The sequence below is a fragment of the Nocardia sp. CA-290969 genome (assembly GCF_050936135.1).
In the GTDB taxonomy this organism is placed as follows: Bacteria; Actinomycetota; Actinomycetes; order Mycobacteriales; family Mycobacteriaceae; genus Nocardia.
Window position 1 is genome coordinate 109,593 of sequence record NZ_JBNJNJ010000001.1, and the last position, 461,373, is coordinate 570,965.

402 protein-coding genes, 3 tRNA genes, 1 other RNA gene and 3 pseudogenes (2 of these 409 running past the window's edge) are annotated in these 461,373 nt (G+C 68.3%); 209 read left to right on the forward strand and 200 right to left on the reverse strand.

All coding sequences use genetic code 11. The features are described from left to right. From ACQEVO_RS00645 to ACQEVO_RS00660, 4 genes are all read right to left on the reverse strand, one after another. Positions 1–529: the 5' portion of a methylated-DNA--[protein]-cysteine S-methyltransferase gene (locus ACQEVO_RS00645; protein ID WP_432907610.1), read on the reverse strand. The gene continues 11 nt to the left of window position 1, outside the view; the window shows 529 of its 540 coding nt (coding positions 1–529); it begins with the start codon at positions 527–529; the stop codon falls past the left edge of the window. After that, positions 529–2,163 carry an Ada metal-binding domain-containing protein gene (locus ACQEVO_RS00650; protein ID WP_432907612.1) on the reverse strand — a complete coding sequence of 545 codons (1,635 nt, stop codon included), beginning with the start codon at positions 2,161–2,163 and terminating at the stop codon, positions 529–531. Before ACQEVO_RS00650 ends, ACQEVO_RS00645 begins: the two co-directional genes overlap by 1 nt. Positions 2,164–2,288: 125 nt before the next feature. Continuing rightward, positions 2,289–2,552, reverse strand: a complete 264-nt coding sequence (locus ACQEVO_RS00655; RefSeq protein WP_432907615.1) for a YbdD/YjiX family protein — start codon at positions 2,550–2,552, stop codon at positions 2,289–2,291. Then, the gene (locus ACQEVO_RS00660; RefSeq protein ID WP_432922186.1) at positions 2,549–4,810 is read right to left on the reverse strand and encodes a carbon starvation CstA family protein; all 2,262 of its coding nucleotides are present in this window, start codon (positions 4,808–4,810) and stop codon (positions 2,549–2,551) included. Before ACQEVO_RS00660 ends, ACQEVO_RS00655 begins: the two co-directional genes overlap by 4 nt. Before the next feature lie 200 nt (positions 4,811–5,010). Between ACQEVO_RS00660 and ACQEVO_RS00665 the strand changes: the two genes are divergently transcribed. Continuing rightward, positions 5,011–5,532: a pyridoxamine 5'-phosphate oxidase family protein gene (locus ACQEVO_RS00665; RefSeq protein ID WP_432907617.1), complete on the forward strand. Its 522-nt coding sequence runs from the start codon at positions 5,011–5,013 to the stop codon at positions 5,530–5,532. Positions 5,533–5,586: 54 nt separating this feature from the next. Here the strand turns inward: ACQEVO_RS00665 and ACQEVO_RS00670 are convergent, their stop codons facing one another. The 6 genes from ACQEVO_RS00670 to ACQEVO_RS00695 form a co-directional block, all read right to left on the reverse strand. Then, a complete protein-coding gene (locus tag ACQEVO_RS00670; RefSeq protein WP_432907620.1) occupies positions 5,587–6,831 on the reverse strand; it encodes a hypothetical protein in 1,245 nt (414 codons plus the stop codon). Between the two features lie 116 nt (positions 6,832–6,947). Next, a complete protein-coding gene (locus tag ACQEVO_RS00675; protein ID WP_432922189.1) occupies positions 6,948–7,424 on the reverse strand; it encodes a hypothetical protein in 477 nt (158 codons plus the stop codon). Between the two features lie 29 nt (positions 7,425–7,453). Next, on the reverse strand, positions 7,454–8,542 hold the full coding sequence (locus tag ACQEVO_RS00680; protein WP_432907623.1) for a MerR family transcriptional regulator: 1,089 nt from the start codon (positions 8,540–8,542) through the stop codon (positions 7,454–7,456). A 55-nt stretch (positions 8,543–8,597) separates the two neighbouring features. Continuing rightward, complete coding sequence (locus ACQEVO_RS00685; protein WP_432907626.1) at positions 8,598–9,032, reverse strand: ester cyclase; 435 nt, start codon at positions 9,030–9,032, stop codon at positions 8,598–8,600. A 41-nt stretch (positions 9,033–9,073) separates the two neighbouring features. Continuing rightward, positions 9,074–9,502: a VOC family protein gene (locus tag ACQEVO_RS00690; protein WP_432907629.1), complete on the reverse strand. Its 429-nt coding sequence runs from the start codon at positions 9,500–9,502 to the stop codon at positions 9,074–9,076. A gap of 4 nt (positions 9,503–9,506) precedes the next feature. Further along, positions 9,507–10,349 (reverse strand): helix-turn-helix domain-containing protein, encoded by an 843-nt coding sequence (locus ACQEVO_RS00695; RefSeq protein WP_432907632.1) that lies wholly within the window; start codon positions 10,347–10,349, stop codon positions 9,507–9,509. A gap of 267 nt (positions 10,350–10,616) precedes the next feature. Here ACQEVO_RS00695 and ACQEVO_RS00700 point away from each other — a divergent pair, with 267 nt between their 5' ends. Both ACQEVO_RS00700 and ychF read left to right on the forward strand, forming a co-directional pair. Continuing rightward, entirely contained in the window at positions 10,617–11,375 is a 759-nt protein-coding gene (locus ACQEVO_RS00700; RefSeq protein ID WP_432907635.1) for an oxygenase MpaB family protein, read from the forward strand. Then, positions 11,372–12,451 carry a redox-regulated ATPase YchF gene (gene ychF, locus ACQEVO_RS00705; protein ID WP_432907638.1) on the forward strand — a complete coding sequence of 360 codons (1,080 nt, stop codon included), beginning with the start codon at positions 11,372–11,374 and terminating at the stop codon, positions 12,449–12,451. Before ACQEVO_RS00700 ends, ychF begins: the two co-directional genes overlap by 4 nt. 8 nt (positions 12,452–12,459) lie before the next feature. Here the strand turns inward: ychF and ACQEVO_RS00710 are convergent, their stop codons facing one another. Continuing rightward, positions 12,460–12,795 carry a carboxymuconolactone decarboxylase family protein gene (locus tag ACQEVO_RS00710; RefSeq protein WP_432907641.1) on the reverse strand — a complete coding sequence of 112 codons (336 nt, stop codon included), beginning with the start codon at positions 12,793–12,795 and terminating at the stop codon, positions 12,460–12,462. Positions 12,796–13,328: 533 nt separating this feature from the next. Between ACQEVO_RS00710 and ACQEVO_RS00715 the strand changes: the two genes are divergently transcribed. The 3 genes from ACQEVO_RS00715 to ACQEVO_RS00725 all read left to right on the forward strand — a co-directional run bounded on the left by ACQEVO_RS00715 (position 13,329) and on the right by ACQEVO_RS00725 (position 14,905). Then, positions 13,329–13,742, forward strand: a complete 414-nt coding sequence (locus ACQEVO_RS00715) for a hypothetical protein (protein ID WP_432907643.1) — start codon at positions 13,329–13,331, stop codon at positions 13,740–13,742. A gap of 210 nt (positions 13,743–13,952) precedes the next feature. Next, complete coding sequence (locus ACQEVO_RS00720) at positions 13,953–14,348, forward strand: VOC family protein (protein ID WP_432907646.1); 396 nt, start codon at positions 13,953–13,955, stop codon at positions 14,346–14,348. Positions 14,349–14,410: 62 nt separating this feature from the next. Next, complete coding sequence (locus ACQEVO_RS00725; protein WP_432907649.1) at positions 14,411–14,905, forward strand: HIT family protein; 495 nt, start codon at positions 14,411–14,413, stop codon at positions 14,903–14,905. A gap of 102 nt (positions 14,906–15,007) precedes the next feature. Here ACQEVO_RS00725 and ACQEVO_RS00730 read toward each other — a convergent pair whose 3' ends face one another. Beyond that, positions 15,008–15,325: a hypothetical protein gene (locus ACQEVO_RS00730; protein ID WP_432907651.1), complete on the reverse strand. Its 318-nt coding sequence runs from the start codon at positions 15,323–15,325 to the stop codon at positions 15,008–15,010. Positions 15,326–15,558: 233 nt separating this feature from the next. Next, a complete protein-coding gene (locus ACQEVO_RS00735) occupies positions 15,559–16,842 on the reverse strand; it encodes an MFS transporter (RefSeq protein ID WP_432907654.1) in 1,284 nt (427 codons plus the stop codon). 141 nt (positions 16,843–16,983) lie between these two features. Between ACQEVO_RS00735 and ACQEVO_RS00740 the strand changes: the two genes are divergently transcribed. The 3 genes from ACQEVO_RS00740 to ACQEVO_RS00750 all read left to right on the forward strand — a co-directional run bounded on the left by ACQEVO_RS00740 (position 16,984) and on the right by ACQEVO_RS00750 (position 19,500). Then, positions 16,984–17,463 (forward strand): MarR family winged helix-turn-helix transcriptional regulator, encoded by a 480-nt coding sequence (locus ACQEVO_RS00740; RefSeq protein WP_432907656.1) that lies wholly within the window; start codon positions 16,984–16,986, stop codon positions 17,461–17,463. 71 nt (positions 17,464–17,534) lie between these two features. Next, positions 17,535–18,974, forward strand: a complete 1,440-nt coding sequence (locus ACQEVO_RS00745) for a DHA2 family efflux MFS transporter permease subunit (protein ID WP_432907659.1) — start codon at positions 17,535–17,537, stop codon at positions 18,972–18,974. An 85-nt stretch (positions 18,975–19,059) separates the two neighbouring features. Further along, on the forward strand, positions 19,060–19,500 hold the full coding sequence (locus ACQEVO_RS00750) for a PPOX class F420-dependent oxidoreductase (RefSeq protein WP_432907661.1): 441 nt from the start codon (positions 19,060–19,062) through the stop codon (positions 19,498–19,500). 56 nt (positions 19,501–19,556) lie between these two features. On the opposite strand, the gene ACQEVO_RS00755 is transcribed toward ACQEVO_RS00750, so the two are convergent. Beyond that, entirely contained in the window at positions 19,557–20,042 is a 486-nt protein-coding gene (locus tag ACQEVO_RS00755) for a hypothetical protein (protein ID WP_432907663.1), read from the reverse strand. Between the two features lie 119 nt (positions 20,043–20,161). Further along, the gene (locus tag ACQEVO_RS00760; RefSeq protein ID WP_432907666.1) at positions 20,162–20,746 is read right to left on the reverse strand and encodes a TetR/AcrR family transcriptional regulator; all 585 of its coding nucleotides are present in this window, start codon (positions 20,744–20,746) and stop codon (positions 20,162–20,164) included. A 145-nt stretch (positions 20,747–20,891) separates the two neighbouring features. Here ACQEVO_RS00760 and ACQEVO_RS00765 point away from each other — a divergent pair, with 145 nt between their 5' ends. The 8 genes from ACQEVO_RS00765 to ACQEVO_RS00800 all read left to right on the forward strand — a co-directional run bounded on the left by ACQEVO_RS00765 (position 20,892) and on the right by ACQEVO_RS00800 (position 29,083). Next, positions 20,892–21,764 (forward strand): LLM class flavin-dependent oxidoreductase, encoded by an 873-nt coding sequence (locus ACQEVO_RS00765; RefSeq protein ID WP_432907668.1) that lies wholly within the window; start codon positions 20,892–20,894, stop codon positions 21,762–21,764. Positions 21,765–21,824: 60 nt separating this feature from the next. After that, a complete protein-coding gene (locus ACQEVO_RS00770; RefSeq protein ID WP_432907671.1) occupies positions 21,825–22,262 on the forward strand; it encodes a hypothetical protein in 438 nt (145 codons plus the stop codon). Positions 22,263–22,380: 118 nt separating this feature from the next. Then, the gene (locus ACQEVO_RS00775; RefSeq protein WP_432907674.1) at positions 22,381–23,187 is read left to right on the forward strand and encodes an NmrA family NAD(P)-binding protein; all 807 of its coding nucleotides are present in this window, start codon (positions 22,381–22,383) and stop codon (positions 23,185–23,187) included. A 238-nt stretch (positions 23,188–23,425) separates the two neighbouring features. Beyond that, a complete protein-coding gene (locus ACQEVO_RS00780) occupies positions 23,426–24,505 on the forward strand; it encodes a nitronate monooxygenase (RefSeq protein WP_432907677.1) in 1,080 nt (359 codons plus the stop codon). A gap of 103 nt (positions 24,506–24,608) precedes the next feature. Further along, entirely contained in the window at positions 24,609–25,109 is a 501-nt protein-coding gene (locus ACQEVO_RS00785; RefSeq protein ID WP_432907680.1) for a maleylpyruvate isomerase family mycothiol-dependent enzyme, read from the forward strand. A 147-nt stretch (positions 25,110–25,256) separates the two neighbouring features. Further along, positions 25,257–26,654 (forward strand): sigma 54-interacting transcriptional regulator, encoded by a 1,398-nt coding sequence (locus ACQEVO_RS00790; protein WP_432907682.1) that lies wholly within the window; start codon positions 25,257–25,259, stop codon positions 26,652–26,654. Between the two features lie 28 nt (positions 26,655–26,682). After that, positions 26,683–28,635, forward strand: coding sequence for a hypothetical protein (locus ACQEVO_RS00795; RefSeq protein ID WP_432907685.1), 1,953 nt, complete (start codon positions 26,683–26,685; stop codon positions 28,633–28,635). Positions 28,636–28,666: 31 nt separating this feature from the next. Beyond that, the gene (locus tag ACQEVO_RS00800; RefSeq protein WP_432922192.1) at positions 28,667–29,083 is read left to right on the forward strand and encodes a TIGR03668 family PPOX class F420-dependent oxidoreductase; all 417 of its coding nucleotides are present in this window, start codon (positions 28,667–28,669) and stop codon (positions 29,081–29,083) included. A 268-nt stretch (positions 29,084–29,351) separates the two neighbouring features. Here the strand turns inward: ACQEVO_RS00800 and ACQEVO_RS00805 are convergent, their stop codons facing one another. Then, positions 29,352–29,939: a TerD family protein gene (locus tag ACQEVO_RS00805; protein WP_432907688.1), complete on the reverse strand. Its 588-nt coding sequence runs from the start codon at positions 29,937–29,939 to the stop codon at positions 29,352–29,354. Between the two features lie 52 nt (positions 29,940–29,991). Beyond that, the gene (locus ACQEVO_RS00810) at positions 29,992–30,507 is read right to left on the reverse strand and encodes a MarR family winged helix-turn-helix transcriptional regulator (protein ID WP_432907691.1); all 516 of its coding nucleotides are present in this window, start codon (positions 30,505–30,507) and stop codon (positions 29,992–29,994) included. A gap of 73 nt (positions 30,508–30,580) precedes the next feature. Between ACQEVO_RS00810 and ACQEVO_RS00815 the strand changes: the two genes are divergently transcribed. From ACQEVO_RS00815 to ACQEVO_RS00830, 4 genes are all read left to right on the forward strand, one after another. Then, complete coding sequence (locus ACQEVO_RS00815; RefSeq protein ID WP_432907694.1) at positions 30,581–32,020, forward strand: MFS transporter; 1,440 nt, start codon at positions 30,581–30,583, stop codon at positions 32,018–32,020. A 101-nt stretch (positions 32,021–32,121) separates the two neighbouring features. Beyond that, positions 32,122–32,727 carry a CHAP domain-containing protein gene (locus tag ACQEVO_RS00820; RefSeq protein ID WP_432907696.1) on the forward strand — a complete coding sequence of 202 codons (606 nt, stop codon included), beginning with the start codon at positions 32,122–32,124 and terminating at the stop codon, positions 32,725–32,727. Positions 32,728–32,796: 69 nt separating this feature from the next. Further along, entirely contained in the window at positions 32,797–33,957 is a 1,161-nt protein-coding gene (locus ACQEVO_RS00825) for a hypothetical protein (RefSeq protein ID WP_432907699.1), read from the forward strand. Between the two features lie 411 nt (positions 33,958–34,368). Then, a complete protein-coding gene (locus ACQEVO_RS00830; protein WP_432907702.1) occupies positions 34,369–35,085 on the forward strand; it encodes a DUF1906 domain-containing protein in 717 nt (238 codons plus the stop codon). 56 nt (positions 35,086–35,141) lie between these two features. On the opposite strand, the gene ACQEVO_RS00835 is transcribed toward ACQEVO_RS00830, so the two are convergent. The 4 genes from ACQEVO_RS00835 to typA form a co-directional block, all read right to left on the reverse strand. Then, positions 35,142–35,588, reverse strand: a complete 447-nt coding sequence (locus ACQEVO_RS00835; protein WP_432907705.1) for a hypothetical protein — start codon at positions 35,586–35,588, stop codon at positions 35,142–35,144. A gap of 291 nt (positions 35,589–35,879) precedes the next feature. Then, complete coding sequence (gene mshB, locus ACQEVO_RS00840) at positions 35,880–36,800, reverse strand: N-acetyl-1-D-myo-inositol-2-amino-2-deoxy-alpha-D-glucopyranoside deacetylase (protein WP_432907707.1); 921 nt, start codon at positions 36,798–36,800, stop codon at positions 35,880–35,882. Next, on the reverse strand, positions 36,797–38,572 hold the full coding sequence (locus tag ACQEVO_RS00845; RefSeq protein WP_432922195.1) for an ABC transporter family substrate-binding protein: 1,776 nt from the start codon (positions 38,570–38,572) through the stop codon (positions 36,797–36,799). Before ACQEVO_RS00845 ends, mshB begins: the two co-directional genes overlap by 4 nt. Before the next feature lie 53 nt (positions 38,573–38,625). Further along, the gene (gene typA / locus ACQEVO_RS00850) at positions 38,626–40,524 is read right to left on the reverse strand and encodes a translational GTPase TypA (protein WP_432907710.1); all 1,899 of its coding nucleotides are present in this window, start codon (positions 40,522–40,524) and stop codon (positions 38,626–38,628) included. Positions 40,525–40,674: 150 nt separating this feature from the next. Between typA and ACQEVO_RS00855 the strand changes: the two genes are divergently transcribed. Both ACQEVO_RS00855 and ACQEVO_RS00860 read left to right on the forward strand, forming a co-directional pair. Then, entirely contained in the window at positions 40,675–40,851 is a 177-nt protein-coding gene (locus tag ACQEVO_RS00855) for a hypothetical protein (RefSeq protein ID WP_280400625.1), read from the forward strand. Between the two features lie 287 nt (positions 40,852–41,138). Next, positions 41,139–41,426 carry a 4a-hydroxytetrahydrobiopterin dehydratase gene (locus ACQEVO_RS00860; RefSeq protein WP_432907713.1) on the forward strand — a complete coding sequence of 96 codons (288 nt, stop codon included), beginning with the start codon at positions 41,139–41,141 and terminating at the stop codon, positions 41,424–41,426. Here ACQEVO_RS00860 and ACQEVO_RS00865 read toward each other — a convergent pair. Continuing rightward, entirely contained in the window at positions 41,374–42,636 is a 1,263-nt protein-coding gene (locus tag ACQEVO_RS00865) for a mannosyltransferase (RefSeq protein WP_432907715.1), read from the reverse strand. The two genes, ACQEVO_RS00860 and ACQEVO_RS00865, sit on opposite strands and share 53 nt — an antisense overlap. A 537-nt stretch (positions 42,637–43,173) precedes the next feature. Here ACQEVO_RS00865 and ACQEVO_RS00870 point away from each other — a divergent pair. Together ACQEVO_RS00870 and ACQEVO_RS00875 are read left to right on the forward strand one after the other, a co-directional pair. Beyond that, the gene (locus tag ACQEVO_RS00870) at positions 43,174–43,932 is read left to right on the forward strand and encodes an Rv1157c family protein (protein WP_432907717.1); all 759 of its coding nucleotides are present in this window, start codon (positions 43,174–43,176) and stop codon (positions 43,930–43,932) included. Positions 43,933–44,001: 69 nt separating this feature from the next. Further along, complete coding sequence (locus ACQEVO_RS00875) at positions 44,002–44,352, forward strand: hypothetical protein (RefSeq protein ID WP_432907720.1); 351 nt, start codon at positions 44,002–44,004, stop codon at positions 44,350–44,352. Positions 44,353–44,535: 183 nt separating this feature from the next. On the opposite strand, the gene ACQEVO_RS00880 is transcribed toward ACQEVO_RS00875, so the two are convergent. Together ACQEVO_RS00880 and ACQEVO_RS00885 are read right to left on the reverse strand one after the other, a co-directional pair. After that, complete coding sequence (locus ACQEVO_RS00880; RefSeq protein ID WP_432907722.1) at positions 44,536–46,221, reverse strand: PH domain-containing protein; 1,686 nt, start codon at positions 46,219–46,221, stop codon at positions 44,536–44,538. Further along, complete coding sequence (locus ACQEVO_RS00885; protein WP_432907725.1) at positions 46,218–46,730, reverse strand: PH domain-containing protein; 513 nt, start codon at positions 46,728–46,730, stop codon at positions 46,218–46,220. The genes ACQEVO_RS00880 and ACQEVO_RS00885 overlap by 4 nt, the downstream gene beginning before the upstream one ends. A 167-nt stretch (positions 46,731–46,897) precedes the next feature. Here ACQEVO_RS00885 and ACQEVO_RS00890 point away from each other — a divergent pair, with 167 nt between their 5' ends. The 5 genes from ACQEVO_RS00890 (at position 46,898) to ACQEVO_RS00910 (ending at position 53,924) form a co-directional block, all read left to right on the forward strand. Beyond that, positions 46,898–49,477: a bifunctional FO biosynthesis protein CofGH gene (locus ACQEVO_RS00890; RefSeq protein ID WP_432907727.1), complete on the forward strand. Its 2,580-nt coding sequence runs from the start codon at positions 46,898–46,900 to the stop codon at positions 49,475–49,477. Positions 49,478–49,647: 170 nt separating this feature from the next. Next, on the forward strand, positions 49,648–49,971 hold the full coding sequence (fdxA, locus tag ACQEVO_RS00895) for a ferredoxin (protein ID WP_058854051.1): 324 nt from the start codon (positions 49,648–49,650) through the stop codon (positions 49,969–49,971). Positions 49,972–49,983: 12 nt separating this feature from the next. Further along, the gene (gene dapC, locus ACQEVO_RS00900; protein WP_432907731.1) at positions 49,984–51,096 is read left to right on the forward strand and encodes a succinyldiaminopimelate transaminase; all 1,113 of its coding nucleotides are present in this window, start codon (positions 49,984–49,986) and stop codon (positions 51,094–51,096) included. A gap of 199 nt (positions 51,097–51,295) precedes the next feature. Beyond that, complete coding sequence (pruA, locus tag ACQEVO_RS00905) at positions 51,296–52,933, forward strand: L-glutamate gamma-semialdehyde dehydrogenase (RefSeq protein WP_432907734.1); 1,638 nt, start codon at positions 51,296–51,298, stop codon at positions 52,931–52,933. 40 nt (positions 52,934–52,973) lie between these two features. Further along, complete coding sequence (locus tag ACQEVO_RS00910; RefSeq protein WP_432907737.1) at positions 52,974–53,924, forward strand: proline dehydrogenase family protein; 951 nt, start codon at positions 52,974–52,976, stop codon at positions 53,922–53,924. A gap of 3 nt (positions 53,925–53,927) precedes the next feature. Here the strand turns inward: ACQEVO_RS00910 and ACQEVO_RS00915 are convergent, their stop codons facing one another. Further along, on the reverse strand, positions 53,928–54,794 hold the full coding sequence (locus ACQEVO_RS00915; RefSeq protein WP_432907739.1) for an oxygenase MpaB family protein: 867 nt from the start codon (positions 54,792–54,794) through the stop codon (positions 53,928–53,930). Positions 54,795–54,922: 128 nt separating this feature from the next. On the opposite strand from ACQEVO_RS00915, the gene ACQEVO_RS00920 reads away from it, so the two are divergent. Further along, positions 54,923–55,561, forward strand: a complete 639-nt coding sequence (locus tag ACQEVO_RS00920; RefSeq protein ID WP_432907741.1) for a TetR/AcrR family transcriptional regulator — start codon at positions 54,923–54,925, stop codon at positions 55,559–55,561. Between the two features lie 16 nt (positions 55,562–55,577). Here ACQEVO_RS00920 and ACQEVO_RS00925 read toward each other — a convergent pair whose 3' ends face one another. After that, positions 55,578–56,465 (reverse strand): oxygenase MpaB family protein, encoded by an 888-nt coding sequence (locus ACQEVO_RS00925; RefSeq protein WP_432907743.1) that lies wholly within the window; start codon positions 56,463–56,465, stop codon positions 55,578–55,580. A 310-nt stretch (positions 56,466–56,775) separates the two neighbouring features. Here ACQEVO_RS00925 and ACQEVO_RS00930 point away from each other — a divergent pair, with 310 nt between their 5' ends. Beyond that, positions 56,776–58,215 (forward strand): acyl-CoA synthetase, encoded by a 1,440-nt coding sequence (locus tag ACQEVO_RS00930; RefSeq protein ID WP_432907744.1) that lies wholly within the window; start codon positions 56,776–56,778, stop codon positions 58,213–58,215. A 523-nt stretch (positions 58,216–58,738) separates the two neighbouring features. Here the strand turns inward: ACQEVO_RS00930 and dapD are convergent. Beyond that, positions 58,739–59,686: a 2,3,4,5-tetrahydropyridine-2,6-dicarboxylate N-succinyltransferase gene (dapD, locus tag ACQEVO_RS00935; RefSeq protein WP_432907746.1), complete on the reverse strand. Its 948-nt coding sequence runs from the start codon at positions 59,684–59,686 to the stop codon at positions 58,739–58,741. Between the two features lie 61 nt (positions 59,687–59,747). Between dapD and dapE the strand changes: the two genes are divergently transcribed. The 4 genes from dapE (at position 59,748) to ACQEVO_RS00955 (ending at position 63,624) form a co-directional block, all read left to right on the forward strand. After that, positions 59,748–60,842 (forward strand): succinyl-diaminopimelate desuccinylase, encoded by a 1,095-nt coding sequence (gene dapE / locus ACQEVO_RS00940; RefSeq protein ID WP_432907748.1) that lies wholly within the window; start codon positions 59,748–59,750, stop codon positions 60,840–60,842. Continuing rightward, complete coding sequence (locus ACQEVO_RS00945) at positions 60,842–61,420, forward strand: TIGR00730 family Rossman fold protein (RefSeq protein WP_432907750.1); 579 nt, start codon at positions 60,842–60,844, stop codon at positions 61,418–61,420. Before dapE ends, ACQEVO_RS00945 begins: the two co-directional genes overlap by 1 nt. Before the next feature lie 387 nt (positions 61,421–61,807). Next, positions 61,808–62,689, forward strand: coding sequence for a dihydropteroate synthase (gene folP, locus ACQEVO_RS00950; protein WP_432907752.1), 882 nt, complete (start codon positions 61,808–61,810; stop codon positions 62,687–62,689). Continuing rightward, positions 62,686–63,624, forward strand: coding sequence for a glucosyl-3-phosphoglycerate synthase (locus ACQEVO_RS00955; protein ID WP_432907754.1), 939 nt, complete (start codon positions 62,686–62,688; stop codon positions 63,622–63,624). Before folP ends, ACQEVO_RS00955 begins: the two co-directional genes overlap by 4 nt. Positions 63,625–63,824: 200 nt before the next feature. Here the strand turns inward: ACQEVO_RS00955 and ACQEVO_RS00960 are convergent, their stop codons facing one another. The 6 genes from ACQEVO_RS00960 to sigE all read right to left on the reverse strand — a co-directional run bounded on the left by ACQEVO_RS00960 (position 63,825) and on the right by sigE (position 68,852). Then, a complete protein-coding gene (locus ACQEVO_RS00960; protein ID WP_432907755.1) occupies positions 63,825–64,562 on the reverse strand; it encodes a hypothetical protein in 738 nt (245 codons plus the stop codon). A 247-nt stretch (positions 64,563–64,809) separates the two neighbouring features. After that, positions 64,810–65,670: a hypothetical protein gene (locus ACQEVO_RS00965; protein WP_432907756.1), complete on the reverse strand. Its 861-nt coding sequence runs from the start codon at positions 65,668–65,670 to the stop codon at positions 64,810–64,812. A gap of 52 nt (positions 65,671–65,722) precedes the next feature. Then, positions 65,723–66,139, reverse strand: coding sequence for a Sec-independent protein translocase protein TatB (tatB, locus tag ACQEVO_RS00970; protein WP_432907759.1), 417 nt, complete (start codon positions 66,137–66,139; stop codon positions 65,723–65,725). A gap of 33 nt (positions 66,140–66,172) precedes the next feature. Then, a complete protein-coding gene (locus ACQEVO_RS00975) occupies positions 66,173–67,714 on the reverse strand; it encodes a trypsin-like peptidase domain-containing protein (RefSeq protein ID WP_432907762.1) in 1,542 nt (513 codons plus the stop codon). 10 nt (positions 67,715–67,724) lie between these two features. After that, positions 67,725–68,111 (reverse strand): zf-HC2 domain-containing protein, encoded by a 387-nt coding sequence (locus tag ACQEVO_RS00980; protein ID WP_432907765.1) that lies wholly within the window; start codon positions 68,109–68,111, stop codon positions 67,725–67,727. Between the two features lie 87 nt (positions 68,112–68,198). Beyond that, positions 68,199–68,852 (reverse strand): RNA polymerase sigma factor SigE, encoded by a 654-nt coding sequence (sigE, locus tag ACQEVO_RS00985; RefSeq protein WP_432907768.1) that lies wholly within the window; start codon positions 68,850–68,852, stop codon positions 68,199–68,201. Between the two features lie 524 nt (positions 68,853–69,376). Here sigE and ACQEVO_RS00990 point away from each other — a divergent pair. The 4 genes from ACQEVO_RS00990 to ACQEVO_RS01005 all read left to right on the forward strand — a co-directional run bounded on the left by ACQEVO_RS00990 (position 69,377) and on the right by ACQEVO_RS01005 (position 74,209). Continuing rightward, a complete protein-coding gene (locus ACQEVO_RS00990; RefSeq protein WP_432907770.1) occupies positions 69,377–70,009 on the forward strand; it encodes an O-methyltransferase in 633 nt (210 codons plus the stop codon). A 642-nt stretch (positions 70,010–70,651) separates the two neighbouring features. Continuing rightward, positions 70,652–71,365 carry a TetR family transcriptional regulator gene (locus ACQEVO_RS00995; protein WP_432907772.1) on the forward strand — a complete coding sequence of 238 codons (714 nt, stop codon included), beginning with the start codon at positions 70,652–70,654 and terminating at the stop codon, positions 71,363–71,365. A 271-nt stretch (positions 71,366–71,636) separates the two neighbouring features. After that, positions 71,637–72,557, forward strand: a complete 921-nt coding sequence (locus ACQEVO_RS01000; RefSeq protein WP_432907775.1) for an ABC transporter ATP-binding protein — start codon at positions 71,637–71,639, stop codon at positions 72,555–72,557. After that, positions 72,554–74,209 (forward strand): ABC transporter permease, encoded by a 1,656-nt coding sequence (locus ACQEVO_RS01005; RefSeq protein WP_432907778.1) that lies wholly within the window; start codon positions 72,554–72,556, stop codon positions 74,207–74,209. The genes ACQEVO_RS01000 and ACQEVO_RS01005 overlap by 4 nt, the downstream gene beginning before the upstream one ends. 298 nt (positions 74,210–74,507) lie before the next feature. On the opposite strand, the gene glgC is transcribed toward ACQEVO_RS01005, so the two are convergent. After that, positions 74,508–75,722 (reverse strand): glucose-1-phosphate adenylyltransferase, encoded by a 1,215-nt coding sequence (glgC, locus tag ACQEVO_RS01010; RefSeq protein WP_432907780.1) that lies wholly within the window; start codon positions 75,720–75,722, stop codon positions 74,508–74,510. Between the two features lie 185 nt (positions 75,723–75,907). Between glgC and glgA the strand changes: the two genes are divergently transcribed. After that, positions 75,908–77,065: a glycogen synthase gene (gene glgA, locus ACQEVO_RS01015; protein ID WP_432922197.1), complete on the forward strand. Its 1,158-nt coding sequence runs from the start codon at positions 75,908–75,910 to the stop codon at positions 77,063–77,065. A 65-nt stretch (positions 77,066–77,130) separates the two neighbouring features. Here the strand turns inward: glgA and ACQEVO_RS01020 are convergent, their stop codons facing one another. The 10 genes from ACQEVO_RS01020 to ACQEVO_RS01065 form a co-directional block, all read right to left on the reverse strand. Continuing rightward, a complete protein-coding gene (locus ACQEVO_RS01020; protein ID WP_432907782.1) occupies positions 77,131–77,538 on the reverse strand; it encodes a group I truncated hemoglobin in 408 nt (135 codons plus the stop codon). A 98-nt stretch (positions 77,539–77,636) separates the two neighbouring features. Continuing rightward, a complete protein-coding gene (locus ACQEVO_RS01025) occupies positions 77,637–78,536 on the reverse strand; it encodes a putative RNA methyltransferase (RefSeq protein WP_432907785.1) in 900 nt (299 codons plus the stop codon). After that, complete coding sequence (locus ACQEVO_RS01030; protein ID WP_011211259.1) at positions 78,523–78,690, reverse strand: DUF3117 domain-containing protein; 168 nt, start codon at positions 78,688–78,690, stop codon at positions 78,523–78,525. Before ACQEVO_RS01030 ends, ACQEVO_RS01025 begins: the two co-directional genes overlap by 14 nt. Before the next feature lie 158 nt (positions 78,691–78,848). Next, a complete protein-coding gene (locus tag ACQEVO_RS01035) occupies positions 78,849–79,421 on the reverse strand; it encodes a DNA-3-methyladenine glycosylase I (RefSeq protein WP_432907790.1) in 573 nt (190 codons plus the stop codon). Then, the gene (locus ACQEVO_RS01040; protein WP_432907793.1) at positions 79,418–79,738 is read right to left on the reverse strand and encodes a DivIVA domain-containing protein; all 321 of its coding nucleotides are present in this window, start codon (positions 79,736–79,738) and stop codon (positions 79,418–79,420) included. The genes ACQEVO_RS01035 and ACQEVO_RS01040 overlap by 4 nt, the downstream gene beginning before the upstream one ends. A 34-nt stretch (positions 79,739–79,772) precedes the next feature. Beyond that, on the reverse strand, positions 79,773–80,909 hold the full coding sequence (locus tag ACQEVO_RS01045; RefSeq protein WP_432907795.1) for an Mrp/NBP35 family ATP-binding protein: 1,137 nt from the start codon (positions 80,907–80,909) through the stop codon (positions 79,773–79,775). Positions 80,910–80,928: 19 nt separating this feature from the next. Continuing rightward, positions 80,929–81,783: a lytic transglycosylase domain-containing protein gene (locus ACQEVO_RS01050; protein ID WP_432922200.1), complete on the reverse strand. Its 855-nt coding sequence runs from the start codon at positions 81,781–81,783 to the stop codon at positions 80,929–80,931. Positions 81,784–82,181: 398 nt separating this feature from the next. After that, positions 82,182–83,537 carry a lytic transglycosylase domain-containing protein gene (locus ACQEVO_RS01055; RefSeq protein ID WP_432907798.1) on the reverse strand — a complete coding sequence of 452 codons (1,356 nt, stop codon included), beginning with the start codon at positions 83,535–83,537 and terminating at the stop codon, positions 82,182–82,184. A gap of 144 nt (positions 83,538–83,681) precedes the next feature. After that, on the reverse strand, positions 83,682–84,293 hold the full coding sequence (locus ACQEVO_RS01060; RefSeq protein WP_432907800.1) for a DUF1003 domain-containing protein: 612 nt from the start codon (positions 84,291–84,293) through the stop codon (positions 83,682–83,684). Further along, complete coding sequence (locus tag ACQEVO_RS01065; protein WP_432907803.1) at positions 84,290–85,570, reverse strand: magnesium transporter MgtE N-terminal domain-containing protein; 1,281 nt, start codon at positions 85,568–85,570, stop codon at positions 84,290–84,292. The genes ACQEVO_RS01060 and ACQEVO_RS01065 overlap by 4 nt, the downstream gene beginning before the upstream one ends. A 53-nt stretch (positions 85,571–85,623) precedes the next feature. Here ACQEVO_RS01065 and ACQEVO_RS01070 point away from each other — a divergent pair, with 53 nt between their 5' ends. Genes ACQEVO_RS01070 through ACQEVO_RS01080 form a run of 3 tightly spaced genes read left to right on the forward strand, consistent with a single transcriptional unit; the run spans position 85,624 to position 87,681 of the window. Beyond that, entirely contained in the window at positions 85,624–86,568 is a 945-nt protein-coding gene (locus tag ACQEVO_RS01070; protein ID WP_432907805.1) for an HpcH/HpaI aldolase/citrate lyase family protein, read from the forward strand. Between the two features lie 36 nt (positions 86,569–86,604). Further along, positions 86,605–87,096 (forward strand): general stress protein, encoded by a 492-nt coding sequence (locus tag ACQEVO_RS01075; protein ID WP_033243303.1) that lies wholly within the window; start codon positions 86,605–86,607, stop codon positions 87,094–87,096. 3 nt (positions 87,097–87,099) lie between these two features. After that, the gene (locus ACQEVO_RS01080; RefSeq protein WP_432907808.1) at positions 87,100–87,681 is read left to right on the forward strand and encodes a suppressor of fused domain protein; all 582 of its coding nucleotides are present in this window, start codon (positions 87,100–87,102) and stop codon (positions 87,679–87,681) included. Positions 87,682–87,846: 165 nt separating this feature from the next. Here ACQEVO_RS01080 and ACQEVO_RS01085 read toward each other — a convergent pair whose 3' ends face one another. Next, a complete protein-coding gene (locus ACQEVO_RS01085) occupies positions 87,847–88,920 on the reverse strand; it encodes a magnesium and cobalt transport protein CorA (protein ID WP_432907811.1) in 1,074 nt (357 codons plus the stop codon). Positions 88,921–88,982: 62 nt separating this feature from the next. Here ACQEVO_RS01085 and ACQEVO_RS01090 point away from each other — a divergent pair, with 62 nt between their 5' ends. The 5 genes from ACQEVO_RS01090 to ACQEVO_RS01110 all read left to right on the forward strand — a co-directional run bounded on the left by ACQEVO_RS01090 (position 88,983) and on the right by ACQEVO_RS01110 (position 94,750). After that, positions 88,983–89,837, forward strand: a complete 855-nt coding sequence (locus ACQEVO_RS01090; RefSeq protein ID WP_432907813.1) for a PHP domain-containing protein — start codon at positions 88,983–88,985, stop codon at positions 89,835–89,837. Then, positions 89,834–90,100, forward strand: coding sequence for a hypothetical protein (locus ACQEVO_RS01095; protein WP_432907816.1), 267 nt, complete (start codon positions 89,834–89,836; stop codon positions 90,098–90,100). Before ACQEVO_RS01090 ends, ACQEVO_RS01095 begins: the two co-directional genes overlap by 4 nt. Positions 90,101–90,631: 531 nt before the next feature. Beyond that, entirely contained in the window at positions 90,632–91,837 is a 1,206-nt protein-coding gene (locus ACQEVO_RS01100) for an NAD(P)-dependent malic enzyme (RefSeq protein ID WP_432922203.1), read from the forward strand. 346 nt (positions 91,838–92,183) lie between these two features. Then, positions 92,184–93,059, forward strand: coding sequence for a glycine betaine ABC transporter substrate-binding protein (locus ACQEVO_RS01105; protein ID WP_432907819.1), 876 nt, complete (start codon positions 92,184–92,186; stop codon positions 93,057–93,059). A gap of 212 nt (positions 93,060–93,271) precedes the next feature. Further along, positions 93,272–94,750, forward strand: a complete 1,479-nt coding sequence (locus ACQEVO_RS01110) for an MDR family MFS transporter (RefSeq protein WP_432907822.1) — start codon at positions 93,272–93,274, stop codon at positions 94,748–94,750. 686 nt (positions 94,751–95,436) lie between these two features. Here ACQEVO_RS01110 and ACQEVO_RS01115 read toward each other — a convergent pair. The 4 genes from ACQEVO_RS01115 to ACQEVO_RS01130 all read right to left on the reverse strand — a co-directional run bounded on the left by ACQEVO_RS01115 (position 95,437) and on the right by ACQEVO_RS01130 (position 100,671). Continuing rightward, complete coding sequence (locus ACQEVO_RS01115; protein ID WP_432922206.1) at positions 95,437–97,230, reverse strand: AMP-dependent synthetase/ligase; 1,794 nt, start codon at positions 97,228–97,230, stop codon at positions 95,437–95,439. A 125-nt stretch (positions 97,231–97,355) separates the two neighbouring features. After that, positions 97,356–98,279: an alpha/beta hydrolase gene (locus ACQEVO_RS01120; protein WP_432907825.1), complete on the reverse strand. Its 924-nt coding sequence runs from the start codon at positions 98,277–98,279 to the stop codon at positions 97,356–97,358. 17 nt (positions 98,280–98,296) lie between these two features. Then, on the reverse strand, positions 98,297–99,127 hold the full coding sequence (locus ACQEVO_RS01125) for an SDR family NAD(P)-dependent oxidoreductase (RefSeq protein ID WP_432907826.1): 831 nt from the start codon (positions 99,125–99,127) through the stop codon (positions 98,297–98,299). Beyond that, complete coding sequence (locus ACQEVO_RS01130) at positions 99,124–100,671, reverse strand: flavin-containing monooxygenase (RefSeq protein ID WP_432907828.1); 1,548 nt, start codon at positions 100,669–100,671, stop codon at positions 99,124–99,126. Before ACQEVO_RS01130 ends, ACQEVO_RS01125 begins: the two co-directional genes overlap by 4 nt. A gap of 68 nt (positions 100,672–100,739) precedes the next feature. Here ACQEVO_RS01130 and ACQEVO_RS01135 point away from each other — a divergent pair, with 68 nt between their 5' ends. Continuing rightward, positions 100,740–101,372 (forward strand): TetR/AcrR family transcriptional regulator, encoded by a 633-nt coding sequence (locus tag ACQEVO_RS01135; RefSeq protein ID WP_432907831.1) that lies wholly within the window; start codon positions 100,740–100,742, stop codon positions 101,370–101,372. 49 nt (positions 101,373–101,421) lie between these two features. On the opposite strand, the gene ACQEVO_RS01140 is transcribed toward ACQEVO_RS01135, so the two are convergent. From ACQEVO_RS01140 to ACQEVO_RS01170, 7 genes are all read right to left on the reverse strand, one after another. Continuing rightward, positions 101,422–103,134, reverse strand: a complete 1,713-nt coding sequence (locus tag ACQEVO_RS01140) for an ABC transporter ATP-binding protein (RefSeq protein WP_432907834.1) — start codon at positions 103,132–103,134, stop codon at positions 101,422–101,424. Further along, positions 103,131–104,921, reverse strand: coding sequence for an ABC transporter ATP-binding protein (locus tag ACQEVO_RS01145; RefSeq protein ID WP_432907837.1), 1,791 nt, complete (start codon positions 104,919–104,921; stop codon positions 103,131–103,133). Before ACQEVO_RS01145 ends, ACQEVO_RS01140 begins: the two co-directional genes overlap by 4 nt. Then, positions 104,918–105,985, reverse strand: a complete 1,068-nt coding sequence (locus tag ACQEVO_RS01150) for an alpha/beta hydrolase fold domain-containing protein (protein ID WP_432907839.1) — start codon at positions 105,983–105,985, stop codon at positions 104,918–104,920. The genes ACQEVO_RS01145 and ACQEVO_RS01150 overlap by 4 nt, the downstream gene beginning before the upstream one ends. Positions 105,986–106,516: 531 nt before the next feature. After that, on the reverse strand, positions 106,517–107,194 hold the full coding sequence (locus ACQEVO_RS01155; protein WP_432907842.1) for a response regulator transcription factor: 678 nt from the start codon (positions 107,192–107,194) through the stop codon (positions 106,517–106,519). Then, positions 107,191–108,381 carry a sensor histidine kinase gene (locus tag ACQEVO_RS01160; RefSeq protein WP_432907845.1) on the reverse strand — a complete coding sequence of 397 codons (1,191 nt, stop codon included), beginning with the start codon at positions 108,379–108,381 and terminating at the stop codon, positions 107,191–107,193. The genes ACQEVO_RS01155 and ACQEVO_RS01160 overlap by 4 nt, the downstream gene beginning before the upstream one ends. A 266-nt stretch (positions 108,382–108,647) precedes the next feature. After that, entirely contained in the window at positions 108,648–108,854 is a 207-nt protein-coding gene (locus tag ACQEVO_RS01165; RefSeq protein WP_432907847.1) for a DUF397 domain-containing protein, read from the reverse strand. 21 nt (positions 108,855–108,875) lie between these two features. Beyond that, a complete protein-coding gene (locus ACQEVO_RS01170) occupies positions 108,876–109,283 on the reverse strand; it encodes a helix-turn-helix domain-containing protein (RefSeq protein WP_432907850.1) in 408 nt (135 codons plus the stop codon). Positions 109,284–109,596: 313 nt separating this feature from the next. Here ACQEVO_RS01170 and ACQEVO_RS01175 point away from each other — a divergent pair, with 313 nt between their 5' ends. The 4 genes from ACQEVO_RS01175 (at position 109,597) to ACQEVO_RS01190 (ending at position 112,806) form a co-directional block, all read left to right on the forward strand. Then, the gene (locus tag ACQEVO_RS01175) at positions 109,597–110,442 is read left to right on the forward strand and encodes an alpha/beta fold hydrolase (protein ID WP_432907852.1); all 846 of its coding nucleotides are present in this window, start codon (positions 109,597–109,599) and stop codon (positions 110,440–110,442) included. A gap of 4 nt (positions 110,443–110,446) precedes the next feature. Beyond that, the gene (locus ACQEVO_RS01180) at positions 110,447–111,220 is read left to right on the forward strand and encodes a MerR family transcriptional regulator (protein WP_432907854.1); all 774 of its coding nucleotides are present in this window, start codon (positions 110,447–110,449) and stop codon (positions 111,218–111,220) included. A 222-nt stretch (positions 111,221–111,442) separates the two neighbouring features. Then, positions 111,443–112,090: an MspA family porin gene (locus ACQEVO_RS01185; protein WP_432907857.1), complete on the forward strand. Its 648-nt coding sequence runs from the start codon at positions 111,443–111,445 to the stop codon at positions 112,088–112,090. A gap of 8 nt (positions 112,091–112,098) precedes the next feature. Beyond that, a complete protein-coding gene (locus ACQEVO_RS01190) occupies positions 112,099–112,806 on the forward strand; it encodes an MspA family porin (protein WP_432907859.1) in 708 nt (235 codons plus the stop codon). A gap of 221 nt (positions 112,807–113,027) precedes the next feature. Here the strand turns inward: ACQEVO_RS01190 and ACQEVO_RS01195 are convergent, their stop codons facing one another. From ACQEVO_RS01195 to ACQEVO_RS01205, 3 genes are all read right to left on the reverse strand, one after another. Further along, positions 113,028–114,605: a hypothetical protein gene (locus ACQEVO_RS01195; RefSeq protein WP_432907861.1), complete on the reverse strand. Its 1,578-nt coding sequence runs from the start codon at positions 114,603–114,605 to the stop codon at positions 113,028–113,030. Positions 114,606–114,787: 182 nt separating this feature from the next. Next, positions 114,788–116,017 (reverse strand): PucR family transcriptional regulator, encoded by a 1,230-nt coding sequence (locus ACQEVO_RS01200; protein ID WP_432907864.1) that lies wholly within the window; start codon positions 116,015–116,017, stop codon positions 114,788–114,790. A gap of 258 nt (positions 116,018–116,275) precedes the next feature. Next, on the reverse strand, positions 116,276–116,905 hold the full coding sequence (locus ACQEVO_RS01205; RefSeq protein WP_432907867.1) for a TetR/AcrR family transcriptional regulator: 630 nt from the start codon (positions 116,903–116,905) through the stop codon (positions 116,276–116,278). A 126-nt stretch (positions 116,906–117,031) separates the two neighbouring features. Here ACQEVO_RS01205 and ACQEVO_RS01210 point away from each other — a divergent pair, with 126 nt between their 5' ends. Continuing rightward, positions 117,032–118,405, forward strand: coding sequence for an ABC1 kinase family protein (locus tag ACQEVO_RS01210; protein WP_432907869.1), 1,374 nt, complete (start codon positions 117,032–117,034; stop codon positions 118,403–118,405). A gap of 126 nt (positions 118,406–118,531) precedes the next feature. Here ACQEVO_RS01210 and ACQEVO_RS01215 read toward each other — a convergent pair whose 3' ends face one another. From ACQEVO_RS01215 to ACQEVO_RS01240, 6 genes are all read right to left on the reverse strand, one after another. Then, positions 118,532–122,272: a multifunctional oxoglutarate decarboxylase/oxoglutarate dehydrogenase thiamine pyrophosphate-binding subunit/dihydrolipoyllysine-residue succinyltransferase subunit gene (locus ACQEVO_RS01215; RefSeq protein WP_432922209.1), complete on the reverse strand. Its 3,741-nt coding sequence runs from the start codon at positions 122,270–122,272 to the stop codon at positions 118,532–118,534. Between the two features lie 191 nt (positions 122,273–122,463). Then, positions 122,464–126,132 carry an ABC transporter ATP-binding protein gene (locus tag ACQEVO_RS01220; RefSeq protein ID WP_432907872.1) on the reverse strand — a complete coding sequence of 1,223 codons (3,669 nt, stop codon included), beginning with the start codon at positions 126,130–126,132 and terminating at the stop codon, positions 122,464–122,466. A gap of 126 nt (positions 126,133–126,258) precedes the next feature. Continuing rightward, positions 126,259–127,041, reverse strand: coding sequence for an ABC transporter permease (locus tag ACQEVO_RS01225; RefSeq protein ID WP_432907874.1), 783 nt, complete (start codon positions 127,039–127,041; stop codon positions 126,259–126,261). Continuing rightward, positions 127,038–127,979, reverse strand: a complete 942-nt coding sequence (locus ACQEVO_RS01230) for an ATP-binding cassette domain-containing protein (RefSeq protein ID WP_432907877.1) — start codon at positions 127,977–127,979, stop codon at positions 127,038–127,040. Before ACQEVO_RS01230 ends, ACQEVO_RS01225 begins: the two co-directional genes overlap by 4 nt. Continuing rightward, positions 127,976–128,791: a hypothetical protein gene (locus ACQEVO_RS01235; RefSeq protein WP_432907879.1), complete on the reverse strand. Its 816-nt coding sequence runs from the start codon at positions 128,789–128,791 to the stop codon at positions 127,976–127,978. The genes ACQEVO_RS01230 and ACQEVO_RS01235 overlap by 4 nt, the downstream gene beginning before the upstream one ends. A gap of 622 nt (positions 128,792–129,413) precedes the next feature. Then, positions 129,414–130,433, reverse strand: a complete 1,020-nt coding sequence (locus ACQEVO_RS01240; RefSeq protein ID WP_432907882.1) for a glutathione S-transferase family protein — start codon at positions 130,431–130,433, stop codon at positions 129,414–129,416. Positions 130,434–130,472: 39 nt separating this feature from the next. Between ACQEVO_RS01240 and ACQEVO_RS01245 the strand changes: the two genes are divergently transcribed. Then, complete coding sequence (locus ACQEVO_RS01245; RefSeq protein ID WP_432907885.1) at positions 130,473–131,267, forward strand: enoyl-CoA hydratase/isomerase family protein; 795 nt, start codon at positions 130,473–130,475, stop codon at positions 131,265–131,267. Between the two features lie 129 nt (positions 131,268–131,396). Next, the gene (locus tag ACQEVO_RS01250; RefSeq protein ID WP_432907888.1) at positions 131,397–132,782 is read left to right on the forward strand and encodes a class I adenylate-forming enzyme family protein; all 1,386 of its coding nucleotides are present in this window, start codon (positions 131,397–131,399) and stop codon (positions 132,780–132,782) included. 82 nt (positions 132,783–132,864) lie between these two features. Here ACQEVO_RS01250 and ACQEVO_RS01255 read toward each other — a convergent pair whose 3' ends face one another. Further along, positions 132,865–133,623, reverse strand: a complete 759-nt coding sequence (locus ACQEVO_RS01255) for a tyrosine-protein phosphatase (RefSeq protein WP_432907891.1) — start codon at positions 133,621–133,623, stop codon at positions 132,865–132,867. A 364-nt stretch (positions 133,624–133,987) separates the two neighbouring features. Between ACQEVO_RS01255 and ACQEVO_RS01260 the strand changes: the two genes are divergently transcribed. Together ACQEVO_RS01260 and ACQEVO_RS01265 are read left to right on the forward strand one after the other, a co-directional pair. Continuing rightward, the gene (locus tag ACQEVO_RS01260) at positions 133,988–134,467 is read left to right on the forward strand and encodes a TetR family transcriptional regulator (protein WP_432907894.1); all 480 of its coding nucleotides are present in this window, start codon (positions 133,988–133,990) and stop codon (positions 134,465–134,467) included. Positions 134,468–134,507: 40 nt separating this feature from the next. Beyond that, positions 134,508–135,692, forward strand: coding sequence for an alanine racemase (locus tag ACQEVO_RS01265; RefSeq protein WP_432907897.1), 1,185 nt, complete (start codon positions 134,508–134,510; stop codon positions 135,690–135,692). A gap of 113 nt (positions 135,693–135,805) precedes the next feature. On the opposite strand, the gene ACQEVO_RS01270 is transcribed toward ACQEVO_RS01265, so the two are convergent. Next, on the reverse strand, positions 135,806–139,492 hold the full coding sequence (locus tag ACQEVO_RS01270) for an AAA domain-containing protein (RefSeq protein WP_432907899.1): 3,687 nt from the start codon (positions 139,490–139,492) through the stop codon (positions 135,806–135,808). Between the two features lie 102 nt (positions 139,493–139,594). After that, complete coding sequence (locus tag ACQEVO_RS01275; protein WP_432907901.1) at positions 139,595–141,394, reverse strand: DEAD/DEAH box helicase; 1,800 nt, start codon at positions 141,392–141,394, stop codon at positions 139,595–139,597. Between the two features lie 60 nt (positions 141,395–141,454). Between ACQEVO_RS01275 and ACQEVO_RS01280 the strand changes: the two genes are divergently transcribed. Both ACQEVO_RS01280 and ACQEVO_RS01285 read left to right on the forward strand, forming a co-directional pair. Further along, entirely contained in the window at positions 141,455–142,285 is an 831-nt protein-coding gene (locus ACQEVO_RS01280) for a carbon-nitrogen hydrolase family protein (RefSeq protein ID WP_432907904.1), read from the forward strand. Between the two features lie 428 nt (positions 142,286–142,713). Continuing rightward, positions 142,714–143,358: a phosphoribosyltransferase gene (locus ACQEVO_RS01285; RefSeq protein WP_432907907.1), complete on the forward strand. Its 645-nt coding sequence runs from the start codon at positions 142,714–142,716 to the stop codon at positions 143,356–143,358. 31 nt (positions 143,359–143,389) lie between these two features. Here the strand turns inward: ACQEVO_RS01285 and ACQEVO_RS01290 are convergent, their stop codons facing one another. Both ACQEVO_RS01290 and ACQEVO_RS01295 read right to left on the reverse strand, forming a co-directional pair. Next, positions 143,390–144,517: an acyl-CoA dehydrogenase family protein gene (locus tag ACQEVO_RS01290; RefSeq protein WP_432907909.1), complete on the reverse strand. Its 1,128-nt coding sequence runs from the start codon at positions 144,515–144,517 to the stop codon at positions 143,390–143,392. A 9-nt stretch (positions 144,518–144,526) separates the two neighbouring features. Then, a complete protein-coding gene (locus ACQEVO_RS01295) occupies positions 144,527–145,699 on the reverse strand; it encodes an acyl-CoA dehydrogenase family protein (protein ID WP_432907912.1) in 1,173 nt (390 codons plus the stop codon). Between the two features lie 230 nt (positions 145,700–145,929). Between ACQEVO_RS01295 and ACQEVO_RS01300 the strand changes: the two genes are divergently transcribed. From ACQEVO_RS01300 to ACQEVO_RS01320, 5 genes are all read left to right on the forward strand, one after another. Continuing rightward, entirely contained in the window at positions 145,930–146,688 is a 759-nt protein-coding gene (locus ACQEVO_RS01300) for a hypothetical protein (RefSeq protein ID WP_432907914.1), read from the forward strand. Positions 146,689–146,793: 105 nt separating this feature from the next. Then, the gene (locus ACQEVO_RS01305) at positions 146,794–147,501 is read left to right on the forward strand and encodes an alpha/beta hydrolase (protein ID WP_432907917.1); all 708 of its coding nucleotides are present in this window, start codon (positions 146,794–146,796) and stop codon (positions 147,499–147,501) included. 40 nt (positions 147,502–147,541) lie between these two features. Beyond that, positions 147,542–147,931, forward strand: a complete 390-nt coding sequence (locus ACQEVO_RS01310) for a hypothetical protein (protein WP_432922212.1) — start codon at positions 147,542–147,544, stop codon at positions 147,929–147,931. Next, a complete protein-coding gene (locus ACQEVO_RS01315; RefSeq protein ID WP_432907920.1) occupies positions 147,924–149,192 on the forward strand; it encodes a WXG100 family type VII secretion target in 1,269 nt (422 codons plus the stop codon). The genes ACQEVO_RS01310 and ACQEVO_RS01315 overlap by 8 nt, the downstream gene beginning before the upstream one ends. Further along, the gene (locus ACQEVO_RS01320) at positions 149,174–149,935 is read left to right on the forward strand and encodes an ESX secretion-associated protein EspG (RefSeq protein WP_432907922.1); all 762 of its coding nucleotides are present in this window, start codon (positions 149,174–149,176) and stop codon (positions 149,933–149,935) included. Before ACQEVO_RS01315 ends, ACQEVO_RS01320 begins: the two co-directional genes overlap by 19 nt. Before the next feature lie 38 nt (positions 149,936–149,973). On the opposite strand, the gene ACQEVO_RS01325 is transcribed toward ACQEVO_RS01320, so the two are convergent. After that, the gene (locus tag ACQEVO_RS01325; RefSeq protein ID WP_432907925.1) at positions 149,974–150,741 is read right to left on the reverse strand and encodes a hypothetical protein; all 768 of its coding nucleotides are present in this window, start codon (positions 150,739–150,741) and stop codon (positions 149,974–149,976) included. A 303-nt stretch (positions 150,742–151,044) separates the two neighbouring features. On the opposite strand from ACQEVO_RS01325, the gene ACQEVO_RS01330 reads away from it, so the two are divergent. From ACQEVO_RS01330 to ACQEVO_RS01340, 3 genes are all read left to right on the forward strand, one after another. Next, entirely contained in the window at positions 151,045–151,338 is a 294-nt protein-coding gene (locus tag ACQEVO_RS01330) for a hypothetical protein (protein WP_432907927.1), read from the forward strand. A gap of 628 nt (positions 151,339–151,966) precedes the next feature. Then, positions 151,967–153,052 carry an S-(hydroxymethyl)mycothiol dehydrogenase gene (locus ACQEVO_RS01335; RefSeq protein WP_432907929.1) on the forward strand — a complete coding sequence of 362 codons (1,086 nt, stop codon included), beginning with the start codon at positions 151,967–151,969 and terminating at the stop codon, positions 153,050–153,052. Continuing rightward, on the forward strand, positions 153,049–153,660 hold the full coding sequence (locus tag ACQEVO_RS01340; RefSeq protein WP_432907932.1) for an MBL fold metallo-hydrolase: 612 nt from the start codon (positions 153,049–153,051) through the stop codon (positions 153,658–153,660). The genes ACQEVO_RS01335 and ACQEVO_RS01340 overlap by 4 nt, the downstream gene beginning before the upstream one ends. Positions 153,661–153,913: 253 nt before the next feature. Here the strand turns inward: ACQEVO_RS01340 and ACQEVO_RS01345 are convergent, their stop codons facing one another. From ACQEVO_RS01345 to ACQEVO_RS01370, 6 genes and pseudogenes are all read right to left on the reverse strand, one after another. Continuing rightward, positions 153,914–154,387: a nitroreductase family deazaflavin-dependent oxidoreductase gene (locus tag ACQEVO_RS01345; protein WP_432907935.1), complete on the reverse strand. Its 474-nt coding sequence runs from the start codon at positions 154,385–154,387 to the stop codon at positions 153,914–153,916. 27 nt (positions 154,388–154,414) lie between these two features. Continuing rightward, entirely contained in the window at positions 154,415–154,993 is a 579-nt protein-coding gene (locus tag ACQEVO_RS01350; protein ID WP_432907938.1) for a TetR/AcrR family transcriptional regulator, read from the reverse strand. Positions 154,994–155,011: 18 nt separating this feature from the next. Beyond that, positions 155,012–156,478 (reverse strand): FAD-dependent oxidoreductase, encoded by a 1,467-nt coding sequence (locus ACQEVO_RS01355; protein ID WP_432907941.1) that lies wholly within the window; start codon positions 156,476–156,478, stop codon positions 155,012–155,014. 215 nt (positions 156,479–156,693) lie between these two features. Then, positions 156,694–157,557: pseudogene (locus ACQEVO_RS01360) on the reverse strand (NAD(P)-dependent oxidoreductase); the annotation flags it as partial. Further along, positions 157,557–158,306: an SDR family oxidoreductase gene (locus ACQEVO_RS01365; RefSeq protein ID WP_432907944.1), complete on the reverse strand. Its 750-nt coding sequence runs from the start codon at positions 158,304–158,306 to the stop codon at positions 157,557–157,559. The gene ACQEVO_RS01365 and the pseudogene ACQEVO_RS01360, both read right to left, overlap by 1 nt. Positions 158,307–158,372: 66 nt before the next feature. Continuing rightward, the gene (locus tag ACQEVO_RS01370) at positions 158,373–159,842 is read right to left on the reverse strand and encodes an aldehyde dehydrogenase (protein WP_432907946.1); all 1,470 of its coding nucleotides are present in this window, start codon (positions 159,840–159,842) and stop codon (positions 158,373–158,375) included. A gap of 311 nt (positions 159,843–160,153) precedes the next feature. Here ACQEVO_RS01370 and ACQEVO_RS01375 point away from each other — a divergent pair, with 311 nt between their 5' ends. From ACQEVO_RS01375 to ACQEVO_RS01395, 5 genes are all read left to right on the forward strand, one after another. Next, the gene (locus ACQEVO_RS01375) at positions 160,154–161,359 is read left to right on the forward strand and encodes a cytochrome P450 (protein WP_432907949.1); all 1,206 of its coding nucleotides are present in this window, start codon (positions 160,154–160,156) and stop codon (positions 161,357–161,359) included. Further along, on the forward strand, positions 161,359–162,159 hold the full coding sequence (locus ACQEVO_RS01380; RefSeq protein WP_432907952.1) for an SDR family oxidoreductase: 801 nt from the start codon (positions 161,359–161,361) through the stop codon (positions 162,157–162,159). Before ACQEVO_RS01375 ends, ACQEVO_RS01380 begins: the two co-directional genes overlap by 1 nt. Beyond that, on the forward strand, positions 162,159–163,382 hold the full coding sequence (locus tag ACQEVO_RS01385) for a cytochrome P450 (protein WP_432907954.1): 1,224 nt from the start codon (positions 162,159–162,161) through the stop codon (positions 163,380–163,382). The genes ACQEVO_RS01380 and ACQEVO_RS01385 overlap by 1 nt, the downstream gene beginning before the upstream one ends. Further along, positions 163,379–163,864, forward strand: a complete 486-nt coding sequence (locus ACQEVO_RS01390) for a glutathione peroxidase (protein ID WP_432907957.1) — start codon at positions 163,379–163,381, stop codon at positions 163,862–163,864. Before ACQEVO_RS01385 ends, ACQEVO_RS01390 begins: the two co-directional genes overlap by 4 nt. 311 nt (positions 163,865–164,175) lie before the next feature. Then, positions 164,176–165,300 carry an MCE family protein gene (locus ACQEVO_RS01395; RefSeq protein ID WP_432922215.1) on the forward strand — a complete coding sequence of 375 codons (1,125 nt, stop codon included), beginning with the start codon at positions 164,176–164,178 and terminating at the stop codon, positions 165,298–165,300. 816 nt (positions 165,301–166,116) lie between these two features. Here ACQEVO_RS01395 and ACQEVO_RS01400 read toward each other — a convergent pair. Together ACQEVO_RS01400 and ACQEVO_RS01405 are read right to left on the reverse strand one after the other, a co-directional pair. After that, complete coding sequence (locus tag ACQEVO_RS01400) at positions 166,117–167,052, reverse strand: TauD/TfdA dioxygenase family protein (RefSeq protein ID WP_432907959.1); 936 nt, start codon at positions 167,050–167,052, stop codon at positions 166,117–166,119. Positions 167,053–167,176: 124 nt separating this feature from the next. Next, the gene (locus ACQEVO_RS01405) at positions 167,177–167,947 is read right to left on the reverse strand and encodes a deoxyribonuclease IV (RefSeq protein ID WP_432907962.1); all 771 of its coding nucleotides are present in this window, start codon (positions 167,945–167,947) and stop codon (positions 167,177–167,179) included. Positions 167,948–168,057: 110 nt separating this feature from the next. On the opposite strand from ACQEVO_RS01405, the gene ACQEVO_RS01410 reads away from it, so the two are divergent. The 4 genes from ACQEVO_RS01410 (at position 168,058) to ACQEVO_RS01425 (ending at position 175,208) form a co-directional block, all read left to right on the forward strand. Next, positions 168,058–169,455, forward strand: coding sequence for a protein kinase domain-containing protein (locus tag ACQEVO_RS01410; RefSeq protein WP_432907964.1), 1,398 nt, complete (start codon positions 168,058–168,060; stop codon positions 169,453–169,455). A gap of 291 nt (positions 169,456–169,746) precedes the next feature. Next, positions 169,747–171,636, forward strand: coding sequence for a protein kinase domain-containing protein (locus ACQEVO_RS01415; protein ID WP_432907966.1), 1,890 nt, complete (start codon positions 169,747–169,749; stop codon positions 171,634–171,636). A gap of 163 nt (positions 171,637–171,799) precedes the next feature. After that, the gene (locus ACQEVO_RS01420; protein ID WP_432907968.1) at positions 171,800–172,570 is read left to right on the forward strand and encodes an ABC transporter ATP-binding protein; all 771 of its coding nucleotides are present in this window, start codon (positions 171,800–171,802) and stop codon (positions 172,568–172,570) included. Between the two features lie 124 nt (positions 172,571–172,694). Continuing rightward, positions 172,695–175,208 carry an ABC transporter permease gene (locus ACQEVO_RS01425; protein ID WP_432922218.1) on the forward strand — a complete coding sequence of 838 codons (2,514 nt, stop codon included), beginning with the start codon at positions 172,695–172,697 and terminating at the stop codon, positions 175,206–175,208. A 69-nt stretch (positions 175,209–175,277) separates the two neighbouring features. Here the strand turns inward: ACQEVO_RS01425 and ACQEVO_RS01430 are convergent, their stop codons facing one another. Genes ACQEVO_RS01430 through ACQEVO_RS01445 form a run of 4 tightly spaced genes read right to left on the reverse strand, consistent with a single transcriptional unit; the run spans position 175,278 to position 183,068 of the window. Further along, positions 175,278–176,450, reverse strand: coding sequence for a VWA domain-containing protein (locus ACQEVO_RS01430; protein ID WP_432907971.1), 1,173 nt, complete (start codon positions 176,448–176,450; stop codon positions 175,278–175,280). Then, complete coding sequence (locus ACQEVO_RS01435; protein ID WP_432922221.1) at positions 176,447–179,047, reverse strand: DUF5682 family protein; 2,601 nt, start codon at positions 179,045–179,047, stop codon at positions 176,447–176,449. Before ACQEVO_RS01435 ends, ACQEVO_RS01430 begins: the two co-directional genes overlap by 4 nt. 53 nt (positions 179,048–179,100) lie before the next feature. Beyond that, positions 179,101–180,207, reverse strand: a complete 1,107-nt coding sequence (locus ACQEVO_RS01440) for an ATP-binding protein (RefSeq protein WP_432907974.1) — start codon at positions 180,205–180,207, stop codon at positions 179,101–179,103. Further along, on the reverse strand, positions 180,204–183,068 hold the full coding sequence (locus ACQEVO_RS01445; protein WP_432907987.1) for an SWIM zinc finger family protein: 2,865 nt from the start codon (positions 183,066–183,068) through the stop codon (positions 180,204–180,206). Before ACQEVO_RS01445 ends, ACQEVO_RS01440 begins: the two co-directional genes overlap by 4 nt. Before the next feature lie 446 nt (positions 183,069–183,514). Here ACQEVO_RS01445 and ACQEVO_RS01450 point away from each other — a divergent pair, with 446 nt between their 5' ends. The 4 genes from ACQEVO_RS01450 to ACQEVO_RS01465 all read left to right on the forward strand — a co-directional run bounded on the left by ACQEVO_RS01450 (position 183,515) and on the right by ACQEVO_RS01465 (position 188,350). After that, positions 183,515–186,025: an AAA family ATPase gene (locus tag ACQEVO_RS01450; RefSeq protein ID WP_432907996.1), complete on the forward strand. Its 2,511-nt coding sequence runs from the start codon at positions 183,515–183,517 to the stop codon at positions 186,023–186,025. Positions 186,026–186,720: 695 nt separating this feature from the next. Beyond that, on the forward strand, positions 186,721–187,077 hold the full coding sequence (locus ACQEVO_RS01455) for a hypothetical protein (protein WP_432907998.1): 357 nt from the start codon (positions 186,721–186,723) through the stop codon (positions 187,075–187,077). Positions 187,078–187,534: 457 nt separating this feature from the next. Then, a complete protein-coding gene (locus tag ACQEVO_RS01460; RefSeq protein ID WP_432922224.1) occupies positions 187,535–187,930 on the forward strand; it encodes a YchJ family protein in 396 nt (131 codons plus the stop codon). 54 nt (positions 187,931–187,984) lie between these two features. Continuing rightward, positions 187,985–188,350: a SelT/SelW/SelH family protein gene (locus ACQEVO_RS01465; protein ID WP_432908001.1), complete on the forward strand. Its 366-nt coding sequence runs from the start codon at positions 187,985–187,987 to the stop codon at positions 188,348–188,350. 61 nt (positions 188,351–188,411) lie between these two features. Here the strand turns inward: ACQEVO_RS01465 and ACQEVO_RS01470 are convergent, their stop codons facing one another. Continuing rightward, the gene (locus ACQEVO_RS01470) at positions 188,412–188,636 is read right to left on the reverse strand and encodes an FmdB family zinc ribbon protein (protein ID WP_432908003.1); all 225 of its coding nucleotides are present in this window, start codon (positions 188,634–188,636) and stop codon (positions 188,412–188,414) included. A 118-nt stretch (positions 188,637–188,754) separates the two neighbouring features. On the opposite strand from ACQEVO_RS01470, the gene ACQEVO_RS01475 reads away from it, so the two are divergent. The 9 genes from ACQEVO_RS01475 to ACQEVO_RS01515 all read left to right on the forward strand — a co-directional run bounded on the left by ACQEVO_RS01475 (position 188,755) and on the right by ACQEVO_RS01515 (position 198,845). Beyond that, positions 188,755–190,323 carry a carboxylesterase/lipase family protein gene (locus tag ACQEVO_RS01475; RefSeq protein ID WP_432908006.1) on the forward strand — a complete coding sequence of 523 codons (1,569 nt, stop codon included), beginning with the start codon at positions 188,755–188,757 and terminating at the stop codon, positions 190,321–190,323. Positions 190,324–190,480: 157 nt separating this feature from the next. Beyond that, positions 190,481–191,761 carry a hypothetical protein gene (locus ACQEVO_RS01480; protein WP_432908009.1) on the forward strand — a complete coding sequence of 427 codons (1,281 nt, stop codon included), beginning with the start codon at positions 190,481–190,483 and terminating at the stop codon, positions 191,759–191,761. Positions 191,762–191,954: 193 nt separating this feature from the next. Further along, a complete protein-coding gene (locus ACQEVO_RS01485; RefSeq protein ID WP_432908012.1) occupies positions 191,955–192,713 on the forward strand; it encodes a hypothetical protein in 759 nt (252 codons plus the stop codon). A gap of 14 nt (positions 192,714–192,727) precedes the next feature. After that, positions 192,728–193,471, forward strand: a complete 744-nt coding sequence (locus tag ACQEVO_RS01490) for a hypothetical protein (protein WP_432908015.1) — start codon at positions 192,728–192,730, stop codon at positions 193,469–193,471. Positions 193,472–193,483: 12 nt separating this feature from the next. After that, positions 193,484–194,785, forward strand: a complete 1,302-nt coding sequence (locus ACQEVO_RS01495; protein ID WP_432908018.1) for a hypothetical protein — start codon at positions 193,484–193,486, stop codon at positions 194,783–194,785. A gap of 14 nt (positions 194,786–194,799) precedes the next feature. Continuing rightward, positions 194,800–196,440 carry a hypothetical protein gene (locus ACQEVO_RS01500; protein ID WP_432908021.1) on the forward strand — a complete coding sequence of 547 codons (1,641 nt, stop codon included), beginning with the start codon at positions 194,800–194,802 and terminating at the stop codon, positions 196,438–196,440. Beyond that, positions 196,437–197,486, forward strand: a complete 1,050-nt coding sequence (locus ACQEVO_RS01505) for an aminotransferase class I/II-fold pyridoxal phosphate-dependent enzyme (protein WP_432908024.1) — start codon at positions 196,437–196,439, stop codon at positions 197,484–197,486. The genes ACQEVO_RS01500 and ACQEVO_RS01505 overlap by 4 nt, the downstream gene beginning before the upstream one ends. After that, positions 197,483–198,226 (forward strand): amidohydrolase family protein, encoded by a 744-nt coding sequence (locus ACQEVO_RS01510; protein ID WP_432908027.1) that lies wholly within the window; start codon positions 197,483–197,485, stop codon positions 198,224–198,226. Before ACQEVO_RS01505 ends, ACQEVO_RS01510 begins: the two co-directional genes overlap by 4 nt. Before the next feature lie 10 nt (positions 198,227–198,236). After that, a complete protein-coding gene (locus tag ACQEVO_RS01515; protein WP_432908030.1) occupies positions 198,237–198,845 on the forward strand; it encodes a hypothetical protein in 609 nt (202 codons plus the stop codon). 10 nt (positions 198,846–198,855) lie between these two features. On the opposite strand, the gene ACQEVO_RS01520 is transcribed toward ACQEVO_RS01515, so the two are convergent. The 4 genes from ACQEVO_RS01520 to rfbD form a co-directional block, all read right to left on the reverse strand. Continuing rightward, a complete protein-coding gene (locus ACQEVO_RS01520; protein ID WP_432908033.1) occupies positions 198,856–200,184 on the reverse strand; it encodes a sigma-54-dependent transcriptional regulator in 1,329 nt (442 codons plus the stop codon). Between the two features lie 297 nt (positions 200,185–200,481). Beyond that, positions 200,482–201,561, reverse strand: coding sequence for a sugar phosphate nucleotidyltransferase (locus ACQEVO_RS01525; protein WP_432908036.1), 1,080 nt, complete (start codon positions 201,559–201,561; stop codon positions 200,482–200,484). Between the two features lie 64 nt (positions 201,562–201,625). Beyond that, the gene (locus ACQEVO_RS01530) at positions 201,626–202,537 is read right to left on the reverse strand and encodes a glycosyltransferase family 2 protein (protein WP_432908038.1); all 912 of its coding nucleotides are present in this window, start codon (positions 202,535–202,537) and stop codon (positions 201,626–201,628) included. Between the two features lie 11 nt (positions 202,538–202,548). Then, a complete protein-coding gene (rfbD, locus tag ACQEVO_RS01535) occupies positions 202,549–203,418 on the reverse strand; it encodes a dTDP-4-dehydrorhamnose reductase (protein ID WP_432908041.1) in 870 nt (289 codons plus the stop codon). Between the two features lie 150 nt (positions 203,419–203,568). On the opposite strand from rfbD, the gene ACQEVO_RS01540 reads away from it, so the two are divergent. The 4 genes from ACQEVO_RS01540 to ACQEVO_RS01555 all read left to right on the forward strand — a co-directional run bounded on the left by ACQEVO_RS01540 (position 203,569) and on the right by ACQEVO_RS01555 (position 208,781). After that, positions 203,569–205,035 carry an LCP family protein gene (locus ACQEVO_RS01540; protein WP_432908044.1) on the forward strand — a complete coding sequence of 489 codons (1,467 nt, stop codon included), beginning with the start codon at positions 203,569–203,571 and terminating at the stop codon, positions 205,033–205,035. A 31-nt stretch (positions 205,036–205,066) separates the two neighbouring features. Next, the gene (locus tag ACQEVO_RS01545; protein ID WP_432908047.1) at positions 205,067–205,786 is read left to right on the forward strand and encodes a TIGR03089 family protein; all 720 of its coding nucleotides are present in this window, start codon (positions 205,067–205,069) and stop codon (positions 205,784–205,786) included. Positions 205,787–205,899: 113 nt separating this feature from the next. Next, complete coding sequence (locus ACQEVO_RS01550; RefSeq protein WP_432908050.1) at positions 205,900–207,216, forward strand: cytochrome P450; 1,317 nt, start codon at positions 205,900–205,902, stop codon at positions 207,214–207,216. A gap of 74 nt (positions 207,217–207,290) precedes the next feature. Next, the gene (locus ACQEVO_RS01555; protein WP_432908052.1) at positions 207,291–208,781 is read left to right on the forward strand and encodes a phytoene desaturase family protein; all 1,491 of its coding nucleotides are present in this window, start codon (positions 207,291–207,293) and stop codon (positions 208,779–208,781) included. Here ACQEVO_RS01555 and ACQEVO_RS01560 read toward each other — a convergent pair. From ACQEVO_RS01560 to ACQEVO_RS01590, 7 genes are all read right to left on the reverse strand, one after another. Further along, positions 208,778–209,704: a cation diffusion facilitator family transporter gene (locus ACQEVO_RS01560; protein WP_432908055.1), complete on the reverse strand. Its 927-nt coding sequence runs from the start codon at positions 209,702–209,704 to the stop codon at positions 208,778–208,780. The genes ACQEVO_RS01555 and ACQEVO_RS01560 overlap by 4 nt on opposite strands. A gap of 425 nt (positions 209,705–210,129) precedes the next feature. After that, positions 210,130–211,341, reverse strand: a complete 1,212-nt coding sequence (gene manA, locus ACQEVO_RS01565) for a mannose-6-phosphate isomerase, class I (RefSeq protein WP_432908058.1) — start codon at positions 211,339–211,341, stop codon at positions 210,130–210,132. Further along, positions 211,341–212,540: a tobH protein gene (locus tag ACQEVO_RS01570; RefSeq protein ID WP_432908060.1), complete on the reverse strand. Its 1,200-nt coding sequence runs from the start codon at positions 212,538–212,540 to the stop codon at positions 211,341–211,343. The genes manA and ACQEVO_RS01570 overlap by 1 nt, the downstream gene beginning before the upstream one ends. 111 nt (positions 212,541–212,651) lie before the next feature. After that, entirely contained in the window at positions 212,652–214,028 is a 1,377-nt protein-coding gene (locus tag ACQEVO_RS01575) for a phosphomannomutase/phosphoglucomutase (protein WP_432908062.1), read from the reverse strand. Between the two features lie 189 nt (positions 214,029–214,217). Next, entirely contained in the window at positions 214,218–214,592 is a 375-nt protein-coding gene (locus tag ACQEVO_RS01580; RefSeq protein ID WP_432922227.1) for a DUF3499 domain-containing protein, read from the reverse strand. Positions 214,593–215,264: 672 nt separating this feature from the next. Next, positions 215,265–215,744, reverse strand: coding sequence for a metallopeptidase family protein (locus ACQEVO_RS01585; RefSeq protein ID WP_168433861.1), 480 nt, complete (start codon positions 215,742–215,744; stop codon positions 215,265–215,267). Positions 215,745–215,828: 84 nt separating this feature from the next. Continuing rightward, a complete protein-coding gene (locus ACQEVO_RS01590; protein ID WP_033243613.1) occupies positions 215,829–216,062 on the reverse strand; it encodes a WhiB family transcriptional regulator in 234 nt (77 codons plus the stop codon). A 533-nt stretch (positions 216,063–216,595) separates the two neighbouring features. Between ACQEVO_RS01590 and cofD the strand changes: the two genes are divergently transcribed. The 16 genes from cofD to hpf all read left to right on the forward strand — a co-directional run bounded on the left by cofD (position 216,596) and on the right by hpf (position 233,902). Beyond that, a complete protein-coding gene (cofD, locus tag ACQEVO_RS01595; protein ID WP_432922231.1) occupies positions 216,596–217,573 on the forward strand; it encodes a 2-phospho-L-lactate transferase in 978 nt (325 codons plus the stop codon). Continuing rightward, a complete protein-coding gene (locus ACQEVO_RS01600; protein ID WP_432908065.1) occupies positions 217,570–218,931 on the forward strand; it encodes a coenzyme F420-0:L-glutamate ligase in 1,362 nt (453 codons plus the stop codon). The genes cofD and ACQEVO_RS01600 overlap by 4 nt, the downstream gene beginning before the upstream one ends. Then, positions 218,928–219,446, forward strand: a complete 519-nt coding sequence (locus ACQEVO_RS01605; protein WP_432908068.1) for an NUDIX hydrolase — start codon at positions 218,928–218,930, stop codon at positions 219,444–219,446. Before ACQEVO_RS01600 ends, ACQEVO_RS01605 begins: the two co-directional genes overlap by 4 nt. Before the next feature lie 583 nt (positions 219,447–220,029). After that, positions 220,030–221,256 carry an alkane 1-monooxygenase gene (locus ACQEVO_RS01610; protein WP_432908070.1) on the forward strand — a complete coding sequence of 409 codons (1,227 nt, stop codon included), beginning with the start codon at positions 220,030–220,032 and terminating at the stop codon, positions 221,254–221,256. Positions 221,257–221,374: 118 nt separating this feature from the next. Continuing rightward, entirely contained in the window at positions 221,375–222,637 is a 1,263-nt protein-coding gene (locus ACQEVO_RS01615; protein ID WP_432908073.1) for an alkane 1-monooxygenase, read from the forward strand. A 97-nt stretch (positions 222,638–222,734) separates the two neighbouring features. Further along, complete coding sequence (locus ACQEVO_RS01620; RefSeq protein ID WP_432908075.1) at positions 222,735–222,908, forward strand: rubredoxin; 174 nt, start codon at positions 222,735–222,737, stop codon at positions 222,906–222,908. Positions 222,909–222,945: 37 nt separating this feature from the next. Further along, positions 222,946–223,128, forward strand: a complete 183-nt coding sequence (locus tag ACQEVO_RS01625) for a rubredoxin (protein ID WP_432908077.1) — start codon at positions 222,946–222,948, stop codon at positions 223,126–223,128. A gap of 41 nt (positions 223,129–223,169) precedes the next feature. Further along, positions 223,170–223,802, forward strand: a complete 633-nt coding sequence (locus ACQEVO_RS01630; RefSeq protein ID WP_432908079.1) for a TetR/AcrR family transcriptional regulator — start codon at positions 223,170–223,172, stop codon at positions 223,800–223,802. Between the two features lie 217 nt (positions 223,803–224,019). Beyond that, positions 224,020–225,186 carry an alkane 1-monooxygenase gene (locus tag ACQEVO_RS01635; RefSeq protein ID WP_432908082.1) on the forward strand — a complete coding sequence of 389 codons (1,167 nt, stop codon included), beginning with the start codon at positions 224,020–224,022 and terminating at the stop codon, positions 225,184–225,186. 201 nt (positions 225,187–225,387) lie between these two features. After that, complete coding sequence (ahcY, locus tag ACQEVO_RS01640) at positions 225,388–226,869, forward strand: adenosylhomocysteinase (protein ID WP_432908084.1); 1,482 nt, start codon at positions 225,388–225,390, stop codon at positions 226,867–226,869. Between the two features lie 78 nt (positions 226,870–226,947). Then, entirely contained in the window at positions 226,948–227,619 is a 672-nt protein-coding gene (locus tag ACQEVO_RS01645) for a dTMP kinase (protein ID WP_432908087.1), read from the forward strand. Positions 227,620–227,697: 78 nt separating this feature from the next. Then, positions 227,698–228,375: an MtrAB system response regulator MtrA gene (gene mtrA / locus ACQEVO_RS01650; protein WP_040837514.1), complete on the forward strand. Its 678-nt coding sequence runs from the start codon at positions 227,698–227,700 to the stop codon at positions 228,373–228,375. A gap of 111 nt (positions 228,376–228,486) precedes the next feature. Next, a complete protein-coding gene (gene mtrB / locus ACQEVO_RS01655; protein WP_432922234.1) occupies positions 228,487–230,424 on the forward strand; it encodes an MtrAB system histidine kinase MtrB in 1,938 nt (645 codons plus the stop codon). Continuing rightward, positions 230,421–232,235, forward strand: coding sequence for an MtrAB system accessory lipoprotein LpqB (gene lpqB / locus ACQEVO_RS01660; protein ID WP_432908090.1), 1,815 nt, complete (start codon positions 230,421–230,423; stop codon positions 232,233–232,235). The genes mtrB and lpqB overlap by 4 nt, the downstream gene beginning before the upstream one ends. Positions 232,236–232,363: 128 nt before the next feature. Further along, entirely contained in the window at positions 232,364–232,996 is a 633-nt protein-coding gene (locus ACQEVO_RS01665; RefSeq protein WP_432908092.1) for a ComF family protein, read from the forward strand. 189 nt (positions 232,997–233,185) lie between these two features. After that, positions 233,186–233,902, forward strand: coding sequence for a ribosome hibernation-promoting factor, HPF/YfiA family (hpf, locus tag ACQEVO_RS01670; RefSeq protein ID WP_432908095.1), 717 nt, complete (start codon positions 233,186–233,188; stop codon positions 233,900–233,902). 113 nt (positions 233,903–234,015) lie between these two features. On the opposite strand, the gene bluB is transcribed toward hpf, so the two are convergent. The 6 genes from bluB to ACQEVO_RS01700 form a co-directional block, all read right to left on the reverse strand. Continuing rightward, positions 234,016–234,645 (reverse strand): 5,6-dimethylbenzimidazole synthase, encoded by a 630-nt coding sequence (bluB, locus tag ACQEVO_RS01675; protein WP_432922237.1) that lies wholly within the window; start codon positions 234,643–234,645, stop codon positions 234,016–234,018. A 391-nt stretch (positions 234,646–235,036) separates the two neighbouring features. Then, the gene (locus ACQEVO_RS01680; protein WP_432908098.1) at positions 235,037–236,308 is read right to left on the reverse strand and encodes a fatty acid desaturase family protein; all 1,272 of its coding nucleotides are present in this window, start codon (positions 236,306–236,308) and stop codon (positions 235,037–235,039) included. 220 nt (positions 236,309–236,528) lie between these two features. Beyond that, a complete protein-coding gene (locus ACQEVO_RS01685) occupies positions 236,529–237,902 on the reverse strand; it encodes a fatty acid desaturase family protein (protein ID WP_432908100.1) in 1,374 nt (457 codons plus the stop codon). Positions 237,903–238,129: 227 nt separating this feature from the next. Beyond that, the gene (locus ACQEVO_RS01690; protein ID WP_432908103.1) at positions 238,130–239,263 is read right to left on the reverse strand and encodes a ferredoxin reductase; all 1,134 of its coding nucleotides are present in this window, start codon (positions 239,261–239,263) and stop codon (positions 238,130–238,132) included. A gap of 134 nt (positions 239,264–239,397) precedes the next feature. Next, positions 239,398–239,901, reverse strand: a complete 504-nt coding sequence (locus tag ACQEVO_RS01695) for a DUF6912 family protein (RefSeq protein WP_432922240.1) — start codon at positions 239,899–239,901, stop codon at positions 239,398–239,400. 10 nt (positions 239,902–239,911) lie between these two features. Beyond that, entirely contained in the window at positions 239,912–241,318 is a 1,407-nt protein-coding gene (locus ACQEVO_RS01700) for a WS/DGAT/MGAT family O-acyltransferase (RefSeq protein WP_432908106.1), read from the reverse strand. A gap of 297 nt (positions 241,319–241,615) precedes the next feature. Between ACQEVO_RS01700 and secA the strand changes: the two genes are divergently transcribed. Beyond that, positions 241,616–244,474 carry a preprotein translocase subunit SecA gene (secA, locus tag ACQEVO_RS01705; protein ID WP_432908108.1) on the forward strand — a complete coding sequence of 953 codons (2,859 nt, stop codon included), beginning with the start codon at positions 241,616–241,618 and terminating at the stop codon, positions 244,472–244,474. Between the two features lie 80 nt (positions 244,475–244,554). Here secA and ACQEVO_RS01710 read toward each other — a convergent pair whose 3' ends face one another. The 3 genes from ACQEVO_RS01710 to ACQEVO_RS01720 form a co-directional block, all read right to left on the reverse strand. Continuing rightward, complete coding sequence (locus tag ACQEVO_RS01710) at positions 244,555–244,953, reverse strand: DUF732 domain-containing protein (RefSeq protein ID WP_432908111.1); 399 nt, start codon at positions 244,951–244,953, stop codon at positions 244,555–244,557. A gap of 289 nt (positions 244,954–245,242) precedes the next feature. Then, entirely contained in the window at positions 245,243–246,040 is a 798-nt protein-coding gene (locus ACQEVO_RS01715; protein WP_432908114.1) for an ESX secretion-associated protein EspG, read from the reverse strand. Then, a complete protein-coding gene (locus ACQEVO_RS01720) occupies positions 246,037–248,607 on the reverse strand; it encodes a hypothetical protein (RefSeq protein ID WP_432908117.1) in 2,571 nt (856 codons plus the stop codon). Before ACQEVO_RS01720 ends, ACQEVO_RS01715 begins: the two co-directional genes overlap by 4 nt. A gap of 378 nt (positions 248,608–248,985) precedes the next feature. On the opposite strand from ACQEVO_RS01720, the gene ACQEVO_RS01725 reads away from it, so the two are divergent. From ACQEVO_RS01725 to ACQEVO_RS01740, 4 genes are read left to right on the forward strand one after another with little or no spacing between them, the layout of a single operon-like run. Then, positions 248,986–250,005 carry an ABC transporter substrate-binding protein gene (locus tag ACQEVO_RS01725; protein WP_432922243.1) on the forward strand — a complete coding sequence of 340 codons (1,020 nt, stop codon included), beginning with the start codon at positions 248,986–248,988 and terminating at the stop codon, positions 250,003–250,005. Further along, a complete protein-coding gene (locus ACQEVO_RS01730) occupies positions 250,002–250,832 on the forward strand; it encodes an ABC transporter ATP-binding protein (RefSeq protein WP_432908119.1) in 831 nt (276 codons plus the stop codon). Before ACQEVO_RS01725 ends, ACQEVO_RS01730 begins: the two co-directional genes overlap by 4 nt. Next, positions 250,825–251,706 (forward strand): ABC transporter permease, encoded by an 882-nt coding sequence (locus tag ACQEVO_RS01735; RefSeq protein ID WP_432908121.1) that lies wholly within the window; start codon positions 250,825–250,827, stop codon positions 251,704–251,706. Before ACQEVO_RS01730 ends, ACQEVO_RS01735 begins: the two co-directional genes overlap by 8 nt. Before the next feature lie 10 nt (positions 251,707–251,716). After that, positions 251,717–253,054, forward strand: a complete 1,338-nt coding sequence (locus ACQEVO_RS01740; RefSeq protein WP_432908124.1) for an LLM class flavin-dependent oxidoreductase — start codon at positions 251,717–251,719, stop codon at positions 253,052–253,054. A gap of 173 nt (positions 253,055–253,227) precedes the next feature. Here ACQEVO_RS01740 and ACQEVO_RS01745 read toward each other — a convergent pair whose 3' ends face one another. Further along, positions 253,228–253,584: a GntR family transcriptional regulator gene (locus ACQEVO_RS01745; RefSeq protein WP_432922246.1), complete on the reverse strand. Its 357-nt coding sequence runs from the start codon at positions 253,582–253,584 to the stop codon at positions 253,228–253,230. A gap of 2 nt (positions 253,585–253,586) precedes the next feature. Continuing rightward, on the reverse strand, positions 253,587–254,561 hold the full coding sequence (locus ACQEVO_RS01750) for a hypothetical protein (RefSeq protein ID WP_432908126.1): 975 nt from the start codon (positions 254,559–254,561) through the stop codon (positions 253,587–253,589). A gap of 98 nt (positions 254,562–254,659) precedes the next feature. On the opposite strand from ACQEVO_RS01750, the gene ACQEVO_RS01755 reads away from it, so the two are divergent. Then, positions 254,660–255,049: a TfoX/Sxy family protein gene (locus ACQEVO_RS01755; protein WP_432908127.1), complete on the forward strand. Its 390-nt coding sequence runs from the start codon at positions 254,660–254,662 to the stop codon at positions 255,047–255,049. Positions 255,050–255,085: 36 nt separating this feature from the next. Here the strand turns inward: ACQEVO_RS01755 and rsgA are convergent, their stop codons facing one another. The 3 genes from rsgA to ACQEVO_RS01770 form a co-directional block, all read right to left on the reverse strand. Next, positions 255,086–256,087, reverse strand: a complete 1,002-nt coding sequence (gene rsgA, locus ACQEVO_RS01760) for a ribosome small subunit-dependent GTPase A (RefSeq protein WP_432922249.1) — start codon at positions 256,085–256,087, stop codon at positions 255,086–255,088. Continuing rightward, positions 256,084–257,394 (reverse strand): 3-phosphoshikimate 1-carboxyvinyltransferase, encoded by a 1,311-nt coding sequence (aroA, locus tag ACQEVO_RS01765; protein WP_432922252.1) that lies wholly within the window; start codon positions 257,392–257,394, stop codon positions 256,084–256,086. The genes rsgA and aroA overlap by 4 nt, the downstream gene beginning before the upstream one ends. A 79-nt stretch (positions 257,395–257,473) precedes the next feature. Beyond that, positions 257,474–258,979, reverse strand: coding sequence for an aldehyde dehydrogenase family protein (locus tag ACQEVO_RS01770; RefSeq protein ID WP_432908130.1), 1,506 nt, complete (start codon positions 258,977–258,979; stop codon positions 257,474–257,476). A gap of 184 nt (positions 258,980–259,163) precedes the next feature. Between ACQEVO_RS01770 and ACQEVO_RS01775 the strand changes: the two genes are divergently transcribed. Then, entirely contained in the window at positions 259,164–260,024 is an 861-nt protein-coding gene (locus ACQEVO_RS01775) for an SOS response-associated peptidase (RefSeq protein ID WP_432908133.1), read from the forward strand. 44 nt (positions 260,025–260,068) lie between these two features. On the opposite strand, the gene ACQEVO_RS01780 is transcribed toward ACQEVO_RS01775, so the two are convergent. From ACQEVO_RS01780 to ACQEVO_RS01790, 3 genes are all read right to left on the reverse strand, one after another. Further along, a complete protein-coding gene (locus ACQEVO_RS01780) occupies positions 260,069–260,374 on the reverse strand; it encodes a hypothetical protein (RefSeq protein WP_432908136.1) in 306 nt (101 codons plus the stop codon). A gap of 125 nt (positions 260,375–260,499) precedes the next feature. Then, the gene (gene gntA / locus ACQEVO_RS01785; protein WP_432908137.1) at positions 260,500–261,192 is read right to left on the reverse strand and encodes a guanitoxin biosynthesis heme-dependent pre-guanitoxin N-hydroxylase GntA; all 693 of its coding nucleotides are present in this window, start codon (positions 261,190–261,192) and stop codon (positions 260,500–260,502) included. A gap of 391 nt (positions 261,193–261,583) precedes the next feature. Further along, entirely contained in the window at positions 261,584–262,075 is a 492-nt protein-coding gene (locus tag ACQEVO_RS01790; protein WP_432908140.1) for an aminoacyl-tRNA deacylase, read from the reverse strand. 335 nt (positions 262,076–262,410) lie between these two features. On the opposite strand from ACQEVO_RS01790, the gene ACQEVO_RS01795 reads away from it, so the two are divergent. Together ACQEVO_RS01795 and rsrA are read left to right on the forward strand one after the other, a co-directional pair. Continuing rightward, entirely contained in the window at positions 262,411–263,094 is a 684-nt protein-coding gene (locus ACQEVO_RS01795; protein ID WP_280397537.1) for a sigma-70 family RNA polymerase sigma factor, read from the forward strand. A 20-nt stretch (positions 263,095–263,114) separates the two neighbouring features. After that, the gene (gene rsrA, locus ACQEVO_RS01800; protein ID WP_432922255.1) at positions 263,115–263,381 is read left to right on the forward strand and encodes a mycothiol system anti-sigma-R factor; all 267 of its coding nucleotides are present in this window, start codon (positions 263,115–263,117) and stop codon (positions 263,379–263,381) included. Positions 263,382–263,511: 130 nt separating this feature from the next. On the opposite strand, the gene ACQEVO_RS01805 is transcribed toward rsrA, so the two are convergent. After that, positions 263,512–263,586: a 50S ribosomal protein bL37 gene (locus tag ACQEVO_RS01805; protein WP_022597109.1), complete on the reverse strand. Its 75-nt coding sequence runs from the start codon at positions 263,584–263,586 to the stop codon at positions 263,512–263,514. A gap of 147 nt (positions 263,587–263,733) precedes the next feature. On the opposite strand from ACQEVO_RS01805, the gene ACQEVO_RS01810 reads away from it, so the two are divergent. Both ACQEVO_RS01810 and ACQEVO_RS01815 read left to right on the forward strand, forming a co-directional pair. Then, positions 263,734–263,949 carry a biotin/lipoyl-binding carrier protein gene (locus tag ACQEVO_RS01810; protein ID WP_432908141.1) on the forward strand — a complete coding sequence of 72 codons (216 nt, stop codon included), beginning with the start codon at positions 263,734–263,736 and terminating at the stop codon, positions 263,947–263,949. A 374-nt stretch (positions 263,950–264,323) separates the two neighbouring features. Next, complete coding sequence (locus ACQEVO_RS01815; RefSeq protein ID WP_432908143.1) at positions 264,324–265,838, forward strand: sensor histidine kinase; 1,515 nt, start codon at positions 264,324–264,326, stop codon at positions 265,836–265,838. A 221-nt stretch (positions 265,839–266,059) separates the two neighbouring features. Here the strand turns inward: ACQEVO_RS01815 and ACQEVO_RS01820 are convergent, their stop codons facing one another. Beyond that, complete coding sequence (locus ACQEVO_RS01820; protein ID WP_033243220.1) at positions 266,060–266,314, reverse strand: WhiB family transcriptional regulator; 255 nt, start codon at positions 266,312–266,314, stop codon at positions 266,060–266,062. A 251-nt stretch (positions 266,315–266,565) separates the two neighbouring features. Continuing rightward, positions 266,566–267,513: a diacylglycerol/lipid kinase family protein gene (locus ACQEVO_RS01825; protein WP_432922258.1), complete on the reverse strand. Its 948-nt coding sequence runs from the start codon at positions 267,511–267,513 to the stop codon at positions 266,566–266,568. A gap of 766 nt (positions 267,514–268,279) precedes the next feature. On the opposite strand from ACQEVO_RS01825, the gene ACQEVO_RS01830 reads away from it, so the two are divergent. Continuing rightward, on the forward strand, positions 268,280–268,696 hold the full coding sequence (locus ACQEVO_RS01830; RefSeq protein WP_432908145.1) for a hypothetical protein: 417 nt from the start codon (positions 268,280–268,282) through the stop codon (positions 268,694–268,696). Positions 268,697–268,876: 180 nt separating this feature from the next. Here the strand turns inward: ACQEVO_RS01830 and ACQEVO_RS01835 are convergent, their stop codons facing one another. The 5 genes from ACQEVO_RS01835 to ACQEVO_RS01855 form a co-directional block, all read right to left on the reverse strand. Then, the gene (locus tag ACQEVO_RS01835; RefSeq protein ID WP_432922261.1) at positions 268,877–269,362 is read right to left on the reverse strand and encodes an N-acetyltransferase family protein; all 486 of its coding nucleotides are present in this window, start codon (positions 269,360–269,362) and stop codon (positions 268,877–268,879) included. 80 nt (positions 269,363–269,442) lie between these two features. Then, positions 269,443–270,042 carry an acid phosphatase gene (locus ACQEVO_RS01840; protein WP_432908147.1) on the reverse strand — a complete coding sequence of 200 codons (600 nt, stop codon included), beginning with the start codon at positions 270,040–270,042 and terminating at the stop codon, positions 269,443–269,445. A gap of 80 nt (positions 270,043–270,122) precedes the next feature. Beyond that, positions 270,123–270,629, reverse strand: a complete 507-nt coding sequence (locus ACQEVO_RS01845; RefSeq protein ID WP_432908150.1) for a nitroreductase/quinone reductase family protein — start codon at positions 270,627–270,629, stop codon at positions 270,123–270,125. Positions 270,630–270,666: 37 nt separating this feature from the next. After that, a complete protein-coding gene (locus tag ACQEVO_RS01850; protein ID WP_432908153.1) occupies positions 270,667–271,953 on the reverse strand; it encodes an Rv3212 family protein in 1,287 nt (428 codons plus the stop codon). A 131-nt stretch (positions 271,954–272,084) separates the two neighbouring features. Beyond that, complete coding sequence (locus ACQEVO_RS01855) at positions 272,085–274,013, reverse strand: DEAD/DEAH box helicase (RefSeq protein ID WP_432908156.1); 1,929 nt, start codon at positions 274,011–274,013, stop codon at positions 272,085–272,087. Positions 274,014–275,117: 1,104 nt separating this feature from the next. Here ACQEVO_RS01855 and ACQEVO_RS01860 point away from each other — a divergent pair. From ACQEVO_RS01860 to ACQEVO_RS01870, 3 genes are all read left to right on the forward strand, one after another. Continuing rightward, positions 275,118–276,185 (forward strand): alpha/beta fold hydrolase, encoded by a 1,068-nt coding sequence (locus ACQEVO_RS01860; RefSeq protein ID WP_432922264.1) that lies wholly within the window; start codon positions 275,118–275,120, stop codon positions 276,183–276,185. A gap of 41 nt (positions 276,186–276,226) precedes the next feature. Beyond that, the gene (locus ACQEVO_RS01865) at positions 276,227–276,931 is read left to right on the forward strand and encodes a ferritin-like fold-containing protein (RefSeq protein ID WP_432908159.1); all 705 of its coding nucleotides are present in this window, start codon (positions 276,227–276,229) and stop codon (positions 276,929–276,931) included. A gap of 192 nt (positions 276,932–277,123) precedes the next feature. Beyond that, positions 277,124–277,351, forward strand: a complete 228-nt coding sequence (locus ACQEVO_RS01870; protein WP_432908162.1) for a DUF3107 domain-containing protein — start codon at positions 277,124–277,126, stop codon at positions 277,349–277,351. A 51-nt stretch (positions 277,352–277,402) separates the two neighbouring features. Here ACQEVO_RS01870 and ACQEVO_RS01875 read toward each other — a convergent pair whose 3' ends face one another. After that, positions 277,403–278,059, reverse strand: coding sequence for a TetR/AcrR family transcriptional regulator (locus tag ACQEVO_RS01875; protein WP_432908165.1), 657 nt, complete (start codon positions 278,057–278,059; stop codon positions 277,403–277,405). Positions 278,060–278,287: 228 nt separating this feature from the next. Here ACQEVO_RS01875 and ACQEVO_RS01880 point away from each other — a divergent pair, with 228 nt between their 5' ends. From ACQEVO_RS01880 to ACQEVO_RS01890, 3 genes are all read left to right on the forward strand, one after another. Then, positions 278,288–279,352: a DUF3152 domain-containing protein gene (locus ACQEVO_RS01880; protein WP_432908168.1), complete on the forward strand. Its 1,065-nt coding sequence runs from the start codon at positions 278,288–278,290 to the stop codon at positions 279,350–279,352. 266 nt (positions 279,353–279,618) lie between these two features. Beyond that, positions 279,619–280,800 (forward strand): adenylyltransferase/sulfurtransferase MoeZ, encoded by a 1,182-nt coding sequence (gene moeZ, locus ACQEVO_RS01885; protein WP_432908171.1) that lies wholly within the window; start codon positions 279,619–279,621, stop codon positions 280,798–280,800. Between the two features lie 480 nt (positions 280,801–281,280). Continuing rightward, on the forward strand, positions 281,281–282,135 hold the full coding sequence (locus ACQEVO_RS01890) for a TIGR02569 family protein (protein ID WP_432908174.1): 855 nt from the start codon (positions 281,281–281,283) through the stop codon (positions 282,133–282,135). Positions 282,136–282,191: 56 nt separating this feature from the next. Here ACQEVO_RS01890 and ACQEVO_RS01895 read toward each other — a convergent pair whose 3' ends face one another. Continuing rightward, a complete protein-coding gene (locus ACQEVO_RS01895; RefSeq protein ID WP_432908176.1) occupies positions 282,192–283,682 on the reverse strand; it encodes an MFS transporter in 1,491 nt (496 codons plus the stop codon). A gap of 205 nt (positions 283,683–283,887) precedes the next feature. Beyond that, positions 283,888–284,556 carry a FadR/GntR family transcriptional regulator gene (locus ACQEVO_RS01900; protein ID WP_432908179.1) on the reverse strand — a complete coding sequence of 223 codons (669 nt, stop codon included), beginning with the start codon at positions 284,554–284,556 and terminating at the stop codon, positions 283,888–283,890. A gap of 65 nt (positions 284,557–284,621) precedes the next feature. On the opposite strand from ACQEVO_RS01900, the gene ACQEVO_RS01905 reads away from it, so the two are divergent. The 9 genes from ACQEVO_RS01905 to ACQEVO_RS01945 all read left to right on the forward strand — a co-directional run bounded on the left by ACQEVO_RS01905 (position 284,622) and on the right by ACQEVO_RS01945 (position 299,399). Beyond that, the gene (locus ACQEVO_RS01905) at positions 284,622–285,884 is read left to right on the forward strand and encodes an MFS transporter (protein ID WP_432908181.1); all 1,263 of its coding nucleotides are present in this window, start codon (positions 284,622–284,624) and stop codon (positions 285,882–285,884) included. Positions 285,885–286,197: 313 nt separating this feature from the next. Continuing rightward, positions 286,198–287,661: a nitrate/nitrite transporter gene (locus ACQEVO_RS01910; RefSeq protein WP_432922267.1), complete on the forward strand. Its 1,464-nt coding sequence runs from the start codon at positions 286,198–286,200 to the stop codon at positions 287,659–287,661. 25 nt (positions 287,662–287,686) lie between these two features. Further along, positions 287,687–290,215, forward strand: coding sequence for a nitrite reductase large subunit NirB (gene nirB, locus ACQEVO_RS01915; RefSeq protein ID WP_432908184.1), 2,529 nt, complete (start codon positions 287,687–287,689; stop codon positions 290,213–290,215). Positions 290,216–290,450: 235 nt separating this feature from the next. Further along, complete coding sequence (gene nirD / locus ACQEVO_RS01920) at positions 290,451–290,849, forward strand: nitrite reductase small subunit NirD (RefSeq protein ID WP_432908186.1); 399 nt, start codon at positions 290,451–290,453, stop codon at positions 290,847–290,849. Then, positions 290,846–292,063 carry a uroporphyrinogen-III synthase gene (locus ACQEVO_RS01925; RefSeq protein WP_432908189.1) on the forward strand — a complete coding sequence of 406 codons (1,218 nt, stop codon included), beginning with the start codon at positions 290,846–290,848 and terminating at the stop codon, positions 292,061–292,063. The genes nirD and ACQEVO_RS01925 overlap by 4 nt, the downstream gene beginning before the upstream one ends. Then, entirely contained in the window at positions 292,060–292,998 is a 939-nt protein-coding gene (locus ACQEVO_RS01930) for a sirohydrochlorin chelatase (protein WP_432908191.1), read from the forward strand. The genes ACQEVO_RS01925 and ACQEVO_RS01930 overlap by 4 nt, the downstream gene beginning before the upstream one ends. 433 nt (positions 292,999–293,431) lie before the next feature. Continuing rightward, on the forward strand, positions 293,432–297,601 hold the full coding sequence (locus tag ACQEVO_RS01935; protein ID WP_432908194.1) for an AMP-binding protein: 4,170 nt from the start codon (positions 293,432–293,434) through the stop codon (positions 297,599–297,601). Beyond that, the gene (locus ACQEVO_RS01940; protein ID WP_432908196.1) at positions 297,598–298,371 is read left to right on the forward strand and encodes a DUF6875 domain-containing protein; all 774 of its coding nucleotides are present in this window, start codon (positions 297,598–297,600) and stop codon (positions 298,369–298,371) included. The genes ACQEVO_RS01935 and ACQEVO_RS01940 overlap by 4 nt, the downstream gene beginning before the upstream one ends. A 41-nt stretch (positions 298,372–298,412) precedes the next feature. Continuing rightward, on the forward strand, positions 298,413–299,399 hold the full coding sequence (locus tag ACQEVO_RS01945; protein ID WP_432908199.1) for an alpha/beta hydrolase: 987 nt from the start codon (positions 298,413–298,415) through the stop codon (positions 299,397–299,399). A 9-nt stretch (positions 299,400–299,408) separates the two neighbouring features. Here ACQEVO_RS01945 and ACQEVO_RS01950 read toward each other — a convergent pair whose 3' ends face one another. After that, a complete protein-coding gene (locus tag ACQEVO_RS01950; protein ID WP_432908202.1) occupies positions 299,409–300,134 on the reverse strand; it encodes a hypothetical protein in 726 nt (241 codons plus the stop codon). Between the two features lie 440 nt (positions 300,135–300,574). On the opposite strand from ACQEVO_RS01950, the gene ACQEVO_RS01955 reads away from it, so the two are divergent. The 4 genes from ACQEVO_RS01955 (at position 300,575) to narI (ending at position 307,817) form a co-directional block, all read left to right on the forward strand. Next, positions 300,575–304,312 (forward strand): nitrate reductase subunit alpha, encoded by a 3,738-nt coding sequence (locus ACQEVO_RS01955; protein ID WP_432908204.1) that lies wholly within the window; start codon positions 300,575–300,577, stop codon positions 304,310–304,312. A 42-nt stretch (positions 304,313–304,354) separates the two neighbouring features. After that, the gene (gene narH / locus ACQEVO_RS01960; RefSeq protein WP_432908207.1) at positions 304,355–306,232 is read left to right on the forward strand and encodes a nitrate reductase subunit beta; all 1,878 of its coding nucleotides are present in this window, start codon (positions 304,355–304,357) and stop codon (positions 306,230–306,232) included. Between the two features lie 31 nt (positions 306,233–306,263). After that, entirely contained in the window at positions 306,264–306,944 is a 681-nt protein-coding gene (gene narJ, locus ACQEVO_RS01965) for a nitrate reductase molybdenum cofactor assembly chaperone (protein ID WP_432908210.1), read from the forward strand. 132 nt (positions 306,945–307,076) lie between these two features. Continuing rightward, positions 307,077–307,817: a respiratory nitrate reductase subunit gamma gene (narI, locus tag ACQEVO_RS01970; protein ID WP_432908213.1), complete on the forward strand. Its 741-nt coding sequence runs from the start codon at positions 307,077–307,079 to the stop codon at positions 307,815–307,817. Positions 307,818–307,857: 40 nt separating this feature from the next. Here the strand turns inward: narI and ACQEVO_RS01975 are convergent, their stop codons facing one another. From ACQEVO_RS01975 to ACQEVO_RS01990, 4 genes are all read right to left on the reverse strand, one after another. Next, positions 307,858–308,580, reverse strand: coding sequence for a MerR family transcriptional regulator (locus ACQEVO_RS01975; protein ID WP_432908216.1), 723 nt, complete (start codon positions 308,578–308,580; stop codon positions 307,858–307,860). Positions 308,581–308,812: 232 nt separating this feature from the next. Further along, a complete protein-coding gene (locus tag ACQEVO_RS01980; protein WP_432908219.1) occupies positions 308,813–310,972 on the reverse strand; it encodes an NTP transferase domain-containing protein in 2,160 nt (719 codons plus the stop codon). A gap of 50 nt (positions 310,973–311,022) precedes the next feature. Next, a complete protein-coding gene (locus ACQEVO_RS01985) occupies positions 311,023–311,319 on the reverse strand; it encodes an MGMT family protein (protein WP_432908222.1) in 297 nt (98 codons plus the stop codon). Positions 311,320–311,326: 7 nt separating this feature from the next. Continuing rightward, positions 311,327–312,103, reverse strand: a complete 777-nt coding sequence (locus tag ACQEVO_RS01990) for an alpha/beta fold hydrolase (RefSeq protein ID WP_432908225.1) — start codon at positions 312,101–312,103, stop codon at positions 311,327–311,329. Positions 312,104–312,199: 96 nt separating this feature from the next. Here ACQEVO_RS01990 and ACQEVO_RS01995 point away from each other — a divergent pair, with 96 nt between their 5' ends. Continuing rightward, a complete protein-coding gene (locus tag ACQEVO_RS01995) occupies positions 312,200–316,603 on the forward strand; it encodes a PD-(D/E)XK nuclease family protein (RefSeq protein ID WP_432922270.1) in 4,404 nt (1,467 codons plus the stop codon). Further along, positions 316,600–319,995, forward strand: coding sequence for a UvrD-helicase domain-containing protein (locus tag ACQEVO_RS02000; RefSeq protein ID WP_432908227.1), 3,396 nt, complete (start codon positions 316,600–316,602; stop codon positions 319,993–319,995). Before ACQEVO_RS01995 ends, ACQEVO_RS02000 begins: the two co-directional genes overlap by 4 nt. A 241-nt stretch (positions 319,996–320,236) precedes the next feature. Here the strand turns inward: ACQEVO_RS02000 and ACQEVO_RS02005 are convergent, their stop codons facing one another. Next, positions 320,237–320,650, reverse strand: a complete 414-nt coding sequence (locus tag ACQEVO_RS02005; RefSeq protein ID WP_432908229.1) for a DoxX family protein — start codon at positions 320,648–320,650, stop codon at positions 320,237–320,239. A gap of 449 nt (positions 320,651–321,099) precedes the next feature. On the opposite strand from ACQEVO_RS02005, the gene ACQEVO_RS02010 reads away from it, so the two are divergent. From ACQEVO_RS02010 to ACQEVO_RS02030, 5 genes are all read left to right on the forward strand, one after another. Next, entirely contained in the window at positions 321,100–322,167 is a 1,068-nt protein-coding gene (locus ACQEVO_RS02010) for a potassium channel family protein (RefSeq protein WP_432908232.1), read from the forward strand. A gap of 40 nt (positions 322,168–322,207) precedes the next feature. Further along, complete coding sequence (gene nudC / locus ACQEVO_RS02015) at positions 322,208–323,146, forward strand: NAD(+) diphosphatase (protein ID WP_432908234.1); 939 nt, start codon at positions 322,208–322,210, stop codon at positions 323,144–323,146. A 301-nt stretch (positions 323,147–323,447) separates the two neighbouring features. After that, complete coding sequence (locus ACQEVO_RS02020; protein ID WP_432908236.1) at positions 323,448–324,872, forward strand: zinc-dependent metalloprotease; 1,425 nt, start codon at positions 323,448–323,450, stop codon at positions 324,870–324,872. Between the two features lie 416 nt (positions 324,873–325,288). Next, on the forward strand, positions 325,289–326,152 hold the full coding sequence (locus ACQEVO_RS02025) for a TOMM precursor leader peptide-binding protein (RefSeq protein ID WP_432908239.1): 864 nt from the start codon (positions 325,289–325,291) through the stop codon (positions 326,150–326,152). An 83-nt stretch (positions 326,153–326,235) separates the two neighbouring features. Next, positions 326,236–327,579, forward strand: coding sequence for an ABC1 kinase family protein (locus tag ACQEVO_RS02030; RefSeq protein WP_432908241.1), 1,344 nt, complete (start codon positions 326,236–326,238; stop codon positions 327,577–327,579). 73 nt (positions 327,580–327,652) lie between these two features. Here ACQEVO_RS02030 and ACQEVO_RS02035 read toward each other — a convergent pair whose 3' ends face one another. Both ACQEVO_RS02035 and ACQEVO_RS02040 read right to left on the reverse strand, forming a co-directional pair. Next, positions 327,653–327,934, reverse strand: coding sequence for a WhiB family transcriptional regulator (locus tag ACQEVO_RS02035; RefSeq protein WP_432922273.1), 282 nt, complete (start codon positions 327,932–327,934; stop codon positions 327,653–327,655). A gap of 654 nt (positions 327,935–328,588) precedes the next feature. Then, positions 328,589–330,727: an ATP-dependent DNA helicase UvrD2 gene (locus ACQEVO_RS02040; protein WP_432908242.1), complete on the reverse strand. Its 2,139-nt coding sequence runs from the start codon at positions 330,725–330,727 to the stop codon at positions 328,589–328,591. Positions 330,728–330,861: 134 nt separating this feature from the next. On the opposite strand from ACQEVO_RS02040, the gene ACQEVO_RS02045 reads away from it, so the two are divergent. Then, positions 330,862–331,092: a mycoredoxin gene (locus ACQEVO_RS02045; protein ID WP_432922276.1), complete on the forward strand. Its 231-nt coding sequence runs from the start codon at positions 330,862–330,864 to the stop codon at positions 331,090–331,092. Between the two features lie 107 nt (positions 331,093–331,199). Continuing rightward, on the forward strand, positions 331,200–332,225 hold the full coding sequence (locus ACQEVO_RS02050; protein WP_432908245.1) for a YlbL family protein: 1,026 nt from the start codon (positions 331,200–331,202) through the stop codon (positions 332,223–332,225). Between the two features lie 55 nt (positions 332,226–332,280). Here ACQEVO_RS02050 and ACQEVO_RS02055 read toward each other — a convergent pair whose 3' ends face one another. After that, positions 332,281–332,874 (reverse strand): PPA1309 family protein, encoded by a 594-nt coding sequence (locus tag ACQEVO_RS02055; protein ID WP_432908248.1) that lies wholly within the window; start codon positions 332,872–332,874, stop codon positions 332,281–332,283. Positions 332,875–333,054: 180 nt separating this feature from the next. On the opposite strand from ACQEVO_RS02055, the gene ACQEVO_RS02060 reads away from it, so the two are divergent. Further along, on the forward strand, positions 333,055–336,057 hold the full coding sequence (locus ACQEVO_RS02060; RefSeq protein ID WP_432922279.1) for a UPF0182 family protein: 3,003 nt from the start codon (positions 333,055–333,057) through the stop codon (positions 336,055–336,057). Positions 336,058–336,179: 122 nt separating this feature from the next. Here the strand turns inward: ACQEVO_RS02060 and ACQEVO_RS02065 are convergent, their stop codons facing one another. Beyond that, a complete protein-coding gene (locus ACQEVO_RS02065) occupies positions 336,180–336,515 on the reverse strand; it encodes a transglycosylase family protein (protein WP_432908250.1) in 336 nt (111 codons plus the stop codon). A gap of 545 nt (positions 336,516–337,060) precedes the next feature. Here ACQEVO_RS02065 and ACQEVO_RS02070 point away from each other — a divergent pair. Together ACQEVO_RS02070 and ACQEVO_RS02075 are read left to right on the forward strand one after the other, a co-directional pair. Next, a tRNA-Met gene (locus tag ACQEVO_RS02070) sits at positions 337,061–337,134 on the forward strand. Between the two features lie 679 nt (positions 337,135–337,813). Further along, a complete protein-coding gene (locus ACQEVO_RS02075) occupies positions 337,814–338,242 on the forward strand; it encodes a nitroreductase/quinone reductase family protein (protein WP_432908253.1) in 429 nt (142 codons plus the stop codon). A gap of 44 nt (positions 338,243–338,286) precedes the next feature. On the opposite strand, the gene ACQEVO_RS02080 is transcribed toward ACQEVO_RS02075, so the two are convergent. Further along, a complete protein-coding gene (locus ACQEVO_RS02080) occupies positions 338,287–338,469 on the reverse strand; it encodes a hypothetical protein (protein ID WP_432908255.1) in 183 nt (60 codons plus the stop codon). A 535-nt stretch (positions 338,470–339,004) separates the two neighbouring features. Between ACQEVO_RS02080 and ACQEVO_RS02085 the strand changes: the two genes are divergently transcribed. Further along, positions 339,005–339,733 carry a TetR/AcrR family transcriptional regulator gene (locus tag ACQEVO_RS02085; protein WP_432908258.1) on the forward strand — a complete coding sequence of 243 codons (729 nt, stop codon included), beginning with the start codon at positions 339,005–339,007 and terminating at the stop codon, positions 339,731–339,733. A 45-nt stretch (positions 339,734–339,778) separates the two neighbouring features. Here ACQEVO_RS02085 and ACQEVO_RS02090 read toward each other — a convergent pair whose 3' ends face one another. After that, entirely contained in the window at positions 339,779–340,780 is a 1,002-nt protein-coding gene (locus ACQEVO_RS02090) for an AurF N-oxygenase family protein (protein WP_432908261.1), read from the reverse strand. 387 nt (positions 340,781–341,167) lie between these two features. After that, complete coding sequence (locus ACQEVO_RS02095; protein ID WP_432908263.1) at positions 341,168–342,010, reverse strand: nuclear transport factor 2 family protein; 843 nt, start codon at positions 342,008–342,010, stop codon at positions 341,168–341,170. 127 nt (positions 342,011–342,137) lie between these two features. Between ACQEVO_RS02095 and ACQEVO_RS02100 the strand changes: the two genes are divergently transcribed. Further along, positions 342,138–342,899, forward strand: a complete 762-nt coding sequence (locus tag ACQEVO_RS02100; protein ID WP_432908266.1) for a DUF6319 family protein — start codon at positions 342,138–342,140, stop codon at positions 342,897–342,899. Positions 342,900–342,992: 93 nt separating this feature from the next. On the opposite strand, the gene ACQEVO_RS02105 is transcribed toward ACQEVO_RS02100, so the two are convergent. Beyond that, positions 342,993–344,513, reverse strand: a complete 1,521-nt coding sequence (locus ACQEVO_RS02105) for a diguanylate cyclase domain-containing protein (RefSeq protein ID WP_432908269.1) — start codon at positions 344,511–344,513, stop codon at positions 342,993–342,995. Positions 344,514–344,810: 297 nt separating this feature from the next. Here ACQEVO_RS02105 and galK point away from each other — a divergent pair, with 297 nt between their 5' ends. Then, complete coding sequence (gene galK, locus ACQEVO_RS02110) at positions 344,811–345,950, forward strand: galactokinase (RefSeq protein ID WP_432908271.1); 1,140 nt, start codon at positions 344,811–344,813, stop codon at positions 345,948–345,950. Between the two features lie 55 nt (positions 345,951–346,005). Here galK and ACQEVO_RS02115 read toward each other — a convergent pair whose 3' ends face one another. From ACQEVO_RS02115 to ACQEVO_RS02175, 13 genes are all read right to left on the reverse strand, one after another. Next, a complete protein-coding gene (locus ACQEVO_RS02115; protein WP_432908274.1) occupies positions 346,006–347,454 on the reverse strand; it encodes a PepSY-associated TM helix domain-containing protein in 1,449 nt (482 codons plus the stop codon). Positions 347,455–347,607: 153 nt separating this feature from the next. Then, on the reverse strand, positions 347,608–348,171 hold the full coding sequence (locus ACQEVO_RS02120; RefSeq protein WP_432908276.1) for a hypothetical protein: 564 nt from the start codon (positions 348,169–348,171) through the stop codon (positions 347,608–347,610). Between the two features lie 36 nt (positions 348,172–348,207). Then, complete coding sequence (locus ACQEVO_RS02125) at positions 348,208–349,854, reverse strand: acyl-CoA synthetase (RefSeq protein WP_432908279.1); 1,647 nt, start codon at positions 349,852–349,854, stop codon at positions 348,208–348,210. Between the two features lie 173 nt (positions 349,855–350,027). Then, entirely contained in the window at positions 350,028–351,647 is a 1,620-nt protein-coding gene (locus ACQEVO_RS02130; RefSeq protein WP_432908282.1) for an acyl-CoA synthetase, read from the reverse strand. Between the two features lie 208 nt (positions 351,648–351,855). After that, positions 351,856–352,491 (reverse strand): hypothetical protein, encoded by a 636-nt coding sequence (locus ACQEVO_RS02135; protein ID WP_432908283.1) that lies wholly within the window; start codon positions 352,489–352,491, stop codon positions 351,856–351,858. A 295-nt stretch (positions 352,492–352,786) separates the two neighbouring features. Then, entirely contained in the window at positions 352,787–354,007 is a 1,221-nt protein-coding gene (locus ACQEVO_RS02140; RefSeq protein WP_432908286.1) for an acyl-CoA dehydrogenase family protein, read from the reverse strand. A gap of 155 nt (positions 354,008–354,162) precedes the next feature. After that, positions 354,163–355,572: an acyl-CoA dehydrogenase family protein gene (locus tag ACQEVO_RS02145; RefSeq protein WP_432908288.1), complete on the reverse strand. Its 1,410-nt coding sequence runs from the start codon at positions 355,570–355,572 to the stop codon at positions 354,163–354,165. Positions 355,573–355,806: 234 nt separating this feature from the next. Then, positions 355,807–356,721, reverse strand: a complete 915-nt coding sequence (ftsX, locus tag ACQEVO_RS02150; RefSeq protein ID WP_432908291.1) for a permease-like cell division protein FtsX — start codon at positions 356,719–356,721, stop codon at positions 355,807–355,809. Beyond that, complete coding sequence (gene ftsE / locus ACQEVO_RS02155) at positions 356,721–357,410, reverse strand: cell division ATP-binding protein FtsE (protein ID WP_280397745.1); 690 nt, start codon at positions 357,408–357,410, stop codon at positions 356,721–356,723. Before ftsE ends, ftsX begins: the two co-directional genes overlap by 1 nt. Positions 357,411–357,462: 52 nt before the next feature. Further along, complete coding sequence (locus ACQEVO_RS02160; protein WP_432908295.1) at positions 357,463–357,627, reverse strand: hypothetical protein; 165 nt, start codon at positions 357,625–357,627, stop codon at positions 357,463–357,465. Then, complete coding sequence (locus tag ACQEVO_RS02165; protein WP_432908297.1) at positions 357,614–358,489, reverse strand: mechanosensitive ion channel family protein; 876 nt, start codon at positions 358,487–358,489, stop codon at positions 357,614–357,616. The genes ACQEVO_RS02160 and ACQEVO_RS02165 overlap by 14 nt, the downstream gene beginning before the upstream one ends. Before the next feature lie 55 nt (positions 358,490–358,544). Then, positions 358,545–359,666 carry a peptide chain release factor 2 gene (gene prfB, locus ACQEVO_RS02170; RefSeq protein ID WP_432908299.1) on the reverse strand — a complete coding sequence of 374 codons (1,122 nt, stop codon included), beginning with the start codon at positions 359,664–359,666 and terminating at the stop codon, positions 358,545–358,547. 92 nt (positions 359,667–359,758) lie between these two features. Next, the gene (locus ACQEVO_RS02175) at positions 359,759–360,613 is read right to left on the reverse strand and encodes a helix-turn-helix domain-containing protein (protein ID WP_432908302.1); all 855 of its coding nucleotides are present in this window, start codon (positions 360,611–360,613) and stop codon (positions 359,759–359,761) included. A gap of 143 nt (positions 360,614–360,756) precedes the next feature. On the opposite strand from ACQEVO_RS02175, the gene ACQEVO_RS02180 reads away from it, so the two are divergent. Both ACQEVO_RS02180 and hisN read left to right on the forward strand, forming a co-directional pair. Then, positions 360,757–361,419, forward strand: coding sequence for an NADPH-dependent FMN reductase (locus ACQEVO_RS02180; RefSeq protein WP_432908305.1), 663 nt, complete (start codon positions 360,757–360,759; stop codon positions 361,417–361,419). Positions 361,420–361,587: 168 nt separating this feature from the next. Then, a complete protein-coding gene (gene hisN / locus ACQEVO_RS02185; protein ID WP_432908308.1) occupies positions 361,588–362,373 on the forward strand; it encodes a histidinol-phosphatase in 786 nt (261 codons plus the stop codon). 128 nt (positions 362,374–362,501) lie between these two features. Here the strand turns inward: hisN and ACQEVO_RS02190 are convergent, their stop codons facing one another. Continuing rightward, positions 362,502–363,047, reverse strand: coding sequence for a DinB family protein (locus ACQEVO_RS02190; RefSeq protein WP_432908311.1), 546 nt, complete (start codon positions 363,045–363,047; stop codon positions 362,502–362,504). A 123-nt stretch (positions 363,048–363,170) separates the two neighbouring features. Further along, a complete protein-coding gene (locus ACQEVO_RS02195; protein WP_432908313.1) occupies positions 363,171–364,139 on the reverse strand; it encodes an SMP-30/gluconolactonase/LRE family protein in 969 nt (322 codons plus the stop codon). A 159-nt stretch (positions 364,140–364,298) separates the two neighbouring features. On the opposite strand from ACQEVO_RS02195, the gene recQ reads away from it, so the two are divergent. From recQ to ACQEVO_RS02210, 3 genes are all read left to right on the forward strand, one after another. Beyond that, entirely contained in the window at positions 364,299–366,158 is a 1,860-nt protein-coding gene (gene recQ / locus ACQEVO_RS02200) for a DNA helicase RecQ (protein WP_432908315.1), read from the forward strand. 592 nt (positions 366,159–366,750) lie between these two features. Beyond that, entirely contained in the window at positions 366,751–367,254 is a 504-nt protein-coding gene (locus ACQEVO_RS02205) for a hypothetical protein (RefSeq protein WP_432908317.1), read from the forward strand. A 63-nt stretch (positions 367,255–367,317) separates the two neighbouring features. After that, positions 367,318–368,301 carry a helix-turn-helix transcriptional regulator gene (locus tag ACQEVO_RS02210; RefSeq protein ID WP_432908320.1) on the forward strand — a complete coding sequence of 328 codons (984 nt, stop codon included), beginning with the start codon at positions 367,318–367,320 and terminating at the stop codon, positions 368,299–368,301. A 55-nt stretch (positions 368,302–368,356) separates the two neighbouring features. On the opposite strand, the gene ACQEVO_RS02215 is transcribed toward ACQEVO_RS02210, so the two are convergent. The 9 genes and pseudogenes from ACQEVO_RS02215 to ACQEVO_RS02255 all read right to left on the reverse strand — a co-directional run bounded on the left by ACQEVO_RS02215 (position 368,357) and on the right by ACQEVO_RS02255 (position 374,257). Beyond that, complete coding sequence (locus ACQEVO_RS02215; protein ID WP_432908323.1) at positions 368,357–369,376, reverse strand: alpha/beta fold hydrolase; 1,020 nt, start codon at positions 369,374–369,376, stop codon at positions 368,357–368,359. A 38-nt stretch (positions 369,377–369,414) separates the two neighbouring features. Next, positions 369,415–370,416, reverse strand: coding sequence for a PDR/VanB family oxidoreductase (locus ACQEVO_RS02220; protein WP_432922282.1), 1,002 nt, complete (start codon positions 370,414–370,416; stop codon positions 369,415–369,417). An 80-nt stretch (positions 370,417–370,496) separates the two neighbouring features. Then, positions 370,497–371,399: a metal-dependent hydrolase gene (locus ACQEVO_RS02225; protein ID WP_432908325.1), complete on the reverse strand. Its 903-nt coding sequence runs from the start codon at positions 371,397–371,399 to the stop codon at positions 370,497–370,499. A gap of 178 nt (positions 371,400–371,577) precedes the next feature. Next, a pseudogene (locus tag ACQEVO_RS02230) lies at positions 371,578–372,212 on the reverse strand (DUF2461 domain-containing protein). Positions 372,213–372,262: 50 nt separating this feature from the next. Further along, positions 372,263–372,670 carry a hypothetical protein gene (locus ACQEVO_RS02235; protein ID WP_432908328.1) on the reverse strand — a complete coding sequence of 136 codons (408 nt, stop codon included), beginning with the start codon at positions 372,668–372,670 and terminating at the stop codon, positions 372,263–372,265. A 118-nt stretch (positions 372,671–372,788) separates the two neighbouring features. Further along, positions 372,789–373,157: a transfer-messenger RNA gene (gene ssrA / locus ACQEVO_RS02240) on the reverse strand. Positions 373,158–373,243: 86 nt separating this feature from the next. Further along, positions 373,244–373,717, reverse strand: coding sequence for an SsrA-binding protein SmpB (smpB, locus tag ACQEVO_RS02245; RefSeq protein ID WP_280399546.1), 474 nt, complete (start codon positions 373,715–373,717; stop codon positions 373,244–373,246). Between the two features lie 49 nt (positions 373,718–373,766). Beyond that, positions 373,767–374,003: a hypothetical protein gene (locus ACQEVO_RS02250; protein ID WP_432908331.1), complete on the reverse strand. Its 237-nt coding sequence runs from the start codon at positions 374,001–374,003 to the stop codon at positions 373,767–373,769. 56 nt (positions 374,004–374,059) lie between these two features. Then, positions 374,060–374,257 carry a hypothetical protein gene (locus ACQEVO_RS02255; protein ID WP_280399544.1) on the reverse strand — a complete coding sequence of 66 codons (198 nt, stop codon included), beginning with the start codon at positions 374,255–374,257 and terminating at the stop codon, positions 374,060–374,062. A 517-nt stretch (positions 374,258–374,774) separates the two neighbouring features. On the opposite strand from ACQEVO_RS02255, the gene ACQEVO_RS02260 reads away from it, so the two are divergent. Beyond that, entirely contained in the window at positions 374,775–375,518 is a 744-nt protein-coding gene (locus ACQEVO_RS02260) for an SIR2 family NAD-dependent protein deacylase (RefSeq protein ID WP_432908333.1), read from the forward strand. Positions 375,519–375,546: 28 nt separating this feature from the next. Here ACQEVO_RS02260 and ACQEVO_RS02265 read toward each other — a convergent pair whose 3' ends face one another. Together ACQEVO_RS02265 and ACQEVO_RS02270 are read right to left on the reverse strand one after the other, a co-directional pair. Continuing rightward, positions 375,547–376,860 (reverse strand): D-arabinono-1,4-lactone oxidase, encoded by a 1,314-nt coding sequence (locus ACQEVO_RS02265; RefSeq protein WP_432908336.1) that lies wholly within the window; start codon positions 376,858–376,860, stop codon positions 375,547–375,549. A 68-nt stretch (positions 376,861–376,928) separates the two neighbouring features. Next, entirely contained in the window at positions 376,929–377,612 is a 684-nt protein-coding gene (locus tag ACQEVO_RS02270) for a TetR/AcrR family transcriptional regulator (RefSeq protein WP_432908339.1), read from the reverse strand. 148 nt (positions 377,613–377,760) lie between these two features. Here ACQEVO_RS02270 and crcB point away from each other — a divergent pair, with 148 nt between their 5' ends. From crcB to ACQEVO_RS02320, 10 genes are all read left to right on the forward strand, one after another. Further along, complete coding sequence (crcB, locus tag ACQEVO_RS02275; protein WP_432908342.1) at positions 377,761–378,204, forward strand: fluoride efflux transporter CrcB; 444 nt, start codon at positions 377,761–377,763, stop codon at positions 378,202–378,204. A gap of 83 nt (positions 378,205–378,287) precedes the next feature. Then, positions 378,288–378,647, forward strand: a complete 360-nt coding sequence (locus tag ACQEVO_RS02280) for a fluoride efflux transporter FluC (protein WP_432908345.1) — start codon at positions 378,288–378,290, stop codon at positions 378,645–378,647. A 47-nt stretch (positions 378,648–378,694) separates the two neighbouring features. Further along, positions 378,695–380,332 (forward strand): phosphoglucomutase (alpha-D-glucose-1,6-bisphosphate-dependent), encoded by a 1,638-nt coding sequence (gene pgm, locus ACQEVO_RS02285; protein ID WP_432908348.1) that lies wholly within the window; start codon positions 378,695–378,697, stop codon positions 380,330–380,332. A gap of 400 nt (positions 380,333–380,732) precedes the next feature. Then, positions 380,733–382,082: an MFS transporter gene (locus ACQEVO_RS02290; RefSeq protein WP_432922285.1), complete on the forward strand. Its 1,350-nt coding sequence runs from the start codon at positions 380,733–380,735 to the stop codon at positions 382,080–382,082. 58 nt (positions 382,083–382,140) lie between these two features. Next, positions 382,141–382,875, forward strand: a complete 735-nt coding sequence (locus ACQEVO_RS02295) for a DsbA family protein (RefSeq protein ID WP_432908351.1) — start codon at positions 382,141–382,143, stop codon at positions 382,873–382,875. A 94-nt stretch (positions 382,876–382,969) separates the two neighbouring features. Continuing rightward, positions 382,970–383,042: transfer RNA gene (locus tag ACQEVO_RS02300), tRNA-Ala, on the forward strand. A 317-nt stretch (positions 383,043–383,359) separates the two neighbouring features. Next, the gene (locus tag ACQEVO_RS02305; protein ID WP_432908354.1) at positions 383,360–385,219 is read left to right on the forward strand and encodes a helix-turn-helix domain-containing protein; all 1,860 of its coding nucleotides are present in this window, start codon (positions 383,360–383,362) and stop codon (positions 385,217–385,219) included. Between the two features lie 143 nt (positions 385,220–385,362). Then, positions 385,363–386,325 (forward strand): MBL fold metallo-hydrolase, encoded by a 963-nt coding sequence (locus ACQEVO_RS02310; RefSeq protein WP_432908357.1) that lies wholly within the window; start codon positions 385,363–385,365, stop codon positions 386,323–386,325. Positions 386,326–386,363: 38 nt separating this feature from the next. Then, positions 386,364–387,701: an MFS transporter gene (locus ACQEVO_RS02315; protein ID WP_432908359.1), complete on the forward strand. Its 1,338-nt coding sequence runs from the start codon at positions 386,364–386,366 to the stop codon at positions 387,699–387,701. Positions 387,702–387,790: 89 nt separating this feature from the next. Next, positions 387,791–389,635: a CocE/NonD family hydrolase gene (locus tag ACQEVO_RS02320; protein ID WP_432908361.1), complete on the forward strand. Its 1,845-nt coding sequence runs from the start codon at positions 387,791–387,793 to the stop codon at positions 389,633–389,635. 186 nt (positions 389,636–389,821) lie between these two features. On the opposite strand, the gene ACQEVO_RS02325 is transcribed toward ACQEVO_RS02320, so the two are convergent. The 8 genes and pseudogenes from ACQEVO_RS02325 to ACQEVO_RS02360 all read right to left on the reverse strand — a co-directional run bounded on the left by ACQEVO_RS02325 (position 389,822) and on the right by ACQEVO_RS02360 (position 397,469). After that, positions 389,822–391,012 (reverse strand): MFS transporter, encoded by a 1,191-nt coding sequence (locus tag ACQEVO_RS02325; protein WP_432908363.1) that lies wholly within the window; start codon positions 391,010–391,012, stop codon positions 389,822–389,824. A gap of 46 nt (positions 391,013–391,058) precedes the next feature. Next, positions 391,059–391,291 (reverse strand): annotated as a pseudogene (locus ACQEVO_RS02330) (CoA-transferase); the annotation flags it as partial. Then, positions 391,288–392,472, reverse strand: a complete 1,185-nt coding sequence (fahA, locus tag ACQEVO_RS02335; protein ID WP_432908366.1) for a fumarylacetoacetase — start codon at positions 392,470–392,472, stop codon at positions 391,288–391,290. The pseudogene ACQEVO_RS02330 and the gene fahA, both read right to left, overlap by 4 nt. Beyond that, complete coding sequence (locus tag ACQEVO_RS02340; RefSeq protein WP_432908369.1) at positions 392,469–393,338, reverse strand: hypothetical protein; 870 nt, start codon at positions 393,336–393,338, stop codon at positions 392,469–392,471. Before ACQEVO_RS02340 ends, fahA begins: the two co-directional genes overlap by 4 nt. Beyond that, entirely contained in the window at positions 393,335–394,537 is a 1,203-nt protein-coding gene (locus ACQEVO_RS02345; protein ID WP_432908372.1) for a homogentisate 1,2-dioxygenase, read from the reverse strand. Before ACQEVO_RS02345 ends, ACQEVO_RS02340 begins: the two co-directional genes overlap by 4 nt. An 87-nt stretch (positions 394,538–394,624) precedes the next feature. Then, positions 394,625–395,176, reverse strand: coding sequence for a MarR family winged helix-turn-helix transcriptional regulator (locus ACQEVO_RS02350; RefSeq protein ID WP_432908375.1), 552 nt, complete (start codon positions 395,174–395,176; stop codon positions 394,625–394,627). Between the two features lie 171 nt (positions 395,177–395,347). Then, positions 395,348–396,601 carry a cytochrome P450 family protein gene (locus ACQEVO_RS02355; protein WP_432908378.1) on the reverse strand — a complete coding sequence of 418 codons (1,254 nt, stop codon included), beginning with the start codon at positions 396,599–396,601 and terminating at the stop codon, positions 395,348–395,350. 286 nt (positions 396,602–396,887) lie between these two features. Next, positions 396,888–397,469: a TetR/AcrR family transcriptional regulator gene (locus tag ACQEVO_RS02360; RefSeq protein WP_432908380.1), complete on the reverse strand. Its 582-nt coding sequence runs from the start codon at positions 397,467–397,469 to the stop codon at positions 396,888–396,890. A gap of 248 nt (positions 397,470–397,717) precedes the next feature. Here ACQEVO_RS02360 and ACQEVO_RS02365 point away from each other — a divergent pair, with 248 nt between their 5' ends. The 4 genes from ACQEVO_RS02365 to ACQEVO_RS02380 all read left to right on the forward strand — a co-directional run bounded on the left by ACQEVO_RS02365 (position 397,718) and on the right by ACQEVO_RS02380 (position 402,384). Continuing rightward, a complete protein-coding gene (locus ACQEVO_RS02365; RefSeq protein WP_432908382.1) occupies positions 397,718–399,037 on the forward strand; it encodes a family 1 glycosylhydrolase in 1,320 nt (439 codons plus the stop codon). A 240-nt stretch (positions 399,038–399,277) separates the two neighbouring features. Then, positions 399,278–400,756 carry a serine/threonine-protein kinase gene (locus tag ACQEVO_RS02370; RefSeq protein WP_432908385.1) on the forward strand — a complete coding sequence of 493 codons (1,479 nt, stop codon included), beginning with the start codon at positions 399,278–399,280 and terminating at the stop codon, positions 400,754–400,756. Beyond that, entirely contained in the window at positions 400,738–401,877 is a 1,140-nt protein-coding gene (locus tag ACQEVO_RS02375; RefSeq protein WP_432908387.1) for a BTAD domain-containing putative transcriptional regulator, read from the forward strand. Before ACQEVO_RS02370 ends, ACQEVO_RS02375 begins: the two co-directional genes overlap by 19 nt. A 114-nt stretch (positions 401,878–401,991) precedes the next feature. Next, positions 401,992–402,384, forward strand: a complete 393-nt coding sequence (locus tag ACQEVO_RS02380) for a peptidoglycan-binding domain-containing protein (RefSeq protein WP_432908390.1) — start codon at positions 401,992–401,994, stop codon at positions 402,382–402,384. Between the two features lie 128 nt (positions 402,385–402,512). On the opposite strand, the gene ACQEVO_RS02385 is transcribed toward ACQEVO_RS02380, so the two are convergent. Next, positions 402,513–404,630 carry a hypothetical protein gene (locus ACQEVO_RS02385; RefSeq protein WP_432908392.1) on the reverse strand — a complete coding sequence of 706 codons (2,118 nt, stop codon included), beginning with the start codon at positions 404,628–404,630 and terminating at the stop codon, positions 402,513–402,515. A 484-nt stretch (positions 404,631–405,114) separates the two neighbouring features. After that, positions 405,115–406,041: a helix-turn-helix transcriptional regulator gene (locus ACQEVO_RS02390; RefSeq protein WP_432908393.1), complete on the reverse strand. Its 927-nt coding sequence runs from the start codon at positions 406,039–406,041 to the stop codon at positions 405,115–405,117. Positions 406,042–406,196: 155 nt separating this feature from the next. Between ACQEVO_RS02390 and ACQEVO_RS02395 the strand changes: the two genes are divergently transcribed. From ACQEVO_RS02395 to ACQEVO_RS02405, 3 genes are all read left to right on the forward strand, one after another. Beyond that, the gene (locus tag ACQEVO_RS02395) at positions 406,197–406,910 is read left to right on the forward strand and encodes an SDR family oxidoreductase (RefSeq protein ID WP_432908395.1); all 714 of its coding nucleotides are present in this window, start codon (positions 406,197–406,199) and stop codon (positions 406,908–406,910) included. Between the two features lie 105 nt (positions 406,911–407,015). Further along, positions 407,016–407,669: an LppP/LprE family lipoprotein gene (locus ACQEVO_RS02400; protein WP_432908397.1), complete on the forward strand. Its 654-nt coding sequence runs from the start codon at positions 407,016–407,018 to the stop codon at positions 407,667–407,669. Positions 407,670–407,753: 84 nt separating this feature from the next. Then, the gene (locus ACQEVO_RS02405; protein WP_432908400.1) at positions 407,754–409,700 is read left to right on the forward strand and encodes an acyl-CoA dehydrogenase family protein; all 1,947 of its coding nucleotides are present in this window, start codon (positions 407,754–407,756) and stop codon (positions 409,698–409,700) included. A gap of 21 nt (positions 409,701–409,721) precedes the next feature. Here the strand turns inward: ACQEVO_RS02405 and ACQEVO_RS02410 are convergent, their stop codons facing one another. The 3 genes from ACQEVO_RS02410 to ACQEVO_RS02420 all read right to left on the reverse strand — a co-directional run bounded on the left by ACQEVO_RS02410 (position 409,722) and on the right by ACQEVO_RS02420 (position 413,408). Beyond that, positions 409,722–410,138 (reverse strand): type II toxin-antitoxin system VapC family toxin, encoded by a 417-nt coding sequence (locus ACQEVO_RS02410; protein WP_432908403.1) that lies wholly within the window; start codon positions 410,136–410,138, stop codon positions 409,722–409,724. Next, positions 410,138–410,386 carry a type II toxin-antitoxin system Phd/YefM family antitoxin gene (locus tag ACQEVO_RS02415; RefSeq protein WP_432908406.1) on the reverse strand — a complete coding sequence of 83 codons (249 nt, stop codon included), beginning with the start codon at positions 410,384–410,386 and terminating at the stop codon, positions 410,138–410,140. Before ACQEVO_RS02415 ends, ACQEVO_RS02410 begins: the two co-directional genes overlap by 1 nt. Before the next feature lie 121 nt (positions 410,387–410,507). Then, entirely contained in the window at positions 410,508–413,408 is a 2,901-nt protein-coding gene (locus ACQEVO_RS02420; protein WP_432908409.1) for a UPF0182 family protein, read from the reverse strand. A gap of 97 nt (positions 413,409–413,505) precedes the next feature. Between ACQEVO_RS02420 and ACQEVO_RS02425 the strand changes: the two genes are divergently transcribed. Then, positions 413,506–413,577 (forward strand) — tRNA-Leu (locus ACQEVO_RS02425). A 68-nt stretch (positions 413,578–413,645) separates the two neighbouring features. On the opposite strand, the gene ACQEVO_RS02430 is transcribed toward ACQEVO_RS02425, so the two are convergent. Then, complete coding sequence (locus tag ACQEVO_RS02430) at positions 413,646–414,086, reverse strand: DUF2267 domain-containing protein (RefSeq protein ID WP_432908412.1); 441 nt, start codon at positions 414,084–414,086, stop codon at positions 413,646–413,648. Positions 414,087–414,867: 781 nt separating this feature from the next. Here ACQEVO_RS02430 and ACQEVO_RS02435 point away from each other — a divergent pair. Beyond that, positions 414,868–415,917 carry a fatty acid desaturase family protein gene (locus ACQEVO_RS02435; protein WP_432908414.1) on the forward strand — a complete coding sequence of 350 codons (1,050 nt, stop codon included), beginning with the start codon at positions 414,868–414,870 and terminating at the stop codon, positions 415,915–415,917. Between the two features lie 202 nt (positions 415,918–416,119). On the opposite strand, the gene ACQEVO_RS02440 is transcribed toward ACQEVO_RS02435, so the two are convergent. Beyond that, positions 416,120–417,664: an acyl-CoA carboxylase subunit beta gene (locus ACQEVO_RS02440; RefSeq protein WP_432908416.1), complete on the reverse strand. Its 1,545-nt coding sequence runs from the start codon at positions 417,662–417,664 to the stop codon at positions 416,120–416,122. A 176-nt stretch (positions 417,665–417,840) separates the two neighbouring features. Here ACQEVO_RS02440 and ACQEVO_RS02445 point away from each other — a divergent pair, with 176 nt between their 5' ends. From ACQEVO_RS02445 to ACQEVO_RS02455, 3 genes are all read left to right on the forward strand, one after another. Further along, positions 417,841–419,571, forward strand: a complete 1,731-nt coding sequence (locus ACQEVO_RS02445; protein ID WP_432908418.1) for an ABC transporter ATP-binding protein — start codon at positions 417,841–417,843, stop codon at positions 419,569–419,571. A gap of 136 nt (positions 419,572–419,707) precedes the next feature. Next, complete coding sequence (locus ACQEVO_RS02450; protein WP_432908420.1) at positions 419,708–421,171, forward strand: alpha/beta hydrolase; 1,464 nt, start codon at positions 419,708–419,710, stop codon at positions 421,169–421,171. A gap of 48 nt (positions 421,172–421,219) precedes the next feature. Continuing rightward, positions 421,220–421,942: a MerR family transcriptional regulator gene (locus ACQEVO_RS02455; protein ID WP_432908422.1), complete on the forward strand. Its 723-nt coding sequence runs from the start codon at positions 421,220–421,222 to the stop codon at positions 421,940–421,942. Positions 421,943–422,214: 272 nt separating this feature from the next. Here ACQEVO_RS02455 and ACQEVO_RS02460 read toward each other — a convergent pair whose 3' ends face one another. Beyond that, positions 422,215–423,159 carry an SDR family oxidoreductase gene (locus ACQEVO_RS02460; RefSeq protein WP_432908424.1) on the reverse strand — a complete coding sequence of 315 codons (945 nt, stop codon included), beginning with the start codon at positions 423,157–423,159 and terminating at the stop codon, positions 422,215–422,217. A gap of 234 nt (positions 423,160–423,393) precedes the next feature. Between ACQEVO_RS02460 and ACQEVO_RS02465 the strand changes: the two genes are divergently transcribed. Then, positions 423,394–424,233 (forward strand): helix-turn-helix transcriptional regulator, encoded by an 840-nt coding sequence (locus ACQEVO_RS02465; RefSeq protein WP_432908427.1) that lies wholly within the window; start codon positions 423,394–423,396, stop codon positions 424,231–424,233. An 83-nt stretch (positions 424,234–424,316) separates the two neighbouring features. Then, a complete protein-coding gene (locus ACQEVO_RS02470; protein ID WP_432908429.1) occupies positions 424,317–426,242 on the forward strand; it encodes an alpha/beta fold hydrolase in 1,926 nt (641 codons plus the stop codon). A 14-nt stretch (positions 426,243–426,256) separates the two neighbouring features. Here ACQEVO_RS02470 and ACQEVO_RS02475 read toward each other — a convergent pair whose 3' ends face one another. Together ACQEVO_RS02475 and ACQEVO_RS02480 are read right to left on the reverse strand one after the other, a co-directional pair. Then, positions 426,257–426,658 carry a hypothetical protein gene (locus ACQEVO_RS02475; protein ID WP_432908432.1) on the reverse strand — a complete coding sequence of 134 codons (402 nt, stop codon included), beginning with the start codon at positions 426,656–426,658 and terminating at the stop codon, positions 426,257–426,259. A gap of 110 nt (positions 426,659–426,768) precedes the next feature. Next, on the reverse strand, positions 426,769–427,497 hold the full coding sequence (locus ACQEVO_RS02480; protein WP_432908434.1) for an SDR family NAD(P)-dependent oxidoreductase: 729 nt from the start codon (positions 427,495–427,497) through the stop codon (positions 426,769–426,771). Positions 427,498–427,597: 100 nt separating this feature from the next. Here ACQEVO_RS02480 and ACQEVO_RS02485 point away from each other — a divergent pair, with 100 nt between their 5' ends. Further along, the gene (locus ACQEVO_RS02485; RefSeq protein WP_432908437.1) at positions 427,598–428,437 is read left to right on the forward strand and encodes a helix-turn-helix transcriptional regulator; all 840 of its coding nucleotides are present in this window, start codon (positions 427,598–427,600) and stop codon (positions 428,435–428,437) included. Positions 428,438–428,471: 34 nt separating this feature from the next. Here the strand turns inward: ACQEVO_RS02485 and ACQEVO_RS02490 are convergent, their stop codons facing one another. Further along, positions 428,472–429,602 (reverse strand): NADH:flavin oxidoreductase, encoded by a 1,131-nt coding sequence (locus tag ACQEVO_RS02490; RefSeq protein ID WP_432908440.1) that lies wholly within the window; start codon positions 429,600–429,602, stop codon positions 428,472–428,474. Positions 429,603–429,763: 161 nt separating this feature from the next. Between ACQEVO_RS02490 and ACQEVO_RS02495 the strand changes: the two genes are divergently transcribed. Further along, complete coding sequence (locus ACQEVO_RS02495) at positions 429,764–430,204, forward strand: DUF6069 family protein (protein ID WP_432908443.1); 441 nt, start codon at positions 429,764–429,766, stop codon at positions 430,202–430,204. A 213-nt stretch (positions 430,205–430,417) separates the two neighbouring features. Continuing rightward, positions 430,418–430,951, forward strand: coding sequence for a hypothetical protein (locus ACQEVO_RS02500; protein WP_432908446.1), 534 nt, complete (start codon positions 430,418–430,420; stop codon positions 430,949–430,951). Positions 430,952–431,026: 75 nt separating this feature from the next. Here the strand turns inward: ACQEVO_RS02500 and ACQEVO_RS02505 are convergent, their stop codons facing one another. After that, on the reverse strand, positions 431,027–432,106 hold the full coding sequence (locus tag ACQEVO_RS02505; RefSeq protein WP_432908449.1) for a serine hydrolase domain-containing protein: 1,080 nt from the start codon (positions 432,104–432,106) through the stop codon (positions 431,027–431,029). A gap of 5 nt (positions 432,107–432,111) precedes the next feature. Further along, entirely contained in the window at positions 432,112–432,633 is a 522-nt protein-coding gene (locus ACQEVO_RS02510; protein WP_432908452.1) for a pyridoxamine 5'-phosphate oxidase family protein, read from the reverse strand. 63 nt (positions 432,634–432,696) lie between these two features. Between ACQEVO_RS02510 and ACQEVO_RS02515 the strand changes: the two genes are divergently transcribed. Together ACQEVO_RS02515 and ACQEVO_RS02520 are read left to right on the forward strand one after the other, a co-directional pair. Further along, positions 432,697–433,455, forward strand: coding sequence for a MerR family transcriptional regulator (locus tag ACQEVO_RS02515; protein ID WP_432908455.1), 759 nt, complete (start codon positions 432,697–432,699; stop codon positions 433,453–433,455). After that, the gene (locus ACQEVO_RS02520; protein ID WP_432908458.1) at positions 433,428–434,504 is read left to right on the forward strand and encodes an alpha/beta fold hydrolase; all 1,077 of its coding nucleotides are present in this window, start codon (positions 433,428–433,430) and stop codon (positions 434,502–434,504) included. Before ACQEVO_RS02515 ends, ACQEVO_RS02520 begins: the two co-directional genes overlap by 28 nt. 15 nt (positions 434,505–434,519) lie before the next feature. Here ACQEVO_RS02520 and ACQEVO_RS02525 read toward each other — a convergent pair whose 3' ends face one another. Beyond that, positions 434,520–435,446, reverse strand: a complete 927-nt coding sequence (locus ACQEVO_RS02525) for a DUF5996 family protein (RefSeq protein WP_432908461.1) — start codon at positions 435,444–435,446, stop codon at positions 434,520–434,522. On the opposite strand from ACQEVO_RS02525, the gene ACQEVO_RS02530 reads away from it, so the two are divergent. From ACQEVO_RS02530 to ACQEVO_RS02540, 3 genes are all read left to right on the forward strand, one after another. Continuing rightward, entirely contained in the window at positions 435,370–435,759 is a 390-nt protein-coding gene (locus tag ACQEVO_RS02530; protein WP_432908464.1) for a hypothetical protein, read from the forward strand. The two genes, ACQEVO_RS02525 and ACQEVO_RS02530, sit on opposite strands and share 77 nt — an antisense overlap. Before the next feature lie 79 nt (positions 435,760–435,838). Next, the gene (locus ACQEVO_RS02535; protein WP_432908466.1) at positions 435,839–436,456 is read left to right on the forward strand and encodes a GNAT family N-acetyltransferase; all 618 of its coding nucleotides are present in this window, start codon (positions 435,839–435,841) and stop codon (positions 436,454–436,456) included. Continuing rightward, positions 436,449–437,588 carry a protein kinase family protein gene (locus tag ACQEVO_RS02540; RefSeq protein WP_432908468.1) on the forward strand — a complete coding sequence of 380 codons (1,140 nt, stop codon included), beginning with the start codon at positions 436,449–436,451 and terminating at the stop codon, positions 437,586–437,588. The genes ACQEVO_RS02535 and ACQEVO_RS02540 overlap by 8 nt, the downstream gene beginning before the upstream one ends. Here ACQEVO_RS02540 and ACQEVO_RS02545 read toward each other — a convergent pair. After that, positions 437,563–438,474 carry a sigma-70 family RNA polymerase sigma factor gene (locus ACQEVO_RS02545; RefSeq protein WP_432908470.1) on the reverse strand — a complete coding sequence of 304 codons (912 nt, stop codon included), beginning with the start codon at positions 438,472–438,474 and terminating at the stop codon, positions 437,563–437,565. The genes ACQEVO_RS02540 and ACQEVO_RS02545 overlap by 26 nt on opposite strands. 176 nt (positions 438,475–438,650) lie before the next feature. On the opposite strand from ACQEVO_RS02545, the gene ACQEVO_RS02550 reads away from it, so the two are divergent. The 3 genes from ACQEVO_RS02550 to ACQEVO_RS02560 are packed head-to-tail and all read left to right on the forward strand — an operon-like array spanning position 438,651 to position 441,702. After that, a complete protein-coding gene (locus ACQEVO_RS02550; RefSeq protein ID WP_432908472.1) occupies positions 438,651–439,772 on the forward strand; it encodes an amidohydrolase family protein in 1,122 nt (373 codons plus the stop codon). Continuing rightward, complete coding sequence (locus ACQEVO_RS02555) at positions 439,769–440,149, forward strand: hypothetical protein (protein WP_432908475.1); 381 nt, start codon at positions 439,769–439,771, stop codon at positions 440,147–440,149. The genes ACQEVO_RS02550 and ACQEVO_RS02555 overlap by 4 nt, the downstream gene beginning before the upstream one ends. Beyond that, positions 440,146–441,702: a multicopper oxidase family protein gene (locus ACQEVO_RS02560; protein ID WP_432908477.1), complete on the forward strand. Its 1,557-nt coding sequence runs from the start codon at positions 440,146–440,148 to the stop codon at positions 441,700–441,702. The genes ACQEVO_RS02555 and ACQEVO_RS02560 overlap by 4 nt, the downstream gene beginning before the upstream one ends. A gap of 59 nt (positions 441,703–441,761) precedes the next feature. Here ACQEVO_RS02560 and ACQEVO_RS02565 read toward each other — a convergent pair whose 3' ends face one another. Further along, the gene (locus tag ACQEVO_RS02565; RefSeq protein WP_432908479.1) at positions 441,762–442,328 is read right to left on the reverse strand and encodes a TetR family transcriptional regulator; all 567 of its coding nucleotides are present in this window, start codon (positions 442,326–442,328) and stop codon (positions 441,762–441,764) included. A 95-nt stretch (positions 442,329–442,423) separates the two neighbouring features. Between ACQEVO_RS02565 and ACQEVO_RS02570 the strand changes: the two genes are divergently transcribed. Then, positions 442,424–443,332, forward strand: coding sequence for an oxidoreductase (locus ACQEVO_RS02570; RefSeq protein ID WP_432908481.1), 909 nt, complete (start codon positions 442,424–442,426; stop codon positions 443,330–443,332). Between the two features lie 52 nt (positions 443,333–443,384). Here the strand turns inward: ACQEVO_RS02570 and ACQEVO_RS02575 are convergent, their stop codons facing one another. Continuing rightward, on the reverse strand, positions 443,385–444,014 hold the full coding sequence (locus ACQEVO_RS02575) for a TetR/AcrR family transcriptional regulator (RefSeq protein ID WP_432908484.1): 630 nt from the start codon (positions 444,012–444,014) through the stop codon (positions 443,385–443,387). A 77-nt stretch (positions 444,015–444,091) separates the two neighbouring features. Next, entirely contained in the window at positions 444,092–444,568 is a 477-nt protein-coding gene (locus ACQEVO_RS02580; protein ID WP_432908486.1) for a nuclear transport factor 2 family protein, read from the reverse strand. A gap of 210 nt (positions 444,569–444,778) precedes the next feature. Here ACQEVO_RS02580 and ACQEVO_RS02585 point away from each other — a divergent pair, with 210 nt between their 5' ends. From ACQEVO_RS02585 to ACQEVO_RS02600, 4 genes are all read left to right on the forward strand, one after another. Next, positions 444,779–445,354, forward strand: a complete 576-nt coding sequence (locus ACQEVO_RS02585; RefSeq protein ID WP_432908488.1) for a dihydrofolate reductase family protein — start codon at positions 444,779–444,781, stop codon at positions 445,352–445,354. 54 nt (positions 445,355–445,408) lie between these two features. After that, entirely contained in the window at positions 445,409–446,014 is a 606-nt protein-coding gene (locus ACQEVO_RS02590; RefSeq protein WP_432908491.1) for a dihydrofolate reductase family protein, read from the forward strand. 257 nt (positions 446,015–446,271) lie between these two features. Next, complete coding sequence (locus tag ACQEVO_RS02595; RefSeq protein ID WP_432908494.1) at positions 446,272–446,412, forward strand: hypothetical protein; 141 nt, start codon at positions 446,272–446,274, stop codon at positions 446,410–446,412. Positions 446,413–446,435: 23 nt separating this feature from the next. Beyond that, positions 446,436–446,741: a tail fiber domain-containing protein gene (locus ACQEVO_RS02600; protein WP_432908497.1), complete on the forward strand. Its 306-nt coding sequence runs from the start codon at positions 446,436–446,438 to the stop codon at positions 446,739–446,741. 184 nt (positions 446,742–446,925) lie between these two features. Here ACQEVO_RS02600 and ACQEVO_RS02605 read toward each other — a convergent pair whose 3' ends face one another. From ACQEVO_RS02605 to ACQEVO_RS02630, 6 genes are all read right to left on the reverse strand, one after another. Next, positions 446,926–447,426 carry a hypothetical protein gene (locus ACQEVO_RS02605; RefSeq protein WP_432908499.1) on the reverse strand — a complete coding sequence of 167 codons (501 nt, stop codon included), beginning with the start codon at positions 447,424–447,426 and terminating at the stop codon, positions 446,926–446,928. A gap of 98 nt (positions 447,427–447,524) precedes the next feature. After that, on the reverse strand, positions 447,525–448,169 hold the full coding sequence (locus ACQEVO_RS02610; protein ID WP_432908502.1) for a hypothetical protein: 645 nt from the start codon (positions 448,167–448,169) through the stop codon (positions 447,525–447,527). 88 nt (positions 448,170–448,257) lie between these two features. Further along, positions 448,258–448,911, reverse strand: coding sequence for a DUF3558 domain-containing protein (locus ACQEVO_RS02615; protein WP_432908504.1), 654 nt, complete (start codon positions 448,909–448,911; stop codon positions 448,258–448,260). A 180-nt stretch (positions 448,912–449,091) separates the two neighbouring features. Further along, a complete protein-coding gene (locus ACQEVO_RS02620) occupies positions 449,092–449,853 on the reverse strand; it encodes a phosphotransferase family protein (RefSeq protein ID WP_432908507.1) in 762 nt (253 codons plus the stop codon). A 79-nt stretch (positions 449,854–449,932) separates the two neighbouring features. Then, on the reverse strand, positions 449,933–451,219 hold the full coding sequence (locus ACQEVO_RS02625) for an SMI1/KNR4 family protein (protein ID WP_432908510.1): 1,287 nt from the start codon (positions 451,217–451,219) through the stop codon (positions 449,933–449,935). Positions 451,220–451,298: 79 nt separating this feature from the next. After that, positions 451,299–452,318, reverse strand: coding sequence for an alpha/beta fold hydrolase (locus ACQEVO_RS02630; protein WP_432908512.1), 1,020 nt, complete (start codon positions 452,316–452,318; stop codon positions 451,299–451,301). A 107-nt stretch (positions 452,319–452,425) separates the two neighbouring features. Here ACQEVO_RS02630 and ACQEVO_RS02635 point away from each other — a divergent pair, with 107 nt between their 5' ends. After that, entirely contained in the window at positions 452,426–453,025 is a 600-nt protein-coding gene (locus ACQEVO_RS02635; RefSeq protein WP_432908514.1) for a helix-turn-helix domain-containing protein, read from the forward strand. Positions 453,026–453,150: 125 nt separating this feature from the next. Here the strand turns inward: ACQEVO_RS02635 and ACQEVO_RS02640 are convergent, their stop codons facing one another. Next, positions 453,151–454,008 carry a helix-turn-helix domain-containing protein gene (locus ACQEVO_RS02640; protein WP_432908517.1) on the reverse strand — a complete coding sequence of 286 codons (858 nt, stop codon included), beginning with the start codon at positions 454,006–454,008 and terminating at the stop codon, positions 453,151–453,153. An 87-nt stretch (positions 454,009–454,095) separates the two neighbouring features. Between ACQEVO_RS02640 and ACQEVO_RS02645 the strand changes: the two genes are divergently transcribed. Together ACQEVO_RS02645 and ACQEVO_RS02650 are read left to right on the forward strand one after the other, a co-directional pair. Then, on the forward strand, positions 454,096–454,854 hold the full coding sequence (locus ACQEVO_RS02645) for an SDR family oxidoreductase (RefSeq protein WP_432908519.1): 759 nt from the start codon (positions 454,096–454,098) through the stop codon (positions 454,852–454,854). A gap of 50 nt (positions 454,855–454,904) precedes the next feature. Continuing rightward, positions 454,905–455,114, forward strand: coding sequence for a tautomerase family protein (locus ACQEVO_RS02650; protein WP_432908522.1), 210 nt, complete (start codon positions 454,905–454,907; stop codon positions 455,112–455,114). A gap of 14 nt (positions 455,115–455,128) precedes the next feature. Here ACQEVO_RS02650 and ACQEVO_RS02655 read toward each other — a convergent pair whose 3' ends face one another. After that, positions 455,129–455,950: a lysostaphin resistance A-like protein gene (locus ACQEVO_RS02655; RefSeq protein ID WP_432908525.1), complete on the reverse strand. Its 822-nt coding sequence runs from the start codon at positions 455,948–455,950 to the stop codon at positions 455,129–455,131. 164 nt (positions 455,951–456,114) lie between these two features. Then, positions 456,115–457,002 (reverse strand): helix-turn-helix transcriptional regulator, encoded by an 888-nt coding sequence (locus tag ACQEVO_RS02660; protein ID WP_432908527.1) that lies wholly within the window; start codon positions 457,000–457,002, stop codon positions 456,115–456,117. 101 nt (positions 457,003–457,103) lie between these two features. Here ACQEVO_RS02660 and ACQEVO_RS02665 point away from each other — a divergent pair, with 101 nt between their 5' ends. The 3 genes from ACQEVO_RS02665 (at position 457,104) to arfB (ending at position 460,126) form a co-directional block, all read left to right on the forward strand. Further along, on the forward strand, positions 457,104–458,021 hold the full coding sequence (locus tag ACQEVO_RS02665; RefSeq protein WP_432908529.1) for an MBL fold metallo-hydrolase: 918 nt from the start codon (positions 457,104–457,106) through the stop codon (positions 458,019–458,021). A 21-nt stretch (positions 458,022–458,042) separates the two neighbouring features. Then, complete coding sequence (locus ACQEVO_RS02670) at positions 458,043–459,482, forward strand: carboxylesterase/lipase family protein (protein WP_432908531.1); 1,440 nt, start codon at positions 458,043–458,045, stop codon at positions 459,480–459,482. Between the two features lie 215 nt (positions 459,483–459,697). Then, positions 459,698–460,126 carry an alternative ribosome rescue aminoacyl-tRNA hydrolase ArfB gene (gene arfB / locus ACQEVO_RS02675; protein ID WP_432908533.1) on the forward strand — a complete coding sequence of 143 codons (429 nt, stop codon included), beginning with the start codon at positions 459,698–459,700 and terminating at the stop codon, positions 460,124–460,126. 82 nt (positions 460,127–460,208) lie between these two features. Here arfB and ACQEVO_RS02680 read toward each other — a convergent pair whose 3' ends face one another. Together ACQEVO_RS02680 and ACQEVO_RS02685 are read right to left on the reverse strand one after the other, a co-directional pair. Continuing rightward, positions 460,209–461,147, reverse strand: coding sequence for an NADP-dependent oxidoreductase (locus ACQEVO_RS02680; RefSeq protein WP_432908534.1), 939 nt, complete (start codon positions 461,145–461,147; stop codon positions 460,209–460,211). After that, on the reverse strand, positions 461,144–461,373 hold the final stretch of the coding sequence (locus ACQEVO_RS02685; protein ID WP_432908536.1) for an oxidoreductase. It continues 694 nt past the right edge of the window; the window shows 230 of its 924 coding nt (coding positions 695–924); its start codon lies off the right edge, out of view — the gene reads right to left on this strand; it ends in the stop codon at positions 461,144–461,146. Before ACQEVO_RS02685 ends, ACQEVO_RS02680 begins: the two co-directional genes overlap by 4 nt.

The window sequence follows — 461,373 nt, forward strand, 5'->3', positions numbered from 1 at the left end:
ATTCGTGATCGAGTAGCCAGCGCTTGGCGGGCAAGCCCCACCGGAAACCGCCCAGCGTTCCGTCTGTACGGAGAATACGGTGACACGGAACGAACAGCGCGGCGGCATTGCGCGCGCAGGCCCCGGCGGCGGCGCGGGTGGCTGCGGGACGGCCGGCGCGGGCGGCGAAAGCCGTGTACGAGATCGGGTGCCCGGCCGGTACCGTGCGCAGCACATCCCATGCGTGCGACAGGAATTCGCCCGAGCGCTGCCGCACCACGACGGTGTCTATCGCGGTGAGGTCGCCGCGGTGATAGTCGGTGACGGCAGTGGTCACCGCGCCGAGGTCCGCGCGAGCACGCAGATCGCGGGGTCGTAGGGTCGCGTGGACGAGACCGCGCAATTCTTCCGGGTTCGCGGTCCAGCCTGCCGCCAATACCGCGCCGTCCCCGGCGACCAGGGTTGTGAACGGGCCGATCGGAGTCTCCACGGTAGCGAAATCGGCGGTGCCGGTCCGGGTGGCGGCGGGGGAAACGGTGGGTGCGGACATCAGGAGATACTCACTTTCGCGTCGGAATCGGAGGTGCTCGCCGCGGCGCTGCCGGATGCGGTGCGGGCCCGCAACTCGGCGCGCCACAGCTGCATGGACAGGTACGAGCGCCACGGCGACCAGCGGGCCGTATCGGAGAGGTCGATCCCGTACCGGGCGGCGCCGCGGCGGACCACGAGATCGGTGTTCAGCAGAATGTCGGGATCGGCGAGCAGCCGCATCGTCACGTAATCGGCCGTCCAAGGGCCGATGCCCGGGAGGGCCAGCAGATCGCGGCGTAGTTCGGCGGCCGTGCGGCCCTGGTGCAAGGTGAGGTCACCGCCGGCCAGCGCGGCCGCGACGGCGGTGATCGACCGGATGCGCTGGGCCGGCCCGGCCAGTACCTCCGCGCCCTGCTCCGCGATCGCCGCCGGGGTGGGGAAGAGCCGTGGCACCGGGCCGTCGACCGGTTCGCCGAGCGCCGCGACCAGGCGGGCGGTATGGGTGTTCGCCGCCGCCACCGAGATCTGCTGCCCGATCATGGTGCGCAGCAACAGTTCCGGGCCGTCCGCGCAACCGGGCACCCGGATTCCGGGGGTGAAACGGAGACCTTCCGCGGGTGTGGCGGACGGTCCCGGAGGTTCGCCCGGGCCCAGCAGCGCCTCGTCGACGGCGACCGGGTCGGCGTCCAGATCCAGCAGGTGCCGGATCCGGGCGACCGTGGGCGCGAGATCGCGCATATCGCGCAGCGTCAGTTCCGCGCGCACATGTCCCGGCAGCACACTGAGCCGGATCCCCGCGTAACCGTGCGGTGTGCGCAGATTACGCAGGTAGGTGCCTTCGCCGGTGGGGGAGCTCTGCCACAGTTCGAGCCCCGGGGTCACATGGGCGGAGAGGAACCATTCGAGCCAGTCGCGGTCGAGGGGCGCGCGGTAGGGCAGGCGCAGGGTGAGGGTTCCGCACGCGGTCGGGCCGGTCCCGCCGTTCGGCGACCCCGCGGAACGACTCGCCCGCTGGTGCTCCGAGCGACTCAGCCGCTGTGCTTCCGAGCGGCTCAGCCGCTGTTGCTCCGAGCGGCTCAGCCGCTGTGCCTCCGCACGCATGGTGCTGGGACTCACCGCGAACACCTCGCGCACGGTGTCGTTGAACTGGCGGATACTGGCGAAACCCGCGGCGAAGGCGATATCCGACATCGGCATCGCCGTGGTCTGGATGAGCAGCCGCGCCGTATGCGCGCGATGGGCCCGCGCCAGGGCGAGCGGGCCGGCGCCCAGTTCGCTGGTGAGTACCCGGGTGAGCTGACGCTGCGAATAACCGAGTGTCGCCGCGAGTGCCGGTACCCCGCCGCGTTCCACCACGCCGTCACCGATGAGCCGCATGGCCCGGGCCGCGAGATCCGCCCGCGTGTTCCACAGCGGGGAGCCGGGCGCGGCATCCGGCAGGCAGCGCCGGCAGGCGCGGTAACCGGCCTGCTGCGCGGCGGCGGCCGTCGGCAGGAAGGTCACGTTCGCGGGTTTCGGGGTGATCGCCGGGCACGACGGACGGCAGTAGATGCCGGTGGTCCGGACGGCGGTGTAGAACTGGCCGTCGAACCGGGAATCGCGCGCGGTCACCGCGCGGTAGCAGCGCTCGAAATCCAGGGTCGTAATGCTCACCCGACCAACGATGGCAGGTCGGCAGGACCGAAGCTAGCGGAAAACGGACACCGCCGTCGGCGAGTCTCGAGCGGGCCGCTGCACGGTCGCCCGGCATTCCGCCCCGACCTCGGTGGCGGAGCCGGTCAGCAGCAGCGGGCGCCGGGGTTGCGTTCGGCGTCCGCATAGCGTTCGCGCCAGTAGGCGCGTTTATCGGCGATCGGCTTACCGGGGTGTGCCCGGCGCATATGGGCGACGTAGCGCTGGTAGTCCTGTCCGCCGACGACGGAGTCCAGATACCAGAGCACCGCGCGCGCCGCCCGGACCACCGCGGCCGCGCCCGCACCCCGAGCGGTGTCCCGCCGGGCAGCCGGGGCGGTGTGGTGGTCCGGGACGGCGCGGCGAATCAACTGCGGACCTCCGCGTGCGCCGCGCCCGGCACCGCGGCCTCACCCTTGGCGATCAGGTCGTCCCACTGCCGCTGCACGTCCTTCTCCTCCTTGGTCGGGAGGAACCCGCTGGGCGCGAAGATCTTCGACGGTTCCTCCGGCGATTCCGTGGTGGAGGTGCCGCCGGACTTCCACGCCCGGTAGCACACCCACGCGCCGGCCAGCACCACGATCAGCACCAGCACCGCGAAGACGATCGACAGCGTGCCCTGGATGAACGTATTGCGGATCACCGCGTCCACATTGTCGGGGGTCTTGGCCGTCAGGCACAGTTCACCGGCGTCGCGGGCGGCGCGGCAGAGGCTGTTCTGCTTCCAGTAGCCCACCTTCGGATCGGCCGAGAAGATCTTCTGCCAGGAGGCCGTCATGGTGACGATCAGATCCCAGGCCAGTGCGATCCCCGGGATCCACGCCCACTTGGTGAGGCCCTTCTTCACCAGGATGGTCAGCACCACCGTCAGCGCGATCGCCGCCAGGAGCTGGTTGGCGATACCGAACAGCGGGAACAGCGCGTTGATTCCGCCCAGCGGGTCGGTGACGCCCATCAGCAGGATCGAACCCCAGGCGGCCACCACGAGCGCCGAGCACAGCCAGGCCCCGACCCGCCAGGACGGGTCGGAGAACTTCCGCGCGGGGCCGCGCAGGTTACCCAGCGAATCCGAGAGCATGAACCGCGCGACACGGGTGCCCGCGTCGATCGTGGTGAGGATGAACAGCGCCTCGAACATGATCGCGAAGTGGTACCAGAACGACTTCATCCCGGCGCCGCCGAGGAACCCGGAGAACACTTCCGAGATACCGATCGCGAGAGTGGGCGCGCCGCCGGTGCGCGAGATCACCGATTCCTCGCCGACATCCACCGCGGCCTGGTCCAGTGCGGCGCCGGTCGTGGGCGGCCCCGACAGGCCCAGGCTGTTCGTGTAGGCCGCGGCGGTTTCCGCGGTCCCGCCGGTGGCGCCGGCCGGTGCGTTCATCGCGAAGTACAGATGCTGGTCGATGATCGAGGCCGTGATGAGGGCCATCACCGCCACGAACGACTCCATCAGCATGCCGCCGTAGCCGATCATCTTGACGTGCGATTCCTTCTCCACCAGCTTCGGTGTCGTCCCCGACGACACCAGCGCGTGGAACCCGGACAGCGCACCACAGGCGATGGTGATGAACAGGAACGGGAACAGGCTGCCCGCGAACGCCGGGCCGGTGCCCGAGGTCGCGAACTCGGAAATCGCCGGCGCCTGCAGCACGGGCAGCGTGACCAGGATGCCGATCGCCAGCAGGAAGATGGTGCCGATCTTCATGAAGGTCGACAGATAGTCGCGCGGCGCCAGCAGCAGCCACACCGGCAGCACCGAGGCCACGAAACCGTAGGCGATCAGCATCCAGGAGATCGTGACCGGCGAGAAGGTGAACCAGCTCGCCCAGGTCTCGTTCTCGTTCACCCAGCCGCCCGCGATGATCGCCAGGATCAGCAGCACGAACCCGATGGCCGAGATCTCGCCGACCGCGCCCGGCCGCAGATACCGCAGGTACACACCCATGAACAGGGCGATCGGAATCGTCATCGCGATGGAGAAAACACCCCACGGGCTTTCCGCCAGCGCATTGACCACGACCAGCGCCAGCACCGCCAGCAGAATCATCATGATCGCGAGCACACCGATGATCGCGGCCACGCCGCCGATCGCGCCGAGCTCGTCGCGCGCCATCTGCCCGAGGCTGCGCCCGCGCCGCTTCATCGACACCCACAGCACCAGGTAGTCCTGCACCGCACCGGCGAAGACCACGCCGACGATGATCCAGATGGTGCCCGGCAGATAACCCATCTGCGCCGCCAGCACCGGACCCACCAGCGGACCGGCACCCGCGATGGCGGCGAAGTGGTGCCCGAACAGCACCCGCCGGTCCATCGGCATGAAGTCCTTGCCGTTGTCCAGGATCTCGGCGGGCGTCGCGACGTCGTCGCGCGGTTTGACCACCTTGTATTCGATCAGCCGGGCATAGAACCGGTAAGCGATGATGTAGGTGCAGACCGCGGCGATCACGATCCACACGGCATTCACCGACTCGCCGCGCGCGATCGCGAGGATGGTCCACGCCACGCCGCCGAGCAGCGCGATGGCCACGAAGATCGCCTTTTTGGCGGGCGTGATCGGGGAGCGGTCGACCACGCCGACCGGTGGCCGGTCGGGGTCGGTTTTGAGGTATTCGATTGTCCCCATCGGGCAACTCCTGTACAGCGAGCGGACATGGCTGTCACATGAAGTTAACCGATGGGTACCGGACGGTCGGACGATTGCGCCGAACGGTCGCTGTGGCGCGCCGAGCGGACGAAGTCCGTCCCACGACGCAATAAAAGGCCACGTCGAATTGCGCAATTTCGGTCAACTGTGGCGGCGCCCGCCGCGCTTACGGTGGGACGATGCGCGAAACGCCGGAAGAACTCACCGCCCTGCAAGCCCTGCTCGACTCGTCCCTCGCGGGCTCCACCACCCACCTCCGTTCGATCATCGCCGCCGACCGCACCCTGACCGCGGAACAACTCACCGCCGTCCTCACCGGTATGCGCACGCTGGCACTGTCCACCGTGACCGCCAAGGGCGAGCCGCGGATCAGCGGCGTCGACGGGCACTTCCTGCACGGCCGGTGGTACTTCGGCACCGCGCGCACCGCCGCCAAAGCCCGCCACCTCGCCGCCCGCCCGGCTGCCAGCGTCGCCCATATGGACGGTGAGGATCTGGGTGTGTTCACCCACGGCACGGCGGAGATCCTGAACCCGGCGAGCGGCGAGCCGGACCCCGAATGGCCGGAGCTGCTCGCGTACTTCAAGGACCACTACGGCGCCGACGGCTTCGACTGGGACGAGGAGGTCGTCTTCTACCGGCTGCGCCCGCACTGGATGACCGTGTACGCCCCCGACTTCGCCAAGCTCACCGGGAACTGAGCGTGGTCGAGCGTACTGCCGGACGATCTCGATGACGGGTGCTGACCGCGGCGGTCACAACTCCGTCGTGCCCGGTCGTCCGGTGGCGGGAGCGTGCAGTCGGCGCATTCGCTGCATCAGAGTGCCGGATATCGGAAACCACAGCAGCGTCAGGGCGATCAGGCCGAGGGTATGCCAGGGAATCCTCCACCACCACGGGGGAACCACGTGGAACGATTGTGCGGGGGCGGCCGGTGGTGCGGCGAAGGCCCAGGCCAGGAAGGCGTCGCCGATGGGGAGGACGCCGAAGGCGTAGCGCTTGGACCCGCCGAGAGTGATCGGTACGCCGAGCCCTTCCCCGAGACCGGTGAGCGACCCGGCGAGGCGCCGGTCGCCGTGCATCCGGGCCGCGCCGAGGCCGACCACCGTGGCCGAGGCGCTGATACCGAGAATCAGCGGCCCGGAATCCACATCGCCCGCGCCGTCTTTCCCGTGCGGATATTCCCGCACCCCCGGCAGACCGAGCGGCGTATCCACGAACTGCCGGCGGAACTCGCGGTACTGCTCGTCGGCCCACACCGGGTCTATTTCCGGTAGGAATCGCTGGATTATCGACTGTGACGAACCGCGCGCACCCTCCACCACCGGTGTCACCATATGCGGCAGCAGGCCGGTGGCCGGGTCGAGTTGCGCGCGAGCCGACTTCAGCCAGTCGGCGATCACCGGTTCGAAACGCGAGCCGAGCAACCGATCGTGCAAGCTCAGCGCCGCCACCGCGACAACACTGTCCACCGGCCAGGCCTGTCCCGGATACGCGGCCGGAAACGGGCCGTCCGCCGCGAACGCGGCCGCGAGTTCCGCGCAATCCGCCGTGAACCTTGTCGCCTCCGGTGCGCTGGGGCCCGCGAGTTCTACCACCGCGCCACGCAGCCGGCTGGACCAGCCGACGTAGAAGACCCCGTACGCCGGGCGCAGATCGGCATCGAAAGCCGCTCGCCCCGAAGGCGAATCCAGCCGGTCCAGCGCCCAGCGCGCCTCCCGCAGCGCCTCGCCCCGGTACGCCGTATCGCCGCGCGCGATATCGGTCCACGCCAGCCCGTACAGGACATGGGAGAAGACATACCCTTCCGGGAACATGCCCTGCATATCCTCCCCGAGCCCCGATTCCAGTTCGGAACGGAGAAAGTGCAGTTGGGCGACGATATCCGGGCGCGGCTGCTCCGTCCGGTACAGCCGGACCTGCGGGATCAGGATCATAAGCGTGAGCACAACCGCTGCGGCGATATACAGTGCCCGCCACGCGGTCCGGAAGGAGATCACCCACCGACCCTAGACATTCGGAGCGGGGAAGGCCGGTCACCGGCCGGCCCGGCCCGGGGCAGCGGTGTCTTGCCGGGCCGAACCGCCGGGACATCGTTGTCGCCGGAGCGGGTCCGTCAGGAGCGCGGTCCCGGAGCGCTCGGGCGCGGCTCGGTGGACCGCTGTGTGACCGACTCCGCGACTTCGTCGAGCGCGGTACGGATCATCGCGCCGTACGCGTCGTCGGGTAAGGCGTTCAGATGTCTCCGGGCAGCAGTGAGGTGTTCGCCCGCCGCATCCCACGACCCCAGCCGCCGGTAGTTGTCGGCCAGGTTGAGGTGCAGTGACGGATAGAAGCCCGCCACCTGCAGGCTCGCGTGGTACTGCTGCGCGCGGTCGTCGCCGAGGGAATCCGCGGCGTCGAGTGCCCGGATATCCCAGGCCAGGGCCTGCGCGGGGTCGTCGTATAGGTCGGCCAGGTAGTGGGCGAGGGTGCAGCGGTGCAGTGGATCACCGACGACCCCGATCCCGGCCCAGATCTCGAGCAGGTGGGCGCGGGCGGTCGCGATATCGCCGGACCGGCCGAGCGTGACGGCCTCGGTGATCGCGTTCATGGTGGTATCGGGGGAGAGTTGGTCGGTGGTCAATTCGGGGATCCGTTCTCTGCGTCGACAACTGCGGGGTCGGCCGGCATGGCCAGGGTGGTGAGGTCACCGTTGTCGGCGGACCGCACGACCATCGGGTCCTGCGGGCCGGCGATATCCAGCCGCACATCGGGTCCGATCGCGGTCGCGACGGCGGGGTGCAGGATGGTGAAACCGAAGACGAGGTCGCCGGGTGGTCCGGTGACCAGCGCGGACAGCTCGGCGGCGGGTTGATCCGCGGTACCCGAGACGGTGAGCGAACCCGGCGCGACCGCGAGCCGGAGATAACGCGCCCGCTGCTGTTCCAGCGTCCGCATCAGCTCGTGTTTCGACACCACCGCATGGGTCCGCGCCGCCGGTAGCGAGGCCATCAGCGCGCGGTGATCGGGGAAGGGTTCGGTCAGCGTCCGGCAGGTACGCACGGCCCCGTCGGCCGGACGGAACCGGAGGCGGTGCTCCCCGGCCTCCAGATCGACCAGATGGGCCCGCCGGATCTCCGGCAACGCCGCGCTCAGATCGGCGCCGTCGACGGTGGCCGACCATTCGGCCGAACCCGTCTGTTCGGGCACCACCGTGCGGGTGGACAACCGGTACCGGTCGGTGGCGGTGAGTGTCAGCGATTCGGCGGTCGCCTCCAGCCGGACTCCGGCCAGTACGGGTAGCTCGGGATCGGTGCCGGTGGCAGCGAGTATCTGCTCGACCGCCGCCGCCAGCACCGGCCCCCGCACCGTCGCCACCAGCCATCCCGACGGTTCACCGAGAGCGGCCTTCACGACTTCGGCGGTCCGCCGCGCCTGCTGGGTGCGCTCCACGAGCTGCGTCACATGGTTGTCGATCAACCGGGCCGCATCATGCGCGTCGGCCGCGAGCACGCCGGCGATCCCGTCCAGCGGCATATCGATCTCACGCAACCGGCGGATGGTCACCGCTCGCGCCACCTGCTCGGGGGCGTAGTAGCGGTAGCCGGTGGTGTCGTCGACCCCGGCCGGGGCGAGCAGACCGGAGTCGTCGTAGAACCGCAGCGCGCTCGCGGTGATCCCGCAGGAACGGGCGAACGCGCCGATGGTGATCAGGTCGGATTCGGGCACCCGCCCATCATCGGGCTTCGAGCAAGGTGAAGGTCAAGCGCCGGGAGCGCGTCGATCAGACCGATGCGTCCAGTTGCTGCATCAGGAGCAGATCGGCACCGTGCGGCCAGTATTCGGCGAGCCGGTTGTCCGCGACGCGGAACAGGTCCATACCGGGGTAGCGCACCCGGGTGCCGGCCGGTGCCCCGATACCGGGCACGCCTCCGATATATCTCCCGGCGAACTCCCACCGCGCCGCGATCCAGTCGCCGTCCACGATGGGTTCGGTGAGCAGCGTGACCGAGACGTTGTCGAACATGGTGAAGGTCTCCTGGACCTTCGCGGCGATCGCCCGCGGGCCTACCGGGTCCTGGCTGCCACCCCAGTGCCCCACCGCGTCCGGTGCGAAGATCTCCGCGGCGATCGCCGGCATCGCATCGGGAGCCGAATTCCACAGTCCGGGCAGCCACCTGTGGTAGAGGGCGCGCATCGCGGCCTTGTCCATCGGCATCGTCTTCCCTTCGAAGTGTCCGGACGGAGCCGGTAGCGGTGTCACTGGCCCCGGTAGGTCCCGAAACTCCAGTAGTTGCCTTCCGGGTCGGCGACGGTGAACCCGCGCGATCCGTAGTCCTCGTCCTTCAGTCCGGCGATCGTCTCCGCGCCCGCGGCCGTGGCCCGCTCGTAGAGGGCGTCCGGGTCGGTGCAGACGACGTACACGGATTCGGTGCCCGGTGTGCGCCGGTCCGGCAGGCCGCCGCCTTTGCCGGCGGTGCCGAACATGATTCCGCCGCCTTCGGGCCAGCGCAGTTCGGCGTGTTCGATCACCGATGGGTCGTCGTCCCGGGCATACATCGCGGTCAGTTCGAACCCGAAGGCCCGGACCAGGAAGTCCGCGGTGCCGCGGGCGTCCCGGAATCCCAGGCACGGCCAGACGGTCGGGGTAGGTGTGGTTGTCGTGGTGGATTTCTCTGTTGCGGTCATGGTTTCAGCCTGGCTCTCCGGCGAGCTCCGGGTCTTGGACGGATGGAATCTCCTCGGCCAGCCACTGCGTCGGGCTGCAGCCGGCCAGCCGCGAGAATTCCCGGTTGAGGTGCGGTTGGTCGTAGTACCCGCAGGCGGCGGCCACCTGTGCGATCGAAACGAACGACGGGGTGTTCAGCAGCATCTGCTTGGCCCGCTCGAACCGCGCTACCCGCGCGGCCACCTTCGGGCTCAATCCGAACTCGCTGGTGAACCGTTTGGTGAGGTACTGCCGGCTCCACCCGATCCGTTCGGCGAGTGGCTCCACCCCGAGCGTCCCGTGCGACCCCGCCACCGCCCGCCATGCCCAGGTCAGCTCGGGTCCCACCGTCCGCTCCGGAACCAGCAGCCGGGTCAGCACCCGGTCACATGCCGCGAACCGCTGCGGCCAGGTCGCCTGTTCCTGGAGTTCCTCCCACAACTGCCGCCCCGGCGACCCGATGAGATCGGCGAACTCCAGCGAGGTACTCCACAGCTCCGCCGCGGGCAGCCCGAACAGCGCCCGGCATCCCATCGGGGTGAGTTTCACGGCGACACCTTCCTGGGTGCCGTCGTGCGCGATCATCGCCGGGGTGTCCTGGAGTCCGCCCAGTACACAGCGGTAGTTGTCCGGGGCCTGCCGGGCGTCGGTCTGGCCGATGACGTCGATCACCGGCCCGATGGCCACGATGAAGGTCATATGCCGCGACGGCAGCCCGCGATGCAGACCCGCCGCGAACCCGGTCATCCGGTAGCCGATGTATCCGTCGATGAACGCAGCCAGCGGCCGGGCCGGGTGGGCTGTCACCACCTGCGAGCTCGGCTCCATAGGCGTCACGCTACGCCGGTTCGGGGCGCATCGGCACCGGTTGTCGAAGGGGTGCGACCCGGCGAGTGTCTGGTGGCGCGAGCTCGTCGGCGTGCCGGCTACCGGGCCCGTCGATGCTCGTCGCAGAACAGGCGGCCGAGGGTCCACGGGAGTCGCTGATGCGCTCGACTTTCTGGATTGGTTTCGCCATTACTGACATGATGAGAGAGAAACGCACTCTTACTCTCAGATTCCGATCTCCGGAATCCCGCAGGAGAGGAATACCGAATGAGTTCCGCCCCCGACGATCACGGCTCACTGCTCCGCAGGTACCTGCCCGACCGCCGCTTCCTGCTGACCCTGCCCCGCGCGGTCACCCTGCAGATCCTGCACCCCGCCATCGCCGCCTCCTACGGCGAACACGTGCACACCGGCGTTTGGGCGCACAAACAACGCACCGTCGACCGCATGATCAAGCTGGCCTGCAGCGGCCGCCCCGACCCGGCCCGCGTCATCCGCCTCGGCCACGAACACGTCAAGGGCCGCGATCATGCCGGGAACCGCTATCACGCCCTCACCCCCGAACTGTTCCACTTCCAGCACGCCACCTACGTCGAAACCCTCGTCACCGCCATCGACACCTACGCCCGCCCACTCACCCCCGAATCCCGCGAACACCTCTACCAAGAGTGCTGCGACTGGTACCGCAGCTACGGCATCTCCACCCGCCCCCTGCCCGGCAGTTGGCCCGAGTTCACCGAGTACTTCACCGACTTCCTCACCACCGAACTCCACCGCACCGAAGCCGCCACCGAACTCGCCGAACAATCTCTGAACCCGCCCTGGTGGGCGCTCGGCTTCGTCCCCGGTTTCGCTGCACGCGCTGTCCAGCACGAACGCGCCGTCGAACTGCTGGGCCTCGCCGAACAGCGCGGCGACCGCCTGAAGTTCGCGGCCTTCTCGGCGTCCGTCCGCGCCGGCTCCCGCGCCCACCGACGGCCGACCGCCGCCCCGGCCGCTTCCCCGCGTAGACTCCAGTCCTCGTGAGTCTCACCCTCGGAATCGTCGGCCTGCCCAACGTCGGAAAATCGACGCTGTTCAACGCGCTGACCCGCAACGACGTGCTCGCCGCGAACTACCCGTTCGCGACGATCGAGCCCAACGTCGGCGTGGTTCCGCTGCCCGACCCACGCCTGGACAAGCTCGCCGAGATCTTCGGCTCCGCCCGTATCGTCCCCGCCACGGTCTCCTTCGTCGATATCGCCGGCATCGTGAAGGGCGCCTCCGAGGGCGCCGGCCTCGGCAACAAATTCCTCGCCAACATCCGCGAAGCCGACGCCATCTGCCAGGTGGTCCGCGTCTTCGCCGACGACGACGTGGTGCACGTGGACGGTCAGGTGAACCCGGCCTCCGATATCGAGGTCATCGAAACCGAACTGATCCTCGCCGACCTGCAAACCCTCGAGAAGGCGGTCGTCCGCCTGGAGAAGGAAGCCAAGGTCAAGAAGGACCGCAAGCCCTACGCGGACGCCGCGAAGCAGGCCCAGGAAATCCTCAACGGCGGCCGCACCCTGTTCCACGCCGCAAAGGAGATCGACGGCGAACTCCTGAAGGAACTGTCCCTGCTCACCACCAAACCGTTCCTCTACGTCTTCAACGCCGACGAATCGGTGCTCAGCGACGAGGCGAAGGTAGCCGAGCTGAAAGCCTCCGTGGCCCCCGCTGATTCGGTGTTCCTGGACGCGAAGGTCGAATCCGAACTCCTCGAACTCGACGACGAATCCGCCGCCGAACTCCTGGAATCCATCGGCCAGACCGAACCCGGCCTGCACGCCCTGGCCCGAGCCGGCTTCCACACTCTGGGCCTCCAGACCTACCTCACGGCCGGTCCGAAAGAGGCCCGCGCCTGGACCATCCACCAGGGCGACACCGCACCCAAGGCCGCCGGTGTCATCCACACCGACTTCGAACGCGGCTTCATCAAAGCCGAAGTCGTCGCCTTCGACGACCTGGTCGAGGCGGGGTCCATGGCCGCGGCGAAGGCAGCGGGCAAGGTCCGGATGGAAGGCAAGGACTACGTCATGGCCGACGGCGACGTAGTCGAATTCCGCTTCAACGTCTGACCCCGGAGTCAGGACTGCTGCTCGACGATGTTCTTCAGGACCGTCATCGCGCCCATGCCGTTGGGCCATCCCGTGTAGAAGGCCAGGTGGAGGATCGCCTCTTTCAGTTCTTCCTCGGTGACGCCGTTCTGCCGGGCGTAGTCGAGGTGGAAGGTGAGCTGGTCGGTCTTGCCCAGCGCGGTCAGCGCGGCGACGGTGACAAGGGAGCGGTCGCGCATGGACAGGCCCTCGCGCGTCCAGACCTCGTCGAAGAGCACCTTGTCGGTGTAGTGGACCATTCCGGGCGCGAAGTCGCCGAAGGCGTTCTGTCCTCCGGTCCAGCCGTTGCCCGTGTTCGCTGCCATGGTCGTTTCCTCTCTTCTCCGGTTCTGGAACCGCGATGAATCCATGACACATCTTGGGCATCCGTCGAGGAAGTCCCTGGTGAGGGAGGTACTGGTAGAGGAACCCCTCGCGTGGTCCCAGATGTCTCTGGGCTCCAGAGTCCGGAGAATCGGCACGTCCTCGTTCTCGGCAGGCCGGTCGCCGCCCGAATGTGTCGAGATTGATGCGGCGCCGCGCTCAGGGACGGATATGACAAGAAACTTGACATGTACGTGGAACGTGCAAGAAAGACCCGAAAAACTTTACATATCGATAGGGGTCGATCGGCTCACAACGTGGCAGCTGTCTTCTGGATGATGATGTGATGTCCACTGGTGCGCGACCGGCGCGAACAGCTTTCGAAGCGACAGTCGAAGGGCTCGCAGGTTTGCGGGTGCAAGCCGTTGACTACTGGGACGTGCACAGTTACGGGTCCGAGCCGGCTCGGTGGGACTACGGCGATTGGCATCACGCCCCGATGGGAGTGCAGTTGTCGACCGATGGGGGACCTCGTGTGATCACGTGGACAAATACCTTTTTTACCTACGGTGTCGAGGTTTTCGACGATCCGATCGAGCGGCATCTGGTACTCGGAGAAGAGGGCCCCGAACGTGTCGGGCCGGTGGGTGCGTCACGATGGCAGCCGGTCCTCGGCCGGCCGATCGAGTGGGCGGTTGCGATGTGGGGAACCGTGGAGCTGGGCCCGAGTGTCGATCAGCGTGGCCGCGTGGTCGATCCGCCTCGTGTTGTCGAGGTGCCGGTCGCACTGCGACTGGATTTCGGCTCGGCGGCGGTGTGGTTCGTCGCTGCGATGCCGAAGGAGCCTGCAATGGAAGAGGTTGTCTACTTCGGCGACGAGATCATGGTTGTCTTCTCGGCCGCCAAGATGAGAGCGATCGGCTGGAAGGATCCGATGGCCGGGGCGTAGCTCGGCACTTCGTTAGGAGGCCCCGTGTGGTTCGTCACCGACGACGCGGGGCTGAGCAGGCGGGGCGCGATCGTGAGATGGGCGAGGTGTGGACAACCCTGGGCGCCGGCGGCGCGGACTGCGCTCCGATAGCGGACCGGTCCTGTCCGGTATCGCTTCTAACGTTGCCGGTTGCGGGACCGACCGCCCATTTCGCCGAAGGAGTATGCCGTGAATCTCGTTTCGATTCGTCTGATCACCGCCGATATTCAGAGCCTGGTCGGCTTCTACGAGGTGGTTACCGGGGTGGAGGCGCGGTGGGCGACACCCGATTTCGCCGAGATCGTCACGCCGGCGGCGACCTTGGCGATCGGCAGCACCCGCACCGTGCCGTTGTTCGCGGAGGGAAGTGCGCGTCCGGCGGACAACCGCACCGCGATCATCGAATTTCTCGTCTCCGACGTGGACGCCGAATACGACCGGCTGCGCGCGGTGGTGGATGAGTTCGTCAACGAGCCGACCACGCTGCCGTGGGGGAACCGTTCGTTGCTGTTCCGCGACCCCGAGGGGAACCTGATCAATCTCTTCACACCCGTGACCGAACAGGCAGTCGCCAAGTTCAGCTGACGGTTACGTTGCGGTTGTAGAACTGGGGACGTGCAGGGAGCGGCCGTGGTTTGCTTGTCGCCGTGAGCGACTGGAGGGATGATCGCGTACGTTCGGCGATCGACGGCCGGAATCCGACCGTGCTCGCCGAATTGGCTACGGCGTTCGCGGTGCTCGGTGATACCCAGTTCCTGCCCGGGTACTCGCTTGCGCTGGCGAAGGCGGCCGGTGCCGATCGGCTCACGGATCTGCCTCGGCCCGAACGTGTCCGGTTTCTCGCCGAGGTGGATCTCGTGGCCACCGCGGTGGAAACCGTGTGCGCGGCAAGGGATCCGGGATATCGGCGTATCAATGTCGAGATATTGGGCAATACGCACCATTTTTTGCACGCCCACATCTGGCCGCGGTACGAGTGGGAGCCCGCGGATCTCGTGGGTGGGCCGGTGTGGGGTTACCCGGCACAACGGTGGGACGACCCCGGGACGCTGCTCGGTCCGCGTCACGACGAACTGCGATCGGCGCTGGCAGGGGAAATTTCTCGATTGCGGAATTCGGCCGAGTTCCGCTTCGATGGTTAGTGGATCGGCGTGGTAGCGCAGCGGTGCACCGCTGAGCTACGCGAGACCGTTACCGGCCTCGGCCGGGCCGAATGCGCTGATCGGCGGATCGGCAGACGGGGCCTACGCCTGGATGACCTCGACCCGCACCAGCGCGTTGAACGAATCGCAACTGGCCCAGGACTGGTTCTGCCCGTACTGCACCGGCCCGTACTTCCAGTAGGTGAACGGGACGGGCCACGCGACACACGTGAGCTTCACCTGATGCCAGGTCGGCAGCTCGCAATTGGCCATCCCGCCGGTGTTGAAGATGTTGTAGACGTGACAGTTGGCCTGCCACACCGGAACGTCGGCCTGGGCTACGCCGCCACCGGCGAATACGGTGGCCGCGGTGGCGCCGGCGACAACGGCACCGGCGGCAAGTCGCTTCGCAGAGAACATATCGAACCTCCTGAATTGATGCTGTGTGGAAAACATCGCGCAAACGCCGCGCTTGTTACCGGAACCGCGCGTGACGGGCAGTGTGCGTCCGGTTCGGCCGGGTTCGGAGCACGCCAGTACGACGGCGGCTATGGGCGGGGAAACCGGCTTCACCGGAGTGCGGCAACTGTTGCGCACACGTCGTCGAGGACCTTCCGGCGGCCCTGGCCCGTCCGGTCAGCGGGGCGCGTCGGTTAGGCCGCGGGATCCGGCGATCGGTGGCGCTGCGGCGCCTGCGGAGCGTTCCATGCCGCCTGGACACCGCTCGGTCCCATGCCGCGATCCGTGGCGATGATCAACGCGGCGCAACCGATTCCCGACAACACCAGGCTCGAACCGAACAGGGCCGGGTAGCCGAGGAGTTCACCGACGGTTCCGGCCGCGAATCCGGCGATTCCCTGAACTGTCACGACCGCGCAGGCCAGCAGGGTGTAGTCGCTGCCGGCGTGGTCGGAATCCGAGGCGTCCATCATGAGGGTGAACACCGCAACGGTCGCGGCGCCGCCGAGAATGTGTTCGGCCAGGCTCGCGGTGACGATCAGTCCGAAACCGCCGGTGCCGAGGGCGGCGAGCAGGTAGAGCGCCAGGCTCGCGGTCTGGGTGACGCCGCCGATCAGCAGCGCTCGGCGGCGGCCGTACCGGAAGCACAGCCAGCCGCCCGCCGCCGCGCCCGCGAGCGCACCCGCCGACGACAGGGCGCCTTTCACGAGAGCTATCTGGCCGAGGGTGAGGCCGGCGTCGGACATGAACGGGCCGACCATCGCCGATCCCATCGAATCACCGAATTTGAAACCACCGATGAGGAGGATGAAGGTGAGCATCCCCGGCCGTCGCAGCCGCTTCCACCAGCCGGTGGTCAATGCCGCCGGGCGCGGCTGCGGCTTCGAATCGTCGCGCGGGGAGGTCCGGGGTAGCCACCAGACCGGGACGGTGGTCAGCAGGAGCAGGATCGCCATTGCGGCGAACAGGCTCCGCCAGCCGGCGAGCGCGAACAACCAGAGCAGCGCGCCGCCGCCGACGATCATGCCGATGCGGTAGGCCCCGACCTGGATGCCGTTGCCGAGACCGCGTTCGCGCGGGCCGAGCAACTGGACGGCGAGCCCGTCGGTGGCGACATCCTGGGTCGCGGACACCGCGTTCACCACGGCGATGCCTACCAGGAGCCAGCGCAACGACGACGAGAGGTCCAGGCAGGCCAGTCCGAGCGCGACGGCCGAACTCGTCAGTTGCAGCGAGAGCAGCCATTGCCGGCGGGTGCCGTAGTGGTCGACGTAGGGCGCCCACAGGAATTTCAGGGCCCACGGCGCGAACAGGACGCCGGTGGCGCTGATCTCGATCAATGAGAAACCGGATTCGCGGAGTACGACGGGTAGTGCCTGGGTGAAGAACCCGTACGGCAGGCCCTGTGCGAAGTAGAGCGCGGCCAGCAGAACCAGAGTCCCGGCGGAGATCGTGCCGGGGCGAGCCATGGTTCCCATGCGGTCATCTTGGCAGAGCCCGGGAAATTTCCCCGGGCGAGGCGGGTCACGCCGATGTCGCAGAGGGCCGTGCGCGGAAGTGCAGAAGATCGTTCGAATGCGCCCGGAGAAGATAATTTGTAACGGAACTATCATGGTGTCATGACTGCGATGGCTACCGGACGTACCGAACCCGACCTGTCGTTCCTGCTCGACCGCACCAGCCATGTATTGCGCACGCAGATGGCGGCGGCGCTGTCGGAGATCGGCTTGACCGCCCGGATGCACTGCGTGCTGGTGCATGCGCTGGAAGAGGAGCGAACCCAGGCACAGCTCGCCGAGATCGGCGATATGGACAAGACCACGATGGTGGTGACCGTCGACGCGCTGGAGAAGGCCGGCTGGGCCGAGCGGCGGCCCTCGTCCACCGATCGGCGCGCGCGGATCATCGCGGTCACCGAGGAGGGTCGCAAGGTTGCCGCGCGGAGTCAGCGGATCGTCGACGGTGTGCACCGTGCCGCCCTCGACTCCCTGCCTGCGCAAGAGCGCGAATCGCTGCTGCGTGCGCTGCGACTACTGGTCGAGGGTCATCTCGCCGAGGTGGCGGAGACGCCGGTGGTGGCCCGCCGGGCCCGGCAGTAGTCAACTTATAGATTGTCTGTAACGAAACTATCTATTAGAGTCTCTTCTGTTGGTTCGAGCAGGAGAGTGCCATGACCTATCCCAAACGTCTCGCGTTGGCCGTGCTGTCGGCCGCGACGCTGATGACGATCCTCGACGGCAGCATCGTCACCGTGGCGCTGCCGGAGATCGAACGAGAACTCGGCTTCACCCCGGCCGGGTCGAGCTGGATCGTCAACGCCTATCTGATCGCCTTCGGCGGCCTGCTGTTGCTGGGCGGCCGGCTCGGCGATCTCGTGGGCCGCCGCACCGTATTCCTGGCGGGGAACGCGATATTCGCCGCCGCCTCGCTCTTCGCCGGTGCCGCAACCACTTCCGGCCAGCTGATCGCGGCACGGTTCCTGCAAGGCGTGGGTAGTGCCTTCGCCTCGGCCGTCGCGCTCGGCATCCTGGTCACGCTGTTCACCGAGCGCCGGGAGCGTACGGTCGCCATCGGCGTCTTCAGTTTCACCGGGGCGGCCGGCGCCGCGCTCGGCCAGGTGCTGGGCGGGATACTGACCGATGGCCTCGGCTGGCACTGGATATTCCTCATCAATGTGCCGATCGGGCTGGTGACGATCGCCGCGGCCGTCCGGGCACTGCCCGCCGACCCGGGTGGTGGGCGGCTCGCGAACGCCGATGTGCTGGGTGCCGTGCTGGTCACCGCGGGACTGATGCTCGGTATCTACGCGATCGTCGAGGTCGAGAAGTACGGCTGGACCGCCGGGCGCACGCTCGGGCTCGGTGTCGTAGCGCTGGTGCTGCTGGCCGCCTTCGCCGCCCGTCAGGCGACGGCACGCGAACCGCTGATGCCGTTGCGGATCTTCCGTTCGCGCAATGTTTCCGGGGCCAATCTCACGCAGATGCTGGCTCTGTCGGCGATGTTCGCGTTCCAAGTACTCGTAGCCCTGTACATGCAGCGTGTCCTCGGCTACGGCGCCCTCGAAACCGGGTTGGCGATGCTGCCCGCGGCCGTCGCGATCGGGGGAGTGTCGTTGTTCGTCTCACCCCGGCTCAACGCCCGCTTCGGCGAGCGCCGCGCGCTGATCGGTGGGCTGCTGATCGTGGCGGCCGGAATGCTCTGGCTCACCCGGCTGCCGGTGCAGGCCGGCTACGTCACCGATCTGTTGCCGGTGATGGTGCTGGTGGCCGGATTCGGGCTGATCATGCCCGCGTTGACGGCATTGGGGATGTCCGGAGCCGAGGCCGGGGACGCGGGGCTGGCCTCCGGGTTGTTCAACACCACCCAGCAGATCGGTATGGCCCTCGGTGTGGCGGTCCTGTCCACCCTGGCCGCGGCCCGGACCGCCACCCGGCTCGACGCGGGAGCCGCCGGCGCGGAAGCGCTGACGAGCGGCTACCGGCTGGCGTTCGCCGTCGCCGCGGGTCTGCTGGTATCCGCGCTGATCGTGGCGGTCACCGTCCTGCGTCCGCCGGCACCCGGACCGCTGCCGGACGCCGAGCTCGCCGAGGCGGGCCGGCCGGCGCTCTGACGACCCACCACAAGACTTCGGCCCGCACCGGGCCGACAAGCCCGAGCCCGGAGATACCGGCTCACGAAACATGAACGGAAACACAATGACCGCGAAGCTCGACGCACAGACTCGCCGGCTGCTGGACGGCAGGAATTTCGCCACCGTAGCGACTCTCGAACCGGACGGGTCACCGCAGACATCAATTGTCTGGATGGACCGGGAGGGCGATACCGTGGTGTTCTCCTCGACGGCGGATAAGCGCAAAGTCCGCAATCTGCGGGCTGATCCGCGGATCAGCATCACTGTCATCGATTCCGCGAACCCGTATCGGTCCGTGGACATCCGGGGGACGGCCGAACTGATCGAGGACCCGGAAAAGGCGTTACCGCGGCGGCTGTCGCAGAAATACCTCGGACAGGATCCGCCCGGCGAACCCGAGCACCTTCGCCGCGTGATCGTTCGCGTGCTACCGCACAAGGTCACCGGATTCGCCGTCCCGAACCCGGCGGAGTCCACCGGCGAGTCCGCGCCGCACAGCTCATGACCTGATCGAAGGGGAAGCCGCGGACCCGCTGCGGCGTCGTTCGCGTCCGGCCCCGGCTACCGGGTGACCGAGGGATTTGCGATCGCGGACTGCCGGCCGACGGTGCCGGACTCGCCACCGTTCCCGCTTCGCCGGTCGGTGTTCGTCCGCGCGAACATGACGAGGCCGGTGACCAGGAGTACCGCGAGCGGCAGCAGCGGTAGGTAGGAGACCCAGATCGGGCCCTGCAAGGCCAGGGTGACGGTGGTGACCAGGATGCTCACCACGAAGACCGCCGCCGACCAGCGGTGCAGTGCCCGCGTACCGGTCGGGCGAACGCGCGGCAGACGAGCTCCGGTCTCCGCCGTGCGCCGGGCGCCCAGGTAGGGGAGCACGTACAGGTACAGGCCCGAGAGCAGGAGCAGGGCGAGCGGGGGCAGCGGAAGATAGGAAACCCAGACCGGTCCCTGTAGTGCCATGGTGGCGATGGTGACGACGACGGTCGCCAGGAAAACGATCGCCACCGCCCGGTGCGTCTGCCGGACTCGTTTGTTCCAGTTCATTACGTCCTCCTCGGCCGGTGCGCGGCTCGGTCGCCGTGCCGCATGGTGTCGATGACGACGCTATTGACGGGGTGGTGGCCCGCGCTTCTCGATTCCTGACCACTCTTGCGGGGCGAGGTCTAGCGGGCGCGCAGGCCCGCGATCAACAGCCCGACCATGCGCCGCGCGTCGTAGCGGGGGTCGCCTTCGGCGCCGACGCAGAGGTTGCCCACACCGCGCAGCAACTCGTAGGGCTCGATACCGGGCACCACCTCGCCGGCGTCCACGGCCGCGTCCAGCAGCCGGGTGCAGACCGGGAGCAGCCGGTCGAGGAAGTAGGTGTGCAGGGCTTCGAAGGCGGCATCGTCGGACTGCAGGGCTTCGGCGAGACCGTGTTTGGTGGTCAGGAAGTCGACGAAGAGATCGATCCAGCGGGTCAGGGCGGCGTGCGGGGTGGGGCCTTCGGCGAGTAGTTCCGGGCCGGCCTCGGCGCAGGCTTCCACCTGGTGGCGGTAGACGGCGACGATGAGGTCGGCGCGGGTGGGGAAGTGGCGGTAGATCGTGCCGACCCCGACTCCGGCGCGGCGGGCGATATCGCGGACGGGTACGCCCACTCCTGATTCGACGAATGCGGCGGCGGCCGCGTCGAGCAGGGTTTTCTCGTTGCGGCGGGCATCAGCCCGTTTCCGCGGGGCCGGCGAGGCGGGCGTATCTGGGTCGGCCACTGCGCGGCGTCCTCCGTCCTTCCGGTTGGCAAACGGAACAATGTTCCGTATGTTGGTTATCGGAACATCGTTCCGTTTCCAGGATGCCAGGCCGCTCCACCGGAGTCGAGCAGGCCGGCGATCCCACTCGTATGGAGGAACAGTCATGCAGTACCGCGAACCGAGCTTCGGCATCATGACAGCGCCCATGCAGGTCGACTACCAGGACATTCTGCGAGTCTGGCGGGAAGCCGACACCGTCGCCGAGATCGAGCACGCCTGGCTGTTCGACCATCTCCTCCCCATCGCGGGCGAGCCGGCCGGGCCGATCTTCGAAGGCTGGACCCTGCTCTCCGCCCTCGCCGCGCAGACCCGGCGGTTACGCCTGGGCCTGCTCGTCACCAGTAACCGTTTCCGGCCACCGGCGATGCTGGCCAAGATCGCCACCACCGTCGATATCGTCTCCGGCGGCCGGCTGGACTTCGGTATCGGCGCGGGCTCACGCCCCGGCATGCCGATCGCCCGCCGCGAATACGACGCGCACGGGTTGCCGTACCACGGCTTCGGGAGTTCGGTGGAAAACCTCGACGAGGCCTGCACCGTGATCCGGCGGCTGTGGACCGAACCCGAGCCGTTCGACTACCAGGGCAAGCACCTCCGGCTCACCGGCGCGTACGGCAACCCGAAACCCGTTCAGCGGCCGCACCCTCCGATCATGATCGGCGGCCGCTCGGACGCGGTGCTCCGGCTGATCGCCGAGCATGCCGATCTGTGGAACATCCCCGGCGGTGATCCCGCCGATATCGCCGAACGCGGCGCCCTGCTGGACCGCTGCTGCGCCGATATCGGCCGCGACCCACACTCGATCGTCCGGTCGACCTACCTCCCCGTCTCCTACGACCGGCTCGGTGGTGTCCGGGACGCGATCGCCGCAGCCTTCGACGCCGGCATCAGGCATTTCGTCCTCGGTCTGGAACCGCCGTATCCGGCAGGTGTCGCGCAGTGGATCGCCGACGAAATCATCATGCCGTCGTCGTAGTCGTCCGGACGTTTTCCGACGCCGGGTGGCAACGCCGGTCCCGGCGATAGAGTGCTCGCGATGTCCGAGTACATCCGCTTCCAGAGCGCGGTCCCGAACCGTCACGGGCGATACCCGGGTGTCTTCGCCATGGTGAACGGTCTCGCGCGGTACGGGCTGCTCGGCTCCGCCGGCAGCGAATGGCTGCGGGCGGCGAACGCGTATATGAACAGCGCCTACCCGGACCCGACCGGCATCACGCCCGATTGTTATGACCCGCAGGTGAATCCAGGAGCCCGGGCATGGTTCAAAGGCGATGCTTCCGGCCTGCTCGAGGCGACCCGGGGCTATCTCGATCTCCTCGACCGCGCCGGGATCGGGTGGGTCGAATTGCGTACGGCGTATCCCGGGCGGATCGTCCACGACGACGCGGTGCAGGTTGTCGCGGTGCCCTACCGCTACCCCGATGACTGGCCGCTGGCGCCATCTCGTTCCGGGCGGGATCGAAAGTCTTTGTAGCCCTTGCAGATCGGGCAACGAATCGGGCGACCGGCCGCAATGCGGAAGTCCGAACTCGTTGACGAGTTGACCTCAACCTTTGTTCAGGTCATAGCGTGGCCGGCGGAAGGGAGTCATTGTGACGATATTGGTAACCGGCGCAACGGGAAACACGGGACGGCACGTGGTGGCCGAATTGCTGGGCAGAGGGTATCCGGTGCGGGCACTGACCCGGGATCCGCGGCGGGCGGCGGGACTGCTGCCGGCGGGTGTGGAGGTGCTGGCCGGTACCCACACCGAGCCGGAGACACTGGATGCCGCCTTGGACGGCGTCACCGCATTGCATATCACCGTGACGGCCGGGGTGGCCGAGACCGGGCCCGAACTGGTGCGGCGGGCTGTCGCCGCCGGGGTCGAGCGGATCACCATCCTGTGGGGTGGATACGTCGGCCCCGCCGAAACCGCGGTGGCGGAATCCGGTGTGACCTGGACCCGGCTCGAACCGCAGGAGTTCATGGCGAATGCGCTGACCTGGCGGGAATCCGTGCGGGCGGAGGGCGTGGTGCGGGAGCCGTTCGATCTGCCGAGTGCGGTGGTGCACGAGGGCGATCTCGGTGCGGTGGCCGCGCTCGCTCTCACCGAGGAAGGGCATGCGGGCCGCGCCTACAACCTGAACGGGCCGGAGGCCCTGACCACGCGTGCACGGGTGGATATCCTCGCCGCCGCGCTGGGCCGGGAAATCGTTTTCGAACAGATCGGCCGCGCAGCGGCGATCGAACGGATGCTGCGCGAAGGTGTCTCCCGTGCCGATGCCGAATACGTGGTCGGGTGGCATGCCGATCCGCCCGCGTCGGCGCGGATTCCGGACGGCACCGTCGAACAGCTCCTGGGCCGGCCCGCCCGGACCTTTGCCGACTGGGTGACCGAACACAAAGACCGCTTCTGAGCCGCGGCTTCCGCCGTCCGCCGGCTCGCCGCCGGAGACCGGCAGTCTCATATCGGGTCCGGCTGCTCGGGCGACAGCGTCCAGCACCGTGCCCGCCGGGCCGGTCGGTGCCGGAGATCGCCGGCGGCGGGCTCGGGAGGTCCGGTTGCGGCCCGGTCTCGTCGCCGTGCGGCTTCCACCTCCTCCGGGAGCGCTGAGTAACGTCGGAACCGAATTCGACCAGCCGAGGAGGGGAACCGTGTTCGATCTCGCGGACCTGACCGTTCCGATCATCGCCGCGCCCATGGCGGGCGGCCCGTCCACACCCGACCTGGTGGTGAGTGTCGGGGAGGCCGGCGGTCTGGGTTTCCTCGCGGGTGGATACAAGACTCCGGAGGCGCTGGCGGAACAGATCCGCGAGGTGCGGGCCCGCACCGAGCGGCCGTTCGGGGTGAATCTGTTCATTCCGCAACAGCCCGCTTACGACCCGGCCGCCGTCCACGAATACCGGGACCGGTTGCGTGCGGCCGCGCAGCGGTACGGGATCGAACTGCCGCCCATCCGGGAACGGGACGACGACTGGTTCGCGGCGAAGGTGGATCTGCTGGTCGAGCAGCAGGTTCCCGTGGTCTCGCTGACGTTCGGCCTGCCACCGGCGGAGGTCGTCGGGCGGCTCCGTGCGGCCGGCGCCCTGGTGATCGCGACGGTGACCACCGACGCGGAGGCGCGTGCCGCGACGGACCTGGGAGCCGGGGCGCTGTGCGTGCAAGGGCCGGAGGGCGGCGGGCATCGGGGGACGTTCCGGGTCGAGGACGAGCCGGAGACAACACCCCTGCCGGTACTGGTCGACGAGATCACGGCGTGGTGCCGGGTGCCGGTGGTGGCGGCCGGTGGGATCGGCGACGGTGCGCGGATCGCGGATCTGCTCGCTCACGGCGCGGCAGCTGTCCAGCTGGGCACCGCATTCTTGCGGAGTCCGGAGTCGGGGGCGAAAACGGCGCACAAGGACGCGCTGAGCGATCCGCGATTCACTCGCACCGTCATAACCCGCGCCTTCTCCGGGCGACCGGCCCGCGGGCTGGCCAACGAATTCATCGCCACCTACGACGACGCCGCGCCGGCGGCATATCCCCAGGTCCATCACCTCACCAGCCCGGTGCGTGCGGCCGCGGCCGCGGGGAATGCGCCGGAGGATATGGCGTTATGGGCCGGTACCGGATACCGGTCGGCGGCCGCGGACCCGGCCGCGACGATCCTGCGGCGACTCTGGAGCGAAGCCGTCGCACACGGGGCAGTCGGTGGTCGGGGCGGCGGGGACCGCGTTCAGCGGCCGAACTGATTCGGGTGGAGCATCCGGTCGACTCGTGCGCGCAGTCGTGATCGGATAGCGTCCGCGGGCACCGGATGCACGGGTCAGCAGGTAGAAACCGGCTTTTTCTCCGGTGCGTACGGGGCGCACGGAGTTCGGATTCTGCTGGGAGTTCGCGCGGGCGGGGTTCGATTTCGATCGCTTCACGGCCGACGGTGTGGAACGCGAACGCGGCGTACAACCCGCCGAAACCCTCGCCCGGTTGCGCGCTGTCCTGGACCGGACCGTCTCACCGCCCGCACCGGCCGACAGCCGCCTGGTCGAGATGATCGTGCACGGGGAGGACATCCGGCGGCCGCTGGGCATTACCCGCACCTACCCGCAGGAGGCGGTCGCGGACGCGCTGCGGTTGCAGATCCGCACGTCGGAAGGATTCGGCGGGGGCCGGGAACTGGTCGCGGGGCTCACGCTGGCAGCCGATGATGCCGATTTCACCACGGGAGCCGGGCCGGAGATCACCGGCCCGTTGCTCGCTTTGCTGCTGGTTGCTTCGGGGCGGGGTGTGGCCATGGCCGACTTGGGCGGCATCGGAGTCGACACCCTCCGCGAGCGCCTGGCGGCGCATGCCGGTTAGGCCGGATCGGCGGAGTTCGCGGGTAGCGGGTCGGGCAGGGTGTGAACCGGAACGAAGCGGCCGCCCGTGGTCCGAAATACGGTCGCGGTGGCGGATGTGACCGGCGAGCTGTCGACCGATGGCGGAAATCGTCGTAGCGTCGGTGAGGTGACTGTGCCAACAGAGCTGCCCGCGACCGCGGGCGCGTTGCGGGCGGCCGGGTATGCGCCGCGGAGTGTGAAGGCCGAAATCCGGGAGAATCTGCTGGCCCTGCTGGGGTCGGGGAAGGACCCGTGGCCCGGGATCGTGGGATTCGACCGGACCGTGCTGCCGCAGCTGGAGCGGGCGCTGCTGGCGGGCCACGATGTGGTGCTGCTGGGGGAGCGCGGGCAGGGCAAGACGCGGTTGCTGCGAACCCTGCTCGGTTTGCTCGACGAGTGGACGCCGGTGATCGACGGTCTGGAACTGGGCGAACACCCGCTGGAGCCGATCAGCCCGCAGGGGCTGCGGCTGGCGGCCGAACTCGGTGACGATCTGCCGGTCACCTGGCGGCACCGGTCGCAGCGGTACGCGGAGAAACTCGCCACCCCCGATACGTCGGTGGGCGATCTGATCGGTGACGTCGACCCGGTGAAGGTCGCCGAGGGCCGCAGCCTGGGCGATCCGGAGACCATTCATTTCGGGCTGGTGCCGCGGGCGCACCGCGGGATCGTCGCGGTGAACGAACTGCCCGATCTGGCCGAACGGATCCAGGTCGCGCTGCTGAATGTCATGGAGGAGCGCGATATCCAGGTGCGCGGCTACACGCTGCGGTTGCCGCTGGATGTGCTGCTGGTGGCGACGGCCAACCCCGAGGACTACACCAATCGCGGCCGGATCATCACCCCGCTGAAGGACCGTTTCGGCGCGGAGATCCGGACCCACTACCCGCTGACCGTCCCGGCCGAGATGGCCTTGGTGCGGCAGGAAGCCGAACTCGTCGCCGAGGTGGGCGATCCGCTGATCGAGGTGCTGGCGCGGTTCGTGCGGCGGTTGCGGGAATCCCCGGCGATCGATCAACGTTCCGGTGTGTCGGCGCGTTTCGCGGTGGCGGCGGCCGAAACGGTGGCCGCGGCGGCGCTGCGCCGGGCCGCGCTCACCGGCGAAAATCCTGCTGTCGCCCGCCCCATCGATCTGGAATCGGTGCCCGCCGTACTGCGCGGCAAGCTCGAGTTCGAATCCGGTGAGGAGGGACGGGAGCAGGAACACCTCACCCATATGCTGCGGCGTGCGTTCGCGGATACCGCGCGGGAACGGCTCGGCGGGCTGAATCTACGGCCGCTGGCCGAGGCCGTGGAAGAAGGCCATCTGGTGACCACCGGCGAACAGGTTCCCGGCTCGCAGGTGCTGGCGGGCCTGCCGGAACTGCCGGTGCTGCACGAGGTGGCCGCCCGGCTCGGCGTCGACGCCGGGGACGCGCCCCAGCGGATCGCGGCCGCGGTCGAATTCGCCCTGGAATCCCTGTATCTGGCGCGTCAGGTGGCCAAGGATTCCGATGACGAGGGTATGGCGGTGTACGGCGGGTGACCGCGGTACGGTCCGGTGAAGAGGCGGTATGACAGCGGCGGACAGATATTCCTACGGGCCCTACCACGAGGGGCCCGATCCGCTCGCGCCCCCGCTCGACCTGCGTGAGGCGCTGGCCGATATCGGGCGCGAGGTGATGGAGGGATCTTCTCCGCGTTCCGCGCTGGAAGAACTGTTGCGGCGCGGAACGTCCGATCTGCCGGGGCTCGAGGAGCTGACGCGGCGGCTCTGGCAGCGGCGGTCCGAGATCTCGCGCAATCACCGGCTGGACGGCACACTGCAAGAAGTCCGGGAACTACTGGACAAAGCGCTGGAAGCCGAACGCCGGGCATTGTTCCCCGACCCTTCCGACGACGCCCGGTTCGCCGAAATGCAGTTGGACGCCTTGCCCTCCAGTACCGCGGGTGCCGTCCGCGAACTCGGCGAATACCAGTGGCGTTCGGAAACCGGACGCGAGAACTACCGGCAGATCCGCGATCTACTCGGCCAGGAACTCCTGGAATCCCGCTTCCAGGGCATGAAGCAGGCATTGCAGAACACGACCCCGCAGGACGTGGAACGGGTCCGGCGGATGATGTCGGATCTCAACGAACTGCTGGCCGCGCACGGACGGGGCGAGGACACCACCGAACAGTTCGGCGAATTCATGGCCGAACACGGCGAGTTCTTTCCCGAGAACCCGCGCGATACCGACGAACTGATCGACAGCCTGGCCGCCCGTGCCGCCGCGGCGCAGCGGATGCTGAATTCGATGTCGGATCAACAGCGTTCCGAGCTGAACGAACTGCTCGGGCAGGCGTTCGGCGATCCCGCGCTGGCGCAGCAGATCGCCGCATTGGACGCCAATCTGCGCGATCTGCGCCCCGGTGAGGACTGGGAATCCGGCCGGCGGTTCCGCGGCCAGGACCCGCTGGGGATGGGCGAGGCGGTCGAGGCGATGCAGGATCTCGGCGAACTCGACGAGCTCGCCGCGCAACTCGCCCAGTCGTATCCAGGCGCCCGGCTCGAGGATATCGACCTGGAAATGCTGGAACGCCAGCTCGGCGCCGACGCCCGGGTCGACGCCCAGCGCCTGGCGGAACTGGAACGCGAACTACGCCGCCAAGGGCTGTTCGAACGGGCGCCCGACGGGTCGTTGCGGCTGACCCCCAAGGCATTACGGCGCCTCGGTGAGGTCGCGTTGCGGGATATCGTCGGGCAGCTGCGCACCCGCAAAGGAGAGCGGGAAACCGCGCGGGCCGGGGCGTCCGGGGAACCGACGGGGGCGAGCCGGCCGTGGCAGTTCGGCGATACCGAACCGTGGGATGTCTCGCGGACGGTGCGCAATGCGGTACTGCGGTCGGCGTCCACCGGGAGCCGCACGGTGACCTTGGACGTCGCGGATGTGGAGATCGCCGAGACCGAACAACGGTCCCGGGCCGCGGTCGCGCTGTGCGTGGATACGTCGTGGTCGATGGTGCAGGACGGGCGCTGGGTGCCGATGAAACGCACCGCGCTCGCGCTGCAACACCTGATCAGTACCCGTTTCCGCACCGACGCACTCGAACTCATCACCTTCGGCCGCCACGCCACCACGGTCGATATCGGGGAACTGACCGGGCTGGAACCGGTCTGGGAACAGGGCACCAACCTGCACCACGCGCTGCTGCTGGCGGGCCGGCATCTGCGCCGCCACCCCGACGCCGTCCCGGTGGTGCTGGTGGTGACCGACGGCGAACCGACCGCCCATCTGGAGCCCGACGGCACCTCGTTCTTCAACTGGCCGCCGGACCGGCGCACCCTGGCCACCACCATGATCCAGGTCGATTCCCTGGCGAAACTGGGCGCATCCATCTCGGTATTCATGCTCGGCGAACAGCCGCGGCTGGCCGCCTTCGTGGATATGGTGGCCCGGCGCAGCGGCGGCCGGGTGGTCGCACCCGACCTCGACGGTCTCGGCGCGGCGGTGGTCAGCGACTACCTGCGCGGCCGGCGCCGCTGACCCACCGGCGCACACAGGAGATCGGATGCGGTTGGACGAAGGGCAGGCGCGGGAGCGGTTCGCCGCCGCCCGCGTAGCCCGGCTGGCCACGGTGACCCCGGAAGGGAACCCGCATATCGTCCCCATTGTGTTCGCGGTCGACGGCGACACCATCTACACCGCTGTCGACGCGAAGCCGAAATCCACCACGGCTCTGCGCCGGCTCGCGAATATCACGGCGAACCCGAAGGTTGCTGTGCTCGTGGACTTCTACGACGAGAACTGGACGCAGCTGTGGTGGTCACGCGCTGATGGCGTCGCGCGGATAGTCACGGATGAGCGAGCGCACGCCGGCATCGAACAATTGACCGCGCGGTACCCGGTGTACCGGGACCAACCGCCACCGGGTCCTGTGCTCGCGCTCGAGGTCACCCGGTGGTCCGGGTGGTCGGCCGGGTATGACGATTAAGGGCGCATGTACTCGCTCGTGTGTCATGGCCAGCGCCGTGGAATCAGGACACCTCGGTTCCAGGATGCTTGTCCAACCCACCACTGCTGGACTCGATTCTGTCCGGCGACGAGGCCACCGACCATGGGGCCCTGATCCTCGCCACCCTGGTGGGTCTGAATGCACTGGAATGACTGCGGACCGCTACGAAGAGTGCAGCGGCCGAGGCCGGGCCCGCGCGGGCGAAAGTGGCGCCCGGGGCCCGGCACAGTGAACGCTCAAATCCTGATCACTGACCGCCCATGGCGAAGCGCAGCAGGGCCTGCTTATCGCCCTGTTTGATCTTGCCCTTGCGGTTGAGCACCTCGAGCTGCCAGACATCGCCGTTGCGGAATGTCCGGGCCACGGCGTTCGCGTTGTCGGCGCCCAGCAGCGACGGCCAGATATCGGCCACCTGCTGGCTGCTGCCGCCGGAGGCGTCGTACACCTTGAACGAGATGTTGTTCGCCTTTTCGAAGGAGCTGCCCTTCTTGAAGGCGGCCGCGACGAAGATGATCGCGTCGATACCGCCGGGGATATCGGCGAATGTGACGTGTACCGTCTCGTCGTCGCCGGCCGCCGAGCCGGTCTGCTCGTCCCCGGAATGCAGGACCGAGCCGTTACCCAGCGGGTCCAGCGAATCGAGCCCGGCGAACCGTACCGGTTCGCTGCCCTGCATGAGGATGGCGATGAGGTCCAGGTCGACCCCCTTCTTGCGGCGCGCCCAGCCGAGCGCGCCACCGCTGGCGCCCGCGGAGGGATCCCAGCTGACTCCGACGCTCAGCTTGGTGATCCCCGCGAGATCCGCTGCGCCGTCTTCCTTTTTGAGCGTGATCATGGCTTCACCGTACCGGCAATGGGAGAACACCGGGTGACCGGCGAGTTCGCACTTATCGACCGGCCGAATTCGCCGGCCGGTACGGGCGTGGCCAGGGGTGCCGGACGAGCCCCTCGACGTCTTCGTTGAAGCGTTCCATCAGCCGGACCAGCAGTTCGATCTCGTCGTCGGGCCATTCGGCGAGCACGTTGGCCACTCCGCCGCGTTGCAGTTCGAGATCGGCTTCGAACAGGCGCAGCCCTTTTTCGCTCGGGCGGATCTTGCGCGCGACCCCACCGTCGGGGTCGGGGACCCGTTCCACCAGGTCCTGGTCCAGCATCGCGGCGACCTGCCGGTTGATCGTCGACACGTCGAGTCCGAACGCCTCGGCCAGTTCGCGCAGCGAGAGCGGCGCCCCGAGTTGCAGCCGGGTCAAGATCAGGTAGGCGGATCTGTCCAGCTGGAAGCCGGTTCTGCGGCGCGCGGCGGGGTGGTGCCGGGACAGCAGGGTCAACTCCAGGACGAGCCGCGCCAGGACGGTGGGGTCCCGGTGTTCCGCCGCACCGGTGGGCAGAGCCGAATCGGACATCCGGCCACTATGGCGCCTGATTCGTCCGTTTGCAAAATTGTGCACCATACACAGGCTATGTAACGTGCATAGAGTGACCGCGGTAGCCGACGACCCCTCCAGAGCCGGGGAACAGGACCGTCCGGGCCCGTCACCGATGCTGCTGATCGCCACCCTCAGCACCATCGGCATCGTCGTCTCCCTCATGCAGACGCTGGTCGTCCCGCTCATCCCGAGCCTGCCGGCCCTGCTGAACACCACACCCACCAACGCTTCCTGGGTGATCACGGTGACCCTGCTGGCCTCGGCGGTGTGCACACCGATCAGCGGCCGGCTCGGCGATATGTTCGGGAAACGCCGCATCCTGCTGTTCGACCTGCTCGCGATGGTGATCGGTTCGGTGCTGTGCGCGATGTCGTCGTCGCTGATCCCCTCGGTGGCCGGGCGGGCGCTACAGGGCGTCGCGATCGGCGCGATCCCGCTGGGTATCAGCATTCTGCGGGACGAACTACCGCCCGAGCGCGTCGGTTCGGCGATGGCCGTGATGAGTTCCACGCTGGGCGTGGGCGGAGCGATCGGGCTGCCGCTGGCCGCCGTGATCGCCGAGCACACCGATTGGCATGTGCTGTTCTGGGCGGCGGCCGCGCTGGGCACGATCGGCGCCGGGCTGATCTTCCGGTTCGTCCCCGAATCGTCGGTGCGCACCCCCGCACCCTTCGACTTCGGCGGTGCCGCCGGACTGGCCACCGCACTGCTCGCGCTGCTCATCGCGATCACCCAGGGCCCGCAGTGGGGCTGGACCAGCTCCTCGATCCTGACCCTGTTCGGGATATCGATCCTGGTCTTCCTCGGCTGGGGCCGCTACGAGATCGGCCGGCGTCATCCGCTGGTGGACCTGCGGGTCTCCGCGCGACCCCGCGTGCTGTTCACCAATATCGCCTCGATCGCGGTCGGCTTCTCCCTGTACGGCATGTCGTTGACCTTCCCGCAATTGCTCATGGCCTCGACCGAAACCGGTTACGGCCTCGGCCTGTCGATGGTCGCCGCCGGACTGGTGCTGGCGCCCAGCGGTTGCGTGATGATGCTGCTCTCCCCGGTGTCGGCGCGGATCTCGGCCCGGTTCGGCCCCAAACTGACCCTCGGTACCGGTTCGGCGGTGATCGGTGCCGGCTACCTGTGCGCTTCGGCGCTCATGGACAGCGTCTGGCAGATCATGCTGGCCTCGGTGCTGGTCGCGGGCGGGGTCGGATTGGCCTACGCGGCGATGCCCGCGCTGATCATGGGTGCGGTGCCGATCACCGAAACCGCCGCCGCGAACGGATTGAACGCCTTGATGCGTTCGGTCGGGACCTCCACCTCGGCCGCGGTGGCCAGCGCGGTGCTGGCCAATATGACCATCACCCTCGGCAGCCAGGTCCTGCCCTCGCGGGACGCGTTCCACACCACCTTCCTGATCTCCGTCGCCGCCGCCTGCGTCGCCATCGCACTCACCGCGCTCATCCCGATGCGAACGGACGCCCCGGACCCCGCATGACGGCCGCAGCGCGCTCCGGGGTGCGATACCGCCCGGCGGCGACGGCGGAAACCCGTCGTCCACGCGTTCACGGACGCGGCGTGGGTTCCGAAGTAACAGGGGTGACAAGGGATATCCGATACGCCGCACGCCCGGCGCGGCGCGCGATAGTGGTCTGGTTCGCGCTGGTAGGGGCGCTGATCGTGCTCGGTGGTTGCGCACTGCCCGGTTCGGACGAGGGAATCGCCGGTGAGCGGCTCACCGAATTCCCGGCGATCGACCGGTCCACGCTGACACCGGAACAGATCAGGGTCGTCGATGCCGCCGCGGCCGAATTCGCCGCGCCCCGCTCCGGACCCGGATACTCCGAAGGCAATACCGAACCCTGGTGCGCGAACTTCGTGAGCTGGGTATTGCGCGCCGCCGGAATGCCGCTGGCCAACCCCAATTCCGGGTCCTGGCGAATCCCCGGTGTCTACACCCTGCAGGAGTACTACGAGAGCCGGGACCGGTTCGTACCGTTCGACCCGGACTACCGGCCGGTCACCGGTGAGGTCATCCTCTACGGCCCGGACAGCCGATTCGGCCAGCACACCAATATCGTGCTCGACTCCGCGAACGGGGTTCTCACCACGATCGGTGGGAACGAAGACGGCGCGGTGCATATCGAACGGTGGGACCCGGCCGCCGTGGACGATCTCGAGATCGTGGGTTTCGGCCGGTTGTAGCCGGGCAGGGAGCAGCCACGAACCCGAAACCTCGATCGCGTAGCGTAAGGCTCGGCGGTGGAGGTGAAGGTGTCGGAACGACTCATGGAACCGATCGAACTGGGCGATCCGGAATGGATCGATTACGCCGAATTCGGCGAACGATTCGTCACCCACGCGGTGACCGAATCCAGAATCGAGAAGGCGGTCGCCGGGATCACCGGCCGTGGAATCGGCATCGGGCCGTTCAACCTCGGACCCGCCGGACTGGCCGGGTTCCTGGCCGAAGGCAAAATCGGCCGTCCCGTGGTGCTACGGCGGGAGTCGGGGGTCGGCTTCGACGTCCGGATACCCGTATCGCTGGCCGCGAAAATCCTGCTCGGCGGGCGCCGGCTGGGGCTGGAAACCGTGGTCTCCATCGACCTCACCTTCCACGCGCGCACCGCCGACCCGCTGCTCATCGTGATCGATATCCCGCAGGTCGAGCCCTCGGATGTGAGTGTGCTGCTACGCCTGGCCGCCGCCGATTCGGTGGCCGAATGGATGCTCGATCCCATTTCCGGGCTGCTGCAGCGGGAAGTCGCGAACCGGGTGAACACCATGCTGAGCGACCCCGGGGTGATGCGCAGCCGGATCTACGATATCGCCGCCATCGTCGACGGACAGCGCTCCCCGCACCGCGGCCGCACCGAGTTCGAGTGGATCGACTACGCGGAATTCGGCCGCCGCTTCTTCCCGCGCATCGTCACCCGGGAACGGCTCGGTGGTTTCGTCACGCAACTGGCCCAGCGGCCGATCGAGATCGGGCCGCTGCGCACCGGCCCGCGCGCGGCCGCGGAACTCACCGTACGCGGTGCGGTCGGGCAACCGCTGCTCACCGACCTGCCTCCGGCCGAGCCCGCCGAAGGGGGTATCGCGCTGGTCCGGTTCGGTCTCACGGTTCCGGTAGCACTGGACATCACCGTCAACGTCCTCAAGGACAACCGGTACCGGGCGAATGTCGAGATACCCCTCGTCCTCACCGCTCACGCCGCCGACCCGCTGCTGATCGTGGTCGAGGTGGAGCCACCGGCACGGGAAGACGTCCGCCTGGAATACGAGGCGCAGGGTATGCGGGCCGCCACGCTGGGCGTCCTGGCCGGGATGAAGAAACAGATCGTGGCGCAGGTGGTGCGGGTGGTCCGCAGGGAACTCGCCGACCCGGCCACCCGGACCCTGGACGTAGCCGCGCGCATCGACCGACTGCTGTAATTTTGGCGCGCTGGCGCGCGCGGGGTTTTGGCCCCCTTGGTCCCTGCGTTCAGCCCGCGATACTCGCGGCTGCGCCGCATCGTCTCGCGGGCTGAACGCAGGGACGGGCCAAAACCTCCAAATGCCTCGCTGAACTCGGCGCCGCCGTGGTTGCGTTTGATTTCAGGGTTGCGAGGCCCCAAGTGCCTCGCCGGACTCGGCGCCGCCGTGGTGGCGTTCGGTTCCGGGAGGGCCTTGCGGGCCTGCGTGCCGCGAGTGGGTGCTTGAAGGGGCGGTGTGCAGATCCGCGTGCCGGAGGATGGGTGGGCGCGGTATGTGGTGCAATACCTGCACGTTCGAGGTTTCCGGTGCGCGCGATGCGCGCCGGGCACGCTGGGTTGCCGTCGGGTGCGGGTGTGAAGGAGTCTCGGGATGAATTCTGCGCTGTCACGTCGGGCGCTGTTCGGATATGCCGCGGCCGGGGTCGCGGCGGGGGCCGTGGGGTCGGTGTTCGCTGCCCGGCCCGTCGGTGCGGCGCCGCTGGGAACGTTGCTCGACTATGCCGGGGGCGTGCCGTCGGCGGCGGCGATAAAAGCGGCCGGGCATGCCGGGGTGATCCGGTATGTGTCGGATCGGCGGCCGGGGGCGGAATGGATGGCCGGGAAACCGCTGCGGGCCGGGGAAGTCGAGGCGCTGCGGGCGGCCGGGCTGGCGATCGTATCCTGCTACCAATTCGGCAAGGGGCCCACCGCGGATTGGCGCGGCGGGATGGAAGCCGGTAAGCGGCATGCCGAACGCGGCCTGGAGTTGCATCGGGCGGCGGGCGGTCCGGACGATCGGCCGATCTACGCCTCGATCGACGACAATCCCACCCCGATCGATTTCGCGACCCTGATCTTGCCGTATCTGCAAGGCTGGCAGTCGGTGCTCGGGCCGCGGAACACCGGTGTCTACGCCAATGCGCCCACCATCGAACTCGCTCGTCTCGCCGGCGCCGCCGCCTGGTTCTGGCAGCACGATTGGGGTACGCCGGACGGGTTCGTGCATCCCGCGGCGCATCTGCACCAATTCGAAATCGACGACCGCACCGTGGACGGGGTGGGAGTGGATGTGAACAATATCCTCGCCGCGGAGTACGGCGCCTGGTGAACCCGCCGATCACCGGCGCGCGTGGCGATGCGCCACTGCTGCCCTCGGTGGTGCCGCTACTTCTTCGTTCCCGGTTTCGTCCGGTTCGCCACCACGTACATGTAGATCAGCGGAATCACCGCCCCGCACAGGAACAACAGCAGGGTGGGCAGATTGCTGCGTAGCGGAAAGTCGCCGCCGGGCCCGCGACTGGCGGCGATCAGGAAGGCGGCCAGCCAGGCGCCGACCGGCAGGAACAGCACCGACAAGCGGGTACTCACCGTCGAAACGGCCCACACCAGCGCGAGATTCACCGGACCGGCCAGTACCGCGGTGATCGGTACCGCCACCGCGCCGATATAGAGGGGCAGATAGGCGACCTCGATGATCAGCGCGATCACCGCGTCCACCACGAGGACCGCGATGATCAGCGGACCGGGTATACCGTTCAGCGCCGTGGCGACCAGGCCGCGTATCCGAGAGCGCCGGCCGCTGGTAGCCGGATCCGCTACGGCCGCGGTCATCCGCGCGGCCGTGCTGCCGGCGGTGCGTCTGCTGTCACCCGCGCCGCGCCGGCCGGGGCACCCTCGAGTTCCCAGTGCTGCATGCCGACGAGTCTATTCGCCACCGCACGCGCACCGGCCACACCGGTCCGGCCGAACGGATCGCCATCGTTACGGTGGCCGACGCTACCCGCGGGGGGCTACGAGAACCCGGCCGACCGGTTGTCGGCGCGGCTGCCGGTGCCGCCCGCAGGGGCCTGTGCGGATGCGGCGGGCCGGTTGTCGCCGCGGCTACCGCCACCGCCCGGGCGGTTACGAGAGTCCGGCGAACAGATCGTCCTCCCGGCCGTCGGCGCCGCGCGGGCCGAGCCGTCCGCGCGCCAAAATATAGTGCTCCTCGGGCAGCACCGGCTGGGCGACCATATTGGTCAGCGCGAATTCACGCCCCGACGGTGCGACCGTGAGCTGCGTGGCGTGGGCCCGCAGCGCCGCCCGCTTATCGGTCAGCACATCGGCCACATCGATCGTCGTGGTCACCGAATCGCCGGGAACGCAGGCCAGTTCGTTTTCCGCCGCCAGCCGCCAGCCGGGGGGCAGGGCACCGGGCAGCGCATCGACGGTGCGCCGGGCCAGCGCCCGCAGATGGTCGCGCAGGGAATCGCCGTCGGTGACGGTCCAGTACAGCTTGGGGGTGTCCCAGCCCCGGCCGGCCGCCGTGGTCACCGCGGCAGTCGTGACCTCGTGCGCCCGGATATGGTCCGGATGCCCGTATCCGCCGCGGGGGTCGTAGGTCACCACTACCTGAGGCCGCAGCTGCAGGATCACCCCGGTGAGTGCCTCGACCGCGGCCTCCCCGGAGCGGACGAACGCGCGCGGATGTTGGGCTGCCGGCGTACCGGCCATCCCGGAATCACGCCAGCGTCCGGCGCCGCCGAGAAAGCAGGGCGGGCCCGCACCGAGTTCGGCGAGCGCGCGGGTCAGTTCGGCGATGCGGTAGCCACCGAGCTGGTCGGCGCGGTCCGCGGCCAGGCCGGCCCATTCGTCGCCGAGTATCTCGCCTTCTTCGCCGAGCGTGCAGGTCACCACGGTGACCGGGATCCCGAGCCGCCGGTAGTGGGCGATGGTGCCGCCGGTGGTGATGCTCTCGTCGTCGGGGTGGGCGTGCACCAGCAGCAGGCCGCCCTCGCCCCGATGTTCGGGCGTGTTCTCGGCGCCGCGCTCGGGGGCCGTCACGGAATCCGCCGCCACATCGCCGCGTCACCGAATATGCCCGCCTGGATGGCCCCGCTCAGCGAGGCGCCGTCCACCGAGGGGCCCGCCGCGGCGACCACGTTGTCCTGCACGATCGGCAGCACGATGGATTCGCCCCACAACCGGGGTTCGGCATCGCCCAGGGTGCGGGGCACCTCCACACCGCGCAGCGCGCCGTCGATCGCCGGCTGGAACGCCGGATCGCAGATACCGGACAGGTTGCTGGGTGCCTGCCGGGCGGCTTCCACGGCGGCGGGCACCTCGGTCTCGGTGCCGTCGCGCGGGTCGTCGGTGGGCGGTACGGGCGGACAGCCGTACCGCGAGGCCAGGGCCGTGGCGGGGTCGCCGCCGGTGGCCTCCCAGCCGACCACTGCGTCGACGGTGTTCTCGACGAGTTCCTTGCCGTACAGCTCATCTGCGGGCAGATTGCGCACCGAGGCGTCGATTCCCGCGCTGCGCAGCTGGTCGGCGGCGGTATTGGCCACGGCGAGGGCGGTATCGTCACCGGTCACCGCGCCGATCCGGAGCACCAGTGGTTCACCGTTGCGGGCCAGTGAGCGCGGCCGCGGCGCGGGGGAGGTCGCCGAGACCGGGGGTGGTTCCGGCGCCCGGCCGAAACCGGCCTCGGCCAGCAGGCCGAACGCCTGATCGGCGCTGAGACGGGGCGGTGCGGTGGGGGTGTAGCCGGGGTCGGAGGGGGAGAGTACTTGGGCGCGAACCGGTTCCACCCAATTCCCGGTCTGCGCCCCGACCGTGGCCAGCAGCGCCGGATCCAGCAGGGAAAGCACCGCCGTGCGCACCCGGTGATCGGCGAGCACGCCCGCGCGACCGTTGAGGTTGAGCCGCAACTGCCGCGACTGCGGCATGATCGCGGTACGCACCGACGGGATCGCCGCGAGCTGGGCCTCGGTCGCGACCCCGCCGTGTACCAGCGCCATCTGGGTGTCGCCGTTGCGCAGCGAATCGGCGAGCTGCGCGGTGGTGCCGCCGCGGCGCAACAGGATCTGGTCCGGGCGGGCCGGGGTGCCCCAGAAGCGGTCGTTACGTTCCAGCAGGATCTCGTCGCGACCCGGATCGGCGGATTCGATGGTGAAATTCCCGCCCGATACCGGAATCTGCTCGACCAGTGTGCGCTGGAAACCGCCCGGCGAATCCTTCATCAGATGCGAGGGCAGCAGATTCGCGAACAACTGCGGCCACGCGGGATACGGCTCGTTCAGCACCACCGTCACCGTTTTCCCGCCGCCCGAGGACCGGACTTCGGAGATCAGCCGGTAACCGGCCGGGTCGATCACGCCGGGCTGGGTGATCATCTGCTGCCACAGGTACCAGAAGTCCTCGGCCGCGATGGGGGCGCCGTCGGACCAGTTGGCCTGATCTTTCAACTGGTAGGTGATGGTGAACGGTGCCTGCGAGGTGACCGTCGCCGAGTCGATCAGCGCGGTATCCGGAACCCACAGTGTGGCCCCGGGCGCCGCCGGATCGGGGGTCGGGCGGAACGGGCTCGGCAGCACCATGGCCGCGACCGCGGACGTCGCCGGGGACTGGTTCGACCGCAGATGCGGATTGAACCCGATCCCGATGTCGTCCACGGCGACCACCACCGTGTTCTTCGTGGGCTGCGCCGGTTCCGTTTTCGGGCTGTCGGTACTGGCGATGGGCGGCGGTGGATCGGCGGCGCATCCGGCCAGTACCGGAACGAGCACCGCCAACAGCACCAGCAGCCCGCGCCACACCGCGCGCCTCCCCGAAATCACCCTCGGCACTCTACCCAACACCGTGCCGCCACGTCCGGCGGCGAAACCGGTTACAGCGCGGCCCGGTCGCGGGCCTTGCGGCGGGACAGTTCCCGGGCCCGTTCGTTGGCCGCCAGCGTCACCTTGCGCACCCGCACGACCTCGGGAGTCACCTCCACGCATTCGTCGGCCGCGCAGAACTCCATCGCCGCTTCCAGATCCAGCTGCAGCGGTTTGGCGAGCGTCTCCATCACATCGGCGGTGGAGGAGCGCATATTGGTGAGCTTTTTCTCCTTGGTCACATTGATATCTAGATCCTCCGCGCGCGGATTGATCCCGACGACCATGCCCTCGTAGGTTTCCGCGCCCGGTTCGACGAAGAATTGGCCGCGGTCGGCGAGCTGGATCATCGCGAACGGGGTCACGGTGCCGGACCGGTCGGAGACCAGCGAACCGGTGTGCCGGGCGCGGATCTCGCCGGCCCAGGGCGCATACCCGTGGAAGACGGCGTTGGCGATACCGGTGCCGCGGGTTTCGGTCAGGAAGTCGGTGCGGAACCCGATGAGCCCGCGCGAGGGCACGATGAACTCCATCCGCACCCAGCCCGCGGCATGGTTGTTCATCTGCACCATCTTGCCCTTACGGGCGGCGAGCAGCTGGGTGATGGCGCCCAGGTATTCGTCCGGGCAGTCGATGGTGAGCTCTTCGTAGGGCTCGTGCACCTTGCCGTCGACCTGCCGGGTCACCACCTGCGGTTTACCGACGGTCAGCTCGAACCCTTCGCGGCGCATCTGCTCGACGAGGATGGCGAGGGCGAGTTCGCCACGGCCCTGCACCTCCCAGGCGTCCGGCCGGCCGATATCGAGCACGCGCAGCGAGACGTTGCCCACGAGTTCCTGGTCGAGCCGGGATTTCACCATGCGGGCGGTGAGCTTGTGCCCCTGCACCCGGCCGACCAGCGGCGAGGTGTTGGTGCCGATGACCACCGAGATCGCCGGCTCGTCCACCGTGATGCGCGGCAGCGCGACGGGCTGCTCCGGATCGGCGAGGGTATCGCCGATCATGATGTCGGCGATACCGGCCACGGCGACGATATCGCCGGCCACCGCGACCTCACCCGGCTGCCGCTCGACCCCGACGGTCTGCAGCAGTTCGGTGATCTTGACGTTTTTCACTCCGTCGGCGTGCATCCAGGCCACGTTCTGGCCCTTGCGCAGTTCACCGTTGTGGATGCGCACCAGCGCGAGCCGGCCCAGGAAGGCCGAGGCGTCGAGGTTGGTGACATGGGCCTGCAACGGCGCGGTCGGATCGCCCTTCGGGGCGGGGATGTTCTCGAACAGCACGTCGAACAGCGCGTCGAGGTTCTCCGCGTTCGGCACCTCGCCGTTCTGCGGCTGCTCCTTGGACGCTTTACCCGCGCGACCCGAGGCGTAGAGCACGGGCAGGTCGAGAGCGAGTTCGGCGGCCTCGGCGGCGTCGTCGTCGAGATCGGAGGCCAGGTCCAGGAGCAGATCGTGGCTCTCCTCGACGACCTCGGCGATCCGGGCGTCGGGCCGGTCGGTCTTGTTGACCACCAGGATCACCGGCAGGCACGCCGCGAGCGCCTTGCGCAGCACGAAACGGGTCTGCGGGAGCGGGCCCTCGGAGGCATCGACCAGCAGCACCACGCCGTCGACCATGGACAGGCCGCGTTCCACCTCACCACCGAAATCGGCGTGGCCGGGGGTATCGATCACGTTGATGACCGTGACGCTGCCGTCCGGATGGTGCCGGTGGACGGCGGTGTTCTTGGCGAGAATGGTGATGCCCTTCTCGCGCTCCAGATCGCCGGAATCCATCACCCGATCCACGGGTTCGGCACGTTCGGCGAAGGCGCCGGACTGCCGCAGCATGGCGTCGACGAGCGTCGTCTTGCCGTGGTCGACGTGTGCCACGATGGCGACGTTGCGAAAATCGCGTGCAGACGACACGCCGGTTCCTCCTGCTGGTTGGCAATTGCTTATCGGCCGGACCCTGGGAACGGGTAGATACGGACGCACCGGGCATCTGGGCCGGTTACACCCTACCGGGGCCGAGGTGGGACGGCGGCGGCGCCCGGAGGTTAGGTTATGCTAACCAGTATGGGCAAGGTCAAGGCGAGTGAGGTTTCGAGCCTCAAGCCGAAGAAGAAGTGCTGTCGTAAGAAGACGCGCTGCGTGAAATGCCCTGTGGTCATCATGCGGATGAAGCGCCTGGAGGCCACGGGCGCCACCGGTAAGGAACTGAAAAAGGGCCTGAAAAAGGCGCGCGCCGCGTGAGTGCGCAGGAGATGCTCCGCCGCCCGGGGTCGGCGCACCCCAGCGCTGCTACCGGGGGTTAGCCCATTCGCGAAGGGGCGGGCTGTGTTATTGGAGCCGCTCCGCGGCTCGAGGGGTGGGGCCCCGGGTAGCCCGGTTCTTCACTCCCTCCGGTCAGTCGCTGCGCTCCCTCCCTCCGGTCGCTCCAGAACCGGGCGGGCCCCACCCCATGTTCTTTGTATTGCGGACAGCTCGAGCGCCGTCAGGCGGCATTGTGAGAATTCGGGCCGGCGGGGTAACACGGCGGTATGACCACACCACTGCTCACCGAAACCGAGATCACCGACGCGCTGGAATCCCTGTCCGGCTGGACGCGCGACGGCGACGCGATCACCCGGACCGTGCAGGCCCCGACCTTCCCGGCGGGGATCGAGCTGGTCCAGCGGGTCGCCGAGGCCGCCGAAACGGCGAACCATCACCCCGATATCGATATCCGCTGGCGCAAGGTCACCTTCACCCTGTCCACCCACTCCGCGGGCGGGCTCACGGCACTGGACGTGGCGCTGGCCCGGGAGATAGATCGGCTGGCGGGGTAACCGGCGCCGCGACCCTGCGGCCCGCCCAGATGGTCCAGCCGTAGAGGGCGAACACGCCGATCGCGTCGACGGCACCCAGCCACGACCACACTCCCCACCGGGAGATCGTCCAGATCGAATCCTGCAGGAACGACAGCAGCCACGGCGCGCCCAACAGGGTGGTGACCAGCCAGTACCCGGCCAGAATCTTCGCGCCGGGCACCGCGCGGTACGGACCGTAGAGCAGCCACAGCACCGCCGGCAGCAGCCAGCCCCAGTGATGGGACCAGGAGATCGGCGACATCATCAGCCCGAACAACTGGACGATCAGCGCGGTGCCGAGCAGATCGTCGCGTTGCAACGCCCGCCACGCGAACCACGCCAGAGCCGCGGTCACCAGCATTCCGGCGATCCACCACGGCCCGGTGCCGACATCGCTGCCCAGCAGCCTGCTCAGCGCGCCGCGCAGCGACTGGTTCCATACCGATCCCACCGGCCCGATCCGGTCGGCGTCGCCCAGCAGGGTGCCGAAATAGCGCCGGGTCTCCTCGGGATTGAGCAGGAAACTGGCGGCCACGGTCAGGCCGAAGACCACGGCCGACCAGACCGCGGCGAGCCAGCGCCGCCGCGCCAGGAAATACACGCCGCTGATCGCCGGTGTCAGTTTGATCCCGGCCACGACACCGACCAGCGTCCCCGAAATCCACCATCGCGTACTACGGATCGCGAGCATCACCCCGAGCATCAGGAAGACGTTGACCTGCCCGTAGTCGATCGTGGTGCGCACCGGTTCGAACCACAGGCCCACCGCCGTCCACGCGACCGCCGCCGTCTGCCACCGCGGTTGGGTGAGTGCTTCGGGGCCGAGCAGTAATTCGAACGCGATCCGCACCACCCAGTACAGGGCGGCGACGATCGCGAACAGCCACAGGATCGCCACCACGGTGAACGGCAGGAAGTGCAGCGGATAGAACACCACCGCGGCGAACGGCGGATAGGTGAAGGGCAGCGGGAAGTCGGGGGTCTTCTCGGCGTAGGTGAAATCGTAGAGATGGTCGGTGAGCAGCGAGGCCGAGCCGTCCACGTAGACGTGCAGATCGACCAGGTTCATCCCGTTGGGCGTCAAGAGCATCCACAGCAGCCGCGCCAGCACGGTGATCCCGAGCGCCGCCAGGGCCAGGCGGAACGGTGTGAACCCCCGGCGGGCGGTCCGGGCGCTGGGCTGATTCAAGACAGGGTCTTTCGAGACATGGGCTTTCGGGTCGGTCCGGATCGGCGGCCGGACCCGGCGCGGGTTGCGCCCATCGGCAGAGGTTTCCGGCCCGGACTACATTAACCCGGCCGCGGTGGAGCGCGGCGCGACCGGTCGACACGATCGTTTACCGGTGTCGGTGGCGCAACAGTGACACGGACGAGCCGTGCGCAAGTAGATGTGTAGCGCAGCGCGGTGCAGCATGTACGCTGACCCGTGATCCCGGACCTCCCAGCAGGGGGCCGGGTTATCAATGCCCGCCGACGGGAAGGCGCTGGCCGGCATCCTATGGGTGCCGGTGAAACCAGCCCGGATGACGCGGGAACCGAGATTCATGCCCTGGTCGGGGTGCGAATCGAGGACGCCCGAGAAGGGCGGTGTCCGACAATCTTCGGGGTTGCCGGACACGCTGTTAGAGTGACCCCGAAACACACATGACTCTTCGGCGTCACCCAGATGGACCCCGAGGTAAGGACGGACAGACCAGTGCTTCGCAACCGAGGATCGCGGATCGCGATGTCCGCGCTCGCCATTGCGGCGGGTGCCTCCCTCTTGGCGCCGGCGACAGCTGTCGCGGCCCCGGCCACCGAAGCGTCGGTGAGCAGTGTTCCGATGGTCCCCGAAGGGGTGCCGGTCGATGTGCTCGCCGCCCTTGCCCCGGCCATCGTCAACCAGCCGGCTCCCGCCGCTCAGGACATCGCGGCACCGGGCAGCCCGCAGGCAGCCATCCTGGCTCAGGCGCGCGCCCTGCTGGACACGGTGAATCTGCCGCCGCAGATCGAATCCACCCTGCAACGGGTCATCACCTTCCTGGACGGAAGTGGTGGCGGCGGCCCCGATATTCCCGAATCCGGCCCGGCCATCGCGCAATTCCTGTACCCGACCATCGGCAAGGGCTGCATCGCTCCCTCGGGCGATTCGGTCGGCACCGCGCTCGCGGTCCCCGGCCCGGCGCAGTTGCCGCCGCCCGGCCCGGCCGCGGGCCAGACCGGTTTCGTGTTCACCGCGCTGGGCACCGAACGCCCCACTCCGGAACAGCCGCAGGCCATGACCGTGCAGTGGCGCAATATCGATACCGGCGCCGCGGGCACCGAGGTGCTCACCGACGAGGCGAAGATCAACCCCGACGGCCCGGCGACGCTGTCGGCCATCGCGAACACCGGTACCGGCCGGATCGTCGCGGTCATCGGCGGCGGCCTCACCACCCAGGCCACCGAAACCGAGGCCCGGAGCTGCTCCTTCGCGCCGACCTTGGGTTTCTTCACAGTCGGCTAGTCGTGAACTCTGTGTTTCCCGGTGCGCCTGCGCACCGGGAAACACGTCTTTCTGTGGTAGACCGGGGTTATGGCGACTGTCGAACATTCGCACAAGCCCGGTATCCGCAGCCGGCGTTCGTCCCGTTCGATCCTGTCGATCCGATCCGAGGGGTCGATCCTCTCCATCGGGTCGGCCTACTCCATCCTGTCCATCGGTAGCGTCGGATCGGTCCTGTCGGTCGGCTCGATCGGATCCTTCGGTTCGCTGATCTCCAGCGGATCCTTCCTCAGCCTCGGCTCGGCGCTGTCCGGCCTCTCGCGCTGGTCGCTGCTGTCGTGGATGGGTGATCATTCGAGTCCGGACGAACGACCCGGGCTGCGGGTGGTCGCGGACGAACCCGATCTGCGGGTCGCCACCACCCGGCACTGCCAAACCTGAGCTGTGTTTATTTGGCGCCGACTCCGTCGGCGCGGGGTTTGGCCCCCCTTGGTCCCTGCGTTCAGCCCCGCGATACTCGCGGCTGCGCCGCATTGTCTCGCGGGGCTGAACGCAGGGACGGGCCAAACCCTCTCAGGGCCTCGCTGAACTCGGCGCTGCCGTGGGCGCGTAAGGGGCCGAGGGCTACATGTTCGGGGTGACCTTCTCGATCAGCGGGCGGACCTGGTCGAACGGGATATCCGGGATGGAGTAGACCTTCTTGCCGGCGGCGGTGGCGGCCGAGAGGGTCGCCAGGCCGGCCCGGCGCTGCCAGAAGGTCTGCCGGACGGTCCAGCCGATGATGCCCGGTGCCTCCAGGCAGGAGCGTTCGCGGTCGAGGGAACCGGATCGGACGACCAGCCAGGTTGGGGCGCCGTCCTCCGCCGGGAGAACAGCGTGGCCGAGGCCGCGGTAGCGGTCTTCGGCGAGCAGAACGCAGATCAGGGCCAGTGCGGCCGGGAGCAACCACCACCACGCCGTGAAATCCCCGCCGGCGACGGTCACGACCACCAGAACGAGCGCGATGAGCAGCACCGGCCAGAACGCCCGGATATGGCGGCGCCGCCGGGCTGCCGGTCCATGTGGCGTGAGGGCGACCCGGGCCGGCGCCGAAAGCCGCGGTAACGCGACGGGATCCGCGACGGGATCCGCGACGGGGCGTTCCCGGCGCGGGCGGAGCAGTTCGGCCAGGGTGTGTTCGACGGCAGGCCGGGGCGACTGCGGCAGGATCTTCTGCCGCGGGTTCTCCCCGGTCATGATCGCTTCGAGTTGCGCGGCACCCGCGATCCGCAGCAACAGGGGTTCGATAATGGTGGCTCCGCGTAACCGGGCGGTGTCGAGCGTGATCTGGCGCAGCGTGAACAACCCTCGCCGGATCTGCAGGGTGCTGCCGTAATCGGTGACGCGTAAACCGAAATAGGTGATCAGATAGTGCGCGCAGGCCGCGGCGCTGACGACGACCACCAGGACGGCCAGGATCGACACCGCGGCGATCACCAGCACCGCCGGGCCGATATCGCGCACCGTGTTCACCGTTTCCCGGTTCACCTCGATCTCGGCGGGGCCGAGGCCGAATTGGGAGACGGCACCGAGGGCGGACGCGGCGAGGGCGAACCCGGTCAGCGACAGTGGGGCGTAGCGCACCCATTGCGCCTGCCAGTGCCCGATTTCGCGGCCGGTCCCGGGCCCGGATTCCTGGTCGGTCGCAGGCGCGAATGCGCGGCCGGGGGCGAATCCGGTGTCGGTGCCGGTGGCGGGTCCGTGGTCCGCCGCGGGACCGAAGTCGTGCGCCGCGCCGATATCTCCCTGGGCGGCCCCGGTTTCCTTCCGGAGTGTGCCGGCAGCGCCGCTGTCGGCGGATACATGGGGTGCCCGGGTGTGGGCCAGCAGTTCGGTACGCAGCGGCCGCACCTGGTCGGCGGCCAGGGCGTCGAGGGAGAACTTGTCGTCCGATTCGGCTTCCTGTCCGGTGCCGATCACCACCGCGGCCAGCCCCAGGATCCGATGCAGGGGGTCGGCTTCGATATCCACCGAGCGGATCCGGGCACGCGGAACGGACAACCGTTTGCGCTGGATCACGCCGGTGCGGAGTTCGATATGGGTGGGACCCATGCGGTAGGTCGTGGTGAACCAGAGCGCCAGACCGTACGGGATCACCACGATCGGACCGAGTAGACCCCACAGCGGATTCCCGGAGCTGAACCCGACGATCACGGCGCCGATCATCGCGGGCAGGAACTTCACCACCGCCTGAATCGGATGCACCAGCAGCATCCGGCGGTCGAGCCGCTGCCACGGCGCTTCGGCAGAGGGCGCGGGGGGCTCGCTCATGTCGCGTCCCCACGGTGCCGGGCGGCGATCTCGGCCAACCGGGCCACCGTCTCATCGGCCAGCGGCCGTTCGAGCAGGCCGATCCGGACCGCGCCCGCCGAGGACGCCGTGGTCACGGTGATCGTCGACAGCCCGAGCAGCCGCTCCAGCGGACCGCGTTCGGTATCCACGGTCTGCACCCGGGAAATCGGCGCGACCCGGCTCTCCAGCGACAGCCAGCCCACCCGGCTGTACACCGCATCCTCGGTCACCTGCCAGCGGTGCACGGAATAACGCAGGCGGGGCACTACGATCGTCGCCAGTACGGCCACGGGAACGACGATCACCGCCGCGGCCACCTGCCAGGAGCGGCGATCGGGATCGGCGACGGCCCACGCCACCAGCGCGATGACGACGACGAGCCAGGTCAGGGCGATTTCCACGGTCCACAGCGTTTTGGCGCGCGGGCTGGGCCGCCATGCGGGTTCGAGTAGCGGATCGGGTGTGCGTGGCGGGCTGTCCGGCGACATGGATTCATGGTCGCACGGTTACCGGGTGCGCTCGGCGCGACGGATGAACGGGCGACAGGCCTGCGGGCCTCTGTCCACGCACGATGACCTGCACGGAATAGCCCGTGATACACCGCGGTTGTGAACGCTCGACAACCTGGGAGGAGACAGTTCCGGATGTGTGCCGCATGATCGAGGGCGTGACCGACCTAGCCGAACCGACCGTCCCGACCCCCGAACCCACCCCGGCCGCGATGCGACGGGCGTTGCGCCGGGCGCGTGACGGGGTGACGCTGAACGCCGACGAGGCCACGGTGCTGCTGCACGCGCGCGGCGACGATCTGGCGGATCTGTGCCGCAGCGCCGCCCGGGTGCGTGACGCCGGGCTGGCCTCCGCCGGCCGCCCCGCCACCATCACCTATTCGCGCAATGTGTTCATCCCGCTCACCCATCTGTGCCGGGACACCTGCCACTACTGCACCTTCGTCACCGTGCCGGGGAAGTTGCGCGCGCAGGGGCGCGGGATGTTCCTCGAACCCGACGAGGTGCTCGAGATCGCCCGGCGTGGCGCCGAACTGGGCTGCAAGGAAGCCTTGTTCACCCTCGGCGACCGGCCCGAAGCGCGCTGGCCGGAGGCCGCGCAATGGCTGGACGAGCGCGGTTACGATTCCACCCTCGACTACCTGCGCGCGGTCTCCATCCTGGTTCTCGAGGAAACCGGTCTGCTGCCGCATCTGAACCCCGGCGTGATGTCGTGGGAGGAGATCTCCCGGCTCAAACCGGTCGCCCAGTCGATGGGGATGATGCTGGAGACCACCGCGGCCCGGCTGTTCACCGAGAAGGGCAACTGCCATTACGGCAGCCCCGACAAGGATCCCGCGGTGCGGTTGCGCGCCATCACCGACGCGGGCCGGCTCTCCGTTCCCTACACCACGGGCATCCTGGTGGGGATCGGGGAGAACATGGCCGAACGGGCCGATACCATCCTGGCGATCCGCAAACAGCACAAGGCGTTCGGTCATATCCAGGAAGTCATCGTGCAGAACTTCCGCGCCAAGGACGACACCGCCATGCGGAACGCCCCGGACGCCGATCTGACCGAATTCCTGGCCACCATCGCGGTCACCCGGCTGCTGGTGGGGCCGGATGTCGCGGTGCAGGCGCCCCCGAATCTGGTGTCCGGCGAGGAATGCCGCGCGCTGCTCGACGCGGGAATCGACGACTGGGGCGGCGTCTCGCCGGTAACCCCCGACCACGTCAATCCCGAACGGCCCTGGCCCAACCTCGACACGCTCGCCGAGCTCACCGCGAGCGCCGGTTTTCAGCTGGTGGAACGCACCTCCGCACACCCGAAGTATGTGCGGGCCGGTAATCCGTGGATCGACCCGCGGATCGGCGCGCATGTCGCCGCGCTCAGCGATCCGCAGACCGGGCTGGCGAACGCGGACGCGCTTCCGGTGGGCCTGCCCTGGCAGGAACCGGACGAATCGTGGGAATCCGCGGGCCGCACGGACCTCAACACCGCTATCGACACCACCGGCCGCAATACCGATACCCGCAGCGATATCGACAACGCCTTCGGCGACTGGGACACCATTCGCGAACAGGTCCGCGATCTCGCCGCGGCACCGCAGCGGCTGGACGCGGATGTGCTGGCGGCCCTGCGCGCCGCCGAGAAGGATCCGGCGGGGCTCACCGACGCCCAGTATCTGGCGCTGGCCACCGCCGACGGTCCCGATCTGGACGCCGTCGCCGGCCTGGCTGACCAACTGCGCCGCGAGGTCTGCGGCGACGACGTCACCTATGTGGTGAACCGCAATATCAACTTCACCAATATCTGCTACACCGGCTGCCGTTTCTGTGCGTTCGCCCAGCGCAAGGGCGATGCCGACGCCTTCACCCTCAGCACCGACGAGGTCGCCGACCGCGCCTGGGAGGCGTATGTGGACGGTGCCACCGAGGTCTGCATGCAGGGCGGTATCGACCCCGACCTGCCCGTTACCGGTTACGCGGATCTGGTGCGCGCGGTGAAGGCGCGGGTGCCGTCCATGCACGTGCACGCCTTCAGCCCGATGGAAATCGTCAACGGCGCCTCCCGCGGTGGCGAAAGCGTCCGCGACTGGCTGACCGCCCTGCGGGAGGCCGGGCTGGGCACCATCCCCGGCACGGCCGCCGAAATCCTGGACGACGAGGTGCGCTGGGTGCTCACCAAGGGCAAACTGCCCGCTTCGGCGTGGATCGATGTCGTCACCACCGCGCATCAGGTCGGGATCCGGTCGAGTTCGACGATGATGTACGGGCACGTCGACAATCCCAGCCATTGGGTCGGGCACCTGCGGGTGTTGCGCGGTATCCAGGACGAAACCGGCGGTTTCACCGAATTCGTGCTGCTGCCGTTCGTGCACCAGAGCGCCCCGCTCTATCTCGCGGGCGCCTCCCGCCCCGGCCCCACCAACCGCGACAACCGGGCCGCCCACGCCCTGGCCCGGATCATGCTGCACGGCCGCATCGACAACATCCAGACCAGCTGGGTGAAACTCGGCACCACCGGCACCCAGGTGATGCTGCGCAGCGGCGCCAACGATCTCGGCGGCACCCTGATGGAGGAAACGATCTCCCGGATGGCCGGCTCCCAGCACGGCTCGGCGAAAACAGTGGCCGAACTCACCGAAATCGCCGAAGGAATAGGCCGCCCCGTCCGCGAACGCACCACCACCTACGGAATCCCCCCGACCCGCGGCCCCGTCCCCGGCTTGGAATTGGTCTGAACTACGCAGTCCCCCGCAACACAGAACCATCCAATGGCTCACCACCCCGCGCCGCCGGAGGCGGCGCCAAAAGATTAGGCCAGGCTTAGGCGGAGTAGCGTTCGGTGCACCAGGGATACTTGTGCGCGGGCGCAGTTACCCGGAGAAGAAGGAAGAGTAGGAGAGCGGGAGTGACCTACATCATCGCCGAACCGTGCGTTGACGTGAAGGACAAGGCGTGCATCGAAGAATGCCCCGTGGATTGCATCTACGAGGGTGGTCGCATGCTGTACATCCATCCCGACGAATGCGTCGACTGTGGTGCGTGTGAACCCGTCTGCCCGGTGGAGGCGATCTTCTACGAGGACGACACGCCCGACCAGTGGAGCGGCTACGTCAATGCCAACGTCGATTTCTTCGACGAACTGGGTTCGCCCGGTGGCGCCACCAAATTGGGCAAGGTCGATTTCGATCCGCCGTTCATCAAGGAACTGCCGCCGATGGCCGACGAGTAGAGCGATCGGTAGATGAGCACTGAGGTAACGCATCGGCCCCGGGTGAGCGCGGCTCTGCCGGATTTTCCGTGGGACACCATCGCGAGTGTGAAGGCGAAGGCCGCGGCGCATCCGGGCGGGTTGGTCGATCTGTCGGTGGGGACACCGGTGGATCCGGTGGACCCGCTGATCCGGGCCGCGCTGGGCGCGGTGGCCGAGGTCCCGGGCTATCCGACCACGCACGGCACGCCCGAACTGCGGGCCGCGGCGGTGGCGGCGCTGGCCCGGCGGTTCGGTATCACCGGTGTGGCCGAATCGGCCGTGCTGCCGGTGATCGGCACCAAGGAACTGATCGCCGGGTTGCCGCGGTTGCTCGGCCTGGGTTCCGCGGATCTGGTGGTGATCCCGGAGATCGCCTATCCGACCTATGAGGTCGGCGGCCTGCTGGCCGGAACCCGGATTCTGCGGGCCGACGGCCTCACCCGCCTGGGGCCGGAGAATCCGGCGCTCATCTACCTCAACTCCCCGTCCAACCCGACCGGCAAGGTGCTCGGGGTGGAGCATCTGCGCAAGGTGGTTTCCTTCGCCCGCGAACGCGGCGCGATCGTCGCCTCCGACGAGTGTTATCTGGGCCTGGCCTGGGACGAGCCGGCGGTGTCGATTCTGGATCCGCGGGTGTGCGAGGGCGACCACACCGGCCTGCTGGCGGTGCATTCGCTGTCGAAGACCTCGAATCTGGCCAGTTACCGGGCGGGTTTCGTCACCGGCGACCCGGAGCTGGTGGCCGAATTGCTGGAGGTGCGCAAACACTCCGGCATGATGGTGCCGTTCCCGATCCAGGCGGCGATGACGGCGGCACTGGCCGACGACGAGCACGAGGCCGCACAGCGTGAGCGGTACCGGGCGCGCCGCGAGATCCTGCGGTCCGCGCTGCTCGGCGCCGGTTTCCGGATCGACAATTCCGAAGCCGGCCTGTACCTGTGGTCCACCCGCGACGAACCCTGCCGCGACACCCTGGACTGGCTCGCCGACCGCGGTATCCTCGCCGCCCCCGGCGATTTCTACGGCCCCGCCGGCGCCCGCCACGTCCGCATCGCCCTCACCGCCACCGACGAACGAATCGCCGCCGCCGCCGAACGCCTGTAACCCACCTCGGCGGATCACCGCCCAGTGCTGAGCGTCGTCGCCGAGATGCGTACAGGGCCCCGGAGATTTACAGGACCTCGAAATCGAACGCGACCACGGCGGTGCCGAGTCTTACGAGGCCCTTGGAGGTTAGGGACCAAGGGGGCCAAAACCGCGCGTCGCCGAAGGCGACGCAGACAATACAGCGCTAGCCTTGGGTATGGACGCTGTCACAGTTGTCCCGACCCCCGTGAACGAACCGGTGCACACCTACGCGCCGGGCAGCCCCGAGCGGGCGAAGTTGCTCGGCAGGCTGGCCGATATCTCGGGCACCACCCTCGACATTCCGCTGGTTATCGACGGTAAACACCGTCCCGGGATCGGCGAGCGCCACGAGATCGTCGCACCGCATCGGCACCGGCAGGTACTCGGGACCTACACCAACACCACTCATGACGAAGCCGCCGCGGCGATCGAGGCGGCCACCGCGGCCGCCCCGGCCTGGCGTTCGCTCCCGTTCGACGAACGCGCCGCGGTGCTGTTACGGGCCGCGGATCTGCTGTCCGGTCCGTGGCGGGAAACCCTGGCCGCGGCGACCATGCTGGGGCAGTCGAAATCGGCGGCGCAGGCCGAAATCGACGCCCCGTGTGAATTGGTCGATTTCTGGCGGTTCAATGTGTCGTTCGCGCGCGGCATCCTGGCCCAGCAGCCGCAGTCGAGTCCGGGTGTGTGGAATCGGCTCGACTACCGGCCGCTCGAGGGTTTCGTCTATGCGATCACCCCGTTCAATTTCTCGGCCATCGCCGGGAATCTGCCCACCGCGCCCGCGCTGATGGGCAATACCGTGGTGTGGAAACCGTCGCCCACGCAGACACTGGCCGCGTATTACACGATGAAACTGCTGGAGGCCGCGGGTCTTCCGCCCGGGGTGATCAATATGGTCACCGGCGACGGGAAAGAACTCTCCGAAGTGGCGTTGACCGATCCCCGGCTGGGCGGTATCCATTTCACCGGGTCGGCACCCACGTTCCAGTATCTGTGGAGTCAGGTCGGTGCCAACCTCGGCCGGTATCGGGGATATCCGCGGCTGGTCGGTGAAACCGGCGGTAAGGATTTCATCGTCGCCCACCCCTCGGCCGATCCGGCCGCCCTGTGCACCGCGCTGGTCCGTGGTGCCTACGAATATCAGGGCCAGAAATGTTCCGCGGCATCGCGCGCGTATCTGCCGCGATCGCTGTGGCGGGAGATGGGTGCGGATTTCCTGGGCATCGCCGAATCGCTGAGCTACGGCGATATCTCGGATCTGTCGAATTTCGGGGGTGCACTGATCGATCGGCGCGCGTACGACAAAAGCGTGCGGGCGATCGAACGGGCGCGTTCGGCCGGTGTACCCATCCCGGTGGGCGGCACCTATGACGACAACGAAGGCTGGTTCGTCCGCCCCACGGTACTGATGGCCGACGATCCGCGCGACGAATCGTTCTCCACCGAATATTTCGGCCCGATTCTTTCGGTGCATCTCTACGACGACAATGTGCCCGGCGCCTGGGACTCGATTCTCGCCGAGGTGGAATCGGCGGCCCCGTACGCGTTGACCGGCGCCGTTTTCGCGCAAGACCGGCAGGCCGTGGACCACGCGTCGGAGCAGTTGCGGTTCGCGGCCGGGAACTTCTATGTCAACGACAAACCCACCGGCGCCGTGGTGGGCCAGCAACCGTTCGGCGGCGCCCGCGCCTCGGGCACCGACGACAAAGCCGGTTCCCCGCTGAACCTGTTGCGCTGGGTGGCTCCGCGGGCACTGAAGGAAACGTTCGTCCCGCACACCGATCACCGTTATCCACATATGGAGCCGGAATGAGCAGCCGGCCACCGGCTACCCGAGGCGAGCGGGGGGACCGGTGAATCCGCTGCGTCCGGCGATCCTCGCGGCCGCCGGATCCGACCGGGTGAAACGAACACTGACCACCAGCCCGGTGACGGCGTCCATGGTCCGGCGCTTCGTACCGGGCGAAACACGAACCCAGTTGGTGGCCGCCGCCCGGGAACTGCTGGCGAGCGGGCGGGCGGTGAGTGTCGATTTCCTCGGTGAATACACCACCGACCGGGGCCAGGCCGATGCCGCGGTGGCCGAGTATCTGGCGTTGATCAATGAATTGGCCGCGTTGGACACGAGTACCGTGCCGGCCGGGGCGGCACCGCTGGAGGTTTCGGTGAAACTGTCGGCGCTGGGCCAGTGGCTCGGTGCGGACGGCCCGGCGATCGCCGCCGAGAACCTCCGGGTGCTGTGCACCAAGGCGGCCGAGGCCGGGGTGTGGGTCACCGTGGACGCCGAGGACCATACGACCACTGCCGCGACGCTGGCCGCGATCCGGCAGGTGCGACCGGATTACCCGTGGCTGGGCACGGTGGTCCAGGCCTACCTGTATCGCAGCGAGGACGACTGCCGCGATCTGGCGGACGCGGGCGCCCGGGTGCGCCTGTGCAAGGGCGCCTACAAGGAACCGGATACGGTGGCCCATCAGCGCCGCGCCGAAGTGGACAGCGCCTATCTCCGGTGCCTGCGGGTCCTGATGCACGGCGCGGCCCGGCCGCTGGTGGCCTCCCACGATCCGGCACTGATCGCGGCGGCGGCCGGACTCGCGGCGCGGACGGGCCGGGGTCCAGGCGAGTTCGAGTACCAGATGCTGTACGGCATCCGCGACGACGAACAATTACGGCTGGCCGGGCAGGGCGATTTCGTCCGCGTCTACGTTCCGTACGGCACGCAGTGGTACGGGTATCTGATGCGGCGGCTGGCCGAACGTCCGGCCAACCTCGCCTTTTTCGCCCGCGCCCTGGTCGGCCGGTGAGTTCTAGACCAGTGGTTTGCCCTTGCGCATGCGCCGGCGCATATCCCACAGGTAATAGTTCATCGGGAATTGGCGCAGGAACCGCGGCTGCAGTTTCAGGGAGAAACCGATGAGCTTCATGGTCCGGTCGAACCAGCGCTGATTGCCCTCGGTCCAGTCGATGTACATTTTCTCGCGGATCTGCGGGGGCAGGCATCCGGAGACCACGAAGCGGTGGAATTTCGCCGACATCCAGCGCACCGGCAGCGGCAGCATCTTCAGGTCGATGAGGTCGTTGAAGTACGCGCGGGTGGTGTCGTCGATTTCCAGGTTGTCCAGATTTTCTTCCCAGAATTCCCAGAACGCCGCGCGGTTCGGCGGCCACATCTCCGGCCGCACCTGCAAGGTGGTGCCGAGCCGGATGCTGTGCGCGTAGAAGGTATCGGCGGTGGCCTCGTCCATCGGGCCCTGGACTTTTTCCAGCAGGTCCACGAATCCGAAGTACAGGCAGGCCGCGACCCAGAGCTGCAGTTTCGGGTCGAAGGCGTTGTATTTGACCGGGCTGGTGGGTTTGGTGCGGATATGGCGGTGGGAGGTGTTGACGGCCAGCCGGTAGGCGTTGCGTTCCTCCTCGGTCCCCAGCATGGCGACCGCCAGGTAGGTGAGGGTGGTGCGGAGCCGTTTGAACGGATGCACCATCACATTGCCGCTCTTGACGTCGCTCTCCATGACGCCGTAGGCGACCGGACGCAAACCCAGCTGCATGATCACATTCGCGGTGCCACCGAGGAAGGCGGTGATTCCGACGATATGGTCCTCGACATCGAAATCGGGTGCGTACAGCGGGCGGGGTTCGGGCTCGCTCTGGGGCGCAGGCCAGGGAGCGGTCATCGGTGACCTCTTTCGTATGAGAAGATTATATGATAACCATCTCATTCACTCGATGTCGCGTCAACCATCGCCGTAATTGTGCAATGCTTGGTCTGTCATTGCATCACTGAGCGCGGGAGGGTGCCGAGATGGGTGCGCTGGCTCAACTGTTGCCGCTGGTGCGGTCGCCGCGCCGGGACCAGGACCAATCGGTGCTGGCCGCCGCGTTGCAGGCATTTCTCGATTTCGGCATCAAACGCACCAGCATGGTGGAGGTCGCCCGGCGCGGCGGCCTCTCGCTGGCCACGCTGTACCGCCGGTTCTCCAGCAAATCCGACCTCATCCAGGCCGTCGGATTGCAGCAGACCCGCGAGTTCATCGAGGGTGTCGACGCCGCGGTACAGCGGCAGATCGATCGCGACGCGGGCGCCGAGGACCAGATCGTGGAGCTGTTCGTGGCCTTCCTCGACGGGCTGCGCAGTAACGAACTGCTCTACCGGCTGCTCGACACCGAACCCGAGATCGTGCTGCCGTACCTCACCACCAAGGGTGCCCCGGTGATCGAACTCGGTCGCGATTACCTCGCCGAATTCGTCACCCGCCTGCAGGACGAGGGCAAACTGCCGGACTACGACCCGCTCCCGGTGGCCGAGATGGTCGCGCGGACCGCCCTGTCGCTGGCGCTGACACCGCAGACGGTGATCCCGCTCGGCGACGAGCTCGCCGTACGCAAATACGCCCGCGATCATGTCGCGGTCTCCTTCCGGGTGCCGGCCACGGATTCCTGAACGCGCATCGGCGGAATCAGACCAGCTTCATCCCCAGCTTGCGCCGCATCCGGAAATCGAACAGATAGGCGTTGACCGGAAAACTGCGCAGTGTCGTGGGCAGGGCCGCCGAGACCCGGCCGAGGGTGCGCAGCATCCGGGCGAACCGGCGTTCGTCCCGGGCCGACCACCGCATCCCCATCTCAACGCGCAGATGCGGGGGGAGCAGGCCCGCGGTGACCCAGCGGTTGAACCGGGCACCGGCCCACTGGACCGGTCGCGGGAACATCTTCAGATCGACGATCTCGTCGAGCATCGCGCGGACCGGCGGGTCGATCTTCGTGCGGGTCAGATTCTCGGCCCAGTAGCGGTCGAACGCCTCCTCGTCGGCCGGCCACATCTCCGGCGGCACCTGCAGCGTGGTGCCCAGGCGTGCGGAATTGCGGTAGATCCTTTCCTGCACCTCGGGGTCGATACTGCCGTGCATACGTTCCCGCAGGTCGCGGGCGCCCCAGTACAGGCAGGCCGCAACCCACAGCTGCAGGTTCCGGTCGAAGGCGTTGTAGCGCACCGGGCTCTGCGGCGTCGAACGGACCTGGCGATGAGAGGTGTCGACGGCCCGCCGGTAGGCGACCCGTTCCGGCTCCGTGCCCAGTAGCGCCACCGCCAGATAGGTCAAAGTGGTCCGGGTGCGTTTGACCGGATGCAGGGTGAGTTTGCCGCTGTCGACCGGGCTCTCCAGCACTCCGTACCCGACGCCGGGGGCGGCCAGCTGCATGATCACATTCGCGGCCGCACCGAGTACGGCGGCGCCGTCGATGTACTGCCGGAAATCGAAATCCTGGTGGTCGGCGGGGATCGGATCCGGGCGGCCGTTGCCGGTGCCGGATCGGGGGTTCGGCTCTTCGGCAGGAGAGCTGGTCATAGCGAGCACCGTTCCGAGATGTGCGAAGGTTGTTCGTTCACCTTCTCGCCGTGTCACATATGTGTCAAGCGTCACTGAAGGACAGGTGTACTACTGTCTCGGTCACCGGAATCCGGCGTGGCCGGATCCGGAGTAGGAGACCAGGCCCCGAGACGGCAGGGCATCGGCAACGGCCCTCGCCGCCCGAAACACCCGACGCGTGGGCCGGTGCGGCTCGGCCGCAGTGGTAGGCGCCGCACGCCCCGGAGGCGCAGTGCGACCGGGTAGGTCCACGGTTTCCGGGCCGGCATCGGGCAGTAGGTTGGGGCCTATGTCCATAGCCCCGCGTCTGCTCCGATCGCTGGACCCCCAGGCCGTCGCCGCGGGAGCCGATATCCCCGACGCCGTCACCATCGACGGCGTAACCCTGTCGCGCAGCGATCTGCTGGGCGCGGCCACCTCGGTGGCCGAACGGGTCGCGCGTGCTGAAAGGGTCGCGGTGCTGGCCCGGCCCACCGCGTCGACCGTGCTCGCGGTGATCGGCTGCCTGATCGCCGGAGTCACCGTGGTACCCGTACCGCCCGACTCGGGTCCCGCCGAACTCGACCATATGCTCACCGATTCCGGCGCGCAGGCCTGGCTGGGCGAGGCGCCGGCGGGCACCGCATTGCCGGTGGTCCCGGTCCGGCAGCACGCCCGCTCCTGGCACACCTACCCCGAACCCGATCCGGCCGCACCGGCTTTCGTGCTCTACACCTCCGGCACCACCGGCCCGCCGAAGGGTGTGGTGCTGAGCCGTCGCGCGATCGCCGCGGGGCTGGACGCGCTGGCGGAGGCCTGGTCGTGGACCCCGGCCGATGTCCTGGTGCACGGCCTGCCCCTGTTCCATGTGCACGGACTGATCCTGGGTCTGCTCGGACCGCTGCGGATCGGCAGCCCGCTCGTGCACACCGGGAAACCGGCCCCGGCGAACTACGCCGCCGCCGCGGGCACCATCTACTTCGGTGTGCCGACCGTCTGGACCCGGATCACCGAGGACCCCGACGCCGCGAAACAACTGAGCGCGGCCCGGCTGCTGATCTCCGGCAGCGCGCCCCTGCCCGCGCCGGTATTCGAGCGGCTCGCCGAACTCACCGGTCATCAGCCCATCGAACGCTACGGGATGAGCGAAACGATGATCACCTTGTCCGCTCGTGCCGACGGCGAACGCCGGCCCGGCTGGGTGGGTGTACCGGTGCGCGGTGTCGAGACCAGGCTGCGCGACGAAACCGGGCAGCCGGTACCGCAGGACGGAACCAGTATCGGCGGCTTGCAGGTCCGCGGCCCGATGCTGTTCGACGGTTACTTCGGCCGCCCGGAAGCCACCGCGCAATGCTGGACCGACGACGGCTGGTTCCGCACCGGCGATGTCGCGGCGATCGACGCGGACGGGTTCCACCGGATCGTCGGCCGCGAATCGGTGGACCTGATCAAATCCGGCGGATACCGCATCGGCGCCGGCGAAGTGGAGACGTGCCTGCTGGGTCATCCCGCGGTCGCCGAGGCCGCGGTGGTGGGCCTGCCCGACGCCGACCTGGGACAGCGGATCGTCGCCTTCGTGGTGCCGCGGGATACCGCGCCCGGTGAACAAGAGTTGATCGACCATGTCGCCGAACAACTCTCGGTGCACAAGCGACCGCGGGAAGTCCGCTTCGTCCGGGCCCTTCCGCGCAACGCCATGGGGAAAGTCCAGAAGAAGCAGCTGAGCAACGGCGAAGCCGGCGACGCGTGAGCCGCGTTGGTCGTCGACGGTTATCGCCTCGGTCCGGCCGTGGCGGCTGCGCTGCCCGGAAATTCGTGGCACCGCCGAGGCACTGACCGAGGTCCCCACCTGCGTGCGCACAACACTATTCGACCGAGGAACTGCGGGCGATCGTGGACGAGGCGCACCGGCGCCGGGCGCTCCCGTCAGGGACATGACGCCACCGGAGACGCAGACCTTGATCAGCTGGGCGCCGTGTTTGATCTGGTAGGGACGGAACCCGGCGAACTCATCCGCGTCCACCCCGAACGGTTGACCGCATCCGGAACCAGACGCGACCACGGCCGCGCCGAGTCTTACGAGGCCTCGGAAGTTCACATAACCCCCGGAACCGAACGGGACGACGGCGGTGCCGAGTCTTACGAGGCCCTGAAAGGTTTTGGCCCGTCCCTGCTGTCAGTGCTCGATGCGATGCGGCGCAGCCGCGAGTGTCGAGTGCTGACAGCAGGGACTTAGGGGGGCCAAAACCCGCGCCGACGGAGTCGGCGCCAATTCAATTGTGTGCGTGCAGGGCTTCGTTGAGTTCGATGCCGGTGCCCGAGCGCGGGACCACTTCCACCGCACCGGTTTCCGAATTGCGGCGGAACAGCAGGTTGTTCGTACCGCTCAGCTCCGCTGCCTTGACCACCTTGCCGTCGGGCGTGGTGACCTTGGTGCCCGCGGTGAGGTAGAGCCCGGCCTCGAGCACGCAGTCGTCGCCGAGGGGGATGCCCAGGCCCGAGTTCGCGCCCAGCAGGGACCGCTCGCCGATCGAGATCACGGTCTTGCCGCCGCCGGAAAGCGTGCCCATGGTGGACGCGCCGCCGCCGATATCGGAGCCGTCGCCCACCACGACACCGGCCGAGATACGGCCCTCGACCATGGAAGTGCCGAGGGTGCCGGCATTGAAGTTCACGAAACCCTCGTGCATCACGGTGGTGCCGGCTGCCAGATGCGCGCCCAGGCGGACCCGGTCCGCGTCACCGATACGGACCCCGGCGGGGACCACGTAGTCGACCATGCGCGGGAACTTGTCGATGCTGTAGACGGTGACCGGGCCGCGGGCGCGCAGTTTGGCGCGGGTGGTTTCGAAACCTTCCACCGCGGCGGGGCCGTGGTTGGTCCATACGACATTGGCCAGCAGCGCGAACTGTCCCTCGAGGCTCACCGAATGCGGGCGGACCAGGCGGTGCGACAGCAGATGCAGGCGCAGGTACACATCGTGCGCGTCCACCGGGGCGGCGGAGAGGTCGGCGATGGTGGTCCGTACCGCGACCACGTCGACACCGCGGGCCGCGTCGGGCCCCACCAGGCCGGCCAGGTCGGCGGGCGCCTCGGCGAGCCGCTCGGTGCCGGTTTCGGTGAACTCGCCCAGCTCCGGGCTGGGGAACCAGGTGTCCAGTACGGTTCCGTCCGCGGTCACGTTGGCGATGCCGATAGCGGTTGCTCCCTGAGTGCTCACGACACGGCAGCCTACCCACCAGCGGGCCCGATGTGGTGCGGCCCCTCTACGCTCGTATCTCGTGACCCTCGACTTGCACGCCGACCCCGTCGCGCTCACCGCGGCCCTCGTCGATATTCCGAGCGTGTCCCGGGAGGAGGCCGCGATCACCACCGCCGTCGAAACGGCGCTACGCACCCAGACCAGTGGTTTCGAGGTGCTGCGGCACGGCAATGTGGTGCTGGCTCGCACCGCCCGTGGGCTGCCTACACGGGTGGTGCTGGCGGGGCATCTCGACACGGTGCCGATCGCGGACAACGTGCCGGGCCGGTTCACCACCGAGAACGGTGCCGAGGTGCTCTACGGCTGCGGTTCGGTCGATATGAAGTCCGGCGACGCGGTCTTCCTGCATCTGGCCGCCACCATCGCCGAACCGGTGCACGATCTGACGCTGATCTTCTACGACTGCGAGGAGATCGCGGCCGAGTTCAACGGACTCAACACCATCGAACGTGAACTACCCGAATGGCTCGATGCGGATCTGGCGATCCTCGGGGAACCGTCCGGCGGCTGGATCGAGGCCGGCTGCCAGGGCACGCTGCGGGTCCGGTTGAGTGCCGGCGGGGTGCGGGCACATGCGGCGAGGTCCTGGCTGGGGGATAACGCGATCCACCGGCTGGCGCCCGCGCTGGCCCGGTTGTCGGAGTACCGGGGCCGGGAGGTCGATATCGACGGTTGCCGGTACCGGGAGGGTTTGTCGGCGGTCCGGGTCGAGGGTGGGGTGGCCGGCAATGTGGTGCCCGATGCCGCCGCCGTGGAGGTGAACTTCCGATTCGCGCCGGACCGGACGGTGCAGCAGGCGACCGAGCACGTCCGTGAGGTGTTCGCGGGCCTGGACCTGGACTTCGCGGTCACCGATGCGGCCCCCGGCGCGCTGCCCGGGCTCACCGCGCCCGCCGCGCAGGGCCTGCTCGACGCGGTGCGGGCGCATGGTTCGGCGGGGGTCCGCGCCAAGTACGGTTGGACTGATGTCTCCCGGTTCGCTGCGCGCGGTATCCCCGCGGTGAACTTCGGCCCGGGCGACCCCAATCTCGCGCACAAACGCGACGAACACGTCCCGCTCGCCCAGATCACCGCCGTCACCGAGATGCTGCGTGCCTACCTGGAGGAGAAGTAGTGAACCCGCGACCGTTCGCCCTGTGTGTCTACTGCTCGGCCAGTACCGCCGATCCCGGCCAGCTGGCCCTCGCGGCCCGGGTGGGCACCGAGATAGCGCGGCGCGGCTGGCACCTGGTTTCCGGCGGCGGCCACGTATCGATGATGGGCGCGGTCGCCACCGCGGCCCGCGCGGGCGGTGCCAACACGATCGGTGTGATCCCGAAACATCTGGTGCACCGCGAGGTCGCCGATGTGGACTCCGACGAACTGGTCGTCACCGACACCATGCGCCAGCGCAAGCAGGTGATGGAGGACCGCGCCGACGCCTTCCTCACCCTCCCCGGCGGTATCGGCACTCTCGAGGAGTTCTTCGAAACCTGGACCGGTGGCCATCTCGGCCAGCACACCAAACCGATGGCGATCCTGGACCCGGGCGGCCACTACACGGGCCTGTTCACGTGGCTCACGGAATTGCGCGACCGCGGTTTCGTCCCGCAACAAGCCCTGGACCTGATAACCGTCACCCCGGACCTGACGGAAGCCTTCACGGCCCTGGCACACCCGCCGTCGGCCGTCCCGATCCGAGACATCGGTTGAGGTCCGCAACTCCACCACAGTAGTGACAAGTTCCAAACTTCCGTTCTCTGCGCAAACCACTCTGGATGGCAAAGGCACGCCCCGCGAAGGGCCGCACTACGAATACCGTCTCCAGATCGCCGACCTCCGTGGTTCGGGGCCCGTCTCGTTCTGGAGCGACAGAGCGGGGGAGCGCAGCGGAGGAGCGGCGGAGTGAAGAACGAGACCAAGGGGGCCCCGAACCCCGCGCCGCCGGAGGCGGCGCCATGACACAGTTCGGGGCCCGTCTCGTTCTGGAGCGACAGAGCGGGGGAGCGCAGCGGAGGAGCGGCGGAGTGAAGAACGAGACCAAGGGGGCCCCGAACCCCGCGCCGCCGAAGGCGGCGCCAAAAACATAGACTCGTGATCATGTTCGAGCCTGTACGTCCGTCGCCGACGTTGTGCGGCCGGGCGGTGGCGACGGACCGCGCGCTGGTCATGGCCATTGTGAACCGCACGCCGGATTCGTTCTACGACCGCGGTGCGACGTTCGGTGACAGCGCCGCGCTGGCGGCCGTGGACCGGGCTGTCGCCGAGGGGGCCGATCTCGTCGATATCGGTGGGGTGAAGGCGGGCCCGGGCGAGACAGTGGATGCCGCCGAGGAGGCGCGGCGGGTGGTGCCGTTCGTCGCCGCGATCCGGGAAAAGTATTCCGAGCTGCTGATCAGCGTCGATACCTGGCGTTCGGAGGTCGCGCGGGCGGCGGTGGCCGAGGGCGCCGATCTGATCAACGACACCTGGGCGGGGGCCGATCCCGAGCTGGTGCCGGTGGCCGCGGAAACCGGGGCGGGGATCGTCTGCAGTCATACCGGTGGTGCCGTACCGCGGACCCGCCCGCATCGGGTTCGTTATGCCGATGTGGTGGCGGAGGTGACCGATACCGTGGTCGGCGCGGCCGAAGCGGCGGTGCAAGCCGGGGTGAGCAGGGATTCCGTGCTCATCGACCCGACCCACGATTTCGGGAAGAACACTTATCACGGGCTCGAACTGTTGCGCGCAGCGGACGTTCTTGTAAAAAGCGGGTGGCCGGTCTTGATGGCGCTGAGCAACAAGGATTTCATCGGAGAGACATTAGGTGTCGGACTTTCCGAACGGCTGGAGGGCACATTGGCAGCTACCGCTTGGGCCGCCGCGGCCGGTGCCCGTGTGTTCCGGGTGCACGAGGTCGCCGCGACCCGGCGAGTGGTTGACATGATCGCCGCGATCCAGGGTATCCGGCCCCCGGTACGAACTCTGCGAGGTCTCGTATGAAACTCTCCCACCACGAGCCCGGCTGGGCGACGACGAATACTTGGGACACCCCCGAATGGGCGGTGGCCGATCTGGTCGCCGCCAAAGCCGGACGCACCGTATCGGTGGTGCTGCCGGCACTGAACGAGGAGGAGACCGTCGCCGAGGTGGTGGCCAGTATCCGGCCCTTGCTCGGCAATTTGGTGGACGAGCTGATCGTTCTCGATTCGGGGTCCACCGACGCCACGGCCGAACGCGCCCGGGCGGCCGGCGCGCAGGTCGTCAGCCGCGAACAGGCCGTGCCCGAACTGGAACCGGTGGCGGGCAAGGGCGAGGTGCTGTGGCGGTCGCTGGCGGTGACCAGCGGTGATCTGGTGGCGTTCGTCGATTCCGATCTGATCGACCCGGATCCGGCGTTCGTGCCGAAACTTCTCGGCCCCCTGCTGACCACGCCGGATCTGCATCTGGTGAAGGCGTACTACCGGCGCCCGCTGCGGCACGGCGGCGGGGTCGACGCCCACGGCGGCGGCCGGGTCACCGAACTCGTCGCGCGGCCGCTGCTGGCCGCGCTGCGCCCCGGGCTCACCCCTGTGCTGCAACCATTGGGCGGCGAATACGCCGGCACCCGGGAACTGCTCACCGCGGTACCGTTCGCCCCCGGTTACGGCGTGGAGATCGGGCTGCTGCTCGATACCTACGACCGGCTGGGCCTGCACGCCATCGGCCAGGTCAACCTGGGTGTGCGCACGCACCGCAACCGCCCGCTGGCCGATCTCGGCGTGATGAGCCGGCAGATCCTGGGCACGGTACTCGGCCGCAGCGGCGTACCGGATTCGGGTGCGGCGCTGACCCAGTTCCCATTGATCGCCGGTGAGTTCACCCCGCACAGCACCGCGGTGGACCTGGTGGACCGGCCGCCCATGAATACGATCCGCCCGGACGTCGCCGCGGCCTGAGCGCGGGCGTGGAGCGAACAAGGTGCGGTGGGCGGGCACAGAATAGGGGACCCGCCCTCCCGTAGATCGGATCGGCCTCCTGTTTCGGCTGTTCTTTTCGGGAGCCGCATTCGCTGACTACGCGCCGGACGTGGAGTCGCCGGCGTGGACTGCGGCCGGATCCGGTCTGCGGCGCGTTTACCCGAATCGGGGGCCAGGTGTCAGGTCGAGGTGTCTTCGTCCGAATCCGGAGCTCCGGGTTCGCCGGCCGGGGGCTTGGTGCTCGTCTCCGGGACGCTCCCGCCCGGCTCGTCCGGGTTCGTCCCCGGGGATTCCGGCGCCACCGGCTCCGCCGTTTTCGGCGCGCGTCCGGTGGCCCGCTCGGTCTCCGGGCCGATTGCCGGCTCGGTGACCTCGTCGGTCTCGACTCCGGCCCTCGGCTCGCGGGTTGTAGCGGTGCTGCCGGAAGTGTGCCGCTCGATCGAGGCCGGTTCGTCCGCAGCCGAATTCTCGGAGGTCGCGGACTTGCCCGTGGTGGTCGGTCCAGCGGTCGCCGACTCGCGCCCCGCAGTCGGTTGGGTAGTCGCCGGCTTGCCTGTTGTGGCCGGTCCGGGGGCTTCCGCCTCGCCTGTTGGGGTCCCTTCGGTGGTTGCGGCCTCGCCCGTGATCGCGGGTTCGGCGGGTTTCGCCGCCTCGGTTCCCGCGGCCGCAGCAGTGGGCCGGGCGCCGGCATCCCCTTCGCCGGCGGCGGTATCCGTGGCGGGGGCAGGCTCAGCGGGCTCGGCTGTGTCGTCGCCGGATTCCGCCGGCTCATCCTGCTCGTGTTCCAGGCGGGCCTGGAGTTCGGCGACCGTCACGTATTCGGACTCCGCGGAGCCGGGATTACGTAGCCAGAGCACCACCGAGGCCAGCAGTCCGGCCGCGACCAGAACTACCGCCACGATGATCAACGCGTCCACCTGCGCCTCCCCGAATTACCTTGTCGGAGCCAGATATCGCTACGGGTCGCACTGATCGGTGGCGGCACTGTTTCGCCGTGACCGAACACCTGCCCAATTCGGCGAAATGGCGAATGGTCCGTAGGTAACCTCAGCGTAGCAATCGCATTGACAAGCGAATATTCGTTGTGGCTATCGCGTATTCCGGGCGTGTCGGAATATCCCGCCGAGGTAGGAATTCACCCCGGCCGGGAAAGGCCCGCCGTGCTCAGCGGCGCTGGCGCACCGGACGCGGGCGGGAATCCACCGGATCGTGCAGGTACACCGGAGTCAGCAGATCCGCGTCCACCGGTTCACCCGAGCCGCGGTCGTAGCGCACTCCGATCAGTACCGAGAACCGGCGGTTGGCCGCGCGTTCGTGCAGGGTGGCGAGCCGGGTCGCCAGCAGCCGTACCGCGCCGAGTGAACCGGGCGGGTGCAGGCCGTCGATCACCAGTACCGTGCCCCGGCCGTCGGGTCGCGGCAGCCGGGCGAGGTAGGCGATATCGTGCGGGTCCGGACTGGCCGGCCGGTAGATGCGGCGGGCGGCCCGGTCCTCGATCCCGCGCCGGCCGTCCCCGGGCCGGGCCACCGCGCGGCGCAGCCGCGGATCGCCGGCGATGAGCTGGCGCAGGCTGGGCGAGAGTTCGGGACCGCTGAGCACGATGAGCCCGTCGCGCGTCAGGTCTATCGGGCGTCCGGGGGCGAACGGCTCGATGGTGACCCCGAAGCCGAGCTCCTTGAGCTGCTCGGCCAGCCGCGGCGCCGCGGCCGGATCCGGGGCGCCCATCAACCTGCCCGCCCGGGTATCGGGGACCAGCAGAGTGAGCGGGCCGTGCCCGAAGAACAACCCCTCGGGCGCCGGGCCCTGGGTGCTCACCTGGTGGATCCGGGCCCGGGAAAGCCCGGCGGCCGCGCCTATTCTGGCGAATGTCCACCCTTCGGCGTGTAACTCGCGGATCACCGCACGCCGGATTCGAGTGAGCTCGTTGATGGTCTGCTGAGCCGCTGCGACACCCTCCGTTGCGGCCTTGAGTCGCTCGACTTTGTCTTCGATCGCGAATATCCGCGCCACGTCATCGGCCGACATGTGCGAAGTGTAGACAGCAGGCCCCTGAACGGCGTCTAGACTGGTTGACGTTTCAGGTGGCGTCGTTGTCGATCGGCGGACGTTCGTTGTGTTCCAAGGGTTTATTCTGTTGGGCCCGCGGGTAATCTGGCAGGCCGCTACTGGCACCGAGAATATTCTTACTGTCCGGCAGGGCGCCGTCGAGATCCTTGAAAAGGGAATCGTCGCCGTTCAGAAGGTGTTTGGTCACCACCGAACGCGGAGACATCCCACGTAATTCCTGAAGATCGGCGAGCGGTTTTCGCAGATCCTCGAATTCGGGTCCGAGTTCGGACCGTAATTGCGACGTCGCGCCGGTGGCGTAATCGCGCACTTGGCGCAATGTGCGCGCAGTCCACCGCGCGGCGCCGGGTAGACGTTCCGGGCCGAGAATGACGAGGGCGGCGACGAGAAGGACGAGCATCTCGCCCCACCCGATACTGCTGAACACCTCACCAGATTACCCGGCACCGCGGGCGGTGGATCAGTCGGAGGCGAGCGTCACCGGAATGTCCACCTGCCGGCCTTCCCGGATGAGCTGGACGTTCACCGTCTGGCCGATATCGTGCATCTGCACCGCGACCACCAGTTCGTCGCGGTTGGTGACCTCGCGGTCGCCCACCTTGACGATCACGTCGCCCTCGACGATGCCCGCCTTCGCGGCCGGCCCGTCGGCCTGCACATCCGCGACTTCCGCGCCGCTCATGACCTCGTTGGCAACTGTTTTCTCGCGTGCGCTGACCCCGAGTACGGGGTGGTGGATCTGCCCGTCGCGGATGAGTGTCTGTGCCACCTCGGTCATCTGGTCGACGGGGATCGCGAACCCGAGGCCCACCGAGCCGCCGCTCTCACTGCGGATCGCGGTGTTGATGCCGATCACCCGGCCGTCCGCGTCCACCAGCGCGCCACCGGAGTTACCCGGGTTGATCGAGGCGTCGGTCTGGACCGCGTCGATCACGGCCTTGGTATCGCTGCCCTCACCCTCCAGATTCACCGGCCGGTGCAGGGCGCTGACGATCCCGGACGTCACCGTTTTGCTCAGGCCCAGTGGCGAACCGATGGCCAGCACCGCGTCGCCGACTTGGACGTCGTCCGATTTACCCAGCTGTGCGACAGTGAGATTTTTCACATCTACCTTGAGGACGGCGAGATCGCTCTTCGGGTCCCGGCCGACGATATTGGCCGGTGTGCGGGTGCCGTCGGAGAACGTGACCTGGATCCGCGCCCGGCCCGAGGTGTCCTGCGCCGCCATGGAGATGACGTGGTTGTTGGTGACGATATAGCCGTTGCCGTCGATCACCACCCCGGAACCGACGGAGCCGTTCTCGCCGATCGTGGTGCGGATGGACACCACCGACGGCAGCACCGCGTCCGCGACCTGGGCGATCGGCCCGTGCGGCTGATCGCTGTCGGTCTGCTCGAGGCTCACCTTCCGGGAGGTCAGGGTGGAGGCGGTTTCGGCCGTCAGCCGGCCCACGAGACCGCCGATCAGGCCGATCGCCAGTGCGAGCGCGGCGAGTATCACCAGCGCGCGGGGTGCCACCCGCGATCCGAACAGGACCTGCCGGGCGGACAGTTTCTCGGCGCGCGGCTGATCCTGGACCGACGGGGTGGGCAGCGCGGGAGCGCCGAGCCGGGCCGCTGCGTCCGGGTCGCGCCAAGGGTCGGACGGGACGGTTACCGGAGGCTCCGCCGTGGCGGCGTCCGGGTCGCGCTGGAGGATCTCGGTGGAACCGGGCGGGCGGCCGAACGCCTCGGCAAGTACCGCGGCCGGTGGACCCTTGGGCGCGATCGGTGCCGATTCGCCTTGGGCCCGGGCCGCTCGCGAGGCGAACGATCCGGATTGCCCCGGCGGGCGGCGGAAGGCATGGGCGGTATGTGAGTCCACATGGGGCCGGTAGACCGGGCGCGGTGCCAGCACCGGTGCCCCGGGTGGGCGCAGCGTGCCGTTGTCGGCCGTCGTGCCGTTTTCGTCCGCCGAATCAGGAGTATCGGCCGGGGAATTGTGCGTCGATTCGGAACTCACGCGGCAAACTCTACTTGCGCCACCACACCGACCACCGGAAGCTGTCGAAGGTCGCCGAGAAAGACTGGCCGGAAAAACCGAATACGGCCTCGTTACGCGCATTTCCGGCCGAATTGGAGCCGGCCGCCGGTTCGGCGAGCGGAATACGGGACAGGCTGTCGTGCAGGCCGGTCGGTACCGAAACCTGGGTGGCCCGGCGCAGTGCGATCCGGGCCTGCTGCTGTGCTTCCACCTCGGCGGCGCATTCCGGGCACACCGAAAGATGCTGAGCCGCGCGTAGATACGGATTCATCCGCAGTTCGCCATCGACATAGGCGGCGATGGCCTCGCTCGCCAGATGCTCGGTGGAGTGGAACTGCGGGGGACGACGACCGGGCGTACTGGAGTCGCCACTCATTCGCTGTCCATCCTTCCCAACCGACATTGCTGACCGCCGGGGCCCGGCGTCATGGCTGCCGGATCACCCGGAGCTCACCTCGTATGTTTATCCGAGGCTCGCCTCGGCGGCGAAACGCTCCTGCACTCCATTATGCGCAAGATACTCGCGCAGTGCCTGCCGGCCGCGATGGATGCGGCTGCGGACGGTGCCCAGTTTCACCCCGAGCGTCGCGCCGATCTCTTCGTAGGAGAGCCCTTCGATATCGCAGAGCACCACCGCGGCGCGGAACTCCGGCGCCAGCGAATCGAGCGCGGACTGCAGATCGGGATCGAGCCGGGCGTCGTGGAAGACCTGCTCCGGGCCGGGGCCCTCGGCGGGTACCCGGTCGTAATCCTCGGGGAGGGCTTCCATCCGGATCCGGCTGCGGCGGCGGACCATGTCCAGGAAGAGGTTGGTGGTGATGCGATGTAACCAGCCCTCGAATGTGCCGGGCTGATAGCTGGACAGCGAACGGAACACCCGGATGAAGGTCTCCTGGGTGAGGTCCTCGGCATCCTGCGCGTCGCCGGAGAGCCGGTAGGCCAGCCGGTAGACACGGTCGGCGTGCTCACGGACCAGTTCGTCCCAGGTGGGCATGACCGTCCGGTCGCCCGTGGCGTCGAAGGCGGCGGTCCCGCTGAGTGGTAGATCGTCGTCGAGTTCCGCGGACTCCGCTGCTGCGGCGTCGTAATCCTCGGCTCGGTCGTCGACAGTGGACATAACGGGCACCTCCATCAGGGCGTCCGGTGCGGCGGGAGAATCGGTCACCAGGTCTCGGTCTGCGGCTACCTCGCGACCCGGCCCCCGAAACGGTCCCGGGCCGAATTCCTCCGGTCCGGGCAGGGTGTACCCGGCGGGTGCTGCCGGACGGCGGGCCCGGGGCAGCTCGGGCAAGGTGGCGGACTCGCGTACCGCATCGACCATGTGGATGGTGACGACCTCCTGATCGGGACCGAGGCGTAGGCTCGAGGGTGACCCGCCTCTCGGGTCACCTTTACCGGTTACAACGGTCCGGTCGTGCTCCGTTGTTCCCGGCCGACGCTTCGGGTCGGCTGGTCTTGCTGTACTTACAACGCGTGAGCACGGGCCCTGCGTGGTGACGCTGCGCTACCGCCTTCGGGCCCGGCGCGCTCCCGCGTGAGGCCTACTCTTCACTGCTCCCGTGTGGGCGGGGTGTGGGGATACTGAGGGACACCTGAGAATGTTGCGACCAGCTTCGCCGCGTTTGGCATAGCCTCGAGTGCGTGGCATCGAACCTGGAGCGAAATCTCGCCTACGTGGAGGAATCCGTCGTAGAGGACGAGGTACTCATCAGCGCCCGCGAGCGGGCCACCGAACTCGGTGCGGCCCCGGTACCGCCGTCGGTGGGGGCCCTGCTCAGCATGTACGCGCAACTGCTGGACGCCCGGGCGGTGGTAGAGGTCGGGACCGGTGCCGGGGTGAGCGGTTTGTGGCTGCTCGACGGTATGCGCGAGGACGGCACGCTGACCACCATCGACTCCGAACCCGAACATCAGCGGGCCGCCAAAGAATCCTTCCGCGCCGCGGATATCCCGCTCGCCCGCACTCGGCTGATCAACGGCCGCGCCCTCGATGTGCTGCCCCGGCTGGCCGACGGTGCCTACGACCTGGTCTTCGTGGACGGTACGCCGATCGAACACCCGCAATGCCTCGCGGAGGCGGTCCGGCTGCTACGCCCGGGCGGCGCGGTCTTGCTGCACAACGCGCTGCTCGGCGGCCGGGTCCCGGATCCCGCGCACCGCGACGCGGCCACCCAGGCGGTCCGCTCGGCGACCCGGTTCGTGGCGGAGGACCCGGGTTTGACCAGTGTGCTCATCCCGCTCGGCGACGGGCTGCTCTGCGCGTCGAAGGGATAGGTATCCGAGCCTGCGTCGCGCGGGAGTGTCCGCGCCCGATCCGGCCGGTCCAACGGTCGCGCGGCACCGGCGGCGTGGTTGCCGTCCCGTCGGCGCGGGTTCGCTGGGGGTATCGATGCTCTCTTTTATCGGCGGCGTCGGACTGTCCGCGCGCGCTGCACTGCCGCAGGCGTATGGCGAACCGTAGCTGCGGCATGGCGCCCTATTCGCTGGGTCCTCGCCGGGACGCCCTATTCGCTCTCGCCGGGACCGGCCGATCGGTCGGTTCAGTTGATGCATCCGGCCGCGGGGTGCGCGAGTTCGCGGCCCGGCCCGGGGGCCGGGTGGGGACCCGTCGAACGTTTGCGCGAGGTCGGGTAGCCGCCGCGGCGTCGGGTGAGTGACCCGAACAGGCCACGCCCGGTCACAGCCACGGTGACACCGGGGACTCGGTGCTGCCGCGTTTCGGGCTGTTGACAGGTTCGGTGGGCCGGGTGGCGGCCGGCCGGCGGCTGTACTCGTCGTTTCCGCAGTTCGGCAGGCTGACCGTGACGGGCCGCTCTCCTGGAGCGGCCTCGCCGGTGGGCTGTGGGCGTTTCTTGACGGAATCTCTACGGCTCGAGGTCTTGCGCCGGGATTGAACGAGTGTTTAGCGTATTGAACATGCGTTCAAGCGATGATCTGAGCACCAGGGCTCGAATCCGTGACGCCGCCGTCGTGCTGTTCGGTGAGCAGGGGTTCGGTGTCGGGGTGCGGGCCATCGCGAAGGCCGCAGGAGTGTCGCCCGGTCTGGTCAACCACCACTTCGGGTCCAAGGACGGGCTGCGCCGGGACTGCGACGACTACGTCCGGGGCGTGATCCGGAACTCGAAGATGAGCTTCATGGACCGGCCGTCCTCCGGGAACCTGCTGCAGCAGCTGGCGGAAATCGAGGAATTCGCCCCGATCATCGCCTACATGATGCGCAGCTTCCAGGCCGGCGGCGATCTGGCCGCGGCGCTGTTCGAGCATATGGTCGCCGACGTCGAGGAGTACCTGGAGGCGGGTATCGCCACCGGGACGCTCCGTAAACCGCGCGATATCAAGGCCATGGCGCGCTATCTGGCCACGAACAACGGCGGCGGCATGCTGTTGTTCATCCAGACACATACGCCGCCGGACGGCGTCGTCGACTATCGGCAGGCGCTGCGCGAGTACGCCGACCAGATGATGTTGCCCGCCCTCGAGCTCTATACCGAGGGCCTGCTCACCGATTCGTCGATGGTGGATGCGCTACTCGCCGCGCGGCGCCGGCCCGGCGCGACGCCGGAGTCCGGCCGGGACCCGGCCGGACTCGGCGCGTCCGCGGGCGATCCGGACACGGCGCCCCACTCGTGAGCTGAACCGGCGTCCCCGGGTGGTGAGGGGTGGAAACCGCTCGGGACCGGGGGCTTGCTTCGGCAGTCGAATCGGGCGCGAACGCCCGCGAGCGGGCGGCGCGGCGCCGAAAGAGACGGGTGTGGCTGTCGTCCGAGGGATGACGCGCGCCTGTGCGGGACCGATCGGCATGTTCACCCGGCCCCGCACCGGCCCGGCACCGGCGTCCCGCCGAGCCGGGTGAATACCTACTTCCAGAAACTGGTTTTTCACTGTCTCACAAGGAGATTCGATGATTTCGGCAATTGAGATCCGGGATCTGCACAAGCACTTCGGGCAGGTCCGTGCACTCGACGGCCTCGACCTGCAGGTCGCCGAAGGCGAGGTGCACGGATTCCTCGGGCCCAACGGCGCCGGGAAATCCACGACCATCCGGATCCTGCTCGGGCTGCTGGCCCGCACCTCCGGGGAAGTCCGGATGCTGAACCGCGATCCGTGGGCGGACGCGGTCGCGCTGCATCGTGAAATCGCTTACGTACCCGGCGATGTGACGCTGTGGCCGTCACTGAGCGGCGGCGAGACCATCGATCTGCTCGCGACGATGCGCGGCGGCCTCGACACCGCGCGGCGAGCCGAGCTGATCGAGCGGTTCGAGCTCGACCCGCGCAAGAAGGCCCGCACGTATTCCAAGGGCAACCGGCAGAAGGTCGCGCTCATCTCCGCGTTCTCCTCGCATGCCCGGTTGCTGCTGCTCGACGAGCCCACCTCGGGTCTCGACCCGCTGATGGAGCAGGTATTCCGCGAATGCGTCGCCGAGGCGGCCGACCGCGGTGCCACCGTCCTGTTGTCCAGCCATATCTTGTCCGAGGTGGAGGCGCTGTGCCGGCGGGTCACCATCATCCGGTCCGGGCGCACGGTGGAAAGCGGCACGCTGGACTCGATGCGGCATCTGAGCCGCACCTCCATCACCGCCGAGCTGACCGGTGATCCGGGCGATATCGCGGCGCTGCCCGGCGTGGCCGATGTGAGCCTCGACAAGAACACCCTGCGCTGCCAGGTGGACGGCGAGCACCTCGCCGAACTGATCCGGATCCTCGGCGATACCGGGGTGCGCAGCCTGATCAGCCGGCCGCCGACCCTGGAGGAACTGTTCATGCGGCACTACTCGGTGAACGGCCGGGAGGCCGGCGAGCTGCAGGAGGTCCGGAAATGACGACGGCGGTGGCCGGGGCCCGGCACAGTTCATTCGACACCACCTCGGCGGGCACCGATTTCACGGGTACGCTCCGGCTGCTGCGGTTGTACCTGCGGCGCGACCGGATCGTGGCGCCGCTGTGGATCCTGCTGCTCTCCGTGCCGCTGGGTTCGGTCTATGTGGCCAGTATCGAATCGGTGTATCCGACCGCGGCCGATCGGGTCTCATTCGCTGCCACGATCCTCGCCAGTCCGGCGCAGCTGGCGATGTACGGCCCGGTCTACAACACCTCCATCGGTGCCGTGGGCATCTGGAAAGCCGGGATGTTCCACACTTTGATCGCGGTGGCCACCATCCTCACGGTGATCCGGCATACCCGGGCCGAGGAGGAATCGGGGCGTACCGAAGTGCTGGCCGCCACGTCGGTGGGCCGGTACGCGAGCCTGGCGGCCGCACTACTGCTGGCGCTCGGCGGGGCCCTGCTGGCCGGCCTGATCGGTGCGGGCAGCCTCACCGCCACCGGTGTTCCGGCGGGCGGCTCGCTGGCCTTCGGGCTCGCGCTTGCCGGGTCGGGCATGGTGTTCGCGGCGGTGGCCGCGGTGACCGCGCAGGTCTGCACGGGTGCCCGCCTGGCCCGCGGACTGGCCTTCGCGACCCTCGCGGTGACCTTCACCCTGCGCGCCGTGGGTGACGCACAGGCCGGTGACGGGCCGGTCAACCCGCTGACCTGGTTGTCGCCGCAGGGCTGGTCGCTGCAGGTCCGGCCCTATGCGGGCGACCGCTGGTGGGTGCTGCTGCTGCACCTGGTGCTGCTGGCGGTGCTGATCGCCGTCTCGTTCGCGCTGCTGCGCCGTCGCGATGTCGGTGCGGGACTGCTCGCCGAGCGGCTCGGCCCCGCGGCGGCCGGGCCCGCGCTCACCGGGCCGTTCGGCCTGGCCGTGCGGTTGCAGCGGGGCGCGCTGCTGGCGTGGGCGGTCGGGGTCGGCTTGTACGGCCTGGTGATCGGGAGCGTCGTCAACGGGATCGGTGACAGTTTCGGCAGCAACGAAACCCTGCGCGACCTGATCACCCGGATGGGCGGTACCGAATCGCTCGAGGATTCGTTCGTCAGCTACGCGTTCACCATGCTGGGTATCGCGGGTGCGGCATACGCGGTCTCGGCGGCATTGCGGATGTTCGGCGAGGAGAACGGCCACCATGCCGAATCGGTGCTGGCCGGTGCCGTCGGCCGGATCCGCTGGGTGACCTCGCATCTGGTGTTCGCCCTCGGCGGTCCGGTGGTGATCATGCTGATCGCCGGCCTGCTGGGTGGGCTCGCCTACGGGATCGCGGCCGGCGATATCGGCGGCACCCTGCCCGGAATGCTGGCCGCCGCCCTGGTGCAGTTGCCCGCGATCTGGCTGTTCGCCGCTATCACGGTCGCACTGTTCGGACTGGTTCCGCGTTGGACACCGATGGCGTGGGGGCTGCTGGTCGCCGCGATCGCGGTCTTCCTGCTCGGCTCCCTCTCCGGTGCCCCGCAGTGGTTGCGGAATCTGGAACCGTTCAGTCACGCACCCAAGGTGCCGGGTATGGAGTACACCGCGACTCCCAGCCTCCTGGTCACGGCCCTCGCGATAGTGCTACTGGTCGCGGGGCTGGCGGGTATGCGAGGCCGGGACGTGCGCTGACCCCCTCTGGGGAGATGCTCACGGCGGTGTGCCCCGATCCTCGTGACCGGGGCACACCGCCGTTGCCGTCCGGCTGCGGGCATACCGCGTCCCTCCCTGCGGTGCGGGGTAGGCGGCGGGCCCGAACCGGGCCGTATCCACTCTCTCGGACAGACTCACGGGTGCGGCACGGCCTGCGCGCCGATCTCGTCGCCGACAGATCGGCGTGCTTCCGCCCACCTGGCGCTGGTTACAGGTCGTAGCTGTCGGCCGGGACGGCTGCCGTGCCGGCGATCGCTCGCGGTTCCGGGCGGCCGGATCAGACCCAGGTGCCCTTGCCGACAGTGACCACGCCGCCGTTGCTGATGGCGAACCGGCCGCGGTCGCGTTCGGAATCCACGCCGATGATCTCCCCTTCCGACACCATGACGTTCTTGTCCAGGATCGCGCGCCGCACCACCGCTCCCCGGCCGATCCGCACGCCGGGCATCAGCACGCTGCCCTCGACCGTGGCGCCCTCGTCCACCATGACGTTCGCGCTGAGCACCGAATTGCGGACGGTCGCCGCCGACAGGATGCTGCCCGCCCCGACAATGGATTCCTGGGCCAGCCCGCCGCGCGCGAATTTCGCGGGCGGCAGGTTCTCGGCGGCACCGCGGATGGGCCAGTGCCGGTTGTAGAGGTTGAACACGGGGTTCACCGACACCAGATCCATATGCGCCTCGTAGAAGGCGTCGATGGTGCCGACATCGCGCCAGTAGCCGCGGTCGCGATCGGTGGCCCCGGGCACGTCGTTGTCGGCGAAATCGTAGACCGCGGCCTGGCCCGCGGCGACCAGGCCCGGAATGATGTCGCCGCCCATATCGTGATCGGAATCGGAATTCTCGGCATCGGCCTTGATCGAATCCACCAGCACCTTGGTGGTGAACACATAATTGCCCATCGAGGCGAAAGTCGAATTCGGATCATCCGGGATACCCGGTGGATGCGCCGGCTTCTCCAGGAATCCGACGATACGCCCGGACTCGTCGGAATCGATACAACCGAACGCGCCTGCTTCGCTGCGCGGGACCCGGATACCGGCGACCGTGACCCCGGCCCCGGAATCGATATGGCCGGCCACCATCTGCTCGGGATCCATCCGGTAGACGTGATCGGCGCCGAACACCACGATGTAGTCGGGATCCTCGTCGTAGATGAGATTCAGCGACTGCATGATCGCGTCCGCGCTGCCGGTGTACCAGCGCGGGCCGAGCCGCTGCTGGGCCGGCACCGGGGTGATGTATTCACCGCCGAAACCGGACAACCGCCAGGTCTGCGAGATATGCCGGTCCAGCGAATGGGATTTGTACTGGGTGAGGACACAGATCCGGAGGAAACCGGCATTGACGAGATTGCTCAGGACGAAGTCGATGAGGCGGTAGGCACCGCCGAACGGGACGGCCGGCTTGGCGCGGTCGGCAGTCAGGGGAAAGAGTCGCTTGCCCTCGCCACCGGCGAGCACGATTCCGAGTACGTGCGGCTGGCTCCTCACAATGCCAAACCTACCGAACCAGGTGGTCGCGGGGCATCGACCGCGGCGGGCGCCGCGATTGTGCCGCTCGGTGGTCGCGGATGCCCGACTGTTCGGCGGCCACCGTGAGGACGCCCTCCGGCGGCTACCGTGAAGCCGTGAGTTTCGGTTCCAGCGGTGCGGCAGGCGATCCGCTACGGGTGGCCATGCTGACCCGAGAGTATCCCCCCGAGGTGTACGGCGGGGCGGGCGTCCACGTCACCGAACTGGTGGCCCGGTTGCGCCGGATGAGCACCGTGACCGTGCACTGTATGGGCGTGCCGCGACCGGACGCCCGGGTACACGACGCGGATCCGGCGCTCGCGGAGGCCAACCCGGCGCTGCGGATGATGTCGGCGCAGCTGCGGATGGCCGATGCCGCCGGATCGGTGGATGTGGTGCATTCGCACACCTGGTACGCCGGTCTGGCCGGGCATCTCGCGGCGACGCTGTACGGGATTCCGCATATCGTCACGACCCATTCGCTGGAACCGCGCCGGCCCTGGAAAGCCGAACAACTCGGCGGCGGATATCGGCTCTCGTCCTGGTCGGAACGCAACGCGCTGGAACACGCCGACGCGGTGATCGCGGTGAGCGACTGGATGCGCCGTGATGTGCTCGATGCCTACCCGGCCCTCGACGCCGCCCGGGTGCACGTGGTCCGCAACGGGATCGACGCGGACGTGTGGTGCCCCGGCCCGCCGGCGCCGGGCAGCCGCCGGATCCTGGACGAACTGGGGGTGCGGGCCGACCGGCCGCTGGCGGTGTTCGTCGGGCGGATCACCCGGCAGAAGGGGGTCGGGCATCTGCTGGCGGCCGCGCGGGAGATCGACCCGGATATCCAGCTGGTGTTGTGCGCCGGCGCCCCGGACACGCCGCAGCTGGAGGCCGAGGTCGCGGCGGCGGTCGCCGGACTGCACCGCCGCCGGGACAACGTGTTCTGGGTGCGCGAGATGCTGCCCACCGAGCAGATCCGCCAGCTGCTGGCCGCCGCCACGGTCTTCGTCTGCCCGTCGGTCTACGAACCGCTCGGAATCGTCAATCTGGAGGCGATGGCCTGCGCCACGGCCGTGATCGCCTCCGATGTCGGCGGTATTCCCGAGGTGGTCGCCGACGGCGCCACCGGGCGGCTGGTGCATTTCGACGCGGGCGAGACCGCCGCCTACGAGCATGCCCTGGCCGCCGCCGTCAACGAGCTCGCCGGTGACCCGGGGCGCGCGGCCGAACTCGGGGCTGCGGGCCGCGAGCGCGCGCGGGCGGAATTCGACTGGTACGGGATTGCCGAACAGACCCTCGGCGTCTACCGCACCGTGGCGAAACCTTGAGCGCACCGAACCGCCGAACGCGCTTGTCCACAGTCGCGGGGTCACCTCGATCCGCAAGCTCCGGGTCAGGCGGAGGAGGGCCCGGAGGTGATATCGCCCGCTAACGGGGCCACCGCCCCGATGATCTCGCCGACCGTCTCGTCGTCTACCCCGGCCGCGGTGAGCGAATCGGTCAGATGCCCGGCCACCAGGTTGAAGTGGTGCATGGTGATGCCGCGGCCCTGGTGCACCTGTTTCATCGGCGCGCCGGTGTAGGGGTCGGGGCCGCCGAGTGCCGCGGCGAAGAACTCGACCTGTTTACCGCGCAGCCGGGACATATTCGTCCCGGTGAAGAACCCGGCGAGTTCTTCGTCGGCGAGGACTCGGGTGTAGAAATCGGCGACTACGGCTTCCAATGCCTCGTATCCGCCGATCCGGTCGAAAATCGTGGTGGGGGTGGTCGTTGTTTTCCTGCCGAATGTCGGTATCCGCATGCAATAAGCACATCAGGCCGGCGTTACCCGGCGATCAGGCGCACGTCCCGAGTGGATTGCCTTGGGTAGCAGTGTGATTGCATGGATCTCACCGCGCCTCACCCGTCGCGGTGAGATCCGGCTCCGGGGTCCGCGGCATAGGTGCTCACCGTGACCGATGCCGTCACCTCGAAAGGCTCCGGTAGCTCGGCGCCGGTTGCCGCGGTGTGGTGCGCGGACGGGCCCATCGCCACGAGGTGGGCGATATCGCCGCGGGTCAGGGTCATCGAATACTCGACCGCGACGGTGTCCAGCCGGGTGAACAGGCCGGCCATTCCCGCGGCGAGGCGCCGCTCTTTGTCGGGGTCGACGGTGACCATGCCGATCGGCTCGATCAGTTCCGCCAGGTGCCGGACGGTCGGCGTCACCACGAGATACCGGCCGCCGGGCACGAGACAACGGGCGACAGCCGCCGGGTTCCGCGGTGCGAAAACCGAGAGCGCCGCGGTCAGCGTGTGGTCTCGCAGCGGGAGGCCGCGCCAGGCATCGGCCACCACGGCCGCGGCCCGGGGATGCGCCCGAGCGCAGCGGCGACCGGCCGGTTTGGCGATATCCAGCGCGACGCCGCGCGCGGCGGGTACCGCGTCCAGAACGCGCGCCAGGTAGTAACCGGTGCCCGCACCGATATCCGCGATCACCTCCGGTGCCGCTGCGACCTGATCGCTCGGTGTCACCGCCGCGGCGGCGTGGGCCAGCGCTGCGGCGATCGGCTCGAAGAATCCGGCACCCTGGAAAGCGGCCCGTGCGTCGAGCATCGCGGCGGTATCGCCGGTCAGCTTGGTGGCGGCGCCCGTGAGCAGGCTGATATAACCCTGCCGCGCGATATCGAAACTGTGCCCGGCCGCGCAATGTAGTACGCGACCCGCGCAAACCAGACCGCGGCCGCATACGGGGCAGCTCAGTACCTCGGCGACCGCGGCCAGCGGCGATTCCTCGGAAATATCGCTAGCTGGTGACACTCTTCAATTCGTCACCCAGTGCCGCGGCTTCGTCGGGCGTGAGTTCTACGACCAGACGCCCGCCACCCTCGAGCGGGACCCGCATAACGATCCCACGACCTTCCTTGGTTGCCTCGAGGGGACCGTCCCCGGTACGGGGCTTCATGGCCGCCATCCTCTGCTCCCTCCAGATCTGCGCGGTATGCTGCGCACTTGCTCGGATCCCCGGTTGTCACCAACCGGGCGGTCCGTCGGTTGAGGCGACGGACCGCACTCGGTCCATTCTTCCCTATCGCAGGAGATGACGGACACTCGACGTCCAAATGTGACCGGTCAGCCGAGGGCGGTGTGCCGGGTATCGACCCAGCATTCGGCCAGGTGGTCGTCCACCATTCCGGTGGCCTGCATCAGCGCGTACGCGGTGGTGGGTCCGACGAAGCGGAAACCCCGCCGCTTCAATTCTTTTGCCAGTGCGGTGGATTCGGGCGTGACCGCGGGAATATCGGCGATCGCGCGCGGGCGCGGGCGCCGCGGCGGAGCGAACGACCAGAGCAGTTCGTCGAGGTCGATATCGAGCTCGCGCGCGACTTTCGCATTCGCGATACACGCGTCGATTTTGGCGCGATTGCGCACAATCCCCGGATCGGCGAGCAGGCGCTCGCGGTCGGCGGCGCCGAATTCGGCGACCTTCTCGATCACGAATCCGGCGAACGCCTCCCGGAACGCGGGACGTTTGCGCAGGATGGTGATCCAGGACAGGCCCGACTGGAAGGCCTCCAGGCACAGCCGCTCGAACAGTGCGTCGTTACCGTGCAGCGGGCGACCCCACTCCTCGTCGTGGTAATCGCGGTAGATCTGCGAATCGACCGACCACGGGCAGCGGACCAGGGTGTCGGTGGCGGTCACGACTTCTCCGGCCCGCCGGTCCGGGCCGCACCGGCGGCGTGCGCCTCGGCGAGCTGAGCCTGCAGTTCGTCGATCCGGGCGGCGAGCCGGGCCAGCGCCCAATCGACCTCACCCGCCTTGTACCCGCGGACGACCTGCTGGAAGCGCAGAGCCCGCACATCGGCGCCGGAGATTCCCTCCACCGGCAGCACGGTCGCGGTGGTGCCCTCGGGAAGCGGCCCCAGCTCCTCCGACCGGCCGAAGAGTGCGCCGGCCAGCAGGAACAACACCGTGGCCACCAAACCCACGATCAGGACGTACAACAGCAGGGTGAGCATGGACCGAGTTTAGGTGCGCCCGCCGACAGCACGCTCAGAGGTGACGGGTGGTATCGATCCCCAGCGACATTCCGGCCAGGCCGCGCCGGCGGATCGCGAGCTTATCGGCGACCGCGCGCAGGGCGACCGCGGACGGGCTGTCCGGATCGCGCAGCACGATGGGCGTGCCCTCGTCACCGGCTTCCCGCAGGGCCTGCTCGATCGGGATCTGGCCGAGCAGCGGCACCTCGGCGCCGACCGCGCGGGTCAACCGGTCGGCGACCGCCTGCCCGCCACCGGAGCCGTACAGCTCCATCCGGGTGCCGTCCGGCAGATCCAGCCAGGACATGTTCTCCACCACGCCGGCGATCCGCTGCCGGGTCTGCAGGGCGATGGCGCCCGCGCGTTCGGCGACCTCGGCGGCAGCGATCTGCGGGGTGGTGACCACCAGGATCTCCGCATTCGGGATCAGCTGGGCGATGGAGATCGCCACATCGCCGGTGCCGGGCGGCAGATCCAGCAGCAGTACGTCCAGATCACCCCAGAACACATCGGCGAGGAACTGCTGGAGCGCGCGGTGCAGCATCGGACCGCGCCACACCACGGGCGTGTTGCCCTTGGTGAACTGCGCGATCGAAATCATCTTCACGTCGTGTGCGACCGGCGGCATGATCATCCGCTCGACCTGGGTGGGCCGGGCATCGGTGCCGAGCATCCGGGGAATGGAGTGCCCGTAGATATCGGCGTCGAGCACACCGACCGAGAGGCCGCGATCGGCGAGCGCGGCGGCGAGGTTCACCGTCACACTCGATTTACCGACCCCGCCCTTACCGGAGGCCACCGCGTACACGCGGGTGAGCGAACCGGGCTGGGCGAACGGGATCACCGGCTCGGCGGAATCGCCGCGCAACTGTTTGCGCAGTTCGGTGCGCTGTTCGTCGCTCATCACATCGAGCTCGACGGATACGGCGCCGACTCCGGCCACATCGGCCACCGCGGTGCTGACGCGCTGGGTGATCTCGGTCCGTAACGGGCATCCGGCGGTGGTCAGGTACACCTCGATGTGCACATTGCTCTCCGGATCGATCCGGATGCTCTTCACCATGCCCAGTTCGGTGATCGGTTTGCGGATCTCCGGGTCGTCGACCTTCGCGAGGGCGCCCCGCACCTCCGCTTCCGTTACCACTGGCATACTGCCGATGGTAGTGCCGTCAGATCTTCGGCAGTTCCGCGGGCCGTGGTGCGACGCCGGTCTTGTAGGACTGCGCCCAGGCCATGACGTTCGCGACATAGGCCATCGAGTTGTTGTAGCGCAGGATGGCCCTGGTCTGCTGGGCGGGATCGGTCATGTCCAGGCCGCCCGAGCAAAGGTACTTACCGGCGGTGAGCGTCGCGTCGTAGTAGTTCTGCGGATCGGAGATGCCGTCGCGGTTGCCGTCCGCGGCGTAGTGGGTCCAGGTCTCCGGGAGGAACTGCATGGGGCCCACCGCGCGGTCGTAGCCGCTGTAACCGTCGAGCGCGCCGCCGTCGGAATCGTGGATGACATTGTTGCCCGCCAGGCTGCCGTCGAGAGCGGGCCCGAACACCGGGGACAGCGCGTTACCGTCGGCATCGGCCTTGCCGTTGTACATATGGGTGGATTCGACGCGCCCGATACCGGCCAGCATCGTCCAGGGCATATTGCAGTCCGGGTTCTCGTCGGCCAGGATCTGCTCGGCATTGATATAGGCGGCCTCGGCGATCCCGGGGATACCCGACCGGGCGACCGGCAGATCGTTGCGGGGGCGGTTCGGGTCGAGCGCGACCGATTTCACCTCGATCGGTGCCTCCGGCGACTGTTTGGCCATGGCGTGCATGACCGTGTCGTCGAACGAAGCCGGTGCCATCGCCTGCGCCGGCGCGGCTCCCGCGGGCTGCATATGCAATTCCACCGACGCCGCGGTGGGGTCGGTGGCGATGGCCGCCGCGGCATTGGTGGCCACGACCCCGGCGGGTACCAAACCGGTGAGTGCGATGACCGAATTCCGGGTAACGCTGGCAGGTTGTTGTTTACGGTGACGCCCCACGTGCTCAAAGCCCTTCATCTCAACCACAAGCCTGCGGTCGCGTCCGGTTGTTGCCCGGCCGTGACCTTCGCCGTCGAGAATACCGCATCCGAGACCAGTTCGTTACTACCCCGTGACCATTGTTTCGGCGCAGATGGGAAAGGGCAAAGGCCCGCCGCCCCTTGGGAAGCCGTCCACAGCTCGCCCGAGGGGCAGCCACGCGGCGCGGCAATCGGCGTCGTGCGCCACGGATGCCGCCCGGGTATGGAAGGCCGAATCCGGCCGTGCTCCCGCCCCTGCCGCGCGCCCGGGTATCTCGCTCATCGGGTGCCGGGACGCGCCCCGTTCGGTGGGGCTGTCCGTGGAGCGGGTGTGAACTCGGCGCGGCGAGGGTGCAGTACTGCCGGCCGATCGTCGGATCAAGCGGGTGGCGCGGGGGCGGGCGCGGCCGGCGCGGAAGCCGGATCGCCCGGCGGTGCGGGTGCCGCACCGGGCGGCGGCGCGGGCACCGCGTCGGGCGGTGGTGGCGGCCCGGGGACCAGGGCTATCGGCAATTGGACGACCAGCCCGCCCGGCAAGGTGATCGTCGGCGGCGGTGGCGGGGCCGGCGGTGGGGCCGGCTGCGGCGGGTTCGCCTGTGGTGCGGCGCCTTCCGGCGCCGGGGCGGCGGGTGCACCGGGTGCGGGTGCGTTCTCCGGGGGCCCGGCGGGTGTGCCCGGAGCGGGCATACCGTGCGGCGCCGGCCCCGGTTCCGGAAGGGCCTGGCCGGCTTTCGGCGATCCCGGGGCGGGCGGGCACAGCAGCCCGCAGGGAATCGGGGGCAGGCCGGGAATGCGGATCATCGGGTCGGGGCGGGGGATGCGCACGGTGAGTTCGGGCGGGGGCGGGGGCACTGCGGTATCGGACTGTGCCGCAAGCAGATCCGGGGATCCCGGTGGCAGGCCCGTGGGCGAGCTTCCGGGTGGGACCAGGCCGGGGGAGGGGATCACCGGCGCGGCCCGGCCGCCGGTGCGGTAGGCCGCGGACCAGCTCAGCACATTGGCCGCGTAGGTCATCGAGTTGTTGTAGCGCAGGACGGCCCGCAATTCCTGTTGCGGGTCACGCAGGTTCAGCCCGCCCGAACACAGGTACTTGCCGGCCGCCAGGGCGGCGTCGAAGACATTGTGCGGATCGGCGTGCCCGTCGGCGTTCCCGTCGGCGGCGTAGTGCGACCAGGTGCCGGGCAGGAACTGCATGGGCCCCAGTGCGCGGACGTAGCCGCCGTCGGTGGACCGGATCACCTCGTTGCCGGGCAGGGTGCCGTCCAGTGCCGGGCCGAAGATGGGCGGGCTCGTGGTGCCGGCGGCGTCGGTGCGGCCGTTGTTCGCATGCCCGGATTCGATCCGGCCGATCCCGGCGAGCAGGTTCCAGGTGACCCCGCAGCCCGGCGCCGAGGATTGCAGGGCGAGTTCGGCGTTGCGATAGGCGGCCAGCACGATCTCCGGGATGCCCAGGGCACCGCCGCCGCGGGGCAGTGTGATGCTCTGTAACGGAACGGTACCGGCGAACGGCGCGGCGGCCGGGCTCAGCGCCCGCAGCTTGCGCGGCGCCGTGGGCTCGACCGGCAGCATTCCGAGTGTCTGGGTCAGTGGTGCCTCGGCGTCGTCGGCGGTGGTGGTGAGGCGTCCGGCGTCGGTGGCGAGTCTTGCTCCGGGAGCTTGCGGCGGGGTCGACGACAAGGTGGTGTGGGCTGCCGAACCACCGGCGACCAGGCCCGCCATGACCAGAGCCGACATTGCCACAGGGGTAGGTATCCGCATTCGGCTCCACCGTTCCTCTATGTCACAGGTGAGCGACCGTCTCGGACATTCCCGGATGGCGCGCTCGGGACAACGTGATCCAGGTTACCTACCGGTCAGGAGCATATTGCGGATTTCCGGTCATTCCTCGGCGATTGGCGGTGAAACCGAGCCTGTGACCGGCTTGTGACCGGAGGTTTTCTTGCGTTTCGGCTTGGTAGCTTTGTCCGGGCCGCGCGTCGGCCCGACCCCCGCCGCGGATTCGATCCGCTCGAGCGTGTCCCGGATTTCGTCCAGTTCGCGGCGCAGATAGTCCCGGGTGGCCACCTCGCCCACGGCCAGACGCAGCGCCGCCAGCTCGCGCGCGAGGAACTCGGTATCCGCCTTCGTCTGCGCCGCCCGCAGCCGGTCTTCCTCGAGCGATACCCGGTCCCGGTTGTCCTGCCGGTTCTGCGCCAGCAGGATCAGCGGCGCGGCATAGGCGGCCTGGGTGGAGAACGCCAGGTTCAGCAGGATGAACGGATACGGGTCCCAGCGCAGCGCGATCACGAAAACGTTCAGCACGATCCAGACGATCACCACCACCGTCTGCAACGCGAGATACCGTCCGGTGCCCAGGAACCGGGCGATCCGTTCGCTCCCGCGGGCCAGCGCCTCGGCGTCCCAGTCGAACCGGAAACGGGATTCGACCGGCGTCTCCAACCGCTGCCGCGCGTTGGACACCGCCCGGCTCGCCGTGCTCTTGTCGGTCACGGTCGCGCACCTTCGTACAGTTGTTCGTCCTCACGCCAATCGGGCGGGAGCAGATGGTCGAGCACATCGTCGACGCTCACGGCGCCCAGCAGATGGTTCTGTTCGTCGACCACCGGTCCGCACACCAGGTTGTAGGTGGCGAAATACCGCGTCACCGCGGCGAGCGGCATCTCCGGCCGCAGCATTGCCAGATCGGTGTCCAGGATCCCGCCCACCAGATGCGCCGGCGGTTCCCGCAGCAGCTGTTGCAGATGGACACAACCCAGGTAGCGCCCGGTGGGGGTGGCCGTCGGCGGCCGCACCACGAAAACCATCGATGCCAGGGCGGGCGTCAGATCGGGGTCGCGCACCCGGGCCAGCGCCTCCGCCACCGTGGTCGACGGGGTCAGTACCACCGGTTCCGGCGTCATCAGGCCGCCCGCCGTATCCGGGGAATGTTCGAGCAGGCGGCGCACCGGCTCGGACTCCTGCGGATCCATCAGGGTCAGCAGGGATTCCGCCTCGTTCTCCGGTAGGCCGCCGAGCAGATCGGCGGCGTCATCGGGATCCATCGCCTCGAGGACATCGGCCGCGCGGGTCATATCCAGCTGGCCCAGCAGTTCCAGTTGGTCGTCACCAGAAAGTTCCTGCACGACATCGGCGAGCCGTTCGTCGTCGAGGGCGACCGCCACCTCCAGACGCCGTTTGGCGGGCAGTTCGCGCAGCATATGCGCGACGTCCGCGGCGCGCCGGCTCTCGAACTGTTCCAGCAGGGTGCTCACGTCCTGACCCGGCCGGTCCAGTTCGTAGGGTGTGAGCCCGTCCACCTGTGCCCAATCCACCACATGCACGGTGCGGCGCCGGCCCAGCCGGCGATGCCCGCGGACCGCCACCCGGGTGACCCGCCAGTCCCGGGTCCGGGTCAGCGCGATACCGAGATCCACCACGAACACATCGACGCCCGCGAGATCGGGCAGATCCGGATCGTTCACCCGGACCGTGGAGTCCACGATCTCCGCCATCGCCAGTAGTTCGCCGGGACGTTGCGCGAACCGGCGCAGACTCACATTTCCGGTGTTGAGGGTGACCGATCCGGGTTCGATGGTGGTCACCCGCAGCATCGGGACGAAGATGCGGCGCCGGGTCGGCAACTCCACCACCAGTCCGTGGACGCGCGGTTCCTGCCGGTCGTACCGGACGGCCACCACCACGTCCCGGATGCGGCCGATAGACTCGCCGTCCGGCCCCAGCACCGCCAGGCCCGTCAGCCTGGCGATATACACCCTGGTAGCTGCCATGACTGCCAGGCTAGATGTTCCGGGGCCGGACCGGGCCGACCCCAGGAGTGTTGATGAAGCCGCGCCGTTCCGTGCTCGCCGTGCCGGGCAGCAACCCGAAAATGATCGCCAAGGCCAAAGGGCTGCCGGTCGACGAGGTTTTTCTGGATCTCGAAGACGCTGTCGCCCCGGGCGCCAAGGCCGCCGCCCGCGCCAATATCGTCGCCGCCCTCAACGATTCGGGCTGGGGTGAGCAACTGCGGGTGGTCCGGGTGAACGACTGGACCACCCAGTGGACCTACGCCGATGTCATCTCGGTGGTCGACGGCGCCGGCACCGCGCTCGACGCGATCCTGCTGCCCAAGGTCACCGACGCGGGCCAGGTGCGGGCGCTCGATCTGCTGCTGAGCCAGTTGGAGCGTGCCAACGGGATCGAACCCGGCCGGATCGGGATCGAGCCGCAGATCGAGAACGCGCTCGGGTTGCGCAATATCGACGAAATCGCGACCGCCAGTCCGCGCGTGCAGACCCTGGTTTTCGGGCCCGCCGATTTCATGGCCAGTATCAATATGCGCACCCTCGTGGTCGGCGAACAGCCCGAAGGCTACGACACCGGCGACGCGTACCACCACATCCTGATGACCATTCTGCTCACTGCCCGCGCCCACGGTCTGCAGGCGATCGACGGCCCGTACCTGCAGATCCGCGATATCGACGGATTCCGCCGCGCCGCGGGCCGCACCGCGGCACTGGGTTTCGACGGCAAATGGGTACTGCACCCGAGCCAGGTCGACGCCGCCAACGAGATATTCAGTCCCCGGCAATCGGATTACGACCACGCAGAAATGATCCTGGACGCCTACGCCTATCACACCTCTACCGAGGGCGGCGCGCGCGGCGCGGTGATGCTGGGCGACGAAATGATCGACGAGGCCAGCGCGAAAATGGCCGCGGTCGTCGCGGAAAAGGGCCGCGCCGCCGGAATGAAACGCACCACCACCTTCACGCCCCCGGCCTGATCTCCACCCGGCCACCGGAAACGGCACAATAGAACCATGACGAATCCCCTTGGGAGCTCGAATCGGGGTAGACAGGGTCTGCCCACGCCGCCTTCGGGCTGGCCGGTCGGTTCGTATCCGACCTATGCCGAGGCGCAGCGTGCCGTCGATTATCTGGCGGACAATCAGTTCCCGGTGCAGAACGTGACCATCGTCGGTGTCGATCTGATGCAGGTCGAGCGGGTGCTGTACCGGCTGAACTGGGGCAAGGTGATCGGCGGAGGCGTGGTGTCGGGGGCGTGGCTGGGCCTGTTCCTCGGTCTGCTGCTGAGTTTGTTCACGACCAACGGAATGGCCGGCCCGCTGCTGGTGGGCCTGGTGGGCGGCATTATTTTCGGCGTCATCTCCACCACGATTCCGTATGCCGCGACCCGCGGGCAGCGGGATTTCGCGTCGACCATGCAGTTGGTCGCCGGGCGTTACGACGTGCTGTGCGATCCGAAAACCGCCGAGCAGGCCCGCGATATGCTCGCCCGGCTGGCCATCTAGCGGATGGATGTGAGCGAGCGGGTGCGCGCCGCCGTGGTGCGCCATTTCGAGGTGGACGCGGCCGCGGTGGATACCGCCTCGGTGACCTTTCTAGGCCTGGAACCGATCGAGATCCTGCGGATCCCCGGCGACGGGGTGGTGCACTACGCGACCGTCGGCGGGTCACGACATCCGATGGGCGATCCGTCGGCGGTACTGGCCGATCCGGTGCGCGGGCCCCGCGCGGAATTGGTGCTCACGCTGCGGACCGGGTCCGGAAGTGGTGCGGGAGTTGCCCGGTCGCTGGGCGTGCTGGCCGCCTCGCCCGCGGTGGAGGGCGTGGTCCTGCAGGCCGACGCACTACTGGATCTCGGCGAACCGCTCTGGCGGGACGCCCCCTTCACCGCCGTGCTGCTGGGCCCCGGGGAGATACCCGAGGTCGACCTGCCCGAGCCCGCCGAACCGGTGCACTATTTCGCGGTGACCCCCGTGACGGCGACCGAGGCCGCGTGGGTGCGGGTACGTGGTGCACAGGCATTACGGGACGCCTGGAACGAGGCCGGGATAGACGTTCTCGACCCGGGCCGCGGCGCGGCCGCACTGTAATTTGGTGCCGACTCCGTCGGCACGTGGTTTTGGCCCCCTTGGTCCCTGCTGTCAGCACTCGACACTCGCGGCTGCGCCGCATCGCATCGAGCACTGACAGCAGGGACGGGCCAAAACCTCTCGGGGCCTCGTAAGACTCGGCACCGCCGGGGCCGCGTTCGGCGGTCAGAGCCAGTTGTTGCGGCGGAAAAGGGCCAGTAGTGAGCCGCAGACCGTAATGATCACCAGCCATATCACGGGGTAGCCCCAGGTGGTTTTCAGTTCGGGCATGTGCTCGAAATTCATACCGTAGATTCCGGCGATCATGGTCGGGACGGCGGCCACCGCGACCCACGCCGAAATCTTGCGCATATCCGTGTTCTGCTGGACCGTGATCTTGGCGAGCGCGGCATTGATGAGCGAGCTGAGTGCTTCGTCGAAATCGGTGATGCGTTCGGCGACCGCGGTGTGATGGTCGGCGACATCGCGAAGATAGCGGCGGACCTCCGCGTCCAGCGGTAGTTCTTTGTTCTGCACCAGCGTTTGCAGCGGGAGCGCCAGCGGATTCACGGCCCGCCGCAGTTCCACCACTTCGCGCTTCAGCTGGTAGATGGATTCGACCGTCACCGGGGAACGCGGGGTGAAGATTTCCTCTTCCATCGCGTCGATATCGAATTCCACCGATTGCACGACCTCGATATAGGAATCGACCACATGGTCGGCGATCGCGTGCAGTACCGAGCCGGGTCCGAGGCGCAACCGGCCGGGGTCGGATTCCAGGCCGCGCCGCACCACCGACAGTGGCGCATGTTCGCCGTGCCGGACCGCGATCACGAAATCCGGTGCGACGAAGATCATCAGTTCGCCCGTTTCCACGATTTCGCTGACGCTGTGCAGTTCGTGTTCCCGGTAGGCGACAGTGCGCATCACCACGACCAGGGTGTCGTCGTAGCGTTCCAGTTTCGGTCGCTGATGTGCCTGCACCGCGTCCTCGACCGCCAGTTCGTGCAGGCCGAACGTTTCGGCGATCTCGGCCATCTGTGCCGCATCGGGGTCGTGCAGGCCGAGCCAGACGAATCCGCCGTGTTCCCGCGCGGCGCTCAGCGCGCTCTTGTGCGTATACCGGCCGGGTAGCCGCTCGCCGTCCACGTACACGGCGCAGTCCACGACCGCGCGGGCCGTGGGCACCCGGATATACGGGGCGGAAGCCGGTCGCCGCGTCCGCCCCGGACTGTGGAACGGCAGCGGCAGGGAAGGCACGCGTCGATGCTAGCCCGCCCGTGCGAACAGCACGCCGGACCCGCACTGACAGACTGGACGGCGTGCGCATCGACCTGCATACCCACACCACCGCTTCCGACGGCACCGACACCCCGGCCGAACTGGTGCGGAAGGCGGCCGACGCCGGGCTGGACGTGGTCGCGATCACCGATCACGATACGACCGCCGGCTGGGCCGACGCCGAGGCCGCCCGCCCGGCCGGATTGGCGCTGGTGCGAGGCATGGAGATGTCGTGTGTGGGGCGGGGTGTCGACGGCCGGCCGGTATCGGTGCATCTGCTGGCCTACTTGTTCGACCCCGCCGACCCCGGTTTCGCGGCCGAACGGGAACGTCTGCGCGGTGAGCGGGTGCAGCGGCTGCGCGCGATGGCCGAGCAGATGGCCGCCGACGGGTTACCCGTGGACCCGGACGCCGTTCTCGCTTCGGCCGGCCCGGCCGCGGGCCGCCCGCATCTGGCCCGCGCCCTGGTGGAAGCCGGGGTCGTCCCGAGCGTCGAGGCCGCGTTCGGCCAGTTGCTGGCCGCGAACGGCCCCTACTACGTGGAGAAGGCCGATACGCCCCTGCACCGGGCGGTACAGATGATCAGCGAGGCCGGTGGGGTGAGCGTGCTCGCACACGGCCGGGCCCGCGCACGCGGCCGGCTACTCGATCTGGCGGAGATCCCGGCTCTGGTGCCGCTGGGTCTGGGTGGCCTGGAAATCGATCACCCCGACCACAACGACCACGATCGGGTGGTACTGCGCGACCTGGCCGGTGAATACGGCTTGCTCACCACCGGCTCCTCGGACTACCACGGCGCGAACAAGACCATCGAGCTGGGCACCCGCACCACCGACCCGGTCCAATTCGAGAAACTGGCCGGCCGGGCCACCGGCGTTCCGGTACTCGCCTCATGAAAGTCGTACGCGGACTCAGCGGGACCGTCGCGGCCGGGCTGTTCGTCCTGGCCTGCGTCGTAGTGGGGGCCGCCTTGATCGGCGCCCGCCGGGGGTTCCCCGGCCCCGGCGCCGAATCGGTCGGCGCGCATATCGGGGTCGCGGTGATCGCCCTTGCGGCGCAGATCTATTCGGACCGCAAACGCGGCACCGCATCGCTCGCCGCCGCCGCGCTGATCTTCGGCGCCACGGCGATCCTGCTCTGGACCCAATGGTGGGGGTAGCCTGCGCGAGCCGGCTTCACTGCGTGGTCCGGTACGCGGCGGAGCTGTCTCACCCCGTGTCCGGCCGGTCCGGGAGTTTCCGCTTACGGGAAGGTAATGCCCGCGCCCTACGCTGAGCCCGTGGTGTTCGATACACGATCCGCGGCGCCGGTTTGGCGTTCGTCCCCGGACCTGGCACAATGTTGCGGATTCCCGATCGTTGCCACCGCCGGGTCGGGGATATCGGGCGCTCACCGCCACGCGACGCACCGTCGCGGCCGGAGCCGGGCGCCGATCGAGTTCTGCCGGACCAACCCGTCCGAAATCCACCCGAACCCCTTGTTGCCCGCAACCAGTGCCTCGCCGATCCCGGCCCGAGGTGTCCCGTGGGCATCCGGGTGCCTTGCTTCGCCGGTAAACCGCCTGGTCGAGAAGTTGCGCTCCCCGCAGTGCCGGGGGGAGAGCTCGATATGACGCAGATAACACCGAATACCCGGCGGTAACCGTCCACCGGTTACGACCGCAACCAGCAGGAGTGAAATCGTGTCCTCTGTGACTGACACACCGAACGCCACCGCCAGCAAGAGCGAGGCCGAAGACCTCGCGGCGATCACTCATGAGGAGATCTTCGCCGGTCACCTCGGCGGCAAGCTATCGGTAGAGCTCAGCGCCCCGCTCGAGACCCAGCGCGACCTCTCGATCGCCTACACCCCGGGGGTGGCGCAGGTGAGCCGCGCGATCGCCGAGGACGAGACCCTGGCCAAGCGCTACACCTGGACCGACCGCCTCGTCGTCGTGGTCAGCGACGGCTCCGCGGTGCTCGGCCTCGGTGATATCGGCCCGCGTGCCTCGCTGCCCGTGATGGAAGGTAAATCGGCGCTGTTCAAGAAGTTCGCCGGCCTGGACTCCATTCCGATCGTCCTCGACACCAAGGATGTCGACGAGATCGTGGAAACCCTGGTGCGCCTGCGGCCCAGCTTCGGCGCGGTGAACCTGGAAGACATCTCCGCCCCGCGGTGCTTCGAAATCGAGAAGCGGGTCGTGGAGGCACTGGATTGCCCGGTGATGCACGACGATCAGCACGGCACCGCCATCGTGGTGCTGGCGGCGCTCAACGGCGCGGCCCGGGTGCAGGGCCGGCCCACCTCCGGCCTGAAGGTGGTCGTTTCGGGCGCCGGCGCCGCGGGCGTCGCCTGCACGAACATCCTGCTCGCCGCCGGTGTCGCCGATGTGACGGTGCTGGACTCCAAGGGCATCGTCAGCCGCGACCGCACCGATCTCAACGCCGTCAAAGCCGACCTGGCCCAGCGCACCAACCCACGCGGCCTCACCGGCTCCGCGGCCGACGCGCTCACCGGCGCCGATGTGTTCCTGGGCCTGTCCGCGGGCACCATCGCCGAAGAGCTCATCGCCTCGATGGCACCGGAAGCGATCGTGTTCGCCATGTCCAACCCGGACCCGGAGATCCACCCCGAGGTCGCCCGTAAATACGCCGCGATCGTCGCCACCGGCCGCAGCGATTTCCCGAACCAGATCAACAACGTGCTGGCCTTCCCCGGTGTGTTCAAGGGCGCCCTCGACGCGGGCGCCCGGCGGATCACCGAGGGTATGAAGATCGCCGCCGCCGACGCGATCCTCGGCGTGGTCGCCGACGAACTCGCCGTCGACAAGATCGTGCCCAGCCCCCTGGACCCCAGGGTCGCCCCGGCGGTCGCCGATGCGGTCGCCGCCGCCGCCCGCGCGGAAGGCGTCGCCTGATAGATCGTTCCGCCTTACCCGGGCGGTAACCGCAACTACAGCACCCGGCCGAGACCAATGGCCGGGTGCTGTAGTTTTTGGTGCCGCCTCCGGCGGCACGGGTTTGGCCCCCCTTGGTCCCTGCGACACGGCACTGCCGCGGGGCGCGTTCGGGATGGCTGTGGACAACTTCGTAGTGGTAGTAGTGCGGGGTCGGCTGCCGGGGTGTGGTGGCGCGGTCAGAGCCGGGGCGGGGGCTCGGGTGGGGTGGTGCGGCGGTAGATTTTCGGTGCTGTCCGGTGCCCGGGTAGCGGGTGCGACTCGTGTACGGAAGTGGGTGTTTCGCGGGATGGTGCTGGCGGAATCGGTGCGTGTCGTGGGTCGGGTGCTGGTGCCGGTACTCGCCGTGCTCGCGGTTTCCTGTGGTTCCGGGGAAGCGGCCGATCCGCTGGTGGTGGGGGCGCAGGAATCGGCGCAGTCGCGGGTGCTGGCGGAAATCTATGCGCAGGCGCTCGCGCGGACCGGGGCCGCGGTCCGGGTGGAGCCGGGGCTGGGGGACCGCGCCGAGGTGCTGGCGGCCTTGGGCACGGGGACCGTCGCGGTGGCCGCCGACAACAACGGTGCCCTGCTCGCGGAGTTGAACACGGGGGCGGACGCCGAGACGGTGGAGGCGGTCACCGCGGAGCTGAACGGGTCGCTGCCGCAGGATACGGCCACCTCCGATCCTGCGGACGGGACCGATTTCGAACCGCGGGTGCTGGTCACCACCGCGACCGCGGAACAGCAGGGGATCGGTTCGGTCGAGGATCTGGCCGGCCGGTGTGCCGGGCTGGTCGCGGGGACGGCGGCGGTGCCCGGCCTGCTCGACCTGCCCGCGGTCGCGGGGCGGATCTCGGGGTGTGAGTTCGCGTCGACTCAGCAGTTCACCGATCCCGCCGAGCTGCGCGGGGCACTCCTGGACGGGCGGATCCAGGTGGCGGTGCTGGGCGGTCCGGCCGAATTCCTGCCCGGCGGTACCGGCGGTCTGACGGTCCTGGCCGATTCCGGGGACGCGATCCGTACCGAGAACCCGGTCGCGCTGGTGCGCAAAGGTGTACTGGACGAACGGCAGGCCGAGAAGTTGAACTACGTCGCGGGGGAACTCACCACCGACGAACTGGCGGCGTTGATCTTGCGGGTCCGGGACGAGGGTGCCGGGCCGGCGGACCTGGCGCGGTCCTGGCTGGACGCGCACGGTCTCTAGCCCGGGTTACGATCGGTCCGAAATGCCCGGAATGTTGGTGCGGACTGCGGTGTCGTACCAGATGTCCGGAGTGACCACGGCATGAATCGAGTGCTGTCACCGCGCGCCCTGCGAGGGTCGGCCGGTGGCGGTCGGGTGGTGCGAGCGTGCGGCGCACCGCGACGGATCCATGGGCGGGCGCAGACGGCGCCGCCGGGACAGGAATGGAATCAATGCCCACTCAACGTAATCCGTGGCTGGCCTTGGGGGCCCTCGTCGTCGGGTTCTTCATGATCCTGCTCGATGTGACCATCGTGGCTGTCGCCAACCCGGCGATCATGACCGATCTGCATGCCGATATCTCCGCGGTCATCTGGGTGACCAGCGCCTATCTGCTCACCTACGCGGTCCCGCTGTTGATCACCGGACGGCTGGGCGACCGGTTCGGTCCCAAGAACATCTACCTGATCGGCCTGACCGTGTTCACCCTCGCCTCGCTGTGGTGCGGGCTCTCCGGTGATATCGAAACGCTGATCGCGGCCCGCGCGGTGCAGGGGCTGGGCGCCGCGCTGATGACCCCGCAGACCATGGCGGTGATCACCCGGACCTTCCCGCCGGACGGTCGCGGCGCGGCGATGGGCCTGTGGGGCGCTGTCGCCGGGCTGGCGACCCTGATCGGCCCGATCCTGGGCGGGGTGCTGGTCGACGGTCTCGGCTGGGAATGGATCTTCATCGTCAACGTGCCGGTGGGTGTCGTGGCATTCGCGCTCGCGGCCTGGCTGGTGCCGTCCCTGCCGACCCATGAGCACAAGTTCGACTGGCTGGGTGTGGTGCTGAGCGCGGCCGGCATGTTCCTGCTGGTGTTCGGGATCCAGGAGGGCAATGCCCGCGATTGGTCGGCGGTGATCTGGGTGATGATCCTCGCGGGTGTCGTGGTGCTCGCGGTGTTCGTAGTGACCCAGGCCCGTGGTTCGGGGGAGCCGTTGCTGCCACTGGGGCTTTTCCGCGACCGCAATTTCTCGCTGTCGAATCTGGCCATCGCCAGTATGGGCGCATCGGTCACCGCCGTGATGGTGCCGATCTACTTCTACCTCCAGGCCGTGCACGGTATGACGCCCACTCGTTCGGCACTGGTGCTCGCCCCGATGGCGATCATCTCCGGTATCGCCGCTCCGGTGGTGGGCAAACTGTCCGGCCGCTGGCATCCCCGCCTCATCCCGACCATCGGGTTCCTGTTGTTCGCGATCTCCACTGCCTGGCTTGCCCTGGTGATGCGCGACCCGCATGCGAACATCACCTGGATGGTGCTCGCGGGCGCTGTCGCCGGCCTGTCCAACTCGTTCATCTGGGCGCCACTGGCGACCACCGCCACCCATAATCTGCCGATCCATCAGGCCGGCGCGGGCGCCGGGGTCTACAACACGACCCGCCAGGTGGGTTCGGTGCTCGGCAGTGCGGCGATCAGTGCCTTGATCGCAGCCCGGATGACCGCCGAGGGACTGGGCGATGCCCCGGCCGGTGAAGGCATGGGAACCGGTCAGGTCCCCGAAGTGGTGCGCCAGGCGTTCAGTTCGGCGCTGAGCGCGGCGACGTTCCTGCCGGCCACGCTGTTGCTGATCGGTGCGGTGGCCTCGGCGCTGTTCATCCGTAACCCCGTGGCGCGCCCGCCCGGCCCGGCGGATGCACTCGAGGTGAACTCGCTGACCCGTTGATTCGCCGGCCTGATCGGGCTCTGGGCCGGTGGCCGCTGCCTTGCTCCCGCAGGTACAGAAGACGGAGCCGTTCGCCCCTCAGCGCGGGTTCGCGGAGTCCGAGCCGGGCCCGCGATCCAGTGTGTCGAGGTAGCGACGGTGGCCGGTGCGACAACGACCGAGTTGCCCGCCCGGAGTTCGCCCACCAGTGAGTTCAGCGCCTGCTGGGCGGCCCCCGGCGTGGAACGGTCGATGAACAGCGCACCGACCGCTTTCAGCAGCGGGTCGAAGAGCGGATATCGCTGCCCCCCGCATCCCGCCGCCCGCGACGGTCGACGCAACCTTCGCACCGTCACTGCGCTCGCCCGGTTTACTGCCGCTGTCCCGCCGCCGGCGCAGAATGTCCAGTACAGGATGGTCGAGGTTCCAGTAGTTTTCGATGTCGACTCCCGACTCCCGCCCGGTATTCACCACACTGCGGGTGAATTATTCCGTGCGCCATCGGGTTTCCCACGCTGAAGCAGGATAGGTTCACCGTCGGTTGAGGTAGCCCGGCGCGGCACCACCTACCGGCAACGCGCCCAGCGGCCATCGGCGCGTCAGCAGGATATCGAGGGGTCTCATACCCTCGAAATCGAACGTGCTCCGCGGCGGCGCCGAGTCCTACGAAACTCCGCGCCGCCGGAGGTGGTGCAAATGAACACAGCTCAGCTGTAGATCTTCTCTACCTCGTCGCCGTACTGCTTCATCACGACGGCGCGCTTCAGCGACATCTTCGGGGTGAGCTCGCCGGTTTCCTGGGTCCAGTCCACGGTGAGGATATTGATCTTCTTGATCTGTTCCGCCTTGGAAACCTTCTTGTTGGTTTCGGCGACGGCTTCCTCCACCTCGGCGATCAGCGCCGGGTTCTTGACCAGTTCCGCGATATCGACGTCGGCGGCGACGTTGTTGCGTTCCTTCCAGCCCGGCAGTGCCTCCGGGTCGAGGGTGATCAGCGCGCCGATGAACGGTTTGCTGTCACCGACGACCATCACCTGGCTGATCAGCGGATGGGCGCGCAGCGAATCCTCGAGCACCGCGGGGGAGACGTTCTTACCGCCGGCGGTGACGATGATTTCCTTCTTGCGGCCGGTGATGGAGATGAAACCGTCCGCGTCGATCGCGCCGAGATCGCCGGTCTTGAACCAGCCGTCTTCGAACGCGTCCGCGGTGGCTTCGGCATTACCCCAGTAGCCGCCGAACACCACCGAACCGCGGAGCAGCAGTTCGCCGTCTTCGGCGATCTTGGCGGCATGGCCCTCGATCGGCCGGCCGACCGAGCCCACGCGGATGTGTTCCGGGGTGTTGACCGAGATGGCGGCCGTGGTTTCGGTGAGGCCGTAGCCCTCGTAGATCGTGACGCCGATACCGCGGAAGAAATGTCCCAGCCGGGCACCCAGCGGCCCGCCGCCGGAGACCGCGGCCTGGCAGCTGCCGCCGAGCGCGGCGCGCAGTTTGCCGTAGACCAGTTTGTCGAACAGCGCCCGCTTGGCCTGCAGCACCAGGCCGGGTTTGCCCTTCTCCAGGGCCTCGCTGTATTCGATCGCGGTGGCGGCGGCGGCGTCGAAGATCTTGCCCTTGCCCTCGTCGTGCGCCTTCTGCTTGGCCGCGTTGTAGACCTTTTCGAACACGCGCGGTACCGAGAGCACGAAGTCCGGCTTGTGTTCGGCGAACTGCTGCACCAGGGTGCTCCAGTCCGAGGTGTGCGCGACGGTCACCTTCGCGTCGAACGCCGCCAGCCCCACGGCGCGGGCGAAAACATGCGCCAGCGGCAGGAACATCAGCGTCTTCTTACCGGGCGAGAGGAACGAGGCCAGCGCGATCCGGTCGGAGCGGGATTCGGCCCACAGGTTGGCGTGGGTCAGCATGACGCCCTTGGGCCGGCCGGTGGTGCCGGAGGTATAGATCAGGGTGGCGGGGGACGCGGCGTCGACCTGGGCGCGGCGATCGTGCACGGCCTGGTCGTCGAGTCCGGCGCCGCGTTCGATCAGCGTATCGATGGCTGCGGAGTCGATCTGCAGGGTTTCGCGCAGCTGCGGCAGTTCGGCCGGGTCGATTTCGGCGATCACGTCGCGATGCTTGTCGTTCTCCACGACCAGCAGCACGGTGGCCGAATCCTGCAGGATCCAGCGCGCCTGTTCGGCCGAGGAGCTGTCGTAGATGGCGACGGTGCAGCCGCCGGCCGCCCAGATGGCGTAGTCGAGCAGCGCCCACTCGTAGCGGGTGGCGGCCATGATGGCGACGCGGTCGCCCAGTTCGATACCGGAGGCGATCAGGCCTTTGGCGACGTCGGTGACCGACTTCGCGAACTCCGCCGCCCGCACGTCGCGCCAGCCGCCCCGGCCGTCGGGGACGTTGAACATGACCGCGGTGGGGGATTCCTTCGCGTGCCGGAACACGCTGTCGGAATTGTTCGCGTCCTCCGGGATGGTGTAGGAAGCCGGGGCTTCGAACTCGCGCATCATTGCCTTTCCCTGTTTGCTAACTGGTCGGTAATTTACGCCACCGGCGACATCCGGCGGCGGGCCACCCGTGAATGCGCAGGAGTTCGCGGTGTGGCCCGGGCTGACGAGTTCCGATCAGGTAATCATCCTAGGTCGCTCGCCGGTTGCTGATCCATGGCTTGCCGCAGGAAACCGGCCATTTCGGTCAGCACGGCGGCCGCGGGACCGACCAGCGCGGCCTGGAGCTGGGCGACATGCCAGAGCCCGCGGCTCTCGGTGAACTCGACCGTGACCCCGGCGGCCCGCAGCGCGGCGGTGAGATCGACGCACTGCGGGTGCAGCAGCTCGTCGACGTCGGCCTGGATGTAGACCGGCGGCAATCCCGCCAGCACCCCGTGCAGCGGGGCGTACCCGGGATCGTTGCAATCGCCGGTGCCCAGGTAGGCCGCGGCACAGGCCCGCGACCAGGGTCCGTTCACCACCAGGTCGCGGGGGCGTTCGGACAACTCGTTCGGATCCACCCAGGGTGCGATCAGCCCGAGCGCGGCCGGCGTGTACCGATGCCGGGCGATCAGCCGCTGGGCCAGGGCCAGGGACAACCCGCCGCCCGCCGAATCGCCGGCGATCGCGATCCGGTCCGGGCGGTAGCCGTACTCGGTGACCAGTTCCAGGAACGCGGCCTCGGCGTCGTCGAGCGCCGCGGGGTAGGGGTGTTCGGGAGCCAGCCGGTAGTCGATCGCGTAGACCGGTACACCGGTCGCGGCGGCGAGGCGGCCGTTCAGCGACCGGTGGGTGGCCAGCGAACCGACGGTGTATCCGCCGCCGTGCAGGTAGAGCACGGCGGCGGGGTCGGTATCGGCGGGGTTGCGCGGGGCGAGCCGTTCGGCGGGCCGGCCACCGAGCCGCAGTTTCTCCACCCGGACACCCGGGTGTACCGGTTGCAGGACGGAGGCGGCGTCGATCAGGGCTCGCTGCGCCCGGAACGGCATCCGGTGATCGAACGACAACCGGTACAGCGGCGCCATGAATGCCCGCACCAGCGGTAGCGGGAGCGCGATATCTCGCATATCGGTCTTTCTCGCGATCAGGGCAGGAAACGGCGTTCGACGGCCACCGCGATGCGCTGGTACCCGGAGGCGGCGGTGCGGACGAACAGGTCCAGCAGTTTGGCCTCCCAGCCGATCAGCACCCGGCCGCGACCCTTGCGGACACCGTCGACAATGGTCTCCGCCGCCATTTCCGGGCTGTGCATGGCGAGGTATTTGTCGAATTTCGAGCTGGCGTCCGCGCCGTCGATATCCTCGCTGTAGGTGGCATTACGCGCGACCGCGGTCTTGATCCCACCGGGATGGACGCAGGTGACCTTGACCGGCGCCTTCTCCACCAGCATTTCCTGCCGCAGCGCCTCGGTGAATCCGCGGACCGCGAATTTGGCCGAGTTGTAGGCGGCCTGGCCGGGCACGGCGATCAGGCCGAACAGGCTGGAAACGTTGACGACGTGACCGTCACCGGATTCCAGCAGGTAGGGCAGGAACGCTTTGGTCCCGTTCACCACACCCCAGAAATCGACATCCATGATGCGTTCGATGTCTTTGAAATCGGTTTTCACGACATCGCCGTGATGGGCGATACCGGCGTTGTTGTAGATCTGGTGCACCACACCGAAATGCTGTTTCACCGCGTCGGCGTACAGCAGGACGGCCTCGCGCTCGGCGACGTTGAGCCGGTCCGATTTCACCTCGGCGCCCAGCTGTTCGCAGCGGCGCACGGTTTCGGCCAGGCCCTCGGTGTCGATATCGGACAGCGCGAGTTTCGCGCCGCGCCGGGCGAGGTTCACGGCCAGCGCCCGGCCGATCCCGGAGCCGGCCCCGGTGATCACACAAACCTTGTTACGGAAATAAGCGTCGTTGCTCACGGTGCTGCTACCACTTTCAGATCGGGACGTGCAGGGGCGTCGGCCGCCGTGGTCGTATCGTAGGCGGCGATATCGAACTTCCTTGTGATCCGGCGGAATTCGAAGGTGAAGTCCGGCCACAGCGTGGTGTTGTTGCCGTGTTTGTCGAGGTACCAGCTGGCGCAGCCGCCGGTGTTCCAGACGCTGCGGGCCAGTTTGCGCTGCAGATCGGCGTTGAAGGCGTCCTGCGCGTCGCGGCGGACTTCGACAGTGCGCAGGTTGCGCTGTTCGAAGGTGGCCAGGGCGTCGGCGATGTAGTTGATCTGCGATTCGATCATGTACACCATCGAGGTGTGGCCGAGCCCGACATTCGGGCCGAGCAGGAAGAACAGATTCGGGTAGTTGGCGATCGCCGAACCCTTGTAGCCCTGCTGGCCGATCTCCTCGAAGACCTCCGCGAGGCTGCGGCCGTCGCGGCCGAAAATGGTCTGGTAGGTGGGGGAATCGGTGACATGGAACCCGGTCGCGACCACGATGGCGTCCACCTCGCGTTCGGTCCCGTCCTTGGTGACGATGGAGTTCGCGCGGATCTCGGCGATACCGTCGGTGACCACGTCGACATTGTCGCGATCCAGCGCCGGGTAGTACTCGTTGGAGATCAGCATGCGCTTGCAGCCGATCCGGTAATCCGGGGTGACCTTCTTACGCAGTTCGGGGTCACGGATCTCGAACTGCAGCTTGGCCTTGGACAGCGCCTCGAACCCGCGCATCAGCGCCGGGAATTTCGCCAGGCCCACCACCTGGGTTTCGCGGAGGGCGTAGATGGCGGCCCGGGACAGTCGCTGCGCACCGGGGATGTGTTTGAAGGCGAGCCGCTCCGGCAGGGTGTAGGGCCGGTCGAGCCGGGGGAGCAGCCACGGCGCGGTGCGCTGGTAGACGTCGAGGTGGGACACCTTCCCGGCGATGGCCGGCACGATCTGGATGGCCGAGGCGCCGGTGCCGATGACGGCGACGCGTTTGCCGGTGAGATCGGAATCGTGGTTCCAGCGGGCGGAGTGGAAGATCTCGCCCTCGTAGCTGTTGATGCCCTTGATATCGGGCAGGTTGGGTTCGCACAGCGCGCCGACCGCGGAGACCACGGTATCGGCGGTGAAATCGCCCTTGCTGGTGGTGATTTCCCAGCGGGCGGCGTCGGCGTTCCAGCGCGCGCTGGTGACATCGCAGTCGAACAGATGCTTATCGCGCACGTTGTACTTGTCGGCGACGCTGCGGATATAGGCCTGGATCTCGCCCTGCCGGGAGAACGAGCGCGACCAGTCCGGGTTCAGTGCGAACGAGTACGAGTACAGATGCGAAGGCACATCGCAGGCGGCGCCCGGATAGGTGTTGTCCCGCCAGGTGCCGCCGACATCGCTGCCGCGTTCGAGCACCAGGAAATCATCCCGGCCCTGCTGGGTCAGCCGGATGGCAAGGCCGAGGCCGGCGAAACCGCTGCCGATGATGATCGTCCGCAGGTGGCGGGCGGTCTGGTTGGCGACAGCATTGTCTGTAACCTTGCGACTCATGTACCCCAGACTAAGGCTCTATTGAGCCGGAGTCAACAGTATTGAGCAGCGTTCAGTAGGATGAATTCGTGAGCACGAGTCCGCAGGAAACCGCCAAACGCGTCCGCTTGAGCCCGGACGAGCGGAGGACGCAGCTGATCACCCTCGGCGTGAAAATGCTCGGCGAACGCGCCATCGAGGATATTTCGGTCAGTGAAATCGCAGCTCAGGCCGGTATCTCCCGCGGACTGCTGTTCCACTATTTCCCCACCAAACAAGCCTTTCAGCTGGCGGTGGTGCAACAGGCGAATGCGGAACTGCTGGTGCGAGTCGTACCCGACCCCACGCTGGGCCTGGCGGATATGCTGCGCGATTCGGTGGGCCGCTATGTCGACTACGTGAGCGAGAACCGCACCTCATACGTGGCGCTACTGCGCGGCCCCACCAGCTCCGATCCCGACCTGGCGGACATGGTGGCACAAACCCGGCGCGCGATCGTCGACATCATCCTCTCCCAGGTGCCACTCTCCGATGAGGAGCGCGCAGATCCCCGCCTGCTGCTGGCGGTCCGGGGCTGGGTCGCGTTCACCGAGGAAACCACACTGTCCTGGCTGAGCGAAGAAACGATTACCCGAGACGACCTGATCGACCTGCTGGTGGAGTCGCTGCTGGCGCTGTCGACGGCGGTGAACCCGGCCCTCGCCGCAGCACTCAGGTCCTGAACTGCCGAGGTGGGGACTCACCGGCTGCCCGGTGAGTCCCCACCGGTCGTCACCCCTCGACCGGTGTCATCGCGAGGGCCCAGAACTCCGCGTACCGGCCGCCCGCGCGCAGCAGCTCGTCGTGACTGCCGTCCTCCACGACCCGGCCGCGGTCGAGGAAGACGACGCGATCGGCACGCCGGACCGTCCGCAGCCGGTGCGCGACCAGGACCACTGTCCGGCCTGCCATCAGGCGTTCGATTCCCTCGTGGACCGCGGCCTCGTTCACCGGGTCCAGGGCCGACGTCACCTCGTCCAGGAGGACGATCGGTGCATCCTTCAGCAGCGCCCGGGCGATCGAGACCCGCTGGCGTTCACCGCCGGAGAGCCGGGCACCGCCTTCGCCGACGTTCGTGCTCCAGCCCGCGGGTAGCCGGTCGATCACCTCGTCGAGCTGTGCGGCGGTCGCCGCCGCGCGCACCTCGGCGTCCGTCGCGCCGGGCCGGCCCAGGCGGATATTTTCCTCGAGGGTGCCGTCGAAGAGGTAGACATCCTGGAAGACGATGGCGAACCGGTCCATCAGCACCTCGGTATCGATCGAGCGCACATCCACGCCGCCCACCCGCACGGCGCCCGACTCCACGTCGTAGAACCGGGCGAGCAGCTGCAGCAGCGTGCTCTTACCCGCACCCGACGGGCCGACGATCGCCAGTCGCTGCCCCTGCGGCACGGCCAGCGAGACGTTCTCGAGTACCGTCCGGTCGCCGTGGGTGAAGGTGACCGATTCGAACGCAAGATCATGGTGCCGCGGCCGGACCGGTGCCGCCGGTTCCGGTAGCGGTTCGGTGCGCAGGACGGCGTCGAGCCGGGACAGTTCGGCCCTGGCAGCACGTAACTGCCCGCCCATCTCGGCCAGCGCCAGCAGCGGATCCGCGCAGCGGGCGGCCAGGACGAGGACCGCCAGGAGTTCGGCCGCGCCGATCTCGCCGCCCAGGGCGAGGTAGGCGCCCAGCGCCAGCATGGCGGTGAACGTCGCCTGCACGACCAGGGTCAGGCCCACGATGCCGCCCAGCGCCGACCGGATGTACCCGCGGGACGCGCGTTCGGCCTCGTGCAATGCGTCGTCGAGCATCCGGAAACGTTCGCCGGTCCGGCCGCCGGCCCGCAGCACCGGCTGGGCCTGCAGGTATTCGATAACCCGCCCGGCGGCCTCCTGGTCGCGGGCATGGCGTTCGGCATCACCCGCCGCCAGTGCGCGGCCGGTGCGGCGCTGCACCAGTACGACGAGCGGAACCGCGGCCAGTGCTACCAGCGCGAGCCGCCAATCGAAGACGAACAGCACCGCGACGATCGTCAGCGGGGTGACCGTGGCCGAGATCAGCGGCGCCAACTGGTGCGCGATCACGCTCATCGCCTGCAGCACACCGCGACCGGCCAGTATCGAGATCTCCCCGACCCGGTCGGCGGTGTACCAGCCGATCGGCAGCCGGGCGAGATGGTCGCCCAGCCGGTGGTAGACGCCGCGCAGCAGCGTGGTCCCGGCGCGGAATCCGGCCAGATCGCTGCGATAACGCAGCACCGCGAACACCGCGACCGCCGCACCGAACGCGACCAGCCACGGCCGGGCGTCCCCGGGGCCAGGGCCGAACAGTGCCCGCAGCACCGGGACCAGCAAGACATAGGACAGCCCCTCGGCCACGGCCGCCGTTGTCATCAGGGCAATGGTGCGGCGCACCGGCCGGGCGAACGACTGCCCCAGCACCCGCAGCAGCATCCGGATCATCGCTGGCTCCTCGGCACTCGATACGACCGCCAGAACGCGGCGAATTCCCCGTCCCGGTCCAGTAATTCGGTGGGGGTGCCCTGTTCGGCGATCACCCCGTCCGCCAGCAGCACGACCGTGTCGGCATCGGCGATCGTCTCCCGGCGATGAGCGATGACCAGCATCGTCCGATCGCCCCGGTCGGTCATCAGGTTCTGCCGCACGGCCGCTTCGGTCTGCGGGTCCGCGAACGACGTCGCCTCGTCGAGCACCAGGACGGGGGTATCGGCCAGCAGTGCCCGGGCGATCGAAATGCGCTGGGCTTCACCACCGGAGAGGCCCGCATCCACGCCGAGCACGGTGTCGTAGCCGTGCGGCAGTTCCAGAATCCGGTCGTGGATACCGGCCCGCCGGGCGGCGTGTACCACCTCGTCCCGACCGGCCCGTGGCACGGCCAGGGCGATGTTCTCGGCGACGGAAGCGCGGAGCAGCCGCACGTCCTGGAAGACGAAGGAGACCATCCGGTAGAGGTCGCCGGCGGCCAGTTCACGCAGATCCACCCCGCCCAGCCGCACCGTCCCGGCGGCTGGATCGAAGAATCGCGGCAGCAGCTGGACCAGTGTCGACTTCCCGCTGCCCGACGGTCCGACGACCGCGGTGACCGTGCCCGGTTCGAGCACCAGATCGATACCACGCAGCACTTCGTGCCCGGCCTCGTAGCCGAACCGCACCCCGCGCAATTCCACGCGGTGCCCCTGTGGTGCGACCGGATTTTCCGGTTGCGGAAGCGGTGGCTCGGCGAGTACCTCGCGGATCCGGCCGACCGCGCGGCCCGCGGCCTGCATATCGTCGAAACCGTGCCCCAGCGCCGCCACCGGAGCCGTCAATCCCAGGCCGAGCAGCAGGAACGGCAGCAGATCGGCCGGGGGCATACCGCCGGACGTGATCAGCAGCGCCCCGCCGATCAATACGATCAGCAGTACGAACGGCGGCGACACCACCACCTGCATCGCGGCGCCGATCGCGGCGAGACCGCGCACCATCCGCAGGAAGATATCGGCGAAATCGTCCGCCGCGGTGAGGAACCGGCGGTGGGCGCGACCGGATTCGCCGAAGGCTTTGACCACCGCGATACCGCGGACGAACTCCAGCACCGAATCCGCGATCCGGCCCTGCGCGTTGTCGAAGGCCCGCTGTTCGCGCACTCGGGTGGGGGTCATCATCAGCGGAACCAGTGCGACGGCCAGCACCACCGGAATCAGCGCGATCAGGGTGAGCCGCCAGTCGACGGTGAACAGGTAGATCAGGGCGACGAGCGGCACCACGAACGCCGAGACGAGTTCGCCCGGGGTATGCGCGATGAAGGGGTGTACCGCACTCACATCCTCCCCGGCCACTTTCGCCAGCTCACCGGTCCGGCGGCGGGAGAACCAGCCGATCGGTACCCGGCCCAGCCGTTGGGCCAGCAGCCGGCGCAGCGACAGCTGGATCCGGGTGTCGAGCAGATGCCCGATAGCCGAGGACGCGCCGGTGAATACGAGCCGCACCAGCAGGCCGAGCGCGCCCCCCAGCACCACCAGCCATACGTGTGTCTCGTCGACCGGCCCGGGTGACAGCAAGGTGCGGCCCAGCTCGACCACCGCCAGTAACGGCGCGAGACCCGCGACCGCGCCGATGATCTGCGTAACCACCACCGCGGCGAAACCCCATCCGTGGCCGCGAAGTAATTCCGTAACTCCGGGTTCCCTCGGGGAATCGGTGCCCGCCGGGGTGACGGACCGGTTCGCGGCCGTAGCGGTGACGGTCATCGCCGCGCCTCCCCGGCCGAACCCGGTACGGCCGCGGCGTCGCCGGTCTGCGCCTGCCCAGGGCCGGCCGCCCGGGATTTCCCGCGTTCCGGTTTTGCGGGGACGGCCCGCCCCAGTCGGCTGCGTAGGTGCGCGAGAATCTCGGCGCGGGCGGGCCCGGCGGCGGGGACCGCCCCGGGCATGCTCAGAAAGGCATGTGTCGCTTCGGGATAACGTCGCAGCGTCACTTCGACCCCGGCGCAGCGCAGGCGGTCGGCGTAGGCGGCGGACTGGTCTTCCAGGGGATCCAAACCGGCCGCGACGATGAGCGCCGGTGCCACCCCCTTCAGGTTTTCGCTGTACATCGGCGAGATCGCCCGGCGATCGAAGGATTCGGGGACCGCGAGACGGGGGACCGCACGGCATTCGGCCGGGGACGCCGTCGGGCTGTCCGCGTTCTCCGTGAACGAGGGGTATTCGAATGCGCGCTCGGTCCAGTCGAGCTGGGGATTGATCAAGATTTGCGCTCGGAGTCCGGGGCCGAGTTCGGCGGCCCGGATGGCGGTGAGGGCCGCGAGCGTGGCCCCCGCACTGGAACCCAGCAGGGCGATCCGGTGCCGATCCGCACCCCATCGTGCGGCGAGCTCGGCCAGCCGGGGGACGGCCTCGTAGGCGTCCTGTACCGGAACTGGCACGGGATGTTCGGGTGCCAGCCGGTAGTCGAGCGAGACGACCACGGCCGGAGAGCGCGCGGCCAGATGGGTGAGCAGCCAATCGTCCTGATCAGGTGTGCCCTGGATGAGACCGCCACCGTGGAAGGCGATCACCAGCGGCAGCGGCGAGCTTTCCCGTTCGGGCCGGTACACGCGCAGGCTCAGCCGCCGCCCGGGTAGGTCGAGGGTGTCACCGGTGATCCGGGCCGCGCGATCGGGCCGGCCGGTGAGTGGCCGCAGCAGCACCGAGCCGCGCAAACGGTCCTGCGCCGCACGGTGTTCGACGAACTGCTCCGGGGTCACCGAATCCCAATCCGGCGTCGGCCGCAGTTTGCTCAGGATACGTATTCGGAGTGGAACTCTGCCTCGCATGATCTGCCTTTCGTGCCGCGCCGACCGGGCCGGTGGCTTCGATCGGGGAGCGCCGGATCTCGCCGGACCGCCCGGGAGTCTTGGCTCCTCCGTCGATACTCACCTTCGACCCCCACGGCCCGCGTCCGGCGATGATCGTCGCCGGCTACGTGAATCCGTGTACCGCAGATACTTTCGGCTACGTTCGGCTGCGTAACCGGCTGCGCCGACAGTCCGTCCGGATCGGCCGGCTGCTGCCACGGTGTGCGCTGCACTGAATCCGGTGTTGATCACCGGGTCCGTCAGGGCTCCACCGAAACCGCCACTGGCACCGACGCATCCGTCCGGCGACCGGCTCTCTTCGGGCGCCCGGCTCTGGACTGGTCGGCGCACCCAGGCGCTGGTAACCGGGTCGGATGATCACCGGACGTTGTCGCCGTACTGCTGGTCGGTGCGAAACGGGCGCAACGCATTCGACGTGCAGATCCCGCGGCGGTGCGGTGCCGGACGAAAAGCCGGCCGGGCAGCGGCGGCTACCGCGGCTGCGGCGAGCTATGGGGTCGTATCACACAGCCCGGTCTGATAGGCGATCACGACCAGCTGTGCGCGATCCCGGGCACCCAGTTTCGTCATGGCGCGGCTGACATGGGTGCGTGCGGTGGCCGGGCTGAGGAACAGGGCGGCGCCGATCTCGTCGTTGCTCATACCCTGCCCGACCAAGGCAAGTACCTCGCGCTCACGACCGGTGAGTACCGCGAGCCGGTCCTCCGCGGATTGCGCAACCCGGCGCCGTGCGGTGAACTGACCGATGAGGCGGCGGGTGACCCGCGGCGCGAGCAGGGCCTCACCGGCAGCGATCACCCGGATGGCGTGCAGTAGTTCGGCGGGGCCCGCGTCTTTGAGCAGGAACCCGCTGGCGCCCGATTGCAATGCCTCGAAAACATTGTCGTCGGTGTCGTAGGTGGTCAAGATCAGCACCTTGACCTGCTCCAGCCCCTTGGTCTCGGCGATCCGTGCGGTGGCGCGTATCCCGTCCAGCTTCGGCATCCGGATATCCATGAGCACGACATCGGGGCGGGTGCTGCGCGCCAGTTCGACAGCCTCCGCGCCGTCGGTGGCCTCACCGACCACCGTGATGTCGTCCTCCAAGTCCAGCAGGACCTTGAATCCCGAACGCACCAGCCGTTCGTCGTCGGCGAGCAGCACTTTGATCGGCGGGGCCGCGTTCACAGGTGTGCCCCCACCGGAGCCAGCGGCAGGCTGGCGACGACCTCGAAACCGCCGCCCGATCGGGGTTTGGCATCGAGTTCGCCGCCGAGCAGCCGGCAGCGTTCGCGCATCCCGGCGATTCCGCGGCCCGGCGCCGAACCGGTACGCCCGGGCACCGGTGTGCGGGGGCCTTCGTCGATCACCCGGATGTGCAAGGCGTCGGCCACGGGTTCCAGTGTCACCGTCACCCGGGTGGGCCCCACATGGCGGATGACGTTGGTGATGGATTCCTGGACGATGCGGTAGGCCGCGCTGCCCACCGTGCTCGGCAGTGCCGGCACGGGTTCGGGTTGCTCGACGGCGATATCGAGCCCGGCCTCGCGGGCCTTGCCGGTGAGTTCGCGGATCTGGTCGAGCCCGGGGAACGGTTCGCGGCCGTCGCCGTCGCGGAGCACACCGAGGATGGCGCGCATCTCCTGCAGCGCGCGGGAACTGGTCTGTTCGATGGTCTGCAAGGCCCCGCGGGCCTGTTCCGGCCGCTTGTCCAGTACATGCGCGGTGACCCCGGCCTGCACGTTGATGATGGCGATGGCATGGGCGACGGTGTCGTGCACCTCACGCGCGATCCGCAGCCGTTCGGCGTCGACGCGCGCCCGGGCCTCGTCCTCCCGCGAGCGTTCCGCCAGCTCCGCCCGCGCCTGCGCGTCGGCGGCCATCACCCGGCGCGATCTGGCCGATTCGCCGAGCATCGTGCTGATCACCGACGCCCCGATCCGGAAGAACACCCAGCCGATGGCCGAAACCGGCTCCACATCCGCCCCGGCGATCAACCAGCCCACCGACAGCACCGCGATCCCGGCCCCCGCGATCCGCAGCGATCGCCGTCCGTCGCCGTAGGCGGCGAGCGTGTACAGGGCGACGAAAAGCCCCAGGTAGGACATCCGGTCGGGGAAATCGAACGCGAAATAGACCAGGCTGGCCACACCGGTGATCACGAACACCGCCACAGGCCGCCGCCGGCGCGCGACCACTACCAGGCCACTCACGATCAGCAGCAGATACCCGACCCCGGAAACCGGTGTGGAGGCCGGTTCGAGCGGTACCGCGATCATCGCGCCGAGCACCTGGATCACCGTGACGAACAGCGCCAGCGCGATATCCGGAAACCGCCGGGCAGACAGTTGTCGTGACACCGCCCGCAGATCCATGTCGCGACAGTACGTCATCCGCTGCGGCGTATGCTCCCCCTCCGCGCGCGGCCGCGTACGACGAGCGACGTACCCCGCCGTGCTGTTCCTACGTGCAATCGCGTAGCCGCCGACTCGTCCGCAATTTCATGGTTAGAACTATGTTTATTAGAAGTACGCTTCTACACGGTGTCGACCCTGCGAAGGGGCAACAGGCGCCATGGTGATGCTCTCGACGGGGGATGCACACCGCTCCGGCACCGGTCGCGAAATCCGGTCCCCTAGGCCTACGGCCGATCGAACGCCCCAGCTCGAGCAGCTGCGGCGAAGGTGTCCCATTGGCCCGGGCCGAAGACCAGGGCTGGGCCGGTGCGATTCTTGGAGTCCCGGACGCCGACGTGCCCACCGTCGAGGAACGCGACCTCGACGCACTCCTTGGTGCCGCCGCTGCGGCTGCTCTTGAACCATGTGGCGTCGGATAGGTCGATGTTCACCGGTGGTGCTCCCTCGCGAGATTACGCAGCAGATTGCGGCTGCCGACCGCGTCCAGAGTTGCCTGCTGTATGCGATCGTATGCGATAGGTGGTGAGAGATCGTGCGGCGGACTCCAAACCCATGTAGACGCTGAAGTTGTCGGGAATCACCCCGCCGTACTCGTGCCACCACGACTTCTCGGCCGCTTGCTGCGCCAATCCCCGTAGCCCCGCGGCGCGTTCGCTCTCGATCCCGTAGATCTCGATCAATCCGTCGAGATCGCGAATCCGGATCTTCTGGTTCTGCCCCGTCTCGATGCGCTGGAGACTGCTGCGGCTCCACTCCATGAGGTCCGCCGCATCCGCCAGCGTCAAACCGACCGCTTCCCGCGCCTCCCGCAGGTACCTGCCCAGCTGGCGCCTGGTGATACTGCTGTCCCGCTCCGTCAAAACCTTCCCCTTTTGCCTGGATGAGAAAGCACCGAACGGGGATCGATCCTCACAGCCGCGCGGTAGCGGCACCGAGGTTCCGGGATCTTGCTCCGGGTTCCCGGTCAAGCCGAGTGTTCGCGCTGGTCGCGTCCCGATTTCAGTATCATCGATGACCGATTTACGCGGTTGCGCAACATATGCCGCGTAACAGGCCCGGCCGGTATCGGTGCGATTACAGGTGTTCGCCGCGGGCAATCCGTGCCGCGTCGTCCGGCAACTCGCTCCGGCCCGAGTTGACCTTGACGTCGGGTCAACCTCGCACCATGGTCGCATGACCGGCGAAATAGAAAGCGGCTCGGAAAGTTCTCGGAAACGCCTCGGCTCGTTCCATTTTTCGGTCGACCACGGCGACGGCACCATCTCGGTGTCCCGTGGCGGCCGGGGGCGGCCTGTGGTTCTCTGCCCGGGCCTGTACTCCACACAGGCGGGGCTGCAGGTGCTGATCGAGTTGTTGCGGCGCGACCACGACGTGGTGGCCTTCGACCTCCGCGGGCACGGGCTCAGTTCGGTCGCGGGGAAGTACACGTTCGCGGGGTTTCGTACGGATCTGACCGCGGTGCTGGCGGAGCTGAAATCCGCCGGGCCGGCGCCCGTGCTCGTGGGCTACTCGCTGGGGGCGGATCTGGCCGTGCATTACGCGTCCGAGCATCCCGGCGCGGTGGCCGGGCTCGTACTCGTCGACGGGGCGAATCCGATACCGGAGCCGTTCATCCCGGCGGCGGAGGTACCGGAGTTCCGGGCGATGTGGGAGAGCTCGGAAGATGCGGACGGAATGGACGACGCCGCCCACCGGGTGTTGCTCACCGGAAATGAGGCCCTCGAGCTGAACCTGGAACTCGACGCGATCCGGACCGGGGAGTTGCTCGGCCGGTACCGGGATATCGGTGTGCCGATCAGCATGATCATGGCGGCCTCGATGGCGGGTACCGGCCGCGACGAGCGGACACGGTGGCGGAATCGGAACTGGCGGGCCGGAATCGAACGACTCACCCGCGAGCGGCCGGATATCACTACTACCTGGCTGGATGCCGATCATCAGCTGGTGATCACCCATGCGACCGATATCGCGCGGATCGTCGCGGCCCTCGTCGCCCGGTTGCCGAGTCCGGGAGACTGAACCGATGCTGACCATCGGCGAACTCGCGTCGTATGCGGGGGTGACGGTGCGCGCTGTGCGGCACTATCACGCCAAGGGCCTACTGCCGGAACCGGAACGCGACCACTCCGGCTATCGGCGCTACGACGCCGGTGCGCTGATCGAACTGATCAAGATCCGGACCCTGGCCGAAGCCGGCGTACCGCTGCTGCGTGTGCGGGAACTGCTGGCAGCCGGCGAAGCCGAATTCGCCACGGCGGTCGCCGAGATCGACCGGCGGCTGTGCGCGGAGATCCGGGAGCGGCAGCAGCGCCGGGACCGGATCGCCCGTCTCACCGCCGGAGAAGGCCTGGTGCTGCCGCCCGAGGTGGTGGGTTTTCTCGACCGGCTCCGCGCGCTCGGTATCGACGAGCGAATCGTCCGCTTCGAACGCGACGGCTGGATTCCGCTGGCGGCGCACTCGCCCGAGCGGGTTCCGGAGTGGATCGCCCGGAAACAGAAGCAGTTGAGCGACCCGCGGCTCATCCACTTCTACCGCACGCTGGGCCGGGTGCTCGACCTGCCCGGTGGCGATCCGGCACTCGTCGAACTGGCCGATTCGATGGCCGCCTACATCACGCAGCTGGCCGATGAGCACGGGGCGGACTACCTCGACGACTCCCAGCTCCCGGCGCCGTTCGCCGAGCTGCTGGACACGATGGCGTTCGACACCGCACCACCGGCGCGCCGGTTGATCGAGTTGCTCCGGGCGCGCGGCTGGACGGGTTGGACCAAACTCGGCCGGGTGGACACGCGGTAATTCGGTTCGGTGCCCGGCGATTCTTCTGAAGATATGACGATTCGTACCTGCCGGCCTGTCCGGTCCGGACGCGCCGATTATGGGCGCTGAACTGCATTCCTGGGCGATCGGTGCCGCTATCGAGGTTGTCACGTTGTATCGGCTGTCTTAGCGTTGCGCTCGAAAGGGGCCCGCCGGAATTGCGTCGGCGCGGCTTTGTGACGAAATGGTGGGGGAATCCCGGTGAAAAGTAAAATTGTCCTGTCTCTTGCGGCCGTGCTGGGGATCATCGGTTCGGCCGGCGGGGAGGCCGGGGCGGAAGTCGTTCGGCTGCCCGGGCACGAGCAGTCGATCACGACGCCGGATGGTTGGAATATCACGGTCGGACATCGCGATGAGGTCGTGAATCGCGTGGTGCCGTTGAACGGAATCGGCTCTACGCGCGAGGTATTCGCCACGAACCAGGCATTCGGTGAACTCGGTGGCTCGGGTACGCCCTTGGCGGGCGTAGTGCTGAAAACGGGATACCACCTCGGCTGTGCCGTCAACATCACCGGTGTCACCCTCGGTGCGACCGTATCCGCGGGAATCTCCCCGGGTATCGTCATCACCCCGAGTATTCCGATGCCGACCGTGGGCGCGAATATCGGGCCGAGCTTGTCGGTAGCCCCCAGCTTCAGCGTTGCCCTTGCTCCGGGGCAGGTGGTGGACCTGCCACTCGGTGAAAAGGTGCTGGCGGGCCCTGAGGCCTTCATCACCAACCGTGACGCGCATGTGAAAATCGACGGCTGCGTCGGCCATGCCAGTATTCGCTCGTATGCGATCATCGCGGCGAAGAGCGCCGCCGCGGACGATTCGGTTGCGGTGTACGGCAACCCGGTCACCGTCTGACCCCGCGAATGACCATGATCAGGCATCGGACTCGAATCGCCGTTCTGGTTTTCGCCGCCGCTGCGGTGGCACTCTCGCCCCTCGGTCATCCATCGGCGGCAGCCGAGGTGGCCTTACTCGGTGCCCACGAACGGTCGGTCACCTCGGTGGATGGGCGCGCCTTGCGGGTAGGACACCGGGCAGAAGAGGTCGACCGAGTGACCGGCGGTCTGCTTTTCCCGCGGGCCGCCCTGGTGAGCAACGAGGCATACGCGGCGGTGTCGAGTCGTGGAAAGACACCGCTTACCGATGCCGAACTGACCATCGGTTACCACGTCGGTTGCGCGATAGCGTTGGCGAAAATATCCACCGAGGTGAAAACGCTGCTGTCGGCGATCGGAGTGAATATGGAGCAGGGTGTATTCGCCGGCCGTTCGACCATTGTCGTGAAGCCCGACGAGACCCTCCCGCGCTCGCGGAATGCGAGCACAGTCTATCCGGGCATGAAAGTCGAACCCGAGGTGACTGTGACTCTCGAATCGGGGTCTATCGCCGATATTCGGATGGCCGTTGCGCCGGTGCGTAACGGCCGCGCACACGCGGGAATACGGCGCACGAGCATCAGCGTCGACGGCTGTATCGGGCCGGTCGCGATCAGGTCCTATGCGGCGTTGACAACCAAATCCGCACTTGCCGACGAGACGGTTGTTGTCTACGGGGATCCTGCCCTGCTCTGAGCAGGAGGGGCGCTGCGCGCCGACGATGATTGCTGCGGCGGCCCGTCCCGTCATGAGGTCGACGAACACGTTGGCTCGGCGGCGGTGGTACAGCCGACCTCCGCGCCTGTGGGTCGTGGACGAACTGACGCATCGCCCAGGACAGCTGAGCGGCCACCGTGCAGCGGCCGAGGTTCGCCTCGCGCCGCTGCACGGTTTCGTTGTGGTGGGTGCCGGCCGTGCTAGCTCGCAGCGCCGATCGCACGGCTGTGGTCGTCCTGATCCGCCGTACTGGAACGAAGCAGGAACTCGGTGATTCGCGGCGAGGTACCGGAATCGACCAGGCGGCGTGCCAGGGACAGGAGACTACCGCGGTACAACAGCGACGGATCGCCGCCGGATTCCGCCCAGGCGTGCGCATCGGCAGAGAGCCGACATCGAATCAGCAACGTGGCGCGTTCCTGCGACACCCAATCCGCCAAACGCTCCCAGCGCAACAGCAGGTGGTGACTCAAGCGGACGATCCCGTCGTCGATGGTGATCAGTCCGGATCGGATCATCATGTCGCGTATGGCGCCGCCCGCGTCGCCGATACTCCGGCCGAATTCGTCGAGGGGAAGGCGGCGGCGGGTGTCGTCGGCATCGTGGCGCACGGCAACCAGGCTCAGCAGCATACGTTTGGCGGGTTCGCGTTGTTCGGAGGCCAGTTCTTCCCAGAACTCCTCGGCTGCCCGGTGCAGGACGCCTTCGATACCGTCGATTTCCCGGTAGGTGGCCGACGTCAGCCGCCCACGGCGCCGGTGCGGCCACATAGCCCGCATCGCTGCCGACAGGATCGCGAGCTCGGTGGGGGAGATATCCGAGCGACTTCCGCCGGCGGATCCGCCTCGGACGGCCGCGATCAGTATCTCTTCCAAACCTGCTTCGACCTCCACCCCCAGCCGCTGGGCCGGGACGGTGACCACGGCACGTAATTCGTCGGGCGTCATGGTGCGCAGGACGTAGCGGCGATGCTGCGCGCAATCACGCAGCAGTTCGTAGGACGCGCAGCCGCCGACCGCGTCCGATCGCATCGAAACGAGCACTACCGCGGTATCGGTCAGCGCTGCGACGGTCGTGAGCATCTCGGCCCTGTCGGGTTCACCGAAGGAGTCGCCGAAGAAATCTTCGAACTGATCGATGATGACGAGGCGGGAACACGGTATCGCCCCGGTGGCGTTTCGATCGACGGGTTGCCCCGCGAGATGCCGAAGCTCCGCGAGGGCAGGGCGAGCGCCTTCCGTCAGTGACACGGTGGATATCGACGATATCGATGGCTGCCGAGCTTCCACCGCGGGTATCAGGCCCGCACGCAGTAGCGAGGTTTTCCCGACGCCCGCCTCTCCGCTGAGCACGATGATTCTGTCCGCTGCTGCTGCGGCAATCGCGTGATTCACCATTGTGCCCAGTTCGAGGAGCGATGACTCGCGACCCACGAACGACAGTACGTCGGTTTCCGACAGCGGCCCCGGCAGGGGGAACGGGCAGTGTGTGTCCGTGGACGCCTGTCCCTGTGTTTTCGCCTGTGCCCACAGGTGTTTCCAGATTCGGATATCGACAAGTTCCCGGGGCGCGGGATGCGGTTGCCTCCGCGTCGCCTCGATGAGCGCCGCCAGCACGGGCAGCAGGATCTCGAAGCGGGCCGGCACGGCCCGGCCCGCCTTCCAGTCGCTGATGCGCTGTGCGGATACCGGCCGCTGCGACCCACCCGCGGCTACGACACGCCGGTTCGCCGTTGTGGCGAGCTGTCGTAGCGAGGGGCTGCCCGATGCCCGGTGCAATGCGTCGAATCGACGCGCGAACTCCCCACGCGGTGTTGGCCGAGCCCCTTGCCACACCCTCCTGTCCACGTCGATGCCCCTCCCGATTCTCCAGCGCTGTTCGCTGACCGACGAAATATCTATCGGTCAATTGGACGGCGTAGCTCGACCATCGGTTCCATTGAGTTCGAACGTGTTTCGTGTCAGGCAAGGGCCGGGCCGCGGGAGCGGCGGGCGACCAGGGAACTGTAGAGGTACCACCAGGTGCGGGCGTTCGTGGGATCGAGGCCGGTGAGCTCGCCGATGCGCGCCAGGCGGTAGTCGACGGTGTTGGGGTGGATGTCGAGTTGCCGGGCGGTGCGGGTGCGGTTGCGGTTGGTGTCGATGTAGGTCTGCAAGGTCTGCAGCAGTTCGGGGTGGTTGTCCAGCGGGTCGAGGAGCCGGTCGAGGCGGGTGCGGCCGACGCCCGGGCGGGTCAGCTGGTATTCGAGGGCCAGTTCGGCGAAGCGGTGGACCCGGGCCTCCAAGCCCAGCTGTTCGACGATATCGAGCAGTTCGTGGGCCTGGCGGGTCGCGGCCGGTATGTCGCCGGGGGCGGAGCACACGACGGTCGCGGTGATATCGACATGGGTTGCGCCGGAAAGGTTCCGGACGAGTTCATCGATACCGTCCTCGGTGCACGCGTCGGTGGGGACGAGGATGGTTCCGCCGTCGACCGAGAGCAACGGCAGCGCCCGGCGGTCCAGCAGGGTGGCCAGGGCGGACTGCAATCTGCGCAGTTTGCGGCGGGCGACGACCTGGCGGTCCAGGCGCGGGTCGCTCTCGTCCCGGTGCGCGGGCACGGCGAGTGCGAGCACGTAGTAGCGGTCCGCGATGGGGATACTCGCGTCTCGGGCCATGGCGGTGGTGCTGTGGCCGCCGAGCAGGGCCGAGGTCACCGTGTGCACATCGGTGTGGTGTTCGGTGGCAACATTTTTGAGTTCCCGGATGTACGTTTTGCTGACCGTGGACGTGATCAGGGCGAGCAATTCGACCGAGGCGGTCATCGCCGCGGTGATATCGATACCGGGTTCGCGGCCGGTGCGCGGAATCAACAGGTCCAAGCCACTTTTCACGCCTTGGTGGGCGGCGTGCAGCACGGTGCCGATCGCGACGTCGTCGCGTGCCCAGGCGGCGGCCGCGGATTCGAGGCGGTCGAGGTGCTGTGGCGGGCGCTCGCCGCGCAGCCGCTGGATCAGCCAGCGCAGACATACCCGGATCACCGCCGTGAGTTCGCCCCGCAGCGCATTGCCGGGGTCGGTCGCACACAATGCTCCGGACCGGGTGAGGTGGGCGGTCACCTCACGTGCCAGCCGATGCACATCGGTTGCCGGTGGGGCGGGGAGATGTTTGCCCGCATCGAGTTCGTGGCGAACGGCGCTCTCGACAATCACCGGGGACCTCCTTGTCACCGCACGATCCATATGCCCGGCGCGACGGCCGGGAACCGAGCCGACGCCGGTCACGGTGTGCCGGGCGCCGGTTCTGATCACACGGTAATCTGAGCTACCGCTCACCTTCTACTCCGCTTTGAGTGACCGGCAGTTACCCCTAAATTGTGGCGTTTACCGGCGAAAATAGGACTGTTGATCAGGTGATGCGGCGTTATGCGGAGCTGATTGCCCGAACCGCTCACATTTCGCCGGAGGCATTCAGGCGGCCGGGCGACGCGCGATCTCGGATTCGAGCCAGCGCCCGATCATCCGGGCGGTCATACTCAGCGCCGTCCGGCGCTCGCCGTCGTCGACCTCGAGGGCGGAGGCCCGCAGCACTGCCGCGAACATGGTGTTGATCAGAACGAAAGTCATGGTGTCGTATTCGCGATCGTCACCGGGACCCAGCAGCTGAATCAGCATCACCTTGACCAGGATGCGCAGGCGGGGCTCGAACTCCGGTATGCCGCTGTTGTAGAACTGCACCCCCGCCACCAGCGCTCGTACCAGCGGCGCGTTGGCCACCAGTTCTTCGGTGATGATCTCCAGGAATCCGGCAACCAGTTCCTCGGGTGAATACCCCGAGGGGCCGGCCAGCTTATTGGTGATCCGCTGCTCGATGGTCTCCAGCAACCGTTCGAGCAGCTCGTCGACGATAACGGCCCGGTCGGTGAAGTAACGGTAGACGGTGCCGATACTGACGCCGGCTTCCGTCGCGATCCGATTCGTCGAGGTGTCGGCGATACCGCGTTCGCCGAAGAGCCGGGCGGCGGTATCGAGAATGTGCTCGCGGGTGGCCCGCGCGCGTTCCTGGGTCGGGCGCCTACGCTGACCTGCTCTGGCGGGCACCGCTTCCTCCTGTTCCTGCGCAAAAGACGAGCGTGCTCAGCTTAGTGCGGCCGGTAGCCACTCGCGGAGACGTCGCGCCGACGGTAGTGTGACCGCCGTTACACGGGGGAGTTCCGGGAGGTGCGGATGGCAACGGATCGGGTTCCCCGCGGGCGTCTTGTCCGGGGAAGCACGCTGGGCAGGCTGGCCGCGGGCCAGGTGCTGCGGGAAGCCGGCACCAAGGTCGCGATGCTGGGCAAACCCGAACAGGCGCGGCGCGCTCTCGCCGAACGATCGACCCTGCAGGCAGCGCAGCAGATGGTCACGGTGCTGGGCGGAATGAAGGGCGCCGCCATGAAGCTCGGGCAGATGCTGTCGGTACTCGATATCGACCTCGTGCCGGAATCCCACCGCGAACTGTTCCGCCGTAAACTCGCCGAACTGCGCGATTCTGCTCCGCAGTTTCCCTTTTCGGCGATGCGCGCCGTGATCGAGGATGATCTCGGGCGCCTGTCGGCGGTTTTCACCGATATCGACGAGACACCCATTGCCGCCGCCTCCATCGGCCAGGTCTACCGAGCGCGGCTGCGCGACGGTCGCGTCGTGGCGGTCAAGGTGAAATATCCCGGTGTCGACGAGGCCGTGCGCGCCGATATGCGCAACCTGAAACTGTTCGGCAAACTGTGGAAAGCCACGCTGCCCAGCGCCGCCGACGCGGGAGTGCTCGACGAGATAGCCCGCAATATCAGTGGTGAACTCGACTATCCGCGCGAAGCACGCAATCAGCGCCGCGTCGCGAAACGCTACCGCGGGCATCCCTTCGTCACCGTCCCCGATTGCGTCGACGAGTACTGCGGACCCAACGTTCTGGTCACCGAGTTCGTGGACGGACAGCCGTTCGATGCCCTGCGGGCACTGCCCGACGACGACCGCGCCCGGCTCGGCGAGTTGATCTATCGCTTCTACATCAACTCCTTGTTCACCGATTACGAATTCTGCGGCGACCCGCATCCCGGGAACATGCTGCTCGCCGCGGACGGCCGGCTGGCCTTCGTCGATTTCGGTCTCTACCACCGGATGGAGCCGGTGCACGCCGATTTCGAACGCGACTGCCTGCGCGCCGCCGGGGAGATGCGCGGGCAGGATCTCTACGACGCCTGGGTCGGCCGCGGGATCATCGACCCGCGCGCCGGTGTCACCGTGGACGAATGCCTGAACTACGTCTGGGCGGCCGCGGGCTGGCATCTGCTCGACGACGAGGTCACGATCACCCCCGAACTGGCCACGGGCGCGGTGGTTCTCGCCATGGACCCCCGGGCGGCCGAATTCCGCGGGATGCACCAGCAGTTACTGCCACCCGAGCATGTTTTCTCCCGCCGCGCCGACCTTTTCACCTTCGCGGTGCTCGGCCAGCTGGTCACCACCAACAACTGGCACCGGATCGCCCTGGAATGGCTGGAGGGCGCGAACCCCACCACCGAGATCGGACGGGCGATCGCGGGCTGGCGGGCCGCCTGCTGAGAAGCCGGCCGGAAATACATCCCGGAACGGGCCGCGGCCGAAACATCGGGACGAGCCGGAAACGAGAGACGCCGGGCGCGAACCCCCTCGAGAAGGGGACGCACCCGGCGTCGAGCGAGTCGAGGGTCAGCTGGTGGGCTCGAACGCCTCGTCGATGATCTCGGCCTGCTCCACCGCGTGTACCTTGTTAGAACCCGAGGACGGGGCCGACATGGCGCGACGCGAGATGCGGCGCAGGCGGCCGAGCCGCTGCGGCAGCAGTTCCGGCAGGTTCAGGCCGTAGAACGGCCAAGCACCCTGGTTCGCCGGTTCTTCCTGCACCCAGGCGATATCGGTCGCGTTGGTGTAGCGCTCCAACGCCTCGTTCAACCGGAACTTCGGCATCGGGTAGAGCTGTTCCACCCGGACGATGGCGACATCGTCACGCTTGCGCTTGGCCTTCGCGGCGGCCAGCTCGTAGTAGAGCTTGCCGCTGGTCAGCAGGATGCGCTTGACCGCGCCGCGGTCGCCGATGCCCTGTTCGTAGGTGGGTTCGTCGAACACCGAGCGGAACTTGGACTCCGTGAAGTCCTTCAGATCGCTCACCACGGCCTTGTTGCGCAGCATCGACTTCGGGGTGAAGACGATCAGCGGCCGGCGGATACCGTCGAGCGCGTGCCGGCGCAGCAGGTGGAAATAGTTCGCCGGGGTCGACGGCACCGCGACCGTCATCGAACCCTCCGCGCACAGCTGCAGGAAACGCTCGATCCGGCCGGAGGTGTGGTCGGGACCCTGGCCCTCGTGCCCGTGCGGCAGCAGCAGCACGACCTCGGACAGCTGACCCCATTTCGCCTCACCGGACGAGATGAACTCGTCGATGATCGACTGCGCGCCGTTGACGAAATCGCCGAACTGCGCCTCCCACAACACCAGTGCGTCCGGGTTGCCCAGCGAATAGCCGTATTCGAAACCGACGGCGGCGAATTCGCTCAGCGCCGAATCGTGCACCGCGAACCAGCCCGGGTTGGCGCTGTTGATGTTGTGCAGCGGGGTGTACTCGGCGGCGGTCTTGCGGTCGATGATCACCGAATGCCGCTGGGTGAAGGTGCCGCGGCGGGAATCCTGACCGGTCAGCCGGACCGCGCGACCCTCGTCGATCAGCGTGCCGAAGGCCAGCAACTCGGCGAACGCCCAGTCGACCTTGCCCTCGTAGGCCATTTCGCGGCGCTTGTCCAGCACCGGCTGCACGCGCGGATGCACGCTGAAACCGTCGGGCACGTTCACGAAGGCGTCGCCGATCCGCTGCAGTACCGACTTGTCCACGGCGGTGAGCACGGTGGACGGGATCTGCTGGGCGTCCTCCACCGATTCGCTCGGCCCCGGCGGGTACTTCTCCAGCTCGCGGACCTCGTTGAAGACCCGCTCCAACTGGCCCTGGTAATCGCGCAGCGCGTCCTCGGCCTCTTTCAGCGAGATATCACCACGGCCGATCAGGCTCTCGGTGTAGCTCTTGCGGACGCTGCGTTTGGTGTCGATGACGTCGTACATGTACGGCTGGGTCATCGACGGATCGTCGCCCTCGTTGTGGCCGCGGCGGCGGTAGCAGATGAGGTCGATCACCACGTCCTTGCGGAACTTCTGCCGGAAATCGACCGCCAGGCGGGCCACCCAGTCGCAGGCCTCGGGATCGTCACCGTTGACGTGGAAGATCGGGGCGCCGATGAACTTGGCGATATCGGTGGAGTACTCGGTGGAGCGGCTGTTCTCCGGCGCGGTGGTGAAACCGATCTGGTTGTTCACCACGATATGGATGGTGCCGCCCACGCGATAACCGCGCAGACCCGACAGGTTCAGGGTTTCCGCGACCACGCCCTGCCCGGCGAACGCGGCGTCACCGTGCAGCATCAGCGGTACGACCGAGAAGCCCTCGGGGCCGTCGCCCTTGTCCAGCAGGTCCTGTTTGGCGCGCACCAGACCCTCGAGTACGGGGTCGACCGCTTCCAGATGCGACGGGTTGGCGGTCAGCGAGACCTCGATCTCGTTGTCGCCGAACATCTGCAGGTAGGTGCCGCGCGCGCCGAGGTGGTACTTCACATCACCCGAGCCGTGCGTGGCGGCCGGGTTCATATTGCCCTCGAACTCGGTGAAGATCTTCGAGTACGGCTTGCCGACGATATTGGCCAGCACATTGAGCCGGCCGCGGTGCGGCATACCGATCACGACCTCGTCGAGCGAATGCTCGGCGCACTGATCGATCACCGCGTCCATCATCGGGATCACCGATTCGGCGCCCTCGAGCGAGAACCGCTTCTGGCCGACGTACTTGGTCTGCAGGAAGGTTTCGAACGCCTCGGCCGCGTTGAGCCGGTTCAGGATGTACTTCTGCTGGGCGACGGTCGGCTTCACATGTTTCTGCTCGACCCGGTCCTGGATCCATTTCAGCTGTTCCGGTTCCAGGATGTGGGTGTATTCCACACCCACATGCCGGCAGTAGGCCTCGCGCAGCACGGAGAGGACATCGCGCAGTTTCATGCGCTCCTGGCCGTGGAAACCACCGACGTTGAACTCGCGGTCGAGGTCCCACAGGGTCAGGCCGTGCTGGATGACATCCAGGTCGGGGTGGCTGCGGAATTTCTCTTTGACCAGGCGCAGCGGGTCGGTATCGGCCATGAGGTGGCCGCGGTTGCGGTAGGCCGCGATCATCTCCAGCACGCGGGTGCTCTTGTCGACACCGCGTTCCTGGATGTCCTTGCGCCACCGGATCGGCTCGTACGGCACGCCCAGGCCGTGGAAGATCTCGTCGTAGAACTCGTCGGCGATGAGCAGCTTGTGGATGGTGCGCAGGAAATCACCGGACTCCGCGCCCTGGATGATGCGGTGATCGTAGGTCGAGGTCAGGGTCATCAGCTTGCCGATGCCGACCTCGGCGATCCGCTCGTCGCTCATGCCCTGGAACTCGGCCGGATACTCCATGGCACCCGCGCCGATGATCGCGCCCTGGCCCTGCATGAGCCGCGGTACGGAATGCACGGTGCCGATGGTGCCGGGGTTGGTCAGCGAGATGGTGACCCCGCTGAAATCCTCGGCGGTCAGTTTGCCGTCGCGGGCGCGCCGGACGATGTCCTCGTAGGCGGTGTGGAACTGCGCGAAGGTCATCTCCTCGCAGCCCTTGATGGCCGCGACCACCAGGGAACGGTTGCCGTCCTTACCGGGTAGGTCGATGGCCAGGCCCAGGTTGGTGTGCGCGGGGGTGACCGCGTTCGGCTTCCCGTCGACCTCGGCGAAATGCCGGTTCATGTTCGGGAACGCCTTCACGGCCTGCACGATGGCGTAACCGAGCAGGTGGGTGAAGGAGATCTTCCCGCCGCGGGTACGGGCGAGATGGTTGTTGATGACGATCCGGTTGTCGATCATCAGCTTGGCCGGGACGGCCCGCACACTGGTGGCGGTCGGGATGGCCAGCGATGCCGACATGTTCTTGGCGACCGCCGCCGCGGCACCGCGCAGCACCTTCTTCTCCTCGGCGGCCGGTGGTTTCGGCGCGCCCGAGGTGGGGGCGGCGTTGGACGTCGGCGCCGGGGTGGTCTTCGGCGCGCGCTGCTGCTGCGCTGTCGCGGACGTCTTCGCGGCGGTGGTGGCGGGTGTGGCCGGCTTCGGGGCCGCGGCCGGGGTGGCCGCACTGGCCGGCGCGGAAGACGCGGTGGCGCGGGTCTGCACGGAGGCCGCCTCGGCCGGTACGGGGGCGGAATTCACCGCGCGGGCCGCCGGTGCCGCGGCGGGCCGGTCGCTGTTGCCGGTATCACCGGAGGTCTCGGGGGTGTAGTCGGCGAGGAACTCGTGCCAGCTGGCGTCGACCGAGGATGGATCCTGTTTGAACTTCTGATACATCTCGTCGACCAGCCACTGGTTCTGACCGAACTGGGATTTTGAGCTGCTCACAGCAGGTGTTCGCCTCATTTCGTTCTTCGCGCTGCGACGTTTGTGACGTGCCCGGCACCGGGGATCGGTGGATGGGTACCGATACGCCCTCCGACGAGGATATGCCCCCGTACCCATCGGCTACGTCACCGACCACCGGTCTACCCCGACCTCATAGTTGACGACTCGTGTCCTATCGAGAATATTCCTTCCGCGTTACCCGCGGCTGTCCAGAGGCGGGCATACTCCCCACCCGCCGCCAGCAGATCCGCGTGCGTCCCCATTTCCACGATCCGCCCGTGGGCGACCACGGCGATCCGGTCGGCGCGCGCCGCGGTGGCCAGCCGGTGCGCGACGACCACGGTCGTCCGGTCACGGGCGAGTGAACCGGTCGCTGCCAGTACTTTCTCTTCGGTATCGGGGTCGAGGGTGGCGGTGGCCTCGTCCAGCAGCAGGATGTCGGGGTCGACGAGCTGGGCGCGGGCCAGGGCGATGAGCTGGCGTTGCCCCGCGGAGAGCCCGCGGCCGCGTTCCCCGACGGGCCGGTGCATTCCACCGGGCAGGCCGGCGATCATCTCCGCCGCGCCCACCGCCCGGGCGGCGGCGGCGATCTCCGATTCGGTCGCGGATGGTTTCCCGAATGCAATGTTGCTCGCCACATCGCCGGTGAACAGGTGAGCTTCCTGCGGGACCATGCCGAGCCGCGAGCGGTACCGGTCGAGCCGGTAGTCGCGGATATCGACCCCGTCCGCGCGGACCACGCCGGTATCGGTCTCGCCCAGGTCGTAGAGCCGCGCCAGCAGTTTGACGATGGTGGATTTCCCGGCGCCGGTCGCGCCGACCAGCGCCAGTGACCCGCCGGGGGCCACGGCGAGATCCACCCCGTCCAGTGCGGGACGGTCGGTGGCCGGGTAGCTGAAGCGCACCGCGTCGAGCGCCAGATCGCCGCGCAGGCCGCCGGTGATCGGGTCGGCGCCGGGCGGGTCGGCGCGAATGGAGGACGGGGTGCGCAGCAGCTCACCGATTCGCCGCAACCCCACCCGCGCCTGCTGATATCCGTCGAAGACCTGCGACAACTGCTGTACCGGGCCGAACAGCAACTCCAGGTACAGCACGAACGCGATGAGAGTTCCGGCGCTCGTCTCCCCGGCCGCCACCGCGTGCGCACCGGTGAGTACCACCAGCGCCAGCGCCAGATCGGTCCACGAGGCCATGAACGCGAAGTACAGCGCGATGGCCCGCTGCGCCCGCATCCGGCTGCGCCGGTACCCGGCGGAGTATTCGGCGAACCGATGGGCCGACCGCCGCTCGTACCGGTAGGCCTGCACCGCCCGCAGGCCGGCGACGTTCTCCTGGAAATCGGCGTTCACGGTGGACACCCGCTCCCGGGAGACGCTGTAGGCCACCGAGGAGACGCGGCGGAAGATCACCGTGGCGATGATCAGCGGCGGAAGGACACCCAGCAGGACCACCAGGGCGAGCCGCGTATCGATCACCAGGAGAGCGCCCGCGATGCCGGCCAGCGACAGCGCGCTCACCAGGGCGGTCGACACACCGGTCTGCAGGAAGGTGGACAGCGCGTCGACGTCGGTGGTCATCCGGGTCATGATCCGGCCGGACAGTTCCCGCTCGTAGTAGTCCAGCCCGAGACGTTGCAGATGGGCATAACTGCGGATCCGCAGCCCGTACAGCACCCGTTCACCGGTCCGGGAGGTGAGCAGGGTGGTCGCGGACGCGGCCACCCAGCCGGCCAGTACCAGTCCGGTGCCGAGCAGCGCGGTGACGGCCAGCGCGCCCGGGTCCGATCCCGCGACACCGGAATCGATGGCGTGCCGTACCAGCGGCGGGAAACCGATCCCGATGAGTGCGTCGAGTGCCAGGAGCAGGACCGAGGCCAGGACCAGTAGACGCACCGGATGCAGCAGGCGGGCCAGCCGGAAACCCGGGTCCGGTTCGCGGAGCCGGGCCGGGTCCAGCCGGGGCTGCTCGTCGGCCGCGGGCAGGCGTGCGATCTCGCGGCGCAGCTCCGGTGTCTCGCTGAGATTCGCCGCGGCGGCCATCCGGTCCGTCGACTGGGTGACCGGCAGCCGGTCGGTGACGACGGCGGGCCCGCTCACCACGGCCGTGGCCGGCTCCGGCAGGCGGATCACCCGGTCGGCATGGGCCAGGGTGGACTCGCGGTGCGCCAGGATGATCGTGGTTCGCGAGCCCTGGCCGGGCAGAGCGCCGAAAATGGCGGCCTCGGTCACCGCGTCCACCGCCGAGGTGGCGTCGTCGAGAACGAGGATCCGCGGCCGGGCCAGCAGCGCCCGGGCCAGCGCGATCCGTTGCCGCTGGCCGCCCGACAGCGTGAGACCGCGTTCCCCGACCACGGTGTCGTAGCCGTCGGGCAGCGCTTCGATGAATTCATCGGCGGCGGCCTGACGGGCGGCCTCCCGGATCTCGGCGGCGGTGGCATCGGGCCGGCCCAGGGCGATATTCGCGGCGACGCTGGAGCTGAACAGGAACGGGTCGTCGAACACCACGCCGACCGCCGCACGTAACTGCGCCGCGGCGATATCGGCGATATCGACGGGTTCCGTGGCGCCGGTGCCGAGCAGCCGGATCCGGCCGGAATCCGGTGCGTAGAAGCGGGGCAGCAGCAGCGACAGCGTCGTCTTCCCGGAGCCCGCAGGACCGATGATCGCCACGGTTTCGCCGGGGTGTACCCGCAGATCGAGATCGCGAAGGATCGGCTGACCGGGGTCGAAACCGAAGGTCACCGCCTCGAGTTCGATACCCAGCGGGCCATCCGGTACCGGCACGGGCTGCGGCGGGTCGGCCACGGCCGGGCCCGCGTCGATCACCTGATAGACGCGTTCGGCCGCGGCGCGGGTGAGCTGGGCCAGGATGATCACCGACGCCATGGTGCGGGCGGTGGTGGTCATGGTCGTCACGTAGGCGCTGAAGGCCAGGAAGGTGCCGAGGCCGATGGCGCCCTGCAGGGCCAGCCAGCCGCCCAGGGCGATCACCACCACCAGACCCGCCTGCGGTATCGCGGCCAGCGTGGGGGAGAAGCGGGCATTGATGCCGGCGGCCCGCATCCGTTCGGCGAAAAGCCGGCGCCCATGCCGTTCCAGCACGTCGACCATGCGTGCTTCCTGGCCGAAACCTTTCACCACCCGGACGCCGGTAACCGTCTCCTCCACATGCTGGGCCAGTTCGGCCGCACGCTGCTGGGCCGACCAGGTGGCGGCATGCAAACGGGGCCGCATCCGGTACACCACCGCGATCACCAGCGGCACCATCAGCAGCGCGGCCGCGGCCAGCGGCGGGGACAGCCACAGCATCACCGCGGCCGCGAGCACGAATTGCAGCAGCGACATCCCCGAGAGCGGGGCCATCGCCAGCAGGGTCTGAACCAGCTGCAGGTCGGTGATGGAACGGGAGACGACCTGGCCGGTGCGCAAAGCATCCTGGCCCGCGCCGTCGAGGCGCTGGAGCGAGCCGAGCAGTTGCAGCCGCAGACCGTGCTGAACATCGAGGGACAGCTTCCCGGCGAGCATGCGCCGCCCGAAGGAGGCGGCGAAGCGGCCGGCGGCGAGCACTGCCAGCAAACCGGCGACGATCCCGATGACCCGGGTGGCGCCGGTGGTCGCCGAATCCACGGCCCATTTGGTGAGCAGCGGCGCCACGATCTCGGCCGCCGCGCCCGCCACCAGGGCCAGCGCGATACCGATCAGCGTGCCGCGATAGCGCCGGCATTCCGCCCACAGCCGGCGGATCCATCCGGTATCGGCCCGGGCACGCTGCCTCGCCCGTACCGGCGACATCGCCTCCGGCTCGCTCATACACCCCTCCCGAATTACCCCCGTTTCACCTGCCATCGACCATAACGACGCCGACCGACAGGGTCTTGTTCCCGGGTGTGGGTTCGGCCGTAGGGCCCGGAGTCCGCCCGGCCGGGCGGCGAACGCTCAGAGCTCGGTGCGGCGCAGCGACCACCAGCTCCACGCGCCGATTCCCACCGTCCACAGCAGCAACACCACGATCGCCGCGGGCGCCGGGGCCAGGAGGTCGGCATCGGTGAACGAGCCGGGGAAGACAGTGCTCAGTGTGGCGGACCCGGGCAGCAGCGTCGCGGCGCCCGGAATGCCGATACCCGCGGTCACCACCCACAGCAGGGGCTCGGCGACCAGTAACCATCCGAGGACGGCACCGACCGCGAGCAGCGGGGCCCGCAGCAGCAACCCGATCCCGGTGCCGATCACGGCCCAGCAGACAGCGGCCACCAGCCCGCCGCCGAGTACCGCGAACAACGAACCGGTGATCTCGAATTTGTCCCGGCCGAACAGCAGCAGGCACACCATCGCCACGATTTCCACCGCGAGCGCGGCCGCCAGGGCCGCGAGACCGGTGACCAGGAACTTCGCCCCGGCCAAGCGGTCGCGGTCGACGGTGAACAGGGCGGTGATCACCAGTGTGTCGTGCTCGTGTTCCCCGGCCGCGCCCGCGGCGCCGAAGGCCGCCGAACCGAGGACGACGGCCAGCAACGCCAGGTAGAGGCCGATGGTCGCGGTGCCGGTCACCGGTTCGCCCCGCGGGTCGGCCGGACCGGCCATGAGCGCGCTCACCGCGGGCGCGACGACTGCCGTCGCCACCGCCAGCCCGGCGAGGACCCGGGTGTAGCGCAGCGTAACGGCCTTGCGGTACTCGGACAGTACGGGCGGAATCAGCTCCGCCGGTACAACGTCGATCATCGGGAAACCCCGTACGGCAGAGTGGTGGACGGCGGCATACCCGCAGTGGCCGGTCCGGCCGCCGCGGCATGGGTGAGCGAAGCGAGTACCCGATCGGGATGGATCCGGTCCGGCACGATCCCGTCCAGCCGGACCCGCGCGGCCCGGGCGGCCTCGACGATATCGTCCTCGGTGGCGCCGGCCACGGCCAGCTGATCGTCGGGCCGGATCACGGCGTCGGTGAAACCGCGCGCCGCCAGTGCGGTCGCGACCGCGATCGATGACGACGACGCGACCACCAACCGGTCGGGATTACGCCGCCGCAAGCGGGCCGGACTGCCCTGGTAGGCGACCGTCCCAGCGCTGAGCACCACCAGATGATCGGCGACCGGCAAAGCGCTGACCAGGCTCTGCGCGGTGAACAGCACGGTGCCACCGCGCCGGGTGTGATGCCGCAGGAAGCCCTGCAACCAGGAGATTTCGCTCAGCTGCATACCGGCGCCCGGATCGTCGAGGATCAGCAGGCGCGGGTCGCCGAGCAACGCGGTGGCCAGCGCGGCCCGGGTTTCCTCGCCGGGAGTCAGATCGTCCGGCACGGCGCGGGCCCGATCGGTGAGGCCGGTGATCTCCAGCACCGCCGGCACCCGGCTGTCGGGGTACCCGCCGGCCGCGGCGTACACCCGCAGATGGTCCCGCACGGTCCGGCGCGGATGGAGTCCACGCGGGGCGAGTACGGCCCCGACCGCCGAACTGCCGCGGCCACCGCTCAATGTGACCGATCCCGTGGTGGGTGGCAGCAGGCCCAGCAGAATCGCGACGATCGTCGACTTCCCGGCGCCGGGCGGACCGACGAGTGCCGAGCAGGTGCCCTGCGCGATATCGAAGGAGACGTCCTGGGCGCCGGTGGCGAAGTCCGGGAACCGCTTGGTCAGGCCGCGGACCGAGATCGCGGGCGTCATCGTGGATCGGCCGGTGGTTGCCGGGGCTCGGTGGGGACAGCCGCGGGCGCGGCGGGCGGCAGGGGCGATTCCGCCGGCCGGGACGGCTGCGAATCCCACTGAGCGGCTTCCTTGCCCGTCTGCCCGGGCGCCGGGTCGAGTTCGGCGTCCACCACCATCTCGTCGGCGAAGTGATGCGGCGGCGGGCCGAAAGCCTTACGCGCGTTGTTGATCGTCGATTTACCGAGGGCCCGGTTACCGACACCACCGATCACGGCGCCGATCCCGGCGGGCACCACCTTGCCGGCCATCAGCGCGGCACGTTTGGTGAGGAACCGGACGATGAACCGCTTGAGCAGCGAATCGTTCATTCCGGAAAGGCCCGGGACCTTGTTCGCGAAAACGGTGCCCCAGTTCTTGGCCGAGGAACCGACGCTCTTCTGCACGATCTCCATACCGCTGTCCCCCAGGACCACGGCCAGCACCATCGCCCGCCGCTGCGGCGCGTCCTCCGGCTTCACCCCGTGCACCGCGGCCACGGCGAGGGTGAACAGTGCGGAAGCCTCCATGAAGAAAGTCGTCTCGGCGCTCACCGCCGCGAGCGCGGCGATCGTCCCGACCCCGGGAATCGCGGCCGAGGCGCCCACGGCGCTACCGCTACCGGTCACCGCCAGCAGATACTGGCGTTCGAGGCGGTCGATGATCTGCGCGGGCGTCTCCTCCGGATGTGCCCGCCGCAGACGTGCGACGTATTTGGCGACGGCGGGTGCTTGTAGCCGGGAACCATGGTCGAGTGCCTCGATCACGGCTTTTTCCACTGCCCCGTTACGCACGGCGTCATCCTCCTTTGCGGGCCCTGTGCACTGTATGACACGAGCCCCACGTTCGTACGGTCTGACAACGGATTACCCGCCCGGCGGGTTCCGTATCTTTGGCGCCGCCTCCGGCGGCACGGGGTTTTGGCCGCTGTGTTTTTTGGCGCCGCCTGCGGCGCCGCGGGTTTTGGCCCCCTTGGTCCCTGCTGTCAGCACTCGACACTCGCGGCTGCGCCGCATCGCATCGAGCACTGACAGCAGGGACGGGCCAAAACCTCTCAGGGCCTCGTAAGACTCGGCACCGCCGTGGTGGCGTTCGGTTTCGGGGTTGTGTGAACCTCTCGGGGGGTCTTGTGAGACTCGGCGGCGCCGTGGTGGCGTTGGGTTTCGGGGTTATGTGGACCTCTGAGGGTCTTGTAGGACTCGGCGGCGGTTGCGTCCAGTGTCGGCGTTATGTGCCCTGCCAGGCCGCGTTGGACTCGGCGCCGCGAGGTTGTGTGGGGGACGGTTGTGTGGGCCGCGCCCCGGGTGCATGCCGGGCTCGGTGTTGCCGCTGGGGCGTTCGGGCTTGGCGTGTAGATCCGTCTCGGCTCGGCGCTCAGGAGTGCCGGGCCGGACGGTTCGGGGGACGGGACGCGGTTTATCGCGCGCCGTGGCCAGGGGGTACCTGTTCGGCGGGGATGGGGGGTTCGGGTGGGGTGCCGTCGCCGAAGGGGCGGCCGCCGAGGGCTTCGCGGCCGTGGGGGGTGAGCCAGTTCGACAGGTCGGGGCCCTTGGGGACCACCTGGGTGGGGTTTATATCGGTGTGGACCTTGTAGTAGTGGTCCTTGATCTGGGCGAAGTCGATCGTGTCGCCGAAGCCCGGAGTCTGGAACAGATCGCGGGCGTACGCCCACAGCACCGGCATCTCGGTGAGTTTGCTGCGATTGCATTTGAAGTGGCCGTGGTAGACCGGATCGAAGCGGGCCAGGGTGGTGAACAGCCGGACGTCGGCCTCGGTGATCGTGTCGCCGACCAGGTAGCGCTGCCCGGACAGGCGGTCGCTCAGCCAATCCAAGGCCGTGAACAGGCGGTCGTAGGCGGCGTCGTAGGCGTCCTGGGCGCCGGCGAAACCGCAGCGGTACACCCCGTTGTTCACCTCGTGGAAAACCCGGGTGTTCACCTCGTCGATCTCGTCGCGCAGCGGCTCGGGGTACAGCTGGGGCGCGCCCGCGCGGTGGTGGGCGGTCCATTCCAGCGAGAAGTCGAGGGTGATCTGCGCGTAGTCGTTCGTGACGACCTGCCCCGTCGGCACATCCACCACCGCGGGCACCGTGATACCGCGCGGATAATCGGGGAAGCGGGCCAGGTAGGCGTCGCGCAACCGCGGGATCCCGAGTACCGGGTCGACGCCGCCGGGGTCGAGGTCGAAGGTCCAGCTGAGCTTGTCGTGGGTGGGTCCGCACAGGCCGAGCGAGATCGCCGATTCCAGGCCGAGCAGGCGGCGCACGATCAGGGTCCGGTTGGCCCACGGACAGGCGCGGGCCGCGACCAGCCGGTAACGGCCCGGTTCCACCGGGTAACCGTCGCGGCCGTCGGCGGTGATCCGGGTGGTGATGTAGTTGGTGTCGCGCTTGAACTCGCCCGGTTCCACGTAGCTGCCCTGTTCGGTTTCGGTCATGTCTCCAGTCTTGCAGGGCCGGGCCATAAGCTGGCTCCCATGAGCGCTACCAAACCCACTCGACTGGAACGTTCGGTGACCGACGGCGGAGCCGAAGTCGCGACGCTGACACTGGCGGCGCCGCCGCTCAACCTGTTCGACAAGGCCATGTTCGACGCGCTGACCCAGGATCTGGCCGACCTCACCGCGCAACCGCCGCGTGCCCTGCTCATCCGGGCGGAGGGAAAAGTGGTCTCCGGTGGGGTGGACGTGCACACGTTCGACGGGTTGACCGCCGAGCAGGGGGCACAGCTGTGGCAGGACCTGTTCGACCGGATCAGTCATCCGATCGAGGCGCTGCCCTGTCCGGTGATCTTCGCCGCGCATGCGCTCACCCTGACCGCCGCCTTCGAGATCGCCCTGGCCTGTGATCTGATCCTGGCCGCGCCGAAGGCGAAGTTCGGCCTGGTGGAGATCGTGGTCGGGCTCACCCCTTCGATGGGCGGTCCGCAGCGGCTGGCCGAACGGGCCGGGTCGGGCCGGGCGCGCGAACTGGTGCTGACCGGCGACCTGTACGACGCGGCCACCCTGCGCGAATGGGGTGTGGTCAACCAGATCCACGACGATGTGGATACCGCCGCGGTGGCACTCACTCACCGGCTGGCCGAGGGGCCGACCCGGGCGCACGCCGCGACCAAGCGGATCGTCGAGGCGTGGCGTTCCGGTGGGGTCGCGCATGCGGATTCGGTGACTCCGCAGGTCTCCGGTGAGCTGTTCGGTACCGAGGATCTGCCGCGGGCGGTGCGCAGTTTTCTCGAGGTGGGCCCGGGCAAGGCCGCTTACCGCGGCCGCTGAGTTGCGAGCGAGTTGCCGGGAAAGAACTTCCGGATCTCGATTTCACCGGATTCGCCGACTCCGTACCCATTTTTGTGATCTGGGTCATATAGTCACAGGTGCCTGACTGTTCGACTGCGCGGAGGTCCGATGCAAGCCGGTACGACCACGACCATCGGGTCTGCAGCCTGTTCTCTGCCGCGTGCGGGCCAGTCGGACGGCCTGACGACCCGGGGCTACAGCGGTCCCGGCCGCGGCTCCGGCGATACCGGGACCGCGCTGGTGGAATTCCATATCGCCGATCACGGGTCGGCGGCCCCGCTGTCCCGCGGCGCGGACGGCATCCTGCGCTACGGCAACCTGAGCCCGGCATTGACCGAACTGCTCGACCTGCAGGTCCATGCGTTCGCCAACCGGGAGGCCGTGGTCGAGGTGGGAGTCGGCCGGCTCACCTATCGGGAGCTGTGGCATTCGGCCTCCCGCGTGGCCGGCGGTTTGCAGGAGCACGGTATCGGCTACGGCGACCGGGTCGCCGTGCATATGCCGCCGGGAGTGCGCTGGGTCCAGGCATTCCTGGGCGCGCTGCTCAGCGGGGCGGTGCCCGTACTGGTGCACCACGAACTGCCGGGCGACCTGGCAGAGCGGGTGATCGCCGATGCCGACGCCGATTTCGTTCTGGGTTCGGCGCAGCGCGGGTGCGGGGCGACGCGGGGTGGCGGGCAATGGTCCACCGATCTGCCCGACGGTGCCGCGTTCATCGACGACGGCGCCGCGCTCAACGATCTGGCACTGCTCTGTTACACCGACGGAGCCGGTCCCGGTCAGTCCCCCACCGGCGTCGAACTGACCAACGAGAACCTGCTGTCGGCCATCCGCTCGATGGTGGCGGCGCTCGATCTGCCCACCGACGGTATGCGCAATCTCGTCCTGCATCCGCTGGCCTACGCCAGCGGATGTGTCGATCAGCTGCTGCCGACCTTCGCCGTCGGCGGCACCGTGGTGCTGGCACAGGGTGATGCCGGGATCACCCGGGCTCTTGCCGCCGAGCAGGTCGATACGGTGGCCGCGAACGCGCACCTGCTGGCCGGTCTGTTGCCGGAGCTGGCGGTGGGCCGTGCCGCCGGCCTGCCGACAGAGCGTGTGGTGCGGATCAGTACCGCCGGTCGACGCCCGGGCGCTGCCCCGGTACCGGGCGTCGCGCAGGAGTTGTGTGAGGTGTTCCCGTCGGCCCGCCAGTGGTCGGTCTGGGGGGCCACCGAAACCAGCGGGATCGGTCTCGCGGTCGGGCCCACGGCCGGCCCCGCCGAGGGTGTGGACGGTACCGTCCTGGGCTTCCCGTTCGGTGGCACCGAACTGGCGCTGTACGGGCCACGGGCCGCGTCCGGTCAGGGTGAGCTGCTGTGCCGCGGCCCCAATGTGTCCCGGCGGTACTGGAAGGATCCGCAGCGCACCGCGGACCGGTTCACGGGCACCTGGTTCCACACCGGCGATCAGGTGAGTATCGGCCGCGACGGGCTGGTCCGGCGGAGTGCGTGAAGCCGGCCGCCGCGGCGTGAATCCGCGCGGCCGGCTGTCGTGGCGTGAACTCGGGTGGCTGCCTAGCGGTGGCGGGCGAAATTCAGGCGACCAGCCGCTCGCGCAGCCGCTCCCGCAGATCCGCGGTGATGCCGGCGGCGCGCAGGTAGGAATCGAAATCGCCGTGCAGTTCCGTTCCGGCGTCCAGGCCCGCGCGCAGGTACTCCTCGCGTACCTCGAGGACCGCCTGCGGCAGGTCGGCGCCGAACTCGTCCTTGAGCGAGGTACGCAGTTCGGCGACGGCGTGATTGCTCAGCAGGTAGTCGGCGAAGATCTCGGTCTCGGGTACCCCTACCGCCCGCAGCAGGGTGGCCACCGTCCAGCCGGTGCGATCCTTACCGGCCGCGCAGTGCACGAGCACGGCGCCGCGGTCGGCGACGATGGCTTCGGCGAGGGTCCGGATGGCGGTATGCGCTTCCGGCCGGGCCGGGAAGTTGCGGTAGACGTCCATCATGTAGGCCAGGGCGGCGCCGGGTGCGTCCTGCCGGCCCGCGCCCGCCTCGTGCGGTGGCGCGGTGGTCGTCCCGTCGTCGAACGGGGTGATGCGCAATTCGATCTCCGGTGGTAGCCGGTCGGCGCCGGCGCGTTCGATTTCGCGGTGGCCGCGCAGGTCGTGCACGGCGCCGACGCCGAGCTCGCGCAGGGTCGTATGGCCGGTGTCGTCGAGACGGCTGAGCTGAGCCGAGCGCATCAGGACCCCGGGCCGGACGGTCCCGCCGCCCTGGACGGGCAAACCGCCGAGATCCCGGAAATTGAAGGTGCCGCTGATTCGGAGATGATCGGCGAGGGGGGAGCTGGTCACCGGATCAGGCTAACCGGCCGGGTCGGGCCCGCGGTGTGGGATCGCGCACAGCGCAGCGGGATGGCGGGGGCGTCGTCGTAGACTTGCCGATGGCCTGTGCCCGGATGGCGGGAGGCCCTGCCGGTATCGCGGGTGCTCGGGTGCCGGTGTGAAATGCCCCGGTTGCGAAGGGGTCACAAAACGGGCTTTGGGTACGAGTTTCCCCGCGTAACTGTTCTCAAACCCCGAAAACATTTCTAATATTGAGATGACGGATTGGTTGGGCCGCTGTTTCCCGACCCTGTGCCTACCGATCCGGCCGGCAGCTTCGGTGTCGGTGTTATCGGTACCGAAGCGTGCGAGTTGTTTGCCGAGGGAGCTTGCGTTGGGCGTACGTGGAGAAATAGCGGAGGGCCGGATGCGGTCGGCCGTACGTGAAGCGGTCGACAACGCCGACGCGGTGCTGGATATCACCGGTCTGCGGGCTCTGCGGGTATTGCTGCACGCGGGGATCAGCGCCTACTGGCCGCTGGTCAAGTCCCGGCCGGTGCAGCAGATCCATGCCTATGAGAAGACCGTGCAGACGCTGTGCCAGCACTGGGATTCGCGGGCCGATTACGCACCCGATCCGGTGATATCGGAGCGGCAGCGCCGGCAGCAGCGGCACGTGGTGGAGTGGCTGGAGCTGTGCGCCGAACGGTCCGGTACGCGCTGGATCGAACCGGTCGATTCGGTGGCCGGGTATGTGATCACGGTGGTTCAGGGTTCGGTGCTGCGGTGGCTGGCCGACTGTGACGACGAAGCGATTCTGGTGGCCTTCGACGATCTGGTCTCGAACCTGGTCACCCGAGCGATCGATATCTGAACCCCGGAAAAGCTGGACGTATGACCAGTCCAGTGGTTGAGTGGGCGGGGTGAGCGCGCCTTCGCCGATCGCCCTGGCTGCGGCCACCGCCGATCTCGACCCCCCACTGGCCGCCGTGGATCTCCAGGCCCTGCGCGCCAATGCCGCCGATCTGGTACGCCGGGCCGCCGGGCGGCCGATCCGCGTCGCGAGTAAATCGGTGCGCTGCCGCGCGGTGCTCGCCGAGGTACTCGGCCCCGAGCTGACCGCAGCGGGTGGTTTCGCCGGGCTCATGGCCTACTCCCTGGCCGAGGCGATCTGGCTGGTGCGCTGCGGGGCCCGCGATGTCCTGCTCGGCTACCCCAGCACCGACCGCGCGGCACTCGCCGAACTGGGCGGCGACCCGGTCCTTCTCGACGCGATCACACTCATGGTCGACGACAGCGTGCAGCTCGACCTCGTCCGCGCCGCCGTCGGCAGCGCTCGGGTCGCGCCCCGCGTCTGCCTGGACGTGGACGCCTCCCTGCGGATCGGGCCGGTCCACCTGGGGGTGCGCCGATCGCCGGTGCGTACCCCGGAACAGGCCGCGGAGCTGGCCCGCCGGGCGCGCGCGGGCGGATTCCGGGTGGTCGGGCTGATGACCTACGAGGCGCAGATCGCCGGGCTGCCGGATTCCTCGTTCGCGGTGCGTCTGGTGAAGAAGGCCTCGGCCCGCGAGATCGAGCGGCGCCGGGCCGCGGTGCTGGCGGCGGTGGTGGCGGTGGCCGGTGAACTCGAGATCGTCAACAGCGGGGGCACCGGATCGGTCGAGCTCAGCGCGGCGGCCGCCGGGGTCACCGAAATCACCGCCGGCTCAGGGCTTTACGTACCGACATTGTTCGACGACTACCGCAGTTTCCGGCCGCATCCGGCGCTGTATTTCGCGCTGCCCGTATTGCGCCGACCCGCTGCCGATATCGCCACGGTTTTCGCCGGCGGATATATCGCGTCGGGTCCGGCGGGAGCGAGCCGGGTGCCGAAACCCGTGTGGCCCAAGGGGTTGCGGATGCTGGGTACCGAGGGAGCGGGCGAGGTGCAGACACCGCTGTCCGGCGCCGCCGGATGCGATATCGGCGACCGGGTGTGGTTCCGTCATGCCAAGGCCGGTGAGCTGTGTGAACGGTTCGATCGGCTGTGGTTGGTGGACGGTGACGGGTCGCGTGTCGCGGTGCCCACCTATCGCGGCGAAGGGAAATGCTTCGGATGACGCCGCGTCCGATATTCGGCGATTGCGCGGAATATCGGAAATTGCGGGATATGTTTCCTATTCGCCCGATTCGGCATTTCCGCGGGGCGCGGGTCACCGCTTTCTCCGATTGATCACAACTGGATGAAAGAGGCGAGTGCGGATAATTCGCCGAGTGTGTCCGGAAGATATTCGGTGAGCAGTGGGGAACGGATGATTATCGCGCGGCGGCGGGCCCGGCAGAGTGCGTCGTGTACCAGTGTGGGCGAGAGCAGCGCGCCGACGGGGCCGGTCGCGTCCTCCGGGCTCGAGGTCGCGGGCGACACCAGTACCACGGCGGCCTCCCGGCCGCGGAAGAGTTCGGGGGTGCCGACCAGCACTTCGTCGATCCGGGCCCGGGACAACAGGGTCCGGATCCGGCTCACCTGCGCGCGGAACGGCGAGACGACGACGATATCGTGCGGTTGCAGCTGCCGGACCGCCGAACCGTCGAACCAGCTGCGACCCAGCAGATCGCGGATCTGCTGCAGCACCTCCCGCGCTTCGGCAGCGGCGGAGGTCGTATTGCCGTGATGTTCCACCAGTACGGTGCTGATCCCGGGTTCGAGGGTCGCCTCCGGATGCGGCGGCACGGGCGCGGCGCGTAGCCGGTCGCCGAAATAGAGGCGCGATACCGGATCGCTCACCTGGGGATGGATGCGCCGGGTCGAGCCCAGGAAGAAGCCGTGGTCCGCGGGCAGGGTGCGCCGGTCGCCGGTCAGCCAGGTGAGGGCCGGGATATCCACCGGTTCGGGATGCGGGCCCGGGGCACGGTCGTGCCGGTCGGTGGGGTCGCCGGTGAGCAGCAGGTTGCGGGCACTCACCGAGACCGCCGCGGCGGCGGCGAGGGGGAAAGCGTTCGCATCCGCGATGACCAGCAGATCCAAGGCGCCCCGGGGTACCCGGGCGGGGTCGGTGAAATCGTCCGGGGTGCCGCCCAGCACGCAACCGCGAATGGCGTTGGACAGGAAACGGGCGTAGCGGGCACGGTCGAGCACCAGCCATTCGGGCGCCACCGCCGCGGCATCGCTTTTCGCGACCAGCTCCGGCAACACCCCGGCCCGCACGATCGCGTCGAGCAGATTCTCGACCGGGGCGGCGCCCGGCGCGACGATACCGATCCGCCAGTTGTCCCGGGTCACCAGCGTGGCCAGCACCTCGGCCAGGATGGCGGTCCGCCCGGTGCCGGTCGGCCCTTGGACGGCGAGGTAGGAATGGTCCAGCTCGCGCAGTACCGCCAGGATCTCGGCTCCCGGGTCGCCGGAGCCCCGGGGATCCGGGGCGGGCGGAGCCGTGGGTTCGGTTTCCGGCGGGGTGGGCGCCTCGCGAGCCTCGGCCGGCCGCTGGGGGGCCGAAGCCGGCGAGCGGGAGTCGAACTCGGGTGTGGACGAGGTTCTGGGTACGGGTCGCCCTGTGGCGGGTGCGGTAGTTGTCGCCGTGGGCTCGTCGCTGCGTATCGACGGAGGCGGCGCGGGTGGGTTGCTGTGGACGGCCTGGAATTCGAATGCGCCGGATACCGTTTGCCGCGGTCCGGGCGGCCGGGTCGGTTGCGGAGCGCCGGCGGTGCCGGCCGTCGGAAGGGCTGCTGCGGCGGATTCGGCCGGCGGTTCCGGTCCGGCGCCGGGGCCGGCGGGGCGCAGCCGGGGCGGGCGGCGGGCGAGCAGGTCGAAGACCGGGTTCTCGGGAATCGCGGGCAGAGTCATGAGCAGGTGCTCGCCGATTTCCTCCAGCGCGTCCGCGGCGGTATCCGGCGCGGACGGCAGGGCCGGTGCCAGGGCGACCGGTAGTTCGTCGTGTGCGGCCGCGCCGGGGGCCAGGGTTTCCTCCACCCGCACCGTATCGGTGAGGTCGTCGTCCATCGAACACCCCAGTACCGTGGCCGGATCGACGGTGCGGATGGCCCGGTGCGCGCGCCGCGCCGGTTCGTAGACGACGTACACCCGGGTGCCCGGTGCGAGCCCGGTTCCGGTGAGGCGCCCGCGCAGCCGCAGGAAGCGGCGGACCGTATCGCCGGGGCCGATATGCCATTGCGTATCGACGGCACAGGAATCGGCCACCATCACCCCCTGACCCGGCGGCCATTCGGGCAGCGGGTGGGTGAGCCGGTCGACATGTGCCCACCACGATGTCTGCTGTTCGCGGCGGTGGTAGCCGAGCAGGGCCGCGGTGAGCGCGGCGATCCGGTGCGGATCGGCCGGGGTGGCGGAGGCTCGTGCACCATCCGGTTCCGCGGGACTTTCCGTACGACCTGCGTATTCGGCGAGCGCGGCCTCGATGGACGACGAGCGCACCGGCGGCGTATCCCGCAACAGCCGGTCCAGTGCGCCCGTGGGTACGCTGCGGTGGGGTGCGGTGTTTTCCTTGCGCAGGCGGTCGGCGAGCCACAGCACGGTGCGGCCGTCTGTTTCACCGGGGTGACCGAGGACGGGGGCGACCTCATCCAGGGCGTAGGACCGGGTGCCGAGGACGAACGCACCTCGCACGATCGGATACAGATCCACCAGGGTGCCGGTGCGTAGCAGCGCGTCCACGGTTTCCTCCCCGGAACCGAGGCGGCCGGCGGTGTGCAGGAGCAGGGTTCGCGCGTCCGCGGTGTAGTGGTAGATGTGCAGTTCGGGGTCGGCGAGCAGCGGTTCGGTGAGCGCGGCGAGCAGATCGGCGAAGGCCCGCCGGGCTTCCTTGCCCACGGCGGTCCGGCGCTGCGGGGTGAGCCGGTCGTGTTCGAGGGGCAATTCGCAGGTGAGCCGGGTGGTTTCGCGGGAGGCCACCACGACCCGGAGCCGATCCGGGGCCACCCGGTGGACGTGCAGGGCGAGATCGCCCCGGGTGGCGGGCGGCAGCATGTCCAGGGCGGCCGGATCGGCCGGGATCCATTCGCCGCGGCCGGAATGTTCTCGGCGCAACTGGACAACGGCCTGGGCACGTAGCCGGGCGAGGATGCGCCCGGGCACCCCCGGTGGGGTTGCGGTGCCGGTGGTGAGCCGGTCGATGGTGTGGATACCGGCCGCGCGCAACCCGGATCGGGTGGCCGGATCCATTCCGGCGACCAGCAGCAGGTCGCGGGCCTCGGTGTAGGCGGCGGTGCAGACATCGCAGCGGCCGCAGGCGCGGAAGCGCGGGTCGCCCCACTGCACCGGCAGCAGTTCGGTCGAATGTTCGTCCAGGATCCATCGCATCCGCCGCCGCGCCGCCCGGTAGACCGGCCGGGCGTCGGTCAGGCCGGCGGTATGGGTTTCGGTGCCGGCGTGGATGTGCAGCACCGGATCGACCGGTACGGACAGCGATTCGAGGAACGCGGCGGCGGCGGCGAGCCGCAGCGCGGTGGCCACCACCTGTGCGGACCCGGGTGCGGCGCCGTGCAGGCGCAGGCCCTGCGCTGTCGTGGTGAGCAGCTCGGCGTGGGTGAAGAAGTCGCCGTCGAAGAACACCGCGCCCAGGATCGCGGGGGCTCCGTCGCGTACCGCGGCGACGGAGGCGGTATGCGCGGCGCCGAGGGCGCCGAGCGGATCGGCCGGATCACCCGGCGGGGGTGGCGCCACCACCCGGGCGCCGTACCGCTCGCGCGCGGCGGCGCGCTGCCGCGCGAATTCCGGGTACCGCGAATCGTTTTCCGGCGAGGCGGTCCATTCGTCGAAAACTGTTGTGCCGGAAGCGTTCCCGATTTCAACAGCGGCGGCGGTGCCGAGTTCGGCGTCGAGTGCGCGCAGCAGCGCGAATTCACAGCGCGCTCCGCGCTCCAGATCCGTGGCGCCGCACACCACCCGATCACCGACAACGAACACCCACGGCCCTCCTGCGCACCAGCGATACCCCCGGCGTGCACGCACACCGGACGCGGCCCACTGTAACCACCGCCTCCGGCCTGGTGGGAGGGACCGTGGATTCTACGAACGCGGTTTGCGCCGGTCCTGGCGTCTGGGTCCGTCGCGGCGCGGACCGCGACCGATCGACCGATGCCCGGGCGGGCCCTGGTCGAGCTGCAACTGGATGAGCACACCGCTGATCCGGGTACTCCGCAGCGCCTCCAGGGTGCCCGGCGGCAGCTGCGCCGGAAGCTCCACGAGACTGTGATCGGGACGGATGCTGATATGCCCGAAATCGCTGCGCCGCAGGCCACCCTCGTTGGCGATCGCGCCGACGATCGCGCCCGGCACCACCCGGTGCCGTTTACCGACGCTGATCCGGTAGGTGGCCAGTTCGGCGCCGGTGGCGCGATGCCGGCCCGGGCCGCGGTCGTCGAACCCGCCCTCGTCGAACTGGCGCGGTGCGCGTTCCCGGCGCGGCCGCTCCACCGGTTCCGGTTCGGCTTCGAGGAAGAAACTCTCCCCGTCGTGCGCGGCGACCGCCAGCGCCGCGGCGATATCGGCCAGCGGCGTGTTGTGTTCCTGTTCGTAGTCCTCGATGAGTTTGCGGAACAGTGCCAGATTGTCCGAGCTGAGGTTCTCGGTGATGGCGTCGCCGAATTTCGCGACCCGCTGCGCGTTCACATCGTCCACGCTGGGCAGCTGCATCTCGGTGAGCGGATGCCGGGTGGCGCGTTCGATGGATTTCAGCAGGTGGCGTTCCCGCGGCGCGACGAACAGCAGGGCCTCACCGCTGCGCCCGGCGCGGCCGGTGCGGCCGATCCGGTGCACATAGGACTCGGTGTCGTGCGGGATGTCGTAGTTCACCACATGCGAGATCCGGTCGACGTCGAGGCCGCGGGCCGCGACATCGGTGGCGACCAGGATGTCGAGGGTGCCCGCCTTCAACTGCCCGATGGTGCGTTCGCGCTGCGCCTGGGCGATATCGCCGTTGATCGCGGCGGCCGAGAACCCGCGTGCGCGCAACTTCTCGGCCAGCTCTTCGGTGGCCTGTTTGGTGCGCACGAAGATGATCATGGCCTCGAAGGCCTCGACCTCGAGGATCCGGGTGAGCGCGTCGAGTTTGCGCTGATGCGATACCAGCACCCAGCGCTGGGTGATGTTGGTGGCGGTGCTGGTCTTGGATTTGACCGTGATCTCGACCGGTTCCCGCAGATACTGCTTGGAGATCTTGCGGATCGCGGCGGGCATGGTGGCGGAGAACAACGCCACCTGCTTCTCGGCCGGGGTATCGGCGAGGATGCGCTCGACATCCTCCTGGAACCCCATCTTCAGCATCTCGTCGGCCTCGTCGAGCACCAGATAGCGCAGCTGGGACAGATCCAGCGTGCCCTTCTCCAGGTGATCGATCACCCGGCCGGGGGTACCCACCACGACCTGCGCGCCGCGGCGCAGACCCGATAGCTGTACCCCGTAGCTCTGCCCGCCGTAGATCGGCAGTACATGGGTGTTCGGCATATGGGTGGCGTAACGGCCGAACGCCTCGGCGACCTGGATCGCGAGTTCGCGGGTCGGCGCCAGCACCAGCGCGGCCGGTTGTTTGCCGGTGGGCCGGTCCTGCAGCAGCCCCATCAGGATCGGGATGGCGAAGGCGGCCGTCTTACCGGTACCGGTCTGCGCGAGCCCCACCACATCCGTGCCGGTGAGCAGCGGCGGGATGGTCGCGGCCTGAATGGGGGAAGGGGACTCGTAGCCGACATCGGCGATGGCCGCGAGAATCCGGTCATCGATCCCGAGATCGGCGAAGGACGGTCCGGCGGTTTCGGGTTCGGTATCGTTCACGTCCTCGCCGAGGCTGCCGTCGCCCTGATTGGTGCTCATTGACCAGGAGTTTACCGGGAGCGCCTGGTTGTCCGGCCCACGGGCCCATACGGTGTCTGCATGGATGCCGTCGATCAGCCGTGCGCGGACGCACCGGCTCTGGCCGTGGTGCAGTTCGCGCCGCATACCGATATCGATACCAATCTCGCGGCGCTCACCGAGCATGTGCGCGCCGCGGCCGCGCGGGGCGCGCGGATCGTGGTCGCCCCCGAATACTCGATGTTCGCGCTGGGCCGCCTCGACGAACGGATCCACGCCGCCGCCCAGCCCCTCGACGGCCCGTTCGTCACCGCGCTGAGCCGGCTCGCTGCCGAGACCGGGGTGTATCTGGTGGCCGGGGTCGTCGAGACCACCACCCCCGACGACGGCCGGATCTACAACACACTGGTCGTGCTGGGCCCCGACGGCCGGCTGCACACCCATTACCGCAAGGTGCATCTCTACGACGCCTTCGGCCAGACGGAATCGGAGATCGTCCGGCCCGGGCCGCTCACCGAGCCGCCCCTGTTCACCGCCGACGGGCTGACCTTCGGCCTGCAGACATGCTTCGACCTCCGCTTCCCGGAGGGATTCCGCAGGCTGGCCGCGGCCGGTGCGGAGGTCGTCCTGCTGCCGGCCCAGTGGATCCCCGGCCCCGGAAAGATCGACCAGTGGACCACCCTGCTGCGGGCGCGCGCCATCGAGAACACGGTCTATCTGGCGGCGGCCGATCAGTGCGGGCCGCGCGGCGCGGGCTCCTCGATGATCGTCGACCCGGCGGGCCGGGTACTGAGCGAACTGGCCGACGAACCGGGCATCGCCTCGGCGCAGCTGGAACCCGAGGTGTTGCAGAAGGTGCGCCGGAGCAACCCGAGCCTGTCCCTGCGCCGGTTCGATATCACCACTCCCTAGCGTTGGCTGTCTACGTCGGCGGCGATGAGGCGGCCGAGTCGCGACCATGCCGATGGAGCTGGTTCGAGACTGTGCCGGTGGAGGCGGCTCACAATCACGTAGGTGAAGGCGGCGTCGGTGCCGATGGAGACTGTGACGGCGCCGCTCACGGCGATGTCGAGGCCATCTGTGGTGGTGGCTCATTGCGGTGCCCGGGACATGCGCCAGCCTCCGGTGCCGATTACCGGACCTCCGCGCCCGTGCCCTGTGCGTCGCGGCGTCGAGCGCAGTTCGCTGCGGCACCATGCAACCGGTGGTTCGCGCCGGCACCAGCGGAAAGACACTGCCGGGGCCATTGCGAGCGACCCCGAGGCGTTGTATCGGCGAGACGCAGGGCGCCGTCGGCGGTGCACGCCCGCGGCACGGGAAGCGAGTAGCGTTTGAAGGTAATGCTCTATGCCGATCGCCTGTCCGCCGGGCGCGCGCTGGGAAGCGAATTGACGCACCTGCGTGCGACGGATGCGCCCGGCCCGCTGGTGCTGGGGCTGCCGCGGGGCGGTGTGCCGGTGGCGGCGGCGGTACGCGACGCGATCGGCGGGGATCTCGACATCCTGCTGGTCCGCAAACTGGGCGTCCCCTGGCAGCCGGAACTGGCCGCGGGAGCGATCGGGGAGCACGGGGTGCGGGTGATCAACTCCGACGTCGTGCGCCAGACCGGCCTGGATACAAGGCGCTTGGACGCGATCGAGGTGGAGGAACGCGAAGAACTGGCACGGCGCAGCGCGATCTGGCGAGGTGATCACCCGCCGATACCGCTGCGCGACCGCACCGTGGTGCTCGTCGACGACGGTATTGCGACTGGTGCGTCGATGGTCGTGGCCTGCCGGGTAGCACGGGCTCAGGAACCGCGCCGGCTCGTGGTGGCGATACCGGTCGCGGCGCCGGAGGCATTACCGCGGCTGCGCGCCGAAGCCGACGAGGTGGTGTGCCCGCATGCTCCGGCGGCCTTGGCCGGGGTGGGTGGTGCCTACCGGGATTTCCATCAGCTCGCCGATGACGAGGTGAGCCGGTTGCTCCGGCCGGACACCCGCTGAGCGGTAGGTGCGGGGTCCGGCCGGAAGCGGGTTACAGCTCCGGCTGCGCGTAGTCACCGACCCGGTCGGTGAGGATCCGCAGATGCTCCAGACCGCTGCCGAGGGTGCGCTCGATGGCGGTCAGCCGGGCCACGTAGTGGCTCACGGGGTATTCGGAGGTGACCCCGATACCGCCGTGCATCTGGATCGCCTCCTGCCCGATGTGCCGCGCCGAGCGGCCGGCCTGCAACCGGGCCCGGGAGGCGATCACCGCGTCGCCGGGGGCATCGACCAGGGCAGCGGTGAGGTAGTAGCTCATACTGCGGGCCAGTTCCAGCGAGACGTACATATTCGCGGCGCGCTGGGTCAGTGTCTGGAACTTCGACAGCGTTACCCCGAACTGTTTACGGGTCTTGAGGTACTCGGTGGTGAGCCGCAGCGCTTCCGCCATTGCCCCGACCGACTCCGCGCACAGCCCGGCCTGGGCCTGCACGAGTACCTCGTCCACGGTGGCGGCGGCATCCTCGGCCGTGCCCAGCAGTTCCGCCGGGGCCCCGGCGAATTCCACCTGCGACCCGCGCAGGCTGTCGACCGTCGCGTACGGGGTCCGGGTGACACCGCTGGCATCCGCGGCGACCAGGAACAGTCCCAGGCCCCCGCCGGGCAGGGTCGCGCTGACCACCAGTTCGTCGGCGCAGTCGCCGTGCGGTACCGGATTCTTCACGCCGGTCAGCGTGTAGCCGTCGCCCTGTGCGGTGGCGGTGGTCTCGATCGTGTGATCGGGCCAGCGGGTACCGGGTTCACCGTGCGCGAAGGCGAGCAGTTTCGAACCGGCCGCGACCTCGGGCAGGATCCGCTGCCGCTGATCGGCGGTACCGATCGCGCTGATCAAGCCGCCCGGCACCAGGACCGCGTCCAGCAGCGGTTCCGGGGCCAGCCGGCGCCCGAACTCCTCGAGCACCAGCATGGTCTCCACCGGGCCCGCGTCCATCCCGCCGTCCTTCTCGGCGAAACTCAGCCCGAGGACGCCCAGCTCGGCGAGCTGCCCCCAGACCTCGCGGCTCCAGCCGAGGTCGGTCGCGGTGACGGCGAGGCGCGCCTCCGGGTTGTAGTGGCGATTGAGCAGGTCACGCACCGTATCGCGGAGCATGACCTGTTCGTCGGTGAGATCGAAATCCATAACCTGACCTCACAATCCGAGGATCGAGGAGGCGATGATGGTGCGCTGCACCTCGCTGGAACCTCCGTAGATGGTTGTTTTGCGGTAGTTGAGGTAACTGGGCCCGGTGCGCTGCGCCCACTCCGGCGAGGCGATATCCCCGGCGCCGACGGGCAGGGCATCCGGGCCGGCGATATCGAGCAGGAGTTCGGTGGCCGCCTGCTGCAGCTCCGAACCGCGCATCTTCAGTACCGAGGAGGCCGGGTTGGGTTTGCCCTCGCTCGACTGCGACACCACCCGCAGCTGGGTGAGTTCCAGGGCGAGCAGTTCGTTCTCCAGTTCGGCGATCCGCGCCGCGAACAGCGGATCCTCGAGGAGCGTGCCCGAACCCGACTTGGTGGCCGCCGCGTATTCCTTGGCCACCCCGATCTTCACCTTGGTCCGGCCGACGGCGGTGATCCCGGTGCGTTCGTTGCCGAGCAGGAACTTGGCATAGGTCCAGCCCATGTTCTCCTCACCGACCAGCTGATCGGCGGGAACCCGCACATTCTCGAAGAAGACCTCGTTGACCTCGTAACCGCCGTCGATGAGTTTGATCGGGCGGATGGTGACGCCGGGGGTCTTCACGTCGAAGAGCAGCATGGAGATCCCGGCCTGCTTCTTCGGGGCGTTGGGATCGGTGCGGACCAGGCAGAAGATCCAGTCGGCCCACTGCGCCAGCGTGGTCCAGATCTTCTGGCCGTTGACGATGTAGGAGTCGCCGTCGCGGACGGCGGTGGTGCGCAACGAGGCCAGGTCGGAGCCGGCGTCGGGTTCGGAGAAGCCCTGGCACCACCAGATATCGAGGTTGGCGGTGGCCGGCAGGAAGCGCTTCTTCAGTTCCTCGGAGCCGAACTGGGCGATGACCGGGCCGATCATGGTGGCGTTGAAGGTCAGCGGGTCGGGCACGCTGGCCAGCTGCATCTCGTCCTGCCAGATATGCCGCTGCATGGGGGTCCAGTCCTTGCCGCCCCATTCCACCGGCCAGTTCGGCACGGCCAGGCCGTGCTCGTTGAGGATCCGGTGCGCTGTCACGACGTCCTCACGGGACAGCTCGCGACCGTACTTCACACGTTCACGGATCTCGGCGGGGATCGCGGTGGTGTAGATCTTCCGCAGCTCGTCGCGGAAGGCGACCTCGTCGGGAGACAGAGTTAATTTCATACACATCTCCAAATATGTCTCGATTGTCCCGGCATCGAATTTACACCCACGCCCAATCGTGCCGCGTCGAGTGCATCACATGCACCGCCCGGATACCGCCCATAACCCCAGCCGAGAGCAGAGTGTGACCGGGCGGTGTCCCTGCGAGGCTGGTACCTTGCAGCGGTGGGCGGGGGATGGCCGGCGGGTCCGGCACGCCATCGCCGCGAGCGGAAATAGGGAGTTCAGCAGTGCACAAGAGAATCGTCGCGCGTACCGCGGCCACGGCGGCCGCCCTGGGTATCGGTGCCGCGCTCACCTTCACCACGCCGGCGGCCGCCGCACCCGAGCCCCCCACTCCCGGCGAAGCCGCGCTGATCGCCCTCACCGAGCAGACCGCGAACGATCCCTCGGCCCGTCCCGGCGTGGACGCCCTGCGCAGCTACCACGACATCGTGGCCGCGAGCGAGATCAGCGATATCAGCCACTACGCGCCCTTCGTCTACGCGGCGCCGACCTTCGGCTGCGGGGACAACGGGCTGATCACCACGACCTTCGCGGCCGCCACCGCCAACGGCCCGAGTATCAACCTGCACGGCAAACCCGGCACGCTCACCTTCCACGCCACACCCCGCCACTCCGGAATTCCGCAGGCCTCGGGCCTGGTGGTCGCGTGGATCAACATCAACAACGGCCGCGCGGGCCTGGACATGCTCAGCGATGTCACCGAGTTCGGCACCGCGTCGCTGTCGCGGACCGTGGACAGCGGGCCGGGCACCGTGCTCGCCTCGATGTGGGGCACCGTCGACTACCCCGGCGCCCTCTGCGTGATGACGCCCACCGTCGGCCTGTTCTCGGTCCCGGACGAGCCGCCGGCCCCGGCGGTCCCGGTGCCCGACGCGGCCACCCCGCAGCAGGCTCCCGCTCCGGCGCCCGCCCCGGGCCAGCCGGGCGCGCCGGCCCCGGCTCCCGCTCCGGCTCCGGCGGCCCCGCCTGCTCCCGCACCGTAGTCCGCTCCCGCACCCGCTCCGCCCGCCGCCGGCTACTGCCTCGGCATAGCCGTTGTCGCCGGCCGCGGCGGTTCCGGGGGCCGGATCGTTTGCCAGAATCCGACCATGGGGTTCTTCGAGGGCGCTCGCGGCCGGTTGCACTATCGCGACCGGCCGGTCGACGGGGCCGTTGCCGTATCGGCGCTGCTCCCAGGTTCGGGTCAGCACAGCGGGCATTATCACGAGTTCGCGCGCCGGCTGAACGCCGCCGGCATCGCGGTATCGGTGCTGGATACCGCCGGGCAGGGGCTCAGCGAGGGAGATGCCGATCGGCCCGCCCGCCTGCCCGAACTGGTGGACGACGCGGTGCGTTTCGTCGCCGAGGTGCGCGCGGGTAGCCCGGATCTGCCACTGACCCTCATGGGACATTCACTGGGCGCGATCACGGCGCTCGCCGCGCTCGGCGCCGCCCGGCCGGTTCCCGCCGCGGCGGTCGGTGGCAGCACCCCGAAAACCACCGAGTACCCGGTGGATCCGGTGCTCGATCCACGGGAACTGGCAGGTCTGGTCCTGTGCGGAACACCGGCGCGGGTGCTCGGCGGTACCCCGGCGGCCGGCCCGCCACTGCCGCCCACCTTGATGGTGCACGGCGCCGACGACCGGCGGGCACCGATCGAACCGGTGCGCGCATGGTCCCGGCGGTATGCGGTGCACCTGTGCGAATACTCCGATGCCGGGCACGATCTGCTGCACGAGCGCGTGCGCGGCCGGGTCACGGCGGATATCGTGGCGTGGACGCAGGAGATCGTCGCGGGGCCGGCGCGGCGAGGATGAGAGCCGCTGGGCGACAGCGGAAAAGGAAGGGGGTCCGGTGATGCAGCCGAATACGATTGCCGCGCTCGGCGCTGCCGTCGAAGACGGGCAACTGTGGATCGATGGAGTTCTGGTCGCCGAGGGGGCGCCGGAGCGGTGTGCACTGCGCTACGAGCAGCTCGCCGATCAGGTAGACGCGCAGATCGAAACCCTCGCCGGGGCACGGGTCCTGCCCGGTTTCGGTGGTTTCGCCTCCGGTGCGGACCTGCGCGGTGGGTTCGAGGGCAAGGCCGGTGACGCGATCGAAGCGCTGCGCAACTATGCCGGAGCCGCCCGGCAACTGGCACACACCTTCCGGATCGCCGCTGCCGCCTATCAGCAGGCAGATTCCGAGGTATCGGCCGCGCTCGGCGCGGCCACGGCGGAAGTGAGCGGAGTGGCCGGTGCGTGAACTACCGCGAACCGGGTTGCGGGGCGCCCACAACCGGGTCGACCCCGACTACGCGCCGACGGTCGAAGTATTCGACAACCTCACCCACGAACAGATCCACGCCGGGGTCGCGCTGCTGGACCCGTCGGCGCTGCAGACCGGCGGCCAGCTGTGGCAGTCCGCCGCCACCGGACTCACCGATGCCGTGGCGCAGGCACATACCGAGATCCGCGGCGCCATCGCCGACGGCTGGCGCGGCGCGGCCGCGGGGATGGCCGGGGCCGCGGTCCGCGATTTCGAGGCCGCCGGCCGGCAGCTCGCCGATGTCCTGGCCACGGTCGGGCAGCGGCTGGGGCAGGCCGGTGACGCCGCGGAAACGCTACGCGCCGGTATCGGCGCACCCGCCGGCAGCGCGCCCGATCTTCCGGCCGCACTGCTGGATCCGCATGCGGCCACCGGCAATATCACCGCCCAGCAGGTGGCCGAGGGGGAACGCGCAGACGCCGTGCGGGTGATGGAGAGCGTCTATACCGGTGCTTTCATTCCGACCGGCGCACAGGTCCCCGCCTTTCCCGAGCTGCCCGGCGGGGCACCGGGTGATCCCGGTGCGGTGGTCGCGTGTCCCGCCCCGGCCGCGACCACGGCGGCCACAAACAAGCCGGTGGAACAAACTCTTTCGCATTCCGCGCCGGGCTCCCCGGTGCTGCCGGAGGACGGGCCGGGCGCGGCCGGGGCCACCGAGGACCCGGCTCCCGCTGCGCCGGCTACGTCCGTCGTCACCGCGACGCCCACTCCCGCGGCGCCGGATACGCCTGTCCCGGCGGTCGAGCCGCAGGCCACCACCACCGCCGGTGCCCAGCCGCCGGCGCCGCTGCCCGCGGCCACCGCGCCGGCGACGGCCACCGGCGGTCAGCCCGTCGCCCCGGCCGCGGCGCCGGGTGCGCCGCTGTTCGCCGTACCCGTCCGCCCGGCCGCGTCCGGCGGCGACGATGAGCGCAACCGCGAAGAGCAGCAGCGTAATTCGGGCGGCGAGGCGATCACCGGAATGGGTGCCGGCGCGATCGGCGGCATGATGGGTGGCGCGATGGCCGCCGACACCGTGCGTTCGGGCTCCTCGGTAGCACCGGTCCGCGCCGAACGGACCGCCGACGAAGACGACGAACTGCATTTCAGCGATGAGGAACTCACCTTCCTGGAACCGGCCGAGGCAGGCGGGCAACTGATCGGCGCCCTGGATCCGACCACCCCGCCGGTGCTGGGCGAGTGGACCGAAGCGGAGTGAACTGGATCCTCACCCCGGACCAGCTGGCGCTGGCCTGGGAGCGCACCGTCGGCGACCGTATTCCCTATCCGCTGGCGGTGCGGCTGTCCGCTCGCGATTCCGCCGAACGCACGGCCCAGTTGCCCGCGCTGCGGGACTGGTGCGACAGCACGCTCGACGCCGATCTGGAAGCCGCACTGCGGGTACTGGCCGCACCCGAGGTGAGTGTGGCGGGCTACGGGCAGGACGCCACCGGCAGCCCCAGCGCCCGCATACTGGGCGCCTCGGCGGGGCATATCGGAGTCGTCGCGACCCAGCGGCCGGGCAGCGCGCCGGACCGCGGCGCCGAGATCCGGATTCAGGCCGGCGCCGCCGGCTCGCTCCCGGTGCGGGTGATCGCCGCGTTGCCGGGTGTGCCGGCCGGTACCGGGAGCCGGTTACGCGCTCCGCGCGCCGAAGTCGTTCAGGACAGCCGGGACAGGGTGACGGTGCCGGTCTCCGGCCCCACCGTGGCGACCCGGATCCGGCAGCGACTGAACCGGCCGCGGGACGGTATCGGGCAGCTGGTGGTCTCGGTGCACCGCCCGGCGCGGACCGATCCGTTCGGGGTGCTCTGCTGGATCGATATCGCGGGCGACGGCCGCTACGCGATACACACCGGCACCATGGTCGATATCGCGGCCGTGGACGCCGAGCGGTTCACGAATTCGCTGCGTCCCATGGTGACCGGTGCGCAGCGGGCGATGGCCCATGCCGAGGTGTGAGCCGCCCGCCGGCCCCGCGTCGATTCCGGACAGCCCGGTCAGCCGCCGTATTGCGGCGGGGCGGTGGGGAGGATGGTGATCGGCGCGACCGGCGTCGTGGATTGCGGCACGGTGGTCTCCTCGGTTGCCGAGGGGAGCGTATAGGGCTGCGGCTGCTCGGTTTCCGGGACCGGTGCGGACGGCGTCCGGGTCGTGCGGGCCGGTTCGGTGCCCGGTAGCGGCTGCTCGTCGTCCGGTACCGCGGACCCCGCGGGTGCTTCGGCGGTGGGGAGTTCGGAGCTGGTGGTGGGTGCCGGCGCCGCGGGCGACTCGGCCGGCGGGTCCGTTTCGGTCCCGGTGACCGGAGGGGTGGTGGGAACCGGTGATTCGCGGTACGCCGGTGCGATTTCCGGCGCCGACGGCGAGCCGGCGGCCGGCTCCTGTTCGGGGGAAGGTGTGGCCGAGAGAGTGGCGCGCCGGCCCGTCGTCTCCTCGGTGTCCGGCGATTCGCCGGACGTGCGCGGGCTCGTCGACGCACCGGCCGAGGAGGTGACCGAGATCTGGTATTCGGGTGGGAGTGTGCGGCGCGGTCCAGGGTCGGGAGCGATCCGCCAGCTGGGCGAAGGCGGGATCACCACCTGAGCGATCGTGGTGGCTGTGGGGTCCGAGTACCCGGCCTGTTCGACGGCCTGCGGTCCCGAATGGATCGGGGGCGGTGGCACGTAGGTGTCTTCCTGACCGATCCCGCAGGCACCGATGAAAACCAGCCCGAGGGATACCGCTCCGGCAGCGGCCAAGGGGCCGGCGACCTTCGTTTTGCTGTCCATCGGTGACGCTCCTGTGATAAGTCAGTGGCCTCACCTTAATCGAGGGTGCCTGCCGGAACCAGCCCAACCCGTGGCGATTCCGCAGGTTACCGGCATGTAGGGCGTGGTCCGGCAGGGAATTTCAGGTATCGAATTGATATCGGCCGCGTGTCGCGGGCTTGTGTTGCGTAACAATCGTCGGGTTGTGGCCTTAGCGTATGTTGCAGAAGTGACACATGGGGCGCCGGAGTTCTCATGGTGTCGGTGCACTGCAGTGGGTAGGCGCGACGTGATTTACGGAGCGGCGCCATCGAGGAGTAGATGATGGGAGACCAGACCACCACCGACTTGCCCGGCGTGGCGGAGGAATCCGCTACGCGGGCGGTGGACAGCGAACCGGGGGTGACCGGTTCGTCCGGTTCCGGGTCGACGGTGGGGAGAGTGCTCGGCTGGCTGGTGTTCGCCGGCGGGCTCGGTGCGGCGGTCTACGGAATCGCCACCCTGCATGTCGTGATCAGTGTCGTCGGTCTCATCCTCGCCTGTACCGCGGGTCTGACGCTGCTCAAGCTGCGCGCGGACGGGACCGGTCCCGAACCGGAAGTCGGCATCGCGGGCTGAGCGGCCGAGCCTTCCGCCGCTGCGCCGCACGCGCGATGAACCGGGCGTCGAGCTCACCGTCGCGCCCTTGTTGCTTCTCCTGAACCCTCGGCGGCCGCGCGCTGCGCACTCAGTGGGACATGTGTCCGATCACCATTACGGACAGTTGTGCGTATGAATCGGTGGATTCTGCTGCGGCCGAGTGGCGCCTTTCCGTGGTAATCGGACGTTTGCCCAGTCCGACCGTCGTCGGTACCTTGGGCTCCGGTCGGGACGGATCAGGAGGAAAAGGAAGATGATCGAAGCCGGGTCCGCGGCCCTGAATCTGGCGAATCTCGTCACGAATATTGCCGCCAATGTGACCTATCTCCTGCAGGCCTGGGGAGTTATCTGAGGGTTTGCCACCGGAACGGCGGGGCGTCCGATGGGCGCCTCGCCGTTCTGTGTACCGGGCGTCGGCGCGCTTCGATGCGAGCGCCCGCGCGTTTCGGGGACGTACGCAACAACCCCCGCGGGCGGCTAACGTATGCGGCAACGTGCATCACCGCATGAGCGAGTCAAGGCCCGGAGGCGGCAGCGCAGCGTCACCACGCCGGGCCGGTGCTCATACGCGATGAACAGCGCATGACCGCCCCCGAGAGGAGACGCAGTGCCCCAGCAGGTCCGAGGTGTTATCGCCCGTAGTTCCGGCGCCCCGGTCGAAGTCGTCCCGATTGTCATACCCGACCCCGGGCCGCGCGATGTGGTGGTGAAGATCCAGGCCTGCGGGGTGTGCCACACCGATCTCACCTACCGCGAAGGCGGCATCAACGACGAATTCCCGTTCCTGCTCGGGCACGAGGCCGCCGGTGTGGTGGAAACGGTGGGTTCGGCGGTGACCCACGTCGAGCCGGGCGATTTCGTGATCCTGAACTGGCGCGCGGTCTGCGGACAGTGCCGGGCCTGTAAACGCGGCCGGCCCTGGTACTGCTTCGATACCTTCAACGCGAGCGTGCCGATGACCCTCGAGGACGGCACCGAGCTCACCCCCGCACTCGGCATCGGGGCGTTCGCCGACAAGACGCTGGTGCACGAGGGACAGTGCACCAAGGTGGATCCGGAAACGGATCCGGCCGTGGCCGGGCTGCTCGGCTGTGGGGTGATGGCCGGACTGGGCGCCGCCGTGAACACCGGCAATGTCGGCCGGGGTGATTCGGTGGCGGTATTCGGGTGCGGTGGCGTGGGCGACGCCGCCATCGCCGGTGCGCGGCTGGCGGGGGCGGGCACCATCATCGCGGTGGACACCGACGCCCGGAAGTTCGACTGGGCCCGCGAACTCGGCGCCACCCATACCGTGGACGCGTCCGCCACCGACGCGGTCGAGGCGATCCAGGAACTCACCGGCGGCTTCGGCGCCGATGTGGTGATCGACGCCGTCGGCCGGCCGGAAACCTGGAAGCAGGCCTTCTACGCCCGCGACCTGGCCGGCACGGTTGTACTGGTGGGGGTACCGACTCCCGATATGAAACTCGAGATGCCGCTGATCGATTTCTTCAGCCGCGGCGGCGCCCTGAAATCCTCCTGGTACGGCGACTGCCTGCCGGAACGCGATTTCCCCATGCTGATCGACCTGTACCGGCAGGGCCGGCTGCCGCTGGACAAGTTCGTCACCGAGCGGATCGGCCTCGACGCCGTGGAACAGGCGTTCACCACCATGCACGGCGGCGCCGTACTGCGCTCGGTGGTGGTCCTGTGACAGCGCGGGTGGACCGGGTCGTCACCGAGGGACAGTTCTGCCTCGACGGCGGCTGCTGGGATGTGGCGAACAATATCTGGCTGGTCGGCGACGACAGCGAGGTCCTGATCATCGACGCCGCGCACGACGCCCAGCCGATCCTGGACGCGGTCGCGGGCCGCCGGGTGACAGCCATCATCTGCACCCACGCCCACAACGATCACGTGACGGTGGCGCCCACCCTCTCGGCCGCCACCGGCGCGCCGATCCATCTGCACCCCGACGACGATGTGCTCTGGCAGCAGACCCATCCCGGTGTCGAGTACCAGGCGTTGTCGGCCGGCGAGGTCTTCGAGATCGCCCGCGCGGAACTGCGGGTACTGCACACCCCGGGCCATTCCCCGGGGTCGTGCTGCCTGCATCTGCCGGACAACGGCGTGCTCTTCAGCGGGGACACACTGTTCGAAGGTGGCCCGGGTGCGACCGGACGCTCGTATTCCGACTACCCGACCATCCTCTCGTCCATCGCGCGGTTGTTCGTGCTCCCGGACGAGACGGTGGTACACACCGGGCACGGGCCGGATACAACTCTCGGTGCCGAGCATGCCAACGTCCCGGCCGCACCTTGACGGGAAGGACGCCGGCTCGCGCGGGCCTACGGTCCCGGTGATGCCGCCTGCGGACACGTAACGGCCCGGGCCGGAAGCCTTCCCCGTGCGTGCGGGGATGATCCCTTCGTTGCTGAAGGACGGGATGGCCGGCGGCTCCCCGCATTCGCGGGGATAGGCGTTCAGAACATCGAACGTGCCTGCGGAACGTTGGCAGCACATTCCGGTGGCCCCCGACGGCGACGCGACTGTCGCCGTCGAGGGCAGCCGACATTCAGCTGCGGGGCTCCAGGATGAAGACGGGGATCTTGCGGTCGGTCCAGGACTGGTAATTGTCGAAATCCGCGTACAGTTCGACCAATTTCGGCCACAGAACATCGCGTTCGGTGTCGTCTGCGACGCGGGCGCGGACGGGTATGCGGTCCTTGCCGACCTGGACGGCGGTATCCGGCCGGGCCACGAGATTGTGGTACCACTGCGGATTCTTGGGCTGCCCGCCCTGCGAGGCGACGATGATGATGTTCGCGCCGTCGCGCAGGTACAGCAGGGGCGTCGCGAAGTGTTTTCCGGATTTGCGGCCGGTGTGCTCGAGCAGCAGCGTCGGGACCGGTTTGCGGAAGCCCGCCCCGACCCGCCATTTCCCGCCGATCCGCCCGCCGGTGCGCTGGTAGGTCCAGGTATTGACCTTCGCCATGTATTTGATGATGGTGGTGACCAGAGGCGAATCGAGTTGCTTGGGTCGGTCCATAGGTGTTACCGAACTTTCTTCCGTTGCTCAGCGCAGGATCAACAGGGCCGACTTCTCGATGAGGTCGGCGATATCGGCGTAGGAGGCATAACCCATACCCGCCCGCACCAGCGCGCCCGCGTAGACGAGTTCGAGGGAGACCACGACCTCGGGATCGGGGTCGGGGCCGAGGGCGCGTTCGATCCGGGTGCGGATTTCCAGGCCGATGCGGGCCCGCAGATGGGCCACGTCGGGGTCGCGGCCCAGCAGCGCGCTGGTCACCGCCCCCGCGACCTCCTGATCGTCGGCGACGAGCATGGCGATGGCGCGTAGTTCGGCCACCACCCGGATCGTGGGATCGGGATCCTCGCTCGCCGGGGACGGCGCCGCCACCAGCCGGCGCCAGAAGATCTCGGCGACGAGATGTTCCTTCGACGAGAAATAGGTGTACGCGGTGGCGGTGCCGACACCGGCCGCGGCGGCGACCATCCGGATGGTCATCCCCGCGAACCCCTCGCGGGTCAGCACATCCACCGCTGCCTTCGTCAGTTTGTCGACCGTATCGGCCTGTTTCGCGGACAGGCGGCGACGGGTCGCTTCGACGACGAGGGGTTCACCTTCGGACATGTGTCCGACAGTACCGTTTCACGCCTTCGCGGCGGCAATCCCGGCCCGGCGGCCGTAGAAGCTGCCGTCGCCCAGCGAGGTTCCGCTGGCATACCCGCCCGCGCAGACACCCGAGGTGCAGCGGCCCGCCGCGAACAGGCCGGCGATCGGACTACCGTCGACGTGCAGCACCCGCGAATCCAGGTCGGTGCGCAACCCGCCCAGCGTGAAACCCGCGGTGAACCCGCGCATATCGAAGGCCGCGAACGGGCCCTCGAGCGGTTTGGTCCATTCGGGTTTCTTGCCGAGCAGTGGGTCGCGCCCGTCTGCGGCGTGTTTGTTGTACAGCTCGACGGTGGTCTGCAGGGCGAGTTCGGGCAGGCCGATATCGGATTCGAGTTCGGCGATGGTTTCGGCGGCCCAGGTGGGTGGCTGCCGGAAGAACGGGGTGGAGGTCTCGGTGGTCAGCGATTCCTCGTAGGCGGCCTCGCCGATGATCAGATACGCCTGGTTCTCCTGGTGGAACAGCGTCATCTGCCCGATCCGGCCGGGATAGGTGTCCTCGGGGACGTAGCGCTGGCCGCGGCCGTTGACCAGAATGCCGCGCGCCATCATCTGGGGGTCACCGAAGAACGCGACCTCGGTGGCATCCATATGCGCCAGATCGGCGCCCAGGGCCTGGGCCACCCGGATGGCGATCCCGTCGTGCTCCTCGATGGCGGCACCCGGCCGGCCGATGAGCCGCGGCGCGAAACCCTCGATCATCTGGTCGTGATAGGCGAAACTACCGGTGGCCAGGACGACGCCGCGTTCGGCGCGGATGGTCAGTTCCTTGCCGTACTGTTTGGCGAGCACGCCGACCACCCGGTCGCCGTCGACGATCAGCCGCTGGATACGGGTGTCGTATTCGGCGCTCACCCCGAGCTTTTCGGCGGTTTCGGCGAGCGGTTTCATCAGCATGTAGCCGCCGCCCTTGGAACCGGTCCGTTTGTTGCTCATCTGCGGGACGTGGCCGCGCGGTGCCGGATCGGCCACCGTGTTGAACGGTGCCGCGTTCTCCCCGCCGGAATACATGAGGCCTTCGTCGTGCGGAGGTTCCCAGCCGGGTTCACCCCAGAACTCTTCTTTGAACGGCACCCCGTTGGCGACCAGCCATTCGTAGTGTTCGACGCTGCCGCGGCAATAATCGGCGATCTTCTCGCGGTCCACGCCCGGCCCCAGCGCGGCGACCATGAATTTCTCCATGTTCTCCGGGCTGTCCTCGAAGCCCAGCGCACGCTGCAACGGTGTGCCGCCGCCGAGGTAGATGAATCCGCCGGCCAGCGCCGCCGCCCCGCCCCAGCCGCTGGTGCGTTCCAGGATCAGCACCTGTGCGCCGGCCCGCGCGGCCTCGATCGAGGCGCAGACCCCGGCGATCCCGTACCCGGCGACCAGCACATCGGTGGTGCGGTCCCATGCGGTGACCTCGGCGGCGGCCAGCGGGCGGAGGGTGGTGGCGTCGGCCATTATTCGGAGTCCTTACTGTCGTTCTGTGCCGCAGCGCCCTGCGGTCCGTCGGCGGCCACGTCGTGCCCGGCCGCGGTCGCAGTGTCCCGTCCGGCGGCGGTGGTGCCTGCGCGCTCGGCGATGGTGCCACGGGTCGCGTGCCCCGCGGCGTCGTGGTCCCGCTGAGCGGCACCCGGCTTCGCCGCGGCGACCGTGCCCTGACGGGTGGCGGCGACCGTGCCCTGCCCGACCCCCAGGCCGTCGCCGAACCGCGCCAGCGCGAGTTCGGCCAGCGGTAGTTCGGTACCGATCCGGCGGCCGAGATCCAGTGCCAGGGACAGGTCCTTCTCCCCGAGTTCTCGTACGTGGGTAAGGATGGGCAGCCAGAAATCGCCCTCCTCGATGGGTGCGGTGGTATCGCGCAGCATGATCGAACCCGCCCCGCCGGTCACCGCGTCGGAGTGGCGGACCACCTTGCCGAGTGCGGTGATATCGAGTCCGGCGGTCTCGGCCAGCCGCTGCGCCTCGGTGGCGGCGGTGAACGAGATGAAATGCAACAGGTTGCGGGCCAGCTTCATCCGGGTCCCGGCCCCGACCTCGCCCGCGTGCACGACCAGATCGGCGAAGCAGCCGAAGGGTTCCCGTACCGCGGCCACCGCACTCTCGCTGCCGCCGACCATCACCGCCAGCCGTCCACTGTTGGCACCGGCGGCGCCGCCGCTGATCGGGGCGTCGACCAGCTCCACACCGCGTTCGGCGCACAACCGGGCGAATTCGACGGCCGATTCGTCGCCGATGGTGGAATGCACGGCCACCACGGTGCCGGGTGCGGCGCTGCTCAGTACGCCGTTGTCCCCGGTCAGGACGGTGCGGACCTGCTGGTCGTTCACCACCGCGATACAGACCACACCGCATTTCGCCGCGAGTTCGGCCGGACTGGCGGCCGCCTCGGCGCCCGCGTCGGTGAAGGGCTGCACGGCCTCGGGCCGGGTATCGCAGACGGTGAGCCCGCCGGACCAGTCCAGCAGCTTCTTCGCCATCGGCGCGCCCATATCGCCCAGGCCGATGAAGCCCACCCGGGTGCCGCCGCCGGAGCTCATCAGCGGATCACCTGACCGCCGTCGACGCAGAAGATCTGCCCGGTGACCCATTTCGCGTCGTCGGACAGCAGATACAGCAGTGCGCCGGCCATATCCTCCGGCGTCCCCATCCGCTTGAGCGGCAGCCGCTTCACCATATCCTTGACCATGTTCTCCGGCGTGGTGGTCTTGGTGGCCTCGGTATCGGTGGGGCCGGGGGCGATCGCGTTGATCCGGATATTCGAGCCGCCGAGTTCGGTGGCCAGCTGCTGGGTGAGGCCGTTGATACCGACCTTGGCCAGCCCGTAGAAACCGCTGTACACCCAGGCGGCCGTGGAGGACTGGTTCACGATCGAGCCGCCGCCGTTCGCGGCCATGTTCTCCCAGACCGCGCGGGTCATGACCAGCGCACCGTCCAGGTTCACCGACATGAACTTCTTGTAGTAGTCCCACGGCACGGTGAGCAGCAGATCGAGTTTCATCCCGCCGTAGATGGCGGCGTTGTTGACCAGGTGGTCGATCTTGCCGTACTTCTCGACGGTGAAATCGGCCAGCGCCTTCGCCGATTCGGGATCGGAGACGTCGACCGGATGGAACGACGCGGTACCGCCGTCGGCGACGATCTTCTCGGCGACGGCCGTACCGCCTTCGGCGTTGAGGTCCGCGACGACGACCGACGCGCCTTCGGCGGCCAGCGCTTGCGCGTACACCTCACCGATACCGCGTGCGGCGCCGGTGACGATGGCGGTCCTGCCGGTGAAACGAGCCATGGGATCGAGCTCCTCGCTACTGTGGTAAAGCCTGGTGGGAAAGGTTTTTCGGGCGGGGTCGCGCGCTTACAGCGCGGTGGCGACGAGCTTGGTCTCGAGATACTCCTCGAATCCGGCGACCCCCATCTCGCGGCCGATTCCGGACTGTTTGTAGCCGCCGAACGGAGCGTCGGCGCTGTACCACATACCGCCGTTGACGCCGAGCGTTCCGGTGCGCACCCCGTCGGTCACCCGCCGGATCCGTTCGGGGTCCTTACCCCAGACCGCGCCCGACAGGCCGTACGGGGAATCGTTGGCGATCCGGACGGCGTCGTCGTCACCGTCGTAGGGCAGCACCACCAGAACCGGGCCGAAGATCTCCTCCTGGGCCGCTTTGGCGCTGTTGTCCAGATCGGCGATGACGGTGGGTTCGACGAAGAATCCGCGGTCCCGGTCGGCCGGTTTGCCGCCACCGGTCACGATCCGGCCGCCGTCGGCGCGGGCACTGTCGATATAGCCGAGTACGCGCGACCGCTGCCGGTCGGAGATCACCGGGCCGCAGACGGTGCCCGGGTTCGTCGGGTCGCCGGGGCGGATTCCGCCCATGGTCGCCGCCGCGGCCTCGAGCGCCTCGTCGTACCGGGCGCGCGGTACCAGCAGCCGCGTGGACAGGGCGCAGCCCTGGCCGGCGTGCACGCACAGGGAGAAACCGGCATAGCTCACGGCGGTGCCCAGGTCGGCATCGTCGAGCACGATGAATGCCGACTTCCCGCCCAGCTCGAGGAAGGTTTTCTTGAGGTTCGCCGCGGCCGAGGCCATCACGGCGCGGCCGGTACCGGTGGAACCGGTGAAACTGATCAGGTCGACCCGCGGGTCACCGGAGAGCTGTGCGCCCAGCGCATGGTCCGACGAGGTGACGATATTGACCACACCGGCCGGGATATCGGTCTCCTCGGTGATGATCGAACCGAGCGCCGCCGCGCACCACGGGGTGTCGGGGGCGGGTTTGAGGACGATGGTGTTGCCCGCGGCCAGCGCCGGTCCCAGTTTGGCGAAGTTGATCTGGTGCGGGAAGTTCCACGGGGTGATCGCCCCGACCACACCCACGGCTTCGCGGCGGATCACCCGCTGGGTACGGATCCCCATCGGCGCCGCTTCACCCAGTTCGGTTTCCCATTCGTAGTCCGCGGCCAGCCGGGTGGCGAAGCTCAGATCCTCGATCGGGCCCTCGAGCTGGGGGCCACTGGTGAACATGATCGGCGCGCCGACCTCGGCGACGGTGATCTCGCGCAGCTCGTCCGCGTGTGCCTTCAGCGCCGTCTGCAACTGTTCCAGGCAGCGCACCCGGAAGGCGTGGTCGCGTGACCAATCGGTCTCGTCGAAGGCGGTGCGGGCGGCGGCGACGGCGGCGTTCATATCGGCCGCGTCCGCATCGGCCGCGGTGCCGATGACCTCTTCGGTCGCCGGGTTCACATTGTCGAACACGCCGTTACCGCCGGCGACGAGGCTACCGCCGATCAGTAGTCGGGAGCTGTCGCCGGGCAGAAGACTGTTCATGAAAGACCCCAATACTGTCTGGACAGGTGTATGGAATATAGTCCGGACTCTTCTGGTAGTGCAAGAACTGGTTCTATCCTCGCGCGCTCCCCGCCGATCGTGCCCGATCCCGCCTCGCGATGCGCGCGACGGGCGGATCACGGCCCCGACCCCGGCATATTCGCGCAGTTGACCGGTCGATTCCCGTACGATCATTGTCGCAACGGCCCGCCACTGGTACCGTCCAGACACATGTCCAGCTATGTGTCTCCCCTCGGCGAGCGCACCGTCCCGCCCGGCGAGAACTCGTTATCGAAACAGAGGTGGATCCGATGACGGCAGCATCGTTGGAGCCGGTGACCTTCGACCCGTACGACTACGCCTTTCACGAGGACCCGTACCCGACATACGCCCGGCTGCGCGCGGAGGCACCGCTCTATCACAACCCGGAACTCGACTTCTACGCCCTGTCCCGGCACGCCGACGTGACCAATGCGTTCCGCAATGCCACGCAGCTGTCGAATGCCAACGGGGTCTCCCTCGACCCCGCCGCGTGGGGTCCCGATGCCCATCGCACCATGTCCTTCCTGGCCATGGACGATCCGCGGCATATGCGGATGCGGCGCCTGGTGTTCAAGGGTTTCACCCCGAAACGGGTCGCGGATATGGAAGAGCGTATCCACGAACTGACCCTCGAATACCTGGTCCCGGCCCTGGAACGCGGTGAGTTCGACTGGATCGAGGAGGTCGCCGGCAAACTGCCGATGGACGTCATCTCCGAGATGATGGGTGTCCCGGCCGCCGACCGTGCCGAGATCCGCCGGATGGCCGATATGGTCATGCACCGCGAGGACGGGGTCACCGATGTCCCGGACTCGGCGATCGAGGCCTCGCTGAACCTGGTCGTCTACTACGCGAACATGGTCGCCGAGCGCCGCGAGAAGCCCACCGACGATCTCACCTCCGCGCTGCTGGACGCCGAGATCGACGGCGATTCGCTCACCGACGACGAGATCATCGGATTCATGTTCCTGATGGTCGTGGCCGGTAACGAGACCACCACCAAACTGCTCGGCAACGCGCTGTACTGGGCCGCTCACAATCCGGAGCAGTACGCCAAGGTCGCCGCGGATCCGGAGCGCGTCTCGGATTGGGTCGAGGAGACCCTGCGCTACGACACCTCCAGCCAGATGGTCGCGCGGACCGCCACCGAGGATCTGGAATACCACGGCAAGGTGATCCCGGCCGGATCGAAGGTGCTGCTGCTGATCGGTTCGGCCAACCGTGACGCCGAAGTGTTCGACGACGGCGACAGCTACGACCTGGACCGCCCGGAGAAGGGCAATCTGGCCAGCTTCGGCGCCGGGGTGCATTTCTGCCTGGGTGCTCACCTGGCCCGGCTGGAGGCCACCGTCGCCCTGCGCGAATTCGCTTCGCGCGTGCAGTCCTACCGGGTGCGCGAGGACGGTATCGAGCGCGTGCACTCGAGCAATGTGCGGGGCTTCGCCAAGCTCCCGATCACCGTGGAGGTGCGGTAATGCCCCGGTTCGAACCCCATCCCGAGAAACGGGCCACCATCGTGGCCGGTGCGTCGTCCGGTATCGGCGCGGCCACCGCGGTGGAACTGGCCGCGCAGGGACATCCGGTGGCGCTCGGCGCGCGCCGGGTGGAAATTCTCGAGGAGCTGGCCGGCAAGATCCGCGCCGACGGCGGGACGGCCTTCGCGCATCGGCTCGACGTCACCGATCAGTCTTCCGTGGACGAATTCGTGGCCGCGGCCGAGGCCGCGATCGGCCCTACCGAGATCCTGGTCTCCGGTGCCGGCGATATCGAGTTCTCGCTCGTCCAGGATATGGAGCCCGCCGATTTCGCCCATCAGGTGCAGATCCATCTGATCGGTGCGCACCGGATGGCGCATGCCGTGCTGCCCGGTATGCTCGCGCGCCGCCGCGGCGATATCGTGCTGATCAGCTCGGATTGCGCCCCCACCCCGCGCCCGTGGCAGGGCGCCTACAGCGCGGCCAAGGCGGGGGTCGAGGCCATGGCGCAGCAGATGCGGATGGAACTCGAGGGCACCGGTATCCGGGCCTCCCTGGTACGGCCCGGCCAGACGTCGACCGGTATGGGAATGAACGCCACCCCCGAGGTCATCGGCCCGCTGCTGGAGTCCTGGCAGCACTGGGGCCTGGCGCGGCACCCGTACATGCTGCGCGCGAGCGATCTGGCGCGGGCGGTCTCGGCGGTCGTCGGTACGCCGCGCGGAGCTCATCTGGTGCTGGTCGAGGTGCAGCCGGAGGCGCCGCTGCGTCCGCTGCCGGACGAAGGGAAGGAATCCTGATGACAACCGCACTGCCTCCGGGTTTCGATTTCACCGACCCGGGTCTGTGGGAGCAGCGCAGCCCGGTCGAGGAGTTCGCGATGCTGCGCCGGACCGCGCCGGTGTGGTGGAACGCCCAGACCGACGAGGCCTCGGGTGGTTTCAACGACGGCGGGTACTGGGTGGTGAGCACCCTCGAAGACGTCAAGGAACTGTCCCGTAACCCGGAGCTGTACTCGTCGCAGCAGAAAGGTTCCATCGTCCGGCTGCCCGGTGACATCACGCCCGACCAGATGGCGCTGACCGGTGCGCTGCTGGTGAACATGGACCCGCCCAAGCATTCGAAGGTGCGCCGGATCGTCGCCAAGGGGTTCACGCCCCGTGCGGTGGAGGGGCTGCGGGACGCCCTCACCGAACGGGCGCACCGGATCGTGCACGAGGCGAAGAAAACCGGCGGCGGCGATTTCGTCACCCAGGTCGCCTGCGAACTGCCCCTGCAGGCGATCGCCGAACTGCTCGGGGTGCCGCAGGAGGACCGCCGCAAGGTCTTCGACTGGTCGAACCAGATGCTCAACTACGACGACCCGGAATACGGCGACCCCACCGTCGCGTCCGCGGAGATCCTCGGCTACGCCTGGAACATGGCCGAGCAGCGCCGCGGCTGCCCGGCCGACGATATCGTCACCCAGCTCGTCAACGCCGACGTCGACGGTGACGGCCTGGCCTCCGACGAATTCGGCTTCTTCGTCATCCTGCTGGCGGTCGCCGGGAACGAGACCACCCGCAACGCCATCACCCACGGGATGAAGGCGTTCGTGGACAACCCCGAACAGTGGCAGCTCTACCGGGAGCAGCGCCCGCGGACCGCGCCCGACGAGATCGTGCGCTGGGCGACCCCGGTGACCGCGTTCCAGCGCACCGCCACCGCGGACCATGTGCTGGGCGGGCAGGAGATCAAGAAGGGGCAGCGCCTCGGATTGTTCTACAGCTCGGCCAATTTCGACGAGGCCGGCTTCGAGAATCCGTTCACTTTCGATATCCTGCGCGATCCCAATCCGCACGTCGGGTTCGGCGGTACCGGCACCCACTACTGCGTGGGCGCCAACCTGGCCCGTCTGGAAATCGACCTGATGTTCAACGCGATCGCCGACGCCATGCCCGACCTGAAATCCGTCTCGGATCCGGTACGGTTGCGATCGGGGTGGATCAACGGAATCAAGAGTTGGCAGGTGCGCTACGAATGAACGTCCGAGATATTCCGGTGAACACATTGTCGGGTTCGGCCACCACGCTCGGTGAGCTGGTGGGTGACCGGGCGGTGCTGCTGGTCAATGTCGCGTCGAAATGTGGTCTGACACCGCAGTACACCGGTTTGGTGGAACTGCAGAAGACCTATGGCGACCGCGGTTTCAGCGTCGTCGGCTTCCCGTGTAACCAGTTCATGGGGCAGGAGCCGGGCACCGCCGAGGAGATCGCGCAGTTCTGCTCGACCACCTACGGGGTGGATTTCCCCCTGCTCGAGAAGGCGGATGTGAACGGCGATAACCGGCATCCGCTGTACCGGGAGGTCGTCGAGACCCCTGACGCCGAGGGTGCCGCCGGCGATGTGCAGTGGAACTTCGAGAAGTTCCTGATCAACCGGGACGGTACGGTGGCGGGCCGGTTCCGGCCGACCACCGCGCCCGATGCGGACACGCTGGTCGCGGCGATCGAGAAAGCGCTGTAACCGATGCCCTGACGGCTTATGATCGAGGCCCGCTCACCACCAGTGGTGAGCGGGCCTTTTTCACTTTCTACCTGCGCAAATGCCGTGCCGCGGCGAAATCCGGGCGCATTCGGTGAAAACCGTACCGCCGGGGTCGAATCAGCCATAACATGGACAACTGTCTGGACATAAATCCGGTTCTGTTCGGCGCGCCGGGGCGCCGAACGTCGCAAGGCAGGTGAGTGGTGGTACCCATACCCGACCGGTCCGATCAACAAACGACACTGCGCAAGATCTGGGCGGCCGTGCAGTACAAGCTCGCGGCGCTGGCCATGGTCGCGATGCTGGTACTGGTCGTGGCCGTCTCGCTGACGATGTTTCTCGGCGGCTTCACCCCGGAAAAACACGTCGCCGTGGTGGTCCCGCGCAGCGGGCTGGTGATGGACCCCGACGCCAAGGTGAAATTCCGCGGCGCGGAGATCGGCCGCGTGGGATCGGTCGAATCGGAGAACGGGCAGGTGCGGCTCGAACTCGACCTGAACCCCGACCTGATGCCGCTGGTCCCCGGCAATGCGCTCGTGGATATCCGCTCCACCACGGTGTTCGGTGCCAAATACGTGAATTTCGTCGAACCCGCCGACCCCGCGGGCCGATTGCGCCCCGGCCAGGAATTGCGCGGCGAATCGGTGACCGTCGAATTCAATACGCTGTTCGAACGGCTCACCGAAGTACTCGATATGGTCGAGCCCGCGAAACTCAACGCCACCCTCACCGCACTTGGCACCGCCCTGCAAGGGCGCGGCGAACAACTCGGCGATCTGCTGGTGAACGCAGACAAACTGTTGCGGGAGATCAACCCGAGCATGCCGGCACTCCGACACGATTTCCAGGCCACCGCCGCGGTCACCGACCTCTACGCCGATACCGCGCCCGACCTGCTCCGCACCGTGGACAACGCCACCGTGCTCAGCCATACCCTCACCGAGAACGAACAGAACTTCGACACGTTGCTGCTGGAGACGATCGGCCTGGCCGATACCACCGGGGCGGTACTGGCGGAGAACGAATCGAACCTGGTCACCGCACTCGATCTGCTGCGGCCCACCAGCGAACTGCTCAACGAGTACAAACCGGCCCTGAGCTGCGTGATCCGGGGTATCGCCAAGGCCATGCCGCTGGCCGAGGATCTGTTCGGCGGGCGCAATCCGGGCGCCTCGTTCAACGCGAGCTTCATGTACGGCGCACCCGCCTACGCCTACCCCGAAGACCTGCCCAAGGTCGCGGCGACCGGCGGGCCGCGCTGTGACGGCGTCGTGGAGCGGGTACCGGGCAGCCACGCCGACTACGTGGTCACCGATACCTCGGAGGTGCACCCGTTCATTCCGTCGACCCGGATCTTCCAGAACCATCCGACGGTGTTCGAGGTCCTGTTCGCCGGTATGCCGGGTATGCGCTGACCCGCCCGCCGGGAGGCCGGTGAGGAGCTACCCCGGGGCGGTGGAGGCCGCCGATGCTCGGGTGGGACGGTGGCCGGTTCCGGCCGGGGGGTGAGCGTCGCGCGCCCGCCCCTCAGCGCCCGCCAGGGCGGCAAGTAGACGGATACCCGGGAGCCGGTCGCTTCTCCGGGTCAGGGCGCGCGGAGGTCGGGTGCGTTCGCCGGCTGACCCGGGCCGGGGCGGACACACATCACACCGCCACACGGCTTATCGGTGAGTGCCGCCGGATTCGGGTGCACGGTCGGGCGCCGGTGTGCCGGCGCCCGCAACTCGTCGCGCCGGCGACCACGCGGACCGCGGGCGGTGCGGTGCCGCCTCAACGAGTCGCCTCCGCCCAGCGGGCTTCCGCACCTGCTGGACCTGTGAGAACCCGCATTGTTGTCCCGCTGCGGGTGCGCGTGGAGGCGCTGACGGAGCCGGAGCCGGCCACCGTATCGAACGGTGTCTCGACGGGCAGATCTGTCGGTGGCCGGTAGTGCATAGACATAGTGTCGCTCATCGTCGGCCGGGACGGTGTCACCGGGTTTGCCGGGAAGGTCGTACATCACGGCGCGACCAGCGGTCGGACAGGATCGGGTGGGCTCGACCAGCCGGCCCATATCCAGGGGAAACACCGTGCGTGGCGACTTGCGGCCGTGCCGTCGGCGCGCGAGCGTCGAGCTTGCGGATCCGAACAGTAGCTCGCCGGGCCGGCGCCGTGGCCGGCGACGCTGTGCGTCGAATCCGGTGAAACGGTTGTGCCGAGCCCGGCGAGGTCCTTGGGGTAGGGCGGTGGGTTCAAGAGGCCAGCGGCTGCGGCTGCTCGATCACCGAATAGTGCTCGGCGTTCCCGGTCAGCGGTGTGCTCGGGCGGCCGTCCACGCCGACCGGGATATCGCCGGCGAGGGTGATGCGGGTGAGCCGGCGGGGCTGGTTGTCGTAATCACTGATCGCGTAGTGCTGGGTGGCCCGGTTGTCCCAGATCGCGACATCACCGAGCGACCAGTTCCAGCGCACCGTGTTCTCCAGCCGGGTCACCCGGTCCTGGAACAGGCGGAACAGGGTCTGTGACTCGGTGGTCGAGAAACCCACGAAGTTCTTCACGAAATGCCCGAGCAGCAGGGCACGCTCGCCGCTCTCCGGGTGGACCCGCACCACCGGATGCTCGGTTTCGTACAGCGACGATTCGAACTCGGCGCGGTGCTCGCGGGCCTTGGCGTCCGGCTGCTGACCGTGGCGGGCCGCATAGTCGTAGACATTCGTGTGTACCGCGCGCAGGCTTTCCGCCAGCTGCCGCAGCGGTTCGGGCAGCGAGTTGTAGGCGGCGACGGTGGAGGCCCAGGTGGTGGAGCCGCCGTACGACGGGAGGGTCACCGCACGCAGGATCGAGGCCTTCGGGATCCGGTCCACGAAGGTGACATCGGTGTGCCAGCTGTTGGCGGCGCCGTATTCGGAGTCGATGGCGAGGGTCTTCTCACCGTGCGAGGTCACCGTGGGATGCGGAGTGGTCGGGCTGCCCAGCAGTTCGGCGAACTCGTACTGGCCGTCCTCGGTCAGCTGGTCCTGGCCGCGGAAGAAGACCACCTTGTGCTCCACCAGCGCGCTACGGATCACCTCCACGGCGGCCGGGCCGAGATCGCCGCCGAGCCGGACGCCGTCGATCCGGGCACCGATCTCGGCTCCCAGCTTGGCCACGACGGGGAGTGCGGTGGGAGAAGTGTTTTCGGATGTCATGGAGTACCTCACGGCTCGCAGCGGTTGATAACGCTTCCCGAGCACACCATCGGCCCCGTCCGCCGGAAAGGTTTGCGGTCGCGCTGAGCGCAACGCGCTCCCACCCGGATCGGCGCTGACGCGTCTAGCCGATGTGTTCGCGGAGATACGCGAGATCCTCGGCCATACCCTCTTCGGGCGTCTCCAGGACCACCGGGGCGTCGGCGGTGCGGCACACCTCCGCGAGGAGTTCGGGGTCGATGGTGCCGGTGGCGAAATTGGCGTGCCGGTCGGCTCCGGAATCGAAGGCGTCGCGGGAGGAGTTCAGGTGCACCAGATCGATGCGGCCGGTGATCGCGCGGATCCGCTCCACCACGCCGACCAGCTCTTCGCCACCGGCCCAGGCGTGGCAGGTATCGAGGCAGAACCCGGCACCGAACTCGCCGACCGCGTCCCACAACTTCGCGATCGTGTCGAAATGACGGGCCATCGCATGGTTTCCGCCGGCGGTGTTCTCGATCAGGATCGGCACCGCGAAACCGCCCTTGTCCTGCTGGCGTTCGAACAGTTTGCGCCAGTTGACGAAGCCGGCCTCCATCTCCTCGTCGGACCGCACGTGCCCGCCGTGCACGACCAGGCCGAACGCGCCGATCTCGGCGGCCGCCTGCGCCTGCAGGGCCACCGCATTGCGGGACGGCATCCGCAGCCGGTTGTTGGTACTGGCCACATTGATCTGATACGAGGAGTGCACCACCACATCGATCGGGCTGGCGAGGATCTGTTCGGTGGCGGGATGGGGGACGGGTTTGTCCCAGCTCTGCGGATCCACCACGAACAGTTGTACGACATCGGCGCCGAGTCGCTCGCCGTACCCGATCGGGTCGCTGTCCATCCGGACGTGTGCTCCAATGCGCATACGGTCAGAGTATCGGCCGCTGCCGACATCGGGCCCTCGTGTTGCGCCCGGGCGGTGCGGGAAGATACACCGGTAGAATCGTGCACGACCCGACGAGGGGGAATTCGGCGATGCTCCAGCCTGGTGAGGACTTCGCGGGCTATGCCATCCGGCGGCGGCTCGGTGTCGGCGGAATGGGCATGGTCTTCCTCGCCAGACATCCGCGGTTGCCGCGGCTGGTGGCACTCAAACTGCTCAACCCGGACCTGTACTCCGACAGGGAGATCCGGCTGCGTTTCGAACGCGAATCCGAACTCGCCGGCCGCCTCGAACATCCCAATATCGTCACCGTCTACGACCGCGGTGCCGAGGGCAAACAGCTGTGGATCTCGATGCAGTACGTGCCCGGATCCGATGCCTCGCTGGTGGACCTGCACGTCCTCGACCCCCGGCGGGCGGTGCAGATCATTGCCGATACCGGGGTCGCGCTGGACTTCGCGCACGCCAACGGTGTGCTGCACCGGGATGTGAAACCGGGCAACATCCTGCTCGCCAAACCGCCGATCGGGCAGCCGGAACGGGTGCTGCTCACCGATTTCGGTATCGCCGGGGTGCGTGACGCCGAAACCACCATCGCCGCGGCCGATACCATCACCGCGACCCTGGCCTACGCGGCGCCCGAGCAACTGACCGGTGCGAAATTGGATCATCGCGGTGACCAGTACTCACTGGCCTGCACGCTGTTCTGGCTGCTCACCGGATCGGGTCCGTATCCGGGTTCCAATCCGGCCGAACTCATCCAGGCCCATCTCCGCGCGCCGATTCCGCGGTTGAGCCGGATCCGGCCCGGGTTGCCGCCCGCACTCGACGATGTGCTGGCGCGCGCCCTGGCGAAAAGCCCGGCCGATCGCTTCCTCAGTTGTACCGAGTTCGCCGCCGCCGCGCGGCACGCACTGCGTCCGCCGAACCGCGGTGGGCACGCGCCGGGGCCGGGGGTGCGACTGCGGCCCGGGCCCCGGGTGCCGGGGCCTCCGGCATACGGTTCGGGCGAATTCGGGCAGCCCGGGGTGCGCGGCGGGCCGCCGTACCGGTCAACCGAGTATCGGCAGCCCGGTGCGGTACCGCCGGGGTACGGTTCGAGCGAGTATCGGCAGTCCGGTGCGGTACCGCCGCGGTACGGCTCGAGCGAGTACCGGCGGCCGCCGCCGGTGCCACCGCATGCGTCCAGCGAATACCGCCGCCCCGCCGGCCCGGGACCGTGGCACGCCGGTAATCGGCCGGTGTCCGGGGCGGGCGAGCCGTCACCCGCCGCGAGCGAATTCCGGCCGCCCGGCCCCGGAGCGCGACGGTCGGTCCCGGGCGATCTGCCGCGGCCGGATTCATCCCGGCCGGCTCCGGCCGAACCCGCGGTTATCGACCTGCCCGGTTTCCGCCGCCGTCCGGGTGCGAGCACACCGGTACCGGAGCCGGGCGGATCGCCGCCGCCGGATCCGGGTGGCGCACCACCGCAACCAGGCGGTACGCCCTGAGGCCGGTGGGCCGGAACGCACACCGGCCGCCAACGGCCGGCGTAGCGGGCAGCGGGGGAACGGGGGCCGGTGGACATCCGATGCCTCGGTGTGCGAAGCGGCCCCCGCCTGCCCGGTGGTGCGGTGGTTCGCATGCTGGTGAGCCGGGAGGCGAGAGCCGCCGGTGAGGTATCGGCTCCTGCTATGGTTTCGATGATTTCGCGTGACCGAACCGATGCGGTCCGGTCACGCTTTTCGTCTACGCACGCGTTTCCGGTGGGTCCCGGCGGCGCGGCGGGAATTGGAGCGGACATGCTGGCCAACGGCGATGTATTCGCCGGCTATGTCATCGACCGGCAACTCGGCCGCGGTGGGATGGGCTCGGTCTATCTGGCGAAACATCCGCGGCTGCCGCGGATGACGGCGCTGAAACTGCTGAATCGGGAAATGTTCTTCGATAAGGAGGTGCGCGCCAGATTCGAACGGGAGGCCGATCTGGTCGCCCGCCTGGACCATCCCAATATCGTCACGGTGTACGACCGCGGGCTCGACGACGAGCAGCTGTGGATCTCCATGCAGTACATCGACGGTATCGACGCCGCCTCGGTCGATCCGCAGAAACTGCCCCCCGAACGGGCCGTGCAGATCATCGCCGAAACCGCGTCCGCCCTGGATTACGCGCACGGTATGGGCGTGATGCACCGCGATGTCAAACCGGCCAACATCCTGCTGGCCCGCTCGACCGGCGGCCGCGGTGAACGGGTCTACCTGACCGACTTCGGGATCGCCCGGCTGCGCGACGACACCGGGCACCTCACGCAGACCGGCACTTTCACCGCCACGCTGGCCTACGCCTCACCCGAACAGCTCACCGGCGCCGATCTGGATCACCGCTCGGACCAGTACTCGCTGGCCTGTTCGCTGTACTGGCTGCTCACCGGCAACGGTCCGTTCACCGCGACCAATCCCGCCGGCGTCATCCAGGGGCATTTGCAATCGCCGCCGCCATCGCTGCACGCGGCCCGGCCCGAGCTGCCGCCCGCACTGGACGCGGTGCTCGCCAAGGCCATGGCCAAACGCCCCGACGACCGCTTCACCTCGTGCAGCGAGTTCGCCGAGGCGGCGAAGCTGGCGCTGACCTCGCCCGGTTCGCCGGGTATCCAGTCGGCGCTGCCGCCCACCGCGGTGGCGTCGCCCTACGCGCCGCAGAACGCCCCGTACAACAGCGGCGCGAACCCCTATCCCAGTACCGCGGCGCCGCAACCGTATGTCGCCGGTACCCAGGCGCAGCCGTACGCCAGCGGAGTTCAGCAGGGGCAGCCGTACGCGAGCGGCATCCAGCAAGGGCAGCCGTACGCCAGCGGTGTGCAGCAGGGACAGCCGTCCTACCCGAGCGGTTACCAGCAGCAGCCGGCCGAGATGGGCGGGCGGCCGAACAGCGATATGCATCAGCAGCCCTACGGGAGCGGCCCGGGTTATCCGGCGCCGGTCGGCCAGCCGTACGTGGGCGGTCCGGGCGGCTACACCGGGCCCACCAGCTATCCGCAGCCGATGTCGCAGGTCGCGCCGGGCGGGCCGCCGCCCCGGAAATCGAATACCGGTCTCATCGCCGCGATCTGTATCGGGCTCGTGGTACTGATCGGCGTGGTGATCGGTGTCGTGGCCCTGGCCACCAGCAGTGGTGGCAGCGAAGGCGTCGACACCGAGGCCGGTAAGACCTCGACACAGACCTCCGTCGCACCGGTGCCGGCCACCGCGGACTCCATCAGCAAGGAATTCCCGCAGATGGTGCCCGCGAACAAGGACGAAGAAATCGGTTACAACGGCGCGAAATGCTGGGAAACCGATGACGGCTACACCCCGAGCCCCGACGACGGCGAACCCGATTTCGGGAAATGGGCCTGGCAGTGGCGCTGCTACGGCGGCGCCGACAACGACGACCCGTTCTACCGTATCTACGTCTACGACTCCGCCGACGAGGTCGACTCGGTGGTCAAGGGCCTGCCGGCCACGGCCGAGAAATCCAGCGACACCAACGGCGGCCGCACCTACACCAACTACAAATGGGACAGCGACGGCCCGAAAATGGTCACGGTGTTCAGCAACCATCCGGAACGGGCGCAGTACCTGATGTACACCGACGGCATCGTCGGCACCATCCCCGAGATGGTCACCTGGTGGAAGTCAGCGCCCCTGAACTGAGGGGTACAACGGGGACGGTTGCGCTCCCGGGTAGGCGAAGGTGTGTTCCGGCTGCCGGTGGTGGTGCGTCATACCGTCGCGCTACCCGGGGATGACGGCAGGGAACGCCGGGTCAGGGGTATCCCGGATGGCGCGGTCGGGCGCGGGCCGACAGACTGGACGCATGACTGCTCATGCTGTCGACACGGACTCGGCCGGTCCCGGGTCCGCTGTTGCCGCCGGTGCCATCGAACTCACCAAGGTTTACGGATCGGGGGATACCCGGGTGACCGCGCTGGACGCGGTATCGGTCGATTTCGCCCGCGGGGAATTCACCGCGATCATGGGCCCGTCCGGATCCGGGAAATCCACCCTCATGCACTGCCTCGCCGGGCTCGACGCGGCGAGTTCGGGGCAGGTGCGGATCGGTGACACCGAGCTCACCGACCTCTCGGACAAGGAGATGACCGCCCTGCGGCGCGACCGGGTGGGATTCGTCTTCCAGGCGTTCAACCTGGTCCCCACGCTCACCGCGCTGGAGAACATCACCCTGCCGCTCGATATCGCCGGCCGCGAACCCGACCGGGAATGGCTGGCGACCGTGCTGAAACGCCTCGGCCTGGAGGACCGGCTCGGCCACCGGCCCAGCGAACTGTCCGGCGGGCAGCAGCAGCGGGTGGCGTGCGCGCGGGCGCTGGCCGGGAAGCCGGAGATCATCTTCGGCGATGAACCCACCGGCAACCTGGACTCGCGGTCGTCCGGTGAAGTGCTGTCGATCCTGCGTGCCGCGGTGGACGAATTCGGCCAGACGGTGGTCATCGTCACCCACGAACCGACCGCCGCCGCGTACGCGGACCGGGTGATCTTCCTGGCCGACGGCCATATCGTCGACGAGATGCGCGATCCGACCGCCGATACGGTGCTGGACCGGATGAAGGCTCTGGAGGTCCGGTGATCCACGGTTACCCAACCGCGCACCGGAAGCACGGCGCGTGCACCGGCGGATCGGCTCGCCCGGCCGGCCGGGACGCCGCGCGTGCCCGCATCACGGTGGGGGTGCGGTAGTGGCCGCACACCCTATGCGCACCGTCGCGCTGCGTAATCTCGCCGCGCACAAGGTCCGGCTGGTGCTGACACTGCTGTCGGTCGTGCTCGGGACCGCGTTCATCGCGGGTTCGTTCGTTTTCACCGATACCCTGCAGCGTACTTTCGACGGCATTTTCGCGGGCGAAGCCAAGGGCGTCGATGTGCGGCTGAGCCCCGAGGAACGGCAATCCGCCGGTATCCCACAGGAAGTCGCCGACGCGGTGGCCGCCATGGACGGGGTGCGGACCGTGGCCCCGGGGATCGAAGGGGCGGTGGTACTGCTCGACCCCACCGGTAAGAAAGCCGTCCAGACCGGCGGCGCCCCGAGCATGGGCACGGTCTATCTGCCGCCCGAGCGCTCGGTCGCCGAACCGGACCCGTTCGTCGCCGGAACACCACCGGCCGCACCCGGCCAGATCGCGCTCAACACCACCGCCGCCGAACGCGCCGGTCTCACCGTCGGCGAGCACACGAAAGTGCTGGTGCCCTCGCACGGGGGCCCGATCGATGTGACCCTCACCGGCATCTACGCGCCGGCCGCGGATACCGGCGGATTCATCGGGGTGCAGTTCACCGAGGCACAGGCCCGCGAGCTGTTCACCGACGGATCACACGTCGCCTACCTCGATATCGCGGCCGACGGAATCCCCGGCGATACGCTGCGCGACCGGCTGTCCATGCTCTACCCGGACTACAAGGCGCAGAACGGCGATCAGGTCCGCGTGGAGATGAAGGCCGAGATCTCCGAGGCACTGAACTTCCTGAACTACTTCCTGCTCGCGTTCGGCGCGATCGCGCTGATCGTGGGCACCTTCATCATCTACAACACGTTCTCCATGCTGGTGGCGCAGCGGTTGCGGGAGCTGGCGCTGCTGCGGGCCGTCGGCGCGGGCAGCGGGCAGGTCGGGCGCTCGGTGGTCGCCGAGGCGCTGATCGTCGGCGTGCTCGGCAGCCTGCTCGGCCTGCTCGCCGGTATCGGGCTCGCCTACGGACTGGCCGCGGTGCTCAACGCGTTCGACCTCGGGCTGCCGACCGGGCGGATGACCGTACTACCGCGCACGGTACTGGTGGCGTTCGTGGTGGGTCTGCTGGTGACCGTGGTCAGCGCCTATGCGCCGGCCCGGCGTGCCTCCCGGATTCCGCCGGTGCAGGCGATGCGGGAGGAGTTCGCCTCCGCCGGAGAAACGCTGCGGAACCGGACCGTCGCGGGCGTGCTGCTGGCCGTCGTGGGTGTGGTGCTGGTGGTACTCGGCGCCCGCAACACCGGTGGTGGCGCGGCGGCGGTGGTCGGGGCGGGCGCGCTGGCTCTGATCCTCGCGGTGCTGTTCGCGGCGCCGGCGCTGTCGCGACCGGTGCTGGCCGGCCTGGGCTGGCTGATCAAGCCGTTCGGGCCGATGGGGCAGATGGCCCGCAACAACGCGATCCGCAACCCGCGCCGGACCGCCGCCACCGCGTTCGCGCTGACACTCGGCTTGATGCTGGTCACCGCGATCGGGATGCTCGGCGAATCGGCCAAGGTCAGCATCTCCCGGCTCGTCGATCAAGGCGTGGAAGCCGATTACGTACTCGCCGGGCCACAGATGATGGGCGTGCCCACCGGCGCGAGCGACGCGGTGCGCGAGAAGGTACCCGCGGCGGCCGAGGTCGTCGGGCTGCGCGGAGTGGTGTTGAAGGTGGGCGACGACGACGAATTCGGTACGTCGCCGGACGGCCCGCTCGAACAGGTCGTGAATATCGATATCCGCAGCGGCACAACAGCTCTGGGCGATTCGGATATTCTGCTCGGCGAAGACGAGGCGACCGAGCACGGTGTCGGCGCCGGCGACCGGTTGACGATCAACACGCTGGACGGCACCGAGATCCCGCTGACCGTATCCGGTGTGTACGCGGATTCGCCGGTACTGGGCCCGCTGATCGTGCCGAACGCGGTCTTCGAGAAGGCGATGCCGCCGGCCATGCGTACCGACGCCGCGGTGCTGATCAAGGCCGAACCAGGCGCCGATCTCGCCGCCATGCGCACCGACCTGGAACGCGCCACCGAGGAATTCGTCATCGTCCAGGTCCAGGACCGCGAGGAATTCAAGGGCGAGAACGCGAAACAGATCAACAATATGCTGGCGATCCTGTACGGGCTGCTGGCGTTGGCGGTGGTCATCGCGGTGCTCGGTATCGTCAACACGCTGGCTCTCTCGGTGGTGGAGCGGCGGCGCGAGATCGGTATGTTGCGTGCCGTCGGTACGCAGCGATCCCAGGTCCGGCGCACCATCTACCTCGAGTCCATGCTCATCGCGGTGTTCGGCGCGATAGTCGGGGCGGTGCTGGGCCTGGGGCTGGGCGTCGGATTCCTGCGGACGCTACGCGATTTCGGGCTGGATCAGATCGCGGTGCCCTGGGATCAGCTGGTGTACATGTTGATCGGCTCCGCCATCGTGGGTGTGCTGGCCGCATTGTGGCCCGCGGTGCGCGCGGCCCGCACCCCACCGCTGGCCGCTATCGCCGACCTCTGAGGTCGGTACCGGCCGGGCATCGTGCCCGGCCGGTACCGGCTCGTCGAACAGTCGGTGCGACCGCCGGCGTCACTGCCGGTCGGTGCCCCAGTGCCGGAGGTCGCCGCGGTTCAGGGCTTCGGCGAGCAGGTCCGGGAAACGGTCCGGGGTGCAGGCGAACGCGGGGACGCCGAGCGCGGCCAGCGCGGCGGCGTTCTCGCGATCGTAGGAGGGGGCGCCGTCGTCGGAGAGCGCCAGCAGCACCACCACCTGTACCCCGGCTTCCTTCATGGTGTTGATCCGGCGCAGCATTTCCTCCCGGACGCCACCTTCGTACAGGTCGGAGATGAGGAAGAACAGGCTGTCGGCGGGCCGGGTGATGAGCGACTGACAGTAGGCGATGGCCCGGTTGATGTAGGTGCCGCCGCCGAGCTGGGTGCCGAACAGGACGTCCACCGGGTCGGCGAGTTTCTCGGTGAGATCGACGACCTCGGTATCGAAGACCACCAGCGACGTGCGCAGCGACCGCATGGATGCCAGCACCGCGCCGAACACCGAGGAGTACACCACGCTCGAGGCCATCGAACCGGATTGATCGATCGCCAGGATCACATCGCGGTGCACCGCCTGGGCGCGCCGGCCGTACCCCACCAGGTGCTCGGCGATGATGGTGCGCTGTTCGGGCAGGTAGTTGGCGAGGTTCTTGCGGATGGTGCGGTCGAAGTCGATATCGCGGGGTTTGGGCCGCGCGGTCCGGGTGGCCCGGTTCAGTGCCCCGCTCACGGCGGCGACCGTGCGGGTGGCGATCCGTTCCTCGATCTCCTTCACCACCTTGCCGACGACCATCCGGGCCGTCGATTTGGTGGTCTCCGGGATCACCCGGTTCAGGCTGAGCAGCGTGCCGACCAGGTGGACATCGGGTTCGACGGCCTCCATCAGTTCGGGTTCGAGCAGCAACTGGGTGAGGTTGAGCCGGTCCACCGCATCACGCTGCATCACCTCGACCACCGTCGACGGGAAATAGGTGCGGATATCGCCGAGCCAGCGCGCCACCCGCGGCGCGGACCCACCCAGACCACCGGAGCGGTCACCGCCCGACCGCCCGCTACCTACGTCATAGACTGCGGCCAGGGCCTTGTCGACGGCCGAATCATCGGCGCCGCCGAGGCCGCCGAGCGCGGGTTCGGCGGCGGAGCCGAGAACGAGCCGCCAGCGGCGCAGCCGCTCCTGCTCCGGAACCGCTTGTCGTGCAGTGTTGTTCACGCTGGTACCCCCAGGATGTCGGCGACAGCCCGCAGGACGAGTCCACCGCGTACGGGATCGGTGTCGGTGGCGGCGGCCGGGCGGGCCGGGTCGCGGTCGCGGACCGCCGAGCCGATGGCCCGGCGCTCACCGGATTCGAACGCCCCGAAGGTGCGGCGCAGCAGCGGCACCACTTCCATGAATTGCTCGCCGGACAGTCCGGCGAGCCAGTTGTCGATCAGGCGCAGCAATGCCCGGTCGTGCACCAGCACCAGGCCCCGGCCGCCGACGAAACCGTCGACCCACGCGGCCTTGGCGGCCGCGGTGTTGCCGATCGAAAGCGCCGCCGCCAGCCGGCGGGCCGCCTCCTCGGTATCGAATCGGCCGGCGTCACAGAGCAACCGGACCACCCGCCCGGTCAGCAGGCCGTGGATATCCGGGCGGTCGGCCAGCCGGTCCAGCGCGGCGAGCCACTGGTCGGTGGAGCCGGCGTGGTCGCGGGTGTGTATCGCGGCGGTGACGGTATCGAGCTGGGTGCGCAGCGCCGCGGCGGTATCGTCGCCCAGGCCGGTGACCGCCGCAGGGAGGCCGGCGCAGATCCGCACGAGCATATTGTCGGCGACCCGCGCCAGGGCCGGCGTATCGGTGCCGCGGACATCGCCGTAGCGCAGCGTGCGCAGCACACCGGGCAGGGCGGCGAGCAGATGGGTGATGTCGTGATCGATCGCGGCCGCGGAGCCGAGGCGGTCGATGAGACCGTCCAGGGCGCCCGGGAGATCGGCCAGCAGTGCGAATTCCAGGGCGTCGGTGAGTTCGGCGACACCGCTGCCGTCGCGGCCGGCGGTATCGAGGAGCTTGGCCTCGGCGGCCGCCTGCACGGTGGTACCCCAGCGGGCCGCTTCGATCACCCGGACCGCGAACTCCGGTTCCCAGCGCAATTCCCAGGTCTCCCGGAAGGTGCCGGTGGACTGGACCGAATCGTGCCCGGGGACACCCCAATCCACCCCGAGCAGCCGCAGCCGGTGCAGCAACTGCGATTTGGCGATATCGCGGTCTTTGCGCAAATCCAGGTCCAGCGTGCGGGCGAGGGCCTCTTGTTTCAGGCGCAACGTCCGGGCTTGGGCGCGCAGGTCGGCTTCCAGCGGCACAGTCGGGGTTTCGGCCGGAACGGTCCCGAGCGCTTCACCCACGACGAGTTCCTCGCCGACGAGCCGCAGCACGGTGTCGTCGCCCTCGCACAGCACCGCGCGGGTCGCCTCGGTGACCTCGGACAGCCCGGCCAGCGGCCGGCCGCGCAGCGCGGCGAGGGTCTGGGCCAGCCGGACGGCCTCGATGATATGGGCACTGGACACCGGCAGATCGTGGCGGCGCAGCAGCCCCGCAACCTTGGTGAGCCAGGACGCGATCGGCTGTTCGGTCTCGCTGAACAGGTGGTGGTACCAGCCGGGGGAGGTGACTCCGGCCCCATAGCCCGTGGCCGCGGCCAGCCGCGAATGCGTCCACGGCACCCAGGTGAGACCGGCCTTGACCTTCGGAAGCCCTTTCAACAGAGCCTGATCGGCGTTTGCGGGGCCGAGGGGGTCGCATAAGGCCGGTGCGTGCCAGGCGCCGCAAACCACCGCGATCCGCCGCGCCCCGTCCTTGCGCGCCCGGCGCAGCACCTGCCGCATATGCGCTTCACGGATGAGCGTATGCCGATCGATGACCAACGGATCCAGCGGGATTTCGCCCGGCTCGCCACCGCCGTCCTCCGCGCCACCGCCGGCCACCCCGCCGGAACCGGGTGCGGTGGCATTACCGGAACCGGGTGCGGTGGCATTACCGGAATCGGCTGCGGTGGTATCGCCGGCTGCGGCTGCACTCCGCGGACCGGTACCGGCAGCATCGCCCGCACTGCCGGCGGTGGGGCTCGCGGGGGCGGACGACCCCCCGGATGGCGGGTCGGCGGGTACACCGCCCGGGCTGGGTAATTCACCCGGTCCGCGGGCGGCGGGCCCGGCCGCGGTACCCGTTTCCCGGGATGGGGGATCGGCGAAGTCTGTCGAGCCGGGCGCCTGGCGGCCCGCTGCAGGTTCCTCCGGGTCGTCGGAAAGGGGCGCCATGACGGCGGTTTCGCGTAACGCCGCCATGGCTTCGGTGATCGCGGGGAATGTCCCGGCGTCCGTGCTCGATTCGACGACCGCGTCCCACCAGCGTTCGGCGTCGTCGTAGCCGCCGGCGGCGGCGAGTTCGGCCAGCGCGTCCCGGCCGCCGCCGGTGTCGTCGGCGGCCAGGACCGTCGAGGCCGGGAGATCGCAGAACCGGACGGGGATACCGTTGCCGACGGCGTAGCGCAGGGCCTGCCATTCCGGCGAGAACTCGGCATACGGCCAGAACGCCGCGCGCGCCGGTTCGTCGGCGACATAGCCCAGCAGTGCGACGGGTGGCGCCATGGTGTCGGCGGCGACATGGGTGACCAGCGGGTCGGCATCCGCCGGCCCTTCGATCAGGACCATATCCGGCCGGAACTCCTCCAGCGCCAGCCGCAGCGAGCGCGCCGAACCCGGACCGTGATGCCGGATTCCGTAGACCCGGGTCTCGCCGTCGCCGGAACCGCTCGTGCTCTGTCGACCCGGCATGGGTGCGGGCCCTGCGTGGTGACGCTGCGCTACCGCCTCCGGGCCTGACGCACTCATGCCGTGAGCTCCCGGCAGGCGCGGTAGAAATCGGACCATTCGTCGCGTTCGCGGACCACGGCCTCGAGGTATTCCGTCCACACCACCGCGTCGGCCACCGGGTCCTTGATCACCGAACCGACGACGGCACCCGCGATATCGCCGGCCCGCAGCACACCGTCACCGAAATGCGCCGACAGCGCCATCCCGTTGGTGATCACCGAGATGGCTTCGGCGGTGGACAGCGTGCCCGACGGGGACTTGAGTTTGGTCCGGCCGTCGGCGGTGATACCCGCGCGCAGTTCCCGGAAGATCCGCACCACGCGGCGCACTTCCTCGGCGGCCGCCGGTACCTCGGGCAACTCCAGCGCCGAACCCAGTTGCTCGACCCGGCGGGTGACGATATCGATCTCCTCGGCCTCGCTGCCCGGTAGCGGCAGGACCACGGTGTTGAACCGGCGGCGCAGGGCCGAGGACAGTTCGTTCACCCCGCGGTCGCGGTCGTTGGCGGTGGCGATGATGTTGAAACCCTTCGCTGCCTGCACTTCGGCGCCGAGTTCGGGGATCGGGAGGGTTTTCTCCGACAGGATGGTGATCAGCGCGTCCTGCACATCGGAGGGGATCCGGGTGAGCTCCTCGAGCCGGGCGATGGCCCCGGTGCGCATGGCGTTGAGCACCGGGGAGGGTACGAGGGCGGCGTCGCTGGGACCCTCGGCGAGCAGCCTGGCGTAGTTCCAGCCGTACCGGACGGCCTCCTCCGCCGTACCCGAGGTGCCCTGTACCAGCAGCGTGGAAGAACCGCTGATCGCGGCCGAAAGGTGTTCGGAAACCCAGGTTTTCGCAGTTCCGGGCACGCCGAGCAGGAGCAGGGCCCGATCGGTGGCGAGGGTGGCGACCGCGACCTCCATGAGCCGGCGGGGGCCGACGTACTTCGGCGTGATCACCGTGCCGTCGTCCAGGGTGCCGCCCAGCAGGTAGGTCACCACCGCCCACGGGGACAGTTTCCACGAGGGCGGGCGGGGCCGGTCGTCGGCGGCGGCCAGCGCGCTCAATTCACCGGCGAAGGACTGTTCGGCGTGCGGGCGCAGCAGCGGCGCGGCGGGGGCGGATTCGGTGGTGGTCACGTGAGCTCCTCGAGCATTGCGGATCGTTGGTGGAGTTGGTGGGCGAGCAGGTTCAGCGCGGCCGTCCAGTCGCCGTCCTCGCAGCGGCTCGCCAGGGTTTCGGCCGCGTGCGCACAAGCGGGTGGCATATGGCAGGCGGCCGTGTGCAGCAGTGAACGGTGCGCGGCCGGCCGGGTGCCGGGTGCGCCCGGCCGGCGCGTGGCGGTGCGGGCCCGTTCCTCGAACAGATGCAGGAGGTGCCGGGCCACCTCGTCCGGCCAGGGCCGGGCCACCGCGGGCAGCAGGGATTCGATCTCCGACAGCCAGGAGGCATCCAGGCGCAGCAGGTGACGTGCCTGTTCCGCCGCCGGTAGCAATGCGAACAGTTCCCGCCGCCGGAGTATGGCCGAGTTCGAGGGGGTACCCACCGCGAACAGCGCCGCGGCCCACTCGATATCACGCCGCACCAGCGCCGCGTCCATCCAGCCGTCGAACAGCGGCTGACGGAACCGGTCCTCGACCCGCGCAGCGACGGACTGCCGCGGGGAACCCAGCGGGCCCGACCAGTACCCGAGCGGCAGGGTCGCGACGAGCCGGCGCAGCCGGGCCGCGGTCCGGTCGGGCTGTCCGTTCCAGCGGTAGCCGAATTCGGCGGTGCCATCGGTGAATCCGTCGCGGACGGCGGCCTCGTCCAGCGTTTCCGGGATGTCCACGATCAGTTCGGGCGCCTCGTCCGCACCGGTACGTGCGCATTTCAGCCACGCGGTGGCCCGTTCGGACATCCGGGCGGTGAACGCCGAATCCGGTAGCCGGGCCAGTAACCCCGCGGCGGTGCGCCGTACCTCGCCACGGCGATCCCGCAGCGCACGTTCGAGCAGATCCTCGTCGGCGGGGCCGAGGCCGTCGGCCAGTACGGCCAGCAGATCGGCCTTCGGTGCGCCCGACTCCCGCGGCCAGGCGGCCTCGAGCGTTTCGCGGGCGGCCGCGGGGTCGCGCCGGCGGAGGGCGGCCAGCCACTGGATCCGCTCCGGCGGTAATCCCAGCCGCCAGGTGTCGGCGCTCGGCTCCGGTTGCGCGGTATCGCGGCGGACCAGCGGATGCCAGCGGGGAAACCATTCGGCCAGCCAGCGGCCCCGAGTACCCGCGAGCCGTAACGCCGCCTCGCGGAGCTCGCCGTCGCGGGCAGCGAATTCGAGCAGTTGGCCGACCAGGCGATCCGGCGCGCGGAAATCGTGCGGTTCGGCGGCGGCGAACCATTCCGCGAGATATTCCGGCTGCGAATCGATCAGCGACGCCAACCGGTCGGCCGCGGCGGCGGGCAGCAGCGGCCGCGGATCCTCGGCTGCGGGCGCGGCCGGCAGGTCGGCGTGGACGGGTAGATATCCGCCGCGCGCCCAGGCCATTTCCAGTGCGGTGGCTTCGAGCAGCCGCTGTGCGGCGTCCGTGCCGGGCAGGGCGGCGGCCGCCGCGGCGACCGCTTCGGGCAGCGGCGGCAGTGCGGCGCCGCCGCGGCCGGTACCGAGCAGTGCGATCGAGGCTGCTTCCGGGCCGGCGGTGACGGCGGTGTGGGTGGCGTCGGCCACCGGGCCGGCATCGTGGAATTCGCCGTCGGCCAGCACCGAAACAGCTTCCAGCCGGCGGCCGTTCCACAGCCCGAAGACCGTGACCGGCCGGCCGCCGGAGAAAGCGAGCAATCGCCATGGCCGGGCGGGTTCCACCAGCGGTATCGCGGTGCCGTCGGGTTCGGCGAGCAGCCAATCGGCGCCCGTCCGGGTCGGTACGACGGCGCGCAGCAGCACCGGCCACGATTCCAGCCACGGATCGGCCGCGGCGGCCGCGCTGAAGGCATGCAGCGCATCGGCGATGGTGCCGGCGCCGGAGGTGGCCGCGACCCCGCCCGTATCCGGTGCGGCCGCACCGGAACCGGCCGCACCGGCCAGTGCCCGCAGGGGAGCGGCCCCCGGATAGAAGTGCAGATCCGTTTCCGCCACCAGGCCGATCGGTGGCACTTGGGCGGAGAAGACCGGTGACCCGTGCGAATGGTCGATCAGCAGCGCCCAGCGGCCGGTGCGCACTCCGTACAGCCAGCTGAGGCGGGTGTGCAACCGGTCTTCTTCGCTGGTCCGCATGCCCAGGGTGACCCACCGGTCGCGTACCGCGGGTTCGGCGAGTGCGGCTTCGGCCGTGACGGGGTAACCGATATGCGCACGCACCGTGGCGGCGAGCGGCTCCGCCAGCGCATCCAGTTTCGTATATGCGGCGAGCAGTAGCCGCAGCCAGGCGAACCGGCCCAGTACCACCTCCGGCCAGTTCGACCGCCCGATCACCGCCGCCGGCAACCGGCGCAGTGCGGTCGCGACGCCTGGAGCTTGGGCGTCGACCATCCGGGCGGCGACGGCTTCGAACGCGGCCGGCGACCGATCCGTCTGAGCCAATCCGGTGCGGATCTGATCGGCCAGCCAGGTATCGAGTTCGGCCGCCCCGGCCGCGACCCGCTCGTGCCGCTGTTGCGTCGCGGCCGCGCTCGGCGCCCGGTTCTTCCTGGGCGCCGCCGCCTTCTCGACGCGGCGGCCGATCCACTCGGCGGCGAAATCGGCCGTTTCGGCGGTTTCACCGACCGTGCCCCCGGCCCACAGCAGCAGCAGCGACAGTGCGTGTTTGCACGGGAATTTCCGGCTCGGGCAGGAACATCGGAACGCCGGCCCGGACAGGTCGACGATCGTCTGGTAAGGCGTCTTTCCGCTGCCCGCGCACAACCCCCAGAGCGCGGTATCGCACCATCCGGTGCCGGACCATTTCCCGGCGAGTTTGCGTGCGGCGGTGAGTGAACTCGCATCCGGGGCGAGTGCTGTCACCTGGTTCTCCGACCACCGCTGTGTCATCCGGTGATCCCATATCGTTCGGTCATCGTGCCCCGTTTCTCGGTCGCAAGAGTTCTATCGCACCCCACCGACACCGGCCGGGCGGCGTCTGCGGCGGTATCGGAAGAGGTTGTCGCCGAGAGGTATTCGCGCCTTCCTTCACTTGCGAATCTGCCGGACCTCTGGCATTCTGTTCTGTTCGGCCAGACCGAGCCGCCCTCGAGGGTGCAACACCAACGAGCTGCCCGACGGGGTTGGCGAGGGGTGGCCATCGGCCTCCGTTCCGGATCGGCCGATGACCAGATCCCATCCCCGCGGGCAGGTTCGACCATCCCGCCCGCCCCTGCGTGCGGACCGTCCGTGTCCCGGACGCCGGTTCCGCCGCGAGCTGTCCGATCGGGTTGCCATCGGGTAGCGTTCGGCAAAGCTTTCGATCGTTCGATCACACCAGGGGCCGGGGTGCGCGTGTGATCTCGAAGGGGGTGGAGAAATTCGTGGAACCTGTGCGTGAGAAATCCCGGGAGTCTCCCGCGCGGCCGGGTGCGCTGCTGCTACGGCAGCTGGAGTCGGAACCCGACCTGCCGAGTGAAGTCGCCACGGTGATCCGGGCGGCCCTCGCCACACCGGCGGCCGCCGGCGAGACACCTTTCGAGCACGGCGGGATCTTCCTGCGAGCCGTCCGTGTCGAGGGTTTCCGGGGGATCGGCCCCGAAGCCGTGCTGGAACTGCCGGCCGGGCCCGGTCTCACCCTCGTCACCGGGCGCAACGGCAGCGGGAAATCGAGTTTCGCGGAGGCCGCCGAACTCGCGCTCACCGGGGCGAATCGGCGCTGGGACGGCCGTTCGGCCGCGTGGCGGGAGGGCTGGCGCAATCTGCATCGGTCCGATCCGGTCCGGATCGAATTGGAGTTGCACACCGACGGCCCGCACCCGGAGGTGACGGTTGCCCGCGAATGGCTGCCCGGCGAGCCGCTCACCGGCGGTAGCTGGACCCAGCACCGCGACGGCGCGCCCGGCACAGCCTTCCCGTACCGCGAGTGGGCCCTGCCGATGGAGCTGTACCGGCCGTTCCTGTCCTACAGCGAACTCGGCGCGCTGGTCGACGGGAAACCCAGCGAGCTGTTCGATGCGCTGCACCAGTTGCTCGGACTGGACGAACTGATCGCCGCGCACGAAGCGATCCGCTCCCGGCGCCTGGCACTGGAAAGTGCGGCCCGGGCGATGCGGCGCGAGCGGCCGGCGCTGCTGGCCGAACTGGCGGGAGTCGCCGATCGGCGGGCGCGGCACGCCGAACGGATCCTGCGTCACCCCGACCCCGATCTCGGCGAGCTGGCGCAACTGCTGGCCGATACCACCGGCGGCCGGGAACCGGCGGCCCTGCGTACCGTGCTCGCGCTCGAACTGCCCTCCCCGGCGCGGATGGCCACGCTGCTCGGGCGGCTGCGTGCGGCGCAGGCCGCGGTATCGGCGGCGACGGTACCGGAATCGGTCGCCGACCTGCGCATACTCGAGCTGTTGCGGATCGCGTATTCCCATGTCGCCGAACAAGACAGTGCCACCACCCCGGCCGGCGACCGTATCGCGGAAGTCGGCCGGACGCCGGAGCCCGCTGCCGCGCAGACCGGCGCATGCCCGTGCCCGGTCTGCGGCCGTGGCGTACTGGATGGGCAGTGGACGACCGATACCGCCACCGCGATCACCGAATTGTCCGAGCGCACCGCGGCCTTGCGGCACGCCCGCGCGGAACGGACCGCCGTCCTCGCCGAAATACGCGCCGCGATCGGGCCGCCCCCCACGGAATTGGCCGCCGCCCAACCGGCCTACCTCGATACCGGCGCACTACGCGACGCCTGGGCGAAATGGGCCCGGCTGGCCGAATCCGAGCATCCGGCACCGGACCGGCTCGGCACCGCCCACGACCGGTTGACCACCGAACTGGATTTCCTGCGACAGCGCGCCGCGAAGGAACTCGACCGCCTCGAACAAGCGTGGGCGCCGCTGGCCCCCCGCCTGCGCGCTTGGCTCGACCTCGCCGGCTCGGTGGCCGCCCGGACAACCGAGCTGGATACCCTCCGTGCCGCCGAGGACTGGGTGAAATCCGCGACCGCCCGCGTCCGCGACGAACGGCTGGCCCCGCTGGCCGGTACCGCCCGCTGGGTCTGGCAGAGCCTGCGCCAGCAGAGCAATGTGGAACTCGGCGGAATCCGGCTGCAGGGCAACGCGAACACCGCCCGCCGGGTGCAACTCGACGTCACCGTGGACGAGGTGGACGGGGCCGCGCTCGGGGTGATGAGCCAGGGCGAGTTGCACGCGCTGGGCCTGTCGCTCTTCCTGCCCCGGGCCACGGTCTCCGCGAGCCCGTTCCGGTTCGTGGTGATCGACGACCCCGTGCAGGCGATGGACCCGGCCAAGGTCGACGGCTTGGCCCGGGTGCTGGCGACGGTCGCCTGGGACCGGCAGGTCGTGGTCTTCACCCATGACGACCGCCTCGCCGAGGCCGTACGCCGGATGCGGATCGACGCCCGCATCCTCGAAGTGCAGCGCCGGGAACGTTCGGTCGTGGAGATCCGCCTCTCCAGCGACCCGGTCCACCGGTATCTCGACGATGCCCGCGCGCTGCTGCGTACCCCGCAATTACCGCGGGCCATTGCCGACGAACTGGTCGCGAGCTGTTGCCGGTCCGCTCTCGAAGCGGCCGGCCTGGCCCGGGCCAAACGGGATCTGCTCGCCGCCGGTATGGATCATCGCGAGGTGCAGCGGCGGATCGATACCGCCCAATCCACCCGCGCCATGGTCACCCTCGCGGTACTGGGCCCCGGCCGCCGGATCGAGGACCTCAACAAACGGCTGGCCAAAGAGGGACGATGGGCGGTCGAGGTGGTACGCGACGCCACCGCGGGCGCCCATATCCCCATCGCGCGCGATCTCGCCGACCTGATCGCCGATACCGAACGCTTCGTCGACTGGCTGGCCCGATGAGTCCGGTCCCACTACCCGACCCGGACCCGTCGAGCACAGGCGGTGCCCGCCGCGAACGCCTGGAGTCCGCACCCACCGGCGATCGATACCCCGCCCGCACCGGCCGCGCGCACCCCGAATACGGAGGTGTCGGTGATCCGGAGCCGGCCGGCGGCAGTGCCGCGCGCCCGCCGCACCCGGAGTCCGGACGTGCGGGAGATGGGGGCCCTGCCGATATCAGTGGCGCGCCCCTGCCACACTCGGAATCCGGACCTGCGGTGGATCGGGACAGGGCCGTTACCAGTGCCGCGCGCACGGTGCACTCGGAATCCGGGCGTGCGGGTGATCCCGACTCGGCCGGTACCACTGCCGCGCCCCAGGAATCCGGCGGCGTCGGTTCTCCGGACGTGGCCGGCGCCGGTGCCGCGCTTCCGCCGCACCCGGAATCCGGGCGTGCCCGGGATCGGGGCCCTGCCGATATCAGTGCGGCGAGCCCGGCTTACCCGGGATCCGGGCGTCCCGGTAATCCGGCCTCGGCCGGCGACGCGCGCTCCGCACCTGGGGAACCCGCACTCGCGGAACCTGCGCCGCGGCGCGCCGGTGTCCGGCGCCGGCGGATACGCGGGCCGGAGCGTCGGGGCAAGGCCGGCGACCGGCGGCGGAGCGGATCGGCGGCCTACGACCGCCCCGCGGATCCGCCGGGACCGCGGCCCACGGTGGACGAACGGCTGGCGGTCGTGGACCAATTGCTGAATGGCTCGATCCCGGCCGCGGGCGCCGTATGGTCGCGGGCTACCGCGTGGATTCTGCGGATCGCGCTCGAACAATCGGTGGACGACCTGTGGGCCCGCACCGAACCGGCTCTCGCGCGCTGCCCGATGCGCGCCCAGCTCCTCGCCCTCGGGGTGATCGCGGACCCACCGACCGCGGCGCGGGTGGCCGCTCTGTGGACCGCCCTCTCACATGCCGCGCACCACCACGATTACGAACTGGCTCCGGCCGTCACCGAGCTGCGGCGCTGGCGCGAGGACACCGCCCGCGCCGCCGCCGAACTCGCCGCGGTCCGTCGCTGACCCGGCATCCCGAGAAACGACCGGTCGCTTACTGCCGAACCGTGCGGCCGACGGCCACCCGGCCGAGCTCGGATGTTGCCGTCGAGCGGGGCAGTCGAGGTTGCCGATACCAGCGGTGTCGCAGCCGCGGAGCGGGCCATGCGCGGCGGATGCCGACCCAGCCACCGGCGGGAGCAGCGAGTATGCCGTGCCACGCCCACCGCTACCGCATCGACCAGAGCACCTTCTGAATCGCTGCCGCGGTCGCGGCCACCGCGGTGGAGCCGGAGGGTGCACTGCCGGCAGGAGAATCGGCCCCCGCCGAGGCCGCGCGAGCGCGGACGGGCGAGATGGTGGCGACGGGTCTGGCCGGCACCGGGCTCCTGGGCGCAGCCGGGGTGGCGGACAGCCGAGCCGGTTCGTCGAGGCCGGACTCGGTAGCGGGGGCGTCGGGAGCGGTGTGGGCGGTTCGCGCAGAATCGCGGGTGTGGACGATTCGAAGCCCTGCCCCTGCCGGCGCGGCGAAACCTTCGCCGAATGTTGTGGCCCGCTGCTGGCCGGCCGCCCGGCGCCGAGTGCCGAGGCATTGATGCGCTCGCGATTCACTGCGTTCGCGCTGGGTGACGCCGAATATCTGCGCCGGTCCTGGCATCCCCGCACGCGACCGGATCGGCTGGACCTCGACCCCGCCCGCCGCTGGTTGTTCCTGGAGATCCACGAAGTGACCGGTGGCGGACCGTTCGAGCAGTCCGGGACCGTGGAATTCACGGCCCACTACCGCGACCCCGGTGGCCGCGGGCAGCTACACGAGACGAGCCGCTTCACCAGGGTCGACGGAGCGTGGTGCTACATGGACGGCGATATCGCCGGCTGAGCGCCCCCGGAACTTGCCCGGCTTCCGCGCTCGCCCGCCGGTAGTGTGCACGCCATGCCGCGTATCGCCATCGAATACTGCACCCAGTGCCGCTGGCTGTTGCGGGCGAGCTGGATGGCGCAGGAGCTGCTCAGTACCTTCGGTACCGAGCTCGGTGAGGTCGCCCTGATTCCCGGCGAGGGCGGGATCTTCCGCATCACCGTCGACGGAGAGCAGGTGTGGGAGCGCAAAACCGACGGCGGTTTCCCCGAGATCGCGGTGCTCAAACAACGCGTACGCGACCGCATCGCACCGAGCCGTGACCTCGGGCATATCGACCACGATCGTTCGGACGCCGAACCCGGCTCGAGCGACCGGCCAACCGGGCGGGGGGCAATCGACCGGGGCCGCGACGAATCCGGGCCCGAATCCGGCGACTGAACACGCTCGTCCGGTTCCTACCCGGCGACCGACTCGCCGACGGGCGGCGTCCGACTGTCGTTCAGCCGCAGCAGCCGCCCCCGCAGCATCCGCCACCGCTGGTAGGGGCGGGAGCGGATACCGCTGCCGGCGCCGCCGCGCGGCCGGTCGTCGCGAATGTGGTGAGCAGTTTCACCGTGTCGTCGTGCCCGCCGGGGCATACCGCCGGATCAGACGCCTGGGCCATCGGGCGGTTGACCTCGAACGTGTCGCCGCAACTGCGGCATCGGAACTCGTAACTCGGCATGGCGAGGATTCTAGAGACGTTTCGGTCCGGTGTTTCCGGCGCGCAACGCGACCCCTCCGGAACCGAAATGTAACCACTTCGGTCGTACTCTCGAATGCACAGGTAGAGGAGGTCTGTGATGAATGTCCAGTGCTTCGAGGTAACTCCTGGGGTGGACGGGTCCGCACCGGTGGCCCGGACCGAGTCCGGTGCGGTCCGGGGTACCCGCGAGGGGGCGGTATCGGTCTGGCGCGGGATTCCGTATGCCGCCGCTCCGGCCGGTCCACGCCGGTTCCGGCGGCCGCGGCCACCGGAACGCTGGGACGGGGTGCGTGACTGTGTCGCCTTCGGGCCGGTCGCCCCGCAGGATATGGACAACACCGTTCCGATGGACCGTTCGCTGGCGATGGGGGAGGACTGTCTGTGGCTGAACGTCTGGGCCCCGGCCTCGACCGCCGAGGAACCGCGTCCGGTGATGGTGTGGTTGCACGGCGGGGCGTACTGCCTCGGCTCGGCCGCGCAGGCCGTCTACGACGGCGGTAATCTGGCCGCCACCGGTGACGTCGTGGTCGTCACGGTGAACTACCGGGTGGGGGCGCTCGGCTTCCTGGATCTCTCCTCGCTCAGCGACGAATTCGTGCCCAACCTGGGCCTGCTGGACCAGCTCGCCGCCTTGGAGTGGGTGCGCGACAATATCGCCGGATTCGGTGGCGACCCGGGCAATGTGACCCTGTTCGGGGAGTCCTCCGGTGCCGGTTGTGTCACCGCGCTGCTCACCGCGCCGCGGGCCGCGGGGCTGTTCCATCGGGCGATCGCGCAGAGTCCGCCCGCGACCGCCGTGTACGGCCGGGAACGCGCCGCCGGGGTGGCCGACCGTTTCCTCGAACTGATGGAACTACCCAGGTCCCGGGTCGACGAACTGCTGACCTGCCCGATCGAGCGGATCGTGCGGGCGGCCGCGGTGCTGATCGACGAGGTGCCGTTGCAGGCCCCCGGCACGCTGGCCGCGGCGCCCGTGGTCGACGAGGATCTGCTGCCCGGTTACCCCACCGACCGGTTCCGCGACGGCCGCTCGCACCGGGTGCCGCTCATCATCGGCACCAACAAGGACGAATCGTCGCTGTTCCGGCTGTTCCGGTCGCCGATCATGCCGGTCACCCCCGAAGCGGTGAACACCATGCTCGAACAGGTGCAGGCCAGCCACCCGGATCTGTCGCCGGAACGGGTCGCGGAGATCACCGCCGTCTACCCCGACCTGGCCAAACCCCGCGGAGCCCTGGCCATGTCCACCGACGCCGCGTTCCGGATGCCGGCCCTCTGGGTGGCCGACGGCCATTCCCAGCATTCGCGCACCTGGATGTACCGGTTCGACCACGCGACCCCGATCCTGCGCGCCGCCCGCGTCGGCGCCGGTCATGCCACCGAGCTACCGTACGTTTTCGGCAACTTCGGCACCTTCGACCACGACCCCACCTTCTGGCTGGGTGGCCGCCGCCAGGCCATGGAGGTCTCCGGCCGGATGATGCGCCGCTGGCTCGCCTTCGCCGCGCACGGGGTCCCGGCCGCGCTCGACGGTTCCAAACACTGGCCGCCCTACCACCCGGAATCCCGGGAAACCCTGCTCATCGACACCGTCGACCGCGTGGTCCCCGATCCCGAGGGCGACCTCCTCACCGCCTGGGGCGAACGCGCGGTCGGCTTCGCCTGACGATCGGGTATCTCGGTAGTCCCGGTTCCGATGCTGCAGAAACGAGATCGAAAGGCGACATTCCGGGGACAGGACGGTCTCTAATCTCAGGGAATGTGCAGAACCGGTGCGTCGTGGGCGCCAGGGCACGGTCTCCGAGGTCCGATCAGGTGTCCTCATGGATACGCGCGGGGGTAGCACCACGCCGCGGCGGCAGCTGCGGATTGCCTCCGAGCTGCGGCAAGTGCCAGGTCTGCTGCACACCCTGGCGTTGCTCCCGCTGACCGACGCCGAGGTCGAAACGGTGGTGGAGCGTGCGTTGGCCGAGAATCCCATGCTGGAACGGGAACCTGGATCGGTCTGCCCGGGTTGTGGGCGCTGGCGACGTGACGATCGGTGCGCTAGATGTATGTGCATCCCACTCGCGCCACCGGACGTGGCGTCACGCCCCATCGATGAAGTAACGACCCTGGCGCTGTGTGAGGTCCGTCCGGATTGTCGTCCGGTGATGGTGCTTGTTCTCGACCACCTCACCGACCGAGGGCTACTCGACAGCGAACCCGCCGAGATCGCCGCGCTGCATGGGGTGCCGCTCGGGCACGTCACCGAATGCCTCCGCGCACTACGCGCGGCCGGTCCTCCCGGTATCGGCGAGCGCGATATGGCGAGCTTGCTGGCTGCGCAGGCGCGAGTCCTCGTCGCTTCCGGGAGTGCAGAGCACTGGGTGGTCGACCTCGTTCACCGGCATCTCGATCTGATCGCCACCCGGGACAGTCACCGGGTAGCCGAGCTGTATTCGGTCTCACCCGGTGCGGCAGCGCGGGCCTTCGACCTGGTGGCCGAACGGCTGCGACCCTATGCCGATGCCGGGCAGGTGGACGGTACGGATGTGCGTGTTCCACCGGACATCATGGTGGAACGCACCGGGAGCGGAGCTCTCGAGGTGCGGGTTCACGACAGCCACTGGTTCGGGCTGCGTGTGCGTGGGATCGATAGGGAACTGGCCGTGGATACGCGGGCAGTGGCGTGGCTGAGGGATTACCGGCGGGCAGCACACGAAATGCTGCGGAGACTGGACTGCCGGGCGAGTGCGCTCGAGCGGATCGCTCGCGCTGCGGTCGAACACCAGGAGGGTTTTCTGGCCGGCGGGCCGACCGCGCATCGGCCGCTGACCCGCGCCGCTGTAGCAGCTGCTGTCGGCGTTCACGAGTCGACGGTGTCGCGTGCGGTGTGGGGTAAGAAGCTGCGCCTGCCGGATCGGTCGATCATCGACTTTGCAGATCTCTTCGGCACCGCGGTTGCGGTCCGCGCTGAACTGGCCGCGCTGTGCCGGGATACCTCATTGGGCGATCGTGGACTCTGCGAAGAATTGCGAGCCCGGGGGTTCGCCGTTTCGCGCCGCACGGTCGCCAAGTATCGCGCCCAACTAGGGCTCGCTCCGGGTTACCTGCGCGGCTGACCGGTATCGCTGCGGCGGATCATGCCGCCGACTCCGGTACCGAAGCCGACTTCGGTGGCGGGGACGATCACGGTCTAATCGGCGAAATCGAGTTCGCACCACTGCCGGCGAAACCGCAGGTCGTGTGTTGGCACGGTTCGTGCAGTGAGAAGGGGTAGAAGCGCACAAACCGTATCGACCGAGAGGGAGAACCATGCACGACATCGATCGCATCCTCTTCGAATCCGGTGAGGAGGTGTACGGCGAGCAGTTCGAGGACAGCGGCGGGGGATTGGAATTCGGGCAGCAAGAGGAAGACGAGACCTACGAAGAGGGAGAGTCCTATCAAGAGGAGGGGGAGACCTATGGCGAACTCTTCGAAGAAGGCGAGACGTCCGAAGCGGGGCTGTTCGGTGAGGCTCTGAACGAGGAAACCGGTGCCGAATCGGCGCTGGCGGCCGGATTACTCGAGGTCACCAGTGATGAGGAGCTCGACCGATTCCTCGGCAACCTGATCGGTTCGGCAGTGTCGGCTGCACGCGGGTTTGCCGCCTCCGATGCAGGTCGTGCGGTGGGCGGCGTGTTGAGACAGGCCGCTAAACGAGTGTTACCGCAGATTGGGCAGCAGGTGGGCGATTACCTCTCACCGGGCGCGGGTGGAGCGCTGGGGCGCAGCGTCGGCACTTGGCTGGGCAGCAATCTCGAACTCGGTCTCGAGGTCGAGGGTCTGTCGGAGGAGGACCGGCAGTTCGAGACCGCGCGCGCTTTCATACGGTTCGCCAACAGCACTGCGCGGCAGGCTGCGCAGGCTTCACGGTCGCTGCCACCTCAGCGAGCGGCACGCCGGGCGGCGCTGCTCGCTGCTCGCCGCTACCTGCCGGGGCTGGTTGTCCCCGCGGGAGGCCCCCGGCGCAGGCGCCGGTCCGGCCGGTGGGTGCGGCGCGGACGCCACATCATCATCCTCGACGCATGAACGGACGGTCCGAAATGACTACATCGGAAGAGGTCGGTGAACTGTTCGAGTTCACCGGTGAGAACGACGAAGAGCTACTCGAAGAGCAGTGGGAGTTCGCAGGCCAGGTCGGGGAGAGCGTACTGGGGGAAGAACAGGAAGCGGCACTGGTCGCCGAGCTCCTCGAGATCAGCACCGAGGACGAACTCGACGAGTTTCTCGGCAAACTCGCCCGGCGAGCTATCCGGAGTGCGGGAAGATTCGTCCGGTCGCCGATCGGAAAAGTCCTCGGCGGCATCGTCAAGGGGGTCGCCAAGACCGCGTTGCCGATGGTTGGCGGAGCGCTGGGATCGATGGTGCTGCCCGGTGTCGGGACCGCCCTGGGCTCCAAATTGGGATCGATGGCCGGCAGTCTGCTCGAAGAGGAAGAACTGGCGTCTCTGGGTGAAGCGCAGGCGGAAGAACTCGCGGCGCAGCGTTTCGTACGGTGGGCCGGCGCGACCTATCGAAACGCCGCTCGAACCCCACGTTCGGTGCCGCCCCGCGCGGCTGCCCGCGCCGCGGCGATCAGCGCGGCTAGGCTCTATGCGCCCGGACTGATCGGCCGCCAACGTGGCTGGGCGGGTCGCAGGCGCCGTCGCGGCTATCGGCCGCGCTACGGCTACGACTATTCCGGCTGGGACGATCGGTCCGCCGATCCGTACGCCGCGCCTCCGGACCAGGCCACGTCGGGGCGCTGGGTGCGCCGTGGCAACACGGTAACCCTGATCGGGCTGTGAGGCGGTGCCACCGTGGATCAGGGTATCCGGGCGAGCGAGCTGATCGAGGCCGAGGCCAGGGGCCTGCTGAGCCGCCTCGACATGATCCGGCCGTTCGTCCTGAACGAGACGATGGTGACGGCCGCAATGCCACCCTACGGAACACTGCTTGCTGTCGAGCGGTTCCTGTACGAGAGCCGAGAGGCGCTGCGCGGACAGGTGCGCGACTATCTGACCTGGCTGCGCGGTCCCGGGCGCGGCGCGGGCGGAGGCGAGCAGCAGCGGCGTTTCGTCGTGGTGCGAATGGCGTTCAACAATGTTCTCACTCAGTTCGACCTGTTCGCGGAGACCATCACCCAGCGCAGCGAGCACCGTACCGGTGTGTGGTTGTCCGGGCTGGACGTGCTGGCGTCGGATGCCCTGCGGGTGCGGGTTCCCGGAGTGGGTGAGACCCCGGTCATCTGCTATCTCGCCCGGGGTGCGGGCGCCGCGATCCGCCGCACTCGCACCCGCCTGCCCGGCGGTCGCAGTAACCCGGTAGCGATCATTCGGATTCCCAGGGAGCGGATGATCGGCAGCGGTATTGCTTCCTCACTCGTGCACGAGGTCGGTCATCAAGGCGCCGCGCATCTGAACCTTGTCGAATCACTGCGCGCCGACATCATGGCGGCAGCGCGCGCGAATCCCGCCGGTGGCTGGGATGTGTGGTACCGCTGGATCAGTGAGATCGTCGCCGACTGCTGGTCGGTCGGCACGCTCGGTATCACGTCCACCGTCGGGCTTCTGGCTGTGGTCAGCCTGCCGAAGTTCTTCGTCTTCCGGCCGTCCGGTAACGATCCGCATCCGATGCCCTATCTGCGGGTCCTCATCAGCACCCGGATCGGTGACGCGCTCTATCCGCATCCACAGTGGGCCGCGATGCGCGACACCTGGAAGCAGCTCTATCCCATCGGGCAGTTGCCCCCGGCTCGGCGGGAGGTGATCGAACGGCACGAGGCGACGGTCGAACCGTTCGTCCGGTTGTTGCTCGGCCACCGGTCGGCGGCATTGCAGGGACGTCGGCTGGGCGAGATCTGGCCCACCGCAGGGCGCGCCCCGGGCCAATTGCTCACCCATTACCGGAGCTGGAACGGGGATCTCGGGGTGATGGCACGACAGCGGCCTGCACTGGTGTTCGCTGCTGTCGGTCAGGCCAAGGCAGCCGGCCTGATCACCCCGGAACGCGAAGCCGGGCTCCTGCGTGACCTGCTCTCGGCATGGGCGGTCCGCAGCAGTCTCGATCCCGCACGCCGCCCTACCTCCTCCAGCGAAGCGCCGGTACGGCGCGTTTCTTGAGAAAGGCAGATGAAATGAAGGCATCATTGCTGCCGGAGCACCTGATCATAGGTACTGCAGGTTCCATAAAACTCGAGTTCGAACAAAGTGATCAGTCAGGATATTACTGGTTTATGGTCGAGGGGCAGATCGTCAGCTTTGTCGAAGACGAACGGGAAGACGTGTTCAGGTACCATTTGACATCTGACCGCAGGGCAAAAGTTACCTATATTTCAGTGGTTGCCGAGGACGTCGGCGACGTAATAATAAGATGGTTCCGTGCGGGTGGCTCCGGCCTTGATGACGCGCGGGCGACCGATATCCTGAACGCAGGTGATGAAATTATCGGATCTACCGTAAATACTGCCACAATAGGAAATGTCGTCGAAAATCCGTACACGAGGCCTATTCCTGTTTCTCTCGAGCCTTCACGGCGTCCACAGACCGAGGACGAACTTCTCTGGGCGTTCGTTGATAAAGTCGGTCTGCGGATGCGGTTCGAGAAATTCTGTGAGTTCGTGCACCCTCAACTTAAGGTGCAAGGCGGGCACCATCTGGGTCACGATGCGTATTCCTCGTTGAAAAGTCTCGCCGACCAGTTCGTTGCTCATGCGGCTCTGCCGAAATCCGCCATGGAGGCAGATTCCGATCTGGCCGACGGGGTCTTCCGGGATGTGCTGACCGGTTCGTACGTGGAGGGAATCAAGCATCCTTCGAAGTGGTACCTCGGAGAACGCCCTTACGGTCATGAGCTCGTGAACGGTGAAGATCTCGACGAACTGGAGCGAGCGTACCCGCTGATCAACGTCCCGTTCGTCGAATTGATCTGGAATTACTGGATGGAGGAGGCGATGCTGGTCCAGACGATGAACCGGATCGTCGCCCGCTTCCAGAACCGCCGGTCCGACCCGGTCGGCGATCCGCTGTTGCGGCTGAATGTCAATCCGCTGATGTCGTTACGAGCGTTTTTGTGGCCGTTTGCCGAAGACGAAAAAAATCGTCTCACCGTGCGCAGGCGCGCTGCCGAATACGAATACGAATACGGTCTCCGGTTACGCGGAAGGGCGATTCCACACGCATCCACGCTTTCCGAGCGTCGCAGTCAGTTTTTAGAGGCATTTCACCGGCTGCTGCATACCTGTTCCGGATTCTTCAAGGAATTTGATGACAAGACTGTGGACGCCGATGCATTCCCGTTGCTCAGTAATCTGCAGGAGGTGCATCTCATACTTGCGCGAGGAGCGCACAACCAATTTGCCGCACTGGCGCCTGCCGCGCGAGCAGAGATGCTCACCATTCAATGGATGCTCGCGCAACCGGAGATGCACGAATTCCTCGGCGGTCCCACCATGATGCCGTACGAGGAGGAATGGATGGACCGGGTCGATACAATGAAGACCCTGCAGCACTGGTCCGATACCAGCGTGACCCATTTCTTCGAACTCGCCGTCCACGGTGAGCAGCTCCTGCTGTCGATACGGCACGGTCGCTGGAACGACTCGAAGCGGACCCGCGAGCACGCCAAGAGCTGGGCATTGAATTTCCGCAATCCTATACAACGCTATATCGGTGCCCTGGAAACGGTGGTGGGTATCGACCTCAAGACCGCCGTCGACGCGACCATGCTCTCGGACCTGCTGCAGCGGCGGCTCGACGACCAGCGGACGCGGGCGTGACCACCGGCCGCCGGGCGGACTTCACCTCCGCACTGTTCCTCGGTTTGCTGCATCCGTCGGCGAGCTTGCCGGACTGGGCATCGCTGACCACCGGGGTACCCGCCGCCGTAGACGAATCGGCGGTCGCTGAGCGGATCGGGACCGCGATGGCCGCCGCGCAGCGGGCGGACGCGGGGCTGGTGTCCCGGTCGTCCCTGCATGCCCTGCTCGATGTGTTCACCCTGCTGCCCAGGCCGGGGACGACGGTGGTGGTGGATGAGGCCGCGTATCCCACACTGCAGCTCGCCGCCGAGGCCGCTCGCCGGACGGGTGCCCGAGTTTGCACGTACCGCCACCATTGTCCAGAGAGCATCGAGCGACCCGCCGGATGGCTGATCGTCGCGAGTGATGGATGGTGCCCGGGCTGCAACCGTCCGGCGCCGATTGCCGCGCTGCGTGATCTCGCGGTCGGTTCCGGGGGGCTGCTCGTCCTGGACGATTCGCTGGCTTGCGGCGTATTGGGCCGGACGGTGCCCGGCGAGATCTTCGGCGACGGGACCGGCACGCCTCGTCGATTCGGCGTCAACCATCGTGACCTGGTGTGGGTGGCTTCTTTCGCGAAGGCCTACGGGACCCCGCTGGCCGTTGTCACCGGGCCGGAGCCGGTGCTGGCGAGGTGGCGGTCGGACGGTAGCCGGTTGCATGCCGCGCCGCCCTCGGTACCCGATCTGGCGGCAGCCCAGCGGGCACTGCGGCTCTCCGGGCCGCTGCGCCGCCGCCGGATGCGGTTACAGACGCGAGTCATGGCTGCCCGCCGGATGCTCACCGCAGCAGGTCTGCCGTGCAATGGTCTGCCGTTTCCGATGGTCGGTGTACCGCTGCCGGTCACCACTGCGGTCCGGTGGTGGGAGATGTTGCGCGTGAACGGCATCGACGCGCTCGTGCAGCGGCCGCGCTGCCGTCGCGAGGCGCTGCTGAGCTTTGCCCTCGGCGCGCGCCACAGCGCGGCCGAGATACACCGGCTGGGGACGGTGCTGCGCGCCGTCGCCGACGAGGGTGCCGCATGACCGGCCCGATTATCGACTCGCATTGCCACACCGGTACCGCCGGCGTGCTGGTGCGGCGTGGTGAGCGCGATAGCTCGCTGACCCGCTACCTCAGCCGGGCAGAGCGGGCCGGAATCGGGCGCACAGTCCTGATGGCTCCCCCGGTCGGACGTTATGCGGATGCCAACCGCGAGGTCCAGGCTCTCGTGGCCGCGTATCCCGGCCGGTTCCTGGGCTACGTGTTCGTCAACCCCCGCGCGGATCGCGGCCGGGTGGCCCGCATCGTCGCCGGTGCTGTGGCCTGGGGCGCGCGGGGAATCAAGGTGCACTGGTCCGATGGCGTGATCACGTCCGAGATCGCCGAGGCCGCGCGCAGGCACGGTGTGCCCGTGCTCTACGATCCGCGCGGTGATATCCCGGTGGTCCGCCGGATGACCTGTTCCTACCCCGATGTCGCCTGGATCGTGCCGCACCTCTCGTCGTTCGCCGACGACTGGAAAGCGCAAGCGGCTTTCGTCGACGAATTGTCCCGGACCCCGAACCTGTTCACCGACACCTCCGGAGTCCGGTACTTCGACATCTTGGCCGACGCCGTCCGGCGCGCCGGAGCGCACAAGATCTTGTTCGGCACCGACGGACCGTATCTGCACCCGGGCGTGGAATTGGCGAAGATCCGAGCGCTCGGCCTGTCCGGAACCGACTTCGAACTGGTGGCGGGGGGCAACCTGATCCGGCTTGCCGGGCCCGCGGCAAACCGTTGAGGAGGCGATCATGTACCTGTTCGCATCGAGCGAGGAGACCCGCAATTGGGCCGACACCACCGATGCGCGCGAGCCGTTCCGGCCACCGGGTGGGCCTGGGATCGCCGAGGTCAAACCGCACACCGACACAGGCATCCGCCAAGGGCTCGCCCAACTGCGCAGCTATCGTTACGGCGATGGCAAGAAGCCGCCTCTCTTCGCCGGCGGGGTACAGCTACTGGTTACCTATGTCCCGATCGACGCGTCGGGCAAACCGGTACGCCGTGGCCGCGCCGCCGCAGTCCGGGTCTACGCGCGCAGCGTCACCTGGCCGCCGCGGGAGCGGTCCGGGCCTGTCGTGCTCGGCCCGCTCCAGCAGGCCGGGACCAGAAGACTACCCGAGGTGCTTCCCTTCCCCAGAGTCGACGAGTCGGGATACTTCGGCCACGCCGTGGAGAAATTCGTGCGGGGGCATTTGCACCGGATCAGCGGACGCCCGGCCGTCCGTGGCTACGGTGGCCCACGCAGCGGCCCCGATATCGTGTGGAAGGAACTCGCCGCGCTCTACGGCGAGCTCGCACGGGCCACCGGCGATCCAGCGTTCGCGCAGCTGGCGACCGAGCTGGCCACGAGACCCTGACAGGCCGGACTCACTCGATGCCATCCCGAGCACGGGCGCGGCGCAGATGCAACGCACGATCCGTCACCCCGAGGCGGGCGGCCGCCGCCCGGACATTGCCATCGCTGTGCGCCAGCGCGGTGTCGACGGCCAGGTCGGCAACCTGATCACGCAGCTGCCGCAGCGTGGCGCCAGCCGCAACCGCAGCCCGCACTGCCGCGGCCAATCCGGGCTCGGGGCATCCGGCAGTCGATTCATGCGGGTCGGGCCGAGGCCGGTCCACTGGAGGCAGGTCACCGGGCGTGATCGGGCCGGAACCGACGTGACGCGCTGCGACTCGGCGGGCCAGCTGGCGCAGGTCACGCAGATTGCCGGGATACTCGCGCTCCCGTAGGGCTCGAGCCACCGTTACGTCGAGTTTGGGCATGCCGCCACACGCCTCGGCATAGAAATGACCGAACAGATCGAGGATGTCCTCACCGCGTTCGCGCAGGGGAGGTAGCGACACCGCCGATGCCGCGATGCGGTAGTAGAGGTCGCTGCGGAACCGGCCCTCGTCGACCTCACGCAACACATCGCGGTTGGTTGCGCAGATAAGCCGGAAATCGCTGCGTTGCCACCGGTCACCGCCGATCCGTTTGTAGGTGCCCTCTTGCAGCACGCGCAGGAATTCGGGCTGCAGCTCCAGCGGCAGTTCGCCGATCTCGTCCAGGAACAAGGTGCCCCCGTCGGCGGCCGCGAAGGCTCCGGTACGGGCGGCTACCGCGCCGGTGAACGCGCCGCGTTCGTGTCCGAAAAGTTCGCTGCCCAGTAGCCCCGCGACAACAGTTGTGCAATCGACCACCACGAGATGTCCGGTCGAGGTCGGGCGCCCGACCCGGTGGGCGACCCGGGCTGCGAGTTCCTTGCCGGTGCCGGTCTCGCCCGAGATCAGGATCGGTCCGGTTCCGAACAGGGCTGCGGTGACCAGTTCGCGCAGTGCCAGGCGTAGCGCCGCACTGCGTCCGACGATCAATTCCCGCACCTCGGCGGAGTCGATGATCTGCTCCACCTCGCCGATCCGGTACAGACGGGCGCGGATCGGCTCGGGGTCGGCGTCCCATTGCAGCACGTCGTCGGCGCCCATGGCCAGCTCAGCCCACGGATCCACCGAGAGGTGCCCCACGTGCACCACGATCACTCGTGAATCGGGTGACGTATCGCGCAGTGCCTGAAGGATGTCGGTGGCCGAAGAGGTCGCCGAGCAGATCAACAGGCCCAGTCCGTCGACGTCTGCGGCGAGATCGTTGCGGAAGGAAGCCAGTTCCCGCGCAACTTGATTCGTTTCCGCATCCGGCCGTAGCTCGGCTATCCACGGCATCGGCGGGCACACAGCATAGGCGCACTCCAGATCACTCTGGGAGTCGACGGGATGTGGCTCGGCGGATGTCCACCTCCTCGTGCAATTCAACTCGTTCGGTGGGAGTAGCGAGCACGAATGTGGGAGGAACTCGAGCAGATCGAACTCTGTTGATCGTCCCTCGAGATCACCCCTGTTGTCACTGGTCCTTAGGGAGGAAAAAGGAACATTGGTCACCACACCAGGTTGTTCCGTTTGCCGGCACCCGACGCCGGTCATTATCGGTCGGCCGTCACCTCTGCCTGTCGGCCATTGCAGTCACACGTCGGTGGAGTAGCGGATGCCGCCGTCCGGGATTTCCACGCCCGGCCAGACGCGGGCGCCGCGGAGGAGTTCGCAGCGGGCGCCGATATTGGCGCCGTCGCCGATGACGCCGTCGCGGATGAGGGCGCGGGGGCCGATCCGGGCGCCGAAGCCGATGATGGAGCGTTCCACCGTGGCACCGGCCTCCACTTTGGCGCCGTCGAACAGGATCGCGCCGTCGAGGCGGGCGCCGGCGCCGACCTCGGCGCCGCGGCCGACCACGGTGCCGCCGATGAGCAGGGCCCCCGGCGCCACTCCGGCGCCCTCGTGAACGAGCGATTCACCGCGCTGGCCGGGCAGGATCGGCGAGGGCGCGATGCCGCGCACCAGGTCGGCGGAGCCGCGTACGAAATCCTCCGGCGTACCCATATCCCGCCAGTACGAGGTGTCCACGTGCCCTTGGACCCGGGCGCCCTCGGTGAGCAGCGCCGGGAACACCTCGCGTTCCACCGATACCGGGCGCCCGGCCGGGATCTTCTCGATGTACTCGCGGCGGAACACGTAGCAGCCGGCGTTGATCTGGTCGGTGGGCGGATCCTGGGTCTTCTCCAGGAACGCGGTGACCCGGCCGTCCGCGTCGGTCGGGACGCAGCCGAAGGCACGCGGGTCGCTCACCCGCACCAGATGCAGGGTGACATCGGCCCGGGTGCTCTCGTGGGTGTCCAGGATGGCTCCCAGGTCGGTGCCGCCGAGGACGTCACCGTTGAACACCATGACATTGTCCGCGGTGAGCCGCGGTAGCACATTGCGGATCCCGCCGCCGGTGCCCAGCGGTTCGGTTTCGGTGACGTACTCGATCTGCAGGCCGAGTTCGGCACCGTCGCCGAAATGCTCCTCGAAGACCTCGGCCTTGTAGGAGGTGCCGAGCACCACGTGGGTGAGGCCGGCCGCGGCGATCCGGGACAGCAGATGAGTCAGGAACGGCACCCCCGCGGTCGGCAGCATCGGTTTGGGCGCCGACAGGGTCAGCGGCCGTAACCGGGTGCCCTTACCGCCCACCAGGATGACCGCGTCCGCGCGTGCTTGCGATGCCATGGAGCTCCCTTGTTCCATCTGTTCCTCGACCCGGTCCGGCCCTGCGGCCGGTACCTGCGGCCGGCTAGGCGGACAGTTCCCGCTGCCGTGCACGCAGTGCGGATCGAACCGCAATGCGGCAGCGAATCGCAAGTCCGGCCCGTAACGCCCAGCGCAGCGGGGCCTGCCACCAGTGCGGATGGCGGTCGGCCTGGAAGCGGTAGGCGCTGGCGTGGTGGGCGGGCAGCATCTTCTCCGGATTGCGCCCGGCGGCGTGCCCCTTGGCATGGGTGACCTCGGCGTCCGGGACGAACACGTTGTGCCAGCCGGCCCTGCCCATCCGGTCGCCGAAGTCGACGTCCTCCATGTACATGAAGTAGCGGGAGTCGAAGCCGTCGATCGCGTCGAACGCCTCCCGGCGCACCAGCAGGCACGACCCGGACAGCCAGCCGACCGTGCGCTCGGAGATCTCCTCGTTCTCCTGCCGGTAGCGCCGCGTCCACGGATTGGTTTTCCAGACCGCGCCGAGGACGGCATGCCCGGCGCCGTCGAGCAGGCCGGGGACCGAGCGCGCGGAGGGGTAGACGCTGCCGTCGGGTTCGCGCACCAGCGGGCCGATCGCGCCCGCCCGGGGCCAGCGCTGGGCGGCCGCCAGCATGATGTCGATGGAGTCGGCACCCCAGCGGATATCGGGGTTGGCGATCAGCACGTATTCGAGGCTCGGATCGAGTTCGGCGACCGCCCGGTTGATGGCACCGCCGTAGCCGATGTTCCCGCCTGTGGACAGGAACCGCACATGGGCGTTGGCTTCGGCGATGAGTTCGGGCACACCGTCGGTCGATCCGTTGTCGGCCAGAATGACCTGCGGTTTCTCCGCGGTGGCGGTGTTCAGGGTGCTGATGAAATGCTCGAGATGTTCGCCCGGCGAATACGTGACCGTGACCACGGCCAAGCGTGGCCGGTCAGGCTGATGATCCGGGGTATCGGAAGCGCTCACAGCGCACCACCCTAACCGGCCGTCCTGGTCAGTGCCTCGGTCAGCGCGGATTCCCATGGGCGCAATGGAGTCAGGCCGGCCGCGCGCCAGGCTGCGCCGGACAGTACGGAGAAAGCCGGCCGGGGCGCCGGTCGCGGGAATTCCGCGGATGTGCAGGGCCGCACCCGCGCCGGATCGGCGCCGATACCGGCGAATACCGCCCTGGCGACCTCGAACCAGCTGGCCCGGCCCGCGTTCGTGGCGTGCAGCACGCGGGGGGCGCCGGGGTGAGCGGCGAGCTCGAGCAGGCCGGCGGCGAGGTCGGCGGCGTAGGTGGGGGAGCCGATCTGATCGGTCACCACCGTCACGGTGTCGCGTTCCCGCTCCAGCCGCCGCATGGTGGCCACGAAATCGCCACCGGTACCGCTGTACACCCAGGCCGTGCGGACGATCTGGGCATCCGGGCAGTTCTGTTGCACCGCGAGCTCACCGGCGAGTTTGGAGCGGCCGTAGGCGGTGGCGGGGCCGGTGGGGTCGCCGGGTTCGTAGGGGGTGGTCGCGGTGCCGGGGAAGACGTAGTCGGTGGAGAGGTGGATGAGCCGCGCGCCGGCCCGGGCGCAGGCCGCCGCCAGTACGGCGGGCCCGGTCGCGTTGCCCGCGAATGCCGCCTCGGTTTCCGATTCCGCCCGGTCCACGGCGGTGAAGGCGGCACAATTGACGACGATATCGCCGGGTCGCACGACCGATTCCACGGCGGCCGCGTCGGTGATATCGAGCCGGGAGCGGGTATACGCGCGGACAGCGGGCGCCAACCGCAGCAGTTCCCGGCCCACCTGTCCGCCGGCCCCGGTGAGCACGAGCCGGGCGGCGAGATCGGTTCCGGTCGGTACGACGTCGTTCACCGGGTCAGTCTGGCACGCCGTCGACATGCCGAATCGGCCTCACCGGGGCTGCTGTTGGTTAGCCTGCGTGGTGCGGAAGGTGTTTCGAACGGCATACGCGATGTGGATCGGGGTCCTCGACCGGTCCGGACGGGGAGAGGAATTCAAAAGGTGGTGCAGCGTGGGGAGCCGACGTTGTGGAGTCCGGTGCGGGTGTTCGTCGCATCGGTTGCTCTGATTGTGCTGGTGGGGACGGGGTTCGCCTGGCGCGGGGTGGATTCGCTGGTGTCGAATATCGAGCGGATCAGCGATCTGGGTCTCGGTGGGCATCGCGACGGTGCGGTGGACATCCTGCTCGTGGGTGTGGATTCGCGCACCGATGCCAAGGGCGATCCGCTCACCGAATCCGAGCGCGCCATGCTGCACGCGGGTGACGAGATCGGGACCAATACCGACACCATCGTGCTGGTACGGGTACCCAACGACGGCCGCTCCGCCACCGCGATCTCGATTCCCCGCGACGCCTACGTCGATATCCCGGGCCTGGGCAAAGGCAAGATCAACTCCGCGTACGGGATCACCAAACAGACCGTGCAGGACGATCTGCTCGCCGACGGCGAATCGGCGGAATCGGCGGAGCAGAAATCCACGCAGCGTGGCCGGCAGGCGCTGATCGGCTCGGTGGCCGGGCTCACCGGGATCACCGTCGACCACTACGCCGAGGTCAGCCTGCTCGGGTTCGTACTGCTCACCGACGCGGTGGGCGGCGTGGACGTCTGCCTGCGGCACGCGGTGGACGAACCACTCTCCGGTGCCTACTTCCCGGCGGGCCGCCAGAAACTGGACGGACCGCAGGCACTGAGCTTCGTCCGCCAGCGGCACAACCTGGAACGCGGTGATCTGGACCGGATCGTGCGCCAGCAGGTGTTCATGGCCCAGCTGGTGCACCAGGTGGTCAGCGCCGATACGCTCGGCAACCCGAGCCGGTTGCGCGAGCTCAGCGACGCGGTCGGCCGCACCATCGTGCTCGACGAGGGCTGGGATCTGGTGGCGTTCCTGAACCAACTGCAGGATCTGTCCGCCGGGAAGGTCACCTTCGAGACGATTCCGGTGGCCGACCTCAACGGCACCACCTCCGACGGGGAGTCGGTGGTCCGGGTCGAACCCGGCGAGGTGCAGGACTATGTCGCCGGGCTGGTCGGCGAAGAACCCGCCGACCCGGCCACCACATCCGCGGCCCCCGCCGCGGATCCGGGAACGGTCCAGGTGAACGTCTACAACTCCAGCCTGGTCCCGGGCCTGGCCGGGGCCGTCTCCGGGGAACTGGGCGCCCTCGGTTATCTGCAGGGCGACGTGGGTAACTATGCGGACGAGCCGGTTTCGGAAAGCCAGGTGCTCGCCGCCTCCGAATCGGACCGGACCGCCGCGGCGGTGGCCGCAGCGCTCGGCGGCCTCCCGGTGGCGGCGGATCCCACCGTCGCGGCGGGGACGGTGAGCGTGGTGCTGGCAAGCGACTACGCTGGCCCCGGATCCGATACCGAGGTGATCGATTTCGGCGACACCTCGACATCGGCCACCCCGGTGCCGCCCGCGCCGCCCATCGCGGCCGCCGAAGACGGACCCACCTGTGTGAACTGACCCTGTGTGAATCGAGCGCGGAAAGCAGACCATGCGTGACGTAGATCAGGCCACGACCCTCCCCGAAGCGGTACTCGACCCGATTCTCGAACGGGAACCGGCCGCACCCCGGATCACCTGGTACGACGACGCGACCGGCGCGCGTATCGAACTGTCCGGCCTGACCCTGGCCAACTGGGCCGTCAAAACCGCCAATCTCGTCCGCGACGAATTCGGGCTCACTCCGGGCGCCCGGGTCGCGGTACTGCTGCCCGCGCACTGGCAGACCGCGGCCGTCCTGCTCGGCTGCTGGTGGGCCGGTACGGAAGTGGTCCTGCACCCGGATCCCGACGCGGAACTGGTGTTCGCCGCCGCCGACCGGCTGGCCGAAACAGAGGACGCTCCCGAGGTGGCGGCCCTGTCGCTGGACCCCATGGGCGCACCCGTGCGCGATCTGCCGCTCGGCGTCACCGATTACGCGACGGCGGTCCGGGTGCACGGCGATCAGTTCCATCCCGGCGGGGCGGGCGCCGCCCTGGACGGTATGCCGGTGCAGGAGGTTTTCACCGCGGCCCGGAAATCGGCCGCCCGGCAAGGTTTCTCGGAATCCGACCGGATCCTTTCCAGCGGAAGCTGGGATACCGCCGAAGAACTGATCGACCGGTACATCGCGGTGCTGGCCGCCGGGGCGTCGCTGGTACAGGTCACCAATCCCGATCCGGCGCAGCGGGATCGGCGCGTGGAGACCGAGCGGGTCACCCGGGTTCTCTGACCGGTTTCTCCTACCACGGTAGGTGGTGAAGTCCGACTCCGGCAGGTACCGCCCGTCCGGTGATTTGCGTAACGTCGACTGCGGATGCGACGGAGCAACGACGGAGGGGCCGGATGAAACCGCAGTACCTTTTCCGATGGATCGACCATCACGGACTGATCCGGGCCGCCAAGCAGGCCCGGCTGCGCCGGGGCGAACCGTTCGCCCGGCTCAACGGCGGGCCGGAGGGGATCGAGAACCCGTACGCGCTGATCGAACAGATGCGCGGCGCCGGCGGATTGCATCGGGTCGCCCCGGTGTGGGTCACCTTCGATTACGACCTGTGCCGGGAAGTGCTGCGGGACAACCGCTTCGGTACCGGGTTGCCCGGCCTGCTGCCGCTGCCGGAGAAGGCCCGCAAGATGCTCGACCGGTGGCCGGTTCCGCCGAACCCGGTGGATCCGCCCTCCATGCTGATGATCGACCAGCCCGAGCACACTCGGATGCGCAAACCCGTGGCCGCCGCGTTCACCCCGCGGGCCGTCGGCCGGCTGCGCGACCGGGTCGCGACCGTCACCGAGGAACTGCTGGCCGGCCTGCCCGACAACGGGCCCGCCGATCTGGTCACCCAGTTCGCGGCCCAGGTGCCGATCGCGATCATCTCCGAGATGCTCGGCTTCCCCGATGCCGACCGCGAGATGTTCCTGAAGTGGGGCGACGATATCAGCCCACTGCTCGACCTGGGTATCTCCTGGAAGACCCACCGGCGGGCCATGGAATCCTCCGAGCGGGTGCACCGCTACCTGCTCGACCATATCGAGCGGCTGCGCGCCGAACCCGGCGACGATATCCTCAGCAGCCTGGTCACCGCGGGGGAGTTGTCCACGTACGAGCTGTGCACCTCGGCCACCTTGCTCATGGGCGCGGGGTTCGAGACCACCGTCAACCTGATCGGCAAAGGGATCGTCTGGCTGCTGAACCATCCGGATCAGCTGGACCGGTTACGGGCCGAACCCGAACTCTGGCCGAACGCGGTCGAGGAGATCCTGCGGATCGATCCGCCGGTACAGACCACCGGCCGGATCGCCCACAGCGAATTCGAGCTCGCCGGTCGCACGCTGCGCCCGGGTTCCACGGTGGTGTTGTCCCTGGCCGGCGCGAACCGCGACCCCGCCGTTTTCCCCGATCCCGCCCGCTTCGACATCACCCGGGAGAACGCGAAGAACCACCTGGCCTTCAGCAGCGGAATCCACGTCTGCCTCGGCGCCGGCCTGGCCCGGATGGAAGCCGGCCACGCGCTGCGTGCTCTCTTCGAGACCTTCCCCGACCTGCGCCTGGCCGGTGCGCCGACCCGTCGCCCACTGTTCACCCTGCACGGCTACTCGCATCTCCCGGCGCATACCGGCCGGCGCGCGGTCTCCGAAGCGCTGTCCGCGGTGACGCAAGGGTGAATCGGCGCTGCCCGAACCCAGCCGGTGCGTCGCTGTGCCCGCGCCGCCGCCGGAGCAGCACCTAGACTCGGGGCATGCCTCATGGAGACAGCACGGCGGAAGCCGTAGTCGTCGGATCCGGGCCCAACGGGCTTGCGGCCGCGGTGATCCTGGCCGGTGCCGGGCTCGAGGTCGAGGTATACGAGGCGGGGGAGACGCTGGGCGGCGGCTGCCGGACCGCGGAGGTGACGCTGCCCGGTTTCCGGCACGATATCTGCGCCGGCGCCCATCCGATGGCCGCGGCGTCCCCGTTCTTCCGGGCATTCGACCTGGCCGCGCACGGTGTCGAGTTGCTCGCGCCCGCGGCGTCGTACGCGCATCCACTGGATGGGGGTACCGCCGGGGTGGCGTGGCGGGATCTGGACCGCACCGTGGCGGAACTGGGTCGCGACGGCGCGGCCTGGCGGAGCCTGTTCGAGCCGCTGGTCCGGGATTGGTCCGCGGTGGTCGAGACCGCGACCGCCGATATGCGGCATGTACCGATCAGCCCGGCCACCGTCCGGTTCGGTCTGCGCCTGCTGGAACAAGGGTCGCCGTTGTGGAACGCGCGTTTTCACGGGGCGGTCGCACCGGCGCTGTTCAGCGGGGTCGCCGCGCATACCATCCGGCCGCCGCGCAAGCTGCCCGCCGTAGGCGCCGGGCTGCTGCTGGCCACGCTCGGCCACGCGGGCGGCTGGCATATCCCGCGTGGCGGTAGCCAGGCGATCGTGGACGCGCTCGCCACGGAATTACGGCGCCGCGGCGGCCGCGTGATCACCGGGCACCGGGTGGATTCGCTCGCCGAGTTCGGCGGGGCCCGCGCGATACTGTGCGATACGTCGCCCGCCGAACTGGTGCGTCTGGCCGGTGACCGGCTCCCGGCCGGGTACCGGCGCCGGCTGAACAAGGTGCGCTACGGGCCCGGTGTCTGCAAGGTCGATTTCGCGCTCTCCGGACCGGTGCCGTGGCAGGCCCCCGGCTGCGCGGAAGCCGGCACCCTGCATCTGGTGGGCAGCCGTGCCGAAGCGATGGCGGCCGAGCACGCCGTGGCGGCGGGGATGCATACCGAGCGGCCCTACACCCTGGTCATCCAGCCCGGCGTCGTCGACGACAGCCGCGCCCCGGCCGGGCGGCACACGCTGTACGCCTACGCGCACGTCCCGCACGGTTCCGGCCGCGATATCAGCGATCACATCATCGCCCAGATCGAACGTTTCGCCCCCGGATTCCGGGATCTGATCCTGGGCCGGCATGTGCAGACCGCGGCCCAGCTGGCGGAGTACAACACGAACTATGTCGGCGGCGATATCGGCTCGGGCGCGATGACGCTGCTGCAGACGGCGTTACGGCCGGCGCCGCGCTGGAATCCGTACGCCACCGGGATACCCGGGGTCTATCTCTGTTCCTCGGCGGCCCCGCCCGGCGGCGGCGTACACGGTATGGCAGGCACCCACGCCGCGACGCACGCCTTGCGCACGGTGTTCGGTGACCGCACCGATCCCTACGAACTGGTGGCCGCGAAATCCGCGGCCACCCCGGAGGGTTAGGCGTCCGCGGCGGACTCGCGGTACAGGTCGGGTTCCAGGTAGATGATGCGGGCCGTCGGCACCGCGGCCCGGATCCGGCTCTCCGCCTCGTCGATACCCGTCGCGATCTGCGTGATATCCAGGCCCGGCGCCACCGCCACCTTGGCGGCGACCAGCATTTCCTCCGGGCCGATGTACTGGGTCTTCATATGGATGAGGCGATCGATGGTCTTGCCGTCGGTGATGTTCTCCCGGATCGCCCGGTCCTCCGCGGCTGTCGCGCCCTCACCGATCAGCAGACTGTGCATTTCGACGATCAGGATGACCGCGATGATCCCCAGCAGCGCGCCGATCGCCAGGGTCCCGACGCCGTCCCATACCGGATCGCCGGTCACCATCGTGAGCCCGACACCGCCCAGCGCCAGCACCAGCCCGACCAGCGCGCCGGTGTCCTCCAACAGCACCACCGGCAGCTCCGGGCTGCGCGAATTGCGGATGAACTGCCACCAGCTCGCCCGCCCCTTCAAGGGTTTGGATTCCCGGTAGGCGGTGATGAAACTGTAGGTCTCCAGGCCGATGGCGACCACCAGGATCACGACGGCCACGATGGGTGAGCTGAGTTCCTCGGGATGCTGGACCTTGTGGATGCCCTCGTACAGCGCGTACACCGAGCCCAGGGTGAACAGCACCAGCGCCACCACGAACGAATAGAAGTACCGGCTGCGGCCGTACCCGAAGGGATGCAGTTCGTCGGCCTCCTGCTCGGCCCGGTTCTGCCCGAACAGCAGCAATCCCTGATTCGCGGTATCGGCGACGGAGTGCACACCCTCGGCCAGCATGGACGCCGAACCGGTGATCGCCGCACCCACGAACTTCGCCGCCGCGATCCCGGCATTCGCCGTCAACGCCGCAAGAATCGCCTTCTTACTTCCACCAGCCGACATCTTCCACCCTTATATGTACTCTGCGGCGCCGGGCGCACCGCGGGGTCGAGGCCTTCCCGGCGACAACCCTATAAGTCCTGTCCCCGTTCCCGCGCCCGACCGTCTACATTCGCCCCCCACACCGTCCCAACGCGACCACGGCGGCGCCGAGTCTTACGAGGCCCTCAGCGGTTCGCATAACCCCGAAATCGAAACGCAACTACGGCGTCGCCGAGTCTTGCGAGGCTCTCAGCGGTTCAACATAACACCGGAACCGAACGGGACCACGGCGGTGCCGAGTCTTACGAGGCCCTTGGAGGTTTTGGCCCGTCCCTGCTGTCAGTGCTCGATGCGATGCGGCGCAGCCGCGAGTGTCGAGTGCTGACAGCAGGGACCAAGGGGGGCCAAAACCCGTGCCGCCGGAGGCGGCACAAATAAACACAGAATTACACACCGACGCAGGCGCAGAAGAGGGTTGTGGGGCCGTCGGCGGCCTGGGCGCGGATATCGGTGTCGGCGGCCGAGATCCAGGCGGCGGTGCCGCGGTCGAGGCGTACCTCGGAGTTCCCGTCGCGCAGCCGTGCCGAACCGGCGGTGCACAGGACGATGCCCGGGCCCGCATCGGTGAGCGGGACCAGGGCCGAACCCGCGGTGATATCGAATCGGCGCAGCGCGAATTCGGGGGCGGGGGTCCGGTAGCGTACCGAGCCGTCGCCGGCCGGTTCCGGTAGTACCACCGGTAGGTCGATGGGCTCGAAATCCAGGACCTTCAGCAGTTCCGGGACATCGACGTGTTTCGGGGTGAGCCCACCGCGCAGCACATTGTCCGAGTTCGCCATGATCTCCACTGCTACGCCGCGCAGGTAGGCGTGCAGGTTCCCGGCCGCCAGGAACAACCCCTGGCCGGGTTGCAGGGTGATCCGGTTCAGCAGCAGCGAGGCCAGCACACCGGCATCGCCCGGGTAGCTCTCGGCGAGTTCCAGCGTGGTCTGCGCGACGGCCGCGAATTCGCGTTCGGAATTCGACAGATAGCGCACACAGCCGTCCAGCACCGCCGGCAACAGCGTGTCCAGCACCGTGGGTGGGAGGGTGATCCAGCTGGTGAACAGGGTGCGCAGGCCGTCGGAATCCGGTTGCGCGGCCAATAGTTCGGCGTATTGAACCAGCTCGGTGACCTTCAGCGCACGGAACAGCTCCACCGTGCGCACGGGGTCGCGGAAACCGGCCAATGCCTCGAAACGTTCCAGCGCGACCACCAATTCCGGCTTGTGGCTGTCGTCGCGATAGTTGCGCATCGGCGAATCGAGGGGCACCTTGTTGCGGTTCTCCCGGGCGAACCCGGCCGCCGCCTGCTGTGCGCTCGGATGTGCCTGCAGCGACAGCGGTTCCTCGGCGGCCAGGATCTTCAGCAGGAACGGCAGCCGGCCGTCGAAGCGGGTCGCGGCGGCGCCGAGTTCCCGGCCGGGTTCGGCGGAGACCACTTCCAGCAGTGAGCGCTTACCGTTGTCGGTCCGGATATAGGCGGGATCGGCGGGATGGGCACCGAACCAGAGCTCGGCTTCCGGATGCGCCGAAGGGACCGGGCGGCCGCAGAGTTCGGCGAGCGCGGTGCGCGACCCCCACGCATATGAGCGCAGCGCACCTACGAGTTCGTGCACTAGTAGCGTCCCCCGTCATAACTGCCGGGATCGCCCGCCACGACCGCACGGCCGCCGATGAGCCGCAGATAGGCAGCCGCCATCTCCCAGCGCAGCGCCAGCACCGCCAGCCGTTCCAGTTCCCCGCCGATCCGGGGCGCGGGCTCCGGTGCGGGTTCGCCGGATTCCGCGCGCGACGGATCGGCCGGGGCGGTTTCGATTTCGGCCGTCACCAGGTCGGCATCGACCGTTCCGCCGCCGGCGCCCCCGAACAGCGCCAATTTGCGCCGCAGGCCGGCGGTATCGGAATCGGTGCTGCACAGAAAGACCCGCTTCTTCTCCACCGGCGGCGGCCCGTCGAGCTGCTCGTCGTGGAACAGCGGATCGTAATCCGGCGCGGCGGCGGTGGCGGTATCGACCAGTTGCGGAAGCGCGGCCACCGCGACCGCCAGATCCACGGCGGCGGCGGTCCGGCCGGCCGACTGCAGCAGCACCTCCGCGGCATGTACCGCGAGTTCGGTGGTCGCGGGGGAATCACCGGTGAGGATCAGCCCGCGCTGCTGGGTGCGCACGGCCAGGTTCTTCGCGGGATTGTGGAACACCTCGTGCTGCGGTCCGTCGCGCAGGGCCTCCGTATCGAGCACATCGGCGAGATCGGCCAGATCCGGCAGTCCGGCTGCCGAGCGGACCGGGTCGATCGTGCGCAACACCGCGATCCCCACCGCCAGATAGCGCAGCAGCCGGTTGGCGTCCAACACCGGTACCCGTGGTTCCAGTACGGCGGCGCGGCCGGCGGCCGCGGCCCGCAGCGGACCCTCGTTCGGGGCCGCCACGATCACTTCGGCGCCGCGGCGCACCGCTCGGTCCACCGCGTCGATGAGCCGGGGATCGCCGGCGTCGTCGCCGCTGACCAGCACCACGTCCAAGGGGCCGGCCCAGGAGGGGACCGTCGTCACCGGTACCAGCGGCAGCCCGGCCCGGTCGCCGAGCGCGGCCACGAGCAGCCCGGCCGCGCGGCCGGCGCGGCCGGGCCCGGATACCAGCAGCAAGCTGCGTGGTTGCAGACCGTCCAGCCGGGCGAGCGTCCCTTCGGCCACGGCCGCGGCGATCGCGCGGACCTGGGCGCCACCGGACGCGGCGGAACGGAGGGCGCCGCCGGTATCGGCGGCCTCGAGCATTGCGGCATCGTCCAGATCGAGTACCGGGGTATCAGCGATCATCGGGCGTGGCACCTCCCCTCATCGCGCTGTTATCGGTCGCCGCCATTGCCACAGTTGTGGACACCGGGCCTGGAACGGGCGAATCCACGGTGTGTATTTCCACTATTCCAGTCAGGCGCGGACGATGCGCAGAATCTCGGTCACGAGTGCGTCTACTTCCTCCGGAGTGCGCGCTTCGACGTTGAGCCGCAGGAGCGGTTCGGTATTCGAGGCGCGCAGGTTGAACCAGGCGTCGTCGGCCAGTTGCACCGTCACCCCGTCCAGCCGGTCCACCGCGACCGCGCGGGCGGCGAACGCGTCGAGTACCGCATCGGTGCGTCCGGCCGCGTCCGCGACGGTCGAGTTGATCTCGCCCGAGGCGGCGTAGCCGGTGTAGGAGGACATCAGCTCCGAGACGGGACGTTTGTCCTCGCCCAAGGCGGCCAGCACGTGCAACGCGGCCAGCATCCCGGAATCGGCGCCCCAGAAATCGCGGAAGTAGTAGTGCGCGGAATGCTCACCGCCGAACACCGCGCCGGTGGTGGCCATGAGCTGTTTGATGAACGAATGCCCCACCCGGGACCGCACCGGGTTTCCGCCCAGCTCGGTCACCAGCTCCGGCACCGACCGGGAGGTGATCAGGTTGTGGATGATCGTGGCGCCCGGCTCCTTCGCCAGCTCGCGTTCGGCGACCAGCGCGGTGATCGCCGACGGCGAGACCGGTTCACCCCGTTCGTCGACCACGAAGCAGCGGTCGGCGTCACCGTCGAAGGCCAGCCCGATATCGGCGCCGGATTCCCGGACCAGTTTCTGCAGATCCACCAGGTTCGCCGGGTCCAGCGGATTGGCCTCGTGGTTGGGGAAGGACCCGTCCAGTTCGAAATACAGCGGCACGATCGTGACCTGCGGCAGCGCACCGAGGACCGCGGGCACGGTATGCCCGCCCATCCCGTTCCCGGCGTCCACCGCGACGGTCAGCGGCCGGATACCGTCCAGATCCACCAGCTCACGCAGGAACGCCGCGTAGTCGCCGAGCAGGTCGGTGTCGGTGCTGCTGCCCGGTGCGCCGTCGTAGCCCGGCACCCCGGTGACGAGTTCTTCGGCGATGGTGGCGAGGCCGGTGTCCTGCCCGACCGGCAGCGCCCGCGGCCGGCACAGCTTGATGCCGTTGTAGCGGGCCGGATTGTGGCTGGCGGTGAACATGGCGCCGGGGCAGTCGAGGGTGCCCGAGGCGAAATACAGCTGATCGGTGGACGCCAGGCCGATCCGCACCACGTCCAGCCCCTGGGCCAGTACGCCGGCGGCGAAGGCATCCACGAGTTCCGGTGACGAGGCGCGCATATCGTGACCGATCACGATGCGCCGCGCGTTCTCGGCCCGCATGAGCCGGGCGAACGCCGAACCGGTATCGCGGACGAAATCGGCATCGAGTTGCTCCCCGACGACGCCGCGGATGTCGTAGGCCTTGATCACCGCGTTCACGGACTCGGCAGAGCGGGCGACTGTCATGGGGAACACCCTAGTAGGTGTGTTTCGGCGGCGTATCCACTGCTGCCTCCCGCTCCGCTCGGGGCCGACACCGGGCACGTCAGGGCAGTGGCGGCCGAGCGCCGGGGTTCGGCAGCGGTTGATCGTCGCGCCGGGCGCACTGCGCATCCGGTTCTCGCGGCCGGGGTATCCGGCGGGCCGGGAACTCGCTCAGCTCGGTGGATCGGGTAACACCCGGAGGTGGCCGCGGCGTCCGGTGCGAGTGGGGCGCGGCGGCGGGGTGTGCTCGCGGTATCCGCGCTGTTCGGGCTCGGGTGGGCGGCGGCGTAGGCCGGCCTCCCGGACGGCCTCGGCCAGTGCCGTGAGGTCGTCGTCGTCGGGGGTTGTCGCGAAGCCGCCTTCGTGCCGGACCATATCCCAGCCCTTCGGGGCGGTGATCCGGGAGGCGTGCGTTCCGCACAGATCCCAGGAATGTGGTTCGGCCACCGTCGCCAGCGGACCCACCACCGCGGTGGAGTCCGAGTAAACATAGGTCAGCGTCGCGACGGCCGGATTCTTGCAGCCGGGTCGGCAGCAACGACGCATGGAGATCACGTCGATGAGAGTAACCCGCCGTGCGGACCGAAGGGGGTCAGACACGCTCACCGATCCGGCTCCCCCCGGCGCGTCGAGGTGTGATCTGTATCTATGGCGCCGCCTTCGGCGGCGCGGGTTCGGGGCCCCCTTGGTCTCGTTCTTCACTCCGCCGCTCCTCCGCTTCGCTCCCCCGCTCTGTCGCTCCAGAACGAGACGGCCCCGAACCACGTAGGTGGACCATGCGGATGTTTTGATTTCGGCGGCGCGGGGTGGGGGAGCGGTGATGCGTGCTCTTGGTTGGCCCTCCGCGAAGTGTTGCGGGTTGACCATCCGGAAATGGGGCTGGCTGTGTTTTGGAGGCGCTCCGCTCGTCGACGGGCCGGGCCCTATCAACCCCCGGTCCTCACTCCGCTGCTCCTCCGCTTCGCTTTCCCGCTTCAGACCAAGGGCGGGCCCCGACTTCGAAGGAGGACCGGAGAATCGGGCCGGCTCCGACAGCGGGGCTCGGCGGTTCGGGGGAGGGGGTTGCGGAGGTTCGGCGGGGGAACGGCGAGGGGTCGGGCTGCACAGTCGTGAGCGGCTGGGGATCGGATGGATTCGAGCGTGCGGGATCGGCCGGAGAATGTATGGCTGTCCGCAGCGGTCGACGGAGGCCAGAGGCGGGCGGTGGGTGGAACCCGGCTATTCCGGTTCGGGGTCTATTACGTCCGGGTCGACGCCGAGGTAGGTCGCGATCTGCTGGACGAGGACTTCGCGCAACAGGTCCACGAGGTCTTCGGGGTCGCCGGCACGCAGTTCCAGGGGTTTGCGGAACAGGACGACCCGCGCGCGGATGGGGGTGCCGTGCCGGTCGACCCCGGCCGGTATCAGCCGGGACAGCGGGACCGGGCCGTCGGCCACCACCTCGTCCGGCCAGGTGACCGAATCCGGGTGCAGCGGACGGATTTTCGGGACATCGTCGACGGCGATATCCAGTTTGGTGAGGCGGTCGTGCCAGCGGGTGTCCAGCGGGGCGAACGCCTCCAGGACGAGGCGGTCGAATTTCTGGCCGCGGGTGCGCCACGCGGGGACGGTGGGGGGCAGCATGGGTCCGCGCACGCCGCGCCCTCGGCGGCTGACCGACCTTGCGGTCGGGGGTCTGCGGTTGCGGGATCGGGCCATGACTCGAACGTTAGTCACCGAGCGCCGATCGCGACGGCCCGCCCCGGCTACCTGCTCCGGGGCGCACCGACGCGAGCGGTCTCGTCAGCCGATACCGCGCTTGAGGCGCCGGCGCTCCCGCTCCGACAGGCCGCCCCAGATTCCGAACCGCTCATCGTGTGCGAGCGCGTATTCCAGGCATTCGTCGCGGACCTCACATCCCATGCAGATGCGTTTGGCCTCGCGGGTGGAGCCGCCCTTCTCCGGGAAGAAGGCCTCTGGATCGGTTTCCGCGCAGAGTGCGCGTTCCTGCCACTGTTCTTCGATGGAGTCGAACATCTCGTCGAAACCGGTCACGATCAGGCTGAGCCGGGGTGTCGATTCTCGCTCACTCCGATCGCGATCGGTCCAGCCGTTGTCAGCAGCGACGCCTCGTGCTGCGCCTGCTGTGGAATCGGTTCGCGATACACCCACCGGAATGCCGGCCGGGGCCAGTTCTTCGGCCATCGCTCCGCCTCCTCACTGTGTGTTAGCGCAGAATGAATTCGTTCCGTCGATCCACACGCATATCGACGGCCTAACTCCGCGATGTTGTCTCGCGGACTTCCCCGAGCCCGTCATTCGAATTCGAACACCTGTTCGAATTTCCGTTCGCGCCTTGCACTTCCCGCGCGGTCCGGAATGACATGTCTGTGATTAGACACGCCGCCGGGTGTGATGGTCAAGCCACCGTCACTATTCCGTTACTATCCCGCGCGGCATTCCGAGTCGATCTTGTGACCCGAATAGCAAATGAGCGGCAAATATAGCGGAAGACGCACTATTTATCGCGCGGCATAGGGTGTACAGATGTGACTTCAGAACAAGCGGACATCGGGCCCGCCAATGGCCCCCGTATCGTCGTCCTGGTCGGCGGAGTCGGTGGCGCGCGGTTCCTGCTGGGTGTGCGGGAGCTGCTGCCCGAAGCGAAGGTTTCGGCCATCGTCAATGTGGGCGATGACGTGTGGATGCACGGCCTGAGAATCTGCCCCGACCTCGATACCTGCATGTATACGCTGGGTGGTGGAATAGATCCGGAGCGCGGCTGGGGCCGGCCGGCAGAAACCTGGCACGCCAAGGAGGAGTTGGCGAAATATCACGCCCAGCCGGACTGGTTCGGGCTGGGGGATCGGGATATCGCCACACATCTCGTTCGTACCGAAATGTTGCGCGCCGGCTATCCACTCTCGGCGGTCACCGAGGCGCTGTGCAAACGGTGGCAACCGGGCGTCGAACTCATCCCGGCAACCGACGATCGCTGCGAAACGCATGTTGTTATCAGCGATCCGGAGAGCCCCAGCGAACGCCGCGCGATCCATTTTCAGGAGTGGTGGGTTCGGTACCGGGCCGACGTTCGAACTCATGGATTCGCCACAATCGGGGCGGATGAGGCCAAACCTGCACCGAATGTGATCGAACTCATAGGCGATGCAGATGTCGTATTACTGGCCCCCTCGAATCCGGTGGTGAGTGTGGGAGCGATCTTGGCGGTGCCTGGAATTCGCGGGGCGTTGCGTACCACCGCGGCGCCGGTGATCGGGGTCTCGCCGGTGATCGACGGCAAGCCGCTGCGCGGGATGGCCGACGAATGCCTGTCGGTGATCGGTGTGGAGACCACCGCGGAAGCGGTCGGCCGCCACTACGGATCCCGTTCCGCCACCGGCATTCTCGACGGCTGGCTGATCCATACGACCGATACCGCCGAGGTGTCCGGCGTCGAGGTGCGCAGTGTTCCCCTGTTGATGACGGACCCGCCGACCACCGCCGAAATGGTGCGGGCCGCCCTGGAACTGGCGGGAGTGAAACCGTGACCGAGTCGTTTGCCGAGGTAATTGCCGATCACGCCGCCGCGGAATTACGTATTCTGCCGATCACCGGATTACCGGAATTCCGGCCCGGCGACGACCTCGCCGAACATATCGCCGACTGCGCCCCGTGGCTGGCCGACGGCGACATCCTGGTGGTCACCAGCAAGATCGTCGCGAAGGCCGAGGGCCGGATCGTGGCCGCGCCCACCGATCCGGAGCAGCGCGACGCGGCACGGCGGCACCTGGTGGAACAGGAATCGGTGCGCATCGTGGCCCGCCGCGGCCGCACGCTGATCACCGAGAACCGGCTCGGCATCGTGCAGGCGGCATCCGGCGTGGACGGCTCCAATGTCGAACGCGACGAACTCGTCCTGCTGCCCGCCGATCCCGACGGCAGCGCCAAAGCCCTGCGCTCGGCGCTGGCGACGCGGCTGGGGGTGAATGTGGGCGTAGTGGTGACCGACACGATGGGCCGTGCCTGGCGTAACGGCCAGACCGATGTCGCGATCGGGTCCGCGGGATTGCGGGTGCTGCACGACTATTCGGGCGCGGTGGACGGGCAGGGCAACGAACTGCAGGTCACCCAGGTCGCGATCGCCGACGAACTGGCCGCCGCCGCCGACCTGGTGAAGGGCAAACTGGGCGGGGTGCCGGTGGCGGTGGTGCGCGGTCTGTCGCTCACCGACAACGGTTCCACCGCAACCGATCTGGTGCGCGCGGGGACCGACGATCTGTTCTGGCTCGGTACCGCCGAGGCGTTGCAGAAGGGTCGCCGGGAGGCGGTACTGCTGCGGCGTTCGGTCCGCGATTTCAGTACGGAACCGGTGGATCCGGAATTGATCCGCGCGGCGACCGCGGTCGCATTGACCGCACCCGCGCCCCATCACACCCGCCCGGTGCGGTTCGTCTGGCTGCGTGACCGGGCGCGACGCGAACAATTGCTCACCGCCATGGCAGCGAAGTGGCGGGCCGATCTCCTGGCCGACGGCCTGGAACCGGAACGGGTGGAGCGCCGGGTGAACCGGGGCCGCATCCTGTTCGACGCCCCGGAGATGATCATCCCGTTCTGTGTGCCCGACGGCGCCCACGACTATCCCGACGATCGCCGGTGGGCTGCGGAACAGACGATGTTCACCGTGGCGGTGGGTGCCGCGGTGCAGGGTCTGCTGGTCGCGCTGGCTGCCGAGGGTCTGGGTAGTTGCTGGATCGGGTCGACCATCTTCGCGCCGGAGGTCACCCGGGAGGTGCTCGGTGTCGACGGCGACTGGAATCCGTTGGGCGCCATCGCCGTCGGCCATCCCGCCGAGGAGCTGACCCCCCGTCCGCCCCGCGACCCCGCCGCGGGATTGGTGGAGCTGTGAGCGCCGAATCGCTGCACGCCTCGGCGACCGAACTGCTGACAGCGTGGAAACCGGACGCCGGGCCCGACGCCTCGGTGCGCGAGGCCATGCTGGCCTTCCTCGGCTCGGCACCGCGCGGCTGTCTGCGCGAGCACGAGCCCGGCCATATCACGGCGTCGGCCGTGGTGTTCTCCCACGATGGCCGGGAGGTGCTGTTGACGCTGCATCCGCGGGTCGGACGCTGGATCCAGCTGGGCGGCCACTGTGAGGAGACCGATGAGACGGTGCCCGCGGCCGCGCTGCGCGAGGCCACCGAGGAGTCGGGCATCGAGGGCCTGCGGCTGGAGCCGGAACTGTATGCGGCCCAAGCACATCCGATCACCTGTTCGCTCGGGGTGCCGACGCGGCATCTGGATCTGCTTTTCCGGATGACCGCCCCGCCCGGGTCGGTGCCGGTGCGCAGCGCGGAATCCACCGATCTGCGCTGGTGGCCGGTGGACGGTCTGCCGCCGGATGCCGATGTCGTGATCCGCTGAGACGGGCCGCGCACCGCCACCGTCCCGGATCGATCGGACGACGATGTCCCGGGCCGGGCCGCGCTGCTGTCGTCCCGGCCGGGCTCGGATTCCGTCGTTGTCGTCCGCACCGGGCCCCGGCAGGTGAGATGGCCGGACGAGGCGTCGTCCACAATGTCGGCCTGATCCGGTAGCCGGCGCGTGAAGCCTGCGGCAGCGCGCCGGAAGCTCGCGGGCGGGCCCGCTCCGCAAGACTACGGACGGGCGGCCGCGGCGTGGCCGGGGAGCGATGCTGCTGTGCCCGCTGCTCGGTCCAGGACGGCCTGGATTGTCACGGTGTGTTCTCGGCTCGCTCCGGCCCGGGCCGCGCGCCGTGGGCTGGAACCGCCATTCGGCGCGGGTCGATGTGCCGGAAACTCCGCCCGAACGGGCGGAGTGGGAGTCCCGGATGCGCTACCGCCCGCCTCGAATAACAACTGCGTCAACATAAATCGGCTGGTTACCGAAACCGTAAACCCCCTCCACCCCGGTGCCGTCGCGCCCCTACCGTCGTAGGCGGATGTTACGTGCGTCACAGCTTTTCGGGTGAGGAGGCGATGCGCCGGTGACCACCGAATCCAGCGCTGCGGATACGCCGCGACCCTGGCGTGACCGCAAGCGATACCTGTGGCTCTGGGGGCTGTTCGCGCCCACCGGGCTGTTCACCATCGGGCTGCCGTTGACCTGGCTCTTCGGCTCGCTGGGCTGGAGCGGCCCGGTCCATGTCCTGTTCTGGCTCGGCCCGCTGGTGCTGTACCTCGTGATACCGCTCGCCGACCGGTGGTCCGGGCGGGATGCGTCCAGCCCGCCCGAGGAGGTGCTGGCGGCGCTGGAGAACGACAAGTACTACCGGTATCTGACCTATCTGTACCTGCCGTGTCAGTACGCGACGCTGGTCGCGGTCTGCTTCCTGATCACCGCCGACGAACTCCCGGTACCCGGGCTGGCGGACGGCCTGGGGGTGGTCGACAAAGTCGGGCTGGCCCTCACCGTCGGTGTGATCGGCGGAATCGGGATAAACACCGCCCATGAGCTGGGGCACAAGAAAGTGGGTCTGGAGCGCCGGCTGTCCAGGATCGCGCTGGCGCAGACCGCGTACGGGCATTTCTATGTCGAACACAATCGTGGTCATCATGTCCGGGTCGCGACCCCCGAGGACCCGGTCAGTGCCCGGTTCGGCGAGGGTTTCTGGGCTTTTCTGCCGCGGGCGGTGCTCGGGAGCCTGCGCTCGGCCTGGGAGCTGGAACGCACCCGGCTGGCGCGCCTCGGCTCGGGACCGTGGAGCCGTCGCAACGATGTGCTCACCGCGTGGCTGCTGACCGTGCTGCTGTACGCCGTGCTGGTCGCGGTATTCGGCGTGCATCTGCTGCCTTATCTGCTCCTGCAGGCCGTGATGGGTATCGGCCTGCTGGAGGCGGTGAATTATCTGGAGCACTACGGTCTGGTCCGGCAGCGCACCGCCTCGGGCCGCTACGAACGCCCCGCGCCCCGGCACAGCTGGAACAGCGACAATGTCGTCACCAATATCTTCCTGTATCACCTGCAGCGGCACAGCGACCACCACGCCCACCCGACCCGCCGCTACCAGGCCCTGCGTACCTGGGAGCAGGCCCCGGCGCTGCCCACCGGGTACGCGGGGATGATCCTGCTCGCCTATTTCCCGCCGCTGTGGCGGCGGGTGATGGACAAGAGGGTGCTCGAGCTCTACGACGGCGATATCACCCGGGTCAATATTCATCCACCGGCCAGGCGACGACTACAGGCCCGGTACGGGGTGGTCGCGGCCGAGTGACCGCGGCTTACCGGTCTTTACAAATTAATAAATTTGTCTACTTCATGCCTTCGTGGCGCCTATCGTCGGTGCTGATAGTTGTGCGCATCACAGCGCGGCGTGAGGAAGTGAGACAGCGATGTCTGCCGTCCCCGACAAATCGGCTCCGCCGGAAACCACCGGCCAATCGGCCCCACCGGAAACCTGGCGAGACCCCAAGCGGTACCTGTGGTTGTGGGGGCTGTTCGCACCCACTGGGTTGTTCACGATCGGCCTGCCGCTCATCTGGGCGCTGAATGCCGTCGGCTGGCACGGACTCGCCCATATCCCGTACTGGCTGGGCCCGGTACTGCTCTACCTCGTCATCCCGATCGCGGATCTGGCCTTCGGCGCGGACGGCGCCAACCCGCCCGATGAGGCGATGGCGGCCTTGGAGAACGACAAGTACTACCGCTATCTCACCTATCTGTACCTGCCGTGCCAGTACGCCACCTTGATCATGGCCTGCTACTTGATCACCGCCGACGACCTGAGCTGGCTGGGGGTCGAGGGCGGGCTGCAGATCGTCGACAAGATCGGGCTGGCGCTCACGGTCGGCGTGATCGGCGGGATCGGGATCAACACCGCACACGAGCTCGGGCACAAGAAAGTGGGCCTGGAACGCCGGCTGTCGCGGATCGCCCTGGCGCAGAGCGGTTACGGACACTTCTATATCGAGCACAACCGGGGTCACCACGTGCGGGTCGCGACCCCGGAGGATCCGGCGAGCGCCCGGTTCGGGGAGAGCTTCTGGGCGTTCTGGCCGCGGACCGTCTGGGGAAGCCTGCGCTCGGCGTGGGAGCTGGAACGCACCCGGCTACGGCGGCAGGACCGCGGTCCCTGGACCCGGCACAACGATGTGCTCACCGCCTGGCTGCTGACCGTGGTGCTGTTCGCCGCGCTGGTCGCCGTGTTCGGCGTGGATCTGCTGCCCTACCTGCTCCTGCAGGCGGTGATGGGATTCAGCCTGCTCGAATCGGTGAACTATCTCGAGCACTACGGTCTGGTGCGGCAGCGCACCGGCTCCGGCCGCTACGAGCGCCCCGCGCCCACACACAGCTGGAACAGCGACCACCTGGTCACCAATATCTTCCTGTATCACCTGCAGCGGCACAGTGACCACCATGCCTACCCCACTCGGCGGTGCCAGACCTTGCGCAGCTGGGAGCAGGCCCCGGAACTGCCCAGCGGGTACGCGAGCATGATCCTGCTCGCCTATTTCCCGCCGCTGTGGCGGCGGGTCATGGACAAGCGGGTGCTCGCGCACTACGACGGCGATATCACCCGCGCCAATATTCATCCGCCCCGCCGGGAACGGATGCTGGCCCGTTATGCCGCGCCGGCGCCGGGAGCAACCGCATGAGCGCGCCGGCCCCAGTGAAGTCCAGGGGCCCGCGCTGCGGCCACCGCGCCGGCGCGCCGGTCGCCGACGGGGCGCGCTCGTACGCCGGGGACGAATCATGAGCGCCTACCGCTGCCCGGTCTGCGAATACATTTACGACGAGGCCACGGGCGATCCGCATGAGGGTTTCCCGCCGGGTACCCCGTGGTCGGCCGTGCCCGACGACTGGTGCTGCCCGGATTGCGCCGTCCGGGAAAAGATCGATTTCGAACCGGTGCCCGCCCGCACCTGACCCGCGGGCACCGCTGGACCGAAAGACGGGTTTGCCGATGACCGAATACAAGCTCTATCAATGCGCCCAATGCGGTTTCGAATACGACGAGGCCCAGGGCTGGCCCGAGGACGGTATCGCGCCCGGCACCCGCTGGGCCGATATCCCCGACGACTGGACCTGTCCCGACTGCGGGGCGGCCAAGGCCGACTTCTTCATGGTCGAGATCGAACGAACTTGAAACTTTGACTTGTGCAGCGAAAACGTGCCAGGGTCGCAGGCATGCCTGCCACCGGATCCCGGAATTACACCCAGGGGTCTGCGCGTGAGTTGCTGCGCACAGCCATCCTGGACGCGATGCGTGACCTACTCGGGCAACGCGACTGGTCGAAGATCACGCTCACCGAGGTGGCCGCCGGCGCCGGGGTGAGCCGGCAGACCCTCTACAACGAGTTCGGTTCGCGGCAGGGTCTGGCCGAGGCCTACGCCATCCGCCTGGCCGACGATCTGGTCGACCATGTGGAAACCGCGCTGGCCGCCAATATCGGGGACGCCGACGCCTCCATCCGCGACGGTCTCGCGAGTTATTTCCGCGATGCCGCGCAGGATCCGCTGGTGCGGTCACTGCTCCTGGGCGAGGTCAAGCTCGACCTGCTGCGGCTGATCACCCTCGATGCCGGCCCGTTGATCGGACATGCCACCGAACGACTCTCCGGGGTGATGCAGCGCAGCTGGATCGCCCCCACACCGGACCAGGCCGATACCTTCGCCCACGCCCTGGTCCGGCTGGCGATCAGCTATATCCCCACCCCGCCCGGACCCGAGCACGACGCCCCGGCCGAACTTGCCCGGGTCTTCAGTCCCTACGTGGCCGCGGTGCTCGCCGGCCGGACGGCGCCGGATGGCGCACGGTGAGCGCACGACAATCGGGCCGGACGCTATCCGGCCCCGTTACCTGCGGGTTCACCCGCTTTCGGAGCATCCCGGCGTCGGGAACCCGTGGCGCCGGCGGTCGGGGTACGGTTCCGGCGTGTAACGGTCGCCACGTTCGGGCCGAACAATGACGCAATGGAGACGCCAGGTCTGCGAATATGTAGGCCAGCAAGTTCGGTTTTTCAATAGCGGGGCAAACGTGCAATTGGTTGGCAAGTCGGCCGGATCGGCCGATCCCAAACGCCATCTGTGGGTTCTCGGCCTGATCGCTCCGGCCACCGCGCTGCTGCCCTCCCAGCTGGTGCTGCACACCGGACTCGAGGTGTTCTGGTGGACCGGGCCGATCATCGTCCTGGGCATCATCCCGCTGCTCGACATCCTGGTCGGCGACGACGGCTCGAACCCGCGCGACGAGGACTACGAAACCCTCTCCAACGATCGCTATTACCGCTGGTGCACCTATCTTTTCCTGCCGATCCAACTAGTCGGTCTCACCCTGGCCGGGTACCTGTGGTCGGGCCACGAACTCGATGTGGCCGACAAGGTCGGCCTCGCCGTCACGCTGGGGCTGGTATCCGGTATCGGGATCAATGCCGCGCACGAACTCGGGCACCGGGTGGAACGCCTGGAGCGGTGGCTGGCCAAGATCGCCCTGGCGCAATCCGGATACGGGCATTTCTTCGTCGAGCACAATCGTGGCCACCATGTCCGGGTAGCGACACCCGAGGATCCGGCCAGCGCCCGGTTCGGTGAAAGCCTGTGGCAATTCCTGCCGCGCAGTGTGGCCGGCGGTTTCCGCTCCGCCCTGCGGCTCGAGCGGCAACGGCTGCACCGGGCCGGTAGCGGCTGGTGGAGTCCGCGTAACCACATCCTGCAGGCGTGGGCAATGACCGTGGTGCTCTTCGGCGCGCTGATGCTGGTGTTCGGCTGGCAGATCCTGCCGTATCTGCTGCTGCAGGCGGTGCTCGGCGCGGGGTTGCTGGAAACCGTCAACTACATCGAGCACTACGGGCTGCTGCGCGAGCGCCGCCCGAACGGCCGCTATCGGCGCTGCACCCCGCGCGACAGCTGGAACAGCGACCGGCTCGTCACGAATATCTTCCTGTTCCATCTGCAGCGGCACAGCGATCACCACGCCAACCCGGGCCGCCGCTATCAGACCCTGCGCAGTTCCGACGAGGCGCCGCAACTGCCCGCCGGCTACGCGGCCATGGTGGTGCTGGCGGTGATCCCGCCGCTGTGGCGGCGGGTCATGGACAAACGGGTGCTGGCGCACTACGACGGCGATCTCTCCCGGATCAACGTGGCCCCGCACCTGCGTACCGCGGGCGCGGCCCTGCCTGCCGGTCCCGGCGTCGCCGCCTGACCCGCGGCGCTGCCACAACCCGACCGCCCGGTACCGCGTACCGACCGATACAGCCGGACCGCGGCAGCGCGGAACCCGCTAGCCTTGCGATCGAGACCGTGTTTATCGGGCCTGAGCGAGGGCCCTGCGTGGTGACGCTGCGCTCCCGCCTCCGGGTCCGACTCGCTCACGCCGTAACCGAGAGAAGGCTGATCCACGCTGATGACGACCTCCGAATTGCCTCGCACATCGCTGAGCACCGATAGCCGCAACGGCATCGAATACAAGGTCGCGGATCTGGCGCTGGCCGATTTCGGCCGCAAGGAGATCCGGCTGGCCGAACACGAGATGCCCGGGTTGATGGCCCTGCGCCGCGAATACGCCGATGTCGCGCCGCTGAAAGGCGCGCGCATCTCCGGCTCCCTGCATATGACCGTGCAGACCGCCGTGCTGATCGAAACCCTCACCGCACTCGGTGCCGAGGTGCGGTGGGCCTCCTGCAATATCTTCTCCACCCAGGACCACGCCGCGGCCGCCGTGGTGGTCGGCCCGCACGGCACCGTCGAGGAGCCGCAGGGCACCCCGGTGTTCGCCTGGAAGGGCGAAACCCTCGAGGAGTACTGGTGGGCCGCCGAACAGATGCTCACCTGGCCGGGTGAACCGGCCAATATGATCCTCGACGACGGCGGTGACGCCACCATGCTGGTGCTGCGCGGCGCCCAGTTCGAGAAGGCGGGCGTGGTCCCGCCGGCCGATGCGGAGCATTCCGCCGAGTACACGGTGTTCCTGAATTTGCTGCGCGAACGGTTCGAAACCGACAAGGGCAAATGGACCGCCATCGCCGAAAGCGTTCAGGGTGTCACCGAGGAGACCACCACCGGTGTCCTGCGGCTGTACCAGTTCGCCGCCGCCGGCGAACTGACCTTCCCGGCGATCAATGTCAACGACTCGGTCACCAAATCGAAGTTCGACAACAAATACGGCACCCGGCATTCGCTGATCGACGGCATCAACCGCGGCACCGATGTCCTCATCGGCGGTAAGAAGATCCTGATCTGCGGCTACGGCGATGTCGGCAAGGGCTGCGCGGAATCGCTGGCCGGGCAGGGCGCCCGCGTCCAGGTCACCGAAATCGACCCCATCAACGCCCTGCAGGCGCTGATGGACGGCTACGACGTGGTCACCGTGGAACAGGCCATCGCCGACGCCGATATCGTCATCACCTCGACCGGTAACAAGGACATCATCACCCTCGACCATATGCGGGCGATGAAGGACCAGGCCATTCTGGGCAATATCGGGCATTTCGACAACGAAATCGATATGGCGGCCCTGGAGCGTTCCGGTGCCACCAAGTTGAATATCAAACCTCAGGTCGACCTGTGGACGTTCGGTGATTCCGGTAAGTCCATCATCGTGCTCTCCGAGGGCCGGCTGCTCAATCTCGGCAACGCCACCGGCCATCCGTCGTTCGTGATGAGCAACAGCTTCTCCAACCAGGTGATCGCGCAGATCGAACTGTGGACCAAACCGGAGGAATACGACAACGAGGTCTATCGCCTGCCGAAGGTGCTCGACGAGAAGGTCGCCCGGATCCACGTGGAGGCGCTCGGCGGCACGCTGACCAAGCTCACCAAGGACCAGGCCGAGTACATCAACGTCGATGTCGAGGGCCCGTACAAGCCGGAGCACTACCGCTACTGATCCGGCACCTTTCCCGGTCTCGGGCCGTGCCCGCCTGCCTCGGCAGGCGGGCACGGCTGTCCGAGTAGGCTGCTGTCCATGGGTGTTCTGGTCTCGGTGGAAGGCCTCGACGGAGCGGGTAAACGGACGCTGATCGCCGAGCTGGTCGCCGCGCTCGAACAGCGTGGGCTGCGCGCGGACACCCTGGCATTTCCCCGATACGGCCGGTCGGTGCACGCCGATCTGGCCGCCGAGGCGTTACGCGGCGCCCACGGCGATCTGGCCGCCTCGGTGAACGCGATGGCCGTTCTCTTCGCGCTGGATCGCGCCGGCGCGGCCGACGAACTGGCGAAAATGCTCGCCGGAAACGATGTGGTCGTCCTGGACCGCTACGTCGCCTCCAACGCCGCCTACAACGCCGCGCGGCTCGGCCAATCCGCGGACGGGGAAATCGTGCGGTGGGTCGGCGAATTGGAGTTCGGCCGGTTCGAACTCCCGGTGCCGCAGGTGCAGGTGCTGCTGGACGTCCCGGTGGAGGTCGCGGCCGAACGGGCCCGCCGCCGCGGCGAACTCGACGCGACCCGGGAGCTGGACGCCTACGAACGCGACGGCGGATTACAGGAACGCACCGCCGCGGTGTACCGTGATCTCGCTCGGCGTGATTGGTATGGAACCTGGTGGGTTTTCCGGCCCGGCGAACAGGGTTCCGGCCCGCGCACGGGCGAAATGAATGTATTGGCCGCGCGGCTCGCCGCATTGGTCGCGAATTAGTGTTGGATATCCGGCGGGAACGCGCCATGTATGGCGTGGCGACCCGTTACGAGCCCGGGAGATGACAACATAGTAACTATGAAGCCGAAGATTCTGGTCGTCGACGACGATATGGCCCTCGCGGAGATGCTCACCATCGTCCTGCGGGGCGAGGGTTTCGACCCGCACGTGGTCGGCGACGGCACCCAGGCCCTGTCGGCGGTCCGGGAGATCCGGCCCGATCTGGTCCTGCTGGACCTGATGCTGCCGGGGATGAACGGTATCGACGTATGCCGGGTGCTGCGGGCCGATTCCGGTGTGCCGATCGTGATGCTCACCGCCAAGACCGATACCGTCGATGTGGTACTCGGCCTGGAATCCGGCGCCGACGACTACATCGTCAAACCCTTCAAACCGAAGGAACTGGTGGCGCGGGTGCGGGCGCGGTTGCGCCGCACCGAGGAAGAGCCGGCCGAACTGCTCACCATCGCCGATATCGTGATCGACGTGCCGGCGCACAAGGTGACCCGTGAGGGCGCGCAGATTTCGCTGACCCCGCTGGAGTTCGATCTGCTGGTGGCGCTCGCGCGTAAACCGCGGCAGGTCTTCACCCGTGAGGTGCTGCTGGAGCAGGTGTGGGGTTACCGGCACGCCGCCGACACCCGCCTGGTGAACGTCCATGTGCAGCGATTGCGCGCCAAGGTCGAGAAGGATCCGGAGAACCCGGAGATCGTGCTGACCGTGCGCGGCGTGGGATACAAGGCCGGTCCGCCGTGATCGGTGGCCGTCGGCTCCGGGCCCGGAGGCGGTAACTTGCGCGACCAGGATGGGTCCCGCACAGATCGCGATCCGGGTGGGAGCAGTCGTGCGGCGCAGCTACGGCAGGCGCTGGCTCCGGTCAACGAATGGTTTCAGCATGTCGGCAAATCGCTGGGTCTGCTCTGGCGGCGTTCGCTGCAACTGCGGGTCATCGTTTCGACCCTGACGCTTTCGTTGATCGTTATCACCGTGCTCGGTGTGGTGCTGACCAGCCAGATCACCGACCGGCTGCTGGACGCCAAGATCAATGCCGGCGTCGAGGAAATGGATCGGGTCCGCAACACCGTGGAGGCGCAGCTCTCCGGGGTGCACGATGTCTCCAGCCAGCAGCAGCGGCTGTCCGACGCCCGCGATTCCCTGTCCAACCGGCGCGATTCGGGCCGTTCGGCCGGTGCCGCGGGGAGTTTCGATTCGGCGCTGAGCATGATCGGTGGGTCGCCGCAGCAGGTGGTCACCGCCGGGCCGATCGAGGAAGTGCCCGATTCGCTGCGCCGGTTCGTCCAGCGCAATCAGGTGAGCTACCAGTTCGCCAATGTCGCCGATCCGGACGGTTATCGCGGCCGGGCGCTGATCCTGGGTAGTCCGAGCGCCGAAGTGCCCACCCTGGAGATCTATCTGATCTTCCCGCTGGGCAACGAGGAGCGCAGTCTCGCGCTGATGCGCGGCACCATGATGGTCGGTGGTGCCGTACTGCTGATCCTGCTGGCCGCTATCACCGCCCTGGTGACCCGTCAGGTCGTGCTGCCCATCCGGTCCGCCGCGCGGATCGCCGGGCGTTTCGCCGACGGCCGCCTCAAGGAGCGCATGCTGGTGCGCGGCGACGACGATATCGCCCGGCTCGCCAAGGCCTTCAACGAAATGGCCGAAAGCCTGTCCAACCAGATCAACCAGCTCGAGGAATTCGGCAACCTGCAGCGCCGTTTCACCTCCGATGTCAGCCACGAACTGCGTACCCCGCTGACCACGGTGCGCATGGCCGCGGACCTGATCCACGGCAGCAGCGACGATCTGGATCCGGCGCTGGCGCGCAGCGCCGAACTGCTGGTGACCGAACTGGACCGGTTCGAGGGACTGCTCAACGATCTGCTGGAGATCTCGCGCCACGATGCCGGGGTCGCCGAACTCCAGGTGGAATCGCTGGATGTGCGTATGTGTGTCCGCGCGGCCATTTCCACCGTGCGCCACCTCGCCCGCGACGCCGGAGTCGAGGTGGTGATCGATCTGCCGGAGGAGCCGGTGGTCGCCGAGGTGGATCCGCGCCGGGTGGAACGGGTACTGCGCAACCTGCTGGCCAATGCCATCGACCACAGTGAGGGCAAACCGGTGCTGATCCGGATGCGCGGGGATACCGAGGCCAATGCGCTGGCGGTGGTCGTGCGGGATCAGGGTGTCGGGTTGCGGCCGGGCGAGGAGAAATTGGTCTTCAGCCGGTTCTGGCGCTCCGATCCGTCGCGGATGCGCCGTTCCGGCGGTACCGGGCTCGGACTGTCGATCAGTGTCGAGGACGCGAATCTGCACGACGGGAAGCTCGAGGCGTGGGGCCGCCCGAATGTGGGCGCCAGTTTCCGGCTGACTTTGCCGCTGGTCCGCGGGCAGAAAATGGGTAAGAGCCCGCTGCCGCTGGAACCGGGTATGCGCAAGGCGCCGCGCCGCCCGCAGGCCGAGGGCGAGCCGAACCCGGCCGAACGGGTGGAACTGGGCCCGCCGGTCACCGAAACCGAACCGTGGGCACCCCGCCCGGCCGCCACGGAATCCGGTACAGGGCAGCCCGGCGACGCATCCGCTCCGGGCGGCACCGCACCGGCAGGCGGGGACGCCGCACCGGCCGCCGGAGATACCGAAAGCCTGCCGCCCACAAGTGGATCCGGCGAATCCCCGGCCGCACGCGAATCCGATGAGGCGACGACCGGTTCCGGCGGCGAACCGGACCCGCCCACCGGCCCCGCGGCCGGGAAACCGGCCCCCGGCCCGACCGTGTTCACCGATAGCGGAGACCAGAAATCATGACCGTGCGTCCCCGATACACGCGATGGTTCCGGCTGGTCACCGCGCTCGTCGCGGTGGCGGGGATCAGCGCCGCGGCCGGTTGCGCGAACCTACCCGACGCTTCCCAGCCGCAGGCCCTCGGCACGATCAACCAGGAACCCACCGAGGAGGGACCGCCGCTGCCGATGCAGGGCCGCGATCCCGACCTGCTGCTCCGCGATTTCCTGCAGGCCACCGCCGACCCCACCGACGGTCATCTGGCGGCCCGCCAGTACATGACCCCGGCCGCGTCGACCCAGTGGAACGACGAGGATGCGCACGTCATCGTCGAACGCGCGGACACCCTGCGCGAATCCCGTTCCGAGAACGAGGCGACGTATGTCCTGCGCGCCCGTAAGGTCGGCGAACTCGCCGAGGACGGTTCCTACCATGTGAGCGACGGGATCATCGAGCACAAGATCGAGATGACCCGGGTCGACGGCGAATGGCGGATCGACGAACTGCCCGACGGCGTGGTCATGGAGTACTCGGCCTTCACCCAGTCCTACCGGCGGCACGCGCTGTACTTCGTCACCGCCGACGGGCGGCATGTGGCCCCGGATCTGCGCTGGATCTCGGTGCGTCCGGACGATCTCACCCGCCGGCTGATCGATATGCTGATCGCCGGACCCCAGCCGTATATCGCCCCGGTGGTGCGCAACTACCTGAACTCGCCGGTGGCCGTGCGCGGCACCATCACCAAGGCCAACGGTGATCCGGTGGGGGTGGGGGTCGGCCTGGGCGGGGTCCGGATCGATTTCTCCGGTCTCGGCGAACTGTCGCCCCGGGACCGTGAACTGTTCGCCGCCCAGGTGGTGCTCACCCTGTCCGCCGCCGATGTGCTCGGCCCCTACATTCTGCTCGCCGACGGCCGGCCGCTGGACGAACGCTTCGCCGACGGCGGCTGGTCGGTCACCGATCTGGGTGCCGTCGCCGATTCGGTACAGCCGGAGGCACCGCTGCCACTGCGCGCGCTGCGGGACGGGGGGCTGGTGGAGGTCGAGGCGAACGGGGGTCCCAAACCGGCGCCCGGATACTTCGGCACCAGCCAGAACCTGCAGTCGGTGGGCTTGTCCGCGGATGGGAAACGGGTTGCGGCGGTGGCCGACGCGGGTCGCGAACCACCGCAGCCGCAACGCACCCTGATGGTCGGCAGCTACGGCGGTGATGCCTTCCCGGTCGACGAGGGCGGCTCGATCACCCGTCCGTCGTGGACCGCCGACGGTAACGCCGCCTGGGCGGTGATCGACGGCAACCGGGTGATCCGCGCGGTCACCAACGGCGAAACCGGCACGGTATCGGTGCAGGGCGTGGACACCGCCCAGTTGTTCGAGGGCGACCCCACGTCACCGTTCGAAGCCCCGATCACCGAACTCCGGATCTCGCGCAACGGTGTGACCGCGGCATTGATCGCCGACGGGAAGGTGTACATCGCGATGGTGCTGAGCCGTCCGGACGGTACTTTCGCGCTCACCGCGCCGCGGCAGATCGCCATCGAACTCCCCACGACCGCGGCCTCGCTGGACTGGTACAGCGACGATACGATCATCCTGGCCGGCAGCGGCACCGTGGATCCGGTGCGCACGGTGAAGATCGACGGTTCGGGGATGTCCTCGCTGGGCGGCCGGAACCTGACCCCGCCGGTCCGCCAGGTCACCGCTTCCGCCGAACGTCAGTACGTGGCGGATTCGCGGGCGGTCCTGGAGTTGACCCGGACACCGGAGGGTGGCGACCCCTACTGGCGTGAGGTGCCGGGCCTGGGCGCGGACGCCGTACCGGTACTGCCCGGCTGACGCAGCCACCGTGGCGCGGGCCGACCGCGGACGCGCCTGCCGGCATCCACGGTCCGCTCTGCGGGCACTTCCTGCGGTGGGGCGGCCGGCGTGCCGGAGTGTCGGTGCCCGGCGGCACACTCGCCGGTATGCGGTCACTCCTGGATCTGGTCCTGCCACCGGAATGCGGTGGTTGCCGGCGCCCCGGAACGCTGTGGTGTGCCGACTGCGCGCGGACCCTCATGGGCCCGCCCGTGCGGGTTCGTCCGCGTCACGATCCGGGGGTGCCGTGCTGGGCGCTGAGCCCGTACCGCGGGCCCGCGCGGCAGGCCGTGCTGGCGGTGAAGGAGCGCGGCAGGCGTGATCTCGCCCGGCCACTGGGGCTAGCGCTGGCCGCCGGACTCGCCGAGTTGCGGACGCCGGGCCGCCCGCTGATACTTGTACCTTCGCCGAGCCGGCGGGTTTCGGCTCGCCGGCGCGGCGGCGACCCGGTGGTGCGGTGCGCGCGCGTCGCGGCCCGGTCGCTGGACGGTTGCCAGGTACTGCCGTGTCTGCGAGTCTGGTGGGGAGTCCGCGATTCGGCCGGCCTGTCGGCGCTCGAGCGCGAGCGTAATCTGCGCGGTCGTGTGCGCGCCGTTGCGCTCCCGGCCGCGGCGGCGAAGGCGCAGGTCGTCATGGTCGACGATGTGCTGACAACAGGTGCCACGGCGCAAGCGTGCGTCCGGGCGCTGGCCGCTGTCGGAGCATACCCGGATGGCATGTTGGTGACCTGCGCCGCGTGAATCCCCCGAAATTTGCGTGAACAGTGGCGAACGTTGCGGCGGCGTACTACCGTCGCGTTCACACACCCCGTTCCGGGAGTTTGGAGGTGGGCCTGCGACCCGAATGCCGGCCGACTGATGGGACGCGGCCGGCAACGTTTCATCCCGCCGCGCGCGTCGGAAGTGCGCGGCCAGATCCGGGAGGTACGCGTGACGACATCTTCACGACCTTCAGTTCAGGACACAGCCCAGCCGCAGCTGGACGAGCTCGACCGGCCACGAGAAACCCGCGCGGATATTGTGGTGAAGGGCCGCAATGTCGAGGTCCCCGACCATTATCGAATCTATGTGTCGGACAAGTTGTCCCGGCTGGAACGTTTCGATCCTTCGATCTTCCTGTTCGATGTGGAGCTCTTCCACGAACGCAATCGTCGTCAACGCAAGAACTGCCAGCGAATAGAGATCACCGCCCGCGGTAAGGGCCCGGTGGTCCGGGCCGAGGCCTGCGCGGACAGTTTCTACGCCGCTTTCGAAGCGGTGACGGCCAAACTGGAGAGCCGGCTGCGCCGCACCAAGGATCGCCGCCGGGTGCACTACGGCGAGAAAACCCCGGTATCGGTGCACGATGCCACCGCCGAACTGGCCGAGGACGCCCTGCCCGGCGATCTGCCCGGGGCCGCTCACGATCATTCCCCGCACAGCGCGAAACGGGCGGATTTCGCCGCCGATTACCCCGAATACGAGGGCCCCGGCCATATCGTGCGCACGAAGGTGCACCCGGCCGTGCCGATGACGGTGGACGATGCTCTCTATCAGATGGAGCTGGTCGGCCACGATTTCTTCCTGTTCCAGGACAAGGAAACCGACCGCCCGTCGGTGGTCTACCGCCGCCACGCGTTCGATTACGGGCTGATCCGGCTCGCCTGATCGGCATCTTCCAGCCAAGCCTGTAGACCGCACATCGCCGCCGCACCGAATGCGGCAGGGATAGGAGGCTACGCAACCGGCCGGCCCGGATCACCGGGCCGGCCGGTTCGTTGTTACGCCTGCTCCTCGGTGTAACTCTCGTAATGCACGGCATGCTCCAGGGGCCGGCGATCACGCCAGCCGAAACGCTCGAGATCGGGTACGCGCTGGAACTCGCCGACCGGGCCGATACACAGCCAGGCCACCGGCCGGATACCGGTGGGCAAACCGATGAGTTCGGCGAGGAACGGCGCATCGTAGAACGAGACCCACCCGACCCCCACCTGTTCCGCGGTCGCGGCCAGCCACAGATTCTGGATCGCGAGAATCGTGGAGTACACACCGGTTTCGGCAACGGTCGCGCGCCCGAGAATATGCGGCCCGCCGCGGGCGTCGTCGTGCACCACCACGATCCCGGTGCCGCTCTCCTCGATTCCCTCGATTTTGATCGGATCGAAGGTTCGCGCCCGCTCCGCGGGCAGCGACCGGGCGAATTCGAGCCGTTTCTCCGCCACATGGGCGGCGAACTTGCGCAACGTGGCACGGTTGCGGACGAGCACGAAATCCCACGGCTGTGAATTCCCGACGCTCGGTGCGCAGTGTGCCGCTGCCAGGATCCGCCACAGGACGGCGTCGTCGACCACTTCCCCGGTGAACTCGGCCCGGACATCACGCCGTGTTCTGATCGCCTCGTACACACTCATCTCCGCAGCACCCACCACATAAGTATCTACGGTGTGCCGGGCTCGCCGGACCGGTTCGCCGCTCTTCGGGTCGGGCCGGGACCGGATATCGCGTGGCCGAGACGCCGTCTTGCGGCCCTCTACCGGTATGAAGGCCACCCCCGCGGCTGCGTGCGCACCCCTCGACGCGGTGCGGAGGCGAACGCGCCCCGGCCGTGCGAGTGGGGTCGGCCGCGCGTGGGTGGGCGCCGGCCGGGCCGGCCACGCGCAGCGCGCTCGGCGGCGCTGTGGTCCCCGCCCCGCCATCGTTCCGCCGGAACCGGCCGGCTCCCGCGACCGGCAGTGCCTGCCCGCATGGATCTCCATGCGGGCAGGCGCCGGTCCGAGTCGCGCAGAGCGCAACCCTTGATCGTCAGTGCGCCGAAGCAGCGGCAACGGGGGCGGGGGAGCGCCGGGAGAAACGGCGGCGCCCCTCGGCGATCGCGGTGCGCAGACCGCGCCGCTTACCGGTCACCGGGTCGATAGTGGCGACGGCCCGGCCGTTGAACTTGCGCTCCGACGCGGTTTCCGGGGCGTCGTCGGCGGTGTGCCGGAGGTACTTGTTCGGCAGCGACAGTTTCATGATGGTCCGCCACGCTTTGAAGTACTGGACGGGCAGCGAACCGGTGGTGTACGGCAGGTCGTATTTGTCGCACAGTTCCCGCACCCGGACAGCGACCTCGGCATACCGGTTACTGGGCAGATCCGGGAAGAGATGGTGCTCGATCTGGTGGCTGAGATTACCGGTCATGAAATGCATGAGCTTGCCGCCGGAGATATTGGCGCTGCCCAGCATCTGCCGCAGGTACCACTGCGCCTGGCTCTCGTTGTCGATATCGGCCTTGGTGAACTTCTCGGCGCCGTCCGGGAAGTGACCGCAGAAGATCACGGCATTGGACCAGATATTGCGGATCACGTTCGCGGCCAAATTGGCGGTGAGGGTGTGGAAGAAGGAGGGGCCCGTCAGCAGCGGGAAGACCACGTAGTCCTTCAGCGCCTGCTTCTTCATCTTCGCCAGCGCCTCGTCGACCTTCCGGTCGAATTCGGCTCGTTCCGGCGTTCCCGGTTTCACCTTTCCGGCCGCGACCTTGCCGAGTTCCAGGTGCTGGATCGCGACCCCGTACTCGAAGAGCGACTGCAGGACGAGGTTGTACACCGGGTTGCCGATATTGAACGGCTTCCAGCGCTGATCACGGGTGACCCGCAGCAGGCCGTAGCCGATATCGTCGTCCATGCCGAGGACGTTGGTGTACTTGTGGTGCAGGTAGTTGTGGGTGTGTTTCCAGTGCTTGGCCGCGCCGGCGTTATCCCATTCCCAGTGGGTGGAGTGGATCTCCGGATCGTTCATCCAATCCCACTGCCCGTGCATCACATTGTGCCCGATCTCCATGTTCTCGATGATCTTGGCGGTGCTCAGCAGGGCCACGCCGGCGAACCAGGCGGGCGGCAGGAAACTGGCGAACAGAACGGTGCGACCGCTGATTTCGAGGGCACGCTGCAACCGGATGACGTTGCGGATGTATCGGGCGTCGCGCTCGCCGCGGGTCGATTCGATGTCTCGGCGAATCGCGTCGAACTCTGCTCCGAGCGCTTCCACATCCGCCTCGGTGAGGTGCGCATATTCCTTGACATCCGATATAGCCATGCGGGCTACCCTACCGTAAGTTACGACACCGTAGGTTTGGAGATATTGGCAGAAAATGTGGTGTGCACCCTATTGCACGTCCCAAAGCGGGGTGCTAAGCGCGGACCGGCCGATGGCGTGGGTCACTGCCGGAGTTCGAAGACATGATCGGCTGCTTCTGCGCGCACGTTACAACCGATCGCGAAATTCCGCGCGGCGAGTTTCCGGCGCGACCCCGAGATCAACCGACCGGCTGCGCGACGTTCGCCTTCCGCAGCGCCTGCCGGGCCCGCCGGAGCAGTTCTCTTTCCTGCCGGGCCTTCGCCCGAACCGATTGCTGGGCGGCGCGCAGCATCTCCTTTTCCTGCGCGGCCTTGGCCCGCAGTGCGACCTTCGCCTCGTGTAAGGCCGATTTCAAACCGCGCCGTTTACCGGTGGCCGGGTCGATACTCCACGGCCGGTGATCGGCACCCGCAGCGGTGAGGCCGGCGAATTTGCGTTCCGATGAGGTCTCCGGCGCGTCGTCGGCCGTGCGGCGCAGGAACCGGTCGGGTAGGGCCAGCTTGTGGATGGTGCGGAATGCCAGCAGATACTGTTTGCCCAGCGATCCGGTCGTATACGGCAGATCGTATTTCTCGCACAGCTCGCGCACCGCCACCGCGACCTCCGGGTAGCGGTTGCTCGGCAGATCGGGGAAGAGATGGTGTTCGATCTGGTAGCTCAGATTCCCGCTCATGAAGCCCATCACCGGCCCCGCGGAGAAATTCGCGCTACCCAGCATCTGCCGCAGATACCATTCGCCGCGTGTTTCCCCCACGAGCTGTTCCTCGGTGAACTTCTCCGCGCCGTCGGGGAAATGACCGCAGAAGATCACCGCGTAGGCCCACAGGTTGCGGATCAGGTTCGCGGTGGCATTGGCCTTCAGGGTCGCGGTGAACGCGGGCCCGGTGAGCGCCGGATAGATCAGGAAATCCTTGGCGACCTGCCGCACGATCTTACGGCCGAACACTCGGTTCGGTTCGGAGCCGAGCTGGAACCGGGGCGCTCCGGACAGTTGTTTCTCGATCTTCCAGTCGTGCAGTGCTATTCCCCACTCGAACGTTGCGGCCAGCACGATATTGGCCAGCGGCTGGACCAGATGGACGGGCCGCCACTGTTCGTCGCGGGTCATCCGCAGGATGCCGAAACCGAGGTCCTCGTCGCGTCCGAGCACATTGGTGTAGGTGTGGTGGGAATAGTTGTGCGCCCGTCGCCACTGCGCCGACGCCCCGGTCATATCCCACTCCCAGTTCGTGGAGTGGATCTCGGGATCGTTCATCCAGTCCCACTGGCCGTGGCTGATGTTGTGCCCCAGCTCCATGTTCTCGATGATCTTGGCGACCGACAGCATCGCCGTCCCGGCCAGCCAGGCCCAGCGATTCCGGCTACCGAACAGCACGGCCCGGGCCGCGATCTCCAGGCCACGCTGGGCGGCGATGGTGCGGCGGATATAGCGCGCATCCCGTTCACCCAGGGACTGCTCGACCGACCGGCGGATACCGTCGAGTTCCTGACCCAGGGTCTCGACATCGGTATCGGTGAGGTGGGCGAAGGCCCTGATGTCGGTGATGGCCACCGGCGTCCCTTCTGTAGGTGCGATATGTATGGACGACAGCGGGAGCACGGCACCGCTGACGCCGACGTTTCCGGCCGTGCGCGGTGGTCTGCCGACTCGTCGCCCACCTTGCCGATCCGTTCCGGACCGGACGGGAACCGCGAACACGCCACCGTGGTGTTCCCGGCTCGCCGGAGCCGGCCACGGTTCACCCCGAGAATACCGGGCCCGGGACCGGGCCCGCGGACTCAGACGTCGAGGGTGCAGTCGCCGGCCGCGGCGGAGATACAGGTCTGCACCTTCTCCCCTTCGAAGCGTTCGGTGCCGTTGCGCAGGTCACGGGCATGTCCCGCACTCAAGGTGACCACACAGGTCTGGCAGATGCCCATCCGGCAGCCGAACGGCAGCTGAACACCGGCGGATTCACCGGCTTCCAGCAGCGTGGTGGCGCCGTCGACGGTGGCGGTGCGGCCGGTCTTACCGAAGGTGACGGTGCCGCCCTCGGTGGTCGCCGAACGCTCCACCTCGAACCGCTCCACATGCAGCGCGTTCTCGAGACCGGCCGTATGCCAATGCTTCTCGATCTCGTCGAGCATGCCGAGCGGCCCGCACGCCCAGGTCTGGCGTTCCCGCCAATCCGGGTACAGCTCGTCGAGCGCGGCCGGGGCGAATTTGCCCTTCTCCCCGGTGAGGTGGATATGCGAGACGAACCCGGGATGCCGCCGGTGCAGATCCTCGAGCTCCCCGGCGAACATGACTTCGTCGGCGGTGCGCGCGGAGTGGATATGCACCACATCGGTCACCGAATCGCGGCGATCCAGGGCGCGCAGCATGGACATGACGGGCGTGATCCCGGATCCGGCGGTGAGGAACAGCACCTTGGCCGGCGGGGGCGACGGCAGCACGAACGCGCCCTGCGGCGCGGCCAGCCGGACAACGGTGCCCGCGGACACCCCGTTGACGAGGTGGCTGGACAGGAACCCCTCCGGCATCGCTTTCACGGCGATGGCGATGACCTTCTTGCCGTAGCGCGGGTCGTTCCAGTCGGGCGGGCTGGTGAGCGAATACGACCGCCAATGCCAGCGGCCGTCGACCAGGATGCCGATACCGATGTACTGGCCGGGCTCGTAGCGGAAATCGAAACCCCAGCCCGGTTTGATCACCAGGGTGGCCGAATCGGCGGTTTCCTTGCGGACATCCACCACCCGGCCGCGCAGTTCCCGCGCCGACCACAGCGGATTCGCCAGATGCAGGTAGTCGTCGGGCAGCAGCGGGGTGGTCGCGCGGGCGACCGCCCCGCGCAGCACGTTGAGCCGCCCGCCGCGTTCGGCGACCTGTGCCGCCGGAGCTTCCAGCCACTCCCGGACATTCTCGAGAAACATCGCTGCCGTGTCGTCCTTCTGTCGTCGTGGCCACCCGCGGCGACCGCCTGCCCACAGGTTACGGCATCGTAGGTTGGGTGGGGTTCGTGCGCCGTCACAACGATCGCCGGCTCATTCCGGCAGCTGCAGGTGCCTCACAGCAGGTCGAGCAGGAAGGGGAGTTCCTGGGTGGCGTACCAGGCCAGCTGGTGGTCCTCGGCGTCGCCGAGGACGAATTCGGCGTCTTCGTCGCCGAGGTCGGCGGCGTCGATGATGTCCACGGCCTTGGCTACGGCGGGTTCGGCTTCGGCGAGGTCCATATGCACGGAGCCGATGCGGGTGTATTCGATCGGGCCGTCCAGTTTCACGACCGCGTCGTCGAGATCCGGGCGCAGGGTCGCGCCGGTGACGTCCACCGCGATCACCGCGCGCCGGTACATCGGGGCCGACGAACTGTGCACCTCGTCGGCGAGCAGGCGCAGCGAGGCGCGCGCGGCCTCCGCCATGGCGACCTCCGCGAGCTCCTCGTCGTCGCCCGAGGCGTAGGCCTCGCGCAGCGCGGGGGTGAGCGCGAAGGCCGTCCCGCCCACCGCGTGCAGTTCGCGTTTGTCCACGAGTTCCCGCAGCATGGCCACGGTGGCCGGGACGTACACGCGCATGGTCTTGCGGTCAGAGGCAGGCACCGAGTAACTCCTCCATCGATTCGGGCACCGACGCGGCCAGTACCCCGATATCGGCCATCGCCTCGCGGTCGGCGTTGAGTCCGTAGCAGATCCGCCCGTCGTAGGACGAGATCCCGATACTCGTGGCCTGGTTGCGCAGCAGCGGCGACACCGGGTACATCTCCAGCATCCGCGCACCGCCGACGAACATCGGCGTCTGCGGGCCCGGCGCGTTGGTGATCACCACATTGAACGTATGGTCTGCGAACGTACTCGCCGCCCGCACACTCAGCGCGTGCAGGCTGGCGGGCGCGAACCCGGCCAGATGCACCAGAGTACGGGCGCGCACCGCATGCCGCTGCCGGCCGTCGTCGGAGGTCGCGTGGGCGATATGCGACAGCCGCATCACCGGGCTCGGCTCGCCCACCGGCAGATCGATCAGCAGGGGCGTGATCTGGCTGGGCAGCGTGCGCCCGGAGCGGGGTTCGCCGCCGTAACCCGACATCGGCACCACGGCGCGCAGCACGGTCGATTCGGTCAGTCCCTTGTTGCGCGAGAGCAACCAGTTGCGGAGTGCGCCGGTCACCACGGCGAGCACCACATCGTTGATCGTGCATCCGGCCTGCTCGTGCACCCGTTTGTAATCGGCCAGGTCGGTCACCGCGGTGGCGAACCGGCGCTGCCGGCAGGTGCGGGCGTTCAGCGGGCTGTCCGGGGTGCCGCTGGCCACCGAGCGCACCGCCGTCGCGACCGTGTCCAGCGTCCGGCCCGCCGCACCGACCAGGCCGGCCGCATTCGCACCGGCCTCCCGCAGCACCTCGACCACCGACGCCGGTTGCGCCGCGAGATGCCCGAGCGCACCCAGCAGCAGATCGGTATCGCTGGGTTCGCGGCCGGGGTGCCACCGGTCGTCGGCGATCTCGCGGGGTGATTCGGCGGCATCGGCGACGACGTGCCCGAGTTCCAGGGCGGCGTCACCGTCGACCAGGGCGGCATGTGATTTGACGTAGAGGGCGCAGCGCCCGCCGGACAATCCCTCGATCAGGTACAGCTCCCAGAGCGGCCGGGAGGGGTCCAGAGGTCGTGAGCCCAGCCGTGCGACCAGCTCGTGCAGCTGATCGTCGCTGCCCGGCGACGGCAGCGCGGAGCGGCGGATGTGATAGGTGATGTCGAACCGGCTGTCCTCCACCCAGACGGGCCGGCCCAGCGACAACGGGACCTCGCGCACTTTGCGCCGGTACCGGGGGACCAGCGGCAGCCGTGATTCGACCAGATCGACCAGCGCCGGATAGTCGAGCAGCCGATCGTCGCCGGCCGAGTTGTCCAGGACGATCAGCGAACCGATGTGCACCGGGTGAGTGGTCGATTCCAGCCGGAAGAAGTCGGCGTCCTGCGGTGTCAGCCTGGCTATCACGCTGGTGTCTGCCCCTTCGGAGTCCGGAATCCGGACTCCATTGTGACCAGTCGGCGGGTGTTTCCGCACCATTGTGTGGATTTTCCGATACCGAATTCGCCAACCTTGCGCCGGGCTTCGCGCTGGTATACGCGCCACTGGCGGAAATGTGACGCCGGGCGCGGTGGCCGGGTCCGCGGCGGCGCCTACCATGGGAGCCGCATTACCATGAAGCAAGCTGCGGCTACGCGCGCCCATCTGCGGCGGCGCAGCCGTGAACATCGGAGCCGAAACCGACCCAGAGGACTGACGAGACTCGTGCCTGCGCTGACACTGACGAGGTTGCTACGTTTTGGTGAGGGTCGCATGGTCAAGCGTCTCTCCCATCTCGCCGACGAGGTGATCCGGCTCGAGGACGATTACTCCTCGCTCACCGACGCCGAGCTACAGGACAAAACCGACGAGTTCCGGGAGCGCTACGCCGACGGCGAAACCCTCGACGACCTGCTGCTGGAGGCGTTCGCGGTAGCCCGCGAGGCCTCGTGGCGGGTCCTGCAGCAGAAGCACTACAAGGTGCAGATCATGGGCGGCGCGGCCCTGCACCTGGGCAATATCGCGGAAATGAAGACCGGTGAGGGTAAAACCCTCACCTCGGTGCTGCCCGCCTATCTGAACGCGATCGGCGGTGACGGCGTGCATATCGTCACCACCAACGACTACCTGGCCAAACGCGACTCCGAGTGGATGGGCCGGGTGCACCGTTTCCTCGGTCTGCGGGTGGGCGCGATCCTGGCCGGGATGACCCCGGCGCAACGGCGTGAGGCCTACAACGCCGATATCACCTACGGCACGAACAACGAATTCGGCTTCGACTATCTGCGCGACAATATGACCCATTCGCTGGACGATCTCGTCCAGCGCGGCCACAATTTCGCCGTGGTCGACGAGGTCGACTCGATTCTTATCGACGAGGCCCGCACCCCGCTGATCATCTCGGGTCCGGCCGATGCCTCCAGTAAGTGGTATGCGGAATTCGCCCGAATTGCGCCGTTGCTGAAAAAGGATCTGCACTACGAGGTCGATATCAAGAAACGCACCATCGGCGTACACGAGGCCGGGGTGGAGTTCGTCGAGGATCAGCTCGGTATCGACAATCTGTACGAGGCCGCCAACTCCCCGCTGGTGAGCTACCTGAACAACGCCATCAAGGCGAAGGAGCTCTACACCCGGGACAAGGATTACATCGTCCGCGACGGTGAAGTGATCATCGTCGACGAGTTCACCGGCCGTATCCTGGTCGGCCGCCGGTACAACGAGGGTATGCACCAGGCGATCGAGGCCAAGGAAGAGGTCGAGATCCAGCCGGAGAACCAGACCCTGGCCACCATCACCCTGCAGAACTACTTCCGCCTCTACGAGAAGCTGTCGGGTATGACCGGTACCGCCGAAACCGAGGCGGCCGAACTGCACCAGATCTACAACCTGGGCGTCATCCCGATCCCCACCAACCGGCCGATGGTGCGGCAGGATCAGGCCGACCTCATCTACAAGACCGAAGAGGCGAAGTTCAACGCCGTGGTCGACGATGTGGTCGAGCGGCACGAAGCCGGTCAGCCGGTGCTCATCGGTACCACCAGCGTGGACCGTTCGGAATACCTGTCCAAACAGCTCACCAAGCGCGGTGTGCAGCACAACGTGCTGAACGCGAAGTTCCACGAGAAGGAAGCGCAGATCATCGCGGAGGCCGGCCGGCCCGGTGCGGTGACCGTCGCGACCAATATGGCCGGTCGCGGTACCGATATCGTGCTCGGCGGTAACCCGGACATCATCACCGACACCCTGCTGCGCCAGCAGGGCCTGGACCCGGTGAACACGCCCGAGGAGTACCAGGCCAACTGGTTCCACGCCCTGGAGAAGGTCAAGAAGCAGGTCGCCGAGGACGCCGAAGCGGTGAAGGATGCCGGCGGTCTGTACGTGCTGGGCACCGAACGCCACGATTCGCGGCGTATCGACAACCAGCTGCGCGGGCGGTCCGGCCGGCAGGGCGATCCGGGTGAGTCGCGGTTCTACCTGTCCTTGGGCGACGAGCTCATGCGGCGGTTCAACGGCGCGGCGCTGGAGTCGATCATGACCCGGCTCAACTTGCCCGACGATGTGCCGATCGAGGCGAAGATGGTCTCCAAGGCCATCAAGAGCGCGCAGACGCAGGTCGAGCAGCAGAACTTCGAGATCCGCAAGAACGTGCTCAAGTACGACGAGGTGATGAACCAGCAGCGCACCGTCATCTACAACGAGCGCAACCGGATCCTGCGCGGCGAGGATATGGAGGGCCAGGTCCAGAGCATGATCACCGATGTGATCACCGCCTACGTCAACGGCGCCACCGCCGAGGGCTATGTGGAGGACTGGGATCTGGACACGCTGTGGAGCGCGCTGAAAACCCTCTACCCGGTGAGCCTGAAGCACCAGGACCTCACCGGGGAGACCCAGGTCGGCGAGGCCGGTGAGCTCACCCGCGAGGAACTGCTGGACGCCCTGCTCGACGACGCGCACGCCGCCTACGCGCAGCGCGAGGCCGAGATCGACGGGCTGGCCGGCGAGGGCAGTATGCGCACGCTGGAACGCCAGGTGCTGCTGTCGGTACTGGACCGCAAATGGCGTGAACACCTCTACGAGATGGACTATCTCAAGGAGGGCATCGGCCTGCGTGCCATGGCGCAGCGCGACCCGCTGGTCGAATACCAGCGCGAGGGCTTCGATATGTTCGCCAACATGCTGGAAGGCTTGAAGGAGGACGCCGTCGGCATCCTGTTCAACGTCCAGGTGGAGGTTCAGCAGCCGCAGCCCGAGGGTGTACAGGTCGAGGGTGGCCTGCGGTCGCCGGTGGGCGCGCTGGCGGGTGCGCAGCCACTGCCGCCGGAGAGCCAGTACCCGACCGAGAAACTGCCGATCCTCAACGGTGCCCCGCCGGCGTTGCGGGCCCGCGGGATCGACCAGTCGGGTCCGCGCGGATTGAGCTATTCGGGTCCGGCCGAAGGCGGCGCCACGGCCGTGCACAGCGATGCCGAAGAGTACGGTTCCGAGACCCAGCCGCAGGGCACCCGGCGCCAGCGCCGCGATGCGGCCCGCGCGCAGACCAAGCAGGGTAAGGGGCCGAAGTCCCGCCGCAAGCACTGAGTCAGCCGAAAAAGGCGGCGCCCCCACCACTGTGGTGGGGGCGCCGCCTTTTCGCAGGAGATCCGCTGTGCCGGTGGCGGTCAGTCCATGACGGTGTGCTGCGGGCAGTAGGCGCGGATCGCCGCATCCAGGAAAAGGTAGGGATACTCCACGAGCGGACGCGCCTCCTCGGCGAGATAGGTGCGGGTCGCTCCGGTGTTACCGGTGGTGTCGAGGTACTCACACTGGGCGTGCGCCAAGGCGATCGCCCCGTCCTGGACCGGACGCGGTTCGTCGTCGAATGCGCTGGCCCGGAGGAATTCCCGGTCGGGGTAGGGGAGTTGGGCGACGGAATCGTCCTTGCCGGCGGGGTTGTGCGTGCCGGTGGTGCCCGCAGCTCCGGACCGGGCGGGCCCGGAATGGGGATGGGCCCACAGGGCCGGGGAGCCGCCGAACACGAGCGCGACCGCGGCCGCGCTGATGATCACTGTTCTGAACATCGTTCCTTCTGTGCTCGATAGACATGCGGGATGGGAAGAGCTGTCGTACACAGATATCCGGGAACGCTGACCCGGAGGGTCGCATCGAGGGGTTATGCACGGTGTTGCATCGATGCGCGGGCATCGTATCCGGAATCGATGCGGGCGGTTCGCCGTTCGGACGAGAACCGCCGGACGAACTTCCACCGGCGGGCGCCGGCGGCGATGGACGGCGCAGCGGGGACCGCCCGGCGCCACCGATAACGGGCCGAGCCGCCTGCCGTTCGGCGGACCGGTCGGCCCGCCGGGTTCACTCCTCGTGCTCGAGATTGCGGTCCAGCCGCAGCAGCACCTCGTCGATCTGCTCCTGCACCCATTCGATCATTCGTTTGGTGCCCATCCCGGTAGCCACCTCGATGTCCTGGTTCATCGGAATCACATAGCGCCCGTCGCCGGGCAGATCCCGCCAGCGCATCCCCATATCGACTCGGCCGCGCGGCCCGAACATGGAGCGGCCCTGGAAGACCTGGATCGTCCCGGCGGCGGTCGCGGGCGTCGCGAGGAAAGCCGCACTGCGGTAGGCCTCGTCGTCCTCGGGTTCATCGTCGTCGGTGATCAGCGGGACGTACGGCCGGGCGTCCGGCACGGTGTCCGGATCGACCAGCGTGATCTGCTGCATCCGGCCGGCTTTCGCTTTCGGCAGCAGTGCCAGCACCGAATCGGCGAGGTCGTGCGGATCGCAGGCGGTCACATCGAATCCGCCGCTGTGCCAGACCGTTTCACCGGGACGCTGGGTGATCACGAATCCGCGGGCGCGCTGGCGGACCGCGTGCACCCGGGTCCAGCCGGTGGGCTCCTCGGGGTCCTGATCATCCCAGGCCTTCGCCATAATGGTGACATCCGGGCGCGAGATGGCGTCGGCCATCGCGTACAGATCGGAATCGTCGCGGTCGTGCAGCGCGCGCAGCGCTTCGGCCTTCTCGCCGCGGTAGTCCGCGGCCAACCGGGTCCGGCTGGTGTAGGTGAACGGGTCCGGTAACCCGCCCTGGCGGAATTCCTCACACAGCAGGACGAATTCGAGATCGGTCAACTCCCAGGTACGAATCACTGTTCGATCACCGGGCGCACCTTGGACGGCGTGTCGTCGAAAACCTCGTCCAGATTCTCCCGGGAGGTGAGGAACTCGCCCGGGGTGTGGTTACCGGTCTGCCCGGACGTACTGGCAGCGCCGGCACCCATTGCCGGTGACCCCATCATCGGCATACCCGGCATCCCACCCGGGCCCGAGCCGCCCGGTGCCCCCGCGGATCCGGCGAGTTCGAGGCCCGGGCCGGGGAGGGAGGCGCGGGGGAAGGGACTCGCGCCGGGCTCCGATCCCGGGTACGGGGCGAGAGCCCGGGGCGGCGAATCGCCGCCCGGCAGACCGGCCCCGCCGGGCACGCCGGCCGTCGCCGGCTCGGCTACCGGTGAATTCAGCAGTTCGCCCAGATGCTGCTGCAGCTGAGCCGGGTCGAGCATCTGCGCCAGTTGATCCATGCCCGGCATCGTGCCGGCGCCGTTCAGCGTGAACGCCTGGATTCCCTGGGTCAGCATATTCACGAGCCGGTCCAGGGCGTTCTGGCTCTGGCCGGTGGTGTCCCCGGCCGGGATCGCGCCGGTGTCTCCGCCGAGCAGGGCCGTCAGTGCGGGATCCGTACCGGCCGGTGCGGTGGGATCGGCGAGCGAGTACGGTGCACTCCCTTCCGTCCCGGCCGGGGTCCCATTGTCGCCGAACAGCGTGGAGTCGGTTCCGTACGGCGAATCCGGGGAGTACAGCTCTTCCAGGAGGGTCTCCCGCAATTCCTGCGGCATCTGGTCGACGGGGATACCGGTGATCTTCGCCAATGCGTCGGCAAGGGTCGGCGGTTTGCCGTCCTGGCCGGTGATCGGGATGTTCTTCAGGGCCTCGGGTAGATGCGCTTTGGGGATGCCGGTGAGCTTGCTGAGGACATCGGCAGCAGTGGGATTCTTCGGCATGGTGGTGCCGGTGACCGGGGTCGGAATCGGGGTGCCCTCGGTATCTCCGCTGTGCTCGCTCTCGGTCGGCTGCTGGTGGGTATCGCCGCCCGGCTGGTTGCCGGAGCCGTACCCGGCTTGGTCGTAGCTGGGGACATGGGGTGTACTTCCGCCGCCTTGGCTCTGGCCGCCTTGGCTGCCGCTCTCGCCGCCGCCTTGTCCGCCACCCTGGCTCTGGCCGCCGCCTTGGGCCTGGCCGCTACCTTGGCTTTCGCCCTGACCGCTGCCACTGCCTTGGCTCTCGCCGCCGCCTTGACCGCCGCCTTGGCCCTGACCGCCGCCTTGGCCTGCGCCTTGTCCGCCACCCTGGCCGCTACCACCGCCACTGCCCTGGCCATCGCCTTGACCTTGGCCGTTGCCTTGACCTTGACCTTGGCCGTTGCCCTGCTGCGAACCCGCCTCGAAGCCCTTCTCGTACCCGTCGCCGTAGCCCTCGCCGTACGCCTGTTCGGGGGTCTGCCCGCTGCCGCTACCGGTGCCGCTACCGCTACCGCTACCGGCACCGCCGCCGTTACTGCTGCTGTTCCCGCTGCCGCTGCCGCTGCCGCTGCCGCTCCCGTTGCCGTTGCCGTTGTTGGGGGGCGGTTTCGGCTCGGCGATCGGCCCCTCGATCACCGGCATTTCCCGCAGCGAGTTCCGCATACCTTCGGCGTAGTGCTTCTCCCACTCCTCGCGGTATCGCTGGAGTACGGCCTGTCTGACCGATTCGCTGTGGAACACGAAGTCTTCTTGCGGCATCGACATCTGGGTGCGGCGCAGCCATTCCGCGCTGTAGTGCAGGTTCTCGCTCATCGAGAACATCGAATTCCACAGCGGGGCGATCGCGTCCGAGTAGTTCTTCGTGGCCGTCCGAGCCCTGTCCGCGGCGTAACCGCGCCATTTGCCCTGGATGCCCTCGATGGCTTCCTCGAATTTCTGTAATTCCGTTCTGGTATGGGCGGCCAGTCGCCACCACGCCTCCGCATACGCCGCCAGCGCGAAAATTCCCCATCCCGTCTTCTCCGCGAGCCCGCGGAACTCCGGCATACCCAGCGCCGCACTGTTCTCCAACCCGACGGCATCCGGCGATATCGATTCCTGCCGGCCGACGTAGTCGTGCAGTTGATCGGGTACGTCGTAGGCGTCGAAGTACCGGAAGTCGTCCTGGGTTCCCGGTCGGCCGGCGTCGTGCGGTACTCCGTCGGGCAGATCGATATCGCTGTATCGGGAGTCGGCTACCGGGATCGTCGCCGACGACTCGGTGGGTACGCGGTAGTCGGCGAGCTGGTCGAGCGCGTCGGAGTTCTGTTCCTCGACCCGCTTGTAATAGAGCCCGGCCTGGACGAACGCGTTGGCCATTTCGGTGCCGATATTGATGTGGTCCTGCAGGACGACGGCCAGACGCTCGGCACGTTTGCTGTAGATATCGGCAAGTTGCGCGCTGGAGCCCAGCACACCCCCCGTGAAGTCGAGAACGTTGTTCAAGCCGTACTCGCCGACCGCGGCCTTCATGGCCATCAGCTGTTCGATCATCCGGCCGGCGGCGTTGGCGCCGGTGACCGCGGCGGCGGGATCGAAATACAGCAGGTTTTGGGATGCGTCCTGCTTCAGTCCGGCCCAGGTACCCGGCTCTTGCACCATCGGAACTAACCTTCCCTATCGGACATCGGCCCCGGCGCCGGGTTGTCCGCGCGTGGCGAATGCCTTCGGATTACACAGCAGAACATTGAACTTCCCATGGCGCACAGGGAAATTCGACACGATATCCCTGTTCCGGCCGGGCGTGATGGTCCGGTCGTCCGCCGAGTCCGCTGATCCGCCGCCCCTTGTACGCGGCCGCCGGCCGTCGCGGCGGTTCGACTCGCACTGACGCAAACGGTTCAGACTTCGTTCCCGCCGCCGCACCATGACGGCAGTCGAAACACTGTCGAAGGAATCGAAGCCATGTCAGGACGCCTGGAACCACGAGTGCCGTATCGGCCGCTCAGGTCGGTGGGGATCGCGCTGGTCACCGCCGTAATGCTGCTGCTGTGCGCCTGTGGTGCGGGCGGGGAGGCCGCCAGAACCGCGGACGGCAGGACCGTGCTGCGCTATCAGGGTTGGTCGGGTGACGTCCTGTTCCACGAACTGGCCGCCGACCTCGGCTACTTCGAGCAGGTCCAGCTGGAATGGGTCGGTGATACCACCAGCGGACCGCAGGACATCCAATCCGCCGCCACCGGGCAGACCGAGTTCGGTTCCGCGTTCAACGGCGCGGTCGTCAAACTCAATGCGGCGGGTGCCCCCATCACCTCGGTACTCAGCTCGTATGGAGCCGACGAGGGCGATTTCACCGGCTACTACGTGCTCGAGGACAGTCCGATCCGCTCGGCACGCGACCTCATCGGCAAGAAGGTCGGGATGAATACGCTCGGCGCGCACCACGAGTTCCTCACCCGGGAATGGCTCGCCCAGCAGGGGTTGACGCCGGCGGAGATCAAAACCGTGCAGCTGACCGTGGTGCCGCCGGTGAACACCGAACAGGCGCTGCGCGAAGGCCAGATCGATGTGGCCACACTCGGCAGTATCCAGCGCGAGGTGGCGATCGAACGCGGTGGTATCCGCGCGCTGTTCACCGACCGCGACCTCTTCGGTGCGTTCAGCTACGGCACCTATGTGATGCGCGACGATTTCATCGCCGCCAACCCCGAAGCGGTCCGCGATTTCGTCCAGGGCACCGCCCGCGCGATCCGCTGGACCCAGACCCGGCCGCGCGAGGAAGTGGTCGCCCGTTTCCTCGACATCATCCACAAGCGCGGTCGCACCGAGAGCGATCAGGCCATCAAGTACTGGCGCAGTTCGGGCGTCCCGGTGCCGGGTGCGGTGATCGCCGAGCGGGAGCTGCAGACCTGGATCGACTGGCTGGTCCGCAACGGCGAACTGGACGAGGGACAGCTGGCTGCCCGGGATCTCTACACCAACGAGTACAACCCCTACGCCAACGGCACCTACCCCGCCGACGGTGGCCCCGACGGACAAGCATTGGCCGGTGAGAAATGAGCAGCACACCCAAACTCCGCCTGGCTCAGGTGAGCAAGAAGTTCCCGATCCGGGGACAGAAAGCCGAGTTGACCGCGGTCGAGGACATCACGCTCGATCTCGCCGCCGGTGAATTCCTGGTCCTCGTCGGTCCGAGCGGATGCGGAAAGTCCACGCTGCTCGATCTGCTCGGTGGTCTCAGTACGCCCACGTCCGGGCAGATCCTGCTCGACGGGGAGCCGATCACCGGGCCGGGCCTCGATCGCGGAATCGTGTTCCAGCAGTATGCGTTGCTCCCGTGGCGCACCGCCCGCCGCAATGTCGAATTCGGGCTCGAAGCCAAAGGTGTGCCGCGTGCCGAGCGCCGGGAACGCGCCGAACACTATCTGGAACTCGTGGGGCTGGCCGGGTTCGCCGATCGCTATCCGCACGAACTGTCCGGCGGTATGAAACAGCGGGTCGCGATCGCACGCAGCCTGGCGTTCGACCCGGAGGTGCTGCTGATGGACGAGCCCTTCGCCGCGCTCGACGCGCAGACCCGGGAGTCGCTGCAGGACGAACTGCTGCGCATCTGGGAACGCACCGGGAAGACGATCCTGTTCATCACGCACGGGATCGACGAGGCGATCTACCTGGGCCAGCGGGTCGCCGTGCTCACCTCGCGGCCGGGCCGGGTCAAAACCGTCGTCGATATCGATATCGATCGCACGGCCGACGATATCCGCTCCGGCGCGGGCTTCCGGGAACTGCGCCACCGCATCTGGTCGCTGCTGCACGACGAGGTCGAACGCGCCCGCACGCTCGAACTCGCCGATATCTCGACCACCGAAGAGGTTCAGTATGTCTAGCGCACTCGCCACCGGAACTCTCGACAGCGCACCACCGGCCACCGAATCGCGGCCCGTCCGCGTCCGCACCGCCGTACCTGCCCGCAGCCGCGCGCCACGCTGGGGGCGGCGCGCCGGCGGGCTGGTCTGGCGGGTGGTGAAACCGTCGGTCGCGATCCTGGCGTTCCTCGCGCTCTGGGAGGCCGCGCCGCGCGCCGGCCTGGTGGACAAGGTGTTTCTGCCGCCGTTCACCGAGGTCGCGGCGACTTTCTTCGAGTTGGCCGGCAACGGTCAGCTGTGGGAGCACATTTCGACCAGCCTGTCCCGGGCGCTCACCGGTTTCGTGATCGCGGTCGCGTTCGCGGTACCGCTGGGGGTCGCGATCGCCTGGTACCGGCCGGTGGCCGATTTCCTCAACCCGGTGCTGGAGCTGTTCCGCAATACCGCGGCGCTGGCGTTGCTGCCGGTCTTCATCCTGATTCTCGGGATCGGTGAGACGTCCAAGGTCGCGCTGGTGATCTACGCCTGCGCCTTCCCGGTTCTGCTGAACACCATCTCCGGGGTGCGCACCGTGGACACGCTGCTGATCAAATCCGCCCGGTCGCTGGGCTTCTCGCAGTTCGCGATCGTGTACAAGGTGGTACTACCGGCCGCGGTACCGACCATTTTCACCGGTCTGCGGATGGCGGCGGCCTCCTCGATCCTGGTGCTGATCGCCGCGGAGATGGTCGGCGCGAAAGCCGGGCTGGGCTATCTGATCACCGCCGCACAGCTCAATTTCCAGATCCCCGATATGTACGCCGGGATCATCGCCATCGCGCTGGTCGGCCTGATTTTCAACGCGATTCTCGTATTCACCGAACGCCGGCTCTCGCGCTGGCGTGTGGCGCTCTAGCGAGGCACCGATGTCTGCACAGCTACATCTCAACGCCTTCCTCATGGGGGTCGGCCATCACGAGGCCGCGTGGCGGCATCCGCGGACGGATGCCCGCAATGTGGCGCGAGTGGGCTATTTCCAGGAACTCGCACGGACCGCCGAACGCGGCAAACTCGACTCGGTGTTCTTCGCCGATCTGCTGTCGGTGGGTGCCCGGATCGACCGCAACGCGCAGTCGATCTTCGAACCGATCACGCTGCTGACGGCGATGGCGGTGGCCACCGAGCGGATCGGTCTCATTGCCACGGCGTCCACCGGATACCACGCGCCGTACAACCTGGCGCGCGCACTCGCTTCGCTCGACGGGATCAGCGGGGGCCGGGCGGGCTGGAATATCGTCACCTCCGTGGGGGCCGACGAAGCCGCCAATTTCGGTTTTCCCGATGTGCCCGACCATGCCGGACGCTATCGCCGGGCCGAGGAATTCGTCGAAGTGGCCACAGCTCTGTGGGATTCGTGGGAACACGATGCCCTGGTTCTCGACACCGAGTCGGGAATCTTCGCCGACCCGGACAAGGTGCACACCGTCGACCACGTGGGGGAGCGGTTCACCGTACGCGGCCCGCTCAATGTACCCGCTTCGGTCCAGGGCCGGCCGCTGCTCGTGCAGGCCGGATCGTCGGAGAGCGGTAAAGATTTCGCCGGTCGCTGGGCCGAAGCGGTCTTCACCGCCCAGCGCTCGATACCGGAGGGACAGGATTTCTACCGTGATGTGAAGTCCCGCGCGGTCGCGGCCGGACGTGATCCGGACGAGATCAAGATCCTGCCGGGGATCGTGCCCTTCATCGCCGAATCCGAAGCGGCCGGGCGGCGGCTGGAACGGGAATTCACCGAGCTGATCTCCCCGGAGTACGCACTGCGCCAACTCTCCCAGATGGTCGGGGTGGACCTCACCGGATACCCGCTGGACGCGCCGCTGCCCCCGTTGCCGCCACTGGACCGGATCCAGGGCAACAAGAGCCGCTACCAGCTGGTCAAGGATCTGGCGGCACGGGAATCGCTGACCATCGGCGACCTCATCGCCGAACTCGGTGGCGGGCGGGGTCACCGCACCGTGGCCGGGACACCGGAACAGATCGCCGACGATCTGCAGCGCTGGTTCGAAGCCGGAGCGGCCGACGGTTTCAATGTGATGCCGCCGTACCTGCCGGGTGGCCTCACCGATTTCGTCGACCAGGTGGTCCCGATTCTGCAGGCGCGCGGGCTGTTCCGCACCGACTACACCGAAACCACCCTGCGCGGGCATTACGGTCTCGCCCCGCATATCGGCCGGTACGCCCCGGCGGTCGCGGGGGTCGGCAGGTAGTGGGGAGGTCGCGGTTGGCAGGCCACCACCGGGCGTTTCGGAGGTGACTGCCTTGCCGAACTGCCGCCGCTGCCACTGTCGAGTCGAGAACTTCGTTGCCGGTGGGCCGGTGCCGGTCGCGCTGCCGCCGGGCCGGGCCACGGACGGACCGAGGGAACGGTTGTTGCGCGGGTTCAGCGGGCGGCGGCCGTGCGGACGATGGCGATGAGTTCGTCCTCGTCGAGTCCGATATGCCGGGCGGCGGCGACAAGCCGGCCGGCGAGGTCGACCACCGCGGCCCGGCCCGCCGGGGTCCCGGCGCGGACCGTTGCGCCCCGGCCGCGGCGCAGTTCGATCAGGCCCTCGTCGCGCAGCCGCTGGTAGCCGGCGAGGACCGTGTGGATGCTGACATCCAGCGAGGCGGCGAGGTCGCGGGCGCCGGGCAACCGCTCGCCCGGAGGCGCTTCGCCATCGGCGATGGCCCGGCGCACGCAGGCGGCGATCTGGTCGGCCAGGGGTTCGGGGCGCGCCGGATCGACACGGATCAGCACCGTCACGCGGCCTTCCGCACGACACCGGCGAGTACCCCGGCACCGGTTTCGGCGTCGTCCACCGATACCGCGAACTGCCGGCCCGAACGTCGGGTCACCACGATGCCCGGGCCACCGCGCAGCACCACCGCGGTGGCGCCCGGGGTCAGCCGGAATCCGTATCCGCCGTACTGTGCGGGCGAGATATCGGTGGCGGTGACCTCGGTGATCTCAGCGGGTGCCAGGCGCCACCGCGGCCACCCCAGGAGACCGGTAGCGACGGTGAGCCCGCGCTGATCGACCACGACGCGCACCAGCGCGAGCTGGCCCGCGAAAATTCCCGCGACCACCGCGATCGCACCCACAGCGGGGTGTACGACGAAGCCGACCGCCACGCCGACCAGTATCGAGGACAATCCGGCCAGCAGCATCCACGGCGAGGTGGCCCGCCGCGACCAGCTGACGCGTTCCGTCCGCCCGATCGGGAGGGGTTCGGCGGGTGCGGGCACACCTGCCGCCACCGGGCTCTCCGGTGCGATGAGCCAGCCCCCGGCCCCGAACAGCACCGCGATCGCCGCCGCCACCGGAAACGTCCAGCCGGGCAGGGTGGCCTGGCCGGGGTCGACCAGGAAGAGATTGGCGCGGGTGGCCGCGAGCAGCAGCGTCCCGATCAGGGCGCCCACACCCCACGCGGTCGCGACCAGCAGCCGGTTGGGGTCGAGGGTCGTATCCGGCCGGCGAAGAGGCGCGCCCTTCCGGTTGGTGACCACCAGGATCGCGGCGAACAACGCGCCGGAACCGATGGCCAGTGCGGTGGCGATACCCATTGTCGCCACCCGCCCGGTGAAGCCGTCGGCACCGTTGGCGGTGAAGTGGGTGGCCAGCGGGTCGGGCAGATGATCGGCCGCGGTGGCCAGCAGGACGAGATTGGGTACGGCACACAGAATGGGCGGGAGCCCGGCCAGTAGGCCGAGCCGGAGCGCGCTGGGTCGTGTCACTGGTTCTCCTCGATTGTTATGTTTGAATCATAACAAAGGAATCAGTATTCCAGCGGCTCGGGGGCCGTTCTGTCGGTCGATACGCGCACACTGACCCCATGGCCTACGACGAAGAGCTGGCGGAACGTATCCGGGACGTCCTGGGCGCCGCGCCCGATATCGCGGAACGAAAGATGTTCGGCGGACTGGCATTCCTGTTCGGCGGGCATATGGGAGTTGTGGTGATGCGCGAAGGCGGTCTGATGATCCGCATGGCGCCCGCGGCGGCGGCCGCGCTGGTCGACGATATCCACGTCGCGCCGATGGTGATGCAGGGCCGGGAAATGGACGGCTGGTTACGGGTGCACGCCCGCGCTGTGGCGGAGGATTCCGCGCTCACGGAATGGGTCGGTCGCGGCGCCAGCTTCGCGCGGTCACTGCCACCGAAGAAACCGAAACCTGTCGAGCCGAAACCCACGCGGCCGGGAACCGCGAAGCCACGACGCTGAACCGGCGGACCATGTCCGGTGGTGCGGCGAGCCGGCTCACCAGGCTTCGTTGGAATTCAGCGCGACCAGCAGGCGGCGGATCGCGGCCACCCGGCGCTCCTTCTCCGGGAACTGGTCGAGAGCACATTCCGGATCGGCGGGCGGCCCGAGATGGGTGCAGCCCCGCGGGCAGTCCTCGATGGCCGCGGCGAGGTCGGTGAACGCGGCGATCACATCGTCGGGGGTGATGTGGGCGAGGCCGAACGAGCGCACGCCGGGGGTGTCGATCACCCAGCCGCCGCCCGGCAGTGCCAGCGCGACCGATTGCGTCGACGTGTGCTTGCCCTTCCCGACCCCGGACACTTCCCCGACCGCCCGTGCGGCATCGGGAACCAGCCGGTTCACCAGCGTGGACTTCCCGACCCCCGAATGCCCGAGGAAGCAGGTGAGCCGGCCGGTGAGCATTTCCAGAACGGGATCGATGGGATCATCGATCCCGCCGTACACAATACGCAGATCCAGATCGTCGAAATCGGCGGCGAATTCCGACTCCGCGGCCAGATCGTGTTTGGTCAGGCACAACACCGGGGTCAGGCCGCCGGCGAAGGCGGCGACCATCGCCCGTTCCACGAAACCGGTGCGCGGCGGCGGATCCGCCAGCGCTACGACGATGAAAAGCTGTTCGGCGTTCCCGACGACCACCCGTTCGAACGGGTCCGTGTCGTCGGCGGTCCGGCGCAGGACGGTACGGCGTTCGGTGACCCGCACGATCCGCGCGAGGGTATCGGGACGGCCGGACAGGTCGCCGACCACATCCACCTGATCCCCCACCACGATCGGGGTGCGGCCCAGCTCCCGGGCGCGCATGGCCACCAGCGGCCGGGCCGGATCACCGTCGAGGACACAACCCCAGCGGCCGCGGTCCACCGAGACCACCATCGCCGGCTGCGCGTCGCGGTGTTCCGGGCGGGTTTTGGTTCGCGGCCGCGAACTGCGCCCCGGACGCACCCGCACATCGGATTCGTCGTACGAGGCGCTGCTGCGGCCGCGGCGGCTCAGTGGGCCGCTCCCGGTGCGGCCGCTTCCGGGTCGAGCATCGACTCCCACAGGGCGACGAAATCGGGCAGGGTTTTGGCGGTGGTGCCGATATCCTCGATCTCCACCCCGGGGACGGCGAGGCCGAGAATCGCTCCGGCCGTGGCCATCCGGTGATCGGCGTAGGAGTGCCAGCGGCCGCCGTGCAGTGGTGCCGGGGTGATCTCCAGACCGTCCTCGGTTTCGGTGACCTGCCCGCCCAGACGGTTGATCTCGGTGGACAGGGCGGCGAGCCGATCGGTTTCGTGGCCGCGCAGATGGGCGATACCGCGCAGCCGCGATTCCGACTCCGCGAGTGCGGCCAGGGCGGCGACCGTGGGGGTCAGCTCGCCCACATCGTGCAGATCGATATCGATACCGGCCAGCCGGTCCGGGCCGGTCACCGTCAGGGCGCCGTCCGCGAACCCCGCTTCGGCGCCCATCCGCACCAGGATTTCCCGGATCACGTCACCGGCCTGCGTGGTCAGCCGCGGCCAGTGCGGGATGCTCACCTGTCCACCGGTGACGGCGGCGGCGGCGAGGAACGGGGTGGCGTTGGACAGGTCGGGCTCCACGGTCCAGTCGACCGCGCGGATCTCCCCCGGGGTCACGGTCCAGACCTGCTCGGCGCGCGGATCGGCGGGTGCCTCGACCGTGACATCGGCCCGGCGCAGCATCTCCACCGTCATCTCGATATGCGGCATGGAAGGCAGTGCGCCACCGGAATGCCGGACCACCACACCCTCGTCGAACCGGGCGCCCGACAGCAGCAGCCCGGAGACGAACTGTGAGGAACCGGAGGCATCGATGGTGATGGTGCCGCCGCGCAGTGATCCGTTGCCGTGGACGGTGAACGGCAGGGCGTCGCCGTCGATCGTCGCGCCCAGCCCACGCAGCGCGTCGAGGATGGTGCGCAACGGCCGGACGCGCGCGGCGATATCGCCGTCGAAGGAGCTGTTGCCCGTGGCCAGGGTGGCGACCGGCGGTACGAACCGCATCACCGTACCGGCCAGCCCGCAATCGATCTGCCCGCCCCGAAGCGGGCCGGGGGTGACGGCGAGGGTGTCGGCGTCACCGATGATCTGGGTGCCGAGAGCCCGCAGCGCCTCGATCATCAGGCCGGTATCGCGACTGCGTAGCGCCCCGGTGATGGTGGACGGACCGTCGGCGAGCGCGGCCAGGACCAGCGCTCTGTTCGTGATCGATTTGGAGCCGGGCAGGGTGACGGTCGCCTGCACGGGGGCGTCGACATGGGGCGCTGGCCAGAAACTCACCCGACCATCTTGGCGCATCGGGGTGACAGGCGCGCCGGTGGTGCTGCCGAGTGTGTCGCCGGGCACCACCGGCCGCCTGTTCATCTGTGCCGGAATATCACTTGTTGCGGCCGTGCAGCAGCGGCACCATCCGGCGCAACATCTTCATATTCGCCTGGGTGCGGCGGTAACTCATCAGTGCCATACCCGGGATGGTGAACTTCTGCACCGCGATCGAATGCGGCCGCGCGAACTCGCGCAGCCCCGGTTCGCCGTGGATGCGCCCGATACCGGAATCGGCGCTGCCGCCGAACGGCAGACCCGGGATGGCGGCGAAACCGAGCACCGAGTTCACCGAGGTCGCGCCGACCTTCAGGCGCCGGGCGATCTCGAGACCCTGTTTCTTCGAGTACACCGCCGAGGCCAGGCCGAAGGTGGTGTTGTTGGCCAGTTCGATGGCCTCGTCGATGGTGTCCACGGTGGTAACGGTGACCGTCGGGCCGAAGGTCTCCTCCTTGACGGCGGCGGAGTTCTCGTCGACATCGACCAGTACGACCGGTTCGATGTAGGGGCCCTTGACCGATTCCGGCCCGCCCAGCAGGGCTTTGCCGCCGCTGGCGAGTGCGGCCTCGATATGCCGTTTGACGATATCGATCTGGCTCGGCATGGTCATCGGGCCGTAGGCGGCGCCGGCGTCCGAACCCGGTTTCACATCCTTCAGGATCCGGGTCAGTTCGCTCAGGAATTCTTCCTTGACCGATTTGTCGACGTAGACGCGTTCGACTCCGGCGCACGTCTGGCCGCTGTTGGAGGTGGCGCCCCAGGCCACGGCGTCGGCCGCGGCTTTCACATCGGCGTCCGCCGCGACGATGACCGGATCCTTACCGCCGCATTCCAGCAGGACCGGGGTGAGGTTCTCGGCGGCCGAGGCCATGATCTTGCGACCGGTGGCGGCCGAACCGGTGAACGCGACCTTGTCCACGCCGGCTTTGACCAGCGCCGCGCCGGTGGCGCCGTACCCGTTGATCGCGACGAATACGCCCTCGGGCAGTTCGGGGTTGGCCTCGGAGAAGGCTCCGGCCAGGAAGTTGCCGATACCGGTGGAGAATTCCGACGGCTTGAACACGACGGTGTTACCGGCCGCGAGCGCGTAGGCGATGGAACCGTTCGGGGTGTACACGGGGTAGTTCCACGGGCCGATGATCCCGATGACGCCCAGCGGGCGGTATTCGATGCGAGCCGAGAAATTCGCCATCATCGGGCCGGACGGGATTTTCTGCGGCGAGAGCGTCTTCTTGGCGTGTTTGGCCGCCCAGGAGATATGTTCCAGCGCCAGCATCAGCTCGAGGAAGGCGTCGTCGACCGGTTTGCCGTTCTCGGCGTGGATGAGCTCGCAGAACTCGTCGGCTTTGGCGACGAGCCTGCTGGACCAGCGCAGCAGCGCTTTTTTGCGGCCGTCGAAGCCCAGGTCGGCCCAGACGGAGGTAGCGGCGCGGGCCTTGGCGACAGCCTCGGCGACCGCATTCTCGTCGGCGATCGGATAGGTGGCCAGCGTCGCGCCGGTGGCCGGATCGACCGAGGTCAGCACCGACGCTTTCTCGGTGGCTTTTTCTGTGGTTGTCACAGGGTCTCCTCTGCGGAAGTAGGGCGATAGCTGCGCGCGCGAACGGGCAGCCTGTGACCGCCTCGTCCCCGTTGAGAGAATGCTAAGACATAACTCTCAACACGTCACCTAGTACTAGCCCCATTGTCGTCCTCCGGGCGGGAATTGTCTCGATCTGTCGGTATCCGGTGCGAGGATCGGAAGTATGTGCGGACGCTATGCGACGACCACGAACCCGGGGCGCCTCGCCGCCGAACTGGACGCGATCGACGAAACCGGCCCCGCCGCGCCCGATATCCGGGCGAAAAGCGCGCCGGCGGCCGAGTCGAGTGCGCCCGCATCCGCGGCCGGTGGGCCGGAACGGCAGTGGGCCAATTACAACGTCGCCCCGACGACGCAGATCCTCACCGTGGTCGAACGGCACGACCACGACCACCCGCGGGACGCACCGAGCCGGCGGATCCGCCGGATGCGCTGGGGATTGATCCCGCACTGGACCAAAGCCGCCGAACCGGGCGTACCCGTGAAGGGAAAGCCGCTGTTCAACGCCCGCGCCGACAAGGCTGCGAGCCTGCCCTCGTTCCGTGACGCCGTGAAGTACCGGCGCTGCCTGGTGCCCATGGACGGCTGGTACGAATGGCTGGTCGAACCCGATCCGGCCGGTCCGGGCCGGGGGAAGAAACCGAAGGTGATCAAACACCCGTACTTCATGTCCCGGCCCGATGGTTCGCGGCTCTATATGGCGGGTCTGTGGTCGGTCTGGCGGGACCGCGCACTCGACGACGCCCCGCCCCTGCTGTCCTGCACCATCCTCACCACCGACGCGATCGGCGACCTGACCCGCATCCACGACCGCATGCCGCTCCCCATGCCGGAAGAGCACTGGGAAGCCTGGCTGGACCCGGACCATCCGGCGCCCGCCGAACTGCTGGAACCACCGAGCGAGGAACTGGTCGCCCAGATCGCGGCCCGCCCGGTGACGCCACTGGTGAACAGCGTGAAGAACAACGGCCCGGAACTGCTGGCCCCCGCCGACGGCCCGGCCGAACAGCCGACGCTGCTGTGAAACCGGCCGGTTCCGGGGCCGTGTCACCGGCCCCGGAACCAGGTTCAGCTACCGCCCAGCGGGCACTTGACGGCCGGGGTCGCGATACTCAGCCCGCACTTGAGCAGATCGGCACTGAGATCGATGGTTTCGGAGAGGATGCCACCACCCGCCTTCTCCGCACGCTCGGCCGGATCGTTCTCCGATTTGCCGTCGTCGGTGGCGCCGTCCTCACCGCCGAGCGGGTATTCGGCCGGAGCCGCGGCCGCGGACGCTGCGAACGGGCCGGTGAGCAGGGCGGGGGCGACAGTGAGTGCCGCGGCCGCGGATACGGCGAAGAACGCAGTGCGCAGTGGTTTGCGCGGGGACATATCGCATCACATCCTCGGGTCGGTCCATCGGTCGCTCACAAGTAACGCATACGTTGTGGCGCGTCCCGGGGTATCCACGCCCGGCGCGCGGGCGAGTCGCCCGGTTCCGGTGGGAGCGGCGGCGGTCAGCCGCCGGGCGCCGCGGCCAGTTCGCGTTCCGCCGCCGCGGGGCGGGCGGCGAACGGGCATTGCCAGTCCGGGGGTTTGGGGCGGCCGGAGTAGCGGCGGGCCTCGGAGAGCTTCTCGTACTCCAGCAGGTTGGGATTGATATCGCCCTGCAGCATGATGTCCTGCTTGCGGATCTTCTCGGCCAGCCGGTCCCACATCCCGGCCGCTTTGATCAGCCCGAACTGTTCATGCGAGTTGAACGCCAGCGTCGGGAACGGCGGCCGCCGGCCGAACCGCCGGTGCGTCTCGTGCAGCCCGATCACGAAGAACGGGTGGCCCGCCACGCTGTAGCCGAACTCGCCGGACTGCGGGTCGGCCGAGTATCCGGCCGCCCACCCGTAATTGTCCGCATCCGCCTCGTGCAGCAACTGCAGGTGCTGCCACAGCAACTCCTCGAAACGCAACTCGTCCACCCCGCGGGGCTGCTCGAAGGTGGCGACGAAGCTGGTGAACTTCCGCGGATTCCAGTCCGCGGCGCCGACATACTCGGCGAGATCGAGGGCCATCAACCGAGCCGAATCCTGCCCACCCAGCACGTCGTAGTGGCGGTGGGTGATACCGCCGCGGCGCCAGGCGGAGCGGCCCGCCAGACAGGCGAAGCGGTCTCCGAGCAAAAACTTCTCCAGCTCGGCTCGCGCGTCCGTCGTCAATCCGGTGTTCCTTTCAACCACGTAACTCTCGTTCGAAGGCGGGTTCACCTGGTGAATTCGCCCGCCTCGACCGCACTGCGCCGCCGATCCTGTCAGCCGATCGGCACCTCGCGCGAATCGAGCGGATCGGTCCCGGCGACGGTGGTCCTGCTACGGAGCAGCAAACGGTCCCGTGGGCATGCCGCGGATCACAGTATCGGCGCCGCCCGGCCCCTCGGACGGTGCTCGGATCCTCCCCGCGGCCCGCCCGGTGGACCTGGTCCTTCGGATCGGAAGCGGGTTCGCCGGGACCGCGCCCACCGGACCGGTGATCGCCACCCGGCTGCTCAGCGCGAAGCGGCGGGCCGTCTCCGGTTCGGTGCGGGCAACACTGCTACGGCCCCGAGCGGGGTCAGGCGGTGACCGGCGCGGTGACGGCGCCGGCCAGCCGGATCAGATCGGCGGGTGCGAGTTCGATCTCCACGCCGCGCTTACCCGCGCTACAGAAGACTGTTTCCCAGTTCGATGCGGAGGCATCGATCACGGTCGGCAGACGCCGGCGCTGCCCCAGCGGCGAAATCCCGCCGAGTACATATCCGGTGGTGCGCTCGGCTTTCGTCCGGTCCGCCAGCGTCGCTTTCGGAGCCCCGAGCGCCGCGGCCGCCGCTTTCAACGACAAGGTCGCGGGTACCGGCAGCACCGCTACCGCGAGCGATCCGGTGGACAGTTCCAGAACCAGCGTTTTGAAGATCTGCCGGGCATCTGTTCCGAGCCGCGCGCACAGCACGTCGACGGCCTCGGTGCCGTAGGACCCGCTCCGCGGGTCGTGGTCGTAACTGTGCACGGTGTGCCCGGCCCCGTCCGCGACCAGCGCGCGGATCGCCGGTGTGGCGCCTGCTGCCATGGACAGCACCATAGCGGGGAGCGGAAGGTGGTCCGTCGCGGCCGCGGCGCCGGACCGGAGATCCGCACGGCACGGTCCCCGCCGGCGCACTCGAATCGGCTTTGCCGTGGTCGGGAACAGTTCGCGTGCACTGCGGGTTGTACGCGGCAGATACCGCACCGGGCGGGCCCGCAACGGCCACCGGTGCACACCCTCGTCAGAGCAAAGGAGCGACGGTGCCAGTTCTTGTCGAACAACGCCCGATCACGCATGATCCGGCCCCGGCGCGCACGCGGTTCTTGTCCGAGTTCACACTCCCGGTAGATTTGGCTGGTGAACCGATCGAAGGGACACGTGTGACGAGCGAGGACGACGTGGCGACCGGAACCGGCGCCGACGAGCGGCCTGCCGACCAGCCGGAAACCGGCGCCGAACTGGACCGGCGGTTCGAGCGGGATGCGCTGCCCATGCTGGACCAGCTCTACGGTGCCGCGCTGCGGATGACGCGTAACCCGGCCGATGCGGAGGACCTGGTTCAGGAGACCTACGTCAAGGCCTATGCCGGCTTCAAATCCTTCAAAGAGGGCACCAACCTGCGGGCCTGGCTGTATCGGATCCTCACCAACACCTACATCAATTCCTATCGCAAGAAACAGCGCCAGCCCGCGCAATACCCCACCGACGAGATCACCGACTGGCAGCTCGCCGCCACCGCCGAACACAGTTCGACGGGTCTGCGCTCGGCCGAGGTAGAGGCTCTCGACGCGCTGCCGGACGACGACATCAAGGCCGCCCTCATCCAGTTGCCCGAAGAATTCCGGATGGCGGTGTACTACGCCGATGTCGAAGGTTTCCCGTACAAGGAAATCGCCGACATCATGGGCACACCTATCGGTACGGTGATGTCCCGGCTGCACCGCGGCCGGAAACAGCTGAAGGGTCTGCTCGCCGACGTGGCCCGCGAACGCGGGTTCCACCGCACCGGCGAGTCCGGGAATGCCGATACCGCCACCGAGGTGCGCCAGGAGGTCAAGCAGTGAGCACCGAGCATGACCCCGATATGGAGCTCGACTGCACGGCGGTATTGGCCGATGTGTGGCTGATGCTGGACGGCGAATGCGACGACCGCACCCGCGAACGTCTCCAGCACCATATGGACCACTGCGCCCCGTGTATCGAGGCCTACGGTATCGAAGAGAAGATCAAAAGCCTGCTCAGCCGTAAATGCGGCGGTGACAAGGCCCCCGACTCTCTGCGTGAACGTCTCATGGTGGAGATCCGCACCCGCTCGGTGAAGGTCACCAGCGAAGAGAGCCCCGCCGAATAGGCCGCGCCCCGCGTCGCCGAACCCGCGCCGTATCCGCTGTGCGCCGCGGCGGCGAAGGTCTTCCGGAAAGCGACAACCCGCGCTCCCGAAGGAGCGCGGGTTGTCCCGTTCCCGTATCTGTGCCGGCGGCTCAGGCGTTGGGACGTTTGCCGTGATTGGCGGCGTTGCCCTTACGACTGCGCTTCTTGCGGCCACGCTTACCCATGGGTAGCTCCCTCCTGGGGACTTTTCCCGCGACTGCGGGGAGTACATGTTGATCCCGACCATTGTTTCACGTGTGATTGGCTGTACCGACGGCGGTACGCCCGGTGGCGGGCCCCGGTATCGGAACAAACCTATTGAACGAGGTGTCATGGCGGAAGAAGTGCGGGCGGAAATGGTCTCCACGGTGCTCACCGTCGAAGTCGAGGTCGGCGACCAGGTCGTCACCGACCAGACCCTGGTGCTGCTCGAATCCATGAAGATGGAGATCCCGGTGCTCGCCGAGGCCGGCGGCGCGGTCTCCTCGATCGCCGTCGAACCCGGCCAGGTGCTCCAGGCGGGCGACCTCATCGCCGTGATCGATTAGACGTTCCGGCCGCTTCCGGTTGGGCGGGGCTCACCCCCCGGATCTTGGCCGCCGGCGCGGTCCGCGTCGCCCTTGAACAATGGTTACAGCGGCCTGCCGCTTCCCTGGCGGCCCCCGGCCTGGTGGTCCCGTCCGGATCGCTGCCCGGCCTCCTCCACGCGGCCCTGGCCCCGCTGGAACCCGCGTTCGACGCAGCCGAACAGACCGCGGGCTCCGCATGACGTGTCCCTTCGGATACAGCCTTCTCATCCGGACGCGTACTCAGGGCTGATCACGGCCCGCTACTCACGCCGCACAAGGCCGCTGCGGTTCCGAGCCCGCACCGTCCCCGACGCGCCCGGCGGCGGCGCCGAGTCCTACGCCAGAATGACCTCATGTCCACACTGAGTGATCTGCTGGCCGAGCACACCGATCTACCCGGGGTGGCGGTGGATCATCTGCAGCGGGTGGTGGGGGATTGGCAACTGCTGGCGGATCTTTCGTTCGCGGATCTGCTGCTGTGGGTGGGGGCGGGGCCGATCGACGACGGGGCCGATATCGTCTGCGTCGCGCAGTGCCGGCCGACGACCGCGCCGACCGTTCATCTCGAGGATCTTGTCGGGACCGTCGCCCGCAGGTCGGAGCACTCTCAGGTGTTCGACGCGCTGCTCAGCGGGGAGACCGTGCGGACCGACGCCGAAGGGGAGGCGCAGGGCGTCTACCACCCTTACCCGGTGCAGGCCATCCGGGAGGCGATTCCGGTGCGGTGCGGTGACGATGTGATCGCCGTACTCAGCCGCGATACCGACCGGCAGCGTTCGCGGGTGCGCAGCGGCCTGGAGATCGCCTATGTGGCGTGTGCCGACGATCTGTGCCAGATGATCGCGGACGGTACCTTCCCGACCACCGAGGACCGGGCCGCCACCCATTCCAGTCCGCGGGCGGGGGACGGGTTCATCCGGCTCGACACCGAGGGCATCGTCACCTACGCCAGCCCGAACGCGCTGTCGGCGTATCACCGGATGGGGTTGCAGGCCGATCTGGCGGGGCAGGATCTGGCGACCACCACGCGGTCGCTGATCACCGACCCGTTCGATGCGCAGGAAGTGGTGGGCGATATCCAGGCCGCGCTGGCCGGACGCACCGGGCGGCGGATGGAGGTGGAGGCGCGGGGCGCGACCGTACTGTTGCGCACACTGGTGTTGCGACCGCACGGTGAGCTCGCGGGGGCGGCGGTGCTGGTGCGCGACGTCACCGAGGTCAAGCGGCGCGACCGGGCGCTGCTCAGCAAGGACGCCACCATCCGCGAGATCCACCACCGGGTGAAGAACAACCTGCAGACCGTGGCCGCGTTGCTGCGGTTGCAGGCGCGGCGCACCGAGAACGAGGAGGCGCGGGTCGCGCTCACCGAATCGGTACGCCGGGTCACCTCCATCGCGTCGGTGCACGAGATGCTGTCGATGTCGGTGGACGAGGAGGTCGATCTGGACGAGGTCGTGGACCGGCTGTTGCCGATCATGGCCGATGTCGCCACCGTGCACACCGCCCGGATCACCGTGCGCCGGGCGGGCTCACTGGGCGTTTTCTCCGCGGAGCGGGCCACACCTTTGGTGATGGTGCTGACCGAGCTCGTGCAGAACGCCATCGAGCACGCCTTCGACGGCGGCCAGAACGGTACGGTCACCATTCGTTCGGAGCGGTCGGCGCGCTGGCTGGATGTGATCATCAGCGACGACGGTCGCGGCCTACCGCCCGGATTCAGCCTGGAATCGTCGGACAGTCTCGGATTGCAGATCGTGCGCACGCTGGTGACCGCGGAATTGGGCGGGTCGATCGGGTTGCATCCCGGTACCGATATCGGAACGGACGCGGTGCTGCGGGTGCCACTGGGGCGGCGTGCGGCACGTTGATACCTGACGGAAACTCGCCGGTTTCAATTATGCATACCGAAGATCAGCTGTGGTGGAGAACACCGCATAACTATTATCGGGCGACATTCCGGCAAATTCCGGACCGGTCCGGATAAGGCCCCTGAGAAACTTCGGCCCGGCACCAGATCAACTGGTGCCGGGCAATCCACGACTCTCCGGGCCGGGGCTGGAAAAGGTCCGGTAGTCGCTTCCCCGCGTTCTCAGACAGCCGTACGAGTGCGGGTGCGCGCATTGCGGCGTTTGAGTGCCCGCCGCTCGTCTTCGCTCATACCGCCCCATACACCGGCGTCCTGCCCGGAACCCAGAGCCCAGGACAGGCATTCGGCGGTAACGGGGCAGCGGGCGCAGACCAGCTTGGCATCGGCAATCTGCGCGAGCGCAGGACCACTGTTGCCCACCGGGAAAAACAGCTCAGGGTCCTCATCGCGACAGATGGCCTTATGGCGCCAGTCCATTCCTTCTGCTCCTTTGTAGGGCGCCACAGGGCGCCGATCGGTTGCTGGATCGTTCACTTGTGCGAACTGAATGTTTCCGCACGGTTGCTTGTGAATGCTTTCACGAACACCGTAGATGTCAATAGGTATCCGACGCACCGTGGGGAAGCTCACGCACTGAAGGCCCCACGAGGAGACCTGCCGCAGTCCTTTTTACTCGCCTACGCCGATTTCCGCAGCACAAACGGGATCTATTTCCCGGATGCGCCACTTCATACCGGTCGCGGAGCGACCACATCGAGGACGTCCGGCACAGCGGTGAAATCCACCACGTCGCGCCTGCCGATGAAGTCGCCGTCGATTTGCAGGCCGATCGGCTCGGCACTCGTTATGCGCACCGACGGAACATCGTCGTCACGAAAGAGCTTCCGCGACTTCGGCTCGGAGTGTGACGACAGCAGTTGTGTCGCCAGGCGCAGTGTAGGCAGTAACGCCATGGTTCGCACGGCGAACACTCCGAGACCGGTTTCGAACCTCGTACCGGGATTGGTACGTACCGGTGTCGCATTCAAATAAGTCCACGGGCTCGTGTTGGTGACGAACGCGTAATGCACACCGGAAACGGGTTCGCGACCGGGTACGTGCACGGTGACCTCCGGCAGCGCCCGCTTGGCCCGGAAGAATTGGGCCACGGTGGTGCGCAGATAGCGGGCCGGCGTGGCGGAACGGCCCTTGGCGCGGGCGGCGTCGATCGCGGCGCACACCTCGGCGTCGAGCCCGACCCCGGCGCTGAAACAGAACCAGCGGTCGTCGGTGATGCCCAAGCCGATGCGGCGGTCGCCGTCCCCGGCCTTGAGCAGGTCGATCAATTGATTGGTGGCTGCCACCGGATCGGGCCGGATATCGAGCGACCGCGCGAACACATTGGCCGAACCCCCGGGGATGATGCCCAGCCGCGGCCGCCACGCCTGCCCGTCGTCGACCTGCGGCAGCGGCACGAATCCGTTGATCGTCTCGTTGACGGTCCCGTCGCCACCGTGCACCACGATGAGATCCATCTCGTTGGTCGCCGCCCACTGCGCCAGCTCCGCCGCATGACCGCGATGCTGGGTATGCGCCACCGTCAGCTGGGTCCGGCTCTCCAGCGCATGCGCCAGCAGATCGCGGGTAGCCGCAGTGGTAGAGGTCGCATTCGGATTGACGATCAACAACGTCCGCACCTCAGCACTGTATATATTGCGCGCTGGCGCGCGCGGGTTCTGGCCCCCAAAGTCCCTGCTGTCAGCGCTCGACACTCGCGGCTGCGCCGCATCGCATCGAGCGCTGACAGCAGGGACGGGCCAGAACCTCCAAGGGCCTCGTATGACTCGGCACCGCCGTGGTTGCGTTTCGATTTCGGGTTATGTGAACCGCTGAGGGCCTCGTAAGACTCGGCGCCGCTGCGGTTGCGTTTCGATTGCGGGTTATGTGGACATCGGGGGCCTCGTGAGACTCGGTGCCGCTGTGGTTGCGTTTCGATTGCGGGTTATGTGAACGTCGGGGGCCTCGTGAGACTCGGCGCCGCCGTGGTTGCGTTTGGTTCCGGGGTTATGGGAACCTTCGGGGCCTCGCGGGGCTCGGTGCGGCCGGTGATCGCATTGGTGACGGGGTGTGTGGACTTGCGAGGGTCTCGTAGGGCTCGGCGCCGCCGTCGTTGCGCTCGATTTTCGGGTGGTATGAACTTCCCAGGTCCGCACTGGACTCGGCGGCGCCGATCGGCGCCTGCTACGGGGCGAACAGGTGGCGGAGCGTACCGCTGGGCTCCGCCGTCGAACAGGTGTCGCAGGGTCTTCCGGCTTCTTGCCGGGCTGCCGCGTTGAGGGGCATGTTCGGGCGGTGGTGTTCCGCATCGGGGGATCCTCGGCATCGGTGGTGCGAGGTGTGCGTAGTGCCACGGGCGGAAGATGCGGCGGGGGGTGCGGCGGATAGGCAACTTAAGCTGGCGGAGTGGTCGAGCGAAAAGACGTGGGCGTGCCCGGGACTGTTCGGGGAGCGGGCGGACTGGTGGCGCTGGAGGGTGCCGTCGCGGTGACCGTCGCGGCGGTGCTGATCGTGCGGGCGCTGCTGGGGCACAAAGAGGACGCGATCAGCGGCTACGGCACGGCCATGTGGTTCGGCATCCTCGGTGGTGCGGTGCTCGCGTCCGGGGTCGGGCTGCTGCTGGGACAGCGGTGGGGGCGGGCGATCGCGGTGATCACCCAGTTGCTGCTGCTGCCGGTGGTGTGGTCGTTGCTGTTCGGGTCGGGTCAGCCCCTGCTCGGTACCGTGCTCGGCATCGTCGCATTGGGGGCGCTGGGGTTGTTGTTCGCGCCGCCGACCTCACGCTGGGCGGCGCAGGAGTACGGGGTCACCGGGGAGGAGTGAGCCGTCCGGCCGAGCGCTTCGGACCGGCCGCCGATACCGCCGGTACCGGCTCACGGCGCGTATATCGCCTTGCCGGCCGGCGGCTTTGCATTCGTGACCTCGGACCTTCCCCGCGACCACCTTCCCGCGCGTCCGCGCTGCCGGCGGTTCGTACGCGGGGTGTCGGCACCGCGCGCTACGTCAGTGCTCTCTGTTCGCCGTGGCGGCCAGTTCCGCCAGGGCGGCGCCGGTGAGGCGGTAACCCACCCAGTCGTCCTGCACTTGCGCGCCCAGGGATTCGTAGAAGCCGATCGACGGTGTGTTCCAGGTGAGGACCGACCAGCTCACCCGGCTGTAGCCGCGGGTGTGTGCCTCGTGGGCGAGGGCGGCCAGCAGGGCCCGGCCGAGCCCGGTGCCGCGGGCCTGCGGCCTCACGTACAGGTCTTCGAGGTATATCCCGTGGACACCGTCCCAGGTGGAGAAGTTCCGGAACCAGATGGCGCAGCCCGCCACCGTGTCGTCCAGGAGTGCCACATGGGCGAAAACGGCGGGATCGGGGCCGAACAGCGCGGTGTGCAGTTGCCCGGCGGTGAGGGTGCACTCGTCCCGGGCTTTCTCGTACTCGGCCAGGTCGTAGACCAATTCGACCAGTGCGGGTACATCGCCGGGTTCGGCACGACGGATCACCGGGGTCGCGGACACGGGAACTCCTCGTTCGGATTCACGGACAGGTGTGCCGGGCGAGCCGGCGGAGGGCCGGGGAGTACTCATTCGGGTTCCGGCCGGAGGTTGTGCGCCCACAGCGTCGGATCGGAATGTTCGTAACCGAGCACGCTGACCCCGGCGGTGGCCAGCGCGAACCGGCGGCCCTCCCGGACCGGGAAGCCGAGCCAGCGGGCGATCAGCGCGCGGGAGAAGTGCCCGTGGCCGACCAGCACCACATCGCGGCCGGCGAGTGCGGTCCTGGCGGCGTCCAGTACACGATCGGCCCGTGCGCCGATATCGGCCGCGGATTCGCCGCCCGGTACCGCGCCCGTCCAGATCGTCCAGCCGGGATCAGTGGTGTGGATCTGCGGGGTGGTGCGGCCTTCGTACTCGCCGTAATCCCATTCGGCGAGGTCCGGTTCGACCCGTGCGCCGGTGAGCCCCGCCAGTTCGGCGGTACGCCGGACCCGTTCCCGCGGGCTGACCAGTATCAGCGGGTCGCGTAATCCCAGTCCCGCGACAATCGGCCCGGCCGCGGTGGCCTGGCGCTCGCCGGCCGCGGTGAGTGGGAGATCGGTGCGGCCGGTATGCCGGTGCTGTGCCGACCAGCTCGTTTCACCGTGGCGGACCAGCACCACGCGGGCATTCTCGGAGCCGGGCATGAGCACCATGATGCCCGGCGCGAACCCGCCGGCTCGGGCCGGGCCGGTCACCGGCATACTTCCGCGCCCCGTTGCACCGCTCAGTGTGATGAGGCGAGCGTGAGAACCACGAGGGGGATGGGCCGCTCGGTGGTGGCCTGGAAATCGGCGAGCAAGGGGTTGTTCGCCAGTACCCAGGCGGCGAACTCGTCGTAGGCGTCGCCGGTGAGTACACGCGCCGTGGCGTGGTACACGTGATCGCCGAGTTCGACGATCACCGCCGGATCCGCTCGTACATTGTGATACCAGGCGGGATAACGCTCGTCGATGAGCGAACTGACGTAGAGCGCATCGCCGCGGTACAGGGCGGCCAGCGGAACGACGTGGCGCTTACCGGTTTTCGCGCCCGTGGTGGTGAGCAGCAGGAGCGTCGCACCGGCGTAGTCACCGCCGACCCGGCCACCGTTGGCCCGGAACTCGCGGATGACCTCGGTGTTCCAGCCGGCCGGATCCCGGTCGGTGGACCGGTTCCACGGTGCGTCGGGATCGGTGTAGGCGGAAAACTCGGCCGCGGGGGCCGTATCGGTGGGCGTGGCTGCTTCTGTCATGGCCGCCAGTGTGCCCGCGGGCACCGACAAAAACGTTTCACCGCAGTGGTTTTGCGGGCCGTTCGGTATCCGCTTCGCCGGTATCGGGGGCATCGGGATCGCCGAGGGCGACGAGCTGACCGTCGCGATGTTCCAGGACCGTATTGCCCAGGACGCCGAGCGAGATGAGGCCGCCGCCGTAATCCGGCCGGTCCACCGGGATCCGCGCGACCTCGGCGCCGCTCGCCGGATCGAGCGCCGCGATCGCGCCCGGGACGGGGATCAGCAGCCGGCCGGCCATGAGCACCGGCGCGCCGAGTGCGTCGGCTGCCGTCCACTGTGGTTCGAAGGTACTGGCCTGCAGCGCGATCACGCTGTTGCCGGTGAACACGAAGAAGGACGAACCGGCGCGTGTCGTGGTCGACGCCTGCGCGAGCGGCGCCGAGAGTTCTTGCACCACAACCGGATTGCCCTTGGCGTCGAATACGGTGAGGCGCGGGGCGGCGGGATCGGGGCCGGCGGTACCCGGCTGGTAGACCGCGATCCGGTTGTCGGACACCGCGATTACACGCGCGTCGGGCGATTCCGCACCGGGCCCTTCCAGGATCCGCGAGCCGTACTCCTCCGGCACATTGTCGTCCTTGGGGGCGGGCGCCAGGACGGTGAGCCGATTCGCGGGATCGCCCGGGCAGTGTTCGAGTACCACCAGCCGCGATGAACTCGACGCCGCCGAGCGCAGCTCGCAATCCTCTCGGGGCTGGGTCTTCCAGTTGTCCTTGGCGTCCACGTAGCCGTATTCGAGGGTGCGCACCAGGTCGGAGCGCCATACTTCCAGCCGCCGCGGCCCCTGTGCCACCACATAGGTGCCGTCCACGGACAGGTGGACCCGGTCGTCCATATAGCTGCTGCGGGCGGTGCGGCGGCGGCCGTCGGCGCCGGCGAGCATGGTGGTCTCGCTGCAGCCGCGGTCGGTGCGGTATACCGCGATCACCATCCCGAACTGTGCCTCGACCCCGCACAGCGGCAGATCGCGGGTGTAACGCCACACCTGCTCCCCGGTGCGCCGATCGTGCCCGGTCACCGTGCCACCGTCGCCGGAGACGGCCACGCCCTCGGCGGTGAGCGCCCGGGCGGTGGCGGTATCGGGCGCGCGCCACAGTTCACGCAACCGGCCGGGCAGCTCACGGGCCGCCGCGGGCGGGCCGGACGGGTCGGTGGCGACCACCGATTCGGTATCGGCGACGTCGCTGGTCACCCATGCGACGATCACCGCGACCACCACGACGACGGCGATCGCGGCAGCGGTGATGACATCGGCGCGCGTTCGCCGCTCGGGTGCGAGCACGTACGCGAGCCTAACGGATGCCGCCGAGGCGGCCGGACGGTGCTCGTGCCCCGGTCACGGCGCCACGGAGCGGACAGCGATCGGGCCGGTGATCAGCTGACCACCGGCCCGGTGCCGTCTGCTGTGCGAGATCAATCCTGTAGCGGTGCGCCGTTCGCCGTGGCGTTCACCGGTTGCGCCGGATCCTGTGCGGGACCCGCCGGCGAATCGCCCACGGTCGAGGTATCGCCGCCATCCGTGCTCTTGTCGGCCGGCTTCCGGCGCCGCCGGCGCCGGGCGGGTTTCTCGCCGCCCTCGGCCTCTCCGGCCCCCGAATCGGTCTCGCCGGCCGCCGCGTCGTCGCTCGTGCCCTCGGCCGCGCCCGCCTCGGCGTTCTCGCCACCGGACCGCCGCCGCCGACGGCGCCGGCGGGGCGCGCCGGATTCGGTGTCCGAATCGGTCGATTCACCGCTGTCCGGCGTCGCGGACTCCGCCGAGCCGGTATCGGAATCGACTGTGGCCGTATCCGATTCGACGGCCTTGCCGCCACGGGTGCGTTTCCGATTGCGTTTGCGCGGCGCCCGCGCGGGACGTTCCACCACCACGGCGTCCGGGTCACGCTCGGGCTGCTGCGCGCCCACGGTGCCGGTGACACCCTCCGGAATACCGAGATCGGCGAACAGATGCGGCGAACGGGAATAGGTTTCGACGGGATCCGGGATACCCAGCCCCAGGGCGGCATCGATCGCCGCCCAGCGGGTGAGTTCGTCCCAGTCGATCAAGGTGACCGCGACACCGGTACGCCCGGCCCGGCCGGTACGGCCGATCCGGTGCACATAGGTTTTCTCGTCCTCGGGGCACTGATAGTTGATGACGTGGGTCACATCGTCGATATCGATACCGCGTGCGGCGACATCGGTGGCGACCAGCACGTCGATCTTGCCGTTACGGAACTTCGTCAGCGCTTTCTCGCGGGCGATCTGCCCGAGATCACCGTGCACCGCGCCGACCGCGAAACCACGCTCGGCCAGTTCGTCGGCGACCTTCTGCGCGGTGCGCTTGGTGCGGGTGAAGATCATCGTGGCGCCGCGGCTCTCGGCCTGCAGAATCCGGGCGACCAATTCACCTTTGTCCAGCGCGTGCGCCCGGTAGATGAATTGCGCGGTGCGCTCGTGCACCGCCGAATCGTGCGGTTCCTCGGCGCGGATATGGGTCGGCCGGGTCAGGAAAGTACGGGCCAGGGTGATGATCGGGCCCGGCATGGTCGCCGAGAACAACATGGTCTGCCGTTTATCGGGCACCATGCCGAGAATGCGTTCGATATCGGGCAAAAAGCCCAGATCCAGCATTTCGTCGGCCTCGTCCAGAACCAGGACGCCGACCTTTCCGAGAATCAGATGCTGCTGATCCGCCAGATCCAGGAGCCGGCCGGGCGTCCCGACCACGACATCCACACCGGCGCGCAGCGCCGCGATCTGCGATTCGTAGGGGCGACCGCCGTAAATGGAAGTCACCTGCAGGGGCCCGCGCTCGGTGTGGACATATTTCGCGGCGTTCTCGAGATCCTTGGTCACCTGCAGGCACAATTCGCGCGTCGGCACGATGACCAGCGCGCGCGGTGTGCCGTCCAAGGGGCTGGTACCGGATTCGAGAGTGCTGATCCGGTGCAGCAGCGGAACGCCGAACCCGAAGGTTTTGCCCATTCCGGTGCGCGCCTGACCGATCAGATCCTCACCGGACAGTGCCAGCGGCAGGGTGAGTTCCTGGATGGCGAAAGTACGTTCGATACCGATCTCGCCGAGCGCGCGGACAATTTCTTCGCGCACGCCCAATTCGGCGAAAGTCGGTGCGGTATGCCCGGCGTCCAGTTCGGCTGTCAGCAGTGTTTCCGCCAGGCCGGGTTCCGGTTCGACTGTTATCTTGCTCAGGTTCGTGCCTTCCCTCGTTATCGCGCTACACGCGCACGAGGCGTGGGGCGGACCGGCCGGCCCGCGACGACCACGGATCCGCCCTGCGATATTCACCCGGGCCGCCGCCGGATGTCGGCAGATGCCCGCGTACGGGGCAGGAAGCTCGGACATCGGCGCAGCGCATCGGTGATGCGGATCTGGTGCGCGCACATTTTCCGTGGACCCCGCAGAATTCCTCGCCACCGCTGCGCGTACCAGAGGTACGCGACTCCCGGCGCTGGGCGAACCCAACGGATCGACCGAATTCTTCGGATGTCCAACGGCGATTGTAGCTGTATTTTTGGCGCGCTGGCGCGCGCGGGGGGTTCGGCCCCCTTGGTCCCTGCGTTCAGCCCCGCGATACTCGCGCCTGCGGCGCATTGTCTCGCGGGGCTGAACGCAGGGACGGGCCGAACCCCTCCAAGTGCCTCGCTGGACTCGGCGCCGCCGTGGTTGCGTTCGAATTCCGGGGTTGGGCGCCCGGTGGGGCCTCGCTGGACTCGGTGCTGCGGTGGCTGTGTTCGGCTACGAGGTGGTGCGCCCTCCGAGTGTCTTGCGGGCTCGGCGCCGCCTCGGTCGGGTCGACTTCGCGTCGGGGCGGCTGGAGTGCGTCGCCGGCACGGCGTCCCGCTGGGCGCTTCGGGCCCGGCGGGTGAGCCCGCCTCGAGCGCTCGGCAGGTGCGCGCCGCCGGTAGGCGCCCCGGTTTCGGTGGATACGAAAGTGAGATCCGCCATAGCAACGCTCGGTTCGATGGCCGACACCACAAAGCTGAACGCAACCACGGCGGTGCGAGCCCACGAGACCCACGGAGATTCACGCAGCACCGGAACCCAACGCAACCCACGACGTGCCGAGTCTTACGAGGTCCCCGGAGGTTCACACAACCCCGAAACCGGACGTAACCACGGTGACGCCGAGTTTTACGAGGTCCTCGGAGGTTCACATAACCCCGGAACCGGACGTAACCACGGCGGCGCCGAGTCTTACGAGGCCCTGAGAGGTTTTGGCCCGTCCCTGCTGTCAGCACTCGATGCGATGCGGCGCAGCCGCGAGTGTCGAGTGCTGACAGCAGGGACCAAGGGGGCCAAAACCATGTGCCGCCGGAGGCGGCACCAAAAACACAGGGGCCAAAACCCGCGGCGCCGGAGGCGCCGCAAAATGACACAGTGAGAATCGCAGATCGAGGTATTGCTCTGGCGGATCGTGCGGTGCGCGTGGTCGATCCCGAGGGCGAGCTGACGCGGGCCTTCGAGCGGGCCGCGCGCAATGCGTGGGCATTGACGTTCGGTGACGGTGTGGAGGGCCGGAGGCCCACGCCCGCGACCGTGTTGTGGGACGAGCCGCATCGGCAGCTGCGGCGTTTCGAACCCGAGCCGGTGGCGGGGCGCGGCCGGTCGCGGCCCGCGGTGTTGCTGGTGCCGCCGTTGGCGGCGCCGGCCAGTTGTTTCGATCTGCGGCCCGGGCAGAGTGTGGCGGAGTTCCTGCTCGCGACCGGCCGCTCGCCGTATGTGATCGATTACGGCGAGATCACCTATGCCGATCGCCGGATGGGGTTCGAGGATTGGGTGTACGACATCGTTCCCGAGGCCATCCGGCGCACCGTCGCCGACCGGGACGATGCGGACGACGATCCGCGGGTGGACCTGGTGGGCTGGTCGCTGGGCGGCACCATGGCGCTGCTGGCGGCCGCCGCGAACGCTGATCTGCCGATCCGGTCCGTCACCGCGGTGGGGTCGCCGCTGGATTACAACGCGATGCCGGGTACACCGCAGCTGGCGGCGCTGGCCCGGCGCACCGGGACCGGGGCCGCGGTGGGTGCGGCGCTGCGCGCGGTGGGCGGGGTGCCGGCGCCGCTGACCCGGTTCGCCTACCGCGTGACCGCGTGGGATCGGGAGGTCAAACGGCCGTGGTTCGTGGCGGGAAATCTGGCGCGGACCGAATCGCTGGCCCGGATGGAGGCCGTCGACCGGTTCATGGCCGAGATGCCGGGTTATCCGGGGCGGATGTATCAGCAGCTGTGGAATCATCTGGTGTTGCGTAACGAAATCGGCCGGGGTGTGGTCGATTTCGGGTCGGGTCCGATTCGGCTGGCCGATGTCACGGCGCCGGTGCTGCTGGTGGGCGGGCCGTCGGATGTGATCACGCCGGCGCGGGCGGTCGAACGCGGGTTGCGCACCCTCACCGGCGCCGCCTCGGTGCGGTACGAGACCGCGCCGGGCGGGCATCTGGGAATCCTGACCGGTGCCGCCGCCCGCGACACCACTTGGAGCTACCTCGACAAGTTCCTCACCACACCGGCGTGACCGCGATCGCCCGGCGCGGGCGGGTACTACGCTGGAGTTCCATGGGAGCACCACAGTCACCCGCCGCGCCGGGTGTCACGCCGAGCGAGCAGGCCACCGCACTCATCCCCGCCGATCACCCCGGTGTCACGGATCTGTTCGCCGTGCTGGCCTACGGTGAGATATCCGCCTTCTACCGGCTCGCCGAGGAAGCCACGCTGTCACCGACCCTGCACGGCAAGGTCGCGGTGGCCCGGATGGCGGCCGCCGAACTCGCGCATTTCGAACGGCTGGAAGCGGCGCTCACCGCACGTGGCGCCGAGGTGTACGCCGCCATGGCGCCCTTCACTCGCGCGCTGGACGATTACCACCGCTCCACCGATCCGTCGACCTGGCTGGAATCCATGGTGAAATTCCACGTCGGCGACGGTATCGCCGCGGATTTCTACCGGGAGATCGCGGGCGTGCTGAGCCCCGATGTGGCCGAGGTGGTGCGCGATGTGCTGGCGCAGACCGGGCATTCGGAGTTCGTGATCGACGAGGTCCGCCGGGCGGTGGCCGCCAGCCGGTCCGAACGCGATCGGCTCACCCTGTGGGGACGCCGCCTGCTCGGCGAGGCCATCACCCAGGCCCAGTACGTGATGGCGCAGCGCGACGAGCTCACCGAACTGGTGCTGGCCGCCACCGGCGACCTCAACGGCATCGCCACCCTCTTCGACCGCATGCAAACCGCTCATTCGGAACGTATGGCGGTTCTCGGGTTGTGATTCCGGCCGGCCGATGCGCGGACCCGCTGGGGTGCGTCGCGGAATTCGGCGCCGCCGCCGGGACCGCTCGGTTCGTGCGTTGCGGTGTGCGGCATTGTTCGCTCAGGGCGCACCATGCCTGTGCCCGCGGCGTACCGGGCTCCACTAACCTTGCCAGGACAAGCACACAGGACTCTAGTTCGGAGGTTGGCCGTGGAGGTCAAGATCGGTATTTCGGATAGCCCGCGCGAGCTCGTCATCGCCAGTGCACAGAGCCCGGACGAGGTCGAGGCCCTGGTGTCCGAGGCGCTGGGTTCGGACGGCGGCGTTCTCACGCTGGCCGACGAGAAGGGCCGGAAGTACCTGATCCAGGCCGGGAAGGTCGCCTATGTGGAGATCGGCGCCGCCACCGGCGGCCGGGTGGGGTTCGCCGCGGTCTGAGATCGTCCGAGAACTTCGAAGCCCCCGCCCGATGGGCGGGGGCTTCGTGCGTTATCCGATCGGATGCAGCGGGACGTGTTTGAGGCCGCCCCACGCCAGCGCGACCGTCGTATCGACGGCTTCGTCCTTGGGGATCGGCCGATCGGCCTCGAGCCAGTACCGGGCGGTGAACTGGCTGGCGCCCACCAGGCCCACGGCGAGGATCCGGGCCCGGTAAGGGTCCAGTCCGGAGTCGTGGGCGACCAGGTCGTATACGGCGTCCACGCAGGCTTCGGTGGCCTGTTCGACGCGCCGCTGCACCTGGGGTTCGTTGGTGAGGTCCGATTCGAAGACGAGGCGGAAGCCCTGCATCTCGTTGTCGACGAAGTCGTAGTAGGCGGCGACGGCCGCGCGCACCCGCTGCTTGTTGTCGGTGGTGGAACGCAGGGCCTGGCGCACGCTCGACACCAGCATGTCCACGTAGTTCTGCAACACCGCCAGATAGAGTTCCAGCTTGCTGGTGAAGTGCTGGTAGAGCACCGGTTTGCTGACGCCGGCGCACTGGGAGATCTCATCCATTCCGGCGGCGTGATAGCCGCGGAGTACGAAGACCTCACTGGCCGCGACCAGGAGTTGCTGGCGTCGTTCGTCACGGGGAAGCCGGGTGCCACGTTTGGGGGCGGTGCCGGACGAGGAGCGCGACGTCATCCGGTCCACGAGGTCGGTCATATTCGGATCTCCCAGTCGATTCCCCGGCAAAGGGGTGTGTACCGGGTCTTTCGAGCACCATACTCGCTCACAGTGCTGTTGCCGACCCGGGTCGGCGAACCCGGTACCCGTAGCGGCGATATGCCTGTGCTGGGGAGATCCTCCGATCGGTCCGGACCGGACGCTGTGCGAGCCCCCGGGTGACCGCCGTTTTCCCCGGTCCGCCGGGCCTGTGAGAGTCTGGACTGTGTGACCGACCGACCGGACAGCTCTTCCGGCGGCGGGCGCAGCGCGCACCGCCCCCACGATCCAGACCTCCCGGTCGCCGACCAGGCGACGGAGGCCGGGTCCGCGGTCGTGCGGGTGGACGACTCCCGGCAGCCGCTCGCCGCGCGCTGGGACCCCACCGAGGACCGGCCCCGCCCCGCGGCACCCGGACCGGCGACCGGCGGGCGGGCCCGGGTGCGGCGGTTCGCGGCCCGCTACGGCTGGCGGGCGTACGCGCTGCCGGTGCTGCTGGCTCTCACCGGCTTCGTCGTGTTCGACGCGGTCCGTGCCGGGCCCGGAACGCTCGCCGAGCCGGCCGACCCCGCGCCGGGTGTGCTCGGGACACCGCCCGCGAGCGCGGGTGTGATCGGGGCACCCCCGGGCGACGGCGATTTCCCGGCGGATCTGCCCGTCGGCGCGCTGCCCGCGGGTGGGAAGTTCACCGAGACGGGTAAGGGCAACTGGCGGATCGTGCCGGGTGGGTCCGCGCGGGCCGGTGCGGGGGAACAGTTCACCTTCACCTACACGGTCGAGATCGAGAACGGGATCGACACCCGGGAGTTCGGTGGTGACGAGTCCGTGGCCAGGCTGGTCGAATCCACGCTCGGCAATCCGAAGAGCTGGGTCCACGACCGCAAATTCGCGTTCCAGCGCATCGATCGCGGTCAACCGGATTTCCGGGTTTCGCTCACCGCACGCAACACCACCCGGACGGTCTGCGGTTTCGAGATCCCCATCGATTCGTCCTGCTACAACTCCGATCAGGCGCGGGTGGTGCTCTCGGAGGCGCGCTGGGTGCGGGGTGCGCCGGCCTTTTCCGGCGATATCGGGTCCTACCGGCAGTACCTGGTCAATCATGAGGTCGGGCACGCCATCGGCTATCACGCGCATCAGCCGTGCGCGAGCGAGGGCGGGCTGGCGCCGGTGATGATGCAGCAGACCTTCGGTACGGCGAACAACGAGATCGCCGCCCTGGACCCGTCCGGGGTGGTGCCGATGGACGGGAAAACCTGCCGCTTCAATCCCTGGCCCTATCCGCGCGGCTGAGCCGGCGCCCGCCGAGGAGTGGGCCGGTCGCGGTCCGGCGGCCGAGTCCTGAGACCGGCGCCGCGCAGCCGGGACGCCGGCCGGTCCGGCTGCCGTGCCCTGGGCGCGGGGCGTGGACGGGCGCCGGGAAGAATGCTCGGCGCACCCGCGTTGTACCCGGAACCGACGCCGGTGCGACCGGTCGGCGCATCGGCCACGGGTCACCGTCCGTTCAGCCGTAGTGCCCACACCGCAACCCGGCTATTCGATACGAGGAGTTCGCAGACGTGTCATCACCGAAGTCCCTGCCCCCACTTGTGGAGCCTGCCGCGGAGCTGACCAGGGACGAGGTCGCCCGGTACAGCCGCCACCTGATCATTCCCGATCTGGGGATGGACGGGCAGAAACGGCTGAAGAACGCGAAGGTGCTCGTGATCGGCGCGGGCGGGCTGGGCTCGCCGGCCCTGCTGTATCTGGCCGCCGCCGGGGTGGGGACGCTGGGCATCGTCGAATTCGACGAGGTGGATGCCTCGAACCTGCAGCGCCAGGTCATCCACGGCGAATCCGATATCGGCCGCCCCAAGGCCGACAGCGCCCGCGATTCGATCCTGGAGATCAATTCCGGGATCGACGTGCGGCTGCACAAGATCCGGCTGGAGCCGGAGAACGCGGTGCCACTGTTCGCCGAATACGACCTGATCGTCGACGGCACCGATAACTTCGCCACCCGGTACCTGGTCAACGATGCCGCGGTGCTGGCCGGCAAGCCCTATGTCTGGGGTTCGATCTACCGCTTCGAGGGCCAGGTCTCGGTGTTCTGGGAGGACGCCCCCGACGGCCGCGGAATCAACTACCGCGACCTGTACCCGGAGGCCCCGCCGCCCGGGATGGTGCCGTCCTGCGCCGAGGGCGGTGTGCTCGGCGTGCTGTGCGCGTCCATCGGTTCGGTCATGGTGACCGAGGCGATCAAGCTCATCACCGGGATCGGTGACCCGCTGCTCGGCCGGCTCATGGTGTACGACGCACTCGATATGAGCTACCGGACCATCAAGCTGCGCCGAGACCCCGCCCGGCAGCCGATCACCGAACTGATCGACTACGAGGCGTTCTGCGGTGTGGTGTCGGAGGAGGGGCAGGCCGCGGCGGCCGGCTCGACCGTCACCGCGCGTGAGCTCAAGGACATGCTGGACGCCGGCGATGTGGAACTGATCGACGTGCGCGAACCCGTGGAATGGGACATCGTGCACATCGAGGGCGCCACGCTGATCCCGAAGGATCGCATCCTCTCCGGTGAGGCACTCTCCGAACTGCCGCAGAACCGCAAGATCGTGCTGCACTGCAAGACGGGGGTGCGGTCGGCCGAAGCCCTGGCCGCGCTCAAACGCGCCGGTTTCGCCGATGCGACCCACCTGCAGGGCGGCGTGATCGCCTGGGCCCACCAGGTCGATCCCTCGCTGCCGGTGTACTGATCCCCGTAGGCCGGCGGCGAACCATCGGCGCCGCTGTGCGTGCGGACCCGGCCGTAGCCGAGTCGGCTTCCCAGCGCTCGGGGAGGTAGTGATGTTGCGGCCGGTCCGCTCCTGGCTCCCACCCACGCCGGTGGCCGCCGTCGCGCCGGGTCGGGCATCAGCACAGCACACGCGACACCGGTGTGGAGCGGGGCCGATGGCCGGCGGCACTGTGCTGGGTATCGGCACGGTGCGGTCGGGCTCCAGCATCGAGCCTGCGCACCGGGCGATTGTTGCCCGCGGTAGATTCGCCGGTCCGTCCCTCGACATGATCCGGGATCCGGCGCGAACTCGGGTGATCGGTCCGTGACGGGGCGGTGACCGTACCGGAATGTCGTCCGGGCCGGTGGGATACGGCAATGGACGGCGGCGTGTCGCGGCCCGGCCACGGCCCGGTGTGGCGCACTGGACGGGGTCGGCGCCGGGAGTACGGTACGGCCCGTGACCACCACTGTCGAACCCCCCGAGCATGTGCGGGCCACATTCGGTCTGCGCGAACTGGACCCGGTCGCCCTCGGTGACTGGGAGGGCGGCTGGCGCCTCGGTGACGTGGTGCTCAGCCCCGTCGCCGATCACGCCCGGGCGGCGTGGTCGGCGAAGGTCCGGGAGAGCCTGCGGGTGGACGGGTTGCGGCTGGCCCGGCCGGTGCGGGCCACCGACGGCCGGTATGTGGTGTCGGGCTGGCGGTGCGATACCTATATGCCCGGTGCGCCGGAACCCCGGCACGACGAGGTGGTCTCGGTGTCGTTACGCCTGCACAAGGCGACCGCGACGCTGGAGCGGCCGCGTTTTCTCTCCCAGCCGCCCGTGACCCCGTGGCTGGATGTCGACGTTTTCGTGGCCGCGGACCGGGCGGCCTGGGAAACGGTGCCGTTGCGTACGCTGCGCGCGGCGGGCGCGGTGATGGAGAATTCGCCGGACGGCCGGCACAGTGTGGATCTGATCGGCCAGCTGGCCACCTTGCGTAAACCGGTCCGCACGCCGGCTCAACTCGTGCACGGGGATTTGTTCGGAACGGTGCTGTTCGCCGGGGCGCAGACGCCGGGGCTCACCGATATCACCCCGTATTGGCGGCCGCCGGCCTGGGCGGCGGGGGTGATCGTGGTGGACGCGCTGTCGTGGGGCGGGGCGGACGAAGGGCTGATGGAGCGGTGGGCCGATCTGCCGGAATGGCCGCAGATGCTGCTGCGCGCGGTGATCTTCCGGCTGGCGGTGCACGTGCTGCATCCCCGGTCGACGCCGGAAGCGCTGCCGGGACTGGTGCGGACTGCCGATATGGTCCGTTTCATGGTGTGACCGGGCAATACGAAGGGCCGGCCGGGTTGTCCTCCGGCCGGCCCTTCGCCTGCCCGTCAGACGTTCGCGTAGGCCAGTGAGGGGACCCGGTGCACGGCGAACGAGGCCCGGCGGTAGAACCACCAGGTGACCCCGGCCATCACCAGGAACGCCACGGCGTACGCCCAGAAAGCCGGTTCCATGGTGCCGAAGTTGGTGTTGGACAGGCGCAATGCCTGCTGCAGCACGAAACCGCCGAAGGCGCCGACCGCGCCGATGACCCCGATCGCCGCGCCTGCCTGACGCTTGGCCGAGGCCGCCGCTTCGACCGGTTCGATCCCGTGTTCCGAGGCGTATTTCTTGGCTTCGGCGCTGAAGATGGACGGGATCATCCGGTAGGTGGAACCGTTGCCGATACCGGTGAGCACGAACAGCAGCAGGAAGGCCATCAGGTACAGCGGGAAACTCTTCATCTCCAGTGCGGCCATGATGAGTGCCACCGCGACCGCCATCCCGGCGAACACCGCGATGGTGATCTTCGCGCCGCCACCGAGCTTGTCCGAGATCCAGCCGCCGAACGGCCGGGAGAACGAGCCGACGAAGGCGCCGAGGAAGGCCAGGTTACCCAGCGTGGTGATCCAGCCGATGCTCGCCAGATCGGGGAAATTGGCCTTGATCAGGGTCGGGAAGGCGAACGAGAATCCGATGAACGATCCGAAGGTGCCGATGTAGAGGAAGGCCATCACCCAGGTGTGCCGGTTGGTGAGCGCCAGTTTGTAGGAGCGGCCGTCGGATTTCGCGGTGGACAGGCTGTCCATATAACGCAGTGCGCCGAACATGGCGGCGAGGATGAACGGCACCCACACCAGCACCGACAGGGTGATGCCGAACCGGTATCCGGCGGCGTCCTTCGCGGTGAGATGGGTGCCGAGGGTGATCAGCAACGGCAGCAGCAGCTGGGTCTGGGCGACGCCGAGATTGCCGCCGGCCGCGTTGATCCCGAGCGCGGCGCCCTTCTTCCCGTCGGGGAAGAAGAACGAGATATTGGCCATCGACGAGGAGAAGTTGCCGCCGCCGAAGCCGGACAGTGCCGCCAGCACCACGAAAACCCACATCGGGGTCCCGGGCTGATTGACGAAGAAGATCAGGCCCAGCGCGGGGATCAACAGCATTCCCGCGCTGAACGCGGTGAAGGCGCGACCACCGAAGCGGGGGATGGCGAAGGTGTAGGGGATGCGCAGGGCCGCACCGACAAGTGTCGGAATGGAAGTCAGCAGCAGGGCGTTGCTCACCGCGACCGGGTTACCGCGGCCCAGGCCTTCCAGGAAACCGAATCCGGCGGCGCCCATACTGGTGACCACGCTGGCCCAGAGCACCCAGATGCTGAATCCGAGGTTCTCGGCGAACACCGAGAAGATCAGGTTCTTGCGTGCGGTGCGGTCGGCGCCGGAGGCCCAGAACTGTTCGTTGTCGGGTTCCCAGCGATCGATCCAGCGCCCGCGGCGGCGGTGGGTGAACGTTGGTGCCGTAGTGGGTGATTGCTGGCCGGTGTCGACTATCGCGGTCATCGGCGTCCCTCTCGTCATGACTCGGTGTGCCCGGCGAACCGGGTGTCCCCGGCGCGGCGGCCGGTAGTCGAGTGCGGTGTTGTGACGTGAGGAAACGCTAGAAGCCGGGTGTTTCAGCGGAATGGCGCGCTATGACGATCGGCACAAATCCCGCTCACGATCGCGGAATGTGCGGGTGAAAGCTCGGTAACCTCGCTGGAACTCGTCAGCGGTCGGGGTACTCCGCCAGCAGGGAGTCCAGGAAGCAGCGGGTGGTTTTGGCGGCGCGTTCGGCGTCACCGTCGGTGATCGCCTGCACCAGCTCGGTGTGTTCGGCGCTGTACCAGCTGTCGAGCCGGTCGGTTCGCGAGCGGATCGACGATTCGATACAGCCGAGCAGGGAATCGTAGAACTCGAGATAGACCGCGTTGTGGCTGGCGACCACGATCGCGCGGTGCAGCTGGACATCGGCTTCGATGGCGGCGGCGCGGTCGATGCGCCAGAGCCGGTTGCGTTCCCCGAGCAGATGGGTGAGCTCGGCGATATCGGTGTCGTCGCGGCGGTGCGCGGCCAGCGCGGCCGCGGTGGCCTCCAGGCCGTGCCGTAGCTCGAGGACATCGCGCTCGGCGGCCTCGGCGAAGTATTTTCCGAGGGTGCCGCCGACTTCGGACGTGGCGATGACATAGGTACCCGAACCCTGCCGCCGTTCCAGCATGCCGGCGTGGACCAGCGCCTGGACGGCCTCGCGGAGCGTATTGCGACCGGTACCGGTCAGCTCGGCGAGTTCGGGTTCGGTGGGGATCCGCGTCCCGACCGGCCAGCGTCCCGAGCGGATATCCTCTTTGAGTTGCTCGGTGACCTGGGCGATGAGACTGGTGCGGCGAACGCTTTGCACGCTGACAGAGTACCGCCCGTCACAACTCCCTTGTCCTGGTCATAGGGTCATCCTATGATTTCTCGGTGACTGCAGCGTTGCCACAGGCCACCCGTCCGGCCGACCCGTCTCCTGCGGGCCGGCGTCGCACGCTCACCGAGGGTCGCCTGCTGGTACTCGCGGCGATCGTCATGTCCGCGCTCACGCTCCGCGTAGCCGTCACCGCCTTCACCCCGCTCGCCGAGGAGATCGGCGAGCACATCGGCTACTCCACGGCCGTCGTCGGTGTCTTCGGCATGATCCCGACCCTGATGTTCTCGGTGACCGGTCTGCTCACGCCCATGCTGGCGCGGCGGCTCGGACTGGAATGGACCGTGCTGCTGGCCATGACCGCCGCCGGAATCGGCATGCTCGCCCGGGTGCTCGTTTCGGGCACCGCCGGGCTGCTGTTGTTCTCCGCGCTGGCCCTCGGCGGTATGGGTATCGGCAATATCGTCGTTCCGCCGCTGGTCAAACGGTACTTTCCCGATCGCCTCGCCACGGTGAGCGCGCTCTACATCACCATGGTGCAGATCGGCACGGTCATCCCCGCCCTGGTGGCCGTGCCGCTGGCCGAAGCACACGGCTGGCGGGTCTCGCTGGGGGTGTGGGCGCTGCTCGGTTTCGCCGCGGCCGTGCCCTGGATCGGCGTCCTGCGAACCCGGCGCGGCGCGGCCGTGGCGGATACGACCGGCCTGCCCGGTGCGACTCCGGGTGCCGCCCCGAAGGTCTGGCGCTCGCCGCTGGCCTGGGGTATGTCGGCGATGTTCGGGATGACCTCGCTGACCACCTATTCGGTGTTCACCTGGCTGCCGACCATCCTCTCCGACGCCGGTGCGGACGCCGCCTTCGGCGGTTCGATGGTCGCGCTGTTCGCCCTGATGGGGCTCGTCGCGGCCCTGACGGCGCCGACGGTGGCGGCCCGGCTCGCGAACCCTTTCCCGGTGGCCGTGGGCTGTGCGGTGTGTTTCCTCGTGGCCTTCGCCGGGCTGCTGGTCGCGCCGATGAGCGCGCCGGTGCTGTGGGTGGTGATCCTCGGCCTGGGCCCCAGTACCTTCCCGATGGCACTCACCCTGATCAACCTGCGCACCCGCACCCCGGCCGGTTCCGCGGCCCTGTCGGGATTCACCCAGGGCGTCGGTTACGCGCTGGCCTGTATCGGTCCGGTCGTGTTCGGCATGCTGCATACCGTGACCGGCGGCTGGGCGGCCCCGTTCGCGCTGCTCGGTGTCTCCGTGGTGGTGCTGCTGATCGGCGCCTGGCAGGCCTGTAAACCGCGACTGCTCGAGGACGGACCCGCCGTCGGCTGATCGCGCCGGGGATCCGGACTGTGTTCGGCGCCCGGGTTGCGCCCGGGCGTGACCCAGGTCATCATTTGCGCAGGCCCTCACCGTGCTCCCCGGTGAAAGTGGGCAATTCGTGACGCCCGGAAACGCCTGTGTGACACCGAGTTAACAAGCGCCGGTTTCTCACCTACCCGACCGCAACCGCGTGAGAAACCGTTGATTCGGCGGTCATTTTGGGCAGCATTGCGGCAATACCCGTTTCCTAACGTGGGGTCGAACCACGTTGGGAGGCCCTTTGAACACGCAGACAGAAAGTCGCCGCAATGCCGTACAGGCGTTGTTCCGGCGGCCGAAGCTGGAGCGCTGGGACGCCGAGGACACCGCGGCCTGGGAGGCCGGCGGTAAGAAGATCGCCACGCGCAACCTCATCTGGTCGGTCGTCGCCGAGCACATCGGATTCTCGATCTGGTCCATCTGGTCGGTGATGGTGCTGTTCATGCCGACCGAGACCTACGGGATCGACGCGGCCGGCAAGTTCTTCCTGGTCGCGGTGCCGACCCTGGTCGGCGCGATCCTGCGCATCCCGTACACGGTGGCGACGGCCCGCTTCGGCGGCCGCAACTGGACGGTGTTCAGCGCCGGCGCGCTGCTGGTTCCGGCCCTGCTCACGCTGTACTTCGTGAACCAGCCGGGCACGTCCTACACGACCTTCCTGATCGTGGCGGCGTTCGCCGGCCTGGGCGGTGGCAACTTCGCCTCGTCGATGACCAATATCAACGCCTTCTACCCGCAGCGCCTGAAAGGCTGGGCGCTGGGTATGAACGCGGGCGGCGGCAATATCGGTGTTCCCGTCATCCAGCTGTTCGGGCTGCTGATCATCGCCACCCTCGGTAACGAGTACGCCTCGGTGATCTGTGCGGCCTACCTGGTCCTGGTGGTCCTGGCCGGCCTCGGCGCCGCGCTGTTCATGGACAATCTGCCGAACCAGAAGGCCGATCTGTCCTACATGCTCACCGCGCTGAAGGTGCCGCAGTCGTGGGCGGTGTCGTTCCTCTACATCGGTACCTTCGGGTCGTTCATCGGTTACAGCTTCGCGTTCGGCCAGATCCTGCAGATCAGTTTCGTCGCCGGTGGGGACACCGCCGCCGAGGCCACCCTGCATGCCGCGCAGATCGCTTTCATCGGGCCGCTGCTCGGTTCGCTGGCCCGGCCCTACGGCGGCAAACTCGCCGACCGGATCGGCGGTAGCAAGGTCACTCTGTTCACCTTCGCGGCCATGATGGTCGCCGCGGTGGTGGTGTCCGTGGCCTCGACGGTCGCCGACCGGTCCGCGCACGGATTCTCCGGGCCGGTGCTCGCGGTGCTGGTCGCCGGTTTCGTGGCGCTGTTCGTGCTCTCCGGGGTGGGCAACGGCTCGGTCACCAAGATCATCCCGTCGGTTTTCGACGCCAAATCACGCAGCCTCGATGCGAGCCCGGCCGAACGCGCCGCCTGGGCGCAGAACACCTCCGGCGCGCTCATCGGTTTCGTCGGCGCCATCGGTGCGCTCGGCGGTGTCGGAATCAACCTGGTGCTGCGGTCGTCCTACGCCTCGACGCAATCGGCGACCACCGCCTTCTGGGTGTTCATGGCCTTCTACATCGCCTGCGCCCTGGTGACCTGGACGGTGTTCCTGCGCCGCCCCCGTCGCCCCGCGCCCGACCGGGAAATCGTCGCCGAAGCCGAGGCCCTGGTCCGCCGGGCCGAATCCGCCCGTACGCCCCAGCCCACCGAAACCCGGTCCGCCCGGTCGTCGGTCTGACCACCGGATCTCCACGGAGGACACCATGAACGCACAGCGCAAAACAGTCGTCGTCGCCGGTCACGGCATGGTCGGGCACCGTTTCGTCGAGGCGCTCCGCTCCCGCGACGAGGCCGGGCAGTGGCAGGTCGTCGTGCTCAGCGAGGAGACACTGCCCGCCTACGACCGGGTGGGCCTGTCCTCCTACGTCGGCAACTGGGATCCGGCCTCGCTGGCGCTGCCGGGTAACGAATACGCCGGTGACGATCTGGTGGACCTCCGCCTGGGCCAGCGCGCCGAGGCCATCGACAAGGACGCCCAGAAGGTGACCACCGCCACCGGCGAGGTGCTCGACTACGACGCCCTCGTCCTGGCGACCGGCTCCTACCCGTTCGTCCCGCCGGTGCCGGGCCACGATCACCCCGAATGTTTCGTCTACCGCACCATCGAGGACCTCGACGGCATCAAGGCCGCGGCCGAAGCGGCCGGGCCCGGCGCGCACGGTGTGGTGGTCGGTGGCGGTCTGCTCGGCCTGGAGGCGGCCAATGCGCTGCGGATGCTCGGGCTCACCCCGCATGTGGTCGAGTACAACGACCGCCTGATGCCGGCGCAGGTCGACGAGGGCGGCGGCGCGATTCTGGAGACGCTGGTCACCGATCTGGGCCTGCGGGTACACACCGGGGTCGGCACCCAGGAAATCGAACGCAGCGAAGCGGCGGCGCCCGCCGATCGACTGAAGATCAAGCTGTCCGACGAGTCGGAGATCGACGCCGCGCTGGTGGTGTTCTCCGCCGGTATCCGCCCGCGTGACCAGATCGCCCGCGATGCGGGTCTCGAGGTGGGCCCGCGCGGCGGCATCATCACCGATCTGGGCCTGGCCACCTCCGACCCGAATATCTACGCGATCGGCGAATGCGCGGCGGTCGAAGGGGTCTGCTACGGCCTGGTGGCCCCCGGCTACACCACCGCCGAAATCGTCGCCGACCGGCTGCTGGGCGGGGCCGGTGAGTTCCCCGGTGCCGATATGTCCACCAAGCTGAAACTGCTCGGCGTGGATGTGGCCAGCTTCGGTGACGCGCACGGCACCACCGAGGGCGCGCTCTCGGTGGTGCTGCACGACGCAGCGCGCGGCACCTACGCGAAACTGGTGATCTCCGATGACGCGCAGACCCTGCTCGGCGGCATCCTGGTCGGCGACGCCACCCAGTACGCGGCGCTGCGCCCGCTGGTCGGGCGCCCGCTGCCGGCCGAACCGGCCGCGCTGATCTCCCCGGCCGGCGCGGAACTCGGCGCCGACGCGCTGCCCGACGAAGCGCAGATCTGCTCCTGCAACGATGTGAGCAAGGGCGCCATCTGCGGTGCCATCGCCGAGGGCGCCTGCGATATCCCCGCGATCAAGGCCTGCACCAAGGCCGGTACCTCCTGCGGCGGTTGTGTGCCGATGATCAAGAAGGTGCTCGAGCAGTCCGGCGTCGAGATGTCCAAGGCGCTGTGCGAGCACTTCGAACAGTCACGCGCCGAACTGTTCCAGATCGTGCAGGCCACGGGTATCCGCACCTTCTCGGAGCTGATCGCCCGGCACGGTAAGGGCGCCGGCTGCGATATCTGCAAGCCCACCGTCGCCTCCATCCTGGCCTCCACCTCCAGTGAGCACATCCTCGAGGGCGAACAGGCCGCGCTGCAGGACACCAACGATCACTTCCTGGCGAACCTGCAGAAGAACGGCACCTACTCGGTGGTGCCGCGGATGCCCGGCGGGGAGGTCACGCCCGAGCAGCTGATCGTGATCGGTGAGGTCGCCAAGGAGTTCGGTCTCTACACCAAGATCACCGGCGGGCAGCGGATCGACCTGTTCGGCGCCCGCGTCGAACAGCTGCCGCTCATCTGGAAGCGGCTCGTGGACGCCGGAATGGAATCCGGTCACGCGTACGGAAAGTCGCTGCGCACCGTCAAGAGCTGCGTCGGTTCGACCTGGTGCCGGTACGGCCAGCAGGATTCGGTGGGCATGGCCGTCCTGCTGGAGAAGCGCTACCGCGGCCTGCGGTCGCCGCACAAGCTGAAGCTGGCGGTCTCCGGCTGCGCCCGGGAGTGCGCCGAGGCCCGCGGCAAGGATGTGGGTGTGATCGCCACCGAGAACGGCTGGAATCTCTACGTCGGCGGTAACGGCGGCCTCACCCCGAAGCACGCGGTACTGCTGGCCGGTGATCTCGACGACGAGACGCTGATCAAATACATCGACCGCTACCTGATGTTCTACATCCGCACCGCCGACCGCCTGCAGCGCACCGCCCCGTGGCAGGAAGATCTCGGCATCGACTATGTGCGCGAGGTGGTCTGCGAGGACAGCCTCGGTATCGCCGACGATCTGGAATCTGCCATGGCGGCGCATGTCGCCGGCTACCGCGACGAATGGGCGGCGGTGCTCGAGGACGAGCAGAAGCTGTCGCGCTTCGTCTCCTTCGTCAACGCCCCGGCCGAAGCCGATCCGACCATCTCGTTCGACGACAGCGGCGAACGCAAGGTCCCGGTGCTGCTCGGCCTACCTGCCATGCCCGGAGGCGGCAGCGAAGCGTAACCACGGCGGGCGTGGTGGGTAAGCCGCGACGGCGCGGCCTGCCCGCCATACCCGGAGGCGGTAGTGAATACCGGTCGACCGACAGGCTGTGAGCAGCGGAAACCCGGGACCCGCGTGGCGCGCGGCGGATCGGCGAGCGTGGCGGCTCGAGTCGCTACGAGTGGGAAATGACGGCTTAACCGTGAGGAAACAGGACGCCGGTACCAATGGGTAAGGCGTGTGGAGGAGACACCAAATGACCGTGATCGATACCCCTGGCGTTGCCCCGACCACCACCGGGTGGACGCAGGCCTGCCGTCTCGACTATCTGATCCCCGGCCGCGGTGTGGCGGTGTTGTTGCCCAGCGGTGCCCAGGCCGCGCTGTTCCTGCTGCCCGAGGGCACGCTGTACGCGGTGGGCAATATCGACCCCTTCGGCCGGGCGGCGGTGATGTCGCGCGGGATCGTCGGTGACCGCGGCGGTGAACCGGTGGTCGCGTCGCCGCTGCTGAAGCAGGCGTTCTCGCTGATCGACGGCCACTGCCTGGACGACGCGACCGAATCGCTGCCGGTCTACGCCGTGCGTGTGGACGACGGGCTGGTCTCCATCTCCGACGAGCCCATGGTCGTGACCCCGAACGGCTGTACGGCATGACGGTTCCGGATACGAACACCTCGCTGGCCGGGTTCACCATCGGTATCACCGCGGCCCGGCGCGCGGAGGAATTCGCCACCCTGCTCACCCGCCGGGGTGCGACAGTCGTGTCCGCGCCGGCCATCCGGATCATTCCGCTGGCCGACGACACCGAACTCGAACGGGTGACCCGCGAGCTCGTCGCCGACCCGCCGCAGATCGCCGTCGCCACCACCGGGATCGGTTTTCGCGGCTGGATGGAGGCGGCGGAGGGCTGGGGGCTGGCCGAACAGCTGCGTACCACGTTCGGCAGCACCCGGATGCTCGCCCGCGGCCCCAAGGCCAAGGGCGCGATCCGGGCCGCCGAATTGCGCGAGGAATGGTCGCCCGCGTCCGAATCGTCGGCGGAGGTGCTGGATCATCTGCTCGCCGAGGGGGTCGAGGGGGTGCGGATCGCGGTCCAGTTGCACGGCGCGACCACCGAATGGGAGCCCATCCCGGATTTCTGTGAGGTGCTGCGCTGCGCCGGCGCCGATGTGGTGCCGGTGCCGGTGTACCGGTGGGAGCCGCCGGCCGATCGCGGTCCGATGGACAATCTGATCGAGGCCATCGTGACCTCCGCGATCGACTGTGTGACCTTCACCAGCGCACCCGCGGTGGCGTCGATGCTGATGCGCGCCAAGGAAACCGGTGTGCTCGAAGGTGTGCTGCATGCCCTGCGCAGCCGGGTGCCGGCGGCGTGTGTCGGGCCCATCACCGCGGCACCGCTGGAGGAACTCGGGGTGCCGGTCACCATGCCCGGCCGCGCGCGGCTCGGGGCGCTGGCCCGGCATGTGGCCGAGGAACTGCCGCGGCGGGCGGGCCGGATCAATGCCGCCGGCCACACCATCAGCGTGCGCGGTGCCTGCGTGGTGGTGGACGGCACGGTGAAACAGCTGGCGCCGGCGCCGATGGCGCTGATGCGTTCACTGGCCCGGTATCCGGGTCGCGTGGTCTCCCGTGAGGATCTGCTGGCGACCCTGCCCGGCGGCGGCGAGGACACCCACGCGGTGGAGACCGCCATCGCCCGGCTGCGGGCCGGCCTGGGGACCCCGAAGGCGATCCAGACCGTGGTGAAACGTGGTTACCGGCTGGCCATGGACCCGGCCGAATGTACCGACAACAACGCCGACACCGGGCCGTTGCCCGCGGTACCGGCACGTAACCGCTATGTGCGGACGGTGGTTCCCGGGTGAGGCCGCCGCAATCGCCCGCGCTGGTTCTGGTGGCGCACGGAACCCGTAGCGGTAAGGGTGTGGAGATGATCGCGGCGCTGGCCGAGGCGGTGGGTCGCGAGCTGGGGCGCCGGCCGGCACCGGCCGGTACCCGATGCGTGCACAAGGCCGCCGGCGGGCACGGTGCCCGCAACCTGCGGGCAGCGATCCTTCCCGCCGAACACGGATTCGCCGGGTGCGGTTGCACCGGCGACCCCATCGCGGAACTCGGCGCGGTCGCCGGCAGCTCGCCCGTGCGCCCATCGGTGCGCACGGCATTCGTCGATGTGCTCGGCCCTTCGCCGTCGGAGGTGTTGCGCGATCTCGCCGCACAGTCTCCGGACGGTGCGAATACCGTTCCCGCCGTGGTGGTTCCGGCATTTCTGGCGTCCGGCTATCACGTCTATCAGGACGTGCCGAGGGAAGTGGGCGACGGCGGCCATCCGGCGGTGACGGTGACGGCAGCGATGGGTCCCGACCCGGCGCTGGCCCGGATCATGGTCGTGCGCTTGCGCGCGGCGGGGTGGCGCCCGGGCGACGCCGTGGTCTTCGCCGCCGCCGGCTCCTCCGATCCGCGGGCCCGCGCGGATGTGCGCCGCGCCGCCGCCATGCTCACCGCCCAACTCGCGACACCGGTGCGTACGGCGTATGTCGCCACGGGCGCACCGCGGGTCCCGGAGGTGGTGGCGCAACTGCGTGCGCAGGGGGCGCAACGCGTGTTCATCGCCTCCTACCTCCTGGCGCACGGACTGTTCCACGAGCGCCTGCATCAGGCGGGCGCGACCGGGGTCGCCGACCCGATCGGCGTGCATCCCGCCGTGGTCCGATTGATCGCCGACCGCTACCGCACCGCTGTTTCCGGCGGGGCCGGATATCCCGTGCCGCGCTCGACGGGCACCGCTGTTCCGCAATCGTGACGACGTGGGGCGAGGGATAACGAGCCGTACGGTCGCGGCCGGGGTTGCCGGTAAAGCTCGACTCCCCGAGCGCGGGCGGTGAGCGGCTCGCCGGTCTGCGATTGCCGCCCGAGCCGGCGCGCGTGCGTGCTGGCCGGGTTTGCGAACGCTACGTCGATGTCCGCGCCGGGCGTACCCACCGTGTGCCTCCGGTCCGAATGATGGATCGATTGTTATCCGTACTGCGGGTCGTAACTTGCTGCGGCCGGGTCCGGAGTCGAGCGGAAGCACCGGGAGCCGGGACCGGTGTATTACGGCCCCGGCAGGCGTAGTGTTCGCCACAGGTGGTTTCCACAGGAAGTCGTAGCGGCCGGGCTGTTGCCGAACGGCGTGGATCGTGTCGCGTTGTTTCTCCTGACGGTTTCGACCGGACAACGCAGGAGGCGCGATCGAGGTGAGCTCGCAGGGAACGGTATCGGATCATCCGCTGTCGGCGGCTCAATTGCGCTGGTGGGTGGCCCAGCAGTTGTACCCGGAAACCCCATACACCGTGGCGATGTACTTGGATCTGCACGGTCCGCTCGACGTCGGGCTGATGCGTGAGTGTGGCCGCCGCGCGTCCCGGGAACTCGAATCGCCGTGTGTGCGGGTACGGGCGGTGGACGGCAGGCCGCGGCAGGTGCGCACCGACGCGGAACTGGCGTTCACGGTCAGTGATCTCGCCGCCCGTCCCGACCCGATAGCCGAAGCGCTCGGCCACATGAGCGAGGACCACCACGCCCCGCTCGACCCGCGCACCGACGAACTCACCGTCGCGATCCTGTACCGGGTGGCACCGCAACGGCACCTGCTGTACCTGCGCAGCCACCATTTGGTGCTCGACGGTGTGGGCGCCGTCGCACTGCTGCGCCGGACCGGCGAGTTGTACCGGGCCGCGGTCGCCGGGGCGGATGCGGGGCCGCCGCGCAGTCTGGACACCGTCGGACTGCTCGCCGCCGAGGATTCCTATCGGCGATCGGCGCGGGCGGTGGCCGACCGGGAGTACTGGCGTGAGGCGCTGTCGGGTCTGGCCGAGCCGGTGGGGCTCGCGGGCAATCCGGCGGCGCCGCGGCCACGGCCGCACCGGGTTTCGGCGGTGGTCGGGCCGGAGACAGCCCGTTCGGTCGCCGCGGCCCGTGGCCGGCACAGTGCCTCCTTCGGCGGGCTGCTGATCGCCGCATTCGCGTGCTACTTCGCCCGGCTGACCGGGAACGACGATCCGGTGCTGTCGCTACCGGTGCCGGCGCGCACCACGGCCGTGCTGCGCCGATCCGCCGGATCGGTGGCGAATGTGGTGCCGTTGCGGCTCACCGGAATCGCACAGGGAACCGTCGCGGCGGCCGTCTCCCAGGTTCATACGAAAGTGCTTGCGGCGCTTCGCCATCAGCGATACCCGTACGAGGATATCCAGCGCGACCGCGGCGGCGGCCGGGTGGAGCGCGGCGGCTTCGGACCGGCGATCAATGTGCTCGGGTTCGTGGAACCGATGCGGCTGGGCCCGCTCAGCGGGCATGCTCAGCTGTTGTCGTCGGGGCCGGTCGAGGATCTGCTGGTCAACGGCTACCAGCTCGGACCCGAGGAAAGTTCGATCAGTATCGATTTCCACGGGAACCCCGCCCGGTACTCGGCTGCCACCCTGGCCTGGTATCACCGCGGATTCCTCGCCTTTTTCGATCGTTTTCTCGCCGCCGCGGGCGACGAGCCGGTCGCGCGCTTGTTCGACGGCGAGAACGACACCGGCACGTCAGGTGTCGTTGCCGGGCGGTCGGAGCTCCCGTGCAGATCCCGGTCGAGGGAACGGGCTGCTGAGCGGCTGCTGCCGGAGCTGCTGCGTGCGGGGATGCGGTACCCGGATTCGGTGGCCGTCGACGACGGGACGAGATCGCTGACCTATCGACAGCTGGACGACCTGTCTCGCGCATGGGCCCGGGTGCTGACCGCGTGCGGTGCCGGCCCGGGCACCCCCGTGGCGGTGGTGATCCCACGTTCGATCGAATCGGTACTCGCCTTCTGGGCCGTAGCCACCGCGGGCGCCTGCTTCGTGCCGATCGATCCCACCGACCCACCGCACCGGATCGCGACCGTGCTGGCAGCCGCCGGAATCCGGCTCGGGCTGACGGTGGCAGGTGTACGGCCGGACCTACCCGCTGCGGAGGCAGCCGGCGCCGGTACGGACGACGCTGCCGGACGGGTGCGCTGGCTGGAGCTCGACGGTCCGGCCGGGATCCGGGGGGCCGGCATTCCCGCCGCGGAGATGGGGATCGGCCGCGCATGGGGTGGCGGCGACGGCGGGCCGCCACCGGTGCTGGATACCGGCGCCGTCACTGCCGAATCGGAAGTGCCCCGGGCCGGGCCGGGTCCGGATCATCCGGCGTATCTGATCCATACGTCGGGCACCACCGGAACGCCGAAAGGTGTGCTCGTCGGTCACCGGGGGCTGGCTACGCTCACCGAGTACATCGTCGACCACTATCGGATAGGGCCGGATTCGGTTGTCCTGCATGCCCATTCCCCCGCATTCGACGCGCACCTGCTGGAGTTGCTCGGGGCGTTCGCGGCCGGGGCACGGCTGGTCGTCGCCCCGGCGGGGCCGGTGGCCGGTGGCGGGCTCGCCGAATTGATCCGTGCGGCCGAAGTCACCCATCTGCTGAGCACACCCGCGGTGCTCGCCACCCTGGACCCCGGCGAACTGCCGAGCCTGCGCGCCGTGGTGACCGGTGGGGAAACCCCGGCCGCCGAGCTCGTCCGACGCTGGGCGCCCCGGGGCCGGTTGTACAACGGCTACGGTCCGACCGAGGCGACAGTGATGGCGATGCAGAGCGATCCCCTCGCGCCGGACGATCCGGTTTCGATCGGCCCGGCACTGCCCGGCGTGCGGGCAGCGCTTCTGGACGGCCGGCTGCGGCCGGTGCCGGCCGGCGGGCGCGGTGAACTGTATATCGGCGGGCCCGGCGTGGCGCTCGGCTACCTGCACGATCCGGCGGCCACCGCCGCCCGTTTCGTCGCCGATCCCGCAGGCACCGGCACGCGGGTATATCGGACCGGCGATCTCGTGCGTGCCGGTCCCGATGGGTACGAATACCTCGGGCGGGTCGATCGGCAGCTCGCTCTGCACGGCCGCCGGATCGAACCGGGCGAGATCGAATCGGCCCTCACCGCATGCGCCGAGATCGACCAGGCGGTGGTGACGGTTGCGGGCGGCGGTCCGGGACCGGCGGCCCGCCTGGCCGGTTATGTGGTCGTCGCCGCGGGACACCGGTTCGATCCTGCTGCCGTATTGCGGCGGTTGCGTACCGAGCTGCCCGCCGCACTGGTACCTGCGGTGCTCCTCGAGATCGACCGGATTCCGTTGACCGCCAATGGAAAGCTCGACCGTGCGCGGCTGCCCGAACCGGTACTGCCGCGTACCTACCGCGCCCCGGAGACGGAGCTGCAGCGGTCGGTCGCGCAGCGGTTCGGCGGTGTGGTCGGCCGCCCGGATATCGGCCTGGACGACGACTTCTTCGCGCTCGGCGGTAATTCGCTACTGGGCGTGGGTCTTTCGGCCGAACTCGCCGATGCGACAGATGTTCCGGTCACCGTGCGGTGGTTGTACACGACGCCGACAGTGGCGGGTCTCGCCGACCGAATCGCGGGTTACCGTGGACCGGATTACGCCGCGGCCCGAAACGGGCAGTGCGCGCCGGATTCCGGTATCGGCTCCGGCCGGGTGATCCCGGGGTCGCGGAGCCACGGTACCGGTGCGGCGGGGCGGCAGACCGGCGGGGCGGACGACGAAGGGCTGCAGACTCTGCTGCCGTTGCGGCGCGGCGGCGGGCAGCCGCCCTTGTTCTGTTTCCATTCCGCGGTGCCGCTGGCCTGGTGCTACGCGGGCCTGTCCCGCCGGATCACCGACCGCCCGGTCTACGGGGTCCAATCTCCGATGCTCACCGGCGACGAGCCGGGTCCCGCCACCGCCGAAGCCCTCGCCGACCGCTACGCGGCCGAGATTCTGCGGGTGCAGCCCGAGGGGCCGTGTCATCTGCTCGGCTGGTCGCTGGGCGGTCAGCTCGCCCACGCGGTAGCGGTGCGGTTACGTGCTCTCGGTCGTGAGGTCGCGGTACTGGCCATGCTCGACAGCGTCGTCTTCCCGCCGGACGCCCCGCCGCCGCCGCGACCGCGGATGCGGGATCTGCTGACCCATCTGCTCGGTGACGAACCCGACGAGGCGCACGCGGCGCAACTCCCGGATCTGACCGCCGCCGAAGCAGCCGCCGAGCTGGCGGCCGCGGGCGCCACCCTGGGCGCGGGCCTGACCGCCGCCCACCTCGACCGGCTACACCGCGCCTACATCGCCGGAGTCGAGATATCGGCCCGCTATCGGCCCGGCGTGTTCGACGGTGACCTCCTGTATTTTTCGGCCGGCCGGGGCGTGACCGAACTGCTCGACGCACGGTTGTGGCGCCCCTACGTCACCGGGGATCTGATCGAGTATCCGGTCGACGGAACTCACGGTCAGTTGATGAATTCCGAGGCTGTCGCGGTGATCGCGCCGATCCTGGCCGATCATCTGGCCCGCCTCGCCGAGCCGGCGGGCAGCCGATGAGCGCGCAGCGGGCGATGATCCCACCGCAGGTACGGAGGCATCCGGTTCCGGTGCCGCGCGATGCGACCGCACATGCCTATCGCGGTGCGCGGACCGGTTCGACCTGGCGGGATGTTTACGAAAACCCCGCGGAATGGACCGCGGACCATCCCGATGCCGCGGTGCTCACCCCCTGGATAGGGGACCATCTGATGCACTCGCATCCGGATCTGGGGCGGGACGGACCGGTATGCCCGTTCGTCCGGCAGACCGCCGACCGGCACGCGCTCTGGGTCGCCTCGCTGCGGGGCGGCGATGCGCTGACCACCGACGAGATATCGGCCGCGGTGCTGGACGCCCACGAACTGTACAACCGCCTGCGTGCCGCGAAGGCCGACACCCGATCGCTCACCACGGTGGCCGTTTTCCCCGGTCTCACCCACTACGACCGCATCGATACCGTGCATTGCCGCCACAAGACGGACGTGGTGCGCGACGGCCTGATGCTCGGCCAGTTCTATCCGGGCTGCCGGGTGCCCGGACTGTGGAACGTCGATTTCCACCCGCTGGACGCACCGCTGCCGATGTTGGTGATCCGGCCCATGATGACCACCGACTACCCCTTCCTGGTGGCGCGGACCGACTGGCTGTACGCGTACTTCAGCAAGATGGCGCCGCAGCTGCCGCGCGCCCTGCGCTGGTCGATCGCCGAGCGGATGCGGGTGCCGGACGAAGAGGCCGGGGAGATCACCGCGCTGCGGGTGCACGCCCGCGACGAACACGCCAGGTGAGTGGTGCCGGGACGGGCACCCGCCATGGTAGAAACCACGGCATGTACCGGCTGCCGCGTTGCCTGGTGTACCTGTTCACCCTGTGTTCAGCGCTGGTATCGGTGGGTTTCGCGGCGGCTCCGGCCGCGGCGGAGGGGCCGGCTCGGATCCTGGAGGTGCGTCCGCTCGGCGGCCGGGAGTTCGAAGTGGTGGTCCATTCGGCGGCCATGGACAGGCCGATCACGCTGTGGGTATCACATCCGGGCACGGGCGCGCCGGCGTTGTATCTGCTCAATTCCGGCGACGGCGGCGAAGACGGCGGACCATGGATGCGGCGTACCGACGTGGCGGAATTCTTCGCCGGCAAACCGGTGAACGTGATCGTGCCGATGGGCGGGCGCGCCAGCTACTACACCGACTGGCTCGCCGACGATCCGGTCCTGGGCCGCAACAAATGGGAAACCTTCCTCACCCGCGAGCTGCCCCCGCTGCTGAACGCCCGTTTCGGGATGAGCGGCCGCAATGCGGTGGCCGGGCTGTCGATGTCGGCGACCTCGGCGTTGAATCTGGCGATCCGCGCACCCGGCCTCTACCAGGCCGCCGGTGCCTACAGCGGCTGCACCCGGACCACCGACCCGGCGGCCCGCGCCATCGTGTATTCGCAGCTCGCGGTATTCGGCGCGAACGCCGTCAACATGTGGGGCGGCCCCGGCGATCCGGCGTGGCCCGAGCACGATCCGATACTGCACCTGGATCGGTTACGGGGGACCGCGCTCTATATCTCCTCCGGTAACGGTTCGCCGGGCCCGCACGAGGCACTGAATTCACGTGGTATCGACGGCGATCCGCTGCGGCTGGCCGACCGGATGCTCGTCGGTGGAACCATGGAATCCATCGTGCACAACTGCACCGGCCGGATGGCCGCCGAGCTGGCCGCCCGGCAGATCCCGGCGACCGTCCACATTCATCCCGGAACCCACGCCTGGCCGTACTGGCAGGACGATCTGCACCGATCCTGGCCGGTGTTCGCCGGTGCGCTCGGGGTCTGAATCCGGCCGTCAGACGCGATACCAGATGAACGGATCGTCACGGGTGGGGCCGTAGCGTTCGATCTGGTCGAAGAGCCAGGCGGCCGGTTCCACGACCGCGCTGCGCCCCTGCGCATCGTCGTAGGCCACCAGGATGCCGACGAACGCGGCATGGCCGTCGGAGGTCTGCCGGTAGACCACCGCCCCGGAATCACCGGCCTCGGCGCCCAGCGCGTTGGTGGCGTAGAGCCATTTCTCGTCCGCTTCGGTGATGGTGCCGCAACTCCAGCCGGTGGTGGCCCCGATCTTGCAGATCTCCTGGCCCAGTTGCGGTTTCATATCGACCGTGGACAGTCCGAACCGTCCCATGGACGCGGCGACACCGATTCCGTCGTACAACCTGATCAGGCCGAAACCGAACTTCAGCCCCTCGTCCGGACGATGGTGTTCGAACCAGCCGATGGGGTTTCCGTCCTTATCGGTGACGATGCCCTCGTGGTAGCAGTGGCCCGCGGTGACGGCGTACTGGGCCGCGCCGATCGATCCGGTGAGCCCGATCGTGCAGCGGGTGACGCGTTTCTTACCGTCGGCGATCTCGCTGTGCCGGATCTCCATGCCGGGATGGACGGTTAAGCCGGGCGTGGCCCGGGCGGTCGGGCCGGGCAGCAGCGCCGCAGCGGCCGCCGCGAGCAGCGCGACCGCCAGGGCCGTGGTCGTCCGTATCCGTCTGCGCACCCACCGGTCAACGCTGAACATCGCGTACCTCGAATATGCTCGCGCGACCGCCGACGCGGTCGGATCGGGCAGCAGCGTAGACGATTTGCGGGTCCCGGTCGCAGCGACGCCTTCCCATCCGCAGGAAGCGGCGCCACCTGCCTCGGAGCAGTGACGGCCGCCACTCCGGGATTTGTAAACAAATGTAAACCGCCGGAGAAGCACCGATTTCCGAACGTTCACCGCCGGAACCGGAACCGGCCGCCCGGGCGGGTGTTCAGTGGCGGCCGGAGCTGTTTCCCCAGGTGGTTGCTCCCGGGCCCGGCACCGCGACCCGGCTCGCCGTGACGGCCGGATTGCGGCGACCTCACAGCTCACCACCTGTGCATTTTCGTTGTGAGAATGCCGTTTGGCCTGGTCCGGCGCCGTCCTTACAGTCGAGACATCAGCCCGATTTCACCGCTTGCAGAAAAGGGGGCGTCGTGGTTGTTTCACGTACTCCGGGCTCGCCGCACACCGCTTCGGATACCCGCCCCGGCGAACCGGGCGCCGGCGACGCACTGCTGCGGCTGGGCAAATACTTCCAGCGCGGCGAAGTCTCCGCCGACCACCGCACCGTGCACAAGGTCGGCGGCCGCAGTGCCGACGAGTTCTATCGCGACCGCTGGTCGCACGACAAGGTGGTGCGCTCCACCCACGGCGTGAACTGCACCGGTTCGTGCTCCTGGAAGATCTACGTGAAAGACGGCGTGATCACCTGGGAATCCCAGCAGACCGACTATCCGTCGGTGGGCTCGGACAAACCCGAATACGAACCCCGCGGCTGCCCCCGCGGTGCGTCGTTCTCCTGGTACACCTACTCGCCGGCCCGGGTGCGCTACCCGTATGTGCGGTCCACGCTGCTGGAGTTGTACCGGGAAGCCAAGCAGCGGTTGAAGGATCCGGTGCTGGCCTGGGGCGATATCGTCGCCGATCCCGTACGGTCCCGGCAGTACAAGGCCGCGCGCGGCAAGGGCGGATTCGTGCGCGCCGAATGGTGGGAGGCCGCCGAGATCGCCGCGGCCGCACATGTGCACACCATCAAGGAGTTCGGGCCCGACCGGATCGCCGGGTTCTCCCCGATTCCGGCGATGTCGATGGTCAGTCATGCTGTCGGCGCCCGGTTCATCTCGCTGCTCGGCGGGTCGATGCTGTCGTTCTACGACTGGTACGCCGACCTGCCCGTCGCCTCACCGCAGGTGTTCGGCGACCAGACCGACGTCCCGGAATCCGCGGACTGGTTCGACGCGGGCTATCTCATCATGTGGGGTTCCAACGTCCCGGTGACCCGCACGCCCGACGCCCACTACATGACCGAGGCCCGCTACCGCGGCCAGAAGGTCGTGGTGGTGTCACCGGATTACGCCGACAACACCAAATTCGCCGACGAATGGGTCGCCGCCCGGCCCGGTACCGACGCCGCGCTGGCCATGGCGATGGGTCATGTGGTGCTGCGGGAGTTCTTCGTCGACAAGAGCACGCCGCGGTTCCTGGACTACGTGCGCAAATACACCGATCTGCCGTTCCTGATCACCGTCGAGGAGGGGGCGGACGGGGTCGCGGTACCGGGCAAATTCCTCACCGCCGCCGACCTCGGCAGGACCGACGAGGGCGCCGAATTCCGGACCGTGGTGCTGGACTCCGACGGCGAACCGGTGGTGCCGAACGGATCGCTGGGGGATCGGTTCGGCGAGAACGGCACCGGACGCTGGAATCTGGACCTCGGGGGTGTCGAGCCACTCCTGACGCTGTACGGCCGCACCGACGACGCTGCGGCCGTACAGTTCCCCCGCTTCGACAGCGATGTGCCCGGTGTGCTGACCCGCGGGGTGCCGACGCAGGTCGTCGCCGGTAAACGCGTCACCACGGTGTTCGATCTGCTGCTCGCCCAGTACGGCGTGGGCCGCCCGGATCTGCCCGGCACCTGGCCCACCGGTTACGACGACGCCACCGAGCCGTACACCCCCGCCTGGCAGGAGTCGATCACCGGCGTCCCGGCCGTGCAGGCCCGGCGGATCGCCCGCGAATTCGCCGACAACGCCGACCGTTCCGGCGGCCGGTCGATGATCCTGATGGGCGCCGGAACCAACCACTGGTTCCATTCCGACCAGATCTACCGGTCGTTCTTCACCCTGACCCTGCTCACCGGCTGCCAGGGCGTGAACGGCGGCGGCTGGGCACACTACGTGGGGCAGGAGAAATGCCGCCCGGTGACCGGCTGGTCCACCCTCGCTTTCGGCCTGGACTGGCAGCGCCCGCCACGGCAGATGCAGGGCACCGTGTTCTGGTACCTGACCAACGACCAGTGGCGCTACGACCCGTTCACCGCCGACGCCTTCTCCTCGCCGCTGGGCAAGGGCAAGTTCGCCGGTCGCACCGCCGCGGACAATATCGCCCTGGCGACCCGCCTCGGCTGGATGCCCTCGTATCCGACCTTCGACCGCAACCCACTGGACCTCGCCGACGAAGCCGAGGCCGCCGGGCGCACGGCGGCCGAGCACGTTGTCGACGGACTGAAATCCGGCGACCTGCGCTTCGCCTGCGAGGACCCGGACGCCCCGGAGAATTTCCCGCGCGTCCTCACTGTCTGGCGGGCCAATCTGCTCGGTTCCTCCGGCAAGGGGAACGAATACTTCCACCGGCATCTGCTCGGCGCGGATTCCAACCTGCAGACCGACGACACCACCGGCGTCCGCCCGGAAGAACTCGTCTGGCGCGACGAAGCGGCCACCGGAAAACTCGACCTGCTGCTCTCCCTGGACTTCCGGATGACCAGCACCACGCTGTTCTCCGATATCGTGCTTCCCGCCGCCACCTGGTACGAGAAATACGATCTGTCCTCCACGGATATGCATCCGTTCGTACACGCCTTCACCCCGGCCATTTCGCCGCCGTGGGAGGCGAAAACCGATTTCGACGCGTTCCACCGCATCGCGCGCGGTTTCTCCTGGCTCGCCGAGAAACATCTCGGGGTGCGCAAGGATATCGTCGCGGTCCCGCTACAACACGATTCGCCGGACGCCATGGCGCAGGCCGGTGGGCGGGTGCTGGACTGGAAAGCCGGGGAATGCGAACCCATTCCGGGCAAGACCATGCCGAAACTGGTGGTGGTCGAACGGGATTATCCGAAGCTCGCGGAGAAGATGGCGGCGCTGGGGCCGCTGGTCGATACGCTCGGCCTCACCACGAAGGGCGTCACCACACACCCCGACGCGGAGGTCGAATACCTCGCCGGGGTGAACGGGACGGTGGTGTCCGGGGTGGCGCAGGGCCGGCCCTCGCTGGCCAAGGACCATCAGGCCGCCGAGGCGATCCTGGCGCTGTCGGGTACCACCAACGGCCGCCTGGCGGTCGAAGGATTTCAGGCGCTGGAACGGCGTACCGGGACCGAACTGGCCGATCTGGCCGCCGAACACGAGGGTAAACGGATCACCTTCGCCGATACCCAGGCGCGGCCGGTGCCGGTGATCACCTCGCCGGAATGGTCGGGGTCGGAAACGGGTGGCCGCCGCTATTCGCCGTTCACCATCAACACCGAACGGCTCAAACCGTGGCACACCCTCACCGGGCGCCAGCATTTCTATCTCGACCACGACTGGATGATCGAACTCGGCGAACAACTGCCCACTTTCCGGCCGCCGCTGGATATGACGGCACTGTTCGCCGAACCCGGAGTGGGCGAGGTGAGCGAGCGCGGGGTCACCGTGCGCTATCTGACCCCGCACTCCAAATGGTCGATCCACTCCGCCTATCAGGACAACCTGCATATGCTCACGCTCTCCCGCGGCGGGCAGACGATCTGGATGTCGGATAAGGACGCCGCGAAAATCGGTGTCGCCGACAATGATTGGATCGAGGCGATCAACCGCAACGGGGTGGTGGTGGCCCGCGCCATCGTCTCGCACCGGATGCCCGAGGGCACCGTGTTCATGTACCACGCGCAGGACCGGGCGGTCGACGTCCCGCGGATCGAGGGAACCGCGGGAACGGGCGAAACCTTCAAGGGCAAGGGCAAACGCGGCGGTATCCACAACGCGCTCACCCGGATCATGATCAAACCCACCCATCTGATCGGCGGCTACGCCCAGCAGTCGTTCGCGCTGAACTACCACGGCCCCACCGGTAACCAGCGCGACGAGGTCACCACCATCCGTCGCCGCAGTCAGAAGGTGGAGTACTGATATGAACCCGACGCGCACGATTCCCGGAGAGGCGAACCAGCTATGCGTGTGATGGCGCAAATGGCCATGGTCATGAATCTGGACAAATGCATCGGCTGCCACACCTGCTCGGTCACCTGCAAGCAGGCGTGGACCAACCGCGGCGGCACCGAATACGTCTGGTTCAACAATGTGGAAACCCGTCCCGGGCAGGGTTATCCGCGGCAGTACCAGGACCAGGAGAAGTGGAAGGGCGGCTGGACCCTCAACAAACGCGGCAAACTCACCCTGAAATCGGGGTCGCGGTTGAAGCGTCTGCTGAATATCTTCGCCAATCCCGACCTGCCGACCATCGACGACTATTACGAGCCGTGGAGCTACGAATACGACAATCTGCTGTCCTCCCCGGCCATCGACACCACCCCGGTGGCACGGCCGAAATCACTGATCACCGGGGACGATACGAAGGTCACCTGGGGCGCGAACTGGGACGACGATCTGGGTTCCGGGCCCGAACAGGTCGGTAAGGATCCGCTGCTGGCCCGGGTCTCCGAGCAGGTGAAGCTCGAATTCGAAGAGACCTTCATGTTCTACCTGCCGCGGATCTGCGAGCACTGCCTGAACCCGTCGTGCGCGGCCTCGTGCCCCTCCGGCGCGATCTACAAACGCTCCGAGGACGGCATCGTCCTGGTGGACCAGGACAAATGCCGCGGCTGGCGGCAGTGCATGACCGCCTGCCCCTACAAGAAGATCTACTTCAACCACAAAACCGGCAAAGCCGAGAAATGCACGTTCTGCTATCCGCGCGTGGAGGTCGGTATTCCGACCGTGTGCTCGGAGACCTGCGTCGGCCGGCTGCGTTATATCGGCGTCATGCTCTACGACGCGGACGCGGTTCTCGAGGCGGCCTCGGTCACCGAGGACAAGGATCTGTATCCGAGCCAGCTCGGTGTTTTCCTCAATCCGCACGACCCGCGCGTCGTCGCCGAAGCGGAACGGGCCGGGATCTCGCCGGAATGGATTCAGGCCGCACAGGATTCGCCGGTCTACAAGCTCATCGTCGATTATCAGATCGCGCTGCCGCTGCATCCGGAATACCGCACCATGCCGATGGTCTGGTACGTGCCGCCGCTCTCCCCGGTGGTGGATGTGCTCACCGAAACCGGGCACGACGGCGAGGATCACGCGAATTTGTTCGGTGCCATCGACGCGCTCCGGATTCCGGTGGAGTACCTGGCCGAACTGTTCACCGCCGGTGACGTGGGCCCGGTGCGGGCGGCGTTGCAGCGGCTGGCCGGGATGCGCGCGTTCATGCGATCGATCAACCTCGGCCAGGAACCCGACCCGTCGATCGCGCCCTCGGTCCGGCTGGAACCGGAAGAGATCGAGGCGATGTACCGGCTGCTCGCCATCGCGAAATACGAGCACCGCTACGTGATCCCGACCGGCGCCGGTGCACAGGCCCACGAGCTCGATTCGCTGGCGACGGGTTGCAGCCTGGACAACGACGGCGGCCCCGGGATGACCGCCTTCGACCAGATGGTGGAGAAGTTCCATCTCACCGATACCAACGGTGCGGCACCGGAAGAGAAGACGGGCCGGATCAATCTGCTCAACTGGGACGGCAAGAGCACCGACGGGTTGATCCCGGCCGGTCCGAACGGGACAGCCGCGGCGCAGCCGGATCGGGAGCTCGCCGCGGTCGCGAACGGCGCGGGCCCCCGCCCGGGCAACGGGTCGGGCGCCGCGGCGGCCGGCAGCCGGGCGGCAGGGTCGGTGCACGGCGATGACCGTGCTCCGCACACCGCCGCCGGGACACCGGGTGGCGAAGGAAATGGAGCGGCGCCTACGGGAACCGTGAGCCCGGACGGCGGTTCGTCCGGTCACGAGTCCGCTGCCAACGGTGCGGCGCAATCCGAACCCTCGGAGGTCGGCCGGTGAACCGGCCGGCCCGCGCCCAGCGGGGTGGATGATGTCGCTGCTGAAACTGCGCCGCCGGCCCGAACCCACGGTCGCGATGAGCGAACGGGACCGCCGGCTCGTCTGGCGGACCACCGCCCTGTTGCTCGACTATCCCGCCGCCGCCACGATCACCATGCTCGACCAGGTGACCGCGGCCGTCGCGGAACTGCCGGAACCGGTGCGCATCCACCTCGCGCCGTTCTGCGACCATCTGCGCACCACCCCGCAACTCGACCTCGCGGCGCACTATGTCGAAACCTTCGATATGCGCCGCCGCGCCAGCCTGCACCTCACCTTCTACGCCTACGGGGACACCCGCAAACGCGGTATGGCACTGCTGCGGTTCAAACACGCCTACCGGCACGCCGGGGTGGAACTCGACGACACCGAACTCCCCGATCACCTGCCGGTGCTCTTGGAATTCGCTGCCACTGTCGACCCCATCGGCGGGGAACGGCTCCTCGGTGAGCATGTCCCGGTGATCGAGTTGCTGCGGCTGTCGCTCGCCGACGCCGGTTCGCCGTACGCCGGGGTCCTGGCCGCCGTACTGGCGACCCTCGCCCCGCCGACCACCGCGGACCGGCGCAAGATCGCCGAACTCGCCGCGCAGGGGCCGCCGGAGGAAGAGGTCGGGCTGGAGCCCTTCGCCATGGACCCGACGATGCCGGACGGATCGGGAGGCCGCCGATAATGCGATCCCGCCGCCGGCGCCCCGGCCTCGCCGTACCGCATGAACCCAGTCCGAGGAGGGCCTTGTGATGCGATACTCCCGCATTCGCTCCGGTCTCCGCGGACCGCATGTACCTGCTCCGAGGAGTGCCCGATGACCACCTTCTTGTGGATGACCCTGCCCTATGTCGCCTTCACGTCCTTCGTGCTGGGTCATATCTGGCGCTACCGCAACGACCAATTCGGCTGGACCACGAGGTCATCCCAGATCTACGAATCCCGCCTGCTGCGCATGGGCAGCCCACTGTTCCATTTCGGCATGCTCGGGGTGTTCTTCGGGCATATCCTCGGCGTCCTGATCCCCGAATCCTGGACCGCGGCCGTGGGTATCAGCGAACACGTCTACCACCTGATCTCGGTGAGCGCCGGCTCGGTGGCGGGTCTCATGGTGATCGCCGGGATCGGCATCCTGCTCTACCGGCGTTTCACCGTCCCCGCCGTCCGCAAGGCCACCACCGCCAACGACAAGTTCATGTACTTCCTGCTGGCCGGTGCCCTGCTCACCGGAATGCTGAACACCATGGGCAGCAACCTGCTGTGGGGCACCTACAACTACCGCGAAACGGTCTCCCCGTGGTTCCGCAGCCTTTTCACCCTCAGCCCCCAACCGGACCTGATGGTCGGCACCCCCTGGACCTTCCAGGCGCACGGTCTGTTCGTCCTGGCGTTGATCGCGGTCTGGCCCTACACCCGCCTCGTCCACATGTTCTCGGCCCCTGTCGGCTATATGGTCCGCCCCTACGTCGTCTACCGCAGCAAGGAAATCGCCGGCCCCGACAAACGCCGCTATGCCCGCGCCTGGGAAGCCCCGGTCACCCCGGAACGCTGGAGCTGATCCTCGGGTCGATACCGGCGTTCTCCGGCGCAGTGCCGGATCAGTCCTGGACGGCCCCGATCAGCTGACTCACGCGGAGGAGGACGTCGACCTGGGCCTCGTTGTAGAGGTCTCGCAGGGCCAGGCCGAGGGCCTGGGCCGCGCGTTCGGGGCCGACAGGGGAGTCGGCGATCGAGCGGAGGCCGGGGTAGGTGGCGTGCAGGTTGCGGACGTAGGGTGCGGCTCGTTCGGCCAGGTCGGCGCGGGTTTGTTCGTCGGCGTCGGCCGGTAGGTTGTCGAATTCCGTCATGGCGGGGTCGTCCGGGGTTATGGCGGTCAGCATTTCGCGGAGCGAATCGAGGGCGGTCGGACCGAGGACGCGGTTCATGATGACGGTGTAGGCGCGATCGGCCTCGGTGAGCTTTGTGGCGGGCGGTGACAGGTCGGGCGGGAGGTCGGTGGGGCTGCCCTGACGGAGGATGAGGGCGAGCTCCATGCGGATGCGCTGGAGGCGTTCGATGGTGGCGGCGAGTTCGGCGTCCAGGGCGTACAGCGATTCGTGCGGGTATTCGTCGTCGCCCATCTCGGCGATCCGCGACAGGGGGAGGCCGAGATCGGACAGGCGTTTGATCCGCAGAACACGCAGCAGGTGGGAGACACCGTAGTGCTTGTAGCCGTTGCTGCTGCGTTCTGGTTGTTCGAGGAGGCCGACGTCGTGATAGTGCCGGATCGTCCGCACGCTGGTGCCGGCGAGTTCGGCGAGTTCACGAGTACTCCACGACATGTTCGACTCCTCGGGCTCGGCTCCGCCGGAGCGTACGCACCGGCCTTCACTCCAGGGTGAACTGTGCCGTTACGGCATGGTCAAGATTGCCTCGGAACTCAGAGTGAGCCTTTCGGAGCCACCCATTCGGTTGCCTGGCCGGTGACGCGCCTCGGGTGATGTATCAGGATGGCACGGTCTCGCCGATCTTGTTGTCGACGGGGTGGGTGGAGTACGGCTTCACCTGCCCCGATCAGCGGGGGACCGGGATGAACTCGACCACGGTGCCGTCGCGGGCGTCGGCCGGGACGACGACCAGGCCGTCTCGGTCGACGAGGCCGCCGAGATGGGCGGTGCGGACGGCGGGGTCGCCGATCCAGCCGCCCGCGGGTGCGGCGGCGTAGCGGGCGGGGACGATCCGGGGTACCGGGCCGGCGATTTCGGCCGCGTTGTGCAACGGGCCGAGCAGCGGGCGCGGTGGCTGGGCTCCGGTGCGACCCGCGACTACGGCCGGAGTGAGGGCCAGCAGGATCGCGACCGCGGCGAAGGGGTTGCCGGGCAGCCCGAGAACTGTTGTCGCCGAGGGGAGTTCGGCTACCACCGTCGATCCTCCGGGGCGTAACGCCAGGCGGGGGACCAGGATCCGGGAGCCGGCGCGGTCGAGGGCGCCGCGGAGCTGATCGGCGGCGCCGCCGCCGGTCGCGCCGACCACGACCAGTAGATCGCAATCGGTTGCGGTCGCGAGGACCTGATCGAAACCATGGGCGGTATCGCGGAGATGGACCTGATCGAGGGTGATCGCTCCCTGTGCGGCGAGGAGTACGGGCAGGACCGGGCCGATCGAATCCCTGGTCTGCCCGGCCTGCAGCGGACCGGTACTGCGAATCTCGTCGCCGGTCATGACGATTCGCGCGCGGACCGGGCCGCGCACGGCCGCCGTGGTGACCTCGACCGCCGCCGCGGCCGAAACAAGCGCGGCGGTGACGGCGGAACCGGCCGGGGCTATGACCTCACCCGGCGTGCGGTCCTCGCCGCGGCGGCGGATATCGGAGCGGTCCGGAGTGTCCGGCAGCCGATGCAACCGGCCGTCGAGCCGGGCGAATTCGTCGCGGAGAACCCGGGTGGTGCCGTCGGGAACGTGGGCGCCGGTGGCGATGCGCACCGCCTCGCCGGGGAGCAGGCCGTGCGGACGCTGCCCCCCGGCGAAACCGATATCGGCGCGCAATTCCCAGGGTCCGTCGCCGGAGACGGCGTATCCGTCCATCGCCGAGACATCGAAACGGGGCAGGGCGCCGGCTGCGGTGATCGGAGCGGCGAGGGCCGCGCCACGGGCGGCGGCCAGCTCGCGATCGTGCTCGGGTAGGCGAGACAGGCCCTCGCACAGGGCTTCCCGGGCCTGACGCAGCGAGAGCGGAGCGCCGGTGACGGGTATCCGAGTTCCCGGGGCGCACGGGGTTGCGGATTCGGAGGGGGGAGCTTCGGTCGGCCCGGAGTTCGGTGAGTCGACCCTCCCGGGAGCCGCGGGCCCATTGGTACCGGCCGCGGGCAACGCGGTGGTACGGGCGTCGAGCGGCCCCGAAGTAGCGAGCCCGGGGTCCCCGGGGACGAGCGAGTCCGTGCCGCCGGCGGAGCGGACGTCGGAGTTACCGCGGGCGGGTGACTCGGAGGAACCGTGGCCCGGCGACCCGGGGTCCCCGGTCCTCGGTGACCCTCGGTCGAGGGATGCCGAGGGGCCGGGTTCGCGGGTGCGCGGCGACCCGGAACGACCGGTACCCAGCTCCGCTTCATGAGCAGCTTCGAGCGATCCGTCGGCGAGAGTGCCGGGCGATGACGCGCGACCGAGCGCCGTGCGGGCGGCATCGATATCGCCCGGGGTATCGCAATCGTCGACTCCGGCGAGCGGCACGGTCTCGGTGTTGCGGGGCACCAGTGCTTTCATGGGCTGGTTGACCACACCGCCCAGCTCGCGCAGCCGGGCCACGAGCGTCTCGTACCGCCACACGCCGATGAGGTATTGCGGCCGGCCGTCGCTGTCGGCGGCGAAGACGGCGTCGTGATCCGCGCGGTGCCGGAGGAGTTCGCCGATCACCGCATCGGTGAGGAAGGGCAGATCGGCGGCGAGGATCACCACGTGCTCGGGTGCCTCGTCCGTGAGGGCGGCCAGCCCGGCGGCGACGGCCGCCACCGGGCCCGAGCCCGGTTCCGGTTCGCGGGTCTGCACGATGGATTCGGCGAGTTCGGAGCGTGGCGGGCCGACCACCACTATCGAACCCAGCCCGGTCACCGCGGCCAGGGCGGTCTCCAGCATGGTCCGGCCGCCGACCACGAGGCCCGGTTTGTCCACACCGCCCATGCGGCTGGCCCGGCCCCCGGCGAGGACTATCACGGCCGGGGCGGGCGCGGAATTCGGCATAAGGATCATGCTATTCGCCGTCTGGGACGACGCGGGCTGCGCTATGGAGGTCAAGGGAACACATGCCGGGCTGCCCGCAGGTCGACCCGGCCGTCCGTGACGGGTACGCCCTCGGCCGCGAGCAACCGCAACTGCCGTCCGGCGAGGTGGGCCGCGGGTTTTCCGGAGGCGCCCAGCACTCGGTGCCAGGGCAGATCACCGGAGTCGGTGCGCATGATCCAGCCGACCGTGCGGGGGGTCGACAAACCCACGGCGGCGGCGATATCGCCGTAGGTGGCGACCCGCCCCGGCGGAATCGAGGCGACCAGTGCGCGGACGTGTTCGATCTGTTCGTCGCTGGTGACCATCGCCGGCCTACAGCGCCGCGCGGATCAGCGCCGCCGTCCGCTCCGGGAGAACCTGGGCGACCATATGCTCGCAATCCCATTCCTCGACGGTGAGGTGCTCGCCCAGCCGTTCGGCGAGCACCGCCTGCACCGGGGCAGCGAGGAAGGGCGGGTCCACCTTGGTGGCGCGGACCAGCACGGTCGGCACGTCCGGCCGGGGTAGAGCGGGGTCGCGGGCGAGCTGGCCCCAGTAGGCGATCAGCGCGGGCAGGCTCACCCGCCAGCCGACCCGCCCGTTCCCGGCCGGCACCAGGTGGTCGTCGAGTTCGGCCTGCAGCAGGGCGGGGGCGGCCGCACCCCAGCCGGTGGCGAGTTTGTCCATCCGGGCTTCCTCGGCGTCGGTGTAGTCGGGCGAGTCCAGGGTGGCCGCCGCGATCTCGTGCAGCCAGGCCGGGTCGAGCGCGACGGCCGGGTCCAGCAGAACCAGGCCGCGGACCAGGTCGGGCCGGCGTTCGGCCAGATGGAGGGCGCACGCGCCGCCGAAGGAATGCGCGACCACCAGCACCGGCTCATCGGTTTCGGCGACCAGCAGGGCTTCCAGATCCGCCGCGATCGTTTCGAAGTCCCAGGGCGGTAGCGACGTGGAGAAACCGTGTCCGCGCAGGTCGGGTGCGATCACTCGGATATCGGGCAGCAACCGGGAGGCCAGGTCTGCCCAGCGTTTGCCGTGTCCGGTGAGACCGTGCAGAGCAAGCAGTGCCGGGCCGGTGGCCGGGCCGAATCGGTGAACATGCAGTGTGGACACGATGACATTCTTCCCGCCGTACCCCGCACCCGCAGCGCGCGCGATGCCGACGTGGTACCGGCGGTGTCGGCCCCGTCTGTTGCAATAGCGGTCGTGGTGCGTTCGGATAGGCCGGTGCGGCTGGTGCGCCGGAGAACCGCGGCTCCCCGGGCTCGGACCTGGGGCGCCGGTATTCGCGCGCTGTTCGCCGAGGCGCCGGCAACCACAGCGCAATCGGGTCCCGCCCGATTGTGGCGGGTGCTGGGCGGTCCGGGGACCGGGAAAACGGCGCTGCTGGTGGATGTGGCGGCCGCGCGGATCGCCGCCGGAGCCGATCCGGAATCCGTGCTGTTGCTCACCCATTCGAAGCAGGCCGCGGCCGCCGCCCGCGATGCCCTCACCGAACGCCTGACGCACTGGGACGTCTGCGCCCCGGTCTTCGACAGCGGCCCGGACGTCCACGGCCACTTCGACCCGGCCCTGTTCCCACTGGCCGATCCGGAATCGACCGCCACCACGGGATCCGGCCCCGGCCACCCGCCCATCGGCGGCCGCCCGGCTGCCGGTGGTGCCGCCGGACAGCGCACCGGCACCGATCAGCAGGTCACCGGTGATAACGCTGCCGCCCTGCCCGCCGGCGACGCGACGGCCGGCTGGGCCGGTACCGGGTCATCGGCCGGGGTCGCCGATGTGCTGTTCACCGACGCCGGTGCCGACCCGCCCGTCTCCGCGATCTCCGGTACCGGCTCGGCAATGCCGGTCGCCGGGGCGACGCGCGAACCGCTGGCCCGCACGATCCACTCGTACGCCTTCGGGATCCTGCGCCGCCAAGCCGCCCGGCACGGGAATCCGCCGCCGCGGCTGCTCACCGGCGCCGAACAGGACGCCGTGCTGCGCGAAATGCTGCGCGGCGACCTCGCCGATATCGCCGCTGGAGCAGGTGACCTGTGGCCCCGGCGGCTGCAGCCCGCGCTGAGCCTCAGTGGTTTCGCCGACGAACTGCGTGACCTGATGCTGCGCGCCACCGAACGCGGGCTGGGCCCCGAGGACCTGATCGATCTGGGCCGCCGCCTGGACCGGCCCGACTGGGTGGCCGCGGGCCGGTTCGCGCTGCGCTACGAGCAGGCGATGCTGCTGCGCTGGTCGGTCGGGGTGGCGGCGCCGGAGGCCTCGGCGCCCGCGCTGAACGCGGCGGAGCTGGTGGGGGCCGCGCTGGACGCGCTCGCCGGTGACGCCGAACTGCTCGCCGCCGAACGCGCCCGGTTGCGCTGCCTGCTGGTCGACGACGCCCAGCATCTGGACCCGCAGGCCGCGCTACTGGTCCGGGTCCTCGCCGCGGGCGCGGGCACCACCGTGATCGCCGGCGACCCCGATCAGGCCGTCTACACCTTCCGCGGTGCCGACCCGCGGTTTCTCACCGACCTCGAGGTGCCGGCGTCGCGGCGGATCGTCCTGCACACCAACCATCGCAGCGGTCCCGCCGTACACACCGCGGCCGCGCGGATCGCCGCCCGGCTGCCGGGTACCGCCGCTCACCGCACCACGATCGCCGACCTGGGACCGGAGGAGCGCGGCGACCCCGACTCCGCGCAGGTCCGGGTGCGGGTACTCGGCAGCCCGGCCAAGGAGGCGTCGCTGATCGCCGACCAGCTGCGTCGCGCGCATCTCACCGAGGGTGTGCCGTGGTCGCAGATGGCCGTGATCGTCCGGTCGGTGCCGCTGCTGCTCCCACCGCTGCGCCGGGCGCTGCTCGCGGCCGGGGTGCCGGTCCGCCAGCCGGTGAACGACACCCCGCTGGCCCGCCGCCGCGGCGCCGCCTGGATGTTGCTCGCGCTGCGCGCCGTACTCGCCGGCGAGGCCGCCCGCCGGGGTGCCGGCTCGACGGAGTCACTGTTCGGGCCCGACGAGGCACTCGACCTGCTGGCCGGCCCACTGGGCGGCGCCGATCAGATCAGCCTGCGCCGGCTGCGCCGCGGTATCCGGCGCACGACCCTGGAACTCGCCCGGTCCACGCCCGAACCCGGATTGTCCGCGACACTGGGCCCCGCCGCCGAACCCGAACCCGGGGAAGCGCCGAACCCGGAACTCGGACAAGCGCCGGACCCGGACGACGAGCCGCCGATACCCGATCCCGAATCGGCGCAGGGACAACGCCCGGACGACTACCCTGCCGCCGAGCGCGAGAAAGAAACCCGCGCGGACGACCCGGACCGCTACGCCGAGGACGCGGACTGGTTCGGTCTCGACGACGGCCACTACTACGCCGACCCCTGGGACGGGCTTCCGCCGGACCGCCCGGACGATGAGCACGAACCGCAGCCGGACGCGGACGACGCGTCGCACCGCACACTGCGGGGCCGGGATGGGTTCGGGCCTCCTGCGGATGAGCGGGATAGTGCCGCGCATGCGGCAGAAGATGACGGACCCGCCTCCCGGCCAGGCCCGAAATACGGTTCCGCGCCCGGAGCGGTCGACCCAGGTCACGACCGCCCGGATCGCCGTACCGAGAGCGACAGCTCCGGTGCGGTGGGGCGCGCCGTGCGTCCTCCCGCCCCCGGCAACGATGGTGTCTCCGCACCGGAATACCTGCGCACCGCCCCGCTCGAAGACCGGCCCGGCGCCGCGGTCGACGGCAGCGGTACCGCGGGCACCGCGAATCCTGGGGCGGACAGCGCCGATCCGGTGAACCGGCCGGCCGGCCGGGTGGCGGGAGATCACCGTGACGGCGACCGCTCCGGCAGCGCTTCCGCAGCCATACCTGCAGGCGGCGGCCGGATTTCCGACCGCCCTTCGGTGGATATCCTGCGCGATCTGCTCCTCGGCTCGGGGAACGAGCGGATTCTCGCCGGGCTCACCGAGGTCGAGATCGCCCCGCTGAACCGTGCGTTGCGGGCGCTGGACCGCGCCCGCAAAGTCCGGCGCGAGGGCGGCGGGCTCGAGGATGTGCTGTGGGCGCTGTGGACCGCGTCGCGGCTGGAGAGGCGCTGGCTGGCGCAATCCGAGCGCGGCGGGGCGGCCGGTATGCAGGCCGATCGCGACCTCGACGCGGCCGTCGCGCTGTTCGACGCCGCGGCCGCCTACACCGACCGGCTGCCCGGCGCCACCATCGAGGGCTTCGTCGAATACCTCACCCAGCAGCAGATCGCGCAGGACCGCGCGGCCCGCTCACGGCAGGACGACGCCGTCGATCTGCTCAGCGCCCACGCCGCGGCCGGGCGGGAATGGGAGGTCGTCGCGGTCGCCGGTGTGCAGGAGGGGATCTGGCCCGATCCACGCCCGCGCGGCACCCTGCTGCACACCGAAGATCTGGTGGACCAGGTCGCGGGGATCACCGAGCGGGTCAGCCGGACCGCGCCGATCCTGGCCGACGAACGCCGGCTGTTGTTCCTCGCGTGCAGCCGCGCCCGGCGATCATTGCTGGTCACCGCGGTGGAATCGGTCACCGGCGACCGCGACCTGGTGCCGTCCCGGTTCCTGGCCGAACTGCTCGGCGGCGAATCCGACGAACAAGCGCTCCCGATCGCCGAACCGGGACGGGTGCTGGCCCTGCACGCGCTGATCGCCGAACTCCGCGCGGCCGTCTGCGATCCCGGCGCGGGCGACGAACGCCGCCGCCGCGCGGCCGGCCAGCTGGCCCGGCTCGCCCTGGCCGGTATTCCCGGCACCGCGCCCGGCGATTGGTACGGCGTCGGCGAACTCAGCTCCACCGAAACCCTGTGGGACGGTGACGACCCGGTCGCGTTGTCGCCGTCGACCGTGGAACTGCTGCGCACCTGCCCGCTGCGCTGGGCACTGGAACGCCACGGCGGATCGGACGGGGACAACCCGCACGCCGTCAAGGGCACCCTGGTGCACACGCTGGTGCAGGCGCTGGCCGGCCGGGTCCCGCTCGACCAGGTGCGTGCCGAACTCGCCCGCAGCTGGACCGGTATCGACCCGGAAACCAGCTGGCATTCCCGGCAGGAGCTGCGCCGCACAGAGGCCATGCTGGACGCGTTCGTCGCCTGGGTGCGTACCACCCGGCACGAACTCACCCAGGCCGGTATCGAGGTGCCCGTCGACTGTGTGCTGCCCGGCCGCGGCGCGGACGCGCCCCCGGTGCGGATCCGCGGCCGGATCGACCGGCTCGAACGCGATGCCGCGGGCCGCTTCGTGATCGTCGATGTGAAAACCGGGAAGAACCCGGTCAGCGGGGCCGGTGCCGCCCAGCACGCCCAGCTGGCGACCTACCAGGTCGCGGCCGCGGCCGGTGCGCTCGACGAGACTGCCGCCGATCCCGAACCCGGTGGCGCCCGGCTGGTGTACGTCGGTCTTCCGGCGGCGGACGGGGTCGCGAAGGAACGCGTCCAGCCCGCGCTGGACGCCGAATCGCTCGAAACCTGGCGCGAAACCATTCACGCCGCCGCCGCGGCCACCGCCGGCCCGGAGTTCCTGGCGATCCGCAACGACGGCTGCCGCCACTGCTCGGTGAAGAACAGCTGCCCGATCCAGGACGCCGGACGTCAGGTGACCGAGGAGTGAGCGCCCGGGTCACACCGGGGCAACTGGCCGACGCGCTCGGCCTTCCCCGGCCGACCGCGGAACAGGCCGCGGTGATCGCCGCACCGCCCGGCCCGATGCTGGTGGTCGCGGGCGCGGGCGCCGGTAAAACGGAGACGATGGCGGCCCGGGTCGTCTGGATGGTGGCCAACCGTCTCGTCACGCCGGAGGAAGTACTGGGCCTCACCTTCACCCGCAAGGCCGCCCAGCAGCTCACCGCCCGCATCCGGACGCGGCTGGCCCGGCTGGCCGGATCCCGGTTGCTGCGCGATCTCGACCCCACCGGCGAACTGCGCGCCACCCTGACCGGTGCCGAACCCGAGATCAGCACCTATCACTCCTACGCCGGCCGGCTGCTGAGCGAACACGGGCTGCTGCTGCCGGTGGAACCGTCGGCGACGCTGCTCACCGAAACCCAGCTGTGGCAGCTCGCGCATCAGGTGGTGCGCAGCTGGGACGGCGATCTGGAGACCGACCGGTCACCGCTGACCGTCACCGAGGCGGTGCTCGCGCTCTCCGGGCAGCTCGCCGAACATCTGGTGGAGCCCGACGAGCTGACCCACGCCCATGCCGAGCTGGAGAAACTCGTCCACACGCTGCCGCCCGGGCCGCGGCAGCGCGGCGGGCCGAACAAAGAACTGCTCGGGATTCTGCGGGCCCAGCGCGAACGGGTCGCGTTGCTGCCCTTGGTCCGGCAGTTGCGCGAGACCCTGTATCAGCGTGGCGCCCTGGATTTCGGGGCACAGATGTCGCTGGCCGCGCGACTGGCGGCCGACCATCGCGAGGTCGCGGTCGCCGAACGCGCCCGGTTCCGGCTGGTCCTGCTCGACGAATACCAGGACACGGGCCACGCGCAGCGGGTGCTGCTGTCGGCCCTGTTCGGTGCCGGGTTCACGGCCGGGCGCGGCGGACCGCGCCGTACCGAGCCGCGCCCCCTGGCGGTGACGGCGGTCGGCGACCCCATGCAGTCCATCTACGGCTGGCGCGGCGCCTCGGCGGCCAACCTGCCGCGGTTCACCACCGATTTCCCCGAGGCGTCCGGCGATCCGGCGCCCGTGCTGCCGCTGCTCACCAGCTGGCGCAACCCACCGGAAGCGTTGCGGCTGGCCAATTCGGTTGTCGAACCGCTGCGCGCCGCGGCCCGGGCGAGCGGTGGGGTGACGGTGGACGAGTTGCGGGCCAAACCGGATGCCACACCCGGAGATCTCGCGCTGGCACTGTGCGCGACGGTCACCGACGAACGCCGCTGGATCGCCGAGCGGATCGCGGCGGAATGGGCGCAGGCCCGCGACGAGCAGCGGCCGCCACCCACCTCCGCGGTGCTGATCCGCCGCAACGCCGACGCCGCCGAACTCGCCGAACAGCTCCGCGCGCAGGGCCTGCCGGTCGAGATCGTCGGTCTCGGCGGGCTGTTGGCGACGCCGGAGGTCGCCGATATCGTGGCGACCCTGCGTCTCATCGCCGATCCCGCGGCCGGTAGCGCGGCGGTGCGGATCCTCACCGGCGCCCGCTGGCGCCTCGGTGTCGCCGATCTGGCCGCCTTGGCCCGCCGGGCCCGGGAGCTGTCGATCGGGCACGAACCCGGCGGCGATATCACCGATTCCGTGGCCTTGGCCGCCGCGCTGCGCGAGGTGGCGCCCGAACCCGCCGAACGCGCCGGACTGGCCGACGCGATCGCCGATCCCGGTCCACCGCAACGCTATTCGGCCGCCGGCCATCGGCGGATCACGGCGCTGGGCCGGGAACTCGCCATGCTGCGGGAACGAGCCGGGCAGCCGTTGACCGAACTGGTCGCCGATGTGGAACGCACCATCGGGGTCGGTGTCGAGGCCCAGGCCCGCCGGGCGCTGGCCGGTTCCGGGGCCGGACGGGAACATCTCGATGCGTTCGCCGAGGTTGTGGCCGGCTATGCCACCGACAGCGGCGCGACCCTCGGCGGACTGCTCGCTTTCCTCGCGGCCGCGGAATCGGTGGAGAACGGCCTGGAACCCGGCGAAGTGGAGGTCGCGCCGGACCGCGTCCAGGTGCTCACCGTGCACGCCGCGAAAGGGCTGGAATGGGAGGTGGTGGCCGTCCCGCACATCTGCAGGGAGGTGTTCCCGTCGACCCGCGGGGTGAACACCTGGCTCGGCGCACTGGCCGAACTGCCGACGTCGCTGCGCGGCGACCGCGCCACCACGGACGCGCCGGACGGGGTCCCGGTGCTCGATCTGTCCGACTGCGCCGACCGTGCCGATCTGCAGTGGTGTCTCACCGCGCACAAACAGGCGTTGCAGCGGCGCCGGCTCGACGAGGACCGCCGGCTGTTCTATGTCGCACTCACCCGGACCGAACGCGTGCTGCTGGTTTCCGCCCACCACTGGCCCGAATCCGGTGACAAACCGAAAGGCCCGTCCGACTTCCTGCTCGAGCTGAAAGCCGCCGCCGAACTACCGGACAGCGGGGTCCGGATCGCGCACTGGGCGGACGAACCCGAACCGGAGGAGCCGAACCCGCTGGCCGCCCTGCCCGATACCGCGGCCTGGCCCGACGATCCACTGGGCGTGCGCCGGGCCGATATCGAGGAGGGCGCCGCCCTGGTGCACGCGGCGCTGGCCGAACTGGCCGCCGGGGCACCGGAACCGGAGACCGACGACGACCCGGACGGCTGGATCGCCGATGTCGATGCCCTGCTCGCCGAATACCGGTCGGCGGCGGCCACCGTCACCGATGTGGAGCTGCCCAGCCAGCTACCCGCCACGGCTCTGGTGGAAATGCGTGCCGACCCCGGAAAACTCGCCGCCCGGCTGCGCCGGCCGCTGCCGTATCCGCCGAATCCGCTGGCGCGCCGCGGCACCGCCTTCCACGCCTGGGTGCAGCGCTGGTTCGCCACCGATCAGCTGCCCGGACTCGACGATCTGCCGGGCGCGGCCGACGCGGGCGCCGCCGCCGATGTGGAGCTGGCCCGGATGCAGGAGGCGTTCCTCTCCTCACCGTGGTCCGCGCGCCGCCCGATCGATATCGAGGTGCCCTTCGAAACCACCATCGCCGGGATCGTGATCCGCGGCCGGATGGATGCCGTCTTCGCCGAACCCGGTGACCGCTGGACGGTCGTCGACTGGAAAACCGGCGCCGAACCGGGTCCCGCCGACGAGCCCGCGGTCGCGATGCAGCTCGCCGTCTACCGGCTGGCGTGGGCCCGTCTGCTGTCCGCCCGGACCGGCGAAGACGAAGAGCAGGTGCTGCGGCGAGTAGGCGCCGCATTCCACTATGTGCACACCGGTCGCACGGTCTCCCCGGACCGGTTACCCGGTCCCGCGGAGCTCGCCGAACTGCTCATGAGTACATCCGGCCCGCCGGGCGCCGAACTTCCCGGCGAGAAACCCGGGCAATAATGGCCGGCATGCCGCCCGCCCGTCGTTTCCCGTTGACGTCCGGGCCCGGCAGGATTCCCATCGAACGCAGTCTCGGCCACCGCCGCGTTTCGGGTGTGCTGTGCAGCGCTCGCCGGCGCGTGAGCTTCGCGGCTCGGCCGCGGTCCGCGGATCCGGGGCGAATCCCGCGGCTCGTTGCCGAGCAGCGCCGCCGGCCACCGACTCGGCCTGCCGGGCCACGGCATCTGCGCGGGCAGCAGGTTCAGCTCCGCGGTGCCCGGCGGCTCACCGCCAGTGCCTGGGTGATCATGGGGAGTTGCAGCGGCAGGCGCAGTACCGAGATCGCCTTCAGCGCCCACGGTGCTTTCGGATTGCGCACCGAATCCGCCGTGAACTGGATATTGGCGGGGAACACCGCGATGAACAGCAGGGCCGCAAGCCGTCCGCCGAGCCGCCGGGTGCGCGGCACCAACAGCGCGGTGCCGACCCCGATTTCGGCCACCCCGGACCAGTAGGTGTAGGTGCGGGCTTTCCCCGGCAACTGCGGCGGCACGATGGAATCGAACAGCTTCGGCGCCACGAAATGCATAACCCCGGCGCCGAGAAGCAGTGCGGCCAGCCGCAGCGCGGGAGTGCGGCCGGTATCGGTGACGCCGGCGGGTTTGTCTTGTGCCATACCCCACACGGTAATGCGCGGAGCCCGGCCCGACCCAGCCCGAACGCGGCCGCGGGCTGCGCTGCCGGACCGGCTCGGCGGCCGTTGCTGTGCCGGTGGCTTCGTGGTCGCGGCGCAGGCACGGGGTCCTGTGGCAGTGGACCCGGTGGCGGCGGAGACCCGGGAAAACGCGCAGCGGCGGCGCAGCCCGTGGAAGGTGACGCAGTGGCGGGTGGAGGTTCGTGCCGAGCGTGCGGCCGCGGGGTGCCGAGGCCGGGACCGCCCTGGCGAATACGGCGTTCGGCGAAGGTGTCTCGGAACGCGGACCGGCCGGTGTTTGCTCGAGGTCTGTGGGCCCGGTGAGCTTCGGGCGCGCGGCCCGGCGCAGGCGGGGGTGAGCGGGTAGGCTCCCGAGCTGTGTCGGAGGGACTGAGGGTGACGGATCTACGGGGTGGCCGGTGGTAGCGCCGGTGAGTGCCCGGTTCGCGCAGCTGGGCGGGCGGGGCCGGCTCGGCGGGGCCGAGCGACCCGGTTTCGCCCTGGTCGGGGTGCTGCGCATCCCGGAGGTACAGAACAGCCCGTGGATTTCGCTGACCCGCCGGGTGCTGTTCGCGGTCGGCCTGCTGTGCACCGCCGCGATGGTTGTCTACCTCGGCCGCGACGGTTACAACGACAACGCCGACGGTACGGTCACGCTGCTCGACGCGTTCTACTACGCGACCGTTTCGCTGTCCACCACCGGCTACGGCGATATCGCCCCGGTCACCGATTCGGCGCGGCTGGTGAACATCTTCGTCATCACACCGCTGCGCGTGCTGTTCCTCATCGTCCTGGTCGGCACCACCCTGGCGGTGCTCACCGAACGTTCCCGCCAGGCCTTGAAGATTCAGCGTTGGAGGCGCACCGTGCGTAATCACACCGTCGTCGTCGGGTACGGCACCAAGGGCCGCACCGCTATCGACGCCATGCTCGGCGACGGCGTACAACCCGCCGATATCGTCGTCGTCGATACCGACGCGGTGGCGCTCGAGGCCGCCGCGACCGCCGGCCTGGTCACCGTGCACGGGACGGCCACCCAGTCCGATGTGCTGCGGCTGGCCGGCGTGCAGAACGCCGCCTCGGTCATCGTGGCCGCCAACCGCGACGACACCGCGGTCCTGGTCACCCTGACCGCCCGGGAACTCACGAAGAAAGCCAAGATCGTCGCCTCGATCCGGGAATCGGAGAACACCCACCTGCTGCGTCAATCGGGTGCCGATTCCGTCGTGGTGTCCTCCGAGACCACCGGCCGGCTGCTCGGTATCGCCACCACCACCCCGAGTGTGGTGGAGATGATGGAAGATCTGCTCACCCCCGAACACGGTTTCGCGGTCGCCGAACGGGAGGTCGAACCCAACGAGGTCGGCGGTTCGCCGCGGCATCTCAGCGATATCGTGCTCGGCGTGGTGCGTGCGGGCGAACTGATCCGGGTCGGTGAACCCGCCTCCGACGCGCTGGAGAACGGGGACAAACTGCTCTATATCCGGCGTGCCCGCTGACCCGGGCGCACCGCGGATCGGGCCGCGATAGTCTCGGGACGTGGCGGTATTCGAGCTCAACCAGGTCCCTCTGTTGTCCCGTTCGGCGCTCGACCGCGCCGATCACCTGCGCGCGGACGCGCACGCTCTGAAGGAGGGCTGGGCGCGCGCCCGGCTGCTGCGGGTGGGCCGCCGCGGTGCGGTGCGCTACGAATCCGGCGAACTGGTGTGGGATCGCGCCACGGAACTGTCCGACGAACCGAGCCCGGACGCCGTATTCCTCGGGGTCCGCGACGAGGTGCACCTGTGGGCGGTCCGCGACCGTGACCTCACCGGCGAGCTGCGTGATCTGCGGCAACTCGCCGACGAGCCGCTCGACGATTTCACCGCGGGTGTCCTGTCCACCGCGCTCGCCCTGATCAACTGGCATGCCGGCGCCGCCTTCCACGGGGCCGACGGCAGTCCGATGGTCCCCGCGAAAGCGGGCTGGTCCCGGGTCACCGAGGACGGCCGCGAGGATTTCCCGCGCACCGATCCGGCGGTGATCTGCCTCATCCACGACGGTGGCGACCGGGTTCTGCTGGCCCGCCAGAGCAGCTGGCCGCCGACGATGTTCTCGTTGCTGGCCGGTTTCGTGGAAGCGGGGGAATCGCTGGAGCGGTGCGTCGAACGGGAGATGCGCGAAGAAGTGGGCCTCGATGTCGGTGAGATCCGCTACCTCGGCAGCCAGCCCTGGCCGTTCCCCAGGTCGCTGATGCTCGGGTTCAGCGCGCTGGCCGATCCCGCGCAGCCGCTGGAATTCTCCGACGGGGAGATCGCCGAAGCGCACTGGTTCACCCGTGCCGAGGTGCGGGCCGCGCTGTCGGCCGGGGGCTGGCCCGCCCGTCCCGGTGCCGGTCTGGACACCGATTCCGGTGAGGCGAAGCTCCTGCTCCCCGGCTCGGTGTCCATCGCCCGCACCATCGTGGAGTCCTGGGTCGCCGCGAGCCCGGCCGACTGATCGGAGCCCGTGGGCTCGCCGCCGTGCGCCGGGCCGGAGCCGGCGGGCCCGGCTCGGAGCGAGGGCGGCCGGCGAGCGGTCTTTGCGGCCGGCGAAGGCGACGACGCGCAGGTACCGGATCGGTTCGTAGTTCCCGGGCGCGGTGTTCACCCAGCGCGAAGCCGCCCCGGGTATGGCCGACCGGCCGGTTCGCCGCGCCTACTATGGACAACATGCAGCTTCACGAAGCGCCGGCCGGCTCGCTCGGCGCGCGCGCGCTCCCCGGACACCACCCGGACGTCGTACCGGCGGGTGAGGCGTAATGAGCGATTTCCCGTTCGGATTCTCCCAGGGCGGCGATGACGACGACCGCGGTCGCGGTGACAAACCGGGCGGCGGGAACAACCCGTTCGATTTCGGCGCCGGCGGCGCCGGCTTCGATCCGGCGGCACTGGGGCAGATGCTCACCTCGCTGGGGCAGATGCTCAGCGGTATGGGGCAGGGCGTGGCCGGCGGTGACGCCGGGCCGGTGAACTACGACGTGGCCAAACGGCTGGCCCGCCAGCAACTGGGTAAAACCGTTCCGCCGGTCACCAGCGCGACCGCGGCCGCGGTCGCCGATGCCGCGCACCTGGCCGAACTGTGGCTCGATGATGCGACCACCTTCCCCGCCGGTGCGACGAGCACGGTGGCCTGGACCGCCAACGACTGGATCGAGAAAACGCTGCCCACCTGGCAGCGCCTGTGTGATCCGGTCGCCCAGCAGATCTCCGGTATGTGGACCGCCGGGTTGCCCGAGGAGGCCCGCGAAATGGCCGGCCCCATGATGGGGATGCTCGGCCAGATGGGCGGGCTCGCCTTCGGTTCGCAACTGGGCCAGGCCCTGGGGCAGTTGGCCAAGGAGGTGCTGACCGGCACCGATATCGGCCTGCCGCTGGGTCCGGCCGGTACGGCGGCGCTGCTGCCCACCGCGATCTCACAGTTCAGCGAGGGACTGGAACAGCCGGAGAGCGAGATCATGGTGTTCCTCGCCGCCCGTGAGGTCGCCCACCAGCGGTTGTTCGTGCACGTGCCGTGGCTGCGACAGCAGGTGCTCGGTGCCGTGGAGGATTACGCCCGTGGGATCACCATGGATTTCTCCGCGCTCGAGGAAGCCGCCCGCGATCTCGACCCCTCGGCGCTGACCGATCCGAGCAAACTCGAGGAAATCCTGTCGCAGGGCAGCTTCGAACCGCAGACCACACCGGAGCAGAAGCAGGCGCTGGACCGGCTGGAGACACTGCTCGCGTTGATCGAGGGCTGGGTGCAGGTGGTCGTCGCCGCGGCCGTGGGCGAACGGCTGCCGGGCGCGGGCGCACTGGCCGAGACACTGCGCCGCCGCCGCGCCACCGGGGGCCCGGCCGAACAGACCTTCGCCACACTCGTCGGCCTGGAACTGCGCCCGCGCAAACTGCGTGAGGCCGCCACCCTGTGGCAGCGCCTGACCGACGACGCCGGGATCGAGGCGCGCGACGGTGTCTGGGCCCATCCCGATCTGCTGCCCGATTCGGCGGATCTGGACGCACCCGCCGGCTTCATCGATTCGGTGATCGGCGGCGGTGCGGGCGCTTTCGACGATCCGCTCGCCCAGCTGGCCGCCACCGAAGCCGCCGAACGTGAACAGGCCGGTAGCAGCCCGGAGAATTCCAGCGAGCAGGCCGACGACGAATCCTCCGGCTCGGAGGGTCCCGAACCCGGCAAGGAGTAAACCGCGGCGGCCGCGCCGAATCCTCCGTCGACCCGGCCGCGTCGCACGAACTCCGTCGACCGACGCATCCGTCTTGTGGTTCGGGACCCACCGGTCGTCTGCCCTGCCCGCGCAGATCCGCAGTTCCGTCCATGACAAGACCGAAACGGCCGGGGGCTTCCCCTCGCCGCCGGTGTTCGCCGCACCGGGCACTGGGAGCGCGGTCGGCGCACTCCCTTGCGTCACCCCGATCGGGCCGGAGGCGGGAGTTCCGTGCTCCCGGGTCGGTCGCTGCGCCTTATTTTGCGCGCGGTGCCGTGGCGGTAGCCTCGAGCGCCCGCTACCTGGGCGTCTTCCGGTTATGCACAGGCTGAAACCCTGTGGATAACCCGGTCTCGGGACCTGTTGTGCCGCAACCGGAGTCGCATACTTCGAGCATGACGACACTTCGGCCACGTGGCCCGCTGTTGCATCCCCGGGTACCGATCCTGGTGCGCTCGACCGGCCAGGTGCAGCTGGGCTGGGATCCCGACACCGCCGTACTGTGCGACGCCCCGGGCTTGGAAACCCAGCAGGTCCTCGGGTTCCTCCGATTACTCGACGGCCTGAACAGCCGGCCCGCGATCATCTGGCAGGCGCGGGCACTCGGTCTCGAGCCGCAACCGGCAACGGCCCTGTTCGAGGTGATCGACGCGGCGGGCTTGGTGGTCCACCCACCCCAACCGGCGGGTTGTGTGCAGATCATCCGCGTGCACGGGGTCGGCCCGCTCGCGGAGGCGATCAGTGCCGGCCTGAGCGGGGCGGGAATCCGGGCCGCGCGTTCGCGCGATCATCGCGGTGATACGCATCGCGCGGTCGCGCCGGCGGATCTGGTTGTGCTGGCCGATGCGCTGATACCCGATCCGTGCCTGGTCCGCGAGTTGTTCCGGGCCGGGATCGCGCATCTGGCCGTGCGCGTGCGCGACGGTAAGGGCGTGGTCGGGCCGCTGGTGCTGCCGGGGGAGACGAGTTGCCTACGCTGTGCCGATCTCGCCCGGTCCGACCGGGATACGGAATGGCCCCGGCTGGCCGCGCAGTTGTACGGACGGATGGGGTACGCGAGCCCGGCCGGGATCGCGGCCGTTGCCGCGCTCGCGCTCGGTGAACTGGAAACCATCGTCGCCTGTGAGGCGGGTTCATCACTGGAAACGCTCGACGGCACGCTCGAGCTCGACCTCGCCACCCGCGAGCTGATCCGCCGGTCGTGGTCTCCACACGCGCGCTGCGGCTGCACTCCGTCCCGGAGGCAGGAGATCTTGTGATGACAATCACACTTCTTGGCGGGGTGGTAAATCTCTTCGGTTTTCCGTGGCAGATCAGCCGCTCCGTCGGCCATGATGGGGGAGTGTCTGAGATCGTGCGCCGGCCCATGTCCCGCAATGCGAAGTTAGCCAAGATTCCGCTCGGTGTGGCGGGCCGCGCCGCCGTCGGTTTCGGTCGCAAGCTGGCGGGTGGCGATCGCAAGGAGATCAACACCGAGCTGAACCAGAAGGCGGCCGAACAGCTGTTCACCGTCCTGGGTGAGCTCAAGGGCGGAGCAATGAAGTTCGGCCAGGCGCTCAGTGTGATGGAGGCCGCGGTTCCCGAGGAATTCGGCGAGCACTATCGCGAGGCCCTCACCAAACTGCAGGCCGCGGCCCCGCCGATGCCTGCCGCGACGGTGCACCGGGTCCTCGATCAGCAACTCGGCACCGACTGGCGCAAGCGGTTCGAATCGTTCGACGACACCCCGGCCGCCTCGGCCAGTATCGGCCAGGTGCACAAGGCGGTGTGGTCGGACGGACGGCCGGTCGCGGTGAAGGTGCAGTACCCCGGCGCGGACGAGGCGTTGCGCGCCGACCTGCGGACCCTCAACCGGATGACCGGCCTGTTCGCGAAGGTGATTCCCGGCGCCGATGTGAAACCGTTGCTGGCCGAGATCACCGAACGCACCGAGGAAGAACTGGACTACCGTAACGAGGCCGCCAATCAGCGGGCCTTCAGCAAAGCCTACGAGGGTCACCCGGAATTCGTGGTGCCCAAAGTGGTCGCGAGCGCACCCAAGGTCATCGTCAGCGAATGGCTCGACGGCACACCGGTTTCCGCCATCATCGCGGCCGGCGAAGCCGATCCCGAGGGCACTCGTATCCTGCGTAACCGGGTGGCCGGGCTGATGGGCCGTTTCCATTTCTCGTCACCCGAGATCGTCGGCCTGCTGCACGCTGATCCGCATCCGGGCAATTTCATGATCACCCCCGAGGGCAAGCTCGCGGTGATCGACTACGGTGCGTGCGCCCCGCTACCGGGGGGCTTTCCCGAACTTCTGGGCCGGGTGCTCGCGCTGGCCGTGGCCGAAGAATACGGCGAACTGACCGAGCTGCTGCATGCCAACGGCTGGGTGCTGCCCGGGAAGACGCTCACCGAACAGGAGATCGAGGACTATCTGCGTCCGTTCACCGATCCCATCCGCTCCGAATCGTTCCACTTCACCCGCCGGTGGATGCAACGCGTGGCCGGTAAGGCCACCGACTACTCCTCGCCGGAAATGAAAACCGCGCGAGCGATGATCCTGCCCGCCGAATACGTCATGATCTTCCGGGTGCTGGGCGGCTCGATCGGCATCTGCGCCCAGCTCGACGCCGAGGTGCCGTTCATGCAGCTGGCCGCGCGCTGGCTGCCCGGCTTCCGGGAAGAACGCGACAGCGCCTGAAACGCGAACGAGCCGCTCATCGGCGAAGCGATGAGCGGCTCGTTTCCGGTGCCGGCGCGTATCCGCGGGCGGCTCAGACACAGCTGGCGACCTTCCGCGGCCGGCCCCGCGGGCGCTTGCGGGCGATGACGACCCCCTGGTCGAAGATCTCTCCGCCCCAGACACCCCACGGCTCGCGCCGATCGATGGCGGCGCTCAGGCAGCCCTTACGGATCGGGCAGGATGCGCACAGCGCCTTGGCCTGCTCCAGTTGGACCGGGCTCTCGGCGAACCAGAGATCCGGATCACCCGCCCGGCAGGGCAGGGTGGCCAGCGGCTGAGTTCCGGGATCGGTTGCCACGGTGCGACATGCCACGTCAGTAGTGGCCTGCGGCCGACTCTGGGTGGTGGTGACCACGTCGTTCTCCTTCAGCTTGTTGTGCAGCGGTTCGGTGTTCGTGCTGCGAAACCGAGCCTTGTGAGCTGAAGGCCAGAAAAATGGCCACGGTTTCGCATCTGCGACCCGTGGCCAGGAGGTTCGGGGTGGTACCCCTAACCTGGTCGGCGGTCGGGCCGCCTGTTCACGGTCGCGTGGTGTCCTTTGCGGAGGCTTTCCTCTCGCTTATCGGCCACCGCGGGTGCTGCGGCGGGATCGATAGCGAGAGAGCCGGCGGCTGCGAAGGCAGCTGCCGGGTGCCAGATCGCGACGGACTGGTCCTGCTGTTCGACGATGTTCGGCTGATGCGAATAGCGCATGCGCGGTTGCGCACCGAAACGATCGATGCAGGACGGGCCGGTCCCCTGCAGAGCGAGGAACCCCCGGGAAGCAGCCGACAAGCGCGTATTCGGGATTACGGAAACGATTCCGCAATTCGTTGTGCCGTTCATCTGTCTGCCTCCCTCCTGTACTCGTGATCCGAATCTTCCAATGATGCGCGTGGATGTACCCTCCCGAGCGCGATTCCCACCTTAAGCAATCTTGCCGGGCTCGACAACCTATTTTCTACCTGCGGTTTTGCAGTCCGTCGGGCTACGGCTTCGACAGGGCCCGCCGCCGCGACCCGATGATCGCCAGAACCTCCGCGCCGTACTGCCGTAGCTTCGCCTCGCCCACACCGAGTGCGGCGAGTCCCGCCTCGTCCGCGGGCAGTTGTTCGGCAATCGCGGTGAGGGTGTTGATTCCGAGGATGCCGCGCGGGTCCACCGCGAGCTCGGCGGCCTTCTCCCGGCGCCAATCCTGTAGTGCGCCGAGGAGTTCCAGATCCGGTTCGCCCACACAGGTTTTGCACCGGCGCAGTAGCAGGGCTTCGGAATCGAGCAACACCCGGCCGCATACCCGGCACACCGGCCGCGGTGCCGCGGTACCGGTCCGGGTGGGTGCGGCGATCCGGGAGGCCGGGGATTCCTCGGGGATCAGGCCGGTGAGAAATCGGGAGCGCCGGCGGTGGCGGCGGTCACCGTCGCCCCGGGACAGCGCCCAGGACAGGGACAGGTGGATCCGCGCCCGGGTGACCCCGACATAGAACAGCCGGCGTTCCTCTTCGAGGGCGGCCGGATCGGCGACCGATCCGTCCCCGCCCAGCACATAGGTGATCGGCAGGGTGCCGTCGGTGAGCCCCACCAGGAACACCGCATCCCATTCCAAACCTTTGGCCGCATGCAACGACGCCAGGGTCACGCCCTGCACCGTCGGCGGGTGGCGCGCCTCGGCCCGGGCCGCGAGTTCGCGGAGCAGCCCCGGCGGGTCCAGCGCGGGCTGTTGCCCGGTCAGCTCCTCGGTGAGCCGCACCAGCGCGACCAGCGATTCCCAGCGCTGCCGGGCCTGTGCGCCGGCCGGGGCGGTGGTGGTGAGCCCGATCGGCGCCAGCGCCGCCCGGACCAGGGTGACCAGGTGTTCGCCGGTGCGTGCCGCCGCGGGTAGATCGTCGCGCGCCGCCGTCTTGTGCAGCTCCGCCACCGCCTGCCGGACCTCCGGGCGCTGGAAGAACATTTCCCCGCCGCGCACCTGGTAGGCGATATCGTGCTCGGTCAGCGCCTGCTCGTAGGCCTCCGATTGGGCGTTGATCCGGTACAGCACGGCGATCTCGGCGGCCGCGATGCCACCGGCCAGCAGGTCGCCGATGCGGCGGGCCACCGCCGCGGCCTCCGCGTGGAGGTCGGGATATTCGGCGAACTCGGGCTCCGGCCCGTCGGCGCGCTGACCGATCAGTTGCAGCCGGGTTCCGGCGATACGGCCCTTCGCCATCCCGATCACCCGGTTGGCGAGATCGACCACCTGCGGGGTCGACCGGTAATCACGTTCCAGGCGCACCACGGTGGCGTCCGGGTAGCGGCGGGAGAAGTCGAGTAGATAAGTGGGGCTGGCGCCGGTGAAGGAGTAGATGGTCTGATTGGCGTCACCCACCACCGTGAGGTCGTCGCGGTCGCCCAGCCAGGCGTCCAGCACCCGCTGCTGTAGGGGAGTGACGTCCTGGTATTCGTCGACGACGAAGCAGCGGTACCGCTCGCGGAACTCGTCGGCCACCGACGGATAGTCCTCGAGCGCGGCGGCGGTGTGCAGCAGCAGATCGTCGAAGTCGAGCAGGACACCCTCGGGTGTGGTCTTCAGTGACTCGTAGGCCGCGTACACCGCGCCGATCCGCGCCGCCGGGAACGGGATATCGCGGCGGTGGGTCGCGGCAGCGGCCGCGTAGTCCTCCGGCGCGATCAGCGCGGATTTCGCCCATTCGATCTCGCTCAGCAGATCCTTGACGCTGTCGGTGCCCGAGGCGAGCCCCACCCGGTTCGCGGCCTGGGCGACCACCGGGAACTTGCTGTCCAGCAGCCGCCACGGCACCTCGCCCACCACCTGCGGCCAGAAGTATCGCAGTTGGCGTAGTGCGGCCGCGTGAAATGTGCGGGCCTGCACGGTATTCGCCGTATCGCCCAAACCGAGGGTGCGCAACCGGCTCCGGAGTTCGCCCGCGGCCCGCGCGGTGAAAGTGACCGCCAGCACCTGGTCGGCGCGCACCTGCCCGGCCGCCACCAGATGCGCGATGCGATAGGTGATGGTGCGCGTCTTCCCGGTACCGGCGCCCGCGAGCACACACACCGGACCCCGCGGCGCGCGAACGGCGGCGGCCTGCTCCGGATCCAGTGCGGAGAGATCGACGGCTGCCACGCCGTCCATTGTGCACAGGCGCTCCGGCGGAGTCCGAGGCCGTACGGGTCGGCTGTCGCGAGCCTCTCACCCACCCGGCCGGAACACGTGGGCCCGTTACTGCGTTGGTTCCAGGCGTGAGTGATTCGACGCCCGATCTGACCATGTACTCCACGACCTGGTGCGGCTACTGCCGCCGGTTGAAAACCCAGCTGAAAGAAGCCGGGATCAGCTGGGTCGAGATCGATATCGAGGAGGATCCGGCCTCGGCGGAGTTCGTGGGCAGCGTGAACAACGGCAACCACGTGGTCCCGACGGTGAAGTTCGCCGATGGGTCGACGGCGACGAACCCGTCGCTGGCCGAGGTCAAGCAGGCGCTGGCCCGCCTGGCCTGAGCGCTTCGTGCCGGCCGTCCGCATGGGCCGGTGTGCCCCGGGCACGTTCCGGTTACCCGCGCGTGCCTGTCGGCGCCGGGCGGTTTCGGATCGCTAGTGTTGACCGAGTGAATCGTCGGATCATCACGCTCCTGGTCGCCCTGGTCCCCGTTCTGTTGCTCGGTGTGATCGGCAGCGCGTACACGGTGCCGTTCGTCGCGCTCGGACCCGGGCCCACCCACGACACCCTGGGGAAGTACGAGGGCCGCGAGGTCGTCGACGTATCCGGCGCCGAGGTGGACCGCACCGCCGGTCACCTCAACATGACCACGATTGCCATGCGTGACGGCCTGACGCTGTTCGAGGCGCTCGGCTTCTGGGTGAGCGGGCGGCACGGCATCGTCCCGCGCGCCGAGGTGTATCCGCCCGGTCTCACCCGCGAGGAAGTCGACAAGTCCAACGAGCAGGAGTTCAGTACCTCGGAGAGCAATGCCGAGGTGGCGGCGATGCGCCAGTTGAACCTGCCCACCGCGGTGCTGGTGCACGAGGTGGCCGAGCAGGCCGCGGCCCGCGACGTGCTGCGCCCGGACGACCAGATCGTCAGCGTGAACGGCACTCCGATATCGACCCCGGCCGATGTCGTCGCCGCGGTATCGAATCAGCCACCGGGCACGGTGCTGCCGATGGTGATCCGGCGCGACGGTGCCGAACAGACGGTGAACATCACCCTCGGTGCCCGCCCGGACGACCCTGCCAAGGGCTACCTGGGCGTCACCACCACCGAGGCCGCCGCACCGCCGATGAAGGTCGAGTTCTACCTACCCGATATCGGCGGCCCGTCCGCCGGTTTGATGTTCAGCCTCGCGCTGGTGGAGAAACTGAGCCCGGGCGATCTGGACGGTGGCTCGTTCGTGGCCGGCACCGGAACCATCGACGAGAACGGCAAGGTCGGCGCCATCGGGGGTATCCAATACAAGATGATGGCCGCGCGGGAAGCGGGGGCCGAAACCTTCCTGGTGCCGGCCGGCAACTGCAACGAGGCGATCCAGCGGGTGCCGGAGGGGCTGCGGCTGGTGCGGGTCGAGACGCTGGCCGGTGCGGTGCAAGCACTCGAAGACCTCGCGGCGGGCGGCCAGGCCCCCAGTTGTAGCTAGGGGTCTGCGGCACCCGGCCGGTGGGGAGCCCCGGCGCCCGGCCGAGCGCCGGCGATCAGTCGCCGGATTCCTCGAGTGTATGCCGCAGCGCCTCGACCACGTTCGGGGCGAGGTTCGGGTAGGTGCGCAGGTCCAGCGCGTCCTCTTCCTCGTCTTCGCTTTCGGGGCGTAACTGCAAGAGGCACAGGCTGTTTCCGGTGCGCAGTGCCGCCGCGAACAGGCGTGCGTCGCGGCGTTCCGGATGTGCGTGCGCGGCGGCCCGGCCGGCGGCATCGGCGGCATCGGCGTCGGCCAGCAGCGGAGTCAGGGCATCGTCGAGCGCGTCCTCGGCGTCCGGCGGCAGGACGACGATCTCCTGGACCAGGACACAACCGGCCACCGCGGGTGGCCAGCTGGTGGTCGCCAGGAATTCGTCCAGCGGCATGGTGCCGTCGGCCACCGAATCGGGCAGCGGGTCCTGGGCCACCGGAGTGAGTTCGTCGGTGGCGTCCACCTGATCGAGGAGCGCGGGTTCGGCGGCCACCAGATCGGCGGTGCGCACCAGCGCGAACATCTGCGGCGCTCTGCCCCAGCCCTCGGCGTCCACGAACTCCGCGACCTCGTGGACGGAACGGGCAAGGACGATTTCGGCATGCAGATCGGCGCTCACCGGTCCATCCTCGCATCCGGTGCCGCGACACCGCGCAACCCTGCGGTCGCGAAGATGTCCGTTTTCCGTAAAGTGGGCGCTGAGGGTCCGTACGGACCCGACCCGCAACAATTCGGACTGCGGCGCAGCGGCCGGTGGCGCTACCGGTTCGCCCGCCGCCGGACCCTGGAGAGTGGCATCGTGGGCATGCGCCCCCAAGCCGGTTTACCTTCGCTGTCCCGGCGCAGCCGTCTGCTGCTGCTGGCGGCGGTGGTGCTGGCCGCACTGCTGTTGGTAGGGCCGCGACTGGTCGACACCTACACGAACTGGTTGTGGTTCGGGGAGGTCGATTTCCGCGGCGTCTACCTGACCGTTCTACTGACCAGGGTCGCGATCTTCCTGGCGGTCGCGCTCGTCGTCGGCGCCATCGTCTGGCTGGCGCTGTTGCTGGCCTACCGATCCCGTCCGGTGTTCGTGCCGACCTCCGGCGCCGGCGATCCGATCGCCCGCTACCGCACCACGGTGCTGAGCCGCCTGAAACTGTTCGGACTCGGAATCCCGGTACTGCTGGGTGTGCTGTCGGGCCTGGTGGCGCAGTCGAACTGGGTGACGGTTCAGCTGTTCCTGCACGGCGGGTCGTTCGATCGCACGGAACCACAGTTCGGTCTGGACGTCGGTTTCTACGCCTTCGATCTGCCGTTCTACCGGATGGTACTGAACTGGCTGTTCGTCGCCGTGGTGATCGCGTTCTTCGCAAACCTGGTGACGCACTACATCTTCGGTGGCCTGCGGCTGACCGGACGGGAAGGCGTGCTCACCGCCGCGGCGCGGGTCCAGCTCGCGGCGCTGGCCGGAACCTTCGTTCTGCTCAAGGCCGTCGCGTACTGGTTCGACCGGTATCAGCTGCTGATGAGCAGCCGTAAGGAGCCCACCTTCAACGGTGGTTCGTTCACCGATATCAACGCGGTACTGCCGGCCAAGCTGATCCTGATGTCCATCGCGATCATCTGCGCGATCGCCTTCTTCGCCGGGATCGTGCTGCGTGACCTGCGGGTGCCCGCGATGGCGGCGGCGCTGCTCGTGCTCTCGTCGGTGCTGGTCGGGGCGGTGTGGCCGCTGATGGTCGAACAGTTCTCGGTGCGCCCGAACGCGGCGGAGAAGGAAAGCGAGTACATCGAGCGCAATATCGATGCCACCCGGCACGCCTACGGAATCACCGACGACAAGATCGAATACGTCGATTACAAGGGCGAGAGCAGTAAGAACCCGGTGAACGTGCCGGTCGACCATGCCACCATCGCCAACGCCCGGCTGCTCGACCCCAACATCCTGTCGCCGACGTTCACCCAGCTGCGCCAGCTGAAGAACTTCTACGGGTTCCCCGAGGAACTCGATATCGACCGGTACTCGCTCAACGGCCAGGTCCAGGACTATATCGTCGCGGCCCGTGAGCTCTCGCCGGCCACGCTGAGCGGTAACCAGACCGACTGGATCAACAAGCACACCGTCTACACCCACGGCAACGGTTTCGTCGCCGCACCCGCCAACCGGGTCAACCGGCCGCAGTCCGAAGATCCCAACGCCGCGGGCGGCAGCAGCGACTCCGGGTACCCGATCTTCCTGGTCAGTGATCTGTTCACGCCGCAGGATCAGCAGCGGATCAAGGTTCAGCAGCCCCGGATCTACTACGGTGAGCTGATCTCGCAGTCCGATCCCGACTACGCCATCGTCGGCACCGCGGAGGGCCAGGAACCGCGCGAGTACGACACCGACCAGGCGCGCTTCACCTACGACGGTGCCGGTGGCGTGCCGATCGGCAACTGGTTCAACCGGCTGGCCTTCGCCGCCAAATACGCCGAACGCAACATCTTGTTCTCCTCGGCGATCAGTGCCGATTCGAAGATCCTCTACAACCGCTCGCCGCGGGACCGGGTGCAGAAGGTCGCGCCGTGGCTCACCACGGACGGCAACGCCTACCCCGCGGTGGTCGGCGGCCGTATCAAGTGGATCGTGGACGCCTACACCACCCTGGACAACTACCCGTACGCCCAGACCACCTCGCTGGAAGGCGCGCTCGAGGACAGTATCGACCAGCGCACCGGCCGGTTGCTGCCGCGTAAAGAGGTCAGCTATATCCGCAACTCGGTGAAGGCGACCGTCGACGCCTACGACGGCACGGTCGAGCTGTACGAGACCGATCCCACCGACCCGGTCCTGAAGGCCTGGCGCGGAGTGTTCCCGGACGCGGTGAATCCGGAGAGCGAGATCAGCCCCGAGCTGCGCGCGCATTTCCGCTACCCGGAGGACTTGTTCAAGGTGCAGCGCGAGATGCTCACGAAGTACCACGTGGACGATCCGCGCGAGTTCTTCACCAACAACGCGTTCTGGTCGGTGCCCGCCGATCCGACGGTGGAGGGTGTGTCGGCCAGCCAGCCGCCCTACTACGTGCTGCTCGGTGATCCGGAGACCGCCAAGCCGGTGTTCAATCTGACCAGTGCGATGGTCGGCTACAACCGGCAGTTCCTGTCGTCCTATATATCGGTGAACTCCGACCCCGAGGGCTACGGCAAGTTCAGGATTCTGCAGCTACCGACAGATACCCAGACCCAGGGTCCGCAGCAGACCCAGAACACCATGACGACGGCGCCACAGGTCTCCCAGGAGAAGACCCTGCTGTCGAACTCGAACAAGATCAGATATGGCAATCTGCTGACCTTGCCCGTGGCCGACGGCGGCATCCTCTATGTCGAGCCGTTCTACAACGAACGGAATACCGGCCAGAACACGGCGACGTTCCCCCAGCTGCTGCGCGTGCTGGTGAGCTATCGCGATCAGGCCGGAAGTGTGAAGGTCGGCTACGGCTCTACCTTGGCCGATGCGCTGAATCAGGTCTTGCCCGGCGCCGGCGCGCTGGCGACACCGTCGGGCGGCGATCCGGCGGTCCGGCCCAGTCCCGGCGCGGCGCCACCGGCCACCGAACCGGAAGATCGGCCCGGGGACCAGGGTGCCGCCGCAAACGGGGGTACCGCCCCACCGCCGACCGGTGGTACGGGTTCGGCCGCTCAGGACGCTGCGGCGGCGGAACTGAACCGGAAGATCGAGGCGGTGCGCACCGCGATGCGCACCGGAAACTTCGAGGACTTCGGCCGGGCGCTCGACGAACTGGAGGCCGCGGTCAAGGCCTACCAGGACGCCGGTAGATAAGGGCGTTACGCCGGCTCCCGAGGTCGGTGCGGCGGATAACGTAAGAGGCGCTGCCATCCGGAAGGGATGGCAGCGCCTCTTTGTCACGCTGTGTCCGGCGCTGTATTACGCGCCGGGCGGTGTCACAGGTACGAACCGCACACCGGCCAGGCGCCGGGGCCCTGGGTGGCGAGCACGTTCTCGGCGACAGCGATCTGCTCCTCGCGGCTGGCGTTGCTCGCGAGGCCGGTGCCGCCGTTGGCCTCCCAGGTGCTCTGGGTGAACTGCAGGCCGCCGTAGAAGCCGTTGCCGGTGTTGGTGGACCAGTTGCCGCTGCTCTCGCACTGGGCGACAGCGTCCCAGTTGCCCGAGTAGGCCGAGGCGGTGGCGGTGGAAAGACCGAACGGTACGGCAACGAGAGCCCCGGCAATAGCGGTCAGGCCGAGGGCGCGGGTGCTGAACTTTCGGGTCTTGGTCATATGCGAATCCCTCCCTGTGCCCACCGGCAGCGCGTTGGAAGCTGCGTGCCCCTGTCCCCAGGTGATGTCGGGGTTTGATCCGAACCGTGGGACAGGGTCTCCGGTGTTCTCCGGTTCGGCCGGCCCGTCCCGGTCTGGTCGGGGCCTGGCAACGACCGTAACGAAGAAATCTCCGCAGATCACGTATCGATAACTATCAATATCTGGATTGGCGTAGACCGGGAATATGTGGAAATCTGCTGGTCATAATCGGATTTTCAGCTACCCAGCCGATTGCTCGATAACACAGAAATGTGACGGGGATCACCGTGAAATCGTAATTCGTGTCACCCGTATCCGGTTCGAGATCGGGGGCAATCGCTCGGTTAACGTTCGGGTACGAGGCTCGGTGGATAGGTCTCGGCGGCGCGTCGGCCGAGTTGCTCGCTTTTCGCCCGGAGTCCGCGCCTGTGGCTTCCTTCGTGGGTTGATCGAGTCGTGAAAAGTGTGTTGACCTGGCGATTTGGCATATTCTCGGGGCCGTGTGTAATGTTGTGTTCACCCAACGCGGGGTGGAGCAGCTCGGTAGCTCGCTGGGCTCATAACCCAGAGGTCGCAGGTTCAAATCCTGTCCCCGCTACTACCGGGAAGGCCCCGGAGAGGATGTCCTCTCCGGGGCCTTCCTCATGTCACGGCGTGTCTCCGTCCGTCTCTCCTTGCCGTCCCTGGTGCTTTTGCTGGGGAAACCCACGGCGTGCCATGGCGTCCGCCGAAAGCCGGCGGACTGTCCTGACGTGTGATCGGCGGGCAGCTCGGCGCCGGATTCCGCCCGGGTGCGGGGTGGGGGTCGCGATATTGCGCCGGTCGTGGCATTGCCGAGCCCATGCCAGGCGGCTTTGAGTGCCCTGCAAGGATGGCTCGTGTGCCGAATGGGAATGAACCGGCAAATGATCGGCTATCGATTGCTTGTGAACGAGTGGCTACTCGCGTAGCAGGGGGCGCTATCGGGTATGGGCAGTTCGAGAACCCGGTGCAACCAAGTATTTTCGCGATGCACGAGCAATTGTTCGTTGAATTGCATCCGTGTAATTCGGTATCCCGGCCGTCGCCGAGGTCGCACGCCGGCAACGGGCGTGCCGGGCACGGTCGCGAACATCGCGTGGACGCAACGCATCCGACGGCGCCCGGCCCGCCGGTCGGTAGGCCCGCCGGTGCCTTCGCCCTGCCGCAGGACGCCTGTCCGGGCGTAGCCGTTGCCGGACGGTACCCGGAACTGGTTTGCTGAGACGCGCTGCCGCGAACCCGGAGGATCACCTGTCATGCCGTCGAATTTCACGCTCAGGGCCGTCAATACGGTGCACCGGGCCCTGCTGCGTCTCAGCTTCGGACGTCTGGGCACCGAGTACTTCGGGATGCCGGCCCTGGAGCTGATCACCATCGGCCGGAAATCCGGCCGGCCGCGCTCGGTGATGCTCACCGCCCCGATCGTCGACGGCGACGAGTACCTCATCGTGGCCTCCCGGGCCGGCGACCCGACCAATCCCGCGTGGTACCACAACCTCCGCGACAATCCCGCCGTGGAGGTCTCGTTCCGCAACGGGCCACGCAAACCGATGACGGCGCATGTGCTGTCCGCGGAGGAGCGGGCACCGCTCTGGCCGAAGATTGTCGCCGACTACCCCGTGTACGGCGACTATCAGGAACGAACCACGCGCGAGATCCCGCTGGTGCGGCTCACGCCGCGGTGACCGGCCGCGCCGGGGCATCACCTGCCCGGCGCGACGGGGCCGGGTCAGGCGTTGTGCGTGAGGGTGGGCGGGACCGGTTCCGGTTCGCCGGCCGTAGCCGCCGATCCCGGATCGGTCATGATGTCACGCCACCACGAATCCAGCCTGCTCGGTTCGGGCCAGATCACGGGGGTGTGCTCGGCGGTCGTTTCCACGTCGTTCTCCTCGGGGCCGGTGTTGTCGGGCATCCTTGCCTCCTGTACGCGTGGTGCGCCGGCGGGTCGCCGCGTGTGGGCACGCAGTTTTCGATTTCGCCGCCCCCCGAAAACCGGTTCGCCAGGAATTCCCGCGACCGAGCAACGTTGTGACAGCAGATCGCCGGACCCGCCCGGTACCAAATGTGCCGTAATTCTAGCCTTTTTCGATCGAACTGCACACGGATTCGCCGGGCCCCGATTCCTCCGATCAGAAGTGGGCTCGTCGAACCCATCGGCCGGTAGTGTGGATCAGCTTGTGCGGGAAGCACTTCCGAGGGACCTGGCCGTCGCGATAAACGATCATGAACGACATAACGACCGGTACGTCGAATATGGCCGTGGCATTACGGGCGCGTGGTGGAAATCCACCATTAATGTATGTGTAAATGTTCTTTCATTTGCCGTTGCAGCGGTGCCGGGGCAGGTGAAATCGATGTGAAGAAGTGCCCGGCGGCCGTGTGCCGGTGTCTGCCGGGCGGTCGGCGTATCGCCGTAGGCAGCCGTGCGGCTGGGTAGACTGCCCGGCATGTCGGTGGCTTCGCCGCGGTCGCGGATCCCGGGGGCGGTGAACGGCTACGAGGCGCGCTGGGCGCAGCACAACACCGAACGGCAGCGGATGATCCTGCGGGCCGCCGTCGAACTGCTCGAGGAGAAACCGCCCGGTGCCGAGATCCCCGTGCTGCAGATCGCGAAACGGGCCGGGGTGGCCAAATCAGTGCTCTACCGGCAGTTCAACGGGCGCGACGATCTCGATCGGCGGATCCGCTCGTATCTGATCGACGATCTCGGGGCGGTACTGGACGCGCAACTGGACGTGACCACCGGATCGGTGCGCGAGATCATCACCCGCACGGTGCGGGCAGTGGCGGACTGGATGGGCGATCACCCCAATCTCACCGCCTTCGCGCGGTCGGGGCCGCCGGCGGGCGGCCCGGACAACACCGATGCGATCAGCAGCCTGAAGCTGCGGATATCGGCGCGGTCACGCGAACTGATCGAGGCGATCGCCGAGATCGTGGGTATCGACGCGGCGGCGCTCGAGCCGGTGCCGTTCGCCGTGGTGACGATGGTCGAAGGCGTGCTCGCCGCATGGGTCGCCGAGCCGCGGCCCACGCGTACCCGTGCCCAGGTAGTGGCGGATCTGGCCGACTATGCCTGGTACGTGCTCGACGGCGCGGCCAAGGGGGTCGGCATCGCGGTGGATCCCGACCGGGAGCTCGCCGAGGTGATCGCCCGCCTCACCGCGGGCTCGTGAGCGTGGACCGGGCCGGACAGCGCCGGCCGGCCCGGCCGGTCCGGATCAGGCCACTGCGGGCCGTATCCGGCGTTCCGGTTCGCTGCGGTAGCGTGCGCGATCGCCGTCTATACCCAGGGCCCGCCACAGCCGTTTGGTGACCGGGTTCATCAGCCCCAGCTCATCGGCGAGGGTGCGCATATCGCCGAAATAGCCGGCCAGGATGCCGCGGGCATGCGGGCTGCGCCAGAACGCTTCCTTGATGACTTCGCGGGGAATATCGAACCGGCGCGCGAACTCGGGCGGCGGTGCCATGATCTCCCCGGCGAGCCAGCGCAGCGCCAGCGGGAAGGAGACCCCGCACAGCGCGGTGGGGATCGGGCCGAGCTTCGCGATATGCGCGCGCAGGAATTCGCCGGCGAACGAGATGTGACGGGCTTCCTCGGCGATATGGATCTCCATCGCCCGCACCACCAGCGGCGGCAGATTCGCGCCGTTGCGGATCATCGCCTTCTGGTAGTGGTCGATCGGTTCCTCGCCGCCCAGGATGCCGAGGAACAGAACGACATGCGCGTATCCGCCGGCCACACCGATGAACGGGGACAGCGCCCGGAAGATCGGGCGCATACCGGGAACGTCGTCGCCGATCCGGTTCACCAGTTCCTGGAACATCTGGATGTGATTGCACTCTTCGGTCATCTCGTGCAAGCAGTAGCGGAACTCCGGGGACCCGTTGGGAAGTTTCGCGATGTACTGCATCATGCCGCGGATGAGCACGGTTTCGAAGGCCGCGCCCACCTTGATGGCATTGGCGATCCGCCAGCGCCCGATCTCGATCTGCTTCTCGGCCGGCAGCTGCCGGTACCAGCTCGTGGCGCCGAGGGGATCGTAGTCGGGCGAGAGGATCCAGCGTGGATCGTCCCGGTCCAATGCGAGTTCCGGCGCGTCCCAATCGATATCGAGGTATGGGTCGAACCGGCGGCGAACCGAGCCCTCGGACAGCGTTTCCAGCATCTCGCGGTACCGGGCATCCAGTTTCGGAGCCCGGGGCAGAGTCGACGGCGTCATCGGTGCCTCCTCGTGCGTATGGCATACATCTCTCTACGGAAAATTTACCGGTACTCGGCGTCCCAGTAAATAGCCCGCAGGACGAGCGCTGCCGAATCGTGTCCTGACCACGGATGATGGCTGAATTCTGGTGTCCTTGCCGCGGTGAGTTCCGACGATCCGGAGGTCCCGAGCTCCGCCGGTCTCCCCATGACGGCGGCCGGATCGGCCGCCGACGGTGTCGGCCGGATCCGGGACGGACGATGTGCATGCGTGCCCGCCACCCGGGGAGTGACGGGGTCCTGCCGAGACCCGGCAGGCCGGGTACGGGTCGATGGGCCGGCCGTGCGACGGGGCGCCGCCCCGGCCTGCCGATGGTCTCGGCGCGACCGTGCGCCGGCCGGATTCTCAGGCGATGGGGTGGGTGTAGACGCGCAGTGTCTCGATACGCGGCGCCACCCGGTCGAAGTCGGCGATCAGCAGCACGGGGCCGTCCGGGGTCTCTCCGCTGATGGTCACCGATCGGCCCGCCGCCAGAGTTTTCCCGCAGCGCAGCCCGCGTGCACGCACAGCCAGTTCCGCCGGCGAGATCGCCTCTCCCGCCCACAACCGCACAGTATCGCGGCCGCCGGCGAGCGTGGTCACCGTCGCCGTATCGCCCGTGGCGGCGGCCGCGCACAACCGGTGGGTGATTCGCTTACCGGTCCGGCCGATCCCCGTGCACGCCTGGGCCATACCGGTCAGTCCGGCCACGCCCTGGTTCCGCAGCAGGAGGCCGCCGAGGCGGGTTCCGGCGCGCAGACCCGCGATTCCGGTGCCCATGAGCTGGGCGACCATGGGCAGCAGTTCCCAGTAGGCGGCGAGATGGGCGATCCGCAGTGCGCCGTCTTCCTCGGTGAGCTCGTAACGCAGATGCATGGGTACCCGCACCTGGGCGCCGGTCGACATGGTGATCGTGATGGTGAGGTCGCGCAGCACGGTTGCGGGACCGGCGAAATCGTGTGCCACATCGAAGACGATGTCGTTGGGCGCGATGAACGTCTCGTAGAACCGGGTGATCGCCTCGTGCCCGGTATGCGGTGCCGAACCGACCGGATCGTTGACCACCGCGTCGCGGGCGAACAGTCCGACCCAGGCGGCCCGGTCGTGTGCCGCCACCGCGCGCGGGGAGGCCAGGACGGCATCGCGTAGCTCCGTGGTGGTCGGGTCGAGCGGCACGGCGTCTCCTTCGGTGTCCGGGATGGCGGCCATAGTAGAACACGTTCTATCGGCTCCGGGTGGGTATCGGGCCGCCTGCGTGTGAAGATGTCGGTGCGGTGCGGCATCATCTGTGCACGCAGCTATTGGACGAAACAGTGAGATTGCCCCCGGAGTGCCCATGCCGTCGCGAACATCCTCGAACGCGAAGCCGAAACCGCTGTCCGACAAAGACCTCGAGCAGATCGCCGCGGAGATCGAGGCCGGCCGTCCGCCGATGGTGTGGTTCACCGCCGCGGCGGTCGGGGTCACCGAAGGGCGGTCGGGCAAGGTGGTCTCGCTCGGCGATCCGGCCGACGGTGATTTCCTGCAGATCCGCCCGACCGGGTCCAAGGATGTACTGTCCTTCGGGCCCACCGAGGTGACACTCGCCAAACCACCGCGGGATCGGCCGGCTCCCGCGCCGGCGCCGAAAGCCGCGTCCGAGCCGAAACCGATCCCCGAGCCGAAGGAAGCGCCCGTGCCCACCGCTGTGTCCCAGTCCGCGTCCGATAAGCGGGCGCCCGAACCCGCTGCCACGTCCGCGAACAAAACGGCCGCCGAGCCGAAACCGGCTCCCGCGCCGCGGACCCCGGCCCCCGCCAAGGCGGCCAAGGCCCCCGCGGCCCGTAAGACGAAGGCGCCGGAGGTCGTGGTCACCATCAACGGCACCGCGGAAGGCGAATGGACCGTCGATGTGACCAGCGGCAAGAAACGCACCGCGAGGGCGGTACCGGTCTCCGGGCCGGCCGTGGCGCAGGCGGCGAAACTGCTGCACCCCGAAGTCGCCGAGGTGGTGGAGGGGCTGCTCGAGTCGGTACGTGGTGCGCAGGAAGCCAAAGTGCAGCAGCTGCAGGCGGAATTGGAGCAGGCCCGGAAACTGCTCGAGGAACTCTCGGACTGAACCCGGGCGCCCGGGCCCGTGCCGAGTACTGCTCGCGCGGCGGGCCGGGCTTTCCGGCCGCAGACCGGGCGGGGCTCGCCCCGGTGTCTCGGATCAGACCGCTGTTTCCCGCGGCTGCCAGCCGTGCTGGATCGGCTCCGCGGGAGTGTGGCGCATGGCGTCGTGGAACATGTAACCGAAGCCGCGGCGTTTGGCCAGGTACATGGCCGCGTCCGCGTCGCGGATCAGATCGTAGACGGTAGCGTCCGTATCGCGCGGGCCGTCGCAGGCCAGGCCGATACTGGCGGTGAGTGGCACCTCGCCGATGGTGAGCTGGAACGGTTTCATGAAGGTGCCCAGCAGGCGTTCGGCCATTTTGGTCGCCTCGTCCCGGTCCAGCGGTGCCAGCACGATGAATTCGTCACCGCCGTACCGTGCCACCACATCGTCGCGGCGCACCGCCGAACGGATCCGGCTCGCGGCTTCGGCGATCAACTCGTCGCCGACCGCATGCCCGTAACTGTCGTTGATCGCCTTGAACTCGTCCAGATCGATGAACAGCAGGCACAGCGGCCGCTCCGCCCAGTCCTGGTGCTCCCGGTGCAGGACCCGCAGCAGCGCCGAACGATTCAGCAGGCCGGTGAGCGGATCGTGATCGGCCTGGTACTGGGCCTGCCGTTCGCTACGTGCGCTACGCCCGATGGCACGTTCGCTGCGGATCAGCAATCCGATGAGCAGCAGCGCCAGCACGCTGGAGACGATGACCTGGTCGAGCGGGCTGAGCGGTGCCCGGGCCACCGGAACGAGTGACGAAACCACCAGGGCCACCGCGATAACGCTGGCCCGCTGGCGCGAATGGTGCAGCCGGATCGATCGCGGTGCGCTCAACGCCCGCATCGTCGGATGCAATGCCGCCGCGCCGACCGCCACATAGGCGGCCAGTAACGGGAGCAACAGCACATCCGGATCCACCGTTATCGCACCGGCGGCGGTCAGGCGGTAGCCGATATCGGTGAGCAATGTACCGCCCACCCCGAGATGCAGCAGACGCAGCGAGGTTTCCGAACGACTGGAGGTCGCCAGCGAATGGGCCAGCAGGGTGAGCATCAGGGCGTCGAACACCGGAAAGACCACTGCGGTCAGCGTGTTCATATCCGCCTGCGCGGAGTGCAGGACGGGGGCGATGAGGAATATCCACGAGGCCAGCAGCGCGCCGAGCCCGATCAATCCCGAGTCCAGCAGGACGTCCGGATGCGCCCGGGCCTGGCGTGGCCGCAGCCAGAGCGCCGCTGCCAACGCCGTAGCGAGGTATCCCGTGAGAGTGCAGATCTCGTCGAGGGGGGTGGACGCCGCCGGCGTCAGTTCGCGGACCACGGTACCCGTGGCGAACGGGACGGTGGCCACCGCGACCAGATACCAGGGCAACGCCGGTTCCGGCCGGTGCCGGCGTATACCGATCACGATTGCCGCCATGGTGCCCAGCGCGACCGATACCGCCACGAAAAAGGACAGCACGCGGGAATCGATGACCAGGTGAACCGCGACCGCCGAACCGGCGACCGCCGAAACTACCGCCCAGCAACGTATCCCGTGAAAACCGTACCGTCCTGCACGCTGTGGATCGCTGATGATCATCAGCCCCCCTTGTGGTCGCTCCATTCCCGGTGAAATCGAGCCGCGTCTCAGGTCGGAAATCCTTGTCTGTCGTGCTCTACCTGCCCAGCGAGCGGCGGCTGACGAAACCGAGTCTTCCTGTACGAGGGGATGTCCGAGCCGAACGCGGGACGTTCGACCCCAAAACTGGACTATTGGTCCGATGATGACATGCACTGCCGAATTTGTCGCTGTCTTGGCACAACAACGTTGTAACGGGTGTCTCGATCGCCGGTGGGGTACCGACCGATCGCCGGTCACGGCTCGTACGGTGGTCCGGTGACAGAACGCGAGAGGACCGATCCCCGGCGCAGCTGGTCGGCGCCCGGCCGGGTCAATCTGATCGGTGAGCACACCGACTACAACGACGGATTCGTCCTGCCGATCGCGATACCGCTCGCCGTCACCTGCCAGGGCGTACGGCACGCGGACGAGCTGGTTCGGGTGCAGTCGCGGCAGCGTCCGGCGGAACCGGTGCGCCTGCCGGCGGCGTCCCTGGCCGCCGAGCGGGATCGGGTCCCGGGCTGGGCGCGCTACCCGCTGGGTGTGCTCGCGGAGTTCGCGCGGCGCGGATACCCGATCGCCGGGCTGGACCTGGAATTCGACGGCGACGTCCCGGCCGGTGCGGGACTGTCCTCGTCGGCGGCGCTGTGCTGTGCCACCGCGGTCGCGGTGCGTGACCTGTCTGCGCCGGATACCGGCGACCGGGAACTCATCGATATCGCGCGCGCCGCCGAGAACGACTACGTCGGCGCGCCCACCGGGATACTCGATCACGCCGCCTCGATCCTGTGCACGGCCGGACATGCGCTGTTCCTGGACGTCCGTGCCTTTCGGAGCGCGGAAACCGGTGGTTTCGAACAGATTCCGTTCGATCTGGCCGCGACCGGCCTGCGGCTGCTGGTCATCGATACCGGTCAGACCCATGAGCACGCGGGCGGGGGATATGCCACCCGCCGCACCGAATGCGCGGCCGCCGCGGAAGCTCTCGGGGTGGGTTCACTACGCGATATCGGCAGTATCGCCGAGCTGTCCGCCCTCACCGACCCCGTGCTCTACCGGCGCGCCCACCATGTGGTGAGCGAGAACGACCGGGTGCGGAGTTTCGCCGGGTTGCTTCGCGAAGGCGAGGACCCGCGCTCGATCGGCCCCCTGCTGAACGAGGGCCATGCCTCGCTCCGCGATGATTTCGCCGTCTCCACCGAGATCCTGGATGCCGCCGTCACCACCGCACAGGAAGCCGGTGCGTACGGTGCCCGGATGGTGGGCGGCGGATTCGGGGGCAGCATTATCGCGCTGGTGGACACTTCCGATGCCGAGCGGGTCGGCGAGGCGGTCCGGCAGCGCCTGGCGGATCTGGGGTTCCGGGCCCGAACCTTCGAAGCCATTGCCGCGGCGGGAGCCGGCCGGGCCCGGTGAACCACACTGTTCGACGGGTCGTTTCCGCGCCGGCTCCGGCGTGCTCGCCGAGTGTTCAGCCTGCTGCCGCCCTCGGCCGGCGGACCCGGCCGAGGATGATGTCGAGCACCAGGAAGGCGAGCAGGCTGAGACCGAACACCGGCGCGAACCAGCCGATCAGCGTGGCCGCCACCAGGACCGGCACGGCGAGTTTCACCGACCGCCGCAGGACGCCGCGGCGCGGGGGTTTGCCCACGGCACGCCAGGTGCCGGCGGTGGCCGGGCGGCGGCGCCACCACATGAGATAGCCGCGCACGATCACCGTGATCAGGCCGACCATGGCCGCCAGCAGTAGCAGCTGGTTGAGCAGGCCGAACATCAGACCCATATGCAGCTGGATACCCCAGTTGGCCAGTTTGGCCATCAGGTTCCACTCCGAATAAGGCAGCCGGTCGGTGATCGTGCCGGTGGCACCGTCGACCGCGACCGCGTCGACGGTGAGAGTTCCCGACATCCGCCGTTCCTTCACCGCGAAGGCGCCGCCGTCGCCGGCCGGAACACTGATCTCGGCGGGCTGGGTGACCCCTGCGTCCCGCGCGGCGGCGACCACGGTGTCCAGTTGCCGGACGCGCTCGGCCGGAACCGTATGGGTGACGGCGGGCCCGCCGTGGTGGCCGGAATGGCCGGAATGATCCGCGGGCGCCGCGTCCGGTAATGCGGTGTCGACCGCCGGCGTAGTCCAGCTGAGGTTCTCCCGCAATTGCTCGATATTGGCGCCGGCGTAGGTCGACCAGGTCAGCCCGGTAGCCGACAGCAGCAGCAGGACCGGCAGGATCCACACCCCGACCGCTGCGTGCCAGTTCAGCCGGCGTTCGCGGGGGTTGCGGGTCAGGTCCGGAGCGAACAGCCAGGCCGGCGAGTTGCGCTGCCGGCGCGCCCGCACCCGGCGCACCCACAACACCAGTCCGGCCAGGGCGATCAGCCACAGCCACGACGCCGCCGATTCGGAGTACAGCCGGCCCGGTTCACCCAGGTGCAGATGCCGGTGCGCCTGCGAAATCCAGGCCCGCAGCGGTAGCGCGCCGGAACTGCCGTACACGATCGCTTCGCCCACGGGTCGCGCGGTGACCGGATCGACGAAAACCGACCGGCGCTCGGATTCGCCCAGCGCGGGGTCGCTGAACAGCACGCGGGTCGTCTCGCCCGGTGCGGGCGCCGGTGCCACGGCCACCAGGGTGAGGTCCGGGCGCGTGGCGACGCCCGCACCGACCTGCTCCGACAGCGGTCGCTGCGGGCCCTGCGAATCGGTGTACAGCAGGTCCCGGTCGGTGAACGATTCCAGGGTGGGTGAGATCGCGTAGAGGGCGCCGGTCACCGCCGCGATCAAGAGGAACGGGCCGACGAAGAGGCCGGCGTAGAAATGCAGCCGGAGCGTGAGCGCCCGGAAGGCACCCCTGCTCGGCGCAGTCGTGGTCGTCGCCGGGGCGGCTGGTTCGCGCGCCGCGGCGACCTCGGTGGTACTCAAGGTTGGTTACCTACGTCCTGTGCTGGTTCGGCGCACGTCGGATACCTCCGGTGCGCGCATACCTCGGCAGCCGACAACGGGCAGCCGGAGAGGTGGAAACCGGCGCGAACAACGCGCCCCATGCGGGAGGCGATGTTTGCGGCCGGCCGGATATCAGACCAGGACGCCGGCCGGTGGGGCCCGGGTTTCGCAGGATCCGGTGACGAGAATGCGCGGAACCACCCGGTCGCGATGCGCGATCCGGAGCACCACGGGGCCGGTAACCGCTGGTGCCCGCAGGAGCAGGGGGAGCACGCGGGCCAGGGCCGCCGCGCAGATCCGGTAGGCGGATTCGGCGCCGCGGACCACCAGGGCGGCGGCGCCGGCGGCCAGCACATGCGCCGCGATCATTGCCGGGGACAGTTGCAGATCACCGTGGTGCAGATGGCCGGACCCCCAGCCCAGACAGATATGACCGAGCAACTGTCCGGCCGCCAGCGCGGCGGTCAGCCCGACCGCACCTGTGCGCAGTGGACGCAGACCCGCGACCAACGCGCCCAGCAGCGCGGCGCAGGCACCGAGCAGCATGATCGACGTGCTGTCCGGGACCGTGGTGGGCGCGGCCCACCCATGAGCGCCCACGGAGACGGTACCCGAGATCAGGCCGGCCACCGCACCGCGAACGCGGGCGGTGTCGCGAGCGCCCACCACCCGGGCGGAGCCGAACCTGATACGCACCCGCTGATGATAGCCGTGTTCATCGGCGCGCCGGGATCAGTCGCCGGGGTCCAGGTCCGTCAGGGGTTTGCGGAGCAGTTTGCCGGTGGCGTTGCGGGGGAGTTCGTCGAGGAAGATCACTTCGCGGGGGACTTTGTAGCGGGCCAAGTTCGCCTTGACGTAGTCCTTGATCTCCTGGGGATCCCGTGCCGAATCGGGGCCCGGGACCACCACGGCCCGTAACCGCTTGCCGTAATCCCGGTCGTCCACGCCGACCACCGCGGCCTCGAGTACATCGGGGCGGTTCGCGATGAGATGCTCGACCTCCTGCGGGAAAACGTTCTCCCCACCGGAGACGATCATGTCGTCGTCGCGGCCGTCGATGAACAGCAGGCCCTGCTCGTCCAGATGCCCGACATCACCGGTGGACATCATTCCGTCCACCTGCTCCTTGGTGCGGCCGTCGGTGTAGCCCTTGAACGCGTGCGGGTTGTCGATGAAGATCGTGCCGGTCACACCGGATCGGGTGATCCGTTTACGGTTCTCGTCGTACAGCGCGATCCGGACCCCGACCGGCGGCCGGCCGGCCGTGGTCGGTGCGGCGCGGAGTTCTTCCGGGGTGGCCACGGTGATCACGGCGCATTCGGTGGAGCCATACAGGTTGTAGAGCACATCGCCGAAGTATTCGCCGGTGCGCACCACCACATCCGGTGGGATCGCCGAACCGGCCGCGAAGATCACCCGCAGCGAGGAGACGTCGTAGCGGTCCAGGATTTCGCGCGGCTGGTCGAGGATGCGCTGCAGCATGGTCGGCACCACGATGAGCGAATCCGCCCGGTACCGCTCGATATTGGCCAGTGTGAGTTCGGGGTCGAAGCGCCGTTGCTGGAAGATCACCCGGTTGCCGAGGCCGAGTCCGAGGCTGAACTGGGACAGTCCGGTGCCGTGGAAGATCGGTGCCGCCATCACCATGGTGCCGTTACTGGGCAGCGGCACCCGGTCGATGAACTGAGCGGAGATGAACGGGCTCACCTTGTCGCGCGGTGCGCCCTTGGGAGTGCCGGTGGTGCCGCTGGTCAGGATGACCGTCCCGCCGGGTTTGCGCGGGGGTGACAGTGGGGCGGTGGACTGCCCGGCGGAGACCGATTCCACCGTGGGAATCGCGGAGTCGGCGTTGTGGGTTTCGTCCACCCAGGTGAGGATCCGCGGAATGGATTCCGGGATCGCGCTCATCAGCTCGAAGAACTCGCTGTCGTGCAGAACTGCCTTGACCTTTTCGCGTTCGGCCACATCGGCGAACTGGGGTTTGGCGAACCCGGTGTTCATCAGTACCGCACGCAGGCCGAGTTTCCCGGCGGTGAGCATGCTCAGCACCATGCCGCGGTGGTCGCGGGCCAGGATGGCGACCACATCGCCGGCGTGCAGCCCACGCTCGGCGAGCCCGCGCGCGAAGGCATTCGACTGTTCGTCGAGAGCCCGGAAGGTGAGTTCGCCTTTTTCGTCGACGATCGCGGGGGAATCGGGCCGATCCTGCACGGCATGCATGACGACCGCGGCGAACGGGCCGTATTTACTCGCATTGACCATCGACTTGACGGCGTGGTCGACCCGGAGCGGATCGAACAGGCCGCGTTTACGCATGACGTTCACGGCCAGTGCCATATCGCCGGCCTTGCGAACGGGGCCGGGCAGCGACAATGTCATCGGCGACAACCTTCCGCGGCGTAACCGCCGGGACCGGCGATCTGCCTGTTCGAGCTCCAGTGCTGAGCCAACCCTAGCAACCTCGCCCGCCGGTGCGCCGACATTGTCTCGGACAGTAGTGAAACCGGGACATCATTGTGGGATGTCCCGGTTTCGGCCGTCGAGAGAGGTTGTCAGACCTCGTATTCCACGAGCACCCGGCGCAGCAGTTTGCCGGTGGGGTTACGCGGCAGATCGTCGAGGAACACCACCTCGCGCGGCACCTTGTACCGGGCCAGGTTCTCCTTCACGTAGGTCTTGATCTCGTCCTCGGTGGGGGTGTGGCCCGGTTCCGGGACGATGAACGCGCGCAGGCGCTTGCCGAACTCCACATCGTCGACCCCCACCACGGCGGCGTCGAAGATGTCCTCGCGCTCGAGCAGCAGGTTCTCCACTTCCTGCGGGAAGACGTTCTCGCCGCCGGAGACGATCATGTCGTCGTCGCGGCCGTCGACCATCAGCAGGCCGTCTTCGGTGAAGTGGCCGACATCGCCGCTGGACATGTAGCCGTCGATGATCTGCTTGTGCCGGCCGTCGGTGTAGCCCTCGAAGGGCGCGCCGCTGCGCACGAAGATGCGGGCGGTGGTGTTCTTCGCGGTGACGTGCTTGTCGTTGTCGTCGTAGAGTCGCACATCGCAGGTCAGCGGGGGCCGGCCGACCGTGCCGGGGGCCTTGGCGAGATCCGCCGGCTGCGCGACCGTGGCGATGGCGACCTCGGTGGAGCCGTAGAGGTTGTGCACGACGGGTCCGAAGACCTCGGCGGCCCGGATACTCAGCTCCGGGGAGAGCGCCGAGCCGGCCAGTACGATGCCCTTCAGCGAGGACGTGTCGTACTTCGCCCGCACCTCCTCGGGCAGTTCGACCATGCGGTGCAGCATGGTCGGTACCGCGACCAGCATATCGGCCTTGTGGTCGGACACCAGCTTCAGCGTGGCCTCGGCGTCGAACCGGCGCCGCATCACGATCTTGTTGGTGAGGCCGGTGGCGACCAGCCACGTCCCCAGGCCGGTGCTGTGGAAGATCGGTGACACGATGACGATCGTGGCGCGCTTGCGGAAGGGCATCCGATCGAGGAACTGCGCGGTGGCCACCGGGGACGCTTTCTCACGCGGCGCGCCCTTCGGCAGACCGGTCGTACCGCTGGTCAGGATGATGAACCCACCGGGCTTGCTGGGCACGGGGAGTGCGTCGAGGCCGTTCTCGGCGATCAGGTCGTCGAGACTCTTGGCACCTTCGGGCAGTTCGGTGCCCTCGTCGACCCAGGTGAGGAACCGCGGCATATCGGCGGGCAGTGCGTCGAGCAGGCCCAGGAATTCGCTGTCGTGCAGCACCGCCTTGACCTTCTCGCGCTCGCACACCTCCGCGAACTGGGGTTTGGCGAAACCGGTGTTCATCAGCGCGATCTTCACGCCGAGTTTACCGGCGGCGGCCATCGACAGGATCAGGCCGCGGTGGTCGCGGGCCAGGATGCCGATCACGGTGCCCTCGGTGAGACCGGCCTTGCGCAGCCCGTTGGCGATCTTGGTGGACTGTTCGTCGAGTTCGCGATAGCTCAGTTCCCCGCGCTCGTCGACGAGCCCCGGCGCGTCCGGCGCGATCCGGGCCGAATGCATGATCAGCGTGGCCTGCGGGATGTAGGTCTTGGAATCCTTCAGCGTCCGCAGGGTTTCCCCCGGATTCTTCAGATCGATGAATCCACTGGACTGCAGCAGTCCGTAGGCCTTGACAGTCTCCAGTACATGCGCCAGGTTCACCCTCGAACACCTCCACAGATCCTCGCGTCGGCACTCGACCTAGCGATTCCGAACGGCATATCGGGGCTCACCGTAGCAGTGAAAGTGCCTCGGCTCACAACGTACGCACCGGACAAAAAAGACATCGCAACGGTGTCGGAACATCCCATGAAAAAGGCACGCGCCGGATATCCGACGCGTGCCCCGGGGACGGCTCCGGCCGGGCCGGTCAGTTGTAGACCGAGCCCAGCGACGGGAAGGTGATCTCGCCGCGCACATACTGGAACCCGTCCGGATGCTCCGGGCTCACCGGCACCGGCCACCGGTGCCACAAGCTGCCGTACACAGCGGCCACGACCATGCCGGGCCCCGGATCGATGACCCGGGTGCGAATCGTGGTGTCGGCGATGATGTCCATATGTTCGGTCAGCGGCTCCATCCCGCTGCGGCCGTTGGACAGGTTCAGCCACACCACTTCCAGCCGCGCGCCGGCCTGATTCGGGGCGATGGTGCCGGGACCACCGAAGAAGGCGAACCGGAACCCGTCGATATTCAGCGCCACACCCGACCCGTACATACCGGGTCCGCCGCCGCGGCCGACATTGGATTCGGCCGGAATCTGGAACGGCTGGGCCGGCAGCGCGGCCTCCCGGGCGGCATCGGTGACCCGCAGATCGCCGAGGAGCGTATCGACGGCACGCTCGGCGCCCGGGTTACCGGTGGCGGCCGCGCGCAACTGCTGGGTCGCCGAAACCCAATCCACCTGGGCGGGTTCGGCGGCCGCGTGGCCGGTGAAGAGCATGGTGGCCGCGGCCGTAGTGGCGAGTGTAGTGACGAGCCGACGGGCGAAGCCCTGTGTGCGCATAACCAGTCTCCTTGCAGATACGTTGTCCGGGATACCGCACCCGGTGGTGGGTTCAGCAGGGTGGAGAGGGGCAACACGTACCGGCGGATCCGGGCGTCGGACGGGGCGAATCCGGCCGGGTAGAACAAAATCGCAACGAATCGGTCGTCACCAACATGTCACCCGGTCGGCGCCCTGTCCAGAACGCCGCGCGGGGGCGGTGGCGACAATCTCGGTTCTTATGCGGGCGGCCGTATGCAGACGCGCGAAATCGGCCCGGGCCGCCGTAGCGACCCGGGCCGATTGCGCTCCCCGCTTACTTCAGTTCGGCGCTGGTCAGATTCAGCACCCGGCGGGCGACGATGAGTTGCTGGATCTGCTGGGTGCCCTCGAAGATGTCGAGGATCTTGGAGTCGCGGCCCCACTTCTCCAGCAGCAGGCGCTGCGAGTAGCCCACGGCCCCGGCCAGTTCGACCGATTTCAGGGTCACATCGGTACCGGTGCGGCCCGCCTTCGCCTTCGACATGGAGGCCTGCAGCGAGTTGGGCTGTTTGTTGTCGGCCATCCAGGCCGCCCGCAGGGCCAGCAGATAGGCGGATTCGTAGTCGGCCTCCATCCGCAGGAATTCGGCCGCCGCGGCGTGCTGGTTGTTGGGCGGGGTGTCGTAGGAGATCTCGATGCCCGCGTCGGTGAGGATGGTGCGCAGTTCCTCGAGCGCGGCGCGGGTGACGCCGATGGCCATGGCGGCGACCATGGGGCGGGTGTTGTCGAAGGTCTGCATGACCCCCGCGAAACCCTTCTCCACGTTCACTTCCGGGCTGCCGAGGATATTGTCCTTCGGGATCCGGCAGTCCTGCAGCAGCAGAACCGCGGTATCGGAGGCCTTGATACCGAGCTTGTGCTCGAGCCGGGCCACCGACAGGCCCGGGGCGTCCCGCGGGACCACGAACGATTTGATGGCCGCGCGGCCGAGGCTGCGGTCCACCGAGGCCCACACCACGATATGGGTGGAGCGCTCACCGGCGGTGACGAAGATCTTCTCGCCGTTGAGCACCCATTCGTCACCGTCGAGTACGGCGGTGGTGGTCACGGCGGCCGAATCGGAGCCGAAGCTCGGTTCGGTGATGGCCATCGACGCCCACACCTTGCCGAACCGTTCCAGCTGTTCATCGGTGGCGACCGCGGCGATCGCCGCGTTGCCCAGACCCTGGTACGGGATCGACAGCATCAGCCCGACATCGCCCCACGAGGTTTCCAGGGCGTTGAGCAGGGCCGACATATTGCCGCCGTTGGCGTTGACGGGCATGGTCGCGGGACCTTCGTCCTCGTCGGACCGTCCGCCGGCCGCGCCGCTGATCTTCTGGGTGCCCGAATCGCTGAGCCCGTCGACCATGGCGGCCATGGTGTCGAGTTCCACCGGGTACTCGTGCTCGGCGAGGTCGTATTTGCGCGAGATCGGCCGGAAGATCTGCGCGGCCACCTGATGCGCCTGATTAGCGCTGGCCCGCAGCTTCCTGGGAAGTTCGAGATTGATCATGAGAAGTCTCCTGGTATGAAAACCGGGTGGTCGTGAGCCCGTCCAGGTTCTGCCCGGAGCTCGGACATCACCCCGTTTCTGGGCATCCGGTGGGTCTGCATGCGATGGTTCGAGACCAAGGGGCCCCGAACCCGCGCCGCCGGAGGCGGCGCCATTTACACGAGCACGATTCCCTCGGCTACGCCGATGCCGCGCAGGTCGCGGTACCAGCGTTCGACCGGGTGCTCCTTGGTGAAACCGTGACCGCCGAGCAGCTGCACGCCGTCCAGGCCGAACCGCATGCCCTTGTCGGTGGCCAGTTTCTTGGCCAGCGCGGCCTCGCGGGCGAAGGTCAGGCCCTGTTCGGCGCGGGCGGCGCCGCGCAGCGTCACCAGCCGCAGGCCGTCGAGTTCGATGGCGATATCGGCGACCATGAAGGCCACGGCCTGGCGGTGGCTGATCGGTTCACCGAACGCTTCCCGCTCGTTGACGTAGGGGATCACATAGTCGAGCACGGCCTGGCCGGTGCCGGTGGCCAGCGCCGCCCAGCCCAGGCGGGCGAGCTGGACCGCGTCGCGGTAGTCGGCGGCATGCTGTTTGGCGTCGCCCTCGCCGAGGATCGCGTCGGCGCCGACGGCCACGTTGTCCAGCAGCAGCCGGCCCAGGCCGGCGGCGCGCAGGCCCATGCTGGGGTCGGCTTCCACCGACAGGCCCTTGGCATCGGATTCCACGATGAACAGCGCCGGGCGTCCGTCGAGTTCGGCGCCGACGATGAAGATCTCCGCATCGGCCGCGGCCGGGACCAGGCTTTTCACCCCGTTGAGGCGGTAGCCGCTGGGGGAGCGCACGGCCTTGGTCTGCAGGCTGAACGGATCGAACAGGGCGCGTGGTTCGCTGATCACGACCGAGGCCTGCGGGACGTTTTCGCCGGTGAACGCGGGCAGGTAGGTCTGCTGCTGGGCGTCGGTACCCCACTGGGACAGCGCGACGGCGACCCCGCTGGGGGCCAGCAGCGGCAGGGCCAGACCCATATCCCCGTGGGCGAGCGCCTCGGCCACCATCGTGTTGGTGACGGCGCCGCGTTCGGTGGCCGCGCCCTCGAGTTCTTCCGGCACGTTGATCACGGTGATGCCGAGTTCCGCGGCGCGGCCGAGCAGGTCTTTCGGCGCGGCGGCGGCCTCGTCGGCGTCGTGCGCGGCCGGGCGCAGGATTTCGGCCGCGAACTCACGCACCGTCTCGACGATCATCTGCTGTTCGTCGGTGGGGGTGAGGTCGAAGTAGTCCTTGGTCTTCGACTCGTTGTCGGGGAGGCGTTTGGGTGCCCCGCCGCCGGCGACCTTGTTGAACGCGCGGGTCGCCGCACCCAGGGTGCGGAACCCGGTTTTGGTGCTCTCGTAGGTGACCCGGTCGATCGGTTTGCGCAGGTTGTATTTCTCGGCGAGCTCCGAGCCGGTGATCGTCGACATGACCCGCATGGCGGCGCCCATCCAATCCCGTTTGGGTTGGTGCAGGCCCACCCCGTTCTCCTGGCGGACGCCGTTGTCCGGACGCCGCTTGGTAGCGCTGTCTCGAATGCTCATCATCACCTGTTTTCTCGGGCGGGGTGAGGGTCTGGCCCCCGCTATCTTACTGCGGAGTAAGTCTATCTTACTGTGGAGTAAGAACGGCGTCGAGTCGCCGAATCGTCCTGATGAGTGGACACAACCCCGGAATGTCCTTCGCCGGACAGCGGCTACCGCCCGTCCGGGAACGGACGGGCGGTAGCCGGGGGAGTGTGCGGGTGGGCGCCGGAACCGGGGCCGGCCGGGCCCCGTCGTTCGCTATTCCCGCACGTCGCGCACGTACCAGCGCAACGTCGCGTAGGCGGTGAGACCGGCGAACACCACGCCCACCGGGACCACCATCAGCGCGGTGGTGAAAATATCGTCGAAGGTGATCCGCGGGAACACATTGCTCGCGAACAGATCGCCCAGCGCCCGGTCGATCACCAGCGGGCGCGCCGCGAACAGGCCCGCGGTCGCCAGCAGGCCGCCCGCCAGCGCGGCCGCCACCGCCTCCAGCAGGAACGGCAGCTGGGTGTACCAGCGGGTGGCGCCGACCAGGCGCATGATGTGTACCTCGGTGCGCCGGGTGAACGCGGCGATCTGCACCATGTTCGCGATCAGCAGCAGCGCCGCCACCGCCTGCAGCAAGGCCAGCCCGAACGCCGCGTTGCGCAGGCCGTCGAACAGGCTCACCAGCCGGTCCACGATGTCCTTGTCGTTGCGGACCATCCCCACGCCGGGGCTGTCGGAGAACTGCTCGTAGATCGTCGGGTACAACGAGGCATCGGCCATCTTCACGCGCAGCGACGCCGGCAGCGGGGTCTCGCTCACGTATTCGGCCAGCTCGGGCTGGTCCTTGAAGGTTTTCTCCTTGGCCTCGCGCACCGCGGCATCACGGTTGAGGTATTGCACGCTGTCCACGCCGTCGACGGCCTTCAGGTTCGCCATGAGGGTGTGGCAGGGATCGTTCGCGCAGTCCGGGTCGGTCGCGGAGATGTCCTCGGTGAGATACAGCCGCACCTCGAGCCGGTCGAGGAAGTACTGCTCGGTCTTGTCGGCGATCCGCACCGCCAGCAGGCCGCCACCGAGCATGGTCAGCGAAACCGCGGTCGTCAGGATCATCGCGACCGTCATGATGATATTGCGGCGCAGCCCCTCGGAGACCTCGCCGAACAGGAATCCCGCGCGCATTACCGGCCCACCTCGTAACCGCCGGTCGCCTGATCCCGGACCAGCCGGCCATCGTAGAGCTCCACCACCCGGCGGCGCATACCGTCCACGATCAGCGGGTCGTGGGTGGCCATGAGCACGGTGGTGCCCATCCGGTTGATGTGCTCGAGCAGCAGCATGATCTCGTAACTCGTCTCGGGGTCGAGGTTGCCGGTGGGTTCGTCGGCCAGCATCACCAGCGGCCGGTTCACGAAGGCCCGCGCGATCGCGACCCGTTGCTGTTCACCGCCGGACAGTTCGCTGGGCAAACGGTCGGCCTTACCGCCGAGGCCCACCAGTTCCAGTACTTCGGGCACCGTCCGGTCGATGAACTGGCGGCGTTTACCGATCACTTCCAGCGCGAACGCGACATTCTGGGCGACGGATCGCTGCTGCAGCAGCCGGAAATCCTGGAACACGCAGCCCACCCGCTGCCGCAACCGCGGCACCCGCCGCCCGGGCAGCCGGTCCACCCGGAAATCCGCGACCTCCACCTCACCCGCGGTCGGTATCTCCTCTTTGATCAGCAACCGCATGAAGGTCGACTTCCCGGAACCGGACGGACCGATGAGAAAGACGAACTCACCCTTGTCGATGTGGACGGTGACGTTGTCGAGTGCGGCTCGCGTCGCGGTCGGATACGACTTGCTGACGTTGCGCAGGGTGATCACGAGGAGTCAGTGTAACCATTCGATAACGAACCCGTCGGCGGGCCAGGTCGGGCTAGCGCCCCGGAACGACCAGTGCGGGCACCTGCTGAACCGGCGCCGGCGCCGGCGCGGGCGCGGGTTCGGGGCGGGCGATATCGTCCGGTTTGACGAACAGGTACAGCACAAAGGTCGCGATCCAGCTCCCGGCCAGGATCAGCGTCGATCTACGCGCGCGCATTCAAACCCTCCCGGCGCATCGCCGCGGCCACCCGCACGCGCAACTCCCGGCTCACCTCGAACTGTTTGCCCGGCAGTGTCCGGGCCACCATCCGGATGTTCATCTGGTCCACGGTCAGGTCCTCCACACCCATCACCGTCGGCTCGTCCAGCAACAGGGGCTCGAGGCGGGGGTCGCGGTAGGCCTGCCCGCCCACCTCGTGCAGCACTTCGTTGATCCGCAGGATATCGGCGCTCGCCGAGACCGGCACATCGATCGCCGCCCGGGCCCAATCCTTGGAAAGATTGGTCACTTTCACGATCTGCCCGTTCGGGACGGTGATCACCTCGCCGTCCGAGTTACGCAGTTTGGTGACCCGCAGCGTCACATCCTCCACCGTGCCCTCGGCCGGATCGGCGACCCCGGTCACCGCGATCCGCACCACATCACCGAAACCGTACTGGCGTTCGGTGATGAGGAAGAACCCGGCCAGAATGTCCTGCACGATGCGCTGCGCGCCGAAACCGAGCGCGGCACCCAGTACCGCGGCGGGCGCCACCAGCCCCGACATGGAGAAGCCGAGCCGCTGCAGCACCTCCATGGCGACCAGTACATACGCGACGGTCAGCACCACCCAGGTCAGCACCTGCGCCAGCGCGTGCCGGTGTTTGGCCTCCTCGGACCGCACCAGCGCATCACCGCCGCGGAACCCGGAATCGATGCGCTGGGTCACCCGGTCGCGTAGGTAGGTGGCGAACCGGGCGAACAGCATGGCCCCGAGGATCAGCAGCACGATCTCGAGACCGGACGAACGCAGCCAGGCGGTCACATCAGTGGACAGCGCCAGCGACAGCGCGAGGGTTTCGTACCCCTCCGCGTGCATCAGACCACCTCATTCGCCACCGGATCCCGTGCGGGCAACCGCATTCGCCGAAGTACTAGCTCTCCTGCAGAACTGTACTCATCCGCCAGCGGATCCCGGATTCGATGAAACCGTCGATATCGCCGTCGAGTACGGCCGACGGGTTGTTCACCTCGTAGTTCGTGCGCAGATCCTTGACCATCTGGTACGGGTGCAGCACATAGGAACGCATCTGGTTACCCCAGGACGCACCCTCGTTGGTCTTGAGCGCGTCCATCTGCGCGCGCTCTTCCTGCCGTTTGCGTTCGAGCAGTTTGGCCTGCAGTACCCGCATGGCCGAAACCTTGTTCTGCAGCTGCGATTTCTCGTTCTGACAGGTGACCACGATGCCGGTGGGAATATGGGTGATCCGGACGGCCGAGTCGGTGGTGTTGACGCTCTGCCCACCCGGGCCGGACGACCGGTAGACATCGACCCGGATATCGGTTTCCGGAACCTCGATATGGTCGGTGGTCTCGACGACCGGCAGCACTTCCACCTCGGCGAACGAGGTCTGGCGGCGGCCCTGGTTGTCGAACGGGCTGATCCGGACCAGCCGGTGCGTACCCATCTCCACCGAGAGCGTGCCGTAGGCGTAGGGCGTCTTCACCACGAAGGTGGCGCTCTTGATCCCGGCTTCTTCGGCGTAGGAGGTGTCGTACACCTCGACCCCGTACTTGTGCCGGTCCGCCCAGCGGATGTACATGCGCATCAGCATCTCGGCCCAGTCGGCCGCGTCCACGCCGCCGGCGCCGGATCGGATATTGACCAGCGCGTCACGTTTGTCGTACTCGCCGGACAGCAGCGTCCGCACCTCGAGGGCCTCGATATCGGCGCGCAACGCGGCCCGCTCGGCGTCGGCGTCGGCCGAGGCGCTGGTTCGCGCCTCGCCCTCTTCTTCTTCGGCGAGCTCGTAGAGCACCGGCACGTCTTCCAGCCGCTGCCGTAACTCCTGGACCCGGCGCAGTTCACCTTGTGCGTGGGAGAGCTCGCTGGTCACCCGTTGCGCGTGGTCCTGGTCGTTCCACAGCTCGGGATCGGCGGCCTGATGCTCCAGCTCGTCGATACGACGGCGCAGCTCCTCGATATCGAGGACCGATTCGACGGTCTTCAGGGTTGCGTCGAGTTCGGCGAGGTCGGCGGTAACGTCAGGATGCACGGTGTTCAAGGCTACCGGCAGCGTCCGCGGCGGTGAACCGCGCGGGCACCGCAGCCCGATCGGCGTCGATGCCGTTCCCCGGCTCCCACCGCTCAGCCGGATACCGCGCGCAGGCCGCCGTGGTGCCGGCCGGCGAGCCGGTCCAGGGCGTCGGCGGTGGCCGGATCGGCCGGCAGATGGACGATGAGCTGCTGATCGTCGTCGGCGAACAGGGCCAGGGTTTCGTAGGCCAGGCGTAACGACCCGGCCTCCGGATGCGCCAGCCTGGTCGTCCCGGCGGGCGACGGCAGATTGGGGACGGTGGCGATCCGCTCGGTGAACGCCGCCCCCGCCGCGATCGTGAGCTGATCGGCCAGCGCGGCGATATGGGGATCGGCGCGGAAGGGGCCCTGCTTGAGGGTGGCGACCATATGGTCGGCTTGGTGGTCCCAGTCGGGGTACACCGTGCGGGCGCGGGGGTCGGTGAAGGTGAAACGAGCGAGATTGGCGCCGTGCTCCGCGTCGAGTGCGCCGGTCGGTTCCATCAATCGCCGATAGCCGGCGGTGCAGGCCAGCACCTCGGTGCGGCTGTCGACAACCACCGCCGCGGCGGGTTCCAGCTGGTCGAGCAGCGCTCGGATCGTCGGGCGGATCTCCCGTACCGGCGAGCCGGGGCCGGTGCAGGTGAAACCGGTATCGGCCTTGGTCAGCCGATAGAGATGGACCCGCTCGTTGGTGGACAGGCCCAGGACGTCTGCCAGCGCCGACAGAACCTGTGGCGACGGATTGCGATCGCGACCCTGTTCGAGCCGGGTGATGTACTCCACGCTCACTCCGGCCAGAGTGGCCAGCTCCGAGCGGCGCAGACCGGGGGTGCGGCGCCGCGGTCCGGTGGGCAGCCCCACCTGGGCGGGCCGTACCGCGTCGCGCCGGCTGCGCAGGAACAGCCCCATCTCGTTCTCGCTCACCTCATCACGGTATCCGGGCCGGTTCCGGTGAGGGTGTCCCTGTCACTACCACTCTCGGCACGGTCTCCCTGCCGGTGCGGCGGCGCGGCAGATTCGAGATCACACGGCGGCCGCCGGGCCGCCCGAGGAGGATGGAGCACGCCATGTCCGTTACCCCGTTGCGTCTCGCGGTGATCATCGGCAGCGTCCGGGAGGGCAGGTTCGGCACCGTCGTGGCCGCGTGGTTCGCCGCGCAGGCCGCCACGCACGGGCGTTTCGAGATCGACGTGATCGATCTCGCCGAGGCCGATATCCCCTTGGTACTGCCTGCCGTTTCGCCCGCGCTGGAGCCGAATCCCGAACGCCCCGCCGGCATGCTCGACCTCACCGAACGGCTGTCGGCCGCCGACGCCTTCGTCATCGTGACACCCGACTACAACCACAGCTATCCGGCTTCGCTGAAGGCCGTGATCGACTGGCATTTCACCCAGTGGCAGCGCAAACCGATCGCTTTCGTCGGATACAGCGGCGCGACCGGTGGGCTCACCGCGATCGAGCACCTGCGCCAGGTGTTCAGCGAGCTCGATGCGCACACCGTTCGCGAATACGTCTCGTTCCCGCGCTACTACCTGCTCTTCGGTGAGGACGGGCAGTTGCTCGCCCCCGCCGAACCCGAAGCGGCGGCGCAGACCATGCTGGATCGGTTGCAGTGGTGGGCGGAGGCGCTGGTCGCCGCACGGGCGCTCGTGGCGGGAGACCCGGCACGGGCAATGCCTGCGGCGTCGATCGACAACTCAGGGCGCCGACCGGCGACGTCACGGGCGTGAGCCGGGCACCCGAGGCGGGGATCGTAAGGCCGGGTCCGCCGACCGGCACGGCACATGTCGTCGGCCGGATGCTCGTCGAGTTCGGTGCGGTCGCGCGGTCCGGCTTGCCGGGCGTAGCTCCGGCGGGTACGTGGGCCGCGAGCGGGGGTGGTCACTAAGGTTTCCGGTGTGGCTGCTCACTCCTCTGACCTCGAACTCGCGTTACGCCTGGCCGACGAGGCGGACGCGATCACCCGCGAACGGTTCGGTGCGCTGGACCTGAAGGTCGACGCCAAACCGGACCTGACCCCCGTCTCCGACGCGGATCTGGCCGTGGAGGAGGCGATCCGTCGGATGCTGCGGCACGGCCGGCCCGAGGATTCCGTACTCGGCGAGGAGTTCGGCGGGAATGCCGAGCTGACGGGCCGGCAGTGGGTTGTCGATCCGATCGACGGCACCAAGAATTTCGTACGCGGGGTCCCGGTGTGGGCGACGCTCATCGCGCTGCTCGAAGACGGTGTACCGGTGGTGGGTGTGGTGAGCGCGCCCGCGCTGGCCCGCCGCTGGTGGGCCGCGGACGGCCAGGGTGCGTGGTCGACCTTCCATCCGGGAGCGCCGCAGCCGATCACCGTTTCCGCTGTGGCCGAGCTGGATTCGGCCAGTCTGGCGTTCTCCAGTCTGTCCGGCTGGCGCGAGCGCGGCCTGCGGGACCAGTTCCTCGCACTCACCGACGAGGTGTGGCGGGTGCGCGGTTACGGCGATTTCTTCAGCTACTGCCTGCTCGCCGAGGGGGCGGTGGATATCGCCACCGAACCGGAGGTTTCGCTGTGGGATCTCGCCGCGCTGGACATCCTGGTCCGCGAGGCCGGCGGTACCTTCACTTCGCTCGACGGGCGCGCCGGCCCGCACGGCGGGGACGCGGTGGCGACCAACGGGCGCCTGCACCGGCAGGTTCTGGAGCGGTTGGGCGGATAACCCGCCCGCTTCCCTCTACGCCGAGATCGACAACCGTGCGCGGCGCAGACCTGCGGTACCCGGAGGAACGGCCCGCCACCACGAACCGGCCCCGCGCCGAGACGGGCGGGGCCGGGCGGCGTCCGGGATCAGCCCATGGACTTCGCGCCGTCGATCGCTTCGCGAATGATGTCCGCGTGGCCCGCGTGCTGGCTGGTCTCGGCGATGATGTGCATCAGCACCCGGCGGGCCGACCACGATTCGTCCTGGAACCAGGGCGCCTTGGGCAGCGGCCACGTGCTGTTCAGGTCGGGCAGGGTCGCGACCATATCGTCGGTCCGGGCGGCGACCTCGTCGTACGCCGCGAGCACCCCGGCGAGTGTTTCGCCGGGCAGCATCCGGAATTCGTCGGTGCGGCCGGCGTAATCCTCCTCGGTCATATCATCGAAGTCCTTCATCGCCGAGGTGCCCTCCACGATGAAGTCCGCCCAGCCCCGTTCGACCGCGGTGACATGCTTGATCAGGCCGCCCAGGCACAGTTCGCTGTGGGTCGGGCGGCCGGCGGCCTGCTCGTCGGTGAGGTCGCGGGTGGTGAAACGCAGGAAGAAGCGCGCCTTGTGCAGTTCGGCGAGGATATCGGCGCGTTCGCCGGAGAGGGGAGTGGCGGTCTTGTCGATGGTGGAGGTCGCGGCCATGATCGGCGCCTTTCGTCGGGGCTGTTCGGGACGGGTTTTTCCGTGTTCGAGAACCACGGTATGACCTATAGCGGCCACTTTTTGACCTCAATTAGCTCCGGGCCGAAAATTTCTGAATTTCGCTCAGCGCCGAGTGGAGTCCGCCGGGGTCAGGTCGACACCGGGCGGTGGCCGGAGCCGGCGCAGGGTGCCGTCCATGCTGGTGACATACAAGGCCCAGGAATCGCCGTCGCGCGCGATACGGACCGAGGTGGCACCGTCCGGCGGGATACGGACCGGGTCGGGCCGCTTGATCAATCCGGTGATGACGGAGCAGCCGGTCCCGGTGTCCGGATCCACCCGATAGACCGCGCCCGCCAGGTGATCGGCGACGAAGAGATCGCCGTCGCGGGTGGCCTCCATATCGTCGGGCAGGGCGACGAAGTCCGGTAGCCCGGCGACGACCGGTGCCGCCGCCGGCGCGTCCAGCGAGATCCGGAACAGTCGCAGGGTCAGATTGCTCGTATAGATCGACCGGCCGTCGGGCGCCAGCGCCAGGCCGTTCGCCAGCGGCACCGGAGACCAGGTCGGCGTGAACTCGCCGGTCGACGGCCGATAGCGCGAGATCCCCGTCGGCAGGCCGCGCGCACCGATATTGCTGAACAGCAGATCGCCGTCCGGCAGCAGCAGGAGGCCGTTCGGGCCGTTGAGGCCGGTGAGCAGAACGGTCACCTCGCCCGTCCGGATGTCGTAGCGCCGCAGGGTACCGGGGGCCTCCGCGATACCGTCCCCGGTGAGGAAAAACACCGATTCACCGGCCACCCGCACGCCCGCCGGATGATCGAGACCCGTGACCAGCTTCTCGAACTTTCCGTCGGCGGAGAGGTGGGCGAGGTACCCGTCGAGGATGCCGGTGAGGTAGAAACCACCGGCACCGTCGGAATCCAGATTCTCGAGGTTGCCGACCCCCTCGAGCAGCGTCTCGGCTCGCCAGCCGTCCGCGCAGGACGGCGGCAGGATCCGGGCATGCGCGCCGGGCGCGGTGAGCAGCCCCGCCGCCGCGATTGCCAAGGCGCACAGTGCGGAGCGGGCGCGGGTCGAAGTGGGAGCCATGATCGGAAACTACGGGATGCGATCGGCCCGCGCCCGCTGTCGCCGCCACGGCGCAAGGTGGAATCCCGGGTTGTCCACATGGGGACAACCCGGGGTATCGCCGCCGTCGGCGCATCCTTCTCGCGCTGCGGCCGGTGCCGGCGCTCGTAGGATGGCCGCGTGGATACCGCCGAAGACACCGCCGTGGCACCTCCAGCAACCGACGACCCCGCCCACGAGGTGCTACGCCGGGTCTTCGGCTACGACAGTTTCCGCGGCGAGCAGCGCGCAATCGTCGATCAGGTGATCGGTGGCGGCGACGCCCTGGTGCTCATGCCCACCGGTGGCGGCAAATCGCTGTGCTATCAGATTCCCGCACTGGTTCGCGACGGGGTCGGGGTGGTGATATCGCCGCTGATCGCGCTCATGCAGGACCAGGTGGACGCGCTGAGCGCGCTCGGCGTCCGCGCCGGTTTCCTCAACTCCACCCAGTTCCCGGACGAGCGCCGGGCGGTCGAGGCGCAATACGTGGCCGGTGAACTCGATCTGCTGTACCTGGCACCGGAACGGTTGCGGATGGAATCCACGGTCCAGTTGCTCGGACGCGGCCGGATCGCACTGTTCGCGATCGACGAGGCGCACTGTGTTTCCCAGTGGGGCCACGATTTCCGGCCCGATTACCTGGCGCTGTCGGTATTGCACGAACAGTGGCCGGACGTGCCCCGGATCGCGTTGACCGCTACCGCCACGGAGAAAACGCGCGACGAGATCATCGCGCGGCTCGACCTCGCCGGGGCACGACGGTTCGTCGCCAGTTTCGACCGTCCCAATATCCAGTACCGTATCGAGCCGAAGAACCGCCCCGACCGCCAGCTGCTCGATTTCCTGCGCGCCGAACATCCCGGCGACGCCGGAATCGTCTACTGCCTGTCCCGGAATTCGGTGGAGAAGACCGCGGCGTTCCTCACCGAGAACGGTATCCGCGCGCTGCCGTATCACGCGGGCCTCGACCACCGGACCCGCGCCGAGAACCAGGCCCGGTTCCTGCGGGAGGAAGGGCTGGTCATCGTCGCGACCATCGCGTTCGGAATGGGTATCGATAAGCCCGACGTCCGTTTCGTTGCCCACCTCGACCTGCCCAAATCGGTGGAGGGCTACTACCAGGAAACCGGTCGCGCCGGTCGTGACGGTCTGCCGTCCACGGCCTGGATGGTCTACGGGCTACAGGACGTGGTGCAGCAGCGCCGGCTGATCGACTCCTCGGAGGGCGACGCCGCCCACCGCCGGCAGTTGCAGCTGCACCTCGATGCGATGCTGGCCCTGTGCGAAACGGTCGATTGCCGCCGCGCGCAGTTGCTCGCCTATTTCGGTCAGCCCGCACAGCCGTGCGGTAACTGCGATACCTGCCTGAGCCCGCCCGAATCCTGGGACGGAACGGTCGCCGCGCAGAAACTGCTCTCGGCGGTGCTGCGCCTGAAACGGGAGCGCGGCCAGAGCTTCGGTGCCGGCCATCTCATCGATATCCTGCTCGGCAAGAAGAACCAGAAGGTCCAGCAGTACGACCACCACGAATTGAGCGTGTTCGGGGTCGGCGCGGATCTGCGCGACAGCGAATGGCGCGGGGTGGTCCGGCAACTGCTCGCCCAGGGGCTGCTCACGGTGCACGGCGATTACGGCGTGCTCACCCTGACCGAGGCCAGCGAATCCGTTCTCTTCGACGGCCGGACGGTGCGCCTGCGCCGCGAACCCGAACGCCCGACCCCCTCGCGCGCGGCCCGGAGCGCCAAGTCGGCGAAAGCCGCGCCGGTCGAACTGACCGGCGCCGACAACTCCCTGTTCGAAAAGCTGCGCCAGTGGCGGGCCGATACCGCCAAGGAGCAGGGCGTGCCCGCCTATGTGGTCTTCCACGACGCGACCCTGCGCGAGATCGCGGCCCGGAAACCGGGCGATCTGCCGGCCCTCGGTGCGGTGAGCGGTGTCGGCGAGAACAAGCTGGCCCGCTACGGGGAACAGGTGCTCGAGGTCGTCGCGGCGGAGTAACCGGACGGCGAACGATATTGCCTGTGAACAGCTTTCATCCGATGATTCCTCCCGCCAGTGAAGATAGGGGGCTGAACACACCCCCTAGCCTGGCACTATGTCCAGCAAGCGCACTCCGTGGTCACGCTCACGCCACGGGGCGGGCTTGCCCGAGGACCGGTTCGGCCGGCTGGACCCACGAGTCATCCGGGCGGCGCGGGGCGGTTCCGGTGGGCTCGGTGCCCGGGGCCCCGAACCACCCGCTGTCTCTGCCGATCTCCCCGAGACACCGGAGTACAGAAATCCGCTGTCGAAGCCGACAGCTGCGGGGGCCGCGCCCGCCCCGGCCGGTGCAGTCGGAGCGACCACCGATACGGGGGGACCGGAGCCGGCTTCGGGGCGGGTCGAGTCGGCACCGGATTCCGCCGCTCGGCCGCCGGCGGCTGTGCGTGCCGGCGCAGGAACCGGTGCGCGCGCCGCTTCCGGATCACGAGCCGGCGGGTCGAGCCCAGGAGTCGCGACCGGAATGGTTCCCGCGGTCGAACGGGGGCGCGGTCACGAGCAGCCGAGCGCGGCGGGGCATCCCCCTGGAGAAGTCGAAGAATCTCACGGTATGCGGCCACCGGAGGTGCCGGTAGGGGCCGGGCCCGTCTATTGGGGAGGTCACGCACTACTGGGCTTCGTGCTCGGTCTCGGGGTCCTGTTGATCGCCGGTGGTTTCGTACTCGGGCGGGTGACCGGTCCCTCCGAAACGAGTGAACCGGTCGTCACCACCTTCGCCGCTGCCACCCCGGCAACCGGCACGCCCCCGCCCCCGCCGTCCACTGCCGCCCGGCGTCCGCCGGCCGGGCCGGCCTCGCCGGATGTCGGGGTGGGTTTCGTATTCGGCAAGGTCAAGGCCAACGATCGCGGCACTCTCACCGTCCACAGTGAGCTCACCCGGTCCGATATCGTCGTCCACACCGATAGCGGGACCAAGCTCTACGTGCTGATAGCCAGTGATCCCGCCGGTATCGATATCGGAGCTCCGGTGGTGATCTACGGCCGCAAACACGCGGACGGGTCGCTCACCGCCCGGACCATCGGGGGTATCTCCATGCACTGGGCAACCAAGTGAACCGGCCCGGCCGATTCCGGCCAGCGGTCAGAATCCGACCGCAATTCGACGACAATCGAGTGTATGGCGAACACGAGCACCCGGACCCTGCGCCTGCTGTCGCTGCTGCAGACGCACAAGTACTGGCCGGGTAACGAGCTGGCCGACCGGCTCGGCGTCTCGGCGCGCACCCTGCGGCGCGATATCGACCGGCTCCGCGAACTCGGCTATCCCGTGGAAGCGCAACGGGGCGTCGACGGCGGTTATCAGCTCGCGGCCGGCGCGGCGCTGCCGCCGTTGATGGTCGACGACGACGAGGCGGTGGCGCTGGTCATCGGCCTGCAGGCCGCGATGCAGGGCATGGTGGAGGGAGTCGCCGAGCCCTCGGTGCGTGCCCTGGCCAAGGTGATCCAGGTGATGCCGCCGCGGCTGCGCCGCCGGGTGGAAGCGCTCCGGTCGATGACCGTCCCGGCCGCCTGGGGCGACCGGCCCGGACCCGGCCCCGATCCGGCCGCGCTCACCACCGTCGCCCTGGCCTGCCGGGACAGTGAACGTCTACGCTTCGCCTACACCGCCGCCGACGGCCGGTCCAGCGAGCGATATGTCGAGCCGCACCGGCTGGTATCACTGGGGCGCCGCTGGTACCTGGTGGCCTTCGACCTCACCCGTCACGATTGGCGTAGTTTCCGGATAGACCGGCTGACCGGCCCCGCGGGCGACGGTTCCCGCTTCCGTCCGCGCGACCTGCCCACCGCCGATGCGGCCGAATTCGTCCGGGCCGGGGTCGACAATGTCGCGCGGCCGTACCGCATCGAAGCCCTGGTCGAGGCCCCGGCCGAGTTCGTACGCGAGCGGATCGGGCGCTGGAGTTCGGTGGAGGCAGTCGATTCCGGCCGTTGCCGAGTCTCGATGACCACCGATTCGCTGGACTGGCCCACCATGGCGCTGGGGTCGCTGGAGGCCGAATTCCGGGTCCTCGAACCGCCGGAGCTGATCGCTCAGATCCGCGCCTGGAGTGAGCGTTTCGGCCGGGCCCAACCCGGCCCGGTAGAGCTCCCGGCTCCGTGACCGGATCCGCCGGTCCGCGCCGCACGGCGTTCCGTGCCCCGCTCCGGCGGGCTGGCTAGCGCGCCTCGGTGCGCCGAGCCGGCTCGCTCGCGATCCGCAAATGCCGCAGACTGCCGGGCTGTTCACCGCCGCCGGCGCGCTTCGCATCGCCCACAGCGAACTCTCCCCGCTCCACCGCCTCCACCAGTTCAGTGGTCGCGTCGGCGAGAAGATCAGGATGGGAGAACGGCATCCAGTGCCCGGCCGGGATATCGCGGCGCCACAGCCGCGAAACCCACCGGCCCGAATCGTCGTAACCGGCGGGCCGGACCGCGATATCGCGGCCCGCCACGATCAGCTGGACCGGTACGTCGGTCCTGCGCTCGCGCGGTTTCCGCAGGTGCGTGAGGATATTCGCCCGGTAGATGAGCAGGCCGTTCACCATGTCCTGTTTCAGCGTCGGCGCGAAGAAGATCGTCTCCGGCGCGGTGCTGTTCATGATCTGGATGACCTTGCGCCAGCGCTGTTCGGTGGCCAGCAGCCCGAACGCCACGCGGGGCAGACCGGGGGTCATGAAGAAACCGGTGTAGGCGGAGGACAGCAGCTGGGTGAAGGGCTGCCAGATATTGCGCGGGCTGGGCCTTCCGAGCCGATCCCGCACCCATGCGCCGAGATGGTCGAGATTCGGGCCGGATACCGAGGTGAACGAGGCGATACGTTCGGCGGCCTCCGGTTCGCAGACAGCCTCCCAGACCTGCACCGAACCCCAGTCGTGGGCGAGGACGTGCACCGGCCGGTCCGGGCTCACCGCCTCCGCGACCGCGAAGAAATCGGCGGCCAGCTCGGCGAGCCGGAAATCCGCGACCCGTGCGGTGCGAGTGGAGGCGCCGTGCCCGCGCGTATCGTAGGCGACCACATGGAAACGCCGCGCCAGTAGCGGAATCACGCCGTTCCACAGGTGGTGGGTATCGGGCCAGCCGTGCACCAGCACGACGGTTTCGGCGTCCGGATCACCGTATTCGTAGACGGCGAGGTCGAAACCCCGATGGTGCACCGTCCGTTCGGTGGCCGGAAATTCCGAGAGGGATGCCGTCACGTTCGTCTCCTCGTGCTGTCGGCGGTATCGGGTGGGAGTCAGAGGTCGAGCACGAGTCGTCCACCCGCGCAGCGTGATACGCACACCAGCAGGTCGCCGTTGTCGCGTTCGGCCGGGGTGAGGACCTTGTCGCGGTGGTCGGGGGTGCCGGCCGCGACCCGGACCCGGCAGGTGCGGCAGAAACCCTGGCGGCACGAATACGGCTGGTCGGGCCGGTGCTCGAGCAGTACGTCGAGGGCGGAACGGTCCGCGGGCACCTCGATCACCGCGCCGCCGGCGCCCAACTGGATCTCGAACGGCACACCGTTCACGATCGGCGGTGCCGAGAAACGCTCGGAATGCAGCTCCACGCCGGGTATTTCGCGCACCGCGCCGGCGACGGCCGCGACCATCGGCGCGGGGCCACAGCAGTACACAGCGGTGCCGGTGCCGACTCCCGCCAGGAGTTCGGCCGCGGTGGGCAGCCCGTGCCGGTCGTCGGTCCGCACTGTCACGCGCTGGCCGAACTGTTCGGCTTCGCGGAGGAACGGCAGGGTGTCGCGGGCGCGTCCGGTGTACACCAGCGTCCAGTCGATGCCGAGGGATTCGGCCAGTCGAACCATCGGCAGGATCGGGGTGATGCCGATACCCCCGGCCAGGAAACGCACCCGCTGCGCCGGCGACCCGTACCCCGGGACCGCGAACGGGAACGCGTTGCGTGGCCCGCGCACCACCAGCGCGGTGCCGACCGGGATGTTGTCGTGTATCTCGGCGGATCCACCGCCGCCCGGTATGCGGCGCACCGCGATCCGGTAGCTCCGGGTATCGCCGGGGTCACCGCACAGCGAGTACTGCCGCAGCCGTCCGGACGGCAATTCGACATCCAGATGCGCCCCGGGACGCCACGGCGGCAGCTCACGCCGGTCGGGTGCGGCCAGCCGCAGGCTCACCACCTCTTCGCCGGATGCCTCGACCCGGCGTTCGGTGACCACCACGGGAATCCGCCGGTCGTCCACGCGCGGTACCAGTTCGCGCCGGTTGGTCACCGCCGTCCAGTGCAGCCGGGCACCGACGACGGCGTCGAGCACTCGCAGCGTCCGATCCCGCCGCCTTCTGCCGTGCAGGTCGGCCGGTAGCGGTATCACGAGGCCGCCCGGGCCGCGGGCGATTGCGCCAGGTAGGCGATGGCCTGCGCGGTGGAACCCACCGATTCCGGGCTGTAACCGGGGCGGAAGGTCGACAGCGCACTGACCAGCAGAGCTGGGATACCGGGCAACGCGCCGCGCCGCATCGACGCCAGGATCCGCAGCAGCAGACGCGGATATCCGAGGTCGGGCAGGGTGGGGTCGCGGTGCACCAGGTATTTGGTCCCGCGGACCAGCAGCACCAGGAACGACGGGAAGACCAGCAGCATCACCGCGCCGCGGCGGAGGTATCCGACACCGAAGTATTCGGCGACGTCATGGGCGACATTGCGATGTTCGACCTCTTCGGCGCCGTGCCAGCGGTACAGGTCGAGCATGCGCGGGTCCGCGTCGAATTTCTCCAGGTCGCTGTTGAGCACCCAATCGCCGAGAAACGCGAAAAAGTGTTCCAGCGCGGCGATCACGGCCAGCCGGTCGACCAGTTGCTGCCGCCCCGCCCGGGTGTTCGTGGACCGCCGCGGGCCGATGGTCTTACGGAACACATATTCGGCCTGTTCCAGATACGGTCCGGGGTCGATCCCGTTCGCGGCGAGCAGCATCTCGTGTGACCCCGCATGCGTTTCCGCGTGCATGGATTCCTGTCCGATGAAACCGAGCATGTCCTCGCGCAGCTTGGTGTCCCGGACGAACGGCAGCGCCTCACCGAATGTCGTCAGGAAACTGCGCTCGCCTTCCGGCAGCAGCAGGTTCAGGGCATTGAGCACATGCGAGGCGATCGGATCGGTTTTCATCCAGTGCAGCGGGAGACCGGTCCAGTCGAACCGGACGTCACGGGCGGTGAGCGCGACCCGTCCCGGGTCGGTCACCCGCCCGGAGGCATGGGTGTGGAACGGCCTCATCGATCCTCCTCGATCGTCACCGGCACCGGCGGCGAGGTCACGGGGACCCGCGAACGCCGGTACATGTGACGATACACATTAGTAGGACGACGAGTAACAGACAATGGGGCCGACGGCTATCGTTCCGGCGGCTCCATGCCGCCACCAGGTTCAGCAGGCCGGGGAAGCGGCCGGCGACTCAGTTCCCGACGACGGCGCCCAGCCATTCCACGAAAGGGCGCAGGGATTCCCACGAGGTGCGGATCTCCGTGGCAGCTCGCGGCGTTTCCAGCCAGTCAGGAGAACCGAATTCCCGGCTGACCGTCAGCGATTTGTGCCGGAGCAGATCGATGCGCGGGTGGTCGGGGGATAGCCCTTGGGGCGGGTCTTCAGCTTGTCGCCGCCCAGGGTGTATCCGGCTGCGACGAGCCTGTCCACGATCTGCTCGAGTTCGGCGCCGCGCACATCGTCGTCGAGGGTGGTGCGCAGACGGGCCAGCTGTTCCGGTGTGGCGGAGTACAGGCCACCGGCCACGAACAGCCCGGGCGCGCCGATCTGGACATACCAGCCGACGCCCGGAGCCGTATGCACCACAGCGCCCTGATGGGTCTTGTACGGCGATTTGTCCTTGGAGAACCGCACGTCGCGATAGGGGCGGAAGAGCTTTGCCGGGCCGAACTCGGGTTCGAGCACGGTGATCAGCGCGGTCATCGGCCGCTTCACGGCCTCCTCGTACACGTGCTTGTTGGCGGTCCAGAACGTCCTGGAGTTGTCGGCCTCGAGATCCTCGTAGAAGTCCGGCCCCGCGATCGGGAACCCCGCGAACTCGCCCATGACGTCGAACCTATCGCCCGGCGCGGGAACGGCGACGGGCAGCCGCCCGGTCAGTCCCGGGGTTCGTCGTGAACCTCCATGGCCGCGGCCTCCGCGGGGCGAGTGTCCTCGGCGCGTAGTTCTTCGCGGCGCCGGCGCCGGCTCCACTCCTGATCGAGTTCGCGGGCGATGCCCAAGCGGCCGGTGTCGTCGTTCTCGTGATAGCGGATGACCAACTCCGCCGGCGGATCGGTGATATAACGCTCGTACTCGCGGACCTCGTCGGCCTGATCGTCGTCGCCCAGGTCGTAGTCCAGGTCCTCGTGGTCCTCGTCGCCGATATCGAGCACCTCGTCCATCACCCGGTATCCGGAACCCACCCCGGCATGCTCTCGACCGGGATCGCGCAAATCGGCCATGGCGCCCACCTCTTTCGCAGCCGGGTCGCCGGTGGCGACCACCGTGAGCTGTACTTCCACGCTACCGCCGACCGCGGGTATGGGCGTTCGCGACCCCCGGCCCGATGCGGCACGTGGCAGATGCCCGGATTTCGTGCCGGGTACGACAAAGGCCCGGTCCGTGTGGACCGGGCCTGCCGAGTGGAGCTGCCGGGAATCGAACCCGGGTCCTCCGCCGCGTCTCCAGGGCTTCTCCGTGTGCAGTTCGCTCTGCCTCTACTCGGATCTCCCGGTCTCGCGAACAAGCCGGGATGACGATCCCAGTCGCTGTGAGATGTCCCGCGTTACTCCGCGACCGAGTCGCGCGGTGAGCCCTCTAGCTGATGCCGGCACCGAAGCCGAGGGCGAACCTCGGGCCGACAGAGACGCTATCGCTTAGGCAGCGAGAGCGTACTCGCGCTGATGAGAATCGGCGCTTAATTGGTTGCAACGACGCTTACGGTGGTCTCTTGCCTGCACCGACACGCTTCCCCTGAATCTACGTACGCAGTCGAAACCGTTCAGCCCCGTACGTCCCGGCACCTTGCCGGGCCAGTCATATTAACACCTGGAGCACGGTCGTTCATTCCCGTTTTCCCGGTGCCGTCCGTCCGGTCAGCGCATCCCCTTGATGCGCCGGCCGATCTCGCGGGTGACCTCGCGCTCGGCGGTGCGCCGGGCCAGGTCCTGCCGCTTGTCGTAGTCCTGCTTACCTTTGGCGAGGGCCAGTTCGACCTTCACCTTGCCGTCGGAGAAGTACATCGACAGCGGGACCAGCGTCTGGTTGCCCTCCCGCGATTTGCCGACGAGCCGTTCGATCTCCCGTTTGTGCAGCAGTAGTTTGCGGACCCGCCGCGGTGCGTGGTTGGTCCAGGTGCCGTGGCTGAACTCCGGGATGTGCAGGCCACGCAGCCAGACCTCCCCGTTGTCCACGGTCGCGAAGGCGTCCACCAGTGAGGCCTTGCCCTCACGCAGACTTTTGACCTCGGTACCGACCAACGCGATCCCGGCCTCGTAGGTGTCCAGGATCGTGTAGTTGTGCCGCGCCCGGCGGTTGGTCGCGATGACCTTGCGCCCCTTCTCCTTCATGCCGACAACCTTAAAGCGCTGGAGCAACCGGATTATTCCCGGCCGTCGCTCAGCCGGGTTGCAGCAGCAGGTAGAGGGTCAAGACCGCGAGGAAGGCGGTGACGAGCAGGACGGTGGACCATCGGGGCCGGCGAGTGCCGCGGGGGCGCGTGCGCCGGTCCAGCCAGCCGATCTCCACGACCGGATCGGTGGCCGGAATATACGGTGCCGCGTCGACGGGTTCGGGCGCGGGGCCCGGGCCGCTGTCGCCGCTGCTGGTCTCGTCGGACCCGTCCCCGGATGCCATGCTCGCAGGCTAGTCCTGCGGACAGGTATTCGGGAACGGGGCGCGCGGATCCGTGATCAGCGAGGAGATCGCAAGATGCGCAGCGTGATCCCCAAACCGACGAGGATGCTGGCGGTGGCGATGAGTGCGGTCGAGAACGATTGGGTGATGGCGGCGATTCCGGTACCGAAAATGAGGCAGGTGGCTAGCGCCAGCAATGCGGTGCCCCATTCCATACCGGCGATCCGGGCGGGTCGGTTACGCAGTGCTGTCATGTCTTTCGGATACCCAGCCGGGTGGGTTACCAAACCGTTATTGCCGTAGTGCGTGGCCGATCGGTACTCGACTCGCAGGTCTGCCGTACGGGGTGCGCGGTGGCTGGCCATGGCAGATACCTCCGTCTCGGTGTGGGCGCGGCAACTGTGTTCACCGTAACGGACAAATCTCCGCACGGATACCGGGTAGCAAATCTCGAGACAACCATCACAGGCGGTGCGGTCGCATTGTGCGATTTCGTGGTCACGACGTGATAATTCGGTAAAAATCGCAGTTCAGAGGCGTTCGGTATGACCGACTCGCGGAAAACAAACCTACGGATTCTTTCGGGCGTGTCCGGCGTGAACGGATCCAGTTTTTCGTTTGCTGAAAATTAACTGCCGGGCGGGTAGGTGACCGCACCGAGATGGCGGTGAAGCCGGCTGCCTAAGCTTGTGGTATGCGGATTTCCTCCCGGCGCGCACCGCGCTCGCGCGTCCTCTCCCGCCGGTCGGATTCGGTTCCGGAGGTCCGCCGGTGACTTCGTGGCACGAACGCGACGGCCGTATCGCCGTGCTGACCGGCGCGGGTATCTCCACCGACAGTGGTATCCCCGATTTCCGCGGACCTCGCGGAGTATGGACCGAGGACCCGGTGGCGGAACTGCTGTCCACCTACGACAACTACATGGCCGACCCGGCGCTGCGTGTGCGGTCCTGGGAGGCGCGCCGCAACAACCCCGCCTGGGGTGCCGAACCCAACCCCGCACATCTCGCGCTGGTGGATCTGGAACGCGCCGGCCGGGCCCTGACGATCGTCACCCAGAACATCGACAGGCTCCATCAGCGGGCCGGTTCGAACCCGAAGCGGGTGATCGAAATCCACGGCAATATGTTCGATGTGGTCTGCGTGGACTGCGGATACACCGCGAGCATGGCCGAAACACTCGACCGCGTCGGCATGGGGGAACCGGACCCGCCGTGCCCGGAGTGCGGTGGGATCCTGAAGGCCGATGTCATCATGTTCGGCCAGGCGCTGGATCACCGCACACTCCTGAAAGCCACCCTGGCGGCGGAGACGGCGGATATCTTCCTCGCCGTCGGCACATCGCTCCAGGTCGAACCGGCCGCTTCGCTGTGCGGGCGGGCGGTGGCCGCGGGCGCGGCGTTGATCATCGTGAACGCCGAACCCACCCCGTACGATTCGCTGGCGACCGAGGTCGTGCGCGAACCCATCGGCACCGCGCTACCCCGGTTGGTCGAGCAGATCCTGGCGCACTGAGCGGGACCCCGCCGCGGCAACCGGCCTCCTATTCCGGTGCGCTGGCGGAAACGGGTCCGAGTACCCGGTCCAGGTAGTCGTTGGCGAACCGGCCGTCCGGGTCGTAGTGGCGGCGGACCGCGGCGAAACGATCCCAGTCCGGGTAGCGCGGGCGCAAGGTCTCCGCGGTCTGGTAGTGCCGTTTGCCCCAGTGCGGGCGGCCGTCGTAGCGATCGAATACGGCTTCGCAGGCGCGGAAGAACGGCTCGTGCGCCATGCCCTCGTACTGGTGCACCGCGATATAGCAGGTCGCGCGACCGCCCGCGGGGGAGAGGAACGCGTCGTCGCCCGCCACCCAGCGCACCTCGATCGGCATCGGGGTGTCGAAACGTTTCGCGGTCTCCTTGATCTCGCGGATCGCTTCGGCTGAGTGTTCGCGGGGGATCGCGTATTCCATTTCGGTGAACCGGAACAGCCGGGGGCTGGTGAATACCCGGTAGGAGCGGTCCACTTGGCGCCGGTAGCTGAAGGCGTAGGCCGCGGCCCGCTGGACCGGCGGAATCACCGCGGGCCGGCGGCGTGCCAGTCGGCACAGGGCGTCGCTGACGTGATTGGACACGGCGATATCGGCGAACCAGTCGACGAGTTTATGCCGGGGCGCGGGCGGCAGGTCGACCCGATTGTTGCGTTTGGTCATGGCGATCGGGCTGTGGGCGAACATGTAGAACTCGAAATGCTCGTTGCCGTCGACATAGGAATCCAGGTCGCTCAGGACCTCTTCGACCGGTACCGGCCGTTCCACCCCCTCGAGGACGAACGAGGGCACCAGCCGCAGGGTGAACGCGGTGACCACGCCGAGCGCCCCGACGCTCACCCGTGCCGCCCGCCACGCCTCGGAACCCGAGTCCGCGGAAAGCTCGACAGTCCTGCCGTCGGCCGTCATCAGCTCCACCGTGTGCAGTTGCGCGGAGAGATTCGGTAGTTCGGCGCCGGTGCCGTGGGTGCCGGTGGCGGTGGCGCCGGCGATGGTCTGCGCATCGATATCGCCGAGGTTCGGGAAGGCGAGTCCGTGCTTGTCCAGTTGCTCGTTGAGGGCCGCGAGGGTCATCCCGGCCTGGACCCGGGCCAGGCCGGTGTCGCGGTCGACCTCGAGCACGCGGTTCATCCGGGACAGATCCAGTAACAGGCCGTCGGTGAGGCAGGTATCGGTGAACGAATGTCCCGAGCCCACCGCGCGCACGCGATGCCCGGCGGTGGTGGCGCGGGCGAGTTCTCCGGCCAGTTCGGCGGGATCGCGCGGTGCGGCCAGCCGCGCCGGTGCACACCGCTGATCACCGGCCCAGTTCACCCATGAGTTGGTCACATGTCCAACACTAGGGGATGGGGACGGCTCACGCAGGGGAAACTTCCGAGGAGAACACGGAGTGGGATTCAGCGGCGGCGGACCGCGCACGGGCCCGGTTTGGCGGCCTTGGCCTGCTCGACCTGCGCGAGGCTCAGCGCGTTCACGCCCAGTGCCTGTGGCGGCGTACTCGCGGCCCGAATGCCGTTGAGAGTGATCGCCATATAGCGACGCCAGATATCGGAATCGACGGGGCGCGCGAACTCGGCGAGTGAATCGACCATATAGATCAACGCGAACAGGTCCGTGGCCTCGATCCCCGGCTGCACCACACCGGCGTCCCGCGCCCGCTCCATCACCGCCGCCACCGCGGGGCCGATCTGCTCCCGCGGGTAAGCCAGGCGTTCGGGATCGTCATGCATTTCGAGCATTACTTCGCTGAAGCCGCGGTTGGTCGCCATATGCCGGCACGCGTACTCGAACAGGCGCACCACGCCCTCCCACGGATCCTCCGCGGCGAGCGCCTCCCGCGCCGCCTCGGCGAATTCGCGGACGTGCCCGGCGAACACCTCGGAAATGAGTTCGCGCTTATTGGCGAACCGGCGGTACACGGTGCCCACTCCGACCCCCGCGCGCTCGGCCACATCGTCGAGCGTGATCTCGAGTCCACGGTCGGCGAACAGCTCCCGGGCCGCATCGATGATCCGCTGGTGATTACGCGCCGCATCCACCCGGAGACGGCGCGTCCGGGGCGCAGTGGTGGCGAGGTTCACATGCGGAATGGTAGCAAGCTACGAATTAAGCGCGAACCGTTTCGATCCGGGCGAACGTAAAACCTTTCTCGCCTGCGGATACTGTTGCCAGGCGTGATCCGCGCACTGAGTTCGTGGTCGTAGTACGCCGGTTCGGAGGTGCCGGAGCATGAGCGAAACCGTCGAGCCCGTCCCGATCGACGCCGCGGTCCTGGCGGCCGTCGCGTGCGGTGGTGGGCTGGGCGCGGGCTCGCGCTATTGGCTCGCGCTGCGGATTCCCCTCGCTCCCGGGGGATTTCCCTGGGCCACTTTTCTCGCCAACACCCTCGGCTGCCTCGCGATCGGTGTACTCATGGTGCTCATCACCGAAGTGTGGACACCGCATCGGCTGGTTCGCCCGTTTCTGGGAGTCGGTGTGCTCGGTGGTTTCACCACGTTTTCCACCTACAGCGCCGAGGTTCGTACACTGCTCGAATCGGGTTCCACCGGTGTGGCGCTCGGATACCTCGGGGGAACCGTGGTGACCTGCCTGGGTGCGGTCGCCGCCGGCATATCGGTCACCCGGTGGGTCGCGCGAAGACGTGGCGGGGCAACGCAATACGGCACGAGCTGAACGTAGGACGGCACGAGCGAGAGGGGTCGGGTCATGGTGGTATCGACGGGTCCGCAACACCGGCCGGGCGAGCGGGGCGGCCGGTGACCGCGGTCTGGGTGGTGCTGGGCGGAATGCTCGGTGCGCCCGCGCGCTACCTGGTCGACCGGGTGGTCACCGCGCACAACCGCTCCCGGTTCCCGCTGGGCACACTCGCGGTCAACATCGCGGGCTCGGCGCTGCTGGGTTCGCTGATCGGCGCGGACACCAGCGGTGCGGTGGCGGCCGCCGCCGGTATCGGATTCTGCGGCGCCTTCACCACCTTCAGCACATTCGGCTACGAGACGATCCGGCTCGCCACCGGCGGTGCCACCGGGTACGCGTTCGGCAATATCGTGCTCAATACCGGGATCTGCCTCGGCGCGGTCTATCTCGGCGCCGCGACCGCGGGGCTGTTCGGATGATCACGATGACCAGCCGGGTACGGCCCACCACGAAGGGAGTTCCGAATATGGCGCACAACCGAGCCGGGCGGCCCGCCCGCCCAGCCGATCTGGTGGATGTTCCGGGATTGGTGACCGCGTACTACAGCCGTGTCCCCGACCCTGCCGAACCCACTCAGCGGGTCGTCTTCGGGACTTCCGGCCACCGCGGTTCGAGCCTGGACGCCACCTTCAACGAGGCGCATATCCTGGCGATCACGCAGGCCCTCGTGGAATACCGGGCCACCCGCGGGATCACCGGTCCGGTGTATCTGGCCCGGGATACCCATGCGCTGTCCGAACCCGCCTGGACCACCGTGCTGGAGGTGCTCGCCGGCAACGAGGTGAGTGCCGTGGTCGACGCCCGCGGTCGCTACACCCCCACGCCCGCGCTCAGCCATGCCGTGGTGCGCCACAATCGCGACACCACCCGTCCCCAAGCCGACGGCATCGTGGTGACCCCGTCGCACAACCCGCCCCGCGACGGCGGTATCAAATACAACCCGCCGCACGGTGGCCCCGCCGATACCGGCGCCACCGACGCCATCGCCGAACGCGCCAACGAACTGCTGCGCGGCGGCCTCGCCGAGGTGAAGCGGGCGCCGCTCGCGCGGGCGATGGACGCCGCCGGCCGCTACGACTACCTCGACCACTACGTCGCCGACCTGCCCGCGGTGCTCAACCTCGACGCCATCCGCGGCGCCGGGATCCGGCTCGGCGCCGACCCGATGGGCGGTGCGAGCGTCGACTACTGGGAGGAGATCGGCCAGCGCTACGACCTCGAACTCGAGGTCGTGAACCCGACCGTGGACCCCACCTGGAGTTTCATGCCCCTCGACGGCGACGGCCAGATCCGGATGGACCCGTCGTCCCCGCATGCGATGGCCTCGCTGGTCGCGATCCGCGACGACTACGACATCTCCACCGGTAACGACGCCGACGCCGACCGGCACGGCATCGTCACCCCCGACGGCGGCCTGATGAACCCGAACCATTTCCTCGCCGTCGCGATCGACTATCTGGTGGCGAACCGGCGCGGCTGGGACGCACTCACCAAGATCGGGAAAACCGCGGTCACCTCGGCGATGATCGACCGGGTAGCGCGGGTACTCGGCCGCGACGTCTACGAGGTGCCGGTGGGGTTCAAATGGTTCGTCCCCGGCTTGTTCAGCGGCAGTCTCGCCTTCGGCGGTGAGGAAAGCGCCGGCGCCTCCTTCCTGCGGATGGACGGCACCGTATGGACCACGGAGAAAGACGGCATCCTGCTGGCCCTGCTGGCCGCCGAGATCGCCGCCGTCACGGGCCAGAGCCCGACCGCCCGTTACCTCGAACTGGAACGCAACCACGGCAGCCCCGCCTATGCCCGGATCGACGCCCCCGCCGACGCCCGCCAGAAGAAGCTCCTCGCCGCCCTCGACCCCGCCCAGGTCACCGCCGGTGAGATCGCGGGCGAACCGATCACCGAGGTCGCGACCCGCGCCCGCGGCAACGGCGCCGGACTCGGTGGTCTGAAGGTGAGTACGGAGAACGCCTGGTTCGCAGCGCGCCCGTCGGGCACCGAAAACAAATACAAGATCTACGCGGAGTCCTTCCAGGGACCCGACCACCTGGCCCAGGTCCAGGACGCGGCCCGCGAGCTGGTGGGTCGGGTGCTGGCAGACGGCTAGCGGGCGCCACCCCGAGGTCCGCATAGTCCCGGAATCGAACGTGACCACGGCGGTGCCGAGTACGACGAGGCCTGGGAAGTTCACATAACCCCGAAACCCAACGCAACCGCGGCGGCGCCGAGTCTTACGAGGCCCTGAGAGGTTTTGGCCCGTCCCTGCTTTCCGCGCTCGATGCGATGCGGCGCAGCCGCGAGTGTCGAGTGCGGAAAGCAGGGACCAAGGGGGCCAAAACCACGTGCCGCCGGAGGCGGCACCAAAGATACAGGGAATTGTGACGGTCGCCTCGGCGTTGGTTGCCGGGGTGAGTGGTGACGGTGTGGCGAACGAGCGGCTCGATTCCGGCGGTACGGGCGGATCGGACGGTCGTACCGTGGTCGAGACGCCCGCGCGCCGCCGGTTGCTGCGCCGCCGGAACAATCCCGGAAAAACGCCGCTGCCCGGTGAAATCTGGGTGCTGATCGGGGCCGCGTTCTGTATCGCGGTCGGGTTCGGCCTGGTCGCGCCGGTGCTGCCGCAGTTCGCGTTGAGTTTCGGGGTCGGGGTGGCGGCGGCGTCGGCGATCGTCAGCGCGTTCGCCGCCATGCGGCTGCTGTTCGCCCCGGTGAGCGGGCGGCTGGTGCAGTTGCTGGGGGAGCGGCGGATATACCTGGTCGGGCTGCTCATCGTCGCGATCTCCACCGGGGCCAGCGCCTTCGCCCAGACCTATTGGCAGTTGATGGTGCTGCGTTCCCTGGGCGGCGTCGGTTCGACCATGTTCACCGTCTCCTCGATGGCGCTGGTGATCCGGCTTTCTCCGCCCACCGAACGGGGCCGGGTCACCGGCCTGTGGTCCACCTGTTTCTTGATCGGCGGCCTGTCCGGCCCGCTGATCGGTGGCGCGCTGGCCGGATTCGGCCTGCGCGCGCCGTTCCTCGTCTACGCGGTCGCCCTGCTGGTGGCCGTGGCGGTGGTGTATTTCAACCTGAAGGACTCCCGGATCACCGAATCCGAATCGGCGGGCGATATCGCCACCGTGAGCTTCGTACAGGGGCTGTCCCGCCCCGAATACCGCGCGGCGCTCTGGTCGAACTTCGCCAGCGGCGCGGCGGTGTTCGGCGTGCGGATGGCGCTCGTCCCGCTGCTCGTGGTGGAGGTGCTCGGCGAGCCGTCGGGTATGGCCGGGGTGGCGTTGACCGTTTTCGCCGCCGGAAACGCCACCGTCCTGTTCTTCGCCGGCCGCCTGTCCGACACCTACGGCCGTCGCCCCCTGCTGATCTCCGGCGCCCTGGTGTGCGCGATCGGCACCACCGGTCTCGGCCTGTCCCCGAACCTGGCGTGGCTGCTGATCACCTCGTTCGTCGCCGGGATCGGGTCGGGCCTGTTCACCCCCGCCCAGCAGGCCGCGGTCGGCGATATCATCGGCTCCCGTGCCCGCGGCGGCACCATGCTCGCCGGCTTCCAGATGTCCCAGGATCTCGGCACCGTCCTCGGCCCGATCGTGGTCGGCGCCATCGCCCAGCGCCTGTCCTACGGCGCGGGCCTCGCGGTAACCGGTTCACTGCTGGCCGTGGCGGCGTTGGCCTGGTTCATCGTCCCTGAACCGATGCAGCGGGCGAGTCTCGAAGCCGAGTCGCGTGAGGAGACTCCGTCGAAGTCGGATCACACCGGTTCGACGCTTGCCGCGGCGGAGAACCCCGCTTCCACCGAGACGGGGATCGCAGACCTTCCGGGTGCGCCCGGAAGCGAAGGCAGTGCGCCGTCCAAGCGCTGACGGTTCGCGCCGGGTGGCTGTGCGTGACCGGTTCGCCCGGATACGGCAGAGTGGTCGCGTGAGCAAATCGCCGTCCGAGTACACCCCGCGTCCCATGTCCAGCGGGACCACCTACGCCCTCGGCGGGGTGGCCCTGGCGCTGATCGTGCTGATCATTTTCCTCGCCTACCGGTGGGGTTCGGGCGGCGCCGAGGTGCGCAACGACGGCTACGGCTCCGTTCGCAACCCCGCGGTCACGGCCGCGCTCCAAAGCGACGGCGGCGTCCGGCTCGGCCTGCCGGACGCCCCGAAAACAATCGAAATCTACGAAGACCCCATGTGCCCCGGCTGCGGCAACCTCGAACACCTCTACGGCCAGGAGATCGCCCAGAAAGTCGACGAGGGCAAACTCGCCGTCCGCTACCGCTTCGTCAATTTCCTGGATCCCAAATCCGGCAGCGGCGACTACTCCACCCGCGCCGCCGCGGCGCTGCAGTGCGTCGCCGAGACCGGCTCCGGTATCACCTACTCGAAATTCCACGACACCCTGTTCACCGACCGCCAACCGGAAGAAGGCTCCGGCCTCACCGACGACGAACTCGCCACCCTGGCCACCGAGTCCGGCGCCCCGCAGACCGCCCACGACTGCATAACCACCGGCGCCCGCACCGACCAGGCGAAGTCCCAGGCGACCGCGGCCCTCGACGACCTGAAAGCCGCCCTCGACGGCGACGCGGCAACCCCCAGTGTGTTCGACGTCGCAACGAAGATCGACCTCGAGAACCAGGACTGGGTCCAGCAGGTCGCCCCCTGACCTCACCGTTCACCCCGAATCCAGCCGATTTGGTGCCTGACGTGGAGGTGGTGTAACTTCGTTCAGGCAGCCGGGGAACCGGCAGCAACCATCCGGGGCTATGGCGCAGCTGGTAGCGCACCACACTGGCAGTGTGGGGGTCAGGGGTTCGAGTCCCCTTAGCTCCACATAAAACCCCAGGTCAGGCCCGGTTTAATACCGGGCCTGACCTGTTCTGTTTTGACCAATCCCCCGTTCGCCCCCGTTTTGGGTCTAGATCCCGTTTGCCGAAATCGATGCGGTCGCGTGGGCAGCTGTGTCCACCGAGACCGGACCGGCGGATTCGATAGCAATCGTCTTGACCGACCGCCCTGGATGCCGCGTGGCTGCGATGGAGCTGTCGATTGTCGTCGAGGGACGGTGGTCGTGCGACGGTTGATCGCGCTGGGCCGCGGCGGATGTTCAGAGCGGATGCTGCGATACCGACTCGGTGCATGATGGTCGCGTGAGTGAGGCCAAGTTCCTGCAGCTGCTGGCGAGGGGTGCTGACGCGTCGGCGTTCGATGAGCAAGTGCGCATCGCGGTCGCGGCCGGCGCGGATTCGGAGCATCTCGCCGAACTCGAAGAACTTCGGCGACTGGCTCTGCGGATCCGGGCGGAGCTCGACCGTCACGAGCGCCGGGAATCGGAGTTGGCCGTCCTCTTCGAGACGGCTCAGGATCTCACCCGGATCAGCGACGTCGACCGGTTGCTGCGCGCCGTGGTCCGTCGCGCACGCCGGATCCTCGTCACCGATGTGGCCTATATCGCCCTGATAGACCGGGAGCGTCGCGACACCTATATGAGGGTCACCGACGGAATGGCGTCGTCGCCGATCCGCACGACGCGTCTGCCGATGGGCGTGGGTCTCGGTGGGCTCGTGGCGCAGGACGGAATCCCTTACGCAACAAGCAATTTCTGGGAGGACCCCAGGTTCTCGCACACCGAGGAAGTCGACCACGCGGTGCGTTCCGAGCAGATTGTGGCCATCGTCGGCGTGCCGCTCTCGGTGGAGTCCGATGTGGTCGGGGTGCTCTACGCAGCGGATCGCCGCCCTCGCGAGTATCAGCCGGAAGACATCGCGCTGCTGTCGTCTCTGGCCGCTTTGTCGGCGATCGCGCTGGATGCGGCGAAGGCTCTCGAAGACGCCCGGCGCGCCGCCGCGGAGTTGGCGGACTCTCATGCGGTCGCCGATGAGCGGGCCCGCACGCTCGAGTCCATTGCGGAGGCGCACCGGCGATTGACCGAGACCGTTCTCGAGGGCGGTGGAGTGGCCGAAATCGCGGTCGCTATCGCCGGCATTCTCGACGGTGAGGTCGTGGTCCTCGACGCCGACGGGGTGACGCTGTGGAGTTCCCGTCCCGATGCTCCGGTCCTGACTCCGGGGAGCACCGATGAATCCTGCATCGACGACGAAGGGCGAGTCTGGTCGGCTGCGACGGTGGCGGCACGGGGAGTCCCGCTGGTGCGTGTTCTCGTCGATCGGGGCGAGCTGGATGCCACCGAGCAGGGTGTGCTGGAGCGGGGTGCCACCTCGCTTGCACTGGTCCTGATCCACGGTCGGCTGGCGCTCGACGAGGAGGCGCGATCGCGGGAGGAACTGGTGGTGGACCTGCTTGCGGGGGTTCCGATGGATCGCCTGGCTGTGCGACGGCGAGCCGATCGGGCCGGCCTGGTGTGGGGGCGATCCAACATCGTCCTGGTGGTGCGGTCCCGCGACGAGGAGCGGAAACGGATCCGGGAATCCGCCGCCCGGTGGGCACCCCCGGGATCGGTGGTTGCCGAGTACTTGCAATCGATCCTCGTGGTTGTGGAGGGCGACGACGCGGGTGCCGCCGCCAGGGCGCTGGCAGGCCACCTCCGTGGCGCCGCCATGTCCATAGCTGTCGGCGGCGCCGGCCCGGTCGAAGCCATGTCCGATCTGCGGTCCTTCTACGACGAGGCGAACAGGTGCGCGGAACTGCTCGTCGCGCTGGGGCGAGAAGGCGGAGCCGAGCTGGCGGACCTGGGGCTGTTCGGCGTGCTGGGCGTACCGGAGGCAGCGGATCGCGCGGTCGAGTTCGTCGGACGAGCGCTCGCACCGCTGCTCGAGTACGACAGGGCGCACGACGGTCACCTGGTCGAGACCCTGTCGGCCTATTTCGCCGCGGAGAGAAGCCGGGCGAAAGCCGCCGCGGAACTGCATGTGCACGTGAACACCGTCGGGGCCCGGCTCGCTCGTGTGGCCTCTCTGCTCGGTGAGGACTGGTCGGAGGGGACACGCCTACTCGGGCTCCGCATGGCACTCGAGCTTCGGTCACTGCTGGACGGTGAGCCTCCCCGATAGCGAGCCGGTGGCTTCGAACACATGATCTGGGTCGAAACGTTGGGTCTGGGTACGTTGAGTGCGTGGTGTGACCTGCATAACGTCAGGTAAGCGCATCTGGCGCAGATCTCATGACATCCCTCTCGATCGTTCGGAGAAGAGCAATGACTGCACCCTCCTTCGCATCCTCGGCAGACCTCGGGGAAAAGGAACAGACCCTGGAAGTCCTCGCGGACGGCGTGTACGCGCTGACGGCCGAGGGTGACCCGAATATCGGGGCGATCGAGGGCGAGGACTTCGTCGTCTGCTTCGAGGCGCTCGCCACCCCGGTGGTGGCCCAGGAGTGGTTGCGCAGGCTGCGTGAGCACACCGACAAGCCCATTCGATACCTGGTTCTGTCGCACTACCACGCAGTGCGTGTGCTGGGCGCGTCCGCGTTCGATGCCGAGGCCATCGTGGCGCACGAGACGACGGCCGCTCTGATCGAGGAGCGAGGCAAGGAGGACTGGGCGAGTGAATTCGGGCGGATGCCGCGCCTCGCCAAGGGCGCCGACTCCGTGCCGGGCCTGACCTGGCCGACGGTGACCTTCGCGGACAAGCTCACCATCGACCTGGGCGGTGACCGCGGCGAGCTGGTCCTTCAGCACTTCGGCCGGGGCCACACCGAAGGCGATATCGTCGCCTGGCTACCCCGGCAGAAGATTCTGTTCGCCGGTGATCTCGTCGAGGCGCAGGCCGCCCTGTACACCGGCGATGCCTTCCATCGTGACTGGTCCACCGGGACCCTCGATGCCGTCAAAGCGTTGAATGCAGAGGTACTCATCGGAGGCCGTGGTGCCGTCTCGCACGGCCGCGAGGCGGTGGACACCGCCATCGAGCAGACCCGTCGCTTCATCCAGACCATGCTCGAGGAGGTCGGCGCGGTCCAGCAGCGCGGGGGGACGCTGAAGGAGGCCTTCGAGGCCACCCACGCCGCACTCCACGAGGAGTACGGCCACTGGCCGATTTTCGAGCACTGCCTGCCCTTCGACGTTTCCCGTGTCTGGGACGAGCTTTCCGGAGTCGAGCGGCCGGTGATCTGGACTCCCGAGCGGGACCGTGCGGTCTGGGATCAGCTGCGCGGCTGACGCGCGAATTCGTCCGATTTCTTTTCAGGAGCATCTCAATGACAGCGCAGTCAGAGCACGCGTCGCCCACCTCTGTTTCCGATAGACCCGAGGCCACCGGCGCGTCGCCTCGCTCCCTCCGTCGAACCGTCATCGGCAGCATCGTCGGAACAGTTGTCGAGTACTACGACTTCGGCATATACGGCTACATGGCCACCGTCCTGGCCGCCCTGTTCTTCCACAGTGGCGACCCGACGGCCGCTCTCCTCGGCACGCTCGCTGCCTTCGCGGTTGCCTTCTTCCTCCGAATCCCGGGTGGGATTCTCTTCGGGCACATCGGCGATCGTTACGGCCGTAAGCGGGCGCTCTCCTGGACGATTCTCCTGATGTGCCTCGCCACACTCGGAATCGGGATTCTGCCGACGTACTTCACGATCGGTATCTGGGCGACAGTTCTGCTGGTGCTGCTCCGATGCCTCCAGGGTATTGCGGCAGGAGGCGAGCTCGGTGGCGCGACAGCGTTCGTAGCGGAGTCCGCGCCCCCGCACAAGCGCGCGGGACTGACCTCGCTGGTCAATGTCGGTATCAACCTCGGCTCGCTCGCCGCCGCACTGACGGCGCTGGCGGTGAACTCGGTCTTCACGCCAGAGCAGATCGAGGAGGTGGCGTGGCGCATTCCCTTCCTGATCAGTCTTCCGTTGGCGTTCATCGGTATCTGGATCCGCTCTCGGATGGAGGACACACCTCAGTTCGAGGAACTGAAAGAGGCCGGCGAGGTGGCGAAGGTGCCGGTCGCAGTTCTCTTTCGCGATTGCCGACCCGTCATCGTGCGGATCGCCTGCCTGTCGGCGCTGTTCACCGGCGGCCATTACGTCGCCTATGTCTACGGCCCGATTCATATGCAGACCGTGGGAGACCACACGGCGCAGATGTCGTTCGCGTCGACCTGTCTGGCGCTGGTCTGCGGCGCCGTCATGATGAATGCCGCCGGACATCTTTCCGACAGGGTCGGGCGTCGTCCGGTATTCCTGGCCGCGGCCGTCGCGGGCGTAGTGCTGCCGTTGCCGGCCTTCGCCCTCATGGGCGGCAGCGCCACCGCCTCGGCCGTCATCGGTCAGGTTCTGCTGAGTATTCCGGTCTCACTGTCGATCGGCCCGGCGTTCTCGGCCTTCGCGGAAATGATGAGTGCCCGCGTCCGATACAGCGGGATCTCGCTGGGAATGAATATCGCACAGCTCATCCTCGGCGGCACGGCACCCTTCCTGTGTGCGTGGCTGGTGGATCTGACACAGATCTCACTGGCGCCGGCCGGATTCTTCGCAGTCTGCGCCGCTCTGGTGCTCCTGGGGTCCATCCGGATGCGGGAAACCACACGGGCGCCCCTCATGGTGGATTGACCCGGGGAACCACACGGCGTCCACAACACGGGAAAGCGTCGAACCGGATACAGAGGACGGCGATCCACTTCCTCACGAAAGGAACCGCAATGAAGCGGATCAGTGCCAGATTTGGCTGGTTGCGCACGGCTGCTGTCATATCGGTGTCGGGCATGGTCCTTGCCCTGCTCTCGTGCGGGCTCGCCGAAGAAGGTGACGGGACCGGCGCGCGAGCGTCGTCGCCGTGGCCCGGCGGATCCTGGGCTCCGGCCGAAGCTGCCTACGACAGCAAGCTGGACAGTCAGCTGCCGGTGGAGATGAGCGACGGTGTCATCCTGAAGGTGGACGTCTCGTATCCCACGGATCCGGTCACGGGCCGGCGGGCACGAGGCCCGTTCCCGGTTTTGCTGACGCAGACCCCATATCTCAACACCCAGTCCACCGCAGGGGACTACTTCGTCCAGCGCGGCTACCTGTTCGTCACCGCCTACGTGCGGGGAACGACGACCTCCGGCGGGAACTTCTCGTTCTTCAGCAAGCGCGACGCCCAGGACGGCGCCGAACTCGTCACTTGGGCCGCGACTCGTCTGCAGAACTCGAACGGCAAGGTGGGATTGACCGGGGGGTCTTACGCGGGCATCAACCAGATGTACACGGTCGCCGAGGCCGGGGCGCACTCGCCGATCCAGGCGATCGCCCCTTACTGCATGGGTGCCGAGTTCTACCGCGAGGCCTACTTCGCCGGCGGAATTCCCACACAGACCCTGAACTTCCAACGGGTGATCGGCAGTTCGATGGGCGGGAACACCGCTCCGATCGGCGCTGCGCTGGTCGACGAGATCAACTCTGGTGGGCCGCGTGCCTACGACGGAGCTTTCTGGCAAGAACGCACGCCAGGCAACCTGGCTCAGCAGATCGTCGATGCCGGTGTGCCGGCGCTGCTCTGGAGTAGCAACGGAGACATCTACGCGCAGAGCTCGCTGGAGCTGTACTCGTACTTCCAGAACGCGAGCAGGAGGCTGCCGGTGTTCGGACCGATGAGCCAGGAACAAAAGGCGACCGGCCGGTACCAAGTCATCATGAGCCAAGGGGGACACTGTGAGAACCAGGACCAGCGCATCACGCTCGAGTGGTTCGACACCTGGTTGAAGGGCGCGCGGACCGGGATCGAGAGCACCACGACACCTCTGCACGCTCACGAGATGGTCTCGGATCGGTGGCTGAACACCTCTGCCTACCCGGTGGTCCCCTCGTACACGCGTTACTACCTGACGGCGGACCGCGCTCTGTCGACGACCGTGCCCGATACCACCGGAAAGGACAACGTCGCGTGGGCTCAGCCGGCCGCGAACAGCACCTTGCAGTACGACAGTCCTGCCTTCGAGAACGGCGGAACGCTCGCGGGACCGATCAGCGCCTCCTTCTACGCCTCGTCGACGACGTCGAACCTGGAGCTGATCGCGACCGTGCAGCTGATCGGCGCCAACGGTTCCGTCACGCCGGTCTCGTCGGGGGCGGTCTTGGGGAGTCTCGCCGCGAACGACCCCAGTCGGTCTTGGTCCGACGCCCATGGCGTTCCGGTCCGGCCCTACGGCAAATACACCGCGCCTGACCCCGTACCAGCGGGGGCGATCAAGAAGTACGACTTCGCCATTTCGCCGCGGTTCGCGCACATCCCAGTGGGCAGCAAGTTGCGACTCACGGTAACCACGCAGACCCCAACGGCCAATTGTTCTCCGGTTCTCGGCGTCGATCCGTGCTTTCCGACTGCTCCTGAGGCGTCCTCGCTCGCGGGGGCGACGGAAACGATCTACTACGGGCCGGAGACCAACTCGTCGCTCAACCTGCCCTTGCTGAAGGCCGACTGCTGGCAGTCGACGGATAACCCGAACCCCCAGGTGCCGTACTGGAACGCGAGCTCAGCGGCAGGCGTGCGCGCTCCTTGCCAGAAATAGTCCAAATCGCTGAGGTGGGCTCGGCGGCGCCACCGAAACGGTGTGCGTCGCCGACGCCGACCTCGGGCCGCGGCCGAGGCAGGCATGGAACGTGACTGTCCTCCCGATCGACTCCACCCCATGCGGCGCAGAGGGCCCCCTTGTCTTCGCCCGCCGCTTTGTTCGCTTCCACGGCGGAGCCGGGAGCTATCGCGCCGGTGCCTCGCTTTCTTCGACGAGCTCCGCTGCCTCCTCTTCGACGTGGTCGCCTTCGAAAGCTTGGAGTAACAAGGCCGCTGACCCGGCGAGGACTACGAACAGGCCGTAGCCAACGATCGCGGGCACAAGCCCGGTGAATGGTTCGACAAGGCCGGCGATCACACTGGGCAGGCCGAAGGCCAGATAGCTGACGACGTAGATGGTCGACAGTAATCCGGCGCGGTGCATGGGCGCAGCCGTGACGAGGAGCATCCGCAGTGCCGCTTGGAACCCTGCCCCGAATCCCACACCGGCGATCGCGGTTCCGAGGACGACACCGGCGAGGTTGCCCGCGACGACGAAGGACACTGTTACGACCGGCCCGACAGCAAGCGCGATCAATCCGGTCAGCAACTGGCGACGCGGGTCGATCCGTTGCAACACGTATCCGGTGACGGCGCCGCACCCGGCGAACAGAGCGATCAACGCGCCGGAAGAGAAATGGTTCGTTACCCCGAACACGGAACTGAGTACAGAAGGCACGAGCGAGAGGTATAGCCCGGGCAGGGCCCAGCTCGCGATCAACGCGCCTGCGACATTTCGGAAGAGTCGTCGCGAAGATGGCGGCACCCTGAGCTGCGGAGCGAGTGACCGGATTACTCCCGGTTGTTTCGCGACTGTCTCGGGTACGACCGTCAACAATATCGCGATGAACGCGAGTGCGACTACGAACACGATGTAGATGAGCGCCTCGGGCGCCGGCGCCCACTCCACGAGCACGCCACTCGAGAGTGCTCCGACCGCGAGCGCGGTGGGAGGAATCACGCCGTTGAGAACGTCGGCGAGTGTAGGACGCCGCACGAGCGAGTGATCCAGGATCGTTGCACCGAGACTACCGAGGAGCAGTCCGACAGCAAGGCCCTGGAGCATCCGGCCGATGAGCAGCACTACCAAGCCGTCGGCGATCGTGAGCAGCACCAGCGAGATGATCAGGCTCACCGTCCCGGCGAGGAGGACCGGTTTGCGGCCGACGTAGTCCGAGAGCGAGCCGGCGGTGAGGAGAGTGAGTAGCATCCCGCCGACGTAGATGGCGAACGCGCCGGTCAACATCAGCGGCGTGAGGTCCCACTGCACGGCGTAGATCGGGAACAGCGGCGAGGGCAGAGCCGACGAGCCGACGCTGAACAACAGCAGTGCCACCGCGATCCAGAACGCGGCGACCGAGCGGGCGGATTGCGTCATCGGAGCGCCTCCGGCCGGCGGACAGCAGGATCCCGAGACTCTCTCCATCTACGCCGCAGTTGTTGGAGTAGATCTCGAGGTGATGCGCGCCGATACCGGTAATGGAGGCGATGAGGGCATGGGAATGCCACACAATCCGAATCCGCCCACGGCCAGGGTGGCCCCGGAGGGGATATCGGCGACGGCGGCGGCTGCAGAGTTGTCAACCTGGCCGGTGGTCGTCTGCGGTGCTGTCATCGTGCGTCCGACGGTGCGGGGATGATACGGCCGCGGACTTCGCCGAATCCGATCGGTCTACCGTCCGTACCGGGGGACGTGGCGGTTATCACGACCTCGTCGTAGTCTTCGAGGAACGTGCTGGGGCGCCCGCCGACATCGAGGGGTTCTGTTCCGCCCCAGGATAGTTCGATGAACGACCCGCGCTCATTGCGCGACGGTCCGGAGATGGTCCCGGAGGCGAACAGATCGCCGGTGCGGGCATGCGCGCCGTTGATCGTGGTGTGTGCGAGCATTTGCGCTCCGGACCAATACATCTCGCGGTAGGGCGGGTGGGAGACCGGCGTTCCGTTCCACTCGACCGTGAGGTCGACGTCGAGGCCCCACCGCTGCGCGCCGCGCAAGTAGGGGAGGGGTTGAGGGTCCTGTACGGGCGTCGGGATCCGAGCGGCTTCGAGCGCAGCCAAAGGGACCACCCAGGCGGACACGGACGTGGCGAACGATTTGCCGAGGAACGGGCCGAGAGGCACGTACTCCCAGGCCTGGATGTCGCGTGCCGACCAGTCGTTGACGAGCACGACGCCGAAAACGTGGTCTGCGAAGCTGTCCGGTGAAATCGGCTCGCCCGGGACCGATCCGGCGCCTACCACGAAGCCGAGCTCGGCTTCGATGTCCAACCGGCGGCTGGGGCCGAATGTGGGGGCCTCGTCGGCGGGTCCCTTCTGCTGTCCGCTGGGGCGGATCACATCGGTTCCGGATACGACGACTGTGCCCGCCCGGCCGTGGTAACCGACGGGGAGGCTCTTCCAGTTGGGAAGCAGCGCCGCGGAATCCGGCCGGAACAGGCGTCCCAGATTGGTGGCGTGGTGTTCGGAGGCGTAGAAGTCGACGTAGTCGGCTACTTCGAAGGGCAGGTGCAGGGTCACATCGGTGAGCGGGTATACGGCGTTCTCGGGTACGTCTCCGGACAGCAGGTCGATGATGCGGGCCCGGGCGTCCGCCCATGCATCGGGCCCTTGCGCCATGAAGGGGTTCAGCGCGGTATGGGCGAAGACGTCGTCGCCGAGCGTCGCTGTCAGGTCGACCACGGCATCGGCGATGCGTACACCGACACGAGCCCGCGCACCGGTCGGAGAGAAGACCCCGTAAGGGAGGTTGGAGAGGCCGTACGGGGAGTCGGCGGGGATATCGATAGTGGTCATGCGTCAGTTCCTCGGGAAAGGTGGGGCGCGGCTGCCGGTCGCAGTTCGGCGGGTACCAGCCCCAGGTCGATGAGGTCGTTGAGCGGCTCGACGATGCTGCATGTGCCGAAGGAGTGGAAGGCGGCGCGGACGTCGCGCGCCCGTTCCGCGGACAGCGAGGTCAAGGCAGCGGCGATGGTTTCGGCGTTGCGGTCGTCGAGCACGCGGGCCAGGTCCGTCACCGCGGCGCCGTCGAGGGCCAATGAGGTCGCCAACAGCAGGTTGAGAAACCCGTGCTGTTCGAAGCCGGTGTGCGGGTCGGTGTTCCGGATTGCGTGGTGCAGGCCCGCGGTCGCCTTGAACGCGACGCTTGCCTCGATCGCCGCAATGATGAATGCCGCGAGCTCGTGTGCGTCGGGATACAGTTCCGCCCTGACGCCGCCGGTGCGGAACTTCGCGTATAGCCCGGCGTCCGCGACTGCTCGCAGATAGTGCGACGTGTCCGCGCTACGAGGGACCTCGGCGTAGCCGGCGACGGCCCCGGGTATCCGTGCCCGGACGAGTTGCGCACCGTGCTCGTCGCCGGCGGTCGGCCCGATCTCGACGGCGACAACGGTGACATCGTCGTGCTCCGCGGCGGTCGACAGTGCCCGACCGACGGCGACGGCGCCCTCGGGCACCGTCAACGCCAGGCTCAGCGGCCCTACGTCGTCGAGTTCATCGAGACGGTTCGAAGGAAAGACGAAGGGTCCTACCAGATCCGCGTGGGCCGAACGTCGGTGCGCGGCGTGTGCTGTGAGGGCCTCGGCCTGCGGGGCATTCCCGGGCGGGAACATGGCGGCGTCGTCGCACAAAGCTTGCAGCAGTGGAGGGATCGAGGCGTTCATCGGCGGTCACCGCCTGTGCCGCGCGCCCATGACCACGCGTACTCGGGGTCTTCTGCGCCGGCGCCGGCGGTCCCGAGCTCGAGCGGGCGGAACGTGTCCACCATGACGGCGAGCTCGTCGAAGGACTCGGCGCCGATGCTGCGCTCGTAGGCGCCGGGCTGCGGTCCGTGCGCGTGCCCTCCCGGGTGCAGTGATACCGAACCTTGGGCGATGCCTGAGCCTGCACGGGCTTCGTAGTCACCGCCGCAATAGAACATGACCTCATCGGAGTCGACGTTGGAGTGGTAGTAGGGGACCGGGATCGCCAGTGGGTGGTAGTCGACCTTACGTGGGACGAAATTGCAGACGACGAAGTTGGTGCCCTCGAACACTTGGTGCGCCGGCGGCGGCTGGTGCACGCGTCCGGTGATCGGCTCGAAGTCCGAGATGTGGAAGCTGTAGGGGTAGAGGCAACCGTCCCAGCCCACGACGTCGAATGGGTGCGTGGCGTACACGAACCGAGTGCCGGCTATCCCTGCGCCGCTGCGATGCTTGACCAGGACCTCGATGTCGGAGCCCTCCGCGAGGAGGGGCTCCGCCGGGCCGTGCAGGTCCCGTTCGCAGTAGGGTGCGTGCTCCAGTAGCTGCCCGAAACGTGAGAGGTAGCGGCGCGGAGGCGCGATATGCCCGACGCCCTCGATGATGTACGCACGCAGAGGGTCCGGACCCGTGGGAATCCACCGATGGGTCGCTGCGCGTGGCAGCAGGACGTAATGACCCTCGGTCGCGTCGAGGGCGCCGAAGACGGTCTCGATCCGCGCGGTGCCGGACTCGATGTAGACGAGCTCGTCACCGATTCCGTTGCGGTACAGCGGGGACGCCTTATCGGCGACGACGTAGGACAACCGCACATCGGAGTTGCCGAGCACCAGGCGGCGTCCGGTGACCACGTCGACCCCGGTCGCATCGGCCGCGAACAGGTCGTGCAGCCGCAGGTGCCGGGGGATGAGGGGATGGTTCGGGGTGGTGGTTTGGTCCGGCAGTTCCCAGGCCGTTGCTGCCACGATCGCCGAGGGTATTGCGCGGTGATAGAGCAGTGACGAGTCCGAGGAGAATCCCTCCTCGCCCATCAGTTCCTCGAAGTAGAGGCGTCCGGCCGGATCGTGGTGCTGAGTATGACGCTTCGGTGGGACGGTGCCCAGGCGCTGGTAGTGAGCCATGTCGTTCCCTAAAGTCTGCGCGGAAAGTAATACACACATTAACTAGTTTTGGGAGCGAGTGCAATCACGTGGCCAGGGAGTGGTTCGTCAGTTACGTCCGCGGACGTCGAACTGGGTGCGGTCGGTGATCAACTTGTCGAGCAGCATGATGAGGATGCGCTGCTCGGCCTCGGTGAGCGCGTCCGCCCAGGCCTGCTCACGCTCGTTGTGGGCGCGGTAGACCTCGGCGATCCGTTGCTCTCCGGTGGGTGTGAGTTGCAGTCTGATCGAGCGTCCGTCCTGGGGGGCCGGAGTGCGTGTGAGCAATTCGTCGCGTTCGAGCGATTTGCACAGATTGGACACGGCAGCCCTGCTCATGCCGGTGAGGCGCGCCGCGTTCATCGGCTCGATCGGGCCCGCCAGCCAGGTAACGAAGAGTAGCCGGAAGGCCGACCAGGACAGGCCGTGCGGCCGGTGTACCGAGGCTTCCAAGTCGTACGTGACGATGTTCGCGGCTCGGTTTAGGGTGAGCAGCAACTCGGTGGCCAGGCCATGGGTGGCGCCGACCTCGGACGTCAGGCGGCGATGTGCGTGTGCAACAAAGGACCAGAAGTCGATCGAGTCCACCTCGGTGGGTCGATCCGGCGCGGCGTCGTGCATGGGCGTCACGCTAGCGCGGGGTCGAATGTCAGTGTGGGGATCGGTTCCGGCACCATCAGAAATAGTTTACACGTTTATCACTATGAGCCGACTATCTCGCTGAAGGCTCTGGTCCCACTTCGGTGGTGCCCAGGTCTTCGGCGAACACGGTCCCATTCGTGACGACCGGGGTCAGACCAGCAAAGGGCTGCGGTCCGCGTCGGCGCTGGACACGGGATCGGATTCAGTGGGTGCGGCCAGGCGGACCGGCAGGCTGGTCAGGCCATGGATCAGGAGGCTTTTCCGCCACGTCAGATCACTGAATTCCCCGTCGAGCGATATCTCCGGGAACGTGGCCAGCAGTCGTGCGATCGCGGTGGTGGCCTCCACGCGGGCAAGGGTGGCGCCGAGGCAGTGGTGGATGCCGTGCCCGAAGGCGATATGTCGGTTCTCGGATCTTTCGAGGTCGATCCGGTCCGGGTCGGCGAAGCGCGCCGGGTCGCGGTTGGCGGCGGCGAGCGAAATCAGGATGAATTCGCCCGCGTCGATGTCCTGACCGCCCAAGGTGGTCGGGGCGGTGGTGTAGCGAGCCGTCGCCACGTGCAACGACCCGTGACAGCGCAGGATCTCCTCGACGTAGGCGGGTATCGCTTCGGGGTGGGTGCGCAACCGCAGGGCCGTTGCCGGATCGCGTAGTAGCTCCAGTACCGAGTTTCCGATGAGGTTGACGGTGGTCTCGTGCCCGGCTATCAGCAGCAGGAGCAGCATGGCGATGAGTTCGTGCTCGTCCAGGCGGTCTTCGTGGTCTTTCGCGATGATCAGTTGGGAGAGCAGGTCGTCGCGGGGGTCGTCGGTGCGTTCGGCGATCAACTTCGTCAGGTAGGTCAAGTAGCTGACCCCGGCGGCGGTGCGTTCCTCGATCGTGGCCGAGTCGCTGACGACGACGGCGGTCCACGAGCGGAACTCTTCCTTGTCGGCGTCGGGGACTCCGAGCAGTTCACAGATCACCGCGGTCGGCAGCCGGAACGCGTAGCTGTCGATGAGGTCGACGGTCGTTCGCGCGCTGATGTCGGCGAGCAGGGTGTCGGCGATCGAGGTGATTCTCGGCTGGAGATCGCGGATGGCGGGTCCGGTGAATGCCTTGGCCACGAGACGGCGCAGCCGGGTGTGCTGTGGCGGATCGGCGAACAACATATTGTCGCTGATGGCGGTGTTGAACAACTCGGCCGCACCGTTTTTGGCCAGCACAGCCTGTCCCTCGGGCGACCCGATGCGTTTACTGATGGCCGGCTCCGCGAAGGCCTGTTTGGCTACGTCGTGATCGACGATCAACCAGCCGAGGACACCGTCCAATCGAATTCGGTGCAGGGGACCGCGCTTACGCAGCGCCCGGTAGGTCGGATGCGGATCCTGGTAGAAGTCGTCGGTCAGTTCGAGGATTTCCATCGCGCCGGTCACCGCCGACCGTCGGGCGAAAAGGTGGCCGAGCTCGAATCCATGTAGTGCACAGTCCCTCAGTCCTTTCGGCGAACGATCTGATCTTGCGCGCGATGCCGTCCGGAACGAATTGTCAATCAGGAGTGCATCAGCGAGAGGTCGAGCAGTTTCGATCGGGTGAACCAGGAAGCCCCTCTACAGGCTAGCCGTGGCCGCTGTCGACTAAACCTCCGGCCAAGGTGTTGCCGCGCCGCAAGGAGAGTGAGTATCGACCCTCTGCGCGGGCTCGGCTTGTCTACTGCGCGCTGCGTTCCCGCTCGGCAGCGCTGATCAGCGCGGTGCTCAGCAGAGTCGCCGCGTCCAGAAACGAGTCTTGAGATACCGTCTCGGGATCGGTGTGGGCGAGCAGTGCCGTGCCGTGTTCGAGAGCGAGTGCCACCAGTGCCATTTGCTCGGCGGGTGCGGGCAGGCTCAGTCCCATTCCTTCGATCACGCGCCGGGCAGAACGCGCGTACCAGTCCCGGGAGGCTCTGTCGTAGTCGCGTAATGCCTGTGCCGCCGCTGGATTTCGCATCGCGTAGAGCCGGAATTCGAGCATCAGCACGAAACGATTGCGGTCGGCGAAGCGGTTGCCGCCTCGGCCTCGCAGGGCGTCGACTGTCTGCATCGCGTCACCGCCCGGGGCGAGGATTTTTTCGCTCTCTTCGATATCGCGATCGAGCCAGTCTCCGAGCAGTGCGAGGAACAGATCTTCCTTGTTGGTGAAGTTCGCATAGACCGCGCCTCGGCTGTACCCGGCCCTGTCCGCGATGTCTTCGAGGGAAGCTTGCGTGAAGCCCTTTTCCGCGAACACCTCCTCGGCGGCGGTGAGCAGCATGGTGCGGGTGCGTTGCACGCTCTCGGCGCGGGTCAACCTGGGCATGTTCGGCCTTCTCTGACGTGCTCCTCCTTGACACTGTTCAGTGCATACACGACAATACCCGAAGACATGAGCGTATCTGGATACGCGAACGAATCTGAATGTGTCGTCGAGCCGCACGTTCGGCGTGATCGATGTTCACCTGGGTCGACTGCCCGACCCAGGTGAACGCGACGCGGTTTCGTGAAGTCCGAACGAAGGAAGCTATGCGTCAATCGGCGACTGTCACCGCGATGCTGTCCGTAGTGGTCTCGGTGCTGGCTCTCACCGCCCTTGCGGCCCCCTCGGCGGCCGAAGACCTTCCCGCGCTCCCGGCGGACTTCGAGTTCGGGGTCGCTCAATCCGGTTTTCAGTCCGAAGGTTTCAACCGGGACTCGAACTACCTGCGCTACGGCAACGAAGGGAAGTTGCACGAGCCGGTGGGTAACGCCGTGGACTTCTTCCACCAGTACGAGGGCGATGTTGCCAGGGCGGCCTCGATCGGTGTGGACAACTATCGCTTGTCGGTGGAGTGGTCGCGTATCGAACCGCAGCCCGGTGTCGACGACGCGGCCGGTTGGGCGTTCTACGATGCGGTGATCGGCCGCATCGTGGCCTCGGGCATGCGCCCGATGCTCACGTTGAATCACTGGGTTCATCCCGGTTGGGCGGTCGATCGTGGGGGGTGGAACAACCCGGAGATGGCCGCAGCCCTGACCGCTTTCGGCCGGCGTGTGGTTGATCGCTACGCATGGGCCGAGCCGATCTGGATCACCTTCAACGAGCCCAGCGAATACGTCCGGCGGGAACTGACCTACGGTGGTTTGGCGCCGGCGAACACCGGGCTCATGATCGAGGGGATCATCGAGGCGCATCGGGCGATCACGACCCACATCCATGCCGTGCAGCCCGGGGGCCAGGTCTCCTCCAACATCGCCTACATCCCACTGCCCGGTGTGGAACCGGCGCTGGAAGCCGTGTTCTCCGACCGTATGGTCGATTCGTTCGACTTCATCGGCGTCGACCAGTACTACTCGATCGCGCCGTCGGAACTGTCGTCGTTCGTCGCCTCGGGCGGCTCGTTCTGGAACCTGCCGCAATCACCCGAGAGCATGTATTACGTGCTGCGCTACTTCGCCGCCAAATATCCGAACAAGCCGCTGCGGGTCATCGAGAACGGATTGGCTACCGACGCGAATCAGAACCGTGCCGACGGGTACCGTCGCGACGACCATCTCCGCGACACCATCTATTGGATACAGCGCGCCCGCAAAGACGGCATCGACATCGTCTCCTACAACTACTGGAGCCTCACCGACAACTACGAGTGGGGTGAATACGGTCCCCGATTCGGTCTCTACAGCGTCGATGCCGTCCACGACCCTGCCCTGACCCGCCGGCCGACAGTCGCGGTGGCGGCCTACCGCGAGATCACCGAAAACCACGGGGTGCCCTCCACCTACCGGCCGACGCGCCGGCCGGCACCCTGCTCACTGATTGCACTGCCCGACAGTTGCGGCGATCCGGTGTCGGTCGAGCCACGCTGACCGAGCACCCCACCCTTCGTCGGCAGCGACCCGTCGTGGACCGGGTGAGGCAGAAGCTCCAACCCCGGCCGAGGCCGGACCCCGGCATCGGGTTCGCGGCTACACACACGGCTCCCGGCTGATATTCTCTGCGCTCGGAATCGGCACGAAAAGTGTTGGTATGGAGAAGAACCGGCGTTGCGCGGGCCTCGCGCAGGACTGCTACCGGGTTACGGGTGACGGCCGGAGCTAAGGGCGGATGTGGTTCTGCGCATCGGTGAGGAATTCGCGGGTTACCGGATCGACCGGGAACTGGGTCGCGGCGGGATGGGGGTGGTCTACCGCGCCGTACACCCGCGGCTGCCGTCCAAGGTGGTGGCGCTCAAGGTGTTCGACCCTGCCCGTGGCGGCTCTCGCGGACTGCGCCTGTTCGGGCGGGAAGCCGAACTCGTCTGCGGGCTGTCGCATCCGAATATCGTGCGGATAAACGACCGGAATGTCACCGACGGGCTGAACTGGATCGAAATGGAATACGTCGACGGCCCCGACGTCACCGAGATACTGCGCGACGCGGGTGCCGGCCTCGACCCGCATCGTGCGGTCCGCTTCATCGCCGACGCCGCCGCCGGTATCGATCACGCCCACCACAACAAGGTCGTGCATCGCGATATCAAACCGTCCAACCTGCTGGTCTCCACCGTCGACGGCCGGGAACGGGTCCTGGTCGCCGATTTCGGAATCGCCCGCAGTCTCGAAGACGACGCCACTCTCACCGGCGCCGGCCGGCGCGAATACTCACCGCATTACGTCGCCCCGGAACGTTTCGTCAGTTCGCTGCCGGATCACCGCTCCGATATCTATTCCCTCGGGGCGACACTGTACCGGCTGCTCACCGGCTCCTACCCTTATCCGAACCGCGGAGACCGGGAACTGATCGACGCGCACCGGAGCGAACCCGTTCCGGTGCCCACCCGAATCCGCCCGGACCTGCCGGCGGCGTTCGACTCCGTCATCGCCAAGGCCATGGCCAAAGAACCCGACGACCGATACCAGAGTTGCGCGGAACTGGCCGCCGCGGCCCGGGCCGCACTGTCGGGCGAGGTGGTCGCCGAAGTAGCCGGCCCCGGCCGAGCCGATCCGCCGCCCGCGGCGCCCGCGGCGGCCGGGGCCGATACGGTCACGGGGACCGAAACGGTCGTTTCCCCGGAAAGCGCTGTTCCCTTGTCCCGGGCTCGTCCCCGGCGGCCCTGGATGCTCGTCGCCGCCGCGCTCACCGTGTCTGTGGCGCTCGCAGCCGCCTGGGCGTTCTCCGACCGGGCCGAAACCGATCCGTCGGTTCCCGCACCCACCCGCGGCCCCGAACCGACAGCTATGACTCCCGGTTTTCTCACGGACCGTTGCCACTGGACCACCCGGCGTTTCGACAGCGACCGCACCTACGTGGAACTGCCGAGCGGTCACGCTGCCCGAGACGAACCGAACTGCATCCTGAATCTCGGCGATCACAACCATGCCGTATCCGTCGTTCAGCGCGCGGTCGCCCTGTGCCATCACATTCCCATCGGTGTGTCGGGCTTCTACGACTCCACGACCAAGTCCGCGATCCAACAGCTCCAGACTGCCGCGCACGCCGAGGCCGATGGGATCTACGGTCCGCGGACCCGTGCCACCGTTGTGCAGTGGCCGGTGTTCCGCGAAGCGGACGGAGGTTTCGCAGGACGATGCCGGCCCCTGAACTGACCACCCCGATACCCATCGATATACGGCTACTCGGACCGGTCCGGCTGCTGATCGGCGGCCGCCGGCTCGACCTGAACGGTTCCCGGACACTGACGATCCTGGCCGCACTCGCCGTCGAACGCGGGACCGCGCTGTCCCCGGAACAACTCGGCAAACGAGTCTGGGACGACGAACCCCCGCGCAGCTTCCGCAGCAGCCTGCAGAATATGATCTCGCGGATTCGCGACGGCGCCCGAGCGGCCGGCGTCTCCGATACCGGCCTACTGCGCACCGAATCCGGCTGCTATCGCTTGGCCATCCGCTCCGGCGATTGCGATCTGCACCGTTTCACCGAAACCCGTACCAAAGCCGTAATAGCGCGGGACCGGCGTGATTACGAGGGTGCGTCCGAATACTTCCGGCAGGCGCTGGCGGAATGGTCCGGAAACCCGCTCGACGGGCTGCCGGCTACCCGATTCGTAGACGGCTTCCGGGTGCGTATGCAGGAGGAGCGGCGCCAGACGGTGATCGATCGCATCGATATGGAAATCGCGTGCGGTCGAGCCCGGCAGGCTATCGGGGAACTGCGGGTGATGACCGAGGAATCACCCACCGGGATCGCGGTGTGGTCGCGCTATATCACCGCGGTCTACCTCGGTGACTGCGCCGACGCCGCCGTCCGGGCCTGCCGGCTCATCCTGGACCGGCTGCACGGAGAGGGCAGGGAGGTGCCGCAGGAACTCCGGACGCTGCAGGAGCGAATCCTGCGTCACGAATCATTGCCCGGGGTTCCGGTTGCCCGGTCCACGGCACCGGAGGAAGAGCGGCCGACAGTGCAGGAGGCGATGTCGGCGATCGTGCTGGCCTGCGGCGACGGCCGGACGGTCGCCGTGACCGAGGCCGGGGTGAGCATCGGCCGCGGCGCCGGTAACGATCTACGTCTGGACGATCCGAAGATCAGCCGCAGGCACGCCCGCGTGGACAGCGACGGCGAACTCGCGCGTATCACCGATCTCGGCTCCACCAACGGGGTCTACGTGAACGACCGACGCATCGGTTCGCCGACTTCGCTCGAACCGGGTGACACCATCCGCCTGGGTTCCACCGTGGTGAAAGTGCGCCTCTCCGAGGCCGCCCGGTGATCGTCCGGCCGTGTTGGCGCGAGGTGAGCGCGACGTTGGCAGCCCCGGATAACTTCCTGTCACGTTGCTCGGGAAAGCCCGAACAGCGCTTGTCACAGCGGGATTGGAGCTCACATGAACAACAAAATGTATACCCCGTATCCGGCCGGCCGAGTGCTTCGAGCGGTCGTGGTAGCGGGTATCGCCCTGGGCATCGCGTGCGGTTCGAGCGCGCTCGCCCAGGCTCAGGCGGAGAATGCGGCGCGCGACGATGCCCAGGTCACTACGGAGTGTGCGAGCGAGCGTCCGACCCTGTCGCGCGGTTCGACCGGCGATTGCGTCTATGTCGTGCAGAAGGCCCTCTACAATCTGGGATTCCGCGGAACCCCACTGGACGGTAGCTACGGTCCCCTCACGGAACAGATCGTGCAGGCCTACCAGGACGAGTCCGGGATCAAGGCCGACGGTATCGTCGGGCCGAACACCTGGGCCGCGCTGATCGGTGACTCGGCACTTGCCGGTGTCTGATCCGCACGACCGCTCCGGCCGTCGGCCCGCCGAATTCGCGGCAGCCGACGGCCACAGGGATCAGGTGAAGCCGACGGCGCGGGCTGCCCGGTGGCCTGATTCAACCCGACACCGAACTCGGTCCCCGGTCAGAGATCCCAGGGGTCCAGTCCGAACGCGGGAATTGTATGGTCCAGATTGGCCAGCCGTTTGAGGGAGGCCGCGAGTTCCTCGCGGTGCACGTCGGTGGGTGCGGCCGAGTAGGCACGGGCCGTCGCCAAGTGCTCGGTGGCCAGCTGGTGGGCGATGGCGGTTCGGGTGTCCCGGCCGACCTGGTTCCATTCATCGGGACCGATATTCGCGCGCAGGGCGCGATCGGAATCCCAGTGCCGCTGGACACGGGCGATGAAAGTGTGGTCGACCCGCGCCGCGGGATCGGGAGTGAGGGTGTGGCGCGCAAGGGTGTTGGCGTCGATGACTGCCTGTGCCGCGAATGCCGTTTCCGCGTCTGTCCCGACGTGATTGAGCGCCGCATGGCCGGAGGCGACGGCCTGTTGCAGCGGCCGGAAACCGTATGGATTGCGGGAGTGAGTGTCGTTGCGGACCTGTCGTGCCCGTATGTGGTGGTGGACCCGCTCGTGGCTCACTCCCGCGTCCAGCAGAACGGCCGGCAAGTGCTCAGGAGGAACCCGGCTGTTGTTGAGAGCCCACAGTGCCCGGGACAGGCCGAGTTCGGTATCGATGCCACCCCATTCGTCGGCTTCCCGGCGTGCGAGTAGGCGCCAGTTCTGCCGGCCCAATGCGCGCCATCGAAACTGTTCCAGCCGACTGTCCGCGATGGTGATATCCGTCCGATCGCTGCGCATTCTGCCCCGTGCCAGCGGGCTCAGCGGACTCAGCGTGCGACCGGCCACCCATGCGGTCAACGGCGAGGAGTTGACGGTGTTGAGGGCGGCCAGGCTCGCGATCATCCCCATGCCGGAATCGCCTCCGGATCGCTTGCCTGCGCCGCCCATGCCGAGCGCGGTGGTACCGGACCCCGTGGGCGCACCCTGGATCGCGAGTGCGACCCGGTTGGCCACCCAACCCGAACCGCGGGTGAGGCTCTTGGCCAATCGGCCCATCTGGAACATTGCCACGATTTCCACGACCGCGGCGATCACGATCACCGCGACCACTTGGCCGCGGGCCTGGTTGAACACATTTCCCAGGAACAACAGATAGATTCCGATGAAGACGGTATATGCGCACATCCGGGCCGCTGCCATACCCGAATTCACCAGGTTGCGTACCTGGTAGGTCTGGGTGGGGCCGAAGACGAAACCGCCTGCGGCGAATCCGAATATCGCCATGAACGCCTGGTAGATGGCATCGAGCGCGGCCCGCATCAGCCGGAACGACAGCACAGCGGCGAACAACAGCAGCACCGCTGCCGACACCAGGAGCACCAAACCGGTGCCGACCTGACCGATGCTCAGCGGAGTCGCGGCGACCGCGGCGGAATCACCGCAGGCACCGAGTGCGCGCTGCGTCCGCTCGGTATCGCCTGAGGTCATCCCCGCCGACCACGCTGCGGCACAGGCGGAGCGGTCGTCGACGACATGCCCGAAATTCCACACCTGCACCGGGCGCCGGGCGAAGTTGTCGGCCATCTCCGCTTGCAGATCGGTCAACAGCAGATCGGGGTTCCGGCCGGCCGACCCGTTCAGTCCGGCGGCAATCGCCATACCCACATCGCGCCCGCGGGCCAGCAGCCCGTCGGAGTCCAGGACATCGGCCAGCGGCGCGGCCAGGAACAGCGGCCCCAGAACGGCGACCGCGAGCATGGTCACTGTCTGGACAACGGCCCTGCTGTGGAAACCGCGCACCGTGAACCAGGCCACGAAGAAGGCCCCGATACTCACGGCGGTCACGAGAACGGCGGGGGTGGCGATCTGGCGGGCCAGGGCATCCGCTATTCCGTGCAGCGCATCGGCGAACAGGTCGAGCCAGGCAAAGCTGAGCGCGTAACCGATGAACCAGATCGCCGTGGTCACGATGATCATGTATCCGACGAATTCCAGCCCCACTATCGCCCAGAGTACGGTCGCGCCGGGGGCGGGGAGAATATCGGGGTCGCTGACGAAGGTGTAGTCGGCAAGGGGCACGCCGGCAGAATCCCGGATATTCATCCAGGAGAGGCCGTCCATTCGGCTGGACGCGGTGCTATCCGAACCGTCCTGGGCGATCGCTACCGCCCCCAGACCGCCCGGGAAAACGGTGCCCATCAATACCAGTGCGAGGCTGTACAGGAGTCGGCGGCGGGGGCCCGTTCCTGTCCGCGATGCCAGGATCCCGTGGCCGCTGAGAATACGCACAGTAGTCGAACCCGCTACGGCGGCACGCACGGTGAGGACGCGGCGGTGGTGGGGACAGGCATACCGCCAGCAAAGCCGGTCCGGTGGATGTCCGCCAGGGTTGAACTCCCGTTGCGCGCAATCCCGGACCGCGCCGCGAGACGTTGTGAACCTCGCCACATGCACGATAGCAACTCCTGCGCATACGCGTCGGAGTGATGCGGTTTCCGCCGGACCCCTGCCTCGAAGATGCGGCACGGCAACCGGATTCACGAAGTAATCGCCGACCGGGCCGGCGGTGGCAGTCGGCACGTTCTTGCCGGGGTGGGTTCACAGCAAGATTTTCAGTGCTCGATCGATGCGGATTCACGGTGCGCGGGAAAATCCACTGCCGCCGTGGGCAGACTTGTTCCGTTTACCCGACACTTTCATGCCGGACCGGATGGCCGACTGCCGGCGGATCGGGTGCCGCCCAGCTGGACAGGAGCTTCAGCCGATCCTCCGTGGTCGTGCCCGGTTCGGCGGTGTAGATGATCACCTCGTGATCCGGCCGGCCCGGCAGGGCGAGGTTCAGGGAGCGGTAGGGGAGATCCAGGGTGCCGACCTCCGGATGCCGGAGCCGTTTGACCCCTTCGTGGTGGAGGCGCACATCGTGCCGGGCCCACCTGGTGCGGAATTCGGGGCTGAGGGTGGACAGTTCGCCGATGAGTTCACGCAGGGCCCGGTCGTGGGGCCGGCGGCCGGCTTCGGCGCGCAGTAGTGCGGCGGAGATCTCCGCCGCGGCGTCCCAGTCGGCGAAGAAGTGGGTGGAGCCGGGGTCGAGGAATATGTAGCGGACGAGATTGGCGTGGCCCCGCTCCGCGGTGGTGGGGCTGTCGAACAGCGGGGCATACAGCGCTCGGCAGAGCGTGTTGGCGGCGACGATATCCAGGTGCCGGTCGCGTACGAAGGCGGCCGACATGGTCATGGATTCGAGCATCCAGTGGACGGACGGGGGGAGTTCCGCGCTCTCCGGGTGCTGCGGTGTGCGGCGCGCGGCCCGGGCGGCGCGGGCCATATCGAACAGGTGGGTTCGTTCGTCCTCGCTCAGGCGCAAGGCTCGCGCAACGGCGTGCAGTACATCCTCGGAGACGCCGCTGACGCGGCCTTTTTCCAGCCGGGTGTACCACTCGGTGCTCACCCCGGCGAGGACCGCGACCTCCTCGCGGCGTAACCCGGGCACTCGGCGCCGGCCACCGGTGGGCAAGCCGACCTGGGCGGGTGTGAGCTTGGCTCGGCGGCTGATGAGGAAGTTCCGGATATCGGAGCGGTTGGCCGCGGGGTTTCCGGATCGGGAGGCCATGTCATCCATCGTATGCAGCGGTTACCGGTCAGGGAGGTCGATCCTGTACCCCCTATGAGCGGTGCCTTCTTCCCGCGCGGCGTTGCTGGTTTCGTGAACTCGACGGCACCGGGCAGCTCGCCCGGACAACCACCGAGAGAACGGGATTCCCGACCATGACCGACAAGACCGTACTGATCACCGGCGCGACCAGCGGTATCGGCGCCCACACCGCACGCTTGCTGCTCGACCGCGGCCACCGGGTGGCGGTGACCGGCCGGAGCGAGGTCAAACTGAAAGCCTTTCTCGACGAGGCCGGACCCTCCGACCGACTGCTGGGACTCGTCGCGGACGCCTCGGAATGGCAGGCCACCGAACTGGCCGTAACCCGCACCGTGGAGCATTTCGGCCGCCTCGATGCCGCCGTGGCCAATGCCGGATTCGCCTCGGGCGACACCGCGCGCACCCGGGGCGCGACCATCGGGGCCGGTGATCCGGCGCAGTGGTCGCCCATGGTTCTCACCAATGTTCTCGGCCCGGCCCTGCTGGCCCACGCCGCGCTGCCCCATCTCGAGGCCACGGCAGGGAGGCTGGTGCTCGTCGGCAGTGTCGTCGGGGTGAAGAACGCGCCCGCCAACCTCTATTCGGCGACCAAATGGGCGGTCGCCGGGCTCGCGGAGAACCTGCGGATGTATGCCACGACCCGCGGAATCGGTGTCACTCTCGTAAACCCCGGCGTCATCGACACTCCGTTCTGGCAGGACGGCGAGGTACCGCCCTTCGCGCTCGCCCCCGAGCCGATCGCGGAAGCCATCTGCTTCGCCCTCGGCCAGCCCGCCGGCGTCGACCTCAACACTCTGACGATTCGCCCGGTCGGTCAGCCCAACTGACCTTTGGGGCGGGAAGCGCGGCGGGAACATTAACAGGCCTCCTGATAATCCCGATGTTGCCTGCGAGCACGTGATTACGCGCGCAGGACTCGGAATCGAGGCACTATGTTCAAAGCAGTTCGGATGGGAGCGCTCATCGCGTTCACCGCGGGGATCGTCGCGGGTTGTGCCGACGAGGGCATTGTGCCGCCGAGTGCGACCACGCCGGCGCCTACCTCGATCGGCGGCGGTACCCAGGCGACCGCGCCCACCGGTGAGCCCACGGCAACCTCGGCGCCCGCGGTGACCGGGCAGCCTCCGGTTGCCTCATCGTCCGAGTCGGCGCCGCCGGTACCCGCCGACGACGGCATCAGCGGGCCCGGGCGGTGTATCGATCCTTCCGCTCCAGGTGTGCAGGAAGCGGTGGCGGGGCTCGGTGACGGTTGGGTGGCAGATCAGGCCTCGGCCGACCGGCCGGGCGACTGCGGGCAGTTGCTGTGGGTGCGTGCCGTGGGCGGAAACTCGGCGGGTGCCCCGATCCATGTGCTGTTTTTTCACGACGGAACATATTTGGGCACCGCGACTTCCGAGCCGTATGCCTTCACCCACGTAGCCGGATCGAGCGACACCGCGGTGACGGTCGAATACAAATGGCTCGTCGCCGACGAACCGTTCGCCGCGCCCCAGGGTGGCCCGGCGGCGATCACCTACACCTGGACCGGTTCCGCTGTCGTGATGAGCGAGCCGCTCCCGCCGGAGGTCACCCGGCCGCACCGCTAGAGGCCCTTCACCAGTCGGCCTACCGGCGGGTAACATGGCTTCAGCACGCGACTGTGATCGTCGTCACGTCCGAGGAGGACGCCCATGGCTACTACCGCGAGAGTCGATGCCACCGAGGAACAGGCGCGCCGGTTGGTCGAGGAGTCCCGGGAGACCACCTGGGTAAAACCCTCCTTCGCCAAGGAGCTGTTCCTCGGCCGCTACCGGGTGGACCTGATCCATCCCTTCCCACGACCCGGTGCGGCAGACACCGCCAAGACCGACGCGTATCTGGCGCGTCTGCGGTCCTACTGCGAGACCGTCGACGGAAGTGTGATCGAGGAGCGGGGCCGGATACCGGAGGAGTATGTCCGCGGCCTGGCCGAACTCGGCTGCTTCGGTCTGAAGATTCCCGAGGAATACGGTGGCCAGGGCCTTTCCCAGGTCGGCTACAACAAGGCGTTGATGCTGGTCGCGTCGGCACACCCCAGCCTGGGCGTGCTGCTGTCCGCGCACCAGTCGATCGGTGTGCCCGAACCGCTGAAGCTGGCCGGCACGCCGGAACAGAAGGAAAGGTTCCTGCCCCGGTGCGCGCGGGGCGCGGTGAGCGCGTTCCTGCTCACCGAACCCGATGTCGGCTCCGATCCGGCCCGCCTGGCCAGCACCGCGACCCCCACCGCCGACGGCCGGGCCTACGAGATCGACGGGGTCAAATTGTGGACCACCAACGGTGTGGTCGCCGAACTGCTGGTGGTTATGGCACGGGTGCCCAAGAGCGAAGGGCACCGCGGCGGGGTTTCCGCTTTCGTCGTCGAAGCCGACAGTCCGGGGATCACCGTGGAGCGGCGCAATTCCTTCATGGGCCTGCGCGGTATCGAGAACGGTGTCACCCGCATGTACAAGGTGCGGGTCCCTGCCGAGAACCTGATCGGCCGGGAGGGTGACGGTCTGAAGATCGCGTTCACCACGCTCAACGCCGGCCGGCTCGCGATTCCGGCGATGTGCACCGCGGCCGGCAAATGGTCGCTGAAAATCGCCCGCGAATGGTCCGGTGCCCGGGTGCAGTGGGGCCGGCCGGTCGGTGAGCATGCGGCGGTGGGCGCCAAGGTGTCCTTCATCGCCGCGACGACCTACGCCCTGGAGGCCGTACTCGACCTTTCGGCGACCATGTGCGACGAGAACCGCAACGACATCCGTATCGAGGCGGCGCTGGCCAAGCTGTGGGCGTCGGAGATGAGTTGCCGGATCGCCGACGAACTCGTGCAGATCCGCGGCGGTCGCGGATACGAGACGGCGGCCTCGCTGCGGGCGCGGGGTGAACGCGCGGTGGGCGCCGAACAGCTGGTGCGGGACCTGCGGATCAACCGGATCTTCGAAGGCTCCAGTGAGATCATGCGGCTGCTCATCGCCCGGGAGATGGCCGATGCGCATATGTCCGCGGCCGGCGCGCTGGTCGACCGGCATGCGGAGTTCAAGGAGAAGGCGAAAGCGGCGGTGGGCGCCGGCGGTTTCTACGCCAAGTGGTTTCCGCAGCTGGCCGTCGGCCCGGGAACGGCACCGGCTTCGTTCGGCGAGTTCGGGTCGCTGGCACCGCATATGCGCTTCGTCGAACGGATGGCACGTAAACAGGCCCGTGCACTGATGTACGGCATGGCGCGCTGGCAGGCGAAGCTGGAGTACCGGCAGTTGTTCCTGGGGCGCATTGTCGATATCGGCGCGGAACTGTTCGCGATGTCGGCGGCCTGTGTGCGAGCGCACGACGAGCGCGGCGACGGCACGACCGAAGGGGCGGCCGCCGCGGAACTCGCCGACGTGTTCTGCCGGCAGGCGCGAATCCGGGTGCGCGAGTTGTTCGATGGGCTGTGGGACAACACCGACGACGAGGATATGCGCCTGAGCCGCGGTGTGCTCGACGGCCGCTACCGGCACGTGGAGGAGGGCATCATCGACTCGAGCGAGGGCACGGGTCCGTGGATCGCCGAATGGCAGGTGGGCCCGTCCACCGAGGAGAACCTGCTGCGGCCGTGGTTCCGAGCGGGGGCGCTGCAGTGATACGAGCGCGCTTTGCGCGAGTCAGCTGGTGGCGTCGAACGGATTGAAAACCGAAACTCCGCTGCGTTCGACGTCGCGGACGTTTCGGGTGACCAGTGTCCAGCTGTGCACAGACGCGGTCGCGGCGAGGAGTCCGTCGAGTACGGGCATGGCATCGGGAACATTGATCCGCCCCCATTCCTCGGCCACCTCCTCGTCCAGTGGGGCGATGCGATCCCGATAAGTCGAGCGGAGGGCGCCCAGCCATTTCGCCAGCACTTCGGCTTGTGTGCTGTCCCGTTGCCGGAGTCGTTCGATGCCGAGGCGGATCTCGCCGATCGTGACGACGCTCAAAAAGAGCTGGTTCGACTGAACGGTGTCGTACCAGGCGAGCACGTTCTCGTCGGCGTTCTTCTTGCGCAGCTCCGAAATCACGTTGGTGTCGAGCAGGTAGGCCATTACCCGGTCCAGTCGATCTCACGAGGCAGCGTGTGGTCGCGGTGCAGATCGAGTTCCTCCAGTCCGGGACCGGAGCGAAGAAACTCCTTGAAGTCGACAACCTCACCCTTCAATCGCCGATATTCCTCGATATCGATGACGACGGCGATCTCCTCGCCATGCCGTGTCACGATCTGAGGTCCTTCGGTCGTTGCGTCTCTGATCAACTCGCTGAAACGCTGTTTGGCTTCTTGTACTTGCCAGCTCACGGCGGCCTCCCGGGACTAAGTCTAGACAGACTAGATATTACCAGCGCACGGGTGTGTCGACAACGCACCGATCCAGGGCGTCGGCGCTGGCCACCAGGTGATTCGTCCGAGGGCTGCGGTGTCAGCCACCGGGGCGGTTCAGTTGCTGCTGGATCCGGTCGAGGGCCGCGCGGATGGCGGCGATCTGGGCGTTGAGTTCGGCGATCGTCGCCTCGTCCAGCGGTGGTGGGGCCTGGTCCGGTGGCGGTGCCTGCTGGGCCGGCGGCCCAGGTGGTGGCCGGCCCGGGGGCGGTGGTGCGCCGGGGCCGCCGCCGGGTGCGGTGGCCAGGTTGCCGGTGTCGGCGCCGAACACCTGGTCGAGTGCCTCGGCGAGAGTGGGGGCGTAGCCGACCCGGACACCGGCGGTCGCGGGATCGCGATAGCTCACCAGGACTCGCGCGAGTTGCGGGAACGTCGACCCGTTCGGGGTTGTCGAAATACGTTCGGTGAACAGCGGTTCGACGTACAACACACCGCCGTCGGCGATCGGCAGGGTGAGCAGATTGCCGTACTGGATGCGGTTCGAACGTTCGAGCAGGGTGCGTTCGGACGCGACCCGGGTGTCGGAGATCATCGAGTTCTGGATCTGCTGCGGTCCCTGCGTGAGGGTGTCGGTGGGTAGCTGCAGGATGGTGAACCGGCCGTAATCCGCCGGATCGGAGTCGACCGAGATGTAGGCGGACAGGAACTCGCGGTTGAAGCCGACCATCGCGCCGGCCAGCCGGAACGAGGGCTGCGCGGTATCCGGGTCGCCCATCAGGACGTAGAACGGGGGTTGCCGCGGGTTGGTGTCGACGGTCGGGTCGCTGGGCACCGACCAGAACGCGTTGGTGGTGAAGAATTCGCGCGGTTCGTCCACATGGTATTTGGCGAGCATCTCCCGCTGGACGGCGAACAGGTCCTCAGGATATCGGAAGTGGGCGCGCAGCTCGTCACTGATCGATTCCTCCGGTTCGACAGTCCCGGGGAACACACTCATCCACGCGTCCAGTACGGGATCGTGCTGGTCGACCTGGTAGAGGGTCACGGTGCCGTCGTAGGCGTCGACGGTGGCTTTGATCGAATTGCGCGCGTAGGAGATCTCGTCGAACGGGCCCGCGCCGGGGTCGCCGAGATGGGCGAGGGCTTCCAGCGAACTCTTTTTGGCATAGGGGTAGCCGTCGATGGTGGTGTAGGCGTCGACGATCCACACGATCCGGCCGTCCACCACCGCCGGGTACGGGTTGTTGTCGGTGGTCAGCCAGGGTGCGACCAGCTCTACACGGTGGCGCGGGTCCCGGTTGAAGATGATCTTCGAATCGGGCCCGATCGCACCGGAGAAGATGATGTTGCGCTCGGCGTAGGCCGTGGCGAATGCCATCCGGTCGAACCAATTCCCGATCGGCACGCCACCGGCGCCGTCATAGGTGTATTTGGTTGTGTCGGTGTCGTATTCGCGGGGTTCGGTGCCGCCGCCGACGATGGCGTAGTCGGGGTCCTCGCGCGCGATCACTTCCCCGAAGTAGATACGGGGCTGGTCGACGGGGATCACCTGGTTCCCGGTCGCCCCGGTGGCGATATCGCTGACCGCGTAGATCGGGTATCCGCTGTTGCTGCTCTCCGTATCACCGGCGGCATCGCGTACCGCGGCGTTGACCCGGTTGGCCGGCGCGGCGACGAAACCGTTGCCGTGGGTGTAGACGGTGTGCCGGTTGACCCAGTGCCGCTGATTGGCGCTCAACGCGCTCGGGGTCAGTTCCCGGGCCGCGATCACATAGTCGCGCAGTTGCCCGTCGATGGGGTAGCGGTCGAGGTCCAGGTGGTCCGGGAAGCTGTAGAAATTCTTGAGCTGTTGCTGCTGGGTGAAGGTCCGGGATAGCACGTTCGGGTCGAGCAGGCGGATATTCGCGAGGGTGGTGGCGTCGGCCGGGACATCGGGCGGTGCGCTGGTGCCGACTCCCGGGTAGGGCCGGTACTCGACCCGGTCGCCGCCGATCGCGTACGCCTGCCGGGTCGCGGCGATATTCCGCTCGATGTAGACGCGTTCCTTGTCGGCGGCGTTCGGCCGGACCGAGAGCTGTTCGACGGCCAGCGGCCACGCCCCGCCCACCAGGATCGACGACAGCAGCAGCATCGCCGCGGCCAGCGCCGGGATGCGCAGATCACGGACCACGACCGCGGCGAACACGGCCGCGGCGCAGATGAGGGCGATCGCGAACAGAATGAGCCGGGCGGGCAGCACGGCATTGATATCGGTATAGCCCGCGCCGGCGAAGGTGGGCTCGCGACTGTCACCGGCGAGCAGTGCGTATCTGTCGAACCAGTACGCGACGGCTTTCACCAGGATGAACAGGCCCGCGAGGACCGCGAGCTGGGCCCGGGCCGGGTGGCTCAGGCCCGGCCGGCGCCCGGACAGCCGGAGCCCGCCGAACAGGTAGTGGGTCCCCAGGCTCGCCAGGAAACCGAGGAATATCACCGCGAAAAGCCAGCTCACCACGAGTCGGTAGAGCGGCAGGTCGAAAACGAAGAAGCCGATGTCGAGGCCGAACTCGGGGTCGCGGATCCCGAACGATCCGCCGTGCAGGAACAGCTGGACCGTCGGCCACCGCGACTGCCCGATGAGTCCGCAGACGAGCCCGATCACGCCGGCGATACCGATGCCGAACCACCGCGGCCGGCGCAGCACCGGAGCGCGGTACGGCAGTAGGTAGTCCGGTTGTCCGGTATCGACGGGGTGCGGGCGGTACCGGAACGCGAGCCACATCGCCACGAAAACGACCCCGCCCGCGACCACAGCGAACAGGACGAACAGCGACAGGCGCGTGAGCAGGACGGTGCGCCAGACATCGCGGAATCCGACTTCACCGAACCACAGCCACCCGATATAGACACCGACCAGACGCGATATGACGATCAGGACAACGACGACCGCGACCGCGGCGATCAGCAACCGCCGTGCGGTGCGGGGCAGCCGCGGCAGATTCAGGCCTTCGCGTGCGCTCATCTCCCACACTCCCGTGGTTCCCGGTGCGGATGGCCGGTATATCGGGGCGCAAAATCACTTGGGACACCGTGGATATCGCGGATACAGTTGTCCCGGCCATGGAGTATCTCAGTCGGTAGAGACCCATTCAGCATGTGGGAGGTCGCGGGTTCGATCCCCGCCTCCATGGCCCTTTCGGCGTGGTACCTCCGCGGGTTCCGCCTGCGGAACCCGCTAGGCGGCCCGAGACCGCGTATCTCAGGTTCCGGCCATCGACTCCTTGCCGCGCAACACGCTGCCCAGGCGGTCCGGGAACACAGCGAATATGTGGTTCATCTGGCCGGGTGACATCATCCGATCCAGTGCCGAGGTGATGCAGCCCGCGGTGAAGGAGACATCACCCAACGGGATGCCCGCGCGTTCGGCGAACTCGTCGGTGAATTCCGCGACCCCGTGCGCTCCGGGGACCCGGCTGGGAACCCAGCCCTCGTACCAGATACCGCGCAGGAAATCCGGTAGTTGAGCGGTGAGGTGTGCGGAATTGGCGACACTTATCCGGTCGCGGACGGTGTGCATCCAGGCGCGCAGGGCGCGCAGGGCGAAGGTGAGGTCGTCGGTGCCCAGGTCGTCGGCGACGGCACGGAGCCAGATGTGTGCGGTGTGCATGCCGGCGGCGAGGGGATCTTGGTGGTGCGTCATTGGTGTACCTGCCTTCCAGTTGGCCGGTCCGATGCGCTGGTCTATACCGTAATTCTACGGCGGTACCCTGCGAAAAGGCAGGGACACAGACCGCGGTTGTGGGCGGTACCGCGTCGGAAAACCCGGTTGACCGGGAGACCGTCCACGGCCGAAGAGGCGGTCGTGCGGGTAGGTGTGGTCGGACTGGGAGCCGGCTGCCGGTGCGCGGTACGGAGGGGCCGGCCGAATCGGTGCGTGCGCCCGGTTCACGGTCGTGGTCGGTCCGCGTAGGTAAGGAACCCTGGACCGATTCCCGCAGGAATCCTGCGGGACGCAGGAGCGGATACCGGAGGGGTTGTCGCTGCCCGACGGTTCGGCGGTCGAGCCACGAGCGGAAGGTACCGTCCGGATACCCGAGGGCTTGCGTGCCTGCGTAGCGGACGGCGGGTCGCCGCTGATTCCGGTGCGGCCCGCGGTCGCCGCATCGCTCGTCGGCGTCGCCGGTGCGCGATCGTTAGGTGCCGGTTCTCGCCCGGTACCGTTGCCCGACTGGGTGATTCGCGGAGACTGAGGAGCGCCGGCGGGTTGCCCGGAGCGCGGATATCACACCAGAGTGCTATTCCGGGCCATACCAGGGGATTACCCGGAACGAGAGCTGGGCCGATAGCTTCGGGGTATCGAATTCGTCACCCGCCCCGACGCGCCGAGAAGGTCTCGCCGGATTCGGCCGCCGAGCCAGTCTCGATCGGTCGTCGTCGCCACGGGCGGAGGTGGGTTCCCGGCCCAACTCTCAGGAAGATCTATGACGACACCTACCCTGGTTTCAAAGCCCTCTCCCCGGTCCTCGCGGCGCGGCGCGGGCGGTGATTACGCCCGGCTGTTGCGCCGGGTATCCGATGCGGGACTGATGGACCGGCGTCCGGTCTACTATGCCGTCCGGTTCGCCGTGGCCGGGGTCGCGTTCGTGGCCGGTTGGGTGGCGTTCGTCCTGGTCGGCGATTCGTGGTGGACGCTGCTGATCGCGGCGTTCATGGCTGTGACGTTCGCCCAGGTCGCGCTCCTCATGCACGATGTCGCGCATCGCCAGGTGTTCCGGCTGCGGCGGCCGACAGCGATCGTGGGCCGGATCGCCGGCAACGCCGGAATCGGTCTGGGGTACGGCTGGTGGCAGGACAAGCACACCCGCCATCACGCCAACCCGAACCACGAGGAACTCGACCCCGATGTCGCACCCGACATTCTCGTCTGGTCACAACGCCAGGCCCGCAACAGCCGCGGCCTGGCCCGTCTGGTCGGGCGGATGCAGGCGTTCCTGTTCTTCCCGCTCTTGCTGCTGGAGGGCCTGAACCTGCATGTGGCGGGCGTTCGTGCGCTCCGAAACCGGTCGGTCGAACACCGCGTGCTCGAGGGTGCGCTGCTCGTCGGTCACTTCGCGGCCTATCTGGCGGTACTGTTCGCGGTGTTGCCCGCAGACAAGGCCATCGTGTTCTTCGTTGTCCATCAGGCGCTGTTCGGCGTGTACATGGGCTGCATCTTCGCGCCGAACCACAAGGGCATGCCGACCCTCACCGGTGACGACCGCCCGGACTACCTCCGCCGGCAGGTACTGACCTCCCGCAACGTCCGGGGTGGTGTGGTCACCGACTTCGCCCTCGGTGGGCTCAACTATCAGATCGAGCATCACTTGTTCCCGAGCATGCCGACTCCGAATCTGCGGCACGCGCAGGTGATCGTGCGCGACTATTGTGCCGAAATCGGTGTGCCGTACCACGAGACCGGGCTGATCGCCTCGTATCGCGAGGCGCTGCGGCACCTGCACCAGGTCGGCGAACCGCTCCGCGCCGCCGGATAATTCCCGGCCGGCGGGCCGTCGCCGCTACGGCCGGTTGCGAGGTGTGCGGCGCCTGCCGGTCAGATGCCTGTTCCGCCCCGAATTCCGTTCGCCTGGATTACCCGGGCGGCCGGATCGGGGGTCTCGGGGTGTCGGACCCGGTCGGTGATCGGGAAGCCGGGGAGTTCCGATCCGGAAGCGCCGGGTCCGGCATCACCACAGGTCACAGCGGCAGCAGGTGGTGTTTGCGCGGGTAACGGATGACCTTCTTGTCGCGCAGCAGGTGCAGGGCCCGCCGGAGTTCCAGACGAGTGGCCGACGGTTCGATCACCGCGTCGATATAGCCGCGTTCGGCCGCGATCCACGGGGTCGCGACGGTGGCGTTGTAGAAGTCGACCATCTGCTGCCGCAGTGCGGCACGCTGATCTTCCGGGGTGGCGTCGAGGATTTTGCGCTGGGTCAGGCCGACCGCGCTTTCGGCGCCCATCACCGCGATACGTGCCGTGGGCCAGGCCAGGTACACATCGCAGCCGAGGGCTTTGGCGCCCATGACGGCCCAGCCGCCGCCGTAGGCTTTGCGGACCACGACCGTCACCTTGGGGACGGTCGCTTCCACATACGCGAACAGAAAACGGCCGCCGCGTTTGATGACGCCCTGCTTCTCCTGTTCGACACCGGGCAGGAAGCCGGGAGTGTCCACCACGAGAACCAGCGGAATCTCGAAGGCGTTGCAGATGTGGATGAAATGCGCGGCCTTGTCGCCGGCCTTGGCGTCGAGCGCACCCGCCAGCACGGTCGGCTGGTTGGCGACTACCCCGACCGGACGGCCGTCCACGCGGGCGAACCCGGTGATGAGATTCGTTGTTGCGGCGCCGCCGATTTCGTGGAATTCGCCGTCGTCGAAGATCCGCAACAGCACGTCGTGCATATCGTAGACCGCGTTGTCGGAGTCGGGAATCAGCGTGTTCAGCGACAGATCCGATTCGGTGACCTCCGGCTCCAGGCCCGGATTCACCACCGGCGGAAGCTCGGTCGCGCTGGACGGCAGGTAGCTCAGATAGTTGCGGACCCACGCGAACGCGGCCGCCTCGTCCTCGGCGATGTGGTGGATATTGCCGTAGGCGGCCTGGTTGTAGGCCCCGCCCAGCTCCTCCATATCCACTTTCTCGCCGATGGCGTCCTCGAGGATCTTGGGCCCGGTGACGAACATATGCGCGCTCTCGGTGGCGACCACGACATCGGTGCAGATCGGCTGGTACACCGCACCGGCCGCGCAGTTGCCCAGAATGAGCGACACCATCGGCACCGCACCCGAGAGGGGTTCCATCATGGTCGCCAGTTCGCCGTACCAGCGCAGCGACGTGACGGCCTCCTGTACCCGCGCGCCGCCGGAATCGTTGATACCCACCAGCGGGCAGCCCATCTTCCCCGCGAGATCCATGATCGCGGCGACCTTACGGCCGAACATCTCACCGATGGTGCCGCCGTACACGGTCTGATCATGCGAGAACACAGCCACGGGCCGGCCGTCGACCAGTCCGCGTCCGGTGACCACACCGTCGCCGTACAGCGCATCCTTGTCGGCCGGGTTGCGCACGAGAGCGCCGATCTCGACAAAGGTCCCCGGATCCAGCAGCATCTCGATGCGGTCCCGGGCCGACGGTATCCCCTTACGCGCCCGTTTGGCGGCCCCCGCCTCGCCGGCCGGTTCCTGCGCGATCTCGAGCTTCTTTCGCAGGTCGGCGAGTTTTTCGGCGGTAGAACTCATCTATGTCTTCCAGGTCTTTCAGCAGGAACACCGCACCGTGATCGGGAGGCGATAGCCACCGTACCGGGCGCCGCGAATGCACGCATTAGCCTGGGCTTGTGAGCTCTCACCGATCACCGCGTGCACCTTCGGATGGTGTTCGGCAGGGTGATTCGTGGCCGGGCAGGGCCGGCGCGTTGCTCAGGTTGATTGCGCCGCATCGGAAATCGCTGGCCGGGGCGACGGTACTGCTTCTGGTCGGTACCGTCTTCTCGCTGGTGCAACCGTTGCTGGCCGGGCAGGTGATCCGGGACGCGGCTGCCGGGGAGACGCTCGCCTGGCCCCTGGCGGCGCTGGTCGGGGCCTATCTCCTGCATGCCGTCACCGATACCTGCGGGCTCTACGTCCTCGAGCGGACCGGTGAATCCGTGCTCGTGGCTGTCCGTAACCGGTTGACCGGGCACCTGCTGAGGCTGAGCATTCCCACCCTCGATTCGCTGCGGATCGGGGATCTGATATCGCGCGTGACCGTGGACCCGACGGTGATCCGCAACGCTGTCGGCACCAGTCTCGTCCAGCTGATGACCGGTTCGCTGACACTTGTCGGGACCGTTGCGGTGATGATCTATCTCGATTGGCTGTTGTTCTCGATCGTGATCGTCACCGTCGGTGTCGCCGCGGGCGCGATGTTGCTGGTGATGACGAGAATCGAAACCGCCTCGAGGCAATTGCAGGAAAGCGTCGGGGCGCTTTCCGCGGATATCGAACGCGCACTCGCCGGTGTGCGCACCGTCAAGGTGAACAATGCCGAGGAGCGTGAACAGGAGCGGCTGGCCGAGCTGTCGGACGGCGCGTACTCGGTCGGGATACGCGCGGCCGGGTTGCGAGCGCTGGGAAACCCCGCGATGCACCTCGCCGTAACCGGTTCGTTCGTCGTTTCGTTGCTGGTCGGGGGCGTTCGGGTGGCGAACGGCGAGATGGAGTTGAGCAGTCTGGTGGCGATGATGCTGCTCGCCATGAATCTGCTGATCCCGGTCGGTGATCTGTTCAACGGCTCCGTGGCGCTTCAGCAGGCCCTGGGTGCCATGAGCCGTATCGAGTCGGCCCTCGCGTTGCCGGCGGAGGACCCCGACGAGACCCGGCACAAGGACACCGCACCGGTTGAAGTGTCCGCGGGCGCCGGTGCCGGTGAGCCGGCGACAGGAGAGCCTTTCGCGCTCGAGTTTCGCGATGTGCATTTTTCCTATGATGAGAGAGAGATTCTCCGCGGTGTCACCTTTTCGGTTCCAGCCCGCGGGCACGTCGCCTTGGTAGGGCATTCCGGTGCGGGCAAGTCCACGGTCTTCTCGTTGGTGAGCAGGTTCTACGATCCGGGCGAAGGCGATATCTTGCTGGGCGGCCGGTCCTTCGCCGATCGGTCTCGCCGGGAATGGCGCTCCGGAGTCAGCTTGCTGGAACAGAACGCACCACTGTTGTTCGGCAGTCTTCGCGACAATCTGACCTACCGGCAGCCGGGCCTGGCCGAGGACGATCTGCGGCGAGCTGTCGAACTCGCCGGCCTCGCGGATCTCGTCGGGCGCCTGCCCCAGGGTCTCGATACTTCGGTGGGTGAACACGGCGTGCTGCTTTCGGGAGGCGAACGGCAGCGGGTGGCGTTGGCGCGGGCCCTGGTGCGACGTCCCGTGCTGCTGATGCTGGACGAGCCCACGGCGATGCTCGACGCCGAAACAGAGAGTGCGTTGCACGCGACCATCCAGGCGGTGCGGAAAGAATGCGCCTTGCTGGTCATCGCCCACCGTTTATCGACAATCCGGGAATCGGATAGCGTCGTCTTTCTCCGCGATGGGCGTATCGCCGACACCGGTACACACGACGAATTGGCTTCCAGGAACGTGGATTACCAGCATCTTGTCGGTGTGAACTCGTAGCGGGCGCGGCACGACCTTGACCCTGCCCCAAGGGCACGGTGTGCAGTGGTGGTCGGCAAGGCAGTTCTTGTGCGATCACCTCGGGGAGGTCTGGGTTATGGGTCGGAAACGTAGGGTTGGCCGAGGTACGACCCTGGTGGTGGTGCTCGGGCTCGCCGGGGTGTTGGCCGGGGTACCGCCCGTGCACGCCGACCCCGCGGCGCAGGTGCAGTGGGGTGCGTGTCCCCCGGACGTCCCGGCGGATCCACCGCAGTTGCAGTGTGCGACCGTACCGGTGCCCCTGGACTACAGCGATCCGGGCGGGACGCAGATCGACATCATGATCTCCCGGCTGGCGAGCAGGAAGCCGGAGAAGCGGCGCGGTGTGCTGTTACTGAACCCGGGTGGCCCGGGCGGGACCGGGTTGGGGTTGTCCAAGCTGCTGGTCACCCAGGGCTTACCGGCCGCGGTCCTCGACAGCTACGACCTGATCGGTATGGACACCCGCGGGGTCGGGCATTCGGCGCCGGTGAGCTGCGGGTTCACCGACGATCAGGCGTACTTCGGCAATATCCCGCCGTACGCTCCCGACGACGCGGCGGTCGATGCACAGGCGGTGATTGCGCAGGGGGTCGCCGAGCAGTGCGCGGCGAACGACCACGAGGGCAGGTTGCGGCAGTTGTCGACGGCGAACACCGCCCGCGACCTCGACCGGATCCGGGCCGCGCTGGGTGAGGACAAGGCGAGCTTCCTCGGGTTCTCCTACGGCACCGCGCTGGGTGCCGCGTACGCGTCGATGTTTCCCGACCGTGCCGACCGCGTCGTACTCGACAGCAATATCGGCGATACCTTCCTCGATCACGACGGGATGCGCAGATACGGCCGCGGGATGGAGGAGACATTCCCGGATTTCGCGAAATGGGCCGCCGCGCGGCACGACAGCTACGGTCTGGGCCGCACACCGGAAGAGGTGCGCCGGACGTACTTCACGCTCGCCGAACGACTGGACGAGACACCGGTGGACGGTATGGACGGCGGCCTCTTCCGGTTCGGCACCTTCTTCACGCTGTATCGCGAAACCTCGTACGCCGCGACGGCGCAGAGCTGGCAGGCGCTGCTCGAATCCGGGAACGCGGGGCCCGCGGGCGGCCGGCCGCCGGGTACCGGAGCACCTTCGCCGAGCGATAACGCCTGGTCGGTGTTTCTCGCGGTGACCTGCAACGACGTCGAATGGCCCGCGGACGTCCAGGCCTACCGGCGGGCCGTCGCCGAGGACCGGGAGAAGTATCCGCTGTACGGCGCGGCCGCCGCCAACATCATGCCCTGCGCCTACTGGCAGCTGGGCCCGTCCGAGCCGCCGGTCCGAATCGAGGCCGGTGGCCCGGCGAATGTCCTGATCGTGCAGAACCGGCGCGACCCGGTGACTCCGCTGCGCGGCGGTGAGCTGCTCGACGAGAAGTTCGGCGATCGGTCCCGGCTGGTGCGCGTCGACGGAAGCGGGCACGGGGCCTACGTTCTCGGCACCAACCCGTGCGCGTTGAACGTGACCACCGGCTTTCTGGTCGACGGCACCATGCCGGAGCAGGACGTAACCTGCGAGAAGGCAGGGACTCCGGGGTGACTGGCCCGGGGAAGTCGACCAGGGGCTGCGGCGAACCAGGAGGTTGCGATGGCGTGGAGTACCCGGCAGCTCGCCGAACTCGCGGGGTCGACGGTGAAGGCCATCCGCTACTACCACGAGATCGGGTTGCTCGACGAGCCGGAGCGCCGGTCGAACGGATACAAACAGTACGAGGTCGCGCATCTGATCCGGCTGCTGCAGATCAAGAGATTGAGCGATCTCGGGGTGCCGTTGGCGCAGATCCCGGCGATGGGGCAGGCGGATGACGAGTCGGATCAGGCGCTGCGCATGCTGGACGCGGAACTGGAGTCGACCGTCGAACGGCTGAACCGGATCAGGGCCGAGCTGGCCGTCCTGTTGCGGCACCGCACGCCGGCTCATATGCCGCCCGGTTTCGCGCCGGTGATCGCACAGGGCGTTCCGGAGGCGCATCAGTCGATGCTCCTGGTCTACTCGACCGTCCTCAGCGACCGCGCCGTGGAAATACTTCGCTGGATGCTCGCCGAACGCGATCCGGTCGACGTCGATTTCGAGAACCTGCCCGCCGACGCCGATACCACCGCGATCGAAGCACTCGCCGAACGGATGGTGCCCGTGGTCCTGCGGAGCCGGGAGCAGTATCCCGCCTGGCAGGACCTGGCGGCGGACGCACCCGGGGGAGCGGCACATGCCGAGGACACGATCGCGCAAGCGATGTTCGCGCTGTACAACACGGCGCAGCTACGCGTCCTGCATCAGCTGAACATCCGGCTCGCTCAGCTGCCACACTGACTCGGCGGAACGGCTCGGGGACTCGCCGCGGCGGCGATCACCAGCGTTGGGTCTCGCGGATGAGCAGCCAGACCAGGCAGGTGCCGCCGAGGCAGACGGTGACGGCGCCGACCGGGAGGTTCCGGAAATCGGCTGCTGCGCCGGCAGATCCGCCGCCGATATGAGCACCGCGCCGGTGAGCGCGGCGCCCAGCGGATCGGCCGAGGAACCGTGGCCGGTGAGCCTGCCCGCGATCTGTGCGGGCGGAGTGCTCGCCGGGCCTGCGGAAGCGGTCAGGCGGTGGCGTATGTGGTCTGGGTGAGCTGCTCGGAAACCTCCCAGATGCGTGCGGCGTCCGCGGCGCTGCGCAGCGGCGGGTAGAGCTTTTGTTCGGCGGGCGCGCCGCCGAGGTGGCCGGGTCCACTGGGTCCGTAGAGGCGGCCGGCCTCGGCTGTGGGGTCGGTCGCGGCCATGAGGGCCGGCAAGGGGGCGGTTTCGACGGTGCCCATCAGGATGCCGCGGGACGACAGCGCCCGGATCAGGCGGACCCGCGGGGTATCGCTGGAGCGGCCGAGCTCGGGGCGAGCGGCCAGGAGGTTCGTCGGGGCGACACCGGGGTGGGAGAGGTTGCTCGTGATACCCCAGCCGTGCGCCTTGCTGCGGCGGTCCAGTTCGAGCCCGAACAGCCCGAACGCGATCTTCGACTGGCTGTAGGCGCGGTCCCCGTTGTAGTCGCGCTCCCAGTTCAGGTCGTCCCAGTTGATGGTGCCCCGCCGCGCCGCGATGCTGATCTGCGAGGTCACCCGGGCCCGGCCGGCGCGCAGCAGTGGAAGAAGATGGCCGACGAGCGCGAAGTGGCCGAGGTGGTTGGTGCCGAACTGGAGCTCGAACCCGTCGGCCGTGGTCTGGCGGTTCGGCGGGGTCATCACGCCGGCGTTGTTGACCAGTAGGTGAATCGGCTGCCCCTCCTCGCAGAGCGTCCTGCCGAGCGCCGCGACCGAGGCCAGCGAGGACAGGTCGAGACTGCGCAGGTCGAGCCGTGCCTTCGGGTGGATTTCCTGAATCCGTGCCGCCGCGTCCTCGCCTTTGCGGGGGTTGCGGACGGGCATGATCACCACCGCGCCGGCCGCGGCCAGCCGCGCGGCCATCACCGCACCCATCCCGTCGCTGGCGCCGGTGACGAGCGCGCGTTTCCCGGACAGATCGGGCACGGTGATGTCGATGGGTCGGCGTGGCATGGTCTGCTCCTCGTGTCGGTGTGGACGGCGGGCCGGCATTGTTGCCCGGGTCGTTCGCCGGCTGTCGCGCTCGGTCTGTCACCAGCGTGGGCCAGGGCGAATGCGATATCCAGGACCTCCCGATCACAGGCTCGGCGGGTCGTGTCACGACGCGGGAACAGGGGATCGGCAGGCCGTGGATACCGCCGGTCGCGGGCGGTAGAAACGAAGCAGAACCCGAGCAGAAGGAGCACCGTGATCGATCGCAGCGGGCTGGCGGAGTTTCTCCGCAATCGCCGTGCGGCACTGCAACCCGAGGATGTCGGTCTCCCGCGCGGCCCCCGCCGCCGCACCGATGGGTTGCGGCGCGAGGAGGTCGCCGCACTGTGTCATATGTCGGCCGACTACTACTCCCGGCTCGAACGGGAACGCGGCCCGCAGCCGTCGCCGCAGATGCTCGTATCCATCGCCCAGGGCCTGCACCTCTCGCTCGACGAGCGCGACCACCTGTTCCGGCTCGCCGGCCACAACCCACCGGCGCGGGGAATTCTCAGCGAGCACATCAGCCCGGGCCTGCTGCGTGTTCTCGACCGCCTGCACGACACACCGGCGGAGATCGTCACCGAACTCGGCGAAACGCTGCGGCAGTCGCCGATGGGCGTCGCACTCTCCGGCGACCTGACCCGCTACACCGGCCCTGCCCGCAGCATCGGCTACCGCTGGTTCACCGACCCGGCCTCCCGGCAGCGTTACGCGCCGGAGGAACACGCGTTCCTCACCCGGATGTATGCCGCGGGGCTCCGCGAGATCGTCACCCTCCGCGGCCCCGATTCCCGCGCCGCGGAACTCGCCGAGCTGCTCCTCGCCCGGAGCGAGGAGTTCCGCCGAGTCTGGGACGATCACGAGATCGGGATCCGCCCGCACGAGGTCAAACGGTTCGTCCATCCCGAGGTGGGTGCTCTCGAGCTGAACTGTCAGCGGCTCGTCGACCCGGGCCAGGCGCACTCGCTGCTCGTCTACACCGCGGTTCCGGGCAGCGAGAGCTACGACAAACTCCAGATGCTGGCCGTTATCGGAGCGCAGGCACTCGGCTGACCACGGCACGTTTGACTGTGCCGCGACGGCACAGTGTTCGATCGAGCACGTAATCGACTGCCGGATACGAGCGGAGACCGACCATGACCGGACAACCGGCCGACCAGCGGCCCGAACTGATCGATATCGAGGCGTTCTTCGCCGACCCGGAGTTCGCGAACCCGTCGATCTCCCCGGACGGCACCCGCCTCGCCTACCTCGCCCCACACCGGGGCCGGCGCAACATCTGGGTCCGCGATATCGACAAGTCCCACGACGATGCGGTACCCGTCACCCACGACACCCGCCGCGGGATCACCACGTATTACTGGATCGACGACCCCCGGTGGCTGCTCTACCTCCAGGACACCGACGGTAACGAGGACTGGCACCTCTACCGCGTCGACCTGGACGACCCGGCCGCCCCCGCCGTCGACCTGACACCGCTGGACCCGGGGTCGCGAGTGCTGGGTGCGGATCCGCTGCCGTCGGCCCCCGGCACGGTGCTGGTCTCGATGAACCGGCGCCCGCTGTTCTTCGATATATTCCGCATCGACGTCGCCACCGGCGAGACCACCGTGCATTACGAGCAGGACGATCCGACCTCCGGCGTTCTGCTCGACCGTCGCGGCGAACCCGCCTTCCGGACCGCGCTCGCCGCGGACGGCGCCGTCGAGATCTCCGCGATCGATCCGGCAACCGGGCAGACGCGGCTGCTGCGCCGGCTCGGTGGTGCCGAACTCCCGATGAGTGTCCAGCCGCAGGAGGTCACTGCCGACGGAAAAGGCCTGCTCGTCGGGGCCTTCCAGGACGGCGACGATCTGCGGCTGATCCGTATCGACCACGAGACCGGCGCGGAAACCGTCGTCGCCGCCGTCGCCGGGCACGACCTCGACGTCAGCGGCATGATGGTGCCCGGTGTACTGCCGCCCGCGGTCTACCGCCACCGGCACACCGGCGAAGTACTCGCCGCCCGCTTCGTCGGCGACCGTCCGCATATCGAAGTCGTCGACCCGCGGTTCGCCGAAATCCACGAGCAGCTGCGGAAACTGTCCGACGGTGTCCTGGCCACCCTGTCCTGCGACGACTCCGGGCAGCGCTGGGTCGCCACGTTCACCCACGACCGCGACCCCGGCGTCACCTGGTTCTACGACCACACCACCGGCGAAGCCCGGCTGTTGTTCCGTTCCTTCCCGGACCGGGATCCGGCCACCCTGGCGCCCATGGAGCCCGTCGGATTCCCCGCCCGCGACGGGCTACCGCTACACGGTTTCCTGACCCTGCCGGTCGGTGTCGCGCCGCGCAACCTTCCCATGGTGCTGGTGGTGCACGGCGGGCCCTGGTACCACGACTCCTGGGGCTACAGCGAGGACGTGCAGTTCCTCGCCAACCGCGGCTACGCGGTACTGCAGGTGAACTTCCGTGGCTCACTCGGCCACGGGAAACGCCATGTCACCGCCGCTATCGGCGAATTCGCCCGGGCGATGCACGACGACCTGATCGACGCCGTCGACTGGGCCGTGGACCGCGGCTACGCCGATCCCGACCGTATCGGCATCTACGGCGGCTCCTACGGCGGGTACGCCGCCCTCGTCGGCGTCACCGTCACCCCGGACCGTTTCGCCGCCGCCGTCGATTACGTCGGCATCTCCGATCTCGCCAACTTCCTGCGCACCCTGCCGCCGTTCACCCGCCCGTACAACGTCAACAACTGGTACCGCTACGTCGGCGATCCCGAAATCCCCGAGCAGGAAGCCGATATGCTCACCCGTTCCCCGATCACCATGGTCGACAAGATCCGCACGCCGCTGCTCGTCGCCCAGGGCGCCAACGATGTGCGTGTCGTCCAGGCCGAATCCGACAATATCGTCGCCCGGCTCCGCGAACGCGGAGTACCGGTCGAATACCTGGTCGCCGAGGACGAGGGCCACGGCTTCGGGAACACGGAGAACCGGATCCGCCTCTACCGTGCCATCGAACGCCACTTCGCCGAACACCTCGGCGGCCGCCGCACCGGTTCCGGGACCTGATACGTCCCGCGGCGTCATCGGACCACCGGCCGCACCCATCGACCTATCGCGTCGACGGTCGTTTCAGGTGAGGTGTTGAAGCAGAATTTCACCCCCGGCGCGAGTTCGTTGAGCACATTGACGACCCGCTCGAACAGCAAGGTGTGCTCGAGGCTCGCCCGTATCCCGGCGCCGATCATCACGACCGCGAAGGTGGAATCCGCGGCACACCGGCGCAGCGCGGTCTCCGCCGCGCCGGGATCGGCCGGCAGCAGACACGACACCACATCGAACCCCGCGTCGTGCAGCGCACGGTCGCCCGCGGCGATCCTCGCGGTGAGTGTTTCCTGGTCCAGGCCGGGTATCCGGCTGTAGTCGAGTGCACCGGGATGTAATCCGACCGAGAGAACGGTCGTCGTTGCGCTGGTTCCGTGCATCGTGTCCGGCACCTCCTGTTTCGAAATCCGAATGAATCCGGCGATGACCGCGAAAGCCAGTGCGACGGCAAGCGCGATCGGCCCGATTCGAAGACCCGGGCGCCCGCCGGTCACCACGGGATACGGCCGTTGCGGTCGAAGAAGCCACCCGTAGGGCCGGTGGACGGGATATCGGCCAGTTCCACAATCGCATCCGTACCTTCGGTGACCGTCTGGAATCCGCTGTGATCGGTGAGGTCGGTGGCCGTATATCCAGGGTCTACCGCATTGATCCGGAGATCGGGGAGCGCGCGAGCATACTGGCTGGTGATCATGTTCAAGGCGGCTTTCGATGCCGGGTAGCCGAGCGTGGGCGGCGCGAGAGCGGCCAGCGCCGGGTCCGAGGTGGTCGCGATCGATCCCATTCCACTGGACACCATGACGATTCTCGGGTTCTCGCCGCCGCGCAGCAGCGGCAGGAAAGCGTTCGTCACTCGGACGGTGCCGAAAACATTGGTTTCGAATACGCCGGCGAGGTCGGCGGGCGGGGTCTCGGCCGGTGGGGTCGGTGGCGCACCGACGCCGGCATTGTTGACGAGGACGTCCAGGTGCGGGGTCCGGGCCGCGACGAAATCATAAGCGGCGCGAACGGATTCGTCGCTGGTGATATCCATCGGCACGAACTCCGCGCGCAGACCGGTTTCGGCCAGCTCGCGAACCGCCGTGGTGCCGAGTGTGACGTCTCGCGCGGCGAGGAAAACCCGCCAGCCCATGGTCGCGAATCGCCGTGCGGCTTCGCGTCCCAGCCCTTTGTTCGCTCCGGTCACCAGAACGGTCGTCGCGGTCGCGGTAATTGTCATAACCGCAGCATCGCCATCTTCGGACGGGGTCGCCAGGACCGCTGCCCCCTGGGACCGGCAGTACCATCCCGGCGATCGGATTCCGGGGCACGATAGAAGGATGAACAGAGCCGAACTCGCCTCCGTGCTGCGTACGGCGCGCTCCCGGATCCGGCCCGGCGATGTCGGCCTGCCGGTGGGTACGCACCGGCAGGTACCCGGACTCCGGCGCGAGGAAGTCGCACAGCTGGCGGGGCTCAGTGTCGACTACATCGTCCGGCTCGAGCAGGGACGCGGGCCCAAGCCCTCCGCGCAGGTGCTCGGCGCGTTGACCCGCGCCCTGCGTTTCACCGACGAAGACCGCGATCTGGTTTTCCGGCTCAGCGGCTGCGAACCGCCGCACGAGGGATACGTCCCGATGCTCGTGAGCTCCAGCGTGCTCCGGACAATGGACCGGCTCGCCGACCGGCCGGTTCTGGTGCTTTCGGCGAAATCGGATGTGCTCGTGTGGAATCCACTCGCCGCGGCACTGCTCGGCGACTTCTCCGAATGGCCGCCCGCCCGGCGGAATTTCCTCTGGCAGCGTTTCCTCGGCGACGGCCTCGACCGGGTCGTACGGGCGGCGGACGACGAGACGGATGCCGCGCACTGTGTGGGCTGCCTCCGTACCGCGCAGGCCCGGTATCCCGCGGACCCGGCGCTCATTCGTCTCGTTGCCGAACTGCGCGCCGGTAGTGAGCGGTTCGCGGCACTGTGGGCTGCCGGGCGCTCCGCTTCGATCCGCGCCACCACGGCGACGATCGACCACCCCGAGTTCGGCCTGCTCACTCTCGACTGCGACACACTCCTGGTACCGGACACCGGCCAGACGTTCGTCATCTACTCGGCGGCCCCGGGCACCCCGGAAGCCACCACGATCGAATTGATGCGTATCACCGGGATCGAACGATTCACCTACTGAGCGCACCATGCCGAGCGGATGTAGTCCGCGCCTGCTACGTCAGGGTTTTCTGGTGCTCCTGCCGGTAGGGGATATGTTCGTCGCTTCGGCCTTCGCGGAGCTTGCGAACCCATTCGGGGTCGGCGAGCAGGGCGCGGCCCACCGCGACGAGATCGAATTCGCCGCCCGCGTGCTGCCTCAGCAGCCGATCGATACCGGTGACGTTCGAATCGCCCTTGCCGGTGAAGGTGGTGGTGAACACCTTGTCGAGGCCGACGGAGCCGACGGTGATCGTCGGTAGTCCGGTGACCTTCTTGGTCCAGCCCGCCAGCCCCAATTCACCGTCCACACCGGACAATTCGGGGAAGGCCGGCTCCCAGTGCCGGCGGGTGGAGGCGTGCAGAACATCGACGCCCGCATCGATGAGAGGGGTGAGTACACGAGCGAGTTCACCGGGTGTCGCCGCGATACGCGCGTTGTAGTCGTTGGATTTCCACTGCGAGTACCGGTACACGATCGCGAGGTCGGGGCCGACCGCTTCGCGGATCGCCGCGACGACCTCGGCGGGGAAACGCACCCGGGCCTCGAGCGAGCCGCCGTAGCCGTCGGAGCGGAGATTCGTGCGCTCCCAGAGGAATTGATCGAGCAGATAACCGTGTGCGCCGTGCAGTTCGATACCGTCGAAGCCGGTGGCCTTCGCGTTGACGGCGGCGTCGACCCAGGCGTCACGCAGGGCATCGAGATCGGCCGCGGTCAATGCCCGGCCGGCCGCGGTGCCGTCGAGGCCGAGCCCGGACGGGCCGACGGATTCGACCTCGGGATTCAGCTCCGGCTTGTCACCGCGGCTGATACCGAGATGCCACAGCTGCGGGATGATCCGACCACCCTCGGAGTGGACGGCGTCGACCACCGCTTTCCAGCCGGCGAGGCTCTGCTCCCCGTAGTGGCGCGGCACCGAGGTGTCGGGCCCGGCGGCCGGGTCGGGGATGTAGGTGCCTTCGGTGATGATCAGCCCGACACCGCCCGCGGCCCGCCGCCGGTAGTACTCGGCGACATCGGTGGTGGGGATTCCGTCCGGCGAGAACATACGAGTCATCGGCGCCATCGCGAAGCGATTACGCAGGTGCAGCGATTTCACCTCGAACGGCTCGAACAGTGCGTCCACGGGCAGCGATGTATCGGTCACAAGCCCGTGCAACGCCGACCTGTTCGGCGGCTATTCCGCCGTGTGACATCCCCGACCCGCGGAGTGATCTGCGACACAACGAAACCCGATTCCATTGACCTCAATATTTATTGAGGTTTCACGATGGTCGCACAAGAACTTCACATCTTCAGGAGGTCATCATGAGCACCACGACCACTACCGCCGAGTCCGCCGCCCGCATCCCCGCACTGAATCGCCCCCTCGCCCTCTTCGGCGCGGTCGGCGCCGCCCTGCTGGCCAACCTCGTCGTCTGGCTCATCGGTGCGGCCGCCGGCGGTACGTTCGAAATGACCGATGCGGGACAGGTGAAAAGTGTCGCTCCCGGCGGAATCGTCATGATGACCGTGGTCCCGATGCTGATCGGTCTCGGCGCGGCCGTGCTGCTGTCCTACAAGTGGGTCGGAGTGCTGCGCCTCGCCGCGGTGATCGGCTCGGTGCTCGCCGTCGCCACCATCGCCATGACCGTGAGCGCCGACTTCGACACCGCGTCCACGATCGCGTTGTCGATCACGCACCTGACGCTGGTTCCGGCCCTCGTCATCGCCACCGAGGGGCTGCGCCGCAAACTGCTCGAAGGGTGATCTACACGAATCGACAGGGCCCGCATCCTAGGGATGCGGGCTCTTTTCGTTGCCTCGCCGCAAAGGTTCCGCTCGAGCGGGCCGGGAAATCGGAACCTTGCACGCGGCTTCCTTACTGGCCCCGCGATCCGAATTCGTCGCCGCGTCGGCGACACACAGCCGAAAGACGGCGCGGAACGTAATGATTGAGCGGCGATGCGCGATCATCGGTGCATGACGATCGCACGCAAATTGGCCACCACGGCAGCCACCGGACTCGTCGGCGCGGCGATGGCCGTGGCGGCGCCGGGCGCCGCCACCGCCGCCGACCCCTGCCAGCTCGGGGTGTCGAATGTCGGCCCACGCACCTGCGCGACGAACGAGGTCCGCACGGCCCCGGCATGGACGCTGGGCAACGGTGTCTGTGTCGGCATGCTGACCGCCGCCGGAGTCGCCTACGACGGACCCCTGTCCCAGTATCACGTCTTTCCGGGCACCGCCCATTCCATCGAACTACGGATCACCCAGGGCTTCTCCCCACTGGGCAATTGGGCGCCGACCCTCCTGGCTTGTGACATCACGGCAATCGTCGACTGGCGCAACCTCGACACCGGCCGCAGCGGCTCCGTCAGCCATTTCATCCCGGCCGGCCACACGAGCACCTACCCGTTCTACCTGCACGTCGATTCGGGTCCGGGCCGGGTCGCGCTCACCCTGCGCACCGACCGCCCGAGCGTTCCGGCGACCGCCGAGGTTTTCGTCCCCTGACCGCACCACGCCGATCATGATCTCGCCTGGTCGACGGTAACCGGTGCGAGGATCCGCGGGAGTCGGCGGTGATCGCTAGGCGGCGATGCGGGCGGTGAGGTCGGCGAGCCGCTGGGCGGTGCCGAAGTGCGGGGTGAGGCGGGTTTTGGTCATGGCGAAGGAGAGGCCGGTGGCGGTGTCGGCGTAGACGTAGCTGCCGCCACCACCGACCCAGCCGAACGCGGTCGACGACTCGTCCGGCCGCGCGCCGAGGCGGCCCAGTGGATAGCCCAGGGCGAGTCGCGCGGGGTTACCGAAGACCTGGTCGGTGCCCTCGAAGGCCACGGCGGTGACCTCGGCGAGCTGGTCTGCGTCGATGAGCCGGCCGTCGAGAAGGGCGGCATTCGCGGCGGCGACTGCTCTCGCGGTGAAGGTGCCGACCGACGGGATATCCGCCTGGAGAATGTCGCGACTGTTTCCCATGGCCGCGGTCGGTTGCATTTCCCAGGGCGCGAGAACGGCATCGCTGCCGGGCGCGGTGACGGGAAGTGCTGCGGCGTCTTCCAGTCGCGCCAGGCGGGGCAGGTCGGTTCCGGGGACGCCGAAGTACAGTTCGCCGGCCAGGTTCAGCGGCTCGGCGATCCATTCGTGGAGGAGTTGCCGCATCGGTTTGCCGGTGGCCCGGCGCGCGATCTCACCGACGAGGAAGCCGAAGGTGAACGAGTGATATCCCGTCGCGGTCCCGGGTCGCCAGAGCGGTTCGGCGGCGGCGATCGCGGCGCAGATTCGTGGCCGGTCGGTCAGGTCGCCGGGGCCGATCTCGCGCGGCACCGCAGGTACACCGGCCGAATGGGTGAGCACATGTCGCAGGGTCGTGGACTCTTTGCCGTGGGCACCGAACTCCGGCCACAGCTCAACGACCGGGGTGTCGTATCCGACGGCGCCCGTCCGGACGAGTACGTGCGCGATGAGCGATGTCAGGGTCTTACCGGAGGAGAAGCTGAAGAACGGGGTCGCCGAGGTCACCCGGCGCCCGGTCGCGGTGTCGGCGATCCCGGCGACGGCGTCGGCAACGAGCGCTCCGTGCCGGTATACGGCGACCTGCAGACCGGTTTCGGCGCCGGTGTCGACGAATTCGTCTATGGCGCTTTGTATCCGGCCCTGCAAGGCGGGCATCGTCGTCACCGGTGCGGCCAGGTGTAGCGAGTCTGGCTGGAGGTCGGTAACTTGCCGAACGCGAATCCGACGGTCGGCGCGATCCGATACAGCCGGACGTCACCGGCGATGACCGCTTCGCCCAATCCGTACCAGGTGCCCGCGGGATCGGTCAGCTGCGCTCCGTACTTCCGCTCGAAATCCGCGACGGCCTGTGCGCGCTCGGCGGCCTGGTCCACGACGGCTGCGACCCCCTCGAGGACGACGTCCACACCGGTCAAAGCGTTCGTGCCGGTTGTCAGCACACAATGCGGATTGTTTTCGAGGTTGAGCGCCTTGCGCTCCTGATCGCCGGTGGTGAAACACATACCGCCGAGACTCCATGCCGCCAGCAAGGGCGTCACATGGGGCCGGCCGTCCGGGCGCACGGTGGAAAGCCAGAACACCTCCGCCTCGTCGAGGACGGCCGCCGCCGATGCCCACGGTGTGGCCTGCGCGTCCGGCGACGAGAACGGTCCGAGCACAACATCCGGTTCACGATCCGACATGTCACTTCCTCAGGTTCGGCGAGGCTTGCAGGTGACGTTACGTCATATGCCAGGCTCGCTGTTATGCCTGGTCGGGACGCAGTGGAATGGATCGCGGTGGGGGAAGCCGCGTGGCGGTGCGAGACCACGGTGCGCACGCTGCAGTACTACGACCGCATCGGGCTGCTGGTCGCGGATCGCGATGACAGCGGGCGCCGGCGCTACGGCCCGGAGCAACTGGATCGGCTCCGCCGGATCCAGCTGCTGACCAGCGCGGGGTTGCGGCTCGAAGAAATCGGCACGGCGCTCGACCGGCAGGACGGCCAATCGCTGGTGCAGACCTACAGCGAGCAGGTCCGGCTGCTCGAGATCGCGGAACTGCGGTTGCGGTGTCAGCGGATCGTGCTGGCCGCGGTGACACAGGTATTGCGGGAACACCCGGATACCCGGGTACCGGAAGGGGTCGTGGCCGCCACCATGAGCCTGGACCGCACGCTCTTGCGGCACCCCGGTGTGGAGAATGCGGATCCGCATGCGCCTGCCGACCTCGATATCGATGTGGAGCGGGTGCTCACCACCTACTTCGGCTGGAAGGCGTGTGCGGTTCAGGCGCTGCTGCTGGCGGAGAACGGGGTGCCGGCCGGTTCGCCCTCGGGTCGGCGCCTCGGCCGGGAATGGCAGGAGACCACGGAGCACGCGCTCCGGGACCAGCCCGCCGGAACCGGTGACCTGTACCGCGCGATGGAGCGGTCGGATCACCGCTGGCCGTCGGAAGATCGTGTCCTGCATCAGAGAACGAAGGATTTCCTGGACCGATGTCTACTCGCCGCACAGCAGAGGTGACCACCGACGCGCCCGATGGGCGTGCCGAACCCGGCCGAGGTACGCAAGCGGCCGGTGACCCGCGCGGCCGGCGGACCGGCCGCCCACGATCGCGGTGGCGCAGAGCACTTCAGGTCGTCGCCGCCACCGTCACCGCGGCGACCCTGGCCTGGCTCGTCCTGCGGGACACCTCGCCCGTGGGCCATTTCGACTCGGCCGGCGACAAGGACCGTTACCTGGCCGCGTACGACGAAGCGATGCGGGAGATGCCCGCACCGGAGCGCGTCCTGGACGTGCGGACCGGCTACGGGATCGTCCGGGTGTACCGATATGCCGGTCCCGCGGCGGCAACCGACCGGGAACCGTTCCTCCTGCTTCCCGGAACTCGTTCGGGCGCACCGGTATTCGCCGACAATATGCCGGGTCTGCTCGCGCAGCGTTCGGTGTACGCACTGGACCTGCTGGGCGAACCCGGAATGAGTGTGCAGGACCGCCCGATCGAATCCCACGCCGACCAGGCCCGCTGGCTGCACGAAGTCCTGCTCGCGCTGCCCGAACCGGCGTTCCACCTGATCGGTCTCTCGATCGGTGGCTGGACCGCGGCCAACCTCGCCGTCCACGAACCCGAGAAGGTCGCGAGCCTGATCCTGGTGGAGCCGGTGCAGACCTTCACCGGACTTTCCCTCGAGCTGATGCTGCGGTCGCTGCCGGTGAGCGTGAGCTGGTCCCCGAAATCGTGGCGGGACGGTTTCAACAGCTGGACCGCCGGTGGCGCTCCGGTCGAAGACGTGCCCGTCGCCCGGATGATCGAAGCCGGAATGTCCACGTACACAATGAAACAACCGCAGCCGAGCCTTATCGCGCCGGAGCGCCTCCGGGCCTTGGAGATGCCGGTCCTGGCGATCCTCGCCGGCAACTCGCCGATGCACGACAGCTTCGCCGCCGCCCGGACCGCCCGGGAGAATCTGCGCCACGGCACGGTACACGTCTACCCCGGCGCGTCCCACGCGATCAACGGTGAACACCCGCACCGGATCGCCACCGATATCGCGAACTTCCTCGCCGGGTAGACGGCTGTGGCCGGGTCACCGCGTTTCAGGCGCAACCGCCTCCAGATGCCGGCGGTCCCAGCCGGCGGTGTCGGCGGCGGCGCCGTAGGTGGCGCGCAGGAATTCCAGCACGGTGGCTTCGGGATCGTCGGCGGTGCGCACGGCCTCGTAGGGAAGCAGGAACTCGTGGACGGCGGCGTCGTAGTAGCCCGCGGGTGGCCGGATCAGTGTCTGCGCGTACCCGTCGGGTTCCGGATAGGCGTAGGCGTAGAAACTGCCCTCGGCCGAGCCCCCGGGCCAGAAGCCGGAACTGGACAGTTCGTGGGAATAGCCCTCGACCATCACCCAGTCGGCGCAGTTCGGGGCGCCACCCGGATGCGGTGGGGCGGTGCGCCCGGAGAATCGGGTGTAGGCCAGGTCCAGCGCACCCCAGAAGAAGTGCACGGGGCTCGCTTTCCCGGTGAACTCCCCGCGGAACCGGTTCAGGACGCGGTCGGCCGCCACCAGTTGCCGCCAGAAGGTGTTGGCATGGTCCCGGTCGTAGTCGGCGTGGGTGGTGTCGTCGGCGAACGGGATCGCGGGTTCCACCTCGACCGGTCTGGCGAGGATCGCGATATCGATGCCGAGCGCATGCAAGGCGTCCATCACTTCTTCGTAGAACGCGGCCACGGTTTTGGGCTCCAGATTGATCCGGTGCCGCGCGCCGGTGCAGGACCGGATGTGTAGCTGATGGTCGATGAAGTCGAATTCGATATCGAACGTCCCATGGTCGTACGGGATCGCCGAGGTGGTCAAACCGCGGGCGGAGAGATAGAAAGTCACCTGCCACCAGTGATTGACCATCGGGGCGCGAGCCAGGCGGAGTTTGCCGACGATCTGGGTCCACATGTGCAGGGTGTCGCGGGTGTCGGTCCACTCGTCCACCCGCAGGGCCGGCCAGATCTCGTTCGAGGTGGTGCGCATATCCGTCCCCTTCGGCTCGGTGGGATCGGGGCGGGCGGCGGTGCGGCGGGCTCCGGCCGGGGCCGGGTGCGATACGCGGGCAACACCACGATTCTACGAGGCCGGGCCGCGGGTGCACGAACGCAGTGCCGGCCTGAAGCGGTACCACCACCCGCTCGTCGGTGACGTCACGATCACGTACCAGGCGCTCACGCCCGGTGACGACCCCGGCCGGACCCGTGCGTATACGGCACGGAAACCGGCTCCGGCTCGGCCCACGCCCTGCAACTCCCGGCAACCGGACGGTTCCATTTCGACACATGAAAATGTGTGACGAAATGCTGGCCGGCGGGGATACCGGTTTCTACCTTGGTGGCTGGAAAACGACGTTCCACCAGGGAAGGGGCAGCCCCATGACCGCACATCCGACGCTCCGCCGTGCGCGGAGCGCCGATCGGGAACAGGTGTTCGCGGCCTTTCTCAGTGGAGCTGTCGACGACCCGGTGACGGCCTGGCTGCTCGCCGGGTATCCGCCCCGGCAATTCCTGAATCCCTACGCCGGGCAACTCATCGACACCGCCCTGAACGACGGCGAAATCTGGATTGCCGAGGCGGACGGGCGAATCCGGACAGTGTCGCTGTGGCAGACGATAACCACGCTGGACGGCCTGGCGGCCGAGGCGGAGGAAGTCGCGAGGCTTGCCGCCGCGGAACCGGAGTCGGCGCCACTGCGCCGCAGCGCCTACCTCACGAATTTGCTTGCCCGTGAACATCCCCGGCGATTTCCGCACAGTTACCTGCAGGTCATCGCTACGACGCCCGAGTTCCGCAACCGCGGTGCCGGTGCCCTGCTGCTGCGGCATCGTGCGGGGTCGCTGGCCCGTACCGCGTTACCGGCATTCCTGGAGGCCAGCAGTGAGCGGTCCGCGCGGCTCTACGAACGTATCGGGTTCCGCCGGACCGACCGCACTTTCCTTCTTCCCGAGAACGGGCCCACGCTGATCCCGATGTGGCTCGAGCCGGATGCCTGAACTCGACGCGGTGACATCCTGCTCACCTGATGCGGCGGCGACCCGCGACCTGTCGCGCCTGCGTTCCCACGGCGCCGTCTCGACGGTCCTGGCGCTGCACAGCGATCACGCCTTGCGCGAGCTCGTGGATACGGCGGTGCCGCTCGGCGCCGGTATCGGCGGGAAGTCGGCACTACTGGAGGTCGCCGGAATCCCGGTCTTCGTGAAGCGAGTACCCCTCACCGACCTCGAACTGCGGCCCGAGCACGTCCGGTCCACGGCGAACCTGTTCGACCTGCCGGACTTCTGCCACTACGGCGTCGGTCTGATCGGCGCACCAGGCTTCGGGGCCTGGCGCGAGCTCGCCGTGCACACCATGACGACGAACTGGGTGCTCGCCGCCGAACACCACGCCTTCCCGCTGATGTACCACTGGCGGGTGCTGCCGGACACGACACCGCTGCCGGAGGAACTCGCCGATATCGACAGCGCAGTCGCCTACTGGGACGGTCGACCACAGGTACGTCACCGGATCGAGGCCCTCCGGGACTCTGCGGCGAGCATCGCGCTGTTCCTGGAGTACATCCCGCAGAACCTGCACGAGTGGCTGAACGACCGGATCGACGCGGGCGATGAGGCCACCGACCGGGCCTGCGTCATGGTGGAGCGGGAACTGGCCGCCGGCGTCGCGTTCATGAACAGCCGTGGACTGCTGCACCTCGACGCGCACTTCGAAAACATCCTGACCGACGGTCACCGCCTCTATTTCGGCGACTACGGACTCGCGCTCTCCTCCGGGTTCGACCTCTCGCCGGCGGAGACCGCGTTCGTCGACCGGAACCAGAGCTACGACCGCGGCTACACCACCACCTATCTGGTGAACTGGCTGGTCACCGCCCTGTACGGGCTCCGGAGTGACGCCCGTGCCGCGATGGTTCGCTCGTTCGCCGAGGGCAAGCCACCGGAGGGTATTTCCGAGGGAGCCGCCGCGGTTCTCATCCGGCACGCGCCGATCGCCGCGACGATGTTCGAGTTCATGCATGCGTTCCAGCAAACGAGCAGGAACACCCCGTATCCGGACGAGGAGATCCAGCACTTGCAGGGCGCTCCGGTCCTCGGCTCCTCGGTCAGCGAGCCGGATCCGGATCGCTGACCCGGGTGAGTTTGGCGGGATTGGTCACCGAGTAGACCCCGATGACGGTGTCGTCGGGGGCGATATCGAGGACGACGACCGCCAGCGGGGCGTCCCCGTCGAAGATCACGGCGCAGGGATCGCCGCTGACCGTGCGCCATCCCACTCGGTAACCGTCCAGACCGGCCGCGGCAACGGAGATGAACACTTCGGCGACAGCGGCTCTCCCGTGGACCGGCTGCAACGAGGTGGCGACACCGGCACCGCCGCTGTCGGTCCAGAGGGTGACTTCCGGCGCCAGTACCGCGAGTAGTTCTTCGAGGTCGCCGCCCATGGCGGCGTCGACGAAGCGTTCGGTCACCTCCCGGCGGATCCGCGGGTCCACCTGGGTGCGTGGCCTGCGCGCCCGGACGTGGGCGCGGGCGCGATGAGCGATTTGGCGTACCGCGGCGGGGGAGCGGTCGACCATGCCGGCGATCTCGGTGTGCGGGTAGGCGAAGACCTCGTTGAGCACGAACACCGCGCGCTCCAGTGGAGTCAGCGATTCCAGGACCACCAGCATCGCCATCGACGACGACTCCGTCCGCAGCACGTTCGCCGCACCGTCGTCCGCAGTGGCGTCGCTGTCTAGCAGCGGCTCCGGAAGCCATTGCCCCACATAGTCTTCGCGGCGCCGGGCCAGCGCTGATCGGCGGGCGAGGGCTTGGTTCACCGCCATCCGGGTGAGATAGGCGCGGAGGTTGTCGATCGGCTCGGCGCCCCGCACGCGGGCCTGCCACGCCAGCCACACCTCTTGCAGGACGTCCTCGGTGTCGGCGACGCTGCCGAGCATGTTGTAGACCACCGAGAACAACAGTTCGCGGTAGCCGACGAACGTCTCGGTCGCGTTGTCGATGTCATCGTTCACGGCAGTCCTCCGGTCCGGCAGGGATCTTTCTACGAAGAGGACCGCGGCTACGCCGAGTGTGACACGTGCGCCGGATTCCGTGATCCACCCCACACGCTCACCGCTTCGCTGTCACATTCTGCCCGCATCTCTCGCTCCTTGCCGACGACATCCTTCCCCACCCACCAGGAGCTTCCATGCGTACCCGAATCAGCGATGTCCGTGTCTTCGACGGTGAGCAGCGCATCGATCGCACCACAGTGCTCATCGACGGCGGCCGGATCGTCGCCACCGACGACGGTCCGGCCGATGTGGAGATCGACGGGACCGGCCGCACCCTGCTGCCGGGTCTGATCGATGCCCACACCCACATCTTCGACGGCGACCTGGCCGCCGCGCTGACCTTCGGCGTCACGACCGAACTCGATATGTTCTGCCTCCCCGAGGTCCTGGCCGCCCAGCGCGCGGCGGCCGAGCTGCGCGACGATATCGCCGATTTCCGCAGCGCGGCCACCCTGGCCACCGCACCCGGCGGGCATCCGAGTCAACTGCTCGCCTCGCCGGATATCGCCGCCCGTGGCCTCGCACCGTTCGACACCATCTCGGGTCCCGAGCAGGCTGCGGATTTCGTGCAGGCCAGGCTGGCGGAGGGCGCCGACTATCTGAAGATCGTCATCGATGACGGCGCCGTGCACGGCACGGGACTGCCGGTGCTGTCGGCGCAGACCGCACACGCGCTCACCACCCACGCCCATAACGCGGGATTGCAGGTGATCGCGCATGCGATCACCGAGCGCGAGGTGACGATCGCACTCGACGCCGGTGTCGACGGGCTGGCACATGTATGGACCGATTTCACCGACCACACCCTCGCTCTGGCCGATCGGATCGCCGCGCAGGACCTGTTCGTGGTGAGCACCCTCGTGTACTTCGAGGCCATCACCGGGCAGCGCGAGACCACTGCCGACTGCGCGCGGCCCGGCTCGTTCGCCGACGCGATCCGGGTGGCGCGGGCGCTGTATCAGGCGGGGGTGCCACTGCTCGCCGGCACCGACGCGACCCCGTACGTACCCGCCCATGGTTCGGGTCTGCATCGGGAACTGGTGCTGCTGATCGGGGTGGGGTTGAGCCCGATGGAGGTGCTCACGGCCGCCACGAGCCGGACGGCCGATCGCTTCGGGCTGCGCGATCGAGGTCGTATCGCGCCGGGCTTGCGTGCGGATCTGCTGCTCGTCGACGGGGACCCGACCGCGGATATCACCGCCGCGTCCGAGATCGCCGAAGTGTGGCGTCGCGGTGTGCGCCAGGTCCGCCGATGACCGCGGCCGTAGTCGCCGGGTGGCCGCTGCCGCTGTTCCGGGCGACGGCGACGGCGGCGGCGGTGCTGGTATTCGCCCAGGCCGCGCTGGCCGGCGGCTTCCTGGCCGGGCACTTCGAGGCCCTGGCGATGCACAGCCGCAACGGCGGCTTCGTGGCACTGGTGTTCCTCGGTCAGCTCGGGTGTGCGGTGTTGTTGTGGCGCAGGGGTGGTGGCCCTGGTTGGCCCGTCCGGACCGCAGTGCTGCAGTTGGTGATCGCGGCGGCGCTCATCCCGCTCGGTGAGGAACGTGTGCTGGCGGTGCATATTCCGCTCGCGGTGGGATTGTCCATCGGCTCGGCGCTGCTGGTGAGCTGGGCGTGGCGGTGGCAGCGATGAGCATCGGCCGGCGCGGATTTCTACGCGCGGGGGCCGGGGTCGGCGCGGCTGTCGCCCTTGGCGCCGCGGGCTGGGCGACGGTGCCGAGGATCGTGCGACCGGGTGAACCCGGATTGCTGCTCCCCAGCGCGGCACCCCTGCCACGGCCGTTCCGCGCGCAGCTACCGATTCCACCGGAGCTCGCTCCCGTCGCTTCCGATGCCACCACCGACCACTACGAGATCATCCAGCGCACAGCACATCTCGATATCCTGCCGGGTCTGCGCACCCAAGCATGGACCTACCACGGCAGTTTCCCCGGTCCGACCATCCGGGCGAGGTCCGGCCGGGCGACCTCGGTGCGCCACCGCAACGAACTGCCCCATCCCACGGTGGTGCATCTGCACGGCGGGCACACACCCGCCGACAGCGACGGCTACCCGATGGATCTGATCCTGCCGGTCGGCGCGACCACCGCACCCCGGCACAACCACGGCCACGGGGTCGCCACCACGACGGGCGCCCTCGCCCACGGCGAACGCACCTACCTGTATCCGAACCGTCAACGCGCCGCGTCCCTCTGGTACCACGACCACCGGCACGGCTTCACCGGCCCGGCGGTCTGGTTCGGGCTGGCCGGGTTCCACTTGATCGGCGACGACATCGAGGATGCCCTGCCGCTGCCCCGCGGCGACCGTGACATCCCCCTGCTCATCAGCGACCGTTCCTTCGCCGCCGACGGCTCGTTCGCCTACCCGCTGATCGACCCCGGCCTGCACACACCCGGTGTCACCGACCCATACATGAACGGGGTCCTCGGTGATGTGGTGCTCGTCAACGGCGCACCCTGGCCGCGGCTGGAGGTATCGCCGGTGCGCTACCGATTCCGGTTGCTCAACGCTTCCAACGCACGCCGCTACCGGCTCACCCTCGAAACTCCCGGAAGCGATTTCGTGCAGATAGGCAGTGACGGGGGCCTGCTCGACCGGCCGATCCGGCACGACCACATCGATATCTCCCCGGCCGAACGGTTCGATGTGATCATCGACTTCGCCGCGTACCCGCCCGGCACCTCGGTCCGATTACGCAACACCCTCGATACCGGACCGGCCGCCGACATCATGCGCTTCGACGTCACCGGCACCCTGAGATACGACGACACCACCGTCCCCGATCGGCTCGCACCCATGGAGCGCCTGGACCCGGCCGCCGCCGTCGCCGAGCGCACCTTCCTGTTCCAGCTGGGCCCGGCCGGCTGGTCGATCAACGGCGTACCCTACGAACCGGGCCGGGCCTTGGCGAACCCGCGCCTGGGCACGGTCGAAATCTGGCGGTTCATCACCGATTTCCACCACCCGGTCCACGTCCACCTCGACCCGTTCCAGGTGGTATCCCGTAACAACCGCCCACCCGGTCCCTTCGACGCAGGCTGGAAAGACACCGTCGATGTCCGCCCCGCCGAAGTGGTCGAGGTGGCGGTCCGCTTCACCGACTACCCCGGCCCGTTCATGCTGCACTGCCACAATCTCGAACATGAGGATATGGCGATGATGGCCGACTTCGTGGTGACCTAGTGCGCCGGTCTCGGCTCGCGGGGTCGAGGCTCGACCGGTGGGAAGGTGGCGGCCGCGGGTCAGGTATCGGTGGGTGAGACCAGGGTGGTGACCGCGTCCAGTACGAGGCTGCGGCGTTGGGGTTCGGGTACCAGTCGCGCGATGTCTTCCGTGGGTTGGTGCCACATGTTCGCGATTGTCAGCACCAAGGCCAGGATGTGCGCGGCGGGCAGTGCGGCGGTCACCGTCCCGCGTTGTTGGGCCTGTTCGATCGCCTCGACCTTCGCGCGCATCGACTCGGCCACCGATGCGCGCTGGGCGGCCTCGCCACGCAGCAGGTGGTACCACATCAGGTACCGCATGACCTGGGGGTTGGCCAGTCCGGCGTCGTGCAGCCGACCCGCGTACTCCGGTAGGCGGTCCGCGTCCAGCGGCACGGTCGCCACCGTCGTGTCCACGATCATGTCGAAGACGGCGTCGAAGAGTTCGTCTTTGCCTTTGTAGAACGAATACACCAGGCCCGCACTGATTCCCGCGCGCTTGGCCAACCGCTCGATGCGCGCTCCGGCCAAACCGAACTCGGCGAATTCGGCCAGTGCGGCGTCGAACAGCAGTTGCCGTTTCGCTTCGGGATTCCTGGTGCGCACACCTCCAAGCTAGTTATTGAACATTCATTTGACAAAGGCGGCGCGGCGGCGCAGGCTGCTAATGAACATTCATTCAACAAGGAGGCGCGGTCTGCATGGCGCATTGGACACCGGACGACATTCCTGATCAGACCGGCCGCACCGCCCTGATCACCGGCGGTAACAGCGGTATCGGCCTGGAGACGGCCCGCGTCTTGGCCACCCGCGGTGCGCGGATCATCCTGGCCGGTCGCAACCAGGCCAAACTCGACGAGGCAGTCGACGTCGTGCACGCCGCGGCACCGCGGGCCGAGGCCGACACCCTGCTCCTGGATCTGTCCGACCTCGCCTCGGTGCGCAGCGTGGCTCAACGGATCGCGGAAACCGAGACCATCGACCTGTTGTTCAACAACGCCGGGGTGATGAATCTGCCCACCCGCCTGACCACCCGCGACGGGTTCGAGATGACCGTGGGCACCAACCACCTGGGCCATTTCGCCTTCAACGCCCATATCTGGCCCGCTGTGCGCCGCTCGGCCGCCGCTCGCGTCGTCACCGTCAGCGCGATCGCCGCACGCTGGCCCATCGGCAAGCTCGACGACCTGATGAGTGAAAACAGCTACCGCGGCATGGCCGCGTACGCAAAGTCCAAGCGCGCCAATATCGTCTACACCCTCGAACTCGCCCGCCGCACCGCCCGTACCCCCGTCGAAGCGTTCGCCGTCCACCCCGGTTCGGCTATGACCGGCCTCCAGCAACACGGCACCGGACTGCTGACGCGCCTGTTCACTCCGCTCGCGGCACGCTTGCTGATGGGTTCCGCCGTCGGCGCCGCCTGGCCCTCGCTCTACGCCGCCACCAGCCCCGATGCCACCAGCGGAGAATTCATCGGCCCGGCCGGACGGGACCAGACCTCCGGCACCCCCGAGCCCGCGAAACTCCCGAAAGGCGCCGACAACACCGAACTGGGCGCGCGATTGTGGGCCGACAGCGAACAACTCACCGGAATCACCTTCGAGCCCTGACCTTGCTCGGGAAACTACTCGGGGGGACCTGCCTGCCGCAGGTGGCCTCGATTCACGTGGCGGGATCGGGCGGATCCGGGTGACGGACCAGTGACGCGAGGACGATATCGCGCGCTGCGGCGACTGTCGCGGCGAAAGCGGCCGGGTCCCGTCCGACGCGTTCGGCGCCCGCCCGCATAGCGCCGGACAGTAGCTCCACCACGAGTTGCACATCGCCGGGATCGCGGAACTCCCCCCGGGCAATTCCGTCCCGGACCACGTTTTCCACCTCGATCACGATCGCGTGGAACGGGTTGTCCGCCCCCTTCGGCACCTCGGCGACCAGCGGGGCGGAACCCGGCCGGAACATCAGCTGCATGGGCTGGTCGGTGGAGGCGTCCAGGATAGCCTCGATGATCTCCCGCAGCCGGTCCGCGGCCGGGTCTGCCGAGCGTGCGGCGATCGCGGCCACCCGCTCGACGGCGGGCCGGCTCGCCCGCTCGGCCAGCGCCCGGACCAGTCCGCTCTTGTCGCGCGCGTAGTTGTACAGCGTGTTGCGCGCGAGCCCGGCGCGAACCGCGATATGGCCCATGGTGATCGAGTCGTAGTCGCGTTCGAGCAGGAGTTGCCGCAGCGCCTCGGCGAGGTCGGTCCACACCTTCTCGTGGTGCTCCTCGATGCTGGCGCCCTTTATCCGCGGCATCCGATAACCCTTCTGTGCAGGAGCTGCTGTGCCGGTCTGTACCTGCGCAACACACGACTGCGCGGCATTATCCGCCGTTACGTTGCCTTTTCGGCGGCCAGGCCGACGGCCGACAGATGGGGGTTCTCCTGGTGGGCCGAGGTGAGTTTCACACGGCTGAGACGCCAGCCGTCTGCCGTGCGAACCGCCTCGTTGTCGTAGAAGCCGACCACCAGCCAGCAGTTGGGTCCGTCGCCGGCGACTTCCCGCGGGACCCAATGTTCGGCCCGGACGTGGGCGTGGATCGTCGCCTTGTCGCCGTCGATATCGACGACGTGGCCGGTGATGGCGTGGTGGGTTGCTGTGTAGGGGGCGAAGGAGACGCGCAGGATCTGGAGGTAATCGCCGAGCGGCGTGGTCATCGGCGGAATGCCGGCGACGGATTGGAAATCCAGGGTGAGTGGGTCGGTGAAGACGATCCGGGGGAGCTCGGAGAACTCCTTCAGGTCGGCTATGTCGGCATAGCGGCTCATCAGTTCGATGATCTCGGCGCGATCGGCAAGCGTGTTCGTCATTTCCTCTCCATTCACTACGGCGGCGCAACGGGTGGTACTGCCGCAGGCCGGCGGGTGGTTGCCACCATCGCACGTATTTATGCGACAGACTGTCGTAAAGATTACGACAGTCTGTCGCTAAAAACAACGGAGGCGAGCAGTGGTCGCGAAAGTGGCTACATTTCGTGTGGCGTCGCGATGAGTTTCGCTGTCCGGTGCAGTCTTATCGGTATGGGCAGACTCATCTATGGCTTCAACGTGTCGGTGGACGGCTACATCGCCGACGCGCAAGGCAGTATCGACTGGAGCGATCCGAGCGAAGAACTGCACCAGTACTGGAACGACTTCGTGCGGGAGACCGCCCTGTCGTTCTACGGGCGGCGGCTCTACGAACTGATGGCCGCGTACTGGCCGACCGCCGACAAGGCCCCGGACGCCACCCCCATGATCGTCGACTACGCCCGCGTCTGGCGCGATATGCCCAAGGTCGTGTTCTCACGCACCCTGGAGTCGGTCGACTGGAATTCCCGCCTGGAACGCGGTGACCCGGTCGAGGTGGTGCGGAAGCTGAAAGCCGAAACCGACGGCAGCTTGGAGGTGGCCGGCGCGACCCTGGCCGCGCCGATCGTGCAGGCCGGGCTGGTGGACGAGTTCCGGCTCGTGCTCGCGCCCACCGCCGTGGGCGGCGGCACCCCGTTCTTCCCGACGCTGCCGTCGTGGATATCGCTGCGACTGCTGGAGAACCGCACCTTCCCGTGCGGCACGGTCCTGCTGCGCTACGAGGCGAAGCACGACCGACACCGATGAATTTGCGGCTCCCGGCCGGTCGAAACTCGTGACACCGTAGGAAAGGACACTGCCATGTCGGAGCTTCTCGTCGACTTCATCACCTCGCTGGACGGCTACGCATCGGGCGAGGGATGGCCCGGGTTCTGGGGCCTCGAGGGCCCGGAGTACCTCGCGTGGCTGGGCGAGCAACCCGAGGTCACCTACCTGATGGGAGCGAACACCTACCGTCTGATGTCGGGCTTCGCCGCCGGCGAGGTCCCGGATGGCCAAGACGAGTTCAGGCCCGAAGAAGAGGCGACCGTCGATGAGCTCACGCAGGCGTCCAAGGTGGTGTTCTCCTCCTCGCTCGCGGAGCCGCTGACGTGGGCCAACGCCACGCTGGTCCGCGACGACGCCGTCGAGGCGGTCCGCGCCATGAAGTCGAGTGGCTCGGGGCTGCTCAGCACGATCGGCAGCCTCGGCCTGAGCCGGTCCCTACTGCGAGCCGGACTCGTCGACCGCTTCCGGGTCGTGATGTTCCCGGTGATCACCGGGGCCACGGGCGCGGAGCGCATCTACGACGGCTATCCGGACGTCGCCCTCGAGATGATCGAACACCGCACCTTCGACGGCCGTATCCAACTGGTCGAGTACAAGCCCCGCGTGCTCGACCACCCACCGCTCGGCGCCCCTGCGTGACGTCGCCCCGTCCGCCCCGGTTCGGCGGGTATCAGCGCAAGACCGACCGAGTCGTATCTGCCGTCGAACTGCAGCGAACCGGCCTCTGACCCGAGCCGGTCTCGATTCACGCGACTCTTCTCGGCAGGAACATATCGGCCGTCGCCGGTATGCTTCGATCCCATCCGGTGTCCTGCCGGGTGAGATCGAAACATTCTCCGGAACAGTGCCGGTGTCAGTCGATACCGGAACCCTTTCCGGTATCGAAAGGTACGACCATGCGAAAAGTATCCCTCGCCGTGGCATTCATTTCCCTGTTGGCCGCCAACGCCGTGGCAGGTGCCGGCGCCGCCGCTGCGACCATCGTCAGCGACCGTGAGGTCAAGCGGGACATCACCCCCGTTCGGTGGGAACGCTGAGCTTGATCGGTCGGCTACGGCAGTTGGCGACGAAGCCGACTGCCGTCCGGTCGCCGACCGCCGAGCCGGTGAACGGCTATGACATTCTCACCACGGTCTCCGAGTTGCCGATCAGTACATGGCGGTACAACTGGGAACCCGAGCATGTACGCCACCTGGGCCCGATGGCCCAGGACTGGAAGGCCGCCTTCGGCCTGGGCGATAAAGACACGGTGATCCCGGCGGTGGATGCCAGCGGTGTCGCACTGGTGTGTATTCAGGCACTGCACAGGGAGATCGCGGAATTGCGGGCCGAGGTGCAACAGCTCCGATCCCAGCACTCGGGGTAAGCCACGCCGTTCGCGGCCGCCGCGGGGACGTGGTCGGCCGGGAGCGTTCGAATCGATGTTCGTCGCAGACAGGCGACCTCGCCGATGGGGCCCTGAGCGCGTCCGGCCTCACCTACCGCGACGGGCTCGAGGCAGTGTGATCGCCCGATCGTCCCGGGCAGCAGCATCCGTCTATGAGTCGTGGCTACCAGATATCCGCCCAGACCGGTCGTTTGGGGATATCGAACAGTGCGGAGTTCCGGCGGACGGCAACTGGAACCGAGGCACCGGAATGCAGCTGTTCGGCCAGCGCGCGGGCCTTTGTCTCCTGGAACTGAAAATAGAAGAATTGCTTCTGTATCCGGGATTCGGCGCCCGTTTCCGGGTGCGGGAACCGGGCTTCGACGCGAACCCGCCACAAGTCGAATCCGAACGGCCCCCGATTGTGCTTGCGGTGGAGTTCGGAATCGACCACCACCGCAGACATCGTCTCCCCGGTGCGGCGCAAATAGTAACGGCGCAGTCGCCATGCCGCGGTCAGCACGAACATCCACGCTCCGATACCCGCCAACGCGCTCACCGGGAGAAACAGCGCCGTGGCGACCGGTGAACCTATCGCCCGGGCGATAACGGCACCCAGGTTCAACGCGCCGGCCATGAACGCCACTGCGGCTACCGGGACGCCCAATGTCCACACCAGTGACATAGGGCCGACCATCCTGCCGGACCGCCCCATCTCAACTCCTCGAACGCGACCGGAAATTCACCGACCGAAATGGACCACAGCTACGAGCATCGTTCATGTCAGCGCCACCGCGTCTCGCCGGGGTATTCGTCGAAGTCATCAGGCCAGTCACTGGGCCCGACGACGGTTTCACCCGCTCGTGGGCGACGGATCGGGGTCTGGGTCGGTGGCCAGGTGGGAGCCGGCGGCGGCTCGGGTGCTCGAGGTGGCTCCGGGGTCCATGTCCAGGTGAACTGTGGCGAGGTTTTCATCTCGGCGACTTCCGGTGGTACCGGATTCGCCAGACTTTCGATATCGCGCCAGCGGCATTCGCCGCCGGCGACTCGTTCGGCATATGCCTTGAGCGCCGGCGATGCTGTGTCCATCCCGGCGACCATGGAGATGAATTCTTCGGTTACCTTGGCCGCGTTCAGCGCGGCATAGGTCTTCTGGTCCTGGTCGTGATACATCCAGGCGGCCTTGTTGAGTTCCGTCCCGCTGCCGGTAGTGGTCTCGGCGAGTACCCGGTGTCGCTGGGACATCCAGTCGGCCGCGTCGTTGATCGGAGCCACGAGGGTGTCGATGATCGGCCCGTGCAGCCACTCTGCCGCTCTGCCTTCCTTTGCCACGAAATCCGACGTCGACTGGACGTCGGCCCCGATCGAGGCGAGGAGAGCACCCAGGCCGGCGATCTCGCTGGAATTTGCCGATAACGTCTCGGTCATCGATATCCTCTGATTCCGTTCGTTCTACGTTGCCTGCACGCCCCGGCTATCGGATCGGGTGGACGGATCCTTCGCCGGGTTCCAGGTTTCAGTCGGTGCCGAGCGATTCGCTCAGGATCTCGGTTACCCGGCGGATCTCGTCGCAGGGTGGAGGCGCCTGGACCGGGCCTGCCGGCAGCGTCATGATGCCCACCCGGAATATTCCGTCGGTTGATTCGACGGCTGCCGAGCAGGCGCCGGGATTCGCCGGAGTCCGATACAGCACCGCCGCGCGTCCACTGATCGGGTCCGCGCCGAAAATCTCGTGACCGGAGTTCTTCCGAATATCGTCGAGAGTCAAATCGCTGGAAGTCACCGATACCGCGCCGGTGGGGAGCATCTCGCCGTCTACCAGAGTTTCGCGCCAGAACTGGCAGCCGATTTCGGTGAAGATGCCGACACCTTCGCTGGTGGCTCTTTCGCGGGTTTCCGGGGCGAATCCGGCCCGGGCCACCAAATCGTCACCTACGCTCACACACGGGTCGAACCGAACTTGTTTCGCGCCGGTCTGTGCCGGTGCGGGCGGGACACTGACCTGTACGGACACGCTCGTCCCTGCGGCCGCCGTCGGCGACGAGGTGCCGGGTACCTCCGTCGATGTCTCCTGGTCCGCAGAACCACCGGAACATCCGGCCAGTAGCAGCGCACCCACGACCAGGCAACCGGTAGCGGAAACCGTCCTCATCATCGAAACCCCGAACATCGAAAATCTCGTCCGCCCCCCTCGGGTACAGACAATCACCAGCAGTCGGTAATGATGGCACAATCCGCCGCATCGGTCTCCCGGAGCCCTTGATGTGGAGGTTCGGTGCTCCGAAGAAAGTACCGGTGGGCGCTCGCGGCAACGCGAGCAGAATCTTCTTGCGTATCGTCCTGCTGCGAATCATGCTCGTAGCGCCTGGGTTCTCAGTACGTCGATTTCGCAGCCCGGCGAGTTCGGGTCGAAGCCGTGTTCGACCAGCCAGCGGACTCCCCGCAGACTTCGTAACGACCACCATGCGCGGATCATGTCGAGGTCCACCTCGGCGCCGTAGCCGGCGACGACGTCGCCGAGGTGCTCGGAGTGTCCGAGCGTCAAGGTGGCGAGGTCGTACAAAGCGTCACCCTGGGCCGCTTCCGACCAGTCGAGCACGCCGGTGACCTTGTCGCTGTCGACGTACACATGGGCGACCTGCAGGTCGCCGTGTATGAACACCGGTGCCCAGGGCCGGAGTGCGGTCTCGGCAATCCGGCGGTTGCGTGCGATCACGTCGGAGGGAAGAACCCCGTGCGTGGCGAGCCATCGGCATTCGGTGTCGAGTTCCGTGGCCAATTCTTCGATGCCGGAACCGGACTGCGGCGGCAGGGGCGCATCGTGCAGCATCCGTGCGGCGGCCCCCGCCGCGGCCCACGCCGCCGGTGAGGCGCTCGACGGCTCACCGAGGCGGCCGAGTGGCGCGCCCGGGAGGGCGGCGAGTGCGAGCACGGGCGGTCGGCGCCACAGGATCTCAGGAGTGGGGATCGGCGCCCGCTCCATTGCGTCGATCTCGACATCGGCGCGTGCCTGATCGGTGTCGATCTTCAGGAACACATCGCCGATCCGCAGTGTCGCGCGGTCGTGATGGGCGACGACAACCTCCAGCCCCTGACTTTCCACGACGGCCATTATCGTGGGGCAGTTCGGCCGGCGTCACCGTGTTTATCCGGTGCGGCGGTCGGCGGTTCTACTGTTCTGTGGTGACAGGTCAGCGGCCACTTCGTGGTCTACGCAACAATGCGCGGCCGCGGTCCGGGGTGAGGCTGTACGCCAGAACAGGGTCTGCGAGCAGCGCGATCGGGGCGATGTGATCTGGCGTGCGGGGCTGCCAATGCGTCATCGCGGCTTCGAGTGCCTGCCACAGTGCCGTCGGGTCGGAGTGGTGTTCGGCGAGCGCGTGTCGTACCGCGGTATCGAAGGCCTGGTTGCCGTAGGTGAGGCGATAGCCGGGCTGTCGAACCCGCGTCCGGTGCTCGTCGATGGTGCGTCCGATCTCGAAACCGGCGTCGTTCCGGGCGTTTTCGAGGATCTGGGAAACTTCGAGCGCGGAATACTGCGAGTGCTCGTCGTCGGCGTGTTGCTGGGCGATTTCGAGGGCTAGGCGGTGTCCGGTGAGTGCGCGGTCTGCCAGGTACTGGGCATTCTCCAGCGCGGAGCCATACCAGGGTTCTTTATGTTCGTGTTGCAGGAACATGCACGGCAGGAACTCTTCGGTGAACAGTGAACTGGTGAAGAATCCGTTCGGGACCGACTCCGGTGGCAGCAGCTGCGAAAGAAGCCGGGAGACCTCGTAGGGGGAGGAAGTGGAGAGGAACATCTGGAGCTGGACTCGCAGGACTGTGGTGCGTGGCCGCCCGAACCCTTGGGCTTTTTCCAGGGCCACCATCGCTGTGTCGATGTTCCCGGAAAGTGCCTCGCCCCGGGCCTGTTCCACCACCAGATCCCAGCTGTCACGAGTCTCGCCCGCGGGCCGGCGCAGCCGGTGAAAGCCTTGGTACAGCGATTCCATGAGCGCGGTGAACGACGGGTATCGCTGCGGCGATTCAGCCCAGGAGAACACGCTGTAGGCGGCCCATTCGCCGTTCTCGTCACGGTCGGCCGGGTCGAGGAACAGAATCCCGGCGTCGGTGTGCAGTGAGATCAGCAGCCCGCGCGAGAACGGGTTACCCGGTGCGTCGACCGGAGCATCGGTGACCAGGTCGGCCCACGATTCCCAGAACGGTTCGAGGTCACGCAGCCACCCCAGGTTTGTGGTGTCACGCAACTGCCCCACGAATTCCCCGGCATGGCGCCATCCATCGGTGGTCAGCAGGAAGCTGCGATACGAGGGCGGCAACCTCAGGCCGAGACGCTCCTCGACCGCCGCGACGTCGGCCTCGGCGGCCGGGCCGTACCCGAGCCAGCGCTGCCGCACCACCTCCGGATCCAGCTCGCCCGGATCACCGGCGGTGATCCGTTCCTCGCTCCACAGCTCCAGCCACGGTCTCCAGTTCATTCCACGAACGCTACGAGTAGCCGCCGACAAGCTCGGCATGCGCGCAGGGTTTCGCCTGCCGGACCGGACCGCGGGGAGTTCAGCCGTCGAGGAAACGCAGTAGCTCCGCCGTGACGAACCGGGGGTTCTCCTCGATGAGCCAGTGCCCGGCGGCCGGCACGTCGATTGCCCGGACGATATGGGTAATCCGCGGGGCCACGGTGGCGCGGACCGGATCGAGCTGTCCGTGGGCGGTCAACAGCAGCGTCGGGACCCGGACAGGTGCCGCCGCGACGGTAGCACGGACGTCCAGGTCGAGGCTGCGGTACAGCTCGAAGCCGCCGGTCAGTGCCTCGGTGCGAGTGTAAGTCCGGGCGTACTCGTCGATCTCGGCATCGGTGAACGGCGAGCGCGTCGACGTACCGCCGAAAGCGGTTCCGCCGAAGGCGACCTGAGGGTAGAACAGGGCAAGGTATTCCCGGACGTCGTCGCCCACTACCGCCTCGGGAACCCGCCGCTGGGAATGGAAGGCGATATGCCAGCTCATCGTCCGGTAGGTGCCGGCATCGATGGCGGGGCCGGGTAGCGGGAGATCGAAGTAGCCGAGTCGTTCGGTGTCGTCCGGGAATTGGGCCGCGTACTGGAATGCCACCGCGGCACCGAAATCGTGTCCCACGACGCGCGCGTCGCGCACACCGAGCCGCTCGGCGATCAGAGTGTGGATGTAGCGGGCGAGGGTGGCTTTGTCGTAGCCGGTCGGCGATCCGGTGCTGTCACCCAGCCCGGGAAGGTCGACGGCGTAGACGGTGTGGTGTTCGGCGAGTTCGGGCATGATCGGCCACCAGCCGTACCAGGTCTGCGGCCAACCGTGGATCAGCACCACCGGTGTACCGCTGCCGCCGGTCACGTAGTGCATGCGGACGCCGTCGATATCGGCGAATTCGTGGCGGAAAGTGCCGTCGAAGCCGGGGTCTTCATGGGTGGCCGCGGCGTATGGCGGTATCTCGGTGGCCCTCGGCGCGCCGCATGCCGCGGTACAGATCATGAGCAGGCAGGTGAGCGTGGTGGCCGCCACTATGCGCAGAGCCTGACGCGCCGGTGGCCTGGTTGCGGTGGTCATCGTGATCCGTTCTGTGGAGGTGAACCCGTTTCTGGCCGGGCCGGTTCAGTCTCATCGGCCACACCCGCACCTGGCACGAAGTCTTGCGGTTCCGGCAAGATGCCCGGATGGACCGGGAAACGGAAGAAGTACTCGATGTGGTGGGTCCGCGGTTGCGCGCGCTGCGCCGTGACCGCGGAATCACCCTCGCCGACCTGACGGAAAAGACCGGAATCTCCGAGAGCACGCTGTCCCGGCTGGAAAGCGGGCAGCGCCGGGCCAGTCTGGAATTACTGCTACCGCTGGCGCGTACCTACGGCGTTCCACTCGACGATCTCGTGGGCGCCCCGCGCACCGGCGATCCCCGGATCCACCTGAAGCCGATCCAGCGATCCGGAATGGTGTACATCCCGCTCACCCGGCGTCCGGGCGGGGTGCAGGCGTTCAAGATGATGATCCCGGCCCGGTCGCACCCGCCGGAACCCACACCGCAGACGCACGACGGCTTCGAATGGCTGTACGTCCTCAACGGCCGGCTGCGGTTGATCCTGGGCGACCGTGACATGACGTTGCCGGCCGGTGAGGCCGCCGAATTCGATACGTCCCTGCCGCATTGGCTGGGCAGCGCCGACGGGGGTGCGGTCGAGTTGCTGATCCTGTTCGGTCCACACGGAACCCGCGCACATGTACGCCCCGGCTCGCAGCGGTCCCCGGACGACGCGCAATAGGACCCCGGTCTCGTAGCCCAGGGTCGCAGACCGGAAGGCGGCCATGCGGTCTGAATAGAGGCAATCGATTGTCTGATCTTTCTGCGTAGCGTACCGGTGGCGAAATCGATCAAACCCTGCACCGGTCATAGGAGTTCGGTGAACTCCTGTGTGCCGACCACCGTGAGCAGGTCCAGTTTGTCCGCGCTGTCGGTGCCGATGGCCGGGGTGAACCAGAGCAGCCGTTGCCGGCCGTCTTCGCTGAACAGATTGAGGCAGTTGACTTCGATCAGGCCGAGAGCCGGGTGATTGATACGTTTGCGGTCGTTTCGACGGAATGCCACCTCGTGAGCCGTCCATAGCGCCGCGAATTCGGCGGAGCAGCTCAGCAGCTCGGAGATGAGCGAAGCTGCTTCGGGATCCGCCGCGGAGCGACGACCGGCGGCGGCCCGCAGGTCGGCGACGAACGCCCGGGACTGGGTCTCGTGGTCACTCTCGGGGTAGAGCTGCCGGGCTCCGGGGTCGGTGAACCATCGGTACACAAAGCTCGCCGCCATGCCCTGCCAGCCGGACTGATCGCCGAGCAGCGCGACGGCCGCAGCATTCTGCACCAGCGTGACGTGCAGGTCGGTGATCACCTGGGCGGGCGTCGCGATCAGCCGGGTGAGCAGGTCGACCATTCCTGGATGGACGTGCGAACTCGCGGTTCCGGCGCGCGGCACCGGACGATCGGCGAGGTGATAGATGTGGTCACGTTCGTCGGCGGTCAGCCGCAACGCGCGCGCCAGCGCCGCCAGCATCTGTTCCGACGGCTGCGACCCGGCCCCGCGCTCGAGCTCGTTGTAGTAGTCCACCGAAGCTCCGGCGAGTTGGGCCACCTCGTCGCGACGGAGTCCGCGCACGCGCCGTCGCGGCCCGGATACGAATCCGACCTCTTCGGGCCGAATGCGCTCGCGCCGGGACCGCAGGAACGCACCCAGCTCGGCATACTTCGCGACGCTCATGACATCCAGTCTGCGCCACGCCGGGCCGGCGACACAGGGGATGACATCCCCTCGTACCCGCCGCCCGCGCCGCCGATAGTGAAGACCATGACATCCACCGACACCGCATCACGAAAGGCCGGACAGGTTGCCGTCGTCACCGGAGGATCCCGTGGCATCGGGCGGGCGATCTCGCTCGAGCTGGCGGCCCGCGGCAGCACCGTTGTCGTCAACTACACGGACAACGCCGCCGCTGCCGAGAATGCCGTGGCAACCATCTCCGCGGCGGGCGGTACCGCCCTCGCGGTCCGGGCCGACGTCGCCGACGAAGAAGCCGTCTCCGCACTGTTCGACCGCGCCGAGGCCGAATTCGGAGGCGTCGACGTCGTCGTCAACTCAGCGGGCCGCCTCGCTCTGGCCACGATCGCCGATCTCGATCTGAATGTTCTCGACGCGATCCACCGCGTCAACATCCGCGGCACCTTCGTCGTCGCCCAGCAAGCGGCGCGGCGGCTGCGCGACGGCGGCTCGTTCGTGAGCTTCTCGACATCCGTGGTCGGCGCCCAGTTCCCCACCTACGGTGCCTATGCCGCCAGTAAAGGCGCCGTAGAGGCGGTGACACTGATCCTGGCCAGGGAACTGCGTGGTCGCGACATCACCGTCAACACCGTGGCTCCCGGCCCGACCGCAACCGCGATGTTCCTCGATGGGAAGACCGAGGAGCAGATCACAACACTGGCCGAGAGCCCGCCGCTCGAACGCCTGGGCACACCGGAGGACATCGCCCGCGTCGTCGCCTTCCTCACCGGTCCCGAGGGGCACTGGATCAACGGCCAGATCGTGCGCGCCAACGGCGGCATGATCTGACGCCGAGACCGCCGACATCACCGAATATCACAACACACAAGGAGATCACTATGCCGTTCGCCAACTTCAAGGTCCCCGCCGGCACCATCGACGACGAGGACAAGCGCAAGATCGTGGAACGCACCACCGAGCTGTACGCCGAGATCTATGGCGAACGCGCTCGCGCGACCACCGTTGTCCTCGTCGACGAGGTCGTCGACGGCGGCTGGGGAGTCGGCGGTCATGTGCTGACTGCCGAAATGCTCAACAGCAACACTTGATCATTCGCAGCTGGTCAGCGTCGGGTGACGAGCTTCGCATTACTGAGCAGCCATACCGCCGGGACCAGGCAGCACAGCAGCGCGAAGAGGCTCGCTTCCGGACCGAATGTCCCGCCGGTGAGCACTTCCGGTCCGGAGAGGACGGTGCGCAGCAGGCCGGGTTCGCCGTCGGCGCCGGATACCGCGGTGCCGAATACGCCGGACTCGGTGTAGTTCCAGGCGAAATGCAGGCCGATCGGCAGCCACAGCGACCGGGTGGCGGTGTAGGCGATGGCCAGCAGCGCGCCGCCTTCGACCGCGACGGCCAGGGTGCCCCAGAGCGTGGCGTTGCTGTTGACCGCGTGGGTCAGACCGAAGATCAGTGACGAGACCGCGATCGCGACGATACTGCCGGTCCGTTCCTCCAGGATGCGGTGCACCACGCCCCGGAACAGCAGCTCCTCGGTGACCGCCACCGAGGCCATCGAGCCGGCCACGCCCAGGCAGGCCCCGAACGAGCCACTGCTGATGTCGACGTCGGTGAACAGGGTCGCGAGCAACATCGTCGCGAGGAAGGCCCCGGCGCCGATGAGCACGCCGCGCCCGAGCCCACTCCACCGCCCCGCGGCGGCCAGTTCGGTGACCTCCCACCGGTTCTCGACACGGCGGGAAAGCCACGTGTAGGCGACGATCGCCCCGGCGGCCGCGCCGATCCCGAGGAAGAAACGCAGCACAGGCACACCCGAAACGAGCACGTCCAGCCCCCGGGCGGCGATCAGCAACACGACCGTCCCGCCGAGCAGAACCGGCACCCGGAACCGCTGCGTCGGCGGTTTCCGCCCGGTGGGGATGGCCATGGAAAGTCCTCTCGCCGTTGTGCAGTACGGCGAGACTACGAACGAGGCGAGCCGAGCCACATCACTCCGCGGGAGACTTTCTCAGTAGTACTCGAGAGTGACACCGTCCTGTCCGCTCGCTGTTCGGTCGGGTCATCGGGGGCGAGGCGCACTCGGCGCCGGATTCAGGCAGTCGCCGACAACGTACCGGTAGGGGTTCGGTGGCCGCTTGCATGTCGCAGTAGTGCGAGACCTTGTTCGCTCGGAGACCCGGCCGGGGTTGTGCACACGATCAGCATCTGGTCGGGGGCGCGGGCGATCGAGAGGGTCTGCTGTGTCACGGTCACCGGGCCGACGGTGGGGTGGCGAAGTTCGTAGGACGCGGCGTCGCAAGGGGTTACGCGGTGGTCACGCCACAGCGTGACGAACTCCGGGCTTTTCATCGTCAACTCGCCGATCAGTTCCGCGAGCAGCGGATCGTCCGGGTGCTTGCCGACAGCGAGGCGCAGGTTGCCGACTACCGCGCGGGCCTTGCGTTTCCAGTCCGCGTAGAGCTCACGGCAGTGCGGGTCCAGAAACACCATCCGGCTCATATTCGGCCGCCGCGCTGGATCGTCCGGGCCGAGGGAGTTCAGGTGCCCGGCCAGTAGGGCGTGCCCGAGGGTGTTCCAGGCCAGCACGTCCGTGCGCCGGCCGAGTACCAGCGCCGGGACGCCGTCGACGGCGCGGAGGAGGTCACGCGTCTCGTCGGCGAGCTTCTCGGGCCGTGGGCGGCGCACCCGGGACGGGTGGCGGGTGGCGCCGGCGAGCCGGTCGAGGTGTTCGCGCTCGTGGTCGTCGAGTAGCAGCGCGCGGGCGACCGCGTCGAGTACCTCGGCCGAGGCACCGCGTGAGGTTCCCTGTTCCAGACGCGTGTAGTACGAGACGCTGACCCCTGCCAGCTGGGCCAGTTCTTCGCGGCGCAGCCCGCGCACCCGCCTGCGGGGTCCGGTTTCGCGGAGGCCGACATCCTCTGGTCGCAGCCGTGCTCGGCGAGCTCGGAGGAAGTCGCCGAGGGGGCCGGGTTCGTTCATTTCTCCAGTATCCGGGCACGGTCCGATCCCAGCCACACCCTGTGAGTGGTAGGACAAAGCGGGAGTGGTTCGGGCCCGCCCGCGCGGACAGACTCGCCCTCATGGAGCAAATCCTGGACGAGATCACGCTGGGTGACGTCACCGTCACCCGCATCAAGGAGTACTACGGGTCGGTCGAGATGACCCCGGACCGGTTCTTCCCGGACAGCCCCGACGGCGCGTGGGACGAACACCGCGACCACTTGGCGCCGGACTTCTGGAACCCGGAGACGGATGAGTGTCACTCCGCGGTTCAGTCCTGGCTGCTGCGCAGCGAGGGGCGCACGATCCTCATCGATACGGGTGTGGGCAACCACAAGGATCGGCCCTACGCGCCGGTGTGGAGCCGCCTGGACACGAATTATCTCGACAATCTCGCGGCGGCCGGGGTGCGGCCCGAGGATGTCGACATCGTGGTCAACACCCACCTGCACATCGACCATGTCGGCTGGAACACCCGGCTCGACGGCCGCACCTGGGTGCCGACCTTCCCGAACGCCACCTACCTGATGCCCCGGCCGGACTTCGAGTTCTGGGACCCGGCCAACGGCTACGACAGCGTGCTCGGCCGCGGCAACCAGAACGTTTTCGAGGACAGCGTGGCGCCGGTCCAGCAGGCGGGGCTGGCCCACCTGTGGGACGGGTCGTACCGGATCGACAAGAACTTGCGGCTCGACCCGGCTCCCGGTCACACGCCCGGCTCGTCTGTGCTCACCTTGCAGTCCGGCGGCGATCGAGCCTTGTTCGTCGGGGATCTGGTGCACACTGCGCTGCAGATCGTGGAGCCGGAGACCAACTCCTGCTTCTGTGAGGATCCGGCCGAGTCCCGGGCCACCCGGCACAAGCTGCTCGGGTCCGCCGCCGAAACCAACGCGCTTGTCTTCCCGGCCCATTTCGGCGGCCACGGCGCGGTGGAGATCGAGCGCAGCGGGTCGAGGTTCGCGATCAAGGGCTGGGCGGGTTTCGCCCGAATCTCCTGATTCCGGAAAGGAAGGTTACCCGTGGCCCAGTACACAATTCCGGTTGCCGAAACTCCGATGGGCGCTGTGCAGGGCCTCCGCGACGGGTCCGGCGAGCTCTACCGCGCCATCCCTTACGCGGCGGCCCCGACCGGTCCCGGCCGTTTCGCACCACCCGCCCCGCACCCGGGTTGGTCCGGTGTCCGTGACGGTACGCAGCCGTCGCCGACCGCCCCGCAGCCGGCCCGCGACTTCGGGCGACTCGAGATGACTCCCTACTTCGGGCCGGGCTGGGTGCGCGGCGCGGAGTACCTGACCGTCGACATCCGCACGCCTGCTGCCGACGGCCGCAAACGCCCCGTCATGGTGTTCGTGCACGGCGGCGGATTCGTCACCGGCTCGACCCGCGCCGCGCTCTACGACGGCAGTGCCTTCGCCCGCGACGGCGTCGTCGTGGTGACGGTGAACTATCGCCTCGGGATCCCCGGTTTCCTCGACCTGGAAGGCGCTCCGGCCAACCGCGGACTACTCGACGTGCTCGCCGCACTCGCCTGGGTGCGCGACACGGTTGCCGTATTCGGCGGCGACCCGGACAACGTCACGATCTTCGGCCAGTCCGCAGGCGCCACGATCGTCGGCGCGCTGCTCGCGACACCGGAGGCCAAGGGCCTTTTCCGGCGGGCGATCATGCAAAGTGGCAGCGGCACCGGCGCTTTCACTCCCGAGCAAGCGCACCGGGTCACCACCGCGGCGGCCGCGGCGCTGGGTGTCGAACCGACCGTCGAGGCATTCGGCGCGATCACGGACGAGCGTTTCCTGGCGATTCTGCCGGCACTGACCGGCCTGGACCTGCGCACCGACAACGCCACGGATCCGCTGGTCGGTCTGAGCCCGTTCGGCCTGGTACTCCCGGTCCAGCCCGCCGACGGTCTCGCCGCCGGCCCGGCCGCCGACGTCGACCTCTTGATAGGCACCAACACCGAGGAGGGGCACCTCTACCTCGTACCGGCGGGCAACCTCGAGTCCTCCACCGAGGCAGATCTATTCGCCGTCGCCGCCCGCGTGTACGCGGACCCGGAGGTCGCAATCGCCGCGCTCCACGCGGCCCGACCGGGTGCGACACCGGGCGAGCTGCGCTCCTCGGTTCTCGGGCACGCTCTGTTCGAGGAAGGCACGGCACGGATGGCGCAGGCGCACGCGCGAATCTCGGGTGGCCGCACCCACCTCTACTCATTCGGGCACCGTTCGACGGCCCTCGACGGGCGACTCGGCGCCGCCCACACCGTCGAACTGCCCTTCGTGTTCGACATCGCCGACAAGCCATGGCTGCACGGAGACACCGGCCTGCTCGGTCCGGGCCCCGCCCCGGCCGGTCTCGCGACTCGGATGCACGCGGCCTGGGTCGCATTCGCCGAAACCGGAGCCCCAGGGTGGGCCACTTACGACCCGCTGCGGCCGGCCGTGCAGATCTTCGGAAGCTGAGCTCCACACCGGACAGCGGCGCAACTGCTGTCGATCCCGGATCAACCGATGGCGCCTTCGAAGTGTGCAAGTCTGCGTCGGCGACATCGGTGCGAACGCGACGACCGCGTGCTGCTTGTTACCCGTGGACAAGGTCGTCGCTATCGTGAACGACAAGGTCACCGTTCAGCCGCTCGGGATAGTGGGCTCGCGAATCGGAAAGGTGGCGTCGGATCGTGGCAGAAGACCTGACCGTGACTCGGACGCTGGTGATACCCGCTTCCGAGTTACGCGAGCGGTTCTCCCGCTCGTCCGGCCCGGGCGGGCAGCACGTCAACACCACCGACAGCCGGGTCGAGCTGTCGTTCGACCTCGCCGATTCGCCCTCCGTGCCGGAGTGGCTGCGCACCCGGATGCTCGATCGCCTGGCCGGCCGCCTGGTCGACGGGGTGCTCACGATCGCCGCCTCGGAGCACCGCGCACAACTGCAGAACCGCGCAGCCGCCCGCGAACGCCTGGCCGCGCTACTCCGTGCCGCCGCTGCCGCCCCGCCGCCCGTTCGCCGCGCCACCAAGCCCTCGCGCGGCGCGAAGGAACGTCGTATCGCCGCGAAGAAGCGGCGCGGCATCACCAAGCGAAACCGCCGCGCCTCTCCCGACGACTAGGGCGTGCTCGAAGGCGAGTATCTCGCCGCACATCCGTGCCCGGAAGGCCGGGCAACCTTGCCTTCGAGGGGGCAGGGGATGGTCACTCGGCCACGGCAACGAGTTTGCCGCCCCGAGGGAAGTGGCGGAGTTCGAGTTCCGTGAGCGCCGGGATCGCCTCGGCCAGTGGCACTGTTCGGGCGATCGGCACGTGGAGCGTCCCCAGTCCAGCGGCGTGTGCGATGGCGTCGAGGTCGACGGTGAACGGTTGGGCGATCATCAATCGGTACGGCCCGGGTTCCGCACTGCGGGCGAACTTGGCCGGGCTCGGATTGATGTCGATCAGGTGTCCGGTGCGCTCGGCGAGCATTCTGGTCGCCTCCGCCGGCAACGTGCCTGCGGTGTCGAGGACGAGGTCGAACCGTCCCGCCAAGCTCTCGGGGTCGAAGTCGAATCCCACGATCGGGTCGATACCCAAGGCGCGGGCTTCCGCTATTGCTGTGGGGCGGCAGCTACCGGCCACCGACGCCCCTCGTGACAGCGCGAATTGGACCGCGGCCCGGCCGACGCCGCCGAGACAGCCGTGGACGAACACAGCCTGCCCCTCGTTCAGCTTGCCTTCGCGGACTATCGCTTGATAGGCGGTGATGCCGACTGTCGGGATGGCTGCGGCCTGCTCGAACGAGAGGTTCGCGGGCTTGTGGACCACCCCGTTTTCCTCGACGACGACCGCCTCGGCGAAAGACCCGGCCCCCTCGGGGCTCGTGCCGCCCAGCACCTCGTCGCCCACCCGCAGTCGAGCAACATCGGTGCCGACCGCTTCCACCACGCCCGCGAAGTCCGTGCCGAATCCACGTGGGAAGGCCCGGCCGGTCACCATTTCCATCGCGCCGCCGCGGATCTTCCAATCCATCGGGTTGGCCGATGCGGCTCGCACGCGCACGAGCACCTCGTGCGGACCCGGCCGGCGGGGCTCGAAGTCGTCCAGCCGCAACACCTCGGGACCGCCGTACCGGTGGTACTGGATGCGCTGCATCGTCATGCTCCCGAGATGTCTGTTGCCGGGGCGGGCGACGTCGAGGCGAAGGGGAAGCGTGTGCCGGTGAGGTGTTCGGAGAGGCCCCAGAGCCGTGCGGCGGAGTCCGGATCCTCGGCCACGGGGGATATCTCGCCCACCGCCGCCGGACCGCGAACACCGCCGAAGCGGCTCGGGCCGACGAAACTGCCGCCCGGGATATCGCCGACGGCCGCCAGCAGGGTGGGCAGCG

Excerpts from the sequence above, each read along its gene's own strand:
- ACQEVO_RS00660 (WP_432922186.1), bottom strand. The coding sequence starts at position 4,810 with ATGGGGACAATCGAATACCTCAAAACCGACCCCGACCGGCCACCGGTC.
- ACQEVO_RS00665 (WP_432907617.1), top strand. The coding sequence starts at position 5,011 with ATGCGCGAAACGCCGGAAGAACTCACCGCCCTGCAAGCCCTGCTCGAC.
- ACQEVO_RS00675 (WP_432922189.1), bottom strand. The coding sequence starts at position 7,424 with ATGAACGCGATCACCGAGGCCGTCACGCTCGGCCGGTCCGGCGATATC.
- ACQEVO_RS00685 (WP_432907626.1), bottom strand. The coding sequence starts at position 9,032 with ATGCCGATGGACAAGGCCGCGATGCGCGCCCTCTACCACAGGTGGCTG.
- ACQEVO_RS00690 (WP_432907629.1), bottom strand. The coding sequence starts at position 9,502 with ATGACCGCAACAGAGAAATCCACCACGACAACCACACCTACCCCGACC.
- ACQEVO_RS00695 (WP_432907632.1), bottom strand. The coding sequence starts at position 10,349 with ATGGAGCCGAGCTCGCAGGTGGTGACAGCCCACCCGGCCCGGCCGCTG.
- ACQEVO_RS00700 (WP_432907635.1), top strand. The coding sequence starts at position 10,617 with ATGAGTTCCGCCCCCGACGATCACGGCTCACTGCTCCGCAGGTACCTG.
- ACQEVO_RS00710 (WP_432907641.1), bottom strand. The coding sequence starts at position 12,795 with ATGGCAGCGAACACGGGCAACGGCTGGACCGGAGGACAGAACGCCTTC.
- ACQEVO_RS00730 (WP_432907651.1), bottom strand. The coding sequence starts at position 15,325 with ATGTTCTCTGCGAAGCGACTTGCCGCCGGTGCCGTTGTCGCCGGCGCC.
- ACQEVO_RS00735 (WP_432907654.1), bottom strand. The coding sequence starts at position 16,842 with ATGGGAACCATGGCTCGCCCCGGCACGATCTCCGCCGGGACTCTGGTT.
- ACQEVO_RS00740 (WP_432907656.1), top strand. The coding sequence starts at position 16,984 with ATGACTGCGATGGCTACCGGACGTACCGAACCCGACCTGTCGTTCCTG.
- ACQEVO_RS00745 (WP_432907659.1), top strand. The coding sequence starts at position 17,535 with ATGACCTATCCCAAACGTCTCGCGTTGGCCGTGCTGTCGGCCGCGACG.
- ACQEVO_RS00750 (WP_432907661.1), top strand. The coding sequence starts at position 19,060 with ATGACCGCGAAGCTCGACGCACAGACTCGCCGGCTGCTGGACGGCAGG.
- ACQEVO_RS00755 (WP_432907663.1), bottom strand. The coding sequence starts at position 20,042 with ATGAACTGGAACAAACGAGTCCGGCAGACGCACCGGGCGGTGGCGATC.
- ACQEVO_RS00765 (WP_432907668.1), top strand. The coding sequence starts at position 20,892 with ATGCAGTACCGCGAACCGAGCTTCGGCATCATGACAGCGCCCATGCAG.
- ACQEVO_RS00770 (WP_432907671.1), top strand. The coding sequence starts at position 21,825 with ATGTCCGAGTACATCCGCTTCCAGAGCGCGGTCCCGAACCGTCACGGG.
- ACQEVO_RS00795 (WP_432907685.1), top strand. The coding sequence starts at position 26,683 with ATGACAGCGGCGGACAGATATTCCTACGGGCCCTACCACGAGGGGCCC.
- ACQEVO_RS00805 (WP_432907688.1), bottom strand. The coding sequence starts at position 29,939 with ATGATCACGCTCAAAAAGGAAGACGGCGCAGCGGATCTCGCGGGGATC.
- ACQEVO_RS00810 (WP_432907691.1), bottom strand. The coding sequence starts at position 30,507 with ATGTCCGATTCGGCTCTGCCCACCGGTGCGGCGGAACACCGGGACCCC.
- ACQEVO_RS00830 (WP_432907702.1), top strand. The coding sequence starts at position 34,369 with ATGAATTCTGCGCTGTCACGTCGGGCGCTGTTCGGATATGCCGCGGCC.
- ACQEVO_RS00835 (WP_432907705.1), bottom strand. The coding sequence starts at position 35,588 with ATGACCGCGGCCGTAGCGGATCCGGCTACCAGCGGCCGGCGCTCTCGG.
- ACQEVO_RS00855 (WP_280400625.1), top strand. The coding sequence starts at position 40,675 with ATGGGCAAGGTCAAGGCGAGTGAGGTTTCGAGCCTCAAGCCGAAGAAG.
- ACQEVO_RS00860 (WP_432907713.1), top strand. The coding sequence starts at position 41,139 with ATGACCACACCACTGCTCACCGAAACCGAGATCACCGACGCGCTGGAA.
- ACQEVO_RS00870 (WP_432907717.1), top strand. The coding sequence starts at position 43,174 with ATGTCCGCGCTCGCCATTGCGGCGGGTGCCTCCCTCTTGGCGCCGGCG.
- ACQEVO_RS00875 (WP_432907720.1), top strand. The coding sequence starts at position 44,002 with ATGGCGACTGTCGAACATTCGCACAAGCCCGGTATCCGCAGCCGGCGT.
- ACQEVO_RS00880 (WP_432907722.1), bottom strand. The coding sequence starts at position 46,221 with ATGAGCGAGCCCCCCGCGCCCTCTGCCGAAGCGCCGTGGCAGCGGCTC.
- ACQEVO_RS00885 (WP_432907725.1), bottom strand. The coding sequence starts at position 46,730 with ATGTCGCCGGACAGCCCGCCACGCACACCCGATCCGCTACTCGAACCC.
- ACQEVO_RS00890 (WP_432907727.1), top strand. The coding sequence starts at position 46,898 with ATGATCGAGGGCGTGACCGACCTAGCCGAACCGACCGTCCCGACCCCC.
- dapC (WP_432907731.1), top strand. The coding sequence starts at position 49,984 with ATGAGCACTGAGGTAACGCATCGGCCCCGGGTGAGCGCGGCTCTGCCG.
- pruA (WP_432907734.1), top strand. The coding sequence starts at position 51,296 with ATGGACGCTGTCACAGTTGTCCCGACCCCCGTGAACGAACCGGTGCAC.
- ACQEVO_RS00915 (WP_432907739.1), bottom strand. The coding sequence starts at position 54,794 with ATGACCGCTCCCTGGCCTGCGCCCCAGAGCGAGCCCGAACCCCGCCCG.
- ACQEVO_RS00920 (WP_432907741.1), top strand. The coding sequence starts at position 54,923 with ATGGGTGCGCTGGCTCAACTGTTGCCGCTGGTGCGGTCGCCGCGCCGG.
- ACQEVO_RS00925 (WP_432907743.1), bottom strand. The coding sequence starts at position 56,465 with ATGACCAGCTCTCCTGCCGAAGAGCCGAACCCCCGATCCGGCACCGGC.
- ACQEVO_RS00930 (WP_432907744.1), top strand. The coding sequence starts at position 56,776 with ATGTCCATAGCCCCGCGTCTGCTCCGATCGCTGGACCCCCAGGCCGTC.
- folP (WP_432907752.1), top strand. The coding sequence starts at position 61,808 with ATGTTCGAGCCTGTACGTCCGTCGCCGACGTTGTGCGGCCGGGCGGTG.
- ACQEVO_RS00955 (WP_432907754.1), top strand. The coding sequence starts at position 62,686 with ATGAAACTCTCCCACCACGAGCCCGGCTGGGCGACGACGAATACTTGG.
- ACQEVO_RS00965 (WP_432907756.1), bottom strand. The coding sequence starts at position 65,670 with ATGTCGGCCGATGACGTGGCGCGGATATTCGCGATCGAAGACAAAGTC.
- ACQEVO_RS00980 (WP_432907765.1), bottom strand. The coding sequence starts at position 68,111 with ATGAGTGGCGACTCCAGTACGCCCGGTCGTCGTCCCCCGCAGTTCCAC.
- sigE (WP_432907768.1), bottom strand. The coding sequence starts at position 68,852 with ATGTCCACTGTCGACGACCGAGCCGAGGATTACGACGCCGCAGCAGCG.
- ACQEVO_RS00995 (WP_432907772.1), top strand. The coding sequence starts at position 70,652 with ATGCGTTCAAGCGATGATCTGAGCACCAGGGCTCGAATCCGTGACGCC.
- ACQEVO_RS01000 (WP_432907775.1), top strand. The coding sequence starts at position 71,637 with ATGATTTCGGCAATTGAGATCCGGGATCTGCACAAGCACTTCGGGCAG.
- ACQEVO_RS01005 (WP_432907778.1), top strand. The coding sequence starts at position 72,554 with ATGACGACGGCGGTGGCCGGGGCCCGGCACAGTTCATTCGACACCACC.
- glgA (WP_432922197.1), top strand. The coding sequence starts at position 75,908 with ATGCTGACCCGAGAGTATCCCCCCGAGGTGTACGGCGGGGCGGGCGTC.
- ACQEVO_RS01020 (WP_432907782.1), bottom strand. The coding sequence starts at position 77,538 with ATGCGGATACCGACATTCGGCAGGAAAACAACGACCACCCCCACCACG.
- ACQEVO_RS01030 (WP_011211259.1), bottom strand. The coding sequence starts at position 78,690 with ATGGCGGCCATGAAGCCCCGTACCGGGGACGGTCCCCTCGAGGCAACC.
- ACQEVO_RS01040 (WP_432907793.1), bottom strand. The coding sequence starts at position 79,738 with ATGCTCACCCTGCTGTTGTACGTCCTGATCGTGGGTTTGGTGGCCACG.
- ACQEVO_RS01045 (WP_432907795.1), bottom strand. The coding sequence starts at position 80,909 with ATGCCAGTGGTAACGGAAGCGGAGGTGCGGGGCGCCCTCGCGAAGGTC.
- ACQEVO_RS01055 (WP_432907798.1), bottom strand. The coding sequence starts at position 83,537 with ATGTCGGCTCTGGTCATGGCGGGCCTGGTCGCCGGTGGTTCGGCAGCC.
- ACQEVO_RS01065 (WP_432907803.1), bottom strand. The coding sequence starts at position 85,570 with ATGGCAGCTACCAGGGTGTATATCGCCAGGCTGACGGGCCTGGCGGTG.
- ACQEVO_RS01070 (WP_432907805.1), top strand. The coding sequence starts at position 85,624 with ATGAAGCCGCGCCGTTCCGTGCTCGCCGTGCCGGGCAGCAACCCGAAA.
- ACQEVO_RS01075 (WP_033243303.1), top strand. The coding sequence starts at position 86,605 with ATGACGAATCCCCTTGGGAGCTCGAATCGGGGTAGACAGGGTCTGCCC.
- ACQEVO_RS01080 (WP_432907808.1), top strand. The coding sequence starts at position 87,100 with ATGGATGTGAGCGAGCGGGTGCGCGCCGCCGTGGTGCGCCATTTCGAG.
- ACQEVO_RS01095 (WP_432907816.1), top strand. The coding sequence starts at position 89,834 with ATGAAAGTCGTACGCGGACTCAGCGGGACCGTCGCGGCCGGGCTGTTC.
- ACQEVO_RS01110 (WP_432907822.1), top strand. The coding sequence starts at position 93,272 with ATGCCCACTCAACGTAATCCGTGGCTGGCCTTGGGGGCCCTCGTCGTC.
- ACQEVO_RS01115 (WP_432922206.1), bottom strand. The coding sequence starts at position 97,230 with ATGCGCGAGTTCGAAGCCCCGGCTTCCTACACCATCCCGGAGGACGCG.
- ACQEVO_RS01120 (WP_432907825.1), bottom strand. The coding sequence starts at position 98,279 with ATGCGAGATATCGCGCTCCCGCTACCGCTGGTGCGGGCATTCATGGCG.
- ACQEVO_RS01130 (WP_432907828.1), bottom strand. The coding sequence starts at position 100,671 with ATGAGTCGCAAGGTTACAGACAATGCTGTCGCCAACCAGACCGCCCGC.
- ACQEVO_RS01140 (WP_432907834.1), bottom strand. The coding sequence starts at position 103,134 with ATGATCCGGATGCTGCTGCGGGTGCTGGGGCAGTCGTTCGCCCGGCCG.
- ACQEVO_RS01145 (WP_432907837.1), bottom strand. The coding sequence starts at position 104,921 with ATGACCGTCACCGCTACGGCCGCGAACCGGTCCGTCACCCCGGCGGGC.
- ACQEVO_RS01150 (WP_432907839.1), bottom strand. The coding sequence starts at position 105,985 with ATGCGAGGCAGAGTTCCACTCCGAATACGTATCCTGAGCAAACTGCGG.
- ACQEVO_RS01160 (WP_432907845.1), bottom strand. The coding sequence starts at position 108,381 with ATGGATCTGCGGGCGGTGTCACGACAACTGTCTGCCCGGCGGTTTCCG.
- ACQEVO_RS01175 (WP_432907852.1), top strand. The coding sequence starts at position 109,597 with ATGACCGGCGAAATAGAAAGCGGCTCGGAAAGTTCTCGGAAACGCCTC.
- ACQEVO_RS01180 (WP_432907854.1), top strand. The coding sequence starts at position 110,447 with ATGCTGACCATCGGCGAACTCGCGTCGTATGCGGGGGTGACGGTGCGC.
- ACQEVO_RS01190 (WP_432907859.1), top strand. The coding sequence starts at position 112,099 with ATGACCATGATCAGGCATCGGACTCGAATCGCCGTTCTGGTTTTCGCC.
- ACQEVO_RS01210 (WP_432907869.1), top strand. The coding sequence starts at position 117,032 with ATGGCAACGGATCGGGTTCCCCGCGGGCGTCTTGTCCGGGGAAGCACG.
- ACQEVO_RS01215 (WP_432922209.1), bottom strand. The coding sequence starts at position 122,272 with ATGTATCAGAAGTTCAAACAGGATCCATCCTCGGTCGACGCCAGCTGG.
- ACQEVO_RS01220 (WP_432907872.1), bottom strand. The coding sequence starts at position 126,132 with ATGAGCGAGCCGGAGGCGATGTCGCCGGTACGGGCGAGGCAGCGTGCC.
- ACQEVO_RS01225 (WP_432907874.1), bottom strand. The coding sequence starts at position 127,041 with ATGATCGACGTTGTACCGGCGGAGCTGATTCCGCCCGTACTGTCCGAG.
- ACQEVO_RS01230 (WP_432907877.1), bottom strand. The coding sequence starts at position 127,979 with ATGACGCCCGCGATCTCGGTCCGCGGCCTGACCAAGCGGTTCCCGGAC.
- ACQEVO_RS01240 (WP_432907882.1), bottom strand. The coding sequence starts at position 130,433 with ATGACCGAAACCGAACAGGGCAGCTACGTGGAACCGGGCGAGTTCAAG.
- ACQEVO_RS01245 (WP_432907885.1), top strand. The coding sequence starts at position 130,473 with ATGAGCGCTACCAAACCCACTCGACTGGAACGTTCGGTGACCGACGGC.
- ACQEVO_RS01250 (WP_432907888.1), top strand. The coding sequence starts at position 131,397 with ATGCAAGCCGGTACGACCACGACCATCGGGTCTGCAGCCTGTTCTCTG.
- ACQEVO_RS01275 (WP_432907901.1), bottom strand. The coding sequence starts at position 141,394 with ATGAGCACCAATCAGGGCGACGGCAGCCTCGGCGAGGACGTGAACGAT.
- ACQEVO_RS01280 (WP_432907904.1), top strand. The coding sequence starts at position 141,455 with ATGGATGCCGTCGATCAGCCGTGCGCGGACGCACCGGCTCTGGCCGTG.
- ACQEVO_RS01285 (WP_432907907.1), top strand. The coding sequence starts at position 142,714 with ATGCTCTATGCCGATCGCCTGTCCGCCGGGCGCGCGCTGGGAAGCGAA.
- ACQEVO_RS01290 (WP_432907909.1), bottom strand. The coding sequence starts at position 144,517 with ATGGATTTCGATCTCACCGACGAACAGGTCATGCTCCGCGATACGGTG.
- ACQEVO_RS01295 (WP_432907912.1), bottom strand. The coding sequence starts at position 145,699 with ATGAAATTAACTCTGTCTCCCGACGAGGTCGCCTTCCGCGACGAGCTG.
- ACQEVO_RS01305 (WP_432907917.1), top strand. The coding sequence starts at position 146,794 with ATGGGGTTCTTCGAGGGCGCTCGCGGCCGGTTGCACTATCGCGACCGG.
- ACQEVO_RS01310 (WP_432922212.1), top strand. The coding sequence starts at position 147,542 with ATGCAGCCGAATACGATTGCCGCGCTCGGCGCTGCCGTCGAAGACGGG.
- ACQEVO_RS01325 (WP_432907925.1), bottom strand. The coding sequence starts at position 150,741 with ATGGACAGCAAAACGAAGGTCGCCGGCCCCTTGGCCGCTGCCGGAGCG.
- ACQEVO_RS01330 (WP_432907927.1), top strand. The coding sequence starts at position 151,045 with ATGGGAGACCAGACCACCACCGACTTGCCCGGCGTGGCGGAGGAATCC.
- ACQEVO_RS01345 (WP_432907935.1), bottom strand. The coding sequence starts at position 154,387 with ATGGACCGACCCAAGCAACTCGATTCGCCTCTGGTCACCACCATCATC.
- ACQEVO_RS01350 (WP_432907938.1), bottom strand. The coding sequence starts at position 154,993 with ATGTCCGAAGGTGAACCCCTCGTCGTCGAAGCGACCCGTCGCCGCCTG.
- ACQEVO_RS01355 (WP_432907941.1), bottom strand. The coding sequence starts at position 156,478 with ATGGCCGACGCCACCACCCTCCGCCCGCTGGCCGCCGCCGAGGTCACC.
- ACQEVO_RS01365 (WP_432907944.1), bottom strand. The coding sequence starts at position 158,306 with ATGGCTCGTTTCACCGGCAGGACCGCCATCGTCACCGGCGCCGCACGC.
- ACQEVO_RS01370 (WP_432907946.1), bottom strand. The coding sequence starts at position 159,842 with ATGAACAGTCTTCTGCCCGGCGACAGCTCCCGACTACTGATCGGCGGT.
- ACQEVO_RS01375 (WP_432907949.1), top strand. The coding sequence starts at position 160,154 with ATGACGGCAGCATCGTTGGAGCCGGTGACCTTCGACCCGTACGACTAC.
- ACQEVO_RS01380 (WP_432907952.1), top strand. The coding sequence starts at position 161,359 with ATGCCCCGGTTCGAACCCCATCCCGAGAAACGGGCCACCATCGTGGCC.
- ACQEVO_RS01385 (WP_432907954.1), top strand. The coding sequence starts at position 162,159 with ATGACAACCGCACTGCCTCCGGGTTTCGATTTCACCGACCCGGGTCTG.
- ACQEVO_RS01390 (WP_432907957.1), top strand. The coding sequence starts at position 163,379 with ATGAACGTCCGAGATATTCCGGTGAACACATTGTCGGGTTCGGCCACC.
- ACQEVO_RS01395 (WP_432922215.1), top strand. The coding sequence starts at position 164,176 with ATGGTCGCGATGCTGGTACTGGTCGTGGCCGTCTCGCTGACGATGTTT.
- ACQEVO_RS01400 (WP_432907959.1), bottom strand. The coding sequence starts at position 167,052 with ATGACATCCGAAAACACTTCTCCCACCGCACTCCCCGTCGTGGCCAAG.
- ACQEVO_RS01405 (WP_432907962.1), bottom strand. The coding sequence starts at position 167,947 with ATGCGCATTGGAGCACACGTCCGGATGGACAGCGACCCGATCGGGTAC.
- ACQEVO_RS01410 (WP_432907964.1), top strand. The coding sequence starts at position 168,058 with ATGCTCCAGCCTGGTGAGGACTTCGCGGGCTATGCCATCCGGCGGCGG.
- ACQEVO_RS01415 (WP_432907966.1), top strand. The coding sequence starts at position 169,747 with ATGCTGGCCAACGGCGATGTATTCGCCGGCTATGTCATCGACCGGCAA.
- ACQEVO_RS01420 (WP_432907968.1), top strand. The coding sequence starts at position 171,800 with ATGACTGCTCATGCTGTCGACACGGACTCGGCCGGTCCCGGGTCCGCT.
- ACQEVO_RS01425 (WP_432922218.1), top strand. The coding sequence starts at position 172,695 with ATGCGCACCGTCGCGCTGCGTAATCTCGCCGCGCACAAGGTCCGGCTG.
- ACQEVO_RS01435 (WP_432922221.1), bottom strand. The coding sequence starts at position 179,047 with ATGCCGGGTCGACAGAGCACGAGCGGTTCCGGCGACGGCGAGACCCGG.
- ACQEVO_RS01445 (WP_432907987.1), bottom strand. The coding sequence starts at position 183,068 with ATGACACAGCGGTGGTCGGAGAACCAGGTGACAGCACTCGCCCCGGAT.
- ACQEVO_RS01465 (WP_432908001.1), top strand. The coding sequence starts at position 187,985 with ATGCCGCGTATCGCCATCGAATACTGCACCCAGTGCCGCTGGCTGTTG.
- ACQEVO_RS01470 (WP_432908003.1), bottom strand. The coding sequence starts at position 188,636 with ATGCCGAGTTACGAGTTCCGATGCCGCAGTTGCGGCGACACGTTCGAG.
- ACQEVO_RS01475 (WP_432908006.1), top strand. The coding sequence starts at position 188,755 with ATGAATGTCCAGTGCTTCGAGGTAACTCCTGGGGTGGACGGGTCCGCA.
- ACQEVO_RS01480 (WP_432908009.1), top strand. The coding sequence starts at position 190,481 with ATGGATACGCGCGGGGGTAGCACCACGCCGCGGCGGCAGCTGCGGATT.
- ACQEVO_RS01485 (WP_432908012.1), top strand. The coding sequence starts at position 191,955 with ATGCACGACATCGATCGCATCCTCTTCGAATCCGGTGAGGAGGTGTAC.
- ACQEVO_RS01490 (WP_432908015.1), top strand. The coding sequence starts at position 192,728 with ATGACTACATCGGAAGAGGTCGGTGAACTGTTCGAGTTCACCGGTGAG.
- ACQEVO_RS01500 (WP_432908021.1), top strand. The coding sequence starts at position 194,800 with ATGAAGGCATCATTGCTGCCGGAGCACCTGATCATAGGTACTGCAGGT.
- ACQEVO_RS01510 (WP_432908027.1), top strand. The coding sequence starts at position 197,483 with ATGACCGGCCCGATTATCGACTCGCATTGCCACACCGGTACCGCCGGC.
- ACQEVO_RS01515 (WP_432908030.1), top strand. The coding sequence starts at position 198,237 with ATGTACCTGTTCGCATCGAGCGAGGAGACCCGCAATTGGGCCGACACC.
- ACQEVO_RS01520 (WP_432908033.1), bottom strand. The coding sequence starts at position 200,184 with ATGCCGTGGATAGCCGAGCTACGGCCGGATGCGGAAACGAATCAAGTT.
- ACQEVO_RS01525 (WP_432908036.1), bottom strand. The coding sequence starts at position 201,561 with ATGGCATCGCAAGCACGCGCGGACGCGGTCATCCTGGTGGGCGGTAAG.
- ACQEVO_RS01545 (WP_432908047.1), top strand. The coding sequence starts at position 205,067 with ATGCGTGACGTAGATCAGGCCACGACCCTCCCCGAAGCGGTACTCGAC.
- ACQEVO_RS01550 (WP_432908050.1), top strand. The coding sequence starts at position 205,900 with ATGAAACCGCAGTACCTTTTCCGATGGATCGACCATCACGGACTGATC.
- ACQEVO_RS01555 (WP_432908052.1), top strand. The coding sequence starts at position 207,291 with ATGCCTCATGGAGACAGCACGGCGGAAGCCGTAGTCGTCGGATCCGGG.
- ACQEVO_RS01560 (WP_432908055.1), bottom strand. The coding sequence starts at position 209,704 with ATGTCGGCTGGTGGAAGTAAGAAGGCGATTCTTGCGGCGTTGACGGCG.
- ACQEVO_RS01570 (WP_432908060.1), bottom strand. The coding sequence starts at position 212,540 with ATGATCGCTGATACCCCGGTACTCGATCTGGACGATGCCGCAATGCTC.
- ACQEVO_RS01575 (WP_432908062.1), bottom strand. The coding sequence starts at position 214,028 with ATGACAGTCGCCCGCTCTGCCGAGTCCGTGAACGCGGTGATCAAGGCC.
- ACQEVO_RS01580 (WP_432922227.1), bottom strand. The coding sequence starts at position 214,592 with ATGCGTCGTTGCTGCCGACCCGGCTGCAAGAATCCGGCCGTCGCGACG.
- ACQEVO_RS01585 (WP_168433861.1), bottom strand. The coding sequence starts at position 215,744 with ATGGCCCGATCCCGCAACCGCAGACCCCCGACCGCAAGGTCGGTCAGC.
- ACQEVO_RS01590 (WP_033243613.1), bottom strand. The coding sequence starts at position 216,062 with ATGTTCGACTCCATCGAAGAACAGTGGCAGGAACGCGCACTCTGCGCG.
- ACQEVO_RS01615 (WP_432908073.1), top strand. The coding sequence starts at position 221,375 with ATGTCTGCCGTCCCCGACAAATCGGCTCCGCCGGAAACCACCGGCCAA.
- ACQEVO_RS01620 (WP_432908075.1), top strand. The coding sequence starts at position 222,735 with ATGAGCGCCTACCGCTGCCCGGTCTGCGAATACATTTACGACGAGGCC.
- ACQEVO_RS01625 (WP_432908077.1), top strand. The coding sequence starts at position 222,946 with ATGACCGAATACAAGCTCTATCAATGCGCCCAATGCGGTTTCGAATAC.
- ACQEVO_RS01630 (WP_432908079.1), top strand. The coding sequence starts at position 223,170 with ATGCCTGCCACCGGATCCCGGAATTACACCCAGGGGTCTGCGCGTGAG.
- ahcY (WP_432908084.1), top strand. The coding sequence starts at position 225,388 with ATGACGACCTCCGAATTGCCTCGCACATCGCTGAGCACCGATAGCCGC.
- ACQEVO_RS01645 (WP_432908087.1), top strand. The coding sequence starts at position 226,948 with ATGGGTGTTCTGGTCTCGGTGGAAGGCCTCGACGGAGCGGGTAAACGG.
- mtrA (WP_040837514.1), top strand. The coding sequence starts at position 227,698 with ATGAAGCCGAAGATTCTGGTCGTCGACGACGATATGGCCCTCGCGGAG.
- lpqB (WP_432908090.1), top strand. The coding sequence starts at position 230,421 with ATGACCGTGCGTCCCCGATACACGCGATGGTTCCGGCTGGTCACCGCG.
- ACQEVO_RS01665 (WP_432908092.1), top strand. The coding sequence starts at position 232,364 with ATGCGGTCACTCCTGGATCTGGTCCTGCCACCGGAATGCGGTGGTTGC.
- bluB (WP_432922237.1), bottom strand. The coding sequence starts at position 234,645 with ATGAGTGTGTACGAGGCGATCAGAACACGGCGTGATGTCCGGGCCGAG.
- ACQEVO_RS01680 (WP_432908098.1), bottom strand. The coding sequence starts at position 236,308 with ATGGCTATATCGGATGTCAAGGAATATGCGCACCTCACCGAGGCGGAT.
- ACQEVO_RS01690 (WP_432908103.1), bottom strand. The coding sequence starts at position 239,263 with ATGTTTCTCGAGAATGTCCGGGAGTGGCTGGAAGCTCCGGCGGCACAG.
- ACQEVO_RS01695 (WP_432922240.1), bottom strand. The coding sequence starts at position 239,901 with ATGCGCGTGTACGTCCCGGCCACCGTGGCCATGCTGCGGGAACTCGTG.
- ACQEVO_RS01710 (WP_432908111.1), bottom strand. The coding sequence starts at position 244,953 with ATGTTCAGAACAGTGATCATCAGCGCGGCCGCGGTCGCGCTCGTGTTC.
- ACQEVO_RS01720 (WP_432908117.1), bottom strand. The coding sequence starts at position 248,607 with ATGGTGCAAGAGCCGGGTACCTGGGCCGGACTGAAGCAGGACGCATCC.
- ACQEVO_RS01725 (WP_432922243.1), top strand. The coding sequence starts at position 248,986 with ATGCTGCTGCTGTGCGCCTGTGGTGCGGGCGGGGAGGCCGCCAGAACC.
- ACQEVO_RS01730 (WP_432908119.1), top strand. The coding sequence starts at position 250,002 with ATGAGCAGCACACCCAAACTCCGCCTGGCTCAGGTGAGCAAGAAGTTC.
- ACQEVO_RS01735 (WP_432908121.1), top strand. The coding sequence starts at position 250,825 with ATGTCTAGCGCACTCGCCACCGGAACTCTCGACAGCGCACCACCGGCC.
- ACQEVO_RS01740 (WP_432908124.1), top strand. The coding sequence starts at position 251,717 with ATGTCTGCACAGCTACATCTCAACGCCTTCCTCATGGGGGTCGGCCAT.
- ACQEVO_RS01755 (WP_432908127.1), top strand. The coding sequence starts at position 254,660 with ATGGCCTACGACGAAGAGCTGGCGGAACGTATCCGGGACGTCCTGGGC.
- aroA (WP_432922252.1), bottom strand. The coding sequence starts at position 257,394 with ATGCGCCAAGATGGTCGGGTGAGTTTCTGGCCAGCGCCCCATGTCGAC.
- ACQEVO_RS01775 (WP_432908133.1), top strand. The coding sequence starts at position 259,164 with ATGTGCGGACGCTATGCGACGACCACGAACCCGGGGCGCCTCGCCGCC.
- ACQEVO_RS01780 (WP_432908136.1), bottom strand. The coding sequence starts at position 260,374 with ATGTCCCCGCGCAAACCACTGCGCACTGCGTTCTTCGCCGTATCCGCG.
- ACQEVO_RS01790 (WP_432908140.1), bottom strand. The coding sequence starts at position 262,075 with ATGGCAGCAGGCGCCACACCGGCGATCCGCGCGCTGGTCGCGGACGGG.
- rsrA (WP_432922255.1), top strand. The coding sequence starts at position 263,115 with ATGGAGCTCGACTGCACGGCGGTATTGGCCGATGTGTGGCTGATGCTG.
- ACQEVO_RS01810 (WP_432908141.1), top strand. The coding sequence starts at position 263,734 with ATGGCGGAAGAAGTGCGGGCGGAAATGGTCTCCACGGTGCTCACCGTC.
- ACQEVO_RS01815 (WP_432908143.1), top strand. The coding sequence starts at position 264,324 with ATGTCCACACTGAGTGATCTGCTGGCCGAGCACACCGATCTACCCGGG.
- ACQEVO_RS01820 (WP_033243220.1), bottom strand. The coding sequence starts at position 266,314 with ATGGACTGGCGCCATAAGGCCATCTGTCGCGATGAGGACCCTGAGCTG.
- ACQEVO_RS01840 (WP_432908147.1), bottom strand. The coding sequence starts at position 270,042 with ATGCCCGGCTCCGAGAATGCCCGCGTGGTGCTGGTCCGCCACGGTGAA.
- ACQEVO_RS01845 (WP_432908150.1), bottom strand. The coding sequence starts at position 270,629 with ATGACAGAAGCAGCCACGCCCACCGATACGGCCCCCGCGGCCGAGTTT.
- ACQEVO_RS01855 (WP_432908156.1), bottom strand. The coding sequence starts at position 274,013 with ATGTCCGAGCTTCCTGCCCCGTACGCGGGCATCTGCCGACATCCGGCG.
- ACQEVO_RS01865 (WP_432908159.1), top strand. The coding sequence starts at position 276,227 with ATGGGAGCACCACAGTCACCCGCCGCGCCGGGTGTCACGCCGAGCGAG.
- ACQEVO_RS01875 (WP_432908165.1), bottom strand. The coding sequence starts at position 278,059 with ATGACCGACCTCGTGGACCGGATGACGTCGCGCTCCTCGTCCGGCACC.
- ACQEVO_RS01895 (WP_432908176.1), bottom strand. The coding sequence starts at position 283,682 with ATGACCGCGATAGTCGACACCGGCCAGCAATCACCCACTACGGCACCA.
- nirB (WP_432908184.1), top strand. The coding sequence starts at position 287,687 with ATGAACGCACAGCGCAAAACAGTCGTCGTCGCCGGTCACGGCATGGTC.
- nirD (WP_432908186.1), top strand. The coding sequence starts at position 290,451 with ATGACCGTGATCGATACCCCTGGCGTTGCCCCGACCACCACCGGGTGG.
- ACQEVO_RS01925 (WP_432908189.1), top strand. The coding sequence starts at position 290,846 with ATGACGGTTCCGGATACGAACACCTCGCTGGCCGGGTTCACCATCGGT.
- ACQEVO_RS01940 (WP_432908196.1), top strand. The coding sequence starts at position 297,598 with ATGAGCGCGCAGCGGGCGATGATCCCACCGCAGGTACGGAGGCATCCG.
- ACQEVO_RS01945 (WP_432908199.1), top strand. The coding sequence starts at position 298,413 with ATGTACCGGCTGCCGCGTTGCCTGGTGTACCTGTTCACCCTGTGTTCA.
- ACQEVO_RS01950 (WP_432908202.1), bottom strand. The coding sequence starts at position 300,134 with ATGTTCAGCGTTGACCGGTGGGTGCGCAGACGGATACGGACGACCACG.
- narH (WP_432908207.1), top strand. The coding sequence starts at position 304,355 with ATGCGTGTGATGGCGCAAATGGCCATGGTCATGAATCTGGACAAATGC.
- narJ (WP_432908210.1), top strand. The coding sequence starts at position 306,264 with ATGTCGCTGCTGAAACTGCGCCGCCGGCCCGAACCCACGGTCGCGATG.
- narI (WP_432908213.1), top strand. The coding sequence starts at position 307,077 with ATGACCACCTTCTTGTGGATGACCCTGCCCTATGTCGCCTTCACGTCC.
- ACQEVO_RS01975 (WP_432908216.1), bottom strand. The coding sequence starts at position 308,580 with ATGTCGTGGAGTACTCGTGAACTCGCCGAACTCGCCGGCACCAGCGTG.
- ACQEVO_RS01980 (WP_432908219.1), bottom strand. The coding sequence starts at position 310,972 with ATGCCGAATTCCGCGCCCGCCCCGGCCGTGATAGTCCTCGCCGGGGGC.
- ACQEVO_RS01985 (WP_432908222.1), bottom strand. The coding sequence starts at position 311,319 with ATGGTCACCAGCGACGAACAGATCGAACACGTCCGCGCACTGGTCGCC.
- ACQEVO_RS02005 (WP_432908229.1), bottom strand. The coding sequence starts at position 320,650 with ATGGCACAAGACAAACCCGCCGGCGTCACCGATACCGGCCGCACTCCC.
- ACQEVO_RS02020 (WP_432908236.1), top strand. The coding sequence starts at position 323,448 with ATGAGCGATTTCCCGTTCGGATTCTCCCAGGGCGGCGATGACGACGAC.
- ACQEVO_RS02025 (WP_432908239.1), top strand. The coding sequence starts at position 325,289 with ATGACGACACTTCGGCCACGTGGCCCGCTGTTGCATCCCCGGGTACCG.
- ACQEVO_RS02040 (WP_432908242.1), bottom strand. The coding sequence starts at position 330,727 with ATGGACGGCGTGGCAGCCGTCGATCTCTCCGCACTGGATCCGGAGCAG.
- ACQEVO_RS02045 (WP_432922276.1), top strand. The coding sequence starts at position 330,862 with ATGTACTCCACGACCTGGTGCGGCTACTGCCGCCGGTTGAAAACCCAG.
- ACQEVO_RS02065 (WP_432908250.1), bottom strand. The coding sequence starts at position 336,515 with ATGACCAAGACCCGAAAGTTCAGCACCCGCGCCCTCGGCCTGACCGCT.
- ACQEVO_RS02075 (WP_432908253.1), top strand. The coding sequence starts at position 337,814 with ATGCCGTCGAATTTCACGCTCAGGGCCGTCAATACGGTGCACCGGGCC.
- ACQEVO_RS02080 (WP_432908255.1), bottom strand. The coding sequence starts at position 338,469 with ATGCCCGACAACACCGGCCCCGAGGAGAACGACGTGGAAACGACCGCC.
- ACQEVO_RS02085 (WP_432908258.1), top strand. The coding sequence starts at position 339,005 with ATGTCGGTGGCTTCGCCGCGGTCGCGGATCCCGGGGGCGGTGAACGGC.
- ACQEVO_RS02090 (WP_432908261.1), bottom strand. The coding sequence starts at position 340,780 with ATGACGCCGTCGACTCTGCCCCGGGCTCCGAAACTGGATGCCCGGTAC.
- ACQEVO_RS02095 (WP_432908263.1), bottom strand. The coding sequence starts at position 342,010 with ATGGCCGCCATCCCGGACACCGAAGGAGACGCCGTGCCGCTCGACCCG.
- ACQEVO_RS02100 (WP_432908266.1), top strand. The coding sequence starts at position 342,138 with ATGCCGTCGCGAACATCCTCGAACGCGAAGCCGAAACCGCTGTCCGAC.
- ACQEVO_RS02105 (WP_432908269.1), bottom strand. The coding sequence starts at position 344,513 with ATGATCATCAGCGATCCACAGCGTGCAGGACGGTACGGTTTTCACGGG.
- ACQEVO_RS02125 (WP_432908279.1), bottom strand. The coding sequence starts at position 349,854 with ATGACATTGTCGCTGCCCGGCCCCGTTCGCAAGGCCGGCGATATGGCA.
- ACQEVO_RS02135 (WP_432908283.1), bottom strand. The coding sequence starts at position 352,491 with ATGCGCACACAGGGCTTCGCCCGTCGGCTCGTCACTACACTCGCCACT.
- ACQEVO_RS02140 (WP_432908286.1), bottom strand. The coding sequence starts at position 354,007 with ATGATCAATCTCGAACTTCCCAGGAAGCTGCGGGCCAGCGCTAATCAG.
- ftsX (WP_432908291.1), bottom strand. The coding sequence starts at position 356,721 with ATGCGCGCGGGATTCCTGTTCGGCGAGGTCTCCGAGGGGCTGCGCCGC.
- ACQEVO_RS02160 (WP_432908295.1), bottom strand. The coding sequence starts at position 357,627 with ATGCGCGCGCGTAGATCGACGCTGATCCTGGCCGGGAGCTGGATCGCG.
- ACQEVO_RS02165 (WP_432908297.1), bottom strand. The coding sequence starts at position 358,489 with ATGCACGCGGAGGGGTACGAAACCCTCGCGCTGTCGCTGGCGCTGTCC.
- ACQEVO_RS02180 (WP_432908305.1), top strand. The coding sequence starts at position 360,757 with ATGTCCGTTACCCCGTTGCGTCTCGCGGTGATCATCGGCAGCGTCCGG.
- ACQEVO_RS02190 (WP_432908311.1), bottom strand. The coding sequence starts at position 363,047 with ATGGCCGCGACCTCCACCATCGACAAGACCGCCACTCCCCTCTCCGGC.
- ACQEVO_RS02195 (WP_432908313.1), bottom strand. The coding sequence starts at position 364,139 with ATGGCTCCCACTTCGACCCGCGCCCGCTCCGCACTGTGCGCCTTGGCA.
- ACQEVO_RS02205 (WP_432908317.1), top strand. The coding sequence starts at position 366,751 with ATGCGGCCACCGGAGGTGCCGGTAGGGGCCGGGCCCGTCTATTGGGGA.
- ACQEVO_RS02210 (WP_432908320.1), top strand. The coding sequence starts at position 367,318 with ATGGCGAACACGAGCACCCGGACCCTGCGCCTGCTGTCGCTGCTGCAG.
- ACQEVO_RS02225 (WP_432908325.1), bottom strand. The coding sequence starts at position 371,399 with ATGAGGCCGTTCCACACCCATGCCTCCGGGCGGGTGACCGACCCGGGA.
- smpB (WP_280399546.1), bottom strand. The coding sequence starts at position 373,717 with ATGAAGGAGAAGGGGCGCAAGGTCATCGCGACCAACCGCCGGGCGCGG.
- ACQEVO_RS02250 (WP_432908331.1), bottom strand. The coding sequence starts at position 374,003 with ATGGCATCCGGGGACGGGTCCGACGAGACCAGCAGCGGCGACAGCGGC.
- ACQEVO_RS02255 (WP_280399544.1), bottom strand. The coding sequence starts at position 374,257 with ATGACAGCACTGCGTAACCGACCCGCCCGGATCGCCGGTATGGAATGG.
- crcB (WP_432908342.1), top strand. The coding sequence starts at position 377,761 with ATGAGCGAAACCGTCGAGCCCGTCCCGATCGACGCCGCGGTCCTGGCG.
- pgm (WP_432908348.1), top strand. The coding sequence starts at position 378,695 with ATGGCGCACAACCGAGCCGGGCGGCCCGCCCGCCCAGCCGATCTGGTG.
- ACQEVO_RS02310 (WP_432908357.1), top strand. The coding sequence starts at position 385,363 with ATGACTGCACCCTCCTTCGCATCCTCGGCAGACCTCGGGGAAAAGGAA.
- ACQEVO_RS02315 (WP_432908359.1), top strand. The coding sequence starts at position 386,364 with ATGACAGCGCAGTCAGAGCACGCGTCGCCCACCTCTGTTTCCGATAGA.
- ACQEVO_RS02320 (WP_432908361.1), top strand. The coding sequence starts at position 387,791 with ATGAAGCGGATCAGTGCCAGATTTGGCTGGTTGCGCACGGCTGCTGTC.
- fahA (WP_432908366.1), bottom strand. The coding sequence starts at position 392,472 with ATGACCACTATCGATATCCCCGCCGACTCCCCGTACGGCCTCTCCAAC.
- ACQEVO_RS02340 (WP_432908369.1), bottom strand. The coding sequence starts at position 393,338 with ATGAACGCCTCGATCCCTCCACTGCTGCAAGCTTTGTGCGACGACGCC.
- ACQEVO_RS02345 (WP_432908372.1), bottom strand. The coding sequence starts at position 394,537 with ATGGCTCACTACCAGCGCCTGGGCACCGTCCCACCGAAGCGTCATACT.
- ACQEVO_RS02350 (WP_432908375.1), bottom strand. The coding sequence starts at position 395,176 with ATGCACGACGCCGCGCCGGATCGACCCACCGAGGTGGACTCGATCGAC.
- ACQEVO_RS02355 (WP_432908378.1), bottom strand. The coding sequence starts at position 396,601 with ATGGAAATCCTCGAACTGACCGACGACTTCTACCAGGATCCGCATCCG.
- ACQEVO_RS02360 (WP_432908380.1), bottom strand. The coding sequence starts at position 397,469 with ATGCTGCTCACCGCCGCCGAGGAGGTGTTCGCGGAAAAGGGCTTCACG.
- ACQEVO_RS02365 (WP_432908382.1), top strand. The coding sequence starts at position 397,718 with ATGCGTCAATCGGCGACTGTCACCGCGATGCTGTCCGTAGTGGTCTCG.
- ACQEVO_RS02375 (WP_432908387.1), top strand. The coding sequence starts at position 400,738 with ATGCCGGCCCCTGAACTGACCACCCCGATACCCATCGATATACGGCTA.
- ACQEVO_RS02380 (WP_432908390.1), top strand. The coding sequence starts at position 401,992 with ATGAACAACAAAATGTATACCCCGTATCCGGCCGGCCGAGTGCTTCGA.
- ACQEVO_RS02385 (WP_432908392.1), bottom strand. The coding sequence starts at position 404,630 with ATGGGCACCGTTTTCCCGGGCGGTCTGGGGGCGGTAGCGATCGCCCAG.
- ACQEVO_RS02390 (WP_432908393.1), bottom strand. The coding sequence starts at position 406,041 with ATGGCCTCCCGATCCGGAAACCCCGCGGCCAACCGCTCCGATATCCGG.
- ACQEVO_RS02395 (WP_432908395.1), top strand. The coding sequence starts at position 406,197 with ATGACCGACAAGACCGTACTGATCACCGGCGCGACCAGCGGTATCGGC.
- ACQEVO_RS02400 (WP_432908397.1), top strand. The coding sequence starts at position 407,016 with ATGTTCAAAGCAGTTCGGATGGGAGCGCTCATCGCGTTCACCGCGGGG.
- ACQEVO_RS02405 (WP_432908400.1), top strand. The coding sequence starts at position 407,754 with ATGGCTACTACCGCGAGAGTCGATGCCACCGAGGAACAGGCGCGCCGG.
- ACQEVO_RS02410 (WP_432908403.1), bottom strand. The coding sequence starts at position 410,138 with ATGGCCTACCTGCTCGACACCAACGTGATTTCGGAGCTGCGCAAGAAG.
- ACQEVO_RS02420 (WP_432908409.1), bottom strand. The coding sequence starts at position 413,408 with ATGAGCGCACGCGAAGGCCTGAATCTGCCGCGGCTGCCCCGCACCGCA.
- ACQEVO_RS02430 (WP_432908412.1), bottom strand. The coding sequence starts at position 414,086 with ATGACGCACCACCAAGATCCCCTCGCCGCCGGCATGCACACCGCACAC.
- ACQEVO_RS02435 (WP_432908414.1), top strand. The coding sequence starts at position 414,868 with ATGACGACACCTACCCTGGTTTCAAAGCCCTCTCCCCGGTCCTCGCGG.
- ACQEVO_RS02440 (WP_432908416.1), bottom strand. The coding sequence starts at position 417,664 with ATGAGTTCTACCGCCGAAAAACTCGCCGACCTGCGAAAGAAGCTCGAG.
- ACQEVO_RS02455 (WP_432908422.1), top strand. The coding sequence starts at position 421,220 with ATGGCGTGGAGTACCCGGCAGCTCGCCGAACTCGCGGGGTCGACGGTG.
- ACQEVO_RS02460 (WP_432908424.1), bottom strand. The coding sequence starts at position 423,159 with ATGCCACGCCGACCCATCGACATCACCGTGCCCGATCTGTCCGGGAAA.
- ACQEVO_RS02470 (WP_432908429.1), top strand. The coding sequence starts at position 424,317 with ATGACCGGACAACCGGCCGACCAGCGGCCCGAACTGATCGATATCGAG.
- ACQEVO_RS02475 (WP_432908432.1), bottom strand. The coding sequence starts at position 426,658 with ATGCACGGAACCAGCGCAACGACGACCGTTCTCTCGGTCGGATTACAT.
- ACQEVO_RS02480 (WP_432908434.1), bottom strand. The coding sequence starts at position 427,497 with ATGACAATTACCGCGACCGCGACGACCGTTCTGGTGACCGGAGCGAAC.
- ACQEVO_RS02485 (WP_432908437.1), top strand. The coding sequence starts at position 427,598 with ATGAACAGAGCCGAACTCGCCTCCGTGCTGCGTACGGCGCGCTCCCGG.
- ACQEVO_RS02495 (WP_432908443.1), top strand. The coding sequence starts at position 429,764 with ATGAGCACCACGACCACTACCGCCGAGTCCGCCGCCCGCATCCCCGCA.
- ACQEVO_RS02500 (WP_432908446.1), top strand. The coding sequence starts at position 430,418 with ATGACGATCGCACGCAAATTGGCCACCACGGCAGCCACCGGACTCGTC.
- ACQEVO_RS02505 (WP_432908449.1), bottom strand. The coding sequence starts at position 432,106 with ATGCCCGCCTTGCAGGGCCGGATACAAAGCGCCATAGACGAATTCGTC.
- ACQEVO_RS02510 (WP_432908452.1), bottom strand. The coding sequence starts at position 432,633 with ATGTCGGATCGTGAACCGGATGTTGTGCTCGGACCGTTCTCGTCGCCG.
- ACQEVO_RS02515 (WP_432908455.1), top strand. The coding sequence starts at position 432,697 with ATGCCTGGTCGGGACGCAGTGGAATGGATCGCGGTGGGGGAAGCCGCG.
- ACQEVO_RS02520 (WP_432908458.1), top strand. The coding sequence starts at position 433,428 with ATGTCTACTCGCCGCACAGCAGAGGTGACCACCGACGCGCCCGATGGG.
- ACQEVO_RS02530 (WP_432908464.1), top strand. The coding sequence starts at position 435,370 with ATGTGCAGGGTGTCGCGGGTGTCGGTCCACTCGTCCACCCGCAGGGCC.
- ACQEVO_RS02525 (WP_432908461.1), bottom strand. The coding sequence starts at position 435,446 with ATGCGCACCACCTCGAACGAGATCTGGCCGGCCCTGCGGGTGGACGAG.
- ACQEVO_RS02535 (WP_432908466.1), top strand. The coding sequence starts at position 435,839 with ATGACCGCACATCCGACGCTCCGCCGTGCGCGGAGCGCCGATCGGGAA.
- ACQEVO_RS02540 (WP_432908468.1), top strand. The coding sequence starts at position 436,449 with ATGCCTGAACTCGACGCGGTGACATCCTGCTCACCTGATGCGGCGGCG.
- ACQEVO_RS02550 (WP_432908472.1), top strand. The coding sequence starts at position 438,651 with ATGCGTACCCGAATCAGCGATGTCCGTGTCTTCGACGGTGAGCAGCGC.
- ACQEVO_RS02555 (WP_432908475.1), top strand. The coding sequence starts at position 439,769 with ATGACCGCGGCCGTAGTCGCCGGGTGGCCGCTGCCGCTGTTCCGGGCG.
- ACQEVO_RS02560 (WP_432908477.1), top strand. The coding sequence starts at position 440,146 with ATGAGCATCGGCCGGCGCGGATTTCTACGCGCGGGGGCCGGGGTCGGC.
- ACQEVO_RS02570 (WP_432908481.1), top strand. The coding sequence starts at position 442,424 with ATGGCGCATTGGACACCGGACGACATTCCTGATCAGACCGGCCGCACC.
- ACQEVO_RS02575 (WP_432908484.1), bottom strand. The coding sequence starts at position 444,014 with ATGCCGCGGATAAAGGGCGCCAGCATCGAGGAGCACCACGAGAAGGTG.
- ACQEVO_RS02580 (WP_432908486.1), bottom strand. The coding sequence starts at position 444,568 with ATGACGAACACGCTTGCCGATCGCGCCGAGATCATCGAACTGATGAGC.
- ACQEVO_RS02585 (WP_432908488.1), top strand. The coding sequence starts at position 444,779 with ATGGGCAGACTCATCTATGGCTTCAACGTGTCGGTGGACGGCTACATC.
- ACQEVO_RS02590 (WP_432908491.1), top strand. The coding sequence starts at position 445,409 with ATGTCGGAGCTTCTCGTCGACTTCATCACCTCGCTGGACGGCTACGCA.
- ACQEVO_RS02595 (WP_432908494.1), top strand. The coding sequence starts at position 446,272 with ATGCGAAAAGTATCCCTCGCCGTGGCATTCATTTCCCTGTTGGCCGCC.
- ACQEVO_RS02605 (WP_432908499.1), bottom strand. The coding sequence starts at position 447,426 with ATGTCACTGGTGTGGACATTGGGCGTCCCGGTAGCCGCAGTGGCGTTC.
- ACQEVO_RS02610 (WP_432908502.1), bottom strand. The coding sequence starts at position 448,169 with ATGACCGAGACGTTATCGGCAAATTCCAGCGAGATCGCCGGCCTGGGT.
- ACQEVO_RS02615 (WP_432908504.1), bottom strand. The coding sequence starts at position 448,911 with ATGTTCGGGGTTTCGATGATGAGGACGGTTTCCGCTACCGGTTGCCTG.
- ACQEVO_RS02620 (WP_432908507.1), bottom strand. The coding sequence starts at position 449,853 with ATGGCCGTCGTGGAAAGTCAGGGGCTGGAGGTTGTCGTCGCCCATCAC.
- ACQEVO_RS02625 (WP_432908510.1), bottom strand. The coding sequence starts at position 451,219 with ATGAACTGGAGACCGTGGCTGGAGCTGTGGAGCGAGGAACGGATCACC.
- ACQEVO_RS02630 (WP_432908512.1), bottom strand. The coding sequence starts at position 452,318 with ATGACCACCGCAACCAGGCCACCGGCGCGTCAGGCTCTGCGCATAGTG.
- ACQEVO_RS02635 (WP_432908514.1), top strand. The coding sequence starts at position 452,426 with ATGGACCGGGAAACGGAAGAAGTACTCGATGTGGTGGGTCCGCGGTTG.
- ACQEVO_RS02640 (WP_432908517.1), bottom strand. The coding sequence starts at position 454,008 with ATGAGCGTCGCGAAGTATGCCGAGCTGGGTGCGTTCCTGCGGTCCCGG.
- ACQEVO_RS02645 (WP_432908519.1), top strand. The coding sequence starts at position 454,096 with ATGACATCCACCGACACCGCATCACGAAAGGCCGGACAGGTTGCCGTC.
- ACQEVO_RS02650 (WP_432908522.1), top strand. The coding sequence starts at position 454,905 with ATGCCGTTCGCCAACTTCAAGGTCCCCGCCGGCACCATCGACGACGAG.
- ACQEVO_RS02655 (WP_432908525.1), bottom strand. The coding sequence starts at position 455,950 with ATGGCCATCCCCACCGGGCGGAAACCGCCGACGCAGCGGTTCCGGGTG.
- ACQEVO_RS02660 (WP_432908527.1), bottom strand. The coding sequence starts at position 457,002 with ATGAACGAACCCGGCCCCCTCGGCGACTTCCTCCGAGCTCGCCGAGCA.
- ACQEVO_RS02665 (WP_432908529.1), top strand. The coding sequence starts at position 457,104 with ATGGAGCAAATCCTGGACGAGATCACGCTGGGTGACGTCACCGTCACC.
- ACQEVO_RS02680 (WP_432908534.1), bottom strand. The coding sequence starts at position 461,147 with ATGACGATGCAGCGCATCCAGTACCACCGGTACGGCGGTCCCGAGGTG.